We start from the raw sequence: 445,455 nt of genomic DNA on the forward strand, positions 1-445,455 counted from the left end.
GGCTCCAGCTGCGGCCCGCGTCGGCCGAGCGGACCAGGCCGATCCGGCCGCCCGGCCAGCCGTCCGGAACGGTCGAGAACGACACCAGCAGGTCGGCGCCGACGGCGGTCAGGGCGGGGAACATGGCCGGGATCTCATCCACGACCGGGCGGGAATCCATGATGCGCAACGGGGCCTGCGGCCGCTGATCTGTGGACATGGCCAGATTCTAGTCAATGAAATAGAGAATTCAGAGAGCGAATCAGTGTCACGGCGGGACGGTCGGGTTCCAGCCAGTCGACCGTCCCGAGTTCGGTCCGGTCGAGCCAGCGGAGTCGATCATGGGAGTCGCCGGGCGTCGGCTCCGGCTCGGCGACGGCCAGGGTCGCCGTCCAGACGCGGAGTCGCCACGTCGGAGTGATCAGCCAGGGCGTTCCGTCGGAGAGTTCGGCGCCGACCAGGATCTCGACGCCGAGTTCTTCGAGGATCTCGCGGACCAGAGCGTCGGCCGGGGCCTCGCCCGGCTCCACCTTGCCGCCCGGGAACTCCCAGCGGCCGGCCAGGTGGGCCGGCCGGCTGCGTCGTGCGGCGAGCAGCCGGCGAGGCCGTACCCGATCGTCGAGGATGGCGGCCGCGACCACCAGCCCGGGTGGGCCAGTGGAAGCGGGCCGGTCTGAGGTCACGAAGGAATGATCGTCCCCCGGTAGAGCGACATGACCACGGGGTTGTCGGTGTAGGCGGCGCTCTGCCAGATCGGGTCGTCGTCCCCCGGGAACGCCTTGACCCGTACCCCTTCCTGGGCGGGGTTGTTGCCGAACCGCTCCCAGATCGGCAGCCGGGGCAGCTCGGCGTTGAAGATCAGCGCGAGCTGCTGGATCAGCTTGCGTTGCTCGTCCTCGTTGAGGCCCTGGCCGGACTTCGTGACCAGGTCCTGGATGTTGATCTTGCCCATCCCGGGGATCTCCCGGTCCAGGTCGTAGTCGATCCCGCGGCCGCCCAGGTTGCGGGTGATCGGCTCGTTGTCGGTGATGAACGCGGCCGTGTACGCGTACTGCGGGTGGACGTCGCCGCCGCCCCAGCCGCCGTGGCAGATGTCGAACCGGCTCTTGGCGACCCGGTCGGCCATGTTGGGGCTCTCGATGCCGTCCAGCGCGACCTTGATCCCGAAGGCGGTCAGCTTCTCGGCGAAGTACTGCGCGGTCGGCGGTACGTCGGCGAAGTCACTCGGGAACGTGTACTGGTACTCGGCCGGTTTGCCGTCGGGGGTCTGCCACTGGTTGTTGCTGCGCTTCCAGCCGGCCTCCTCCAGCAGCGCCGCCGCCTTGTCCTGATCGAACGGGTACGGGTTGAGCTTGGCCTTCGTGTCTTCATCGAGCCAGCGCTCGTCCAGCAGCGCCGGCATGCCGGACATGGTCGCCGAAACCTTGGCCGAGGTGTCCAGCGAGATCAGGCCGGCCTCGGCCCGGTCGACCGCGTGCGCGATCGCCTGCCGGAACCGGGCGTCCTTGAACTCGGCCCGCCGGTTGAGGCCGAAGAGGATCCCGGTGCCACTGTAGATGGACGGCTTCAGGGTGCGGTGTTTGCCGTCGGACTCCCAGTTCTTCTGGGTCGAGACCGGGAAGCCGTGGGTCGCGTAGTCGATGGTGCCGTCCAGCACCAGCGGTGTGATGTCGTTGGTCTCGCCGTTGTAGATCTGGATGGTCTTGAACTTGACCTGGTCGGCGAACAGCCCGCTGTCCCGCTTGGTCAGGGTCAGCCGGGCGTCGGTCATGGAATCGATGTCCCAGTGGAACGGGCCGGAGGACAGCACTTCCTTGGCGTTGTCCTTCGGACGCCAGGCCGTCAGTTCCTCGCGGAGCGTGTTCGCCTCGGCGGAGTCGGTGGCCTGGCCGGCCTCGAAGATCTTCTTGGCGCGTTCACCGAAACTGCCGTACACGGCGGCGGGGATGATCGGTGCCTTCAGGATCCGCCGGTCGATCATGGTCGACGGCGCGGTCAGCTCGAACTCGACCGTCTTGTCGTCGACCGTCTTCAGCCCGCTGATCATGGGCCACTCCTGCTGGTTCATCAGCCACCGGAGCCAGAACGTCATCTCCACGTCCTTGGTGGTGACCGGGGAGTCGTCGCTCCAGGTCAGGCCCTGGCGCAGCTGGTAGGTGAACTTCTGCTCGTCGTAGTCGTGGCCCTCGGCGAGCAGGTAGAACCACTCCTCGGCCGCCCAGTCCCACAGTGCGCCGGCCGGCAGGGTGAACTCGCGGTAGATGCCGAGCGTGACGCCCTGAACCAGGCCGGGGGCGAAGTTGAAGTGGCCGGTCGGCGGCATCACGTACGGGTACGCGGCGTGGAACACGCCGTCCGGGTTGGTGGCGCCGCCGCCACCGTCGTCGCCGTCGCCGCCGGGGTTCGGATTCGCCCGCATGCAGGCGCCGAGTGCGGGCACGCTCGCAGCGCCCAGGACCAGGGCCGTGAACGAGCGTCGGGTGAGGGCCGGGATCGATCCCGGTCGGGGCCCATCAGTCATGGTGCTTCCTCTTCTCTGGGTGTACGGGACTGCTGCGATCGGCGGAGCGATGCGACCGCCGAAGGATGATCATCAGGAGCGTGCAGAGAACGGCCGCGCCGGCCAGCATGATCACGGTGATCACGAACGCGCCGCTGCCGGGTGCCGGCCGGCCGAAGTACAAGATCATCGCCGACAGGGTGAAGACGAACATGATCAAGCCGAGTCCGGCCCGGCCGACCTCCAGTGGCAGCTTCATCGGGCCGCCGCCTCCTGCAGCCGGCGGGCGGTGCGGCGCTGCTGGGCCAGGTCCGGGTCCGGCTCCGGAACCGCCTCCAGCAAGGCCTGCGTGTACGGATGCTGCGGCCGCTCGATCACCTCGAGGGTCGGGCCGGACTCGACGACGGCGCCGTGCCGCATCACCGCCATGGTGCCCTCGGCGCCGAAGAACTTCGCCATCGCCAGGTCGTGGGTGATGAACAGCATGCCGACCTTCCGGTCGACCCGCAGCCGGGTCAGCATCTCCAGCAACCCGATCCGGATCGAGACGTCCAGCATCGATGTGGCCTCGTCGGCCAGGATCACCTTCGGGTTCAGGGTCAGCGACCGGGCCACCGCGACCCGCTGCCGCTGACCGCCGGACATCTGGTGCGGGAACAGCGAGATGAACCGGTCGGCCGGCTTCAGGTCCACCTCCAGCAGGAGTTCCCGGACCCGCTGCTCGGCCTCGTCCGGGCCCTTGACCAGCCGGTGCTCCAGCAACGGGGCGGACAGGGTCGCGTACACGTCCTGGATCGGGTTGAGCGACGCGTACGGGTCCTGGTGCACGTACTGCACACCACGCCGGAACGCCTTCCAGGCCTTCCGGTTCCGCCGCACGTAGACGTCCTGGCCGTCGTAGCGGACCTGGCCGCCGGTCGGCTTGCGCAGCCCGGCGGCGATCTTGGCCAGGGTGCTCTTGCCGGAGCCGCTCTGGCCGACCAGGCAGACCACCTCGCCGGGCCCGATGTTGAGGCTCACGTCCTTGACCGCGACCACGCTCTCCCGGGTCGAGTGGAACACCTGCCGGATCGAATCGAGTTCCAACAGTTCAGGCATCGCGTGCCTCCTGGTCGGAGCGCCGGGTGGCGCCGGTCAACGTCGGCACCGAGCCGATCAGCTTCTTCGTGTACGGATGCTGCGGGCGGTAGAAGATGTCCCGGACGTCGCCGACCTCGACCATCTCGCCGTCGTACATCGTGGCCACCCGGGTGGCCAGCTCGGCGGCCACCGCCAGGTCGTGCGAGACGAAGATCATCGCGAAGTCGAGCCGCTCGTGCAGGTCGTAGATCAGGTCGACGATCCGCCGCTGGGTGAGGATGTCCAGCGCGGTGGTCGGCTCGTCCAAGATCAGGATCTGCGGCTCGAGCAGGATCGCCATCGCGATCAGCACCCGCTGCCGCATGCCGCCGGACAGCTCGTGCGGATAGGCGCGGAGCACCCGCCCCGGCTCCAGGTCGACCTCGCGGAGGGCGTGCTCGGCCCGCTCGGTGATCTCCCGCTTGCCGATCCCGTCCTGGTGATCACGGATGGTGTCGGCCATCTGGTCCTTGATCTTCAGGACCGGGTTGAACGAGTTCATCGCGCCCTGGAAGACGATCGCCGCCTCGCTCCAGCGGAACCGGCGCATGGCGGCCTCGGACAGGCTGCGCAGGTCGATCAGTTCGCCGGCGCGGTTGCGGTACTCGATCGCCCCGCCACTGATCGCGGCGATCTTGGGCAGCAGCCGCAGGATGCTGAGCGCGAGCGTGGTCTTGCCACAGCCGCTCTCGCCGATCAGGGCGATGCTCTCGTGCGGGTGGAGCTCGAAGCTCACCTGGTCGACCGCCCGAAGCACGTGCTCGGCGGATCGCTGGCTCGCCTCGGTGCGGTACTCGACGGTGAGGTCCTTGACGCTCAGGACCGGAACGGAGTTCATGGTGGCGTCCCCCTCTCAGTTGTGCCGCAGCCGCGGGTTGAGGATCTCCTCGAACGACCGGGACATCGTCACCAGCGCCAGTTGCAGCAGGGAGATGGCGACCACCGGCCCCATCGCCCACCAGACCGTCTCGTCGAGGAAGTGCGCGCCGGCCTTCTGCGCCCAGTGGATCGTGATGCCCCAGTTGGTGCCGGTCAGCGGCGCCAGGCCGAGCAGGTAGAGGCCGACCAGCGAGTAGATCGCGTTGATCGCGCCGAGGACGAAGTTCATCATGATGTAGCTCGCCATGTTCGGCACGATCTCCCGGAGCACGATCCGGCCGATGCTCAGATCGAGCAGCCGGGCCGCCTCCACGTACTCGCGTTCCTTGATCGAGAACGCCTGGGCGCGCACCGTGCGGAGCAGGCCGGGCCAGCCGAGCACGCCGATCAGGACGGCCAGACCCCAGTCGGAGCCGATCGAGTAGAAGGCCGCGATCACCGCCAGCAGGATGATCGACGGGATGGTCAGCGCGATGTCGGTGGCGGTGACGATCACCGCATCCAGCCGGCCGCCGACGTACGCGGCGAGGGAGCCGAAGAAGACGGCGATCGCGGTCGAGATCAACGCGGCCAGGAAGCCGACCAGGATCACCGCGCGGCCACCGTCGATGACGTCCACCAGGACGTCCTTGCCCATGTTGTCGGTGCCCATCCAGTGTTGCCAGCTCGGCCCGGCCAGCCGATTGGCGACGTCGGTGGTCTGCTCGGGCGTGAAGAACGGACCGATCAGGCAGATCAGCAGGATCGCCACGAAGACGCAGAAGCCGACGAACCCGGACCGGGAACGGCGGATCCCGCGCCAGAACACCTGCAGGGCGTTGGGGCGGTCCCGGCGGCCGCCGGCGGCCGGAGCGGCCGGTTCCGGGCCGGCCGGCTCGTCGCCCATCGGGTTCGTGCCGGATGCGATGATCATGCCCATGGCTCAGCCCTCCTGTCCGCGGACCCGGACCCGGGGATCGATGGTGCTGTAGAGGAAGTCGGCCGCCAGGTTGGCGATCACCACCGAGATCGTGGTGAGCAGCAGCACGCCCTGGATCGTGGTGTAGTCACGACTGCTGATCGAGTCGTAGAGCAGCTGGCCGATGCCTGGATAGCGGGTGATCGTCTCGACCAGGATCGAGCCGCCGACCAGGAACCCGATTGAGAGCATGAACGCGGTGAACATCGGCAGCATGGCGTTGCGGCCGACGTACTGGTACTGGATCCGGCTGGTCCGCAGGCCGCGTGCCCTGGCCACCTGGACGTAGTCGTCGCCGAGGACCTGGACGGTCGACGACTTCATCACCAGCATCCAGCCGCCGACCGAGGTGAGGATGTAGCACCAGATCGGCAGCGCCGCGTGGAACAGCGCGTCCATGATGAAGGTGAGGTTGAAGCCGATCTCCACCCCCGGTGTGTACGCGCCCCGCATGTCGGCCAGCGGCAGCCAGCCGAGCTTCACCCCGAAGACGACGATCAGCATGATCGCCAGCAGGAAGGACGGGATCGACTGGGTCACCGAGCCGAACGCGGTCGCAAGGTGATCGAACCAGCCACCCCGGCGGTACGCCATCACCATGCCGAGCGCGACGCCGGAGACGAAGCTGATCACCAGCGCGATGCCGACGCTGAACAGCGTCCACGGCAGGTACTGGCCGATCATGGACGCGACCGAGGTGCCGGGCGCGGTGATCGAACTGCCCAGGTCACCCTGGACCAGGTTGCCCAGATAGCTGAGGTACTGCTCGACCGGGGAGGCGGTCGGGTCGAACGAGAACAGCACGGACGCCGCGGCTGCGGCCTCCTCGTAGCTGCGGCCGTACTGGGTGATCTGCTCGTTGATGTAGACGTCGAGCGGGCTGCCCGGCAGCAGCCGGACCAGGAAGAACGTCGCGGTGGCGACCACGAAGATCGTCAGCACCGCGCGGAGGATCCGCAGGACGACGTAGCGGATGGTGCCGACCAGATGTCGTCGGCGCCACTCCGCCGAACTGACCGCGGCCGCGGACGCCTCCTCGGCATCCACGTCCTCCGCGGCGGGGTCGAAGGGGGGATCGGTCGCCGTCGCCACGGCGCCGGGAGAGATCTTGCTCGAATCCGTCATGCCGCCTGACCTTCCTGACCTCGTTGAGGGGACAACGCGTACAGGTTCAGGTGCGCCATTGCCCTCATACCGATCAAAACCCGCCGCCGCGAGGCGCCGAACCGGGAACCGTCGCCTCCCTGCGACGGCCGATGACCAGATTTGTCAGGCCATACCCCGATTGCGGGAAGACTTTACTGGACTCGCGCCTGAATGTGTTCAGTTAAATCAAAAACCGAGCACAATCGCACATTCCATAGATCTGAGTGGCCGCCGCGAGTATTCTGGGTTGGCTGCGCGAGAGATCCGGACGAGTAAGGTCACACGCGATGTTGCTCTCCAACCGGATCCCGGCCGCTCCCGATCCCGACGCGATCTTCGAGGCGTTCGTCGACTGGTCCGTCGAACGCGGCTGGCCGCCGTACCCGGCGCAGACCGAGGCCCTGATCGAGATCGTCTCCGGCTCGAACGTGATCATGGCGACGCCGACCGGCTCCGGGAAGAGCCTGGTCGCCACCGGCGCCCAGTTCGCCACCCTCGCCGCCGGCGGCACCACGTACTACACGGCGCCGATCAAGGCCCTGGTGTCGGAGAAGTTCTTCGCGGCGACCGAGTTCTTCGGGCCGGAGCGGGTCGGGATGCTGACCGGCGACGCGAGCGTCAACGCCGGTGCGCCGATCATCTGCTGCACCGCGGAGGTGCTGGCCAACATCGCCCTGCGCCAGGGCGATCGCGGTGGCGTGGACACGGTGATCATGGACGAGTTCCACTACTACGCCGAGCCCGATCGCGGCTGGGCGTGGCAGGTGCCGTTGATCGAACTGCCCTCGGCGCAGTTCCTGCTGATGTCGGCGACGCTCGGCGACATGACCCGGTTCGAGGCCGACCTGTCCCGGCGGACCGGGCGGCAGACCGCGGTGATCAGCTCGGTGGAACGCCCGATTCCCTTGTACTACTCGTATGTGACGACGACGCTGCACGAGACGATCGAGGAGCGGCTGGAGTCCCGGGACGCCCCGATCTACGTGGTGCACTTCAGTCGGGCGGCCGCGATCGAGCAGGCCCAGGCGATGGCCAGCCTGAAGGTGGCGACCCGGGAGGAGAAGGACAGGATCGCCGAGCTGATCGGCGACTTCCGGTTCTCGGCCGGCTTCGGCAAGACCCTGTCCCGGCTGGTCCGGATGGGCATCGGGGTGCACCACTCGGGGATGCTGCCGCGCTACCGGCGGCTGGTCGAGCGGCTGGCCCAGGCCGGACTGCTCAAGATCATCTGCGGTACGGACACGCTCGGCGTCGGGATCAACGTCCCGATCCGGACCGTGCTGCTGACCTCACTGAGCAAGTACGACGGCGTGAAGCCGCGGCTGCTCACCGCCCGCGAGTTCCACCAGATCGCCGGCCGGGCCGGTCGCGCCGGCTACGACACCGCGGGCAACGTCGTGGTCCAGGCCCCCGATCACGTGGTGGCCAATGAGAAGGCCCTGGCCAAGGCCGGCGACGACCCGAAGAAGCGGCGCAAGGTGGTCCGGAAGAAGCCGCCGGAGGGCACCGTCGGGTACGGCCAGCCCACCTATGACCGGCTGGTCGCCGCCGAGCCGGAGCCGCTGGAGTCGAGCTTCGCGATCAGCCACGCGATGGTGATCAACGTGATCGCCCGCGGCGGCGACTGCTACGCCGGGATGCGGCACCTGCTCACCGACAACGACGAGCCGGCGCCCCGGCGGCGTCGGCACGTGCACCGCGCGCTGGAGATCTACCGCGGCCTGCTGGCCACCGGCATCGTCGAGCCGAACCCGTCCGGCACCGGCGCCCGACTGACCATCGACCTGCAGGAGGACTTCGCGCTGAACCAGCCGCTGTCGCCCTTCGCGCTGGCCGCGCTGGATCTGCTCGACCCGGAGTCGGACGACTACACGCTGGACATCGTCTCGGTGATCGAAGCGATCCTGGAGGATCCGCGGCCGGTGCTGACGGCGCAGCGGAACCGGGCCCGTGGTGCCGCGGTCGAGGCGATGAAAGCCGAGGGGATCGAGTACGAGGAGCGGATGGAGCTGCTCGAGGACGTCACCCACCCGCGGCCGCTGGCCGAGCAACTCGGGCACGCGTACACGGTCTATGCCCAGACCCACCCGTGGGTTCTCGATCACCGGCTGTCCCCGAAGTCGGTGGTCCGCGAGCTCGCCGAGCAGGCGATGACCTTCTCCGAGTACGTCAGCCAGTATCAGCTGGCCCGGTCCGAGGGGATCGTGCTGCGCTATCTGTCCGATGCGTACAAGGCGCTGCGGCAGACCGTGCCCGAGTCGATGCGGACGCCGGACCTGGCCGACCTGATCACCTGGCTGGGCGAGATGATCCGCCAGGTCGACTCCAGCCTGGTCGACGAGTGGGAGGAGCTGCGGCATCCCGGCGCGCAGCCGAAGGAACACCGGATCGACGAGCGGCCGGCGCCGGTCACGCAGAACCAGCGGGCCTTCGCGATCATGGTCCGGAACGCGATGTTCCGCCGGGTCGAGCTCGCCGCCCGACGGCGCTGGGAGGACCTCGGTGCCCTGGACGGCGACGCCGGCTGGACCGCCGACGAGTGGTGGAACGCGCTGAAGCCGTACTTCGAACGGCACGGGGAGATCGGCACCGGACCGGACGCCCGCGGGCCCCAGCTGCTCGCCCTGGACCGGTCCGAGGGCGTCATCCTGGCCCGGCAGACGCTGGACGACCCGGCGGGTGACCGCGACTGGGTGATCGAGGCCGAGATCGACCTGGCCGCCAGCGACGAGGCCGGCGAGGCAGTCGTGCGGGTGCTCCGGGTGGGTGAACTGACCGGGTTCGCCTCGTAGGAGTTAGGCAGCCCTCACCTATAGTGGTTCGGTGACGACCGGGGATGGGAGCTGAGCGCCGATGGACTTCTGGCGCGACTGGCCGTACCCGGTGGCCCTGTCCGTTCTGTTCCTGGTGATCCTGCTCCGGGCCAACGCCACCTACTGGATCGGCCGGGCGGCCAACGCCGGTGCCGACCGGACCCGGCTGCACCGGCTGATGGAGACCGCGGGCTATCGGAAGGCGCGGGAATTGGTGGTCCGGTGGGGCGCCCCGGTGATCACCGTGTCGTTCCTCACGGTGGGCCTGCAGACCTTGATCAATCTCGCGGCCGGTGCCATCCGGATGCCGTACCGCCGTTATCTGCCGGCGATGCTGATCGGCGGCGTGCTCTGGGCCTTCCTGTACGCGACGTTCGGCTTCGTCTCGTTCGAGGTGTGGCAGCGACTGTACGAACGCTGGCCCGGGCCCGCCGTCGGCCTGCTCGTCCTGCTGGCGTTGATCTTGGTCGCATTCGTGGTCCGGCAGGTCCGCTCGCGCCGGCGCGACGATGATCAAACCTCGCCGGAGGCAGCCGACCGGGCGTCGGGGGATAACGTGGGGGCGTGACGTTCGACCCAGCCCTGTGGCAGCCGATCGACGGCTTCGCCTTCACCGACATCACCTATCACCGTGCCGTCGACGCGCCCGTCGTCCGGGTCGCGTTCGACCGTCCGGAGGTGCGCAACGCGTTCCGCCCGCACACGGTGGACGAGCTCTACCGCGCTCTTGATCATGCCCGGACCAGCTCCGACGTCGGCTGCGTGCTGCTCACCGGCAACGGCCCGTCGCCCAAGGACGGCGGCTGGGCCTTCTGCAGCGGCGGTGATCAACGGATCCGCGGCCGGGCCGGCTACGAGTACGAGGACGGCGCCGAGCAGCCGGCCGACCAGGCGGCACTGGGCCGGCTGCACATCCTCGAGGTGCAGCGGCTGATCAGGTTCATGCCGAAGGTGGTGATCGCGCTGGTCAACGGCTGGGCGGCCGGCGGCGGGCACAGCCTGCACGTGGTCTGCGACCTGACCCTGGCCAGCGCTGAGCACGCCCGGTTCAAGCAGACCGACGCCGACGTCGGTTCCTTCGACGCCGGCTTCGGCTCCGCGTACCTGGCCCGCCAGGTCGGCCAGAAGTTCGCCCGGGAGATCTTCTTCCTGGGCGACGTGTACGACGCCGAGGACGCGTACCGGATGGGCATGGTCAACCGGGTCGTCCCCCATGATCAACTCGAACAGGTCGGGATCGACTGGGGGAAGAAGATCTGCGGCAAGAGCCCGACCGCGCAGCGGATGCTCAAGTTCGCCTTCAACGCGATCGACGACGGCCTGGTCGGCCAACAGGTCTTCGCCGGCGAGACCACCCGGCTCGCGTACATGACCGACGAGGCGGTCGAGGGCCGCAACGCCTTCCTGGAGAAGCGCCCGCCGGACTGGTCCGCCTTCCCCTATTACTACTGACCGGGCGTGATCCGGTACACCTCGAAGGGATGGCCGTCGTCGCCGTGGTCCGCGGTGGCGGCAACGAGGTAGCGGTCGGAGACGGCCAGCAGCTCGCGGCCCGGTAGGTCGGCTCGCTTCGCTCCGGTTCGGTCCAGGGCGAAGGTGACCCACTCGTCGGGGTGTTCGGACGGTCTGAGCTCGTACCATTCGGTGCCCCAGAGGTAGCCGCCGGCCGCGGCTTCGAGCTGGACCTCGATGTGGAGCTCCGAACCCGGGTCGAGTTCGGCCGCGCCGCGTTCGGTCCGCCCCGTGTTGATCATGCGGCTGCGAAGATCACGCTCGGTGAGCCAGGCCAGCAGGCCGTCGTCGCAGACCAGCCGGCCGGTGGCCTCGAACTCCGTGGCTGCGAGCGTCCGCAGTTCGACCGCCTGGTAGCCGCCGTCCTCGTTCAGGAGAACGGCGTGGGTGTCGCAGACGGCGCTGAGGTAGGCCGGGGAGTCCGAGGTCCAGAGCTGCTTCCCGGTCCGCGCGTCGAGGACGGTGGCGCTGCCGGTGCCGGTTCTCGCGATGATCGCTTCGTCCTCGGCGGCGTAGGACAGCAGATCGTCCATGGACCAGAGCTCGGCTCCGGTCCATGGATCGAGAGCGATCGTGGTGTTCTGCCCTCCGGCACCGCCGGTGACCTCGAGGTTGATCACGACCGCAGAGCTGGTCGCGGCGACGACCTTGGCCTTGGCGCCCGGCCGGGATCGCGGGTCGTCGAGCGGGAGCTGGGGGATCGCGCTGTAGGTCCACCGTGGCGATCCGTCGGTCAGGTTCAGTCCGACGACCGCCCAGCCGTCGGTGGAGTCGTCGGTCGGCGCCTGGGCATAGGTCAGGGCCACGACACCGCCGTCCGGTCCGAGGGCGGCCTTCGCGGTGCCGCCGCGGGCGTTGTGGTCGTACCAGTACTCGAGGTTGGGCCGGGCCTCGGCGAAACCGGCGCGGGCCAGGGCGGCCGGCAGCGGGGTGTCGTTGTCGACCCGCCACCGCTGATCACCGGTGCCGGCGTCGAGGGCGATCAGGGCCTGGTCCGTGCGCCCCGTCCGTTTGTCACTGCCGGTCGGGACCTCGGTCATGATCACGGTCTCGTCGAGGACCTGGGCGTACGCCGCATGATCGATCCGGCTGGACCCGCTGTCCCAGACCTGGTCCAGCTCGAGGTCCGGGCTCGGCGGGCCCTGGTAGGTGGGATCGGAGTCCAGCAGTGAACAGCCGGCCAGGATGAGGCCGACCGCGAGTGTCAGCAGCAGTCGACGGAGGATACGAGGAGGAGCGTCAGTTCGGATGGACGGAGAATAACAGTGTTATGGATCGCTCAGTCGACGACGCCGTAGAGCCGGTCGCCGGCATCGCCGAGGCCCGGCACGATGTAGCCGACCTCGTTCAGCCGTTCGTCGACGGCGGCGGTGACCAGGTGGCACGGCACGTGAAGATCGTTGAGCAGGCTCTCAACCCGGGCGATCCCCTCCGGCGCGGCCAGCAGGCAGATGCAGGTGATGTGATCGGCGCCGCGATCGACCAGGTACTTCACCGCCGCGGCCAGGGTGCCGCCGGTGGCCAGCATCGGGTCGAGGACGTAGCACTGGCGACCGGACAGGTCCTCCGGCAGACGCTCCGCGTACGTGGAGGCCTCCAGGGTCGCCTCGTCCCGGACCATGCCGACGAAGCCCACCTCGGCGGTCGGAATGAGCCGGGTCATCCCCTCGAGCATCCCCAGCCCGGCGCGCAGGATCGGCACCACCATCGGCCGCGGCTGGGCCAGCTTCACGCCGACGCAGTCCGCGACCGGCGTCCGTACGGTGTGCGGCGTCACCCGGACCTCCCGGGTCGCCTCGTAGGCCAGCAGGGTGACCAGTTCCTCGGTCAGGTGCCGGAAGGTCGGCGAGTCCGTACGCTCGTCGCGCAGCGCGGTCAACTTGTGCGCGACCAGGGGATGGTCGACTACCCGAAGTTCCATGTCGTAGAGCGTGCCACACATCGCGACGGCGCCCGTACGGGTCGGATGAGGTCAAGAGCGGGTATCAGTTGACCCGCCGAGGATGTGTCTGTTGCCTTGTTCTGCCACCATTGGGTGGCGAATGAAGGGAAGGCTGATGAGTGACTTTGACGACGACGAGTACGAGTCGTTCGATCTGGGGTCCTCGCGTGGGCGGGGCCGGACCGGTACGGGGACCGATGCTCGGAGTACGGATGAGGACTTGTCTGATTCCGATGATCTTGACCTCGACGATGATGACGACAGCGACGACGATGACGACGACGACTTCGACGACGATGACGACTACGACGACGATGATCTTGAGGACGCGACCGACGACGAGATCGACTTCGTCGTCGCGGCGTACCGGGAGGACGGCCAGGCGGTCGCGCAGGGGCTGCGCAAGGACCTGGCCAACGACCTGGAGGAACTGATCGACGAACTGCGGCGCTACCCCGGCGACGGGGGGACGCTCGGCTTCGTCTCGCTGACCCAGTCCGTGTTCGTGATCACCAGGGTCCGCGGCAAGCTGGTCCAGGTGCTGTTGTCCGACGGCGGTGCGGGCGACGAGTGGCCGATCGCCCGCGATGTCGCCGACTTCCACGGCATCCCGGTGCCGGACAACGACGAGCCGCTCGGTGATCTTGATCTGTTGACCGACCTCGGCATCGGCTCGTTCGAGCTGGAGGCGATCAGCAGCGACCTCGACGAGACCAGCGAGGACCTGGTGTACCAGATCGTCGAGAAGCTCAAGATCGGCCCGGAGTTCCGCCGGGTCGTCCAGTCCACCTTCCACTGATCAACCGATCTTCATGATCACGAACGCCTGATCACGGTGCCCAGCCGCTGGGACCCGGCGATGCGGGTCGCCCTGGACCAGGCCGCCGCGGCGGCCGGGCACGGTGACGTACCCGTGGGTGCGGTGCTGCTCGACCCGGCCGGCGAAATGATCGCGGCGGCCGGCAACGAGCGCGAGCAGACCGGCGACCCGACCGCGCACGCCGAAATCCTGGTGCTGCGCCGGGCTGCCGCGGCGCTCGGGCATCGCCCGGACGCCTGGCGGCTGGACGGCTGCACCCTCGTCGTCACCCTGGAGCCGTGCACCATGTGTGCCGGCGCCCTGGTGCTGGCGCGGATCGGGCAGCTGGTCTTCGGCGCCTACGATCCGAAGGCCGGCGCTGTCGCCTCGCTCTGGGACGTCGTCCGCGACCGCCGGCTGAACCACCGGGTCGAGGTGATGGGCGGCATCCTGGCCGACGAGTGCGGCGCCGTACTCAAGGGCTTCTTCGGCGAGCGTCGCTGAGCGGGGGTCCGATTCGCTTCCACCCGTGCCGATTGGGTACGCTCTTCGGCGGTGGCGTGTCTGAGCGGCCTAAAGAGCGCGCCTCGAAAGCGCGTGAGGTGAAAGCCTCCGCGGGTTCAAATCCCGCCGCCACCGCTCTGGGAAGCCCGCGTCCATCCGTGGACGCGGGCGTTTCCTGTTCCTGACCTCCTCACGTTGCCGGCCGGGACACGGACCCAGCGTCAGGGTTCTGGTGCCCGACCAGCGAAAATGACCCGATGGAGATCAATCTCGACGGCATTCTGCTGGTCAGCGCCGTCGTGTTGATCGCCGCGATCATCGCCGCCCGGCTCGGGGCCCGGATCGGGCTGCCCTCCCTGCTGCTGTTCCTCGGGCTCGGCATGCTGATGGGCGACTCCGGGCTGGGGCTGCAGTTCTCCGACCCGGACCTGGCCCGCGCGCTCGGCTTCGGGGCGCTGGTGTTGATCTTGGCCGAGGGCGGGCTGACCACCCGCTGGCACGACATCCGGAGCTCGGTCGGTGCGGCCGGGGTGCTGGCCACCGGAGGCATCTTCGTCAGCGTCGCCCTGATGACGCTGTTCGGGCACTTCGTGCTCGGGCTCGATCTCTGGATCGCGGTGCTGCTCGGCGCGGTGACCTCACCGACCGACGCGGCCGCGGTCTTCTCGGTGCTGCGCCGGGTGCCGATCCCGCACCGGCTGCGCGGCGTCCTGGAAGCCGAATCGGGGCTGAACGACGCGCCGACCGTGCTGCTGGTCGTGCTGGCCAGTGCGGCAGCGACCGGTGATCAGGCGCACGGCGCCGGCGGGTTCGCCGGGCTGGTGGGCATGATCATTTTCGAGCTGGTCGCGGGCGGGGTGATCGGGATCGCACTGGGCTGGATCGGGGTCCAGATCCTGCGCCGGGTCGCGTTGCCGTCGTCCGGACTCTATCCGCTGGCGGCGCTGGTCTGGACCGTGTTCGCGTACGCCGTCGGAGCGACCCTGCACACCAGCGGCTTCGCCGCGGTCTACCTCTGCGCGCTGCTGCTCGGCAACGCGCAGTTGCCGCACCGCGGCGCCACCCGCTCGTTCGTCGAGGGGATCGGCTGGATCGCCCACATCGGCCTGTTCATCATGCTGGGCCTGCTGGCCAGCCCGAACCGGGTCACCCTGCAGGCCGTCCTGATCGCGCTGGCGGCCGGCGCCTTCCTCACCTTCGTGGCGCGGCCGGTCGCGGTACTGGTGTCGGCGCCCTGGTTCCGGATCCCGCTGCGTCAGCAGGCCTTCCTGTCCTGGGCGGGGTTGCGCGGTGCCGTACCGATCGTGTTCGCGACCATCCCGCTGTCCGAGGAGGTGGCCGGCGGCACCTTCCTGTTCGACGTGGTGCTGGTCTTCGTGATCGTCTTCACCCTGCTGCAGGCGCCGACACTGCCGTTGGTGGCCCGGCTGCTCAAGCTTGTCGATCATGAATCGGCGCGCGACGTCGAGGTGGAGGCGGCGCCGCTGGACCGGATCTCGGCCGACCTGCTGCAGGTACGGATCCCGAAGGGCTCGCGGCTGATCGGCGTCGAGATCGGCGAGCTCCGGCTGGGCACCCAGACCGTGGTGTCCCTGGTGATCCGCGACGACACCCCGTTCCCACCGACCGGGCGGACCCGGATCCGGGAGGGCGACGAGTTGCTGATCGTGACGCCGACGACGCTGCGCCAGCACACCGAGGACCGGTTGCGCAGTCTGGGCCGCAGCGGCCGGCTGGCCCGTTGGCGGGAACGTCTCGAGGAGACCGAGAACTAGTCGATCAGCCTTCGGGGGCGGCGCTCGACTTGGGGATCGACGGCAGGCAGACGGTTTTGGCCTTCACCGCGAGCGTGGTCTTGGCCTTGTCCGCGAAGTGCTTGTCCCAGTTCCAGTTGTTGCCGACCAGGACGTCGACGCTGTGATCGGCCCGGCCGGGCTCGACCTTGACCGTGGAGCCGGGGAAGAACTGCTTGACCAGCAGCACCTCGGGGTTCTTCGCGCCCTGGCCGACGATCACGGTCGCGCCGATCTTCTCGGCCGTGTTGGACTCGCTCTGCACCCGGAACCCGCGGTCCCGCAGCCGGATGCCGAGGTCGCGGGCGAGGCCGCGCTTGCTGCCGCCGTTGTAGATGTTGAGCGTCACCTGGCTCGCCGAGAGCGCGCCCTTCTTGACCGGTACGGAGACGCAGGGGGTCGGTGGCAGCGGCGGAATCGGCTTGAGCACGTTCGTGTATCCCCACCAGGCCCCGTAACCCAGAATTCCGAGCAGGACGAGCAGGGTCAGTGGCGTACGCACGATGCGCCACACCCGGCCGATCAACCGAACCAACTCCCTTCCCCTGAGCACGCCCGCCCGCGGCCTCCCGCAGTCGCAGTGCCCGCCGCTGACCTTACTTCAGATCGAGCACCCGAGCATGCATGGTCTGCCGCTGCTGGAGGGCCGCCCGCAGCGCCCGGTGCAGGCCGTCCTCGAGATACAGCTCACCGCGCCAGGCCACGACATGGGCGAAGAGATCACCGTAGAAGGTGGAGTCCTCCTCGAGCAGCGCTTCCAGATCCAGGGTCCGTTTCGTCGTGACAAGCTGATCCAAGCGAACCTGGTGCGGAGCGATCGCTGCCCATTGTTTCTGGGCGTACCCGTGGTCCGGGTAGGGACGTACGTCACCGACACGCTTGAAAATCACTGTGACACTCTATTCACAAAGGTGGCAGGGCACCGAACACGGCCGCGTAACGGTTTCGCATGTGGCGGGTCTACCGTCTCGCCAGTCGGATATGGAAATCTGATGCCCATGAGCGAGCATGCCGAGCCGGCTGAATCCGGCGCCGAGCCCACCACTGGAACCGTCCCGACCGAGCTGCCTGCGGAGGTCGCCAAGATCGCCGAGGGGTACGTCTTCGAGGGTGCGTCGATCGACCTCGGCGTGGTGGTCGAGGACGGCCGGCCGCTGCCGGCCGCGGGTGTGCGGCTGCCGCTCGGGATGATGAACCGGCACGGCCTGGTGGCCGGCGCGACCGGTACCGGCAAGACCAAGACCCTGCAGCTGCTGGCCGAACAGCTCAGCACCGCCGGCGTTCCCGTCTTCGCCGCCGACATCAAGGGCGACCTGTCCGGCATCGGCGCCGAGGGCGAGGGCGGCGAGAAGCTGCTGGCCCGGACCACGGCGATCGGGCAGGACTGGAAGGCGGTCGCCTGCCCGACCGAGTTCTACGCGCTCGGCGGACAGGGCACCGGGGTGCCGATCCGGGCCACGATGAGCTCGTTCGGACCCGTACTGCTGTCCAAGGTGCTCGGCCTGAACGACGTCCAGGAGTCCTCGCTCGGGCTGGTCTTCCACTACGCCGACCAGGCCGGACTGCCGCTGCTCGACCTGTCCGACCTGCGGGCCGTACTGCAGCACCTGACCAGCGACGAGGGCAAGGCGGAGCTCAAGTCGATCGGCGGGCTGTCCGCGGCGACCGCCGGCGTGATCCTGCGTTCCTTGATCACCTTCTCCGACCAGGGCGCCGAAGCGTTCTTCGGCGAGCCCGAGTTCGACTCGGCGGACCTGCTCCGGACCGCCGAGGACGGCCGCGGCGTGATCTCGCTGCTCGAGCTGCCCAACCTGCAGGACCGCCCGGCGGTCTTCTCCACCTTTCTGATGTGGCTGCTGGCCGACCTGTTCCACGACCTGCCCGAGGTCGGCGACGTGGACAAGCCGAAGCTGGTCTTCTTCTTCGACGAGGCGCACCTGCTCTTCAACGACGCGTCGAAGGCGTTCCTCGACTCGATCGCGCAGACCGTACGGCTGATCCGGTCGAAGGGTGTCGGCGTCTTCTTCGTCACCCAGACGCCGGGCGACGTGCCGGACGAGGTGCTCGCCCAGCTCGGCTCGCGGGTGCAGCACCAGCTGCGCGCGCACACGCCGAACGACGCGAAGGCGCTGAAGCAGACCGTGTCGACGTTCCCGAAGTCGCACTACGACCTGGCCGAGGCGCTGCAGCACCTCGGCATCGGCGAGGCGATCGTCACCGTGATGGATCCCGACGGCGCGCCGACGCCCGTGGCCTGGACCCGGATGCGGGCGCCGCAGTCCCTGATGGCCCCGATGCCGGCCGAGCGGATGACCCAGGTGGTCGACGGGTCCCCGTTGAAGGCGAAGTACGGCGAGCCGGTGGACCGCGAGTCCGCCCGGGAGCTGCTGGCCAAGAAGCTGGAGGCCGGCGCCGCCGCGGCCGCCCAGGAGCAGGCCCCGGCTCCCGCTCCGGAGGCCCCGGCGCCGGAACCCGAGCGCCGCGGCCGCAAGGAGAAGAGCCTGATCGAGCAGGTGACCTCGAACAGCATGTTCAAGCAGCTGGTGAACACCGCCGGCCGCGAGATCATCCGAGGCCTCTTCGGCACCGCCCGCCGCCGCCGCTGACCCCCTCCACGATGTGCCGACCGGTCACAAAAGCAGGCGTTCTGGCGGCGTGTCGCTGCGGAAGTGACCGGTCGGCCACTGGGGTTGGGTGAGCCTCGAGGTGATCACGTGACGGTGGTACGGATCCGGGTGCCGCGGGTGGACGAGGCGGCGCCGCCGGAGCAGCATGCGGCCATCGGGCCGGAGCTGGATCGGCGGTGCGCGGAGATCGCGTCGGCCCTGGAGCCCGTGCCTCGGCGGGTCGGGATCCGGGGGCTCGCGCTCACCGACCATCCGGGCTGGACCGTCGATCAACTGGCGGCGGAGATCATCCGGACCGGCACCGATCGCCACGATGCCGTGCGCAGGCTGCCGTTCACCGCGGGCTACGACAGCCTCGGGGTGGAGTTGCACATCGAGCCGACGACGATCGAGGACGGCCGGCTGCGCGCGGTCCGGCACGACGAGTCGAGCTGCGGCCGGATGCTGCGCGATTTCCGGGTCGGGCCGCCGGTCGACCGAGGCGGGGAACCGCTGCGGATCGACCTGATCACGCTGTGCGACCTCGGCCGGCTGGTGTCGGTGCCCGTGCCGTACGACGACGGGCACGTGGATCGGCTCACCTCCTGGCGGTTCGGTGCCGATCGGGTCGGCGCCGTGATCGCCGTGGTGATCTTGGACCGTTGATCCGGCTGTCGGTGCTGGACAAACCGTCGCAGACTCGGTCCACTGGTTCCCGATGAACCACCATCCGCAGGAGCCCCGGCCCACCGTGCAGCAACGTCGGTCGGGAGCGCTGGGCATGATCAGCTTCGTTATCGCCCTGGTCGGATTGATCTTGGCCGCGGTCGCCGCGTACGTCCTCCCGACCGCGGCCGGCGGAACTCCGGTGACCGGCCTCCTCGGTGACTCTCGGGTGGGCATGCTCTCCGCCTTCGCGGCGATCGGCGTCGGTTCGCTCGCCATCGTGCTCGCCGTCATCGCCATCGCCGCCCGGTTCGGCCGCCGGTCGGGCCTGATCGGCCTGGCCCTTGGCGTGCTGGACTGGCTGGTCGCGATCGGCGCCGTCGTCATCGGCTATCTGACCTCCTAGCGATCTCCGGCGATCGCAGGGCAGCCTCCGAGGCGAACCCGCAGAGCGCCAGCCGGCGGCGGCGAACCAGTCGAGATCACCGACCGTTTCTGCGACATCGGCCGCGCCGTTCGTCGGCTCGCCGTTCCGGGCTGCTCCAGCCCTGGATCGGTCGGGACGTCCCGACCGACGCGGGCTCCTTCCTTCGGGACCACCCTCCTGGGTCGCCGGACCGCCCTCCGCTTGACGCGCAGTCGGTCATGCGGGGACGCGTGGTCCCCGCGCGTAGAACTCGTCGTCAGGCGCGTGGGGTCGGGGATCTTGCCGTTGGACTCGTCGTCCGCCCCCCGGAAGGCATCGCGGCGGTAGTGCGGGATCCCACCGTCCGACGCCTCATCATTTCGCGCGGGTTGTGGGATCCCGCCGGTCGACTCGCCGGCTGTCCTGTGGGGGTGCGGGTTCTGGCGGATCGACTCGCCGATGAGCACACCTGGTCGTGGGGAATCACCGTCCGACTCCCCGCCTGCCGCGCAGGGTTGTAGGGGTTCCGGCCGCTCGGTTTGGTGTCAGGTGGTCGTAGGGGTTCTGTGGTCGCTGGCTTGGTGTCTGGTGGTTGTGGTCGTGGGGGTTCTGTGGTCGCTGGCTTGGTGTCTGGTGGTTGTGGTCGTGGGGGTTCTGTGGTCGCTGGCTTGGTGTCTGGTGGTCGCGGTCGGTGGGCGCTTCTGCGGTCCCTGGCTCAGTGTCCGGCGCTCGTGGCCGACGGGGCCTACCGTCCCCAGCTCGGCGTCCGGCGCTGGGCCGACAGGTTCTCTGCATCCCGCGACTCGGCGTGCTGCACTCGTGGCCGCCGAGATCTCCACGCCCAACTCGCCGACCGGTCACTTCTGCAGCGACACGCCGCCAGAACGCCTGCTTTTGTGACCGGTCGGCGGATCGGGGAGGGGGGTCAGGTGGTGAGGGTGAGGGGGAGGGTGAAGCGGGCGCCGGGGGTGACGTCGTAGGTGTAGCCGGCGTTGGCGTCGTCCGGGTCGCGCAGGCCGCGGATCAGGGTCTGGTCGCCGAGCTCGAGGACGAAACGGTTGATGCTGACCTTCCGGGCGCCGATGATCTTGTAGCTGCCGTTGCGCTCGCCGTCGGTCGCGACGTGGACATGGAGCCCGGTCAGCGTCGCCGGGTCGAAGCGCGGCCCGTGTCGCCCGTCGGCGAGATCGATCGTGAGTTCGTTCTGGTCGGTCAGTTCGCGGGTGAAGTCGGCGACCGCGCCCTCGAGCCGGGAGTAGGACCGCTGACCCTGCTGGCCGAGCAGTCGGCAGTCGTGCAGGAAGTGGTGCTGCTCCTCGCCGTCCTGCAGGGTGCAGACGCCGAATCGGCCGCGGAACCGCAGCTTGCCGTCGATCACGTACACCTGATCATCGACGGTCGAGCTGATCACGTAGTCGGTCCGGCCGTCGGCGAAGTCGATCTTGACCGCGGCGACCCGGAAGTGATCGACATCCTGCCCGTCCTCGGTCCGGACGGGAACCAGGGCGCTGGCCGTGATCACGCTGTCGCCCGGGTAGGACTCGATCACCGAGACGAAGTTGCTGCGCAGCTCCGAACCCTTCCGGTGGGCCAGCAGATAGCGCAGCCGATCCGGGTTGCCCGGCTTGTTGCGCGGCGGGATGCCGTCGGCCAGTGCCACGTCGTCGACCGGGGACAGCAGGGTCAGCCGGAGATGGGCGTCCGGATCCTGAGCGTGGACGTTCCAGTTGTCGGCGATCTTCCAGTCCACCCGGAACGGGTCGGCCGGTGCGCTGTCGCGCTGCACCGCGTTGAGATAGTTGAAGCCGCCGAGCTTCCCGTTCTTGTTGTAGTCGGGGTCCTGGAACGGGACGTTCGGACCGGCGTAGGAACCGCCGGCCTGGTCGACCAGGTCCAGGCCGCTCGTCGTCACCGTGCCCTTGGCGCCGTGGAAGCTGAACACATGATCATCGCCACCGTCGATCCGGAAGAAGTCGACCAGGTAGGAACGCTGATCATCGATCGTGATCATGGTCGTGGTCCGGCGGTACAGCTCGGCCTGCTGGTACGCCCTCGGCGCGTCGATCTCGACCACCCGGACCCGTTCCGAGTCACCGATCAACCGCGGCAGGGCGACCCAGTGCGCCTTCTGGGACGACGCGTCGACGACGACGGTGTTGTGGCTCACCGTGGCCATCGTCCAATTCAGCCGCTCGGGATCGGAGCCGGTCACCTCCGGATAGCCGAGGTCAGGCGCCAGATCCATCCCGGACGCGTGCACCCCGAGATTCAGCGTGTCCCGATGCCCGTGCCCGCCGCTGCGCCCGTAGTAGATCCAGGCGCCGCGGGCGTCGGCACCGCTGCCCTCCCGAAGCGCCGAGAACCCGTACCCGGTCTGATGCACGGAGCCTGGGTCGAACCGGCCCTGTTCGTCGACGATCGCCTGGATCTCGGCGACCACGCCCTCCGGCTCGGCGTCGTAGATGTTGCCGCGCAGGTTGGCCGTGGAGTTCCCGTTGCGTTGGAAGATCAACTGCGCCAGGCCCGGGTCCTTGGTCTTGGTGAAACCGAGCAGGTCGGTGGCCAGGGCCCCGACGATCGCCGGCCCGCCCGTGTTGCCGCTGTCGCCGATCGTCGGCGTGTAGCGGGACAGCATGGTGATCGGGTAGGTCGCCGTGAACATCTTGAGGAACTTGAGATGCCCGAACAGGTCGTAGTCCGGATACCGCTGGTAGCCGTCCACGGCGTCGGCCAACTGCAGGAAGTTGGCCAGCCAGCCGGCGTTGTAGCCGGGTGCCGCCTCGTTGCCCCAGCCGTCCCGGTCGACGTCGTCGATCAGCACACGAGCCATGTTGCCGCCGGTGACCTCGTACCTGCGGCCGTACGGCGCCGTCGGATCCTCGACCCGGATCAGGTCGCCGGGCTTGAAGACGAAGTCGAGCCATTCCTTGCTGGTGTTCTCCTCGTCCTGCACCACGGCCGCGAGCGCGAGCACGCTCTGGTGCATACCCGTGTTGCCGCGGATCCGGGAACCCTGCACCGCCGGGTAGACGAGCCGGACGATGTGATCTTCGATGTGCTTGCGGAACTCGGCCGGGGTCGACTTGGGCGTCGTGATCTTGTAGCGCTCGGCCTGGACACGGGCGAAGTCGAGCAGCGCGGTGTCGGTCTCGATCGCCGGATAGAAGGCGTCGTACGCGAGCAGGAAGGCGCGGGCGATGCCGGTCTCCCAGATGTCGTGCAGGATCTTGCCCTGCACCGTGTGGACGTTCGGATCGCCGTTGTCGAAGCCGTCCTCCCACTTGTAGGCCGACACGTCCATGTCCGGGTAGACGTCGGCGATCCGGTCCAGCAGGACCAGCCCCTTGTGTGCGTACTCGGCCTGACCGGTGAACAGGTAGGCGTCCCGCAGCGCGTTGAGGGCCCGCAGGATGTAACCGTGGAACGCCTGGCCGCCGCCGGTGTTCCAGACCGCCCAGTGGTTGTAGTACGCGACGAAGGTCCAGGTGTCGCCGTCCGGGTCGGTCCAGCCCATCCCGTCGTCGACACCCCAGCCCTCACCGCGTTCCGGATAGAGCTCGTTGATCAAGAACTGCGAGCCACGTTCGCGAGCCAGCACCGGATCGAAGATGCCGTGTTCGTTCAGGCCGGCGGCGTAGAAGGAGGCGAAGTCGTTGCTGGGGTAGCGCTCGCCGGTGACCGGGCTCTGCAGCTTCCACGGATGATTGACGGCGTCGATCTTCCACGGGTAGTTGCCGAACTTGTTGATCTCGGCCCCATCGGGTCCGGGGCTGCCCTTGATCCGCTGCCGGTAGCGGATCAGTACGCCGAGGCTGCGGGAGACGCTCTGCGGGGTGACGAAGTTCCACCAGAACTCATCGTCGTGCGCCAGGAAGGGGGCTGCGGCCGCCACCGTGGCGTCACGCTGCTGTCGCGCCCACGGATAGCGCTCGATGTTGCGCCGGGCGTTCGCGACGCGTTCGGCGCTGTAGTACGTGGAGTGGGTCTTGGTGGACGAGGCCGGCTCGGCCGCAGCACGGCCGGTCGTCCAACCGGTGAGCGGTACGGCGAGGGAGAGGCCGGCTCCGGCCTGGAGCAGTCGGCGGCGGGGGATGGAGTTCGGGCGGGACTCAGCAGACATTGGCGTGTCCTTCGGGGATCCGGAGAACCCCGAAGTTAAGCGACAGTCACTAATTGGGCAATAGGTGCGGCTGTAATTGATCGCTGGTCGGCCCGAAACAACAACGTCCCCGGATCGCCGTGGATCCGGGGACGTCGGTGCGGGGAAGGGGCCTGGCGGCGGTTCATGCCGGACGGGCGACGGGCTGCCGCCGGCCGCGAGAGGCGCGAACCTTGGCGGCCCGGCGCTGCCGACGCCGCTCCTCCAGTGCCCGCTTGAGTTCGTACTGCTTCGCGGCCAGGTGGCTCAGGGTCCGGTTCGAGTGGCTGATCCGCGGGTCCAACATCGACTGGCGGCCGAGTTGGCCGTCCAGGTCGGCGAGGTGGAACGTCATGGTGATTCTCCTTCTGAGGTGGTGACACAAGTATGACGTCATCGTGACGTCATCGTCAAGAGGTAAGACATCGAATATGCAGGGTTGTGGTGTCAGATGGTGTCAGTGCTGCGCGAGGGCAGGCGTGGACGAGCCGCAGCAGAGACGGAACGGATCGGCGGTCCAGCGGTCAGCAGGGGCCGCGACGGCGAGAGCGTCAGCCGACGAAGACGGTGCCGACGACCCGGGCGCCACCGGTCCCGGCAGCAACGACGACAGCCGTCGGGCGGTAGAACTTGATCATGGTGGCACCTCCTTCGGGATCGTACGGTCACAGGCCGTGGACGACAGTACGGTGCGCCGGTACGTGCTGCAACCGAATTAACCGGCGATCGGTGATGATCATGGTCTGCCCGCCGGGCGGCGGATCGACTGCGGCAGAATCAGGCCATGCTGCCCGTCTTCACGCCTGGTTCTGACATCGTCGTCGAGGAACGCTGGCGTGGCCGGCTGTGGAGCGCCGTGCCGCACCGGGTCCTGGCCAGCGGACCGGAGACCTTGATCACCTGCCTGCCTTGGACGACCCGGATGGTGTTCGCGACCAACCGCGGGCTTCCGGAGGCCGAGGGGATGACCCGCGACCAGCGCAAGCACGAGGCGCTCAAGTCCGGAATCGCCCGGCCGCTGGAGTTCGGCGACTGGCTGGACAAGGTCTTCGTCTTCGAGCCGGGCCGCTGGTCCCGGGTCAACCTCGCCTGGGATCCCAACCAGGACGGGGAATTCCTCGGCTGGTACGTGAACTTCGAACTGCCGCCGGTCGGCACCGACGTCGGCCTGTCGGGCAAGGACCTGGTGCTCGACCTGTTCGTCTACGCCGACGGCAGCTGGACCTGGAAGGACGCCGAGGAGTTCGACCGGGCGCTCAGCGACGGGCTGTTCGCGCCGTCCCTGCGGCCCATCCTGGAAGCGGAGGCCGAACGGGTTCTCGATGATCATGCGCACCGTCGTGGCGGCTTCGATCCGGCGCTGCTGGATCTTCGCCCCGATCCTGCGGACGCTCCCGTACTGCCGGCTGACTACGCGCCGGCCGGAGAGCGCTGGCGGCGGACCTATCCGGTCGACGTGATCCCACCCCGACCGCCGGAATGATCTTGGGAATCAGCGGAAGCCGGTGGGCGGCGGCGTGGGCCAGCTCCCAGGCTGCGGCGGCGGGACCGGGCCGGGCGGCGGGGCCTGATGACCGGTGCCAGGGCCCGGCGGAGGTCCGGGCGGCGGCGGTTGTGGCGGTCGACGCTGCGGCAACCAGGCCGGTGCGTTGCGTTGCCGAGGCGGCGGCTGCTGTGGTGCTGCCGGCCCACCGCCGGACTCGGCCGCCTGCTTGATCGACTGCTCGGTCGCACCGGTCTCGCCCTCGGCAAGCGGCCGCAGCAGCACCGCGGTCCCGTACGCACTGACCTCCCAGAGCGACTCGGTGATCGTGCTGACGTCGTAGCGCATCCCGACGATGGCGTTCGCTCCGATCTCCTGAGCGCTCACCCACAGCCGGTTCATCGCCTCGTTGCGGCCGTGGTGCAGCAGTTGGGTGTAGTCGACGTCCTCGCCACCTCGGTACGCCGTGCCCCAGCTGAGCGTGCCGCCGTACTGGAGCGAACTCTGGGCCAGCAGACCGACCACTTCACCGAGCACCTCTTCGATCCGGTAGCCCGGCACCCCGTCCGTCGTCACGATGATCACGAGGGCTATTCCACCAGGTCAGTGTGTGGGTCGTGGCCGTCGTGTACCGATCCAGCGGGCGGCGAGCGCGACGACCTCGAGCACCAGTGCGGGACCGCCGACGACGGACCAGAGACCGGGCCCGAACGGGCGGATCAGCAGGGCAGGTTCGGTGACAGCGATCGCGACGGCCTGCAGCACCAGCAGCAGTCCGCCGATCCCGACCAGGAGGGCCACCGGCCAGCGCGGACGCCGGGCGGCGGACAACGACCAGGCGCCCCAGGCCAGGGCGAACGCGACCACGGAGAGCCCGAGCCCGAAGGTCAGGTACTCGGCCCACGGCCGCCAGCCGGCCAAGGCGAAGCCGTACGTGTTGACACCGGTGTGGACGACGCCGAGCGCGGCGACGAAGATCGCGCCGATGCGCCCGGTGATCATCGCGAACCGGCCGGCGCGAGGCTGATCTTGATCAAGGACGCGGGTCGGGAGTGGCGAAGCGGTCATGGCTCAAGCCTCGGCCGCCGGACGCCGGGACTGATCACCCGCGCGGGGGAACCGCTCCCGCCGGCAGGGGATCTCGGGTCAGCTGAGCCGTTCGGTGAGGTGGACGGTCACCTCGTCGCCGTCGGACTTGCCCAGCGTCTTCCGGATGTCGGCGTTGACCGGCAGCTTGTGGGTCCCGTCGCCGAGCGCCATGAACGCACCCTTGAACGGCAGCCCGTCCACGGTGCCGGCCACCTTGACCAGCCCGCGGGTGCCGAAGATCGTCGCCGAGTCGGGCAGCTGGACGCAGGTCCAGGTGTCGCCGGGCCGCACCTTGCCGAGCACGGCGTTGAACGTGAGGTCGATCGGACCCTTGGTGTTGGACATGGTGGCCTCCTCTGAATGGACTTCTCGGTGATGGTGACTCCGGCAGGCCGCAGAAGTCATCGCCCGCCCCAGGGTCACCGTCTCACGACGGCGGGGTCGGTGCGGCGTCTCGCTGGGATCGCAGCCGGTCGAGGACCATGGCGAGCGCGGCGGCGCAGACCTCGGCGGCCGGTCCAGACGCGTCGAGGGTGCGAACCGGCCAACCGGCGGCAGCGGCGGCCTCGTTCTCGCGCTCCGTGGTCACGTCGTGACGGGCGGCATGGTCGGCGATCCGGCGCAGCCGAGCCGGGTGATCGTGGCCGTCGGCGCGGGCGATGGTGTCGTAGCGGTCGAGCCAGGTCTCGCCACGTTCCGCTGCGGCACGTCCGACGGCCACATCGGCGGGCACCCGGAGCCGGAGCTGGAGCACGCGGCCGGCGGCCAGCTCACGTACCCGCCGAAGATGATCAACGTAGCCGGGACGGGAGGCCAGCCCCCAGGGGAGATCACCGGCCATGCCGGACGGGCACCAGTCCATGATCGCGACCGTACGCTCGGGAAGATCACGCAACCAGGTCGTGTACGCCTCCTCGAACTCCGGGCGGCGAGGATGATCAGGACCACGGAACCCGTCCGCGACCATGGCGAACTGGGGGCGGGTCAACAACTCCTCCTCGCCGAACCGATCCACCGGATGATCATCGGCAAGACGCCGGGCCAACGCGTCCGCCAGGGTGGACTTCCCGGCGCCCGCCGGCCCGGACATCGTGACCCAGAGTCCAAGCATCACAGGCCGATGGCGCGGGTCGGTGTGTCAGGCAGACCCTGGCGGACCAGGTCGATGATCTTGGCGCGCGGCACCCGGTCGAGCTCGGCGTCGGACAGCCAGGCGGCCTGATCGGAACTGCCGTCGACCTCATGGCGCAGTTCGCCGCCGATGATCTCGACGCGGTACAGGATGTTGACGCTGTGCAGATCGTGTCCGGAATTGGTCGTCCACCGGTTGGTGTGGATGCCGAGCAGCTCGGCGACCCGGACCCGATAGCCGGTCTCCTCCTCGACCTCGCGGACCACGCCCTGCTCCGGGTGCTCACCATGATCAACTCCACCGCCCGGAAGGCCCCAGGTGCCGGACCGGTAGCGGGACAGCAGGATCGAGCCGTCCTCGGCCCGACAGACGGCGTACGCACCGATGCGCTGGACGCGTTGATCAGAGAGGGACACGACTCAAGACCGTACCCTGGCGTGTTGTGACGACGAGGATGACCACGGTCGGCGTGGACGAATGGGACGAGGCCGTCGGTGTGCTGGGGGAGTGGCAGGTCGAGGGCGGGCCGATGCAGCTGCATCCCGGCGACCTCGGATGGTTCCGACGCTTCGGGACGGAGCGGGCGGCGGCCGCGCTCCGGACCTGGCGCCGGAACGGCCGGATCGCCGCCCTCGGCCTCCTCGACGGTGCCGACGTGCTGCGGATGACGACCGCCCCGGACCTGAGGGAGGACGACGAGTTGGCGCGCCGGATCGTCGAGGACGTGACCGATCCCGGCCGCGGTGTCCTCGGCGAGGGTCAGGTGTCCGTCGAGGCCCCGGCCGACGCCCTGGTCCGCGAACGTCTCGCCGAGGCCGGCTGGACGCTCGGCGAACCGTGGAGCCCGTTGCGCCGCGACCTCTCCGACCCGGTGCCGGACTCGGGCCTCGAGGTCGAGGTGGTCGGGCCGGAGCGGGTCGAGGAGCGGGCAGCCGTACAACGGGCCTCGTTCGACGGCTCGACCTTCAGCCCGGACCTGTGGAGAGCCATGGCCGCCGGCCCGCAGTACGCCGACGCGCGGTGTCTCCTCGGGTACGACAGCGCCGGAACCGCGGTGGCAGCCGTGACGGTCTGGTCGGCGGGCCCTGGCCGCCCGGGCCTGATCGAGCCGCTGGGCGTCCACCGCGACCATCGGGGCCACGGCCACGGCCGCGCGATCACCCTCGCCGCAGCGGCCGCCCTCCGTGATCTTGGTTCGTCGAGCGTCCTCGTGACCACCCCGACCTCCAACGTCGGCGCGGTCGCCACCTACCGCTCGGCCGGCTTCGCCCCGCGCCCGCAACTGCCCGACCTGACCCGGAGCTGATCAAGATCAGAGATCGGGCAGAATGATCATCAACGCCTCGAACCCGGTCTCAGTCCGGCTCGAATGGCCGACCCCGGTCGTGTCCTCGACCAGCAGGACATCGCCAGGACGCCCGATCACCGTTTCGCCGGACGCGGTCACCTCGCATTCACCGGACAGCACGACGACCAGGCGCCTGCCGGCCTCCGGCTGCTCCGGGTGCCCGCCTCCGGCCGGAGCCCGTACCACCAGGCAGGCCGAGGCCGGCAACGGCTCCGAGGCACTCAACTCGCCCGGCCCCGGCGGATCCGGCCGCAACACCGGCGCCCATGACTCGAAATGTGCCGTCCCGTCGGAACGGGTCGCCAAGCGTCGAAGCGACATCGCCCACCACCTCAACCGGTCACCTTGACCGTCATATCTCAGTGTCGATCAGGACCGGCGGCAGCGTGCGGAAACGGTTGCGGATCCGGCACTCGGCCAACGTGACGCGAGCCTTCGACGGTCGGCAGAAGGTGGCGGGTCAGGACCTGGAGGTTCCTGGTCCGAGGGCTCGGAGACGTTCGTAGAACGGCCAATGATGAGCGCTGAACTGCGCCAGCCGCGGTGTGTTGGCGACTGTCTCGCGATAGACCGTGTGTTGATCTGAGAAGTGCGTGCTACGGGCGATGGTCTCGTGCCATGGTTCGGTCAATCGCCACTCATCACGGTGACCTGTCGGCCAGGTCAGCGATCCGCGCCTGAAGGGAATCCCGACGCGGTGACAGTACCGGGACATCGTGCCCTCCGGGTCGGCGACGAGGTCATCGGAATCCACCACGGCCGGAGGCGAGGACGCGGAGCCTGTCGTTCTGGTGTAGATGTTCCAGAGGTTCTCGAGGCCGACCTCCTCGCACGTCATGTCCGGTTTGATCGCGTTGAACGAAGCCGCGATCTCGTCCGGACGGCGGAAGAGGAAGCTGTGGGTGATCCGGCTCGCAAATTCGTGATCGTCCAGCACAGGATCATGCGAACGATCGGTGGTCTCCTTCAAGAAGACGTCGCCGCGTTGCGCCAAGTCGACGATGCAGTGCTTGAGATCGCTGACCGTACGGATCGTGCGGCCAAGGACCTCAGTCCTGCCGTGGTCCTTGAGATTGCAGAACGGTTCGTGGAGCGCGATCAGGTCGCCTCGCTCCATCATCGAGCGGAAGAACGCGGTCGAACGGGAACGCGGAGCGCTCCACAGCGTGATGATCCGGCCGCTCATGGCCGGCTCCGTGGAGAGGTCTGGCGCCAGAGGTATTCCGCCCTGCGCGGAGTGGCTGGGAGCACGACCGCCATTCTCGTCGAGCGTCTCCGACGGGCAACGATCGAGGCCGGGTACGCGAACGCCGGATCGACGTGCTGTCGACCCGGCGTTCGTCCTGCGCCGGCTCTCGCTGCCGGAGCCGGACGCGTCGGCGGAGGATAGGGGATTCGAACCCCTGAGGGCTTGCACCCAACCCGCTTTCCAAGCGAGCGCCATAGGCCACTAGGCGAATCCTCCGCGCGGAAGATTACCCGGATGCGGGCCGACGGGCTAATCAGGATTCGTCGGAGTCGTCGCCGCCGCGCTCCAGTCGACGGCGTTCCTCCTTGCGGAGGCGCTTGCGGTGCTGGTCGTTCTGCTGCTGGTAGTGGCCCCACAGGCTGGAGATGGCGATCGGGACGAAGATCAGCCACCAGTACTGGCCCCAGCCGATCGCGAAGAGGAGCAGCAGGGTGACCGGCCAGATGACGGCGGTCAGGACGCCCATGGCGTTGACCAGTTTCGGCGACATCGGCATCCCGTCCGGGACGGCGACGGGCGACTTCGCCGGCTGCGGTACGGCGACCTCCTGACCCGGCCGGGGCGCGGGCAGGTCGGTGAACAGGCGGTCGATGTCGGGTTGGGTACGGGCGCTCAGGGCGGCGGTCATCCGTTCGTCGAACTCGACCTGGTCCAGCCGGCCCTGGGCCAGATGCTCGCGGAGGTATTCCGTCGCCTGATCGCGCTCTTGGTCGCCGATGCGAGGGGCGGGGACTGGCTCGGTCACCCGACCAGTATCCCAACCAGCCGGCCAGGCTGGCGTCCGGCGCCGGATCACGTACACTCGTCTCTGGTCCCCCGCGTGGCGATACCTTTCCCAACTCCCCCAGGGCCGGAAGGCAGCAAGGGTAAGAGAGCTCTTTCGGGTACGCGGGGGATCTTCCATTGTCGGCGTCGACCTCTAGCCTCAGAGCGTGCTCACCATCGACACGGCTCAGCGGCGGACCCGGCTGCTCCGCCGGCACCGGCTGGTTCCCGGCCACTTCGCAACCACACCGGCCGACGCGACGGAGTCGATCGTCGTCGTCCACGCCACCGACCCGGCCACGGTCTATCTGTCCCTGCTGGCCCGCTGCCCTGGCGCCAAGCTCGACGACATCTCCGCCGCGCTGTACGACGAGCGTTCGCTGGTCAAGCTGATCGGGATGCGACGGACCATGTTCGTGGTGCCGACCGGGTTCGCCCCGGTGGTGCACAGCGCGGCCGGGCGGGCGATCGCCCAGCGCCTCCGGAAGCAACTGATCCAGCATCTGGGCACCCACCGGACCGAGCCGCCGGTCGGGTCCGACCTCGAGGCCTGGCTGACCGATGTCGAGGCCGGGACCGAGCGTGCCGTGGACGCCCGCGGCGAGGCCCTGGCCAGTCAGCTCAGCCAGGACGAGCCGCGGCTGCGGACCACCTTGATCCCCAACGGTGACAAGGCCTACGACGTCCCGATGAAGCTCACCAGCCGGGTGCTCACGCTGATGGGTGCCGACGGCCGAGTCGTCCGCGGCCGCCCGGCCGGCACCTGGCTGTCCCGGCAGCACCGCTGGGCGTCGGTCCGTTCGCTGTGGCCCGACGGGATGCCGGATCTGCCCGAGCCCTCGGCCCAGGAGGAGTTGGTACGGGGCTGGCTCCGCGCGTTCGGCCCGGCCACCGTCGCGGACCTCAAGTGGTGGACCGGCTGGACCCTCGGCGCGACCCGCAAGGCGCTGGCCCGGCTGGAGGTCACCGAGGTCGGGCTGGACGGCGAGACCGAGCCCGGCATCGTGCTCTCCGACGACCTGGACCCGGACCCGGACGTGCCACCGGCCGCCGTGCTGCTGCCGGCGCTGGACGCGACTCCGATGGGCTGGCAGCGCCGGGAATGGTTCCTCGGACCACACCAACCGGCCCTGTTCGACCGGAACGGCAACATCGGCCCGACCGTGTGGTGGGACGGCCGGATCGTCGGCGGCTGGGCGATCCGCGACGGCGAGATCGTCTGGCGCCTGCTCGAGGACATCGGCGCGGCGGGTGAGGCCGCAGTCGCCGACGCCGCGGGCACGCTGCAGGAAAAGCTGAACGGTGCCACGGTGATCCCGAGCTTCCGTACCCCGCTGGAGCGAGAGCTGGTGTCCTGACCTGATGGGAGCCGGTCGGCAGGCGTTCGTCGACGAAGTCGTTCGAACGGGAGTACCTTCTCGCGGCGGCCCTGCTGGCTGCCGAAGATGTCACCGCTGCTCGTCGGAGAATCCGTGGACTTCTCGAAAGAGGGTGTTGTCCGTCGACTCGCGATGTGCTGTTCGGGGGCGGCTGCCATGATCGTGCACTGCTCGGGCATGATCACGAACAAAGATCGAGAGGAGTTCGGGCATGCGGGAGCCGGTGCAGGGCGGGGTCGCGCTGGTCACGGGTGCCGGTGGTGGGCTGGGTCGGGCGATCGCTCAGCGGCTGGCCGCGGACGGCTGGGCGGTGGCCGTCAATGATCTTCACCCGGGGCCGGCCGAGGCGACGGTGGCGGCGATCCGGGACGGCGGTGGTCGGGCGGCCGCGTTCCCGGCCGACGTGACGGAACCGGAGGCGGTCGGGGCCATGGTCGTGGCGGTCACGGCCGAGCTGGGTCCGGTGCTGGTCAGCGTCGCGAACGCGTCCGGCCCGCAACCGGTGGTCGGCCTGGACGAGCTGGACTGGGACCAGGTGCTGACGCACCTCGAGTTCTTCGTGAAGAGTCCGCTGCTGCTGGCGAAGTCCGTGGTGCCCGGGATGCGCTCGGCCGGCGGCGGCCGGCTGATCCACATCGGTTCGGACCTGTTCGACCGGGGCGATCCGGGCTGGTCCGGCTACATGGCGGCCAAGGGTGCATTGGTCGGGCTGACCCGGGGGTGGGCCGCCGAGCTGGGTCGGGACAAGATCACGGTGAACCTGGTCGCGCCCGGCTGGATCCCGGTGGAGCGGCACGGCGTCGTCGCCGCCGAGGTCGCGGACGGCTGGTTCGCCCGCCAGGACGTCCAGCGGTGGGGCGTCCCGGCCGACATCGCGAACACGGTCGCGTTCCTCGCCTCGGCCGAGGCCGGCTTCATCACCGGGCAACGGGTCAGCGTCAACGGCGGCTTCCACTACCTCTGAGCCGACCGCCCTGAGCCGACCGCCCGGGTCAGACCTCGGGCACCTCGGCCAGGGTGCCGTCCTCGGCGCTGACCAGGCTGTCGATCGCCGCGAAGAAGGCGGCGATGCCGGGCAGGTTGGCGCCCTTCTCCCGGGAGGCCTGGCGGTCCTCGGGTGTCGCGAACGCGACGATGTCGAGCCACTCGTCGTTCGGCAGCGACACCAGCCGGGCGTCCAGGAAGCCGGCCCGGTCGGCCCGGAAGTCCGCGAGCATCGCCGGCCGGGCGGCGAGCAGTTCCTCGGTGCGTTCCGGTGCGACCCGGAACCGGGTGAGTTCGATCGTGGTCATGGAGCCCTCCGCGTCGGTGATTGATCCGGGCAGCACAGCACCGTACGGCCGCCGGGTATTCCGGCGATGGGCTCAGGCGACGCCGGCGCCGATCCCGGTCGCCGGGCGGTAGCCGGAGAGCAGCGGGGCCAGGGCCGCAACGCCGGCGTCCCGCGGGAACAGTTCGGCCTGGATGCCGATGCTCCGGGCCGCGTCGACGTTGATCTTGTTGTCGTCGAGGAACAGCACCTGCTCGGCCCGGGTGTCGATCCGGCGCAGGATCTCGCCGAAGTACGCCCGGTCCGGCTTCGCGAAGCCCAGTTCGCAGGAGTAGAACTGATCGTCGAAGCCGTCGTCGTACCAGGGCAGGGCGTGCATCACCCCGCGACGGAAGTTCTGCTGGTTGGTCGCCAGGTAGCAGCGGATCCCGCCCCGGCGCAGCCGTTGGATCGCGGTGATCATCCGCGGGTCGACGATCACGCCGTCCCACACCTTGAGCACTTCGCGGACCGGCCGGTCGACCTGCCAGCGGTCCAGCACCCGCTGCAGCGTCGACGGGAAATCACCGCCGGCCAGGACGGTCAGTTCGGCAGCGAACACCTCGGCGATGAACGTCTCGGCCGCCTCCGGAGCCACGCAGGAGCCGAGCTGGGCGCGCCAGCCCGGCCGCGCACGCTGCACGACGCCGTCGGCGTCGAACAGGATGGCGCTGATCCCCGCAGCATGATCCACATGCCTACTTTGCCGTACCGGAGCGTCCGTGACGAGTCGGCGGGGCGTGCGTCGAGACGCGGTCCGGGGCATGATCGATTCCAAGCAACGTCGCTCACCGCGGGAGGAACGATGGCTACGCAGACGGCAGCCCCCGAACTCGAACGCAGGACCCTGCGCAAGGTGGCCCTGCGCCTCCTGCCGTTCCTCGGCCTGCTCTACTTCATCAACTATCTGGACCGGACCAACATCGGCTTCGCCAAGCTGACCATGAGCGATGATCTTGGTCTGACCCAGACGGCGTTCGGGCTGGCGTCCGGGATCTTCTTCATCGGCTACCTGTTGCTGGAGGTGCCGAGCAATCTCGCCCTGCACCGGTTCGGCGCCCGGCGCTGGATCGCCCGGATCATGATCACCTGGGGGATCGTCGCGTCGGCGCTGGCCTTCGTCCCCAACGAAGGCGTGCTCTACGTGCTGCGGTTCCTGCTCGGCGTCGCGGAGGCCGGTTTCTTCCCCGGCATCATCCTCTATCTGACCTTCTGGTTCCCGAAGCGGGAACGGGCCAAGGTGGTGGCCTGGTTCATGGTCGCGATCCCGATCTCGACCGTGCTCGGCGCGCCGATCTCGACGGCGATCATGCAGAGCTGGCACGGCCTGTTCGGGCTGGCCGGCTGGCGCGTGATGTTCCTGATGGAAGGGATCCCGGCGATCATCCTCGCCTTCGTCACCTGGTTCTACCTGACCGACCGGCCGCAGGACGCGAAGTGGCTGGCCGACGACGAGCGGGCCTGGCTGGCCGCGGAGATGGACGCCGAGGCGGCCAGCACCGAACAGCGGTTCCACTTCCCGCTGCGCCGTGCACTGACCAACGGCCGGGTGATCGCGCTGGCGTTCGTCTACTTCGGGATCGTGTACGGCCTCTACGCCCTGTCCTTCTTCCTGCCGACGATCATCAGCGGCTTCCAGAAGCAGTTCGGCGTGACGTACTCGCTGGTCCAGGTCGGCTTGATCACCGCGATCCCGTACGCCCTCGGCGCGATCGCCATGATCATCTGGGCGCGGCACGGCGACCGGACCAACGAACGAGTCTGGCATGTGGCGATCCCGGCCGTCATCGGCGGCCTGGCCATCCCGGTCGCGCTCTACCTGCAGAGTCCGGCCCTGGTCATGATCGCGGTCAGCGTCTGCGCCATCGGCGTGTGCTGTGCGCTGCCGACGTTCTGGGCGCTGCCGACCTCGTTCCTGACCGGTGCCGCGGCGGCCGGCGGGATCGCCCTGGTCAACTCGATCGGCAACCTGGCCGGCTTCGCGGCGCCGTACATCACCGGGTTCCTGGCCGACCTCACCGGCAGCCAGAACGCCGGGATGTGGGCCGTCGGTGCGGCGATGGTCGGGGCCGGCGTGCTGACCCTGGTCCTGCGCGCACTGCCGAAACCCGATCGCGAGGAAACCTCCTGAGCCGCATGTCGAAATCGGGGCGGCGGCTCCGTTCCCGGGGCAGAGGCGGCCATCGGGGCCGCAGCGAGCACACCGGAGGACAGTCATGCGCAAGCTCATCGTTCAGCAGTGGGTCACCCTCGACACCATCGTCGCCGAGGAGGACGGCGGGCTCGGGTTCGTGTCCGTCGCACCGTTCTCGGAGACCAGCGATCCGGCCTACAAGGCGGCCATGATGGGCCTGCTGGACGGGATCGACACGATGATCCTGGGCGCGAAGACGTACGCCCAGTCCACCGGGTGGGCGACCGCCGAGGACCAGGGCGAGTACGGCGAGAAGCTGAACAACCTGACCAAGTACGTCGCCTCGACCACCCTGACCGAGGCACCCTGGGGCGACTTCCCGCCCGCGACCGTGACCGGCGACCCGGTCGCCACGATCCGCGAACTGAAGCAGCAGGACGGCGGGAATCTCTGGCTGTTCGGGAGCCTGACGCTGCTGCGCACCCTGTTCGAGGCCGGGGTCGTCGACGAGGTACGGATGCTCGTCTGCCCGGTGACCCGGGGCCGGGGAACGCGGCTGTTCGAGGGCCGGCACGACCTGAAGCTGGTCGAGGCCACCGGGTTCAGCACCGGCGTCACCCTGATGCGGTACGCGTTCTAGGAGGTCTGCCGCCGACTGTCGGCGGCAGACACTAGGGTGCAGTCTGTGGACGAGGCAGGGATCGACGAGGGACCTGGACAGGACGAGGTCCTGTTCGCCGAGCCTGCAACGGTACGGGTGGAGTCGACAGCGCCATTGGCGCTCTACCGGCGGTACCGGCCGGACACGTTCGCCGACGTGATCGGCCAGGACCACGTCACCGCGCCGCTGCAGCGGGCGCTGACCAACAACCGGGTCAACCACGCCTACCTCTTCTCGGGCCCGCGCGGCTGCGGCAAGACGACCTCGGCCCGGATCCTCGCTCGCGCCCTGAACTGCGAGCGCGGACCGATCGCCGAGCCGTGCGGCGAGTGCCAGTCCTGTCGTGACCTGGCCACCGGCGGCCCGGGCAGCATCGACGTGATCGAGATCGACGCGGCGAGCCACGGCGGCGTCGACGACGCCCGGGATCTGCGCGAGCGGGCGTTCTTCTCACCGGTCAGCAGCCGGTACAAGATCTACATCGTCGACGAGGCGCACATGGTCACCACGGCCGGCTTCAATGCGCTGCTGAAGCTGGTCGAGGAGCCGCCGCCGCACGTCAAGTTCATCTTCGCGACGACCGAGCCGGAGAAGGTGATCGGCACCATCCGGTCCCGGACCCACCACTACCCGTTCCGGCTGGTGCCGCCGAAGACGCTGTCCGCCTACCTGGCGAAGCTCTGCGAGGCCGAGGGCATCGCGGTCGAGCCGGCCGTGCTGCCGCTCGTGGTCCGGGCCGGCGCCGGCTCGGTCCGGGACTCGCTGTCCGTCCTTGATCAACTCCTGGGCGGCGCCGACGACGCGGGCGTGTCGTACGGGCACGCTGCGGCTCTGCTCGGGTACACACCGGACTCGTTGCTGGACGAGTTCCTGGACGCGTTCGCGGCGGGCGACGCGGGCGGCGTCTTCTCCTGCGTGGACAAGGTGATCGAGGTCGGTCAGGACCCGCGTCGGTTCGCCGAGGACCTGCTGCGCCGGCTGCGCGACCTGGTGATCGTGGCCGCCGTGCCGGACTCGCTGTCGTCCGGGCTGGTCGACGTCTCCGGCGATCAGGCCGAGCGACTGGCCTCCCAGGCGGCGGCGCTCGGCCCGGGCGAGCTGACCCGCGCCGCCGAGGTGATCGCGGTCGGGCTGACCGAGATGAGGGGTACGACCGCGCCGCGGCTGCACCTGGAACTGATGTGCGCGCGGGTCCTGCTGCCCGGCGCCGACGTCGACGACCGCGGCGTGCACGCGCGGCTGGACCGGTTGGAGCGACGGATCGGGATGGGCGATCCGGGGGCGCCGGCGGCCGGCCCGGCCCCGGCGCCACAGGCTCAGCCCGCGGCGGCCCCGGTTCAGGCGGCGCCGCGCCAGGCCACGTCGACGGCGCCGGCCCAGGCCGCTCCGACCTCGCCGGCCCAGGGTGCTTCGACGGCTCCCGCTCAGGCGGCACCGACCCAGCCGACGCCCGCTCCGCAGTCACCCGCTCAGGCGGCGCCGACTCCCACGGCCCAGCCGGCTCAGGCGCCCGCCCAGTCCGCTCCGGCCCAGACCGCTCCGGCACCGTCCGCTCCCGCGCCGCAGGCCGCCGCGCCCGAAGCGCCGCGACCGGGCGGGCTCGCCGTGGCAGACGTCCGCCGGCTCTGGCCGGAGGTGCTCGAGGAGATCAAGGGCAAGCGGCGGTTCACCTGGATCCTGCTCAGCCAGAATGCCCAGGTGATCGACCTGCGGGACCAGGTGCTGGTGCTCGGGATGACGAACGCCGGAGCCCGGGACAGCTTCACCCGCGGCGGCAACGAGGACATCCTGTCCGACGCCCTGGTCCAGGTGCTCGGGGCCGAGCTGCGGGTCGAGGCGATCGTCGATCCCGGCGCGAACCCGGGCGGCGGCACCCCGAGTGCTCCGCCGGCCCCGCCGGCGGCGCCGTCGAGCGCAGCGGCTGCCGTACCGCAGGAAGCGCCGAGCGCCGCCGAACCGCCGGCCCAGCCACCGAACGAGGGCCCGCCCGCCCAGGCGCCCCAGGCGCAGGCCCCGGCGACGGACTGGCCCACCCCGGCCAACCCGGCCGGGCAGGGCACCGGTGTCCCGGTCGACCAGTCCGTGCTGAACCGCGCCCGGGAGCAGATCCGGCCGACGCGGACCGGCGGACCGGCTCAGCCGGACGTGGAGGATCCGGAGGACGATCGGGACGCGGCCGCCGACCGCGACGACACGGTGGTGATCGAGGACACGCAGTCCCACACCGAGCTGCTGCAGCGACACCTCGGCGCGGAGATCATCGCCGAGGAACCGTCGGACGCCGCGCACTAGTGTCGCGGCACTAGTCTTGGCAGCACGCTCGACCAACAGAAATGGAGCGATCCCGATGATCCCCGAAGGCGGCGACATGTCCGGCCTGCTGGCGCAGGCCCAGGCGATGCAGCAGCAGCTGATGCAGGCTCAGCAGGAACTGGCCGAGACCGAATTCACCGGTTCGGCCGGTGGCGACCTGGTCACGGCGACGCTGACCGGCGCGGGCGAGCTGACCGGCCTGACGATCAAGCCGGAGGCGGTCGACCCGGAGGACACCGAGACCCTGTCCGATCTGGTCATCGCCGCGGTCCGTGACGCGAACAACAAGATGAAGGCGGGTGCCGCGGCCAAGCTCGGCCCGCTCGCCGGTGGACTCGGCGGGTCCGGGCTGCCCGGCCTGCCGTTCTGAGCGGTACGGACGCAGGGGGAGGCGGACGGTGTACGAGGGACCGGTCCAGGACCTGATCGACGAGTTGGGCCAGCTGCCCGGCATCGGTCCGCGCGGCGCGCAACGGATCGCGTTCCACATCCTGGCCGCGGAGTCGGAGGACGTGCTGCGGCTCGCCGACGTGCTGCGGAGGGTCAAGGAGACCGTGAAGTTCTGCGAGGTCTGCTTCAACGTCTCCGAGGGCGAACGCTGCCGGATCTGCAACGACGCCCGTCGGGACCAGACCACGATCTGCGTGGTCGAGGAGTCCAAGGACGTGGTGGCGATCGAGCGCACCCGCGAGTTCCGCGGGCTCTACCACGTGCTCGGCGGCGCGATCAGCCCGATCGACGGCATCGGGCCGAACGAGATCAAGATCAGGGAACTCTGCCAGCGGCTCGCCGACGGCACCGTGACCGAGGTCATCCTGGCCACCGACCCCAACCTCGAGGGTGAGGCGACGGCGACGTACCTGAGCCGGCTGCTGATCCCGATGGGCGTCAAGGTCAGCCGACTGGCCAGCGGCCTGCCGGTCGGCGGTGACCTGGAGTACGCCGACGAGGTGACCCTGGGGCGCGCCTTCGAGGGCCGCCGCTACGTCGACGCCTGATCGGTCGAACCCGGCCGGGTCCCTGATACCTTCGCTCCGGTTCGTATCCAGACCACACCTCGAGGGAACCGGAAGTGTCATCGTCACCTGTCACGAAGTCGCCCGCCGTGCGCGGGCTGGGGTTGTTCGTCTTCTTCTCCCGCTGGCTTCAGGCCCCGCTCTACCTGGGGCTGATCATCGCTCAGGCCGTCTACGTCTGGCTGTTCCTGGTCGAGCTGTGGCACCTCGTCCACGAAGCGTTCTTCAGCGGTCTCAGCCTCAGCGAGTCCGAGATCATGCTCATGGTGCTCGGCCTGGTCGACGTCGTGATGATCTCGAATCTCCTGATCATGGTGATCATCGGCGGTTACGAGACCTTCGTCTCACGGATCGGTGTGGATGATCATCCGGATGTGCCGGAGTGGTTGAGTCATGTGAACGCGAACGTGCTCAAGACGAAGCTCGCGATGAGCATCATCGGGATCTCCTCGATCCACCTGCTGCGTACGTTCATCGAGTCGCACGATCTCTTCGTGAGGAACCCGGGCACGGCGGGCTGGGAGATGATGTGGCAGACGATCATCCACCTCGCCTTCGTCGCCTCGGCGATCGCGTTGGCCCTGATCGACCGGATGTCGAAGAAGCCCGCTCGCCGGGACGAGTGATCTCCCGGCCACGCCGCACCCGGGTCAGCCGACGACGCGATCGTCTTCGCGGTGATCGACGCCGAGCTGACGGCAGGCCTCCGCCAAGGTCTCCTGGACGGCGAGCGTGTCGTCCAGCGGCATGATTGAACTCTCGGTCCGGCCGGCCCGGACACCTTCGGTGACCTCGATCAACTCGTGGCAGTAGCCGCCGCCGGTCTGCGGGCGCTCGATCCGTTCCGGCTGCTGCCCGGCCCTGGTGATCACGAAGGCGGACGGGTGGTGGAACCGCGGCAGGATGTCGATCCAGCCCTCGGTTCCGGTCAGTCGCGCGGCGCCCGGGGTCTGGTGGCGCAGCGTCGTGATCAAGGACGCGACCCGGCCGTCCTGGTAGCCGAGCAACAAGGCGGCGTCGGCGTCGACTCCGGTAGGGGCCAGCGAGCCGCGGGCGATGATCGTGTCCGGCCGCCCCAGGAAGTAGTGCGCCAGCGACACCACGTAGACCCCGAGGTCGAGGGTGGCGCCGCCGCCCTGGGCCGGGTCGTAGAGCCGGTCCGCGGGGTCGTACGGCCGGTTGACCCCGAGATCGGCCTGGACCTGCCGGACCTCGCCGATCGCCCCGGCATCGACCAGCTCCCGTACCGCGACGATGGCGGGCTGGAACCGGGTCCACATCGCCTCCATCGCGTACACCGCGTGCTTGCGGGCAGCGGTGATCATCTGCCGTGCTCCGTCGACGGTCGCGGCGAACGACTTCTCCACCAGCACGGCCTTTCCGGCCTCGGCGGCGGCGATCGCCAGGTCACGGTGCTGCGGATGCGGTGTCGCGATGTAGAGCGCGTCGACCTCGTCGCTCATGATCAACTCGCGATAGCTTCCGTACGCCAGCGGCAGGCCGTGCTCCGCCGCGAATGCGTCGGCCCGCTGTGGTGAGCGGGACGCCACGGCGACCGCCCGCGCGTGCGGCACGTGCGCGAAGTCCTTGATCACCTTCCCGGCGATGCCGCCCGGTCCGAGGATGCCCCAGCGAATCTCGCGCTCCTGCTGCTGTTCCGACGCCATGCGGCCGATTATCGCGGAGTCCGCCCGTGGCCGCGGAGCGGCTCAGCCCGGGCCTGCTGCCTCCGCCACCGCCTTGATCCGCTCGAGTGTGGTCCGCATGCCGGACCGGTTGGTCCGGCCCCGCCATCGGCCGAGCAACGTCCAGTAGATCCGGTTGCCGAGCCGGTCGGCCAGTTCGAACGACTCGGTCACGGTGGTGCCGCCCTGGTGCGGTTCGAGCCGGTAACGCCAGCGGTTCAGCGAGGTGTCGCCGACGCCGACGTCGAAGGCGAACTCGCGGCCGGGGTCGCAGGCCACGATCCGGCAGGTGCTCCAGTAGACCGGTCCCTTGCCGTTGCGCTTGACGTGGCCCCGGAAGCGGACGCCGACCGCCGGGCCGGTGGCGCCGTCCAGCCACTCCGCCTCGAAGGTCTCCGGACTGAACCGGCCGATCTCGGTGACGTCGCTGACCAGCGCCCACACGTCCAGCGGCGGAGCGTCGATCCACACGGAGACGGAGTCGTGCATGATCACGACCATACGTGGTGATCATCGTCGGCCTCTTGCGACCACCACCTCGCCGTGATAACTCTGTGGAGGGAGGCCTTCAGGTTGCTCCGAAGGCGCTCTCCCCATCAGCGGACCCGGACAGCGGGTCCCGTCGAGAGGGAGAGCAGTCATGGATCGAGCAACGTACGTCAACGAACTGCACGGCCGGTACGCCGTGCCAGAACCCGTGATCATCAGCGTGGTCGGACGGGCCACGGGCGGAAGGGCCGCCGGCACCGAGCGGCTGGTCCGGGGCGACGAGTACGAGGTGCACCGGGTTCACCTGACCGATGGCACGGTCGTCTATCTCCGCGCCGCCTGGCCGTCGGCCGAGCCGCGGAAGGTCGAGCAGGAAGCGTGGGCGATGGGACAGGCCCGGGCCGGCGGGGTGCCGGTGCCCGAGGTTCTCGGGCTGGAACGTCTCGAGACGCCCGACGGGGTACGGACGGCGATGGTGTTGCGGGAGGCGCCGGGCCGGCAACTCCGGTCCGTGCTGCCGACCCTGTCGCCCGAACGGCGGAAGCTGGCACTGACCGAGCTCGGTCGCACGCTCCGCATCCTGCACGAGGTCGCGATGCCGGGCACCGGCCGGCCCGATGATCATGGTCGGTGGACGGACCCGGAAGCGGACCGCCGCCGCTACCTCGCCGCCGTCACGGACGACACCCGGCACCTGGTCACGGCCGGGCTGTCCGCAACGGAGGTCGACCGGGTCCTGGGGATCGTGCACAGCGACATCGTGCCGATCGAGGACCCGCCGGTGCTGTGTCACGGCGATCTCTCCGCCGAGCACGTGTTCGTCGATCCCGAGCTGCGGGTGGTCGGCCTGATCGACTGGGGGATGTGGAACGCGAGTTCGGCCGAAGCCGACCTCACGCTGGTCGGGATCCTGTTTCCGGAGCCGGACCTGACCGCCGTCCTGGCCGGGCACGGTCTCAGCGACGACACCGAGTTCCGGCACCGGCTCTGCTGGCACACGATCACCCAGGCGACCGGCCAGGTGCGGTGGCTGGTCGTCAGCGATCAGCGCGGCGAACTGGCCCGGCCCGTCGCGGTGATCAGGGAAGCCCTGGCCATGATCAGCGGCCGATCGTGATCACCCTCGCCCAGACCGCCTTGTGGGCCGGTGTGTTCGGAGTCCACTCGGCACCGCGATCACCGAAGGCGAGCAGCCGGTTCCGGCCGATCGGCAGCTGGGTGCCGTTGCCGGAGTTCAGGTAGTCCACCATCACCGGTGCCGACCATGATCGGCCGTTGCCGTCGGTCGAGGCGAGCATCGCCTGGCCCGGCCGGCCGACGTAGAGGGCCAGCGTCTGGTTGTCGAGCAAGATCAGATCCGGGAAGACGCTGGCCACCGGCAGTCGGTCCGGCCCGGCCAGGATCGGCTCGGGCGTGCTCCAGCTGGCTCCGTCGTCGGTGGACCGGGCCTGATACAGCGGCTGGTAGCTGCCGGTACGCATGACCGCGAGCAGCGAACCGTCCTTGGTGCGGGCGATCGCGGCCTCGCAGAGGCACTCGTAGTTCTGCCGGTCCGGCAGATCGGCGGCCACGGTCCCGCGGACGGTCCAGTTCTCGCCGCCGTCGGTCGAGGCCAGGATGATCTGCCGGAACTTCTTGTCGGTGGCGTAGAAGCCGTAGCCGGACTGGTAGAGGGTGCCGTCCTCGTCCTCGATCACCCGGTGCACCAGGACGAACCCGCCGAGCGGATGGCCGGGCCTGCTGGTCGCGTCGGAGATCGGCTTCATCGCCTGCGGCGCGGTCATCCGGCCGGCCCGGTGGGTCCAGGTCCGGCCGCCGTCCTCGGAGACGGCGGTCGGCACCTCGGCCTGCGTCTTGCCGGGCTGGTCGATCATGAACGTGTGGTACGAGACGGCGAGCAGATCGCCGTTGCGCAGCCGGCTGAGATAGAAGGACTGCTCGTCGGGGAAGGGATTCCGGTCGTCGGCGTTGGTCCAGGTGCGGCCCTGATCGAGCGAGGAGGCCAGCGCGGTGCCGGTGTCGTGGGCGGTGTCGCCGTGCACCGGATAGGAGACCAGCACCTCCTCGGTGCCGTCCGGCCTGGGCACGCTGACCGCCGTGTTCGGCATCTGCATCAGGCCCTCGCCGGTCTCGTCGATGATCATCGGCCGGCCGACCTTGATCAACGGCTGCGGAGGCTTCGGCGCAGCTCCGGCACCGTCGGCCACCGTCACGTCGTCGACGAAGATCACGTCACCGGCCGGTTTCGTACCGGCGCTGGCGAACTGATAGCCGGTCACGCTCGCCACCGGGCTGACTCCCACGGGCCCGGCCGCGCCGACGTAGGTCCGGAGACCGGCCCGCTCGCCGACGAAGACTCGTGCCTCGGGGTGCCCGGACGGCACCTCGATGATCACGCTGCTCCAGGCGCCGGTCGGGACGGTCCCCGCGGCGCCGAACTGGGTCCAGCCGAGGCCGTCGTACCAGGACAATCCGCCGTCCGGCCGGACCATCACCTGAAACACCGGTACGCCTACGGCGGGCTTGCCGGCGAAGGTGCCGAGCAGCGAGACGAGGAAGCCGTTGGGCAGCGTCTCGGGCCGGACGGCGAACCGCAGCTTCTGGCCGTCCCCGCCGGCGCCGGGACAGACGATCACCGTCTGTGCGTCGGTCGTCGCGTCGGTCAGCGCCAGCGACTGCCGGCCGCTGTGGGCCTCGGCGTCGGTCACCGCGGCCGGAGCACGCCCGGCCGGGGTCGAACAGTCGGCCGGGATCGAGCCGACCGCGTCGGACTCGAAGTCGCGCACCGTCGGCCCGGCCTGGGCGGGCAGTGCGGTGAGCAGGGCTGCGGTGAGGCTGAGGCCGATGATCAGCGAAGGAAGTCGAAGCCGGGCTGGACGGGTCATCTGATCTCCTCGGACGTCCAGAGGGGTGCCTCGACCAGCCCACCCGGAACCGCATTCCATGTCAAGATCGCCCAGGGTGTCCCGGTGGACCAGTGCGGGGCGGCGATCCTCGACCGACGCCCGATGGCTCGGGGCACCGGCGGCCGACGGCGGTCGCCCGGTAGGTTCGCGCCATGGGTGAGCCGTCGGAGATCCGGGTGCTGGTGACCGGTGCGTCCGGGTTCGTCGGCTCGCGGCTGGCCCGGGCCCTGGCCGAGCAGCAGTACGGGGTTCGCGCCATGACCCGCCGACCGGAGGTCTACGGCGGAGCGGGCGAGCCGGTGGCCGGTGACGTGTTCGACGCCGACAGCCTTGCGCCGGCCCTGGCCGGAGTCTCGGCGGCCTACTACCTGGTCCACTCGCTGGCCTCGGACGACTTCGTGGCCAAGGAGGCCGAGGCCGCCATCGCCTTCGGCGAGGCCGCGGCCGAGGCCGGTGTCCGGCAGCTGATCTATCTCGGCGGGCTCGGCGCCGACGGAGACGACCTGTCCGATCATCTGCGGTCCCGGCGCGCGGTGGAGCGACAGCTCGGCGCAGCCGGCGTACCGGTGACGACGCTGCGGGCGGCGATCGTGATCGGCCACGAGAGCATCTCCTGGGAACTGACCCGGCAACTGGCCCAGCGGCTGCCGGCGATGATCACGCCCGCCTGGGTGTCCACGCGGACCCAGCCGATCGCCGAGTCCGACCTGATCCGCTACCTGGTCGGAGTGCTGGACCGGGCCGAGGCGTACGGCGAGACGTTCGAGATCGGCGGACCGGACGTGCTCAGCTACGGCGACATGCTGCGCCGGGTGGCGCGGATCCTGGACGGCCGGCCGCTGCCGATGCTGCCGGTACCGCTGCTCACGCCGCGGCTGTCATCGGCCTGGCTGCGGCTGATCACCGACGTCGACCCGGTCACGGCGGGCAACCTGATCGACTCGATGGCGAACGAGGTCGTCGTCCGGGACGACCGGATCCGGCGCTTGATCACCGGCGACCCGCTCGGGTACGACGACGCGGTCCGGGCCGCCCTGGCCGACTGCCGACGGGCCGGCGAGTGCTGGTGACCGGCCGCCCCGGAGCGGTCCGCCGGCCGCTGTTCCTCCGCCGTCCCGCCCTGGCTCAGCTCGCGGTCCTCGCCGTGCTCGCCGGCGGTACCGCGCTGTTGCACCTGTCCTTCGCCAGCCCGCCGGGCAGCACCCGCTTCTACGGGCTGAGCCTGGCGCTCGCCGCGGTCTGGGTGGTCGGTGGCCTGCTGGTCCCGGTCGAGCTCTGGCCCGCGCCGCGCCGTCGCGGGGCGCGAACCTTCCTGGCCCCGATCCTGGTCGGCCTGCTGCTGGCCGTGATCTTCGTCCTCGGAGCGCTGGTGGTCGACCGGCTGCCGGTGCTCGGCGACGCGTTGTCCGGAGTCTTCGGCTACGCCGACCGCGGTCTGCTGCCGTTGGTGCTGGCCATCACCGTGATCAACGCGATCGCGGAGGAACTCTTCTTCCGCGGCGCCCTGTGGCGGCTGACCCGGCCCGATCACCGCTACGCCGTCACCACCGTGCTCTATGTCGTGGCGACGATCGGCACCGGCCAGCCGTTGCTGATCTTCGCTGCCGTCGTCCTGGCCCTGGTGACCGGCCGGTTGCGCCAGGTCACCGGTGGCGTGCTCGCCCCGATCCTCGCGCACGTGGCCTGGTCGGTGACCATGCTGCTCGCCGTACCACCGCTGACGTCCTGATCGGCGCGCTGACGTGGCACCGTGTTCCGAGCAGCGGTGGCAGGCGACCTCGAGGCGATCATGCGGCTGTACGGGCAGCTGAACCCGGACGATCCGGTGATCGAGGACGGCAGCGACCGGGCGGTGTTCGAGCGGATCCTCGCCGATCCAGGCCTGCAGCTGTCCGTGCTGGAGCAGGCCGGCGAGATCGTGGCGACCACGTACCTCAACGTCATTCCGAACCTGAGCCGGGCCGCGTCGCCGTACGCGATCATCGAGAACGTCGTCGTCGAGGAGACGCTCCGCGGCCGCGGCCTGGGCAAGCTGATCATGGATCACACGCTCCAGGAGGCCTGGCGGCGCGGCTGCTACAAGGTGATGCTGCTGACCGGGTCGAAGCGGGCCTCGACACACGCCTTCTACCGGTCCTGCGGTTTCACACCGGACGTGAAGACCGGGTACGTGGCTCGCCGGCTGCTGCCCCACGAGAGCAGCCGGGCGGTCAATCGGCCGGACCCAGACGCAGCCGGCGCGGCGACTGACCGGTGACGGCGCGGCAGGCCTTGTTGAACGCCTGCAGGTCGGGGAAGCCGACGGCGGACGCGATCGCCGTGATCGACATCGTGCTGCTGGCCAGCAGCCGGCGGGCGTGGTCGATCCGGCGTCGCCGGATGTAGCCGACCACGGACTGGTCCACCTCGGCCGAGAACAACCGGGTCAGGTGGTTGGCCGAGATGCCGGCCGCGGCGGCGACCTGCGGCACGGTGAGGGTCTCGGTCAGCCGCGACTCGATGTAGGCCATCGCGGTCACCACGTGATCATGGGCCGGCGTGGTGGCCCGGCGCGGGGCGGGCCGGTCGGCCAGTCGGAGCAGCACGCCCCAGATGTCGGCCCGGGTCCGTTCCGGCCGGAACGCGGCCGCGGCGACGGCGGACTCCATCAGGTCGGTGATCACCGGCAGCTCGGCCCCCGGAGACATGATCAACTGCAGCCGGCCGCGAGCGGGCGTACCCGAGCCGGCCTTGAGATGCGCATACAGGTGGGTCGACGGGCCCAGGTAGCGGTAGCGGATCGCCGCGGCCGGCGGGACCAGCGACACCGTGCCCGGCGCCACCTGGTGCGTGACCCCGTCGACCTGGAGCTCGGCGTGGTAGCCGTACAGGTGCAGCGACCACAGCCGGGGCAACTGGAACCGGTCCTCCAGGCTGCGGACGCCGTGCGTGCTGCGGCCCTGCGCCCAGACCTCGGGCGGCTCGGAGAGATCCAGTTCCACTGCCGGAACCGTGGCGGTGACCATGCAGGAATTCAACCAGTAGACGCCGCATCCGTACCACGACAGTCGGGCTCGGTGCGCCTAGCGTTGACGGTACGACTCGCCATCTGTCGTACCAAAATCACGACCCCCGCCCCAGGAAGGACTGTGCCGTGAGCGCACTGGTCGATCGAAAACACCTACTCTCCTCGGTGGAAATGGCCCACTTCGTCTCCCACGGCTCCGTGGCTCTGGAAGCCGTGGTGCCGGACGCCATGAACGCCCGCGCGATCGAGGTCCTCGATGCCGGCATCCCCGGCTACCCGTACGGGACGCCGCTCGACGTGGCCTTCCCGGTCGGCACGTTCGTCCGGGAGCTGCTCGATCTGCCCGCCGTCGCCGGCGCCGTGCAGAGCCTGGTCGGGCCCAGCCCGAACATCGATCACCACGCGGTGCACGTCCGGCCGCCGCGCGGCGGCGAGGCCCAGAACATGCATGGCGATGCGATCCTGGACACCCGGGTCGACGCGTTCGACGTGCAGCTCATGTACTACCCGAAGGACGTCACGCTGGAGCAGGGCGGCACGCTCAGCGTGCCCGGCACCCACCTGCGCAAGATCAACCAGACCGGCATCGGCCGCTACCAGAACCTGGCCGGCCAGACCCGGCTGACCTGCCCGGCCGGGACCGTCGTGTTCCTGCACCACGGCATCTGGCACGGCGGTCGCCGCAACGACTCCGACGTGCCGCGCTACATGTTCAAGATCAGGTTCAACCCGACGGTCCGCCAGCTCCGGCTGTGGAACACCGACGACATCGACGACCCGCAGGTGCTCAAGGAACTGACCGCGACCTTCGGCTGGAGCTCGGCCAACGAGGGCCGGCTGGAGCTGGTCAACCGGGCCAAGCTGTGGCGGGTCCTGACCGGTGATCACGAGTTCGACATCGACTACTACCTGACCCGGGAGCAGCTGCGGCCGCAGTTCGTCGCACCCGGCGCCAGCGATGTCCGACTCGGCTCCAACCGGTCCGCCGGTGGCTGGCACTTCTGATCAAGGAACGAGGAGAACTCATGACCACGACCACCATCGAAGAAGCGTTCGCCGCCAAGCCGGCCCAGCCGAATCTGCGGCAGCAGGTGCTGATCCTCTATCTCGGCACCTCGGCGCTGGACTCCAACGTGATCGCCTGGACCCGCTATGACGGCACCGGCCGGTCCCGGCCCACCATGGGCGACAGCGACGAGCCGCCGTACAAGACCGGGCTGGACGCCCTGATCGACGGCTGGCGACTGCTCCAGCTGTCCCAGCTGCAGTCGCACCCGACGGGCCACGAGTACGACGTCGCCTACCTGCCGTACGAGTTCGTGTTCGAACGGATCGTCGACATCACGGCCTGAACGTCAACGATCCCCGAGCCTGTCGAAGGGCAAGCGCGGTCAGCCCTTCGACAGGCTCAGGGCACGTGGTGGAGCTCCACCGGGAGCCGGCCCGTCGCGGGTCGGCTCCCGAGCAGGACGTCGGCCACGGCCTGCAGCGTCGCCGGGATCGCCGAGTAGCCGGTGATCAAGGTCGTGTCCGGCGGCAGCACCCTCAGGTCGTACGGATCCCGCGCCGACACCACGACCAGGTGGGAGTTGGCGGCTGCGACCGCGCGGGCGAGCTCCTGCTGCCGTTCGTCGCGCCAGGCCGAGGACGTGAGCAGCACGACCCGGTCCGTGGCGGCCGCCCGGGCCACCGCGTCCTTGATCATCACGTCGTCCGGCTCGGCTCCGGTGATCAACTCCTCGACCGGGGCGGATCGGCCCGCGCGCAGTGCTTCGGCCAGCAGCGGCACCGCCGTCTCGCCCCAGCCGGTGACCAGCAGGCTCCCGTCGCCGAGCGGCAGCCCGCCGGAGTCGCGGACGACCGTGATCGCCGACCGGGCGACCCGGGCCGCGGTGCCGCGATGATCTTCCGAGCCGATCACCGAGCGTTCCGGCAGCTCCGGGTCGGCGCCGAGGGCGTACCCGCGACGCAGCTTGAGGGCCAGGATCCGCCGCACGCTCTCCGCGATCCGCTGCTCGCCGATCCGGCCCTCCCGGACCGCCTGCACCAAGGCGTCCCGCGCCACCACCGGCTGCGGTGGATCGAGCAGCTGGTCGATCCCGGCCTCGATCGCCCGGACCGCGACCTCCCCGTCCGGATAGCGGGTCCGGACGCCCTGCATGTCCAGCGCGTCGGTCGTGATCACTCCGGTGAAGCCCAGCTCCTCGCGGAGCAGCCCGGTGATCACCGCGCGGCTCAGGGTCGCCGGGTCGCCGCTCGGATCGAACACCGGGCAGGACAGGTGCGCCGACATGATCAGATCGACGCCGGCGGCGATCGCGGCCCGGAACGGCGGCGCGTCGACCCGGCGCCAGGTCTCGTGATCATGAGTGATCACCGGCAGGTCGTGGTGCGAGTCGACCGCGGTGTCACCGTGACCCGGGAAGTGCTTCACCGACGCGGAGATCCCGGCGTCGTCCTGCAGCCCGCGGATCGACGCGACCACGTGATCGGCGACCCGGGCCGGATCGGACCCGAACGACCGGACTCCGATCACCGGATTGGCCGGGTTGACGTTGATGTCGGCGTCCGGCGCGTAGTCGGCGTTGATGCCGACGGACCGCAGCTCTCGCCCGGTGACCCGATAGCTGGCTCGGCTCAACGCGGGATCGCCGGTCGCACCGAGCGCCATCGCCCCCGGGAACTGGGTCACCGGCTCGCGCAGCCGTACCACGATCCCGTTCTCCTGGTCGGTGGCGATCATCAGTCCGACACCCGGACCATGATCATCAAGGGCCGCCTGCTGCAGCCCGGCACTGAGCGCGGCGGTCCGCTCCGGATGATCGACATTGTGTGACCAGGCGAAATAGATCACCCCGCCCGGCTGCAGTGATCTGATCACCTCGGCCGGCGTGTCCACCCCGAACCGCTCCCGGTTCTCCGGTGCCGCGGCATCCACCGCCGCCCCGGTCACGTACGGCACCAACAGCTGCCCGACCTGCTGCTCCAGGCTCAGCCGCCCCAATTGCTCGTCCACCCAGTCGCTCACCGCTCGACCCTATGTGCCGGTCCGGCCGACCTGAAAGGGTGACGTTCATGATGACGACGACGCGCAGCATCGTCTACCGCGAGCCGGGGCGGTTCGCGGGATGGCCGGCCAACTACGGGTTGTGGGGCTGGGACGAGGAGGTGGTGTCGATCTTCGTGACCGGTTGGGTCGGGCCGGACACCGGCCTGCACCCGCGGGACAGGGCGCGCCCGTTCGTGCCGGTGGTCGCGCGCAGCCTGGACGGCGGCCGGAGCTGGCGCCACGAGCCGTTCACCGGCGTCGTCCCGGGCGGTGTGCAGACCCTGTCCGGGGACGAGCATGTCGACGAAGAGTTGCAGATCGGGCCGCGGTTGGACGAGGGCGAGTTCGGCACGCCCGAGCCGGTGGACTTCACCGACCCGGAGACGATCGTGCTGGTCGGGCGGACCGGCATCGTCGACGGGGCCCGGTCCTGGTTCTACGTCAGCCGGGACCGGGCCAGGTCCTGGTCCGGCCCGCACCCGCTCGGGACGTTCGGGCAGCGCGCGGTCGCGGCGCGCACCGACATCGTGCCGCTCGGGCCCGGCGAGGCGCTGTTCCAGCTGACCACGGGCAAGGAGGACGGCAGCGAGGGACGGATCCTCTCCGTGTGGACCGGCGACGGCGGCCGGACGTTCGAGCCGCGCGGCTGGGTCGGCGACGAGCCGGAGGGCTGGGCGATCATGCCGTCCTCGCTGCGGCTGGACGACGGCACGATCCTCTGCGCGCGACGCTGCGCGGGAGCGGGGGAGCGGACGACGAAGCCGCACTGGATCGACCTCTACGCCAGCGACGACCAGGGCCGCAACTGGCGACTGGTCGGCACGCCGGTCCCGGAGGCCGGGGCCGGGGGCAACCCGCCGGCGCTGGTCCGGCTGACCGACGGTCGTCTGGTGCTGGTGTACGGGAGCCGGGCCGAACCGTACGGGCTGCGGGCCATGATCAGCACCGACCGGGGCGCCAGCTGGACCGCGACCGTGATCACCGACGACACGGCGGTCCGGGACCTGGGTTATCCGCGGGCCGTCCCGATGGGGGACGGCAGCGTGCTGGCCGTCTTCTACAGCAACGACGCCGAGCGGTCGGAGCGCTTCATCGAGGCCGTACGGTGGGTGCCGTGACGAGCCCCGCACCCTTGATCATCTCCGCCGTACCGACGCCGTTCGACGACGATCTCCGGATCGACCGGGACGCGTTCGTCGAGCTGCTGACGCGCCTTCCGGATGATCATGCCGATGTCCTCGTCGCCGGCACCACGGGTGAGTTCCCGGCGCTGGACCGGCAGGAGCGCGACCTGCTGACGGAGCTCGCCGTCGGCGTGCTCGGGCCGGACCGGGTGGTCGCGCACGTCGGCGCCGCATCGCTGTACGAGTCGCTGCTGCTGGCCGAGCACGCGGCCGCGGCCGGGGTGCGCCGGGTCGCGCTGCTGACCCCGTACTACCTTCCGGCGGACGGGCCGCAGGTCGTGGAGCACGCCCAGGCCTTCACGGCGGCGCAGCCCGAGCTCGCCGTCTTCCCGTACCTGTTCCCGGAGCGGACCGGGGTCGAGGTCGACGCGGCGACGTTCCGGGCGCTGATGGAGCCGCCGAACGTCGCCGGGGCCAAGCTGTCCGGCCGCGCCAACGACGACTTCGCGACCTTCGTCACGCTGACCCGCCCGGACCAGGCGCTCTACACCGGCGACGACTCCCGGCTGCCCGTGATCCGGGCCGAGGGCGGTGCCGGCGTGGTGTCGGGATGCTTCGCCGTCCTGCCGGACCTGATGCTGAGCCACCGCGACGACCGGGCCGGGATCCGGCGTCTCGTCGGGTTGATCGGGCCGTCCATCGCACGGCAGAAGTTGGCGCTGCGGCTGCTGACGGACCGGCCGTGGCGGTCGCGGATGTCGATGCCCGGCCTTGCCCCGGACCTGATCGCCGAGATCGCGGCCCTGGTCGAGGACGCGCGCCGGCCGGCTCCCGCGTGAGAGCGGGAGATGTTCGCAGTGTGACCGCCGCCGGTCCGCGGCCGGATCCCCACTAGAGTGTGGCCTGGTCCGGCGTGGAATGGGCCGGCCGTGTCGGGGGAGTCGTGAACGGACGTGGGGAGGCGGCGTGGGCCGCGTAGTGCAGAAGTACGGCGGATCGTCGGTGGCCGATGCCGAGAGCATCAAACGGGTCGCCAAGCGCGTCGTCGCGACGAAGCAACAGGGCCACGACGTCGTGGTCGTCATCTCGGCCATGGGCGACACCACCGACGAGTTGATGGACCTCGCGCTCCAGGTCTCGCCGCTGCCGCCGCCGCGGGAGCTGGACATGCTGCTCACCGCCGGCGAGCGGATGAGCGCGGCGTTGCTGGCGATGGCGATCGCCGACCTCGGCCTGCACGCCCGGTCGCTGACCGGCTCCCAGGCCGGCATCATCACGACCGGGACGCACGGCAACGCCCGGATCATCGACATCACCCCCGGCCGGATCGTCTCCGCGGTGGACGCGGGTGACATCGTCATCGTGGCCGGCTTCCAGGGCGTCGCGCAGGACACGAAGGACATCACGACGCTCGGCCGGGGCGCGTCCGACACCACCGCCGTCGCGCTGGCCGCCGCGCTGAACGCCGATCACTGCGAGATCTACACCGACGTCGACGGGATCTTCACCGCCGACCCGAGGATCGTGCCGAGCGCGCGCCGGATCCCCAAGATCAGCTACGAGGAGATGCTGGAGATGGCCGCCTGCGGCGCCAAGATCCTGCACCTGCGCTGTGTCGAATACGCCCGACGGGAGAACGTGGCCGTGCATGTACGATCGTCGTTTTCGGACAAGGACGGCACCTGGGTCACCGAGGCAGAGAAGGGAACTGCCATGGAACAAGCGATCATCTCCGGAGTCGCGCACGATCGCGGCGAGGCCAAGATCACCGTGGTCGGCGTCCCGGATCGCGTCGGCGAGGCCGCCCGGATCTTCGAGGCGGTTGCCGCCACGGAGATCAACATCGACATGATCGTGCAGAACGTGTCGGCGGTGGACACCGGTCGCACCGACATCTCCTTCACGCTGCCGAAGACCGACGGCACAGCCGCGAAGGCCGCGCTCGAGGCGCTGCGCGAGACCGTGGGCTTCGAGCAGATCCTGTACGACGACCAGATCGGCAAGGTGTCGGTGGTCGGGGTCGGCATGCGCTCCCATCCCGGCGTGACCGCGAAGTTCTTCGCGTCCCTCGCCGACGCCGGCGTCAACATCGAGATGATCTCCACCTCGGAGATCCGGATCTCGGTGGTCGTCGATCAGGACGACGTCGACCGGGCCGTGGTCGCCGCCCACACCGCGTTCGACCTGGACTCCGAGAACGAGGCGGTCGTCTACGCCGGCACCGGCCGCTGATGCTGGAGATGCTCCCGTACCTCGCGGGGCAGTTGCTGTTCGCGTTCCCGATGCTCCTCGGGCTCGTCCTGATCGGGGTACGGGCGCGCGGGTCGGCCCGGGTGCTCGGGCTGATCGGTTGCGTGATCATGCTGTTCGGGCACATTCTCAGCTCCGTCTGGAGCATGGCACTGCCCTGGGCGATGCGCGAGTTCGATCTCCCGACCAGCGCGCTCGGCATCCCGTCGGCCATCCTCGGCCTGGTGTCCGCGGTCGGCCTGGTGCTGGTGATCTGCGCCGTCGTCGCCGGCCGGTCCGGCGGCGCCCCGGCCGCCGGTCAGCGCCCGCCGGCGCCCGCGCCCGGTCAGTACGGGCAGCCGAATCCGTACCCGCAGAACTACGGGCAGCAGGGCCCGACCGGCTGACCTTGCCCGGTCAGCTCGGGCAGCTCTTGGTCTTGGCCAGCGTGTCCATCGCTGAGGCGTACTTCTCCAGGTTCGGCGGCGCGGCTCGCCAGGTGTCCAGCCAGACCTCCTGCGCGTTGTGCACGTGCCCGGCGGCCGACTTCCGCATGTCGGCGAGGTGATCGGCCCAGTCGCCCATGGCGAGATCGGCTCCGGTCAGCGCGACCCGTACCTTCTCCAGCCGGGCCCGGCACAGCTTCAGCTGCTCGGCCTGCTGGGACGTCGCGGCCTCCACCGGTTTGCAGGCGTCGGCCACCGCCTTGTGACCGGACCGTGCGGTCTCGTACTTCGCCACGTCGGACGGGCCGGGCAGCTTGGTCCGCTTCCAGATCGCCTTGGTCTCCGCCTCGGTGTTGCGGCCCAGCGTCAGATCGGTCTGCGCCTGCACGTGCTGGCGCCAGTGATCGACGCCCTGGCCGGCGGACTGCAGCACCGACTCGCTCTGCGCCACCTCGCGGCGGCAGTCCGCGATCGCCTTGGTGACCGCCTCCTGCTCACCGGTCGAGCCGCTCGCGTTCTCGGACGGGGCTCGCTTCGGCTCCGGTTCGTCCGACGCCGGGGCCGACGAGGACGGCGGTACGGCGGCGCCCGAGCCGGCGGCGTTCGGCGGCAGCCCGGTGGGGTTCTGCTGGGCCGACCAGATCAGGACGCCGGCCGCCGCGGCGGCGATCACGACGACCGGAACCGTACAGAGAATGGCCACGCGTCGCATCAGCGGCGATGGTGCTGGTGAGTCTGCTGCTCTTCGCGGCCGAACCATGGGACGGTCCCCTCCCGAGTTGCCGCTGCGAAGAGGACGAAGACGATCATGGACTCGTTGCGCACCAGAGGTGCACCGGACCGATCGAATCGGTCCGCGGGAAGAATGCTGCGACGCTCCCCCGAACGACCACGATACGCATCGTGTTACGCAGCGATGTTCATGATCATGCTAAGGAGCGTGACTCAGGGAATCCGCAGCAGCGCGTTAACTCGGACAACGCTGCCTCAGGAGTTCATCAAGATCCAATCTTCGAGACCGCGTCCCCTTGACCCCTTTCGCCGCACTGTGGAAATGGACTAGCGCGGGCAGCTCTTGGTCTTGGCCAGGGCGTCCATCGCCGAGGAGTACTTGTCCAGGTTCTCCGGAGCCTTGCGCCAGCTCTCCAGCCAGGAGTCCTCGTAGTCGTGCAGGTCGTCCGGGTCGGCGTCCTTCAGTTCGTCGAGCTGACGCTGCCAGTCCTTCATCGCCAAGTCGGCGTTGGTCAGGGCCGATGTCACCTTGGACAGCCGCGCCTTGCACATCTTCAGTTGCTCGGCCTGGTCGTCCTCGGCACCCTTCACCGGGCGGCAGGCGTTGCCGTCGGCCTTCCGGCCCGACCTCGCGGTCTGGTACTTGGCGACGTCGGAGGCACCGGCCTGCCTGGTCCGCTTCCAGATCTTCTCGGCGTCGTCCTCGTCGGTGCGACCGAGGGAGAGGTCGGTCTGGGCCTGGACGTGTTCGCGCCAGTGCCCGACTCCGTCACCGGCCGCCGCGAGTACGGACTCCGCCACGGCCACCTCCCGGCGGCAGATCGTGATCGCCTCGCCCACCGACTGCTGGCCGGTCGGTCCGCTGCCGTCCGCCGGGGTCTCCTCGGGCGCTCCTCCGGCCGGCTTGGCCAGTGGGATCGCCGGGGTGCCGGGGCCGCCTTGGTTGAGTGTCGACCACACCAGGACGCCGGCCGCACCCATGACCAGGAGCAGAACCGGGACCGTGAACCAGATGATCAGGCGTCGCAGCCGTGATCTTGGCGGAGCGTCCATTGCTCTCCGCGGCTGAACCATACGGTGGTCCCCTCCCCGAGTCGGCCGGCGACCGCAGCGATTTCGGCCCATCGTAGGAAGGGCGTCTCAGCCGTTCCTCAGCGCCGGATCAAACCGGGCGGGCCAAGCTCAGGAGTTGATCAAGGCCGAATCCGTGGACCGCGTCGTGCTTGACCTCGGGCAGGTCCGTACTCGTGCGTTCAGCGCGGGCAGCTCTTGGTCTTGGCCAGGGTGTCCATCGCGTCGGAGTACTTGTTCAGGTTGGTCGGCGCCTTGCGCCACGCATCACGCCAGACTCCGTCCGGATCCTGGCTGGGGCTGACGCTGGCCGGCGTCGACCCGAGGTGGATCTCCCAGTCCTTCAGGGTGAGATCGGCGGCGGACAGCGCGGGGCCGACCTTGCCGACCCGGGCGCGGCAGATCTTCAGCTGTTCCGTCTCGGCCTCGGTGGCTCCCTTGACCGGCGAGCAGGCGCCGTTGTCGGCGCGGTAGGCGGACTTCGCCGTCTGGTACTTGGCGATGTCGGAGGGCCCCGCGCTTCCGGTCCGATTCCAGATGTCCTTGGCTTCCTTCTCGGAGATCCGGCCGAGCGACAGGTCGGTCTGGGCCTGGACGCGCTCCCGCCAGTTCCGTACCCCGTCGTCGGCGGCGCTGAGCACCGACTCCGCGAGCGCGACCTCGCGCCGGCAGTCCGAGATGGCCTGCTTGATCTTCGCCGTGTCGCTGGGGCTGCTCGACGGCGGCCCGGCCGGGTTGACCGTCCGGGTGGTGGCCTGCTGCTGGTACAGATACAGGCCGGCGAACACCGCGGCGATCGTGACCGCCGGTACGGTGATCAAGATGACCAGCCGTCGTGCCCACGGCGACGACGGCTGCATGTCAATAAGGGCTCTGCGCGGCCGAACCATGTGGTCCCCTCCCGAGTTGCCGCCTGATGGCATGCATTCAGTTGTGAATGCCCGAGCTCCGGGAGCGAACGTGATCGTCACCCGCAGCGGGCTCGACCATCCTGGTTTCAGGGCGCCGGAGGGTTCCGGCTCCCGATACCTCGGGTGATATTACAGTACGCATTCCGCCTCGTCCGTAACGTTTTGCGGACGTGGACGCGGTCGGGCGTGGGCGAGCACGCGGAACAGATTCCCGACCGGGTCCCTCGACCGTAGCCGCGGCCACCGACGGCACCGGCGACTCTGGCGCGTTCGGGATCGGGGCTCTACGGTCGTCAGCATGTCGCCGTCCGAACGAGCCGAACGCCTCGGTGCCGAGGCCGGTCGGCTGCTCGCGCGGCTCGACCTCGGCTCCGTCTTCGGCTGGCCGCCGCAGGTCATCGGCAGTGTCCGGTCCGGGTTGCTGGCCGTGCGCGATCTCGACGTCATGTTCGACGCCCCGGACGCCACCGCCCCGATGATCCTGTCCGGACTCGAGACGCTGGCCGAGCGGGTCATGATCATCGAGGCGGACTTCCGGGACGAGCGCGGTGACCGGCGGCCCACGGCCAAGATCACGGACGAGCGGTTCTACCTGGTGCTGAAACTCGGCGGCGGGTGGAAGGTGGACCTGACCTTCTGGCTGCACGTGGTGGATCGTCCGCATGTGGGGGACGCGCTTCGACTGCGCGAGCTTCCCGGGTCCGTACGGGAGACGATCCTTCGGTTGAAGACCGAGTGTCCGGACTATCCGGACCGGATCGGCGGGTCCGAGATCTATCGGGCCGTGCTCGAGCGCGGCGTCCGTACCGTCGAGGAACTGAAGGGATGATCATGGATCGGCTGGAGAGCTGGGACGACGTCCGGACGTTCCTCGCGCGGTTGCCCGGCGCGGAGTTCCACCCGGCGGGCGGGCACTTCCCGCGCGGCGTGATCAAGGTGCGCGGAAAGGTGATCGCCTATCCCGCCGGCGGTGACCGGGGGTCGCCGCCGGACGCGGTCGAGGGCGAGGAGTTCGTCTTCGTGAAGACCGGGCCGGACGAGAAGGCGGCGCTGCTGGCGCAGGACCCGGTGACCTTCTTCGTCACCCCGCACTACGCGGGCTCGCCCGGCGTGATCGTACGGTTGCGGACCGCGGACCAGGCCGAGCTTCGCGAACTGCTGGTCGACGCCTGGCGTCTGATCGCGCCCGCGACCCTGGTTCGCGAGTACGAGGGCTAAGCGGAGAAGTCGAGGCCGCGCTCCCGGATCGCCTCCGCCAGCAAGGCGATCGCCTTCGGCCCGACGCCGTGCAGGGCCGCCAGTCTGGTTCTGCCCAGGGCCGCCACCTGCTCCAGGGTGGTGATGCCTTCGTTCAGCAGGGCGCTGTTGGCCGGCCGGCCGATCCGTGGCAGGTCGCCGATCTGGGCCGGTACGTCGCGCGTGCTCACCCGGTTCAGGGTAGTCGCTGGTCCCCGGAAATTCCGTGTCGTCGGGGAACGGTGCGCGGTAGCGTCGCGATCATGCTGATCCGACCGTGCCGCGCGGATGATCTTGAAGCGCTCGAGCAGGCGGAGCCGACCGGCCGGAACCGGTTCCACCGGGTGAAGCTGGAACGCCAGGAGCGCGGCGAAGGCACGTACTTGATCGCCTGCGATGGCGATCTGCCGCTGGGACACGGGGAAGTGCGCTGGACCGGCTGCGCGGCCGCGGAAGTGCGCTCGGCGTACCCGGAATGTCCCGAGATCAACGGGCTGCTCGTGTATCGGCTGCGCGGCCGCGGCATCGGCACCGCGTTGATCACCGCCGCCGAGGACCTCGCCCGGAACCGCGGCCACACCATGATCGGCCTCGGCGCGGGCGACGACGATCCCCGGCCGAGGGCGTTGTACGAACGGCTGGGCTATCGACCCGTCCTGGACTACCTCGACGTGTGGCCGTACCTGGACGACGCCGGCGTGACCACGCTGATCAAGGACCCGTGCACGTTCCTGGTGAAGGAGTTGTCGTCGTGATCGCGCGGTTCGGTTCGGACCGGCCGGAGTGCCTGATCGTCACCGGCATGCCCGCCGCTGGCAAGTCGACCGTCACCCGCCTGATCGCCCAGGAGCTGGACCGGTCCGCTCGGCTGGACGGCGACGACGTGGTCCGATTCATCGTCAGCGGGGGAGTGTGGGCCCTCGGCGAGCCGGCCGACGAAGCCGCCCGCCAGGTCGACCTGTGCAACCGGAACCTCTGCACGCTGGCCCGGAACTTCGTGACCGCTGGCTTCACGACCGTGATCGACTGGGTGATCCCGGACCGTCGGCAACTCGACCAGTTCCGCGAACTCCTCGATCCGCTGCCGACCTCCTTCGTCGTCCTGGCGCCGGGAAGCGAGGCGTGCCGAGAACGGAACCGGTACCGCGATCCGCAGCAGCGCTGGGAGTTCACCGGCTACGAGGCGATGGACGCCTCGATGCGCCGGGAACTCGGCGATCAAGGTTGGTGGCTCGACTCCGCCGACCTGACCGCCGAGGCGACCGCGAGCATGATCATCAACGAAGCATCGTGCCGGGCTCGCCTCAACGGTGATCACCATCACCCTTGATCACACCGCGCGAAGCCCGGTCGGCAAGCTTGGCCACGTTGCGCTCCGCCACGTCCTCCAGGCTGATGCCGAGCCTGGTGCAGAGCTCCGACACGTACCAGAGAACGTCGCCCAACTCGAGGGTCAACGCCGCCCGGTCCTCGTCCGTGATCACACCCTGCCGATCCCGGAAGATCTTCTTGATCTTCCCCGCGACCTCCCCGGCCTCGTTGACCAGGCCCAGGGTCGGGTAGACGACCGGATGATCGGTCGCGATCGGCGCCCCGGTCCGGGCGGCGGCCTGCTGATAGCTGCTGAAGTCGAACGTCACCGGGTCAGTCTGCCCGCTGGTCGCGGGGCGGGTGCGCCAACCACTTCAGGCAACGGTTCGCGAAGCCGCGGTAGGCGGCACGGACCGGCCGCAGGGCAACCACGATTCCGCCAGCGGTCTGCCCTGAGCAAAGGCCGCTTCTGCGGGACTCGTCGGGCCTGCAAGGGTTCGGCTGTCAGCCCGCCGGATGATCAACGGACGAGAGTGGAACCATGCACCTGTCGGTAGGAACATTCAATGTCTGGCGGACCGGTGAGCCCTGGCGCTACGCCGCCGAGCGGGGCACCGTCCGTGGCGCCGTGCCGGGAACGGCCGCCGTCACGATGCGTCCCGAGGCAGGCGTGTGGAGCCGAAGGCTGCCCTTGATCATGGACGCGTTGCGGCAGCCGAACCTCGATCTGATCGGTTTGCAGGAAGTCTCCGATGAAGGCCGGGGCGGAGAACCGGTCGTGGAGGCGCTCGCCGAACGGCTGGGCCTGAACTCCGCGAGCCGGCCTGATGGCCAACTCGCCGTGCTGACCCCGCACGACATCAGGTCGTCGACGGTGGTTCCGCTACCTGCCGGGACGGCCCGGGACGAGGCGGACAGCGGTTACGGCTCAGCCGGCATCCTGCATGCGGTAGTGGCGACACCCGGCGGTGACACGAACCTGGTGGTGACCCACTGGTCGCCTCGATCGGCTGCAGCTCGCAGTGCCGCGGCGGAGGCTCTGGTGGCTTACCTCGCTGCTCTGCCGGACCTGCGGTTGGCCGTCGTCGGCGACCTGAACACGGTTGCTCCAGAGAAGCCGGAGCTGTCCCTCCTCACCCAGGGCGTGCGTCCCCTGGCTGACGCCTGGGCTGCGGTTCACCCGGACCACCCCGGATTCACGATGCCAAGCCATGACCCGGTCGTGCGATTGGACTATGTGTTCCTGAGCCGAGATCTCAGACCGGTGTACGCACGGCGGATCGGTGACCTCGCCGACCCGGACGGGTTCTATCCGTCGGACCATCTGGGTGTCGTTGCGACGGCCGCTACCGCCGGGTGACGCCGAGCCCGAGAAGCGCGATCAGCGTGCGGCGATCGCCGTCGCCGGGCGAGTGGCACAGATCCGACGCGGAACGCGTCCCGATCACGATTTTCGGCCTTGAGAAGGCGTTGTGTGGCAGATCTGTGTCACTTGCCGCAGCGCCGATGTTACGTTCGCGACCGTGCCCCATTCCTGGGAGAACAGCGCGCAGGCGTACGCAGGTTCGTTCGCTCGACTGTGCGCCGGCGCGGTGGACGAAATCATGGACCGTCTCGGACCCGGTCGTTCGGCTCGCCTCCTGGACATCGGGACCGGACCAGGCACCGTCGCCGCGGCGGCCAGCGTTGCAGGCCACAGCGTGGTCGGGCTGGACAGCGACGAGTCGATGATCGCGTTAGCGCGCCGTCATCACCCAGCGCTCGCGTTCGCCCGGGCCACGATCCAGCACCTGCCCTTCGCCGACCAGACCTTCGAGGCGATCACAGCGAACTTCGTGATCAACCACGTCCCGGATCCCCGCGGCGCCGCAGCCGAGCTGCATCGGGTTCTCCGTACCGGCGGCCGACTGGTCGCCACGATCTGGCCGTCTCGGACACTGCCGCTCAATCAGTTCTGGTCCGAGGTCATGGCTCAGGCTGAGACGGCACCGCCGACCGGTCAGCGACTGCCGCCCGAGCACGACTTCGGTCGAACGGAAGAAGGCCTCAGGGCGCTCCTGGTCGAGGCCGAGTTCGACCGGATCGACGTCCAGGAACTGGAATGGACCTTCGAGATCAGCCCGGCAGACCTTTGGACCGCCGTCGAAGGCGGTATCGCCGGTATCGGACAGACGTACGATGCTCAAGATCATGCGGGCCGGGCGCGGATGCGTTCGGCGTACGACAAGATCACGAGCGAGCGCGCCCGGAGCGACACCCTGTCGTTCCCGACGACCGCCTTGATCGCCACCACAGAAGGTTCCAGGTAAGCGATCGGCCCCCTGACCTTGCGGTCAGAGGGCCGATCCCATGGGTCGGGGTGACAGGATTTGAACCTGCGACTTCTTCGTCCCGAACGAAGCGCGCTACCAAGCTGCGCCACACCCCGGTGAAACCTCGGAGAGTCTAGCCCATCCGAGGCGAAGTTCTCACATCGGTATCACTCCGCGTCTCGCGGGACCAGGGTGAGCAGGGTTGCTTCGGGTGGGCAGGCGAACCGGATCGGGGCGTACGGGGAGGTTCCGAGGCCCGCGGAGACGTGCAGGTGGGCGCTGCGATCGCCGATCCGATGGGTGGACAGCCCCTTCACCCGGGCGGCGTCGATGTCGCAGTTGGTGACCAGCGCGCCGTAGAAGGGCACGCAGACCTGGCCGCCGTGGGTGTGGCCGGCGACGATCAGGTCGTGGCCGTCGGCGGTCATGGCGTCCAGCAGCCGAAGGTACGGGGCGTGGGTGACCGCGATCGCGACGTCGACCTCGTTGCGGTCGATCGGGCCGGCGACCTCGGCGTAGCGGTCGGCGCCCAGGTGGGCGTCGTCGGTGCCGCGGAAGCCGATCCGTACCCCGTGGATCTCGATCGTGGCCCGGGTGTGGGTGAGGTCCAGCCAGCCGGACTGTTTGAAGGCCCGGCCCAGGTCCTGCCAGGGCAGCGTGTTCTCGCTGGGCTTGGCGGTGCGCTTCGGCTGGGTCAGGTAGCGCAGCGGGTTCTTGAAGGTCGGGCGGAAGTAGTCGTTGGAGCCCCAGACGTACACACCGGGCAGGTCCAGCAGCCGGCCGAGCGCGCGGACGGTGGGCTCGACGGCGTCGACGTGGGCCAGGTTGTCACCGGTGTCGATCACCAGGTCGGGCTCGAGGCCGGCCAGCCGGTTCACCCACTCCTGCTTCTTGCGCTGGCCCGGCGTCAGGTGCAGGTCGGAGAGGTGCAGGATCCGGATCGGTACGGCGTCCGGCGGCAGCACCGGGACCTCGAACCGGCGCAATCGGAACGAACGCACCTCGTACCCGGCCGCATAGGCCAGGCAGCCGGCGCCGACGGCCCCGACCCCGAGCACCGTGCCGGCGGCGATCTTGGCAACGCGTCCTGCAGACATGGCGCAAGGCTACAAGCCCTTCGACAGGCTCAGGGCACGTCGGGCGAGCGGCTCTGGGCGCATGGTCTTCGACAGCCCGAGGCGGGTGGGCAAGGATGGAGCCATGGCTGAACTGAAGGAACGACTGCACGCTGACATGGTGGCCTCGCTGAAGGCCCGCGACAGCGTACGCACCTCGACGCTGCGGATGGTGCTCACGGCGATCACGGAGGCGGAGGTGGCCGGTACGGCCGCCAAGGAGCTCACCGCCGAGCAGGAGCTCGACGTCGTCATCAAGGAGGCCAAGAAGCGGCGCGAGTCCGAGGAGGCGTACGCCGACGCCGGCCGCACCGACCTGGCCGAGAAGGAGCGGGCCGAGGCCGCCGTGCTGGCCGACTACCTGCCGCAGCAGCTGGGTGAGGCGGAGATCGCCGAACTGGTCCGGCAGGCGATCGCCGAGACCGGCGCCGCGGAGCTGGGCCCGCGCGGCATCGGCAAGGTGATGGGTGTGCTGACCCCGCGGACCAAGGGCAAGGCCGACGGCGGCGCGGTGGCCGCCGAGGTGAAGCGCCAGCTCGGCTGAGCCGAGAGTCCCGGAACGACGAAGTGCCCCGCGATCGGATCGCGGGGCACTTCGGTCTTCAGGGCTCGAGGGGCGTCAGCCGTCGCCTTCCTCCTGCTTCTGGGTCTGCTCGGTCGGCTTCTTGTTGTCGCCCGGCTTCTTGCCGTCCTCTTCCTTCTGCTGCTCTTCCTGCTGCTGTTCCTGTTCCTGCCGCTTCTTGCGCTCCTCTTCGCGCCGGCGGCGTTCCTCTTCCTCGCGCCTGGCCTTCTCGGCCGCATCCTTCTCGGCCTGGACCTTGGCCGGGTCGCGACCGGCCGAGAACAGGATGTAGATCGTCGAGAACTCGCGGACCTTGCCGCCGTACTGGCTGAAGCCGATGAAGTCGCCCTCCGGCACCGTGTCGCTGTAGACGCGGTCGCGGATCACCGTGAAGCCGGCGTCCTCGAGCTTGGAGGTGGCCTCCGCGATGGTCAGACCGGCCAGCCCCGGCATCGGGACCATCTTGCCGGTCTCGATCTCCTTGGACGGCTTCTTGAACTTCGTCTTCGGCTGGTCCTTCAGGTAGCGCTCCATGGTCGGCTTCCAGATCAGCCGACCGGCGTCACCGCTGCCGGAGCCCTCGAGGTTCATCCCGTTCTCGAGCTCGAAGCCCTTCACGCCGCGGGAACGGTAACCCTTCTTGCCCCGGATGAACGGCTTCTGCCGCTTGTCGATGGCGATCATCGCGACGCCGGTGGCCTCCGGGGTGTAGCCGGCGAACCAGACCGCCTCGTTGTCGTCGATGGTGCCGGTCTTGCCGGCCTGCGGCCGTCCGTCGTCGACCAGGGCCCGGCGACCGGTGCCCTTGGTCATCACGCCGGACAGCAGCTTGTTGATGCCGTCGGCGACGTCCTTCTCGATCACGCGCTTGCAGTTGCCGCTCGGCGACTGGATCTCCTTGCCGTCCGGCTTGGTGATCTTCTTGACCACGATCGGGTCGCAGTGGATGCCACGGGCGGCGAACGTCGCGTACGCCTCGGCCATCGAGATCGGCGCGATTTCGACCGAACCGAGGGTGAACGCCGGGATGTACTGGTAGTAGTCGACCAGGTCACGGGTCTCGCCCTCGTGGCCCTCGCGCTCGTCCTTACCGGTGCTCTCGATGCCCAGCTTCTCGGCCATCTCGGTCACCCGGCACATGCCGACCTGCAGCGTCAGCTGCGCGAAGTAGGTGTTCACCGACCATTCGAGGGCGGTGCCCATGTCCATCGGGCCGTTCTTGCCGGTCGAGTTGGCCGGCCGCCACTTGCCGAGCTTGGACCGGCCCTCACAGGTCTGGAAGCTCCGTCCGGTCAGGTCGACCCGCTTCTTGGCGTCGTACTTCTTGGAGGTCGGGATGCCCTTCTCCAGCGCCGCCGCTGCCGTGAACGCCTTGAACGTCGAGCCCGCCTGGTAACCCTCCGCGCCGCCGAGGGTCGGGGACGCCGAGTAGTTGTAGTACGTCTCGCCCTTCTTGGCGTTGTCGCCCATCACCGGGCGGCTCTGCGCCATGGCCAAGATCAATCCGGTGCCCGGCTGGATCATGTTCATCGTCGAGATGATCGGGTCAGTCGGCGAGACGACCTTGCTGAGCCGCTTCTGCGCCATGTCCTGCACGTCCGGGTCGATCGCGGTCTCGATCGTCAGGCCGCCGCGCTTCAGGGCGTCCTCGCGCTCCTCCGGCGTCTTGCCGAGGCTCGGGGCCTGCAGCAGCGTCCGCCGGACGTAGTCGCAGATGAACGGGTAGCGCGAGCCGACGCAGCCGTTGCGCGTCTTCTGGACGTTCTTCTCGTCGAACTTGTCGGCCTTGGCCGCCTTGACCTGGGCCGGCGTGATCATGCCGTACTCGGCCATCTTGTTGATCACCACGTCGCGGCGATCATGGGCCGCACCGGGATTCATCACCGGGTTGACCTGGTTCGGGTTCTGCACCAGGCCGGCCAGCATCGCGGCCTGCGGCAGGGTCAGCTTCGCCGCCGTGGTGTTGAAGTAGTGCCGGGCCGCGGCCTCGACGCCGTACGCACCCTGGCCGTAGTAGGCGATGTTGAGGTAGCGCTCCAGGATCTCGTCCTTGGAGAGCTTCTCCTCCAGTGCCAGCGCGTACCGCAGCTCCTTGATCTTGCGCTGGTAGCCCTCGATGCCGCTGGCCTGGATCATCCGCGAGATGCAGGCTTGATCAAGTTCGCAGGACTCGACCAGCACCATCTTCACGTACTGCTGGCTGAGGGTCGACCCGCCCTGGGTGTCGCCGCTGGACGTCCGGACGAACGCGCGCAGCGTGCCGATCAGGTCCATCGCGCCGTGCTCGTAGAACCGGTGGTCCTCGATCGCGAGCTGCGCCTGGACCATCACCGGCGCGATCTTGTCGAGCGGGACGTAGATCCGGTTCTCGTCGTAGAAGTACGTCAGCACCTCGCCGTTGCCGAGCAGGACCTTCGACCGCTCCGCCTGGGGCGGGGTCTCCAGCTCGGCCGGCAGGTTCTCCAACTCTCCGGCGGCGGCCTGTCCGGTGACGCCCGCCAGACCGGCGAACGGTACGAACAGGCCTGCGACCAGGACACCCGCCAAAACGCTCACCACAAGGAACATGGCGAGCGAGGACAAGACCTTGGCCGGACGTTTGAGGCTCACAGGCATGGCTCTTAGGGTACGGGAGCCGAAGGCCCATGCCGAATCTTTCTCCACCGTGCTTCACGTTGTGCAAAAAATCCGTGCCGACCCCTAGTCAGACCGTACTTCCGTTCGTAACATGCATATGCCGCGCTCGTTGTTGGGAGGCTTCGAGGGCGGTCGGAAGGAAGGGAAAGGGGGCCGCATGATGCGGACTGCTGCGTGGAACGACTGGACCGTCAGGGCCAAATGTCGAGGAATGAATGACGCTCTGTTTCCGGACGCTGTCGACCAGAAACGAGCGAAGGTTGTGTGTGCCGGATGTCCGGTGCGGTCAGAGTGCCTCGCCGAGGCGCTGGACAACCGAATCGAGTGGGGTGTCTGGGGCGGGATGACCGAACGGGAGCGCCGCCTGTTGCTGCGCCAGCGTCCGGACGTCAGGTCCTGGCGCTCAGCCCTGAACGGCGAGAAGGTCGCCAACCAGGCGTAACGCGTCCAGATCGGACACGTCTGTCTGCAGCGCCGGCACCCGGGTTGTCAGGATCCGGGTGCGGGCGGCTGCGAAGCGGTCGAGCAGGATCTGTTCCCGCTCGATGACCTGCATCAACGCTGCGTGCTGCTGCAGGGCGACGGAGGCGACCGGGTGCCGATCCGGGTCGAGCTCCTCAGCCAACGCTTGCGCGCGCCCTGCGGACAGTTGCAGTTCGGTCCGGTGGACCCGATTGACCACCAGACCGGACAGTGGCATCGACTCCTCGTCGAGCCGGTCGACGAAGTAGGCGGCCTCGCGGAGGGCGTCGGCGTCGGCGGTCGCCACCACGACGAAGGTGGTGTGCTCGGAGGCGAGCAGGTTGAACGTCTGCTGCGCGCGCTGCCGGAAGCCGCCGAACAGTGTCTCGAACGCGGTCGCGAACGTCTGCACGTCGGTGATGATCTGCCCGCCGAGGATCTTGTTCATCGCCGACGAGACCAGGTTGAAGCCGACGCTCATCAGCCGCAGCGGGCCGCGGGCCGGCGCCAGCAACAGGCGCAGGAACCGGCCCTCGAGCAGCGAGCTGAGATGCTCCGGCGCGTCCAGGAAGTCCAGCGCGGACCGGGCCGGCGGGGTGTCGACGATGATCAGGTCCCAGCGGCCGTCGGCCTTGGACTGCTGGTGCAGTTGGCCGAGCTTCTCCATGGCCATGTATTCCTGCGTGCCCGCGAACGACGACGACAGCGCGACATAGAACGGGTTCCGCAGGATCTGTTCGGCCTTCTCCGGTGTGGTGTGGGCCAGGACGACCTCGTCGAAGGTCCGTTTCATGTCCAGCATCGCGGCGTCCAGGCTGCCGCCGGTCGAGGTGTCGATCCCGCTCACCGGCCGAGGCGTGTTGTCGAGCTCGCCGAGGCCGAGCGACTGGGCCAGCCGGCGGGCCGGGTCGATGGTGAGGACGACGGCTCGCCGACCGGCTTCGGCCGCGCGCAGGGCGAGGGCGGCCGAGGTGGTGGTCTTGCCGACCCCGCCGGCGCCGCAGCAGACGATGATCTCGATCGAGCGGTCGGCCAGGATCGCGTCCACGTCCAGTTCGCCCTGCGCTCCCGGGTGGGTGGCGGTCATCAGGCGACCTCGGCGGGGAGCTGTTCGGCGAGCTGGGCGGCGATGCCCCAGACCGCGCCGGTGTCGATGCCGGTCGAGTCGAGCCGGATGTCGACCACCGGCAGCCCGGTGCCGAGCAGGTGGGTCCGGCGGCCGCGCTCGGCCAGCATCCGGTCCGCCTCGCCGGCGAACTCCTCGGTCAGCAGTTTGCTCTGGGCCGGGTCGAGGCCGGGTACGTCGAGGACCGGTTGGCCGGTGGCCGCCTGCCGGAGTTGATCATCGCTGAGCGGAGTGGCCCGGACCTTGTTGGCGATGATCACCCCGAGCCGGATCTGGGTCGGCCGGAGCTGCTGGATCGCCTCCTCGGTCTCGGTGACCGGCATGTCCTCCAGCAGGGTGACCAGGTGCACCGCCGTGGTCACGGAGCGGAGCAGCCGCATGATCGAATCGGCCTGGCTGCGGATCGGGCCCATCCGGGCCAGCCCGGCGACCGCCTCGTGCACATTGAGGAACTGGGCGATCCGGCCGGTCGGCGGCGCGTCCAGAACCACTGCGTGGTACGCGTTCGGGCGGCCCTTGATCTGCCGGCGGACCGCCTCGTACACCTTGCCGGTGAGCAGCACGTCGCGCAGCCCGGGCGCGATCGAGGTGGCGAAGTCGATCGCGCCGAACCGGTCCAGCGCCCGGCCGGCGATGCCCAGGTGGTAGAAGGTCTCCAGATACTCCAGCAGCGCGTCCTCGGCGTCGATGGACAGGCCGAACACCTCGCCGCCGGCCGGGGTCCGGCACAGCCGGCGCTCCTCGGCGCCGTTCAGCGGGGCGGAGTCGAACAGCTGGGGCAATCCGTCCCGGCCCTCCACCTCGCAGACCAGCACCCGCCGCCCGGCCGTCGCGAGCGCGCAGGCCAGCGCCCCGGCCACGGTGGTCTTCCCCGTGCCGCCCTTGCCGGACACGATGTGCAACGTGTGCAACGGGGGCGACGACATGCGGCCGATGGTAGTCGTGCAGCGCGCATCACTACGCTGACGCCATGACGAAGTGGGAGTACGTGACCGTTCCGGTGCTGGTGCATGCGACCAAGCAGATCCTGGACAACTGGGGTGCCGACGGCTGGGAACTGGTGCAGATCGTGCCCGGCCTGAACCCGGAGAACCTGGTGGCCTACCTGAAGCGGCCGATCGTCGAGGGCGACTCGGAGTGAGCTCGCCGCAGGACCGGTTGACCGAGCTCGGGCTGGCCCTGCCGCAGGTGCCGGCGGCACTCGCGGCGTACCTGCCGGCGGTCCGGTCCGGGGAGTTGATCTTCACCGCGGGCCAGCTGCCCCTGGTCGACGGCGCGCTCAGCGTGGTCGGCCGGGTCGGCGCCGAGGTCACCGAGGAGCAGGCGTACGACGGCGCCCGCCAGGCCGCCCTGAACGGGATCGCGGCCGCCGCCGAGGCGGCCGGCGGGCTGGACCGGATCGCCGCGGTGATCAAGGTCGTGGTGTACGTGGCCGGGGTGACCGAGTTCACCGGCCAGCCCAAGGTGGCCAACGGGGCCAGCGAGCTGATCGGCGCCGTGTTCGGCGAGGCCGGCCGGCACGCCCGCTCCGCGGTCGGGGTGGCCTCGCTGCCGCTGAACGCGCCGGTCGAGGTCGAGCTGGTGGTCCGGGTGACGCCCGATCCGCCGCGGATCGTGCCGGCCTGAGCCGGCGTGGTGTCGGACTCGTTCCCTCAGCCTGTCGAAGGGCAAGGCCTGCTCCGGCTCGGCACTTCGACAGGCTCAGTGCACGTTGACCCTGGGCGGCCTTGAGCCATGGTCAGCCACTCACTCGACGTGCTGGGCCGGATCACCGTGCCGGTGCCGGATGCGGTGATCGAGCGCGCGCTGCGGTTCACCGGAGTCCCCGTGCCGCCACGACCCAGCGCGAGCGTGATCCTGGTCCGCGAGTCCGGCCGGGGACTCGAGGTCTATCTGCTGCACCGGCACGCCCGGATGGCGTTCGCGGCGTCGATGGTGGCGTTCCCGGGCGGCGGTGTCGACCCCGCCGATCATGATCAAACCGGCGATCCGGTCCTGGCCTGCGCGGTGCGGGAGCTGGCCGAGGAGACCGGCGTCCGGCTGACTCCGGCCGACCTGGCCCCGTGGGCGCACTGGGTCACGCCAGAGGTCGAGCCGCGGCGCTACGACACCCGGTTCTTCATCGCCGTCGTCCCCGCTGATCAGGAGCCGGCCGACGTGTCCGGCGAGGCCTCGGCGGCGGACTGGGCGACGCCGGCCGCGACCCTGGCCGCACACCGGGACGGCGAGCTGGGCCTGATGCCGCCGACGTTGTCGATCCTGGTCGAACTGGCCGAACTCGGCTCTTTGGCCGCGGTACTGGACGCCGCCGCGGACCGGGTCGTCGAGCAGGTGCTGCCGGTGCCGGAGCGGCGCGGTGACCGCTGGCTGTTCCGCTACCCAGGAAAGGGATTGACGTGAGCGTGGCGATCCTCCGGGCCGACAATCCCGGGCCGATGACCCTGGACGGTACGAACACGATCATGGTCGGCGACCCGGCCCGCGGCCCGGTCGTGGTGATCGATCCCGGGCCGGACGACGAACGCCACCTGCGCCGGGTGCTGGACGCGGCCGGCGAGATCGCGATGATCATCGTCACCCACCGACATCTCGATCACTCGGCCGGGGCGCCGGCGCTGGCCCGGTGGGCGGGCTGCCCGGTGCTGGCCGCCGACCCCGCCGTCCGGGTGGGGGAGCGGGGCCTGGTCGACGGCGAGCGGGTCTCGGTGCCCGGCGCCGAGCTGCGGTTGGTCGCAACGCCCGGCCACACCAGCGACTCGTACTCGATCTTGATCAGCGGGGCGGACGGGGTGAACCGGCTGGCCACCGGTGACATGGTGCTCGGCCGCGGGACCACGGTGATCATGCACCCGGACGGCGACATCGGCTCCTATCTGACGTCGCTGGACACCATGATCACGCTGGTCCGGGACCACGCCGTCGCCGAGATCCTGCCCGGCCACGGCCCGGTGGTGACGGACCCGGGCGGCGTGCTGGCGTACTACCGGGAGCATCGGCTGGAGCGGCTGGACCAGGTGCGGGCCGCCGTCGCCGCCGGTGCGCGGACGCCGGCGGAGGTGGTCCGCGCGGTGTACACCGAGATCGACGAGGCGGTCCGGCCCGCGGCCGAGCTTTCGGTCGCGGCCCAGCTGGCGTACCTCGCGACGCGAGACCGTGAATCCGGCTGGGACCCGGAAGATCCGTAACCTGCACGACACCTGGGCCCGATAGTTGTGGTGCTGCGGTGACCTCGATTTCAGTGGGGACGGCTGTGGATCGTGGCAGGGAGCCCGACTTCTCGGGCAGTTCACTGGCGGAGTTGGAGGACGAGCTTCGCCAGGTGAGCCGTGCGATCCAACTGGCCGGCTCACCGCGCGGCGTCGCGACCCTCGAGACCGAGGCGGTGGCGTTGCGGAAGGTGGCGGCCCTCTCGGCACACCGCCGGGCACTGGAGGCCGAGGTCAAGTTCCGGCACGCGGCGCTGACCGCCTGGCGAGCAGATCAAGATCAACTCAAGGCGCTGGTTCACGGCGACGGCGGCGTGTAGACGAGCAGGGTGTTGGCCGAGCCCGGCCGGGTCCGCGTCCCGGCCAGGGTGAACGTCGCCGGCGACGGGAAGGCCGGGGTGCCGCCGCCGAAGGTGACCGGCGCGATCATCAGATGCAGCTCGTCGACCAGGCCCTGGGCCAGCAGCGCGTTCCACAGCACCCGGCTGCCGAAGATCACGATCTCGCCGTCGCCGGACTCCCGCGCCGCGGCGATCCAGGCCACGACACCGTCCCGCAGCACCGCTGTCGTGGTGTCCTGCCAGGGATGGCCGCCGGGCACCCGGTAGCTGTCGGTGACGACGACCTTCGGTACCTCGTTCCAGCGCCGGCTGATGCCGCGGTTGACCCCGTCCAGCGACCGGTCCGCCGGATCGTCGGGGGCGTCGGCGATGTGCGGCCAGTAGTCGCCGAACCCCTGGTACGACGTCCGGCCGAGCAGCACCGTGTCCGCCGCCGTGATCCGCTCCAGGTTGTACGCGTCGAAGAACTCGTCCATCCCGGCGAACGGGGGCCGGCCCTCCGGATCGGCGAAGTAGCCGTCCAGGGACACGATGTTGCAGACGATGATCTTGCGCATGGCGGTGGCTCCTTGCCTCGGGTGAGTGACCTTTCACCGGTATCGAGACAGCGCGCCGCGCGGATTCATCGGTGATCGCCGAACTCGTTCGCGGCGATCCGCGGCGGCAGCGGGATCCGGGCCAGCAGGTCGGGCCCGATGAACGAGGCCAGCCAGGTCACCCGGTCACCGTCGAGGGTCAGCACCAGCACCGCGGCCAGCTCCAGTGTGCCGTCGTCCGCCGGCCGGTAGCAGGCCAGCGACGGCTGGTCGTTGAACCGGGCCGGGCGGGCCCGCCAGTCGAGCGCGAAGACGCGGTCGGCCAGGAACGCGACCACGTCGTCCCGGCCGTCCATCCAGGCGGGCAGCGGCGGCATGGTGAACCGGACCTGCTCGGCCAGCAGGTCGACGAAGCCCGCCACGTCGCCGGCGTCGAAGGCCGCGACGAACGCGGCGACGATGCTCCGCTCCTTGCCCTTCGGCGTCGCGACCTGCTCCAGCGGCAGCGCGGCGCCGGCCAGCGTCGCGTGGGCTCGCTGGAGCGCGCTGTTCACCGAGGCCGGCGTGGTCTCCAGCAGTCCGGCGACCTCGGCGGCCGGGTAGCCGAGCACGTCGCGCAGGATGAGGACGGCCCGCTGGTTCGGTGGCAGGCGCTGCAGCGCGGCGACGTAGGCGAGGCCGATGTGCTCGCGTCGCTCCCGTACCCGCTCCGGGTGATCGGTCTCGGTCAGCAGCGGTTCGACCCAGTCGGCGCCCTCGACCGGGTTGCCCAGGTCGTCGGCCGGCCGCCGGGCAGGCCCGTGGTCCCAAACCAGCAGCCGGGCCGGTCTGGACTTCGCGAGCCGGAGCGCGCAGTTGGTCGCGATCCGGTGCAGCCAGGTGCGCAGCGAACTGCGCTCCTCGAACCCGGACAGCCCGCGCCAGGCCGCGAGCAGCGCCTCCTGCACCGCGTCCTCGGCGTCCTGGGCCGACCCGAGGATCCGGTAGCAGTGCGCCGTCAGTTCCCGGCGGTACGGCAGCACGAGGGCTCCGAACGCGTCCTCGTCGCCGTCCCTCGCGGCTGCCAGCAACTCCATGGCCCGGAGTCTTGCAGGTGCCCGCTGCGGCGTGTCGAGTTGAGCCGCAAGTCGAACATGCATTCTAATGATGGCTTCCCCACCGCCTGCTCCCGGCGGGCGACATCCAGAAGGAGAGCGCCGCACGATGACTGTAGACACCCTGGCACCCGAAGCGCCGGCCACCGACGTCGAGCTCCCGCCCCTCGACGCACCGGCCCCGGCCGTTGCCGAGGTGAAGCCGCGGAAGGCCCCGGGCCGCAAGCCGGGTGCGAAGCGGACCAAGACGCTCGAGCTGACGCTCACCGTCACCGGCACCGCCGACGGTGAGTGGCACGCCGACCTGAAGCAGGGATCCACCTACCTGGCCCGCGATCTCGCCGTCGCCGCGGCGGCCGTCTCGCGCGCCGCCAAGGAACTCCACGAGGACCTCTCGACCCCGATCGACGAGGTGATCGAGGCCGCCCGGGACCAGCAGGCCGCGAAGGTGGCCGCGCTGGAGGCCGAGCTGGAGGCCGCCCGGAAGGCCCTCGCCGACCTGGCCGACTGAGTCGTCCGGAGCGGGTCCGTCGCCGGCTCAGTCCGACGGACCCGCTCCACCCCGGCGCGGGGTGTAATGGTCCAGCCGGGAGTCCAGCAGCCCTTCGCCGTGCGTCGCGTTGTGCAGATTCCGGCGGATCGGATCCAGCTCCGCGGTCGGTACGGTCCCGGTGATCACCGCCAGCGCGCCGGTGATCATGGGCGTGCCCGGCACCCCGCGGTGCCGGCCGAGCAGGGCCAGGGTGCCGGAGATGGCGTCCACCGGCGTCTCCAGCGTGAACCGGTCCACCGGCTCGCAGACGATCGTGCCGGCATCGCGGACCGCGTCGGCGACGACCTGTTCAACGGTGTGCTTGACGTGGGTCGTCGATGGTCCCGGTGGGACGAAGTCGCTCTCGGTGACGGTGAGCCGGAGGTCGGTGACCTGCCAGCCGTGCGGCCCGGCGGCGAGCGGCAGCTCGACGTAGCGGACCAGTGCGTCCCGGAACGCGTCGACCGTCGAATACACGTGCATCGGCACCTGTGACCGCGGCACGTCCAAGATCAACTCCAGGCCCGCGCCGGGCCGGTGTGGCTCGACCGTGACGCCGAACGTGTAGCCGAACAGGTGATCGGGATCGCCGATCCGCAGCACGGCCCTGCCGATCCCGGCCGGGCGCTCGACGCAGATCACCGTCGTGGAATGGAAGTCGACCTCGATCCCGTGCTCGAGCAGCAGGGTGTCGGCGATCACCTGCTGCTGCACCTCGCCGTAGACGGAGATCCGGGACGCGCCGTGATCAGTGGTACGCAATCTGATCAACGGGTCACGGTCGCCGAGTTCGGTCAGCGCCGTGTGCAGGGCCAGTTGTCGATCGGGATCGCGGGCGACGATCGTGGTCTCCAACGCCGGCGGCGGAAAGTTCAGCGCCGGCAGTCCGGCCGGTTCGGTGCCCAGCCGGTCGCCCAGCCGGGCCCGGCCGAGGCCGTGGACCCGGGCGATCTGGCCGGCCACCGCCCGGTCCCGGTGCGTGGCCCCGCCGGGCTCGAACACCTCGAGCCGGGTGACCCGGCCGGCCTCCTCGGTGCCGACCGTGACCGGGTCGCGGACGGACAGGGTGCCGGTCCGGATCCGTACCGAGCAGACCCGGTCGCCGGAGTCGTCACGTTCGATCTTGAACACCTGTCCCGAGACCGGCCCGGCGGGATCGGCCGCCTCGGCCGGCATCAGCTCGGTGACGGTGGTGATCAACTCGGCGACGCCGGCGCCGGTCACCGCCGAGCCGTACGTCAGCGGCTGGCAGACCCCGCGCCGGGTCAGCCGGCCCAGTGCCGCGCTGAACCGGGCCGGATCGAGCAGCCGGCCGTGATCGACCCAGGCCTGCAGCACGGCGTCGTCATGATCGGCGAGCCCGACCGTGGCGGCCTCCGCGGTGCCGGCGGCGGTCCAGTCGAGCGGCACCGGTGCCGCGGCCGGGGTGCCGGCGTCGCGTACCGTCCCCAGCGGCACCACGGCCGAGGTGAGCCGGCGCCGGATCGCGGTGATCACCCGGTCCGGGTCGGCACCGCTCCGGTCGATCTTGTTGATCATGAAGACGACCGGGACGGCGAGCCGGCGCAACGCCCGGTAGAGCACGATCGTCTGCGCCTGTACGCCTTCGACGGCGGACAGCACGAGGATCGCGCCGTCCAGCACGGCGAGCGACCGGTCCACCTCGGCGATGAAGTCCGGGTGGCCGGGGGTGTCGACCAGATTCACCGTCACGTCGCCGACGGCGAAGCTGGCCACGGCGGTACGGATCGTGATGCCGCGCCGACGTTCCAGCGCGAGCGTGTCGGTCTGGGTCGTGCCGTCGTCGACCCGGCCGAGTTGATCAAGGGCGCCGCCGGCGTGCAGCAGCGCCTCGGTCAGGCTGGTCTTGCCGGCATCGACGTGCGCCAGCACGCCGAGATTGAGCCAGCGGCGGGTGCCGGGCGGCTGATGGTCAGGTGCTGCGGCGGCCTTGCGGGTGGCTGAGCGGTGCATCGGTCCTCGGGTTCGCAGAGACGGTGGTCGGGAACACGAGTCCGCGCATGACTGGTCCTCTCGCTCGGCGGCCACCGGGGCCGATGTCTGGCGTCGAGTTCAGCCGGTCAGTCGCCGGATGTCAATCGGATTTCGCGGCGGTGTCGATCCGGGGCCGGGCCCGTTCGTCGGTGGGACATCAAGCAGGTTTCACCGACCGGAAGGAATTGATCATGAACACCGCCAGCTTCAGCGCCGAGTTCACCGTCTCGCAGCCGCCCGAGCAGGTCTTCGCGGCCGTCACCCGGGTGCGGGACTGGTGGAGCGAGCAGATCGAGGGCGACTCCGCCGCGCCCGGTGACGAGTTCGTCTTCTGCGACGAGGGGATCCGGCAGGCCCGGTTCCGGTTGACCGAGGTCGTCCCCGCCCGGCGGATGGTCTGGCAGGTGGTCGACGCGTACCTGACCTTCGTCGATGATCATGACGAGTGGACCGGCACCCGGGTGATCTTCGACCTCAGCCGAGGCACCGACGGGACCACCCTGCGGCTCACCCACGAGGGGCTGCTGCCGGCCGTCGAGTGCTACGACGCGTGCTCCCTGGGTTGGACCGCTTGCCTGCACAGCATCAAGGAGTTGACCGTCACCGGCCGCAGCCAGACCGGCCCGCGATCCTGAGTCCAGACCTCTTACCGCTCTCATTCGTCGGCCACAGGGAAGGCACAGGGAGCGGAGAGACGGTCGAGGCATGGACAGCTACGACAAGGACGGCGGAGCGCAGGGACAACCCGCTCAGCCCTGGGGAACGCCCCAGCACGATCAGGGCCAGGCTCACGATCTGGGCCGGCCGCACGGGCAGGGCCAGGCCAATCACCCGGGCCAGCCGCACACTCCGGGCCAGCCTGGCGCGGGCCAGCAGAGCGCGGGCCAGCAGAACCCGGGCCCGCAGAATCCGGGTCAGCACAACCCGGGTCAGCAGAACCCGGCTCAGTCCGCGGGTCAGGTCGGCGCGGGCCGGCCGGGAGCGCCGAACCTAGGTCCGCAGCCGACCCACCTGAACACCCCGCCGTTCGGGTTCCAGCCGCCCGGCGCGCCGACCGCGGCGGCCGACTTCCCGGCGCCGCCGAACGTGCCGCCGGTGGCGACCTACGCGCCGAAGCGGCCCCGGCCGAAGGCCGCCGTGGTGCTGGTGGCGGCCATGCTCTCGGCGGTGATCGGCGCCGGCGCCGGGATCGGCAGCTATGCCGCCGCGACGGCCGGCGGCGTGATCAACTCCCCGATCCGGGTCAGCACCGTGCCGGCGGCGGACAGCCCGAAGCTGGACGGCTCGATCACCGCGGCGGCGGAGAAGATCAGCAAGTCGGTGGTGACGATCAACGCGCAGACCCGGCAGGGAACGGTCGGCGGGACCGGCGTGGTGCTGGACACCGAGGGCCACATCCTCACCAATGATCATGTGGTCTCCGGCGTCGGCAAGGGCGGCACGGTACAGGTCACCCTGCCGGACGGCACCGTGGTGGACGCCAAGGTCATCGGCACCTCGCCGAACAACGACCTCGCGGTGATCAAGGTCGACGGGGTCCAGGGCCTGGTGCCGGCGACCTTCTCCCCGTCCTCGAACGTGAAGGTCGGCCAGACCGTCGTCGCGGTCGGTGCCCCGCTCGGCCTGTCGGAGTCGGTGACCAGCGGCATCGTGTCGAACACGGCCCGCCCGGTCCGCTCCGGCGACACCGGCGAGGCGGTCTACCTCGCACTGCAGACCGACGCGGCGATCAACCACGGCAACTCCGGCGGTCCGCTGGTCGACCTGAACGGTGCCGTCGTCGGGATCAACTCGGCGATCGCCACCGGTTCGAACGACAGCGAGGCGGGCAGCATCGGGATCGGCTTCGCGATTCCGTCCGACGTGGCCACCCGGGTCGCCGCCGAGTTGATCAAGGAGGGCCGCTCGGTCGATGCCAGCCTCGGCGTGACCGTCGCCGGCGTCGGCAGCCAGCAGCAGGAGGAGAGCCCGAGCGGGGTCCCGCTGCAGAGCGTCGCGTCGGGCAGCGCCGCGGACCAGGCCGGCCTGCAGGCCGGTGATCAGGTGACCAAGATCAACGACATCCGGGTCACCAGCGCCGACGGCCTGATCGCGGCCATCCGGTTCTATGCTCCGGGGACCAGCGTCGAGATCACGTACCAGCGCGACGGGCAGACGCACACGGCGCAGGTGACCCTGGGCTCGGCCCAGTAGCCACGGTGCCGGCTGCCGAACCTGGCCGACCGGCCGCGCGAGCGGTCCGGCCGGCCAGGAGGCCTCCGGTCAGCCCGCCGGCGATCACCAGCGAGCCGATCACCAGCGTCGGCGAGACGGTCTCCCAGCCCAGCGCGACGGAGGCGGCGGCCGCGGCGAGCGGCGTCACACCGATCCACAGCCCGGCGGTCGCCGGGCCGAGCCGCTGCAGCCCGGCGTACCAGGCGGCGAACGCGCCCGGCGTGAACAGCACCCCCATGATCACCAACGCGCCGGCCTCGGTCGGCGTCGGCATCCGCAGGAACGGCCCTGGTACGAGCTGTCCCATGATCAACACCAGGCCGAGGACCGACAACAGCACAACGCTGAGCAGGCTCGCCGCGCAGGAAACCCGGAGCGGTCCGTAGCGCGGCAGCAGCGGGATGGCGAGCAGCGAGAAGCCGACCTCGCCGAGCAGGACGCCGATCGCCAGCACGGTGCCGAGCACCGAGCCGCCGCCGGCCCCCTCGATGATCACGATGCCGACCAGGACGACCAGCGCGGCGATGATCACGCCGACCCGGGGACGCCGGCGCTGGATCAGCGGTCCGGCGATCGCCAGCAGCAGCGGCGCACACCCGAGGATGGCCCCGATCAACGACGGGTTCGCGTACCGGGTGGCCGGGATCAGGATCAGATTGAAGCCGACCATGCCGCTGCGGGCCAGGGCGAGCAGCCGGAGCAGGTCGGGCCAGGACGGACGGAGCCAGGGGATCCGGCGGAGCCGGACCGCGGCGAGCAGGATCAGGCCGGTGGCCAGGTAGCGGATCGCCTGCCCGCCGAACACCGGGAAGTCCTGCATCGCACTGGTGACCGAGATGGAAGCGCCGACGGCGCTGCAGGCGGCCGCGCAGAGCAGCGAACCGGTGATCCGTGGTGACATGGCTCCGACGCTAGGAACGATCTGGATCTTGTTCCAGGTCCAGATTCGACCTAACTTTGTGGGCCAGATGTCCGAATCAGCGATCCTCCCGGAGGACCTCGTCCTGGTGCTCGGCCCCCGCCCCCGGCGGGGTGTCCGGACCTGGCTCTATCGCGGCCTCGCCGAGGCGGTCCGGGACGGGCGGCTGCCGCCCGGCCTGCGGCTCCCGTCCAGCCGGGCCGTCGCGGCGTCGCTCGGCGTGGCCCGAGGTCCCGTCTCGGAGGCGTTGGAACTGCTCGCGGCCGAGGGCTATCTGATCACCCGGGAGCGCAGCGGCAGCCGGGTGGCGCCGCGCGCCGAGGCCGTCCGCGCGGAACGGCCGGAGGTGGCACTGCGCCCGCCGCCCAGCCCGGGTACCCCCGATCCCGCCTTGTTCCCTTGGGCCTCCTGGCTCCGGGCGATGCGGGTCGGGTCGGCCCGGCTGCGCCCCGATGATCTTGGGTACGGGGATCCGCGCGGCCTCCCCGCCCTGCGCGAGCGGGTCGCGGAACTGCTCCGGCTGACCCGCGGTGCCGTGGTCGAACCGGACCGGGTGGTGATCATCAGCGGGGTGGCCCAGGGCCTGACCCTGCTGGCGACGGTGCTGCGCCGGCGCGGTGCCGGGCCGATCGGGCTGGAGGATCCGGGCTCGCCGGGTGCCCGCGATTCGCTGCGCAGCCTGGGCGCCGAGGTGACCTCCGTACCGGCCGACGGCGACGGCCTCGACATCGACCGGCGCACCGGCGAGCCCGGCGCGGTCCTGGTCACGCCGGCGCACCAGTACCCGCTCGGCGTGCCGATGGCGCCGCAGCGCCGCCGCCGGCTGCTCGACTGGGCCGCCGGCGACAGGCTGGTGATCGAGGACGACTACGACGCCGACCTCCGCTACGACGGGCTGCCGATCGGGGTCCTGCAGGGGATGGCACCGGACCGGGTGGCCCTGCTCGGCTCGGTCTCCAAGGTGCTCGCTCCTGGCATGCGGCTCGGCTGGCTGGTCCCGCCGCCGCACCTGTACGACGAGCTGGTCGCGGCGAAACGGAACGCCGACCTCGGCACGTCGGTGTTCGACCAGGCGGCGCTGGCCGAGTTCATCGGCAGCGGCGAGTACCAGCGACAGGTGCGGCGCCTACGCCAGGTGTACGGGGAGCGCCGGGCGGAGCTGGTCTCGGCGCTGCGGGAGCGGTTCGCGTTCGAGCCGGACGCCTTCGCGGCCGGGCTCCATGTCGTGCTCAGGCTCCCCTCGGCGGCGAGCGAGGCCCGGGCGCTGACCTTCCTGGCCGGCGCCGGCATCCGGGCTCAGACGCTCAGCTCCTGTTCCTTCGACGACGGCGTGCCCGGCATCGTCCTCGGCGCCGCGCTGCCGATCCCTCCGGCGGTCGTGTCCGGGCTGGCCGCCGCCATCCGCTGAGGCCGCTCCCGCCCGGCCAGCCGGGCGCGGACGGCCGGCGCGAACGGACTCCAGAGGAACCAGGTCGGGAACTGGCGCACGAACCTGGCCTCGCCGGCGACCTCCACGTCACCGGACCGGCGTGCCGCGGCGAGGCTGACGATGCCCGAGAAGACCCGCATCAGGGTGACCGGAGCGGTGCTGACGTACACGTCCGGTTCGAAGCCGGGATGGTTCGTGCAGACCGAGGACTCGCCCCGGTCGAGGACGATCCAGAGCCGGGTCGGGTCGGGCCCGGCGTAGGCGAACTCCAGCACCACCCGGCCGCGCGGCAGTTGATCATGATCGATCCGGCGGGACAGCCACCAGGTCAGCGTCACCGGGTCGACCTGCCGCGGCTCCGGCTCGGCGAACATCCAGCGCACCGACCACTCGCCGAGCACCATGATCACCGGTTCCAGATCCCGGCCGGCAGGCGTCAACTCGTACTCGTGCCCACCCCGGACCGGCACCCGGTCGAGCACGCCGCGGCGCTCCAGGTGCAGCAGCCGCTGCTGCAGCACGCTGCGCGAGATGCCGGGCAGCGCCCGGGCGAAGTCGTTGAAGCGGCGCCCGCCGAGCACCAGCTCGCGGACGATCAGCAGCGTCCACCGGTCGGCGAGGACCTCGCTGGCGAGGGCGACCGGGCAGTACTGGTTGTAGTCGCGCACATCTCGGATTGTCCGCCGCGAATCGTGCCACGGCCAGTACGGAATCCGTACCGGCTTGGTCCGTTTCCAGGACTGGCGGCCGGCCGGTGCACGCCCGTCTACTCGAAGCACCGATTCGCTTCAGCAGAGGAGACTCCGATGACCACCACCTTCGACCCCGACACGTTCAAGATCACCACCCGCGCCCAGTGGCAGGACGCCGCCGAGGCCTGGCACCGCTGGGGCCCGACGATCGAGGCCTGGCTGGGCGCCGCCACCGAGAAGATGCTGGACGCGGCCGGCGTCGGCACCGGCAGCCGGGTGCTCGACATCGCCGCCGGCGCGGGCGGCCAGACGCTGGCCGCGGCCCGCCGGGTCGGCCCGACCGGGTCCGTACTCGCCACCGACATCTCGCCGGCGATCCTCGGGTACGCCGCGGCCGAGGCTGCCGCGGCCGGGCTGCAGCAGGTGGCCACCCTCGAGGCGGACGGGGAGGACCTGTCGGCGGTCGACGAAGGAGGCTACGACGCCGCGATCTCGCGGGTCGGCCTGATCTACTTCCCCGACCAGCAGGCGGCCCTGCGCGAGGCGTACCGGACCCTGAAGCCCGGCGGGCGGCTCTCGGCGGTCGTCTATTCCACGCCCGAGCGCAACGAGTTCTTCTCGATCCCGGTCGGCATCATCCGCCAGGTCGCCCAGCTGCCGCCGCCGCTGCCGGGCCGTCCCGGGCCGTTCAGCCTGGGCGGACCGGGCGTGGCCGAGCGGACCTTCCGCGAGGCGGGCTTCGAGGACGTCACGGTCGCGGCGGTGCCGTCGCCGATCCGGCTGGCCTCGGCGGCGGAGTGCGTCCGGTTCGAGCAGGAGTCGTTCGGCGCGCTGCACCAGATGCTGGTCGGTGTCGACGACGCCGGCCGGGCCGACGCCTGGCGCCGGATCACCGAGGCCCTCGGCCGGTTCGAGACGGCCGACGGCTTCACCGGCCCGTGCGAGATGCTCGTGGTCACCGGCACCAGGTGAGGTGGCGGGTCAGCGGGCGCGGCGCTCCACGCGTTCGACGTCGATCAGGGTGACCGAGCGGGGCTCGAGCCGGATCCAGCCGCGGGCGGCGAAGTCGGCCAGCGCCTTGTTGACGGTCTCGCGGGAGGCGCCGACCAGCTGGGCCAGCTCCTCCTGGGTCAGGTCGTGGTGGACGTGGATGCCCTCGTCGCGCTGGTCGCCGAACCGCTTGGCCAGGTCCAGCAGTGCCTTGGCGACCCGGCCGGGGACGTCGGAGAACACCAGGTCGGCGGCGTTCTCGTTGGCGCGGCGGAGCCGGGAGGCCAGCTGGCCGAGCAGCCCGCGGGCCACCTCCGGCCGGCCGGTCAGCCACTGGGTCAGCTCGTCGTGCTCGAGGACGCGGAGCTCGCAGGGGGTCACCGCGGAGGCCGTACTGGATCTGGGGCCGGGGTCGAACACCGACAACTCGCCGAACATCTGGCCCGGGCCGAGCACGGCGAGCAGGTTCTCCCGGCCGGCCGAACCGCTCCGGCCGAGCTTGATCTTGCCACTGACAACGACGTAGAGGCGGTCTTCGGTGTCTCCCTCGTGGAACAGCACGTCGCCCTTGTTGAGCTTGATCGTGCCCATCGCGGCAGCGAGGGTGCCGGCGGCCTCGTCGTCGAGTTCGGCGAACAACGGCGCCTGCTTCAAGACCTCTGGATCCACTCGTCCTCCTGCTCAGAACCAGTTACCGGGCCCAAGGCTACCGTTCAAGCCTCGGATTGGGACTTTCCGTCACCTTCTCACGCTCACTCTCTCAGCACGGCCGTCAGTGCCGCCGCGTAGGGTTGCCTGCCATGGAGCGGACGCCGGTGGTTGAGGTAGTGGCGGAGGAGTTGCCGTCCTCGCGGGATCGCAGTCGGACGGCCTTGGTCCGCCGGGCCCGGACGATGAACCGGGCGCTGGCGGAGACCTATCCGGACGCCCACTGCGAGCTGGATTTCCGGAACCCGTTGGAGCTGCTGGTCGCGACGATCCTGTCCGCGCAGTCCACCGACCGGCGGGTCAACCAGGTGACCCCGGTCGTCTTCGCGCGCTATCCGGACGCGAAGGCGTACGCGGAGGCGGACCGGACCGAGCTGGAGACGCTGCTCCAGCCGACCGGCTTCTTCCGGGCCAAGACCGACTCGCTGCTGAAGCTCGGCGCGGCCCTGGTGGAGCGGTTCGACGGCGAGGTGCCGGGCCGGCTGGAGGATCTGGTCACGCTGCCCGGGGTCGGCCGGAAGACGGCGAACGTCGTCCTCGGCAACGCGTTCGGCGTCCCCGGCATCACCGTGGACACCCACTTCGGGCGACTGATCCGCCGGTTCGGCTGGACCCGGGAGACCGACCCGGTCAAGGCCGAGGCGGAGATCGGCGCGCTGTTCCCGAAGGCCGACTGGACGCAGCTGTCGCACAACGTCATCTGGCACGGCCGCCGTCGCTGCCACGCCCGCAACCCGGCCTGTGGGGCCTGTCCGATCGCCCGCTGGTGCCCGGCCTACGGGGAGGGCGAGACCGACCCGAAGAAGGCGGCCAAGCTGATCCGCGAGCCCCGTGGCTGAGTCCTGTTCCGAGGCGGGCGTGCTGCCGACGGAACTGGCTCGGCTGGCCGAAGGACTGACCGACGACGCCCGGCTGGACGGGGTCGTCGGCCTGCGCCCCGGCCGGGGCGGTCGCCAGGCCGCGGTGTTGATCTTGATCGAGATCGGCCTGGACGGCCCGGCGATCCTGTTCCTGGAGCGGTCCCGGCAGCTGCGCCACCACGCCGGCCAGATCGCCTTCCCGGGCGGCGGCGTCGACCCGACGGACGCCGACCTGGTGGCGGCGGCCCTGCGCGAGGCCGAGGAGGAGACCGGGCTGGACCGGTCCGGCGTCACCGTTCTGGGCGTCTCGCCGGCGATGCACGTCGCGGTCAGCGGTTTCGACGTCTCGGCGGTGGTCGGCTGGTGGCACGCGCCGAGCCCGGTCGCCGCGGTCGATCCGCGCGAGGTGGAGACGGTCCGGATGATCCCGGTCGCCGACCTGACCGACCCGGCGAACCGCGCCCGGGTGCGGCACCCGTCCGGCTACACCGGGCCGGCCTTCCTGATCGACGACTGGCTGATCTGGGGCCTGAGCGCCCACTTCGTCGAGGGGATCCTCGAGCTGGCCGGCTGGGCCCGGCCCTGGGACGAATCCCGTACGGTCGAGATCCCGGAGCGCTACCTGACCGACCGACGCGACACCGCTGGAGGAACCGATGTCGCGACAGACTCGCCAGGCACCGACCCACGAGCACGCGGCATGACAGGCGCTCCGCCGCGGGAGAGCGAAGATCATGATCTCTACTGAGGACGAGCTGCGGACCCGTTGGCAGCAGGCGCTGCCCGGGCAGTCGGAACTGGGCGAGGAGTTGATCAAGCGGTACGGCGAGGCTCACCGCAGGTATCACGGCCAAGATCATCTGCTGGCCGTGCTGGAGGCGATCGACCGGTTCGCCACCAGTGATCATGATCTCTATCTGGTCCGGCTGGCGGCCTGGTTCCACGACGCCGTGTACGACATCCCGGCCCGCGAGCTGACCAACGAGGAGGCCTCGGCCCGGCTGGTGGTGCGGCGACTGCAGCCGGCCGGCCTGGAGACCGAGGACGTCAACCAGGTGGCCCGGCTGGTCCGGCTCACGGCGACCCACCAGGTGGGGCCGGGCGACGCCGACGGCGAGCTGCTCTGCGATGCCGATCTTGCGGTGCTGGGCGGCACGCCGGAGGAGTACGCGCGCTACGTGGCCGCGGTCCGGGAGGAGTACGCGGCGGTCGACGACGAGCGGTTCTGGGCCGGCCGGCTGGACATCCTGGACGGGCTGGCGAGCACCCAGCTGTTCCGGACCGGTCGCGGCCGCAAGCTGGTCGCCCAGGCCCGGGCCAATCTGGACGCCGAACGCGCCGACCTGCGCCGCCGCCTCGGCCTGCCCGATCCCGACGACGCGTGACGGTTCCTGCGGACCAGGAATGGTGGCGGTCGGCGGTCGTCTACCAGGTCTATCCGCGGTCGTTCGCCGACAGCGACGGCGACGGGATCGGTGACCTGCCGGGGCTGCTGGACCGGCTGGACTACCTGCACCGGCTCGGCATCGACGTGGTCTGGCTGTGCCCCGTGTACGCGTCGCCGCAGGACGACAACGGCTACGACATCAGCGACTACTACGCGATCGACCCGGTCTTCGGCACCCTCGACGATCTTGACCGGCTGATCGACGGGCTGCACCGGCGCGGCATGAAGTTGATGTTGGACATGGTGGTCAACCACACCTCCGACGAGCATCCGTGGTTCGTCGAGGCGCGGGACCCCGACTCACCGAAGCGGGACTGGTACTGGTGGCGACCCCCGGCGGCGGACGGCGGGCCGCCGTACAACTGGGCGTCGGTGTTCTCCGGCTCGGCCTGGACGCCGGACGAGCGGTCCGGCGAGTACTACCTGCATCTCTACGGTGCCAAGCAGCCGGACCTGAACTGGGAGAACCCGGAGGTCCGGCAGGCCATGCACGCGATGATGCGCTGGTGGGCCGACCGCGGCGTGGACGGCTTCCGGCTGGACGCGATCAACCTGATCGCCAAGGCGGACGAGTTCACCGACGGGCCGCCGATGCCGGGCTCCCCGTACGGCGTCCCGTGGGACCTGGTCGCGTACGGGCCGCGGCTGGACGACTTCCTCGCCGAGCTGCACCGTGAGGTCGGCTTCACCGAACGGAGGTTGATCACCGTCGGCGAGACGGCCGGCGTGACGATCGAGCAGGCCCGCCGGCTGACCGACCCGGCCCGCCGTGAGCTCGGCATGGTCTTCACCTTCGAGCACATCGACGTCGACCAGGTGGCCGTCGGCGCGAAGTGGGACCTGGCCGACTTCGAGCTGCCGGTGTTGAAGCGAGCGCTGGCCCGGTGGCAGGACGGCCTGGCCGGCGTCGGCTGGAACTCGCTCTACTGGAACAACCATGATCAACCGCGGGTGGTGTCCCGGTTCGGCGACGACTCGGAGCAGCACCGGGTGGCCTCGGCGAAGACGCTGGCCACGGTGCTGCACCTGCACCAGGGCACGCCGTACGTCTACCAGGGCGAGGAACTGGGCATGACGAACACGGCGTACAGCGAGATCGGTCACTATCGTGATCTTGAATCGCTGAACTACTACCGCAACGGCCTCGACCTCGGACTGCCGGAGGAGGCGATGCTGCGGTCCCTCGCCGCACGGAGCCGGGACAACGCCCGGGCGCCGATGCACTGGGACGACGGTCCGCAGGCGGGCTTCAGCGCAGGCACGCCCTGGATCGACGTCAACCCGAACCACGCGATCATCAACGCGGCGGCCGCGGAGGCCGATCCCGACTCGGTGTTCCACCATTACCGCCGGTTGATCATGCTCCGGCACAGCGAGCCGGTGGTCGTGCACGGCCGATTCGAGTTGCTGCTGCCCGACCATGATCAACTCTGGGCGTTCACCCGGACCCTCGACCATGATCGACTCCTGGTGCTGGCCAACTGCTCCTCGGCGCCGATCCGGTTGCCGGTGGGCGAACTTCCGGGCTGGTCCGGGGCGACGATCTTGATCAGCACCCACGGCGATCCGGCAGCCGGGGAGCTGCGGCCGTGGGAGTCACTCGTCCTTCGCCTGCGGGAGACCTAGGAGGGTAGTGTCGAACGGTGACCTACTGCGCGGCACCCGGACACGCGCCTCGCGGCACGCGAGGCGCTCGCGCTACGGCCCGGTAGCCCTTCGCACCTCGCGCACCCCGAGGCACGCGCCCGGGCACCTGCTCGCTACGGCCACCGTTCGACACCACCCTCCTAGGGGGCCGTGATCGTCAGGGCGGCGATGCGTTCCTGCTCGAGCCGGAACCGGTAGCTGAGGGTCACGATGCCGCCGGGGAAGTCCCCCTCGAGCCGCACCCGGACGATCAGGTCGGAGTCGCCGAGGGTCTGCTGCCCGATCCGGGTGCTGGTGTAGCTGTACTCGGTCGACGTCCGGTCGAGCCAACCGGCGATCTCCTGGCTGCCCTGGTAGGTCGCGCCGTCGTCGACGACGGTCGCGTCCGGGGTGAAGGTGGCTGCCGCCTCGGCCGGGCGGCCCTCGTCATGGGCGTCGAGATAGGCGACCACCACCGCCGGGAGGATGTCGGGACGGTAGTCGGCCAAGGTCTCGGTCATGAATCTCTCCCCTGCGTGGGTAACTGCTGATTTCGAAGTCACTGAGTGACTGCTAAATTAGCAGGAGCTGGGAGGCGAGTCCAGCCCGGTGCCGGGCGGAGGGAGGGTCCAGTGTCAGCACGCGTCCGGATCGAGGATCGCGAGTGCCCGCTGTCGACGGCGATGGCGTACGTCGGCGAGTGGTGGACGATGCTGATCCTGCACGACTGCTTCGACGGGTTCACCCGGTTCGACCAGTTCGAGGCCAACATCGGGCTGTCCTCGAGCATGCTGACCGCCCGCCTCAGGAGGCTGGTCGACGACGGCATCCTGGCCAAGCGGCCGTACCAGCAGCGCCCGGTCCGGCACGAGTACGTCCTGACGGACTTCGGTCGCTCGCTGCGGCCGATCCTGGTGGCGCTGGCCGCCTGGCGCAACGCCCAGCTCGCCCCGGCCGAGCGGGCGATGATCCTCGTCGACACCGAGACCGGCCGGGAGGTCGAGCCCGCCGTCATCGATCCGGCGACGGGACTCTCGGTCGCGGCGGAGCGGTTCGCCTTCACGGCCGGCCCGGCGGCCGGTCCGCAGATGCGCGACCGCTACGCCGGCTCGTGATCGGCGTCAGCCGGCGGCCAGGAGTTGCAGGGTGTCGATCACGCGGTTCGAGAAGCCCCACTCGTTGTCGTACCAGGCGACGACCTTGACGTGCTTCCCGTCGACCCGGGTCAGCGCGCTGTCGAAGATCGCCGAGGCCGGCTGGCCGGTGATGTCGCTGGAGACCAGCGGGTCCTCGGAGTAGTCGAGGATGCCGTTGAGCTTGCCGTCGGCCGCCGAACGGTAGGCGGCGAGGACGTCGTCCCGGCTGACCTCGCGGGCCACCGTGGTGTTCAGTTCGACCAGTGAACCCACCGGGACCGGCACCCGGATGGAGTCGCCGGACAGCTTGCCGTTGAGGTTCGGCAGCACCAGGCCGATGGCCTTGGCGGCGCCGGTGGTGGTCGGGGCGATGTTGACCGCCGCGGCGCGGGCCCGGCGGAGGTCGCGATGCGGGCCGTCCTGGAGGTTCTGCTCCTGCGTGTACGCGTGCACGGTGGTCATGAAGCCGTGTTCGATCCCGGCCAGGTCGTCCAGCACCGAGGCCAACGGCGCCAGCGCGTTGGTGGTGCAGGACGCGTTCGAGATGATCACGTGCCGGTCCGGGTCGTAGGCCTCGGTGTTCACGCCGTACGCCAGCGTCACGTCGGCCCCGGCGGACGGTGCGCCGACCAGCACCTTGCGGGCTCCGGCGTCGAGGTGGGCCCGGGCGGCGTCGGCCGCGGTGAACCGGCCGGTCACCTCGAGCACCAGCTCGACGCCGAGGTCGGCCCAGGGGAGCTTGCCGGGCTCGCGTTCGGCGAGGACCTTGATCCGCTGGCCGTCGACGATCAGGTCGGAGCCGTCCACCTCGACCGGGGCTGCGAGGCGGCCGAGCGAGCTGTCGTACTTGAGCAGGTGGGCCAGCGCATCCGGCGCGGTGAGGTCGTTGACCGCGACGACCTCCAGCTTGGTGTCACGTTCGAGAAGGCCGCGCAGCGTGTTGCGGCCGATCCGGCCGAAGCCGTTGATGGCAATCCGTGTCATGGGTTCATGCTCTGCGCTCGCGTACGGGCTCGAAAGTGGCTCGAACGACACCGTACGCAAGGATCGCGCCGGACCTTTCGCCATCCCTCGCAAGGATCTCGCCACCGGCGAGTCAGGCCGAGAACGTGTGCCGGTATTCGGTCGGCGAGGTGCCGAGGATCCGGTGGAAGTGCAGTCGCAGGTTCGAGGCCGTGCCGAGCCCGACCCGGTGGGCGATCTGTTCGACCGTGAGGTCGCTGCGCTCCAGAAGTTCGCGGGCCAGGTCGACCCGGGCCCGGAGCACCCACTGCATCGGCGTGTAGCCGGTGTCCTCGACGAACCGCCGGGAGAACGTCCGCGCCGAGACTCGGGCGTTGCGGGCCAGCGACTCCAGGGTGAGCGGCTCGGCGAGGTGCCCGAGCGCCCATTCCCGGGTGTCCGCGAACAGGTCGCCGAGCGGTTCGGGCACGCTCCGCGGCACGTACTGCGCCTGCCCGCCGCTCCGGTACGGCGCCGCGACCAGTCGCCGGGCCACGTCGTTGGAGAGCCCGACGCCGTGGTCGCGCCGGACCAGGTGGAGGCACAGGTCGATGCCGGACGCGGCACCGGCCGAGGTGAGCACCGTGCCCTCGTCGACGAACAGCACGTTCTCGTCCACCCGGATCCGCGGATGCCGGTCCTGCAGCGCCTTCGTGTAGTGCCAATGCGTCGTCGCCCGCTTGCCGTCCAGCAGTCCGGTGCCGGCCAGGGCGAAGGCGCCGGTCGAGATCGCGGCCAGTCGAGCACCGCGCGCATGGGCGGCCTTCAGGGCGTCGACGACCACGGCCGGCGGGTCGGTGTCGGCCGGCGTCCGATAGCCGGGGACGAAGATCGTGTCGGCCCGGTCGAGCGCGGCCAGCCCCTCGGCCACGTGGTACGAGAGCCCGTCGCCACCGGTCACCAGCCCGGGCGCGGCGCCGCACACCTGGACCTCGTACGGCATGGTCGGCCGGTTCGAGAACACCTGCGCCGGGATGCCGACGTCGAGTGGCTTCGCGCCCTCGAGCACGAGCACGGCGATCTGGTGATTGCGGGGCCTACTCACGAGGACCCAGTGTGGCGGATCCTCGAATCCACGGGCTACAGTTAGAGAACTATGAGTTCTCTAATCGAGTCGACGCCGGTCCTGGTCACCGGGAGCCTCGCCGAGGCCGGGAGTGACCTGGACGAGCTGGGCGGCAAGGGCGCGAACCTCGGCCGGCTGGCCGCGGCCGGCTTTCCGGTGCCGGACGGCTTCGTGATCACCACGGCCGCCTACCGCAGCCAGGTCGCCGGCCTCGATCTCACCGGCGAGCCGGCCGAACTGCGGGAGCGGATCGAGGCGGTGCCGATCGAGCCCGCGCTGGCCGACCGGATCCGGCAGGCGTACGACCGGCTCGGTGGCGGGCCGGTCGCGGTGCGGTCCAGTGCGACGGCCGAGGATCTGCCCGGTGCGGCGTTCGCCGGGCAGCAGGACACCTACCTCGACGTCGGGCCGGACGAACTGCTCGCCGCGGTCGCCCGGTGCTGGGCGTCGCTGTGGACCGACCGGGCGGTGGCCTACCGGCGCCGGCTCGGCATTCCTCCGGACGAGGTCGCGATCGCCGTCGTGGTCCAGGCGATGGTGCCGGCCGAGCTGGCCGGCGTCATGTTCACCGCGGACCCGGTCACGGGCGACCGCGACACGTTCATGATCGATGCCGTGTCCGGGCTCGGCGAGGCACTGGTCTCGGGCGAGGTGACGCCCGATCACTATCTGGTCGACCCGGCCGGCGCGCGGCTCGAGTTCCGGTCCGGTGGTACGGGCGACCCGCTGCTCGATGACGGGCGCTTGGCCCGGCTGGCCGAGCTGGGCGGCGCGGTGCGGGACCTGTTCGGCGGGCCGCAGGACCTCGAGTGGGCGATCGCCGACGGCAAGGTCCGGCTGCTCCAGGCCCGGCCGATGACCGCTCTGCCCGAGCCGGTCCGGGCGAGCAGAGCGCAGCGGTTCGCGGTCTCCGCGGCCACCGACTACTTCACCGAGCGGCCGTACCCGCTGGACGTCACCACCTGGCTGCCGTACGGGCCGGCCGGGATGATGCTGAACCTGATCAGCGCCCAGGGCTTCGCGATCGACCTGGCCGACCTGCTGCCGGAGACCGACGGCGTCGTCGTCCAGTTCCGGCCGCCGACCCCGCGGCCGACGGCTCGGTTGCTGATCGCGGTGCCGTCGATGCTGATGCGGGTCAACCGGTTCGATCCGCGGCGCTGGCGGCAGGATCCGCGGGTCGGGCAGTTCGAGCGCCGGCTGGCCGACCTGTCCGGCGATCCGGCCGCGCTGAGCTGGCGGGATCTGCTGCGCCGGCCGCGGGATCTGTTCCGGGTGGCCGAGCTCGGCGAATCGCTCCGGGCCGACTTCCTGCCCGGGATCGGGTTCGCGCTGCTCCGGCTCCGGTTCCGACTGGCCCTGATCCGCGAGACCGAACTGCTCGACCCACTGATGGCCGGTGCCGAGACCGTGACGTCGATCATGAACGACCGGCTGGCCGCGTTGGCGGGGACGGTCCGGCAGCGGCCGGATGTGGCCCGCCTGTTCGCGGACCTGAGCACCGCCGACCTGCTGGTACGGCTGCGCACCGACCCGGCCCTGGCCGACGTCGCCGCGGAGTACGAGCGACTGCTCGCCGACTACGGGCACCGGGAGACCAGCAGTCCGGTGCTGGTCTCGCCGCCGACCTGGACCGACCAGCCCGAGGTGCCGCTCGGCATGCTCCAGGCCTTGGTCGCGAACGGGACCGCTGCCGCGCCGAGCAGCCGGAGTGCCGAGGCCGAGCGGCGCGTGTACGCCAAGCGCAGCCTGGCCGATCCGCGGCGGCGGGAGGCGATGCGGCGGGCGATCGAGGGCGCCCAGGCCGGGATGGCCTTCCGCGAGGACTCGCACGATCTGCTGACCCGGCCGGCGCCGGTGCTGCGGCACTGCCTGCTCGAGATCGGTCGCCGGCTGCACGACGTCGGCGTGCTGCCGGAACCGTTCGACGTCTTCCACCTGCGGCTCGAGGAACTGGAGGCGCTCGACGAGCCGGCCCGGCTGCCCGAGGCCGAGCGGGACCGGCTGGCCCGGCTGGTCCGGCAGCGGGCGATCACCCGGGACCGGCTGGCCTCGGTGCCCATGATCAACCGCGCCACCACGTTCGCCGGCGGTGCGGACACCGGCGACGCGCTGGTCACCGGGATGCCGGCGGGTGCCGGAGTGGCGGTCGGTACGGCCCGGGTGATCACGAGCCCGGCCGAGTTCGGCAGCATGCGGCCGGGCGAGGTGCTGGTCTGCCCGTACACCAACCCGTCCTGGACCCCGCTGTTCCAGAGTGCGGTCGCGGTGGTGGCCGACACCGGCGGCGTCGGGTCGCACGCCGCGATCGTCGCCCGCGAGTACGGGCTGCCGGCGGTGATGGGCACCGGCGACGGGACTCGCCGGATCCGTACCGGGCAACGGATCCGGGTCGACGGTACGGCCGGCACGGTGACCGCGGCCGAGGACGGCGCGTGAGCGACCACCGGACCGAGCCGCGCCGCCGGGGTGATCAACTTCTGGCCGCGATCCACGACGCGGTGCTGGCCGAGCTGACCGAGCACGGCTATGCCGCGGTGACCATGGAGACCGTGGCACAGCGGGCCCGGACCGGCAAGGCGTCGCTCTACCGGCGCTGGCCGACCCGGGTCGAGATGATCATGGACACGATCTACTCCCGGCTGCCGGCGGAAGAGTCCATGATCGACACCGGAGCGCTGCGGACGGATCTGATCATGCTGTTCGAGCGCTTCGTCGGTGAGTTGGACGGACCGGTCGGCGCCGCGTTGCGCGGGCTGTGGGCCGAGTCGCTCGACGACCGGGCGCAGCACGCGCGGGTCCGCGGCTACTCACGGCACGGCGGGCAGCGGTTGCTCCGCTCGATCGTCGAGCGGGCCGCGGGGCGAGGCGAGGTGGATCCGGCGGCGATCACCGATCAGAGGTTGGAGGCCGGCCCGGCGATCCTGCGCTACCGGATCCTGCTGGACGGTCGGCCGCTGGACGTGGCCGACCTGGTGGACGAGGTGGTGCTGCCGCTGTTCACTGCACCGGCTCCGGCGCGTCCGCAGGTCAGCGGAATTCCGGCCCGGCCTTGATCGCGGTGCGCTCGGGCAGCGGGGTGTTGACCGCGGCGAGCCCACGCTCCGCGGCCGACTTCACGTCGTCGATCGCCTTGTTCGCCTCGGCGATGGTCGCCTCCGGCGGCTTGATCTTCCTGACCGAGGTGTAGCCGATCAGGCCGAGGATCGCGGCGATCAGCAGCAGCACGCCGGCGACGATCAGGAAGCAGAGCGCGACATGGATCCCGGTCAGCGCCCACAGGCCGAGTGCCGCGGCGACGTAGAGCAGGGTCAGCGCGTTGATCACGAAATAGCCGGCCGCACCGAACATCCCGGCGCCGATGCCACCCCGCTTGGCCGACTCGGAGAGTTCCCGCTTGGCCAGCTCGACCTCGCCCTGGATCAGGACCTTGACGTCTTCGGTGATGCTCTTGACGATGTCGCCCACCGCTGGTTCTGCCATGATCTGCTCCTCTCGTGTTGCCGGTGAAGGGGGACGACCCCCTTCAGATCCCCCGTGACGCTCCGCGAGCGGACCGGCACTGCACTGTTCCTTGGTGAAGGGGGGCGACCCCCTTCAGATCCCCCGTGACGCTCCGCGAGCGGACCGGCACTGCACTGTTCCTTGGTGAAGGGGGGCGACCCCCTTCAGATCCCCCGCGCGCTCCGCGAACGGACCGGCACTGCACTCTCCTCGGGGAGCCTAACGGAACCCGCGCCGGCGGTGTGGCCGGTCTAGCCGGGCTCGCCGAGCCGTTCGAGATCACGACGCAGCGCACGTGCCCTCGGCGCGCCGAGCAGTTCCTCGATCCGCTGCTCGACCTCCGGCACGAGTTCCTGGGCGATCGCGACGACCTGCCGGCCTCGTTCGGTCGGGAGCACCAGCTTGGCCCGCCGGTCCTCCGGGTCCGGGATCCGCTCGACGTACCCGTGCCGCTCCAGGTGCTGGACCAGCTCGGCCATCGCCTGCTTGGTGATCTTGGCCCGCTCGGCCAGCGTGCTGACCGTCGTCCCGGTGTCGTCGAGGTACTGGAACACGGTGCCGTGGGCCGGCCGGACCATTCCGTGCCCCCGCTCGGCCAGCCGCTCGATCGCGATCTCGTTCAGGGCGAGGTACGCGTCGCGGAGCAGGACGACGGTGTTCGTCGGCCGGGGGCGTCCGCCCGTGATCGGTCGAACCCTTGACATAGACAAGGCTCCTGTCTACTTTGAGGATATGGACATGTTACCTGTCGATCCTCGTACGGCCGAGCGGTGGACCCTCGGCACCGACGAGTTGACCGTGCTCGCGACCGGTGATCAAACCGGCGGGACGATCTTCGCGGTGGAGATCAGGATGCCGCCCGGCGGCGGGCCGCCGGTGATGCACCGCCACGCACCGGGGGAGATCTACCGCGTGCTGGAAGGGGAACTCACCTTCTATCTCGGCGATCCGGGCGGCACCGTCACTCGGATCGTCGCCGGGCCGGGTCAGGTGGTGCCGATGGCCGGCGGGACGCCGCACACGATCCGCAACGAGTCCGCCGAGGACGCGGTGGCGTTCGCGGTGCACTCGCCGGCCGCGGTCATGGAGGGCTTCTCGCGGGCCGCCGCCGCTCAGGCCGCCGCCGGCCCGCCGGCCATGGCCGACGTGCTCGCCCTGGCCGAGGCGCACGGCGTCGAGCTGCTCGGCCCGGTGCCCGCGACCGCCTGAGCCGCAGGATCAGTCGTCGGCTCGCCGCCGCGCGGTCGTACGCCGGCGGAGGGAGATCGCGGCCAGGCCGGCCGCCAGCAGCGAGCCGATCAGGACGGCTGCCTTCGCCTGGTCGGCCATCGCCGGATCGTCGCCGAAGGCGAGGTCGGAGATCAACAACGAGACGGTGAAGCCGACGCCGGCCAGGATCGACACCGAGAAGACCTCCGACCACTTCAGGTCCGGCGCCAGCTCGGCGCGGGTGAACCTGGCCGTGAGGGCGGCGCCGCCGAAGACGCCGAAGGCCTTGCCGATCACCAGCCCGGCGACGATGCCGATCACCGCCGGTTCGGTGATCATGGTCCGCAGGGTGTCGGGGGAGAGCGCGACGCCGGCCGAGAACAAGGCGAACAACGGCACCGCCACCCCGGCCGAGACCGGCCGCCACCGGTGCTCCCAGCGGTCCACCGGGGTGCCGGCGTCGCCGGCGAGATCGTCGTCGTGCTCCCGGGCCCGGGTGAGCAGGCCGAGCAGTACGCCGCTGATCGTGGCGTGGATGCCGCTGGACAGCGTGAGCCACCAGCAGAGCAGGCCGAGCGGAAGATACAGATACCAGCCGCGGATCCGGCGCCACTGCAGCAGCGCCCAGAGCACCGCACAGCCGGCGACGCCGAGCAGCCAGAGCGGCTGCAGGTCCGACGTGAACGCGACGGCGATCACCAGGATCGCGCCAAGATCGTCGACGATCGCCAGGGTGAGCAGGAACGCCCGCAGGCTGGCCGGCAGGCCCGGCGCGACGACGGCGAGAATGGCCAGCGCGAAGGCGATGTCGGTCGCCATCGGGATCGCCCAACCCTCCGGCCGGCCGCCGGGCGCCAGCCCGTTGATCATGAGGAAGATCAACGCCGGCAACGCCATGCCGCAGACGGCGGCCACGATCGGCAGCAGGGCGTTCGCCGGCTTGGACAGGGTGCCGACCGTGAACTCCCGCTTCAGTTCCAGTCCGGCCACGAAGAAGAAGATCGTCAGCAGCCCGTCGGCCACCCAGTGGTGCAGGTCGAGCGGCCCGACCTGGACGTGCCGGATGGCCTGATAGCTCGCCGGCCCGAGATTCGCCCAGATCAGCGCGACCGCGGCCGCGACCAGGATCAACGCGCCGCCGGCGGTCTCCTGGCGCAACACGTCGGCGACCGACCGCGCGTCCGCGTCGGTGGTGCGCCCGAACAGGACGATCCGTGGGCGACGAGTGATCACAGGCAACTCCCGGGGTCGATGGCAGAACCGCCGACCAGACTTCCCGGCACACCTGCCTCCACCCTAAAGGAAAAGAGCGGGAGCCCCGAACGTCGTCGTGGCTCCCGCTCTCCTGTGCGGCCTTCGGCAGGCTCAGGGACCGGTGTTGATCAGTCCTCGCTGGGCGCGGTGGCCAGGTTGGTCTTGATCAGGTCCATCACCGTCGAATCCGTCAGCGTGGTGACGTCGCCGAGTTCGCGGTTCTCGGCGATGTCACGCAGCAGCCGCCGCATGATCTTGCCGGACCGGGTCTTCGGCAGCTCCTCGACCACCATGATCTGCCGCGGCTTGGCGATCGGGCCGATCTCCTTGGCCACGTGGTTGCGCAGTTCGGTGACCTGATCGTCGCCGCCGTTCGAGGCGTCGCCGCGCAAGATCACGAACGCCACGATCGCCTGGCCGGTGGTGGCGTCGGTGGCGCCGACGACGGCCGCCTCGGCCACGCTCGGGTGCGACACCAGCGCCGATTCGATCTCCGTGGTGGAGAGCCGGTGGCCGGACACGTTCATCACGTCGTCCACCCGGCCGAGCAGCCAGAGGTCGCCGTCCTCGTCCTTCTTCGCCCCGTCGCCGGCGAAGTAGCGGCCCTCGAAGCGCGACCAGTACGTGTCCACGTACCGCTGATCATCGCCCCAGAGGGTGCGCAGCATGGCCGGCCACGGCTTGGTGATCACCAGGTAGCCACCCTCGCCGTCCTGCACCGGTACGCCCTCGTCGTTGACCACGTCGACGCTGACCCCTGGCACCGCCTTCATCGCGGCGCCGGGCTTGCCGCTGGTCACGCCGGGCATCGGCGAGATCATGTGCATCCCGGTCTCGGTCTGCCACCAGGTGTCGACCACGGGGGTCCGGTCGCCGCCGATGTGCTCCCGGTACCAGACGTACGCCTCCGGGTTGATCGGCTCGCCGACCGACCCGAGCACCCGCAGTGAGGACAGGTCGAACTTCGCCGGGATGTCGGCGCCCCACTTCATGAAGGTCCGGATCGCCGTCGGGGCGCAGTAGAGGATGGTCGCCTTGTACTTCTCGACGATCTCCCACCAGCGGCCCTTGTGCGGCGTGTCCGGCGTGCCCTCGTACAGGATCGAGGTGGTGGCGTTCGAGAGTGGCCCGTACACGATGTAGGAGTGGCCGGTCACCCAGCCGATGTCGGCCGCGGTCCAGTAGACGTCGGTCTCCGGCTTGAGGTCGAAGGTCGCCCACTGGGTGTAGGAGCAGCCGACCAGGTAGCCGCCGGTCGTGTGCAGGATGCCCTTCGGCTTCCCGGTGCTGCCCGACGTGTACATGATGTAGAGCGGGTGCTCGGCCGGGAACGCCTCCGGCGTGTGCTCCTCGGACTGCTTGCCGACGACGTCGTCCCACCAGACGTCGCGGCCGTCGGTCATCGCGGTGTCCTGGCCGGTCCGCTTGATCACGACGACCGACCGGACCTCCGGGCACGACTTCAGCGCCTCGTCCACCGCGGGCTTCAGCGGCGACGGCGCGCCCCGGCGGTAGCCGCCGTCGGCCGTGATCACGACCTCCACGCCGCAGTCCTGGATCCGCGACGCCAGCGCGTCGGCGGAGAAGCCGCCGAAGACGACCGTGTGCGGCGCGCCGATCCGGGCGCAGGCCAGCATCGCGAACACCGTCTCCGGGATCATCGGCAGGTAGAGCGCGACCCGGTCGCCGGCCTTGACGCCCAGCTCGAGCAGCGCGTTGGCCGCCTTCTTGACCTCGGTCGTCAGCTCCGCGTACGTGATCGTGCGGGTGTCGCCCGGCTCGCCCTCGAAGTGGAACGCGACCCGGTCGCCGAGGCCGGCCTCGACGTGCCGGTCACAGCAGTTGTACGCGGCGTTCAGGGTGCCGTCGGCGTACCACTTCGCGAACGGCGCGTTGCTCCAGTCCAGCACCTGGGTCGGCTCCTGCGCCCAGCTGATCCGCTTCGCCTGCTCGGCCCAGAACCCGTCGACATCGGCCTCGGCCGCGGCATAGGTCTCGGCGGTCACGTTGGCGGAGGCAGCCAACGCCTCCGGCGGCGGGAAACGACGCTCCTCATGCAAGAGGTTCGACAGCGCCTCGCTCTGTTGCGGCTCACTCACGTGTGGCTCACTCTCCTCATTGATGCTCCGGCCGGCACCAGCCTAATGTCGCACGGCCGTCTCGTGAATTCGGTACGTACCTAAATTCCCGGTCTGGTCGGTCTAAATCTGAGAGGCGGTTCCGGTCGGGTAGCGTGATCCGCTGATCGCCGTGCCCGCGGCGGCGGCCCTATAGTGACCATGTGATCGGTCACATCGGGCGTCCGGGGTAGCGGTGACCGCCTCGGGACAGCGGGAGCAGCCGGCCAGCATTCGTGACGTGGCCCGGCTGGCCGGTGTGTCCCACCAGACCGTCTCCCGGGTGATCAACAATCATCCCAGCCTCCGACCGGAGACCCGGCGCAAGGTCGAGGAGGCGATCGAACAGCTGCACTACCGGCCGAACCGGATCGCCCGCGCGCTCGGCACCCGCCGCTCCGGAACGATCGGCGTCGTCGCGTCGCAACGCACGCAGTACGGTCCGGGCGCGGCGGTGGTCGGCATCGAGGAGGCGGCCCGCCGGGTCGGCTACCTGGTCAACACGACGAACCTGATCAGCGCCGATCCGGAGGAGATCCGGGCCGCGCTGACCGCGCAGGCCGACTACCGGGTGGACGGGATCGTCATCATCGCGCCGCAGCAGCGGGTGCTGCACGCGCTGGACGAGCTGGCGCTCGACCTCCCGTACGTGCTGCTGCACTCGCGGTCCAATGACGACCCGCACGAGGTGTTCGTCGACCAGCTGGCCGGCGCCCGGGCGGCGACCCGGCATCTGATCGAGCTCGGCCACCGCGACATCTATCACCTGGCCGGCCCGCAGGAGTGGCTCGAGGCCGACGCCAGGATGCAGGGCTTCCTGTTGGAGTTGTCCGACGCCGATCTGTCCGCGACCGCGCCGATCCTCGGCGACTGGACCGCCGACTTCGGCTACCGAGCCGGCGAGCAGCTGGCCTGGCAGGGCGACCTGACCGCGGTCTTCGCGTCGAACGACCAGATGGCCCTCGGGCTGATCCACGCCTTCCGCGACGCCGGCTGGGATGTGCCCGGCGACGTCAGTGTGGTCGGCTTCGACGACGTACCGGAGGCGCGCCACTTCTGGCCCCCGCTGACCACGGTCCGGCAGGACTTCGCCGAACTCGGCCGCCGCTGCGTGGCCCGCCTGCTCAGCGAACCGGCCGCGGCGCCCTCGACGGTGTCCGGCGAGAGCCTGATCCCGCAGCTGGTGGTCCGAAACTCCACCGCCCCACCCCCCACCACCACCAAATCCCGCTGACCGGTCACAAAAGCAGGCGTTCGGGCGGCGTGTCGCTGCACTTTTGACTGGTCGGTGCAAGGTTTCGGACACGTTTGGGTTGCGTACGGTCCCGTATCGCTTGACTCCTCAACGTCCCAGGAGTAAGCATGTGACCGGTCACATTTCGACCTTGTTACGCCGGACCGGACGGAATCGCCGATGGGGGAGCCCGATTCCGTCCTCGTACCGACGAGCCGATTCATCGTGGAGGGGTATCTCGTGGAACGTCGCAGACTGATCGCCGGAGTGGCCGCTGGCGCGGCCCTGGTGCTGGGCCTGGCCGGGTGCGCCGGCTCGCGGGCCGGTGACCCGGGGGCGCAGCCGCCCGCCGGCGGGGACAACAAGGGCGCACTGATCGGGGTCGCGATGCCGACCAAGACCTCCGAGCGGTGGATCGACGACGGCAACAACGTCAAGGCGAAGCTCGAGGCGGCCGGCTACAAGGTCGACCTGCAGTACGCCAACGACAAGGTCCCGGATCAACAGCAGCAGATCGAGTCGATGCTGAACAAGGGCGCCAAGGCCCTCATCGTCGCGTCGATCGACGGCACCGCGCTGACCCAGCAGCTTGCCGCGGCCGCCGAGGACGGCGTCAAGGTGATCGCGTACGACCGGCTGATCAACGGCTCGCCGAACGTCGACTACTACGTCACCTTCGACAACCACAAGGTCGGCGTGCAGCAGGGCACTTCGCTGTTGCAGGGTCTGGGCATCCTGGACGCCGACGGCAAGGACACCGGGAAGACGGACAAGAAGACCATCGAGCTCTTCGCCGGCAGCCCGGACGACAACAACGCGCACTTCTTCTTCGACGGCGCGATGAGCGTGATCCAGCCCTACATCGACAAGGGCATCCTGACCGTCGGCTCCGGGCAGACCGAGTTCTCCCAGGTCGCGATCCAGCAGTGGAAGCAGGAGACCGCGCAGGCCCGGATGGAGACCATCCTGAACGGCTTCTACGCCAAGGGCGGCAAGAAGCTGGACGGCGTGCTGGCTCCCTACGACGGGCTGTCCCGCGGCATCCTCAACGCGACCAAGGCCGCGGCGATCCCGAACCCGATCGTCACCGGGCAGGACGCGGAGAAGCCGTCCGACAAGCTGATCCTGGACGGCGTCCAGTACTCGACGATCTTCAAGGACACCCGACTGCTCGGCGAGACGGCTTCGAAGATGGTGGACGACCTGCTCAACGGCCGTGAGCCCGAGGTCAACGACACGAAGACGTACGACAACAAGGTGAAGGTCGTGCCGACCTATCTGCACGACACCCACATCGTCACCAAGGACAACCTGATCAAGGTCGTGGTCGAGTCCGGCTACTACACCCAGGAAGAAGTCGAGTCCGGCCAGTAGTCCGCGGCGGCGAAGGGAGCACCCTGCGATGAGAAACACCCCACGACGCAGTTCTCCCCCGCTGCGCTCCTCCGAACTGCGCCGCGGGGACCCCGAAAAGATGGACGTCATCCTGGAGATGGTCGACATCAGCAAGACGTTCCCCGGCGTCAAGGCCCTGCAGCACGTGAACCTCAGTGTCCAGCGTGGTGAGGTGCACGCGATCTGCGGCGAGAACGGCGCCGGGAAGTCGACCCTGATGAAGGTGTTGTCGGGGGTCTACCCGCACGGCAGCTTCGACGGTTCGATCGTGTACGACGGCAAGCCCGCCGCCTACTCGTCGATCCGGGACTCGGAGAAGGCCGGGATCGTGATCATCCACCAGGAGCTGGCGCTGAGCCCGTTCCTGTCGATCGCGGAGAACATCTTCCTCGGCAACGAACGGTCCCGGGCCGGGATGATCGACTGGAACGCGACCAACGTCGAGGCGGCGAAGCTGCTCCGGCGGGTCGGACTGGCGGAGAACCCGGCGACCAAGATCACGGACATCGGAGTCGGCAAGCAGCAGTTGGTGGAGATCGCCAAGGCGCTCTCCAAGGACGTCCGCTTGTTGATCTTGGACGAGCCGACCGCCGCGTTGAACGACGAGGACTCGGCACACCTGCTGGACCTGATCCGGGGGCTGCGTGATCATGGGATCACCTGCATCATCATCAGCCACAAGCTGAACGAGATCCGCTCGATCGCCGACAACGTGACGATCCTGCGCGACGGCCGGACGATCGAGACGCTCAAGGTGCATCCCGAGGACTCCGACGAGGTGTCCGAGGAACGGATCATCAAGGGCATGGTCGGCCGCGACCTGCAGAGCCGCTACCCGGACCGGATGCCGGAGATCGGCGACGAGGTGCTCCGGATCGAGGACTGGACCGTGCACCACCCGCTGGAGCACAGCCGGGTCGTCGTCGATCACGCCAACCTCAACGTGCGCGCCGGCGAGGTGGTCGGCATCGCCGGCCTGATGGGCGCCGGCCGGACCGAGCTGGCGATGAGCGTCTTCGGCCGCTCGTACGGGCACAACATCTCCGGCCGGATCTTCAAGCGGGGCGAGGAGATCCAGGTCAAGACGGTGCAGCAGGCGATCAAGCACGGGATCGCGTACGCCACCGAGGATCGCAAGCGGTACGGCCTCAACCTGATCGAGGACATCAAGCGCAACATCTCCGCCTCGGCCCTCGGCAAGCTCGCCCAATGGGGTTGGGTGGACAGCAACGCCGAGCGGCTGATCGCCGACGACTACCGCAAGTCGATGCGGATCAAGGCGCCCAACGTCGCCGCGATCACCGGCAAGCTGTCCGGCGGCAACCAGCAGAAGGTCGTGCTGAGCAAGTGGATGTTCGCCGACCCGGACGTCCTGATCCTGGACGAGCCGACCCGCGGCATCGACGTCGGCGCCAAGTACGAGATCTACACGATCATCAACCGGCTGGCCGGTGAGGGCAAGGCGATCATCGTGATCTCCTCCGAGCTGCCCGAGCTGCTCGGCATCTGCGACCGGATCTACGCCCTGTCCGCGGGGCGGATCACCGGTGAGGTGACCAGCGAGAAGGCCGATCCGGAGCAACTGATGCAGTACATGACCAAGGAGTCCTGAGCGATGGACACGAGACGAGGGGTGGCCTGATGTCGCTCAACACGCCGTCACAGGAACAGACACCAGAGACGATGAAGATCACGCCGCGACCGGCCCCGGCGGGCAGCGCGATGGCCTTCCTGGCCAGCCGGCTGCGCCAGGTCGGCATCTTCATCGCGCTGGTGGTGATCATCGCGCTGTTCCAGGGGCTGACCCAGGGCAACCTGCTGACGCCTCGCAACGTGACCTCGATCATCGGCCAGAACGCGTACATCCTGATCCTGGCCATCGGCATGGTCATGATCATCATCGCCGGGCACATCGACCTCTCGGTCGGCTCGGTGGTCGCGTTCGTCGGTGCGATGAGCGGCATCCTGATCGTCAACTGGCACTGGCCGGTCTGGCTCGGCATCCTGGCCAGCCTGGTGATCGGGGCGCTGATCGGTGCCTGGCAAGGGTTCTGGGTCGCCTACATCGGGATCCCGGCGTTCATCGTGACGCTGGCCGGCATGCTGACCTTCCGCGGCCTCACCCAGATGGTGCTGCAGAACGTGCCGATCACGCCGTTCCCGCCGGAGTACGCCGAGATCGGAGTCGGCTACCTGCCCGACCTCGCCGGCGGCCAGTCGGTCTTCGAGCCGCTGACGCTGATCCTCGGCTTCGTCGCCGCGATCGCCCTGTTGGCGCAGAGCATCCGGGAACGCCGCAAGCGGGTCAAGCTGCAGCTGGAGGACGAGCCGCTGTGGTGGTTCGTGGTCAAGCTCGCGTTCATGTTGATCTTCCTGCTGGCGATCACCTTCGTGCTGGCCAGCTACCGCGGCACCCCGATCGTGCTGATCGTCCTGGCCGCGCTGGTGCTCGGCTACACCGTCGTGATGAACCGCTCGGTCTTCGGCCGGCACGTGTACGCCCGCGGCGGCAACCTGCTCGCGGCGCAGCTGTCCGGCGTGAACACGAAGGCCGTGGACTTCTGGCTCTTCGTCAACATGGGCGTGCTGTCGGCGATCGCCGGCATCGCGTTCACGGCCCGGAGCAACTCCGCGCTGCCCAACGCCGGCAACGGGTTCGAGCTGGACGCGATCGCCGCGGTGTTCATCGGCGGAGCGGCGGTGACCGGCGGCGTCGGCACCGTGACCGGGGCCATGATCGGCGGTTTGATCATGGGCGTGCTGAACAGCGGCATGCTGCTGCTCGGCCTCGGCACCGAGGCCCAGGCCTTCATCAAGGGCTTCGTGCTGTTGCTCGCGGTGGCGTTCGACATCTTCAACAAGCGGCGGGCCGCGAACGCGTCGAAGTGACGGCGGAGAGCAGCGCCGGGCGGGCTCCGGGGGCCGCCCGGCGCGCTGCGGGACCGTACGGTCCCTGAGCCTGTCGACGGGGCCTGAGCCTGTCGAAGGGCCAAGCCCCGGGATCAGAGGGTCTCGGTGACCTTTGCCAGACCGCGCGGGGCGTCCGGGTCGGACCCGCGGGCGACCGAGAGATGCAGCGCCAGCAGCTGGAACGGAATGATCTCCAGCAGCGGCGACACCTCCTCGGCGACCCGGCCGGGCAGCGCGTAGCCGGCCGACGCGGCCTTGACCGCCTCACCGGCACCGACGCAGCAGACGTCCGCACCAAGATCACGAAGCCGGGACAGCACCGGCAGCATGGCCGCGCCGCCGTGGCCGTCGTTGATCGTCGCCAGCACCGGCACCTGCCGGTCGATCATGGCCAGCGGGCCGTGCAGCAGATCGGCGCCGGAGAAGGCCTGCGCCGACAGGTAGGAGGTCTCCATCAGCTTCAGCGCGGCCTCTCGCGCCGTCGGGTACGAGTACCCGCGGCCGGTGCTGACCAGTCGGGATGCGAACCGGTACCGCTCGGCCAGCCGGACGAACTGGTCGTTGTCGGCGATCACCTGGTCGGCCAGCTCGGGCAGCCCGTCGGTCGCCGACCCGTCGCCGCCGCGAACCGCGTCCAGCAGCAGATAGAGCGCCAGCAACTGCGTCGTGTACGACTTCGTCGCCGCCACCGCCCGCTCCTCGCCGGCGCGGATGTCCAGGTCCAGCTCGGCGACCTCTGCCAGCGGCGAGGACGGCTGATTGGTCACCGCGAGGGTGAGCGCGCCGCGCTCCCGGGCCACCTGCAGCGACTGGATCAGGTCCGGCGACCCGCCGGACTGGCTGACCGCGATCATCAGCGTCTGCCGGAGATCCGGCCGCGACCCGTACGTGGTCATGGTGGACGGCGAGACCAGCCCGGCCGGCAACTGGAGCACGATCTCGGTCAGGTACTTCGCGTACAGCGCGGCATGATCACTGGTGCCGCGAGCGACGAACAGGACGAAGCGCGGCGCGTAGTCGGCGATCCGCCGCGCCGCGGCGCGCACCTGGTCGCGCCCCTCGATCGACAACCGCCGCCAGGCCGCCGGCTGTTCGGCGATCTCGGCGGCCATCAGTGCGCCCGGGTCGGGCATTGGCGTCTCCTCCTTCTGCTGCTGAGCCGGGGTGTGGCCCAGCCGGGACAACCTTGACACACTCGTCCGGCCCGTGACCGATCGACCACGGGCTGGTTGACTACCCGCCGTGACGCAGCACGAGGGTCCGGGCTCGGAGACCTTCCCGCTCGGCGCGGTCGAGCGAGCCCAACTGGGTCGGTCGTTCGCCGTGCTGGTCCCGGTCGCCGTCCTGGCCGGAGTCGCCGCGGTGTTGCTGTTCCCGCGGCAGACCGGAATCGCGGTCGTCGTGGCCCTGGTCGCGCTGGTGGCTCTGGCGGTCGTGCTGGTGCTGCTGGTCCGGCTGCCGTGCTTCCTGACCCGCCAGGGCGTCCGGACCGACGCGGCCGGCCTGATCCTCTTCGCCGAACCGCGGTGGTGGTTCCGAGGCTGGCGGGTCCTGCTGCCGCCTGCCTCGATCACCGCCGTGACACCGCTGCGTTCCCACGGGCGGGCGGTCCTGTCGATCACAGTCGCCGAGCCGACACCCGGCGGCGGGCCGGTCTGGTGCACCGCGGTCCCGCCCGGAGTGACCCCGGTCGACGGGCAGCCGGCCGATGATCACCGACTCCTGGTGCAGCTTCCCGAGGCGGAACTGGACCAGGTCGCCGCGGCCGTCGAACGGCTGGCCCGGCCGTCGGCCGCGCGTCCGCTGCCGGCCAGCACCTGGGTGTCGGTACGGCTCGGGCCGGTCGTCACCTGGGGTCTGGCCTCCCTGGTCGGGCTTGCCGCCACCCAGCTGCCGCTGTGGTCGCTCCTCGCCGCCGGGACGACCTCGGGGTGGACCGATCCGGTCCTGATCGTGATGATCACGCTCGCCGTGCTCGCGCTGCTGGTGGTGATCAGGTTCGCGCCGTCGGCGCTGGCCCGGCAGGGGATCGAGGTCGGTCCGGACGGGCTCGAGCTGCGCCGGGATCGCCTCGGCTGGCAGCCCGGCAGCCGGTGGCGGATCCCCTGGGCGGAGCTGCGCGGACTCTCCGGAGTCTTCGCCGATCCCGGCCCGTTGATCGACCCGGACGACCAGCGGACCAGCAACCGCGGACCGGCCACGGTCCTGGAGTTGATCTTGAACCAGAGTCCGGCGCCGCCGCCGCTGCCCGGCTGGGTCCGGGTGGTGCCGCCCGGCGTCGAGGCTCGGCGCGTGGTGGCGGACCGGCCGCGATTGATGATCAAGGCCGGTGACCCGAGGACGGCCGATCAGCTCCGCCATCTGCTCTCCCGCCGGGTGCCCGAAGGTGAGCTGGACAACTCCGAGCCGCTGGTACGGACGGTGCGCTGGATCGCGCTGCCCCGGCGCGGGCTGGCGTCCATGATCATCGCGGCCGTCGCGTTGATCTTGGTCGGTGCGGGCTGGCTCGGGTCCGGGCTGCGGCCGTTCGCGAACGCCCCGCTCTGGCAGGACCTGCTGTGGCCGCTGGTGCCGGTGCTGGCCGGTGCCGGGCTGGCCGGGCTGGTCGGCTGGGCGCTGCCGGCGCGGTTGGCTCGCGGCGGCGTCCAGGTGGAACCGGCCGGGATCCAGCTGGTCCGGGAACGGTTCCTGTGGCGCGCCGAACTGCGCTGCCGGCTGCCCTGGTCCGGGATCGGTGAGGTCCGCGTGGTCCGGGTGTTCGCACCGGGCGGGCTGCCGCACGGGGCTCCGTTCGCGCAGGCCGTCGAGCTGACCTTGATCACCGCGGAACCGGACCGGTTGCCGCACTGGGCGGTTCCGCGAGACGCCCGGCGTCTGCTGGTGCACACCGGCGACGCCGGCGCGGCCCGGATGATCAGCGCGATCGCGGACGTACGGCCGGCGGATTGATCAGCGGGCTTCCCGGGCCAGGAAGCCGATCACGACCGCGGTCCACCAGAACACCTGGGACGCCCCGGCGAGGACGGCGCCGAACAGCAGCACCTGCCGTGGCGGGTCGTGCTGCCAGCTGCGCAGCCGCCGACCCGCCGCCAGCGCACAGACCCCGACCGCCGCTGCTCCGGCGACAGCGGCGATCTTGATCAAGGTCAGGGGCGAGTCGAGCTGCGGCCCGAGCAGCATCCCGCTGAGGCACAGTCCGGTCAGTCCGCACCAGGTCAGGGCGCTGGCCCGGTGGGAGTGGTTGACCAGGTCGGCCAGAGTGGCCCGGCCGCGGAGCCAGAGCAGCCCGTACCAGTCGATGCTGAGCACGGCACCGAAGCCGACGATGAGCGAACCGAGATGGACGAACAGGACGACCAGGCGCAGACCCTCGGGCAGGGTCACCAGGGCGGAGGCGGCCGAGACCGCGATCACCAGGACGACGGCGAGCACGGCCAGCCGGATTTCGGCCGCCGTGATCAGGACCGGACGCAGGTCCAGCTCAAGCGTCATCCCCAACTCCCCCGAGTTACGTGATCTTCAGGACGAATCGTCGCACAACCGGACGACCGGGGGACAGGGTTCGCCATGGTGAGACAGGCTGTAACCCCGCGGAAACGAACGCGCCGGATGATCCAGGTGGAAGATCATCCGGCGCGCGACGTCAGAGCGGTCTAGTGCTGCGTCCCCTTCTCGGCTCCGGCGCCGGTCAGCGCGCGGACCGAGAGTTCGTCGTAGCGAGCCTGGCTGGTCCGGTCCCGGCTCAGGATCGTGCCGAGGAAGCCGCACAGGAAGCCGATCGGGATCGACACCAGGCCGGGGTTGTTCAGCGGGAACCAGGCGAAGTTCACGCTCGGGATCAGCGAGGTCGGCGCGCCCGACACCACCGGCGAGAAGAACACCAACCCGACCGCGGCGATCAGGCCGCCGTAGATGCTCCAGATCGCACCCGAGGTGTTGAACCGGCGCCAGAAGAGGTTGTAGATCAGGGCCGGCAGGTTGGCCGAGGCGGCGACCGCGAAGGCCAGGGCCACCAGGAACGCGATGTTCAGGCGCTGCGCCGGGATGGCCAGGGCGATCGCCACGGCGCCGATCACGAACGCTGCGATCCGGACCACGAACAGCTCGCTCTTCTCGCTCGCCCGGCCCTTCATGATCACGTTCGCGTACAGGTCGTGGGCCACCGATGACGCCGAGGTCAGGGTGAGCCCCGCGACCACCGCCAGGATGGTCGCGAAGGCGACCGCACCGATCAACGCCAGCAGCACCGAGCCGCCGATCGAATCGCCGCCGCCGACGGCCTGGGCGAGCAGCGGCGAGGCCAGGTTGCCGGTGGACTTCGCGACCGCGCCCTCCTTCGAGGTGTCCAGCAGCGCGGCGGCGCCGAAGCCGAGCACCAGCGTCATCAGATAGAAGGCGCCGATCAGGCCGATCGCCCAGAGCACCGACTTGCGGGCGGCCTTCGCGGTCGGCGTCGTGTAGAACCTGATCAAGATGTGCGGCAGGCCGGCGGTGCCGAGCACCAGGGCCAGGCCCAGCGACAGGAAGTCGAACTTGCCGACCAGCGTCTTGCCGTAGAGCTGCCCAGGTTGCAGGAACGCCTCGCCCTTGCCGGTGTGCTCGGCGGCCGCGCCGAGCAGGGTGGAGAGGTTGAAGCCGAACTTGGCCAACACCAGGATGCTGATCAACAAGGTGCCGATCATGAGCAGCACCGCCTTGACGATCTGGACCCAGGTGGTGCCCTTCATGCCGCCCAGCGTGACGTAAACGATCATGAGAATGCCGACGCCGACGATCACCAGGTTCTTCAGCAGCGGGCTGTCCACCGACAGCAGCAGCGCGACCAGGCTGCCGGCGCCGACCATCTGAGCCAGCAGGTAGAAGATCGACACGACGATGGTCGAGCTGGCCGCCGCGGCGCGGACCGGGGTCTGCCGCATCCGGAACGCCAGCTGGTCGGCCATCGTGTACTTGCCGGAGTTCCGCAGCAGCTCGGCGACCAGCAGCAGCGCCACCAGCCAGGCGACCAGGAACCCGATCGAATAGAGGAAGCCGTCGTAGCCGTACAGGGCAATGGAGCCGGAGATGCCGAGGAACGAGGCGGCCGACATGTAGTCGCCGCCGATCGCCAGACCGTTCTGGAAGCCGGAGAAGGAGCGGCCGCCGGCGTAGTAGTCGTTGGCGTTCTTGGTGTGCCGGGACGCCCAGAACGTGATGTAGAGGGTCAACGCGACGATCACCAGGAACAGCGCGATCGTGAGGAAACGATTGCTCTCCGTCGCCAGCGGGATCATGGTGATCACCGGGTCGCCTCCGTCCGCTCGTCCTCGAACTTCTCGTGCAGCTGATCGGCCAACGGATCAAGGGACTTGCGCGAGTGCCGGGCGTACAGGAACGCGATCAGGAAGGTCGACACGAACTGCAACAGCCCGAAGATCAACGCGACGTTGATGTGGCCGGCCACTCTCATGTTCATGAAGTCGCGGGCCCAGTTGTTGCAGATGACATAGGCGATGTACCAGATCATGAAGACGATCGTGGCCGTCACCGCGAACGTGAGGTAGCGGCGCCGCAATTCGCCGAACTCCTGGCTGCGGGCGATGGTGCTGTAGGCACGGGCCTCGGGACTTTCGTCACCGGGAAGGGCCGGACCTGGCAAAGGGGGTTGAACCACGAGAAACCTCCACACTGAGAGCCGCAGACTGACGCGGGCAAACCAAGATCGACAGTATCGTCCGGGTTGCAGGCTTGGCCAGCGACACTACAGGCGGATCTGAACCCCGCTGTCGGCTTCGGCCGGGTTGAGTTGGGAGTGATCAACGACGGCTCGCCAGCAGGAGATCTGGTACGGCAGCATCAGCGGTTCCGGCGGCCGCGCGACCGAGGCGTACAACTCGTCGACCTGGGCCAGCAGTTCGTCCCGCTCGTCACCGGAGAGCTGCGCCGTGGCCGGCCGGCGGCGGACCATGTCCCGCAGGTCGTCCCGGGTGGCCGGCACCCAGTTGCGGAAGTTCTTCCGGGTCAGCTCGGTGAAGTACGGACTCTCGGCGATCCAGTCGACCGAGTCGGCGCCGTAGTCGCCGGTCATCGCGGCCGGGTCGTAGCGCTGCAGCAGTGCGGCCAACCGTTGCACCCAGGGCACGGTGTCGTCCCGGGTCACGTACAGGACGGCGAGTCGGCCGCCGGGCCGGAGCACCCGGGCGATCTCGGACAGGGCGAGCCCGGGCGCGAAGCGGTGCAGTGTCTGCGCGGCCGTGACGACATCGAAATGGCAGGCCAGGAACGGCAGCGACTCGACCTGCCCGACGACGGAGCGGGTGCCCAGCCGTTCGGTCAGCCGGCGGATCGCCGTTTCGTTCCGATCGAGGCAACACACCTGGTGACCGGCCTGATGCAGCATGCCGGCCAGGGCGCCGCGACCGGACCCGACGTCGAGCACCAGCGCCGGCCCGTCGCCGACCATCCACGCCGGCGCCTGGGCCGGAAACGGGGAAGATCGCGGACCCTGCATGGCCCTGACTGTAGTGCAGTGTCGCCCCTGAACCGTGGCACCCGGCGGCGCCCGGGCACGCACATCGCTGCGTTCTCACCGGTCGTCATCCCTTCCTCGTCGGCCTTGCGCTGGGCGCGCCCGGACCCCGCCCGGCGCCACGTTTCAGAGCGACCCTGCACTCGTGGTCGCAGGCGTGATCACTGTGGAGGTTGGCCCTTCGACGGGTGGGGCAGCACACTGGGCCGGTGACCGAATCCGACCCGCTGATCGCGCTGTCCGGACTGGAGGGCGTACCGTCCGCGGTGGCCTCGGCGCGGGACGCGGTCGATGCGGTGCTGCGGGACCGCGGTCTGCGCCGGATCGCCCCGGAATTGCGCGCCCGGGCCCTGTTGGACGGGGCCCGCGCCAACGCCGAACTGACCGACGATCCGGAGGGTCTGCTGCCGGGTGCGGTGCGGGCGGCGGGTGAGCTGCATGAGCTGGCCGGCTCCATCCTGCGGGCCCCGGGCCAGGCCATCGCCCGTGCCCACACGCTGGTCGCGCACGGTCTGGTGGCGCCGGAGGACCTCGGTCGGATCCGGCCCGAGGCCGGCGAACGGCTGACCGGGTTGCAGCGGTTGCTGACCGCGCCGAGCGAGGCACCGGCCCTGGTCCTGGCTGCGGTGGTGCATGCGGAGCTGGCGACGGTGGCGCCGTTCGGTGTCGGCGACGGTGTGGTGGCCCGAGTCATCGAGCAGGCCGTTCTGGTCGCGCGCGGGGTCGACCCGCTCGGCGTGGTGCCGGTGCCGGCCGGGCATCGGGACCTGGGTGAGGAGTACCGGGCACGGCTGGCCGGCTACGCCGAGGTGTCGGGGGTCGGGCCGTGGATCGCGTACGTGGCTCGGGCGGTGACCGGGGCCGCCGAGCGGCTGGCGATGCGACTCGGTGAATCGAGAACTCGGCCCCGCACGTAATAACGGCGCCCGCTTTACAGCGGGCGCCGCCAAGCACGACATATCCGAGCGACCAAGCGCGCACGGCCCATAGTGTTGGCCAAGGCGCGTGCCCTCTCAGCGTCGGGCCGCCCGATGGCGCAACAACCCATTGAAGGTGGGTGATCCTCGCGTGGGTACTCGGCTGTCATGCAAGGAATCTGGCTCGTCGCTTCCAACTGTCCGGACGGATCTCGAAAGATCGTTTCTCCGACCACCTGGTGTTCGCGAGTCGTTTTCCTTGCTGCTATTTCTACCTCGATTTCGAGCCAATGAAAAGACCTTGTAGACCAGCAATTTCGTGGCACGCTTGAGTTTCATCGGTGTGATCAGCCGGGACCTCGGCGATGCCACGGGCGGGGTCGGCCCCGCCCTGGCCCGGACCCGTCCGGATCATGATCAACTTCGGAAGTTGATCATGGAACGAGGGTTGTCCACAGGTAGGCCCGGACGATTTTCGTTGTCCACAGATTTTCTTGGCGGCGGCGGACGGTCGGTTTCCGGCGCAGAGTCCCCGGCATGAGACACGCACCTCCCCGCTACCCCCAGATCGTCATCCTGGCCACCGATCCCGACCTGCTGGACGGGGTCCTTGCCATCGCCGCGGCCGCGGGCGTCGAGCCGCGCGTGCTGCCCGACGCTGGCGCGATCCGCGGCCTCTGGTCGATCGCCGACCTGGTCATCGTCGGACTCGAGGTGGCGCCGCGGCTGGCCACGCTCGGGCTGCCCCGGCGGGACGATGTCTATCTGGTCGCGGCGGACGAGGCCGGTGGCGAGGCGCCGCGCTGGTCCGGGCCGCTGAGCGCGGCGGTGGTGCTGTTGCCGAGCGGTGCGTCCTGGCTGACCGCCGCGGTCGCCGACGCGAGCGGGCGGCGGGCGACCGACACCAGGCTGGCCGCGTTCGTCGGTGGGTCCGGCGGGGCCGGGGCGACCACGTGTGCCGCCGCGCTGGCGTACCTGGCGGCGCGGGACGGTCGGTCGACGCTGCTGATCGACGTCGATCCACGCGGCGGCGGCATCGATCTGGTGCTCGGGGCCGAGGAGGAACCGGGCTGGCGCTGGCCGCGGCTGGAGCGGGCCAGCGGGCACCTGGGCGAGCTGGCCGGGCAGCTGCCCCGGGTCGAGGGGGTCGATCTGCTGTCGATGCCGCGGCAGGCCGGGGTCGCGCCGACAGAGCTTCCGGCCGAGGCGATCCGCGCCGTACTGCTGGCCGGGCTGCGGGACTACGAACTCGTCGTCGCCGACCTGCCGCGGGTGCCGTCCGAAGCTGGTGCCGAGGTGTTGCGACGGGCCGACCGTACCTATCTGGTCGTTTCCGGCGAGATCCGCGGCCTGGCCGCGGCACGGCAGACCCTGGCCGAGCTGGACGGGCAGTGCGGCCCGGTGAGCGCGGTGCTCCGGACCCGGTCCAGCGGCCAGGTGGACGAGGTGACGGTGGGCGCCGGGCTCGGGCTCGAGGTCGCGGCGACGTTCCAGGGCGAAGCGGCGGTGTCCCGCGCGGCCGACCGGGGCGAGCCGCCGGGCCGGGCGTCGCGCAGTTCGCTGGCGCGGGCCTGTCGACGACTGCTCGACGATCTGGACGCCGACGACGAGGCGGCCGAGTCCCGTCCCACGTCCGGTCGGGCAGCCTGAGCGACGCGATGACCACCCTGGAACTGGAACCGATCCGGGCCCGGCTGGCCGGGCTGGGCCGGGAGCACACCCCGGCCGACGTCGCGGCCGCGTTGCGGGCGGAGGGCACCGCGGTCACCGATGCCGTGCTGCTGGAGACCTTGGAGGTGCTGCGCCGGGACAGCGTCGGCGCCGGACCGCTGGAACCGCTGCTCCGGCTGCCCGGCGTGACCGACATCGTCGTCAACGGCCCCGACGAGGTGTACGTCGATGCCGGCGCCGGCCTGCTGCGGACGGAGCTCACGTTCGCCGACGAGGCGGAGCTGCGCCGGCTGGCCCAGCGGCTGGCGGCGTCGGTGGGCCGGCGGCTGGACGACGCCTCCCCGTTCGTCGACGCCCGGCTGCCGGACGGGACCCGGGTGCATGCCGTGCTGGCGAACCTGGCCGCGCCCGGCACCTGTCTGTCGCTGCGGATCCCCGCGTCCCGGACGTTCTCGCTGGCCGACTGTGTCGCTTCGGGTTCGGTCAGCGAACCGGCCGCGGACCTGTTGACATCGATCGTCGAGTCCCGGTCGGCCTTCCTGATCAGCGGCGGTACGGGGTCGGGCAAGACCACCCTGCTGGCCGCGCTGCTCGGGCTGGTCCCGCCGACGGAACGGATCGTGATCGCCGAGGACTCCCGTGAGCTCGCGCCGCGCCATCCGCACGTGGTCCGATTGGAGGGCCGGCCGGCCAACGCCGAGGGTGTGGGCGCGGTGACGCTGACCGACCTGGTCCGGCAGTGCCTGCGGATGCGACCGGACCGGCTGGTCGTCGGCGAGGTGCGCGGCGCGGAGGTGTGCGACCTGCTGGCCGCGCTGAACACCGGCCACGAGGGCGGCTGTGGCACGGTCCACGCGAACACCGCGAGCCAGGTGCCCGCTCGCCTGGAAGCGCTGGCGGCACTCGGCGGTCTCGGCCGTGCCGCCTTGCACGCACAACTGGCGGCGGCCGTCGACGTGGTCGTGCATCTGGTCCGGGACCGGTCGGGGCAGCGCCGGGTCGGCGAGATAGCAACGCTGGCCCAGGATCCGGCCAGCGGCCTGGTGGTCGCGGAGCCGGCGCTGAGCTTCGACCGGGAGGGCCGGCCGTGCCGCGGGCCGTCGGCCGCCCGGCTGGAACGCCTTCTGGGGCGAGCATGACACTGCTGGCCCTGGTCCTGGCCGCGCTCGCGGCGATGTTGATCATGCCGCCCCGGCCGGGCGGGCGGGTGCTGGATCGCCTCGCGGCCGATGGCCGGGTGCCGGTGCGGATGGCCGGCCGGCGGCGGTGGCTGGTGCTGCTGCCGATCGCGGTGGCCGCCGTCGTGATCACCGGTGTGCTGGCCGGCGGGCGCGGTGCCGCCTACGCGACGGCAGGGGTGATCCTGGGCGGCCTGGCCCTCCGGATGATCATGGGCGGGGGACGTCGCGGCCGGTCGATCCGGGCCGAGGCCGAGATCGCCGATGCGTGCCGGGCGCTCGCCAACGAGGTCCGGGTCGGCAAGATCCCGGCCGACGCGCTGGCCGCGGCCGCGTCGGATCACCCGGTCCTCGCCGAGGCCGAGCGCGCCGACCGGCTGGGCGCCGACGTCGCCGAGCTCTGGCGCCGCCAGTCCCGGCTGCCCGGGCACGCCGGACTGCTCGAGCTGGCCCGCGGCTGGGAGGTCTGCCACAGCACCGGCGCCCCGCTCTCCGCGGCCCTCGATCAGATCGCCGACAGTCTCGGTGCTGATCAGACGGTCCGGTTGATGGTCGCGGGCGAACTGGCCGCGCCCCGGGCCAGCGGCAAGATCATGGCCGTGCTGCCCCTGCTCGGGATCGGCCTCGGCTACCTGATCGGCGGAGACCCGCTGGGCTTCCTCTGGAGCGAGCCGGTGGGCTCGGCCTGCCTGGTCGGCGGAACCCTGCTGGCGGCCGCCGGCATCCTCTGGGTCGACGCTCTGGCCCGGCAGGCCGAGCACGAGTAGGGAGATATCGATGGACGGCACGACCTGGATGATCGCGTCCGCCGGCCTGGCCGGGCTGGCCATGGCGCTGTTGCTGCACGGGCCGCGCCGCCGGGCGGAACGGCTCGGCGACGAAGCGGGCCATGATCGGGACCGGCGCACCGGAGTCAGGCGGCTGCTGGCCGGGCGGCCCGGCGCCCCCGCGCTCCGGCTGCGGATCGTGGCCGGGATCGTGATCATGGTCGTGTTGATCATGATCGGCCTGGTCAGGGCACCCGACGTCGGCTTGTTGATCATGCCCGCGGCGTGCGCCGCCGGGTTTGCGGTGACCGTCGTGACCGGTTGGGTCGAGACGGGGGCGTACCGGAGGCGGCGGCAACAGTTGATCATGGATCTGCCGCAGACCCTGGCGTTGCTCGGCGCCGCGGTCGGCGCCGGGCTGCCGTTGCGTGGCGCCGTCCGGGAGGTCGCTGCCGCCTCCGGCGGCCCGGTGGCCGAGGACCTGCGCCGCGTGCTCGCCCAGATCGAGCTCGGCCGGCCCGAGGAGGAGGCGTGGCGCGAGCTGCGCCGCGACCCGGTCTGGGCCCCGGTCGCCGTCGACCTGGCCCGCTCGGTGGAATCCGGCACCAGGTTGGCGGAAGGGCTGCGCCGGCACGCGGAGTTCGCCCGGCAGCGCCGCCGAGCGGCCATCGAGATCGTCGCCCGAGCCGTCGGCGTCCGCTCGGTCCTTCCTCTGATGGCCTGCTTCGTCCCCGCCTTCATCCTGATCGGCATCGTCCCCACCGTCGCCTCCGCCCTCCTCAAGGTGTTCGGCACCCCCTGAACCGAGCCGAAGCGTCGACTCCCGGACGCAGCGGATGCTCGGCGGGTGTGGCTGTCTGGTTCGGCCCGGACCCACGTCGGTCGGGTGAGGCCTGGCTCGTGGCGGATCGAGGTTCGGCCGGGAATGCGCCGGCGGCCGCTCCCCGGCGCGACCACCGCCGCCGGAGAAACCCCTGCCGCCACCGGAGAACGAGCTCCCGCCACCGAATCCGGTGCCGCTGAACCCCGCCGCCGCCGCGGCTGGAGCCCGATGCGGCTGTCGAGCGCATCCAGGCCTGCGTCGGTCGGTGGGAACTGTCGACCAACACCGGTCAGGTGCGGCTGCTGGGCGTGGCTCGGGTTGCGAGGGCGGGTTGCGGCTACCAGGTCCGGCGCTGCTCCTCTCCGGCCAGCAGGCGCCCGCGGGCCGGGTTTGCGGCTCGTCGCGATGTGTTTCCTGGGATCCGGCCGTTGCGTGGCTGCGCCGCCCGACGCGCTCCGCAGCCGCCACACTCGACGACAGGGGAGGGCGCTCGGTGCGCCGCCGATGCCCGCCACCTGCACCGGGACGGCGATCAGCCGTCCACAGCGCGGCCGCCGTCATACGCAACGCGACCGCCCGCCAAGTCCCACTTCGAGGCCGCGCCGCGTCGAGCGTGACGTTACGGACCGTAGAAGTCGATTTCAGATGATCGCAACCGCACACTCGACGACGCGGGTGGTCGGGGTGGCGTGGCGCGCTTCGGGGTTGTCCACAGCTGCGGTGTTGTCCGTTGGCTTATCAACAGATTTCTTTGCCTGCGGTGGATTCCGGCCGAGCCGCGCAGACTCCCGGGCGTATCCGCGGTGGATGCGGCACCACTCGGCGGTCCGAGCGGTGCCTGACTGAAGGAGCAGGAGATGTCGGAGATCATGAAGGATTCGAGTGTGGAACTGGAGCCGCGCGCGGCCGAGCCGGAGGCGCGGACGCCGGTGCTCCAGCGGGACGAACGCGGTCTGGTCAGTGCCGAGTGGGTGCTCGGGATCGTCGCCGCCGCTGCTCTGGCCGGGGTGCTGCTGGCGATCGTGACGAGCGGCCCGGTCGAGGAGTCGCTGGTGAAGGTGGTGCTGGACATCATCGGCAGGTTGACCGGCCTGCTGAAGTGACCGGACCGGCCATGTCGACGAGTGATCAGCGGCAGCGATCGGGCGACGCCGGCATGGGCCGGATCCGGGACCGCGGGATGGTGACGGCCGAACTGGCCGTCTCCATCCTGGCGGCCCTGGCGCTGCTCAGCCTGTTGAGCTGGGGGATCGGTCTGATCGTGCTGCAGCTGCAGTGCGGTGACACGGCGGCGGAGGTCGCACGGCAGGCGGCCCGCGGCGACGAGGCCGGGATCACCCGCGCGAAGCGGGATGCCCCCGACGGCTCGGTGATCATGATCGACACGTCGGGCAACACCACGATCGTCACCGTACGGCTGCAGGCCCGGCCGCTGTCGATGCTGGTGCCGGCAGTTCCGCTCACCGCCTCGGCCGAGGTGGTGCCCGAGCCGGGGGAGACCGGCTGACGTCCGGCCCAAGGAGAAACATGATCATGAACAGGTCACGACGCACGCCCAGCAGGAAGTCGTCTCGATGGCTGCCTCCTCGGGACGAGCGGGGCAGCGGCACCATGCTGATGGTCGGCGCCATGATCGTGATCACCGTGCTCGCGTTCGTCGGGACCACGGTCGCCGGCTACGCGGTCGCGGTGCACCAGGCCCGCGCCGCCGCCGACCTCGCCGCGTTGAGCGGTGCCGTCGCGCGGTCCGACGGCACGGACGGGTGCGCGGCAGCCAGGACGATCGCCCGGGCCAACCGCACCACGCTGACCGACTGCGACGTGGTCGGAGACCGGCTCGACTTCGTGATCACGGTCCGAGTCCGGCAAGAGGTGCCGCCCCTGATGCCAGGCCTGCCGCGATCGGTGGCCGCCAAGGCCCACGCCGGCCCGGTGTCCAGCCCGCCCTGACGGCAGCAAAGGCCCACCGAGATCAGGACAGGACCCCTGCCGAGGTCCGGAGCGGCGCCTTCGGGTCAGGACCGAGGGTCTTCGCGGGTGAGTTCGTCGGCCTCGTCGAGCAGGCGGCGGCGTTCCTCGGCTGTCGTCTCGCCCGCCTCGGACCGGTCGTGCCGTCCGGCCCGATCCTTCCCGGCGGCGGACTCACGGTCGCCGCCGGCCGACCCGCGGCCGGCGGGTTCGTCGAGATCGAGGGCGCTGCCGCGGGCGGAGCCGCCCTTCGGAGTGGAGGAGGAGTCGGTCGGATCGGAGTCGGGCTTCCTGGTGCCCGGGGCCTTCGGGTCCGACTTCTTCGGCTCGGCGGTCTTGCCGGCGGCCTTCTCGTCCCCGGCGGTCGCGCCACCGGCTGCCTTCGAGTCCTTCGTCCCGGTTCCGGACGTGCTGCCGCTCTTGCCCGAGAGTGCCTTGCCGCGTACGCCGGCCGCCGCCTTGAGGGCCTTGATCTCCTGGTGCTGGGCGCGGAGGCGTACGAGTCCGGTCCAGAGGAGCCAGCCGGCGACGGCGAGCACCAGCATGGTGACGGCGCCGGTGACGTACACCCCGGTGATGTTGGCCGGGATCCGGGCCACGAAGACCTGAAGATCGAAGGACTGGGGGTTTCCGACGATGATCGCGATGGTGAACACGATCACGAGGACGATCAGCACCACGGCTACCGGGATCATGCCGGTCATTATGGACCCCGGGCGCCCGGAGATGTGGGCAATCGGGCGCCCCTCGCGGGTCCCGGCCGGCATCCCGATCAGCCGCGGAGCCGGGTCAGGTCAGTTCGGGCGTCCGGTCGAGCAGCCGGCCCAGCAGCAGCCCGGCTCCGGCCTTGTCCAACGGGGTGTTGCCGCGACCGCACTGGGCGGAGACGACGCAGGCGGGGCAGCCAGCGTGGCAGGGGCAGTGATCGACCCGGTGGGCCGCGGCCGCGACGAGTTCCTGGCCGGCCAGGAAGGCGAGCCGGGCGAAGCCGGAGCCGCCGGGGTGGGCGTCGTGCAGGAACACGGTCGGGCCGCCCGTGTCGGCGTGCGCGACCGCGGAGACTCCGGCCACGTCGCCGCGGTCGCAGCGGGCGAACAGCGGCAACAGCCCGACCAGGGCGTGTTCGGCGGCGTGGACCGCGCCGCCGAGCTGGGCTGCCGACAGTTCATGATCATCGACGGCCACGGTCCACCAGCAGGCCGCGGTCCGCATCCGGCGCTCGGGAAGATCGAGCGGGGTCGAGTCCCAGACCGCGCTGGTCGCCTCGTCCCGGCGCAGGAAGCCGATCACCCGCGAGATCACGTCGACCCGGCCCAGCCGCAGCCGGCCCGACCCGGACGTGACGACCTCGCGCTCCTCGACGATCTTGACCTGCTGGGACACCTGGGCCTGGGTGTAGTAGCCGGGGCGGGCCGGGTGCACGATGGCCTCGCCGGCCTCAAGATCAAGTTCCTGACACAGGTAGGTCTCGCCCTGATGCAGATAGACCGCACCGGGATGCACGGTGGCGTCGGCGCTGGCCCGGTCGGCGTGGCCGAGCACCCGGCCGGTGGACTCGTCGACGATCTCCACCGGCCGGCCGCCGATGGAGCGCAGGTCGATCCCGTCGACCGCCCGTTCGGTCCGGGTCCAGTAGGCGGCGCCGTCCGGCCGCCGGCGCAGCACGCCATGATCACAAAGGCCCTTGATCAGCGCCGGCGCGGTCGGGCCGAAGTAGGCCGTGTCCCGTGCCGTCAAAGGAAACTCCTGGGCGGCCGCGGTCAGCTGGGGCGCCAGGATGTACGGGTTCTGCGCGTCCAGGACCACCGGCTCCGGCGGGGCCGCGAACAACTCGTCGGGATGATCGGCGAGATACTGGTCAAGCGGGTCCTGCCGCATCATGATGATCACGTCGGCGTCACCGCCGCGCCGGCCGGCCCGGCCCGCCTGCTGCCACATCGCGGCCCGGCTGCCCGGCAGGCCGGCCATGATCACCGCATCCATCCCGGCGATGTCGATCCCCAGTTCCAGCGCGTTGGTGGCGGCCACGCCCATCACCGACCGGTCCAGCAGCGACCGCTCCACGGCGCGGCGGTCCGAGGCCAGATAGCCACCGCGGTACGACTCGATCCGGCCCACCGCCTCCGGATGATCATCGAGCCGCTCCCGGGCCTGCAGCGCGACCAGCTCCGACATCCGCCGCGACGGGGTGAACGCGATCGTCTGCCGACCCTCGGCGACCAGCTCGGCGAGCAACTCCGACGTCTCCGACTCGACCGACCGCTCCGGCTGCCACAGCTCCATCCGGACCACGCCGTGCGGCGAACCGTCCTCGGTCACCGGCGTCACCTCGGCCGCAGCGGCCCCGACCAGTTCGGCCGCCAGCCGCCCGATGTCCGAGCCGGTCGCCGACGCCAGCGCGAACACCGGCCGCGCCCCGTACCGCTCGGCGACCCGGCGCAGCCGGCGCAGCACGCAGCCGACCTGCGACCCGAAGACGCCGCGGTAGCGGTGCGCCTCGTCGATCACCACGTACCGCAGAGAAGAAAGGAAGGAGGACCAGCGTTCGTGCCCGGGCAGGATCGAGGCGTGCACCAGGTCCGGGTTGGTCAGCACATAGGAGGCGAAGTCGCGCGCCCAGTCCCGCTGCTGCGGCTGGCTGTCGCCGTCGATGGCCGCGATCGGCCAGCCGGCGGGGCCCAGCTCGGCCCCGGTCCGCAGCTGGTCGTGGGCGAGTGCTTTCGTGGGTGCCAGATAGAGGGCCGTGTGCGGCCGCCGCGGGCGGAGCAGCCGGTCCCGGTCCGGGGTCGCCAGTCCGCCGGCCGCGTCCGGCCCGCCGTACGTCGCGGTCAGCACCGGCAGCAGATAGCCGAGCGACTTGCCCGAGGCCGTACCCGTGGCCAGGGCGGTGTGCCGACCGCGGAAGAGGCTGTCGGCGGCCTCGGCCTGGTGTTGCCAGAGACGTTCGATGCCGCCCCGACGGACGATCGCCTCCCGGACCGCCACCGGCACCCAGTCCGGCCAGTCGGCCGGCCGGGCCGTGCGTGCGGGCACCAGGTGGCGATGGCGCACCCGCTCGGCCCGACTCATCAACTCCACCTGGACCAGCTTTCCTTACAGTTCTGACGCTTTCCGCGGACCTGCACACCGCGGGGTCACTGTGACAGGCGTCTCGGTGCTTTTCGGGTACGGCCTTCAAGACCGATGAGCAAACCAGTGCACATGGTGGTTAGACTGCCCGCCATTGCGCCGCACCCGGCGCTTGCGACATCCCAGGTTTCAGGAGGACCCCAGAATGCCCGGACTTCCACATGCGTTGGAAGTGCTGCCGCTTGCCGTCTTGAGCGGGTTCAATCCCGTGTTGGTCGCCGTCGTCGCCGCCATCGCGCTGGTTGCCCTGGTGATGGCCTTGATCTTCCGGCGGGAAGTGCTTGCCGCCGGCGACGGTACGCCGAACATGCAGCGCATCGCCCTCGGAGTTCAGGAGGGCGCCGCAGCCTTCCTCGGCCGCCAGTTCAGAACCCTCGGCGTCTTCGCAGCGATCGCCTTCGTCCTGCTGCTGGTCCTCCCGGCACACAGCGACGGCGGCTTCAACGAATGGGTCCTGCGGATCGTCCGCTCGGTGGCCTTCCTGCTCGGCGCGCTGTTCTCGGCCCTGATCGGCTACCTCGGCATGTGGCTGGCGGTCCGCGCCAACGTCCGCGTCGCCGCGGCGGCCCGGGACCAGGGCCGGGACCCCGCCATGCGGGTGGCGTTCCGGACCGGTGCCCACGTCGGCATGGCCACCGTCGGCCTCGGCCTGCTCGGTGCCGCGATCGTCGTGCTGATCTTCCAGTCCGACGCACCGACGATTCTCGAGGGCTTCGGCTTCGGCGCCGCGATGCTGGCCATGTTCATGCGGGTCGGCGGCGGCATCTTCACCAAGGCGGCCGACGTCGGCGCCGACCTGGTCGGCAAGGTCGAGCAGAACATCCCGGAGGACGACCCCCGCAACGCGGCGACCATCGCCGACAACGTGGGTGACAACGTCGGCGACTGCGCCGGCATGGCGGCCGACCTCTTCGAGTCGTACGCGGTGACGCTGGTCGCCTCGCTGATCCTCGGCAAGGCCGCGTTCGGCGGCTACGGCCTGGTCTTCCCGCTCGTCGTACCGGCGATCGGCGTGATCACCGCGATCATCGGCGTCTACCTGACCAAGCCCCGGGCCGGCGAGAACGGCCTGCGGACGATCAACCGCTCCTTCTACATCTCGGCGGCGATCTCCGCCGTGCTCTGTGCGATCGCCGCGTTCACCCTGCTGCCCAGCACGTTCGACGCGCTCGGCGTGGAGGGCCTGGAGTTCAGCGGCCCGATCAACGACCCGCGGATCGTCGCGGTGGGTGCGGTGCTGGTCGGCATCGTGCTGGCCGTGATCATCCTCGCCCTGACCGGCCGCTACACGGGCACCGAGCACCGTCCGGTACGCGAGGTCGGCAAGACCTCGCTGACCGGCGCCGCGACGGTCGTGCTCTCGGGCATCTCGATCGGCCTCGAGTCCGCGGTCTACACCGCCGTGGTGATCGCCGCCGCGGTCTACGGCGCCTTCCTGCTCGGTGGTGGCGGCATCGTCTCGCTGTTCGCGATCGCGCTGGCCGGCTGTGGTCTGCTGACGACCGTCGGTGTGATCGTGGCCATGGACACCTTCGGCCCGGTCTCCGACAACGCCCAGGGCATCGCCGAGATGTCCGGTGACGTCGAGGGTGACGGCGCCCAGATCCTGACCGAGCTCGACGCGGTCGGCAACACCACGAAGGCGATCACCAAGGGCATCGCGATCGCCACCGCCGTGCTCGCCGCCACCGCGCTGTTCGGTTCCTACACCGATGCCATCCGCGGCGTCCTCGCCGATCGGTACGCGGAGTTCGCGGCGCAGGCCGTGGTCTTCGCCCCGGAGACCCTGGTCGGTCTGATCATCGGTGCGGCGGTCGTGTTCCTCTTCTCCGGTCTCGCGATCAGCGCGGTCGGCCGGGCCGCCGGCGCGGTCGTGTTCGAGGTGCGCCGCCAGTTCCGCGAGATCCCCGGGATCATGGAGGGCACCGGCAAGCCGGAGTACGGCAAGGTCGTCGACATCTGCACCAAGGACTCGCTGCGCGAGCTCGCCACGCCTGGTCTGCTGGCGATCATGGCGCCGATCGCGGTCGGCTTCGGCCTCGGGGCTCCGGCCCTGGCCGGCTACCTGGCCGGCGCGATCGCCTGTGGCACGCTGATGGCGGTCTTCCTGGCCAACTCCGGTGGCGCCTGGGACAACGCGAAGAAGCTGGTCGAGGACGGCCATCACGGCGGCAAGGGCTCGCCGGCCCACGAGGCCACCGTGATCGGCGACACCGTCGGCGACCCGTTCAAGGACACCGCCGGCCCGGCGATCAACCCGCTGATCAAGGTGATGAACCTGGTCGCCGTGCTGATCGCACCGGCCGTCGTCGCGATGTCGCCGCTGAGCACCTCGCCCAGCCCGCTCCGGTACGTGGTCGCGATCATTGCCCTCGCCGTCATCGTGGCTGCGGTCGCGATCAGCACCCGGCGCGGTCAGTCAATCGCCGAGGACGAACCGAACCCGGGCCTGGACGGGCTGCCCGGCAATCCGCCCGACGCCCTGAACGAGCTGCCCTCGCAGCCCGTCGAGGAGCAGCCGGCGGCCGAGCCGGAGCCCGCTCCGGAGCCGGAGACCTCCGAGTCCCGCAAGTAGGTCGGTTGTCAGGTCGGATCCCCCGTACGCAAGGCGTGCGGGGGATCCGTCATTTCCGGGGTCAGACGGCCGTGTCGCCGGCCAGGGCCCAGCGCAGGATCCGGGTCAGCCGGTCGGCGGCGGCCCGGGCCGGCACCCGGTCGGCGGCCGGCAGTCCCAACTGCACCCGGGCCCAGCGCGGCAGCAGCGAGACGGCGCCGGCGGCGAGTGCCCGGTAGCCGAGTCCGGACGGGCCGGGGATCGGCGGCCGGCGGAGCAGCAGGTCGACGACGTCGTCCGACCCCGGTCCGCGGGTCAGCTCCGGTCGATAGCCCTCGATCACGGCGGTCAGCGCGGCCCGCGTCGCGGGCGGTTCCGGTACGCCGAGCCGGCCGGCCACCAGTCGGGTCTGATCGACGTACCGGTCGTACCCGGCCTCGTCCAGCGGGTTCGCGCCGAACGCCCGGTGGGCCTCGAGGAAGCTGTCGATCTCGGCCGCGTGCACCCAGAGCAGCAGGTCGGGGTCGTCGGCCCGGTAGGCCCGGCCTCCCGGGCCGTCGCGTTCGGTTCCGCGGACCCGGCGATGGATGCCGCGCACCTTGGCGATCGCGCGTTCGGCGTCGGGCACCGTGCCGAATGTCGTCACCGTGATGAACCGGCTGGTCCGCTGCAGGCGTCCCAGCGGATCGGTACGGAAGTCGGAATGCTCGGTCACGCCGCGCATCGCGACCGGGTGCAGCGACTGCAGCAGCAGCGCCCGGATCCCGCCGATCAGCATCGCGATGTCGGAGTGCACGGTACGGATCGGGTCGCCCTCGGCGAACCAGCGCGGACCCGGCGTGTGCCAGATCCGGGCGTGGTGCTCCTCGAACCGGTCTCCGGCCACGGGCCGGCGGACCGCCTGCACCAACGCGGTCCGGATTGCCTGCACCCCTCGAGGGTAACCGCGGGCCGACCGCGGGCTGGCAGACTGGCCGCCATGAGATCGACCCCACGACGTAGCTCTCCTCCGCCGTGTTCTCGCGCACTACGCCGAGGGGCCGCAGCATGAGCGCCCCGGCCGGACCGCCGCAGCCCTCCTCCGGCGACCCGCAGCCCGCGTCGGGCGGGTCGCAGCCCTCGTCCGGTGATCCGCAGCCGTACCCGGCTGGACCGCCGCAGCCCTATCAGCCCGGACCTGCCCAGCCGTATCAGCCCGGACCCGCCCAGCCGTATCAGCCGGGACCCGGGCAGCCGGATCCAACCGGCTCGCCGCAGCCGTACCCGGGCGGGCCACAGCAGCCGTACCAGGCCGGACCACCCCAGCCGTTTCCGTCCGCTCCGCCGGCCCAGCCGTACTATCCGCCGGAGCCCGCGGCGCCGGTCTCGCCGCTGCCGACGGAGCCGAGCGAGTATCAGCAGTTGTTCCGCGGGCCGCGCCGCCGCTGGTGGCGGCCGTTGATCTCGCTGCTGCTCGCGGCCGGCTTCTGGCTGATCCAGGTGGTGCTGCTGACCGTCGCGTTCATGATCTATTCCACGCTGATCGGCCGCAGCGTCGAGGAGACGCTCACCTCGCTCACCGGCGGTGATCTCGGACCGGACGCGTTCCTCTTCAACAATCTGATCCTGATCGCGCTGATCCCCTCGGTGCTGCTGGCGAACCGGATCGCGCACGGGCTCAAGGTCGGCTACACCACGTCGGTGGCCGGCCGGGTCCGATGGCGCTGGCTGGCCCGCTGCCTGATCACCGTCGCTCCGCTGTGGGTGATCTACCTCGGCCTCGGGCAGGTGTTCTTCCCGGCGGCGTCGCCGCGGCCCGAGCAGTGGGTGGCCATGTTGATCTTGGTCCTGCTGACCACGCCGCTGCAGTGTGCCGCCGAGGAGTACGGCTTCCGTGCCTGGATCCTGCAGAACGTAGGCAGCTGGATCCGGCACCCGGTCGTCGCGATCGTGATCGCCACGGTGCTGTCCTCTGCGGTCTTCGCCCTCGCGCACGGCAGCCTGGACTTCTTCGTGCTGGCCGACATCGGGCTGTTCGCGGTGGCGGCGGTGATCCTCACCTGGCGTACCGGCGGGCTGGAGGCGGCGATCGCCATCCACACCGTCAACAACGTGTTGATCTTCGTCACCATCATGATCTTCGGTGGCTGGGAGGACGCGCTGGTCGGGCCGGAGACCACCGGCTCGCCGATCTCCCTGATCATGTCTGCCGTGGTGGATGCGATCGCCGTGGCGTTGATCCTGTGGCAGGCCAAGGTGGCCAAGATCGACCGCCTCTACCGGCCGGCCCCGCCCAACTCACCCGTTGCCCAGGTCGCGCCGGCGCAGCCCGGCTATTCCTATCCCGGTCAGCAGTACGGCCAGCCCGGTCAGCCCGGCTAGCGCCGGCAGCAGTGGCAGCAGGCCGAGCTGCCCGCTGAACGTGAGCGCGTACGGCGAGAACCTGAGCACCAGGTCCGGAACCAGCCGGAACTCGCCGAGCAGGTCCAGCACCAGCAGCAGGCCGAGCACGGTCCAGCAGACCGGCCCGGCCACCCGGGGCAGCCAGCCGGTCAGCGCCACCGCCAGCCCGATCATGATCAACACCGACGGCAGGTAGCCCAGCGTCATCGCCGCCAACGAGAGTCCGGTGCCCGACGTCAGCCCGGCCGCCAGCCCGATCGCGGCCAGCACCGCGGCGCCGGTCAGCGCAGCCATGGTGATCTCGCCGAACGCCCAGGCGGTCCGCGAGGTGCGGGTGACCAGGATCGGCTCGGCGAGCCCGGTCCGCTCGTCGCCGCGCAGCGCCAGCACCGTGGCCAGGGCGGCTGCGGTCGCCACCTGGGCGAGCACGTACACGATGAAGCGGAAGAACACTTCGCTGACGCTGCCGCCACCGGCGCCCCGACTGAGCTGCTGGAACGCGGGCGTGTCCAACTGGGCGTCCAGCGACTGGGTCACCGAACCGAGCAGCAGGCCGAGCAGGCCCAGTCCGAGCGCCCAGCCGGCGACCGCGGCCCGGTGCCGCCGCCAGGCCAGTCCCAGCGGCGAGGAGAGCAGGGCGGTCGCCCGGGCCCGGCCCGGCCGCGGCGGGATCAGCCCGGCACCAAGATCACGGACCAGGGCGAGCCGGCCCGCGATGATCATGGTCAGGACGCCGCCGGCCGCCGGCAGCAGCGGCACCCAACCGTGATCGCCGGCGAACGCCTCGGTGTGCCGCGCCCAGCCGATCGGGCTCAGCCAGACCAGCCAGGACCGGGTCAGGTCACCGGCCGCGGCGAGGGCGAACGCGACCCCGAGCACGACGAAGGAGATCGCGTACGCGGCGCCGCTCTGGGCCAGCTGGGCGACCAGGGCCGTGGCGCCGGTGAAGAACAGCCCGGTGCCGGCGAAGACCGCACCGATCAACAGCGAGCCGACCGGCGCCTGGCCCTGACCGAGCAGTCCGAGCGTTGCGACCAGCCCCACCGCGACGTTGCCGATCATGGACACCGAGACCGCGGCGGCCAGCGGCGCCAGACGCCCGATCGCGGTGCTGGACAGCGTCTCCTGCCGACCGGTCTGCTCGTCGGCCCGGGTGTGCCGGACCGTGATCAGGATCGTCACCACAGCCTGGACCAGGGCTCCGGAGCTGGCCACGGTCCACGCGACCAGGCCGCCCAGTGTGGCCGCGAAGACCGGCCCCCGGGTGGCCAGCTGGGACGGGCTGGCCAGCGCGACGTCGGCGAAGTTGATCATGTCCTGATCGGTCGGGTACGCCACCCGGGTGGCCGACACCATCGCGGCCGGCAGCAGCCCGAGCGCGAGCGTCCAGACCAGGAGCAGCATCCGGTCCCGCTGCAGGTGCAGCCGGACCAGCAGCCCGGTCCCGGTGATCATGGAGTGCCGGCCCCGGCTGAGGTCGGCACGCGGTGTGGTGGCGAGCGCGGTCATGACCGCACCGGCTCGGTCTGGTAGTGGCTGAGGAAGACCTCTTCCAGGGTCGGCGGCGTGATGGTCACGCCTCGTACCCCGGCCTCGGCGAGCGCCCGCAGCAGATCGTCCAGGGCCGCCGGATCGACCCGGCAGCGCAGCGAACCGCCGTCCAGCTCGACGTCCTCGAGCCCGGTTATCGACTCCAGCCGTGGCGCCCGGTCCAGCTGCGCCGTGACGACGCTGTGTCGCGCCCCGCGCAGTTGTTCCAGCGGCGCCGAGGCGACCAGCCGGCCGGCCCGGATGATGCTGAGCCGGTCGCACAGCCGTTCCGCCTCGGACAGGATGTGGCTGGACAGCAGGACGGTCGCGCCGCGGCCCTTGGCGGCCTCGAGCTCGTCGCCGAACACCTGCTCCATCAGCGGATCGAGCCCGGAGGTCGGCTCGTCGAAGATCAACAACTCGGCCTCGGAGGCGAACGCGGCGACCAGCGCGACCTTCTGCCGGTTGCCCTTGGAGTAGGCGCGGCACTTCTTGGTCGGATCCAGCTCGAACCGCTCCAGCAACTCCGGCAACCGGGCCGGCGTGCGGCCGTTCAGCCGGGCGATCAGATCGATCACCTCGCCACCGGTGAGCGACGGCCAGAGCGTGACGTCCCCGGGCACATAGGCCAGCCGGGCATGCACCGCGGTCGCGTCGGCCCACGGGTCGAGGCCGAACACGGACACCGACCCGGAGTCGGCCCGGAGCAGGCCGAGCAGGATCCGGATCGTGGTCGTCTTGCCGGCACCGTTGGGACCGAGGAACCCGTGCACCTCGCCGGGTGCGACCTCGAGCCGGAACCCGTCCAGGGCGAGGGCGGACCCGTACCGCTTGATCAGGTCGGACACCATGATCACGGAATCGTTCATGCTGGCTCCTCCTCCGAGGATTCGGTACGGACCGCCCGGCGGGCCTGTTCGGCGATCGAGGCGTCGAACAGTTCGGGGTCGAGGATGTCGAGCATCGCGGCGCCGACGGTACGGGCGCCCTGCTCGGACAACAGCTCGGTGCCTAGCAGGCCGGACAGCTGTGGACCGAGCACCACCAGGCCGAGCCGCATCGCCACCAGCACGGCCGCTCTGATCTTGGGATCGACGCTCCGGTCCCGCCCCTTGAGGTACGGCGTGGTCAGCTCGACGATCCGTTCGAAGATCAACACCGAGCCGGGCGAGCCGTCGACCAGGGCCCGGACCAGGTAGCGCACGACGGGCGGCGCGGACCGGTAGATCTCGGTCGAGAACGCCGGCTGGCCGAGCTGACCTTGATCGATGCCGAGCGTCACACCCTGCCGCAGGTAGTCCAGGACATGATCATCACAGGCGGCCCGGAGCTGGTCCTTGGTGCCGAAGTGGTGTTGCAGCAGCGCGGGCGAGACGCCGGCCCGCTCCGCGATCGCCCGGATCGTCGCCGCCTTCCAGCCGCGCTCGGCGAACACCTCCATCGCCGCATCCCGGATTCGGGCCCGCGCGGTCAGGTCCTCCGGTGGTCGGGTACTCATGATCGAGACTGTACAACTGTCCAGTCTCCTGGACAACTGTCCAGTCATGGCTGTGACGGGGGTCTCGGTCCACTGGGTAGTCGCCAAGTTTCGCGTCGTTTGGATCCAGGTTAGGCTTCCCTTATGAGTACGTTGACGGTGGCGCAGGCCGCCGATCAACCGGGGGTGCGTTCGCCGCTGCGGCGGACCTCGCTCCGTTTGGTCGGGGTCGTTGTCGGCATCGGCATCGTCGTCCTGCTCTGCTTCCTGAGCATCGCCGTCGGCACCCGCTCGATCAGCCCCGACACCACGCTGCAGGCCCTGATCAGCTACGACGCGCAGAACACCGACCACCTGGTGATCTTGAACTACCGGATCCCGCGGACCGTGCTCGGTCTGATGGTCGGTGGGGCGCTCGGCCTGGCCGGTGCCGTGATGCAGGGTGTCACCCGCAACCCGCTGGCCGACCCGGGCATCCTCGGCGTCAACTCCGGCGCGGCGCTGTTCGTGGTGCTGGCGATCTCCATCTTCGGGATCGGCTCGGTGCTCGGCTACGTCTGGTTCGCCTTCTTGGGTGCCGGTGTTGCGGCCGTCGTCGTCTACAGCGTCGCCTCGCTCGGCCGGGAGGGCGCGACGCCGATCAAGCTGGCCCTGGCCGGTGCCGCGGTGTCGGCCGCGTGCGGCGCGGTGACCACGTCGTTCCTGCTGTTCAACCAGTCCACGTTCGACCAGTTCCGGTTCTGGCAGGTCGGTGCGCTGGCCGGCCGGGATCTCACGGTGGCGGTCCAGGTCGGGCCGTTCCTGCTGGTCGGTGCCGTGCTGGCGCTGGTGCTCGGCCGGGTGCTCAACACGCTGTCGCTCGGCGAGGACGTGGCCACCTCGCTGGGGGCGAACGTGATGCTGTCCCGGGCCCTGTCCGCCGCCGCAGTGGTGCTGCTCTGCGGTGCCGCGACCGCCGCCTGCGGCCCGATCGGCTTCATCGGCCTGACCATTCCGCACGTCGCCCGCATGATCACGGGCCCGGACTACCGCTGGATCCTCCCGTACTCGATGATCCTGGCGCCGATCCTGCTGCTGTCGGCCGACATCGTCGGCCGCATCATCGCCCCGCCCGGCGAGGTCCAGGTCGCCATCGTGACCGCGGTGATCGGGGCGCCGGTGTTCATCGCGCTGGTCCGTCGCAAGAAGCTGGCCGATCTGTGACCGCCGCGACTCAGGATCAGTTCAACGCGGCCGCCCCGCTGGGCGGCACGATCGGCATCGTCCGCGGCGTCCGGCGGCGGTTGCGCCGCCGCGTCGTCGTGGTGTCGCTCGTCCTGGCTGCCGTCCTGCTCGGGCTGTTCGTCGCCTGCATGGTGGTCGGCGACTACCCGATCTCGCCGCAGCAGCTGTTCGCGTCGCTGACCGGCCGCGGCACCCGGGCCACCAATTTCATCGTGTACGACCTCCGGCTGCCCCGGGTGGTCACCGGGATGGCGATCGGCCTCTGTTTCGGGATGTCCGGCGCGATCTTCCAGTCCATGATCAAGAACCCGCTGGCCAGCCCGGACATCATCGGGATCACGTCGGGCGCCAGTGCGAGTGCGGTGGTGGCGATCCTGGTCTTCGGACTGAGCGGCTTCGCGGTCTCCGGCATCTCGCTGATCGGCGCCGTGATCACGGCGGCCCTGATCTACGCGCTGGCCTGGCGGAAGGGGCTGGCCGGCTACCGGCTGGTCCTGGTCGGCATCGGGATCGCGGCCATGCTCGCCTCGGTGATCGACTATCTGATGACCCGGGCCGAGGTGAACGACGCCCAGGTCGCGCTGCTCTGGCTGACCGGCAGCCTGAACGGCGCCTCGAACACCAAGATGGTGCCGCTGCTGATCCTGTGCGCGGTGATCGTTCCGCTGACCCTGTGGGCCGGTGCGGCACTGTCCGGGCTGCAGCTGGGTGACGACACCGCGAAGAGCATCGGGATCCGGGTCGAGGTGTACCGGCTGTTGCTGATCTTGTTCGGCGTCGCGCTGGCCGCGATCGCGACGGCCGCCGCCGGCCCGGTCGGCTTCGTGGCCTTCGTCTCCGGCCCGATCGCGCGCCGGCTGACCCGGGGGACCGGGGTCGCGCTGATCCCGGCCGCGCTGGTCGGCGCGGTCGTGGTGACGGCCGCCGACTTCGTCGGCCAGCACCTGCTGCCGATGCAGTTGCCGGTCGGCGTGCTGACGGCCGCCATCGGAGCGCCGTACCTGATCTACCTCTTGATCGTTTCCAACCGTGTCGGAAATGGGGGATGAGCGATGGTCGCCTTGGAGGTACCCGTCGAGGTACGGCCTGCGGTCGAGCACACGCTGGAGGCTGTTGATCTCGATCTGGGCTACGGCGAGCGGAAGATCGTCCAGAACCTGACGGTCGAGATCCCGACCGGCCAGGTGAGCGTGATCATCGGCGCCAACGGCTGCGGCAAGTCGACCCTGTTGCGGGGCCTGGCGCGGCTGCTCACGCCGACCGGCGGCCGGGTGCTGCTGGACGGGCGCAGCATCTCCACGATGCCGAGCAAGGAGGTCGCCAAGATCATGGGGCTGCTGCCGCAGGCCCCGACGGCGCCCGAGGGGATCACCGTCGCCGATCTGGTCGGCCGCGGCCGCTATCCGCACCAGGGCTGGTTCCGGCAGTGGACCGGCGACGACGATCGCGCCGTCGCCGAGGCGTTGGCCGCGACCGACATCGTCGACCTGGCCGGCCGCCCGATCGAGGAGATGAGCGGCGGCCAGCGGCAGCGGGTCTGGATCGCGATGGCGCTGGCGCAGGAGACCGACCTGCTGCTGCTCGACGAGCCGACCACCTATCTCGACCTGACCCACCAGATCGACGTCCTGGACCTGCTGACCGACCTGAACCGGCGGCGTGGCACCACGATCGTGATCGTCATGCACGACCTCAACCTGGCCTGCCGCTACGCCGATCACCTGATCGCCATGTGCGACGGCCAGATCGTCGCCCAGGGCAAGCCGGTCGACGTGATCACCGCGGAGAACGTGGACCGGGTCTTCGGCATGCGAGCCAAGATCATCACCGACCCGGTGTCGCGGACCCCGACGATCATCCCGATCGGCCGGCACCACTGCGACCCGCCCGAGGACGAGCTCCGTTAGCGTTCCGGCAACAGCAGCTGCTCGATGGTGCGTGCAGCGAGGGCGACGAAGGCCGGGTTGGTGATCCGGTAGTACGGGATGATCAGGGCCGCCTGGTGCAGCGCGTAGCCGCGGGCCCGTTCCCAGTCCTCCTCGGTCGGGCGCAGCCGATCCTGGTAGGCGGCCCGTCCGCGGGGGCCGAAGGTGGCCCAGGCGGCGACCAGATCCGCCGCGGGATCGCCGGCGCCGGTGCCGCCGAAATCGATCACGGCCGCGATCCTGCCGCGGTCGACCAGGAGGTTGGGACGCAGCAGGTCGGAGTGGATCCACTGCCGTGGGCCCGAGTACGGCGGCAGGTCGAGGGCCCGGTCCCAGGCCCGCATCGCTGCCCTGGTGTCGATCTCCGGGTCGGACTGCGTGATCGCGCGCCGGGTGTCCTGGTCGAGTTCGGCGAGCGGGCGCCGACCGGCCGACGGAACCTCGGCCTCGACCGGGATCGCGTGCAATGCGGCCACGAAGTCGGCCAGCGCTGTTCCGGCCGCCGCCTCGTCGTCGATCACGTCGTCGCCGTACGGGCTGCCGTCGATCCACTCGTAGACGGCCCACACGTGCGGGAACTCCTCCGTCGGCGTACCGGCCGCGGCGGCCCGGGGAATCCGCAGCGGCAGCCGCGGAGCCAGGAACGGCAGCCAGCGAAGCTCACGGGCCAGGTCGTCGCCGTGGTGCGGCATCAGGGGCAACCGGACGCTGAGGTCGTCGCCGAGCCGGAACAGCGCGTTGACCGTCCCGAGCGACGGCACCCGCGTGATCGGCAGGCCGGCCCACTCCGGGAACTGCTCGGCCAGCAGCCGCCGCACCAGATCGGTGCCGATCTCGAGTTGTCCTTCGTGCATGATCATTTCAGTCCGTCTCCCGTCGCTCTGCCGGAGTATCGACGGCTCCGCCGGAACCCGCAACCCGAATATCCGATCAGGCCGACCCGGCCGGCGCGCTTGCCGTGCCCGGCTCCGGCCACCACGATGGAGTCATGGGTGCAAGCTCGGCCGTTGCGGGCCCGCGCGAGTTCATCGCCGCCGGGGCGTGCTGGGCCGCCCTGCTGCTGATGGTTCTGGTGCCGGTCGGCCTCGCCGCGGCCAACCCGATCCCGACGACGAAGATCACCAAGGGCGAACGGGCGGAGCTGAGCGCGCCGGGCGCCATCACGGTGGCGATGTCGCTGGATCCGTTGGCCGGCTGGACCCGGCCGCGGCAGCGCAGCCGGGCCCAGGTGGATGCGCAGCGCGGGGACGGCCAGGTCTCGATCAAGGTGATCGCCAACGTCGACGACCCGTCGGTGACCCTGGCCAGGGTGGCCCGGGTGCAGCGGGTGCCGAACCTCGTCGAGCTGGACCGCCCGCCCGGCCGGGAGTCGATGATCATGGCCGAGGGCTCGGACGGCACGCAGCTGATCATCGTCAACCAGGACCGCACCGCGGTGTTGATCACCGGCCGCGGACTGGCCGGCAACGAGAGCGGGACGCTGCTGAGCCTCGCTCAGGATCTGCTGTATCTCGGATGAACGACGTCGCGCTGGCCGGTCGCGGCCCAGTCCTCTGGCAGCCGCGCCGGCCCTTGTTCTGGGCGATCCTGCTGCCGATCGGCTACGCCGTCGTCTACCACCTGCCGTTCGTCGTCTTCCCGGCATCCGGCTGGACGCTCGCGGCGCCGGTGGCCTGGTTGCCGACGAACCTGATCATGGCGGTCCTGATCGGCTGGGTGATCCTGCGGCTGGACCCGTTCGAGAAGGAGCCGGTGTCGCTGCTCTGGTGCTGCGCGGTCTGGGGCGGCACCGCCGCGACGCTCGCGGTGATCCCCAACCGGGCGTTCGTCGACCTGCTGGTCGCGGTCGGCGGCACCGACCTCGGCGAGAAGTGGACGCCGGCGATCGCCGGACCGTTGACCGAGGAGTGGCTCAAGGGCCTCGGCATCCTGTTGATCATGCTGCTCTGCCGGTCGCACCTGCAGCGGACCCTGGACGGGTTCATCCTCGGCGCCGCGACCGGGCTCGGCTTCCAGGTCGTGGAGAACCTCTCGTACGCCTACACGGCCGCCCTCAACGATCCCAACAGCGACTGGGTCGGCGCAATCGCGGTGAGTCTCAGCCGGGCCCTGGTCGGAGCCACCAGTCACTGGGTCTACAGCGCCCTGGTCGGGTACGGCCTCGGCTACGCGATCACCCAGGTGCAGCTGTCCTGGCAGCGGCGGATCGCGGTCGCCGGGCTCGGCGTGCTCGGCGGCTGGGCGGTCCACTTCCTCTGGAACAGCCCCTGGCTGGCCGATCTCGGGCTGCTCAGTCTGGTTCCGAAGATGATCATCGTCGGGCTGTTCGTCTGGCTGATGTACCGCTTCCCGGCCCGCCGCGAGTTCGCCTGGTTCCGTGATCAACTGGCCGACGAACCGCCGCAGACGATCACGTACGCGGAGCTCGAGGACCTGCGCACGCTGGGCAACCGGCGTCGGGCCCGCCGGCTGGTCCGGGGGATCGCCGGCGGTGCCGGCGAGCGTGGCATCCAGACGCTGCACCAGGCGCAGATCGATCTCGCCGTCGCCCTGGGCAACCTGGACAATCCGGACCGGGACCGCGACGTGCGCCGGGCCCGGCTGTTGATCACCGAGGCCCGGGCCGAGCTTGATCGCATCGTGCCGCCGGCGGCCAGGGCCGGCTAGGGGCTGGGTCCCCGACGTTGCCTCAGCGCGCGTTCGTCGTCAGCGCAGCGGATCCAGCATCCGATGCGGACCGCGGAGCCGTTCGGTGACCGGGTCGGTCCGGTTCGACCGCCGCTCCGGTACGGACTCGATGTCGGACACCGTCGGAACGGTCCGGCAGGTCGGGCAGAACCCGTGGATGTCGATCTTGGTCCCGCACTCGGCGTGCCGGAAACTGCGATTCGGCCGCCGGCCGCCGTTGCCGTGTTCGTTGCCCCACTGGGCCATCGCGTTGATCAACGGCCAGAGGGCGCGGCCGGCCGGGGTGAGCAGGTATTCGGGATGGCCCGGGCCGTTGGTCTTCTCCAGCACGCCGTTCGCGACCAGGCCCTCCAGTCGTTCGGCCAGGACCGCCTTGGAGATGTCGAGATGCGCTTGGAGATCGGAGAACCGGGTCACCCCGTACAGGCAGTCGCGGATGATCAGCACGGTCCAGCGCTCGCCGACGATCTCCAGGGCGCGGGCGATCCCGCAGTCCTGCTCGGCGTAGTCCTTCCCCAGCGGCATGCGCCCAGCCTAGCATTCTGGTCTTGTCATCGAACCAAGATCGTGCCTAGAGTTTGGTCTTGTGATCAGACCAAATGTCCTTGCTGGGTCGCGGCCCGCACTGTCGGCCGCTCCCGCGGCGCCCCGGACCGGGCCGATCCTCGCCGTCACCTCGCTCGGGACGTTCCTGGCGTTGGTCGCCTTCACGTTGCCCTTCTCCGACCTGCCGACGATCGTCTCGGTGCTGCGGGCGGGGCCGGCCGAGAGTGCCTGGATCCTCAGCTCGATGAGCGTCGGCCTCGCCGGCGCACTGCTGATCGCGGGCCGGCTGGCCGATGATCACGGGCGGCGGCTGGTGTTCCTGATCGGCTGCCTGGTGCTGGCCGCCGGCTCCTTCGCGGGTCTGGTGCCGAACGTCGCGGTCTACCTGGTCGGGCGGCTGCTGGCCGGGGCCGGCGGTGCCGCGATCGTCGGTGCCAGCCTGGGCCTGATCGCGGCCGGCCATCCGGAGCCGGCTCGGCGGACCACGGCGACCGGGATCTGGGGCGCTGCCCTCGGCGCCGGCATCACGGCGGGCCCGCTGATCGCGGCCGCCGCCCATGTGATCGGCGCCTGGTGGTCGGCCTACCTGCTCGTCGGTACGGTCTCGGTCGCCGCGGCGCTGATCGCCCGGGTCGGGCTGGCCGAGTCCCGATTGCCGACCCGGCAACGGCCGGACCTCGTCGGCGGAGCGGCGTTCGTCGCGGCGATGGTGATGATCTTGACCGGCCTGGTCTGGCTGCGGCTGGCCCCGAACCCGTACCTGCCGGTCCTGATGATCATCGGCGGCGTGCTGCTTTCCGCGGCCTTCGTGATCATCGAGCTGCGGGTGGCCCGGCCGATGCTCGATCCGCGGCTGTTTCGCAGGCCTCGGTTCACCGGCCAGGTGGTGGCCGGCCTGGCCACCGGCCTCGGCATCATCGCGCTGTGTTCGGTCTCGCTGACGTACCTGACCAACGGGCTGGGCTTCACGACGCCGGCCGCGGCGGGCACGCTGGCCCTGTGGTCCGGGACCAGCGTCGTGGCCGCGTTGCTGGTCCGGCCGCTGGCGCACCGGATCAGCGGCGGCACCCAGCTGGCGATCGGCCTGTTCGGCGTCGCCGCCGGCCAGGCCCTGATGATCCCGGCGCACAGCTTCGCGACCATCGCGCCTGGGCTGCTGCTGGCCGGCGCCGCGAGCGGCATCCTCAACGCCGGTCTCGGCCGGGAGGCGGTGGCCAGCGTCCCTCCCGGTCATGGCAGCTTCGGCTCCGGGGTCAACAACACGGCCCGCTATCTCGGCTCGGCGATCGGTGTCACCGTCACCGGCATCCTGCTGCTGCACGGCACCACTCCGGGCGCACCGGCCATCGACCACCTGACCGCCGGCTGGTCCGCTGCGGCCCTCGTCACGACCACCCTGTCCGCGCTGGGCGGGCTGGCGGTGCTGATCTTGAACCGGCGGGTGATCTTGAACCGGCGCGCGGAGGGCGAGCCCGCAGTGGGATGATGCGGACGTGCTGACCACGACCGCCTGCGCCGAACTCCGGGAGTCCTGCCGGACCGCCGGCTACACGGTCGACGGCGTGCTCGCCGCGATCGGCACCGACGCGCATCGCGCCCTGGGCCGGAACAGTACGGTGCCCGCGGAACGGGCGCTGGCCGGGCGCGACGACCCGCTGGCGACCATGATCAGGACCTTCCTGCTGCAGCGTCCGGTGACCAGGAAGGCCGTCGACGCGGCGTTCCCGGGCCTGGTCCCGGCCATGATCGACACCGGACTGCTGACCGACGACGGCGGTACGGTCCGCGCGGTCGTCGATCTTCGGCCCTACGCCTCGGACCAGGACGACGACGAGCCGTACTGGGTGGTGGCGGACCTGACCCCCGGCCTGGACACCATGATCACGCCGATCCGGCCGGACTACGTGCTCGGCGTCTCCTCGGCCTCGGCGACCCTGGCCCAGCTCGCCGTACGGCGGCCGATCGGGCGGGCCCTCGATCTCGGCACCGGCTGCGGCGTCCAGTCGCTGCACCTGGCCGGCCACGCCGAGCAGGTGGTGGCGACCGATCTCAATCCGCGTGCCCTCGAGCTGGCCCGGCTCACCCTCGCGCTGAACGAGGTCGAGGCCGACCTGCGGCACGGCGACCTGTTCCGGCCGGTCGCCGGGGAGCGCTTCGACCTGATCGTCAGCAATCCGCCCTACGTGATGGCTCCGCCGGCTCCGGACGGGCAGCGCCTCACGTACCGGGAAGGGGACCGGGCCGGCGACTCGCTGGTCGAGCAGCTGGTCCGTGGGGCGCGGGATCACCTCACCGAGGGCGGCGTCTGCCAGGTGCTGGCCAACTGGGCGCACGTTGCCGGTCAGGACGGGGAGGGTCGGGATTGGACCGACCGGCTCGGCGACTGGATCACCGGCTGTGACGTCCAGGTGGTGCAGCGCGAGGTGCTCGATCCGGCCGAGTACGTCGAGCTCTGGCTGGCCGACGCCGGCGTGGTCGGACGGCCGGACTACCGGGACGACTACGCGGCGTGGCTTGACTACCTGTCCGGGCTCGGGATCACCGGGATCGGGATGGGCTGGATCACCCTGCGCCGCACCGACGCCGAACCCGACCTCGCCTTCGAACATTGGCCGCACCCGATCGAGCAGCCGATCGCCCCGGCGATCGCCGCTCGGCTGGACGCCGTCGACACGCTCCGGGATCGCTCCGACGAACAGCTGTTGAGCTGGCACTTCACCGTCGCCGACGACGTCTCCGAGGAATCGCTGGCGACCCCGGGCAGCGGGGACCCGCGGCACGTGGTGCTCCGCCAGGAACGCGGCTTCCGGCGCGCCGTCGAGGCCGGCACCGCGCTCGCCGGGGTGGTCGGGGCGTGCGACGGCGAGCTCGCCCTGGGCACGATCATCGCCGCCGTGGCGACCGTCCTGGAGGCCGACGACGCGGAACTCAGGGCCGAATTGATGCCGCGCCTGCGGGTCCTGATTCGGGACGGCTTCCTGCGCTGAGGTACCCTCCCCGCCGAGGGTTCCCGCCCGGCAACCGTATTGACACGCCGATTAGCATCAGGATCACTGCGCCCACGCCCAGAGTGGATTCGGGTGGGCGAGCGTATCGGGGGGTACGCGGGGCGGCAGGGGGTGGAGCCATACTCACAGTCTCAAGGAGTTGACCTCTCAGTGGCAGCAAAGACAGGCAGACGCCTGGTGATCGTGGAGTCGCCGACCAAGGCGACCAAGATCGCGAGCTTCCTCGGCGACGGCTATGTCGTGCAGTCGAGCCGCGGCCACGTGCGCGATCTGCCGACGGGGGCGGCGGACGTACCGGCGAAGTACAAGGGTGAGAAGTGGGCCCGGACCGGCGTCGACGTCGACAACGGTTTTGCTCCTCTCTATGTGGTCAGCCCGGACAAGCGGGCCACGCTGAAGTCGTTGAAGGAAGCCCTGGCCGGGGCCGAGGAACTGCTGCTCGCTACTGACGGTGACCGCGAGGGTGAGGCGATCGCCTGGCACCTGCTGCAGGAGCTGAAGCCCAAGGTGCCGGCCCGCCGGATGGTCTTCCACGAGATCACCCCGCACGCGATCGCGGAGGCCGTGGCCAGCCCGCGGGACCTGGACACCGATCTGGTCGACGCCCAGGAGACCCGGCGGATCCTCGACCGGCTGTACGGCTACGAGGTCTCCCCGGTGCTCTGGAAGAAGGTCATGCCGCGGCTGTCGGCAGGCCGGGTCCAGTCCGTGGCCACCCGGCTCGTGGTGGACCGGGAGCGGGAGCGGATCGCGTTCCGCAGCGCCTCCTACTGGGATCTGGACGCGACCCTGGACGCCGGCGCGGAGGCCGATCCGCCGCAGTTCCCGGCCCGGCTGACCCACGTCGGCCCGGCCCGGGTGGCGCAGGGCCGCGACTTCGACGCGCGCGGTTCCTTGATCACGAAGGCGTCCGAGGAACTGGTCCATCTCGACCAGGCCCGGGCCGAGGAGCTGGCGGCGTCGCTGCGCACCGGCACCTTCGCGGTCGGCAGCGTGGAGTCGAAGCCGTACACCCGGCGGCCGTACGCGCCGTTCCGGACCACGACGATGCAGCAGGAGGCCGGCCGCAAGCTCGGCTTCACCGCGCAGCGGACCATGTCGGTCGCCCAGGACCTCTACGAGGGCGGCTACATCACCTACATGCGTACCGACTCGGTCACCCTGTCCAGCACCGCGATCAACGCGGCGCGGACTCAGGTCCGGCAGCTCTTCGGTGATCAGTATCTGCCGGAGCGGCCGCGGGTGTACGCGTCCAAGGTGAAGAACGCGCAGGAGGCGCACGAGGCGATCCGGCCGGCCGGCGAGTCGTTCGCCACCCCGGCCCAGACCGGGCTGACCGGTGATCAGTTCCGGCTCTACGACCTGATCTGGAAGCGCACCGTCGCCTCCCAGATGGCCGATGCACAGGGCAACACGATCACGGTCAAGATCAACGCCCAGGCCGACGGGCAGCCGGACTGCACCTTCACCGCGTCCGGCCGCACGATCACCTTCTACGGCTTCCTCAAGGCCTACGTCGAGTCGATCGACGAGGGCGCCGACGGCGAGTCCGACGACAAGCAGACCCGGCTGCCTTCGCTGACCGAGGGCCAGTCGCTGCGGCCGGAGCAGGTGCTCGCGTCCGGCCACGAGACCAAGCCGCCGGCCCGCTACACCGAGCCGTCGCTGGTCGCGAAGCTGGAGGAGCTGGAGATCGGCCGGCCGTCGACGTACGCGTCGATCATCCGGACGATCACCAGCCGGGACTACGTGTTCAAGCGCGGTTCGGCCCTGGTGCCGACCTGGCTGGCGTTCGCGGTGACCCGGCTGCTCGAGGAGCACTTCCCGCGGCTGGTGGACTACAAGTTCACCGCCGAGATGGAGGAGGTCCTTGATCAGATCGCCGACGGTCACGCCGAGCGGATCGGGGTGCTGACCGAGTTCTACTTCGGCGACGATGATCTTGAGGGGCTGCACAAGCTGGTCACCGAGCTGGGCGAGATCGACGCCCGCCGGCTGTCCACCTTCCAGGTCGGTGATCTTGATTCCGACATCGTGGTCCGGGTCGGCCGGTACGGGACGTACGTGGAGGACGGCGAGGGCCGCCGGGCCAACGTCGACGACGAACTGCCGCCGGACGAGCTGACCGTCGAGCTCGCCAAGGAGCTGCTCAGCAAGCCGATGGGCGAGGAGCGCGAGCTCGGGCTGGACCCGGAGTCGCACACCATGATCGTCGCGCGGAACGGCCGGTTCGGCCCGTACGTGACCGAGGTGCTGGGAGAGGACGCGCCGAAGGGTGCCAAGCCGCGGACCGGTTCGCTGTTCAAGTCGATGACCGTGGAGAGCGTCACGCTGGAGCAGGCGCTGCAGCTGATGAGCCTGCCGCGGGTGGTCGGGAAGGACGCCGAGGGCACCGAGATCACCGCGCAGAACGGCCGCTACGGCCCGTACCTGAAGAAGGGGACGGACTCGCGCTCGCTGGAGTCGGAGGAACAGATCTTCTCGATCACGCTCGAGGAGGCCGAGCAGATCTACTCCCAGCCGAAGCAGCGCGGCCGGGCCGCCGCGAAGCCGCCGCTGAAGGAGCTGGGCAACGACCCGGCCTCCGGCAAGCCGATGGTGATCAAGGACGGCCGGTTCGGTGCGTACGTGACCGACGGCGAGTTCAACGCGACGCTGCGCCGCGGCGACGAGGTGGAGACGATCACGCCGGAGCGGGCCGCCGAACTGCTGGCCGAGAAGCGGGCCAAGGGTCCGGCGCCGAAGAAGCGGGCCGCGAAGAAGGCGCCGGCGAAGAAGACCGCCGCCAAGAAGACCGCGGCCAAGAAGGCACCGGCGAAGAAGGCCGCCGCCAAGAAGGCACCGGCCAAGAAGTCGTCCGCGTCCGGGACCGTGTCGAACAACGGGAACGGCGAGTCCGCCGCCAACGGCCGGTCGTCCGAGGTCGCCGCCTCCGAGTCCGGGCACTGATCCGGAGGGCGGCCGTGGCCAAGCGCAAGCACTCGGCGGAGGCGATCGTCGAGCCGGCTGCAGCCGACTGGCCGGTCCGGTTCGAGATGCCGTACCCGGCGACGGCCCCGCGCTTGATCAATCCGGAGCTGGGGCTGGCGGCGCTGGTCGGCCGGGCCTCCGCCGACGCGACGTACACGATGGACGTGACGGTGCTCGACGCCCCGGACCACCGGCTGCTCCGGTCCGGGGTGGTGCTGGCCCATCGGGTCGTCGGCGAGCGCGGCGAGTGGTATCTCGCGGCTCCCGACTGGGCGCCGCTGCTGCCGGCCGAGCGCTCCGTGCCGATGGGGTACGGGGACCTGCCGGACGATCTGGCCCGGCTGATCCGCCCGTTCCGCCGGCGGGCCCCGCTGGGACCGGTGGCCGCGCTGACCTGTGACCGCCGTGAGTTCGAGTTCCGCGACGCCGACGGGCGCCGGCTGGCGCTGCTCCGGGACGACCGGATGACCGTACGGCGCGGCGGGGTGACCACGGCGCGCTACCGCGAGGTCACCCTGGTGGCTGCGGAAGCCGGCCCGACGGCGGAGCAACGGACCTGGCTGGTCGAGGCGCTCAGCGGGGTCGGCGGCACCCGGATCGACGAGTTCCCGCCCCTGGTCCAGCGGCTGGGCGCGCCGGCCACCGGGCTGACCGACTTCCCGATCGCCGAACCGCCCGGCGGCGACCTCCCGTTCGGGCCGTTCGTGGCCCGCTGGCTCGCGGTCCGGCTGCGGGCTCTGGTCGCGGCCGACCTGCGGCTGTCCGGATCCGTCGACGACAAGACCGACGCGCTGCTGGCGGCGGACGTGGTCGCCGAGGCCTCCCGGCTCCGGGACGAGGCCGAGGCCCTGTCCGGAGTGCTGGACGCCGACTGGATCTCCGACCTGGACGAGGAACTGGACTGGATCGTCGAGGCGGGTGCGCCGGCCGGTTCGGGCTCCGGTTCGGCGGTGGCGTCCGGGTTGCGGACGCGGCTGCGGGGGGAGCGCTACCTGGCCGTCCTGGACCGGCTGGTCAGTGCGATCCGGGCCCCGAAGGTCGGCCACCTGGACCGACTGCCGGCGGGCGACGTGACCGGGACCGTGGTCGACGACGCCCGGGCCGAGGCGTTCGCGGCCGGCGCGGACCTCACCCCGGAATCCGGCCAGGCCGCGTGGGACAGCCTGGCCGACGCGCTCGCCGCGTACCACCGGGCGCTGCGACTGACCGAGATCGGGCCGGACGCCGGCTTCGCTGGGGAGCGGCGTCGGCTGGACCGGGCCCGGAAGGCCTTCGCCGTCGTCACCGACCGGGCGGAGCGGGCCGACCGGACCAAGGAGGACGCCGCGGACACGACACCGGACGAGGCGTTCGAGCTGGGCCGCCGCTACGAGCGGCAGCTGGCCGACCTGGCCGAGGACAGGGCCGAGTTCCTGCGACGCTGGGCGAAGGTGGTGAAGAAGGCGTGACCGGGCTGTTCATCGTCTTCGAGGGCGGCGACGGGGTCGGCAAGTCGACCCAGGCGCGGCGGCTCGCGCGATGGCTGGGCCATCGGGGCCACGAGGTGGTCCGGACCTTCGAACCGGGGGACACCCCGGCCGGCCGGGAGATCCGCCGGCTGGTGCTGGACCACGCCTCCGGTGAGCTGGATCCGCGGGCCGAGGCGCTGCTCTACGCGGCGGACAAGGCACAGCACCTGTACGAACTCGTCCGGCCGGCCCTGCAGCGCGGTGCGGTCGTGGTGTGCGACCGCTACATCGACTCCATGCTGGCGTACCAGGGCGCGGGGCGGGTGCTCGATCTCGACGAGGTGTCCCGGATCGCCCGCTGGGCCACCGACGACCTGCGTCCCGACCTGACCGTGCTGCTCGACCTCGATCCGCGGCAGGCGGTCAGCGGCAAGGCGGTCAAGGACAAGCTCGAATCCGCCGGGGAGTCGTTCCACGACCGGGCCCGGCAGCACTTCCTCGACCTGGCCGCCGAACGTCCCGCCGACTACCTGGTGCTGCCGGCCCGGGACTCCGAGGCCGCGATCGCGGCCGCGGTCGCCGATCGGGTCGAGGCGCTGCTGTCAGACCGGTCCGGCACACTGACTCCATGAGAACCACCCCACGATGCAGTTCTCCTCCGCTGCGCTCCTCCGAACTGCGCCGCGGGGACCCCGGATGATCACGCGCCCTGAGCCTGTCGAAGGGCCGCCGCAGGACCTGTTGCCGGGCGTCTGGGCCGAGTTGATCGGCCAGGAGCGCTCGGTCGCGGTGCTGCGCCGCGCCGTCGCCGGCGAGCGGAACGCGATGGCGCACGCCTGGCTGGTCACCGGCCCGCCCGGGTCCGGCCGGTCCAACGTCGGCCGCGCCTTCGCGGCGGCGCTGCAGTGTGCCCGCGGTGGCTGCGGTGAGTGCTCGGAGTGCCGTACCTCGCGGTCCGGGGCCCATCCCGACGTGACGCTGGTCCGGACCGAACAGCTGTCCATCGGCGTCGACGAGGTCCGCGACCTGGTCCGCCGGGCCGCGATGAGCCCGACCATGGGTCGGCGGCAGGTGCTCGTCGTCGAGGACGCCGACCGGGTCACCGAACGGGGCGCCGACGCACTGCTGAAGAGCATCGAGGAACCGGCCGCGAAGACCGTCTGGATCCTCTGCGCGCCGACCGTCGACGACGTGGTGCCGACGATCCGGTCCCGGTGCCGGCTGCTGACCCTGCAGACGCCGACCGTCGACGCGGTGGCCCGGCTGCTGCAGGTCCGCGACGGCATCAGCCCCGAGCTGGCCGAGTTCGCCGCGCGGGTCGCCCAGGGCCACGTCGGCCGGGCCCGGGCGCTGGCCCGCAATGAGGCCGCCCGGGACCGCCGGGCTGCCGTGCTCGCCATCCCCGGGCGGCTGACCGACCTGGGCTCCTGCCTGCGCGCGGCGGCCGAACTGGTCGAGGCGACCGCGGAGGAGGCGGCCGCGGCCACCGCCGAGCTCGACCAGACCGAGAAGGCGGAACTGTCCGAGGCGCTCGGCTTCGGTACGAAGGGGGCCCGGCCCCGGCACGCCCAGGCGGCCCTGAAGGAGCTGGAGGATCAGCAGAAGGCCCGGGCCAAGCGGTTCCAGCGGGACGCGATCGACCGCGCGTTGACCGAGCTGACCGGCTTCTACCGGGATCTGCTCAGCCTGCAGACCGGATCCGGTGCTCCGCTGGTCAACGCCGAGCTCGCCCCGCAGCTCGGCGTCCTGGCCCGGAAGTCGACGGCGACCTCGACCCTGCACCGGATCGACGCCCTGCTCGCCTGCCGCGAGGCCTTGGAGAACAACGTGGCGCCTCTGCTGGCGGTCGAAGCCGCGGTGATCGGCCTAGCCAGAGGCTGATCTGCGGATCCGCGCCAGCGAGTGTGCTTCCGCAGGCCGGGGAGGCCTGTCCCAGTCCGTGGATCGGATTTGCAACTCCGCCGAGTTCTAGTAATGTTTCGCACAGGTTGCCGGAGGGCACGAACCCCCGAGCGTTCTCTCCGGCAACCGCTCCAGATCAAGTCATGGGCCGCCCGATTAGGGCGGCTTTTTTCGTTCCCGGCTCAGGCTCCGGTGTTAGGGTTGTTGGGCAAGATTCCCAAGCGGCACGCGTAGTGCCATCGGGTGGAGCCCCCCGTCCCCACCCGCCCCCGGAAGGCCCGGCTGCCCCCGCAACGCCGGGCCTTCCCCCTGTCCGGACTCTTCCGCTTCCGGAGCGGTCAGCCGTGGACAAAATGCGTCTCGGCCCGCGGGGTCGGCCGCCGGTGATCGGGGGTCCTGACGGTAGGCTCAGTTCATGGTGGTGGGGTGCGGACGAACCGTCTTGGCACGCCCACGCGCGGTCGTCGTTCTCGCCCTGCTCAGCGTGGTCGCCCTGCTGGCCTCCTGCACACTTCCGCCGATCGGTCCTGGCCGCCCGACGCCGACCCCGAGCAGCACTCCGTCGGTCTCGGTCAGCACGCCGACGCCGAACACCGAGGCCGGTCGGCCGGTGCAGAGTCCGCCGTCCGTCGAGCCGAACGGTTTCGCCGATCCGCCGCCGGGCTCCGGGCTGGATCGGTACCGGGCGCAGCGGCTCAGCTGGGCCGAGTGCGGCGGGGACGCGGAGAACCGGATCGAGTGCGCCTCGGTGCTGGTGCCGCTGGACTTCAAGCATCCCGACGACATCGCGATCACGCTGGCGCTGGCGCGCCGGCCGGCCACCGTGCAGCCGCGACTGGGCAGCCTGTTCATCAATCCGGGCGGACCGGGCGGCTCCGGGATCGACTACCTCAGCTACTTCGACCGGACCGGCCTGGAGGCCTACGACCTCGTCGGCTGGGATCCGCGCGGCGTGGCCCGGTCGACGCCGGTGACCTGCTTCGGCGGCGAGCAGATGGACGCCTTCACCGAACTGGACATCTCGCCGGACAGTGATCAGGAGGACCGGGCGCTGCAGGAGGCGAACCGGAAGTTCGGCGAGTCCTGCCTGGAACGGTCCGGCGCGCTGCTGCAGCACGTGTCCACCGAGGAGACCGTACGTGATCTTGATCTGCTCCGGCACCTCGTCGGCGACCGGAAGCTGAACTACTTCGGCGCTTCGTACGGCACCGAGATCGGCGCCTACTACGCGCACTTCTTCCCCGGCCGGACCGGGCGGCTGGTGCTGGACGGCGCGGTCTCGCTGTCGCCGGACGAAGAGGTCAGTCAGGCCCAGGGCTTCGAACGGGCGCTGACCGATTTCGCCGAGTGGTGCGCCAAGGAGGGCTGCCAGCTCGGTGACACGGCGGAGGAGGTGACGACCGCGATCACCGACCTCTGGAAGTCGCTGGACTCCCGGCCGCTCGAGGTCGGCAGCCGGGTGCTCACCCAGACCCTCGCGGTGACCGCCGTGCTGCAGGTGCTGTACGACGACGAGGAAGGCTGGCGGCTGCTGGCCCAGGCGCTGCAGCTGGCGATCGACGACGACAACGGCCAGGGCCTGCTCTACTTCGCCGACCAGTACAACCAGCGCGATGATCAAGGAAACTTCGGCCAGCTGAACTACGGCTTCTCCGCCGTGCGCTGTCTGGACAACGACGACGAGGGGGTCGAGGAGGCGCGCAAGGAAGCCGCCGACGACGCCCGGATGGCACCGGTCATCGGCCCCTACATCGGCCTCGACTACACCTGCCCGCTGTGGCCGGTGAACGCCCGGAAGCGGCCGGCCGAGATCACCGGCAAGGGCCTGCCGCCGATCATCGTGATCGGCAACACCGGCGACTCCGCGACTCCGTACGAGTACGCCGTGAAGATGGCCGCCCAGCTCGAGTCCGGCGTCCTGATCACCTACCGCGGCCAGGGCCATCTGTCCTACCGGCGCAGCGCCTGCGTCCGCAGCCTGGTGATCAACTACCTCACCGAGGACCGACCGCCCCAGGACGGCGCCAAGTGTTGATCTTGGTCCGAGCGGCGGGTCGGGGTTGATCCGGTCGGTGGCGTTCCGGGCCGTGCAACCGGACGGACGGCTGAAGCTGGCCCTGGCCGCCTTCGAGCTGGAACGCACCGATGATCACGTCGTGCTGCATCTGCCCGTCGGTGCGCCGGGCTTCAACCGGCGCGGCCGGCTGGCCGGGCCGCGAGGCGGCTTCCTGCTCCCGGACAGCTGGGAACCCGGCCTGCACCCGCGCCCGTGGCGGAACCAGGACGTCGTGATGGTGCACCGGTTCGCCGAGGAATGGTCCACCTGGCGCTGGCTCGATGATCAGCGGGCCTGGACGCGCGGTGTCTACGTCAACCTCGAACGGCGCTGGGTGTCGCGGCCGAACGGGTACGACACCGACGACCTGACCCTCGACGTCGTGGTCGACCCCGACGGCACGGTGAGGCTCAAGGACGAGGAGGAACTCGCCTGGGCCGAGGCGGAGGGCCATTACCCGCCCGACCTGGCCGCCGCGATCCGCGCCGCCGGTGACCGTGCCCTGGCCCATTTCGGAGCCGGTGGCTGGCCCCTCGACGAGGACTGGGACCGCTGGCGCCCACCCGCCGGCCTCGGGCTGCCCACCCTCCCGGACGGCTGGGATCAGGTCCCGTAACAGGCAGCAACGCGGTTCGTCCGTTCAGTCGCCTCTGCCCTCGACCTTGGTTCTGGCCCCGAGGGAGGACGGCGACTGATGCGTGAGGAGGAACCGCTGACAGATCCGGATCAACTGGACCGGATCCGGGCCGATCTCGACCTGGTGCCGCCGCCGACCGGGATCGCTCGCTACGGCCTCCGTTCGGCACCACTCTTCCAGAAGGCTGTCGCCAGACCTCCACGGTTCGAGCGCTGGAGCGGGCCATCGGCCGCCAGCGTTCGAGCCGTGGAGCTTTCGCGACAGCCTGGGACCTGGCCGAGCGCGCCGGCGGTGATGCTGGTCGGAAATTTCTCGAAGAAAGTTTGGCGGAAGTGTCGATCCGGGCCGGCCCTCTTCGACTCAGGAGTAGAAGCAAGCAATCCCGTGAGGAGAAGGTCATGCAGATTCCGAGGGCACTTCGGCCCCTGAGCACCCCGGCGTACCGCTGGCTGGCGGGTGCGCTCGTCTCGTCCTTGGTCGGCTCCGGCGTCTGGATGGTGGCGCTGGTCTGGCAGATCGTCGCCATCGGCGGCGGCGCCGCCGACCTCTCGCTGGCCGCCGGTGCCTCGGCGGTCGGCCTCCTGGTCACCTCGCTGCTCGGTGGCGCGCTGGCCGACCGGATGTCGCAGCGACGGATCCTGCTCGTGGTCGAGGCGACCCGGGCGGTCACGATCGGCCTGGTCGCCCTGCTCTCGCTGAGCGGCTCGCTGCAGTTGTGGCACCTGGCGACGGTCGCGTTCATCGGCGGCGTGATGGGCGGGCTGTACTACCCGGCCTACTCGGCGCTGTTGCCGACCGTACTGCCCGAGGACCAGCTGCTCGCCGCGAACGGCTTCGAGGGGATGACCCGGCCGGTGCTGATGCAGGCCGGCGGGCCGGCCCTGGCCAGCGCCCTGATCGCGATCACCTCGCCGGGCGCCGCCCTCGTCGTCACGGCGCTGACGGGCTTCGTCGCGGTTCTGTGCATCCTGCGGCTGCCGAAGCCGGCCGCCCGCGTTGCCGTACCGGAGCAGGAGGAGTCGGCTCCGGCGAACCCGGCGCTGTCGCTGCTGGGCGACGTGCAGGAGGGCTTCCGCTACATGGTCCGGACCCCGTGGCTGCTGGGCACCCTGGTCTTCGCGTCACTGTTGATCTTCGTGATGATGGGTCCGTTCGAGGTGCTGGTGCCGTTCGCGATCAAGGACAACGCCGGCGGCGGCCCGCAGCAGCACGCGTTCGTGCTCGCGGCGTTCGGGATCGGCGGTGCGGTCGGCTCGATGGTGGTGGCCTCGCTGAAGCTGCCGAAGCGGTACCTGACCGTGATGAACCTGCTCTGGGCGGGCGGCTGCATCCCCCTGGTCGTGTTCGGCGTGACCGATCAGGTGTGGCTGATGGTGCTGGCGGCGTTCCTGGTCGGGGCGGCGTTCAACGGCGGCGTGGTGATCTGGGGGACGCTGCTGCAGCGTCGGGTGCCGTCGCACATGCTGGGCCGAGTCTCCAGCCTCGACTTCTTCGTCTCCTGCGCCTTCATGCCGATCTCGATGGCGCTGGCCGGTCCGGCCGGCGAGGCGGTGGGGCTGCCGGTGGTGTTCGCGATCGCCGGGCTGGCGCCGCTGCTGATCGGGGCCGTCGCGATCATCGCGGCCCGGATGCGGACCGACGAGCTGGCCCACCCGCTGGACGCTCCGTCCGAGCAGGCCGACGCGGAGCCCGAGGCGGCCCAGCCGGTGCCGGTTCTGGCCGAAACCGCGGCCTGATCGCGCCGAACAGGGTTGGATGACGACCATGACCGAGGAACAGCAGGCCGAGCGGGTGCTCGCCGGGACGCACTACCTGGTTCTGTCCACCGCCGACGCGCATGGACAGCCCTGGGCGACTCCCGTGTGGTACGCCCGCGACGGCCGGCGGTTCTTCTGGGTGTCCCGCCCTTCGGCCCGGCACTCGGCCAACCTGGAGGTACGGGCGGAGGCGGCCCTGGTGGTCTTCGACTCGCAGGTCCCGGTCGGCGGCGCGAGCGCCTTCTACGCCACGGTGAACGCCGGCCAGGTCGCCCCGGACGACCTGGCCGAGGGGATCGCCATCTTCAGCCGGGAGTCCGAGGCACAGGGACTCGGCGCCTGGAACCTCGACCGGATCACCGGTGAGGGTCCGTTCCGGCTCTACTGCGCGACGGTGACCGAGAGCTGGGTGCTGGCCGAGGACGGCGGCCCGGACCGGCGCCTCCCCCTCGCGACGTCCTGACTTCGCCCCGGTTCGCCCTGACCCCCGGCTCAGCCGGCGGTCAGGGCGTTCTGCCAGGCGCTGCGGTTCTCCGCGAGATAGGCCGCATCGCCGGACTCGGCACGAGGGTCCGTCGGCGGCAGTGGCTGAATCCGGCCCTGCTCGGCCAGCAGTTCCATGCCGCGCCGGTTCAGCTCCTGCCGCTCGGCGAGGACGTCGAGAAGTTGATCACGGTCGTCGCGGCTCATCCCGTACGCCTCCGCGAAGAGCCGCAGCCGGCGGGCCCGGTCCAGCGGCGGCCAGCCCAAGGGTTCGGCGTAGGCGGGCCGGTGCAGTGGGACCAGCCGCCAGACGGCGTAGGCAAGGTCCCAGACTCGGCGACCGGGAGCGGCACCGTCCCAGTCGATGATCGCCGCCACCGCGGTCCCGTCGTAGACGAGGTTGAACGGAGCAAGATCGTTGTGGCAGATCACTTCGGCGGCGCCGGTCGGGTCGGCGGCCGCGGTGCTCCAGCCGGTGCCGGCGTAGCCCACGGAATGATCATGGAACTCGCGGATCGTCCGGGCCGTGTCGATCATGGTCGCGTCCGAAGCGATCTCCGCGGTGATCGGCGGATGCCCGGCCCGACCTTCGACGAAGGTCAGGATCTCCCGGCCCTGGTCGTCGAAGCCCAGGGGCCGTTGCAGGCGGGTGAAGCCGCGGTCGTACAACTCGGTGAGAAACCGGTGGATCGTACGGCTGGCCGGTGACGCGGCGCGGCGTACGGTCTCGCCGACCCGGGTCACGTCGGCCGAGACGCCACCGGTCAGGGTCTGCTCGTCGTCCATCCGGCCATCCTCACCGAGGATGACCGTCGGCACCAGCCGGATCCCGGACGGCGGCGACGGTGGAGCAACACAGGCCGACGAAACCCGGCCCGAACCCGGGTGCTGGACCGGACCCGCGCGCGACACTGGAGCCATGGACCTACGGCCGATGCTGGCGACGATGACCGACCGGCTGCCGACCGGGCCGGGCTGGTTGTTCGAGCCGAAGTGGGACGGCTTCCGCGTGATCGCCCGGGTCGACCGGCCCGGCTCGGCGTCCCTCTTCTCCCGTCGCGGTACCGATCTCGGCGACGCGTTCCCCGATGTCGCCGCCGCGGCCGCCAAGGCGCTGCCGGCGGGGACGGTGGTGGACGGGGAGATCGTGCGGTGGGCGCCGGACGGCCGGCTCGACTTCGAGGCGCTGCAGCGGCGCAATCGCTCGGCCGGCCGCGGCGCCCGCGAGCTCGCGCGGACCGAGCCGTGCCACGTGATCATCTTCGACGTGCTGCGTACCGCGGACGGAGACCTGACCGGGCGGCCCCTGATCGAGCGGCGCGCGCTGCTGGAGCAGTTGCTCGGTGAGCAGGACGCGGGCGACCCGGTCGTGCTCGGCATGCAGACCGACGACGTCGACACGGCCGAGGTGTGGTTGGACGCGCTGGCCAAGGTCGGCGTGGAGGGGATCGTCGCCAAACGTGCCGCCGGCGCCTACCGACCCGGTGCCCGCGGCTGGTCCAAGATCAAACGGTACGCGACGACCGAAGTGATCATCGGCGGCGTGACCGGCCCGCTGGACCGGCCCGAAAGCCTGGTGGTGGGCCGGGTGCACACCGATGACGGAGAACTGCACGTGGCCGGCCGGACCACCGATCTGTCGGGTGAGGCGGCTGAGCGGATCGCCGCCGTGATCACGCCGACGGATGATCATCCGTGGCCGGACGTCCTGCCGCCGTCGTGGCACGATCGGGAGCCGCGCCCGTACCACCGGGTCAAGCCGGGCGTGGTGGCCGAGATCCGGGTCGACGTCGCGACGAGCAACGGTGCGGCCGGCGAGGTCGGACACTGGCGCCACCGGCTTCGCTACCTCCGCCTCCGGCCCGACCTCACCGTCGACGACGTACCGCCCGATCTGGACCTGGAGGGCTGAACCCTGAACCGTCACGGAGCCGGGACCGCCGGCGAACACAGCTCCGCCTGACCCGGCTCCAACCGATCCCGAAGAATTCCCGACCGTCCTGTCCGATCGGGTCCGGGTCGTTCGTAGCAGGGGTGAGTCGAAGACCAACCAACCCCAGGAGCGATGTCATGTCCCCAGTCATTCTTCGCCACAGCCTGTCCCTCGACGGTTATGGTGCGTCGCCGGAGGGAGTGCCGGAGGACTTCTTCGTCGAGTACGACGAGGACGAGGCGTTCGTCGCCCACATGGCTGCGTTCCTCGGCCGGGCGGGCGTGCACGCGATGGGTTCGCGGACGTACCGCGACATGGCGGGGCACTGGCCCTACCAGAGCGGCCCGGAGGCCGAGGCGATGAACCGGATCCCGAAGGTGGTCTTCTCGCGCCGGCCGATCGAGACCCCGTGGGCGACGACGACGGTCTGTTCCGGCGAGCTGGCCGCCGAGATCGCGAAGTTGAAGGCGAGCGACGTCGGGCCGATCATGGCGCACGGCGGCGTGCGATTCGCCCAGGCCTTGGTGCGTGCTGACCTCGTCGACGAGTTCCACCTGTTGATCAGCCCGGCCGCGCTCGGCGGCGGCAGCCCGCTGTTCACCGACTTCACCCGGCTGGAACTGGTCGACGTGAAATCCTTCCCGAGGGGCAATATCGCGCTGACCTACACCCGAGCCGCGAGGAATCGCCCCACGCGATGAGCCGTTCCGAGGATTGACCCGGCCGCCCGGCGGGTATCTCTCAACCTCACCGACGAACGTGAGGAAGGGAATTCGCATGAGCGCGATCGAAGAGTCCGTCGAGGTCGATGTCGATGTGAGGACCGCGTACAACCAGTGGACCCAGTTCGAATCGTTTCCGAAGTTCATGGGCGGCGTGGAGTCGATCACCCAGGTCGACGACACGCACAATCACTGGGTCACCAAGATCGGCGGTGTCCGGCGCGAGTTCGACACCGAGATCACCGAGCAGCATCCCGACGAGCGGATCGCCTGGCACAGTGTCGGCGGCGACACCCGTCACGCGGGAGTCGTCACGTTCCATCGACTTGATGATCACCGATCCAAGGTGATGATTCAGCTCGACTGGGATCCCGACACCCCGGTGGAGAAGCTCGGATCGGTTGCCGGCGTGGATGATCGGCAGGTCAGGAGCGACGCCCAACGGTTCAAGGCGTTCATCGAGCAGCGCCGGTCTGAGACGGGCGGCTGGCGCGGCGACGTCTCGTAGGCCGGGGGATCACGGACCAGTGGAGGCGATCATGAACGCTCGCGGGTTGGCCGCATCGGCCTTGTCCGGTGCCGCATCGGGATGCCGATCCTTCACCGGCATCGCCGCGCTGCTGTCCGAGGCCGGGTCCGGTGACCGGCACGCCGATGGAGAAGGACTGACGAAGCTGGCCGGCCGGCCGTGGTTCAAGGTGCTGGTGCGCGGCCTGGCGCTCCAGGAGTTCGCGATCGACAAACTGCCGATCGCGCCGAGCCGGCTGGGACCGCTCGGGCTTGCGACCCGGGTCGCCGGCGCGATCGGATCCGGCGCCGTGATCATGGTCCTGGCCGACCCGGACGCCGGCGCCCGATCGGACGAGCCGAGCCGCGGCCGCCGGATCGTGCAGTTCGCCGGCTATGCGGCGGTGGCTGCCGCAGCCTCGTTCGGGTCGGCCGCGCTCGGCCGCCGGTGGCGGGCCTGGGCCGGCCGGCGTCTGGGCCACGACCTGATCGCCGCCGCGATCGAGGATGCTGCGGCCGTGTCCCTCGCCGGCGCGGCCACCCGGCTGCTGACGCAGGCCGCCGATCCGCAGCCTGGACGGGCAAGTTGATCATGAGCGCGATCCTGCGGCGGTTCGCGGCACCCCGATCTGGGTAAGCCACAGCTTCGAGGACCAATCAGCGGAAGGAATCTCATGAGTGAGACCGAGACCGGTACGGTGACCGGCACCAAGGACAAGACGTACAACATCATCTGGTTCGTCGAGGCCTGTCTGAGCAATGCGCTGAGACTCGAGACCTACATCCAGGACGCCGAACGAGACGGCGACGCAGAACTGACCGAGTTCTTCCGCCGGGCCCAGGCCGAGAGCCGGAAGGGCGCCGAGCAGGGCAAGAAGCTGCTCGCTGCGAGACTCGGCTGACCCGGCGATGAGCGAGGGCCGACTGGACCACGTCACGTTGACGACGGGCGATCGGCAGCGGGCCCGCGCGTCCTACGGCGCGGCGGACAGCGAACCGCAAGCGGAGGCGCAGGGCCGAGTGCCGATCACCGGGCTCGATCACACCGTGATCGGTGTCTCGGACTGGTCGGTAGCGACGGCGTTCTACCGGGACGTGATCGGGGCCGCGGTGATCCCCGTCGAGGGCGACCGGGTGTCGTTCCGGGTCGGAGCCACGCAGCTGAACGTGCACGGACCCGGCGTCGACCTGACCGACAACGTGGCCCGACTGCCGGTCCGCCCCGGCAACAGTGATCTCTGCTTCCATTGGGCGGGTTCCATCGAGGACGCCGTCAGCCACTTGACCCGGCACGGCGTGACCGTCGAGACCGGCCCCGTCGAACGTCCAGGTGCTCGGGGCACCGGCGTCAGCGTCTACTTCCGGGATCCGGACGGGAGTCTGCTGGAGTTCATCACCTATCCCTGAGCGGCCGGTGTGCGGTACGCACCGGCACCACGACCGCCGGCGATCAAGACTGTTGATCCTGGTGCGTACCGCGCACGGTGGCCAGATAGGCCGTGCCGAGGATCACCGCGCAGCCGACCAACTGCAGCGGCGTCGGACGCTCGGCCAGGACGATCGCGCCGAGGACGACCGCGCCGACCGGCGTCAGCAACAGCAGCACGGCTCCGACATGGCTCGGCAGCCGGTGCGCGTAGAGCGCGACCAGCAGCCAGCCGACGAGCTGGCTGCACACGGTCACTCCGAGCAGCCAGCCGATGGTCGCCCAACCAGGGGTGAAGTCGAGGTCGTACCAGAGGACACCGGCGACCAGCGAGACCAGCGCTGCGGACATGATCACCACCAGGTAGGTCTGCCGGATGTGGCCTTCCTGCCCGCCGCGCCGCAGCAGGAACAGATAGAGCGAATAGCAGACGGCGGCCAGCACGGCGTGCAGGCTGCCCCACCACGGGTTGGTTCCGGTGGGACTGCCGCCGATCAGGCCACCTGTCAGCACGATCCCGATGATCATGACCGGCAGCAGCATCAGGAAGAGCCGGGTCACCGATTCATGATCGACGATCCAGGCCAGCAGCGGCACCAGCACCACCTGTGCGTTCACCAGTACGGTGGAGATCCCCGCCCCGACCTCGAAGATCGCCTGGGCCCACAGCATCATGTCGCCGGCGAACAGGACGCCGGCCATCGTGGCCAGCAGGTACTGCCGTCCTGGCGGCGGTCCCTCGACGCGTCGCTCCCAGACGAACAACGCTGCCAGGGCAGGAAGGGCGAGCACACAGCGGTAGAAGGTCACGGTGCCCGGCGACCCGCCGGAAAGATCGATCAGCACCGACGACGCCGATACGCTCAGCGCTCCGAGCGCCACCGCCGGCGACGGATGCCTGGACCACCACGACATCCTGACCCTCCGAATTCTCATCGGTGTACGGAATCAGGCTGTACCCAGCAGAAGTGCCGCCGACTCGTCGGCACCGGGATGGTCGGCGGTGGAGTGATCACCGAACTGTTCGGGTGGCCCTGGATCTTCCTGATCAACGTACCGATCGTGGTGACATGCTTCTCGCGTCCAGGTCGCGGGCGGGCTGCTGACGACGGGTGGGCTGACCCTGTTGATCTTCATGCTCGGCCATGGGGCGCAGTACGGCTGGCGATCTCCGGTCATGGTGATCGCCGGGCCGGCGGCAGTGGTGCTGCTCGTGGTCCTGGTCGTCGCACACGGTCTGTACGTTCCGCCGCTAGACCGCGGAGCTCAGCAGGACGACCACCGTGGTGACGGCGAATCCGGCCATCGCCGCGGCGGTGCCGAGCCGGATGCAGACCGACTTCTGCTGGTACGTCGCTTCGAAGTCGTCGCCGAGCAACGGGCACCCGGCCCAGGCCAGACACCCCAGCCCGGCCAGACTCAGCCCGGCTCCGAGCCACCAGACGACCCTGGCGGCACCCGGAAGCGGTCATGCGGACCCGGTACCCCGTCCGGGACGCCGCCAAACCGCGGGGTGATCAACGGCCGGTCCGACGCAGCACCAGGCGGTCGCGACCGACAGGCCGATCACGCCGACGTCGATGCCGAATCCTGACACGTCACGAGAACTCCCCGCCGGGACCTGCCCGGGATTCGGCAGGCTCGAACTGGGTAGGGGGTTCCGGGTACGGGGGTTCTCATCGATTCGAGGAGGCCGGCCATGGATCAGTCGCGGGTACCGCTGCTGGAGGCGCTGCTGGAGTTCCGGCGTCGCGGGGACGTGGTGTACGGGCCGCCGGGTCACAAGCAGGGTCGCGGGGTCGATCCTCGGGTGATCGACATTCTGGGCGAGGGGATGTTCGCCGCCGACGTGTTGATGTTGAACGGGCTCGACGACCGGCGCGAGTCGCAGGACGTGCTCGGCCAGGCCGAGGCCTTGATGGCCGAGGCGGTGCATGCTGATCATGCCTTCTTCTCCACCTGCGGCAGCTCGCTGTCGGTGAAGAGCGCGATGATCTCTGTCGCCGGGCCGGGGGAGAAGCTGCTGGTCTCGCGCAACGCGCACAAGTCGGTGATCGCGGGCGTGATCATCGCCGGCATCGAACCGGTCTGGGTCCATCCCCATTTCGACGAGGACCTGGCGCTGGCCCATCCGCCCGAGCCCGAGGACGTACGGCGAGCGCTGCAGCAGCACCCCGACGCCAAGGGCATGGTGTTGATCACGCCGACCGACTGGGGCACCTGCGCCGACATCGCCGGCGTCGCCGAGGTGTGCCACGCCCAGGACCTGGCGCTGATCGTGGACGAGGCCTGGGGCGCGCATCTGCCGTTCCACGCCGACCTGCCCGCCTGGGGCATGGACGTCGGCGCCGATCTGGTCGTCACCAGCGTGCACAAGATGGGTGGCGCGATCGAGCAGTCCTCCGTCTTCCACCTCCAGGGCGACCGGGTCGCTCCGGAGGTGCTGAAGGCGCGGGAGGACCTGCTGGGGACCACGAGTTCGTCGCCCTTGGTGTACGCCGCTCTGGACGGCTGGCGCCGCTACATGGTGGAGCAGGGAGCCGACCTGCTCGGCCGGGCGCTGGAGCGGGCCGCGCGGGTCCGTACGGCGATCGGCCGGCTGCCGGGGCTCGAGCCGATGGGCCGGGAGGTGATCCGGCCTCAGGGTGCGTACGACCTCGACCCGCTCGCCGTGACCATCGATGTCCGCGGGCTCGGCATCACCGGCTACCAGGCCGCGGAATGGCTCCGGGCCGCCTGCCGGATCGACGTCGGCTCGGCCGACACCTGCCGGATCGGTCCCCGGCTGACCCATGCCGACAACGCCGACACGGAGGCGCTGCTGGTGAACTCGCTGCGGCGGCTGGCGGGGGAGGCCGACGCACTCGGCCGGCCGCGGAAGGTGAAGCTGCCGCCGCCGGGCTCCTTCGAACTGGACAACGTCATGCTGCCCCGCGACGCGTTCTTCGGACCGACCGATCAGGTCAAGCTCCGCCGTTGCGTCGGGCGGATCGCCGCCGAACTGATCAGTCCCTACCCGCCCGGCGTACCGGTCATCGCCCCGGGCGAACGGATCAACCGGGAGGTCGTCGACTACCTGGCCAGCGGCGTCAAGGCCGGGATGCACGTGCCCGATGCGGTGGATCCTTCGGTCAAGACACTCCGCGTCGTCGCGGAGTGAGGATCAGCCGACGAGTGATCATTTGTCCTTCAACCCGTCCCCGCGGAACGCGAGCGCATAGTGCCGGCGCGCTTCGTCGACCGCGGCATCGCCGACCCAGCCGAGCGAGGTCGGGTCGACGACCAGCGGCTCGTGATCGGGTCCCGTCCCCACTTCGCGCCCGACCAGCAGCCAGGGCCGGTTGCCAGGGTCCTGGCCGAGATCGAGGTACTTGCACAGGCGACGGGCGACCCAGTCCACCGTCGACCGCGTCCACCAGGGCGGAGGCGTCACGGTGCTCACCGACAGCCCCGGCAGATCGACCTCGGCCTCGAAGTCGCGGCTCGCCTGGTCGGCGTCGGCCTCGGGTCCGCGTGAGTAACGCACATGGACGACCTCGTCGCGTTCCTCGACGAGCCGAACGATCTCGATCAGGCTCTGCAGCGTCCGCTCCTCGCCCATGGCGTCTCCTTCCTCGCGGCTCACGCTGCCCGCCGTGAGCGGGCCTCCCCTCAGCCTGCCACCAGGCGGCGGCAGCGGTGCCACCCGGCCAGGACCGCCGGGCCGATCGGCCCATGGTCAGGGCCGAGGGGTAGCGTTCGCCCCAGGCACACCTTGCGGGAGTCAAGATCAACTTCGGACCGAGGTTCGCCGGCCGAGCGTGTGACACCACGTGGTACACCGCCACGCGGCCTACCGGAGGAGGAAGCGATGCAGATCCTGGTCATGAACACCGGCTCGCCGAGCGCGGCGGGCGAGACCCGGCCGAGGGCTGAGCGGTGACTCGGGCCGAGGTCCTCGAGCAGGCTCGGCGCTATGCGGCCGCGGACGCGTTGCAGTGCAGCATCGACGCGACCGCGTCCGGGCCTCGATCCGACGCCGATCTGATCACCGACTATCTCGCCGACGCCAACCCCTATCCCGACCGGACCGCGGTGGAGGTCCTGGACCGGCTGACCGGGAGCTGGCGGCCCGCGGTGATCGTCGACCGGGCCTGGCCCGACGAATGGCAGATCGACTTCCACGACTCCGCGCTCGGGCGGGAGCGGGCCGACCATACCGAGATCCGTTACCCGGGGAACACGCGTGACGGCGGGCCCGGCCCGGGCGGTGCGGGCCAGACTCCGGCCACACCAGGAGGACCGGCCGCCGGCGAAGGAGTTCCCCGGGGTCGCCGGTCGCGCTGACAGGCTCGCCGCGGAGGGTCGGCGTAGACTTCGAGCAGATCCGGAACCGATGGCATCCCGGCTTGAGATGCCAGCCACGCCGGCCCGGATTCAGGATTCCGCGGCGGGGCTTGCGCCGCCGCCGGCGATCTCGGTCAGGGGACCGTTCGATGGTCGATCCCGACGACAACGCGATCACGACTTCGCTGACAGAGCCGACGACACCGCGGTTGCGGTTGCGCCGTGGCAGGAGTTCGTACGGACTGCTGGATGGCGGGTGGTGGCCGCGGTCGGCGGATCCGGTGGCGGAGCTGCCGGGCCTGATCCTCGCCCTTGATCATCTGCACGGCCCGGTCGTCCGCATCGTGCTGCACCGCGGCGACTGGAGCCCCGAGCCGCACCGGCTCGGTGTGGAGGGCCGCGTCATCCAGGTGGCCTACTTCGCCAGCCACTCGATCGGCCTGGTGTCCGCGTTCACCGGTACGGCCGCCAGCCGCCGGATCGACCTGTTGGTCGTTCCGGCCGCGACTCTCTTCGATCGTGCCGACGCCGCGATGACGCAGGCCGCTTCGCGGGACAGCCGCCACGCCTGGCCGGGTGAGTGACGGAACCGTACGACGGGCTCTGGTCCTGGGCCGAGGCACACGCGATCCGACCGGCCGGTGATCAGAGGTTTCCGGAGGCGGCGACTGGGTACGTGCCGGCTGGAGGAATGTTCCCCGCGTTCCTCGATCGGGGCTTCGACGCGTTCCGGCCGGGTTTCCCCGTCCTCGGCCGTCGAGCGCGTCGGAGCGCCGTCAGCGAGAGTGAGGTGTCGGGCATGGCTGAGACCGAAGTCCATGTGGTGTCGAAGGCCGGTCACTGGGAGCTCGTCCAGGAGGGCCGGGACCCGGAGGTGTTCAACGCCAAGGAGCTGGCCGTCGCGGCGGCACGGGACCGGGCCGGCGCGGAGCCGTCCGCCCGCGTGGTCGTGCACGGCGCGGATGCCCAGGTGATCGAGAACGGCGAACGATCATCGGCGGCCGAGTCACCGGCGGGCGGGGCGAGCGCGGCACGGGCGGAACGGGAGCAGTCATGACGAGCGGCACCCAGCCGTTGGAGACGTACGACATCGCGGCGGCGACGGAGCGGATCAGTGCGGCACTGGCCGACCCCATCGAGGAGAGCCCGGACGTTCCCGGCCGGGTGCACGGACCCGGCGCGATCGTCCGCGGAACGGTGATCTTCGTCGACGTACGGGGCTCGCACGAGCTGGCCCTGCGGTCCAGCGGCGTTCAGCTGGCCCGGCTCTACCGGGCCTTCGTATCGGAGTTGATCGACGTCCTGACCGATCCGCGGGTACGCCACGTGGGCAGCACCGGAGATCGGGTCTGGGCCGTCTACGACACCCCGACCGGTGCGGACGCCGGTATCGTGCTCGACCTCGCCGCGCGCGTGAACGCGGTGCGCTGGTTGATCAACCGGCAGCTCCGGCGCTACGACGGCTCCTTCACGCTCGCGTACGGCATCGGGATCGACTACGGCCCCTTGATCATGATCAACACGGACCCGGGTACCGAGACCGGCGGCAACGTCAGCTACACCGGGGAGACCATGCACCGAGCCGCCGAGCTGGCGCACCTCGCCGGCCGGCAGGGCCGGCTCCCGATCGACGTCGGCAACGGCTTCGCGGTGCAGCTCGATCCGGACCACCGCGGCTTCCTGCACGACGTGTTCCGGGCCGATCCGGACGACCAGGGCTTCAACGGGAACCTGGTCGACCACCGCATCTACGCCGCGGCCGCCGGCTGAGTCAGGAACTCTGGTTCTGGCCGACCCAGTCCAGGTAGTCGGGCGTCACGGTGCCGGTCACGTAGTCGCCGGTGAAGCAGCACACCTCGAGTTCGGTCACCTCCGAGTTCGCCAGGATGGCCGACTCGAGGCCGGCCAGGTCCTGGTAGACCAGGTGATCGGCGCCGAGATGCTTGGCGATCTCCGCGGGCTCACGGCCGTGCGCGATCAGTTCGCCGTGGGTCGGCATGTTGATGCCGTACACGTGCGGGAACCGGACCGGCGGCGCGGCGGAGGCGAAGGTCACCTTGTTGGCCCCGCACCGGCGGGCCATGTCGATGATCTCCCGTGACGTGGTGCCGCGGATCACCGAGTCCTCGATGATCAACACGTTCTTCCCGGCGAACTCCGAACTCATCGCGTTGAGCTTCTGCCGGACGCTCTGCTTGCGCTGTGCCTGGCCGGGCATGATGAAGGTCCGGCCGATGTAGACGTTCTTGTAGAACCCTTCCCGGTAGTCGATCCCGAGCGTCCGTGCCGCCTGCATGGCGGCCGGCCGGGCCGTGTCCGGGACCGGCATCACGACGTCGACGTCGCCGAGCGGCAGCTGCTCCTTGATCGTCTGCGCGAGCCGCTCGCCCATCCGCAGCCGGGCCTCGTAGACCGAGATCCCGTTCATGATCGAATCCGGCCGGGCCAGATAGATGTACTCGATCGAACACGGGACCAACCGCGGGGCGGTGGCGCACTGGCGGGCGAAGAACTCGCCGTCCGACGAGATGAAGATCGCCTCGCCCGGGGCGACGTCGCGGACCAGCTGGTAGTCGGAGCCCTCCAGCGCGACCGACTCGGAGGCGACCATCCAGGAGTCCCGGCCGTTCTCGGTGCGCTTGCCGATCACCAGCGGCCGGATGCCGAACGGGTCCCGGAACGCGAGCAGGCCGTGGCCGGCGATCAGGCTGATCACCGCGTACGAGCCCTCGATCCGCTCGTGCACCTGGGCGACGGCCCGGAAGATCTGGTCGGGATCGAGATCCAGGCCCTCGAGCTGGCCCTGCAACTCGGTGGCCAGGACGTTGAGCAGCATCTCGGTGTCGCTGGTCGAGTTCATGTGTCGACGGTCGATGTGGAACAGGTCCTCGGCGAGTTCCCGGGTGTTGGTCAGGTTGCCGTTGTGCACCAGCGAGATCCCGTACGGCGCGTTCACGTAGAACGGCTGGACCTCCTGCTCGTTGGCCGCGTCGCCCTTCGTCGCGTACCGGACGTGGCCGAGGCCGACGTTGCCGAGCAGCGACCGCATGTCCCTGGTCCGGAAGGACTCCCGGACCAGGCCGCGGGCCTTGGACTGGTGGAACGTCGACCCGTCCGCGGTGGTGATGCCGGTCGAGTCCTGGCCGCGGTGCTGCAGCAGCAGGAGGGCGTCGTAGAGCCGCTGGTTGACCGGGCCGCCCGCGACCATTCCGACGATGCCGCACATGGGCTCCACGCTATCGTCAGCCCCGCAGCAGAGGCGGCACCAGGTAGATGATCTCAAACGCCTCGTAGGCCGCGCCGACGACGAACAGGGCCAGCGCGGGCAGGCACACCCAGCCGGCCTGCTGCAGGCCGCGGACATAGGCCTGCCGCCGGGTGCCCGCCCCGACCGTCCTGGGCCACAGCCAGGCCTTGCCGATCTGGTAGGCGGCCAGCATGACGAGGACGTAGGCCTGGAACTCGATGATCATGGTCAGCGAGTGCGGGATCAGTACCTTCGCGGCGTCCTCACTGACCGGCGCGAGGGTCACGCCGAAATTGAAGGCACGGTAGGCGAACACGGCGATGCCGGAGAACGGGACGATCATCGACGGCAGCAGGATGGCCGGCAGCGCGGCCGTACCCACGTTGACGGCGAAGATCGTCAAGGCGAACAGCCAGACGTTGGACAGCAGTGAGGTCACCAGTGCCGTGGTGCCGTTGTCGTTCATGATCGTCTGCTGGGCCGTGTTCAGCTCGGGGAAGATCATCGCCGCGGCCATGCCGATCAGACAGAGCCCGTACACGAGTGCGTTCATGACGAGGTAGGCCCGCAGGTTGGCACGGATGATTCGCAGGGGTTCGCGCAGGATTCGCATGCCGACCACTTCAGACCCTGGCCCCGGGGCAGGGTCAAGCCCGGTGATCGGCCTTGACTCTGCCCCAGGGGCAGAGTGTGGACTGGGCCCATGGCCTGGAGCACCCAACAGCTCGCCGACCTCGCCGGCACCACCGTGAAGGCGATCCGGTACTACCACCAGCTCGGGCTGCTGGACCTGCCGGAGCGGCGGTCGAACGGCTACAAGCAGTACGAGGTCGCCCACCTGGTCCGGCTGCTCCAGATCAGGCGGCTGAGCGAACTCGGCGTGCCGCTGTCGGACGTGGCGACGATGGGCCGGGCGGACGAGGACCCGGATCAGGCGATCAAGGTGCTGGACGCGGAACTGGAGGCGACCGTCGACCGGCTGAACCGGATCCGGGCGGAACTCGCGGTGAGCATGAGGCATCGCGCACCGGCCTACGTCCCGCCGGAGTTCGCGCCGATCGCCCGGGACCTCTCGGACCGGCAACGATCCTTGCTGATGGTCTTCTCGACCGTGTTCAGCGACGCGTCCAAGAGCAGTTCCGCGACCTGGTCAGCCAGCCGAACGACGACGACACCGAGGCCGACTTCGAAACCCTGCCCGAGGACGCCGACGACGACCGGATCGAGGACCTGGCGAACCGACTGCTGCCGATCGTGATCAAGTCCCGGGCCGGGAATCCGTGGGCTCGGGCCCCGTTGGCCGATTCACCGCTCGGTGCCCGCCGGGCCGGCGACGCGATGGCCCAGGCCATGATCGACCTCTATCACCCGGCCCAGCTGCGGGTCCTGAAACGGCTCAACGAACTGCTCCAGGAACACGACGCCTGACCTATTTCGCTGGTGCCGCTCCGCCCCGGACTGGCATCGTGCCGTCATGACGAGCAAAGCTGTCGTACGACGCGCGACGGCCGGCGACGTGGCCGACTTCCGGACCGTCAGTGAGGGATTCGACCCCGGCATGATCGACCTGCCGGACCGGTTGTTCCGGGACCGCTACGCCGGGCTGGTCGACCGGGCGGACTACTGCCTGCTGTTGGCGATCATGGACGCGCGGCCGGTCGGGTACGCCCTCGCCCAGGACTACGGGCCCAATCTCCGGCTGCGGTTCACGATCGGCCGGTTGCACGACCTCTACGTCGCCGAGGAGGTCCGGCGGCGCGGCGTCGGCCGGCAGTTGATGGACGGTGTCTTCGGCTGGGCCCGGAGCCGGCCGGAGCCGATGATCTTGCACTGGCAGGCAAGCCGGGACGCGGTCGCGTTCTACGAGTCCCTCGGGCTGGCGGCCGACCGGATCGGCGACTATCCGCAGTATCCGGGCTTCAGCCTCGACCTCCGCGAAGCCTCCTGACCGGGTGTTGCCCGCCCGGTGAGACGAAGCTCCGAGGCGGCCGTCGGCCGGTGATCAACTCGGTACAGTCGTCGGGCTGACACCCACCCGCCCCGGTCGACCCCGGGGCGGCCGAGGAGCATCTCCATGATCGACGGGACCTCCGTCAACGCGCTCGTCACCGAACTGTGGCCCGACTTCCTCGCCCAGATTCCCGAGATTCTCGCGAGCCAGGACCGCGCGACGGGCCGGTTCGGCACCGAGCCGTTCATCGTGATCGATCAGAACGTGCTGTGGCCGCTCGCGGTCGCCTGGGCCACCGAGCCGACGGCCGAGCGACCGAATCCGTACCACCATGATCAGGATCTGCTCGCCGCGATCATCGCCGGCGGCGACGCCCTGATCGACGTCGCGGACGAGCGCGGCCAGTTCGAGTTCCGGAAGAAGGACAACTCGACCTGGGGCCCGATCTACATGCCGTGGACCTACTCGCGGTGGATCCGGGCCTGGGGGCTGATCCGCGACGCGATGCCCGCGGATCGCCGTGCTGCTTGGGATTCCGCGCTGACCACCGCGGTCGACGGGATCGTCGCGACCGCGCTCACGGAGCCGATCCGCAACATCCCGGCCCACCATGCGATGGGCGTGTACGCGGCGGCGCAGGTGCTCGATCGCGACGACTGGGCCGCCGCGGCGACCGACTACCTGCACCGGACCGTCGCCGAGCAGGACCCGGCCGGCTTCTGGTCCGAGCACCATGGGCCGGTCGTCGCGTACAACGTCGTCTACGTCGATGCCCTCGGCTGCTATCTCGGGCTGTCCGGTGACCAGGCCGTGCTGCCCGCGCTGGAACGGGCGGCCGCGTTCCACGCCAACCTCACCTACCCCGACGGGACACTGGTGGAGACCGTCGACGAGCGGAACTACTACCGGCACAGCCAGGCCTCGCCGAGCGTCGGGTTCCTGGCCTCGCCGGTCGGCCGCGGGTATCTGCGCTGGCTGCACCGGGTGCAACGCCCGGCCGGCGGCCGGGTGGCGGCCGACACCATCGCCTCGATGATCAGGTACGGGCAGGACGGCGCGGCCGAGGAGGTCGCGGCCGAACGGACCGAGCACCGGTTCGTCCTCGGTGACGACGACGCCCTGGTGGAGCGGCGATCCCCCTGGTTCGCCGCCATCTCGGCCTACCACGGCCCGCAGGGCCCGAACCGGTGGATCCAGGACCGGCAGGCACATCTGTCCGTGTATCACGACGCCGTCGGCTTGATCATCAGCGGCAGCAACACCCGGCTGCAGCCGGCGTGGTCGACCTTCACGGTCGGCGATCCGGCGTTGCTGGCGCATCGGGCGGGGGACGAGGATCCCGACTTCTCGGTACGGCCCGGGCTGGACCACCTACCGGCCTCGGCGGCGCTGCGGCCGGACGAACTCGGACTGGAACTCGACTACGGCGGCGTGCCGGTGTCGGTCCGGCTCGAACTCGCCGACGACACCGCCACCGTGCGGTACGCGGTGCAAGGCACCTCCGACCGGCCGATCGCCGCGCACGCTGCTCTGGTCGCGCAGCCGGGCGAGCCATGGCGGGCCGGTGATCATGGTGGGACGCTCGACGCGACGCCGCTCCGGCTCACCGGCGCCGACTGCGACGGGTGGTTCGCCCACCGCGGCTGGCGGGTGCGGGTTCCTGCGGAGGCGGTGATCGAGTGGCCGGTGCTGCCGCACAATCCGTACACGAAGGACGGGTCGGCGGAGCTGGGCGAGGGCCGGATCGTGATCACGCTTCCGTTCCCGGCGCCGGGCGAGGCGCAGCTCGTGATCATGATCGACTGAGGTCTACGGCGGATCGTTGCCGATCAGCCCGTCGACGGCCTCCCGGACCAGCGACGCCTGCCCGGTGTGCAGCAGGTTCTCCTCGAGGATGTCGGTCAGCGCCCGCCGCCGGTTCACCGAGTAGTCGTCGCCCCAGGCGACGACCGTGTCCAGGCCGTCGTTCTCGATCATGGTCGCCCAGGACCGCCGGGTGCGCGCGATGGTGTCGTACCAGAGGCCGTAGAGGCGCTCCGGCTGCCGACCGACCTCGTCCCAGTCGATGCCGTCCAGCGACTCCTCGTGGGACCGCCCCTCGGCCTGGGCGGTCCAGTCGGACTCGACCCTGATGAGATGGCTGACCAGCCAGGCCAGCGTCAGCTTCGACGGCGGATGTCGCTGCTGCAGCTGATCGGCGTCCAACCCGCCGGTCTTCCAGGCGAACTGCCGGTGCACCCGGTCCAGCGCGAACAGCATCAGCTCGCCCTCGGTGCCGGTCGGGCAGTCGGCGATCGGGATCCGGGTGTAGTCCATGATCATCCCCTCGGACTTCGACCCTAGCCCAGCTGGTTGCGCCGGCGGGTCAGGTAGGCGGTCTCGGCCGTGTTGCCGGCGAGCTCGATCGCCCGGTCGTAGGCGGCCCGCGAGTCCTGACTGCGGCCGAGCCGGCGCAGCAGATCGGCCCGGGCCGCGTGGTAGGCGTGGTAGTTGATCAACTTCTCCGACAGCCGGTCGACGATGGCCAGGGCCACCTCGGGCCCGTCGAGTTCGGCGACCGCGATGGCTCGGTTGAGCGCCACGATCGGCGACGGGTCGATCCGGACGAACTGGTCGTAGAGCGCGACGATCTGGGACCAGTCGGTGTCCCGCATGTCCCGGACCGAGGTGTGCACGGCGTTGATCGCGGCCAGCAGTTGATAGCGCCCCGGCGCCACGCCGGTGGCGATCCGCTCCCGTACCAGCTGATGTCCTTCGGTGATCAGGTCCGGGTCCCAGGAGCCGCGATCCTGCTCGTCCAGCGTCACCAGCTCGCCGGTCGACGAGACCCGGGCGGCCCGGCGCGCCTCGGTGAGCAGCATCAGGGCCAGCAGCCCGGCCACCTCGCCGTCCGCGGGCAGCAGGGTGCGGATCAGCCGGGTCAGCCGGATCGCCTCCGTCGTCAGCTCGTGCCGGATCGGATCGGTGTCCGGGCTGGTCGCCAGGTAGCCCTCGTTGAAGACCAGGAACAGGACGGAGAGCACGCCGGAGACCCGGGCCGGCAGGTCCTCGGCGTCCGGCACCCGATACGGGATCCTGGCCGCCTTGATCTTGTCCTTGGCCCGGGTGATCCGCCGACCCATCGCCGACTCCTGGACCAGGAAGGCCCGGGCGATCTCCGGTACGGTCAGCCCGCCGACCATCCGCAGGGTCAACGCGACCCGGGCCTCCATGGCGAGGGCGGGATGGCAGCAGGTGAAGATCAACCGGAGCCGTTCGTCCTCGATCGCGCCGAGAGGCTCGGGCGGTTCGGTGTCGTACATCTGCTGAGCCTCCTTCTGCTTGTCGTCGCGTTTGCTCTCGCGCCGGATCCGATCGATGGCGCGGCGGTTGGCGGTGGTGGTGAGCCAGGCACCGGGGTTGGGCGGCACGCCGTCGACGGGCCACCGCTCGACGGCGGTCGCGAAGGCCTCGGCGGCCGATTCCTCGGCGATGTCAAGATCACCGAATCGCTTGGTCAGGGATGCCACCACCCGCGCCCACTCCTCGTGGTGCGCCCGGGTGATCGCCTCCTCGGCGTCCAACGTGCTCACAAGGTCTGGAACGGCCGGACCTCAACCACTCCGTTGCAGGCCTTCGATCCCTCGGCGGCGAGCTTGAGCGCCGTCTCCTGATCCGGGGCCTCGATGATCCAGAAGCCGGCCAGGTATTCCTTCGTCTCCAGGAACGGACCGTCGGTGAACACCGGCTGCTCGCCGCGCGCGTCGACCACCGTCGCCGTGCTGGGCGCCGCGAGCCCGTCACCGAAGACGAACTGCCCGGCCGCTTCGAGCCGCCGATTGAACTCGCCGGTGGCGGCCATCTCCTCCGGTGTTGCCGCGTTGGTCTCGTTGCCCATCACGGAAAGCAAGAACTGCATCGTCTGATCGTCTCCTCAGGTCGGGCGCGCCCATCGTAAGGCCGCCACTCACCCCATCCACGAAGAACGGCGCCCCGATCGGACACGGACGCCCGAGATTCCTTGCGCAACCTCGGGCGCCCGTCCCGGTCTTCGGTGATTCAGCGGGCGGCCAGCCGGCCGGCCGACTCGCGGTGCCAGGCCCGGGACATCTGGTCGACCGAGTCGGTCAGCTCGGCGACCACCAGACCGGACCGATCGCCGGGCTCACAACGGCCGGCCCAGTGACCGTTCGGCGCCGCGATGCCGGAGCCCGCGGCGGCCGGGTCGCCGGACACCGCGAGACCGAGCCAGAGCAGGCTGCCCCGGGCGTGCGCGACCGCCTGCTCGATCAGCCACTGGCGCTGCTTCGCTTCGCCACGGCCGCCGGTGGCGAACAGGACCGCATCCGCGTCCTGCGCCGCGTACTGCTCGAAAACCGAAGGAAACAAGGCCTCCAGGCCGGACGCCAGGCCGAGCCGGACGCCGTCGACCGTGATCAACAGACCTCGGCCACCGGCCCGGTAGAGGAAGTCGGCCTTCGTGCGGGACAGGACACGTTCGCCGTAGTGACCCACGGTCGCGCCGTGATCGTCGATCACCAGCAGCCCGGTGTACGGCCGCGGACCGCTCGACGGCTGCGGCACCCCGAGCACGACCCAGATCCCCAGGTCGGCGGCGGTCTCGGCGATCGAGTCGAGCTCCTCGGCGAGCGCGGCCCAGTCGAACCTGGTCCAATCAGCCTCGGCCATCCGGTCGGGATCGCCGGACAGCCTCCGCTTCGCCGGGAAGCAGAGCGTCCCCTCCTGGAACAGGACCAGCCGGGCTCCCTGAGCCCTGGCCCTGGTGAGCAGCTCGCGCACCTCGGCCCCGGCGGCGCGGAACCCGGCCGGATCCCGCGGATCCTCCCGGAAGGTGGTCTGGGCGACGGCGAACCGGAGCAGGACGTCGCCGGCACCGGAGCGGTTGCGTTGAACGATGGACATGGGCACTCCTTGATCAGCTCGGAAGTGCCGGAGGGCAACGGTGTAGGACTCACCGGTCCGGGCTGCGCGGGCGCGTACCCGCTGTTTGAAACGCCTGTTGGCTGTCATCCGGCCTCCCACGCTTCGCACCGGTCTCCCCAGCCGGCCGAACGAAACGCACGGGTCATCTGACAGCGGCCCGAGACCGAGTCCCTTGGCCTCCTTGAACGGTCCGTGCTGGGGTCGGAACCAGAGGAGGTGAGGCGCAGGCCACGCCCTGAGCCGCCTACTTTAGACGCTTTGTCGCGGATGTCCCCCGCTGTGGGGGTGTACGTGTCGGATCCGGCCAGATCGGCCACAGCGGGGGACATCGGCGACAACGAGGCGAGCCGGGTGCCTGGCCTCGCTGATCTTGATCAACTCCTAGCCCGGCGGCTGGTTGAACATCCAGCGCTGACCCTCGGGATCGGCGGCGCGGTAGAGCTTGCCGTGCGGGGTGTCCTCGGGGCCCGACAGCACGGTCGCTCCGGCGGCCTGCGCCCGCTCGCAATGCGTCTCCACATCGTCGACGATCACATACACCCCGTTGACGACGTACGGGTTGTCGAGCCATTGCCGGGCCGCGGCGCAGGTCTCGGCGTGGTGCCGCGGGCCCTGGTAGCCCCGGTCGAAGTCGACGAGCATGATCTTGCCGTTCCCGTACGAGAGCTCGGCGTGCCCGATCCGCCCGTCGTCACCGACCAGGCGCATGGTCTCGGTGAAGCCGAAGGCCTCGGTGAGGAAGGCGATGGCGGCGTTCGCGTCCTCGTAGGCCAGCATCGGGGTGAAGGTCGGCTGCTGCGTCGTTGCTGCCTCGGTCATGGCGACCATGCTGCCAATCATTAACGAAATGTGCAACTATTCTCCTTGTGGAGACAGATCAGGATGTCGTGGACGTGGTCCTGGCCGCGCTCGCCGATCCGGTCCGGCGGCGGATCGTGGACCTGTTGAGCGCCCGGGCCCACCGGCCCGGGGAGCTCGCCGAGGCCCTCGGAGTGTCGCCGCCGATCATCAGCCGGCACCTGCGCACCTTGTTGCAGGCGGGGCTGGTCGCGGACGAGCGGGTGCCGGACGACGCCCGGATCCGGCTGTTCCGCCTGCGCACGCAGGGAATCGCGCCGCTGGTCGGCTGGCTCGGCCGGCTGCCGGCGGGCTGGGATGATCAACTCGCGGGCTTCAAGGCGTACGCGGACCTAAGGGTTCCGGCGCGGCAGGAGAGGGGTGCCGACCGATGACCAGGACGTCCGCGGAGTCCAGTGTCGAGGTCGCGGCGGATCCCGAGACGGCCTTCCGGATCTTCACCGAGGAGATCGACCTGTGGTGGGTTCGCGGCCCGATCAACGCCTACGACGCGTCCCGGCTTGCCGAACTGCGGCTGGAGCCCGGCGTCGGTGGGCGGATGCTCGAGATCTACGACGAGGCGTCCGGTGATCAACTGGAGACGGCGCGGATCACCGAGTGGCAGCCGGGTGCACTGCTGGCATTGCGGGACAGGCTGCAGGACACCGAGACCGTGGTCCGCTTCGAGCCGGTCGGTGACGGCACCCGGGTCAGCGTGACGCAACGCCTGGTGCCCGGCGGAGACCCGGCCGGACTCGGCTTCGGCTGGGTGGCGATGCTGCCCACCTTCCTGGCCTGGACCCGGCGCCGGGACTCGGCGCCGCGGACGCCGCGGGAGATCGGCAGACTCGGCGTCGCCTTGTACTACAGGGATCCCGCTGCCGCGGCCCGCTGGCTCCGGTCCGCCTTCGGGCTCGGTTCGTGGGACGTCGACCGCGTTCCGGAGGGGGCGGGGTCGGGCTGGATCGATCTGCACATCGGCGACTCGTTGTTGATCTTGTTCCCGCTGCAGGGTGAGCCGCCGGCCGGCACGCCGGTGACGCACGAGGTGTGGGTCCACGTGGATGATCTCGAGGCTCACCGCGCGCGGGCCGGGGAGGCGGGTGCGGTGATCATCTCGGAGATTGCGCTGCACGGCAGCCGGAGCTATGTCGCCGAGGACCCGGAGGGGCATCGCTGGACCTTCGTCCAGGCGCGGCCGACCATGCGGTGATGATCAAGGGCGCCAGTCGATCAACGACTCGGTGTCCTGACCGGCCCGCCAGGCCTGGAACTCCTCGAAGGTCCGTACGCCGTCGCTCAGGACCGCGCGATAGACGTGGATGGAGCCGCACCGCAGATCCGGCCGGTGGGCCAGCTGCTGCTTGATCGTCAGGATCGACCGGCGCGACTCCGGTCCGAGTGCGGCGCGCATCGGCTCGACCAGCCAGGAGGACAGCGGTCCGGGATGATCTTCGCGGAGCGCCCACATGTCGACCTTCCACTCCTCACCCTGGTGCCGGTATCCGAGCTTGAAGTACAGGCCCTGGTCGGGTCCGTCGAGGTGGTTCGAGAAGGCCGCGCGGCTGGTCGACGGATGTGCGGCGCAGGCCGCCAGCACGGCGAAGCCGGCCTCGACCGACGGGTCGCCGTCGAAGAAGATCTCGAGATCGAGATCCGGCGCCACCATCAGCCCGTACGAGGTTGCACCGACCAGCACCGGGCGGCCCACGGCCGACCACCGTCCGATCAGGTCGAGCTCAGCGAGAATGGCCTCAGCCGCCCGCTGGCGGCGCTCGGCGGCCATGACGACGTCCACGTGTCCCCCCTTGATCAACTTGCGGTGAGCAGGGCGCGGGCCGCCCGCTCGTAACCGGCCCATGGGCCCGGCTCCCGGCTGTCCAGTAGCCAGGAGCACAGCATCACTGTCTGCGCGGCGAGCCAGCGGATGGCCCGGTCCTGCGGAAGCCCGAGGCTAGCGGCGAGCCGTCGGGCCTGGCCGACCGGGTCCGGCTCGGCCTCGATGCGGTTGACCAGCCAGGCCGCGAGGTCGTGCGCCGGGTCGCCGTGACAGGGGCGCGGGTCGATCGCCAGCCAGCCCCGCTCGCCGCGGATCACGTTGCGTTGATTGAGATCGCCGTGCAGTAGCCGGTCCTCCGCGGTCGGCACGGCGAGGTCGGCGTAGAGCTCGGCGCCGTCCCGGAGCAGCGGGTGCCCGAGCCGGTCGGCCCGTTCGCGAAGTCGCCCGGCCCGGTCCGCGGCCAGGTCCTGGACGGTGGGCACTGGAAGCATCGGATCCGGGTCCCGCCGCCACAGCCGGGGCAACACCTCGGCCGCGGCGGCCAGGGCCACCTCCGCCGGATGGTCGGCCGCGGTGGTGCCCGGCTCGGCCCGCTCGATCAGGGTCACTCGCTGGTCCGGGTCGACCTCGTGGACCCGGACCGCGCCGTGGCCGTCGTAGTGCCGGAGCACGGCCAGCGAACGGTCGAAGTCGGGATCGGGCAACGCGATCTTGAGCACCAGGCGGGTCCCGTCGGCCCGCTCGGCGGGCGCCGCCCAACTGGCATCACCGCCGGGACGATAGGTCGGCCCCACCGTCAACCGCCACCGGGCGGTGTAGTGCCGGACCAGGTCGGGCAGCTGTTCGATCCACTCGGCGGCGCCGGGATGGTAGGTGACGAGGCGTCGGCGTTGGTCGTCGTCCAGCAGGTCCACGGCCGGAGTTTCCCTTGATCGGGCCCGGTGGGCAACACGTTTTTGATCTTGCCGGGGGTCGCTGCCCGCCTTCTTCTCCCCGTTATAACGCCTTCCGGGGCTTGCCGCAAGGCCCGAGCCGTGGGCCAGGATGGGCGGCGCCGACCCTCGAGAACGGAGTTCCCGATGACCTGGACCGCGCCCGCCGTGGATCGCGACGATCCGTACGACCTGCTGATCGCCGACGAGCGGACCATGATCGACACCCGGCTGGAACTGCACCGGAGCACGTTCCTGCTGAAGTGCGCCGGACTGAACGGCGGGCAGCTGGCGCTCCGGGCCGTGCCGCCGTCCGACCTGTCCCTGCTGGGTCTGTTGCGGCATCTCACCCAGGTCGAACGGACCTGGTTCACCCGATCGATGGCGGGTGCCGAGGATCGGGCGCGGGTCTATCCGACCGGCGGCGCGGACCTCCGTGACCTCGAGCCGGCCCAGGCGGCCGCGGACTACGCCCGCTATCTCGACGAGGTCGCGGCGAGTCGGGAGGTCGCGGCCGGGTTCGAGCTCGACGACCTGTTCGACGCCCCGGTCTTCGGGCGGCCGGCGTCGGTGCGCTGGCAGTTGCTGCACATGATCGAGGAGTACGCGCGGCACAACGGGCACGCCGACCTGCTCCGCCAGGCGGTTGACGGTCGCACCGGCTGGTAGCCGGATTGGACCGGAAAGTCCGGCTCGAAGCGGACCGTTCGGCGCGCCGCGGATCGGCCTAGGGTGCAGGCATGCCCGCAACGACCAAGATCATTCCGGAACGCCGGATCGGCCCGGACGGCGCCCAGCGCCAGGTCAGCGCCCTCTGCCTCGGCGCGATGAACTTCGGCACCACGACGCCCCGCGAGACCGCGTACCAGATCCTCGACCGGTTCGTCGAGGCCGGCGGTACGTTCATCGACACCGCGGACAACTACAACCAATGGGCCGGCACCGGCCACGAGAGCGAGCAACTGCTCGGCGACTGGCTGCGCGCCAACGGGATCCGTGATCAACTCGTACTGGCCACCAAGTGCGGCGCGAAGATGATCAAGGGCGACGACCCGAACGTGATCGCCCATTGGGAAGGCCTCAGCGGCCGCGCCATCGAGGAGGCGGTCCGGGGCAGCCTGGACCGGCTCGGGGTCGACCGGCTCGACCTCTACTACGCCCACTACGACGACCGCACCGCGCCGCTCGAGGAAACCGCCACCACGCTGGGCCGGCTGGCCGACCGGGGCGTCACGTCCCTGATCGGCTGCAGCAACTACCTCCCGTGGCGGCTGGAGCGGGCCCGGCGGATCGCCGATGATCACGGACTGCCTCGGTTCACCGTGATCCAGTCCGAGTACACCTACCTGTGGCCGACGCCGCTCGCCAACCGCCCCGAGATCGCCGGCCTGGAGTTGCTGGACTACGTCACCGAGCACCCGGACGTCACGCTGGTCGCCTACAGCCCGCTGCTGGCCGGCAGCTACGGCCACGCCGAGCGACCGCTGCCGGCCGACCGCGGCTACGCCCACCCGAGCGCGTACCAGCGACTGCAGACGTTGCGCGAGGTCGCCGCCGAGCTCGACGCGACGCCGAACCAGGTGGTGCTGGCCTGGCTGCTGCGCCAGGAGCCGCAGCCGATCCCGCTGTTCGGGGCGTCCTCGCTCGCGCAGCTGGAGGAGGTGCTCGACGCGCTGGATCTCACCTTGGACGATGAGGTTGTGCATCGTCTGGACCGCGGCTGAGTGACCGAGATCCAGCCGACTTCGCGCAGAACGGCCCGCTTCGGCGCCGAACGGGCGAGGTCGGCTGGATTTCGGTCAGCCGAGCAGGGCTTGGCCGATCTGCCGGGTGGTCAGTGCGCGGATGTGGGGCTGGGTGTCCGCGTACGCGGCGTGGGCGATCACGCCGCCCGCGACGGCGTCGCCGCGGGCCCGGGCCCAGGCCGCGTCGTCCAGCCCGACGGCCTCGCGGAACCGCTCCCGGACCGCCGGTGAGAAGAGTGAGTAGGCGATGCCGAGATCGGCCGCCGGATCGCCGTACCCGAAGCTGCCGAAGTCCAGCACGGTGCTGATCCGGCCGTCCCGGGCGAGCAGGTTGCCGCTGTGGAAGTCGCCGTGCACCCAGCCCGGCGGACCGGGTTCGGTGGCCACGGCCTCCTCCCAGACCGCGAGCAGCGCGGCCTGGTCGAAGTCCGCGCCGACCTTCGCGATGGCGGCCCGCGTCTCGGCGTCCCGCCCGCTGATGGGTCCCCGGGCGATCCGGTCCCGCCACCCGGCGGGGATCTCCAGGTCGATCCCGCGCAGGGCCACCAGGAACTCCGCCAGCTGCAGCGCAGCAGCCACGGAGTCGGCGAACTCGTCGGCCGTCGCGACCGAGCCGTCCTGCCAGCGGCAGACCAGCCAGGACCACGGATAGCCGTGACCCGGGCTGCCCACGGCCACCGGCTCGGGAAGCTGCAGCGGCAGCCGCGGGGCCAGCAACGGCAGCCAGTACGAGACCTTCGCGGCATCGTCGATGGCACCGGAGTGCCGCGGCACCCGGACCGAGAGGTCGGACCCGAGCCGGTAGATCGCGTGATCGGAACCCCCCGGCAGCACTCGTTCCAACGGCAGGTTCGCCCACTCCGGGAACTGGTCGTCGACCAGCCGTCGGACCAGGGCGTCGTCGAACTGCGGTCGGTGCTCGGCCATGATCGGGATCAGACCAGACCGACGGTCGGTCGGTCCAGTCCATTTCCGCCGGTCGGTCCCGCCAGGTGATCAGCACCGGCGGGTCTGCCGACGGTGACGGGGCCCAGCAGGCCGGTGGTCTGCTGCCCGGTCCCAGCCGATTCCCTGGTCCGGTTCCGGCGACGGCCGTCCTGCCACAATGGCTTGCATGGAAGCACTTTCCGGAGACTCGACGCTGGCCCTGCCGGAATTCGACCGGCCTCCGGCCGACCCGCTGGCCCTGGCCCGGGAATGGGTCGACGTAGCCGAAGCCACGGGTGTACGAGAGCCGCGTGCGGCCACCCTGGCGACCGCGACCGCCTCCGGCCGGGTTTCGGCGCGGACGTTGTTGATCAAGGACATCGGGCCGGCCGGAGTGATCATGGGATTCTCCGAGACCAGCCGCAAGGGGCGCGAACTGACCGAGAACCCGCGGGCGGTGATCAATCTCTACTGGCGGGAGCGGCTCCAGCAGCTCACCATCGCCGGCACGCTGAGCCCGGCCGGGGACGCGGAGTCCGATCGGCTGTTCGCCGATCGGGTGCGGGGAGCGCAGGCGGTCGCCGCGACGGCGCACCAGTCCGGCGTGCTGGCCGATGTCGCCGCCCTGCGCGAGACCGTGGACCGGCTCGCCGCATCGTCCGAGCCGATTCCGCGCCCGGCCGGCTGGCACGCCTGGCTGCTCGTACCCGATGAGCTGGAGTTCTGGCACGGCAGCCCGGACCGGTTCCACCGGCGGCTCCGCTACCTCAAGGACGGCGCCGGATTCCGGGCCGAACGCCTCCAGCCCTGAGGGTCAACTCCCGGTCTGGTCGTCCACCGTGGCACCGTCGGCGGCCCGCTTGACCGACTCGGTCCCGTTGATCGCCGCAGCCTTCGTCTCGTACGCCTCGCCGGAGGCCACGATCTGTCCGTTCGACGACTTCAGCCGCCACCTGAACTTGCCGGCCTTGTCCTCGTACACCTCGAACTTGCCAGCCATGACGAACCTTTCTCCGTGGGGATGGGGTCTGCCTCAGGAACGAAGCTACACCTGATCACCTTCTGGATGTCCGCCGCGGCGGTGGGCTGGTCGAGGGCCGCCGGGTGACCCTCAGCCGATCCGAGCCGGTCTTCGTAGACTCGGCCGGGTGAGGACACTTCGAGTCGGTGTGGCGGCGTCCGCGGACGCGTTGCCACGGGAACAGCAGTTGGCGTGGCGGTTGGCGGAGACCGCGGTCGATCCGGTCGAGGTGTTGCCGGAGGTCGTGGAGATGATCGGCAACCGGATCATCGACAACGCGGCGGTCGCCGTGGCCTCGCTGCGGCGGGGCCCGGTGGTGCACGCCCGGCACCAGGCCGAGGCGCATCCGTACCAGCCGGGTTCGACGGTGTTCGGGATCGCCGGCGCCTACTCGCCCGAGTGGGCGGCCTGGGCCAACGGCGTGGCGGTACGGGAGCTGGACTTCCACGACACCTTCCTGGCGGCGGACTACGCGCACCCGGGCGACAACATCCCGCCGATTCTCGCGGTCGCCCAGCACACCGGGAAGGCCGGTCGTGATCTTGTCCGCGGCATCGCCACCGGCTACGAGCTGCAGGTGGCGCTGGTCCGGGCGATCTGCCTGCACGCCCACAAGATCGATCACGTGGCGCACCTCGGCCCGTCGGCGGCGGCCGGGATCGGCACCCTGCTGGGGCTGTCGACCGAGGTGATCTACCAGGCGGTCGGCCAGGCACTGCACACGACGACCGCGACCCGGCAGAGCCGGAAGGGGGAGATCTCCTCCTGGAAGGCCTACGCCCCGGCGTTCGCCGGCAAGATCGCGATCGAGGCGGTGGACCGGGCGATGCGCGGCGAGGGCGCGCCGGCGCCGATCTACGAGGGCGAGGACGGCGTGATCGCCTGGCTGCTGGACGGGCCGGACGCCGACTACCAGGTGGCGCTGCCGGAGCCGGGCGAGCCGAAGCGAGGCATCCTGGACACGTTCACCAAGGCGCATTCGGCGGAGTACCAGGCGCAGGCGCTGATCGATCTGGCGATCCGGGTCCGGTCCAAGATCACCGACCCGACCAAGATCGACGAGATCGTGGTGACCACCAGCCACCACACGCACAATGTGATCGGCTCCGGCGCGAACGATCCGCAGAAGTACGACCCGGACGCCAGCCGGGAGACCCTTGATCATTCCCTGATGTACATCCTGGCCGTCGCGCTCGAGGACGGCAGCTGGCACCACGAGCGGTCCTACGCTCCGGAACGCGCGCACCGCCCCTCGACGATCGAGCTGTGGCGGCGGATCCGTACCGTCGAGGATCCGGAGTGGACCCGCCGCTACCACGCCCCGGACCCCGACCAGCGCGCGTTCGGTGGCAGGATCGAGATCGTGCTGGCCGACGGGACCACGATCACCGACGAACTGGCCGTCGCGGACGCCCATCCGCGCGGTGCGAGACCGTACGCCCGGCCGGACTACGTGGCGAAGTTCCGCACCCTGGCCGACGGCATCGTGCCGGACGACGAGCAAGATCGTTTCCTGGAGCTGGCCGGCCGGGTCGAGGAGTTGACCGCCGACGAGGTGCGCCGGCTGACCGTCACGCTTCCCGACGGTGCCTTGGCCGACCCGAAGTCCCAGGGGATCTTCTGATGCCGCCCGGGCTGGCTCGCACCACACCGACCGAACGCCGGGCGGCGCTGCGGGAGGGGCTGGCCTCGGGCCGGCTGCTCCGCTTCCCCGGTGCGTTCTCGCCGCTGGTGGCCCGCACGATCACCGAGTACGGGTTCGACGGCGTCTACGTGTCCGGCGCGGTCGTCGCCGCCGATCTTGCGCTGCCCGACATCGGCCTGACCACGCTGACCGAGGTGGCCGGCCGCGGCCAGCAGATCGCCCGGGTGACCGACCTGCCCGTCCTGATCGACGCCGACACCGGCTTCGGCGAGCCGGCCAACGTGTCCCGCTCGATCACGATCTTCGAGGAGGCCGGCCTGGCCGGCTGCCACCTCGAGGATCAGGTCAACCCGAAGCGGTGCGGGCATCTTGATCACAAGCAGGTGGTGTCGTCCTCCGACATGCTGCAACGGATCCGGGCGGCGGTGCTGGCCCGGCGCGACCCCGGCTTCGTGATCTGCGCCCGGACCGACGCCCGCGCCGTGGAAGGACTGGACGCGGCGATCGAGCGGGCCCGCGCCTACGTCGACGCCGGCGCCGACCTGATCTTCCCCGAGGCCTTGCAGGACGAGCGGGAGTTCGCCGCGTTCCGGGAAGCCGTGGACGTGCCGCTGCTGGCCAACATGACCGAGTTCGGCCGCAGCCCGCTGCTCGACGTCGCCACCCTGACCGACCTCGGCTACAACGCGGTGATCTGGCCGGTGACCACGCTGCGGGCCGCGATGGGTACGGTCGAGGAGACCCTCGGTGCCCTGCGTGACCAGGGCACCCAGCGGGGGCTGGTCGACCGGATGCAGACCCGCGCCCGGCTCTACGAGTTGATCGACTACGACGCGTACCGTGCGGTCGACCAGGACCTGGTCGACTTCGAGATCCCCGTCCGGCCCACCGGCCCGGCGACGACAGGAGAATGATCAATGAGCAGCAGTGACACCGAAGTCCACCGCGGCCTGGCCGGCGTGGTCGCCGACACGACCTCGATCTCCAAGGTCGTCCCCGAGACGAACTCCCTCACCTATTACGGCTATCCGGTTCAGGAGTTGTGCGCCAAGTGTTCCTTCGAGCAGGTCGCGTACCTGATCTGGTACGGCGAGCTGCCGACCGATGATCAACTTCGCGACTTCGTCGAGGCCGAGCGGTCGCAGCGGGAGCTGGGCACGGCCACGCTGGAGATCCTTGATCGACTTCCGACCAGCTGCCATCCGATGGACGCGCTGCGGACGGCCGTCAGCGTGCTCGGCGCCGAGGACCCGGCCGAGGACGAGCCCGGTCACGAGGCCAATCTGGCGAAGGCGCAGGCGTTGTACGCCAAGCTCCCGACGATCATGGCCGCCTTCTACCGGCACCGGCAGGGCCTGGACCGGATCGCGCCCGATCCGTCGCTGGGGTTCAGCGAGAACATCTTCCACATGTGCTTCGGCAAGGTCCCGGCGCCGGAGATCGTGGCCGCGTTCGACACCTCGATGATCTTGTACGCCGAGCACAGCTTCAATGCCTCGACCTTCGCGGCCCGGGTGGTCACCTCGACCCTGTCGGACCTCTACTCCGCCGTCACGGCAGCGATCGGGGCCTTGAAGGGGCCGCTGCACGGCGGCGCGAACGAGGCCGTGATGCGGATGATGCTCGACGTCGGCGACGCGGACCGGGCGGTGGCCTGGCTGGACGAGCAGTTGGCGGCGAAGCAGAAGGTGATGGGCTTCGGGCACCGGGTCTACCGCAACGGCGACTCCCGGGTGCCGACCATGAAGGAGGCGTTGATCAAGGTCGCCGGGCAGACCGACGGGCAGCAGTGGCTGGACGTGTACCAGGCGCTGGAGCAGGCGATGCTGGACCGCAAGAAGATCCATCCGAACCTGGACTTCCCGTCCGGCCCGGCCTATTACCTGATGGGCTTCGACATCGACATGTTCACGCCGCTGTTCGTGCTGTCCCGGATCACCGGTTGGACGGCGCACATCCTCGAGCAGCAGGCCTCGAACTCCCTGATCCGGCCGCTCAGCGCGTACACCGGTCCGGAGCAGCGTCCCGTTCCGTAACGCGACCGTGCCCTGAGCCTGTCGAAGGGCCAAGCCCGATGTGGCCTGCCCTTCGACAAGCTCAGGGAGCGTTGTGGCGTTGTGGTCACTCCGCGAAGCCGAGGCCCAGCTCGGCAAGCGCGGTGTCGAGCCGTTGCAGCGCGAGCGGCCCGACGCCGTGCAACGCGGCCAGATCATCGCGGCGCCAGCCGGCGACCGCCTCCAACGTGTGCAGGTCGGCGGCGCGCAGGGCCCGGGTCGCCGGGGCGCCGATGGTGCGCGGCAGCGGCGTGCCCGGCCGGCGCGGAGCCCGTTGCCGAGGCCCGTCGAGATGATCGAGCACGGCCTCGCCGCGCGGCGACAGGAGATAGCCGATCGCCAGCGACTCGGTCAGGCCGCGGTCCTTCAGCTTGCGTACGTCCGTCTTGAACTCGGCCGTCGGCCGGCCGACCCGTTCGGCCAGCTCGGGCGCCCGGACCTCGGGGTTGGCGTCGATCAGCCGCAGCGTCTCCCGGGTCCACGGGCCGATCGGCGACGCCGCGTCGAGCCGGTCGAGCGCCGCGACGATGGTGGCGAGTTCGTCCTGGTCCGGCACCGACTCGCGCAGCGCGACCCGCGGGTCCTCGCCGGCATGACGCACCTGGACCCGGAAGATCGGCCGATCCGCCCTGGCTGCAAGGCCTTCCCGCAACGAGCCGAGGGACGGGTGGCCGGCACGGCGGGCATCGTCCGCGCGCAGGCTCGTCGCCGTGACCTGCTCGACAGCGACGACCTCGATCAGGCCGACCGCGGTCTTCAGCTTGGTGCCCACCTTGACCCGGGCCCGGTCCCAACGGCGGAACGCCAGGTCGATCTCGCCGCGACGGATGGCCTCGAGCTCGGCCGGTCGGATCATCATGGTCCGAGTATGCCGATCGGCGCAGTGGTCCGGTGATCATGGTCGGAGCGGGTCAAGATTTCACCCCGGCCCGGCGGTCGGAGTTGGGACCTTCGTCCCTGGCAACCTGCCGGTCGGATGAGTGATGCTTCAAGGGAAATCGCACCGTGGGGGGCGTGCGCCGGGCGACTGCGGGGGAGCAGGATGTGGGGGATCGTTCTCCGCCCAGCGGCACGCACCACCAGGGTCGCGATCATGATCAACAGTCCCGCTCAGGCGGGGCGGACCACGGGGTGGGTGGTGATGGTCTGCCGGTCCCGGCGGCGGGCGGCGCGGCGGATGGCGCGCTGCTCCCGGACGATCTGGCGGGCCAGTCGGTCGTTGTCGGCGGCGCGCAGCAACTCGCGGTACTGCTGGGCCGGCTGATCGGTGCTGGTGTAGCTGTACATGATGATCTCCTCGGTCGGTGGGACGGTGTCCCTGATGTCCTTCTCACCCCACCGTCGAACTGAGATCACGGAATCAGACAGTCGAGCCGGAAAACTTCGGACTATTGCTCCATCTCGGCGATCCGGCCGCGCAGGAAGCGGCGTTCGGATTCGTTGTCGGTCAGCTCCAACGCTCGGCGGTACGCCCTCGAGGCCTCGTCCCGGCGGCCCAGCCGCCGCAGCAGATCGGCCCGGATCGCCGGCAGATAGCGATAGCCGGCCAACCGCGGGTCGTCGGCCAGCCGGTCCACCTCGGCCAGTGCCGCGGCAGGTCCGTCGGCCTCGCCGACCGCGACCGCCCGGTTCAGCGCGACCACCGGCGACGGCCACCGGGCCAGCAGACCGTCGTACAGCTCGATGATCTGCGGCCAGTCCGTCGCGGCGTAGCTCGGTGCACCGGCGTGCAGGGTCGCGATGGCCGCCTGCAGGGCATACCGGCCGGGCCCGCCGCGGAGCGCCTCCAGGACCAGCCGGTCCGCCTCGGCCACGGCCGCGTGATCCCAGGTGGATCGGTCCTGGTCCTCCAACCGGATCAGCTCACCGTCCGGGCCGGTGCGGCCGGGCCGGCGCGCCTCCTGGGCCAGGATCAGCGCCAGCAGGCCGGCCACCTCGCGCTCGTCGGGCATCAACGCACGGAGCAGCCGGGTCAGTTCCAGAGCACGGCCGGCCGGGTCGGCGCGGGTCAGTTCCGGACCGGACGGCGCCGTGTGGCCGGTGGTGAAGAGCAGGTGGATCACCGCCAGGGCCGCCGCCAGCCGGTCCGGCAGCTCGGCCGTGGCCGGCATCCGGAACGGGATCCGCGCCGTCACGATCTTCTTCTTCGCCCGGGTGATCCGCGCCGCCATCGTGCTCTCCGAGACCAGGAACGCGGCGGCGACGTCCGGTGTGGCGACGCCGCAGACCAACCGCAGGGTGAGCGCCACCTGCGCCTCGACGGCCAGCGCCGGGTGGCAGCAGAGGAAGATCAGCCGCAGCCGGTCGTCCCGGATCGGCGCCTCCGCGAGTTCCAGCGGGTCGGGATCTGCCGGCTGGGCGGACTCGGGTTCGATCAGCAACGGCAGCTTCTGCCGCAGGGTACGGGCTCGGCGCAGCGCGTCCAGCGCGTTGCGTCGGGCGGCCGTGGTGAGCCAGGCCGCGGGCCGGTCCGGTACGCCCTGCCGGGTCCACGCGTCGAGCGCATCCAGGTAGGCGTCCTGGACGCATTCCTCGGCCAGGTCGAGGTCGCGGGTGACCCGCACCGTCGCGGCGAGCACGGCGGCCCACTCGCGACGGTGCGCGTCGGCGACGATCCGGTCGACCTCGGTCACAACACCTGGAAGTCGAACAGGGGCCGGACCTCGACCCCGCCGGCCATGATCGGCGTCAGCCGGGCCAGCTCGAGGGCATGATCAAGATCGCGGGCCTCCAGCAGGAAGATGCCGGCGATCACTTCCTTGCTCTCGATGAACGGTCCGTCCGTCACGACGTCGTCGCGCAGGCTGGTCGAGGTGCTGGTCGGCTCGAATGCCAGCCCGGCGTAGATCCGGCCGCCGCGCTCGGCGACCCGGTCCGGGAGGGCCTCGTGGGCCGCCATCACCTCCGGCGGGATGTCGGCGGCACCACCGGGGGTTTCCTGCTCGTACATGAACACCGCGTACTTGGGCATGATCGACTTCTCCTCAGTTGTCCGATTCCGCGGCGTAGAAGCCGGTCCGGAGTTCACCGTCGCGGACGTACCTGCTCATGGTGACACCGCCGGTCGTCGTCGACGTCGCCGTCAGGGTCAGCCCGCCGGGCAGCGTACCGTCACCGAAGAGCCGCTTGCCGGACCCGATCAGCACCGGAAAGATCTTGATCAAGAACTCGTCGACCAGGTCGTGCCGGAGCAGGGTCTGGATCAGGCCGGAGCTGCCGTGCACCTGGATCTCGCCCTCGCCGTCCCGCTTCAGGCCGGCGACGGCTGTGGCGACGTCGCCGCTGATGATCGTCGAGTCGGCCCAGTCGGCCCGCTCCAGGGTCCGGGACACCACGTACTTGGGCACCCGGTTGAACCGGGCCGCGACCGGGTTCTCGTCGCCCACCTGCGGCCAGGCCGTGGCGAACTCCTGGTAGGTCCGCCGACCCAGCAGCAGCGCCGACAGCGCCGTCGTCTCGTCGCCGCTCGCGTCGAGCAGCTCGGGCACGAACGGCGCCACCCAGCCGCCGTACGGGAAGCCGCCGTCGCGGTCCTCGTCCGGGCCACCGGGACTCTGCATCACGCCGTCCAACGAGACGAACGTCGTCACCACCAGCTTGCGCATGTCGTTTCCTTCCGAATGGGAGCCTTCTCACCTGTACGGCGAACGGGATTCCGGAAATCGACAGGGCGACGGAAGATTCTTCGCGTGAGGTGTCGGATCGCGGCGGACGGCTCCGTACGTAGGGATGAAGCGCGGCAACCGGCCGCCGATCCGAAAGGAGCCCCGATCATGGGACGAGTGTTCAGCCACATGACGATGTCGCTCGACGGGTTCATCGCGAACCCCGAGGACGGCATCGACGAACTGTTCGACTGGTACGCCGACGGCGAGGTCGACTACCCGAGCGCCAACCCCGACATCCGCCTCTCGGCGGACTCGGCGAGCGCCGGGGTGCTGCGGGAGCTGACCGACGTGGGCGTCCTGATCTCGGGACGGCGGCTGTTCGACATCACCGACGGCTGGGGTGATCGACATCCGGTCGGGGCGCCGGTGGTCGTGGTCAGCCACAGCGTGCCCGAGAACGCCGCCGCCCGGTGGCCACGGACCACCTTCGTCGGTGACGTCGCCACGGCCGTCGAGCGGGCCCGCGAGATCGCCGGTGACGGCAACGTGACGATCGCCAGCGCCAGCATCACCCAGCAGGCCCTGGACCTCGGGCTGGTCGACGAGGTCTGCGTCAGCCTGGTGCCGGTGCTCTTCGGCGAGGGCATCCCGTACTTCGCGAAGCTCGATCGCGGCCACGTGCTGCTGGAGGATCCTGTCGTGGTCCAGGGCCGCCGGGCGCTGCACCTGCGCTACCCGGTGCGCCGCTGACCTCGGTCAGGCGTTGGCGAGATCGGCGACCGGACGCCCGTTCAGCGCGTTGGCCAGCTCCGGGACGAGCTTGTCCAGGGCGTAGCTGAGCGCACTCGGCCCCGAGTACGACAGCGCGGCGGCGAGGTTGGACTCGAAGGTGGTGTAGAGCGTCCGGTCCTCCCGGACCACCGCAAGGCTCGCGAACAGGGAGGACTTGATCATCTGCTCCTTGGTGGCGCCGACGACGAACAGCAGGTCGCGATCGAGCAACTGGAGATTCTCCTCGCTCAGATCGCCCTTCTCCGGCTGGGCGTCGAATCCCAGGGCGTCCAGCAGGGCGCGCCGCGGATCACCCTTGCCGATCAGGTAATGACCGCCGTTCTCCGGGCCGAAGTCCTCGACCAGGACCTTGCCGGCGAACTCGGGATGCTCGGTCTTGGCCTGCTCGATCGCATCGATGATCTTGGTCTTGGTCGCCTCGGCCTGGTCCGCCAGCCCGAGGGCCTGCCCGGTGGTGATCAACTGAACGTCCCACGGCGTCTCCTCGTCCGGATGATCAGCCGACTGAACGACGGTCGGGGCGATCTGGGACAGCTTGCCGTACAGCGTCTCGTCGATCGACTCGTAGATCGCGAGGATCACCTCCGGCCGGGCGGCGGCCACCGCCTCGAGATCGATCTCGTCGGCGGCGACCGTCGGCAGCTTCGTTCCGCCGGTCGCCTCGGTGACCCAGGGCAACGTGTCGTAGTTGTCGAACCAGGCCCGGATGCCGACCGGCACAACGCCCAGCGCCAGCACGAAGTCATGATCATTCCAACCGACCGTGACCACCCGCTCCGGCCTGCCGTCGATCACGGTCTCGCCGTACTTGTGCGTGATCGTCCTCCGGTCGGCGGCGGACGGTCCCGCGGCCGGCTCGTCCGTGGTCCGGGCACAGCCGGCCGCCAGCAGTACGGCACCGGCCAGCAAGGCCCGCCGTGTCGTCGCCATGGATCCCCCTTAAGTTAGGCTGGCCTAACTGTAAACCCATGGTGGCCCTGGTTGCCGCTCGGCATACTGACCGGATGGCCGGTCGCTATTACGAGGCGGAGCACGTCGAGGCGTATCGGCGCATCCGGCGGGACGGCCTCCACCAGTGGAACGACCTGCATCCCGGCGACCGCAGCTCCGGTTATGACGACTTCCAAGCCCGCGCCTTCCTGGACCGGGTGCTCCCGGCGGACGGCGCGGGGCGACGGGTCCTGGAGTACGGCTGCGGTACCGGGGCGGCCGCCTGCCATCTGGCCGCGCGCGGCTACCGGGTGGAGGCGGTCGACCTGGTCCCGGACGCGATCGCCCTGGCCCGGCAGTTCGCTGCCGAGCGCGGCCTCGATGTGCGGTTCGCGGTGCAGGACATCTGCCGCTGGCCGGAGCCCGCTGATCGGTTCGACTACGTGATCGACTGCTTCTGCCTGCAGTCGATCGTCACCGACGAGGACCGGGCGGCCGTGCTGGCCGGGGTGCGCGGCCGGCTGCGGACCGACGGGCGCTACGTGATCACGACCGCCCTGTACGACCCCGAGCGCGATTACGGGACCGACGAGTACGACCCGATCACCGGCATCGTCTGGATCCCGGCCGCGCCGTCGGCTCCGGACGCCGTCGAGCGCGCCGGAGGCTGGTGGACTCCGCACCGGCGGCATCTGAGGCCCGAGGCGCTCCGCCGCGAACTGGAACGGCACGGCTTCACGGTGCTGGAGCAGGCCGGGACCCTGGGCGGCGAACTCGTCTGCGCGCCGGCTCCCCGAGGTGACGACCGGGGTCCCTTGTCATGATGATCACCGAGCGGCTGGCCGACCGGTTCCGCACCTCACTGGGGTTGCGTCGTGGGGTGGTCGAGCTCGCGCCGTACGACCCGGCCTGGCCGGTGATCTTCCACGAGTTGATCGCCGAATTGTTGCCGCACCTGCCCGATGCCGTGGTCGCCGTGGAGCACGTCGGGTCGACCGCGGTGCCGGGCCTGCCGGCCAAGCCGATCCTCGATGTGGCGATCGGTGCGCGATGCGATGCCGATGCGCCGGTGGTGACGGCGGCCCTCGAGCGCTTCGGATTCCTGCCGCGGGCCGAATCGGGCGAGCCGGAACTGCAGCGCAACTTCGGGCTGGAGCTGGAGGACCGGGTACGGCTGGTCAATGCTCATCTCGTTCGCTACGGCGGTCCGCCGTGGCTGGCGTACCTGCGGTTCCGGGACCGGCTCCGCGCCGACGAGGTGGCCCGGGACGACTACGCCAAGATCAAGTTCGACCTCGCTCGGCGCTTCGGCGGGGATCGCCAGGGCTACGTGGACGGGAAGACGCCGTTCGTCCGTTCCCACGATTAGTTGAAGTCACCCCAAAATTAGATCTACTCTATTCATGTGGTGGTGCAGAGTGCGCGTGAAGTCGTGACAGCTGCAACTTCCGCCCGGTGGCGAACCGGGTCAGGCTGCTGACCGACGGTCCGTCAGAACCGTTACCGCAAAGGGGATAGAGATGAACACCATCAGCCGTGACGACCTTGTGGCCGCCATCGAGGCCGGGTCCGTGACGGTCGTCGACGCACTGCCGGCGGCGCCGTACGCCCAGCGCCACCTGCCGGGGGCTCTCAACCTGACCATCGAGGAACTCGACCGGGCCTCGACCGTGCTGCCCGACCAGGACGCCGCCATCGTCGTGTACTCGACCGACCCGGCGTGCGGCCGGGCGCCCGAGCTGGTCGAGGCGCTCACGGCGGCCGGCTACCGGAACGTCCGGAGCTATCCGGAGGGGATTGCCGACTGGGCGGCCGCCGGCCTGCCGCTGGAATCCGGCGCCGGTGCGGCCGGCGACGATGATCAGCTTCGCGAACTGGTCGAACGCTGGGCCGAGCTGGAGCGGACCCAGAACGCGGACGGGTTCGCGGACGTCCTGACCGAGCAGTTCACCGGGATCGGTCCGGTCGGGTTCGTCCTGAACGCGACCCAGTGGGCGGATCGGCACCGGGACGGGCAACTGGTCAACCACGCCTTCGACGTGGCCGACCTCGACATCGCCCGGTACGGCGACGTCGCCGTGGTGCACGCTGTGGAGACCCAGCGGACGACGGCCCGGGGTCACGAGAACAACGGCTCGTTCCGGGCCGGCATCACGGCGATCAAGGACGGTGGCGCCTGGCGGATCGCCCGGATCCAATTGTCCGGTCCGATGATCGAACCCGGCCAGCGGCCGCCGTTCGCCCGTTGATCAACAGGAGGTCGTACGCCAGCATGACGAACGTGACCGACGGCGGGCAGCTCGATGATCATGGTCAGCACCAGATCGACGCCGCGATCCAGGGCTACTACGGATCCGGTTTCGACGAGGGTGCCCGGCTGACCACGCGGTCCACGGCGGGCAAGATCGAGTTCCTGCGCACGCAGGAGATCGTCGCCGAGCGGCTGGTGCCCGAGTCGCGGGTCGCCGATGTCGGCGGCGGCACGGGCGTCCACTCCACCTGGCTGGCCGCGGCCGGGCATCGGGTGCGACTGCTCGATCCCGTACCGGAACAGGTGGAGCGCGCCGCGGCGGTCGGAACCTTCGAGGCCGAGGTGGGCGACGCGCGGGAGCTGCCCTGGCCGGACGGCGACATGGACGCCGTCCTGCTGCTCGGCCCGCTGTATCACCTGGCCTCGGCGGAGGACCGGCACCGGGCACTGACGGAGGCGGCCCGGGTCACCCGGCCCGGCGGTCTGGTGTTCGCTGCCGCGATCCCGCGGTTCGTCGCCTTCGGCTCGGCCTGGCTCGGTGACGAGGCGCCCGACCCGTTGCCGTCGCCCATGATCGAACTGCTGGAGCGGGGTGCCTTCCGGTTCGATCACATCCGGTTCCCGGGCGCCCACTTCCACACCGCCGAGGAGTTGATCAAGGAGCTGGAGGCGGCCGGCCTGGTCGAGGTCGAGTGTGAGGGCGTGGAGGGCCCGGCGGGCCCGGCGCTCGAGGTGCGGGGCAGCGCGGACGACGACCTGCTCGAGCCGGCCCTGGCGATCGCCCGCCGGTTCGGCCCGGTCGCCGGGGTGCGTGACCTCAGCAACCATCTGCTGGCCTGGGGCCGGGTCGGCTGAGCCTCGCCGCCGACCGGTGCGATCAGGGCCGGGCGTGCTCGTGCAACCAGGGCAGTACGGCCGCGAGGAACGAGGCGGGCTTCTCGACCTGGACCCAGTGGCCGCAGTCGTCGATCAAGATCAGGTGTGCCGCCGGCATCAGTTCGGCCGCGTGGACGGAGCCGCGCGGATCGACGATCGGGTCGTCGCAACCGTGCACGATCAGGGTCGGAGCGGTGATCGTCGAGACCACCGGGAGCAGATTGTTGATCATGCCGGTGCGGCCGATCGTGGCCTGGTTGTAGCGTCCGTACGCGATGCCGCCGCCGGGGCGCTTCGCCTCCCGGACGAACTCGTCGACCAGGTCGCGGGGCAACCGGTCCGGGTGCCGGACGATCGCCCGCAGCGCCGCGCCGGTGAAGTGTCCGGCCAGCCGCGCCAGCGGCAGCAGCAGCCCGTCCGGGAGGCTCGCGCCGAGCCAGGCCGCGGTATGGACGAGGCGGTTACCGACTCGCGCCGCCAGCCCGCCCGGCGCGATCAGGACCAAGCCGGTGACTCGGTCCGGGGCCAGCAGTGCGAGATTCAGCGCGACGTCGCCGCCCATCGAGACGCCCACGCAGGTCGCGCGCTCCAGCCCGAGCCGATCCAGCACCATGATCACGAACCGGGCCAGTTGCTCCGGCCCGCCGACCGGCTCGATGCCCGCCGAACCGCCGAAGCCGGGCAGGTCGATCGCGACCACCTGCCAGTGCTCGGCCAGGACCGGGAACACCGTGGACCAGGAGATCGCCGCGTTGTCCGTACCGCCGCCGTGGATCAGCACCAGGCTCGGTGGGTCGTCGCTGCCGCCGCGAAGCAGCCGTGCCCGGCCGCCGTCGACGTCGAGGTGGGTCACGGTCGCGCCCTCCGGTATCCCCATCGAGGCATCCTGCCACGGCGGTGATCAGGCCGGGTCCTCCGGGCCGGCGTCGGCGATCGTCCGGATCGACAGTGACTCCAGGTTCCTGACGTGCTGGCGTACCGAACGGTCGGCGGCCGCGGCGATCCGGTTGGCCTCGGCCAGCGTGACCGGCGGGACCACGACGAGCACGTCGCCGTGCAGTCGGTGGCCGACCCAACGGAGCCGGATGTCGGCGACCCGGCTGATCTCCGGGACGTGCCGGAGTGCGTGCTCGGTCCGGTCCACCAGGTCCGGCTCGACCCCGTCGAGCAGGCGGCGTCCGACGTTGCGTGCCGTACCGACGAGCAGCACCATGATCGCCGCCGAGATGACCAGGCTGATGATCGGATCCGCCAGCGGGAACCCTGCCAGCACACCGATCCCGCCCAGCACGACCGCGAGCGAGGTGAACCCGTCCGTGCGCGCGTGAATCCCGTCGGCGACCAGCGCCGCCGAGCCGATCCGCCGCCCGGTGCGGATCCGGTAGATCGCCACGAGCTCGTTGCCGGCGAACCCGATCACCCCGGCCGCGATCACCCAACCCAGGTGATCGAGCGGCCGCGGATTCAGCAGCCGCTCGATGGCCTGCCAGGCCGCGACGACTGCCGACAGGGCGACCACGAGCACGATGAACAAGCCGGCCAGGTCCTCGGCCCGGCCGAGCCCGAAGGTGTACCGCCGGCTCGCCGCTCGCCGGCCCAGTGCGAACGCCACCCACAACGGCACCGCGGTCAGCGCGTCCGACACGTTGTGCACCGTGTCGGCGAGCAGCGCCACCGACCCGCTCGCCGCAACGATGATGCCCTGCCCGATCGCTGTGGCGAGCAGAATGAGCAGGCTGAGCTTGAGGGTGCGGATCCCTTCCGCACTGGCCTCCAGCGCGTCGTCGACCGAATCGGCCGCATCGTGGGTGTGCGGTACGAAGATCTCCCGGAGCATGCCGCGGAGCCCGTGACCGTGATGATGATCATGTCCGTGATCATGGTCGTGATCACGGTGGTGGGCGTGGTGATCGTGATCATGGGCGTGGCGGTCGTGGGCGGTCATGCCTCCACCCCGTGCTCGCCGTGATGATGGCGCGGCGTACCGCCCAGCGAATGCTCGGCCTGGAAGATCGCGTCCGAGACCAGCTGCGCCGCATGCTCGTTCTCGAGCCGATAGAAGATCTTCTGCGCCTGCTGCCGGGTCGCGACGACGCGGGCCAGCCGGAGCTTGGCCAGATGCTGCGACACCGCCGCCGGCGACTTCCCGACCAGCTCGGCGAGATGGTTGACCGACAGCTCCCCGTGGTTGCGTAGCGCCAGGATGATCCGTACCCGGGTGGCCTCCGCGAGCATCGCGAACACCTCGACCGCCAGCTCCACGTACTGGCTGTCCGGGTCCATCCCGCATATCTTCTTATCTGCATCCACACGCAGATTCTTGCATAGGGCGGCGCGCGAGGGGAATGTCAGCCTCGGCCACCGGACCGGTTATGATCGTCACCGCGTCACGCGCGCGGGTGTAGCTCAATGGCTAGAGCCCCAGCCTTCCAAGCTGGTTATGCGAGTTCGATTCTCGTCACCCGCTCCACTTCTTCCGGTGTCTCTCAAACCCTTTGCGCTCGAATCGGGCCTCGAGCAGCGGGCGGACTGGGGCGCGGCGGCTGCTCGCGAGCCCGGGCACCGGCTGCCGATCACATTGGTCGCGGCCAATGGCACCGGCGATGTGGTGGGTGGCGTCGGTGTGGCGGAGCATGATCTGACCGGCGTGTTGCCGCGGGTGGGGCCGTGGATCGTCGGCATGGTGCGGCTGGATCGTTGACCTTGTCGCCACGGTGGCGGCCGCCCGGGTCGGCCGCGGAACCGTGCTGGTCAAGGCCGTCTTGTGATCCAGCGAGCCCGAGCCGCCGACGCCGAGTGACGCAAAGACCCGCCCGGACTGACCCGGACCGGTCAAGGGGTCCACTCGGGCAAGGACGGTTCCGCGGACGGAGCATGTGACACAGAATCGACGTTCACGGCCGCTGCAACGTCGAGAAACCGATACCCCAATGGCGCAAAGTGCAGAATCGTGCCAAACGGGCCGGGCCGGCCCTACTTCCGGGCCCAGATCTTGCAGCCGCGTTTGGTCAGGGTGAGCGGCGTCGCGACCTGCTCGGCGACCAGGGGGTCGAGGTGATGGTGTCGTGCGTAGGTGGTCACTGCGGCGCGGTCGGGCAGGACCAGGTACGGGCCGTCCCAGGTCTCGACTTCCACCGCCCCGAAGATCGACGCGACGATCTGTGGGGCTTCCTCGGCGTCGAAAGTGGTGGCCGGATAGCCGGCGGGTACGAGCTCGGGATCCTGGGCTCGTGACCTGGTGATCGCGAGGAAGAGGCCGCCGGGCCGGAGCACCCGGCGCGCCTCGCTGATCACGATCTGCGGCTCGTCGAAGTGGTAGAGCATGTAGTTGCAGACCACCGCGCCCAGGCTTCCGTTCCGGAAGGGCAAGCGGCGCGCATCGGCGCGGACGACGGGACGGGCCGGGGCCTCGGCCAGCATCGTGGGGGAGGCGTCGAGGCCGATCCAGCGTGATGCCGGCGGCAGTCTTGCCGCGAAGTCGCCATAGCCGCAGCCGACGTCGAGGACCGGGGCAAGCCGCTCGGCGATGAGCCGTCCCGCGCCCTCGTCCCAGTCCGGATCGGCCGCAACCCAGGCGGGGTCCCAGGCCGCGGCGCGTTCCGGATCCGAGTCGAAGTCCGGCTCGATCGCGGTCACCGTCCGGATCCTTCCGCTGACCGCGTTCGTCGGGCAACCAGGTTTCTTCGCGATCGAGGTGTCCGATCGGGACAGGATGGTTCGTCGTAGGGGTGAACGGCGGCTCGGTCGGGCGGCCCACGGTGATCAAGGAGATCAGGATGACGGCGACTTACACGTTCGATGTGCTGGCGACGCTGGACGGCTTCGGGTCGTACGGGGAGGACGGGGACTGGGGCGGCTACTGGGGCAAGCAGGGTCCGGAGTTCCTGGCGCGGCGGCTGGCGCAGTACCAGGCGGAGCAGCGGCTGGTGCTCGGAGCCAACACGTTCCGGGACTTCATGACCTTGATCGGCGACGTCGGGCCGGACGATCCGGTCAACTACCGGATGCGGAACCTGCCGACAACGGTCATCTCCAACACTCTGACCGGGCCGTTCGACTGGGATGCGACGGTCGAGCGCGGGGATGCGGTCGAGATCGTGGCGCGGCTCAAGGAGGAGTCGGAAGTTCCGTTGCGATCACATGGCAGCCTGTCGCTGAACCGCACGCTGATGGCGGCCGGGCTCGTCGACCGGGTCCAGCTGACGATCTTCCCGGTGATCAGCGGGCGGACCGGTACGGAACCGATCTTCGGCGGGGCCGAGGATTTCGATCTTGAACTGATCGAGAGTCAGACGCTGGACGGCCGCATCCAGGAGCTCAACTACCGGGCGACCCGGCACGGATGAGCCCGTTCTCCAGATAGGCGGTGGATCCCTGCTGCCGGGCCGCCAGACCGGCGGCCACGCGCGCAGCCTGCTCCGGGTCGAGGAGCAGGCCGGCTTCGCCGGGACGGACGAACCGGAACTCGGTGACCTCGGCGGGCTGCGTGACGATCCGGTCGATCTCATCGGGCAAGATCATTCCGCCGTCGAAGAGGAAGGCGACCAACTCGGTGACGTCGCCGGCCCGGGCGATCCAGTCGACGGCGAGCAGTCGACCGGGTTCCACCGACAGCCCGATTTCCTCCCGCACCTCACGTCGGGCCGCGGCCCACGGCGACTCGTCCGCTTCGACCACTCCGCCGGGGAGGTCCCAGGATTCCTTGTACGGCGGCTTCAGGACAAGCAGGCGGCCCTTCTGGTCCATGATCAGGCAATCGGCCGCCATTCGCTTGCTGGGCAGCGATTCCGTGAAGTGCAGTGCGGTCATGCCGGGATCTCCTTGGACAGCCGTACGTCCTCCTCCAGATAGCCGAGTGCGCGATAGAAGGCCCGGGCTCGCAGGTTCGCGGCACCGGTGTCGAGCGTCAGTCGACGCAGGCCGTGCGAGCGGGTCCAGGCTTCCGCGGCCGCCACGAGCGCTCGGCCGACGCCCGTCCGTTCGGCCTCCGCAGCCACCGCGAGTTCGCCGAGATAGCCGTCGGTCTCGCCCGAGAAGTGAGTTCGCCGGGCCACACCGGCGAAGCCGAGGATCTGTCCGGCACGCTCCGCGACGAAGGCGGCGGTGTCGGCGTCCGGCTCGGCGTCGGGGTACCCGGTGACCCAGGCGGACACCGCGGCCGCGACCGCCTCGGGGTCGCGCCAGGGCGCCACCCCTTCGGTCAGTCGTGCCGCCAACGCCAGCACGGCGGGTTGGTCGGCTGGGGCGTAGCGGCGGACCTGCAGTTGATCGGCACCTGTCATGGTGATCACGATGGCACGTGATCTGCCTTGCATGGAAGGAGAATCGCCTCTCCGGTACGTCAGCGCCGGCGGCGCCGGCCGATGATCACCAGGGCAGCACCGATGGCCAGCACGGCACCCAGGATGATGAACAGCACCGGGGACACGGTGGCGCCGGTGGACGGCAGTCCGCCGTTGGCGGGCGGAGTGGAGCCCTCCCCGCCGGGGGCCGACGGAGGTGGCGTGTCCGACGGCGGTACGGCCGGGTTGGGCGAGGTGGACGGGCCCGGCGACGGCGACGTGCTGGCCGAGGCGCTCGGGCTCGGCGAATCGCTCGGACCGGGCGGCGTCGGTGATCCGCTCGGGGTCGGCGAAGCGCTCGGCGTGGGCGAGCCGCTCGGGGACGGTGACGGGCTCGGCGACGGCGAAGCCGTGGGTGACGGGCTCGGTGACGGGCTCGGGCTCGGAGAGGGCGAAGGGCTCGGCGACGGCGAGGGCGACGGGCTCGCGGAGCAGAAGGGGAAACGTCCGTTGAACGGGTAGTTGTGCAGCTCGGCGCCGGAACCCCGATGGGTCAGCGAGCCGGCCAAGGCGATCCTGCCGTTCGTGCCGGGCGTCTCGATCACCGTCGCGCCGTCCGGGTTTCCGCCGAGGACCGCGCCCTGGAACTGGGACGGCCCGGTGACGGTGAACGACGTGGCGTCCGGGACGTTCCAGACCAGCCGGGACCGGAGCCGGTTGATCGGATCGGAACCGCCGCCGCTGTAGGTGTTGATCTTGCGCTCGGCGCCGAGCATGTTGACGATCACGGTCGCGTCGGCGGGAATCTCCTGGAACTCCAGGCCCACCGCACCGCCGTCGGCACTGGCCAGATCCTCGTCCACGTTGAAGACCTGGATCGAGCTCATCCCGTCCCCGATGAAGATCACCTGGGAGCCGGTGTTGGTCACGGTGCCGAGCGCGGACTGATCGGCCAGGCACTGCGACAACTCCGGAATCGAGGTGGCCACATCGGCGTACCGGTCGGCGATTCCGGCGTCCTGCCGCGCCTGGCCCGGCGACAGGATGTCCAGCCGCTCCGTGGCGGCGGACTGCCCGTACCGGAAGTCGCCGTAGACCCGTTCGTCGCCGGCGACGGTCCCGATGCCGACGGTGTTGGGGTCCGCGATGGTGACCGTGCCGGCGACGCTGACGAAGTCGCTCCCGTCCGGCGGAACGACACCGCTGCCGACTCCGACCGCTCCCATGTCGTAGCGCGGATTGGCCGGGTCCTTGTTCACATCAAGATCACCGAGCACCACCACGCGCCCCTCGACCTCGGCCGCGTTGCCGCGGACCTGGTAGTCGCCGCCGACGAACACGTTGACGGCGGCGTCGCGGCCGGTGACCACACCGGGAGCCGGATCGGGGTACTCGTCCGGACAATCAGGACCGAGGCAGGGCGGCAGCACCTCGTCGCCGTCCGCCGCCACCGCCGTGGAGTCGATCAAGAACCAGCTGGTCAGGGCGACCAGCAGGCCGGCCAGGGCGCAGCAGCCCAACCAGGACAGGTTTCGACGCCTTCCGGTCGCCGCTGCCGATTCGCCTCGCACCCGCTCCACCCTTGCACACAACGCCTGAGCACGCATCCCTCGGTCCGTGCGGGTGCCGTCCGCCGGTGACCGCGATGCTGGGGTTAGCTCCAGTACGAGCCCGGGGGATCACCGGCCTGTGCCGCCCGCCGTCCCTCCCTAGGGTCGTGATCATGGACTCTGCGGAGGACGTACGGCTGCGATCCGTGACCAAGGTGTACGGCACCGGACCGGGTGCCGTCCGGGCCCTGCGCGGAGTTGATCTTGACCTGCCCGCGGCGACGTTCACCGCCGTGATGGGGCCGTCCGGATCCGGCAAGAGCACCCTGTTGCACTGTGCGGCGGGACTGGACCGGCCGACCGCCGGCTCGGTCTGGCTCGGTCCGGTCGATCTGGCCGGGCTCACCGAGACCGAGCTGACCGAACTGCGCCGGTCCAAGATCGGCTTCATCTTCCAGGCCTACAACTTGATCAACGCGCTCACCGTGGAGGAGAACATCACTCTGCCGCTTCGGTTGGCCGGAGCGAGGGCGGACCGGGCCTGGCTGGCCGAGATCGTCCAGCAGGTCGGCCTTGCGGAACGGGTCCGCCATCGGCCGAACGAACTGTCCGGCGGCCAGCAGCAGCGGGTGGCCATCGCGCGCGCCCTGATCACCAGACCGGCGGTGATCTTCGCCGACGAGCCGACCGGTGCCCTGGACACCCGGACCGCGGCCCTGGTGCTGGACCTGTTGGCCCGGTTGGTCCGGACGCTCGGCCAGCGGGTGTTGATGGTGACCCACGACCCGGTGGCGGCCTCCCGCGCCGACCGGGTGGTCTTCCTGGCCGACGGCCAACGGGCCGGCGATCTCATCCGGCCGACCCCGGACGAGGTGGCCGAACGGATGACGAAGCTCGGTGAGTGGTGATCATGATCAAGCTGGCGCTGCGTACGCTGCGCGGCCGGGCCGGCGGCTTCGTCGGAGCCTTCGTCGCCCTCTTCGCCGCCTCGGCCCTGCTCACCGCTTGCGGCCTCCTGCTGCAGTCCGGGCTGACCTCCGGTGCCCCGCCGCAGCGGTACGCCGGCGCACCGCTCGTGGTGGGTGCGGACCAGACCCTTCAGGATCCGAACGTCCCGAACCGGGCGTTCGGGGGTCGGGTCCGGGTCCCCGCCGGACTCGTCGGGACGGTCGGCGCCGTGCCGGGCGTGCAGTCGGCCATCGGCGACGTCGGCTTCCCGGTGCTCCCGGCTCGGGACGGCAAGATCATCGATCTCGGCCGGAGGTCGATCATCGGCCACGGCTGGGCATCGACGGAACTCGGGCCCTATCCCTTGGTCGATGGGCGGGCACCGGCCGCCGCCGACGAACTCGTTCTCGATCGGGGAGCGGCCGAGGCTCTCGGCCTCAGCGTCGGTGAGCGGCTGACCGCCGGTCTCGGCGGGATCGGCCGCGACTACCGACTGGTCGGCATCGTCGCACCGGGCCTCAACCAACCGCGCGAGTGGGGCGCCTACGTCACCGACGACGAGGCCCGCCGGCTGAGCGGGCATCCCGACCAGGTGGACGCGATCGGTGTGATCCCCGAACCCGGCGCCGATCTCGGGATGCTCGAAGCGGCGCTGCGGGACGCGGTCTCGGCAGACGGTGCGAAGGTGTACGCCGGCGATGAGCGCGGTCTGATCGAATTCCTCGATCTGGCGCTGGCCCGCGGGAACCTGGTCGGAATCGCCGGCTCGTTCGGCGGCGTCGCGCTGATGGTCGCGCTGTTCATCGTCGCCGGGACGCTGGGACTGCAGGTCCAGCAGCGCCGCCGGGAGCTCGCGCTGCTCCGGGCCGTCGCCGCGACGCCGCGGCAGGTGCGCCGGCTGATCGCCCTGGAGAGCGTGATCATCGCCGTCGTTGCGGCGCTGCTCGGGCTGCTCCCCGGCCTGCTGCTCAGTTCCGTGCTCCGGGACGCGTTCGCCGCCATCGGCGTGATCCCGGCCGACTTCATGATCACGATCGGCCCGGTACCGCTGCTGGTCGCAGTGATCCTCTGTCTCGGCGCGGCGCTGATCGCCGGTCTCGCCTCCGCCCGCCGGGCGGCCCGGATCCGGCCCGTCGAGGCGCTCGGTGAGGCCGCCGTGCAGAGCCCGCGGCTCGGCGTACCGCGTGCCTTGGTCGGTTGCCTGCTGCTGGTCGGCGGGCTCGGTCTCTCCCTGCTCCCGTTGATCATCGGCGGGGACGCGGCGACCGGTGCAGCGGCGATGTCGGTCATCCTGCTGGTGATCGCCGTCGCCCTGCTCGGGCCGCGGCTGGTCGCCGTCGCCATCCGGCTGTCCGGACGGCTGATCCGGCGCAGCGCACCGGTCGGCGGCTACCTCGCCGCGGCCAACACCGCCGCCGACGCGCGACGCCTGACCTCGGCGATCACGCCGCTGGTGCTGGCGATCGCGATCGCCTCCGTCCAACTCTTCACCGGCACCACCCGGATGGCCGTCGCCGCCGACCAGGCCAGGGCCGGTCTGGTCGCCGACATCGTCATGAGCGGGCAGGCCGGACTGACACCGCGGTTCGCCGAACAGCTGGCCGCCGATCCGAACGTCGCGGCCGCGACCCCGGTGATCCGGTCCCAGGTGATCGCGGAGTACGTGCTGCCCGGGGCACGCAACGCGTCCCGGCGGTCCTTCGGCGCCCAGGGCGTAGCGCCGAACGGCCTCTCGCAGACCGTCGAGCTCGATGTCCGGTCGGGCAGCACCGACCACCTGGTGGGCGACACGGTCGCGCTCAGCCAGACGGCGGCCGAGGTGTTCGGAGCGGGTGTCGGTGATCGGATCCGGCTCCACTTCGCGGACGGAACTCCGGCCAACCCTGCCGTGGTGGCGATCTACGGCAACGGGCTCGGGTTCGGCGACGTCACGCTGCCCCGGGACCGGCTGCTCACCCACAGTCCGTACAGGCTCGACGACCTGATCCTGATCACCGCGGAACCGGGCGCGCTGCCCGAACTGCGGGCGGCGCTGGACCGACTGGCCGCCGCTCATCTCGGCGTCACGGTGCTCGACCGGGCCGACTTCACGGCGGCCCGGCACGGGGAGTTCGAGCAGCAGAACCTGGCGACGATGATCTTGCTGTCCGCGGTGTTCGGCTATATCGCCATCGGCGTCGCGAACACACTGGTGATGGCCACTGCGGCGCGTCGGCGCGAGTTCGCCCTGCTCCGCCTGGTCGGCGCGCAGCACCGGCAGGTGATCGGGATGGTGCGGGCCGAAGCTCTCGTCGTGATCATGATCGCGGTCCTGCTGGGCACCGTCGTCGCCGTACCGCCGCTGGTCGGAGTCAGCCTCGGCCTGACCGACCGAGCCGACCCGTGGCCCGCCGTCGACCCGCTGACCTATCTCGCGATCATCGGGGCGACGGCGGCGATCGCCGTACTCTCCATGATCATTCCGGCCCTGCGGGTGCTGCGCGACCGCCCGGTCGAGGCGATCGGCGGCCGGGAATGATCAGGAGACCGAGATGTCCACCGACGGCCGGAGCTTCGCGGCAACCGCCAGCGCCTCGTGTACGGGGTTGTCCAGGAATCCCTTGATCAGGGCCGGTTCCGCCGGCCGGTCGAGCGACGGCAGGGCGAGCTGCTCGTACGCCGCCTGGAACCGCGGTCCCCAGCGACGGGTGCCCAGCCGGGCGGTCCGGGAACAGTTGTCCACCATGAAGGCGACGTCGCGCGCGTGCATGTACGGCAGCAGGGAGTCGACCGCCTCGATGATCGACTCGTTGACGATCTCGGACCAGGCGTGCCCACGCTCGGCGAACTCGTCGACCTGGGCGATCATGGTCGCCACGAACAGGCCGGCGGTGACCGGGTCGACCGGGACCGGGTCGCTGTCCCGCAAAGCGTGCGCCGCCTCGCTGTGCGTCCACATGGGACTGCCGCCGATCTTGGACATCGGCCGGGTCGCCAGCCTGCCGTCGGCCAGGATCACGCTGCGCAGTTCGGTGCCGTCGGCCACCTCGTCGTAGATCTCCGCGATGATCTCCCGGGCCGGCCCGTACCCGGCGGCATAGGCCCGATCGAACCGATCTTGATCGCGGTCGGACAGCCCGGCGCGGACGGCGGGCAGGCCGGACTCGGAGATGGTCCGGGCGATCGGGCCGGTGACCGACTCGGTCGAGCGGCGGTAGGCGGTCACCGGATCGGCGCCGTCGAGCAGGAACTGCCGGTAGAGCGCCTCGACCAGCCCGTGCACGGCGCCGAGCAGGATCCCGCGCTCGCCGACGATGTCGGACCGGTACTCGTCGGCGAGCGTCGTCGCAAAGGTGTACGGCGAGCCGAGCCCGACCGACCAGGCCAGGGCGCGGTCGGTCGCGTGGCCGTCCGGATCCGCGTGCACCGCGATGCTCGCGTTGATCCCGGCGCCGTTGATCGTCGCGCCCTGCTCGTACAGCCGACGGACCGAATCGCCCATCCCCTTGGGGCAGACGGCGATCACCGGGTGCCCGGCCGGGAAGTCGCTGCCGATGGCCTTCAGGTGTCCGAGCAGGAAGCCGTGCGAGAGGCCGATGGTTGCGCCCGGCTTGAGTACGCCGAAGATCTTCTCGTGTTGCTCCGCCAGGGCGGCGTCGGCGATCAGCAAGATCACCAGGTCGGAGTCGGCGGCCACCGCCAGCCAGTCGCCGAGGGTGCCGTTCTCCTCGGTGAAGCCATGGCTGCGGGCGTCCCCGGCCGAGGCGGACCCGGGCCGCAGCCCGACCGTCACGCTGATCCCGGTGCCGGTCAGCGAGTCACGCAGATTCTTGGCCTGGGCGCGACCCTGCGGACCCCAGCCGATCACGCCGATCCGCCGGACGCCGTGCAGCGCCTCCGGAAGCAGCGGGAAGAGGTCCCGGCCGCCGCGCAGGATGGTCTCGGTGCCGCTCGGAACGATCATGGTCTCGGTGCTGAAGATCGCCGACGTGAAGGTGCTCATGGCTGCAGTCAACGCCCGGTGCCATCATTCCGACAAGCGCAAGAATCGCATCGCACCGTTGCGGAGAGTGAAAGATGGAGCATCGTGAACTGGAGCTGTTCCTGCATCTGGCCGGCACCCTGAGCTTCGGCCGGACCAGCCTCGAGTGTCACGTCAGCGCGGCGACGCTGACCCGGACGATCCAGCGGCTGGAGCGGCAGGCCGGCGCCCGGCTGTTCGACCGCGGGCCGCGGGGTGTCGCGCTGACGGCCGACGGGCAACGCTTCCAGGCGTACGCGGAGCAGACGCTCACCCTCTGGGCCGACTTTCGCGCCGGCGGCGGAGAACCGGCCGACCTGTCCGGGGAGCTGCGGCTGTTCGCGACCGTGACGGCCTGCCAAGCCCTGCTGCCGGAGCTGCTGGCACCGGTCCGTGCCGCCCATCCGCAGCTCCGGCTGGACCTGCGGACCGGGGACGCGGCGACCGCCCTGGCCCGGCTCGACGAGGGCGAGGTGGACGCGGCGGTCGCCGGCATCCCGTCCCGGCTGCCGCAGACCATGATCACCAGGACCGTGGCGGTGACCGAACTGGTGCTGGTGATGGCCCGAGGGTCCCGGCGCCGCCTCGACCCGGACGACCCGCCGCCGTTCGTCGTACCGGCCCGTGGGCTGGTCCGGGAGGCCGCCTTCCGCTGGTTCCGCCGGGCCGGGATCCGGCCCGTGATCGCCGCCGAGCCGGACGGGCACGAGGGTCTGCTGGCCCTGGTCGAACTCGGCTACGGGACGGGCATCGTGCCGCGGCTGGTGCTGGAGCGATCGACCTCGGCCGATCGGCTGACCGTGGTCGCGGTGAAGCCCGCGCTCGAATCGCACACGATCGGGCTCTGCGTGCGCCGGGCCGACCTGCGCCGTCCCGTGATCGGCGCGCTCTGGAGCCTCACTGAGACGGCCTGATCGGCGGCTGACTGGGGACGATCCCGCCGGGTGCTGCGATACGGCTCGGGCACGGTCCCGGATGTGGTTCAGTGTGCGGGTGGCGAGTTCGTTCGAGACGGCGCTGTTGCTGGCCTGTCCGCGTGCGGTTTCGGCGATTTCCGAGGCCGCGGCGGGTACCGCCGAGGGCCTGTTCGCCCACGTGACCGTGCTCTATCCGTTCAAGCCGTCGGACGAGATCGACGACGATGATCACCGCAAGCTGGGACAGATCTTCGGCGGCACGGAACCGTTCGTACTGCGCGGCAGTCGGACCGGCTGGTTCGGCGACCGGGTCCTCTATGTCGCCCCGGACGATCCCGCGCCGATCATCGCGCTGATCGGCCGGGTGACCGCCGCGTATCCGGAACTGCTCCCGTACGGCGGCGAGTTCGTCGAGGTCGTGCCGCACCTGACCGTCGCCATGGAGCGGCCGGTCGAGGAGCTGCGCGCCGCGGAGCAGCGGGTCCGGGCCAGGCTGCCGTTCGAGCAGCCTCTTGATCATGTGGAACTCTGGGCGGGCCCGGCCATCGACAGCACGGCGGGTGCCGCGGGCTGGCGCTCGCTCCGCTCGTACGGCTTCGGTGTGTGATCCCCGCCTCCTCGACTGTTGCCTACGGTAGTCCGATGAGTGATCCCCGTCATGATCGATTCGCCCAGCTGTACGCCATCGCCGACCGATACGCGGCCCGCTTCCCGGAAGGCAACACACCCCTCGGCTACCTGGCTCGGCTGACCGAGGAACTGGGCGAGATCGCGGTCGAGGTGCAGGGGCTGGAGGGCGCCCCGGCGAAGATCGCCAAGCACGGCGAGGGTGAGGTGACGGCCCTGGCCGACGAGGTCGAGGACCTGCTGCACACCGCCCTCGGGCTGCTCCGCTACTACGGCGCGGAGACGATCTTCGAACGGGTCGTCGACCGCGAGTTCGCCAAGACGATCTGAAGCGCTCACCACCCGGTCGCCGGCCGTCGGGGCGAGGCCGGGAGGATGGGAGCATGACGGATCTGGCTCAGTGGCACGCGATCGCGGAGGAAGCCGCGGCGACCGGTGGGCGGCTGTTGCGGGAACGGCAGGTGGGCCGCGTCACGGCGAAGAAGGACCGGGACTACGCCTCCGAGCTGGACGTCGCGATCGAGCGTGCGGTGCGGGAGCAACTGGCGGAAGCGACCCCGGACTTCGGGTTCCTCGGCGAGGAAGAGGGCAACCACGGCGCCACGGGCGGGCCGACCTGGGTGCTCGACCCGGTCGACGGGACCTCGAATCTGGTCCACGGGCTGCCGCTCTGCGGGGTTTCGCTGGCACTGCTGGACGAGGGACGTCCGGTGATCGGCGTGATCGAACTGCCGTTCCTGGGGGAGCGGTTCACAGCCCGCGAGGGGTACGGTGCCAAGCTCAACGATCAGCCGATCAAGGTCTCGCCGGCCCTGGACCTGGCCGAGATCATGATCAGCATCGGCGACTTCGCGACCGGGCCCGGGGTCGAGGAGGGCAACGCGCGCCGGTTGGCGATCATGGGCCGGCTGGCGAGCCGGGTGGAACGGATCCGAATGCTCGGGTCGGCGGCGATCGACCTCGCCTGGGTGGCGGCGGGCCGGCTCGGGGCCAACGTCCTGCTGTCCAACAAGCCGTGGGACGTGTCGGCCGGCGTGATCATCGCGCGCGAGGCGGGTGCGGTCGTGGTCGACGCGGACGGGAGCGATCACGGTCTGGAGTCGTCGGCCACGATCGCCACGTCGCGCGAGCTGGTCGGCCCGCTGATCGAGTTGATCAAGACTCCATGATCGCCGTGAACGCCCGTACGCCTGCGGACCAGGTCCGGTCCAGCTTCGACCCGGCCAGGAACCGCTGGTCCAGCTCGAGGATCATCGTCCCGTGCGCGAAGGACCAGAGTGCCTGCGCCGCGTACGGCTCGCCGGCCGCCCGGTAGAACGGTTCGCCGGCCCAGTTCTCCAGACCGTCGACCAGTTCCGACCGCGGGAAGTCGGCGGCGGTGATCAATCGGTAGAGGTTGGGGCGATCCTGGCCGTGCTTCCGATAGGCGCCCAGCAGCGCGGCGATGGGGGTGCGGCGGCCGGGGTGATCGAGCGCGTCGTGCAGCACGTCGCCGCTCTCGAAGAGTCCGGCCTCGACGACCAGGGATTCCAGGGATCCCTTGCCGGGCAGGTGTTTGTAGAGCGACGGTGCCCGGATCTCCAGCCGTTCGGCGATCCGCCGCATCGTCATGGCGGCCCGGCCCTCCGCCTCCAGCAGGTCACGAGCCGCCGCAACGATCTCAGCCGTCCGCGGCGGCAGTTCCCGAGGCGTGGGGCGGGGCGCCACGCGCTCGAGGGCTTTGGGGCTGCTCATGCGTCCCGGCGCTCCAGCCGGAAGGCCGGGTGTCTCGGCGCGATCCGGCGCAGCTCGGACTCGGGCGAGTCGGCGTCGACCCCGTCGAAGAACACGCCGACCTCGGCCTTCCACTTGCGCAGGTACGCCTTCAGCACCGGCAGCTTGTCCTCGTCGTCCAGCTCGACGGCCAGCCAGTGCTCCCGCCGGTTGCCGAGCAGCAGGTCCAACCGGCCGCCGTCGGCCCGGACGTTGCGGACCCACTGGGCCTGCCCGCGCGGCGCCACCAGGTAGGGCTGATCGTCGAACCGCAGCAGGTTGACCGGGACCCGCCGTGGTTCGCCGGTGGACCGGCCGCGGGCCTCGAGGATGCGTGATCCCCAGACGCTGAGGCCCAGCCGGGTCAGGCCGGCGATGGCCGGGTTGAAGATCCGGCGGGTGATCCAGCCGGGTTCCCGGTAGTACGTCGTGGTGGTCATGATCGCTCCGTCTCACTTATCGGCTAACGCTGTTAGCGCAACTGTAGGCTAACGATGTTAGCCAGGCAAGTGGTGCGCGGAGTTCAATGTCCTTCAGGGCTCGACGGGGAGGCCGGCGACGTGGTCGCAGAACCACTCGAGCAGCGGGCGAAGCTCCTCGGCGGCGGTCTGGACGCGGTCCAGCGCCGTGCCGTCGTACAGCCAGGCGCCGGTTCCGAGCCGGCGGGCCGCGATCAGCGAACGGTGCCGGAGCAGTAGGGCTCGCGGGTGATCGGGTGGGTAGCCGCGCGGCACCCGGACCATCACGTCGCCGCCGACCGTGAAGGATCGCCGCTGCAGCGTTCGCACGGCACGGTCGAGCTCTGCGCCCGGGCTGCCGGAGACGGCCTCGCGGTACCGGTCCCGCTGCTCCGGCGGCGCGTACCACCAGGCTCCCTGGACGCGGAGGCCGTCCAGATCGAGGCTGATCCCCAGCTCGACGTTGCGCTCGAGCCGGATCGCGGAGCCTTGGCGCTGCCAGGCGGGCACCGTCGTCGCGTACCGCCAGACGGAGTGGTCGGCGTAGGCCGGATCGCGCTCGGCCAGGTCGCGCAGCAGTTCCACCATCGGCGCCCGGACCAGCCGCTCCCGCTCCGGTCGAACGGCCTCCCGCTCGCTCGGCGACGGATCGCCCTCGAGCCGGGCCAGGACGTCGAAGGCCTCACGCGGCCAACCGGAGAAAGCCATGCCTCGATGCTGCCAGCAGCCGCTGACAGCGGCCCGAGATCGATCAGGCGATCCGGATGACCGCCCACTGGTAATGCCGGTCGGTGCCATCGTCGGGCCAGGTCTCGAACCGCTCGACGGCGCCGACGCTGCTGAGCATGCGGCGCCGATGATCATCGTCCGTGGTGGCGAAGTAGCGGCCGCCGAACTCGTTCGTGTAGATCCTCTCGTCGGGTGTCGGACTGCCCCAGACCCCGACGGCGAGCGGTGCTCCGGGTCGCAGCACCCGGGCCAACTCGGCGACGGCGCGAACTTGATCATCCGGAGCCAGGTGCATCAGGGTGCTCATCGTCCAGGCGGCCTCGAAGGTCCCGTCCGGGAACGGCAGTTCCAGCGCCGATGCCACCTCGGCCCGCAGCCCGAGGCTTCGGCAGTACGTGACGGACTCGGGCGTCAGGTCGACCCCCGTGTACGCGAGCCCGGCGGCCGCGAAGGCGCGGCCGTCCTGGCCTGCTCCGCAGCCGACCTCCAGCACCTCGCTCCGCTGCTCGGCCCGGACGAGCTCGATGAACTCGGCCCGCAGGTCGTCCCGTCGCCCGGCGTGCACCCGTCCGGCGCGGGTCTCCACTTCCTTGGCGTAGAAGGTCCGGAGTTGGGCCTCGCGCTCGGTTCGAAGATCATCCGTCATGCCCTGGACCTCGTTCTTGATCGTTTCGCGGCGTGGGTCCCCTCAGTGTGGCAGGCGGCCAGGAAGAAGCGCACCGCGTCGGCGACGTGGCGGCGCAGCTGGGCGCGGGTCGGGATCGCCTCGTCGCCGAGCAGCATGCCGCGGTTGAGCGGCGCGGCCATGATCAACCAGTTGAACCGCTCGGCCTCGTGGGCCGGGTCGTCGATCATCAGCAGCCCGCGCTCGCGGAGTTCGGTGAAGAGGGCGGTCAGCTCGGTGATGGCCCGCTTCGGGCCGCGCTCGTACAGCACTCGGGCCAGCTCCGGGAAGCGGCCGGCCTCACTGATCACGATCCGGCGCAGCTGGAGCACTCGCGGCTGCAGCACGATGATCAACTGGCGCTCGGCGTACTCCCGGAGCAGGGCGTCGACGTCCGGATCGTCACCGATGTCCGGCCGGTCCTTGTGCACCTGGTCGCCGGCCGTGTCGGTGATCGACGTGACGATCTCGACGAACAGGGCCTCCTTGCTGCCGAAGTGCTTGTACACGGTCTGCTTCGATGTCTTCGCCTCGGCCGCGATCAGATCCATGTTGGTGCCGAGGTAGCCATGGGCGAGGAAGATCGTGCTGGCCGCGTCCAGGATCGCCCGGTGCTTGCGATCGGACCGGGTCTCGGTTCCGGCGGCTGCTCTCGGCATCGTGATCTCCTCGATCTCGGCTGCTGTTGCCAGAAGTGTACTGGACAGTCTAGTCTCGACGTCAGTACTGGACGGTCTAGTTTTGGGAGGACTGATGACCGAGTTCATGACCACGCCGCTGGGGGACCGGATCGCGTACGACAAGCGAGGCAGCGGGCCGGGCCTGGTGTTCGTCGCCGGCGCGGGCCCGTTCCGGGCGATCGACCCGTGGACGACCGAGACCGCCGAACGCGCCGCGGCGTCGGGCCTGACCACGGTCGTGTACGACCGGATCGGGCGCGGTGAGAGCGAGGGGGCCGGCCGGATCGGGCTGGATCGCGAGCTGGCTGCGCTCACGTCCTTGATCGAACTCGCCGGCGGCCGCGCCGTGCTCTGCGGACATTCGTCGGGTTGCGCGATCTCGCTGGCCGCGGCGGATCGCGGCCTGCCGGTCGCCGGCCTGGCGTTGTGGGAGGCGCCGATCGCGCCCACCGGCCGGACGGCGGGCTGGATCGAGGAAGTGGGGCGGCGGATGGACACGGGTGATCTTGAGGGTGCGCTGGCGCACTACATGAAGGACATGCCGCCGGAATGGCTGGCCGAGTCGAAGAAGGACCCGATGTATCCGGCCTTCGTGGCGCAGGTGATCAGCTACCGGGCCGACGGCGAGGCACTGGTCTGGGCCGACTCCCGCCCGCACGCCGAGGTGTTCGCCAAGATCAGGATCCCGGTCCAGATGATGTACGGCGAGCAAACGTTCGATGAAATGCCGGTTGCGGCCGACTCCGTCGTGGCGGCGATTCCGGGCGCGATCAAGAAGGAGTTGCCCGGGGCGAACCACGCCTGGGCGCCGGAGCCGATGGCCGCCGAACTCGTCGAGTTCACGCGGGCGGCGGTCGGCTGAGGCTCCCGGTCGTGCCATGATCGTCCGGTGAATCGAGCTGCCGGTGCCCTGAGCCCGACCAAGCCGAATTCGCTGCGCGAAACCGGTCCTGCATCTCCCGGGATCCTGCTGGTCGCGCTCGGCCTGGTGGTGAACCTCGGTCTGCTGCTCTGGTTGGGCCACTCGGCCGGCCTGGATCTGGGAGCACCGGTTGCGCTCGAGTCCTGGTCGACCGTGTTCCTGGCGATCTGCTTCCAGGCCGCGCCGTTCCTGGCGGCCGGGGTGTTGCTGGCCGGACTGATCATCACCCTGGTGCCGCGGACGGCGCTGACGTACCTGCTGCCGCGGAGCCCGAGCTGGGCGGTTGTCGCGGCCGGAATGGCCGGCCTGGTGCTGCCGGGTTGCGAATGCGCCTCGGTCCCGGTGGCGCGGTCGCTGATGGCCAAGGGGGTGCCGGTCGCGCCGGCGCTGACCTTCATGCTGGCCGCGCCGGCGGTGAACCCGATCGTGTTGTTCGCCACCTGGGTCGCATTCCCGGCCCAGCCGATGATGGTGGTGGCCCGGTTCCTGGCCGGGCTGCTCACCGCGGTCGTGGTCGGCTGGCTGTTCCTCCGGCTGCAGCGCTGGGTCACCGTCCCGGCGGTACGCGAAGCGGAGCCGAAGGCCGATCGGCGGGCTGAGACGTTCCGCCGCTCCGCGGTGCACGACCTGGTCCATGCCGGCGGGTTCCTGGTCCTGGGTGCCGCGATCGCGGCCACCGTGGCGACGCTGGTGCCGGCGGAGACGATCGGCGCGATCGCGGAGTCGGGCCCGCTGTCGTACCTGGCGGCCGGGGCGATGGCGGTGGTGGCGGCGATCTGCTCCGAAGCGGATGCCTTCATCGCGGCCTCGTTCACCCAGTTCGCCCCGACCGCGCTGTTGATCTTCCTCACCGTCGGCCCGATGGTCGACCTGAAGCTGATCGGGATGCAGGCGGGCGTCTTCGGTGGCCGGTTCGCCGCCAGGTTCGCACCGCTCACCTTCGTCACGGCGATCATCGTGGCGGCCCTGGTCGGGGCGGTGCTGCTGTGAAGCGCAGGCTGCACGACGGCTGGTGGCGACTGGTCGAGGCGTTCCTCATCGCGGCGTTCGGCGGCACGTTGATCTGCCTCGTCGGGACCGGCCACTTTCTGCGGTACCTCCGGTCGGAGATGGCGATCCCGCTGGTCCTGACCGGGATCTGCCTGGTCGGATTGGCGGTCTGGACCGTGGTCGTCGTGTGCCGGCGGCCGGTGGACTCCGAGACCGATCATGATCATGGCGGTCACCATGATCACGGAGTGGTGAAGTCGCTCTGGTTGCTGCTGGTCCCGGTGCTGATCGCCGCCGTGATCAGCCCGCCGGCGATCGGTGCCCAACTCGCTCAGCGCCGGGGACCGGCGCCCGTCTCGGCCTCCGACGTCCCGGCGCTGCCCGACATCCCGACGTCCGGAGGCGGTGCGGGGAAGGTGATCGGGCTGCCGATGGCGAAGTACGAGGCGCTGGCGGTGACCCGGCCGCCGGAGGAGCTGGCCGGCCGGCGGTTCGCGATCACCGGCTTCGTGATCAACAAGCCGGACGGTGACGGCTGGTACCTGGCCCGGATCCGGATCCAGTGCTGCGCCGCCGACGGGGTGCCGGTGCTGGTCGGCATCTCGGGTGCCGGGCCGCAGCCCGACGACACCTGGCTCGAGGTCGTCGGCACGTACCAGCGGCCCGAGCAGGTCCCGTACGGCGAGGTCGCCCGGCTGCTCGCCGAGGAGGTCCGGCCGATCGAGGAACCGGCGGACCCCTACGTCTACTGAGGTCAGGCCTCGCCCTGCCGGTCGCGCCGGTAGTCCCGCGGCGGTATCCCGTACCGACGCCGGAACTGCCGGGACAGGTAGAACTCGTCGGTGAAGCCGAGCCGCTCCGCGATCCCGTGCAGCGGCAGGTCGGTCAGCCGCAGCAGGGCCGCGGCCGACTCCAGCCGCCGCGCATTCCGGTACGCCAGCGGGGCGGCGCCGAACCGCCGCCGGAAGCCGCGCCGGAACCCGTCGTAGGAGGTGCCGACCTGCGCGGCCAGTTCGGCAAGATCGACCCGGCCGGCGAGGTCGGCGGACAGCCGGTCCGCGGCCTGCTCCCAGGGATCCTCCATCGGTTGCCGGCGGGCCGAGGCGGTGGTCAGCCAGTCGGCCAGGGCGATCAGCTGCCGCTCCGCGTCGCCGGCGGTCCGCGGCGCGTTGCCGAGGATCAGGGCAAGATCATCTCCGCCGCTCGGCCAGTCCAGCGGCCGAGGTCCCGGCTCGTCCAGGACACCCTGGTCGGCGAGCAGGTCGAGCAGCGGGCCGCCGGCTACGACGAACCATTCCGTCCATGACCGGCCCGGTGGGGTGCTGTACCGGTGCGGCCAGTTCGGCGGCACGACGGTCAGCGTCGACGCGGTGATCGGGACCGCCGGGCGCTCCTCGTCCCGGTACTGACCTTCGCCGGACAACACCAGCGACACAACGTAATCGTCGATGGTCCGGAGGGTTCGCGGCATCACCGGCTCGTCCTCCTCGACCGAGCCGGCAAGCGCGATCCAGCCCAGCCGCGTGCGCGGGCCGTCCGAGATGGTGATCCGCATCGGCATCCCAAAACCTCCATGTCCGGGACAAGACGTCCATTCCGTGAACGCGTCTCGAACACTAGCGTCGGAGGTGCCGACCACAGAAGGAGTTGAGATGACCATGATCACGCCGGCCATGATCGAGCAGTACCGGGACGAGGGCTACTTCATCCTGGAAAGGGCGATCGAGGGCGACGCCCTCGAGCTGCTGCGCGGCGGTGCCCAGTTCGCGATGGACCGGCTGGACGAACGGATGGACGAGGCCGGCGTCGACCGGATCGGGATCAACGCGAAGGGCAAGCGCTACTTCAGCGAGATGGTCTACAAGGAGCGTCCGGAGCTGCGGAAGTTCCTCTTCGGCGAGACGATGGCCGAGGTCTGCCGGGCGGTGCTCGGCGACGCGGCGTACCTGTTCTGGGAGCAGTACGTGATCAAGGCCAGCGACCCGGACACGGCGTTCGCCTGGCACCAGGACTCCGGCTACGTGCACGAGAACCACGCCCCGTACCTGACCTGCTGGATCGCCCTGGACGACGTGACCGAGGAGAACGGTTCGGTCTATCTGCTGCCGTACTCGCGCTCCGGGATCCGTTCCTACATCAAGCATCTGCGGTCCGAGAAGGGCGACGAGGTCTGCTATTTCGGCTCCGATCCGGGGATGCCGGTGATCGTCCCGGCCGGTTCGATCGTCTGCTTCTCCAGCACCGTGATCCACCGCAGCGGCCCGAACCTGACCGACCGGCTGCGCCGGGTCTATCTGGCGCAGTACTCGTCGGAGGTGATCATGGACGCCGCCGGTGAGAAGCCGTGGGGCTCGTTCGAGCAGTTCATCGGCGACGGCCGGGTGATCGCCACCGCATGATCATCCCGGCGCCGCAGCGGGCTGCCGCGCCGGGACATGCGCCGCGATCAACCGGTGCCCGATCCGGACCAGCTCGGCCCGCACGGACGGAGGCTCGAACACCCGGATCCCGCCGCCGAGGTAGATCAACTCGCAGGCGGCCTCGTGGATCGTGGGAAAGCTGGCGGTGAACCGTCGGGCCTCACCGGCGACCGGTTCCAACTGGTACTGCTCCGGGAGCGTCGAGGTGACCCGGCCGACCGCGTCCGGCCGGACCTGGAACTCGACCAGGACCCGTTCGCTCGAACACGGCTCGTGACGGCGGCTGACGTCCTCCCAGGCCCGGACGAGGTCGAAGCCGGCCGGGCGTTCCACCGGTACGGTCGTCGCGGCGGCGTCCACGATCCGGCTGACCCGGAAGGTCCGCAGCCCGGCGTCGCTGCCGGCGACGAGATACCAGGCGCCGCCCTTCGACACCAGGCCGTACGGGTGGACGCGGCGATCCACGGTGTCGTTGCCGGGCTTGGCGTAGCTGAGGTCGAGCTGGACGCCGGCGACGACCGCTGCCCGCAGCCGGGCCAGGACGGGCGGAGCCGGCGGGGCGGGCTGACCCCACCGGGTCGGGTCGATGTGAATGGCCCGCCGGGTCAGCCCGGCCTGCTCCCGGGTGCTGGCGGGCAGCGCCGCCAGCAGCTTGCGCAGTGCCGAGGTCAGTCCGGCCTCGAGGCCGAGACCGGCCAGCAGCTCCGGTCCGGTGACCAGGAACAGGGCCTGCGCTTCCTCGGCTGTCAGCGCCGACAGGTTGATCGCGTGCCCGTCGAGCAGGGCCCAGCCACCGCCGCGGCCGCGCTGCGCGTACAGCGGAAGGCCGGAGAGCAGCAAGGCGTCGAGGTCGCGCCGGATCGTGCGTTCGGACACCTCGAGCCGGCGAGCGAGGTCCGGGGCGGTCAGTTGCCCGTGGGCCTGCAGGAGCAAGGCGATGGCCACGAGGCGCTCGGCGCGCATGATCGCAAAGTATCAAAGAAAACAGGACAGAGGGCTGGCCAGTTTGGCCTCTACAGTCACGTTTCGAGAGACCTCGATCCTGGGAGCGTGAAGCGATGAGCACCAAGACATTGACCGGCCGGCAGATCGCGGCCGCGGGCCTGGACGGCTGGACCCTGCTCCTGTCGTACGGGCAGGGCGGGCTGCAGACCAGAATCCACACGGAGAACTTCGCCGCCGGGCTGCGGCTGGTCGAACAGATCGGCCGGGCCGCCGAAGAACTGCACCACCAGGCCGAACTCGACCTGCGTCCGTTCCGGGTCGACGTCCGGCTGACCAGCCGGGAGAGCGGGGGCGTCACCGAGACCGACCTGGCGCTGGCTCGGCGGATCTCCGAGATCACGGCGGCCGCCGGCGCGGAACTCGAATGTGCGACCGTGGCGCGGATCGAGCTGGGGTTGAACACGCCCGCGTACGACAAGATCGCGCCGTTCTGGGCGGCGGTGCTCGACGGTGAGCACGTCATCGGGACCGAGGCCTGGGGTGACGTCGGCGACACCCGCCAGGCCCTGCCGATGATCTGGTTCCAGACCTCCGACGGCGAGGAGTCCGGGCGGGCCTGGCATCCGCACGTCTGGGTCGACCCGGCCCAGGTCGGGCCGCGCATCGACGCGGCGCTGGCCGGCGGCGGCACGCTGGTCAGCGACGAAGGAGCCCCCTCGTCCTGGGTGTTGGCCGATCCGGACGGCAACCGGCTCCACCTGTGCACCTGGCAGCCGGGCGAGACCGTGCTGTGCGATTCGCAGTACCGGCCCGGTGGGTCCAACTGGCACGCATGATCAACCGCGGGCGACGGTCCCGATGATCGACTCGAACGTCTCGAACACGGGTGGCGGCCCGGCGCTGCTCCAGGCCTGCGAGGTGAGCAGGACGCCGGTCACCGGTCCCGCGTTCGACCAGGTCGAACCCAACCCGCCGGACCAGCCGTAGCCGCCCGCCGGTGGTCCGTCCGGCAGGTCGCGGATGATCACTCCGACACCGTGACCCCACCCGGAACTGCCGTCCGGCGCCGGCCCGCCGCGAGCCAGTTGATCATCGGTGAGCTGATTGGTGATCATGGTCCGGACGGCCGCCTCGGCGAGCAGGCGGCCGCCGTCGAACGCGCCGCCGGCCCGCAGCATCGAGGCGAACCGGTGATAGTCGGCCAACGTCGAGACCAGACCTTCGCCGCCGCCCGGGAACGCAGGCGGTCTGCTCCACTGGCCGTCGGCCTCGTCGAAGATCGTCAAGGCGCCGGGCTCGCCGGCGTAGTGGGGTCCGAACCGGTCCAGCTTGTCGTCGGGTACGAAGAAACCGGTGTCGATCATGCCGAGCGGCCCGAGGATCCGCTCGGCGAGGAACTCGGCCAGCGAGCCGCCGGTCGCCCGGGCCACCAGGCAGCCCAGCACCTGGGAGCCGACGTGGTAGAGCCAGCGCTCGCCCGGCTGGAACTGCAGCGGCAGGCGACCGAGCCGCTCCAGCCAGGTGTCCGGATCGGGCATCCGCGCCGGCGTCGGCGGGCCGAAGCCCAGCCCGAGCTCGTTCCACGCCTCGTCGAACGGCTTGGGCGAGAAGTCGGTGAAGTCCATGCCCCAGCCGAGCCGGAACGTGAGCAGGTCGTCGACCGTGATCGGCCGCCCGGCCGGCACCGTGTCGTCGAGCGGCCCGGCGGGATCGCGCAGCACCCGGCGATCGGCCAGCTCGGGCAGGAGCCGGTCGACCGGCTCGTCCAGGGCGAGCTCGCCCTCCTCGACCAAGATCAACGCCGCGACGGCGGTGATCGGCTTGGTCATCGAGGAGATCCGGAAGATCGTGTCGGTCCGGATCGGCAACGTGCCCCGGGGATCGAGATGCCCGATCGCTCCGGTCCGTACCTCGTCGCCGTACGAGAGCAGCCAGGCCAACCCCGGCAACTCACCCGAGCTGACGTGAGCGCCGAGCCGCTCCTCGACCACCGCCTGCGCACTTGAGTCTTCGGCCACGAACCCTCCTCGGTCGGCGTTCCGCCCAGTCTGCCCGAATCCTCGGCCGCCGTCGGGTGAATTCCCGCCGGGACCACCCGGCGATCGTTCACCCGATCCGTTGACCGCCGAGTCGCGACGCCCGGACCGGTCGAGGTCGAGCCGAAGGGACTGGATGCCATGGTCCCGGCCTCAGCCCCCACCGGCCCCGATCTCCGATCGACCGGTCACTTCCGCAGCGACACGCCGCCGGAACGCCTGCTTTTGTGACCGGTCGGCGGAGTTTTGTTGGGGGCGGGATCAGCCCTTGACGGCGCCGGAGGTGAGGCCTCGGACGTAGTAGCGCTGCAGGGCGATGTAGAGGACGACGCAGGGGATCATGGCGACGACGGCGCCGGCGGCGAGGACGCCGTAGTCGATCTGTCCGTACGTGCCTCGCTGCAGGTTCACCAGGTCGATCGGCAGGGTGTAGAGGGTCGGGTCGGTGAGGAAGGTGAGGGCGCCGAGGAACTCGGTCCAGGAGGCGAGGAACGCGTACAGGGCGGTGGTGGCGGCGCCGGGCATGACCAGCGGCCAGAGCACCGAGATCAGGGTGCGCATCGTGCCGGCGCCGTCGACGTGACCGGAGTCCTCCAGTTCGGCGGGGATCGCGGTGAACGAGTTGCGCATCACGAAGACGCCGAACGGCAGGTGCACGGTCGCGTAGAACAAGATCAAACCGAACAGGCTGTCGGTCAGCCGCATCGCGTTCAGCTGCAGGTAGAGCGGGGTCAGGATCGCCTGGAACGGGACCATCATGGTCAGCACGATGATCGCGAACAGCAGGTTGGAGCCGCGGAACCGGAACTTCGCGAAGCCGTAGCCTGCGAACAGCGCGAGCAGGGCGGTGAGCAGCGCCGAGCAGAGCGAGACGATCAGGCTGTTCCCGATGGAGCGGCCCAGCGTGCCCTCCTGGACCAGCACGGTGAAGTTGCTCAGCGTGACGTCGAAGAAGGTCGCCGGATCCGGCGGGTCGACGATCACCGCGCCCGGTTGCAGCGAGCGGAACAGGGCCCAGAGCAGGGGCACGGTGAACACCAGCAGCGCCAGCAGTCCGCCGAACACGTAGAGGACCTGTTTGATCCTGGTGTCCCGCTCGATGCCGGTGATCGTGCTTGTTCTCCTGGGCCCGGTCCGTCCGGGTCCAGCGGTTGCGGTCAGTGTCGCCATGATCAGTCCCTCTCCCGGAGCAGCCAGAACTGGGCCGCCGTGACCAGGCCGATGATCACGACCAGCAGCAGCGACATCGCCGTCGCCGCGCCCAGCTGCAGCTGGACGAAGGCCCGCTTGTAGATGGCCATCACCACGGTGGTCGTCTGCGATCCCGGCCCGCCCTGGGTCAGGATGAAGAACTGGGTGAAGGCGAGGAACGAACCGATCACCGAGATGATCAAGCAAAGCGCGATGGTCCGGCGCAGCATCGGCAGCGTCACGTGGCGCTCGGTCCGCCACCAGCCGGCGCCGTCCAGCTCGGCGGACTCGTACACGTCGCTGGGAATGCCCTGCATGCCGGACATCAGCAGCATCATGGTCAGTCCGGACACGCCCCAGACCACCAGGACGCAGATCACGATCGTGCCCAGACTGCCGTCCACCAGCCAGGCCGTGCTGCCGTCGGTCAGGCCGACCCACTTCAAGATCAGATTGATCATGCCGCTGTCCGGCTGGGCCTCGAGCACCATCAGGAAGCTGAGCGTGGTCAGGCCGACCACGTACGGGATGAAGAAGACGGTCCGGAGCACCTTGGCGCCGCGCCGGTTGGACCGGACCAGCACCGCCAGCGTGTAGCCGAGCAGCAGGATCGGCAGCGTCACGATCGCCGTGTAGATCAAGGTGTAGACGATCGACCAGCCGAACGCCGGATCGGTGAACGCCTGCGCGTAGTTCTCCAGCCCGATGAACCGGAAGTCACCGATCAGCGGGAAGTTGGTCAGCGAGATGTAGACCGCCACCAGCAGCGGCGCCAGGACGAAGACGGAGACGAAGATCACCGCCGGCAGCACCAGCAGCAGGCCGGTTCGCGGCGGGTGGGTGAGCGAGCGCGGATTCTCCCGGTACGCTCTCGGCGGCGCGTCGGTCCGGGTCGGGTCGAGGGTCTCGGTGATCATGCCTGGGCCTGCCTCAGGATGCGGTCGTAACTGCGTTGCGCTTCCTCCATCGCGGCCTCCACCTCGCCGTCGAACACCGCCCGCCGGTACATCGCCAGCCAGGCGCCGTCGGGCTGGTTGTAGAGCAGGTTGTACGCCAGCGTCGTCGGCGCGTAGCCGGCGTCGAGTTGATCAAGCGTCGGGACGGCCAGCGGATACTTCTCCCGGAACTCGGGCGTCGCCACGTCGGACCGGATCGGCGTGTAGTTGCCCTCGGGCAGCCGGGCCTGCTGTTCCGGCGCGACGCAGAAGGCCGCGAACTCCCAAGCAGCGGAGGGATTCCGGGCTCCGTTGACCAGGCAGAGATTGTTGCCGCCGTCGAAGAACGCGCGGCCGCCGTCCGGTCCGCAGAGCAGCCGGACGGTGATCTTGGACAGCAGTTCGTCGTCGGCGTTCTTGACGACACCGCCGAAGGATCGCGGCGTCATGCCGACCCGGCCGGCCAGGAAGTCGGCTGGATAGGTGGAGCCGTCCTCGGCGTACGCGGACGACGGGACGAGCTTCTCCTCCCAGAGCGTGCGCTGGAACTCCAGCGTCCGGCGCAGCGCGTCGTTGCCGGCCACGTTGCCGCGTTGAGCCCCGACCTCCCCGATGATCATGTCGGTGTCGGTGGCCCAGATGTGTGGCTGCACGGTGAAGCCGAGCGAGCCGGCGGCGTTGCCCGGGATGGACCAGCCGTACACGTCGTCACCGAGACCCCGGAGCTTGCGGGCGGCCTCGAGGATCGAGGCGAAGTCCTTGGTCGAGTCGTCGATGTCGAGCCCGGCCTGCTGGAACAGTTCGGTGTTGCAGAACAGCACCGAGTTGTCGGCCAGGAACGGCACCGCGTAGACCCGGTCGTCCTTGGTCGCCAGCGCGAGGTGCCCCGGGCTCAGCTTCTCCTTGCCGGGAAGGCGATCGATCAGATCGGTCAGGTCGGCGAAGGCGCCCCGGAAGATGAACAGCATCGAGTTGATGTCGTCGAAGTCGACCAGGTCGGGCACCCGGCCGCCGCGGATCGCGGTGGCCAGCTTGGTGACGAACTGGGCGTCCGGCACCGGCGTCACCCGGACCCGAACCCGATCCTGTTGTTGATGGAACGTGTCGGCCATGAACTGGATGCCGGTCTGGGTCGCCGACCGGCACCAGACCTCGACGGTGCCGGTGGCGCCGCTGCCGAAGCCGGCCGCCGCCGTGTTCACCGCCGGGAGTTGTCTGGCGCAGCCGGACGCCAGGGCCAGCGCGGCCCCCGTGCCCAGCAGCGCTCTTCGGGTCAGCATCGTTGCTGTCACTCCTTCCGGGTCTTGCCCGGACACCCTTTACTGCAAGGGAATCCAGACCCGCATCGGTTGTGGGCCACGATTGGCCCAGAGATGGTACGGCAGCGCCACCAGCTCGACCGGGCCGTCCGGTCCACTGCCGGGGGCCTTGATCAACGTGACTCCGCCGAGCAGGTCCTCACGCCGTTCCTCGAGGAGCTCGCCCGCCGGGTCGAGCCGAAGATCATCGACGGCGACGCCCTCGGCCTGGTCGGCCTGCTCCAGGGCGTAGACCAACGGTCCGCGTTCGATCGCCAGGCAGCCGCGCGAGGCGTCGACCCGGGGATGCGGAGCGGTCAGTCGTGGCGTCAGCGGCAGGTCGAGCACGAGTTGATCACCGGCCTGCCAGACCCGGCGGACGCTCGCGTACTCACCGGCCGGGACGTTTCCTGAGCCTCTCGAGGGGCCTTCGACAGGCTCAGGCGCCGTCAGCGTCGCGCCCTCGGCCCAGCCGGGCACCCGGAGCGCGATCGTGGTCTCGTCCGCGCCGGCCTGGTCCACGGTGATCGTGATCCTGCCCTGCCACGGGTAGTCGGTCGCCACCGTGAGCTTCAGCTCGCCGGCCTGGATCGTGCCGGGCAGGTACTGGTGCAGTTGCAGCCCGTCCGCGTCCGTACTCGCCAGATAGCCTTCCAGGCTGGAGAATGTCCGCATCACGTTGGGCGGGCAGCAGGCGCAGGCGAACCAGCCGACCCGGCCGCGGGCCGGGATCCGATCATGATCGGGGACCGACCGGTCGCGCAGGTGCAGCGTGTTGACGTAGAAGTACTCGGTGCCGGCCTGGGAGACCCCGGAGATGAACCCGTTGTAGATCATCCGCTCGATCTGGTCGGCGTAGCTCGCCTTGCCGGTCGCCAGCAGCATCCGCCAGGCCCATTGGATGCCGCCGATGGTGGCGCAGGTCTCGGCATAGGCCCGGTCGTTCGGCAGCTCGTACGGATCGCCGAACGCCTCTCCGTCCCAGCGGGCGCCGAGCCCACCGGTCAGGTACTCCTTCTCCTGAGCCATCGACGCGAACTGCGTCTCCAGTGCGGCCAGCAACTCCGCGTCGCCGGTCTCGGCCGCGACGTCGGCGGCACCGGCCGCGAGGTAGACGGCCCGGACCGAGTGGCCCTCGACGGTGGTGGCCTCGCGCACCGGCACCCGGTCCGAGTAGTAGCCGACATCCCGGCCGCCGGTGATGGTGCCCCGGCCCCGGGTGTCCACGAAGTGCTTGGCCAGGTCGAGATAGGACCGCTCGCCGGTCTCCCGGTACAGCTCCACCAGCGCCATCTCGATCACCGGGTGGCCGTCCAGGGCCGGGTTCTTGTCCGGCCCGAAGGTGGCGACGAGATGATCGGCGACCCGGCGGGCCACGTCCAGCAGTTCGGACCGGCCGGTGGTCCGGGCGTACGCGACCGCCGCCTGGATCAGGTGGCCGGCGCAGTAGTGCTCGTGGCTCATCTCCAGCTTGCTGTAGCGCTCGCCGCCGCGGAGCTGCACCACCGAGTCGAGGTAGCCGTCCTCGGCCTGGGCGTCCTGCAGCAGGCCGGTCAGCTCGAGGATGTCGTCGAGCAGGGCCGGGTCGGCACTGCGTCCGTACTCCCAGGCCGCGGCCTCGAGCCACTTGTGGACATCGGAGTCGGCGAAGATCGGGCCGACCGCCTCGCCCTCGGCCTTGCCGGCGGCGATCTCGAGGTTGAGCACGTTCTTCGCCTCGCGCAGTTGCTTCAACCCGGCCGGGATCGCGGCGGCCCGGTTGGCGGTCTGACGGGCGCCGAGCGGGCCACCCGTGATGGTGACCGCGCCGGCGGCCACGGGGTGCCAGACCACGGCGGCGGATTCGGTGGGACGGACGGGGCCGGCGTACGCCATGTTCAGCTCCAAGAAATTGCGGAAAACTGGAAATCTCTTTCCAACGACGGTAGGCCTCCAGTGAGTCGAGCGTCAAGACCGGAATCCTTTCTGTGACACGGATTCTGGGGATATCTGAGGTAGCCTGGGGCGATCGCCGAATGGAAAAATCTAGGAAAATTGTTCGACGAAGGAGGGCAGATGGCGGTACGGCGGACGGCACGCGTCGTGGACATCGCCCGCGCGGCGGGAGTCTCGCCGGGCACCGTGTCCAAGGCACTGAACAACTCCGGGGCGCTGCGGGAGAGCACTCGGGACCGGGTCTACCGGGCCGCGGCCGAGCTCGGCTTCACGCCCGATCCGGGGCGGCGGCCGCCGGCCAGCCGCAGCTTCACGGTCGGTCTGCTCAGCGCCGACTCGGCCGGCCGGTTCAGCATCCCGGTGATGCTCGGCGCCGAGAACGCGCTCGCCGCCGGTCAGCTCTCCGCGCTGCTCGCGACCAGCCGGAACGACCCGGTCCGCGAGGCGTACCACGTGCGGAGCCTGGTCGCCCGCCGCGTCGACGGCATCATCGTGGCCGGCCGGACCACCGACGCCCGGCCGCGGATCGACGTCCCCATCCCGGTGGTGTACGCCTTCGCCCCGTCGAGCGATCCCGACGACGCGTCTGTGATGCCCGACGACGCCGACGGAGCCCGGCGGATCGTCGATCATCTGCTGGGCATCGGCCGGCGCCGGATCGTCCACGTCGCCGGCCGGCCGCACCAGCACAGCCCGCGCACCCGGGCCGAGGTGACCGAGCAGGCGCTCCGCGAGGCCGGCCTGGAACCCGCCGCGCCGACCCTGTTCGGCGAATGGAGCGAGAGCTGGGGCCGGCGCGCCGTTGATCAACTTCTGCAGGCCTGGCGACCTGGCGAACCGCTGCCGGTGGACGCGATCAGCTGCGGCAGTGACCAGATCGCCCGCGGTGTCTGCGATCGGCTGCGGGAGCTGGAGCTGCGGGTGCCGGACGAGATCGCGGTGACCGGCTTCGACGACTGGGACGTGATGGCGCTGGCCAGCCGGCCGCCGCTGACCACGATCGATCTGCGGTTGGAATACCTCGGCCAGCGGGCCGCCGAACTGCTGCTGGACGCCATCGACGGCCGGCCCCACCACGGGACCGAGCTGACCGGCATGGAACTGGTACCACGGGCCTCGACGGGCTGGGCTTAGGTCACCGAGATCCGCCGGTATACCATCGGCCTCGGCGGGGGAGTCAAGATCGAATCGAGGAATCTGGTGGTGGCGCGGACCGGGGTGTGCCCGGAATGAGTGCCGATCTCGGGTCCGGTCTCCGGGCCTATCTCAAACTCTTGCGGTACCGGCCGGCTGCCGCGCCCTTCTTCGCGGCGACGATCGCCCGGCTGCCGATCTCGATGACGCCGTTGGGCATCCTGCTGCTGGTCCAGTCCGAGCGCGAGGCCTACAGCCTGGCCGGGTTCGTGACCGGAGCGTTCGCGATCGGGTCGGCGGTCGGTACGCCGCTCTGGGGCCGGGCGATGGACCGGTTCGGGCAGGTGCGGGTGCTGCTGCCGACGAGTGCGGTGAGCGCGGGCCTGACGGTGCTGCTGGCCCTGGCCACGATCGGCGGCCTGCCGATCCCAGGCCTGATCGCGATCTCGCTGGGCGCCGGGCTCTCCTTCTCGCCGGTGACGCCGGCGATGCGGGCGGCCTGGCGGACCGTGTTCCCGGACCCGAAGTCGCGCCGGGTGGCCTTCGCGCTGGACGCCACCTCGATCGAGTTGATCTTCGTCGGTGGACCGCTGCTGCTGTCGGCGCTGCTCGCGCTGACGGCTCCGGTGGTGCCGCTGCTGGTGACCGCGGCCTGCATGGCGGTCGGCGGCGTCGCCTACTGCCGGACCGACGCGGCGCGGCGTTCCCGGCCGGCCACGCCGCAGCCCGGTGATCTGGGCGACCCGGCCGCCGAGAACGTACGGACTCATCGGTCGGCCCTGACCGTCCCCGGCGTCGCCGTGGTGCTGTTCGTCATGCTCATGCTCAGCGTCGGGTTCGGCCAGCTGGACACCTCGATGGCCGGCGTGGCGGGCGAACTGCTCGGCGGCACCGAACGGGTCGGCCTGCTGTTCGCGGCGATCGCCGGCGGCAGCGCCATCGGCGGTCTCGCCTTCGGTGCCCGGACCTGGGGCTTCGACGAGCGTCGCGGCGTCGCGGTCTGCCTCGGCCTGTTCGCCCTGTTCCTGGTCGCGATCGCCCTGCTGATCGCCCTCGCCGGCGCACCGCTCGGCGCCCTGCTGCCGCTGCTGTTCTGCACCGGACTGACCATCGCACCGATGTTGATCATGCAGCAGGCGCTGCTGGACCACCTGACGCCGGCCTACCGGCTGAACGAGGCGCAGTCGCTGCTGTCGGCGACCAACATGGTCGGCGCCGCCGCCGGTACGGCGCTGGCCGGCATCATGATCGACTTCCGGGGTGTGGCCGCGTCGTTCGTCTGTGCGGCCGTGGCGGCCGCCCTCGCCTGCGCGATCGCCGTGGTGAACCAGCGTCGCTGGCGAGCCGCCGAGCTGGCAGCCTCCCGCCGGCACGCCGACGCAGCGCGGTAGCGGTCGTCGCAGGTTCCGGGGCGGCGGCCGGGCGGCTACGGTACGGAGATGACCTTTGATCATGATCGGAGCAGCGTCGACGGCCAGACCGCGTTCGTGGTCGGCGCCGGTTCGGGCATCGGCCGCGGCACCGCGCTGCTGCTGGCCCGGCGCGGGATGCGGGTCGCCTGCGTCGACCGCGACGGTGGCCCGGTCCGCGAGCTGGCCGGTCAGATCATCGCCGGCGGCGGCGAGGCGATCGGCCAGGCCGCGGACGTCACCGCTCCGGACTCGGTGCAGCGCGCGTTCGCGATGACGGTGGCCGAGTTCGGCCAGGTGCACGCCGTGGTCAACTGTGCCGGGATCCAGGGCCCGATGGGACGCCGCAGCCACGAGGTCGACCTGGCCGAGTTCGACGCCGCGATCGCGGTCAACCTGCGTGGCGCCCTGGTGGTCAGCCAGGCCGCGCTGCCGCACCTGGTCGAGCACGGCTACGGCCGGATCGCCCACGTGGCCTCGATCGCCGGCAAGGAAGGCAACCCTTCCATGATCGGCTACTCGGCCAGCAAGGCCGGACTGATCGGGCTGGTCAAGGCGATGGCCAAGGAGTACGCGTCGGACGGCATCACGATCAACGCGCTGGCGCCGGCGGTGATCCGGACCGCCTTCCTGGACGAGCAGCCGCAGCAGGTGATCGACTACATGACGGCCAAGATCCCGATGGGCCGGGTCGGCACCATCGAGGAGGTCGCGGAGATGATCAACTTCATGGTCTCGCCGGCCTGCAGTTTCACCACCGGATTCTGCTTCGACGCCTCCGGCGGGCGGGCAACTTACTGAACCGGTTCCGTTCCTCGGACGTCAAGTCTTGACAGGGTTCTCGGTGCCGGAGGTACCCTCGTGATCAAGATCGCCACCCGGACCGACGCGAAGTGGAGCGACGGCACGCCGTTCAGCGCCAAGGATGTCGCCTTCTCGATCGAGATGCTGCGGAACGAGAAGAACTCCGCGATGACGTACTCGGCCGACATCCGGGAGTGGGTGAAGAAGGCCGAGGCGACCGACGACAAGACGGTCAAGATCACCTTCACCAAGCCGGCCCCGCGGTTCGTCTTCGACTATCTCTATTTCAAGAACGACCTCGGCATCTTCCTGGTCCCGGAGCACATCTTCAAGGATCAGAAGGACCAGTACGGGTTCCTGTTCTACGACCCGAGCAAGCAGTGGCCGGTGGTCACCGGGCCGTACACGATGGTCGACTGGACGGTGCAGCAACGCCTGCTGGACCGCCGCGACGACTGGTGGGCGGTGCAGGCCGGGCTGGCCGAGCTGCCGGGGCCGAAGCGGATCATCGTGGTGCCGTTCACCGATCCGACGAACACCGCGCAGCAGCTGATCAACAACGAGCTGGACTCCTCGCTCGACCTGCGGCCGCCGGTGATCAAGCAGGTGGTCGACCAGAACCAGAAGATCATCGCCTGGACCGACCGGAACGCTCCCTACGGCTACACGGACTGGTGGCCGCAGTCGCTGTTCTTCAACTGCGCCGCGCCGCCGTACGACGACGTCGAGATCCGCCGGGCGGTCAACCACGGGATCAATCGGCAGCAGCTGGTCGACATCGGCTACGAGGGCGCCGGAACCCTGTCCGAACTGCCGTTCCCGGACTTCCCGCCGCTGAAGCCGTACCTGGACGCGGCCCGGCCGATGCTGGCCCAGTACCCGACGAACTCCTACGACCTCGCGAAGGTTGACGCGATCATGACCGGCAAGGGCTACGCCAAGGACGGCGAGGGCCTGTGGGCCAAGGACGGCAAGCGGGTCGACGCGACGATCTACGGCATCGTCGACCTGGTCAACGACTACGGCGCGATCCTGGCCGAGCAGCTCCGGGCGGCCGGCTTCGAGTCGTCGCTGCAGACGCCCGGCGATGCCACCACCCGGATCACGGACGGGTCGGCGAAGCTGTTCCTGTTCGGCTTCGCGGGGGCCACCGCGGACCCGTACCCGTCGCTGGAGCTGATGCACTCCCGGCACTACTCCAAGATCGGCGAGGCCGGCGACGTGAGCAGTCACTGGAAGAACGCCGACTACGACAAGATCGTCGAGCAGATGGCCTCACTGCCGGTGGCCGACGCCGGCGAGCTGCCGCTGTTCCTGCAGGCGATGGAGATCTATCTCAAGGAACTGCCGCACACGCCGCTGGTGCAGTGGATGCACCGGATCCCGTACAACACGACCTACTGGACGGGCTGGCCGACGGCCTCGGACCCCTATCTGCCAGGCGCGTTCTGGTTCAAGACGTTCTCGCTCGAGCTCACCCGCATCAAGCCGGCCGCCGGCTGAGAGCGGGGTCGGGCCGTGTATTCCTGGCAGTACCTGCTGAAGCGGATCGGCTTGTTGATCACCGTCATGTGGACGGCGGCGACGATCAACTTCCTGATCCCCAAGCTCAGTCCGCGCGATCCGATCCGGGAGCGGCTGCTGCAGGCGGCGACCCAGGGCGGCCGCAACCAGACCGGCCTGCAGCAGATGGCCGAGGCGTACTCGCGCGACTTCGGCCTGGACCAACCACTCTGGCAGCAGTACCTGAACTCGCTGCTCAAGGTGGTCCGGTTCGACTACGGCTATTCGATCTCGCAGTATCCGCGCACGGTGAACTCGGTGATCCTGGACGCGATGCCGTGGACGCTGGGGCTCGGGCTGGTGTCGATCCTGATCGCGTTCGTGATCGGGACCGTCCTCGGCGCCCTGCTCGGCTGGCCCCGGTCGCCGCGTTGGCTGCGCTTCTTCGTGCCGACGTCGATGCTGACCAGCGCGGTGCCGGCGTTCGTGCTGGGCTTCCTGTTGATCTACGTGTTCGCGTTCCAGTTGAAGCTGTTCCCGCTGGCCGGTGCGTACTCGCGGACGGCGACGCCGGAGTTCAGTGGTGAGTTCGTCCTGGACGTGATCCGGCACGCGTTCCTGCCGGCCTGCGCGCTGATCTTGTTCCAGCTCGGCGGGCAGGCGCTGCAGATGCGCAGCCTGATGGTGATGACGACCGGAGAGGACTACATCATCTTCGCCGACGCCAAGGGATTGAAGCCGCGCCGGATCTTCCTCAAGTACGCGGTCCGCAACGCGCTGCTGCCCCAGGTGACCGGCCTGGTCATGTCGCTCGGCACGTTCATCTTCTCGACCGTGCTGGTGGAGACCTTGTTCGCGTACCCGGGGCTGGGCGGGTTGATCAACGGCTCGATCCAGGTGCTCGACTACAACCTGCTGTACGGCATCACGATGATCCTGGTCTTCGCGGTCTGCATCGCGACCCTGATCGTCGACCTGATCTATCCGCTGCTGGATCCGCGGATCCGCTACGGGAAGGCGTGATCATGGCCGTGACCGCAGCCCCCGCGCGGGTGGTGCCGAAGCCGCGTCCTCGGGTCGGCCGGGCCCGGGCGCTGTTCCTCTACCTGCGCCGGCACCCGATGCTGACCGTCGGATTGATCATGTTCCTGGCCCTGGTGCTGTTCTCCACCGCCGGAACGTTGTTGATCAACCCGCTGAAGGATCCGTACCCGCTGGCCGGGCCGGCCAGCAAGCCGCCCTCGCCGGACTACTGGTTCGGCACCGACGCGCAGGGCCGCGACCTGTTCGCGGTGATGGTCGTCGGCACCCGGCTGAGCCTGCAGATCGGCCTGCTGGCCGGGGCGATCGGACTCGGCATCGGGATCGTCCTCGGCCTGATCTCCGCCTTCTACGGCGGCTGGCTGGACAACGTGATCCGCTGGGTGGTCGACGTCATGTTCACCATCCCGAGCTTCCTGGTGATGGTCGTGATCGCCTCGCTGCTGCGGCAGTACATCTCGATCGAGAGCATGGCCCTGATCCTGGCGGCGTTCGCCTGGCCGGGGCCGACCCGGGCGATCCGGGCCCAGGTGCTGTCGCTGCGCGAACGCGAGTTCCTCCGGCTGGCCCGGCTGTCCGGCATGCGTGGTCCGGAGATCATTGTCCGGGAGCTGTTGCCGAACCTGGCCCCGTTCCTGCTGGCCGGCTTCGTCTCGGCCTTGATCGCCGCCGTCTACGGCGCCCTCGGCCTGGAGCTGCTCGGCCTCGGGTCGCAGCGGGAACCGACGCTCGGCATGACCTTCTTCTGGATGCAACGGTTCTCCGCCCTGCTGCGCAACCTCTGGTGGTGGTGGGGCATCCCGATCGCGATCATCCTGATCCTGATCTTGTCGCTGTTCCTGATCTCGTTCGCCCTGGACGAGTGGGCCAACCCGCGATCCCGGAGGTCCCAGTGAGTACGGAACCGGCCCTGTCCGTCCGTGATCTCGAGGTCACGTACTACACCGACGACGGACCGGTCAGCGCGGTCAACGGGATCTCGTTCGACCTGATGCCGGGCGAGAAGCTCGGCCTGGTGGGCGAATCGGGCTCCGGCAAGTCCACCATGGCACTGGCCCTGATGCGGCTGCTCCGGGCCCCGACCACGATCTCCGGCAAGGTGCTGCTGGACGGCGAGGACCTGATCGGGATGCCGGAGCGCCGGGTCCGGCAGCTCCGGTCGAGCAAGATCAGCATGATTCCGCAGGGCGCGATGAACTCCCTCAACCCGGTCGCCCGGATCGAGAACCAGATCATCGACACCCTCGAAGATCACGGAGCGCGTCGGGACAAGCGGCAACTGCTCGGGCTGGCCCGGGACGCGCTGGAGGCGGTCGGGCTGCGCCGCTCGGTGGGCCGGATGTATCCGCACGAGCTGTCCGGCGGGATGAAGCAGCGGGTCTGCATCGCGATCGCGGTGGCCATGCAGCCGCAGGTGGTGATCGCCGACGAGCCGACGTCGGCGCTGGACGTGGTCGTGCAGCGGCAGGTGATGGACACGATCCTCAAGCTGCAGGAGGAACTCGGCGTCGCGGTGATCCTGATCGGCCACGACATGGGCCTGATGGCGCAGACGGTCGACCGACTCGCGGTGATGTACGCGGGCAAGCTGGCCGAGCTGTCGCCGATCCAGGAGATCTTCGCCGATCCGCTGCATCCGTACACGGAACTGTTGATCGAGAGCCTGCCCAAGCTGGCCGACCGCGGCACCTTCCGCGGCATCCCCGGGCTGCCGCCGTCGCTGCGGTCGATGCCGTCCGGTTGTCTGTTCCACCCGCGCTGCCCGAAGGCGTTCGACCCCTGTGCCGACCTGGAGCCGACCTACGGGAATCCGTCCCCGCGCCCTGAGCCTGTCGAAGGGCTTCAGCGCTACGTCGCCTGTCATCTGCACCAGCCCGAGGAGAGTCATGTCGGATGATCATCGGACTCCGCTGGTCGAACTCCACGAGGCGACCAAGATCTATCGCGGCGGCATGCTGGCCAAGACGTCGACCGTCGCTCTTGATCATGTGTCGCTGACCATCCGCGGCGACACGCCCCAGGTGGTCTCGGTGGTCGGCGAGAGCGGCAGCGGCAAGTCGACGCTGGCCTCGCTGCTGCTCGGCTTCATCGCCCCGACCGAAGGGACGGTACGGTTCCAGGGCCGTGACATCGCCAAGCTGCGCGGCGCCGAACTGGGCCAGTTCCGGCGCGAGGTGCAGGCCGTCTTCCAGGACCCGTTCTCGGTGTTCAACCCGTTCTACAAGGTCGATCACGTGCTGACCGTGCCGATCCAGAAGTTCAGGCTGGCCCGGACGCACGCGCAGCGGCAGGAGTTGATGATCACCGCTCTGGAGGCTGTCGGGCTGCGGCCGGACGAGACCCTGGGACGCTACCCGCACCAGTTGTCCGGCGGTCAGCGGCAGCGGGTGATCGTGGCCCGGGCGCTGATGTTGAAACCGAAGTTGATCATCGCCGACGAGCCGGTGTCGATGGTCGACGCCTCACTGCGGGCGACGATCCTGGAGAGCCTGCGGACGGTGAACCGGACGCTGAACGTACCGATCCTCTACATCACGCACGACCTCGGCACCGCCTACCACGTGAGTGATCACATCCTGGTCATGTACCGCGGCAACATCGTCGAGGCCGGTGCCGTCGAGACGGTGATCGACGCGCCGAAGCATCCGTACACGCGGCTCTTGATCGACTCCATCCCGTGGCCGGATCCCAAGCAGCCCTGGGGATCCGAGCGGGCGGCCGCGTCCGGCCTGGAGGTGCCGGAGCAGCATCCGGGCTGCCGGTTCGCGGATCGCTGCCCGGCCGCCGAGGCGCACTGTCTGGACGCGCCGCCGCCGAACTACCTGATCTCCGCCGGTCACGTGGCGAGCTGCTATCTCTATCGGGACCGGCCGGCGCTCGGCGGCGAGGCGTTCCAGCAGGTGCTCGCGACCGAATCGCCGTCCGCCTCCTGAGTCCGCTCAGCCGAGCTGGGCGGCGGCCAGCCGCAGGTCGTCGACCAGCCCGGCATAGACCGCCTCGCGGTCCTCGGCCCGCAAGGCCGCCGAGGGATGCACGGTGGCCAGCGCCCAGGCCGTACCGTCGGGGAGGTCGAAGATGCGGCCGCGATGATCACCGACCCGGTAGTCCGGCCCGAGCAGGCTCTGCCCGGCCAGGGAGCCGAGCAGGACGACGCCGTCCGGCTCGACCACGGTCAGCTCGGCGCTCAGCCAGGGCCGGCAGGCGTTGGTCTGACCCAGCGTCGGCCGCTGGTGGATCCGCCGCTTGCCGCGGTGCTCGAACCGGAAGTGCTTGACCGCGTTGGTCAGGTAGAGCCGCTCCCGGTCCAGCCCGGCGTCCGCCAGGGCACGGTCGAGCAGCCGGCCGGCCGGTCCGGTGAACGGTCGGCCGCGGCGGTCCTCGACATCACCCGGCTGCTCACCGATCAGCACCAGCGGCGCGTCCCGGGGGCCCTCGCCGAACACCGCCTGGGTGGCGTCGGCATAGAGGTCGCAGCCCCGGCAGTTCTCGATCGCCGAACGCAGGTTGCGGGGACCGGGCCGCGCCGGCAGGAACTCCTCGGCGCCGGGATGGGCGGTGCGCGTCATGGTCGGAGGAATACCCAGCGCGGGCCGTTCTCAGCGGTACACACCACTAGGGTCGGAACGCGACGACCGGAACAGCGAGGTTTCAGATGGGCGACACCCTGAGGATCGGAGCGCATGAGGCGGTCACGATCCGGCGCAGCGATGCCGACTGCCTCGAGCTCGAGGCGAGATACGAGCCGCACGGAGCACCACCGCCGGCCCACTTCCATCCCGGCCACGACGAGCGGTTCGAGGTCGTTGCGGGCGTGCTCAGCGTCGACCGGGACGGCCGCAGCGAGCAGTACGAGGCCGGCGCCGAGTTCGCGATCCCGCGCGGCACGGTGCACCGGATGTGGAACGGCGGCGACGCCCCGGCCGTGGTGCGCTGGTGGAGCACCCCGGCCGTGCAGACCGAGTCGTGGTTCCGCGGGCTGGCCGCTCTCCAGCAGGCGGCGGCCGACGCCGGAGCGAGCCGGCCCGACCTGCTCGCCTTCGCCGCTCACGCGGCCGGGCACCGGGACACCTTCCGGCTGGTCCTGGGCCGTTCCCCGCTGCTCGGCGCCGCCTTCGTCGGCTGCCTCGGCACGGTCGGCCGGCTGCTCGGCCGCCGACCGGCCCCCGCTGTCGGTGCCGGCGGTTAGCCTCGCCGGATGAAGTACGGATTCCTTGCGAGCACGGGAGACCCGGGGCAACAGGTCGAGCTCGCGGTCGAGGCGGAGCGGGCCGGCTGGGACGGGTTCTTCAGCTGGGACGGCATGGCGATCGGCGCCATGGACATGTACGACCCGTGGGCGATCCTGGCCGCGGCGGCGGTCCGGACCGAGCGGATCACCCTCGGCGCGATGGTGTTCGCGCTGACCCGGCGCCGGCCATGGAAGGTGGCCCGCGAGGCGATGACGATCGATCACCTGTCCGGCGGCCGGCTGGTGCTGCCGGTCGGGCTCGGTGCCGCGGCCGACGACGGCGGCTTCGGCAAGGTCGGTCCGCCGGAGGCCACCGACCGGCGGGTGCGGGCCGAGTTGCTGGACGAGACGCTGGCGATCATGGAACAGGCCTGGTCCGGGGAACCGGTCGACTTCGCCGGCGAGCACTACCGGGTCGACGGGCTGCGGTTCGAGCCGCGCCCGGTGCAGCGGCCGCGGATCCCGATCTGGGTCGTCGGCGCCTGGCCGCGGCCGAAGTCGATGGCCCGGGCCGCCCGCTGGGACGGGATCATCCCGGCCCTGCCGAACGGACCCACGCCGGACGATCTCCGCGCGATCACCGGGTGGCTGCGCGAGCGGAACGCCCAGACCAAGGACGTGATCCTGGACGGAGTCTCGCCGGGCGATGACCCCGGCTGGGCGGCGGACCATCTGGCCCCGCTCGCCGACGCCGGCGCGACCTGGTGGATCGAGTCCCGCTGGGAGGCGCCGAACGATCCGGCCAGCCTGCTCGACCGGGTCCGGCAGGGCCCACCGCGCTAGACGTTCAGGGGGCGCTCGTGCCCAGGACGGCCAGCGCTCCGGAGACGAGTTCGCGGCGGAGCAGGTCGGTCGGCACGTCGTCGAACTGGCTGATCGGGTCGGTCGCGGCGGCGAAGGCCTGGGCGGCCCGGATCCGCTGCCGCCGGCTCGGCCGCGGCCCGGCCAGCACGGCGGCGGCCCGGCGGCTGAAGCCGACCACCCGGTCCATCGTGTCCAGCGTCTGCTCGCCGTACACGGAGGCATCCTTGAGCAGCAGCGCCATCGTCTCGCGGTGCCCCAGCATGGCGTCGACGCAGCCCTCCAACACGGCCCGCTGTCGCGCTGCCAGCCCGGTCAGCTGCTCGGCGGCTTCGATCGCCACCCCCAGTTCGATGATCGGCGGCTCGACCAGCTCGGCCAGGATCTCGGCCTTGCTGGTGAAGTGGTGGTAGAGCGAGGCCTTGGTGATCCCGACCCCGTCCGCGACCTGGCGCATCGAGGTCGCCCCGTAGCTGTGCGTACCGAACAGATCGCGGGCGACGGCCAGGATCCGGTCCCGGGTGCCCGTCTCAGCGGTACGGCTCACGGCGGGAAACTCTACCGGCCGACCTGTCGATCGGGCTGCCGTCGAGTCGTCATCACGGTGACGGCCCACGATCGAAGGAGGCAGTGATGGCCACCATCACGGTGTTTCAGCACCTCACGCTCGACGGTGTCATGCAGGGACCCGGCGGCGCGGACGAGGACCCGCGGGGCGGGTTCGCGCACGGCGGCTGGGCGGCACGCTTCGCGGGCGAACAGCCGGACGGCTTCCTCGGGGACTTCTGGTCCGGCGAGTTCGCATGGCTGTTCGGGCACCGCACCTACGCCGATCTGCTCGGTCACTGGACGACCACCCCGGAGCCGAACCCGTTCGCCGAAAGCCTGGTCGGGATCCAGAAGTACGTCGTCTCCCGCTCCGCGGACACCGAGCTCGGCTTCCCGAACTCGACCCTGCTCGCGGGCGACGCCGCCGACACAGTCGCCGCGCTGAAGGAGCGGCAGACCGGGACGCTCGTCGTGATGGGCAGCGGCGACCTGATCGACGCGCTCCGGCCGGCCGGCCTGATCGACGACTACCTGCTGCTGATCAATCCCGTGGTGCTCGGCTCGGGCCGGCGGATGTTCGGCCCGGGCGGGCCGGCCGACCTGACCCTGCACAGCGTCCTGACCAGCCCGACCGGCGTGATCTCCGCCCACTACACCACCCGCTGAGAGAGGATGACCGACATGCGCTACACCCTGCTGCTGCACTATCCCGAACCGACCGACGACCAGCTCAGCGCCGAGAACCGCGCCCAGGGCCAGCGCGCGTTCAGCGCCTACGCCCAGGCGCTGCACGCCGCCGGCGTCCTGATCGGCGCCGAGGTGTTGCAGCGCTCCGACAACACCACGACGCTGACCGCCGTGGACGGCACCCTGCGGGTCCAGGACGGCCCGTTCGCCGACACCAAGGAACAGCTCGGCGGCACCTTCGTGATCGACGTGCCCGATCTGGACGCCGCCATCGAATGGGCCCGGCAGGCGCCCGCGATCAACTGGGGCGCCGTGGAGATCCGTCCCGGTGCGACCCACACCATCGACGGGGTCTGGACGCCGAACCAGTGACCGAGGGGCCCGCCGCCGAGGCGGCCGCGGCGGCGGACCGAGCCGCTCGGGTCTCCTACGGCCGGCTGGTTGCGCTGCTCGCGGCGCCGAACGGTGACCTGGCCGGGGCCGAGGACGCCCTCGCCGCGGCCCTCGAGCAGGCCCTGACCCGGTGGCCGGTCGACGGCGTGCCGGACAACCCGGACGGCTGGCTGCTCACCGTCGCCCGGAACCGGCTCCGGGACCGCTGGAAGTCGTCGGCGTACCGGACCAGCGTCCCGCTGCCGGGTCCGGATGATCATGAAACCGCTGACCTCGGTTCCGGAACGGGGCCGGACCCGGCGGCGTTCGACCCCGAGGCGCTGGGGGAGAAGCGGCTCGAGCTGCTCTTCGTCTGCGCCCACCCGGCGATCGACCCGGCCGTCCGGGCGCCGCTGATGCTGCAGACCGTGCTCGGGTTCGAGGCCGCCCAGATCGGTGCCGCCTTCGCCGTGCCGGCCGCGACGATGGCGCAGCGGCTGGTCCGGGCCAAGCGCCGGATCAAGGACGCCCGGATCCCGTTCGCGGTACCGGACCGGCGGCGGCTCGCGGAACGGCTGCCGGCGGTGCTGGAGGCGGTGTACGCCTGCTACGCGATCGCCTGGCCTGCCGTCGACCTGCCCGCCACGGCACCCGAATCGCTGGCCGGCGAGGCGCAGTATCTCGCCGTCACCCTGGCCGAACTGCTCGGGACCGAGCCGGAGGCCTGGGGCCTGGCCGCGTTGATCACGCTGGCCCAGGCCCGGCGCCCGGTCGGGGCCGACGACTACGTTCCGCTCGACGAGCAGGACCCGGCCGGCTGGAACGTGTCCATGATCACCGAGGGCGAGGGCTACCTGCGCCGGGCCGCGGCGACCCCGCCCGGCCGGTTCCAACTGGAGGCGGCGATCCAGGCCGTGCACTGCGCTCGGCACCACACGGGCGGCACCGACTGGCCGGCGCTCCGGACCCTCTATGCCGCGCTGGTCCGGGTCGCGCCGAGCCTGGGCGGCCGGGTCGCCCTGGCCGCCGTCGTCGCCCGGACCGACGGCCCTGCCGCCGGTCTTGATCAACTCGACGCGCTCGCGGCGGAAACCCCTGCCGTGGAAGCGTTCCAGCCGTATCACGCGGTCCGCGCCGACCTCTTCGTCCGGCTCGACCGGCCCACGGACGCGGCGGCGGCCTACGACCGGTCGATCTTCCTGGCCGCGGATCCGGCGGTCCGCCGCTACTTGGCCGCGCGTCGAGCCGAGGTGTTACCGTAGCCCCCTACCGACCGGTCGGTAGGGAAGGTGGCGACGATGATCCAGGGAGAGTGCGCACCGCGGTTCGCGGCGGTGCGGGACGCGTTCGAGCAGAACTTCGTCGCGGGCCGCGACGTGGGCGCCGGCTGTTGTGTGTATGCGGACGGCGAGCCGGTGGTGAACCTCTGGGGCGGCGTCGCCGACGCAGCGGGCCGGCGGCCCTGGACGCCCGACACGCTCGCCAACATCGCCTCGGTCACCAAGACGCTGGCGGCGACGGCCGTGCTGACCCTGGTCGAGCAGGGCGTGCTGGACCTGGACCGGCCGATCTCGGACACCTGGCCGGAGTTCGCCGCCGAGGGCAAGGGCGCGGTGACCCTGCGTGAGCTGCTCGCGCACCGGTCCGGCGTGGTCAGCCTGGCGCACCGGCCGATCACGTACGAGGACGAGGTGGCCGGCACGCCGATCATGGACGCGATCGCCGCCGCCCGTCCGGAGTGGGAGCCGGGAACCGCACACGGCTACCACGGGCTCACCATCGGACACGCCCTGAGCGCGATCCTGCTCCGGGTCACCGGCCGGACCGTCGGCCGCTGGTTCGCCGAGGAACTGGCCGCTCCGCTCGGCCTGGACTGCTTCATCGGCCTGCCCACTGCGGACCTGTCGCGGCTGGCCGAGATGATCACGCCGGACGATCCGGACACGGTGCGGCTCGGTGCCGAGGTTCCGGAACTGCGGCCGCTGTTCGAGGCGCTGAACGACCCGTCCTCGCTGACGTACCGGGCCATGTACGGCAGCATGGCGTTCGGCTGGGAGTCCGCCAACGACCCGCGGTACGTCCAGGTGGAGGCGCCGTCGACGGACGGGGTCGCCTCCGCCGCGGGGCTGGCCCGCAGCTACGCGGCGCTGATCGGCGAGGTGGACGGGGTCCGGCTGATCGGCCCGGAGCTGCTGGCCGCGGTCCGCCGGCCACACTCCAGCGGCCTGGATCAGGTGCTGCGGCTGCGCAGCGACTTCGGCCTCGGCTTCATGCTGCCCGGCGGTCCGCTCTTCCCGGCCGCCGCAGCCCCGGGCAGTTTCGGTCACGGTGGCGCGACGGGCTCCTTCGCCCTCGCCGACCCGGACCGCAGCCTCACGCTCGCGTACGTACCGAATCGTGGGTCGGAGCTGCTCGAGGGCAACGACCTGCGGATCAACACCCTCGTCGCCGCGCTCTACTCCTGACCGCGGAACGGCTCGGCGGCCGCCTGGATCCTGGCGTACCAGTTCCGCCACCCGTCGGCGTCGGTGGCGTCCGCTCCGGTGCTGCCGTCGATCATCTCCCGGACGATGTCGGCGTGCCCGGCGTGCTGGCTGGTCTCGGCGATCATCCGGGTCATGATCACCCCGAGAGTGGTCTCCCGTTTCGCCTCGTCCCACCACGGCACCGAGCCAGGGCTGTCCAGCTCGAGCGCCTCGATCGTCGCATCGGCGTGCGCGCAGCCGTCCCGGTAGCAACCCAGCAGGTAGTCGGTCGACTCGTCGGGCGTGGCGAACATGTCCGCCCCATCCCAGATCGCGTCGGACTCGATCCACGGCAGCAGTTGCTCCGGCGGCCGGCCGAAGGTGCTGCCGAGGTAGCCGAACTCGAGGCCGGCCAGGTGCTTGACCAGGCCGAGCAGGTTGGTGCCGCTCGGCGTCAGCGGCCGACGCCGGTCGTACTCACCGAGGCCGTCGAGCTTGGCCACCATGGTCTTCCGCGCGGCCCGCAGATAGTCGTGCATGGCCTCCTTGAGGCCCTGCTGTGTCGTCATCCCCCGATCATCGCATCCGCCGCCGACGGCTACCATGCGATCATGGACCAGGCTGCGCGTCGACCGAACCTGATCATGATCATGAGCGATGATCATGCTGCCCACGCGATCGGCAGCTACGGCAGCCGGATCAACCGGACCCCGCAGTTGGACCGGATCGCGGCGGCCGGGATGCGGTTCGACCGCTGCTTCTGCACCAACGCGATCTGCACGCCCAGCCGGGCCGCGATCCTGACCGGTGAGTACAACCACGTCAACGGTGTCCGGACGCTGTTCGACACCCTGGACAACACCAGACCGCAACTGCAGAAGGATCTCCGGAAGGCCGGCTACCAGACCGCGATCGTCGGCAAGTGGCATCTCGGCCACGGTCCGGACAGTGACCCGGCCGGGTTCGACTACTGGCGGGTGCTGCCCGGCCAGGGCGACTACCACGACCCGGAACTGATCGGTCCGGACGGCACGCAGCGGCATCCCGGCTACGTGACCGACGTCATCACCGACCTGTCGCTGGGCTGGCTGGACCGGCGGGACCCGGCGAAGCCGTTCCTGATGATGATCAACCACAAGGCGCCGCACCGGCCCTGGGATCCCGACGCCAAGCACGCCACGCTGTACGACGACGTGGACATCTCGGAGCCGGAGACGTTCGACGATGATCATGCCGGCCGCTCCGCCGCGCTGGACGGGCTGCGGATGAGCATGGCCGACCTGAACGAGCGCGATCTCAAGGAACCGGTGCCGCACGGACTGACCGCGGAGGAGGAGCGGTCCTGGCGCTACCAGCGCTACATCAAGGACTACCTGCGCTGCATCGCCTCGATCGACGACAACGTCGGCCGGGTGCTGGACTGGGTCGACGAGCAGGGCCTGACCGACGACACAGTGATCATCTACACCTCGGACCAGGGCTTCTTCCTCGGAGATCACGGCTGGTACGACAAGCGCCTGATGTACGAGGAGTCGCTCCGGATGCCGCTGCTGGTCAGCTATCCGCCGCTGATCACGCCGGGCAGCGTCTGCACCGACCTGGTCACCAACGTCGACTTCGCGCCGACCCTGCTGGAGCTGGCCGGCGTTCCGTTGCCGGACCGGCTGCAGGGTTACAGCCTGACCGAATCGCTGGCCGGTCGCCCGCCGGCGGAGCCGCAGACCTGCGTCTACTACCGCTACTGGGAGCACCTGTCCGAGCCGCACGCCGTGCCGGCCCACCTCGGCGTCCGGACCGAGCGCTACAAGCTGATCTGCTACCTGGAGCCCGCGCCGGGCGGCACCGGCTACCGGGCGACCGAGTTCGAGTTGTACGACCTCGAGCTGGACGCCGCCGAGCTGGTCAACCTCTACGCCGCGCCCGAGTACGCCGCCGTTGCCAAGGACCTGGTCGGCCAGCTCCGGCAGCGTCAGCTCGAGGTCGACGACCGCGACCTGGTCGCCGGACTGCCCTGATCGGCTTCCTTGATCAACTCCCAGCGAGCTGCGGCACCAGGTTGTCCAGCGCGTACGGGACACTGAGCGGCGTGTTGTAGGCCATCGCGGCGCCGGCGAACGGTTCCTCGTAGTACGGGATCTCCAGCGTCCGCTTGTCCTTGGTGACCGTGAGCTGCTGATAGAGCTTGTTGGCCGCGAGCCAGGTGCGGGTCTTGGCGTCGGCCAGCAGCAACAGCCGGTCCAGATCCAGCACGTCGATCCGCTCCGGCGAGATCTCGGCGCCGAACTTGTCGCCGATGATCTTGTTCACCTCGTCCGGCGTCGCGTACCCGAGGTCGCTCAGGAATCGTCCCCGCGGATCGTCCTTGCCGAACGCGTAGAACGTCTGCTGGCCGGGATCGACCACGGCTGCGGTCTGTTCGGCGAACTCCGGGTGATCCTTGCGTACGGTGGCGAACCGCTCGTCCAGGCCGGCCAGGATCCGGTCCGCCTCGGCCGCCTTGCCGATGATCTTGGCCGCGTTGCGGAACATGACGGCCCGGTCGGTCGTGTAGGGGGCGCTGTCCGGGTCCTCGGCGACGGTCGGCGCGATCGCGGTCAGCTTGCCGTAGACGTCCTCCTCGAGCTCGGCGTACAGGCCGACGATCACGTCCGGTGCCAGCGTCGCGATCTTCTCGTAGTCCAGTTCCTGGCTGCCGATGTAGGTCACCTCGGTGTCGCCCCAGGCCGGCTTGATCCACGGCCAGGTGTGGTCGATCTCCTCGCCGAACCAGGCACGGACCCCGATCGGCCGCACGCCCAGGGCGAGGAAGAACTCGTGGTCGGTGAAGCCGACGGTGATGATCTTGGTGGGCGGCGCTTCCAGGGTGGTGCTGCCGCGGGCATGCTCGATGGTGACCGGGAACCCGGTGGCGGCCGGCGCGCCGGATCCGGCCGGGGTCTCCGGGGCGACCGACTGGCAGCCGGCGATCGCGGGGGCGGCGGCCGCGGCCGCGATCAGGCCGAGGGCCCGGCGCCGAGAGAATCCTGAATAGGTAAGGCTCACATAACTAACTCTATCGCGCCGTAGCCTCGGGAACGCCACCGATGCCGGCCCCCGTTCCACCGCTCGATCGCAGGAACTTCGACAGGCCGCCGAGGTCGTCCCCCTTCCGGCGGGAACGTCGACCGCTCCACGGCTCGATCGCGCGAACCTCGCCAAGCTCGCCGTTGCTGTCCCCGTTCCCGCGGGAACGTCGAGCGCCTGCGTTGGCCCGATCTGCGCGCGGGGTTGTCGACAACGCCACTGATGCCGGCAGTTGCCGCGGGATCGTCTTCCGGTCCACCGCTCGATCGGGCGCGGGACCTCAACTTGCCGAGGCCGACCCCGTTCCCGCAGGCACGGGTCCACGGCTCGACAGCAGGAGCCGCGCCACGCCCGCCGATGCCGACCCTGTTCCCGCGGGAACGTCGACCACCACGCGCTCGATCGCTGGAACTTCGACAAGGCTGCCGAGGTCGGCCCGTTCCCGCGGGAACGTCGACTGTTCCGCGGGCTCGATCGCAGGAGCCCCGCCAAGCCCGCCGAAGTCGACCTTGTTCCCGCGGAGCGTCGACCACCACGGCTCGATCGCAGGAGCCTCGCCAAGGCCGCCGATGCCGTCCCCATTCCTGCGGGAACGTCGACCGCGTGCGTTGTCCCGATCGGCGCGCGCGGGGCTGTCGACGGCGCCGCAGATGCCGACCGTTGTCGCGGGACCGTCGCCCGGTCCACCTCGATCGGCGCGGGACCTCGACATCGCCGATGCCGGCCCGTCCACATGAGACGACGACAGTCCCACGGTGCTGGTCCGATCGGCGCGTGTTGTCGACATGCCACTCGATGCCGGCCCAGTACGGCGAGCACGTCGCCCCCTCCGCGGCTCGGCAGGAGTCTCGACGAGCCGCCGATGCTGATCCCGTTCGCGCGGGGATGTCTCGCCCGCTCCGCCAGGAATCTCGACGAGGCCGTCGACGCCGGCCCTCGTTCCCGCGGGAACGTCGCGCACGCCGCGACTCGATCGCAGGAGCCTCGCCAAGCCTGTCACGCCGACTCCCTGTTCCCGCGGGAACGTCGCCCACGGCAACCCGATTGGCGCGGGCACCTCCAGAGCGCCAATGCCGGCCCTTCCACGCGGGGTTGTCGACCATTCCACCCTGTTCGGCCCGATCGACGTGGGGATGTCGACAAACCCACCCCGCTTGCGCCGGTGACAGGGCGCCGAAGCCGGGCGTCAGGAGGGCGAACGTGGGTCCGCGATGTGGCTCCTCGCCAGCCCCCGGAACCTTCGCTCGCGGCGGCTCCTAGGGCAGCTGGCCGTCGTCGGAGTCCAGACGGTGGGTCAGGATCGCCAGTTGGATCCGGTTGTCCACGCCGAGGCTCGCCAGCATGCCCGAGATCGCGGCCTTCACCGTACCGGCCGAGAGATACAGCTCGGCGGCGATGTCGGCGTTGGAGAGTCCGGCCGTCACTCCGCGGGCGATCGCGCGCTCCCGTTCGCTGAGCGCGTCGAACGCGGCCCGGACCGGCTCGGGCACCGGTGCCTCCGTCGGTTCGACGGGCTGCCGGGTGTGCCGGACCAGGGCGCGCAGCACGGCCGGGCTGAACACCGGGTCGCCGGCCGCGGCGGCGTGCACGGCCGCGACGAGCTGTTCCGGCGGCGCGTCCTTGACCAGGTAGCCGGCGGCGCCGGCCCGGATCGCGGCGAGCACGGTGTCGTCGGCGTCGAAGGTGGTGAGCATGATCACCGGCGGCGCGTCGGTCAGCTCGGCCAGCCGGCCGACGGCTTCGATGCCGTCCACCCCGGGCATCCTGATGTCCATCAAGATCACGTCCGGCCGGTGATCACGTACCGCGTCCGGCACCGGGCCGCCGTCGTTCAGTTCGGCGACGACCTCGATCCGTGGGTCGCCGGCCAGCAGCATCCGCAGTCCGGTGATCACCAGCGGGTCGTCGTCGACCAGGGCGACTCGCACCCGGTCGTCGCTCAGCTCCGCCACGGCAGCCTCGCGGTGAGCACGAACCGGCCGTCCGAGACCGTACGGGACAGGCGTCCGCCGTCCAGTCGGACCCGTTCGGCGAGCCCGGTCAGACCGACTCCGGCGCCGGGGATCTCCGCCTCGGTGGCGCCGACCGGGAGCTGGTTGCCGATCATGATCACGACCTGCTGACCGGGCGTGCCGGCGAGGTCCACCTCGACCTGGGCACCGGGCGTGTGCTTGCGGGCATTGGTCAGTCCCTCCTGGACGGTACGGAAGATCGTCCGCTGCAGCTGGCTGTCCAGCGCGGACAGTTGATCAGGGTCGACGTTCTGCCGCAGGATGATCACCTGGCCGGCGGCCCGGGCCTCGGTGATCAGGCCGGGCAGCCCGGCCAGGGTGACCTGCGGCCGGTCGGTGCCGAGCTCGCCGGGTGTCTCGGCCGGATCGGCCTGCAGCACCAGGAGCACCTGGCGTAGTTCCTCGAGCGCCCGGTGCGCCGACTCCCTGATCACGCCGACCGACGACCGCAGTTCCTCACCGCTGAGTGGCCGGCCCTGTTCCGCGGCCGCCCGGCTGCGGTACTCCAAGGCCCCGGCGTGCACCGAGAGCAAGGAGATCCGGTGCGCCAGCACGTCGTGCATCTCGCGCGCCACCTGCTGCCGCTCGGCCTGCCGGACCTGGCCCAGCTGTCGTTCGTAGTCCTGCCGATCCCGCTCCGCGGAGTCGATCAAGCCGTCGATCACCTGACGTCGGGCCCGGGCGGCCAGGCCGAACGCGACCGCGGTGCCGTAGATCAACACCATGAACACGACCCAGAGCAGGAAGTCGTCGGTCAGCGGGACGAACAGGTAGTAGCCGATGGCGATGATCAGATGCAGCGCGAGCACGCCGAGGTAGCCGAAGGTCCGGCGGTACGCCGTGACCGTGTAGACCGCGATCACGGCGGGCGGTCCGGCGTTCAGGAACAGCCCGCCGAGCGGCGCCAGGAGGAGGCCGATCAACAGGGGATACCGGCGCCGCCACCAGAGCGCGAACGAGGCCAGCGTGGCACCGGCGATGTCGACCGGCAGCCACCAGCCCGGCAGCCGGGCGAACACCTCGGCCATCCCGAACGTCGTCATCGCGACGCCGAAGATCGACACCGCGAACACGACGGAGTCGATCACCCAGTCCTGGCGGCGCCGGGCCACCGCGAACGGGTTCAACCGTTCCGCGAGCCGGCGCAGCGTCAAGGCGGTGGGCATGCCCCGACCCTATGTCCGGCGGCTGCCGCGGTGATCGAGAACTGGCCGGTCGGCCCGCGAGTCTGGCCGGTCGGCGGCTTCCGGCCGGACCGGCCACCGGTCAGCCTTGACGCCATGGACGATCAAGGCAAGGCCTTCGAACTGGACCGGCTGCGCAAGGACTTCGGCGGCAAGCTCGCTGTCGACGACGTCACGCTGACAGTGCCGCGGGGCTCGTTCTTCGGCCTGGTCGGGCCGAACGGCGCCGGCAAGACCACTGCGCTGTCGATGGCCGTCGGGCTGCTCCGGCCGACCTCCGGCACCGCCCGGGTGCTCGGCATCGACACCTGGCAGGACCCGATCGGTGCCAAGACCGCGCTCGGCGTGCTGCCGGACGGGCTGGCGCTGCCGGAGCGGCTCACCGGCGCCGAGCTGCTCGACTACTCGGGCCTGCTGCGCGGCCTGGACCGGGCGGTGATCAGGAACCGGACCGCCGAGTTGCTGCGGGTGCTCGAGCTGGAGGAGGCCGAGCAGCTGGGCACCGTGGTGCTGGAGTACTCCACCGGGATGCGGAAGAAGATCGGCCTGGCGACGGCGCTGCTGCATGCGCCGAAGGTGTTGGTCCTGGACGAGCCGTACGAGGCCGTCGACCCGGTGTCCGGGCGGGTGCTGACCAAGATCCTGCGCCGCTTCGTCGCGGCCGGCGGCACCGTGATCATGTCGAGCCACGTGATGCCGCTGGTCGAGCAACTCTGCGACCGGGTCGCGATCATCGCTCGCGGCCGGGTCGCCGCCGAGGGGACGCTGGACGAGGTGCGGACCGGCGGCAGCCTCGAGGACCGCTTCGTCGAGCTGGTCGGCGAGCGCGAACTGGCCGGGGAGGAGCTGTCGTGGTTGGGATCCTGATCTCGATGAAGTTCGCCATGCTGCGGCACTCGCCGATCGGGATGCGGCTGGCGGGTTGGGTGATCGGCGGCGCCCTGGTGATGATCACCTGGGCCGGCGGGCTGTTCGCGGCGGACGCGGCGGTCCGGGCCGACGTCTTGATGGTGATCTTCGCCTGCTGGTTCGTCGGTGCCGCGCTCGGCCCGGTCACCATGTCGGGTGCTGGCGTGCTCCGGGCCGAGTACTTCACCCTGCTGCCGATCGCGCGGCGACGGCTGGCGCTCGGGCTGCTCGGCGCCGTGTTCCCCGGCGTCGCTTCGGGCTACCTGCTGCTGGCCGGGCTGGCGATCATGATCCCGGCGGTCGCCGGCGCACCGGCCGCGGTCGTGGTCGCGGTGCCGGCTGCGCTGCTCAGCTGGGCGATGACGATCATCGTGTCTCGGCTGATCTACGCCGCGCTCGGCTCGGCGATGCGGACCTGGCTGGGTGTGGAGATCGCCGGCCTGCAGTTCGGCTTCCTCATCGGCGGCCTGCTGGCCGGCTGGATGGTCGTCGCGCAGGCCTTCCGTACCGTCCCCGAATTGATCACGTACGGTCTCGCGGACCCGATCGGGGCGGTGCTGGCCTGGCTGCCGAGCTCCTGGTCGCTCAACGCCGTGCAGGCGGCGGCCGCCGGGGACGGGGCCGGCGCGCTGGGCTGGTTGGGCGCCCTCGCCGTGACCACCGCCGCACTGCTCGGGCTGGCCGTGCTCCTGCTCCGGCCGCGGCTCGACGGCGGGACCGCCCGCCGGGCCCGGCGACCGCTCGGCAGCAGGGTTCTGACCGGTCGGCGGCTGCTCCCCGCGACCGAGCTGGGTGCCGTGCTGGGCAAGGAGCTGCGCCAGTGGTGGCGCGATCCGTGGCGCAAGCTGGAGTGGCGAAGCGGGATCTACACCGGCCTGGTGATCGGACTGTTCGCGTACCTCTCCGGCAGCTTCCAACTGGCCGCGCCGCTGTCCGGCCTGATGATCGCGTTCATGATCTGCCTCAGCGGCTGCAACCTCTACGGCCAGGACGGTTCGGCGGCCTGGTTGACCGTCGTCGGCCAGCGGCCGGGTTCGGTCCGGGCCGACGTCCGCGGCCGGCAGCTGGCCATGATCATCCTGTTCGCTGCGCCGGCCCTGATCGTCTCGATCCTGTTGATCATGATCACCGGCCAGCACTGGGCCTGGCCCGCCGTGATCGCCGGGCTGCCGGCGCTGACCGGCGTCGCCAGTGGATTGGCGATCATGATCTCGGCGGTCGCGGTGTCCCCGGGTGTCGATCCGCGGCGCCGGGTCGGGCCGAACGACGCCGGCGGCGACCTGAGCCTGCAGGCCAACCTGGCGATTTGGCTGACCGTGCTGCTGATCACCCCGACCGCCGCCGCGGTGATCATCGGCTACCTGGCACTGCCGCCCTGGGGACCGTGGCCGGCGATCGCCGTCGGCGTGATCAACGGCTGGCTCGGCTACTGGCTGCTCGGTCGGCTGACGATCGGCTACCTGACCGACCGGCTGCCGACGCTGTTCACCCGGATCCGGTACGGCCGCAACGACGACGGTGCCGCCGCCGGCCTGATCGGCAGCCTGGAATCCTCGGCGCAGAAGGCGGAGGAGGCTGCCCGGGCCGCCAAGGAGAGGGAGAAGGCGGACCGGGCCAGGAAGCGCACCGCCGAACGAACGGTCGAGAAGGTGTGACGGCGACTCAGCCGACTGCCGAACCGTCGGTCAGGGCCGAGACCGCTGCCGCGCGGGACTTCGGGCTGTCCAGGACCGAGCCGCGGGCGTCGCCGAGCCGATCGACGATGAAGCGCTCGGTCTCGGTGATCATGGTCCGCAGGGCGTCGTCCTCGGGAACGAAGAGCCGGCTGACGATCGCTCCGGCGGTGGGGTCGAACTCCCACAGGCCGACGATCCGGCCGCGGTCCATGATCAACTGGCACGGCGGGTCCTTCAGGTCGCCGAGCCGCTTCGCCGGCTCCAGCGGCGACGGGCGATCGGCGTCGGTGGGGTCGAGCAGCCGGCCCAGCTCGCGGTGCAGCAGGTGGATGCCGTCGATCCAGCCGACCAGCGCGTACTCGGGATCGGCCGGAACGGTGAACTCGGCGAACTCCGCGGCCAGGCCGTCGGGCAGCAACAGTCCGTCGCCGACGTCGGTCAGGTCGGCGGCCGCGACGGCCCGCCTCGCCACGGCTGCGCCCAGTCCGGAGAACCAGCGGAAGTGGGCCAGGGTGGCCGGGCCGGCCCAGCTGAAGTAGCGCCGGGCCAGTTCGGCGGCGACCCGGTCGGGCTCGAGGTCGGTGCCGGCCAGCGGGGACGGGGTCCAGCGCCGGTAGCCGTACCGTTGTTGATCAAGGCGGCCGTCGACCGGCACCCGGCGCAGCTCGCCCGCCGACTGCAGCAGGCCGAGCGCCAGCGGCAGAGTGCTCGAGACGCCGCGCTTACGACCCGCCTCGCCGAGACTGCGTACGGCGTCACCGAGCCGGTCCCGCAGGTCCTGCGGCTGCAGGGGCTCGTCGGCCTCGGTCACCGCGGTCAGCACCGCGTCGCCGAGCCGGTCGATCTCGGCGTCGGTGACGTCCAGGTGCTTGATCGCGGCGGCCAGCTCGGCCCGCGGCGCGCCGGCTCCGGCGGCAAGGCCGACGGCGTAGTCCTCGGCCGGCAGCAGGTAGGTGCAGCCGCGGGCCGACGGCAACTCGCAGATCTCCACCTCGGCCACCGCCCGGTCCGCCGTTGCGCGGTCGACGCGAGCGCGTGCGAACAAGGTCAGGTACGGATTCGAGCCGCCGACCGTGCGGGCCCAGCCGGTGCGTCGCAGCACCTCGGCCGGGGCGGCTCCGTCGAGCCGGTGCGCCAGGCCCTGCCGGCGGAACCACCAGGCGCGCAACTTCGCCATCTCCATGACGCTAAGATACATCCATCTCGGATATATCCGAAGTGGATCGAAGTACCGGGGAGGCATTGGCGTGACACCGGCTCAGTTCGCTCTGCTGCTCGCGCTGTCCCAGGGCGAGCGGCACGGCTGGGGACTGATCAAAGAGGTCGAGGAGCTGACCGGCGGGCGGATCCAGCTCGGGCCGGGCACGCTCTACCGGACGCTGCAGCGACTCCGGGTGGACGGCCTGATCGAGGAGGTCGGCGTCGACCCGGCCGCGGTCCGGGCCGACCGCCGGGCCGAACGGCAGCGCCGCTACCGGATCACCGGGGCCGGGCTGGCGGCCGTGACCGCCGAGGCCGCCTTCCTGGCCGGACTGCTGGACCAGCCGCCGGCCCGGCGGCTGCTCGAGAAGGAGAGTTGATCATGATCACCGACGACGAGTTCCGCGGGGTCACCCCGCAGTTGATCGTGTCCGACACCGATGCCGCGGTGCGGTTCTACAGCGAGGCGTTCGGCGCCGACGAACTGCTCCGCAACACCGGCCCCGGTGGCCGGGTGTTCCACTGCGAGCTGTTGATCATGGGCGGCCGGCTGCTGCTGCACGACGACTTCGACGACGAGTCGCCGGCCGCGATCGGCGGCAGCCCCGTGGTGCTGCACCTGTACGTCGACGACGTGGACGCGGCCTTCCGGGCCGCGGTCGACGCGGGTGCCACGCCGACCGCGCCGCCGGAGGACGCCTTCTGGGGTGATCGGTACGCCCAGCTCACCGACCCGTTCGGACACCGCTGGTCGTTGGCCAGCCGGCGCAGCGAGCTGAGCGTCGCGGAGCAGCAGGAGGCCGCCGACACCTGGTCCGCCGAGCAGGGGAACGCGCACTGAGCCTGTCGAAGTGCTGAGCCGGATCGGGCTCGCCCTTCGACAGGCTCAGGGCCCGCGTCGACAGGCTCGGGGAACGTCCGCTGCTAGTGGCGCAGCCGCCGGTAGGCGCGGGCGGACAGGGGCAGGAAGATCGCGGTGATCACCAGCGGCCAGGCCACGGCCATGATCACCGCGTAGTCGGCCAGCGGTCCGGTGGTGATGCCGGTCGGGTTGCCGAACAGCTGCCGGGCCGCTGCGGCCGTTGCGGACAAGGGATTCCAGCTGGCGACCGCGGCCAGCCAGCCGGGCATCGTCTCCGGCGAGACGAACAGGTTGGACAGGAACCCGATCGGCCAGACCAGCACCGACACCGCGGTCTGGGCGCCGTCGCCGCGGATGGTCAGGCCGAGGAAGACCCCGAACCAGAGCAGTGCGAAGCGCAACCAGAGCAACAGCAGCACCGCGACGACCGCCGAACCGAACGAGCCGCCGGCTCGCCAGCCGAGCAGCAGGCCACCCCCGATCAGCACCACCAGTTCGACCACCGAGGTGATCATGTCGGCGCCGATCCGGCCGAAGGTGACCGCCGTACTGCCGATCGGCATCGAGCGGAACCGGTCGGTCACACCGCGCTTGGTGTCGTTCGTCATGGCGGTCATCGTGCCCTCAAGTCCGAACATCATCGCCAGCGTGAACATGCCCGGCAGCAGATAGCTCAGGTAGTCGCCGCCGGCGCTGCCGGGGATCTGGATCGCGCCGCCGAGCAGCACCCCGAACATGATCAGCAACAGCACGATGAAGGCCAGGTTGAAGATCGGTGCCCAGGGCTGCCGGACCCAGTGCAGCAGCTCCCGCTTGGTCAGCACCCAGCCGTTGATCACCGCACTCATCGGGCCACCTCTCGATCGGTCAGACTCAGGAAGACCTCGTCCAGGGTCGGCCGGCGCAGCAGGACGTCCTCCGCCTCGATCCCGGTCGCATCCAGCGCACGGACGCAGTCGGCCAGGGCGGCCGGGCCGCTGCGGCTCGCCTCGACGGTCAGGGTCCGTGCTTCGGTATCGATGATCACCGGTTCGGAACTGGCTCGCTCGAGGGCGGCGGCCACCACGGCGACCTGGTCGGCCTCGAACACGGTGATCGTGACCCGGTCACCGCCCAGCTGCCGCTTCAGGGCCTCCGGCGTGTCCTGGGCGATCACCCGCCCGTGGTCCATCACCGAGATCACCGCCGCCAGTTGGTCGGCCTCGTCGAGGTACTGCGTGGTCAACAGCACGGTGGTGCCCTGGTCGGCGACCTGCCGGACGCTGGCCCAGACCTCGTTCCTGGCCCGCGGATCAAGGCCGGTGGTCGGTTCGTCGAGGAACAGGACGGCCGGGGTGAGGATCAGCCCGGCCGCGATGTCCAGCCGGCGGCGCATACCGCCGGAATAGGTCGAGACCGGTCGCCGGGCGGCATCGGTCAGGCCGAACTGGGTGAGCAGTTCGGTGGCGCGCGCGGTGGCGGCGCGCTTGGTCAGGCCGAACAACCGGCCGAACATGATCAGGTTCTCGGCGCCGGTGATCACCTCGTCCACAGCCGCGTTCTGGCCGACCAGGCCGATCCGGCGGCGGACCTGGCCGGGCTGCCGGGCGACGTCGTACCCGGCGACGACGGCCTGCCCGCCGTCCAGGTCGATCAGGGTGCTGAGCCCCTTCACGGCCGTGCTCTTGCCGGCCCCGTTCGGCCCGAGCAGGCCGTGGATGGTGCCGGCCTGGACGCTGAGGTCGAAGCCGTCCAGGGCGTCGGTCGACCCGTACCGCTTGCGCAGCGACCGGGCCTCGAGTGAGTGGTTGTTACCCACCGTCCTCCTTATTCCGTATGCAGTACGGAGATCGTACCAGTCAAACATCGTACACCCAACGGAGAATTGATGCCTATGCTGCGACCATGGCGGATGACGCGGACCAGAACCCCGACCGGACCCTGCGGCTGCTCTGGCGCAGGGAACTGGGTGCGACCCAGGGCAGCCGCGGGCCGAAACAGAGTTCCAGCGTCGACGACGTGGTCCGGGCCGGGATGGCGATCGCCGACGCCGAGGGGCTGGACGCGCTGTCGATGCGCAAGGTCGGCGACCGGCTCGGGCTGCGGGTGATGTCGGTCTACACCTACGTGGCCAACCGGGCCGAGCTGGTCACCCTGATGCACGACGAGGCGGTCGGCGAGCAGCCGGTCAAGCCGCACCGGGGCAGCGTCCGGACCAGGTTGAAGAAGGTCTGCCGGCAGCTGTACGACGGCTACCTGCGGCACCCGTGGCTGCTTCAGGCCGACTCGATCCGGGGCAACCTCGGCCCGCACGTGGTGACCCGCTACGAGTGGCAACTCCGGGCCATCGAGGGGATCGGGCTGGACGACATCTCGATGGACCAGGTGATCACGCTCGTCTCCGGCTTCGCCGCCGGTGCGGCCAGGATGGTGATCGAGGTCAAGCGCACCCAGGAGTCGTCCGGGATGACCGACGCCGAGTGGTGGGAGGTGAACGCGCCGATCCTGGACAAGGTGATGGCGGGTACGGACTTCCCGCTGGCCGGCCGGGTCGGCACCAGTACCGGCGAGGCCTACAACGCGGCGACCGACCCCGACCTGTCGTTCCGGTTCGGCCTGGAACGGATCCTCGACGGCATCGAGCTCTTCATCGAGCAGCGCACCGGCGCCCAATGACCCGCCCCGACGCCCGACTTCCCAACCTTTCCTGGCGCTTTGCCACAGTTACTTCTCGGGTAAAGTGCCGGTTTTTCACGTTAACGTGAAAAACTTGGGGCCAAAGTGACTCCCGGGGGATCAGCTCGGCGAAGCGGCGGTCTCGAGGCGGGAGAGCAGGCGCTCTCGGGCGTGTTGGAGGTGGGTGGTCAAGGCGTCCTCGGCCTTGCGGGGGCGGCCGGCCTCGATCTCGGCGAGGATCTCCGCGTGCTCGCGGGCGACGGACCGCGGGTCGACGGTCCGGTGGGCCTGGAACTGGCCCATGGTCAGTTGTACCTCGCCCATGATCGACTCGTGCATCCGGACCAGCCGGCCGCTGCCGACAGCCGCGACCAGCGACGAGTGGAAGGCGATGTCGGCCTCGACCTGGCTCGGGAAGTCTCGCTCCCGGGCCGCCTGCTCGATCGAGAGCTGGGCCGTGGTCGCCTGCTCCGGTACGGACTTCCGTTTCGCCAGGGCCAGCACGGCGGACCGTTCGACCGCCTCGCGGGCGATGAAGAGGTCGACGATCTCGGCCTCGTCGAACTCCGGGACGACCGCGCTGCGGTGGGCGGTCCGGCGCAGCAGCCCGACCGCGGTGAGCCGCTCGACGCAGGCCTTGGCGGTCGGCCGGGCGACCGAGTACTCGCCGGCCAGCCGCAGCTCGGTCAGCTTCTCGCCGGGAGCGATGTCACCGTTGACGATCCGCTTCCGTACGGCTTCGTACAGGGCGTCGGTCAGGGACGACGGCGCGAGCGTGAACTGGTCTGACACGGGGTTACCGTCTCACAGATCCGGGCCCGCGGGTGGCGGTCCGTCGACCGTGGCGATCCAGTCGAGGGTCTCCTCGGTGCGCCGGGTCGGCCGGTACTCGCAGGCGACCACGCCGGCGTAGTGGTCCGGCAGTGCGGCGAGGGCGTCGGCGATCGGCAGCGTCCCGGAGCCGGGCTCGCCGCGGCCCGGGCTGTCGGCCAGCTGGACATGGCCGATCCGCCCGCCGTGCCGGTGGGCCTCGGCGACCAGATCGGCACCGTTGCTGCCGAGATGGAAGACGTCGAACAGCAGGCGTACGTTGTCGGCCGGTGCGGCGACCGTGTCGATCACCGCGATCACCTCGTCGGCCGTGGTCAGCGGATAGGCGCCGTTGAGGCCGCGCGCCAACGGTTCCAGCAGCACGGTGCCGCCGAACGGCGCGACGACCTCGGCGGCGTGCCGGATCGCCGCCACCGCGGCGTCCTGCTGCTCCGCCGGTGACCAGCGGTCGTCCAGCTGGCCGTACAGAAGGTTGAAGTTGCGGCAGCCGGTCCGGCGGGCGATCGCGGCCACCTGCTCGGCGTTCGCGGCCAGGGCGGTCGCGGCGTCCGGATGGCTGGCCACGCCGCGTTGCCCGGCCGGGAGATCACCGCCGTAGAAGTTGAGCCCGATCAACCGGACCTCGGCGGCCTCGATCGCCGCGACGAGTGCGTCGACCCGGGCCGGCTCGGCGACCGGCTCGGCGAACGGCCACCACATCTCGATCATGGTGAAGCCGGCGGACCGGGCCGCCGCAGGGCGGTCCAGGAACTCGTACTCGGTGAACATGATCGAGAGGTTCGCCGCGTAGCTGAAGCGGTGACCGTGCATGGGCACTCCGTTCTGGAATGTCGGTCTTGATAACTTGACAGACAAGTTTACCAACCTGAGGATTGAGGCCGTAGGAGCAAACGGCTCGCTCCTCGGGTGGCAAAGGGGTAGCTCAACGATGACCGGTCCATGGCACACGTCTCGACGCAGGGTCCTGCAACTGGGGGCGGCGGCCGCCGCAGCACCGATGATGATCACCGGTTGTGCGGCGCCGGCCTCGAGCGGGTCGGCGAGTCTGCGGTTCGCCTTCTGGGGATCCGACGATCGGATCAAGCGGTTCCAGGAGGCCTGCAAACTCTTCACGCAGAAGAACCCGCAGATCACGATCCTGCCGGAGTTCGGCGCGATCGACGCGATCGAGACCAAGACCACCGTCGCGATGGCGGCGAAGAACCTGCCGGACGTGACCTGGATCCTGGGCAACCTGTTCCCGCAGATGGTCGCCGACGGCCACCTGGTCGACCTCACCGAGCATCTGGGGCAGGGCATCGGGTCCGACGGCTTCAGCAAGGCGCTGCTCGCCCCGGGCATGATCGACGGCAAGCAGTACGCGCTGACCCACGGGCTGCAGTCGGTCGGCATGTTCGCCAAGAAGCCGGTGCTGGACGAGGTCGGGATCCCGATCAAGCAGTACCCGGACGGCTACAGCTGGGACGAGTACGCCGAGCACTGCCGGGCGATCCACCAGGCCAAGGGAGACAAGTTCTTCGGCACCGACGACCCGAACTACGCCGGCGCCGGGAACTTCTTCCGCGCGTTCGCCCGGCAGCACGGCCAGAACCTGTGGAACGAGGACGGCGATCTCGGCTTCACGCCGGAACTGTTCACCGAGTGGCTGGAGTACTGGGAGGGCCTGCGCGCCGACGGCGCCGTCGTTCCGACCGAGCTGGCGCTGGAGCAGAATCCGTACTTCGAGGGCGCGCCCATGATCAGGGGCCTGGCCGCGTTCCACCTGCGGAACTCGAACCAGTTGCTGGAACTGCAGACGCTGTCGAAGGAGCCGCTGGTGCTGATGCCGGCTCCCGGCAACGGTGGTGACGGCAACCGGAGCATCGCGCTCGACCCCAACATGCTGGGCATCGCGGCGAACACCAAGCACCTCGATGCCGCGATCAAGTTCGTCGACTTCCTGATCAACGACCCGGATCGGGCCAAGATCATCGGGACCACCATCGGCGGCCCGCCGAAGGCCGCCATCCGGGAGGCGATCGCCGACTCGGTGTCGGACGTGGAGAAGCAGTTCCTCGACTACATCGGCTTCGAGGCGGAGGCGGACAGCGATCCGGTGCCGCCGGGCCGGCCGACCTCGGGCGCCTTCGGCAGCGAACTCACCAAGGCGCTGGAGAGCCTGGCCTACGGCAAGGCCACCGTGCAGCAGACCGTCGACCTGGTCTTCGGCGATCTGCGCACGAAGCTGATGGCCTGAACTATTCCAAGATCATTTCCGACCGAACCTCCGACGAAGGGACGCCGATGCCGCTGAACGAGATCGCCGCCAGCCTCTATGCCTGGGACCTGGCCGACGAGGGAATTGATCATGCTCTGGACGTGCTGGCCAGCCGGGCGGAGGTGAACTCGGCGTACCTGGTCGGCATGATGCACAAGGAGAAGCGGCCGCTGCACGCGCGGCACTACCCGCACAACCCGGTCCGGCGCTACTACCTGCCGGAGGACAGCCGGGCCTACTGGAGCCCGGCCGCCGACCGGTACGGCCGGATCAAGCCGCTCACCAGTGAGCGCGACTTCCTCGCCGGTACGGACTGGCTGCAGGTGCTGATCGACGGCGCCCGGGCCCGGAACATGCGGACCGGCTGCGAGATCTCGCACACGATCATCGACGCCCAGTACGCCCGGGAGAACTATCCGGACGCCCTGCAGCGCGACGTGTTCGGCAACATCGTCGGGGCCTTCGAGGCGGTCGAGGCGCAGCGCGCGCTGCCCTGCCTGAACCATCCCGACGTCCGCGAGTACATCATCGGCCTGTTCACCGACCTGGCGATCAACTACGACGTCGACTACCTGCAGACGTGTCTGGTCATGTTCGGGGCCGGGCGCAACGACGGCGGCACCCATTCGTCCGGCCCGACCGACTGGCAGCACCTGCTCGGCGTCGCCACCGGCGGCTGCTTCTGCGATGCCTGCAAGGAGAAGGCGACCGCCGAGGGTCTCGACTGGTCCGAGCTGGTCGCCGAGATCGGCCACCTGGCCCGGCTGTCGAAGCGGATCGGGCTGGCCGAGCTGCACGAGCGGCAGCTGCTGGACGAGGCGAACTACAGCGAGACCAGCCTGCTGATCGAGAACGACGCGTTCACCGCCTGGTTGCAGTTCCGGAAGCGTTCGATCACCGGGCTGTTCGCCGACGTCCGGAAGGCGCTCGACGGCGTCGGCCGGCCGATCGAGCTGCGCTACAACACCTACATGGCGGCGCCCGAGCGAGCCGGGCTCGACTTCAAGTCGGCGTTCCGGCACGTCGACTCGGTCCGCGAGTCCGACTACTCCGACCAGTTGGGCACCGCGGAGGGGGTCGCGATCAAGCGGGCCAAGCTGATGAAGGTGCGGCGGGCGCTGAACGATGATCAGAAGCTGATCGCCGCGCTCGGGGTTCGGCCCAACGCGACGCCGGAGACGCTGCGCGGCAGCATCAAGGCCGCCGTCGACGCCGGGGCCGACGGATTGTCGCTCGGGCATTACGACGGGGCGACGATGGAACGCCTGGACGCCGTACGGATCGGGCTCCGCGAACACGAGGCCCAGGAACGGTTCTGGCAGCCGCTCGAATCCTGATCAAGGACCGCTACCGATGACGGCTACGCTGCCGACGGCCGCACCGGCACGGGTGGCCGACCGGGTCCGGGATCGTCCCGCGGGGCGATCCAGCCCGGTCGCCTACCTGTTCCTGCTGCCCTGGATCGCCGGCGTCCTGGCGATCACGTTGATCCCGATGCTGGCCTCGCTCTATCTGTCCTTCACCGACTATCGGCTCGGCGGAGTGCCGGTCTGGGTCGGCCTGGCGAACTACCAGCGGATGATCACCGACCCCACCTTCGGGGCGTCGGCGGTGGTGACCGCGAAGTACGTGTTCCTCTCGGTCCCGCTGCAGCTCGCCCTGGCCCTGGCCATCGCGGTCCTGCTGAACAAGGGAGTCCGCGGCCTGCCGATCTATCGCTCGGTCTACTACCTGCCCTCGCTGCTCGGCGGCAGTGTCGCGGTCGCCGTGCTGTGGCGCCAGCTGTTCGCCAGCGACGGCCTGCTGCCCGGCCTGGCCGCCCGGGTCGGGATCCAGATGGGATCCTGGATCTCCGATCCGGACCGGGCCCTGACCACCCTGATGATCTTGAACGTGTGGACCTTCGGATCGCCGATGATCATCTTCCTGGCCGGGCTGCGGCAGATCCCGGAGGACCTGATGGAGGCGGCCCTGGTCGACGGCGCCAGCCGGATCCGCCGGTTCTTCGCGGTCACCCTGCCGCTGCTCAGCCCGGTGGTCTTCTTCAACCTGATCCTGCAGCTGATCGGCTCCTTCCAGGCGTTCACGCCGGCCTACATCCTGTCCGCCGGCACCGGCGGGCCGGCCGACTCCACCATGTTCTACACGCTCTACCTGTTCCAGTCCGGCTTCCGGAACTTCGAGATGGGGTACGCCAGCGCGCTGGCCTGGGTCCTGTTCACCGTGATCGGGCTGTTCACCGCGATCAACTTCGTCGCCTCCAAGTACTGGGTGCACTATGAACAGTGAGTTCGGGGCCGTACTGCGCTGGTTGGGCCGCTCCGGGTGGAAGCACCTGCTGCTGATCCTGTTCGGCCTGATCATGATCTATCCGCTGATGTGGATGTTGACCCGCTCCTTCATGGCCAACGAGGACATCTTCGCGGCCGGCCAGAACAATCCGCTGACGCTGGACAACTACCTGGTCGGCTGGAGCTCGCTCGGGATGCCGTTCGGCCGGTTCATGCTCAATTCCATGATCGTCGCGGCGCTCTGCATCGTCGGCAACCTGATCTCCTGCACACTGGCCGGCTACGCCTTCGCCAGGCTCCGGTTCAAGCTGCGCGGACCGATGTTCGCGGTCATGCTGGCGACGATCATGCTGCCGTTCCACGTCACGATCGTGCCGCAGTACGTGATCTTCAACCAGTTCGGCCTGGTGGACAGCTACGTGCCGCTGATCCTGCCCAAATTCCTTGCGGTGGAGGCGTTCTTCGTCTTCCTGGTGGTGCAGTTCATCCGCGGCCTGCCGACCGAGCTGGACGACGCGGCGGCGATCGACGGCTGCGGTCCGTTCCGGACGTTCTGGAGCGTGATCCTGCCGCTCTGCAAGCCGGTCCTCGGCGTCACCGCGGTGTTCACGTTCATCTGGACCTGGAACGACTTCTTCACCCCGCTGCTGTACCTGAACTCGCCGGACCGCTACACCGTGTCGATGGGGCTGAACGCCTTCCAGGACTCCACCGGCCTGAGCAACTACGGGGCGCTGTTCGCGATGTCGATCCTGTCGCTGGTCCCGGTGTTCTTCGTGTTCCTGTTCGCCCAGAAGGCCCTGATCCAGGGCATCGCCACCACCGGCCTGAAGTGAGGAGCCCGTCATGTCCATGATCACCGAGGTCGAACTGGTCGAGTTCGATCATGAGATCCGGTACGGCTACGACAACGCCGGCCGCCGGCTGGCCGTGCCGCGGACCCGGACCCTCCGCCGGTTCGGCGTCCGGATCCGTACCGACGCAGGGATCACCGGCGACTACGTCACCCTGTGGAGCGCCCCGCCGCTGGCCGCACCGCAGGTCGTCGCGATCGCGCAGTCGATCATCGGCTGCCGGCTGACCGACCGCGAGCTGATCTGGGACCGGGCCAACCGCAACCTGGCCAAGTCCGACCGGATCGGCGCCGGCGCGATCGACATCGCGCTCTGGGACGCGGCCGGCAAGGCGGCCGGGACGCCCGTGTCGGACCTGCTCGGCCGGTTCCGGGACCGGCTGCCGGCCTACGTCAGCACGGTCGGTGGCGGCCACGGGCTGGGCGGCCTGTCCGACCCGGCCAGCTATCGCGACTTCGCCGACTACTGCGCCGGGCGGGGCATCCCGGGCTACAAGATCCACGGCCCGTCCACCGGTGATCATCGGGCCGAGGCGGCGGCCCTGCGCGCCTCCGCCGAGGGATCGGGCGGCCGCAGCGACGTGATGACCGACCCGGGCAACTCGCTGCGGACCCTGGCCGACGCGCTGGCCCTGGGCCGGGTCTGCGACGAGGTCGGCGCCTACTGGTGGGAGGACCCGATGCGGGACAACGCGCCGTTCGGGCACAAGATCCTCCGGGACAAGATCAAGACGCCGTTGTTGATCACCGAGTTCGTCCGCGGGCTGGAGCTGCGGATGTCGGTCGCGCTGGACGGTGCCACCGACTTCCTGCGCGCCGATCCGGAACTCGACATGGGCATCACCGGGGTGATGAAGACCGCGCACGCGGCGGAGTCGATCGGCCTCGACCTGGAGGTGCACGCCTCCGGCCCGGCCCAGCGGCACTGCATGGCGGCGATCCGGAACACCAACTACTACGAGCTCGGCCTGCTCGACCCGGAGAGCGGGAATCCGCTGCACCCGCCGGTGTACGCCGACGACTACGCGGAGGATCTCGACGCCGTCGGCGAGGACGGCTGCGTGGGCCTGCCGGACGGACCGGGGCTCGGCGTCAGCTACGACTGGGATCGGCTCTACGCCGCGAACGCCGACCGGACGATCATCGACTGACCACCGGTCAGGAGCGGGTCGGGGCTGCGGCGCGGCGGGGTCGGGGAGTGTCGTCCTGGATCACCCAGCCGCCGGGCGGCTGATCCTCGACCAGGGCCCGCCGGGCGGGGGAGGGCTGCACGGCCGGCGCCGGTCGCCGCTCCCGGGTGCGTACCTGCCGGGGCTCCGGGACAGGAGCCGGGTCCCAGGTCGGCACCGGGTCCCAGCGCGGCTCTTGACCCCGGACCGGCTGGGGTCGCGGGACCGCTGCCGGCGCCGGCTCCCAGGCCGGGACCGAGTCCCAGAGCGGCACCTGTTGCCGGGCCGGCGCGGGCTTGCGGGCGGGCGCGGGCTCGCGGGCGGGCGCGGGCTCGCGCTTCTTGATCTTGCCGAACGGCGGCTGGACGAACGGCATCGTGAGCAGGGTGACCGGCTTCGAGGCGAGGACGGCCGACAGCGCGATCGCGAAGCCGATGCTGGCCAGGAGCAGCCACGGCTCGTCCAGGCCTTCGATCACGCCGTCGTCGCGGAAGGCGGCCAGGGCCACGCTGTGCAGCAGGTAGACGTACATCGACTGCACGCCGATGTAGGTGATCGGCAGCTTGCGGCGCGGCGCCACGGCCAGCACCCACGCCGTACCGAGCAGTCCCAGGCCGTAGCTGCACAGCCGCAGCAGCAGGCCGGTGGCCAGCCAGTCGTCGCCGAGTTGCAGGAAGGACCGGCTGAACCAGAAGTCGTCGCCGCCGAGCCGGTCCAGCGACCACCAGGTGACGCCGGCGGCGACCGGCAGGAAGATCGCGGACAGCGCCAGCGGGCCGACCCGGCGCACGGCCTCGAGGTTCTCGGGCGTCACGGTGAGCCCGATGACGAAGAACGGCAGCAGCGTGATCGCGCGGTCGAGGGACAGCGTGTCCGGCAGATTGGGGATCAGGCCGAAACCGAGTGCGGCCAGGATCGACAGCGGCACCGCGTACGGAATCGCCCGGAGCAGCGGCGTCAGGGCCCGCCACAGCGCTACCGCGAGCAGATACCAGAGCGTCCACTTCGGGTCGAACACGTCCAGCGCGAACGGCTCGCCCTCGAGCCGGGCCTCGATCAGGGCGTGCGCGGCCTGGAACACCAGGTAGGGCAGCAGCAGCGCGCCGAACAGCTTGAGGTACGAGCCGATCGACGCCTTGAACCGACGCGAGAGGTAGCCCGTGATCAAGGCGAACGCGGGCATGTGGAACAGATAGATGACCCGGTAGAGCCATTCCGCCGCGTCGTCCTTGGGTACGTCCTCGATCACGTGGCCGAGCACGACCAGGACGATCAGAATCGCCTTGGCGTTGTCGAGGGAGGCGTCGCGGACCTTCGAACGTGATTCGGTGGTACGGGGTGCCATTGCGCCCTGACGTTACCCAAGCGTTATCACGAGTTCAAGTTCACGCCATATTCGGTCAGTTCGGCCACCCGCTGTTCGAGCGCCGCCAGCTCGCCCTGGTCCAGCACCGTGCGGCGGATCCCGTCGGCCACGGCGAAGGCGCCCTGCCGATGGTCCTCGATGGTGTCCGCCACGATCTGGACACCCGCGTACTCGCCGTCCGGGGCGAGCTTCTCCCGGATCACTGTCGCCGTGCCGTGCACGCTGAGCGCCACGTCGCCGCCGCCGACGATGAGCAGCGCCACGCCCGGCCGCTCGCGGAGCCGGGCCAGCGAGCCGCGGTTGTGGCGGAGGCTGATCAAGATCCGGCGGTCGTCCGCGCGGACCGGCCAGGAGACCGGGATCACGTGCGGCGCGCCGCTGTCCCCGTCGAGGGTGACCAGCACCGCGACCGTCTCCCGCGGCCACTCGGGAAGGACGTCCAACTCCGGATGTTGATCAAGCTCGGCCATCTGTGCCACCTCGTAGGTGTCGGTTGTGAGCCCGCGGCGGGGTGTGCCACAAAGGGGAACCTAAGTCTAACTTCCTCGTGCCCCGAGCCGGTCGAAGGGCCCGAGCTGCCTCGCCCTTCGACAGGCTCAGGGCACAGGAGTCTCAGGCCAGGCTGAGCACCGGATCGGCAGCCCGGTCGGGAGCGAGCCGGGTGATCAGTCCCGCGATCCGCTCCTCGACCGACTCGTCGAGCAGCCCGCGGGCGCGCATCCACTCGTCGTCGAAGACCGTGTCCAGGTACTTCTCGCCGCCGTCGCCGATGATCGTCACGACGGTCGAGCCGGGCGGGAAGTCCTCCAGCCGGGTCAGCGCGACGTGGACCGACCCGCCGGCCGAGCCGCCGATCATCAGCCCGGTGCTCGCCGCGACCGCCCGGGCGGTGCCGAAGGCCTCCCGGTCGCTCACCTTGACGCCCTCGTCGAGCAGCGCGTAGTCGACGGCGGAGCCGATCGTCGCGCCGGGTGGGGTGCCGGTGCCTGACTGCCAGTAGGGCCCGCCGTCGCCGCCGAACGCGATCGAGCCGACCGGCTCGACGCCGATCACGCGGGTCGCCGAGCCCTGTTCGCGCAGTCTCCTGGCGGTGCCGAACAGGGAGCCGCCGGTGCCGACCGCGCTGACCAGCAGATCGACCTCGCCGAGGTCGGCGAGCAGTTCGTCGGCAAGACCGGCGTAGCCGTCGGCGTTGGCCGGATTGTTGTGCTGTTCGGTGAAGTAGGCGCCCGGCTCGGCCGCGGCCAGCTGCTCGGCCAGGTCCTCCCGGGCCGAGGTCGCGAGATGATCACCGTCGCCGACGAAGACGAGTTCGGTGCCGAGCGCGGCCATCGTGCGCAGCTTGTCGGCGCAGGCGTGCCGGTCCACCACCGCGGTGAACCGGTAGCCCCGTTCGGCGGCCACCACGGCGAGTCCGAGACCGGTGTTGCCGGAGGTCGACTCGACGATCCGGCCGCCGGGCCGGAGCAGGCCACGGGCCTCGGCGTCGAGCACCATCGAGCGGGCCATCCTGATCTTGGCGGCGCCGGTCGGATTGAACTGCTCCAGCTTGAGCAGCAGCCGGGTTCCGCTGCCGGTCTCGGCGAGCCGGAACAAGGGGGTGTGACCGATCAGGTCGGTCACGCGGCTGACGATCATGAGAATTCTCCGAGTTGATCAAGACTCCAGCGAAGATCAGCACGCAGGACGAACTTCGGCGGAATCGGGTGGTTGTGGAAGGAGGACTCGTTCGAGTCCATCTGGTAGCCCGCGGTGTTCGGATAGACCAGCAGGTCCCCGATCCGCGGTTCCCGGGCCAGCGGGATGCGCCGGCGACTCAGCAGGTCGGACTCGAGGCAGGTGGCCCCGCCGACGCTCGTGGGTACAGGTGCGCCGGCGGGATCGCCGGCCGGCCAGAGGACCGGGTCCGGCAGGTACTCGCTGCCGAACCACTGCTCGGACAGGCTGAGGCTGCTGCCGTCCACCGTGATCATCCGGTACGGCAGCCCGCGGGCGGTCAGCGTCTTCACGCCGAGGACGCCGAACACCGAGCAGCCGGCCCGGTCCAGCAGCGCCCGGCCTGGCTCGACCGCGAGCCGGATCCCGTTGTCCCGCAGGCTTTCGGCCAGCCCGTCGGAGCGCAGGACGGCGGTCAGCATGGCGGCGCCGGCGAGCTCGGAGTGGTACGGATACAGCTCTCGGATCTCCTGCTCGCCGTGGCACCAGGTGCCGGGCAGACCGCCCGCGAACGCGGCCCACTCCGTCGCCCCGGCGTAGTCGACCGCGAAGCCGCCGCCGATCGAGATCGTGTCGGCCGGATGGCCGAGCGTGCGGGCATGCCGGCAGCGTCCGACGAGGTCTCCGGCCAGACGGGTCCGGGCGGCGGGATCGTAGCCGGCCAGGTGGAAGCTGAAACCGTGCAGCCGAAGCGCCGGCGCCGCTCCGATCCGAGCGACGGCGGCGTCCAGGTCCGCCTCGCCGAGCCCGAACCGGCTGGTCGAGCCAGGTGGCCGGACCCGCAACAGCACCCTGGCCGGCTCGGCGACCATGATCAACCGTTCCAGCTCGTCCGGCGCGTCGATCGCGATCATGGCGTCGTGCCGGGCGGCCAGCCAGAGCAGCCGGTCCGGCTTCGCCGGTCCGGTGATCATCAGGTCGGCGCCGCGGATCCCGGCGCCGAGTGCCGCCCGCAGCTCGCCGAGGCTGGACACGTCGGCACCCGCACCGGCCCGGGCGCAGGCGTCGACCACGCAGGCCGCCTTGTTGGCCTTGCGGGCGTAGTGGATCGTGCCGATCACGCCGGCCTCGGCCAACGCGGCCCGGAACGCTGCCACGTTGGCGGCGACCCGGTCCGGGTACAGCACGTGGAACGGTCCGCCGGCCGCGCGGGCCAGGTCGGCGAGCAGATCTGGGTCCGCCAGCAGCCTGCGTTCCCAGGGATCCCGGTGCGCGGTCAGCGGCGGGGCCATGATCGAGTTCCGCGTGAGCGACTCCTGTTCGGTCAGGCCCACAGGGCCACCTCGGTGCCGCGGCCCAGCTCGATCGCCCGGCGGGCCAGGTCGTGGGCCACGGCGATGTCGGTGAGCACCAGACCGCTGTTGTAGGCGAAGATCCGCTGCCGCTCGTCCTGGCGGCCCACGGCCCGGCCGGCGATGATCTCCGGAAGCTCGGCATCGACCGGGCGGAGCGTGCCGTCCGGCCCGGCGAGGTCACGGCCGGTGACCGCCATCTGGGCGGCGCTGGTGGCGATCACCCGGTCGGCGCCGGCCAGGGTCGACGGCGCGAGGCCGTACCCGACGAGGATTGCGGTGCTGCCCGGAGCAAGATCATCGGCCTCGACGGCGACCCGGGTGGCGGGGCCCGCGGTGCCCAGCACCAGGTCGGCCTGCCGGGCGGCGGCTCGCGGATCCGCTACCAGCTCCAGGGTCCGGCCGGGGTGGTGTGCGGCCAGTTCGCCTTGCACGGCGGCGATCCCGTCCGGGTGGGTGCCGTACAGCATCAGCCGGTCCAGGTCCGGATTGGCGGCCAGCAGGTGCGGCAGCGCGCCGCGGCCCTGGGTTCCGGTGCCGATCACCAGCACGCTGCAGGCGCCGGGCCGCAGCGTCGCCCGGGCCAGCAGGGCCGACACGGCCGGCGTCCGCAGCGCACCGATCCGGGAGCCGTCCAGCAGGGCGATCGGCGCGCCGGTCGCGTCGTCGTACAGCATGATCATCGTCGTGTAGCGCTTGCCGCCGCGGTCGTCGTCCGGGCCGAACGTGTAGGACGTCTTCATCGCGACGACGCCGCGCGCGGTGTCCCGGCCGAGCATCGCGTACGCCACCGAACGATCATGGACGCCGCCGACGGTGAGCTTGGTCGGGTTGGCCGCGGTGCCGGCGCCGAGGCTCCGGTACGCCTGCGCCACGGCGGCCACCACCGCTTCGGGCGGGAACGGGACGTCGAGAAGATCGGTCCGGCTGAGCAACCGGAGCGGGGCTGACTCACCCATCGCTGAACGGCTCCACGAGCTCCTCGCCGTAGCCGTCCTCGGCCGCCTCGGCCTCGCGCCGGGCCCGGTCGCGGAGCCGGACGTTGATCCGCTTCAGCCAGCGGTCGGTGCCGTCGTAGCGGGCCTGGAACGGCACCCGGCCGTGCACCGCCACGTCGTTGTCGATCATCAGCAGTTGGCCCGGATCCAGGCCGGCCGTGACGCTCACCCGGTCCAGCTCGGTGGACAGCCGGGCATAGGCCGCCCGGTGGGCGGAACCGGCGCGCTCCAGCGGCGTGTAGGCCGGGTCGTAGCGGAGTGTCATGCCCTCGGGGCCGGCCCAGAGCGTCGGCACGCCCGCCGCGGCCGCCTGATCATGGTGAGTCCCGTACGAGGTGTCGGGCAGGATCGGCAGCGTCGGTTCGGCCAGCAGCCGTTGCTGATCATGGTCGAGCCTGGTCCGGCGGACCGAGGCAACCGTGGTGCCGACCCGGTCCGGGTTGCGCAGGCAGCCCAACAGCAGCAGGTTCGCCCGCCGCGGATGGAACGCGTCCTCGGTGTGCGGCGCCAGCGTGGTCGCGCTGCTGGCGCCGGTCTGCGAGGCCTCCTGGCCGCGGGACGGCACGATCGAGTTGACCAGCCTGCCCTCCTGCTGGCCCCGCCAGCCGAACGGCTCGCCGGCGGCCCGGGCCAGCAGCAGCAAGATCAACTCGAACTCGAGCCCGGCGCTGCCGACCTCGCGCCAGCCGGCCGGCGTCGGGCCGAGCCGGGCGTCGTCGACCCGGAGCCCGGAGATGATCACCGCCCCGTCGTCACCGGGTGGCCGGACTGCGGCCACGGCGTCGGCCGGCACGTCGCCCACGCGTTCCTCGATCGCCACCACCAGTTCCGGATGGTCGGTGGTCCGGAGCCGTTCGGCGAGGTCGCTCGCGATGCCGTCCAGCGTGTCCACCGTTGCCGTGGCCAGGGTGCGGGTAGCGAGAGGCTGGGGATCGTGCACCGGAGCAGAGCTGGACACCGGATTCCCTTCGTGGCTGCGTGAGATCTCGTTCCCCGGCCAGCGAAGTTAGTCTCTCAGCGCCGCTTAAGCAAGGCTTACCTAAAAGTGTCTTGGCCACGCGGTTTGGAAACCCTTTGCCGCAACGTTCCCTGAGCTTGTCGAAGGGCCAAGATCATCTGGCTTGCCCTTCGACAGGCTCAGGGACTGAGCGGCTCGGGTCAGCCCAGGTCGGGCGCGTCCCGGAGTTCGATCATGCTGCCGGACCCGTCACCGAGCTCGGCGATGATCAACTCGTTGCGCCCGGCCCGCCACAAAGGAGCCGGTGCGTAGAGGGTGCGCTGCGGCCCGATGCTCCAGAAGCGGCCCAGGTTGAACCCGTTGAGGAACAGGTAGCCGTGGTGCCAGTCCGGCAGTGCCAGGTAGCCGTCGGCCGGTCGCTCGATCTCCAGCTCGGCGCGGTGGAAGCCGGGCTGGCCCGGAGCCGGTTCCGGGTCGGTCCAGTCCAGCTCGGGCAGCTCGGTCAGGTCGAGACCGGACTGGCGGAATCCCATCAGGTGCTGGAAATCGAGCCGGACGGCGGTCAGGCCCTTGTGGTCGCCGAGATGCCGGCCGAAGTTGATCCGGCCGAGCGAACTGACCAGCACGTCCACGGTGTTCCGCGCGGCCAGCTCGACGGTGGCCGGGCCGGTCGGGAACCGGTCGTCCAGCGGCATCCGGCCCACCCGAGCCCGTACCGCGTCGTCGATGATCACCGTGCCGAGGTCGGCCAGGCCGTCCAGGGTCAGCTTCGCCTCCGGGTACGGCCCGCCGGCCGAGGTCCGGTAGCGCACCACGCCCTGGTGCACGCCGAGCTCCTCGAAGGTCAGCGGCGTGACCGATTCGATCACCGGCTGTCGGTCCAGCACGGCGGTCAGCGAGACCCGTTCGGTCACGGTCGCGGCACCGGCCGGCAGTCGCTCGGGCAGCGGCGGCGGCTCCGGCGGGGTGACGCCGGTGTGCTTCATGATCACGTCGCGGAAGGCGTCGTACTTGGCGGTCAGGGTGCCGTCCTCGGCGATCGGCGCGTCGTAGTCGTAGCTGGAGATCGTCGGCTGCAGGACCACGGTGCCGCCGTCCTCGACGGCGTTCGCCCCGGCCCAGACGCCGAAGCTGGTGCCGCCGTGGGCCATGTAGAAGTTCACGGACCGGCCCGCCTCGAGCATGCCGGCCAACTCCGCCGCCGCGTCCTCCCCGGCCCGGGTGTGGTGCTCGCCGCCGAAGTGGTCGAACCAGCCGTTCCAGAACTCCATGCACATCTCCGGCTCGCCGGTCCGCTGCTCGGCGAGCGCCGCGAACGCGGATTCCTGCCGGGAACCGAAGTTGACCGTGGCCAGGGTTCCGTCCAAGGTCCCGCCCTGCAGCCAGAGCCGGCCGGGGCCGTCGGAGGTGAACTGCCAGACGTCGATGCCGAGCTCGACCAGCCGGTCCCGCAGGTGGGCGAGGTGGGCCGTGTCGTTGCCGAAGCTGCCGTACTCGTTCTCCACCTGGACGCCGATCACCCGGCCGCCGCGGGTCGCCTGCCGCGGCGTGATCACCGGGATCAGCGCGTCGAACCAGCGATCGACCTGATCTTGGTAGATCGGGTTGCTGGTGCGCAGCGCTCGCCGTACCGCCGGATCGGTGAGCAGCCAGGAGGGCAGGCCGCCGAACTCCCACTCGGCGCAGATGTACGGGCCCGGCCGGACCAGGATGTCCAGGCCGGCTTCCGCGGCCCGGTCCAGGAACGCACCAAGATCACGATCACCCTCGAAGGACGGCTTCTGATCGGCGAACGGCTGGTGGAAGTTCCAGGCCACATAGGTCTCGACGGTGTTGCAGCCCATCGCGGCCAGCCGGCGCAGCCGGTCGGCCCACAGGGCCGGCGGGACCCGGAAGTAGTGCAGGGCTCCGGAGATGAGCTGATGCGGCTCGCCGTCCCGGACGAAGCGTCCGCCCTCGATCGTCACGCGTGGCTGGGTCTCGGTCACCCGAGGAGTGTGCCAAACGCCCCCGGCCCGGGACGGCGCGGGTCAGCGGGCGTGCGCCGAGGTCAGCCGGGCGAACCAGGCGACGGTCAGCGCCGTCCCACCCGTGATCACGGCGAGTACGGTCAGCGCCGGCTCGATCCCGCTCCAGCCGCCGTACGGCCGGACGCCGCTCACCACCAGGGCGATCACGCCGGCTCCGGCGCCGAGGGCGGCCAGGAAGAAGGCACCGATCCCGCCGGTCGGTCGTTCCGTCGGCCGCAGCGACAGCAGCAGTACGGCCAGGCCGGCCCAGGCCAGGGTCACCGTCATCGCCGCCAGGACGTCGCTCGGCAGGTGCCAGCCGGCCACCACGGTGGACATGCCGATGAACACGATCGCGAAGGAGCCGAGCAGCACGGCGAGCGCGCGCAGGCCGACCGGGGCGACCAGCAGCGCCGCCAGCACGATCGACACCACGACGGTGGTGTGTCCACTGGGCAGGCTGTTGTGCGAGCCGTCGCCGAAGTTCGGCCGGTCCACCATGACCTTGATCAACTGCGTCGTGACGTTCGCGCCGCCGACGATGAGCACGGCGGCACCGGCCGCGGCGAACCGGCGGCGCACCAGGGCGAGCACCACGCAGGCGGCCAGCGCCAGTGCGACCGTGCCGGTCGAGATCGTGCCGAGCGCCGACAACAGGGGTTCCAGCCCGGCCTGGCCGGTGTGCAGCACCTCGGTCGCGTCGGCGTCGAGCTGCTGGCCGGACCGGCTGAGCACGGCGAACCGGATCAGTCCGATCGTCCCGGCGATGCCGATGATCATGGCGATCGCGGCGCCGCCGGCGTACCGGCTGCGGGCGGGTGTCGGCGCGGGCATCTCCAGTGGCGCGGTGTCGAGCTGTTGGGTGGTCACGCGTCAACGGTGCCACGAAGAATCGGCAGAACCGGAGGAATCGGCCAGCTGCGGGCCGGACTCGAGACCTCGGGCTGACCAGGCCTGAGACCGTGGGCGGACCGCCGTCAGGCCCGCATCGCGGCGGCGACCTGCTCGTCGGTCATCGACGGCACCTCGGAGGGATGGGCCGCCTCGGCGCGGAGCCCGTCGAGCTGGAGATCGAGGGAACGGCGCCAGGCCAGCGGCGCGACGTCGACGGTGGCGGTGATCACCCGCGAGGTGGCCCAGATCAGGCAGGCCAGATCCTGCAGCGTGAAGTCGGCCCGCAGCACACCGGCGCGCTGGGCCCGGTCGATGATCTGCTGCACGCTCGCGTACCCACGTTCGCAGGCCTCCGCCATCGCCGCCGCGGCCGGATAGCGCAGCGTCATCGCCTCGTTGAGGCCGCGATCCTCGGCCTGCAGTTCGAAGGTGGCGACCATGAAGTCCCGGAACCCCGTCCATGGATCGTCGGCCGCGAGGGCCGCCCGGCCGGCCTCCTCCAGGCCCACCAGCTTGGCCGGGTAGATCGCGTCGAAGAGCGTCTCGCGGGTGGGGAAGTGGTTGTAGAGGGTGCCGATGCTGACGCCGCTGCGACGAGCGATCTCCTCCAGCGGCGCGGCCAGCCCCCGCTCGGCGAAGACCTCGGCGGCCGCGGCCAGCAGCTTCTCCCTGTTCGCGACGGCGTCGCGACGTGGCGATCGAGTCCGGCCTGGCATGAAGTCCACGCTACTACTTGAGGGCACCCTCAAGTTAAGGTACGGTCTCCGACAGAACTTGAGGAGAGCCTCAAGTTATGAATCCAGCAGCGAGGAGTCCTCATGACCACCCTTCAGCCGGCCGGCTCGACCGGCGTCGAGACCACCGCCCCCCGCGGCGCCGCCGTCGTTCTGGGCACCGGACCCGGGCTCGGCCTGGCGATCGCCCGCCGGTTCGGCCGCGGCGGCCATCCGGTCGCCGTCGTGTCCCGGTCCGACGCGCGGCACGGAAGCTACCTTGATCAACTTCGCGCCGACGGCTCGACGGCGATCGCCGAGGTCGCCGATGTCCGCGATCCCGATCAGGTGAGGGAGGTGATCGGCCGGATCGAGCAGCGACTGGGGCCGATCGAGGCGCTGTACTACGGCCCGGCCGGGATGGATCCGGAGGACTTCCCGGTACCGATCGAGCAGACCACGGGGGATGCGTTGCGCGCGACCTTCTCGCTCGTCACGGCGGCGGCCGATGCGGTCGGCACGGTGCTGCCGGGCATGATCGACCGGGGACGTGGGGTGATCCTGCTGCCGACCGGTCTGAGCGCGATCCGACCGATGCCCGAGCTGGGCCACCTCGCCCCGATCGGCGCCGCACTGCGGAACTACGCCCTCACGCTGAACGCGGCCGTCGCCGACCGAGGCGTGTTCGTCGGGACGATCGTGATCGGCGGCGGGGTGCGCGGCGGGGACATCTATGCGGCGATGGCCGACAACGCGGAGCGGCTGGCCGAGGTCGGGCTGAACGCCGAGCAACTGGCTGCGATGTCACTCGACCCGGCCGCGATGGCCGATCAGATCTGGGATCTCACGGTCGCCCGGGACCGGGCGGAGTTGGTGTTCTCGGTGCTGGACTGAGTCGGCGCCGCTGCGCGCGGGTCAGCCGAAGCTGGTGTCGAGGAAGTTGGCGTGGACGTACCCGAGCCACTGGCCGTCCCGGCCGACCCGGAACCAGCCCGGCCCCTCGGTGCAGTCCAGCAGGGTGCCGTTGGGCAACCGGTTGATGATCGGCGCCGCCGGCCAGGGCTCGGCGTGCACCGGGGTGTTGTCGCGGGTGGTCTCACAGGTCACTCCGGCTGAGGCCGTGGACGGCAGGGCGACCAGGCCGGTGGCCGCGACGACGGTCGCGGCACTGAGCCCGAGGGCGTTCCGCAGCTTGCTGGGCATGGTGTGCCTCCTTGCTGGTGAGCAGCTCGGTCACTTCCGTACGTACCCAACCACGGCGAGGGTCAGCCGGACCCGAGCTCAGAGCTTGCGGACCCGGGTCGCCACGAAGCGGAAACTGTCCTGCACGGCCGGTTCGTAGTCGAACTCGACCTCGTCGCCCTGCTGGAGCTCCCGGTAGCCCTCGGCCTCGATGGCACTGAAATGGGCGAACGCATCGAGGCCGGGCGGCAGGTCGGGGGAGGAGATCGCGCCCCAGCCCTTCTCCGCCTTGTAGAACTTCACGGTGCCGCGTGCCATTCGGCCAGCCTAGTGTCGGCGCAGCGCGTACGGCAGCGTCCGCTCGGAGACCAGCCGCTGCCAGGCCCGGCCGTGCGGCACGGCCGGGTGCGGCGGTTTCAGCGATCCCGCGTGCATGAACGCGGCGAACGACGACACGCCGTTGATCAACAACTCCGGATCGGCACCGGTGCAGGCCGGGTGCTCGGCCCAGACCCGGGCCACGTCGATCTCGCCGCCGTCGCCAAGATCACCACCGGAGGACACGACGTCGCAGAGCATGATCAACGGGTCCGCCCACGGTGCCGCACGATCGGGATGGGCCCAGTCGACGAACCAGGCGCCGTCCGGGCCGACCAGCAGGTTGTCCGCCCGCAGGTCCAGGTGGGCGCCGATCAGCGGTCCGGTCTCGGCGGCCGCGGTGACGAACTGCTCCTCGCGGTCGATCCAGTCCGCCGCGAGCTCGTGCCACGGGTCGTCGGGACTCTCGGCGATCGTCCGCCAGCCCGTGAACAGCGGCGCGATCAGGTCGTTCCGGGGCCAGTCCGGGATCTCGGCCAGGGCCTCGCGGACCGGCAGCCAGGCGTCCAGGACCCGGGCCAGCACCTCGGCGCGCCAAGGGTGCTGCGGCGGCTCGCCCGCGGCGGCCGGATAGAGCAGGACGATCCAGCGATGATCTTCGACGGCGATCGTCCCATGATCAAGCAGCCGCGGGATGGACGGCAGGTCGGGCAACCGTGCCGCGAAGTCCGCCTCCCGTCGATAGAACCGCTCGCCGGCCGCATTGACCGTGGCGTCGAGCGCCTTGACGAAGACACGGCGCCGGTCGCCGGTGACGACCGTGGCGAGGCCGGTGGACATCCCGCCGACCCGATCCTCGAAGCTCGAGACCGTACCCGCGCGTTCGGCGACCCAGTCGCGGACCGCTGGTGGCGCCGCCGGCCAGCCGAGCCGCGGTCCGTGCAGGTAGGTCGACGACATCGCAGCAGTATCCCCGACCGCCGCTCAGGCCAGAAGGTGTTTTTGCACCTTGCCGAGAGCGTTGCGCGGGAGCTCGGCCACGAAGCGGACCTCGCGCGGGCGCTTGTGCCGGGCCAGCCGGGTGCCGACATGATCGATCAACACGGCCGCGTCGCCGGTGCCGACCACGTAGGCGACGATCCGCTGACCAAGATCATCGTCGGCCACGCCGACCACCGCCACGTCGATCACCGCGGGATGCTCGCGGAGGCAGGACTCGATCTCGCCGGCGCCGATCCGGTAGCCGCCGGACTTGATCAAGTCGGACGACTCCCGGCCGACGATCCGGTGGAACCCGGTGGAGTCGATCACCGCCGCGTCCCCGGTGCGGACGTAGCCGTCGTCGGTCATCGTGCTCGCGGTCGCGTCCGGCCGGCCGAGATAGCCGTCGAAGATCATCGGGCCGGCCACCTGGAGGCTGCCGATGGTCTCGCCGTCGTGCGGCAGGTCGCGGCCGGCGTCGTCGCGGAGCCGGGTCCGCACCCCGGGCAGCGGCAGCCCGACCCAGCCCGGCCGGCGCTCGCCGTCGACCCGGGTGCTGATCGTGATCAAGGTCTCGCTCATCCCGTACCGCTCGACCGGGGCGGCTCCAGTCAACTCGGCGAGCCGGTGGAACGTCTGGGTCGGCAACGGCGCACTGCCCGAGACCAGCAGCCGGGCTCGGGCGAGCCGGCGGGCCAGGTCGGGTTGGCCGACGACGCGGGACCAGACCGTCGGCACCCCGAAGTAGAGGGTGCCGGCGGCGCTCGCGTACGCCTCCGAGGTGGGACGTCCGGTGTGCACCAGCGGGCTGCCGATCCGCAGCGGCCCGAACAGGCCGAGCACCAGGCCGTGGACATGGTAGAGCGGCAGCCCGTGCACCAGGGTGTCCTCGGCCGACCACTGCCAGGCCTCGGTCAGCGCGTCGATGCCGGCCGCGAGCGCGGCGCCGGAGAGGACGACGCCCTTCGGCGGCCCGGTGGTGCCGGAGGTGTAGAGGATGAGCGCCGGGACGTCCGGAGCGGGCGTCGGCAGCGCTCGCGGGTCGGCGCCGGCCGCGACGGGGCGAACCGGCAGACCGCCCGGGTCCGGTGGGGCCGCACCGAGCCAGCCGTCGGGCTCGGCATCGCGGAGTACGTGAGCCAGCTCACTCGCGCCGGCGTCGGGCGGGACCGGTACCGCTGTCGTACCGGACAGGAGGCAGGCGACGAGGGCCACCACGGTCTCGGGCGTCGGTACGGCGTGCACCGCGACCCGCCGCACGCCGGCTTGGCGCAGGGCGGCTCCGGTCGCGGAGGCTCGCCGCAGCAGGTCCCGGCGGGTCAGTTCGATCCCGTCGATGGTGAGCGCCGTCCGCTCCGGTCCGGACAACGACGACAGCAGCGAGCCGGCCCCGGGTGAACGCATGCGACGAGCGTAGCGACCGCAGTCGGCGGCGGTCAGGTCAGCACGTAGCCGCCGTCGACGCCGATCACCTGACCGGTGACCCAGCCGCCGGGATCGGCGAGCGCGACCACCCACGGCACCACGTCCTCGACCTTGCCGCGCCGGCGCAGCGGGATCAGGCGTCGCTCCTCGTCCTTGATCGCCACGATCTGATCATCGGAGAGGCCCATCCGGAGCAGGGCCTCGCTCTCGGTCGGGCCCGGGGCCACCGCGTTGACCCGGATGCCGTGCTCGGCCAGCTCGAGGGCCCAGCTGCGGGTCAGGTGTTCCAGCGCGGCCTTGCTGGCGCCGTAGGTGCTGTGACCCGGGGCCGGCTTGACGCCGTACGTGCTGGAGACGTTGATGATCGTTCCGCGGGCCTTGATCAGGTACGGCAGCGCGGCCTGGGCGAGCAGGATCGGGCCGAGCACGTTGGTGGCCCAGGTCTGCCGGGCGACCTCCGCCGCGATGGCACCGAGAGCCCCGGGCGCACCGATCCCCGCGTTGTTGATCAAGACGTCGAGCCGGCCGAAGCGAGCGGCCGCGGCCACGGTCGCCTCATGATCATCCGGGTCGGCGACGTCGGCGACGTGGGTCCGGATGCCGGGGTGCAGGGCGGCGGTCTCGGCCAGGGCGGCCGGGCGGCGGCCGGTGACGAGCACGTCCAGGCCGGCTTCGGCGAGGGCCAGTGCGACGGCCCGCCCGATCCCCGAGCCGCCGCCGGTGACGAGCGCCGTCCGGCGGCTGGGTTCCTGGTCCGTGCTGGGGGTCGGCTGGATGTCGGTCATGGCGGCGAGCCTAGGATCGTGACACCGGTGTCAAGGTCAAGGAGAGTGCCCGGTGCGGATCGGTGAACTGGCGCGGCGGACCGGTGTCAGCCGGCGGTCGCTGCGGTACTACGAGCAGCATGGCCTGCTGCACGCGCGGCGGGGCGGCAACGACTGGCGCGAGTACGACGAACCGGCGGTCGACCGGGTGCGCGCGATCGCCGAACTGCTCGCCTCCGGGCTGACGCTGGACGGCGTGAAGGACCTGGTGCCCTGCCTGGAGGAGCACGACCCGGAGCGCTGCGCGGACACCGAGCTGCCGGCGCGGACGTACCGGGCGAGGCTGGCCGAGGTCGAGAACCGGCTGACGGCCCTGCAGGACACCAGGGATCGGCTGACCCGGAAACTCACTTCCCTGTAAGCGATCCGGCAGACGAACGGCGCGACCCGATCAACACCGTGGCCGGATGGCCGTTGATCAAGATCTCCAGGCTCGCGCCGCCCGCCAGCGGTCCGAGCGCGTCGGACCAGAGATCGGCACGGCGGCGTGAGCTGAGCAGGACCAGGCGGCCGTGCCGGGGGCTCAGCACCCGGTCGAACTCGGCGGCGACGTCGGCCACGAAGCTCTCGTACGGGCCGTCGACCTCCTCGTGCTCGCCCCACGGCGGGTCGGTGACGATCACGTCCACGTCATGATCATCGATCATGGTCAGCCGCCGGGCGTCTCCGGCGAACAGGCGCAAACCCTCCCGCTTGCGGCGCAACACGTCGGGCAGGTTCGGCCGCAGCTCGTCGAGCCGCTCGTCGACGTAGTCGAGCCGGCGGGCCGGCTGGGCGAGGCGCGCGGCGACCAGCGCACCGGACCCGGCGAACGGGTCCAGGAAGCGGTCCCGCCGGTCCGGCCGCGAGGCCGCCACCAGCATCGAGGACAGCTCCGGGGCGAGCGCGCCGGCCGCCACCTTCCGGCTGCGCTGCTTGGGCAACCGGTAGGCCAGCAGGAGTTCGCCGAGGTCCTTCCGGCCGATCAGCCAGTACTCGTCACCGCCGCCACGGCTGCTGACCCGGCCGCGGACCTTCGACGCCAGCGCCCGCTCCAGGTCGTTCCGGGCGGCCCGGTCGATCGCGGTCAGCTGCCCGTCGAGTTGCGTCATCACTCGGAAGCCCTGCCGCCCGGCGGGCTCCAGTTCCGCCTTCGGCACCTGTGCGGCGAGCTTCCGGATCGCGCCGATGATCTTGCCCCGCGGCACCTTGGCGACCACCCGGAACGCGTTGTTGGCGAACGGCAGCGGGTCCGCCGAGCTCAGCGTCCGGTTGGTCCGGACCAGCATCGCGCTGTCGTCGCTGAACAGCGGCCGGACATCCGGGACCGCCTGCCGCAACGCCTCGGCGGCCAGCGGTCCGGTCCCGGCCGCGTACTGGATCAGGTAGTCGGTGATCGCCCCGTCCTCCTCGCTCGGCGAACACCGGCGACCCTACTAGGGAGGTCGGCCCGGCCGGCGGCCGCGGCAACGGGGCCCTCCAGGAGGCTCGGCCCGGGCCTTCCTAGCTCGTGCCCGATCCATCCTGAAGGCGGAGCTGTCATGGTCGTGGTCGAAGTCCGTCGAGCAGGAGGTCCAGCAGGCGGCCGGCCTGGTCCTCCTGCTCGGGGCATGGGGCCACGGTGAAGATGCCGATGAGGGAGGCGGCGATGTCGTCGGCGGAGACATCGGACCGGAGGTCGCCTGCCGCGCTGCCCGCGTCGAGCATCGAGGTGATCGCCGCCAGGAGTTCGCTCCTGGTCTCCTCATGAGCGATCGTGCCCGACTCGATCATCGCCAGCAGGGTGTCCAGCATGCCGCTCTTGGTCGCGATCCAGTCGCCGAACAGATCCATCCAGCGCCGCAGGGCGGCCGCGGGCGGTAGTTGATCGAGCAGTTCGCGGGCGCCTGTCGTCAGTCGTGCGACCTGATCCCGGTAGACCGCGTCGACCAACGACTCGCGGGTCGGGAAGTGGCGGTAGAGAGTGGCGATGCCGACCCCGGCCTCGCGCGCGATCGCCCGCATCGACGGTTCGGCACGCGTGGCGACGAACATGCGGGTCGCGACGGCGAGCAACTGGTCCTGGTTACGCATCGCGTCCGCCCGTGGCCGGCGCATCTCACCGTTCGTCAAAACGGATCATGCTCCGTTTGTGTTATCGTCACCCATGTAAACGGAGCATAGTCCGTTTCGTTGTTCCTCAGCCAAGGAGCGGTGCGACAGATGCAGTCAGCGAGTGATCACCATCAGCTTCCCCGGAGCAGGGCGGTCCGGCTGTCCGCCTTCGGCGGACCCGAAGTGCTCGACCTCCGTGAGATTTCCGCCCCGCAGGCCGGTGCGGGACAGGTACGGGTCCGGGTCAGCGCGGCCGGTCTCAACCCGATGGACTGGATCATCACCGCCGACGCGGAGACCGCCGCCCGGTTCGGGCTGAGCCTTCCTGTCGGATTCGGTACGGACTACGCGGGAGTGATCGACCAGGTCGGCGCCGGCGTGGCCGGCTTCGCTCCGGGGGACCGGGTGTTCGGGGGCGCGCTGTCCCGCGCCGTCGCCGACTTCGTGGTCGTCGACGCCACCGGAGGGAGCGCGGCCGACGAGGTCCACCACACCCCAGACGGTGTCGACGATCGCACCGCGGCCACCCTCACGATCGCCGGCCGTACGGCGTCCGCCGCCGTCGTTGCGGCGGACCCGGGCCCCGGGGACACGGTCCTGATCGGTGGAGCGGCGGGCGGGGTCGGCGTGTTCGCCGTTCAACTGGCCCGGATCGCCGGAGCGCGCGTCATCGGCACCGGGTCGGCGTCGTCGGCGGAGTTCCTCCGCGATCTCGGAGCCGAACCGGTCGCGTACGGCGAGGGTCTGGCCGACCGGGTCCGAGCCCTCGCTCCGGAAGGCGTGACCGCCGCCATCGACCTACACGGGACGGAGACGCTGCAGGTCGCACGGGAACTCGGCGTGCCGGACCGTCGCAGTTGCACCATCGCCGCGAAGGTCGACGGCGTGCACGCAGCCAACGGTGCGGACGCTCCGGCCGGAGCCCTGGAGGAGATCGCCCGCCTGGTCGCGACCGGTCGGCTCCAGGTGCCACTCGCCGGGAGCTTTCCGGTCGAACAGATCCGCCGTGCCGTCGAGCTCCAGGCCGACCGGCACGTGCACGGCAAGCTGGTCCTCGATCTTGATCAAGGTCGGCGAGGCTGAGCCGGTGAGCCGTCGGCGGCCGGCGGCGTGCGGAGCACGGCCGCCACCCGCGGCAGCACCTCGTCCACCGGACCGCTCAGCCGGCACTCCATCGCGAGCCAGCCGTCGTAGCCGATGTCGGCCAGCGCCTGCAGGGTCTCGGGCCAGTCGTAGTGACCGGCGCCGGGCTCCAGCCGGTTGCTGTCGCCGAGCTGGACGTGCTTGATCAACGGGCCGGCGGCGCGGAGCGAGGCGCCGACATCGGCCTCCTCGATCGACATGTGGTACGTGTCGGCGATCACCGCCACGCCCGGCGAGTCGGCCTCCTGTACCACCGACACGGCGTCGGCCAGGGTGTTGATCACGAAGTCCTCGTACCGGTTCAACGGTTCCAGGTAGAGCGTCGCACCGACCTCGGCGGCATGATCACCGAGCTCGCGCAGGGCTTCGACCAGCAGCTTGCGTGAGTCCGCGTCCGACCGGGGCGGCGTGAACGGCGGCAGTCGTTTGGAGAACAGCCCGTACGCGTGCGGCGAGACGATGCCGGTGCCGCCGGCGATCACGATCGTCGACAGCAACTGCTTCACCTGCTCGATCGCGTCCCGCCGGCGGTCATGATCGAAATCGCCGATGAAGTGGTCCATGTGCACCACCGCCGTCGGCATGATCACGCCGGCGTCGCGGGCTCGGGCGAGTTCGGCGGCCCGGCCGGCGAAGATCCCGTCGCCCTGCCCGGACAGCTCGATCCCGTCGAAGCCGACCGAGCGGACGAAGGCGTACTTCTCCTCCAGGGTCGTGCCCGGCAGCGTGCCTTCGGCTGCGGCCAGTTTGATGCTCATCCGTGCTCCTTCGCGTCGTCGATCTCGAGAACGACCTGCAGCGCCTGCTCGGGGTGCTCGTCGAGCAGCCGGAAGGCCTCGGGCGCCTTCTCGAACGGCCAGGTGTGGGTGATCAGCTCGGTCAGCTTCAGCCGGCCCGAGACGCCGAGCTCGATCGCGGTCCGGGACAGCCGCTCGAAGTCCCAGCGGCCCTGCAGGGACGGCGCGACACCGGAGATCTGCGAGCAGATCAAGGAGACCCGGTTGTGGTGGAACTCCTCGCCGAGCCGGAGCCCGGCCCCCTCACCCTGCATGAAACCGGCGACGCAGACCCGGGCGTTGTAGGCCACGGTCCGGATCGCCTCGTGCAGCGCCGGGTAGTGCCCGCTCACCTCGAGGCAGACGTCGGCACCGCGGCCGTCGGTCAGCTCCCGGACCCGCTCCGCGACCGGCTCCCGGTCCGGGTCCAGCGCGACCTCCGCGCCAAGCTCCAGGGCCCGATCCCGCCGGTCCGCGATCTTGTCCACGACGATCACCCGGCCACCGTTCAGGCGGGCCAGTTGGGCGGCGATCTGGCCGGGCACCCCGGCGCCGAAGATCACGACGGTCTCGCCGACGTGGATGTCGGCGTCCAGCACCAGGTTGAGCCCGATCGCCCCGATCTGGGAGAAGATGCCGAGCCGCGGATCCGCACCCTGCGGCAGCAGCTTCCGGCGGACCTTCTCGGCCGGCTGGACGGTGTGCGTCCGGTGGCCCCAGGTGCCCCAGCTGATGTCGCCGACCGCGACGCCGTCCGCGTCCGGTCCCGTCTCGACGACGACGCCGACCTCCTCGTACCCCCAGCCGTTGACCGGGAAGGTCAGGCTGGTGTCACCGGGCCGGAACAGCCTGACCCCGGAATCCCAGTACCGGTTGAGATACGGGTTGGTGCCGCGGTAGGCGGTGAGCTCGGTGCCGGCCGAGATGCCGGTGTAGAGGGTCCGCAGTCGGACCTCCGCCGGCCCGACCGGGCGCTCCTCCTCGGCGACGACCTCGGCCACGCGGGGCTCGACGAAACTGACCATGGATGCCACGGACATGCTCCTTACGCATGGGGATGGTACGAGTGATCAACCCTTGATCGCTCCGGACAGAAATCCCTGCGTGACCTGGCGCTGCAGGGCGAGGAAGACGATCAGGACCGGCAGGATGGTGATCAAGGTCCCGGCCGCGAGCGGGCCGATGTCCAGCGACCGCCCGCCGGTGAACATGTACAGACCCGTGGTGAGGGGTCGGTAGCGGCCGCTGGGCAGGTAGAGCAGCGGCACCAGGAAGTTGTTCCAGTTGGCCAGGAACGTGAACACGGTCAGCGCTCCCAGGCCCGGCCGGACCAGCGGCAACAGCACCCGCAGGAAGATCTGCGCCTCCGAGCACCCGTCCACCCGGGCCGACTGCTCCAGCTCGTCCGGCAGGTCGGTGAAGAAGGCGCGCATGAAGAAGGTGCCGAACGCGATCCCGGTCATCGTCAGCACCAGGATGGCGCCGATCAAGGTGTCCAGGAGTCCCATCGAGCGGAGCTGGAAGTACAGCGGGATCATGTAGGTGAAGAACGGCACCAGCAGGCCCAGCACCACCGAGTAGAACATGATCGTCCGGCCCGGGAAGGGTAGTCGGGCGAAGGCGTAGCCGGCCATCGTGGAGATGATCACCACCAGGGCCGTGCTCGGCACGGTGAGCAGGATGCTGTCCACCAGATAGCGGCTGAACTCGCCCTGGGTCCAGGCCGTGATCAGGTTCTCGAACGAGAAGGAGCTGAACAGGTCGAACGGGCGGGCCCGGACGTCGGCCTCGGACTTGAACGTGGTGGAGACGACCATGATCACCGGGAACAGCGTGAACAGGGCCAGCACTACCAGGACGAGGTGACGGGCCAGCAGTCCGCCGGTGGTCCGGGCACTGCGCCGGCGCAGCGTCCGGGGCGGCAGCTCGGCGACGACCGGAGCACGTGCGGTGAGCGAGGTCTGGACGGACATCAGGCCCCCGTTCCCTGCAGCGACAGCCGCCGCTGCAGTCGGTTCAGGCCCACCGCGAACGGGATCGACAGCACGGTGATCAACAGCGCCAGCGCGGTGCCGTAGCCGATCCGGTTCAACTGGAAGGCGTTCTTGTACGCATACGTACCGAGCACGTTGGTCGCGTCGGCGGGACCGCCGCCGGTCATGATGAAGATGATGTCGAAGACGCTGAAGCCGCCGACCAGGATCAGGGTCAGCACCATCAGCAGGACCGGCATGATCTGCGGCAGGATCACGTGCAGCAACCGGCTGACCGGACCGGCGCCGTCGATCCGGGACGCGTCGACGAGCTCGGCGTCGACGTTGCGCAGCGCGGACAGGATGACCATGATCACGAACCCGCAGGTGGCCCAGACCGCCGTCGCCAGCACCGCGTAGAGGGCGGTGTTCGGATCGCCCAGCCAACCGCGCTGCAGCCCACCCAGGCCGACCAGGTCCAGCGCGCGGTTCAGCCACCCGCTGACCGGGTCGTAGATCCAGCCCCAGACGATCCCGATCGCGACGCCGGGCAGCACGTACGGCAGGAAGAAGATCAGCCGGTAGACGACGCTGCCGGACCGGACCGTCCAGACCAGCAGCGCCACCACCAGCCCGATCACCATCGGCGCCACGGTGCCGATGACGATCCAGATCGCGTTGCGGCCGAGGGCCCGCCAGACCTCCGGATCGCCGAACAGCTCGGTGAAGTTGGCGGCACCGACGAACGGCGGCGTCGGATCCAGCCCGTCGAAGTCGACCACGGAGAAGTAGAGCGCGCTGATCATCGGGAACAGGAAGAAGATGATCACCAACGCCATCACCGGCAGCACCAGGACCAGCCCGAGCCGGGCCTGGGCGCGCCGGGTGACCCGGGGGAGATGACTGAGCGCGGCCACGGCTCAGTTCCCGTCCTTGGCGGCCGCGTCCTGCATTCGGCCGGCCACCTCGGCCGCGGTCGACTGGCCGGACAGGATGCCCTGGATTCCCTTCCACATGGCGTTGTTGAACTGATCACCGGTCAGCACGTCGATGTTGTAGCCGAAGTCGCCGGTGCCCTCGGCGATCTTGGCCGCGTCGTCGAGGATCTGCGTGAACAGCGGGCTGGCCTTGATCCCGGCGGTGTCCACCGGGTAGGCGGGGATGTCCTGCAGGTTCTCCACCGCCCAGCGGCCGTGCTCCGGCGTCTGCAGGTAGTCCAGCAGCGCGATCGCGGCCTCGGCCTTGGTGGTGCCGGCCGAGACGAACGTGCCCGAGCCGAGTCCGCCGCTGAAGATGCCTCGACCGTTCGGCGCCGGGAACGGGATGAAGCCGACCTCGAACTTGGCGTTGCGCTCGATGTCCAGGGCCAGCCAGCTGCCGGTCGGGTTGATCGCCGCCTTGCCGGAGTAGAACAGCGCGTTGGCGTTGTCGTACGTCACGGCGGCCGGTGACGGGGTCAACAGCCCGGCCTGCCCGAACCGCTCCCAGACCGCGAGCGCCTCGACCACCTCGGGCGAGTCCCACGGCCGGTCGCCGGCGAGCAGCGCGTCCATGCCGGCCGAGCCGACCTGGCTGGACAGCGTGATGCTCAGCAGGTGGCCGCCCTGCCAGCCCTCCTTGTCGCTGACCGCGAGCGGAATGATCTTGTTGTCGGCCAGCGTGTGCGCCGCGGCCTCGAGCTCGGCCAGGCTGCCCGGCTCGGCCAGGCCGAACTTCGCGAACAGGTCCTTGTTGTAGAACAGGCCGACCTGCTCGATCTGGCTGGGGACGCCGACGATCTTGCCGTCGAACGTGACCCGCTGCTTGGCGAACTCGAAGACCGGCCACTTCCGCTCGGTGTAGGCGGCCGTGAGGTCGTAGAGCAGCCCCGCCTCGGCCAGCGCGCCGGCGAAACCGGGACCGGTGTCGTAGCCGAAGACGTCGGGCCCCTGCCCGGAACGCAACTGGGTCTGCAGCACGGTGCGCACCGTGTCGGACGGGATCACGTCCAGCTTCACGGTGGTCCCCGGCCGGGCGGCCTCGAACTTCTTCAGGTCGGCCCGGATCAGTTCGAGGTCGGCCGGGTCCTCGGGCTGGCCGATCATGTAGCGGATCTCCTGCTGGGCCGAGGTCTCCTGCTGGGCCGGCCCACCGCCCGGTGCCGGACCGGTGCAGCCCGCGGCGAGCGCCAGGGTGGTCAGCCCCGTGGCCGAGAGCAGGGTCCGGCGGTCGATCGAGACCTTCGGCTTCATCGTGACTCCTGTGTCCTGGTGAAACTTCTAGCGTTAGAATCTAACGTTAGAATCCGCCGGGCACCCTAGGATGTCAAGACCCGAACCGTCGATTTCTCGAGGAGCCCATGTCAGCCATCGAGCGGCCCACCCGCGACGCCGACCGGAGCCGGCCGGCCCGGATCAAGGACGTCGCGGCGCTGGCGGGCGTGTCGCTGAAGACGGTCACGAACGTCGTCCATCAGCGATCGAACGTCCGCGACTCCACCCGGGCCAGGGTGCTGGCCGCGATCGAGGAGCTGGACTACCGGCCGTCGTTGGCCGGGCGGCAGTTGCAGAGCGGGCGCAGCACCATGATCACGTTGGCCCTGCCGCGGATCGACGAGCCCTACCTGGGCGCCCTGGCGCACGCGATGATCGCCGCCGCGTCACCGCGCGGCTACACGGTGGTGATGGACGAGACCGGCGGGATCCCGGAGCGGGAGGAGCAGGCGGCGGCCGGCTATCCCGGTCACGGCATCGACGGAGTGATCTTCAGCCCGTTCGCGATCGACCCGGAGGCGATGGCCGCGATGAGCCGCCGGACGCCGATGGTGCTGCTCGCGGCGCCGCTGCCGGGTAGCAACGCCGACTACGTGGCGATCGACAACCACGCCTCCGCCGCCGAGGTGGTCGACCACCTGTACCGGACCGGCCGGCGCCGGATCGGCTATGTCGGCCGTACTCCGGCCCGGCCCACCGCCGTCGGCGAGATCCGGATGGTCGGCGTCCGGGACCGGTTGGCCGCGCTCGGGCTGGAACTGGCGGACCGGCGGGTGATCACGACCGGCCGGTTCACCCGCGAGATGGGCGAGCAGACGGTCGCCGACGCGGGCGAGGACCTGCTCGGCTGCGACGCGATCGTCTGCTGCAGCGACCTGCTGGCCATCGGCGTGATCCGCGGGCTGAAGCGGGCCGGCGTACGGGTGCCGGACGACATCGCCGTCGTCGGCTGGGACAACATCGTCGACACCGAGTACCTCAGCCCGACCGTGACCTCGGTCGCGCCGGACCTGGAGGCGCTGGCCGAGCGCACCATCGAGGCGCTGCTGGAACGGATCGAGGGCAACCGGGAGCCGGGCCGCAGCTACGTCGTGCCGCATCGGCTGATGATCAGGGAGTCCACCGGCTGAGTCAGCCGAGCGAACGGCCGAACTCGACCAGGGCCCAGCCGAGACAGCCGAAGGCGATCAGGCCGACGACCGAGCGGACATGGTTCCAGGCGAGCCAGGTCGTCTCCCGGAAGGCGGCCCGGACGGCCGCGAGATCACCGATCCGGTCCGGGTGCCCGGCCTCCTTGAGCCCGTTGTTCAAGGGCAGGTGTACGGCCACCGTGATCACGAACGTCGCCAGGTACAGCACGAACGCGGCGACGGTCCAGGGCAACGCCGGCCGCTGCTCGGAGCCGAGCAGAAGCAGGCCGGCGAGGCCGGTGAAGATCAGCGCGCCGAGGAAGCCGAGGAACAGGAAGGCCGGTGTCACCAGGGCGGCGTCCAGCCGCTGGAAGCCGGCGATGAACGTCCGGTCGTCCGCGCCGCGCAGCCCGGGCATGATCACCGCCGAGTAGGTGATGAACAGCGAGGCCATGAAGCCGGTGGACAGCGTGGCCGCGACCAGCGCGACGGCCTGCAGCACGGTGAACATGACGCCCAGTCAACCGCCCTGCCGACCGTCCGGCCATCCCTGTGACGCTCGACGCCATGTCCGGGTGTCTCGCGATGAGAGGAGTCTCATCGCCGGGATCCGTGTTGTCCGGCTCGGATTTGTCAGGATGGTCGAATGGAACCCGTCCGCGACCACCGGCCCGGTGCGCCCAAGCGCCCGCGCGGCTGGTCGGTCCGGTTCCGGATCCTCACCGCGGTGCTGATGACGACCGCCCTCGGCATGATGGCCGCCGGCCTGACCTCGTACGCGATCAGCCGGCAGGACGTGTACGACGGCGTCCGGGCCGCCCTGCTCCAGGAGTACAACGAGTTCAAGGAAGCCAGCAACGAGGCGATGACCGGGCCGGGCGCGGCCAACATCACCACCGTCGAGGCGCTGCTCCGGGCCACCATCAAGGCGACCTACCCGGACGACAACGAGGCCGTGCTCGGGCTGGTCAACGGCAAGCTCGAACTGCACCCGAACCGGCAGTCGGACCTGCAGACCGCGGTCCAGGGCGATCCGGAGATCGTGGCGAAGGCGGCCCAGGTGCGGCCCGGCGACCCGATCGAGATCCAGCAGCTCAGCAACGCGCGGAACCGGAACCTCGCCTTCATCTCGGTCACCGCGCAACTGCCCGGCTCGGACGACCTCGGGCACTACGTCGCGGCGGTCGACATCGACACCGCGTTCGTGCCGCTGAACAACACCTACCGCACCTACGCCCTGGTCTGCGTGGTGGCGTTGATCTTGGTCGGGCTGGTCGGCTTCGTCGTCTCCGGCAAACTGCTGGCGCCGCTGCGGACGCTGCGGCAGACCGCGCAGGAGATCGGCGAGGGCAACCTGTCCGGCCGGATCCCCGAAGATCAACTCACCAGCGGTGACGAGATCGCCGACCTCGGCCACACGATGAACGCGATGCTGGACCGGTTGTCCATCTCGTTCGACGAACAGCGCAACCTGCTCGACGACGCCGGCCACGAACTGCGGACGCCGATCACCATCGTGCAGGGGCACCTGGAGCTGCTCGACCAGCGGAACCCGACCGAGGTCGCCGAGACCGTCGACCTGTCGCTGGACGAGCTGGCCCGGATGCGTCGCATCGTCGAGGACCTGATGATCTTGGCCAAGTCGCGCCGTCCCGACTTCGTCCGGCCCGGTCCCGTGGACGTGGACGACCTGCTCGGATCCGTGCTGGACAAGGTGAAACCGCTGGCCGACCGGCGCTGGCGGATCGACCGCACCGTGCACGCGGTGATCGAACTCGACCAGCAGCGGATCACCCAGGCGCTGGTCCAGCTGGTGTCCAATGCGGTACGGCACTCGACGGACGGCTCGGTGATCGCACTCGGTGCCGAGGTGGTCCCCGACCCGGACCACGCGACCGCCCATCGGCTCCGGCTGACCGTCCGCGACGAGGGCACCGGCATCGCGCCCGAAGATCATCAACGGATCTTCGAGCGGTTCGCGCGGTCCGGCCCGGCCCACGAACATGATCATGCGTCGGGCCACGCCGACGGCTCCGGCCTCGGCCTGGCGATCGTCAACGCGATCGCCACCGCGCACCGCGGTCAGGTGCTGCTGCACAGCCGGCCCGGCCGTGGTTCGACGTTCACTCTCGATCTTCCGGTGACCACCGACGATTCCCGTACCGAAGAACTCGAGGTGCCGGACGACCGGCACCCCATCGCGACGGAACAGGAGAGCCCATGGCCGCGATCTTGATCGCCGAGGACGAGTCCCGGATCGCCTCGTTCGTGGAGAAGGGGTTGCGCGCCGCCGGCCACACGACGACCGTCGCGGCCACCGGGCCGGAGGCGCTGGAACTGGCGCTCAGCGATCAGTTCGAACTGCTCGTGCTGGACATCGGGCTGCCCGGCCTGGACGGGTTCGCGGTGCTGGAACGGCTGCGCGGGCAGGGCTTCACGCTGCCGGTGATCATCCTGACCGCGCGGGACTCGGTGACCGACACGGTGGCGGGGCTGGACAGTGGCGCCGACGACTACATGGCCAAGCCGTTCAGGATCGAGGAGCTGCTGGCCCGGGTCCGGATCCGGCTGCGGCAGACGTCGAGCGAGCAGCCGACCTCGCTCTCCCACGGCGACCTGGGCCTCGACCTGCACACCCGGCTGGCCCGCGTCGGAGACCGTACCGTCGAACTGTCGGCGCGGGAGTTCTCGCTGCTGGAGACCCTGCTCCGTAACCCCGGACAGGTGATGACCCGGGAGCAACTGCTGTCCCGGGTCTGGGGGTACGACTTCGACCCCGGCTCCAACGTCGTCGACGTCTACATCCGCTACCTGCGGAACAAGATCGGCGCCCACCGGATCCTCACCGTCCGGGGAGCTGGGTACCGCCTGGTCTCATGAGAGCAGGCGGAGACGGCGCGGCCCCGATCAGCCGGCCGAGACGGCCGACTGCGCGGAGACCGCGGAGTCGGTCGAGACGGGCGTCTTCGGCGAGACCGCGGTCCGTGGGGTGATCGGCGAGTTGACGGTCGCCGGGCTGCTCGTGGTGCGCGGGCTCTGTGCGCTCGGGACGCTCCTGGCACTGCCCGGAGTCTGGGTGGTCTTCGGCGAGGCGGCCGCCTTCGTGGTCGGCGCCGCAGTGCTGGGCTTGACGCTCGGGGTGGGGTCCGCGGCCGGTCGCTCGTTGCTGGCCTCGGCCACGTAGCCCGATCCGCCGAGCGGGCTCTGGGACAACCCGGGCAGCGTGAAGGCCGCCACCGGCGCGAGGACGAACGCCGCGGCGCCGCCCGCGATGAACCACTTGGTCTTGGTCTGCATGGTCCCACTCAACCCGCCGGCCATGAGAGGGCGAGGAAGCCCAGATGAGAGGTCTCTCATCAACGGGTCGGCCGCGGACGCGAACGTGCCCTGAGCCTGTCGAAGGGCCAGGCCACAGGACTCCTGCGGAGCCCCGATGCGGGACTGGCCTGGCCCTCCGACGAACTCAGGGCACCGGGTGGTTCTGGCTCGGGCTCAGCCGGCCGACTTCGGCGAGGCGGGCGAGACGGCGGACTTCGCGGTCTGCGCGGTCTTCGGCGTCTGCGGCGTCGGCGGCGTCGGCGGAGTGTTCGCGGTCTGGGCCGTCTGGGCGGTTTGGGCCGACTGCGGCGTGGCGCTGGTCTGCGGAGTGGGCGGAGTCACGGCAGAATTCGGGCTGACCGGGGTCTTCGCGGTCTGCGGCGGGGTCGGCTTGCCGGTGTCCTCACCGGGGCTGGGCTTGGCGGTCGGATCCGCCGCCGGCTCCGCGGCGTGCGCCACGTAGCCGGCGCCCGCCAGCGGTTCCTGCGAAAGGGCGGGCAGGCCGAAGGCCGCGACGGGGGCGAGGACGAACGCTGCCGCGCCGCCGGTGATGATCCACTTGGTCCTGTTCTGCATGGTTCCACCGAACCAGCCAGCGATGAGAAGGCGAGGAAGCCAGCATGAGAGCTCTTTCATCGAGCCCGCGGCGGGTCGGAGCGGGCCGGTGAACCCGCTCACCGTCGTCCCCGGTGCGCCGACGTCGCCGGTGATCGTGCACCTGCCGCACGCCGCGACCGAGATCCCGACGGACGTACGGACCGGGCTGCTGCTCGACGACGACGAGCTGACCGCCGAACTGGCCGCGATGACCGACGCCGGCACCGATCAGATCGGCCGGCTGGCGGCCGGGCTGGCCGCGGCCCGGCCCTGGCTCGCGGTCAACCGCTACTCCCGGCTGGTGGTCGACCCGGAACGGTTCCCGGACGAACGGGAGGAGATGGCTGCCGCCGGGATGGGCGCCGTCTACACCAAGACGTCGACCCGCCGGCCGCTGCGGAAGGCCGAGGTGAACCACGAGGACCTGCTGGCCCGCTTCTACCGGCCGTACGCCGAGGGGATGGCCGACCTGGTCGACGCCCGGCTGGTCGAGGTCGGCCGGGCGATCGTGATCGACCTGCACTCCTATCCGCGGGACCCGCTGCCGTACGAACTGCACCCGGACCGCCGCCGCCCGATGACCTGCATCGGGACCGACGCCTTCCACACGCCGGACCGGCTGCGCGAGGCCGCCGTCGCCGCCTTCTCGCCGCTCGGCGCCGTCGTCACCGACGAGCCGTTCGCAGGGTGCTACGTGCCGCTGCGCCAGTACCGCAAGACCCTCCGGGTGAGCGCGGTGATGATCGAACTGCGCCGGGACGGCTGCGACACCGTCGCCGGGGTACGGCGTCGCGCGGAGACTCTGGCCGGCCTGATCGACACCCTGGCGTGACCTAGGAGCGTCCCGGGCGACGGCTCGCCTCGATCAGGACGCCGGCGGCTGCCCGGGCGTGCCGGGCCACGTCCGGATCGCCGAGGATCGCGGCCGTGGTCTGGGCGCCCTCGGCCAGGACGACCAGTTGCGGAGCCAGGTCGTCCGGCAGCCCGGCCTCGCCGACCAGCCGCGCCACCAGGTCGGCGAAGCCGCGCTTCTGCCGGCGCACCGCCTCAGCGGCGTTGGGGGAGCTCGGCCCGAGTTCGCCGTACAGGTTGATGAAGGCGCAGCCGCGGAAGTCGGGCTCGTGGAACCAGCCGTCCAGGTAGTCGAAGATCGCCAGCAGCCGGTCGACTGGGTCCTCGGTGCCGGCCATGGCCGCGGCCACGCCGTCGTCCCATACGGCTGAGCGGTGCCGCAGCACGGCCGTGACCAGGTCGTCCTTGGAGGGGAACAGCGCATAGATCCGCTTCAGCGACACCCCGGCCTCGGCCCGCACCGCGTCCATCCCGACCGCTTGCACGCCGCGGGCGTAGAACAGCCGGTCGGCCGCCTCGACCAATCCCTTCCGAAGGGTCTCCTCGTCGGTCATACCATCACCTCTTGCGTTGAGAACGATCGTTCTCTACTCTAGTCGATACCAGTGGAGAACGATCGTTCTCCGATCGAGTCGAAGGGAAAGACTGATGGCCACCATCACCGTCGGGACGCAGAACAGCACGCCGATCGAGCTCTACTACGAGGACCAGGGCAGCGGCCGGCCGGTCGTGCTGATCCACGGCTACCCGCTGGACGGGCACAGCTGGGAGCGGCAGACCCGGGAGCTGCTGGCCGCCGGCTACCGCGTGATCACCTACGACCGCCGCGGCTTCGGGCAGTCCAGCAAGATCAACGACGGGTACGACTACGACACCTTCGCTGCGGACCTGAACGCGGTGCTGGAGACCCTCGACCTGACGGACGTGATCTTGGTCGGATTCTCGATGGGCACCGGCGAACTGGCTCGCTACGTCAAGAACCACGGTCATGATCGCGTTGCCAAGCTCGCCTTCCTGGCCTCGCTCGAACCGTTCCTGGTGCAGCGCGAGGACAACCCGGAGGGCGTGCCGCAGGAGGTCTTCGACGGCATCGCCGCCACTGCCCGGCAAGATCGCTACGCCTGGTTCACCGGCTTCTACAACGACTTCTACAACCTGGACGAGAACCTCGGCAGCAAGATCAGCCAGGAGGTCGTCACGGCCAATTGGAACACCGCGACCCGGTCCGCTCCGGTCGCCGCCTCTGCGGTCGTGCCCACCTGGATCGAGGACTTCCGCGACGACGTGGCCGCCGTCCGGGACAGCGGCAAGCCGGTGTTGATCCTGCACGGCACCGGTGACCGGATCCTGCCGATCGACGCCACCGGCCGGCGGTTCCGGCAGGCGGTGCCGGAGGCGCGCTACGTCGAGATCGAGGGCGCCCCGCACGGCCTGCTCTGGACGCACGCGGACGAGGTCAACCAGGCCCTGCTGGAGTTCGTGAAGGCCTAGCGCCGAACGCGCACTGAGCTTGTCGAAGTGCCGGGCCTGGCCTTGCCCTTCGACAGGCTCAGGGAACGTGGTCGATCCTCACTCCGCGGCGAGGACGGCGAGCCGCTGCCGCAACGCTCCGCCACAGCGGCAGTCCGGATCCGGACAGAGCAGTGCGGCGGGGTCTTTCATGATCACCGAGGTGGCGGCCGCCAGCACCGCCCGGGCCGGGATCCGGCGGGCCCGGCAGTTCCCGATCATGGTCTCCACGGTCGCTGGGGCGAGGTCTGGCTCGAGGTCGTCGAACCGGTGCGACTCGCCGGACACGTTCGGCACCTCGGCCCAGACACCCGGCGCGACGACGGCGTACCGGTAGAACAGGGAGCGACCCAGCCGCTGCTCGGCGAGGTGGATCGTCGTATTGGCATGGTGGCCGACGCCGAGCAGCAGCACGTCGCCGTCCAGCCGGTCCAGCACGTCGACGGCTCCGAGCATCCGATCCGGTCGCTGGCCCTTGATCAACTCCTCGGCGTGATCACCGGCGGCGCGGAACGGGTACAGCGGATGATCACCGGTGATCACGTCCGGCTGCCCGGCGAAGGCGGCGGCGACCGCACCAAGCCAGGTGTCCGTCGACAGCCCTGGCGCGGCGGGCGTCGCGGCGGCGACGGCCGCATCGAAGGCCGCCCAGGAATCCGCCTCGTAGAACGAGTTGTTCGGCCGGACCAGTCCGGGCGGCGCGGGCACGCCGGTCCGTTCGCCGACCGCGCCGAACATCAGTACGGTGCCGCAGACCTGCCGCACCGCACTGATCACGGTGTCGGCGCCGCCGTGGACCCGGCCGAACGACCGCAGCGAGGCGTGCAGGAACACGACCGACTCGCGGCCGAGCCCGAGCCGCTCCAGGCCGACGACGAGCTCGTCCCGGCCGATCACGCGATCGGTCATGCCGTGATCATCAATTGATCGTGACCAGGGTGCCGGAGCCGTCCCGGTACTCGATGTAGCCGAGATAGGGCAGGTCCCGCTCCAGCCCGCGCCAGCGGACCGTGACGTCGATCGGCTCCTGGACCTCGGCGGTCGGGTCCGACGGCCGGACCGTGAAGGAGCCCTCGGAGGTCTTGTCGGTCACCGAGGCGGACCGGAACACGTACGGCGTGGTCTCCGTCTCCGGCGCGTTCGCGTAGCCCTCGACCCGGGCCACGTACTCGCCGGCGGGCGGAGCGGTCAGCTGTACGGTCTCGTCCGCGGTCGGCCCGGCGGACTGCCCGACCGGCACCGGCGTCCCGTCGACGATCCGGTACAGGTAGAGGTCCAGGTCGGCCTGCTCGTACTCGGACCGGACCGAGATCTGGGCGGCCTTGGTGCCCTCCTCGATCGTCACCGGGTACTGCTTCTGTTCCGACGGCTTCAGCGAACCCTTCTCGGCGGTCCCGCCGGCGAGGCCGTACTTCGTGATCGGGAAGTCGCCGTCGACGCCGGGTACCACCTGGTAGCGGAGCGACCCGTTGCGGCCGCTGCCGGACACCACCTCGGGGGCCGACAGCTGGACCGGCGTGACCGCGATCGGCAGCCGGGCGTACGTGCCCGCACCGTTCCAGGTGAGGAACCCGGTGGCCGCCTTGTCGTAGGCCGCGGTGTCCTTCTCGAACGTGACCTTGAACGTCTTGGTCTGGCCGGCCTCGTCGAAGTTCAGGATCGAGGGCGTGACCTTGGCGCGCAGGCCGGGCACGTTGATCTTGGCCCGGTAGATCCCCGGCTTCAGCGCCGTCACCGTACGGGTCACGGTCTGGTGCTGCAGCAGTTCGCCGATCGCGATGGACGGGCTGTTGTAGTCGCTCGGGTCGATCTCCTCGACACCGGTGCCGGTGTCGATGCCGAGACCCTCGAGGTAGCCGAGCCAGTCGTCGTCCCCGGCGTCGAAGACCAGGCCCGGATCGAACATCTTCTCCGGCCGGACGCCGCCGGCACCCTGGTCGAACGGATCGGTCAACGCCTTGCCGTCGGCCTTCTTCAGGTTGCCGGCGGTCGTCATCAGGGCCGACTTGATCCGCATCGGCTCCCACTTCGGGTGCTTGGTCAGCTGCAGCGCGGCCAGCCCGGCCACGTGCGGCGCGGCCATCGAGGTGCCGTCGTAGAAGTCGTAGTCGCGGCCCTCGTTGCTGGGCGGCGCGACCGCGGCCAGGATCATCGCGCCCGGGGCGGCGAGGTCGGGCTTGACCAGGTCACCGTTGCTGGACGCGGACGGCCCGCGGGAGGAGAAGTCGGCGATCTGCGGGTACGGGGTCTTGACGTCGGTCTGGTTGCCCTGCACCAGCGTCGCCGTGGCCCCGACCGTGTCCGCGTACGTCTTCACGTCGACCGAGCCCGGCGGGTTCAGATGCACCGACGGCACCGAGTGCCGGTCGCCGACCGTGGTGTCCTCGGCCAGGTTGGCCAGCACCATGCCCAGGCCGCCGGCCCGCTTCACCTCGGCCGACTTGGCCACCCGGTCGTATGTGCCGCGGTCGCAGACGACGATCTTGCCGACGGCCAGGGCCGGATCGAGCGTGCCGGGGCCGCACAGCGCGGCGTCCTCGGGCGTGGCCGCGGCGGTCTTGACGGTCGCGCCGGTGACCAGCGGCGACGGCCCGACCTCGTCCCGGATGGTCGTGCTGGCTCCGGCGAACTTCCGGCCGTCGCCGAGCACCACGGTGCCCTCGTACGGCTGGATCGTGTGGGCGGCGACCGAGGTGACCCACGGTTCGGTGTTGCCGACGGTGCCCGGCGTCGGGCCGGCGTTGCCGGCCGAGGCCGCGACGAACACGCCCGCCGAGGCGGCCGACAGGAACGCGAGCCCGACCGGGTCGTCGTGCGCCGTGTCGCCGCTGCCGGCCGAGTAGTTGATCACGTCGACACCGTCCGCGACCGCGGCGTCGATGGCCGCGACGATGTCGGAGGTGAAGCCGCCGGACTGCTCCGGCGTGGCGCCCTCCCAGAGTGCCTTGTAGACGGCGATCTTGGCCGCCGGCGCGACGCCGGAGATCTCGTCGAACGGCACCCCGTCGACGCTCGCCGGTACGTCCGCGTTGCCGGCCGCCGTGGAGGCCGTGTGGGACCCGTGACCGGATCCGTCCCGCGGCGACAGGAAGTCGCGCCGGGAGGCCGGCGGCACCGCGGCCATCCAGGCGTCGCCGAAGAAGCGGGCGCCGATCAACTTGTCGTTGCACTCGGCGGCGGTCCACTCCTCGCCGGTCTGGCAGGTGCCGTGGAACGTGCTCCCGTCGGACTTCTCGAGGATGACCTCGTCGCCGTCGCGGTACGGCTGGAACTCCTCGTCCGAGCGCTCGGACTTCAGCGGATCACCGGCGAAGGAAGGGTTCTCCGGCCAGATGCCGGTGTCGATCACGCCGACCACGACGCCGGCGCCGGCCTTCTTCGCGCCACCGAGGGACTCCCAGACCCCCTTGTCGCCGCTGAGGCCGAGGTAGTCGGTGGAGCGGCGGTCGTCGTCGGACTGGATCAGGGTGTCCTTGACCACCGAGAGGACGCCCGGTGTGTCCTGCAGTCGCTGGGCCTGGCGCGGCGTCAACTCGGCGGCGAACCCGTTCAGCGAGACCGAGAACCGCTGCAGCACCTTCGCCCCGACCAGGTCGGCGATGCCGTCCTGCAGCCGGGACAGCAGCCCGCGGTACGCCTTCGCGGCGTCGGTGTCGACGCGAACCTTGCGGCCGTCCTTCGGCCGGGTCGCCTCGAAGCCCTTCCGGGAGCCGTCGTAGGTGGCCAGCGGCCGGTCGGTCAGGGTGACGATGTAGGTCCCGGGCGCGGTCAGCGGCATGGCCTCCGGCAGCAGCGGATCGGCCGTCGCCGGCTGCACCGTCGCCACCAGCCCGACCGTCACCAGCAGGACGGTCACGAGGGCAGCCAACCGACTACGTTTCCTGACCAACATCGCGATCCTCTCCGCGTCGAACCCCTTACACGACGAGGTCGCCGGGCCGTGGACATGCGAAGAGTCCAGCCCCACTGGACCCCCCGGTTAGGGTTGACGCTAGCAGTCGGGGTGAGACGCGTCGAGAAAAGGAAACGGATGCGGAACGGGTACCGACGAGCGACCTCGCTGGTGCTGCTGGGTTGCCTGGTCTGGCTGATCGCCGGTTGCGCTCCGGGAACGACGCCCGCCTCACCCAGTGAGGAGCCGACCATGTCCGGTCCGAGCGAGCCGTCGCCGAGCCCCTCGACCTCCGGTGCGCCGACGACCGCCCAGCCGTCGCCCGGCGACGAGCTGACGATCCGGTACGACAACGGCAACGGCACCGTCTCGACCTGGACGCTGACCTGCGCTCCGGCCGGCGGCAACCATCCCGATCCGAAGGCGGCCTGCGCGGCGCTGCAGGCGCACGAGGCGGCGCTGCAGCCGGTGCCGCCGGACCGCACCTGCACCGAGCAGTACGGCGGCCCGCAGACCGCCACGATCACGGGGACCTGGCGCGGCAAGCCGGTGAACAGCATCCTGAGCCGGACCAACGGCTGCGAGATCGCCCGCTGGGATGCGCTGGCCGGCCTGCTGCCCCGCGCCGGCAGCTGATCAGCGCGGTCCGACCGGTCCGGGCGGCCTCGCCTCCACGGCGGCCGATCCGTCAGGAACCCTGCCCGTCAAGATCGCCGCCTCAGCGTCAGCACCGCCGAGTCGACCGCGGGCGGTGGCGCGAACGCTCGCCGCGGCACCGGCAGCCCGAACACCCCGGCGTAGCGGCCGGGCGGTCGGCGGACGTACCGGCTCACGGCGGCCCGCTGCAGCAGCAGGTCGGCCCGCACCATCCGGCTCGTACGCGTCGTGATCAACCCCAGCAGTTCGGACGTGATCGAGTACGGCGGACTCGAGACCACCCGGAACGGGCGGCTCGGTAATCGGAAATCCCGCGCGTCGAGCTCGACGACCTTCAGCCGGTCATCACCGTGCTGTGCGGAGAACCGCCGGCGCAGGGTCTCGGCGCGTCCGGGATGCCGTTCGACAGCGATCACCCGGGCCCCGCTGTCCAACAGCGGCCCGGTCACCGCTCCGGTCCCGGCCCCGAACTCCACCACCAGCTGTCCGGGTCGGACCTGGGCGTGATCGACCAGCCGGTCCGCCCACTCAGGCTCGAGCCGGTGCCAACCCCATTGACGTCGGGACGACGGCCGCTGCCGCCCTGCCCCGGACACGGGCCACCATCATGAACATGCTCATGTCTCCGAACGTACCGACCGTCGGCTCCGGTCTGCGAAGGGTTTTCCGGCGACCCCGGCCGCCGGCCCGCGGCAAGCGGTTCCTCGCCTAGTGAGAGGCGGCTTGACCGCGAACTGGGGCGGGGCCATCCTGGCTGGGTGAGGCTCGGGGGCAGTCAGGTCGCACGGCGACCGTCAGGGTCCTCTTTAGGACATTTCCAGTACTGGACACTCAAAAGTGGTGACTTCGTCTCCCGGGTCGAATAAGTTCTAACCAACGTCAGGGGTGACTGCCGAAGCAACTGGGAATGCGGAGGCTGGCACCAACAGGAAGGAAGAGTTGCATGTCTCACAACAGTGTCGGTGCTCGGCGGGCTAGGCCGGCCAAGCGCATCGTCGTACGAGCAGTAGCCGCGGCCGTGTTGGCGGTGGGCGTGATTGCTGCGGCGGCTACGGCGGCGAGTGCGGTCAACAGCATCAAGGCAGACGGCGTCAACGGAGTTAAGGCTCAAAGCGTGGGCATCCACAGCGATGTCAACAGCATCTGAATAGGGAGAAGCAAGACCGCCGGGTCACCGACCTCACTGTCAGGAAGTGAGGGTCCACGGCGATGACAACACAAGACTTCCGCAAGGAAGCCGGGATTACCTGACGTTCCCGGAAAAGACAGACCGGTGATGTGAGCACCGAATCTGTCGCTGATGTCCTTATCAGTCATCCCCCGAGACTGATGAGGATCTCCTCCCCCTGGGCGACGCCCGCGGTCCTTTCCCAGAGGACCGCGGGCGTGGCTTCTTTCTGTGGGGGATCGTAGCCGTGAAGGACCCGGCTTGGGAAGATGTTGACGCTGAGATCAACGGGAAATCTCAGGCTCGCTGCCGATCGGGGGTCTGGTTCAGCGCATCGGCCCGCACCAAAGCAGCTCCGAGCTGCAGTCTGGTGCTCACTCCCAGCTCGTCCATCAGGTCGGAGATCCACCGTCGGACCGACCGCACCGTGACTCCGAGCTGGCCGGCGATGGCGTTGTCCGTCGAGCCGGTCATCAACAGCGAGATCAACATCTGGCGCCGCGGATCCGTACGCCCGTAGTGCGTGATGATCGGCACCGACGCATCCCAGACACCTTCGAACAACCACTGCAGGGTTTCGATCAGCATCGGGTGCCGGGTCAGCGAGGCGCGGAGTTCATGGCCGGGTCCGTACGAGCGCATCGACGGGATCAGTGCGACCTGAGCGTCCGCCATCAACAGCTTCATCGGCACCGGAGCCGTCCGGGACTGCTCACCCTTCTGCGCGAACAGGGACAACTCGGACAACCGGTCCGAGTCGAACCCGGGATGGTAGACCGCGCGGATCGAAACGCCGCGGTCCAGCGCTTGCCATTCCGGAGCCTCCTCGGTGAGGCTCTCCGGCGTCGCGTTCGGCCGGGCCTGGACATAGGGCGGCTTGTCGAACGCGCAGATCTCCCGCTTGGCCGAGTCGCAGATCTCCCGCCGGGCCGCGACGATCGCATCGGCGCCGACCAGGATCTTGATCGTGTCGTTGGCCGACTCCGAGGCCGCCAACAGGTGGCTGGCCAGGGATTCCGCTGCGATGGTCGCCGCCTCCAGCTCGGACTGGCGCTGCTGACGCAGGCCGGCCACCACGTCGAGCAGCGGCAGGGCCTTCCAGTGCCCGGGCGTGGTCTCGGCCGCGAGGCCCAGCGCGCGCAACTCGGAGAGCGACTGTTCGACGGCGTCCCTGGCCACGTTCGCACGCTCCGCCAGGTCCTCGACCGAGGCGGCGTCCGTGGTGGCCAGAACGACGTAACTGGCCTCGGCTTCGGCAGTGATCCCAAGCGGCTGAAGCATGGCTGCTCCTTGAGCAAGAACGGGGCTTCCGGTCACAGTATCCGATGCCGAGCAAGCGCGTCGGGCCCGGCCGCCAGGTCGTTCAAGGGGCGGTCGCCGGAGGGAGCCGGCGGCGGCGCGGCTACGCTACCCCCGGCAGTCGCTTGCTCGTACAGGTACCGAACGGATGGAGTCGAATCGTGGCTGAACTTGCGCAGATCGGGGTCACCGGGCTGGCCGTGATGGGCCGGAACCTGGCCCGCAACTTCGCCCGGCACGGGTACCGGGTGGCGGTGCACAACCGCAGCTACGCCAAGACCACGTCCTTGATCGATGATCATGGTGACGAGGGGACCTTCGTACCGTCGGAGTCGATGCGGGATTTCGTTGCCTCGTTGGAGAAACCGCGCCGTGTGGTGATCATGGTGAAGGCCGGCGCGGCGACCGATGCGGTGATCGACGAGCTCCTCGGGCTGCTCGACGAGGGTGACATCGTGATCGACGCCGGCAACGCGCACTTCCCGGACACCCGGCGGCGCGAGGCGGCGCTGAAGGAGCGCGGCCTGCACTTCGTCGGCACCGGCGTCTCCGGTGGTGAGGAGGGTGCGCTGAACGGTCCCTCGATCATGCCGGGCGGGTCGCCGGAGTCGTACCGGACGCTCGGGCCGATGCTGGAGGACATCTCGGCCAAGGTGAACAGCGAACCGTGCTGCACCCATGTCGGGCCGGACGGCGCCGGGCACTTCGTCAAGATGGTGCACAACGGCATCGAGTACGCCGACATGCAACTGATCGCCGAGGCCTACGACCTGATCCGGCAGGGCACCGGCAAGTCCGCAGCCGAGATCGCCGAGATCTTCCGGACCTGGAACTCCGGCGACCTGGAGTCGTTCCTGATCGAGATCACCGCCGACGTGCTCGGCCACGTCGACGCCAAGACCGGCTCGGCGTTCGTGGACATCGTGCTGGACCAGGCGGAGCAGAAGGGCACTGGCCGCTGGACGGTGCAGAACGCGCTCGACCTCGGGGTGCCGATCACCGGGATCGCCGAGGCCACGTTCGCCCGGGCGCTGTCCGGATCGGTCCCGCAGCGCGAGGCGGCGCGCAAGGTGCTGCCGGCCGATGCCGAGGCCTGGAAGGTCGACGACCCGGACGCGTTCATCGAGGACGTCCGGCTGGCGCTGTACGCGTCCAAGGTGGTCGCCTATTCGCAGGGCTTCGACCAGATCGCGGCCGCCAGCGAAGAGTTCGACTGGAACATCGACCGGGGCGCGATGGCTCGGATCTGGCGCGGCGGCTGCATCATCCGGGCCCGGTTCCTGGACCGCATCACGGAGGCGTACCAGCGGGATCCGGAGCTGCCGCTGCTGCTCGCCGACGAATACTTCACCGGCGCGGTCGGCAACAGCCTGGCCGCCTGGCGCCGGGTGGTCGTGGCGGCGGCCCGGCACGGGGTGCCGACGCCGGCGTTCTCGTCGTCGCTGGCGTACTACGACGGGGTCCGGGCCGAGCGGCTGCCGGCCGCCCTGATCCAGGGCCAGCGCGACTTCTTCGGCGCGCACACGTACCGCCGGGTCGACGGCGACGGCACCTTCCACACCGAGTGGAGCGCCGACCGTTCCGAGAGCCCGGCGTGACCGCTGCTCCCAAGACGGCGCTCGTCGTGATGGGCGTCGCGGGCTCGGGCAAGACGACCGTCGCGGCGATCATCGGCGAGCGGCTCGGCCTGCCGGTGGCCGAGGCGGACGACTTCCACTCCGCCGAGAACGTCGCCAAGATGTCGGCCGGCACCCCGCTCACCGACGAGGACCGGCAGCCCTGGCTGGCCGCGATCCGGGACTGGATCACGGCCGCCGAGGGCGACGTGGTGGTGACCTGCTCGGCGCTGCGCCGGATCTACCGGGACGTGCTCCGCCAGGCCGACGCGCGGGTACGGTTCGTGCACCTGGACGGGTCCCGGCAGGAGATCGCGGCCCGGATGTCCGCCCGCACCGACCACTTCATGCCCCTCGGCCTGCTCGACTCCCAACTGGAGACGCTGGAACCGCTCGGCCCGGACGAAGACGGTGTGGTGATCCCGGTGACCGGCACCCCGCAGCAGATCGCCGCCACCGCCCTCGACCAACTCGCCCGCTGACCCTCCGCCCGGGGACCCGTCGGTTTTTCACGTTAACGTGAAAAACTGGCGCAATGCACGAGAAGCTTCCCTGGTAAAGCGACAGGAAAGTGTGTGGGGTCGGGCGTCAGAGGCCGCGGAGGAAGTCGACGTCGTCGTCCGGGGCCTTCGGGCGCTGCTCGAACCGGCGGCGGGACTCGGCGTTGGGCCGGCCGAAGAACAGCCAGCAGACCGCACCGGCGAGCGGCAGGCAGATGATGATCGTCGCCCAGAGCCAGCGCGGCATCCGGCGCACCTCGAGCGGGCGCGCCTGGGCCACCTCGACGACACAGTAGATCGTGAGGAGCGCCACGATGATGATCGGCAGGTACCTGATCATGGGCAAAGCCTAGCCCCGTGACGCCAGTGGCGGAGCCAGTATCGTTTGCCCGTCGGTGAACCGACCCCTTCGAACTCCCTGGGAGGCCTTGCGATGTCCCCTCTTCGTCCGGCCCGGCTGGGCCTCGGTGCCCTGACCGCCGTCGCGCTGACCCTCGCCGCGGCCTGCGCGCCGCAGGTCGAGTCGTCCGCGCCGCCGCCGACCGACGCCGCGGCCTGTGCCAAGGAGTCGCTGGCCCTGGTCAAGCCGGGTACCTTCACGGTGGCGACCGACCAGCCGGCCTACGCACCGTGGTTCGTCGACGACGACCCGTCGAACGGCAAGGGCTACGAGTCGGCGGTGGCCTACGCGGTCGCCGAGAAGCTCGGCTTCGCGCGTGACGAGGTGACCTGGACGGTGGTCCCGTTCACGAGTGCGTACGCGCCCGGGGAGAAGAAGTTCGACGTCGACCTGAACCAGGTGTCGATCACCGAGGAGCGGCGCAAGGCGGTGGATTTCTCCACCGGCTACTACGACGTCGCGCAGACCGTGATCACCACGAAGGGCTCGCCGATCGACGGGAAGACGACGATCGCGGACCTGGCCGGCGCGAAGCTCGGCGCCCAGGTGGGTACGACCTCGTACACGGCGATCACCGAGCAGATCAAGCCGAGCCAGCAGCCGGCCGTCTACGACACGAATGATCTTGCCGTACAGGCGCTGCAGAACGGCCAGGTGGACGGGATCGTGGTGGATCTGCCGACCGCGTTCTACATGACCGCCGCGCAGCTCGACGACGGTGTGATCGTCGGTCAGTTGCCGGCCGGTACGGGAACGCCGGACCAGTTCGGATTCGTGCTGGGCAAGGGCAGCCGGCTGACCGGCTGTGTCTCCGGCGCCGTTGATCAACTCCGCGCGGACGGCACCCTGAAGCGGCTCGAGCAGGAGTGGCTGTCCGGCTCGGGCGGTGCTCCCGTACTGTCGTGACCATCGTCTCGCCGTCGACGGGGGAGCCGTGGCGGCCGTCGCCGCTGCAGCTGGAACGAATCCGCCACCGGCGCCGCCGGTCCACCCGCTCCATGATCATCGCGATCGTGAGCACGGTCGTCGTGGTCGCCGTGACGATCATCGGGATCACCTCGACGCCCGGTTGGCCGCGGGTGCAGGAGACGTTCTTCGACCCGGTCAAGGCGCTCGATGCCTTGCCTGCGGTCGCTTCCGGACTCTGGCTGAACATCCGGGTTATGATCAGCTGCGGCGTCCTGATCTTGATCGTCGGTCTGATCATCGCGATCCTGCGGACGTTGCGCGGTCCGGTGTTCTTCCCGCTGCGGATGTTCGCGGCGGCCTACACCGACGTGTTCCGCGGGCTCCCGCTGTTGCTGGTGATCTTCCTGCTCGGCTTCGGCGTGCCGGCGCTGCGACTGCAGGGACTGCCGAGCGACGCGGTGATCTGGGGTGGCGCCGCCCTGGTGCTGACCTACTCGGCCTACGTCGCCGAGGTGTTCCGGGCCGGGATCGAGTCGGTGCACCCGTCGCAGCGGGCCGCGGCCCGGTCGCTCGGTCTCAGCTATGCCAAGACGATGCGCTTCGTCGTGCTGCCGCAGGCGGTCCGCCGGGTCGTGCCGCCGCTGCTGAACGACCTGGTCAGCCTGCAGAAGGATTCCGGCCTGATCGCCGTCCTCGGTGTGATCGACGCGATCCGGGCGGCCCAGATCGAGACCGCGATGGACTTCAACTTCACCCCGTACGTGGTCGCCGGGGCGCTCTTCGTCGCGCTGACCATCCCGCTGGCCCGGGTCACCGACTGGGTGGCCCGGCGCCAGGGCTGGTACGGAACCGGCGGCGGGAGCCACCTGTGACCGCCGCGGACGTACCCCGGGAGGCGTTGTTGCGGGCCGAAGGCCTGCGCAAGGCGTTCGGCCGCCGCGTGGTGCTGGACGGTCTCGATCTTGACGTCGCCGAGGGTGAGTGCGTGGTGCTGATCGGCGGCTCCGGGTCGGGCAAGTCGACCCTGCTGCGCTGCCTCAACCTGCTCGAGGAGCTCGACGACGGCCGCATCCTGCTGGCCGGCGAGGACATCTCGGATCCACGGATCGACGCCGACCGGGTCCGGGCCCGGATCGGCATCGTGTTCCAGGCGTTCAACCTGTTCCCGCACCTGTCCGTCCTCGACAACGTCACCCTGGCGCCGATCCGGGTGCACCGGGTGCCGCCGGCCAAGGCCCGCGAGGAGGCCCGGGCGATGCTGGAGCGGGTCGGCCTGGCCGAGCAGGTGGGACAGTGGCCGGACCAGTTGTCCGGCGGTCAGCAGCAGCGGGCGGCGATCGCCCGGGCCCTGGTCAACCGGCCGATGATGATCTTGCTCGACGAGGTCACGTCGGCGCTCGACCCGGAGTTGGTCGGCGAGGTGCTGACTCTGCTGCGGAGTCTGCGCGAGGAGGGTACGACGATGGTGATCGCCACCCACGAGATGGACTTCGCCCGGCAGGTCGCCGACAAGGTCTGCTTCCTGCACGACGGCCGGATCCTCGAGCAGGGTCCGCCGGAGCAGATCTTCACCGAGCCCGCCGAGCAGCGGACCCGGGAGTTCCTGGCCCGGATGATCACGCCGAGTTGATCAGGCCGAGTTGATCAGGCCGAGTTGATCAGGCCGAGTTGATCAGGCTGGGGGAAAGCGGCTCTCGTTGATCGCCATCTTCTCCCGTACCGCCGCATCGAGATCGACGTCGGTGACGGTGGCCAGCCGGAGCAGGTAGATCAGCACATCGGCCATCTCGAGCCGGATGGCCCGCGCCTGCTCCGGGTCGTCCATCGCCTTGGCCGCCTCCTCCTCGGTCAGCCACTGGTACTCGGCGGCCAGCTCGCCGACCTCGCCGGTCAACGCCAGGACCAGATTGCGTGGCGTGTGGAACGGACCCCAGTCGCGACGATCGGCGAAATCGGCCAGCTGATCTTGCAGCGCCTTGATGCTCACGCAGCATTCGTACCATTAAGGTTTCTCAGATGCCCGGCACCGATCCAGCCTCCGACCGACCGACCGTCGCGGTCTGGCGGGACGTCTGGTTGCCGGGTTCGGAGACGTTCATCCGCGATCAGATCGCGGCGATGACCCGGTGGCAGGCGGTCAAGGTCGGCATGCAGCAGCTGCCGGAGCCGCTGGTCGAGGCCGACTTCGCGCCGTTCACCGGGGCGTCCACGGCACAGAAGTTGCGCGGTGAGGTCCTCGGAACCGTCGGCTGGGAACGTCGGTACGTCAACTTCCTGATGGAGGCCGAGGCAGCGGTGCTGCACGCGCACTTCGGTCCGTCCGCGATCCGGGCGCTGCCGGTGGCGAAGCGGGCCGGGCTGCCGATGGTGGCCACCTTCCACGGGTACGACGTCACCCGGGTGCCGCGGCTTTCGCTCGGCCGCGGCCGGGAGTACCGGAGGCGGTTGCGCCGGGTGTTCGCGTACGCGGATCGGCTGATCGCGGTCTCGGAGTTCATCGCGGACCGGCTGATCGGGCTCGGCGCGCCGGAGGACCGGGTCACCGTGCACTACATGGGGATCGATGTCCGCGACCTCGACGCGGCGTCGCCGTTCCCGCCCTGGGCGGAGCGGCGCGGGATCGTCTTCGTCGGGCGGCTGGTGCCGAAGAAGGGCGTCCTGGATCTGCTCGAGGCGGTCGACCGGCTGCCCGGGGAGCTGCGCCGGACCCCGATCACGATCATCGGCGACGGTCCGCTGGCCGGCGAGATCCGCCGCCGGGCCGACGAACTCGGTCTTTCGGTCGAACTGCGTGGGCACCTCGGGTCCGACGAGGTGGCGCGGGCGCTGGACCGGGCCCGGGTGTTCTGCGGCCCGTCCCGGACCGGGCCGGACGGCGACGCGGAGGGCCTCGGGATGACGTTCCTCGAGGCCGGGCTGCACGGCGCGCCGGTCGTCTCGTACGCGCACGGACCGTTGCGCGAGGCCGTCGACGACGGGGTCACCGGCCTGCTTGCGCCGGAGAAGGACGTGGCGGCGCTGTCGAAGCGGCTGGAGACCGTGCTCACCGACGACGCGTACGCCGAACGGCTCGGGCGGCAGGGCCGAGCACATGTCCTGGAGAAGTTCGACATCCGTCGCTGTACGCCGGCCCTGGAACGCATCTACGACGAGGTCACCTGACCCCGGCGTCGGCAGGATGGTGCCTTCCCTCCCGTACCTGAGCGAAGGAGCCCGATGCCGTCCCGCGCTTCCGTCCGTCTCGTCGGCATGATCGCCGCCGCGCTGCTCTTGATCGGCTGCACCTCCGGGCCGGCCGCGGTGACCCCGAGCGCCGTCGCGTCGGGCGTGGTCCAGTCGGGCTGGGAGGTCACGGTCTACTACACGGCGGTCGAGTCGTTCCACGACGACGAGCGGGGTCGCGGTCACCGGCTGCCCGGTGCTGGACTGTGAGCACGGCGACGACCCGCTCGGCCGCTACCCGCGCGGCTTCGTCACCGCCGTCAAGGACGAGGGCACCGGCCGGATCACCACCGGCGCATACGCGGGCCGCTACCTGAACTGGTCGCACGGTGTCGGCTACTGGCTCGACGCCGAGGCGCGCAATTCCTACGGCGAGGCCCTGCGTCCGTACGTCTCCGCGGCGACCGACGCCGACGTGCTGCCCCGCGGGAGCCGGGTCGAGATCGTCGGGTGCGGCGACGCCGAGGTCGCCGACGAGGTCTGTACGAAGCTGCGGCAGCCGACCTGGATCATCGAGGACGAGTTCACGCCCGGACTCGGCGGTGCCAAGCACCTGGACGTCTATCTGGGCGAGGAGGACCGGCCCGACTTCACCGAGAGCCCGCTCTACACGACCCTGGAGAACGCCACCCTGCGCCTGCACCGCACGGGCTGACCGCCCCGATCGGGAGGGGAGGCCGGGCCGGAGAGGGTGGGCGCCGGGCCGGGCGAGAGGGCGTGGGCTGGGCCGGTCGTGGACAGCGCGATCGGTTGCGGATGGTTACGTCGCGGACGCGCCCCGGGCTCGGCTGGGGGATCGAGGGTCCGGACCGCCCGCTCCCACGCACCGACAGGTCACCATCGCAGCGACACGCCGGCAGAAACGCTGCTTTGGTGACCGGTCAGCGGAGGTTGAGGTTGAGGTGGGGGGCCAGGGGGTGCAGGTCGTCCAGGAGGGCGTCGGTACGGGAGCCGAGGGGGACCGTGATCATGGCCAGCCGGCGGCGGAGCCGGAGCTGGCCGTCCTCGGCGAAGCACTTGCCGTCGGCGACCGCGGAGAAGAACTCGGCGGCGGTCTCCTCGGTGATGATCAACTCGCCGGCGACGTCGCCGAGGGCCGGCAGGTTCAGGCCGCGGCCGGCGGTGTAGCTGTCCAGGTCGGGGACGTACAGGCCGATCGAGCGGCCGGTGTCCAGGTAGTCGACCCAGACGCTGGAGTAGTCGGACAGCAGTCCGTCGGCCAGCCCGATCAGCTGATAGAGGGTCACGCCGGCGGCGCTCAGGTCCGCGTCGGTGATCACGGTCAGCCCGAGCTCGCCGAGCCGGTCGGCGTCCAGCCGGTGCGGCTTGATGATCAACTGCACGCCGGCCCGGTCGGCCGCCGCCAGGAACGCCGCGGCCGCCGCCGGCGACAGGGACTCGCCCTCGGCCAGCCCGACCAGCCCGGCCGCGGTGGAGCGGCGGAAGGTCGGCAGCCAGAGCACGTACGGCCGCTCGGGATCGACACCCAGCCCGGCGACGGCGGCCCGGTCGGTCGCGGCGGCGATCACGTCCTGCCGCGGATTCCCTGCCACCACAACGGTTTCCGGCCGCATCGACAGCGCCCGGATCGCCTCCAGTCCCCACAACGGGCTGGACGCCGAGTGGGCCTGCGCGCCGATCCGCTGGGCGAAGTTGGCGTTGGCGTTCCACTTCGGCCCGGTGCCGTGCCAGAGGTTGACGTGCAGGCGGCGCCGGAGCGGCCGCGGCGAGTCGTACAGCCCGTGCGTGTACAGGACGAGTTCGCTGTCGACGAAGATCAGGTACGTGCGGAGGCCGGCCTTGGTGATCACGGAGACGCGGTCCGCCGCCTCCGGGGTTCCGAGCAGCGCCGCGACCCGGCGCAGCTGGGTGCGGACGACCTCGACGTCGTTGGCGACCAGGAACACCTTGCCGCCGTAGCGCCGGGTCAGCCCGATCGCCGTCACCAGCGAGTTCTCCTCGGTGTCCGGCAGCCCGCCGACCAGGGCCTGCCGGCGCGGCGCGCGGAGCAGCATCAGCAGTCGGCTCACCGGCACCGAGACCGCCCGCCGGAGCACGGACTTGGCCAGCCGGAGCCGGGCCGGACCGGACAGCGGCGGCTGTTCGCCGTAGTCGCGGCCGGCCGGCCGGAGCGAGGCCAGCGCCGAGCCGAGGCTCTCCGGCACCACGACTAGGGCCAGCCAGATGCTGCCGACGCCGAGCAGCCAGCTGTGCCCGGTCGGCCCGCTCAACGCGCCGATGATCAGGGCCGGGATCCGGACCGGCCAACCGCCGCCCAGCACCGACAGCAGGTACGGCAGCGGCCGGCGCCCGGTGCGGTGCCGGTAGAACAGGTCGTACCGCCGGGCGGCGACGACGGCCAGCCAGGCGAAACCGAGCCACAACGCCGACGGCGCGACCAGGGCCGTCGTGATCAGGACGGTCAGCCCCTCCAGCCCGGTCAGGAACGGGGGCAGCAGCCAGGCCAGCGGACGCCGGGGTCGACCGCCCAGGACCTTGACGAGTACGCCGTCGTCGCGCAGCCGGGCCAGCAGCACCGCGGCCGCCTCGGGCAGCGCGGAACGGTCCCGTCGGGTGACGGTCCGCAGCACCCACCCGGTCAGCGTCCACAGCTCGGCGATCCCGACCAGCACCAGGTACGCGATCAGGGCGGCGACCGGTCCGCCGACGATCAGCCCGACCGTGAGCACGAGCCAGCGTTCCCCGATCTGGGCGTGCAGGGCTTGTTTGATCCAGTGCGCCGGGCCGGTCGGGGTGCCGATGATCCGGGCCACGGCGTCGCTCGGCCCGGACTTACGGCTGACCGGGCCGGTCTCGCCGAGTGGCCGCAGGTCCGGCCGCGGCCGGCGCCACCAGATCAGCACCGTGTCGGCGAAGGAGTAGTCCTGCAGGTGCCGTACGGTCTGCAGGCCGAGTGCGGCCACCGCGAGCAGCCAGGCGTCGCCGTCGCCGCGTACCGCACAGACGGCGAGGGCGGCCAGCGCCAGGTATTCCTTGACCCGGTCCGAGGTCAGGTCGGCCCAGGCGCCGAACGGGGTGTAGGACCGGGTGGACCGGGCCACCTCGCCGTCCGAACAGTCGATGATCAAGGAGAACTGAAGCAGAAGAGCGGCGATGATCACCGCCGGCAGCGGGCCGAACGCGATCATGGCGCAGGCCCCGAACGCGATCACCAGGCTGATCAAGGTCAGGGCGTTGGGGGTCAGTCCCACGCCGACCGCCCACCGGCTCAACCGCCGGGAGATCGGTCGCAGGACGAACGTCGACCAGACGCCGTCACCCGGCCGGGAGGCCCGCCGCCAGGCGATGTCGGCCTCGTTGAGTTCCTCGACCCGGCCGAGCAGTTCGGGTGTCACGGCCGCCCCGCGGGCGCCGAGGTAACCGTCCACCGGCACCGCCGTCAGCGCGACGCCGGACCGGACCAGGGCGAGCAGGGCGGTCTGCACCGGGTCGAGGTCGGTCCAGCCGCGCTGGACGAGCAGGGCCACGGCGTCCCGCCACGCCGCGGCCGCGGTCGGCAGGTCGGCCGGCCGCAGCACGAGCAGTCCGAGGAACGTACCGGTGGCCTCGTTCAGTTGATGCCGGGAAGTGGCGACGCCGGCCAGTTGGCCGCGGACCACCCGGACCGCGGTCGTCGGGGCGTCCTGGCCGACCGCCAGCGTCTCGATCAGCGCGCGCGAGCCGTCCCGGGGATCGTCCAGGACCTGCAACAGTGGCGTGTCCGAGACCAGCAGGTCGGCGGCGCAGACCGCGAGCGGTTCGCCGTTGGCCGCGGCTTCGTCGGCGAGATCGGCGAGGCCGGTCAGGACGCCGGCCGGGTCCGACTCGGGCAGATCCGCGATGCGGGCCCGAGCCCGTACCGGAAGGGCGGCACACTGGCCCCGCAGCCGGTCCGAGACTCCGGGCGCGGAAGCGGGCGCGCCCGCGACCGCAATCAGCACTCCTTGCCCTCCCAAAGTGCGCCGGACGAATGCTGGGAGCCTAGCCGATTCGGCCCGCCCAGAGCGTGCAAGGCCAGGGGGCCTCCCGCTACGTGAGCCCGGCGACGATCAGGCCGACGGCCAGGCCCAGCGCGGCGAGGACCTCGGTCCGGCCGGTGGTCTTCAGGACCCCGATCAGGTCCCGGCCGGTGGCGCCGCGGAGCACCGCGAGCACCGACGGGACCAGGAGCGCGACCCCGATCATGGCCAGCAGACCCCACCAGCTGGTCAGGGCGGCGACGACGATCAGACCGAGCGCGGCGGCGGCGATCAGGCCCGCGTAGAGGAACCGGGTGCCCCGGTCGCCGATCCGGACCGCGAGGGTGAGCTTGCCGGACGCCTGGTCGCCGGTCAGGTCGCGCAGGTTGTTGGCGACCAGGATCGCGGTGGTCCAGCAGCCGACCGCCGCCGCGCCGACCAGGGCCGCCGGGCTGATCGCGCCGAGCTGGACCAGCGTGGTGCCGCAGGTGGCGACCAGTCCGAAGAAGACGAAGACGAAGAGCTCGCCGAGGCCCAGATAGCCGTACGGGCGCCGGCCGCCCGTGTAGTACCACGCGGCGAGGATGGACGCCGCGCCGACGGCGATCAGCCACCACTGCGCCGACAGCACGACGAGCACCAGTCCGGCGACGGCCGCGACGCCGAAGCTGATGAACGCGGCGGTCCGGACCGCCTTCGGCCGGGCCAGGCCGGAGCCGACCAGCCGCAGCGGGCCGACCCGATCCTTGTCGGTGCCGCGGATGCCGTCGGAGTAGTCATTCGCGTAGTTGACGCCGATCTGCAGCGCCAGCGCGACGAGCAGCGCCAGCAGGGCCTGCAGCAGGGCGAAGCCGCCGGCGGCGTGGGCCAGCGCGGAGCCGACGATCACCGGGCTCAGCGCGGCGGGCAGGGTCTGCGGTCGCGCCCCGGCCAGCCACTGCCGTGGGGTCGCGGTCGTCACGTCCTCGGTCACCGGCCTCACGCTACCCAGTCACCAGCTGGATCAGCCGCTGCCGGTCGATCTTGCCGCTGCTGGTTCGCGGCAGCGCGGGCAGTTGGACCACCCGGCGGGGCAGGCCGCGTTCCGGCAGCCGGGTGGCCAGGTCGGCCCGCAACGCGTCCAGACCGACCGGCGCGTCGACAACGGCGATGATCATGGTTCCCCAGGTCGGATCGGGTACGCCGACGATCGCCAGTTCTGCCGTCCCGGCCGCCGGGGACTCGGCCGCCAGGGCCTCGAGCTGGGCCAGGTCGACGTTGATTCCGCCGGTGATCACGACATCGTCCAGCCGGCCCAGCACGGTCAGCCGCTCTCCGTCCCACCGGCCGCGGTCGTTCGTGATCAAGGTCCGGCCGGTGGGGTCCTGGCGCAGCGCGATCCGGGTCAGGTCGGGCCGCAGCCGGTAGCCGGAGAACACCATCGGCGCGGTGATCATGACCCGGTCCAGGTCCGGCTCCAACGTGATCTTCACGCCGGGCAGCGGGATTCCGTCGTAGACGCAGCCGCCACAGGTCTCGCTGGTGCCGTACGTGGTGATCACGTTCAGCCCGGCCCCTGCTGCTTCGTCCAGGAGGCTCGGACCGACCGGCGCACCGCCGAGCAGGATCGTGTCGAACCCGGCCAGCGTCGAGGCGAGCTGTGGTGTCCTCAGGGAGCGGGCGAGCTGGGTCGGCACCAGCGACAGGTAGTGCGGCCCCGGCCCGGCCGGCGCGGTGAGATCGGCAAGATCACCGCGGACCGTGATCACCGGCCGGCCGGCGACCAGCCCACGGACGATCACCATCAACCCGGCCACGTAGTGCGCCGGCAGCGCCAGCGTCCACGACCCCGGCCCGCCAAGTCGATCATGGGTCGCCTCGGCGCCGGCGATCATGGCGGCCGCCGAGAGCAGGACGCCCTTGGGTTGACCGGTCGACCCGGAGGTGGCGAGCAGTGCGGCGATGTCGCCCGACTCGAGCGGCTGGTCCGGCCGGAGCATCTCCAACGCCGTCCGTCGCTCCGCCGGGTCGAGGGGCAGCGGCGCGACCGGCTCCCCGCCGGCCAGCGCCGCCGCCAGCGCCGGAGTCAACGCCTCCGGCGTGGGTTCGACAATCAGCACCCCGCCAGTCTCTCAGCCGGCCCGCGGCCACCTCTTCGGGTGAGCCTGTGGGCCTGCCGACGGTCGCGGCAGTTTTTCACGGAACGTGAAAAACTGGCGCTTTACCAGAGAAGTTTCCTGGGTAAAGCGACAGGAAACTTGGTGAGGTGGGGCGGACGGGGCTAGAGGGACCCGTTCTGCCAGGGGCCGGTGATCGCGAACGTGATCCCGGGGGACTGGACGTTGGCGAACAGCCACTTACCCTCCTTCGGCTCGAACGTCGAGCCGCACCACTCCGAGCCGCCGTAGTCGCCCGGCGCCACCTTCTTGCCCGGTACGCCACCCTCGGGGATCACCACCTGGTTCAGCGCGAACGGGAAGATCTCGCCGTCGGTGGTCAGGCCGTGCAGGTACTCGCCGGAGTCGCCGTCCTCGCAGAGTACGATGCCGCCGCGCGGGCTGACGCAGATGTTGTCGGGGTTGTTCAGGACCGAGGCGTCCGGCGACGCGAACAGGACGCGCAGCCGCTCCTCGGCCGGGTCGTACTCGAAGACCTGGCCCTGCCCCTTCGGCCCGCCGCTGGTCGACACGAGGTAGACCCGGTCGTTGCCCCACCAGGCGCCCTCGAGCCGGCGGAACACGGCGGCGCCTTTGGCCTGGCCTTGCAGGGCGGGCCGTACCTCGCCGGGCGCGTAGTCCGGGTTGTCGATGGTCACCCAGGAGGTCTCGTACTCGGTGCCGGTCGGATCGGCGTACGTGCTGTACGAGGAGCCGTCGTCGGTCTTGATCACGAGCATCTGCAGCTTGCCGCCCGCGGACAGGGTGTGCCGGCGGTTCGGGATGAAGCGGTAGAAGCCGGCCGGGGTGTCGTCCTCGGTCAGGTAGACCACGCCGGTCCGCGGATGCACCGCAACGGCCTCGTGGCTGTAGCGGCCCATCTCCTTGATCGGCCGGGGATCACCGGCCTTGTGGTGCGGCACCTCGAAGACGTACCCGTGCCGGGTGCCGTCGGCGCCGACCACCGTGGTCTCCTCACAGGTCAGCCAACTGCCACCCGGGGTCGGGCCGCCGGCGCAGTTGCGGATCGTGCCGGACAGGCTGGCCCTGGCCTCGGTGAACTCACCGGCCCCCGGGTCGAAGATCAACGTCGTGGTGCCGCCGCCCGCGTTCGGGTTGTACGCCGGCTCGGCGAACGCGCCGCTGAAACTGCCGACCTCGTGGTTGCGGACGATCGCGATCTTGTCGTCGCGGCGGTGGAAGGCGGCCATCCCGTCGTGCGCGCCCGGCGTCGGGCTGCCGTCGGACAGTTCGTCACCCGTCCAGCCGAACGACAGGTACTCGAATCCCTTCGGCAGCCGAAGCAGCTCCAGTCCGGTCGTGTGGTCCTTGACCGGGCTCAGCGGCCCGTAGTCCGGGCCGATCGCGTGCTTGGTCAGCGGGGCGGTCCGGGCGCCGAGGGCCTCGAGCGGGCCCAGCGTCGCCAGTGAGGCCGCGGCCGCGAGTCCGCCGCGGAGGAACTGGCGCCGGCCGGTGCCGTCGGTGGTGGCACCGGGCCGGGAGTGGGATTGGGGGTCGGGCATCGTGCGTCTCCTCGAAGTTCTCGTCCCTGGACTCACGACGCTAGGCAGCGACCGGCGACGCGCGCGAGACGCTCCGGCGAAAGCCTGGCCGAACAGTTGCGAACGGGTTGGCGCAGTCGGCCGACCGGCACAGGCGAGACTGGTCCGGTGCAGCCGATCACGTACCGCCTTCCGATGAGGGTCCGCTTCCGCGGCATCGACACCCGGTACGGGATGGTCTGGCGGGGCCCGGCCGGGTGGGCCGAGTGGAGCCCGTTCCTCGATTACGGCGGCGCCGAGCTGGTGCCCTGGCTGCGGGCCGCGGACGAGGCGGCCAACGTCGGCTGGCCGGCCCAGGTCCGGGACCGGGTCGAGGTCAACGCGACCGTGCCGGCGGTCGGGCCCGACCGGGCCCGCGAGCTCGCGGCCGGGTCGGGTTGCCGTACCGCGAAGGTGAAGGTGGCCGAGGCCGGCCAGACCCTGGCCGACGACCTGGCCCGGGTCGAGGCGGTCCGGGACGCGCTCGGGCCGGACGGCCGGATCCGGGTCGACGCCAACGGCGGCTGGTCGGTCTCGGCGGCGGCGCGGGCGCTGAAGGAGTTGGATCGGTTCGGGCTGGAGTATGCGGAGCAGCCGTGCCGGACCGTCGAGGAGCTGGCCGAGCTGCGCCGGGACTTGCGGGGGACCGGGATCCTGATCGCGGCCGACGAGTCGATCCGGCGGGCCGAGGATCCGTACCGGGTGGCCGAGCTCGGCGCGGCGGACATCGCGGTGCTCAAGGTGCAGCCGCTCGGCGGGGTCCGGGCGGCGCTCGAGATCGCGGAACGGATCGGGTTGCCGGTCGTGGTGTCGAGCGCGCTGGAGACTTCGATCGGGATCCGGGCCGGGGTGGCCCTGGCGGCGGCGTTGCCCGAGTTGCCGTACGCGTGCGGGCTGAACACCGTGCCGCTGCTCGGCGATGATCTTGTGGCCGGGTCTTTGGTGGCGGAGCGGGGCTGGTTGCCGGTGGCCGAGGTGAATCCCGATCTTGATCGACTGAATCGGCTGGCCGCCGCGCCGGAGGAGCACACGTTCTGGCAGGCTCGGCTCATGCAGACGCGGCTGCTGGACCGGGAGGGCTCGCGATGACCGACGCCACCCAGTGCGCCCGTACGGTGATCGAGGAGTTGATCTCGCGCGGCGTCCGGGAGATGGTCGTCGCGCCCGGATCCCGGAGCGCTCCGCTGGCGTACGAGATCTTCGAGGCGGACCGGATCGACCTGCTCCGGCTGCACATCCGGACCGACGAGCGCAGCGCCGGCTTCACCGCGCTCGGGCTGGCCAAGGCGAGCGGCGAGCCGGTCGCGGTGATCACCACGTCCGGCACGGCGGTGGCCAATCTGCATCCGGCGGTGCTGGAGGCTGCGCACAGCCGGATCCCGTTGATCATGATCACGGCGGACCGGCCGGCGTATCTGATCGGCACCGGAGCGAACCAGACCACCGATCAGCGCAGCGTGTTCGCCGATCACGTGGTGGCGTCGGCGCAGTTCGATGATCATCGCGGCGACGTACGGCACTGGCAGTTCCACACCGCCCGGCTGGTGGTGGCGGCGACGGGGGAACGGTCGGCCGATCCCGGTCCGGTGCACCTCAACATCGCGTTCAGCGACCCGTTGACCCCGACGCCGGTGGCGATCAACACCCGGCCGCCGGTGATCATCGCATCACCGTCCCGGGTCGCCGAGCCGGTGCCGCTGCCGGCCGGTCCGCAGACCGTGATCATCGCCGGCGACGCCGATCCGGAGACCGGTGCCGCTGCGGCGGACCTGGCCGAGCGGTCCCGGCTGCCGTTGCTCGCCGAGCCGTCCAGCAACGCCCGCCGCGGCGGCGCGGCGATCGCGCTCTACCGGCTGCTGCTGACCACCGAACTGGCCGACGAGATCGAACGCGTGATCGTGATCGGCCACCCGACCCTGTCCCGTCCGGTGAGCCGGCTGCTGGCCCGGGACGACGTGGAGATCATCGGCGTGACGCCGTATGCCCGGTGGGACGACGCCGGCGTCGGCGTGGCCCGGGTGGTCCCGGCGATCGCACCGGAGCCCGGCGATCCGGCCTGGCTGGAGCGCTGGCGCGATCATGATCAACGGCTGGGCGCTCTGGTCGACCGCCGGCTCGCCGACGACCCCGACTTCACCGGACCGGGACTGGCCCGGACGGTCTGGGCCGCGCTCGGCGGTCAGGACACCCTGTTCACCGGTTCGTCCAACCCGGTCCGCGATCTTGATCTTGCTCCGATCTCGGCCGCGCCGCCCGTCACGTACGCGAATCGTGGGCTGGCCGGCATCGACGGCTCAGCCTCGACCGCCGCCGGGATCGCGCTGGCCACCGGCCGCCCCACCCACGCACTGCTCGGCGACCTGACCTTCCTGCACGACCTCGGCGGCCTGATCATCGGTCCCGACGAGCCCCGCCCCGACCTCCGGGTGATCGTCGCGAACGACAACGGCGGCAGCATCTTCGCCACCCTCGAGTACGGCGCCCCTTCCCACCTGCGGGCCTTCGAGCGCATCTTCGGCACCTCGCACGCCGTCGACCTGGAACGCCTCGCCGGCGGCCTCGGCGCCCACTTCCACCGGGTCGCCCGGGACGAGGAGCTGGCCGAGGTCCTCGCCGAGCCTCCGCTCGGCATCGAGATCGTCGAGGCCACCATCGATCGCCAGCACCGCCGCACCCTGAACACCGAACTCCAACGGCTCACCGCCGACCTCTGAAATTTCGCCGACCGGTCACAAAAGCAGGCGTTCTGGCGGCGTGTCGCTGCGGAAGTGACCGGTCGGTGAAGGGCGTGGAGAGGCGGAGAGGTGCGGGCTCGGGTGATTGAAGTGCGGGCGGGCCCGGCCGCACGATCCGAGGCCCCGCCCGGCAGCCGCGCGACCTCCGCGACTTCGGCCGCCACGCCACCAGCCGGGCCGGTCGGGATCAGGGTTGCGCGCGGAGCCAGGAGCGGACGGCGGCGGTGGCGCGGACGTCGTCCTCGTTGTAGTCGAGCACCCGCTGCCGGGCCGACGCTCGCTGCTCGGCGGTCTCGCCGGAGACGGCTTCGGCGAACCAGAGTTGGGAGTTCAGGCCGCCTGGGTCCTCGTCTCGCCAGGCGAAGCCGGCGCTGGCTCGGGCGACCACCTTCAGGCCCAGGCCGTCGGCGCCGAAGTAGTGCTCTTTCACCACGTCGAGCAGGTCGACGAAACCGGTCAGTTCCTCGCGGACCCGCTCCGGCTTGGTCCGGGCCAGGCCGCGGGCCCAGAGCAGGGTGGGATCGTCGGTGCCCTTGGCCAGCCGCTCGATCGCGGCGAGTTCGAAGCTGCTGTAGTGATAGATCAGCGTGGACTCGGCCGCTGCTACTTGATCATGGAGCCAGCCGAGCGCCTGCACGGCCAGCGCCTGCTCGGCGTCGTGGTCGAGATCGGTGAAGGTGGAGAAGGCCTGGTAGCGCGGCCGCCCGCCGTCGTTGATCAGGAACCCCCACAGGTAGACCAGGCCGCCGGCGGTGGTCTCGATGTCGAAGTCGATCTCCAGCGCGGCCGGCGGCAGGTCGATCGGGCCGGCGGTGACGCGTTCCAGCGGGATGCCGCTGACGATCATCCAGGCCCTCCGAGTCGCCGTCCGGAGCCGGGACTCGGCGCCGGTCCGGTGCTGCACCTCGGGCAGGTACCGCTCCAGGAGCGCCTCCAGATCCGCGTCGACCAGGTCGGTGATCGTGAAGATCCCGTTCCGCCGCAGGGTGGCGATCTCGCGGACGTCGAGCCGGCCCTTGTCCACCCGCAGGCTGACGTCGTCCTCGTGCAGTTGCGGGCGGCAGTGGTCCCACCACTGGCAGCGGGCGCACTCGTCGACCACGATCGGCACCACCAGCGGCGCCGGGTCGTCGGCCCCGCCGCGGCGCCGGTCGGCGGTGTCGGCGACGGCGAGCCGGAACTCGAACTCGTGGTCGTACCGTTCCAGCAGGGTGCGCAGCCGCCAGCCCTCGGGCTGGCTGCGGGAGAAGGTACGGACGGTCGGCTGGTCGAGCCGGAGCCACGTCAGCACCGGCCCTTCGCCGGCCCGTTCCGGATGATCATCGGTGCCGATCACCGCCACGCTCGGCTCGTCGGCCGCCCAGCCGAGCTGCTCCAGCATCCGCCAGTAGTGCGCCAGTTGCAGGAAGTCAGCCTCCCGGCTGGCGACCCGCGCCCCGTACCCGCTGATCATGGTCCGGTGCTGCGGGCCGGGCTTGATCAACTCCGTGTACGGCAGCTCCGCGACCGGCTCCTCCCGCTGCCGCAGCCGCTCGATGATCTTGTGCCACTTCACCTCGACCGGGTGATAGCCGGGCCTCCCGTCGGCCCGGTCGGCGCCGCGGACCAGCAGGTCCGGATTGCCCAGCCGGCGACCGACGGTGTCCGGCGGCAGGGTCGGGCCCATGATCACCGGCAGGCCGGCCGCGACCGCCTCGGCGCAGGCGCCGGTACGGATCTCGCCGGGGTGATCGGCCAGCTCGCGCAGGTCCAGCACCGGCTCGGCGCAGGCGTGCAGCAGCCGGTTCAGCACCTCGCTCTGGTACGTCAGCCCACCGTCGAACAGCTCGGCCAGCGAATCGTCGGGCTCCGTCCCCGGGTGCTCGATCGTGCGGTCGAACGCGTTGTGGGTCTTCACCGCGCAGCTGCGTGCCGCGTACGACCCGAGCATGACCTCGCCAGCCATCGTGCCGCCTAAGCCGTCGCCCGGTGCAGCGCGACGATCCCGCTGCTGAGGTTGCGCCACTCGACCTGCGACCAGCCGGCGGCGCCGATCAGCTCGGCCAGCCGCTGCTGGTCCGGCCAGTCCAGGATCGACTCGGCCAGATAGCGGTAGGCCGCCGGGTTGCTCGACACCAGGTCGGCCATCCGCGGCAGCGCGGCCAGCAGATAGTTGCGGTACACCAGCCGGAACGGCTTCCAGGTCGGGGTGGAGAACTCGCAGATGACCAGCCGCCCGCCCGGCCGGGTGACCCGGCGCAGCTCGACCAGCGCGGCCTCGGTGTGCTCGACGTTGCGCAGGCCGAACGAGATCGTGACGGCGTCGAAGGCGTCGTCCACGTACGGAAGCTGGAGAGCATCGCCGGCGACGAAGCCGAGGCCGGGCAGCCGCCGCTTGCCGACGGCGAGCATGCCGAGCGAGAGGTCGGTCGGGAACACCGTCGCGCCCTCGTCGGCGAAGGTCTGGCTGGAGGTGCCGGTGCCGGCCGCCAGATCGAGGATCTTCATCCCGGGCCGGGGCCGGACCGCCTCGACGACGGCCTTGCGCCAGGCCCGGTCCTGTCCGAGCGAGATGACGTCGTTGGCCAGGTCGTACCGTTCCGCGACCCGGTCGAACATGGCGGAGACGTCGGCGCGGCGCTTGGCAAGGGTCGCGCGGGCTGGGTGCTCGGACATGACCCCAGCCTGCCATCCCGGTCCGACAATCGGCGCCGACCCTGATCCCGGCCCGCGTGCCGAGGGGGTCGGGCGGCCGACCCGCCGTGAGTGCGCCAGAATCGACGCCATGGCGAAGCGACCCACCGTGCTCAAGGTCTCCGGGCTGAAACGTGCCTACGGCCCGAACACGATCTTGGACAAGTTCAGCATCGAGGTGCACGGGGGCGAGGCGGTCGCCCTGACCGGGCGGAACGGCTCCGGCAAGTCGACGCTGCTGCGCTGCCTGGTCGGCGCCGACAAGCCGGACGAGGGCACCATCGAGGTGGACGGTACGCCGATGTCGGAGACCTCCCCGCAGATCCGTCGCGACGTCGCGACCGTGATCGACGACCTCGACTTCTTCCCGGACCTGAGCGTGGTCGAGCACCTCGACCTGCTGGCCCGGGCGCACGGCATCGAGGACACCGAGTCGGTCGTGGACGAGGTGCTCGAGGAGGTGCAACTGGTGCCGCAGTCGGGCCAGCTGCCCGGCACCCTGTCGTCCGGCCAGCGGCGGCGGCTGGCCCTGGCCACCGCTTTCGTACGGCCGCGCAAGCTGTTGATCATGGACGAGCCGGAGCAGCGGCTGGACACCGAGGGCGTGACGTGGCTGGCCGAGCGGCTCAAGAACGAACGCAAGAAGGGGCTGGCGATCGTGTTCGCCAGCCACGAGCCGTCGCTGGTGGAGACCGTGGCGACCCGGGTGGTCGAGCTGGGGATCAACCGCCGATGAGTTCCGCGGAAGGCGCCGAGGACTTCACCCCGTACCAGATGCCCGATCTTCAGCCCGCGTCCGCGCGCGAGCTGAAGTTGATGATCAAGGACTGGCGGACCGGCCGGGCCACCAAGAAGCTGGGCGAGGCGTTGCACGACGCCTACATCGCGATCCTCGGCCTGGCCATGGTCGGCGCCATGATCGTCAACGTGATCATCAGCGCACAGCAGGTGGTCGCGCAGTGCGCCAGCGACTCCTGCCTGTCCGCGCGGGCCGTGCTGCCCTGGGGCTCACTGGCGCTGTCGGTCGCCGTGGCGCTGACCGCGAGCCGGCTGTTCGGCCCGGTGCTCGCGTCGGCCGCCGAGGGCTTCTGGCTGCTCGACGCGCCGGTGGACCGACGGAAGCTGTTGACCTCGCGGCTGGTCTCGGCCCTGGTGATCGCCTTCGTCGGCGGCCTCGCGATCGGCGCCCTGGTCGCCGCGCTGACCGGGTCCGGGCTTCCCGCGGTGCTCGCCTGGGCCGCGGCGACCGCGATGTCGGCGATGGCGGCGGTGACGTTCGCGGCGGCCGAGCAGGGCGCCGAGCGGCGGCTGCCGGTGCGGCTGCTGTCCTATCTGTTCGCCTGGATCGGCGTCGCGGCGCTCGGCGGCGTGATCGCCGTCGCCGCGAACTGGTTGTCGATCGACCTCGGCCCGGACCGGTCGGTGGAGATCGCGCTCGCCGTCCTGGCGGCCGGGCTGGTGATCTTCGTGATCGGGATCGGCTTCGCGGCCGGCCGGCTGCGCCGGATCCGGCGGTCCCGGCTGGTCAGCGGCGGTGCCCTGGCCGGAGGCATCTCGGGCGCCTTCTTCGCCCTCGACGTCGGCCTGGTCCGCGACATCGTGGTGGAGCAGCGCGCGGTCGAGATCGGCCACGTGAAGCCCAAGCGGGGCAAGGGGATCGGCCTCCAGGCGTTGACCTGGCGGGAGTGGCAGCGGCTCTGGCGGTTCCCGCAGCCGCTGCTGGTGGTGCTGGCCACCGTCGCGATCCCGTACGCGGCCGACGCGCTGGGGTTGAGCCGGATCGCGCCGGTGATCGGCGGCATCGCCCTGTTCGCGGCGCTGATCCCGCTGCTCGGCGGCCTGCGGGTGCTGACCCGGACCGGTGGCCTGGCCCGCTGCCTGCCGTACCCGACGAGCAAGATCAAACTCGCCACGATCGCGATCCCGGCCGGCGTCGCGCTGGTCTGGGCGCTGGCGATCACCGCCTCGTTCGTCGGCTTCGGTGAGGGGGCCGAGCAGCGGTCGATCTTCGACGCGTTCCTGATGGCACTGGCAACCGGCGCGGCCGGCCTGCTCGGCGCGGTGCGCTGGACCCAGTCCAAGCCGGTCAACTTCGCCGCCCCGATGGTGGCCACCCAGGCCGGTGCGTTCCCGCCCGGGCTGACCACCAAGATCATCGCCGGCTTCGACATCTGTGTCCTGGTGACGTTCCCGATGCTGCTCGGCGGGTCGCCGTTCTGGTCGATCGCGATCGCCGGCATCGTCGCCCTGTTCCTGTTGATCTCGGTGGATGCCGACCAGTTGCGCCAGCAACAGCAGGAGCAGCAGCGGATGCTGGACGAGCAGAAGCGCAAGCGGGAGGCGGCGTTGTCGCAGCAGAAGCAGCGCAAGCGCTGATCATGGAGTTCACCGAGGACGCCGTCTACCACTTCTCCGAGGACCCGACGATCACCCGGTTCGCGCCGCACGTCGCCAAGACCGCCCAGGTCTCCGAGGCGTACGTGTGGGCGGTGCCCGCGCACCGGGCGCACAACTACTGGTTCCCGCGGCAGTGCCCGCGGGCGATGGCCTGGGCCCGGCCGGACAGCCATTCCGACGACGTGGCCAGGATCATCGGGCCGGGTGGTGGCAACCGGGTGCACGCGATCGAGTTCGGCTGGCTGGAGGCGATCCGGACCGTCCAGCTGTACGTCTACCGGTTCGACCCGGCCGGCTTCCGCCCGGTGGACGACACCGACGAGCCGCCGGCGGTGGTGACCGAGTCCGAGGTCGTACCGCTCGGTCCGGCGGAGCCCGTCGGCGACCTGTTCGCCCTGCACGAGCGGGCCGGGATCCAGCTCCGGGTGCTGCCACGGCTGCACGACTTCTGGTCCGCGGTGATCACCAGCACGCTCGGGTTCAGCGGGATCCGGCTGCGCAACGCCAGGTCTTGAGGCAACACTGCGCTGATCTTGGTCCCGTTCGGTACCAATCCTGGTGATGGACTGAAGCCGCCGCTGCACATAATCAACGCGGATGAGTAGTTGGTTGGACGGTTTTGTTCACGCCTGGTAGCTGGAAACCGGACTTCTGGGAGGGTCCAGTGATCATCGCTGCTTTCTCGTTCTTCTCCGCTCGGAGCCGGTCATGAGCGTCACTCCGGACGCCACCGACACGGCAGAGCACCGGGTCCGATTGTGGTTCGGCCCCCACATCCTTCGGACCTATCGAGCCGCTCCATCGGCCGCGGAGCAGTACGCCCAAGCCATCGGCAGCCGCTTCCCGGGACTCCGGGTGACGGTCGACGATCAAGCCGGCCAGGGGCTCGCTCCGTTGCCGTGCGAGCAACTCTGGATCCTGACGCCCTGATCTCCGGCGGCCGGCGTCGTAGAGTCTGGCCGTGACCGAGGACGCCGAACAGGATCCGGCCGACTGGCTGCGCCGCCAGCCGGGGCAGGAACGCGAGTGGATCCGCCAGAACAACGTGATCTACGGCGGCATGATCGCCGTCGCACTGGTGCTCGTGCAGCCGTTCCTGACCGAAGGACCGCTGGCCGGCCTGCCGCTGGTCTGCGTGACCGCCTTCGCCGTCGCGATCCCCTTGCTGGCGGCGCTGGTCATGATCAACCAGCAGGAGACGTTCCGGGGCCGGCTGACCGGTTCCAAGACGGTCAACGTGGCGCGGGCACTGGCCATGCTCGCTTCCGGTACGGGCATCGTCACGGCGTTCTGGCACATGTCCTCGACCGCCGGCATCGTCGTGCTGTGCAGCATGGTGCTCGCCGTCGCCGTGCACTCCTCGGGCTACACCCGGCTGGAGTGGCCGGTGCTGCGCCGGCTCACCGGGCGCTCGGCGCGGCAGGCGGAGGTGGCCGCCGCGAAGGCCGAGGCGGCAGCGGCGGAGGCCGCGAAGCAGGCCGCAGCGGCCGAGGCGGAGGCGGCCGAGAAGCCGGACCGACCGCCGGCCGGCTGAGTTCAGCCGGCAGCGAACCGCGGCGACGGGGTTTCGCGCGCCGGGTTAGTTTGGGCGCATGCGCGCCGAGGAGATCGATCAGCCGAAGGCCAAGGACCCGCTGTTGCGGTCGTTGATCGGCGCCGCGCTGCGCCGGACCCGGCAGCGTCAGGGCCGCACCCTGGCCGACGTGGCCGAGGCGGCAGGCGTCTCGGTGCCGTACCTCTCCGAGATCGAGCGCGGCCGCAAGGAGCCCTCGTCGGAGGTGCTCGGCGCGGTCTGCGACGCGCTCCGGATCGAACTGGTCGACCTGGTCGCGATGGTCGGCCGGGAGCTGGTCGAGCTGCGGACCTCCCGGGTGGTCGTCCCGATCGGCAACCGGAAGCGGCGAGCCCGGCGCCGGCTGCGCGAACTGCCGGCGACGGACGAGCGGCCGATGGAGATCGCCCGACCGCTCGCCCCGCGCCAGTCCGGCCGCGGCGACATCACCTGCCTCGCGGCTTAGGCGCACTCCTAGGCGTAGGCCGGATCGAGAACCTTCCGGGTGGTCACCACCTGATCGGCGAGGCCGTACGCGACGGCCTCCTCGGCGCCGAACACGCGGTCCCGGTCGCTGTCCATCCTGATCTTGCTCGCCGGATGCCCGGTGTGCTGCGCCATCACCTCCTCGATCTCCTCGCGCAGCTTGGCCATCTCCTTGGCCTGGACGGCGAGGTCGGGCAGGGTGCCGCGGGCGCCGCCGGACGGCTGTTGCAGCAGCACCTTGCTGTGCCGCAGCACGGCCCGCTTGCCGTGCGTCCCGGCCGCCAGCAGGACCGCGGCGGCCGCGCCGGCCTGCCCCATGCAGAAGGTGGCCACGTCGGATCGGACGAACTGCATCGTGTCGTAGATCGCCATCACCGCGCTGTACGAGCCGCCCGGCGAATTGATGTGCAGGTTGATGTCGAGGCCGGCACTCTCCGAGTCCAGGTGCAGCAACTGCGCGATGATCACGTTGGCCACCCCGTCGTCGATCTCCGTGCCGAGGAAGATGATCCGCTCGTTGAGCAGCCGGGAGTAGATGTCGAAGGCGCGCTCGCCGGTGGGCGTGCGCTCGACCACCGTGGGAATGGTGTACTGGCCCATGATCACAAACCGACCTTTCCGGCCGCCGCGGGCCGTACGTCCTCGACGCGGTGGATGATCTTGTCGACCATGCCGTACGCCAGCGCCTCCTCGGCGCTGAACCAGCGGTCCCGCTGGCTGTCCTCGATGATCTTGCTCACCGGCTGACCGGTGTGCTCGGAGATCAGCTGGTTGACCACCTGCGAGGTCCGGTCCAGCTGCCGGGCGTAGATCTCGATGTCCGCGGCCGTGCCACCGAACCCGGCCGATCCCTGGTGCATCAGGATCTGCGCGTGCGGGAGCGCGTACCGCTTCCCCTTGGTGCCGGTGCAGAGCAGGATCTGCGCCATGCTGCCGGCCAGGCCCATCGCCAGCGTGCTGACGTCGTTCGGGATCATCTGGATCGTGTCGTACATGGCCAGCCCGGCGCTGACCGAACCGCCCGGTGAATTGATGTAGATGGTGATGTCGCGCCGCGGGTCCTGCGCCGACAGGAGCAGCAGCTGGGCACAGATCTGGTTCGCGATCGCGTCGTCGACCTCGACGCCGAGCACGATGATCCGCTGCTCCAACAGCCGTGCGTTGAGATGGTCACCGAACGGTTGCGGCCGCTCGGTCTGCGTTGCGGTCATGATCACTCCTGCCTCTTGTGGTGTGATCAACCCTGGCCGACCGCGGCCCGCTACCCAAGATCGTTTAGCTGACAGCAGAGGTACGCCGGAGCAGCCAGTCCCCGGTGGCGTCGGCGTACCAGCGCTGGTGGGTTCTCAGGTACGGCGAGTTGTCCACTTCGGGCCGTCGGCCGGCGATGGTGAAGTAGCCGAGCAGCACGGCGAGGAAGCCGTCGACCAGGGCCGGATCGTCGACGACTCCGGTCGCGGCGAGCAGCCGGTCGGCGTCCAGGCCGTCGCCGTGCATGGAGATGGCCAGGGTGACGGCGTCGGTCCAGACCGGGCCGAGGACCGGGAAGTTCCAGTCGCAGACGTGGACCTGGCCGTCGGCACCGATGATCACGTTGTCGTCGCGCAGGTCGCAGTGGACCAGGGTGGTCCTCGGCATCCTGGTCAGGAAGTCCCGGGCCAGGTCGGCACCGATCCCGGCGACCTCGGCCGGCAGCAGGCCCTGCTCGATGATCGTCGCCCAGTCCTCGGTGCTCCGCTCGAATTCGGCCTCCAGGCCGATCCAGTCGGCTCCGGCGGGCGGCGGTGTCAGGACCCGGCCGAGGTCGGCGGCACAGCGCAGCACGGCGGTGGCCTCGTCCTCCCGCCAGGGCCGGAGCGGCGGCCGGCCGTCGACGTCGGCGAAGCCGGAGATCAGCCAGTCCTCGCCGTCGACCACGATTCGGCGGTCGAAGATCACCGGCGGCGCCGGGACCGCGGCGGGCAGCAGCCGCAGCTTGTCCACCTCGGCCTGGTAGGCCTCGATCATCCACGGGTACGCGGAGCTGGCGGCCTTGACGAACAGCCGGCGGCCGTCGGCCAGCACCAGCCGGGACGCGAAGCCCGGGGTGAAACCGCTGCCCTGGGATCGCGCCTCGACCACCGGCTGGCCGGCCATCAGCTCGATCTCGAGCCTGACCCGCTCGGGCAGGTCGGTCCAGACCGGGCGCAGGGCGGTGGCACCGACGGGGATCGGGGTTGGCGGAACCATGCGGGTCAGTGTGCCCGGGCTTCGGCGGCGGGGCGACCGAGTTTCGTGGAAACTCGAGGGCACCGGACGCGGCGGAAGTCTCCACGTTGTCCGAGGGCAGTCGTAGTCCGGTCGGACGACAGGGGTACGGGGGCGGTGGGGGCGGTTGCCAGGGGGTTTCCGCATGTGCGGCCGGTGTTGATCTTCATAGCCTCCGATGTCATGACTTCCTTCACCCCAGCCCGGGCCGGCGCCCTGCTCGCCGTGATCATGGTCGCCCTGGCCGGCGCCTCCTGTGCCGTCACCAAGGTCGGCAACGGCACGCCGGAGGTCGCGACGTACGAGCTGACCGGCGACCGGATCGTGATCGACTCCGACCTCGGCGAGCTCGAGGTCGTCCCGGTGGCGCCAGCCGAAGGCCCGAACCGCAAGGTCACCGTGACCCGCTGGTTCGAGGCGGAGAAGACCGCCGGTACGGCGCGCGCCGACTGGTCCAAGGTCGGCGACGACACGATCAAGCTCGGCGGCGTCTGCTCCGGCGTGGTGATCGACTGCCGGCTCCGGCATCGGGTCGAGGTGCCGTCGAACGTACCGGTCAAGATCATCGCCGACACCGGCAGCGTCGTCGCGAACGGGTTCACCGCACCGCTCGAGATCAAGGTGACCGACGGCAACCTCAACCTCGACCAGGTCTCCGGGCCGGTCGTGCTGGCCACCCGGGACGGCAGCCTGCGCGCCGAACGGCTCACCTCGGACCAGGTCACCGCCAAGTCCGACAACGGGTACGTGATCCTGGAGTTCGACGAGCCGCCGGCCACGGTCGAGACCCGCTCCGCCGACGGGAACACGACCATCCGGGTGCCGGACGCTGGTTACAAGATCAAGACCGACCTCCGGGACGCCAAGTCCACGATCAAGGTTGCCAAGCAGCGTGACGCAGACCGCAGGATCACCGCGGCCGTGTCCAACGGCCGGCTCCGGATCGAAGGCCGGTAATCCACTGGCCCACGGCGCGCCGGCTGGTCACAATCGAAGCCCGTCGAGAGGAGTGATCATGCACGAGCTGCCGTCGGCCTACCCGGCACACACCCATGCCTCCGCGGCGGCCCGGGAGATCGCCCAGCGGGGGTTGAAGCTGCTGGTCCAGGTCGGCTCCGGCGTGCACGGAACGTCGATCAGCGGCCAGGACGACCGGGACGAGATGGGCTTCTGCATCGAGCCCGAGGCGTACGTGATCGGCCTGGCCCGGATCACCACGCCCGGCGGCCGCACGATTCCGTTCGACCAGTTCGAGCGGCACACCGCGTGGGACCGGCCGGGCGGGCTCCGGAACCGATCCGGTGCCGGCGATCTCGACGTGCTCGTCTACTCGCTGCGCAAGTGGGCCCGGCTGGCTGCCGACGGCAACCCGACCGTCCTGCTGCCGCTCTTCGTACCGGAGGACGAGATCGTCGTCGGCTCGCCGGTGGCCGACGAGGTCCGCGCCAACGCGCACCGGTTCGCCAGCAAGCGGTCGATCCGGCGGTTCCTCGGCTACCTGGAGAGCCAGCTGGGCGCGCTGAACGGCACCCGGTCCCGGCACACCAACCGGCCCGAGTTGGTCGCCGTGCACGGCTACGACACGAAGTTCGCCATGCATGCGGCCCGGCTCGGCGTCCAGGGGCTCGAGTTCGCCCGGACCGGCCGGATCACGCTGCCGATCCCGGAGCCGCACCGGACTCTGCTCCGGTCGATCCGCTCCGGCGAGGTGCCGCTGGCCGAGACGCTCCGGGTGATCAACGAGCTGCGCGACGCGTTGATCGCGGAGCTCGACCAAGATCGACTTCCGGACGAGCCGGACCGCGGCTGGATCGACGCCTGGTTGATCGCCGCCTACCAGCAGGAATGGCGGGCCTGAGCGGCCTCACCGCCGGCCGCGCCGGCGCAGCTCGGCGCGGCTCAGGGCCTCGTAGATCGCGTCGTAGACGGCGATGCCGATCCCGAGCAGTCCGAGGATCCCGATGATCACGGTCGCCGGGATCTGGTCCAGCAGCCGGCAGACCACGGCCGCGGCGAGGAGCGCCAACCCGATGCCGAGGCTCCATCGGCCGAAGTCGCTCATCGGTCCCAGCTCATGGGTTCGGCCCTTCCGCCAGCGCGGGTACGGTCGCGTCAGCCTACTCGGCCGAGCAGGGAGATGATCACCGCTCCGGCCAGCAGCACGACATAGCCGACGACCGCGTACCGGATGATCTTGAGCCGACGCGTCTGATCCCAGCCGGTGCGGCCGAGCAGCCAGGCGATCCCGGGCAGCACCAGGATGGCGTGCATCGCGACGGCATGCAGCGGCTTGAGGAACCCCGCCGTCGCGTACGCCGTCGCCGGGTCGCCCGACCGGACCAGGGTCACCCCGGTGGCGATCATGACCGCACCGGTGCCGAACGCGACCAGCAGCGTGACGAAGCCGAACCGCAGCGCGAGCCGCAGCTCCGGCGCCAGTTCGGCGGTCTGCCGCAGCGCGGCCCCGGCCAGGACCAGTCCGACGACGATGATCACCAGCCCGCCCCCGGCCAGGGTCATCGACACCGCAGTGTCGAACGGGGTCTCGAAGTTGAAGTGCGACGGCACGCCGCGCTGCGCCTGCAGCGTGATCAACGTGGTCTCGATCACGCAGACCACCGCGAACGCGGACAGCACCACCGCCCGCACGGTGCCGGCCATCCGGATGAAGGAGCTCGCCCAGACCACCGAGGCCAGGGTGAGACCGAAGGACAGCCCGAACGTCGCGGCCTTCCGCAGCGAGGTCGGACCGTCCCAGGACGCGCCGGTGAGCAGCAGTTCGCCGACGTGGAACAGTCCGCTCGTGAACAGCACGGCGGCGATCGCGTACCAGGCTCGCTCCAGCGGGCGCGCGGTGATCCAGATCCGTGGCACGGCGGCGAGCGTGGTGTTGACGAGCGTGTTCATGATGTCCTCCTCCGACACCCGCATCGTCACTCCGCGACCCGGCCCGGCGCGTCCGCCGTGGTGCGGCTCCGGGGTACGCAATCCTGCGTAGCCGGCCTCAACTCCGTCATCTTGGTCACACCCGGACGGTCAGCCGGACCGGCCGCCGGTCCGGGCGTAGGGAGGTTCGGCGGGACTCGGCATACCCTGATCGGTGTGGATGCTGTGCAGCGGCCGGCGCTCCGGGTCCGGACCCGGGAGGCCGCCGACCTCGGGGATCTTGCGGTACGGCTACCGCGGCGCGAGGGCGTCGCGTGGGTCAGGGACGGGTCCGGACTGATCGGCTGCGGCGAGGTGGCTCGCTACAAGGCGAGCTCGTTCGCCGACGCCGAGCGCTGGTGGGCCGACCTGGTCGACGCCGCCGAGATCGAGTCCGACCTGGACGATCCGCCGTCCGGCTCCGGGCTGGTGGCGTTCGGCAGCTTCGTCTTCGACCCCGACAACACCGACTCGCAGTCGGTCCTGATCGTCCCCGAGGTCATCTACGGGCGCCGCGGCGGCCGCAGCTGGATCACCGAGATCTCCGACCCCACGCGACCGACCCTGACGCCACCACTGGCCGGGTCCGCGGCGCCGCCGGAAGCCGCACCGGACGGGGCGCCCGAGTCGCCGCGCACGGTCAGCTACGCCGACGGCGCGCTGAGCGGGCCGCAGTGGGAGGGCGCGGTCGCCGAGGCGGTCCGCCGGATCAACGCCAACGGGCTGGACAAGGTGGTGCTGGCCCGCAACCTGCTCGCCGTGGCCGACCGCGACCTCGATCCGCGCTGGCTGGTCCGTCAGCTGTCCGGGACCTACCGCCGCTGCTGGACCTACCTGGTGGACGGGCTGGTCGGCGCGACGCCGGAGATGCTGGTCCGCTCCGAGGCCGGCCTGGTCACCTCGCGGGTGCTGGCCGGGACCATCCGCCGGACCGGCCGCGACGATCATGATCTCGCCCTGGCCGCCGCGCTGTCCGGGTCCAGCAAGGACCTGGAGGAGCACGAGTACGCGGTCCGGTCGGTGGCCGCGGCGCTGGCGCCGTACTGCTCCGGGATGAACGTGCCGGACGCCCCGTACGTGCTGGAACTGCCCAACGTGCTGCACCTGGCCACCGACGTCACGGCCGCCCTCGACCCGGGCACCACGGCGCTCGGGCTGGCCGCCGCCCTGCACCCCAGCGCGGCCGTCTGCGGCACCCCGACCGACCTGGCCCGGACCACGATCGCCGAGCTGGAGAAGATGGACCGCGGTCGCTACGCCGGCCCGGTGGGCTGGATCGACGCGCGCGGCGACGGCGAGTGGGGGATCGCGCTGCGCTGCGGCCAGATCGACGACACCGACCCGCGGCAGATCCGGCTCTACGCCGGCTGCGGCATCGTCGCCGGCTCCGATCCCGAGGCGGAACTGGCCGAGTCCAACGCCAAGCTGGTGCCGATGCGGGACGCGCTCGCCGGTTGAGCCTTTCCTGGGCCGCAGTTTTTCACGTTAACGTGAAAAACCGGCACATTGCACAGGTTGCAACGTGGGTAAAGCGCGAGGAACGTGGGTGAAGTGACGAGTCCGGAAGCTGATGCTGTCGCCGTCGTGATGGCCGGTGGGGCGGGGCGGCGGTACGGGTCGGACAAACTGGCTGCGGAGGTCGACGGGGTCGCGCTGATCGACCGAACCGTCATCGGGCTGCGGGCCGGGCGGATCGTGGTCATCGTCGGCCCGGAACGCGAGCTGTCCGTGCCGGCCAGGTTCGTCGCCGATGATCATCCGGACGGCGGCCCGGCGGCAGCGATGATCACCGGACTGCGCGCCGCGCTGGAGGGGCCGGCCGAGTTGATCTTGGTGCTGCCCGGCGACGCGCCCGGGGCCGGTGCCGCGGCCGAACTGATGGCGGCCGAACTCACCCGTCGCCCGGACGCGCCCGGTCTGCTCGCGGTCGACCGGTCCGGCGCGGAACAGCCGCTGCAGCTGGCCCTGCGCCGCCCGGCCGCCGAGCAGCTGGTCCGGGAGGCCGGGCCGGACGGCGCCGCCGGCCGGTCCGCCCGCCGCCTTGTCGCCACCCTCGACCTGCCCCGCCTCGAACTCGACCGGACCGGGACCTGGGACATCGACACCGCGCGCCAGCACCGTGCCTGGGCGCTGCGCGACGGCGCCGAGGTGCGGGCCGTGCGAAACCTGATCAAGGAGCGCGCGCCGGCCTCGTTGATCTTGGTCGGCGCCGATCGGGACCAGGTGGACCCGCTGGCCGACGCCCTCGAACTGGCCGCTGCCGAACTGGCCGGCACCGGCGAGTCGATCACGGACGCCGGAGGAGCGGACCCCGGCGTCGTCCGGGCGTTCGCCGTCGCTCCGCCGCACCGGTGCGCCGCGGCCCGGGTCTGGATCGGGTCCGGACCCGTGCCCGACGGCTTCGACCTCAGCCTCCCGGGAGCCTGACCCGCCCGCACCCGAGCCATTTACGCAAGCTCCGGCGTGCGTAAATGACGGAGAACTTCCTTGCAGGGTTGGGAAATCCGGCGTGGCGAGTCCGGGGTGGGTCAAGTGGCGGGCCAGAATCAGGAGTCGTAGACTGACGCCGAGCTAGTGATTGTTTTCACTAACTCAAGACCCCGAATGCCGTGGTGCCGGCGCGCGCCAGGTAACAACACCAAGCAGGAGCGGAAATGGGTCCCACCCTGTCCGGCGTCGTGCTTGCGGCGCGCCCTGATCGCGCCGCGTCTCCGGCGCACGTTACGAGGAGGGCAGGTCAGTGGTGAGTCCGTACGTGGGCATCGTCATGATGCTGGCGATCGCCGCGGCGTTCGTCGGCCTGACGATCCTGACCACCATGATCGTCGGTCCCGGTCGTTACAACCGGGCCAAGTACGACTCGTACGAGTGCGGCATCGAGCCGACACCGCAGCCGATCGGCGGCGGCCGATTCCCGGTCAAGTACTACATCACCGCGATGCTGTTCATCGTGTTCGACATCGAGATCGTCTTCCTCTACCCGTGGGCGGTCTCGTTCGAGCAGATGGGCACCTTCGCGCTGGTCGAGATGGTCCTGTTCATCGTGACCGTGTTCGTCGCGTACATCTACGTGCTCCGTCGTGGGGGCCTGGAATGGGACTGATCACCAACTCCAAGTCTTCGGAGGTGCGCTGATATGGGCGTAGAGGAGAAGCTCCCCACCGGGGTGCTGCTGACCACGGTCGAGAACATCTTCGGCTACATGCGCAGTGCGTCGTTCTGGCCGGCCACGTTCGGCCTGGCCTGCTGCGCCATCGAGATGATGACGTACGGCGCGCCGCGCTACGACTCGGGCCGCTGGGGCCAGGAGGTCTTCCGGGCCTCGCCGCGGCAGGCCGACCTGATGATCGTCGCCGGCCGGGTGAGCCAGAAGATGGCCCCGGTGCTGCGGCAGATCTACGACCAGATGCACAACCCCAAGTGGGTGCTCGCGATGGGCGTCTGCGCCAGCACCGGCGGCATGTTCAACAACTACGCGATCGTCCAGGGTGTCGATCACGTCGTGCCGGTCGACATCTACCTGCCGGGCTGCCCGCCGCGGCCGGAGATGCTGATCGACGCGATGTTCAAGCTGCGCGACAAGGTGCGTGACCTGCCGGTCGGCCTGAACGCCGACGAGGCGGCCGAGCGGGCCGAGCAGCGCGCCCTGATCGACGTCCCGACCCGCGAACTGAAGGGTCTGCTCCGATGAGCGACAAGCCACGCCGCGCCATGGGCGACGACGAGGGTACGGAGAGCAAGTCGGCCAAGGCCCAGCACACCGGCGGCACGGCGGACCCGTCCACCGAGCCGGTGCCCGGCACCGAGACCGCCGATGATCAAGGCGGTCAGGAGACCCGCGCCGAGGTGATCGGCGTGCGTCGCGGCATGTTCGGCGCCAAGGGCTCGCCGGACACGTCCGGCTACGGCGGGCTGATCAAGACCGTCGAGTTCCCGGCCGGTTCGCAGCCCCCGTACGGCGGCTGGTTCGACGAGGTGTACGAGCGGATGACCGAGCTGTTGTCCGATCCGCGCGCCGCGATCAACCGGGTCGTCGTGCACCGCGGCGAGATCACCTTCTACATCGAGCGGGAGCACCTGACCGAGCTGGTCGGGCACCTCCGCGACGACGCGCAGCTGCGGTTCGAGTTCTGCAGCAGCGTGTCCGGCGTGCACTACCCGGCCGACACCGGCCGCGAGCTGCACGTGGCGATCCACCTGCAGTCGATGACGCACAACCGGCGGATCCGGCTCGAGGTCACCGCCCCTGACGCCGACCCGCACGTCCCGTCCGTCACGCCGACCTATCCGACCGCGGACTGGCACGAGCGCGAGACGTACGACATGTTCGGGATCGTCTTCGACGGCCATCCGGCGCTGACCCGGATCCTGATGCCGGACGACTGGCCCGGCCACCCGCAACGCAAGGACTATCCGCTCGGCGGCATCGAGGTCGAATACAAGGGCGCCTCCATTCCGCCTCCCGATCAGCGGAGGAGCTACAACTGATGTCCAGCACCACCACCGATCCGTACGGCGCCTTCGCCGACGACGACGCCGACCAGATCTACACCGTCACCGGCCAGGACTGGGATGCGGTCGTCGCCGACCAGGCCGAGCGCGGCGACGAGCGGATCGTCGTCAACATGGGACCGCAGCACCCGTCCACCCACGGCGTGCTCCGGTTGATCCTGGAGATGGAGGGCGAGTCGGTCACGGAGGCCCGGACCGGCATCGGCTACCTGCACACCGGGATCGAGAAGAACATGGAGTTCCGCACCTGGACCCAGGGCGTGACCTTCTGCACCCGGATGGACTACCTGTCGCCGCTGTCGCAGGAGATGACGTACTGCCTCGGCGTGGAGCGGCTGCTCGACATCGAAGATCAGATTCCGGAGAAGGCCCAGGTCATCCGCGTGATGATGCTGGAGCTGAACCGGATCTCCTCGCACCTGGTCTGTATCGCGACCGGCGGCATGGAGATCGGCGCGCTGACCGTGATGACGATCGGCTTCCGCGAGCGGGAGAAGGTGCTCGACGCGTTCGAGTTGATCACCGGCCTGCGGATGAACCATGCCTACATCCGGCCCGGCGGTGTCGCGAACGATCTTCCGGCCAACGGTCTTGATCATCTGCGCGACCTGGTCAAGTGGCTGAAGAAGCACCTGCCCGAGTACGCGGACTTCTGCAACGAGAACCCGATCTTCAAGGGTCGGCTCGGCGGCGTCGGCTACCTCGACCTGGCCGGCTGCATGGCGCTCGGCATCTCGGGCCCGACGCTGCGTTCGACCGGCTACGACTGGGACCTGCGCAAGAAGCAGCCGTACAGCGGCTACGAGACGTACGACTTCGAGGTGCCCACCTGGGACACCTGTGACTCGTACGGCCGGTTCCGGATCCGGCTCGAGGAGATGTGGCAGAGCGTCAAGATCGTCGAGCAGTGCATCGACCGGCTGGACAAGATGCAGAACGACCCGGTGATGGTGGCCGACAAGAAGATCGCCTGGCCGGCCCAGCTGGCCGTCGGCAGCGACGGCATGGGCAACTCCAACGAGTACCTGAAGCACATCATGGGTGAGTCGATGGAGGCCCTGATCCACCACTTCAAGCTGGTCACCGAGGGCTTCCGGGTGCCGCCCGGCCAGGCCTACGTGCCGGTCGAGAGCCCGCGCGGCGAGCTCGGTGCACACGTCGTCTCCGACGGCGGCACCCGCCCGTTCCGGGCCCACTTCCGGGACCCCAGCTTCGTGAACCTGCAGGCGATGCCGGCGATGTGCGAGGGCGGCATGGTGTCCGACGTGATCGTCGCGGTGGCTTCCTTGGATCCAGTGATGGGCGGTGTTGATCGGTGAGCGGCGAGAACGGGCATCACCAGATGAAGACGCACTTCGACGAGCCGAGCCTCGACTACTCCGAGACCGGGACCCAGATCGGCGAAGAGACGATCAACGAGCTGCGCCAGATCGCGGCCCGCTACCCGCAAGCCCGGTCAGCGCTGCTGCCGATGCTGCACCTGGTGCAGTCGGTGGACGGCCGGGTCACGCCGGCCGGGATCGAGATCTGCGCCGACATCCTCGGCCTGACCCCGGCCGAGGTCTCCGGCGTGGCGACGTTCTACACCATGTACAAGCGCAAGCCGGTCGGCGAATACCACGTCGGCGTCTGCACCACGGCGCTCTGCGCGATCATGGGCGGCGACGAGGTGCTGGCCCGGCTCCAAGATCATCTCGAGGTCGGCAACGACGAGACGACCGAGGACGGCAAGATCAGCCTCGAGCACATCGAGTGCAACGCCGCCTGCGACTACGCGCCGGTGATGATGGTCAACTGGGAGTTCATGGACAACATGACCCCGGACTCGGCCGTCGAGCTGGTGGACCGGCTCCGGGCCGGCGAAGAGGTGCAGTCCACCCGCGGGGCGCGGCTGTGCAGCTGGAAGCAGGGCGAGCGGGTGCTGGCCGGCTTCCCGGACGGCCGGGCCGACGAGGGGCCGACCGCCGGGCCGCAGTCCCTGCGCGGACTCGAACTGGCCCGGGCCAACGGCTGGAAGGCTCCCGATCCGGACAACCTTCCGCAGCCCGAGCAAGAGACCGAGGAGGGGAAGGCCTGATGGCCGACACGCTGACGCCCGTCCTGACCGCGAACTGGGGCGACGACCGCGCCTGGAAGCTCAACAACTACGAGCAGGGCGGCGGTTACCAGGCGCTGCGCAAGGCGCTGGAGCTGCAGCCCGACGACGTCGTGGCGGCGGTCAAGGACTCCGGCCTCCGCGGCCGCGGCGGCGCCGGCTTCCCGACCGGGATGAAATGGAGCTTCATCCCCAAGGACAACCCGAACCCGACCTATCTGGTGGTCAACGCCGACGAGTCGGAACCCGGGACCTGCAAGGACATCCCGCTGATGATGGCCAGCCCGCACACGCTGGTCGAGGGCGTGATCATCGCCTCGTACGCGATCAAGGCGAAGTACGCCTTCATCTACGTCCGCGGCGAGGTGCTGCACGTGGTCCGGCGGCTGCAGCAGGCGGTCCGCGAGGCGTACTCGGCGGGCTACATCGGCAAGCACGTCCTGGGTACGGACTTCGACCTCGAGGTGATCGTGCACGCGGGCGCGGGCGCGTACATCTGCGGCGAGGAGACCGCCCTGCTGGACTCGCTGGAGGGCCGCCGCGGGCAGCCCCGGCTGCGGCCGCCGTTCCCCGCCGTGGCCGGCCTGTACGCCAGCCCGACGGTGATCAACAACGTCGAGTCGATCTCGTCGGTGCCGGGCATCATCGGCAACGGCGCGGACTGGTTCGCCGCGATGGGGACCGAGAAGTCCAAGGGGATGGGGATCTTCTCCCTGTCCGGCCACGTCGCCAACCCGGGCCAGTTCGAGGCGCCGCTCGGCATCACGCTGCGCAAGCTGATCGAGCTGGCCGGCGGGATGCGCGAGGGTCACACACTGAAGTTCTGGACCCCGGGCGGGTCCTCGACGCCGCTGCTGACCGACGAGCATCTCGACCTCGTGCTCGACTTCGACTCGGTGGTCGCCGCCGGCTCGATGCTCGGCACCCGGGCGCTGCAGTGCTTCGACGACACCACCTCCGTGGTCCGGACCGTGCTGCGCTGGACCGAGTTCTACAAGCACGAGTCGTGCGGCAAGTGCACGCCGTGCCGGGAGGGCACCTGGTGGCTGGTGCAGATCCTCAAGCGGCTCGAGGAGGGCCGCGGCGAGGAGGGCGACATCGAGAAGCTGCTCGACCTGTGCGAGAACATCCTCGGCCGCTCGTTCTGCGCCCTCGGCGACGGTGCGACCTCGCCGATCTCCTCGGCGATCAAGTACTTCCGGGACGAGTTCGAGGCCGGCATGCACACGCCGGCCTGGGAACTCTTCCCGTACGAACGCAGCACGATCTTCGTCCGCAAGCCGGCCCTTGCGGCGGCAGCCGCGTCCGATGCGACAGAGCCAGGAGCAGGTGCATGACGGTCACTTCCGACAAGAAGTCCGCCGAGGTGACCCCGGCGGAGGACCTGGTCACGCTCACCATCGACGACGTCGAGGTGTCGGTGCCCAAGGGCACCCTGGTGATCAGGGCCGCCGAGCTGATCGGCGTCGAGGTGCCGCGGTTCTGTGATCATCCGCTGCTCGACCCGGTCGGCGCCTGCCGGCAGTGCCTGGTCGACATCCCGGACGCCGGCAACGGCCGCGGGATGCCGAAGCCGCAGGCGTCCTGCACCCTCGAGGTGATGCCGGGGATGGTGGTCCGGACCCAGGTCACCTCGCCGGTCGCGGAGAAGGCCCAGCACGGGAACATGGAGTTCCTGCTGATCAACCACCCGCTGGACTGCCCGATCTGCGACAAGGGCGGCGAGTGCCCGCTGCAGAACCAGGCGATGAGCCACGGGTACGCGGAGTCCCGGTTCACCGACGTGAAGCGGACCTTCCCGAAGCCGATCAACATCTCGGCGCAGGTGCTGCTGGACCGCGAGCGCTGCGTGCTCTGCGCCCGCTGCACCCGGTTCTCCGAGCAGATCGCCGGTGACCCGTTCATCGCGCTGATCGAGCGCGGCGCGCTGCAGCAGGTCGGCATCTACGAGAACGAGCCGTTCGAGTCGTACTTCTCCGGCAACACGATCCAGATCTGCCCGGTCGGCGCGCTGACCAGTGCCGCCTACCGGTTCCGGTCCCGGCCTTTCGATCTTGTCTCGACGCCGTCGGTGGCCGAGCACGACGCCTGTGGTTCGGCGATCCGGGTCGATCACCGGCGCGGCACCGTGATGCGCCGGATGGCCGGCAACGATCCCGAGGTCAACGAGGAGTGGATCACCGACAAGGACCGGTTCGCCTTCCGGTACGGCCGCGGTGACGATCGGCTGACCTACCCGCTGGTCCGGGAAGGCGACGTGCTGCGGCCGGCTTCCTGGCCGGAGGCGCTGCAGGTGGCCGCGGAGGGCCTGCGCAAGGCCGGTGATTCGGTCGGCGTGCTGACCGGCGGCCGGCTGACCGTCCAGGACGCGTACGGCTACTCGAAGTTCGCCCGGGCCGTCCTCGGTACCAACAACATCGACTTCCGGTCCCGGCCGCACACCGCCGAGGAGGCGGAGTTCCTGGCCCACAAGGTCGCCGGCTCGGCGGCCAAGCCGGGCGCGGCGCCGGTGACGTACGCCGACCTGGAGTCGGCGTCCGGCGTGCTGCTGGTCTCGTTCGAGGCCGAGGAGGAGGCCGGCACGGTCTTCCTGCGGCTGCGCAAGGCGCACCGCAAGAACGGCCTGAAGTCCTGGACCCTGGCGCCGTACCTCAGCAACGGCGCCCGCAAGCACGGCGCCACCTTGATCAAGACCGTGCCCGGTGCCGAGGCCGCGACGCTGAACCGGCTGCCGGCCGGCGTCGCCCTGGACGCCGACTCGGTGATCCTGGTCGGGGAGCGCGCCGCGCTGTCCTCCGGGACCCTGACCGCCGTGCTCGAACTGAGCCGGTCCACCGGCGCCCGGATCGCCTGGATCCCGCGCCGGGCCGGCGACCGCGGCGCCGTCGAGGCCGGCTGCCTGCCGAACCTGCTGCCGGGCGGCCGTCCGGTCAGCGATGCCGCGGCGCGGGTCGACCTGGCCGGTGCCTGGGGCATCGACGAGGTGCCGGCCCTGGCCGGCCGGGACACCGACGAGATGTTGATGTCGGCCGCCGATTCGGAGCTGGGCGCGCTGGTCGTGGCCGGCGTCGACCCGGGCGACCTGCTGGACCCGCGGTCCGCGCTGGAAGGCCTGGAACAGGTCGGCTTCGTGGTCAGCATCGAGCAGCGGGCCTCGCTGGTGACCGAGCGCGCGGACGTCGTGCTCCCGGTCGCGCTGAACGAGGAGCGGGCCGGCAGCTTCCTGACCTGGGAGGGCCGGGAGCGGCCCTTCGGCGTGGTGATCAAGCGCGACAACGCGATGACCGACCTGCGCGTCCTGGCCGCGCTGGCCGACCTGCTCGGCAAGGATCTCGGGGTGCGCAGCGCCGCCGAGGCCGACGCCGAACTGGCCGAGCTCGGGCCGTGGGACGGCCACGTGGCGGCGGCTCCGGCGATCGAGCCGGGCCGGGCCAGCGTGCCCGGGACGACGACCGTGGTGCTGGCCACCTGGCGGCTGGCGATCGACGCCAGCCGGGCGGTCGACAACGAGCCGGCGCTGCTGGCGACCGGCCGGAAGCCGGTGGCCCGGCTCAGTACGGCGACCGCGGAGGCCGCCGGGATCACCGACCTGGTCCGGATCGAGACCGATCACGGTTCGCTGGAACTCCCGGTCGAGCTGGTCGGTGAGATGACCGACGGCGTGGTCTGGGTGCCGACCCTGGCCCCGGGCTTCGGCGTCGCCGAGCACCTGGCCGCGGCAGCCGGCGATGTGGTCCGGATTGCCCCGGCGGGGTCGGTTTCGGGAGACTCGGCCGAGGCCGCAGCAGCCGAACCAGTAGAGGGTGAGCAGGAAGCATGATCATGACACCGCTCGATCTCACGATCTTCGGCACCGCCCCGTGGTGGGTGGTGCTGCTCAAGGCCGTCTTCGCGTTCGTGGTCCTGCTGGTGATGACGCTGTTCACGATCGTGTACGAGCGCAAGGTCGTCGGCAAGATGCAGCACCGGCACGGCCCGACCATGAACGGCCCGTTCGGCAGCCTGCAGTCGCTCGCCGACGGCATGAAGCTGATGTTCAAGGAGGACCTGACGCCGAAGGCGGCGGACAAGCTGGTCTTCATGCTGGCGCCGTTCGTGATCGCCATCCCGGCGATCACCGCGTTCGCCGTGATCCCGATGGCCGGTCCGATCCAGGTGCCCGGCACCGACATCGTGACGCCGCTGCAGGTCGCCGATCTTCCGGTGTCGGTGCTGTTCATCGTCGCGGTCGCCGCGGTCGGGGTGTACGGCATCGTGCTGGCGGGCTGGTCCTCCGGCTCGACGTACCCGCTGCTCGGTGGGCTGCGCTCCAGCGCCCAGGTGATCAGCTACGAGGTCGCGATGGGCCTGGCCCTGGTCGCGGTCTTCCTCTACTCGGGTTCGATGTCCACCTCGGAGATCGTCGCCGCGCAGGCCGTACCGCGGACCGCGGTGATCTTCGGCGCGGAGATCCCGATGCCGACCTGGTACGCCGTCGTTCTGATCCCGTCCTTCGCGATCTACCTGATCTCGATGGTCGGCGAGACCAACCGGGCGCCGTTCGACCTGCCCGAGGCCGAGGGCGAGCTGGTCGCCGGCTTCGCCACCGAGTACTCCTCGATGCGCTACGCCATGTTCTTCATGGCCGAGTACATGAACATGATCACGGTCTCGGCGCTGGCCACCACGCTGTTCCTCGGCGGCTACCGGGCACCGTTGCCGTTCAACCTGATCGCGCCCGGACCGGACGGTGTCGGCGCGCTCGATCAGGGCTGGTGGGGCCTGCTCTGGTTCTTCCTCAAGGTCTGCGCCTGCCTGTTCCTGTTCGTCTGGCTGCGCGGCACCCTGCCGCGGCTCCGGTACGACCAGTTCATGCACTTCGGCTGGAAGTTCCTGATCCCGATCTCGCTGGCCTGGATCGTCCTGGTCTCGGCCTTCCGGCTGGGCACCCGGGACGGCTGGTTCCCGCCGCAGGTCTTCTGGATCGCGGCCGGCGTCATCCTGGTCGCGCTGATCGTGGTCCTGTTCATCGGGGACCGTGGCCAGGAGGAAGAGGCGCCGGTGTCGGACGAGCCGTTCGACGCCTTCGCCGGCGGCTACCCGGTGCCGCCGATGGGTGATCAGCGACTGCCCGAGCTGGCCGGCGTGATCACTCAAGACGATGATCATCAACCGAGACGGTCGGCTCCGACCGAGGAGAGGGTTGAGTCCTGATGGGTCTGCTGGATCCGATCGCGGGCTTCGGCGTCACGTTCCGGACGATGTTCCGGAAGACGTTCACCGAGGAGTACCCGCTGGCGCCGCGGATCACCGCGCCGCGTTTCCACGGCCGGCATCAGCTGAACCGCTGGCCGGACGGGCTGGAGAAGTGCGTCGGCTGTGAGCTGTGCGCGTGGGCCTGCCCGGCCGACGCGATCTACGTCGAGGGCGCCTCGAACACCGAGGAGGAACGGTTCTCCCCGGGCGAGCGGTACGGCCGCGTCTACCAGATCAACTACTTGCGCTGCATCCTGTGCGGACTCTGCATCGAGGCGTGCCCGACCCGGGCGCTGACCATGACCAACGAGTTCGAACTGGCCGACGACAACCGCAAGGCCCTGATCTACGAGAAGCAGGACCTGCTGGCCCCGCTGCTGCCGGGCATGGAGCAGCCGCCGCACGAGCGTCGCCTGGGCGATGACGAGCAGGCGTACTTCCTCGGCCTGCCGGCCACCGGCAAGCCGGACGACCGGGCCGGTGACATCAGCGGCGCCCAGCCGAAGTTGATCAACCAGGGCATCCGCGGCTGGAAGCAGAAGAAGAAGGAAGCCAAGCAGGCCGAGAAGGAAGCCCAGCGCGAGGCGGAGCGCGCGGCCCACGAGGAGGCGAACCGATGATCACCATGGTTCCCCTGGTGACGGGCGCCGAGGTGGCGTTCTGGATGCTGGCGCCGATCATGGTGCTCGGCGCGCTGGGCCTGGTGCTGGCGAAGCGGCCGGTGCACTCGGCGCTCTGCCTGGCCGTGGTGATGATCTCGCTGGCGATCCAGTACGCGGCGCTCGAGGCGCCGTTCCTGTTCGCGGTGCAGATCATCGTCTACACCGGCGCGATCCTGATGCTGTTCCTCTTCGTCCTGATGCTGGTCGGCGTCGACGCCGCGGACTCGCTGGTCGAGACGATCAAGGGCCAGCGGGTGCTGGCCGGGATCGCCGGCCTCGGCTTCGCGATCCTGCTGATCGCCGCGATCGGCAACGCGATCGTCGGCACCCCGATGGGCCTGGAGCAGGCCAACACCACCCACGGCGGCAACGCCCAGGGCCTGGCCGCGCTGATCTTCAACGACTACGTGTTCGCCTTCGAGGCGACCGCCGCGCTGTTGATCACCGCCGCGGTCGGCGCGATGGTGCTGGCGCACCGGGAGCGGCTGAAGGAGAAGAAGACGCAGCGCGACCTGGCCGGCGAGCGGATGCGGCGCTACGCCGAGACCGGCGAGCACCCCGGCCCGCTGCCGACCCCGGGCGTCTTCGCCCGGCACAACGCGGTGCACGTACCGGCTCTGCTGCCGGACGGCTCCGTTGCGGAGAAGTCGGTTTCGGAGACCCTCAAGGCACGCGGTACGGTGCTCGACGCGCACGACCTGACCCGGCCGATCGAGGAGTCGCTGAAGCAGGTCGCCGGCGACAAGGCGGACATCTACAAGCCGCCGCCGCGGCCGGCGATCGAATCGCTCCCTGAGCTTGTCGAAGGGCAGGCCACGGACGAGTCCGCGACCGGCACGGAGAAGGAGGAGGGGAAGTAGATGGATCCGAACCTCTACATCATCCTGTCGGCGCTGCTGTTCACGATCGGCGCGGTCGGCTTCATGGTGCGCCGGAACGCGATCGTGGCGTTCATGTGCGTCGAGTTGATGTTGAACGCGACGAACCTGGCTCTGGTCACGTTCTCCCGCCAGTACGGCGCGCTGGACGGTCAGATCGCCGCTTTCTTCGTGATGGTCGTCGCCGCCGCCGAAGTGGTGGTCGGCCTGGCGATCATCGTCACGATCTTCCGGACCCGACGCTCGGCCTCGGTCGACGACGCCAATCTGCTGAAATTCTGACAAGGGCTAGGACGACATGATCTTGCTCGAAGTGCCAACGCCGGTCCCGGCCGAGGGCGTCTTCGGCCTCGCCTGGCTGCTGATCGCGGTGCCGCTGGTGAGCGCCGCGCTCCTGCTGCTGGTCGGCCGGTTCGGCGACGCCTGGGGCCATTTCCTCGGTACGTTGGCGCCGATCTTCTCCTTCGCCCTCGGCCTGACGCTGTTCGTCCAGCTGCTCGGCCGGGAGGAGGCGGAACGGTCCGTCGGCCTGCCGCTGTGGGACTGGATCCCGACCGGCTCCTGGAACATCGGCGTCGGCCTGCAGATCGATCAGCTGTCGATCCTGTTCACGCTGTTGATCACCGGCGTCGGCAGCCTGATCCACATCTACTCGATCGGCTACATGGCGCACGACGAGCGCCGCCGTCGCTTCTTCGCGTTCCTCAACCTGTTCGTCGCGGCAATGCTGCTGCTGGTGCTCGCCGACAACTACCTGGTGCTGTTCGTCGGCTGGGAGGGTGTCGGCCTCGCCTCGTACCTGCTGATCGGGTTCTGGCAGCACAAGTCGAGCGCGGCGGTCGCGGCCAAGAAGGCGTTCGTGGTCAACCGGGTCGGCGACCTCGGCATGTCGATCGCGATCATGCTCATGCTGTTCACCTTCGGCTCGTCGGCCTTCGTCGACGTGAACCACGGCGCGGCCTCGCTGACCCCCTGGGTCGCCACGGCGCTCGGCTGCCTGCTGCTGCTCGGCGCCTGCGGCAAGTCGGCCCAGGTCCCGCTGCAGTCCTGGTTGCTGGACGCGATGGAAGGCCCGACCCCGGTGTCGGCGCTGATCCACGCCGCGACCATGGTCACCGCCGGCGTCTACCTGGTGGTCCGCTCGCACGCGATCTTCGCCCAGTCGGAGGCGGCCAGCACGGCCGTCGTGATCGTCGGTACGGTCACGCTGCTGGCCGGGGCCTGGATCGGTTGCGCCAAGGACGACATCAAGAAGGCGCTGGCCGGTTCGACCATGTCGCAGATCGGCTACATGATGCTGGCCGCGGGCATCGGCCCGGCCGGCTACGCGTTCGCGATCTTCCACCTGATCACGCACGGCTTCTTCAAGGCCAACATGTTCCTCGGCGCCGGCTCGGTGATGCACGGGATGAACGACGACGTGAACATGCGCCATTACGGGGCGCTCGGCCGCGCGATGCCGATCACGTTCGTCACCTTCGCCGCCGGCTACCTGGCGATCATCGGCTTCCCGTTCCTGTCCGGGTTCTACTCCAAGGACCACATCATCGAGGCCGCCTTCGAGCACAACCAGATCATCGGTGTGCTGGCCATGGTGGGCGCGGGCGTGACGGCGTTCTACATGACCCGGCTGATGCTGATGACCTTCCTGGGCAAGAAGCGCTGGGAGAAGGGCGTGCACCCGCACGAGTCGCCGCTGGTGATGACGATCCCGTTGATCATCCTCGGCCTCGGCTCGGTGGTCGGCGGCCTGGCGCTGAACAACTGGATCAACGGCTGGCTCGACCCGGCTGTCGGCGTCGCGCACGGTGATCATCACCCGAGCCTGCTGCACTTCTCGCCGATCGGCCTGATCACGATCGGCGTGGTCGCGGTGGGCGTGGTGATCGCGTTCCTGCTGTTCGGCCCGCGCAAGGACATCCCGAAGGTCGCGCCGGCCTCCCGGTCGCCGTTCACGCTGGCGGCCCGGAACGATCTCTACGGCGACGCCATCAACGAGGCGGTGTTCATGCGGCCCGGCCAGAAGCTCAGCGACGGCGTGGCTGCCACCGACCGGGGCGGCGTCGACGGAGTGGTGCACGGCGTGGCCGGGATGATCGGCGGCTTCGGCGCCCGGCTCCGGCTGGTGCAGAACGGTTTCGTCCGGACCTACGCGTTGACCATGACCGCCGGTGCGGCCGTGGTCGGGCTGGTCCTCGTCCTCGGCCGGCTGGGCTGAGAGAGGCGATGATGTTTCCCATTTTGACCACGCTCGCGGTGCTGCCGCTGCTCGGTGCCGTCGCGTTGATCTTCATCAAGGGCACTGCGGCCAAGCAGGTCGCGCTCGCGGTGTCGGTGCTGACCCTGATCGTCGGGATCGTCGCCGCGACCCGGTTCAACCCGGCCGGCGGCATGCAGTTCGTCGAGCAGGTGCCGTGGATCCGGGCGCTCGGCGTGCACTACTCGCTCGGCCTGGACGGCATCGGCCTGACCCTGGTGATCTTGGTCGCCGTCGTCACCCCGGTGGTGATCGTGGCCGCCTGGAACGACGCCGATCCCGTCCCGGGTGCGGACGCGGCTCTGCAGCCGAAGTACGACGCGCGGGTGTTCTTCGCCCTGGTACTCGTCGTCGAGGGCGTCTCGCTGCTGCTCTTCACGGCGACCGACGTGTTCCTCTTCTACATCTTCTTCGAGATCATCCTGATCCCGATGTACTTCATGATCGGCGGCTTCGGCGGCGCCAAGCGGGCGCAGGCGGCCACCAAGTTCCTGATCTACGGCCTGCTCGGCGGCTTCGTCATGCTGGCCGCGGTGATCGGGCTCTGGGTGGTCTCCGCGCAGAACGGCGCGCCGAGCTACCTGCTGTCCGACCTGCGCAACTTGGCCATCGACGAGAACACGGCGCGGCTGCTGTTCTGCGGCTTCATGTTCGCCTTCGCGATCAAGGCGCCGATGGTCCCGTTCCACACCTGGCTGCCGGACGCTGCCGAGGAGTCGACGCCGGGCGGCGCCACGATGATGGTCGGCGTGATGGACAAGTTGGGCACCTTCGGCATGATCAGGTTCTGCCTGGAGCTGTTCCCGGAGGCGAGCCGCTGGGCCACCCCGGTGGTGCTCGTGCTGGCTGTGCTGTCGATCATCTACGGCGCGATCATGGCGGTCGCCTCGAAGAACCTGATGCGGTTCATCTCGTACACCTCGATCAGCCACTTCGGCTTCATCGTGCTCGGCATCTTCGCGTTCACCACGCAGAGCATGGTCGGCTCGACGCTCTACATGCTGAACCACGGGCTGAGCACGGCGGCACTGTTCCTGGTCGCCGGCTACCTGATCAAGCGGCGCGGGTCGGCGCAGATCGCCGACTTCGGCGGCGTGCAGAAGGTGGCGCCGGTGATGGCCGCGTTGTTCCTGTTCGGGTCGCTGGCGACGGTGTCGCTGCCCGGCCTGTCCAGCTTCATCTCCGAGTTCATGGTGCTGGCCGGCACGTTCGGCCGGCATCCGGTGTTCGCGATCATCGCGACGCTGGGCATCGTGCTGGCCGCGGTCTACATGCTGCTGGCGTACCAGCGGACGATGACCGGCCCGATCTCCGACGAGGTCTCGGCGAAGATGTCCGACATCGGGATCCGGGAGCGTCTCGCCCTGGCCCCGGTGGTGCTGTTGATCTTGGCCATCGGGTTCTTCCCGAAGCCCCTGCTGGACGCCATCGAACCGGCCGTGGCGGCCACCATGAGCCAGGCCGGCATGACTGATCCGCAACCGATGCTTGGCGCGGAGGGAGAACGGTGATGCGCGTCGTTCAGGGCTTGGCGGTGCTTCAGATCGATCCGCCGGCGATCGACTATGGGCTGATCATGCCCATGCTGCTGATCTTCGTCGGCGGCTGTGTCGGTGTCCTGGTCGAGGCCCTGGTGCCGCGGGCGTACCGGCTGTCGGCGCAGCTGATCGTCAGCTTCGCCCTGATCGCGGCCGCGCTGTTCATGACGCTGCGCAACGTCGGCGTCATCGGCGCCGGCATCACGGCCGGCACCTCGGTCGTCGTCGACGGCCCGGTCTACTTCATCTGGGCTTTGCTGTTGATCTTCGGCGCGGTCTCGTTCCTCACCTTCGCCGAGCGCAAGATCGAGAACGGCGCCAGCGTGTTCGCCGCCCAGGCCGCGACGGTGCCCGGCACCGTGGCCGAGCGGGAGGCGATCGAGGCCAAGGTGGAGCACACCGAGGTCTTCCCGCTGGCCCTGTTCGCGCTGACCGGCATGATGCTGTTCCCGGCGTCGAACGACCTGATCACCATGTTCATCGCCCTGGAGATCCTGTCGCTGCCGCTCTACCTGCTCTGTGGCCTGGCCCGTCGGCGCCGGCTGCTCAGCCAGGAGGCCGCGCTGAAGTACTTCCTGCTGGGCGCGCTGTCCTCGGCCTTCTTCATCTACGGCGTTGCGATGCTGTACGGCTACGCGGGCTCCTTCGAGCTGGCCGCGATCGATGCGGCACTGCGGAGCAGCCAGCAGGGCCCGGGGCTGCTGCTGGCCGGGATGGGGCTGCTCGGCGTCGGCCTGCTGTTCAAGTTCGGTGCCGTACCGTTCCACTCCTGGACCCCCGACGTGTACGCCGGCGCACCGACCCCGGTCACCGGGTTCATGGCCGTCTGTACCAAGATCGCCGCGATCGGCGCGCTGCTCCGGGTGTTCTACGTCGCGCTCGGCGCGAGCCGCTGGGACTGGCAGCCGCTGATGACCGTGATCGCGGTCGCCACGATGGCCGTCGGCGCGATCCTCGCGATCGCCCAGACCGACGTCAAGCGGATGCTGGCGTACTCCTCGATCGCGCACGCGGGCTTCCTGATGACCGCGTTCGTCGGCGCCTTCCAGGGCACCACGGGTGCCGAGGGCGGGCTGACCAGCGTCTCGTCGGTGATGTTCTACCTGGTGGCGTACGGCGCCGCGACGATCGGTGCCTTCGCCGTCGTGACGATGGTCCGCAACGCCGGCGGCGAGTCGACCGGGCTGGCCAGCTGGGCCGGGCTCGGCAAGCGGTCCCCGCTGACCGCGGTGGTGTTCTCGATCTTCCTGCTCAGCTTCGCCGGGATCCCGCTGACCGGCGGCTTCATCGGCAAGTGGACGGTGTTCGCGGCGGCCTGGTCCGGCGGCGCGCACTGGCTGGTCGTCGCGGCCGTCGTGCTCAGCGTCATCGCCGCGTTCTTCTACGTCCGGGTGATCGTGCTGATGTTCTTCGCCGAGCCGGGCGAGGGCGCGCCGAGCGTCATCCGGCCGGGCTGGACGACACTGGTCGCGGTCGGTATCGGCGTGGTCGCTACTGTGGCCCTGGGAATCTTCCCCGGACCGGTCCTGGACATCGCCCAGACCGCCGGTGAGTTCCTGCGCTACTCGGGCTAGCGCACAACCCCGTTCCAGGAGGAGGACCGTGACTGCAGAGCCGACCGCCGACTTTGCGACCACGGTCGAGGAGCGGCTGGACGAGATCGAGGCGTCGCTGCTGCGGGCCGCCGAGGCGGACACCGCGCTGGTGACCGAGGCGGCGCAGCACGTGATCGCGGCCGGCGGCAAACGGTTCCGGCCGATGCTCGTGGTGCTGGCGTCCTCGTTCGGCCCGCGGCACGATCCGGAGGCCGTCGTGAAGGCGGCCAGCGTGGTGGAGCTGACCCACGTCGCCAGCCTCTACCACGACGACGTCATGGACGAGGCCGTCCTGCGGCGAGGGTCGCCCAGTGCCAACGACCGCTGGGGCAACACGGTCGCGATCCTGGTCGGCGACTACCTCTTCGCCCGCGCCTCGGACCTGGTGGCCGAGCTCGGCCCCGAGTACGTCAGCCTGCAGGCCCGGACCTTCGCCAGGCTGGTCCAGGGCCAGATCGCCGAGACGGTCGGGCCGGCCGAGGGCGACGACCCGTTGCAGCACTACCTCGACGTCCTGGCCGGCAAGACCGGCGCCCTGATCGCCACCTCCGCCCTGTTCGGCGCGATGGTCGCCGACGCGGAACCGGACGTCCAGCAGCGGCTGGCCCGGTTCGGCGAGGAGATCGGCCTGGTCTTCCAGCTCAGCGACGACATCATCGACATCACCAGCGACGACACCGGCAAGACCCCGGGCACCGACCTGCGCGAGGGCATCCCGACGCTGCCGACCCTGCTGCTCCGCGGGTACGACGCCCCGGCCGACCGTGAGCTGCGGAGCCGGCTGGACGGCGACCTGCGCGACGACGCCGCCCTGGCCGCTGTGCTCGCCGAGCTGCGGAGGCACCCGGTGATCGACGAGGCCCGAGCCCAGGTCGGCAAGCGAGCCGAAGCCGCGCGCGCACTGCTCGACCCCCTCCCGACCGGCCCCGCGAAGGACGCCCTCGTCGAACTCTGCGACACCGTCGTCACCCGTACTGCCTGATCCCCGGATCGAGTGGCGAGGAACGACGCGGTTCGTCGAGACTCACGGCGACAGGTCACCACTCGAACGTGCGGGATTCGAAGTGCGCCCGCCAATCGGGGGTGAAGCGGGGTTCAGGGCCGCGGTGGCCGCGCTCGGTGAGCTTCCGATGGACGGCGGCGACAATCTCGCGGCCAGGATCAGCAGGAGCCGCTCTGCGGGGTGAGCAGCCTCGGCCATTCAATGCGCCCACCTTGACCTGCATCACCGACAGTCCGTCGGGACCCCATCGAGTGGCGACCTGTCGATGTTGATCGGACCGATCGGCGTCGTTACCTCGCCACTCGACGAGACGTGGGAGTGCCGACGGGGTCGGAGCGGAGGACGGGTTCGCGGGTTCGGGCGAGGCGTTCGATGAGGTCGGCGGACTCGACCGGGCCGTTGTGGCGCGCGAGGTCGGCCTGGAGCCGCCGGGCGCCGGTCCGGAACCCGGGTTCGCCGAGCAGCCGGCGGACGGCCCGGCGGAGCTGGTCCTCGCTCGGGGTCGCGGTGCGCAGGTTGATCCCGGCGCCGGACCAGGCGACCCGGGCGGCGACCTCCGGCTTGTCCTCACTGGTCCCGGCGACGGCGAGCGGGACGCCGTGCGCGAGGGCCGCCTGGACTCCGCCGTACCCGCCGTTGGTGATCATGGCCGCGGCCTGCGGCAGCACCTCGTCGTACGGCACGAAGGGCAGCACCCGCGCATTGGCCGGTACGTCCTCGGCGGCGACGCCGTCCCGCGCGACGGCGACCACGAAGACGGGCTCGTCCGCGAGGGCCCGGAGCGTGGGCAGCACCAGTTCCTCCGACTGGTCGGCCACCGTGCCCTGGGTGACCAGCAGCAGCGGACGATCGCCGGCCAGGCCGGACCAGTCCTCCGGCTGCCGGGAGCTCCGACCGGCCGAGAAGAGCAGGCCGACGTGGTGCACGTACCGCGGCAGATCGGGGCGCGGGTAGTCCAGGGCCGGCGTGCCGGACTGCAGCAGCAACTGCGTCGACAGGTTGGCGGTGAAGAAGCCGTCGCTCGTCGGAGGTAGTCCGAGGGATGCCCGGACCCTGTTGTGGTGGCGGTCGACGTCGCGCATCATCGCCCGCTGGGCGAGCAGGATGCCGGTCGCCCGGAGGCGGTCCAGAGGTCCGCGGAGCGGTGGCAGCCCCGGCCCGAACGGCGGCAGGTCCCGGCTCGGCAGCACCAGCAGGGTGATCCCGACGGTGGCCCACGGCAGCCCGGTGCGCTGGTGGTGGGCCGCCGCGCCGACGAAGCCGAGATCGGCGACGAGGGCCTGGGCATCGACGCCGGCGGCCACGCGTTCGAGGTCGGCCGACTGACGCGGGATCTCGTCGATGAACACGTGCTTGAGGTCGTACGTCAGCCGGGCCAGACCGGACAGCCTGGCCCGTTCCGGGAAGCGGTCGACCAGACCGCCGTCGCCGGGATCGTGGGCCGAGGCCAGCGGCTCGAAGGAGGCGCCGGTCGCTTCGACGGGCCCGCGGAACCGGCGTCCGGTCAGCCAGGTGACCCGGTGGCCGCGGCTGGTCAGTTCGGCCGCGATCGGCAGCAGCGGGTGGACGTGTCCCTCCACCGGCACCGTGGCGAACAGGATGCGGTGCGGGCCAGGGGTGAGGTCGGACATGGAATTCTCCCTTGCTCGGTCGGGTTCTCGTACGGTCAGGAGGGCGGGCGGCGGAGCAGCGTCACGGCGCAGCCGGCGAAGCCGACGGCCTGCAGCACGGCGCCGATCACCTGCGGCACCTCGTTGCCGAAGAAGAGCAGGCCGATCACGTGCAGTGGCGGCCAGGCGAGGATCCCGAGCGCCGCCCAGACCGGAACCGCCCGGCTGGCCAGCAGCCCGGCGGCCAGCACGGCGGTGCCGCCGAGGTTGCCCAGGACGAAGATCAGGAAGACCCAGCCGGACTCGGCCTGGGCGGCGTCGATCACCGCCGCGTAGTCGGCCGGATGATCACCGCGCTCGGTCATCGCGAGGGTGAGGAAGCCGCTGCTGAGCACGGAGAAGTAGCAGACGTAGCCGGCGACCATCAGCGCGCCGCCGATCAGGACCAGCCGACTGTTCCGGGCTGCGCGGAGCAGGCCGAGCACCGCCGGTACCAGCAGCAGGCAGCCGATCATGCCGGCGATCGATCCGAAGCGGACCAGGTCGGGGTGGGCGCCGTACAGGGCCAGCGCCGCGGCACCGGTCTCGTCGCTGCCGCCGCCGCGGATGGCCAGCAGGTAACAGGTGTTCGTGATCACGAAGCCCCACGGCGCCAGCAGCATCGCCACCGACGTCGCCACCCGCCGGGTCGCGACCGTACGGTGGTTGTCGATCATGGAACCGCCGGCAGCAGCGCGCGGCAGGGTCGCGGTCATCGGGCACCGGCCAGGACAGGCCTGCGCAGACCGGCCAGGACCAAGGCGGAGCCGACCACCGTCAGCGTGATCACCACACCGGCCAAGATCATCGGCGCCGGCGGGACGTCGGGGATGAGGAAGGCCGGCACCGCGGTCAGGGCCGACACGACGCGGGCGACCACCAGCCCGATCGCGGCGGCCCGGCTGCCGCGCCAGGCGAAGATGATCAACACGATGCTGATCACTCCGAGTGCACAGCCGATCAGCGCGATCTCCAGCGGAGGGGTCTGGCCGTCGGTGAGCAGTGGGCCGGCCAGGTCGGCGGCCGACAGTACGGCCAGCAGGATCAGTCCGATCCGGAAGGCGAGCGACATGACAATCTCCTCGGGTCTCGCCGGAGCCGTGGCGCTCCGGTCGAGAACCAGCCTGCGGACGGCGGCTTCCCGATGACCCCGGAGCACCGGGCCGCGGACCGGGACGTCGCCCGGCCGTTCCGGGAGGATTTCCCGGGACACCGGGAGTTCCGGCGGAGCACACTGTTGGCATGACGACGCCGGACCTGACCGCGGGCGAGTCCGCCCCGCGTCCGCCGGCTGCGCGCTTCGTCGCGCTGGCGCTGGGCCTGCTGGCCGGGCTGCTGGTGATCACCGCCGCGGTCGGCTGTGTCCGGCTCGGCTGGTCGGTGGCCGACGCGCTGGACGCCTTCGTGCTCACCAACGCCGTGATGGGTGTCGGGTTCGCCGGCTGCGGTGTGGTCCTGGCCTGGCACCGGACGGCCAACCCGATCGGCTGGCTGTTCGTCGCCGGCGGCCTGCTCCAGACGATGTCCGCGGCACTGGCTCCGTCGGTCCTGGTCGCGGCCGAGGCCGGCGTCTCGGTGGAGCTGCAACGCTGGATGATCACCGGGTTCGGCTACAGCTGGACCTGGGCGATCGGGCTCTGCATCCCGGTGGCGCTGTTGATCTTCCCCGACGGCCGTTCGCTGAGTCCGCGCTGGCGTTGGGTGATCATCGGCGTGGTGATCACAGCGCCCCTGTTCGCGCTCGAGCTCGGCGCCGACCCGACGCCGGTCGAGAACGGGCTGGTCGGCATGCTGACGTTGCCGTTCCACGCCGAGCTGGGCCCGCTCTGGTTGATCACCGAGGTGCGCACCCTGATCGCGTACCTGCTCGGACTGATGTCCCTGGTGCTGCGGTTCCGGCGGGGCACGGAGGTGGCCCGCCGGCAGTTGCTCTGGCTGCTGCTCGCGGTGATCATCGTGGTCGGCGCGCTGCTGCCGTGGAGCTTCGTCGCCGGTACGCCGGTCTTCGTCCTGTTCAGCGTTCCGCTGATCCCGATCGCGGTCACCGTCGCGGTCGTACGCCATCAGTTGCTGGACATCCGGCTCGTGGTGTCCCGGGTGCTGGCCTGGGCGTTGCTCTCGCTGGCCGTCGTGGTCGCGTACACGGGACTGGTGTTCCTGCTGGATCGGGTGATCTCCGAGCAGCTCGGACGCTCCGCCGTCGCGACGGTTCTGCTCGTGCTGGCAGCCGCGCCGGTGCTGCATCGGCTGCAGCGGCTGATCGATCGGGTGATGTACGGCGATCGCGCGGACCCGGCCCGGGTCTGGTCCCGGTTCGGCGCCCAGCTGGCGACCGAGCGGGCCGGACTGACCGGGGTGGCCGAGTCGCTCGGCCGGGCCCTGCGGCTGCCGTACCTCGCCGTGGAGCAGGACGACATCGCACTCGCCTCCTTCGGCCCTGTGCCGGAGCGCCCCGTGCAGCTGCCGCTGATCTATGACGGCGCCACGGTGGGCCGGCTGGCGATCGGGTTGCGCCCCGGCGAGCGACGGCTGGCCGATGCCGACCGGCGGGTCCTCGAACTGCTCGCCGCGCCGCTGGCCGTCGCCGTCCACTCGACCGTGGTCTCGGCGGAACTACAGGCCTCCCGGGAACGCCTGGTCGAGGCGCGGGAGGAGGAACGTCGCCGGCTCCGCCGCGAGCTGCACGACGGGCTCGGGCCTTCGCTGACCGGGATCGCCTTCACCGCCGACGCCGCCGCGAACCAGGCCACGGGCCGGGCCGACCTCACTGGGTTGCTGGATGCCCTGCGCCGCGACGCCCGGGTCGCGCTGGCCGACGTCCGGCGGGTCGTTGACGACCTGCGCCCGCCGGCCCTTGACGAGCTGGGCCTGACCGGTGCGGTCCGGCAGCGGGCCGAGCAACTGGCCTGGCGAGCGGACGGGATCCCGGTCCGCGTCACGCTGGACCTGCCGGACCAGCTGCCTCCGTTGCCGGCGGCGGTCGAGGTGGCCGCGTACCGGATCGCGACCGAGGCACTGACCAACGCGGTCCGCCACTCGTCCGCCGACAACGTCCTGGTCCGGCTCGCCTGTGCGGAACGGCGACTGGAGGTCGCGGTTGCCGACGACGGAACGTCGGGTGCACCCTGGCAGTCGGGAATGGGACTTCAGGCCATGAAGGAGCGCGCGGCCGAACTGGGCGGTGGTTTCGTCGCCGGCCCCTCGCCGTCCGGTGGCCGGGTCAGCGCCTGGCTGCCGCTGGGAACGTGAGGACGCCATGACAGAACGGGATACGCCGATCCGGGTGGTACTGGCCGATGATCATCCGGTGGTCCGGGCCGGACTGTCCGCACTGCTCGGCTCGATGCCCGACATCGAGGTGGTCGGCGTCGCCGCCGACGGTCGCGCCGCGATCAAGGAGGTCGTGCTGCACCGGCCCGACGTCGCCCTGCTCGACCTCGGGATGCCGGAGCTGGACGGCTTCGCCGCGACCCGGGAGATCGTCCGGGCGTTGCCCGGCGTGGCGGTGTTGATCTTGACCATGTTCGACGACGACGACTCCGTGTTCGCCGCGATGCGGGCGGGAGCCAGCGGCTATGTGGTCAAGGGTGCCGAGCAGGAGGATCTCGCCCGGGCCATCCGGGCGGTCGCGGCCGGCGAGGCCATCTTCTCGCCGGGCGTCGCACAGCGGGTGCTGAAGTTCCTCACCACGCCGGCGACGCCGGCGGATCCGTTCCCCGAGCTGACCCCGCGGGAGCGCGACATCCTCGGCCTGCTCGCCGAGGCCCTGCCGAATGCGGCGATCGCCCGCCGCTTCGGCCTGTCCCCGAAGACCGTCGCCAACCACCTGTCGTCGATCTTCGCGAAGCTCCAGGTGGCCGACCGCGCCACCGCGATCCTTCGCGCCCGCGAAGCCGGCCTCTAGCGCCTCCCTTTTCCGCCGACCGGTCACCAAAGCAGGTGTTCTGGCGGCGTGTCGCTGCGGAAGTGACGTCTCGATTCCCGTGGCCCGGTCGCCCGGTAGGGTCGCCATCGCGTCCCCGGGGGTCGACGCAGGACCGAGAGCGAGCCGGGAGAACTGAATGAATGCAGGCGATGCGGGAGCGGCACCGAGGCCTCGGCGCACGGTGTGGGACCTGCTGATCAATCCGCGGTACGGGGTGCATCGATTCGTCGCGCTCTGTCTCGCCGTCGTCCTCACCGCCGGGATCATCTGGGCCGTCATCGTGAGCCGCCAGGCCGCGTTCGAGGGGATGCCCGGGGTGGCGCGCGCCGACGGCGGCACCCATGAGATCGAACTCGGAGCTGAGGCGACCGCGGACCAGGCGCTCGAGGTGCTGCACGCCGCCCGGGACCGCGATGAGGGCTGGATCCTGGTGCTGGGGTCCGCCCGGCTCGCGAGCCGTACCGATGTGGGTGATCAGGCGACCGACGACGCTGCCGCGGTGAACCTGCTGCGCCGGCTGGGCATGGTCCGGCTGACCGCACCGGCGACGATCGCCATCGACCCGTACGGAACCTCGGCCGAGGTGTCCGTCGACCCGTCGGCCCCGCCGATCCCGTTCACGAAGGCCCTGGTCGGTGAGCTCTCCACCGGCGAACCCCTCGACGCCGACCGCGTGATCATCTCCGGCGACTCCGGCGACTCCGGCGACTCCGGCGACTCCGGCGACTCCGGCGACTCCGGCGATTCCGCGGGCCCGACGGTGACTCTGCAGCGAGCCGCCTTCACCCGGTCGGCCGAGACCGTAGCCGTCCTGGCCCTGGTGGAACGCGTGAGCCCGATCCGCCGACTGGTGCTCGGCGACCTCGTCCAGGTCCAGCTGTCCGCCGACGGCCCGTCCCACGCCAACCGCACCTGCGCCCTGGCCCTGGAACGCCTCGGCGACCGCCGGGACGTCGAGGTGACGGTCCGCTACTACGACGCGGGCGACGGCAACGACCAGAGCGACGCCGTGACCCGCCCCTGCTGACCAGGCCGCTCCAGCCCGGATAGCGCGGGGTTGTCGACAACCCGACGTCGTACGAACCCAATCACGTGGGTTTGTCGACAACCGCACGCGCTGAGTTCGCCGTCCACAGGGTGATCTCGGGCCGGGAGTTGTCCACAGAATGCTCGGTACGGGTAGCGGAGCCGGCGGAATGCGGTGATGGTGCTGGAGTGGAACTGCCCAGGTTGCTGACCGTACAGAGTGCGAAACGACACGGATTGAGCGAGCGCCAGCTCTCCGGCCCTCGGTTCCGTCGACTGTTCCGCGGGGTCTACCTGAACTCGCCCGACGAACCGACCTTGACCGAGCAAGCGGCCGCCGCTCTGCTGGTCATGCCCGCGGACGCGGTGATCATCGGCGTGACCGCGCTCTGGCTGCACGGTGTCCAGGTCGGCTCCGCGCAGCCGGTGCGGGTGGCTACGGCCGGGACCAGCCACACGACTCACGCAGGGGTCCGGCTCTCCCGACTCGGCCGGCTGCCGGCGGCCCGGCGCAGGCTCGCCGTGCCGACCGACGCCTGGCTGGCTGCCTGTGCCGAACTTGATCTTGTCGAGGCGACGATCGCCGCCGACTGGTTGATCCGACTCGGGTCGGTGACCGTCGACGGCTTACGCGGCGCCGCCGCAGGTGCGTCGGGACCAGGCGGCCGGGTCGCGCGAAGCGCGGCGGCACTGTCGCGCAGCGGCGCCGAATCACCGCAGGAAACGCGGCTCCGCCTGCTCCTGGTGCTCGCCGGATTGCCCGAACCGAGGTGCAATCCCATGATCGGCACGAGGACGGCCCCGATCGGACGGTTCGACCTTGCGCTGGACGAGTTCATGATCCTGATCGAGTACGACGGTGATCACCACCGCACCGACCCGATGCAATGGAGCCGCGACATTGCCCGGCAGGAAGCTGCGGTCCGGGCGGGATACTCGGTCATCCGGGTCACCAACGGTCGGCTGCAGCAGCCCCGTGAGATCGCTGCGACGATCGACGAGCAACTCCGGGCCCGCGGCTACCGTGGCCGCCCGCCCTCCTTCACCAAAACCTGGCGAAACCTCTTCGAACACCGCTGACCTCGTCCGGAGACGGCGCGGTTGTCGACATCCCGACGCTGAATCCGCCGATCCGCGTGGGGTTGTCGACAATCCCACGCGCGATCACGTCCGGTTCAGGTGGGCGTGCAGGAAGGCGCGGTCGGAGGGTGACCAGGCAGACAGGATGTCGTCGGCCCGGGCGGCGAGGGCGACGGCGGCGGGTTCCGGGCTGGCGGTGAGGCGGGTGCGGAGGTCGGGGAGTTCGGCGAGTCGGTCGGCGATCCAGGCGAGGTCGTCGGGGCCGATCGATCCCTCGCCCAGCCGGTGGTGCAGCATCCGGGGGTCGGCGGCCGGTCCGGCGCTGAAGTACGACTTCGAGCGGAAGTACAGCCGGTGCAGGGTGAGCAGGTCCTCGACGTCGCCGGGCCGGGCGGCCGGGCCGAGCAGGGCGGGCCCCAGGCGCGCGGTGAACTCGTCCATGGACAGGTCGGGATCGGCGAGGAAGGCGCGGACCGCGTGCCGGTTGACGGCCACGATCGGGTCCTCGTACGGGTTGTCGTGCCGGGACAGGTGATCGAAGCCGAAGGGGCGGAGCGGCCGGCCGATCAGGTGCGGCTCCCGCATGTCGGCCTGGGGCGGCCGGTAGGTGAAGAACTCGAACGGCGGGAAGTAGCAGGCGATGTCGTGTTCGCGGACCAGCCGGCAGGACGCGCGGACCCGCTCCGGGTCGCCGACCATGATCGAATAGTCGGCGTAGTAGCTGTAGCTCGCCCGGTCGATCAGGCCCGGCTCGAGGTCGGCGCTGTGCGAGGTGAAGACCAGCTGCCAGCGCGGGTCGTACGGATGCGCCTGGCCGCGGTCGGAACGGAAGTAGTGCGGATAGATGATCAGTTCGCCGTCCGGATGATCACTCCAGAAGTCCTCGGAGAGTTCCTTGATCAGGTCGTACTCGAGGCTGAAGTAGTCGCCGGTGCCGCTGCCCAGCTTGAGATCCGAGGACTCGATCAGGATGCCGTCGGCCTGTGGGTAGAAGTCCCGGTAGAGCTCGCGGACGTAGTCCAGCACCAGCCGCCGGGACTCCTCGAGGGCCGGATTGAGCGCGTACCCCCAGCAGTGGATGCCCTGCGATTCGAGGTAGTTCCCATCCGCGCCGATCGCCCGCAGCCGCGGCTGTTCCAGCGGGAACTGGTTGATCCCGTCGTAGTCGTACGGGACGAAGCCGAGCAGCGTCTTGATCCCCAGCGTGTGCCCGTAGTCGATCAACTCGCCGAGGAAGTCCTGCTCGATGTTGCGGTGCTCCCGGTTGTACTGCCAGGTGATCGGGAACCGGCGGGACCGGAACCCGCCGCCGGTCCAGAGCACGATCCGGCTGGCACCGTCGGCGGCGTAGCTGCGATAGATCGACTGCCAGGCGTCCAGTCCGAGGGTCGGCATCCGGCCGAAGGTCAGGTAGTACGCGAGATCGGTCATGACCACCTCCGAAGCGAAACGGTAGCGAGCCGCTCCCGGGCGCCGATCACGGTTCGCAACTCCCGTTAGACCAGTCGGGTTCCGAGTTGCCGGAAGTACCTAGCACGACGGCAAATCCCAGCTTCGCAGAGGCCTCGTGTGGTCTAGCGGTAATGACCGCGGTGTCTGGACGCGGGTCGGTCGGCGGAGGACCGTCGGAGTGACGCGTGTTGGAGGTGGACCATGATCAACGACGAAATCGGCCGCCGGCGGTTGCTGCAACTCGGCGGGCTGGCTCTCGGTTCGGCAGCGCTGTCCGGGTGCGGCGGCCCGGCCAAGGATGCCGGGGGCGCGATTGCCTTCCAGGGTTGGGACTACGAGCCGCAGGCCGTGGAGGACAACCTGGCCCGGTTCAAGGAACAGTCGGGGATCGAGGTCGGCTTCACGTCGATCACCGGCTCGCAGTACGTGCAGAAGACGGTGGCCGAGTTCACCGCAGGTTCGGAGCCGGACGCGCTCTACGTCTACGACGACTCGATGGCCGGTTGGGCCGACGCCGGCTACCTGCAGCCGATCGACGGACTGCCCGGCGTGGACGAGGTCTACCAGGCGATCTTCCCCGGCAACGCCGAGGCGATGACCCACGACGGCAAGCGCTACTGCCTGCCGTACTACACCGACTGCTCGGCCCTGCTCTACAACGCCGAGCTGCTCGAGAAGGCCGGATTGTCCGGGCCGCCGAAGACGCTGGAGGAGCTGACCGAACAGGCGATCACGCTCCGCGAGCGCGGCATCCTCAAGTACTCGATCGGGTTCGCCGCCCAGCTCAGTGACTCCTACTGGGGGTGGTTCTGGGCCTTGCTGTACGGGAGCGGCGGGACCATGTTCGATGATCAACTCCAGCCGATCATGGACACCACCGACCCGGTGCCGAAGGAGCTGCTCACCTGGCTGGACGATGCGGTCAGAGTGTCCAAGATCATCGACCCGGCCTCGGTGCAGATGGGACCGACGCCGGTGGACGAGGCGCTGTCCTCCGGCCAGTACGCCTTCACCTTCGCCTCGCGCTACGGCGCCCGCGCGTACAACGACCCGAAGAAGTCCAAGATCGCCGGCAAGATGAAGATGGCGCTGATCCCCGGCCTCGGCGGTCCCGGGCAGGGCAGCGTGCTGACCACCAGGATGTACGGTCTCAGCGCCAACACCGAGCGTCGCGACGACGCGATCAAGCTGCTCACCTACCTCGGCGGGTTCGACAACGAGGGCAAGCCGTACACGGCGAAGTTCTGGTTCCTCAACTACGGCCTCGGCTTCGCGTTCGAGGAGCTGGCCAAGGACCCGGAGGTGATCGCGGAGCTGAAGCGGTGGGGTGATCCGGACATCTATGCCGAGCTGTCGGCGACCGCGACGTCCCGCTCGGTGGTCGCCAAGCCGTGGTACTCGGAGTTCGAAACCGAGCTGCAGAAGGGGATCCAGCGGATCCTCACGGCCCAGGACGATCCGTCCTCGGTGGTCACCGCGCTCGCCACGTCGGCCCGCGACCTGGAGAAGAAGTACGCGTGACCGCTCCCACGGCCCAACGCGACCGGGTCCGGCCCGATCGGCCCCGACCCGGCCGCGCCCGTCCCGACCCGACCAGGCCGGTGCTCGGCGACACCGCCCGGGCCTGGCTGCTGAACGCGCCCGCGCTCGCGGTGATCGCGTTGATCATCGGGTTCCCGATCGGCTATTCGTTCTGGCTCAGCCTGCAGCGGAACAACCTGAAGCAGCCGGCCAAGCGCGGCTTCATCGGCGCGGACAACTACCTGTCCTTGATCACCGACCAGACCTTCCTCAACTCGCTCGGCATCACCTCGCTGTTCACGGTCGTCGTCGTGGTGATCACGACCGTACTGTCGTTGATCCTGGCTCTGGTGCTGAACGAGACGTTCCTCGGTCGCGGCGTGCTGCGCAGTCTCATCCTGCTGCCGTGGGCGATCCCGGGCGTGGTCGGCGGCCTGATGTGGCGGTGGATCTTCGACGCGAAGGTCGGCGCGCTGAACGGGCTGCTGGTCGGGCTCGGCGTGATCGACGAGTACCAGCCGTTCCTGGCCACCTCGACCTCGGCCTTCCTGGTCATCGTCGCAGCCGAGGTGTGGGGCATGCTGCCGTTCGCGTCGATGATCCTGCTGGCCGGGCTGACGGCGATCCCGTCCGAGATGTACGACGCCGCGCGGGTCGACCGGGCCGGCGCGTTCCAGCGGTTCTGGCAGGTCACCCTGCCCTGGCTGCTGCATCCGCTGCTGATGGTGTTGATCTTGCAGACGATGGGGGCGTTCCGCGCCTTCGACATCGTCTACCTGCTCACCGGCGGCGGCCCGGGCGAATCCACGAATGTGATCTCGCTGCAGGCGATCCGCACGTCGCTGTCGTACACGGACGTCGGGCTCGGCAGTGCCTATGCCTACGTGATCATGGGCATCACGCTGATCATCTCGATCGCGTACGTGGTCGCGCTGCACAAGCGGGGGAGCTTCGAGGTATGACCGAACTCGCCGAAGCCTCCGTGCCGCTGCGCTACCGGATCCCGTGGCGGAAGATCGTGGTCTACCTGCTGGCGATCATGTTCGCGATCTTCTTCGTGGCCCCGTTCTACTGGATCGTCGCGACCAGCTTCATGCAGGAGGCGGACGCCGTGTCGGTGCCGCCGCAGTGGATCCCGCTGCGCCCGACGCTGGACAACTACCTGCGCTTCCTCAACCCGGATCAGGCGGAGTTCGCCTCCCGGGCCGCGCAGAACCTGCCGCGGGCGATGGCGAACAGCGCGATCGTGGCCAGTCTCACCGCGCTGTGCAATCTGCTGCTCGGGGTGCTCGCCGCGTACACCTTCGCCCGGATCCCGTTCCGCGGCAGCCGCGCGTTGCTGATGGTCTACCTGGCGACCCGGATGGTGCCCGGCGTGACGATCATCGTCCCGTTCTATCTGCTGATGCGGGCGTTGCACCTGCTCGACACGTACCAGGCGTTGATCTTGTCCTACACCACGTTCGCGCTGCCGTTCACGATCTGGATCCTCAAGGACTACTTCCGGACCATCCCGCGTGAGCTCGAGGACGCGGCCCGGGTCGACCGGTGCACCTGGCCGCAGATGATGCGCACGGTCTTCCTGCCGATCGCCGCCCCGGGTCTGGTCACGGTGACGATCTTCTCGTTCCTGTCCGCCTGGAACGAGTTCATGTTCGCGCTGTTCCTCACCAGCTCGATCGAGACCCAGACGATGCCGATCGTGGTGGCCAACTTCGCCACCGACATCAACGTCCAATACACGGTGATGGCCGCCGCCGGCGTGCTCGCGGTGATCCCGCCGCTGGTGATCGTCATGGCGTTCCAGCGCCTCATCGTCCGCGGGCTGGCCGCGGGCTCGGTCAAGGGATAGGGAGATCGTCGAGATGGCCGAGGTCAGGCTTGATCATCTGCGCAAGGAGTTCGCCGGCAACGTGGCCGTCGAGGACCTGAACCTGATCATCGAGGACCGCGAGTTCCTCACCCTGGTGGGTCCGTCCGGCTGCGGGAAGACGACGACGCTGCGGATGGTCTGCGGGCTGGAGAAGTCCACCTCCGGCAGCATCCGGTTCGACGACGTACCGGTCGGGCACCTGCCTCCGAACCGGCGGGACGTGGCGATGGTGTTCCAGAGCTACGCCCTCTATCCGCACAAGACCGTCGCGCAGAATCTCGGCTTCGCGCTGAAGATGATGCGGGTACCGAAGCCGGAGATCACCCGTCGCGTGGCCGAAGTGGCGGAGTCGCTCGGCATCGCCAACCTGTTGGAACGGCGGCCGAAGCAGCTGTCCGGCGGGCAGCGGCAACGGGTCGCGCTGGGCCGGGCGATCATCCGCGACGCCGGCGCCTACCTGCTCGACGAACCACTGTCGAACCTCGACGCCCAGTTGCGGTCCGGGATGCGGGCCGAGCTGAAGCGGCTGCACGCCGATCTTCGTCGCACCTTCATCTACGTCACTCATGATCAGGTCGAGGCGATGACGATGTCGGACCGGATCGCCGTGATGAAGGACGGCGTGCTGCAGCAGTGCGCCTCGCCGACCGAGGTCTACGAGCGACCGGCAACGATGTTCGTCGCCGCGTTCATGGGCTCGCCCGCGATGAACTTCCTCACCGGCGAACTGCGCTCGGTCGACGGCGAACGCCGCTTCGTCAACGCCGCCGTCGACCGTCCGGTCCCGGCCGGCAGCGCCGATCCGGTCGGCCGCGAGGTGGTCCTCGGCGTCCGCCCGGAACACGTCCTGGTCTCCGACGTACCCTCCACCACCTCGGTCCCGGCCCGCCTGTTCGTCGCCGAGCCGCTCGGCGCCGAGGCCCTGCTCACCCTCGAGCTGGGCGGCGAGTTGATCAAGGCCAAGGTGCCCGCCCCGTTCGACGCGAAGCCCGACACCCCCTTCCACCTGACCCTCGCCGCCGACCGCCTGCACCTCTTCGACCCCGCCGCCGACGGCCGCTCCCTCTCCGCGCCCTGAGCCCGTCGAAGGGCATCCCCGGTCGAGATCATCAGCTCGACGTCACTGACCTCTCTCGCGGCATCGGCTCCGGCTGGTTGGTCACGTCGGCGAGCTGCGTCTGACGGCCCGGCGCGATACCGGCCGGAGTGCCTACCATCGAACCATGGCGAAGCGGCCGGGTTCCCGGGCGGGGGCGATCATCACGATCGCCCTGCTCGGATCGACCATGATCGGCTGCGGCCGGCCCGAGACGCTGCCGGCCGAGTGCGCCCAGGTCGCGATCGACGTGGCGGCGGGCTCCGTGGGTGAGCCCACTCCGGAGGCCGCTCTCAAACAGTGGCTCGCGACGGGTGCCTCGCCGCTCGCTCCGCGCGACGGCTGGACGATGAGGCGCGAGAACGGATCGCTCTACTGGGCCAACGGTCTCCACCGGGTCGAGATCGTCGATCTCGGCACGGGCGGCGGGTCGGGCTGGGCGGTCACCGGCTCCAACTGCGCCTAGCCCTCGTCGCCGCGGATGAAGTCCTCGACAAGATCACGGGCGGTGGAGTCGTCGTACTGTGTCGGCGGGGTCTTCATGAAGTACGCGCTCGCGCTGTCGATCGGGCCACCGAGGCCGCGGTCCAGGGCGATCTTGCAGGCGCGGATGGCGTCGATCACGATGCCGGCGGAGTTGGGCGAGTCCCAGACCTCGAGCTTGTACTCCAACTGGACCGGCACATCGCCGAACCCGCGACCCTCGAGCCGGACCAGGGCGTGCTTGCGGTCGGCCAGGAACGGTACGTAGTCGCTGGGCCCGATGTGCACGTCGGCGTCGGCCAGCTCCCGCGGGATCTGCGACGTGACGGCGCGGGTCTTGCTGATCTTCTTCGAGTCGAGCCGGGACCGTTCCAGCATGTTCTGGAAGTCCATGTTGCCGCCGAAGTTCAGCTGGTACGTGTGATCGAGAGTGACGCCGCGATCCTCGAAGAGCTTGGCCAGCACCCGGTGCGTGATCGTCGCACCGACCTGGCTCTTGATGTCGTCGCCGACGATCGGCAGGCCGGCCTCGCGGAAGCGTTCGGCCCACTCGGGATCGGACGCGATGAACACCGGCAGCGCGTTGACGAAGCCGACGCCGGCCTCGATCGAGCACCGGGCGTAGAACTTGTCGGCCTCCTCCGAGCCCACCGGCAGATAGGAGACCAGCACATCGGCCCGCGCCTGCCGCAGCGCGGCCACCACGTCGACCTCGGCCGCGGAGGACTCGGTGATCGTTTCGCGGTAGTAGGCGCCGAGGCCGTCGAGCGTCGGTCCGCGGAGCACCTCGATCCCGGTCGGCGGCACGTCGCTGATCTTGATCGTGTTGTTCTCGCTGGCGTGGATCGCGTCGGCAAGATCAACTCCGACCTTCTTCGCATCCACGTCGAACGCGGCCACGAACTCGAGATCACCGATATGGTACGGACCGAACCGTACGTGCATCAGGCCCGGGATGGCCTTGCCCTCGGGGGCGTGCCGGTAGTAATGAACCCCCTGGACGAGCGAGGACGCACAGTTGCCGACACCGACGATGGCCACCCGAATCGAAGTCACGACGGCAGGCTAATCGAGCCGTTCCGGCCGGGATTGTCCGGTCAAGGCAGAGCGTCGGCCGGTCCTGGGCCACCGCAAGGACGGCTGAGGATTGTTACAAGTTGGTGGCGAGGATTTACGGGCGGCCCAAAATAGTTATTATGGTCCAACCAAAGCGGCGACGGCGCTGTGTGCCTCCGCCGACAGTCCGGGGTAGAGAGGTGGAATCAATGGAGACGTCCGTGTCGCCGGGGGGCTTGGCGAAGGTACCGGCCAACCGACGCGACTTCCTGCGTCTGTCCGGAGCGCTCGGCATTGCCGCGACGGGCACCTGGTCGCTGACCGGGTGCAACATCTTCGGCAGCCAGCCACAACAGCAGGAAGGTGCCAAGTCGCTGCGGATCGCCTACACCACTGTCGAGACCGTGGATCCGCAGGTGATCACCAACGGCATGTGGATCCTGACCCGCGGGATCCTCGAAGGTCTGGTCACCCAGACCGAGACCGGAGACTCGGTGAACCCCGCCACGGCGGAGTCCTGGGAGGTCTCCGACGACAATCTGACCTACACGTTCAAGCTGCGCGAGAACGCCATGTGGTCCAACGGTGACCCGGTCACCGCGCACGACTTCGAGGCCACGTACAAGCGGCTGTTCACCCCGTCCGGCGCCAGCGCCGGTGGGACCACGCTGGGCGCGAACTCGTACCAGGCCTCGACGGGGATCAAGGGCGCGGTCGAGTTCCTCTCCGGCGCGCTGACGGACTGGTCGCAGGTCGGCGTCAAGGCCACCGGGGACAAGGAACTGGTGATCACCCTCGCCAATCCGAACCCGGACCTGCTGCCCGCGCTGAGCCACCCGTCGCTGCTGCCGCTGCACATGAAGACGGTCGAGGAGAAGCCGGACGACTGGCAGAAGCCGCCGAACTTCATCACCAACGGCCCGTACGCGGTGAAGAACTGGGTGATGAACTCGACCCTGGACCTGGTCCCGAACGAGAAGTACTGGGACCGCGGCCAGGTCTTCTACGACAGCATCCAGGTGCAGTTGATCGAGGCGACCGCGAGCGGCACCCAGACGGTCCCGTACGAGAACAACGAGACCGACATCGTGTCGGTCCCGGACGTCGACGTGGCCCGGTTCCAGAAGGATCCCGAGCTGTCGAAGCACCTCAAGGTGGTCGAGAACTACAGCGTCGCCTACCTGGCCAAGCTGCGCAGCGAGAACCCGGCCCTGGAGGACGTCCGGGTCCGGCAGGCGCTGTCGATGGCGATGAGCCGGGACACCCTGGCCGGCGTCGTCACCGGAGCCAAGGCCGGCCAGACCCTGGTCCCCGGCCGGGTCAAGGGCTGGGACGACAGCTTCGCCCTCGGCGAGGACATCGAGCAGGCCAAGCGGCTGCTGGCCGAGGCCGGCTACCCGGACGGCAAGGGACTGCCGGAGATCCGGATCCTGGCCGGCGTGGACAGCCCGATCATCGCGGCGCTGGCCGATGTCTGGCAGAAGAACCTCGGCATCAAGGTCCGGCCCGACATCGTCGAGTCCGGCGTGTACGTCGAGCGCCGCTGGCAGGTCCAGAAGGGCGACTACATCGGCTTCTACTTCGGTACGTTCGCCGGTCTGCCCACCTGGCCGACCTACACCGGGTCGCTCTGGTCGCCGATCGACGTGCAGAAGTTCAGCCTGCCGTCGGAGTCCTGGGCGCAGTACCAGAAGCTCGAGCAGGACAAGAAGCTCGACGCCGGCACCAAGAACAAGCAGCTCGCCGCCCTGCTGAAGGAGAAGAGCTCGCCGGGGTCGCGTGAGATGGCCGAGCTGGTGGCGAAGGGCTACGCCGAGCCGGACGCGGCCAAGCGGTTGGCGATCTTCAAGGAGGCGGCCGGCATCCGGGAGCAGGAGTCGCTCTACATCCCGGTGCTCTGGCTGAGCGTCTACTTCGCGGTGCGCCCGACGATCGAGGGGATCGTCATGCGTGCGTACCCGGACTACTTCTACCTCAAGGGCCTGAAGCCGAAGGCCTGACGGCCGGGCAGGTCCGATTCATCGACGAGGAGGAGGATGAGGCGTGGGATTCCTGCGTTATCTGGCCAGCCGGGTGCTCCGGCTGGTGCTGTCCCTGATCGCGGTGTCGATCATCGCGTTCACGCTGCTTCAGCTGGCACCCGGGAGCTTTGCCGACATCGCCCGGGTGAGCAGCGGCGCCACCAACATCGGCAGTGCCGGCACCGAGCAGATGGTGACCGAGCTGGAGAACCGGTACGGCGAGGACAAGCCGGCCTGGCAGCAGTACCTGATCTTCATGAAGGGTGCGATCACCTGGGACTTCGGCCCGTCGTACAAGTACGCCGGGCAGGACGTCCAGGACATCATCGCCACGGCCTTCCCGGTCTCGGCGACGCTGGCGATCATCGCGGTGATCATCGCCCTGTTGATCTCGGTGCCGATCGGTGTCTTCGCCGCGCTGCGGAAGGACTCGATCGGCGATCACGGGGCGATGTTCGTGGTCACGCTCGGGCACGCGCTGCCCAGCTACCTGACCGCGGCGTTCCTGATCTTGTTCTTCACCGCGACCCTGCACCTGCTGCCCTCAAGCGGCTGGGACGGTCCGGCGAACATGATCATGCCCGTGCTGGCGCTGGCGCTGGGCCCGGTGGCGGTGCTGGCCCGCTATGTCCGGTCCAGCATGCTGGAGACGCTCCGCGAGGAGTACGTGACGGCGGCGCTGGCCAAGGGCGGTCCGTACAGCACGGTCGTGATCCGGCACGCGCTGCGCAACTCGCTGATCCCACTGGTCACCGTGGTCGGGCCGCTGCTGGCCGGGCTGATGACCGGGACCGTGTTCGTGGAGACGCTGTTCCGGATCCCGGGGCTCGGGCTCTACTTCACCCAGGCCGCTGCGAGCCGTGACATGCCGCTGCTGATGGGCACCACGTTGTTCTTCGCGTTGATCTTGATGGTGGTGAACCTGATCGTCGATCTGATCTATGGCGCACTGGATCCGCGGATCCGCGCCGAAGCCGGTGGACGCGGATTCTTGCGAGGGGGGAGGAAGCTGTGGCAACAGTCGAAAGTACAGCCGACGTCGGCCTGACCGCCGCCGTGCCGACCCGCGAGGTCGTCACGAAGAGTCCGCTCCGGCACGCCTGGGACCGGTTCAGCCGTAACAAGTTGGCCCTGGGCAGCCTGATCTTCTGTGGGCTGTTGATCATCGTCGCGCTGATCGCGCCGCTGATCGCACCGTTCCACTACACCGACACCGACTTCGACAACAAGCTGGTGGGCCCGGGCGTCGGGGGACACCTGCTCGGCACGGACGCGCTGGGGCGCGACGTGTTCAGCCGGGTGCTCTACGGTCTCCGTACCGCCTTGTCGGTCGCGTTCGGTGCCGAGGTCACCGCACTCGTCCTGGCGTTGATCATCGGGCTGCTGGCCGGCTATGTCGGCGGGCGGCTCGAGCAGGGCCTGATGGCCGGCACCGACGTGATGTACGCGTTCCCGAGCTACCTGTTCGCGGTGGTCCTGGTGACCGTCCTCGGCCGCAGCATCTTCGCGCTGATCCTGGCCATCGGCATCGCGTCCTGGGTCACCCAGGCCCGGCTGGTCCGGGCCCAGGTACTCACGCTGAAGCAGCGGGAGTACGTCGAGGCGGCCCGGTCGATGGGCGCGTCCGGGTTCACGATCGCGGTGCGCTACATCCTGCCGAACGCGATCGGCCCGATCCTGGTCACCACCAGCTTCGGCATCCCGGCCGCGATCGGCGCCGAGGCCGGACTCGCTCTGCTCGGGCTCGGCGTCGAACCGCCGACCCCGTCGTGGGGCGGCATGATCTCCGAGGGTGTCCGGTCGCTGCTCTCGGCGCCGCACCTGCTGCTGTTCCCGGCGGCGCTGTTCGCCCTCACCCTGCTGGCGTTCACCTGGGTCGGCGACGGCCTGCGCGACGCCTTCGATGCGAGCGGAGACCAGCGATGACCGCACGTTCCCTGAGCCCGTCGAAGGGCCCCGAGCCTGTCGAAGGGTCGCATCTGCTCGAGGTGACGGACCTGCGGACCGAGTTCCGCAGGGCCGACGGTGAGCGGCTGACCGTCGTCGACGGGATCAGCTTCACCGTCGAACCCGGCAAGGCGCTGGCGATCGTCGGCGAGAGCGGCAGCGGCAAGAGCGTCACGGTGCGCAGCCTGCTCGGCCTGCTGCCGCGGACCGCCCGGGTGGCCGGCGGCACAGCGCGGTTCCAGGGCAAGGACCTGCTCGCGCTCAAGCAGCGAGAGCTGCGCAAGATCCGGGGCCGCGACATCGGCATGGTGTTCCAGAACGCCATGGAGGCGATGAACCCGACCCTGACCGTGGAACGGCAGCTCACCGAACACCTGCTCTGGCACGGGATCTGCAACAAGGCCGATGCCCGCAAGCGAGCCGTCCAGGCGCTGGGCGACGTCGGCATCCCGGAGCCCGAACGCCGGGTCCGGATGTATCCGTTCCAGATGTCCGGCGGCATGCGGCAACGGGCGATGATCGCGATGGCGATGATCACCCGGCCGGCGCTGCTGATCGCCGACGAGCCGACCACGGCCGTCGACGTGACCATCCAGCGCCAGCTGCTCGATCTGCTGGCGGGGCTGAAGGACCAGGGCACCGGCGTCATCATGATCACTCACGATCTCGGGGTGGCGCGCTACTTCTGTGACGACGTGATGGTGATGTACGCCGGCCGGGTGATGGAGCGGGCGACGACGCTGGACCTGCTGGACCGGCCGCGGCATCCGTACTCGGTGGGGTTGTTGGGTTCCAGCATCGAGGTCGGCGGGCGTGACCTACCGCTGATCCCGATCCCGGGCAGCCCGCCCGACCTGGCGCGGCGGCCGAAGGGCTGTCCGTTCAACCCACGGTGCACCCAGGCCGAGCAGCCGCGGTGCTCCGAGGAGCAGGAGTTGATCAAGGTCGAGTCCGGGTCGGCTGGGTCAGTTGATCATGGCGCGGCGTGTTGGAAGGCGGCGGCACTTGTCTGAGTCAGCGAAGCAGGGCGAGGTGCTGGTCCGGGCGGAGTCGGTGAGCAAGCTCTTCTCCAGCCGGGCCGGCGAGACCCTCGCGGTCGACGACGTCTCGCTGGACGTCCGCCGCGGTGAGACCGTCGGCATCGTCGGCGAGAGCGGCAGCGGCAAGTCCACCCTGGCCCGGCTGATCATGGGCCTGCAGCCGGTCACGTCCGGCCGCATCCTGTTCGAGGGACAGGAACTGTCCGCCCTGACCGGCAAGGCGCAGCACGCGCTCCGGGGCAAGATGCAGATGGTCTTCCAGAATCCGTACGGGTCGCTGCTGCCGCACTACACGGCGGTCGGCAATGTCGCGGAACCGCTCCGGCTGCACAACCGCGGCACCCGCGAGTCCCGGCGGGCCAAGGCCCTCGAACTGCTCGAACTGGTCGGCGTCAACCCGCGCTTCGCAGACCTGTCGCCGCGCCAGTTCTCCGGCGGCCAGCAGCAGCGGATCGCGATCGCGCGGGCCCTGGCGCTGGAGCCGGACCTGCTGGTCTGCGACGAGCCGACGTCCTCGCTGGACGTCTCGATCCAGGCGCAGATCCTGGCCCTGTTGGAGGACCTGCGCGGCTCGCTCGGCCTGTCCTGCGTGTTCATCTCGCACAACCTGGCCGTCGTGGAACGGCTGGCCGACCGGGTCGCCGTGATGCGTACCGGGAAGATCGTCGAGGAGGCTCCCACCGAGCAACTCTTCGCCGACCCCCAGGACGAGTACACCAAGACCCTCCTGGCCGCCGTCCTCCCCGTCCGCGCCTGACCCCCCTCCCACCTCCCTTTCGCCGACCGGTCACCAAAGCAGCGGTTTCTGCGGCGTGTCACTGCGTGAGTGACCGGTCGGTGGGGGCAGTCCGGCACGTGGAAGTGTGCTCCTCGCGGGTGCGCAGGGGCATCGCCATGCGCGCGGGACCGTGACGTGGGCTTGTCCTGGATGCGCGCGGGACCGTGACGTGGGGCCCGTCCTGGTGCGCGGGGGCAATCGTGGTGCGCGTCGACAAGTGGCCGTGGGCTGCGGCTACGGGAGCGGGCGGGAGCGACGGTGAGATGCTCGGCGAGGAGCGCGGGCGGATCGTGCGTGGGCGGGTCGTGCGACAAGACCAAGGCGAACCCAGCCGAGCACGCCAACCACCTACGGTCGGTGACATCGTCGAGTGTGAGCTTCCGTACCTCTGAAATCGATCTCAAGCGGTCGTAGGGTCACACTCGATGAATCCACGGCTGCAGGGGCGGAGCGTTCCGGCGGGCTCGGCGGATTTTTGGGTGAGGGCGTAGCGGAAGTGGTTGGTCAGGCGGTAGCCCTCGCCGGTACGGAACGGTGCGGCGGCTCGGAGGACGACGGGGGTGAGCGCGTCCCGCTGCTCCGGCGGATGGCCGAGCAGTGTGCCGCGGAGCAGGTCCGGCTCGCTGACCTGCCAGTCGAGGGCGACCGGGCCCGCATCCTTCGGGGGCAGTTCGGCGCGGGCGAACAGGGCTTCCAGACCGCCGGGCTCGCGGAGCGGACCGCCGGGCAGGATCTCGGTGCCGGTGGCCTCGGCGATCGCCTGCTCGATCCGGAACAGGTCGTTCCGGGCGTCCTCGGCTCAGTTGGCGATGGCGACGTGACCGCCCGGCCGGGTGACCCGGACCAGGGTCGCCAGGGCGGAGTCGGGATCGGCGGCGAACTGCAGGGCGTTCACGGACGTCACGACGTCGAAGGCGGCCGCGGGGAAAGCAAGATCATCGAAGCCGCCGATCCGGAGGTCGGCGGTCGGAAGACGTTCCCGGGCGAGTTCGATCATGCCGGGCGCGGGGTCGACGCCGGCCAGGTCGGCGCCGAGCCCGGCCAGGTGGCCGAGCCACTCGCCGGAGCCGCAACCGACGTCCAGGACCCTGCTGCCGGCGCCGATCCCGGCCGCCCGGATGATCTTGGTCCAGACCGGGCGCGGGTGATCGCCCCACAGCCTGGACCACTCGGCGGCGGCCGCGGACCAGCCGGTCGGGTCGGCGCCGTCCATGATCAGCTCGCGTACGGGGTCACCAGATGCTGACGCGCTTGTCCGGGTCCAGGTAGAGGGCGTCGGTCGGCTGCAGGTCGAACGCTTCGTAGAACGCCTCGACGTTGCGGACGATCTGGTTGCAGCGGAACTCGTTCGGCGCATGCGGATCGACCGCGAGCCGCTGCAGCACCGTCTCGGTGCGGGCCTTGGACTGCCAGATCGCGCCCCAGTTGAGGAACAGCCGCTGCTCCGGCGTGTAGCCGTCGATCGACTCCGCCGGCGCGTCCTGGGTGGCCAGCCGGAACGCCTTCAGCGCGATCGACAGGCCGCCGAGGTCGCCGATGTTCTCGCCGATCGTCAGTGAGCCGTTGACCTTGTGGCCCGGCGTCTGGGCCGGCTCGAGCGCGTCGTACTGCTCGATCAGGGCGGCCGTACGCTGCTCGAACGCCGCCCGGTCGTCCTCGGTCCACCAGTTCCGCAGCGCACCGTCGCCGTCGCAGGTGGAACCTTGATCATCGAAGCCGTGCCCGATCTCGTGGCCGATCACCGCGCCGATGCCGCCGTAGTTCACCGCGTCGTCGGCGTGCTCGTTGAAGAACGGCGGCTGCAGGATCGCGGCCGGGAAGACGATCTCGTTGCGCAGCGGGTGATAGTAGGCGTTGACCGTCTGCGGGGTCATGATCCATTCCTCGCGGTCGACCGGTTGGCCGACCTTGGCGAGGTTGCGGGTGATCTCGAAGTCGACCGCGCGGGCGACGTTGCCGATCAGGTCGTCCCGGCGGATCTCCAGCGACGAGTAGTCGCGCCACTTCGACGGGAAGCCGATGTGCGGCCGGAACTTGGCCAGCTTGTCCAGCGCTTCCTTCTTGGTGTCCTCGGTCATCCAGTCCAGGTCGGTGATCGACTGCCGGTACGCCTCGATCAGGTGTCCGACCAGCCGGTCCATCCGCTCCTTCGCGGTCGGCGAGAAGTGCCGCTCCACGTAGATCTGGCCGACCGCCTCGCCGAGCGAGCCCTCGACCAGCTCGACGCCGCGCTTCCACCGTTCCTTGAGCTTCGGCGTGCCGGACAGAACCGTTCCGTAGAAGGAGAATCGCTCGTCGACGAACGCGCTGGCGAGGTACGGCGACAGCGAGGAGATGATCTTCCACCGCGCCCAGGCCCGCCAGGAGTCCAGCCGGGCACGGGTGAGCAGCCCACCGATCTCGGAGAAGAACGACGGCTGCATGACGACCAGTTCGGCCATCGTCTCCCGGTCGACGCCGAGGCCGGCCGCATACTCGGGCCAGTTCAGCGCCTCGTAGGTCTGCTCGAAGTCCTCCAGCGTCATCAGGTTGTACATCAGCCGCAGGTCCCGGGTCTTCACCTTGTCCCAGTGCGCGGCCGCGATCTCGGTCTCCAGGTCGAGCACCCGTTTGGCCTGGGTGGCCGGGTAGTCGACCTCGGCGAGCGCGAACGACGCCGCGATGTGCTCCTGGTACTTGGTCCGGATCTCGGCATGATCATCGAGCCGGTAGTACTCCTCGTCCGGCAGACCGAGGCCGGACTGCCCGACGAAGATCACCGACCGGTTCGGGTCGCCCGGGTCGGATTCGACGTCCAGCCCGACCAGGCCGCTGATCCCGCGCCGGTAGAAGCTGCCGATCAGGCGCACCAACTCGGCCGGGGTGTCGGTCTGGTCGACCTCGGCGAGCAGGCCGGTCAGCGGGCTCGCCCCGGCCGCCTCGACCGCGTCGGCGTCCATGAAGCTCGCGTACAGATCCGCGATCTTGGCCTCGTTGCTGCCGGGCTCGCCCTCGGTCAGCCCCGTGATGATGTCGCGTACGGCAGCCTCGGCGGCATCGCGCAGCGCGATGAAGGAGCCGGCCATCGGCTTGTCGTCGGCGATCTCGGTCTCGGCGATCCAGCGGCCGTTGACGTGGCGGAACAGGTCGTCGGCGATGCGGACGTCGTGATCGAAGGCGGAGAAGTCGATCGCGGGCACGGGTACGGTGTCGGTCACCCATGCATGTTATGTCAGAGCAACGATGCCGGTCCCGGTGATCAGTAGTTGCGGGTCCAGGTGATCGGGTACGGCTCCTTGGACAGGTCGGCCGTGACGATGTAGGCGCGCAGCTCGTCGGACCAGCTGTCGTTGTTGAACGTGGTCGACTGGCCCTTGTAGGTGCCGGTGCCGGCGAACTTCAGCCGCAGCTTCAGGTCGACGTTGGCCACCGTCGGCTTGGTGGAGTCCAGCGTCGGCTCGAAGTTCTTGAACGTGTCCTCCAACAGGGTCCACTTGATCGACGTCGGGGCGATCTTCTGATCGGAGTTCGGGGTGATCAGGTTGGGGCAGTTCTTCGGCGCCAGTTCCTTCTTCGCCAGGCAGGCCTTGAGCGACTTCTGGGTGGCCGCGAGCAGCGCCTTCTTGCCGTTCGAGGTCAAGGTCGGTGTCAGGGTCGGCGCCTCGACGTCGTCGGTCAGTTCGGTGACGGTGAACTCGTTCTCGTCGCCGTAGTCGATCGCCTTCAGCCCCGTCGCCACCTCGTACGATCCCGGCAGCAGCGGCACACTGTCCGCTTCCACCTCGACGCCGTTGATCACCAGCGGCAACCCCTCGACGATCACCGAGCTCAGGTCGAGCTCGGCGTAGCCGCGGACGAGCTTCCAGTCCTCGCCCTGCTTGGTCACGCCGAAGGTCAGGTTCACCGACTCCTGGCCGATCATGAAGCTGGCGTCGACGCTGGCCGAGCCGTTCGGGTTGTCCGGGACCTCGGTGACCGTGATGCCGGTCAGCGGCGCGCGGCCGATGGAGTCCTGCAGCACCGCGTCGGTGATCAACGCGGCGTCGGCCGGGACGTCGGCGCTGAAGCCGATCGCGTCCGTCGCCTTGCCCGCGGCCAGGGCCTCGAGGTACGCCTTCACGGTGCCGCTCGGGGTCTTCGCCGGCGGGGTCGGATCGGTGCCGGCCCCGGCCTGGGTGGACCGGAACAGCACCACGCCACCAACGACGCCGAGCACGATCAGGGCCAGCACGCAGACGCCGACGATGAGCAGCATCCGGGTGTTGTTGTTCTTCTTCGGCGGCTGCTGCGGAGGCCCGCCGTACGGACCCTGTGGCGGGCCGCCCGGACCGGCCAGGTAGCCCGGTGTTCCGGGGCTGCCGGCGGTCCCGCCCGGCGACTGCTGGTACCCGCCCGGACCCGGAAGATACTGGGTGTTGGCCGTCTGCGGACTGCCGGTCGAGTCACCGTAGCCGGGTTGGCCCTGCGGCGGCTGTTGTCCGTAGCCCGGTTGCTGGCCGTAGCCGGGCTGTTGTTGGCCGTAGCCGGGTTGGCCCTGTGGCGGTTGCTGTCCGTAGCCCGGTTGCTGGCCGTAGCCGGGCTGTTGTTGGCCGTAGCCGGGTTGGCCCTGTGGCGGTTGCTGTCCGTACCCCGGCTGCTGGCCGTAGGGCTGGCCGCCCTGCCCCTTCCCGAACCCGTCTGCCCCCGGGCCCTGACCGGAACCGCCCTGGGGATTGCCCCCGTACGGCCCGGGCTGACCACCAGGCGGGTACTGACCACTCATGCTGGACTCCGTCACATCGTCAGGCGCTGTGTGCGCCGCTCGGGCACCAACCTTACCGAGCGACGTGCCCAACTCGACGGGCCCGTGGGACGCCCCGCGAGGTCAGGTGGTGCGCTCCCAGGCCAGCTTCATCGGCTCCTTGGTCAGGTCCGCCGTGATGTAGAAATAGCGCCACTGATTCGACCACGAGTTGTTGTTGAACGTGGTCGGCTGACCGTTGTAGGTGCCGCGGGCGGAGAACAGGAACTTGAGCCCGAGCTTGCCCTTGGCCAGGTAGCTCCCGTTGCCGCTGTCCACCAGCCCGCCCTTGAAGTTGTCCCAGGTGTTGGCGTGCGAGGACCACCGGACCGAGTCCGGGTCGATGGACTGGCCGGGGCCGGTGGTGACGAAGTTCGGGCAGCCGTTCGGCGCCACCTCGCGCTTGGCCAGGCAGTTCTTCAGGGCTGCCTTGGCCGCCGAGACGAAGGTCTTGGTGCCCGCCTCGGTCAGCGTCGCCGCCGTCGTCGGCATCGAGGGCTGGCCGGTGGCGCTCTTGACCAGGAACTCGTCCTCGCCGTAGCCGATCGCCTTCAGCCCGGTCGTCAGCTTGTACGAACCCGGCAGCAGGACCGCGCTGTCGGCGGTGGTCTTCACGCCGTTGATCAACATCGGCAGATTGTCCAGTTTCACCTCGGACAGGCTGACCGTCGCGTACGGGTTCGTGAGCTTCCAGTCGTCGCCGACCTTGGTCAGCGGGAACTGCTGGGTGACCGTCTCGTCGCCGAGCTTGAAGGTGGCGTCGACAGTGGTCGTGTCGCCCGACGGCGGGGTCTTGCCGACCGGGACCGAGATCGCGGTCAGCGGCGCCCGCGACGAGGACTCCTTGAGCACCGCATCGGTGATCAGGCTCTTGTCGCCCGGCGGGTTCGCGGCGAAGCCCACGGCCGCCGCGGCATTGCCGGCGGCCAGCGCCTCGAGGAACCCGCGGACCGCCGCCGGCGGCTTGGCCGCTGCGGCCTCCTGAGCGTTGCGATACAGGACGACACCACCGACGACGCCGCCGATGATCAGGGCCAGCACGACCACGCCGACGATGATCAGAAGCTTGGTGTTGCGCTTGCGGGGCGGCGGCTGCTGCTGGTTTCCGTACGGCGACTGCATCCCGTACGGCTGCTGCTGGGTGCCGTAGGGCTGCTGCTCGTACGACCCGGGCTGACCGCCCGAGTAGCCGGGGGACCCGGGACTTCCCGCCGTCGCGCCGGGCGTCTGCTGGTAGCCGCCCTGGTTGCCGTACCCCGGCTGCTGCCCGTAGCCGGTCTGCTGGCCGTAGCCGGTGCCTGGTCCGGGATAGCCGCCCTGGTTGCCGTAACCGGGCGGGGGGCTGGCCGGACCGGACGGCTGCGGGGCCGGTGACTGCTGTCCGTGCGGTTGCTGGGGCTGCTGCTGGCCGGGCTGCTGCTGGCCGTAGCCGGTCTGCTGACCGGGCTGTTGCTGGCCGTAACCGGGCGGCGGGCCGCCCTGGCCGGGCTGCTGGCCGTAGGGCGGCTGGCCGCTGTTGGGCGACGATCCGTAACCGCTGGCATCTGGACCGCTGCCGGACCCGTCCTGGGGATAGTTTCCGTAGGGGCCGGGCTGGCCCCCAGGCGGATACTGACCACTCATGTCTGGACACTCCGTTGGTTTCGGGTCTCCCCTGCAGCGACCCACTGGGCCCAACCTTACCGACGAGGCGTGGCACCGAGGTCGGTCGGCGTGCCGGGCAGGAGCTCGCGGCGGCGTCGGCGGGCCCGCAGCAATCCGTACGAGGTGAGCAGCATCAGCGCCAGCCAGACCAGGCCGAACCCGATCCAGCGGCCGACCGACATCTGCTCCCCGAAGTACGTGACGCCGAGCAGGAACTGCAGGGTCGGGGCCACGTACTGGAGCAGGCCGAGCGTGCTCAGCGGGACCCGGGTGGCGGCGGCTGCGAACAGCAGCAGCGGCAGCGCGGTGATCGGGCCGCTGGCGACCAGCAACAGCGTGTGACCCCAGCCGAGGTGGCCGAACGTCAGCCCACCGGTGACCTGGAGGAAGATCAGATAGCCCAACGCGATCGGGACCAGGTAGGCCGACTCGATGGTCAGCGTCTCCACCGCTCCCGCGTTGAGCTTCTTCTTGAGCAGGCCGTACAGGGCGAAGCTGACCGCGAGCACCAGCGCGACCCAGGGCGGCCGGCCGTAGTCGAAGCCGAGCACGACCACCGCGACCGCCGCGAGGCCGACACAGACCCACTGGACCGGGGCCAGCCGCTCGGACAGCAGCACCACGCCGAACAAGATCGACAGGATCGGGTTGATGTAGTACCCGAGGGCGGTCTCCACCACGTGACCGTGCGTCGCGGCCCAGATGAAGACGCCCCAGTTGACCGAGATCACCGCGGCCGCGGCGGCCAGCAGGAGCAGCTTGCGGCGGTCCAGCATCGCCCGCAGGCTGCCCCGCGGGACCATGATCAACCACAGCACGACCGAGACCAGGAACGACCAGAACACCCGGTGGGCGAGCAGTTCCAGCGACCCGGCCCGGCCGACCAGCGGCCAGAACGCGGGGAACAGCCCCCAGAGCCCGTACGCACCGAGGCCGTAGAACGTGCCCCGGCGGAGCCGGGAGTCCCGGCCCTCCTCCGTGATCACGGGCAACGGGTCCTGAGCCTGTCGAAGGATCCTGGCCCTTCGACAGGCTCAGGGCGAGAGGTCACTCCACGATCCAGGTGTCGCCACCGGCGATCATGGTCTGCAGGTCCTCCTCGGACCCGCCCCGTTCGGCGGCCAGGCTCACCTGCTCGCGACTCAGGTCGTCGTAGGCCGGCGCCTCGACGTCGCGGAAGATCCCGATCGGGGCCCGGTGCAGCACGCCGGAGTCGGTCAGCCGGGACAGCCCGAACGCGAACGAGGCGTCCGCGCGGTGTTGATCATGGACGACGATCCGGTCCAGCCCGACCTCGGCCACCTCGGCCACCGCGAACTCGCCGGTCGCCGGGTCGCGGACCACGCCGAGCCGGTTGTCGGCCCCGAACAGGATCGGCTCGCCGTGCTGCAGCGGGATGATCGCGTCGGCCGAGGCCTCGCGGCCGTTCAGCTCGTCGAACGCGCCGTCGTTGAAGATCGGGCAGTTCTGGTAGATCTCCACCAGCGACGTCCCGCGGTGGGCGGCCGCCGCCTTGAGCACGCCGGTCAGGTGCTTGCGATCGGAGTCGATCGTCCGGGCCACGAAGGTCGCCTCGGCGCCGAGCGCGAGCGACACCGGGTTGAACGGGTTGTCCAGCGAACCCATCGGCGTCGACTTGGTGATCTTGCCGAGCTCGGAGGTCGGCGAGTACTGGCCCTTGGTCAGACCGTAGATCCGGTTGTTGAACAGCAGGATGGTCAGGTTGACGTTGCGGCGCAGTGCGTGGATCAGGTGGTTGCCGCCGATCGACAGCGCGTCACCGTCACCGGTGATCACGAACACGGCCAGGTCCGGCCGCGAGGTGGCCACTCCGGTCGCGATCGCGGGGGCCCGGCCGTGGATCGAGTGCATGCCGTAGCTGTCCACGTAGTACGGGAAGCGTGAGGAGCACCCGATGCCGGAGATGATCACCGTGTTCTCCTTGGCGATCCCCAGCTCAGGCATGAAGCCCTGGAACGCCGCCAGCACGGCATAGTCGCCGCAGCCGGGACACCAGCGCACCTCCTGATCGGAGGTGAAGTCCTTGCGTTTCAGCGGTTCCAGCGAGAGCGGGACTCCGACCAGACCCGGGTATTCGGGCTTGGGCGCTTCGGGTGGACGGGAACCGTTGGCGAGCGCGGTCACCGGCTCGCTCCTTCCAGCTTGTCGATTTCTTGTTCAAGATCAACAGCGAGCTCGCCGAGCGAGATCGGCAGCCCGCGGACCCGGGAGTACGACTGCACGTCGACCAGGTACTTCGCCCGCAGCAGCAGAGCGAGCTGGCCGAGGTTCATCTCCGGCACGATCACCTTGTCGTACGACTTCAGGATCTCGCCCAGGTTCGCCGGGAACGGATTGAGGTGGCGCAGATGGGTGTACGCGATCTTGCGGCCGGTCTTGCGGACCCGGCGCACCGCGGCCACGATCGGACCGTACGTCGAGCCCCAGCCCAAGATCAACACCCGGGCGCCTTCGGAGCCGTCCGACTCGTCGACGACCAGGTCCGGGATGTCCTGGACGATGCCGTCGATCTTCGCCTGCCGGGTCCGTACCATCTCGTCGTGGTTGGCCGGGTCGTAGGACACCGCCCCGGTCTCCTTGGCCTTCTCGATGCCGCCGATCCGGTGCTGCAGGCCGGCCGTGCCGGGGATCGCCCAGGGCCGGGCCAGCGTCTCCGGGTCCCGGCGGTACGGGTAGAAGACCTCCGCACCCTCCTTGTCGGTGCCGTTCTTGGCGGTGGCGAAGTCCGGCTCGATCGGCGGGATCGAGGCCAGGTCGGGCACCTGCCACGGCTCGGCGCCGTTGGCGATGTAGCCGTCCGAGAGCAAGATCACCGGCGTCCGGTACTTGATCGCGATCCGGGTCGCCTCGATCGCGGTGTCGAAGCAGTCCATCGGCGACTGGGCGGCGAGCACCGGGACCGGCGCTTCGCCGTTGCGGCCGAACATCACCTGCAGCAGGTCCGCCTGCTCGGTCTTGGTCGGCATGCCGGTGCTCGGCCCGGCCCGCTGGATGTCGCAGACGACCAGCGGCAGCTCGGTCATCACCGCGAGGCCGATCGCCTCCATCTTCAGCGCGATGCCCGGACCTGAGCTGGTGGTCACGCCCAGCTGGCCGGCGAAGCTGGCGCCGAGTGCCGCACCGACGCCCGCGATCTCGTCCTCGGCCTGGAACGTGGTCACGCCGAACCGCTTGTGCTTGGACAGTTCGTGCAGCACGTCGGAGGCCGGCGTGATCGGGTAGGCGCCGAGGAACAGCGGCAGGCCGCTCTTCTTGGACGCCGCGATCAGCCCGTACGCCAGTGCCACGTTGCCCGAGATCTGCCGGTAGCGCCCGGCGGGCATCGGGGCCGGTTCCACCTTGTACGTGTCGGCGAAGACCTCGGTGGTCTCGCCGAACGCGTACCCGGTCTTGAAGGCGGTGATGTTGGCGTCCCGGATGTCCGGCTTGGACGCGAACTTCTCGGTGAGGAACTTGATCGTGCCCTCGGTCGGCCGGTGGTAGAGCCAGGACAGCAGGCCGAGCGCGAACATGTTCTTCGCGCGCGACGCGTCCTTCCGGCTCAGCCCGAACTCCTTGACCGCCTCGACGGTCAGCTGGGTCAGGTCCAGCGCGTGCAGCTGGTAGCCCTCCAGGCTGCCGTCCTCGAGCGGGTTCGCCGCGTAGCCGACCCGGGCCAGGTTGCGTTTGGTGAAGTCCGCGGTGTCGGCGATGATCAGCCCGCCGCGCGGCAGGTCGCCGATGTTGGCCTTCAGCGCCGCCGGATTCATCACGACCAGCACGTCCGGACGGTCGCCCGGCGTCATGATGTCGTAGTTCGCGAAGTGCAACTGGAAGCTGGAGACGCCCGGCAGGGTTCCGGCTGGCGCGCGGATCTCGGCCGGGAAGTTCGGCAGCGTCGAGATGTCGTTGCCGAACACCGCAGCGTCGGCGGTGAACCGATCGCCGGTCAATTGCATGCCGTCGCCGGAGTCGCCGGCGAAACGAATCACCACTCGGTCGAGGGTGTGGACGGTTGTCACCCGGGATGCCTTCTTCCTTGGCGTTTCTCGTACCTTCGGCCGGTGTCCGGTGAGTCCTGGACGCGGTCGGCCGCGGTCGCAGTCACCCATCATAAGGCGACCCTGAATTGACCGAATCGCGATCCACTGAATGGACGTACATCTCGACCCTCCAGTTTACGGTCGGTACGCTTCTCGGGTTTCGTCTGACCGAAATCAAGCAAGGGGAGACGATGGCCGCCTCGGTCGAGGATCTCGGTTCGCCGCTGCGGACGGTGCTGGTGCACGAGGGGGCTTTCGGGCCCGGGCCGGGCGGCCGGCTGCTGGCGTACGCGGTGCTGCAGGGGGACAACTCCGGGCTCAACGTGCTGGATGCACTGACCGGCGAACGGCTGGCCGTGCACCCGCTGCCCGGCGCGACCGGCGGCTGGGGGATCACCGTCACCCACGCGGGCCAGGTGTTTCTCGGCACGTATTACAACGGACACCTCTATCGCTACCGGCCGGAGCGGGACGACCTGACCGATCTCGGGCAGCCGGTCGAGGGCGACGGCTACCTGTGGGGGCTCAGTCACGGCCCGGACGGTGCGGTCTACGGCGGTACGTATCCCACGGCGTCGGCCTTCGCGTTCGACCCGGCGAGCGAGACGTTCCGGACCCTGGGCCGGTTCGTGGCGGAGAACACACAGTACGCGCGGTCCACCGCGTTCGATCCGGCGACCGGGACCCTGTTCGTCGGGACCGGCATGGGCACCGCCCGGCTGTACGCGATCGACGTCGCGACCGGGCGGTCACGGGAGGTGGCGTTGCCCGAGGAACTGGCGGCGCGGCCCTTCGTCGATCTGCGCTGCGTCGACGGCAGGCTCTTCGCGGCCCTCGACTACACAGCGCTCGTCGTTCTCGATGCGGCGACCGGGGAGCGGTTGGCGTTGACGAACGCGGTCACCGGGGAGCGGGGTCTCACGGCGGGGCTGTCGAGCCACAGCGTGTCCGAGCCGGTGGGTGGCCGGGTGTATTTCAGCGCGCCGGAAGGCGACGGGCACCGGCTGATGGGGCTCGATCTGGCGACGCTGACGTACGGGCCGGTGCCGGTGCAGCCCGATGCGCCGGCCTTGCCCGGGGCGGCGATCGGACTCGGGCTGCTGCCGGACGGCTCCGGGGTGGTCGCCTGGGCCGGGCAGCACACCGGGCAGGGGATCCGGTACGACCTCGCCGGCGAGCGGCTGACCTTGATCGACCACGACGTGCAGGCCGTGCCGGCCCACATGCTGCACCTGGTGGCGGCGCCGGACCGCGAGTTGATCTTCCTCAGTGCCGGGCAGCAGGGCGATTTCGGCAGCTACGACCCGGCGACCGGAGTGGCGGTCAAGGGGCCGCGCTACGAGCAGGTGGAGGGCTGGCTCTGGCACGACGGGCTCCTCTATTCCGGTACGTATCCGTACGGGGTCGTGCAGGTCTGGGACCCGGCGACGCCTGAGCGTGCGCCGCGGGTGCTGGCCCGGCTGAAGGAAGATCATCACCAGAACCGGCCGATGACCCTGACCTGCGACGGCGAATCCTTGTTCGTGGGCACGACGCCCGGCTATGCCGAGTTCGGCGGCGCGATCACCGTGATCGACCTGCGCACGGAGGAGTTCCGGGTGCACCGGAACGTGATCATGGACCAGACGATCTCGGCCCTGCTGGCCGATCCTGGTTGTCCGGTGGTCCTCGGCGGCTCGAGCGTGGACGGCGGCACCGGCACCGATCCACGCGATGGCGAGGCGCACCTGTTCCGGTTCGACCCGGCCACTGCGACCGTGATCACCGACGTCATCCCCGTGCCTGGCGCCCGCAGCGTGAACGCCTTGATCAAACTCGCCTCCGGTGATCACTGGGGCCTCGCCGACGGCACCGCCTTCCGCTTCGACCCGGACACCCTGATGATCACCCGCACGGTCGAGCTGTACGAACCGGAGCTGAAGACCGGGGCCCTGAACGGCGAGCTGATCGAGCACCCCGACGGCCTGCTCTACGCCTCCAGCCGCCACCAGGTCTACGCCATCGACCCCGCCACCGAGTCGGCCCCGGAGCTGATCGCGAAGGGCGTCCACCGCCTCACCTGCACCCCGTCTGGCGACCTGTACGCCCTCGGCCAGGCCCCCGACTCCTCGGGTGCCTACACCCGCCTGCTCCGACTGCGCCGGTCCGTCACCGTCGTGCGGCAAGGGAACTCCGTGCGCTGAGCGTGACGACGGCGCCCCGAACCCTCATTGGCCTAGCATTCGGTGCAGGTCAGCGGGGTGAACGGAGCCAGGGATGCCGATGCATCGCGTCGCCGAGGGCGACGATCTGTGGACGCTGGCCGACCGGTTCTACGGCGACGGCTCGGCCTGGCCGCTGATCTATGAAGCGAACCGTGGGATCCTGCCCAACGAGACAGCTCCCTTGGTGCCGGGCCAGTTGTTGATCATCCCGATCAACGCCGAGGATGCCGCCGACTGGGCCGACCTGACCGACGACCGCTACGGCGCCGATCGTGGGTTCAAACCGAGGAGCCGGGTCGACTTCGGCAACAATCCGGACGAGGCGATTCAAAGACTGGGCTACTTCGAGCAGGATCACCCGCGCCGCGTCATGATGAGGGATCTGGCGATCAGGTTTGGCAGCGTCGCCGTGTTCGCCATCATTGCGGTAGTCGTGCTGCAGTTCTGTAACCGCACGCCGTTCTGACTACGGGCGGCCCGCCCTGGTTTCCGACCCTCGGCCGCGGGGTTGTGGGCTGATCGCCGGAGTGTCGTCCGGCGGAGCCCGGCTGGTGGTCGGATTCCAGGGTCTCTTTTGTAAGAGTCGGTCAGGACCGGTGGGCGTCCGGGCGGCGGAGGGGGCCGGTGCCGCCCTGCTGCCAGGGGCGGGGTCCGGACTCGGGGCGGTAGTTGACGCCGAGGGCGTCCAGGCGGTCCAGGTGGCCGGCCAGTCTTTCGGAGAACTCCTCCCAGGAACGTCCTGCCGGGTCGGACCAGGCCACCTCGGCGTGCGCGCAGGCGCGGGGGTAGAGCATGTATTCGACCCGCTGCAGGGTGGGCATGTATTCGGTCCAGACCTGGCACTGGGTGCCCAGAATTCGATCATGGAGCTCGGCCGGGATGCCGTCGGTCGGCTCCAGGCTGTGTACACGCTCGGTGGTGACCAGGCCGCCGATGGCGTACTGCTCGGTCTCGGCCTCGCTCGGGTAGTAGTCGAAGTAGGTGTGCGAGGTCGGGGCCATGATCACCTGGCCGCCGCCGCGGGCCGCGGCGACGCCGTAGCTCGCGTCCCGCCAGGCCATCGTGACCGCGCCCTCGAGAAGGCCCTCGTCGTTGATCTCGTCCCAGCCGACCAGCTGCCGGCCGCGCTCGGCGAGCCAGTCGCGCAGCTGCTCGGTGAACCAGCGCTGCAGGTGCTCGGCGTTCGGCAGGCCGCGCTCGGTCGCCAGCGCCTCCGCCGCCGGGTTGCCGATCCACTCGGTCCGCGGGCACTCGTCGCCGCCGACGTGGACGTACCGGCTGGGGAAGATCTCCAGCAGTTCGGTGTAGAGATCGAAGACGACGGTGAGCGCGTCGTCGGTCATGTTGAGCACCTCGGGGAAGACGCCGAAGGTGGTCGCCGGCTGGTAGCCGGACTCGGGGTGGTTGCCCAGTTCCGGGTACGCGGCGAGCAGGGCGAGGACGTGGCCGGGGAACTCGATCTCGGGCACGATCGTGATGCCGCGCTGCTCGGCATAGCGGACCAGGCTGCGTAGTTGATCTTGGGTGTAGTAGCCGCCGTGCGGCGTGCCGTCGCCATGATCATCGAGATGTCGCCGGGTCTCGGTCCGCCAGCTGGCGCGCTCCTGCAGTTTCGGGTACTTCTTCGACTCGAACCGCCAGCCCTGGTCCTCGGTCAGGTGCAGGTGGAAGGTGTTGTACTTGTGCAGCGCGAGCAGGTCGACGAAGCGGTACAGCTCCGGCAGCGGCCGGAAGTGGCGCCCGACGTCGAGCATCACGCCGCGCCAGCCGAACCGCGGCCGGTCCTCGATCGTCACGCAGTCGATCACCAGCTCGGTCGCGCTCGGTGCCGGCCGGAGCACTGAGGCCGGCAGCAGCTGCCGCAGCGTCTGGATCGCCCAGTTCACCGCCCGGTCGTCCGCCGCGCTGATCGTGATCTTGTCCGCCCGGACCTCCAGCCGGTACGACTCCGGCGGCAGGTCGGCCTCGACGATCGCCAGCTTCCCGTCGTCGGACGGCAGCAGGTCCAGCCCGGTGCCCGGGCCGAGCAGCCGGCGTGCGATCGCGGCCCAGGCCGGCGGGGCGGCGATCCGCAGGTCGTGATCAAGAACGAAGGTGCCGGATTCGGCGGTCACCGAGGTGGGGCGGGGCAGCAGGTTCACCGTATGACAGTACGCGTCCTGAGCCTGTCGAAGGACCCCGGGTTCCGGTGGCCGCCCTTCGACAGGCTCAGGGGACTCCGGGTCAGGAGACGGCGTGGGTGGCGAGATAGGCCTCCCGTTCGGCATCGCTGAGCAGGATGCAGAACTCGTTGCCCTCCGGGTCGGCCAGCACCATCCAGCCGCTGCCGTCCGGCCGGCGCAGATCGGCCACCTCGGTCGCGCCGAGCCCGAGCACCCGCTCGATCTCCTCGGCCTGGCTGCGGTCGGTCGGCCGAAGATCGAAATGGATCCGGTTCTTCACCGACTTCGCCTCCGGCACCTCGATGAACAGCACCTGCACCGAGCGGTCGGCCGACATGATCATGCACTCGTCGTGATCGGGAGCGTTCGGATCGTCCGGGTCCTCGGTGAACCCGAGCACGTCGGCCCACCACAGTGACTGGGCGTAGGCGTCGCGGGAGTCGATGGAGGTGTGCGAGATGCGGCTGGTCATGGGCCGGAGTGTGCCACACCCCGGTCGGCCCGACGAACGACGAAGGGCGCCACCCGGAACCGGGTGACGCCCTGCGATCTCGATCTTGGTCAGCCGTTGTCCGAGCGGAACTCGTCGGCCTTGTCCTGGACCGCGTCGGCGGCGTCACCGACACCGTCGGCAGCGTTGTGCGCCGCGTCGTCGACGGCGTTGGCCGCCTCCTGCACGGCCGGCGAATCGGCCGCGTCGGCCACGCCCTGCACGCCCTCGCCGACGGAATCCGCGGCCGACTGGGCGCCGTCGCCGACGGCATCCGCCGGGGCGTCGTCACCGTCGAAGCGGTCCTTCACGTCGTCGACCAGATCCTCGGCCTTGTCCTTCGCGGCCTCGAAGCCCTCCTGGACCTTCTCGCCAAGCTCGCTGGCCTTTTCCTTCAGTTCGTCGAACAAACCCATGGTCATCCTCCTTCTCGTGTCCCGCGTCGCACGGTCAGCCTCAACCGAAAAGTACCGCAAAACGGACGCGCGCGTCAGACCCTGCGGCACCCGGGCCGGCGCCGCCGCCGGTGATCATGCTGAGGAACAAGATCAACTGGATTCGCGGACAACCAGCCGGTACGAGATCCGGCGGCGCGCCTCCGGCCCGGTCCGGGGCAGTTCGCCGGTCGCCATGCCGAGGGCGAGCCCGACGGCGGCGGCCGCGACGCCCTGGACGTCGAGGGCGAGCGTGGTCAGTTCCGGGGAGAGATAGGTGCCGAGGCTCAGTCCGTCGAAGCCGGCGACCTTGATCTGCCCGGGCACGTCGATGCCGGCCCGGCGCAGGGTCTTGAGGGTGCCGCAGGCGGCGATGTCGTTGAAGGCCATGATCGCGTCGGCCTCCGGATGATCTTGGAGGATCGCCGCGCAGCCGGCCGCGCCGGCGGCCATCGAGTTGTCGATCACCTGGGTGACCGGCGGGTCGAAGCCGTGCTCGCGCATCAGGTCGACGAAGTGCTGGCCGCGCCCCGACAACGGACCCGGCGGCGAGATGTCCAGCAGCACCGGGTGCCGGACCCCGCGCTCGAGCAGGTGATCGACGAGCTCGGCCATCGCCGGGGCGAAATCCAACTCGACTCCGCCGATCGTTCGCCCGGGCTGGCTGTCGAGCTGGATCACGGGCAGGTCGCCGAGTTGATCAAGCCCCTCCGACTCGCTCAGATAGCCGAGCACGGCGTCGACCTGACCGGCGATCTCGATCAACAACTCGCGCCGGTCGGTGGCGTGGATCTTCTCGGCCAGGATGACGTTCCAGCCGTGCTTGGCCGCCTCGCCGACCACCGCCGACGCCAGTTCCGGATAGTACGGGTTGGTCAGGTCGTCGACGACGAGGCCGAGCGTGCGCGGCTCCGGCTTCACCAGCCCGCGGCCGAACCGGGAGGGGCGATAGCGGAGCCGCTTGGCCGCCGCCAGGACCCGTTCCTTCGTCGCCGGGTTGATCCCGGGCATCTCGTTCATCGCCCGGGTCACGGTCTGCCGGGACACGCCGGCGGCCGAGGCGACGTCGTTGATCGTCGCCCGCGGCGCCGGCGCGGCCGGGACCTTGGCAGCTCGTCGGGCCTTCATGGGCCGACAGTAGCGAGGGGCGGGTGTCCGCGCACCGGATTAGTCCGAGGCCAGGTCCAGGTAGGCGACCTGCTCCGGCGTCAGCCGTACCTTCAAGGCGTCGATCGAGGAACGGGTCTCGGCGATCGACCGCGGACCGAACAGCGGGAAGGTCGGGAACGGCTGGTGCAGCACGAACGCCAGCGCGATCGCCGTCGCCGCCACGCCGAACTCGGCGCCGATCTTCTCCGCCCGGCGCAGCCGTTCGAAGTTCTCGTCGCTGTAGTAGCAACGGACCAGTTCGGCATCGGAACGGTCGTCCGGGCGGGCCCGGCCGGTGAAGAAGCCGCGCGCCTGGGACGACCAGGGGAACAGCGGCATCTGCCGCTCGGTCAGCCAGCGCTTCGACTCCGGGTCGGTGGCGTGCCGGCAGCCGGCCCACGGCACGTCGTACGCCTCCGCCAGCCCGAAGTGGTTGCTCAGCACCTCGAAGCCCTGCTTGCCGGCCTGCCGTGCGTACGCGTTCGCCTCGTCGATCCGTTCCGGGCGCCAGTTGGACCCGCCGAACACCTTGATCCGGCCGGCCTTGACGTGCTCGTCCAGGACGTCGACGAACTCGTCGACTCCGATGTCCTCGTTGTCCCGGTGCATCAGGTAGAGATCGGTGTAGTCGGTGCCCTGCCGCTCCAGCGACTCGAGCAGCTGACGGGTGATCGACTCCGGATCGCAGTGCGGCGTGTGGGCACCCTTGGTGATCACCACGACGTCCTCGCGGACCCCGCGGTTGCGGATCCACTGGCCGAGCAGCGTCTCGTGCGCTCCGCCGCCGTAGATGTAGGCCGTGTCGAACGCGTTGCCGCCGAGCTCGTAGAAGTTGTCGAACAGCGCGGACGCGTGGGACAGGTTCGGCTGGTTGTCGCAGCCCATCACGAGCCGGGAGATCCGCTTGCCGATGCCGGCGATCTCTCCGTACCGCATGGTGCTGTCATCCACCCGGAGCGGTAGGCCGGACACCGTCGGGATGTTCGCGTCGTCGGCCTCGAACGGGTAGCGCAGGCCGATCGCCTGCCGCCAGGCGTCCAGCGCCTTGGCGTTGCCGAGCGTGTCGGCCAGGCTCATCTCCGCGGCCTCGCCGGTCCCGACCGCGGCGGCCAGGCCGTCGGCCTCGAGGGCGTACGGCTTCGCCTCGAAGATCAACTCCTGCGGCTCCTGGCCGGCCAGGGTGATCGTGATCTTGGGCTGCTCGGACAGCGTCCACGGGTCGGTGATCGTGATCAGGCCCTTGGAGCCGTACACGGTGACGGAGGATTCGCTGACCCGGACGCCGGTCCTGGCCGAGGCCGTGACGCCGCCCGGGAAGGTCAGCTGGGCGACGCTCCAGACGTCGACGCCGAGGTCGAGGGTGCCCTTCGCGGTGAGCTTGTCCGGGTCGAGGAACGGCTTGCCGACCGCGGCGCCGGCGATCGCCCGCGCGTAGGAGACCGGGTAGCCGCCGACGTCGAGGATGCCGCCGCCGGCGAGGTTCGGGTCGAACAGCCGGCCCTCGGAACGCCCGGTGGCGAAGGAGAAGGCGGCGTCGATGTGGACCAGGTCCCCGATGGTGCCGTCGCCGACCAGCTCCAGCACCTTCCGGGTCTGCGGGTGGAAGCGGTACATGTACGCCTCGACCAGGACCCGGTCGGCGGCGCGGGCCGCGTCCACCATGGCCATCGCCTGGCCGTGGTTCGGCGCGATCGGCTTCTCGCAGAGCACGTGCTTTCCGGCCCGCAGGGCGGCGATGGTGAGCTCGGCGTGGCTGGTGTGCACGGTCGAGACGTAGACGGCGTCGACCTCGGGATCGTCCAGCACCGAGGCGTAGTCGCCGGCTGCGGGGGCACCGAATTCGTCGGCGAAGGTCCGGGCCCGCTCGGGATCCGAGCTGCCCACGGCGACGAGTGTTCCGTACTGGCTGGTGGGAAGTTGGGTGGCGAACCGGCGGGCGATGTTTCCTGGTCCGAGGACGGCCCAGCGGATGGGATTGACCATGAGTGTGCGGCTCCGAACAGTGAGGTCTGGATGATCGACCAAGGGCGGCCGTGAACGTTCACAGCGTCTTCACGCTAACTCGGCGGATCGGGTCGGGTCAACCATTTTCGCACCCTCTCCCGTGGCGTGTTCCGGCCTGGTCGGAATCGGTCGAGGGTTGACAGAAGTCGAGCGGTCGTATGACGATCGTGATCGTTCACGATCATGCTCAGGCATGCCCCTGAAACTCTCAATGGTGAGGAGTGTGGCAATGGCTCGATGGTCCCGCCGAGGTTTTCTCGGGCTGGGTGGCGCGGCCGTCGCGGCCGGGTTGTTACCCGGATGCGGTGGGCAGACGTCGATCTCCGCGGATCCGCGGGAACTGGTGCTCTGGTACTGGAAACGCTCGATCAGTCCGAATCTGCTGACCCAGGCGGCGCAGCAGATCCCGGGCACCGACAAGAGGCTGCGGGCCGACGCGATCGGCGGCACCTTCGACACGAAGCTGCGCACCAGCATCGCCGGTGGCAGCTACATTCCGGACATCTCCGGGATCAACTCCAACTGTTCCCTCTACTTCCCGGCCGAGGAGAAGTTCCTTGATCTGAAGGAGTACGGCGCCGCGGAGGCCGAGGCCGACTTCTATCCGTGGAAGTGGAAGCTCGGCACGACGCCGACGGGACGGTTCTGCTTCTGGCCGATGGACACCGGGCCGACCGGGTTCTACTACCGCAGCGACCTGTTCGCCGAGGCGAAGTTGCCCAGCGAGCCGGAGGAGGTCAGCGCGGCGACGCGGACCTGGGAGGAGTGGATCGAACTCGGCGTGAAGCTCAGGACGAACTCCGACCGGGCGATGGTGAACGCCGGCCGGTCGATCTACAACCAGTTCATCAACGCCAGCGCCGAACGCTACTTCGATGATCAGAATCGGCCGCTCTATTCCAACGACGGCAGCGTGGTCCGGCAGGCCTGGGACCTGGCCGTCAAGGCGATCAAGTCCGGCGTCACGGCGGGCATCCCGTCCAACACCAGCGGTGGCCAGAACGCCGCCTGGGTGAGCGGCAAGACCGTCGGCAACGTCGAAGCGGTCTGGTGGGGCGAGATCTTGAAGGACACCGCGCCGGACACCGCCGGCAAGTGGCGCATCGCCAGCCAGCCGGTGAAGCCGGGCAACAGCGGCGGGTCGTTCCTGGCCGTTCCGGCGACCTGCAAGGATCCCGAGGCGGCAGTGGCGTTCATCCGCTGGCTGACCTCGCCGGAGAACCAGGCGGCCACGTTCAACGAGATCCAGCTGTTCCCGTCGACGCCGGCGTCGTTCACCTCGGGGTCGATGAAGGACGAGTCGGGCTTCTTCGGTGATCAGGACGGCCTGGCGTTCTTCGCCGAGGCCGCCAAGTCCGTACCGACGACGTTCGTGAGCACGTACGAGTCCAAGGTCTCCTTCTTCGGCAAGGAGATCGACAACATCGAGACGAGCGGCAAGGACTCCGAGCAGGCCTGGGAGGACGCGGTCAACCAGACCGACAAGGTGCTGAAGAAGCGGGGGGTGCTGTGATGACGACGACCACGGAGGCCGTCGCGACCCGGGCCGAGTCGGCGCCGGCACCGCGACAGCGGCCGAACCCGTTCCGGAAGTTCCTGCCGCAATACCTGGCGATCGCGCCGTTCTACATCCTGTTCCTGATCTTCGGCCTGTTCCCGATCGTCTTCTCGATCTATCTCTCCTTTACCGACTGGGACGGGATGGGCGACATCAAGTTCGTCGGGGTGTCGCAGTATCAGTACCTGCTCACCGACGAGCGGTTCTGGAACGCGGTCGGCAACACGTTCATCATCTGGTTCATCTCGACGATCCCGATGCTCTTCCTGGCTCTGGTGATCGCCTTCCTTTTGCACTCCAACATCAGGTTCAAGGGCTTCTACCGGGTGGCCTACTTCATCCCGAACGTCACCTCGATGGTGGCGATGGCGATCGTGTTCGGCTCGGTCTTCTCCGACTCGTTCGGCCTGGTCAACTCGGCGCTGACCGCGATCGGCCTGGCGGAGGTGCCCTGGCTGTCATCCGACTGGGGCATCAAGATCACGATCGCGGTGATGGTGATCTGGCGGTTCACCGGCTACAACGCGATCATCTATCTGGCCGGGCTGCAGGCGATCCCGACCGAGCTGTACGACGCGGCCAAGGTGGACGGTGCCAGTACCTGGCGGATCTTCTCGTCGATCACCGTGCCGATGCTGCGCCCGGTGATCTTGTTCACCGTGATCACCTCGACCGTCGGCGGGCTGAGCCTGTTCACCGAGCCGCAGGTGTTGCTGGGCAACGAGGGCGGCCCGAACGAGGCGGGCATGACGATCGTGCTCTACCAGTACGGGCAGGCGTTCGAGCAGTTCGACTTCGGGTACGGGTCCGCGATCGCGTGGGCGTTGTTCATCATCGCGGCCGTCTTCGCGATCATCAACTGGCGACTGGTCCGGGAGCGGGACAGCATGAAGATCAAACCCGGCCGGACGGAGAAGGAGGTGGCGAAGTGACCTCGACCCTGCAGACCCCGCAGCTGGGTGATCCGACCCAGGCCCGGCAGGACCGGCTGGCTGCGCGACGCAGCCGGATCGGCCGGGTCGTCACCCACCTCTGCGTGATCATCGGTGTGATCCTCTCGCTGTACCCGTTCTACTGGCTGGTCGTGATGTCGACCAACACCACGGCCGAGATCTTCGACTATCCGCCGAAGCTGACCTTCGGCCCGCACCTGATGGAGAACATCGGGAAGGTGCTGGCCAGCATCGACCTGCTCGGTGCCCTGGTGAACACGTTGTTCGTCTCCCTGGCCTGCGCCGTGCTGGTGATGTTCTTCGACTCGCTGGCCGCGTTCGCGTTCGCCAAGTACAACTTCCCGGGCAAGAACGCCCTCTTCGTGATCTTGATCGCGACGTTCCTCATCCCGGGCAGCCTGTCCCTGGTGCCGAGCTTCGTGCTGATGTCGGAACTCGGCTGGGTCGGCCGGTTCGAGGCGTTGATCATCCCCGGCGCGGCCAACGCGTTCGGCATCTTCCTGCTCCGGCAGTTCGCGACCGGGTCCATCCCGGACGAGCTGGTCGAGTCGTCCCGGATCGACGGTGCCGGCTTCTGGCGTACCTATTGGTATGTCGGCGTGCCGATGCTTCGCGGCGGGCTGGCGTTCCTCGGCATCTTCACGTTCATCGGCGCCTGGAACGACTACGTCTGGCCGCTGATCATCCTGGTGAATCCGAAGCAGCAGACCCTGCAGACGGCGTTGCAGACATTGAACTCGATCTACATCACCGACTACAGCATGGTGATGGCGGGCGCCTTGATCAGCGTGCTGCCGTTGATCGGGATCTTCATCATCGGCTCCCGCCACTTCATCGCCAACATCGCCGCCGGCGCCCTCAAGGGCTAGAAGAAGGACCCCGGGGACGGCAGCTCGATGCCCCGGCGGCGGGACAGGTAGTAGGTCCGCCGCCGGGGATCGGCGACCAGGCGCAGATCGCGCTTGATCACCTGGTTCGCGCCCCAGCAGTGGTACGCCTGCGGATCGCCGGTGATCGGCGTGAGGGGCGAGCCGAGCAGCCGGAACGGGTACTCGTCGGCGGCCCCGTCGTCGCCGGCCATGGCGCAGAAGAAGATCACCCGCGCGTCCCGGTCGAACCCGTGCGCGGCCCGGAAGCCGTCGTCGTCGGCATCGCCGGTGATCTTCGCGTCCGCGACGGCCCGCCACTCCTCGAGCGGCCGGGACACCTCCACCGGGACGAACGTCCGCTGCCCGGGCGTGAGCACGGTCGCGTCGCTCTCGATCGCGCCGTTCTCGGCGGCGGGAAAGGTACGGCGGCGCAGGATGACCGTGGCCGTACCGTCGTTGATCACCGAGAAACCGACCGCGATGTGCAGCGGCTTGTCGTCGGTGCGCGGGAACCGGACCGGCAGGTCGAGGTCGTTGACGACGCGCATCTCGTCGTGCGGCACGATCGTGATCGTCGGCGCCTGGGCGTCGATCCGGGTCTTGATCGCCTCGGCCACGAGCTGCCGGCTGGTCGCCTGCTCCTCGCGGGCCAGGGTGAGCGCCTCGCCGGCCGTCGCGGCCGCGGTCTCGGCGGTCTTGGTGCTGCGTCGGATCTCGTACGCGAGCCAGGCCACGACGCCCGCCGCGATCAGGACTGCCACCAGGGTCAGCCAGTCAGGAATTGTCGACACCCGTGGGAGGCTACCGGCACTCGGCGCCGGGCGGGGACGCTGCTTGCGGAAGATCTCGCCGTGATGACCCGGCCCGGATCTCAGTCGAGGCCGGCGGCGGACCCGGCGGCGCCGAGGACCTCCTCGAGCATGGCCGGGGTGAGCTTGCCGGTGAACGTGTTCTGCTGCGAGACGTGGTAGCAGCCGAAGACGGCCAGCGGGGCATCGCCGTCCCGGGCCGCCAGATCGACCCGGACCCCGTGACCGAACCGGGGCCGGGGCGTCGGCACCAGCCAGGCGGCCTCGTGCAGCACCGGAAGCAGCGCCTGCCAGCCGAACGCGCCCAGCACCATCACGGCCCGGAGGGTCGGCCGGAGCAGTTCGAGTTCGCGGACCAGCCAGGACCGGCAGTGGTCCCGCTCGGCCGGGGTCGGCTTGTTGGCCGGCGGTGCGCAGTGCACGGGCGCCGTGATCCGGGTCCCGTAGAGCGTCAGCCCGTCATCGGCGTGGACGGCCGTCGGCTGCGAGGCGAGGCCGACCGCGTGCATCGCCGCGTACAGCACGTCGCCGGAACGATCACCGGTGAACATCCGGCCGGTCCGGTTCGCGCCGTGCGCCGCCGGCGCCAGACCGACGATGAGCAGCGCGGCATCGGCCGGCCCGAACCCGGGCACGGCGCGTCCCCAGTAGGTCTGGTCCCGGAACGCGGCCCGCTTCTCCCGGGCCACCTGCTCGCGCCATTCGACCAGCCGCGGGCAACGCCGGCAGTCGGCGACGGCCCGGTCGAGCGCGGCGAGGTCGGGGAGCGGGTTCATCGGGTGCCTCCGGCGTCGCCGGCCGACGCGAACCCCAGCGGAGAGGCGGCCAGCTTTGTGGCTTCGGTCTCGGTGATCACGCCGCGCTCCCGGAGTCTCGCGATCGCGCGCCGGCGCTCGTCGACCAGCCGCTCCCGGACGCGCGGAGCGAGGGCCGCGATGAGTTCGGCCGCCCGTTCCGGCTCCGCGGTGCCGGCGGTCCGGAAGTGTCTCGGCACGGTCACCCGGCGGCCGCCGGAGAAGATCAACACGGCGGCCAGCAGGGGAGCGGCGGTCGCCACGGTGAGCCAGACCGGGAGCGAGGCGGGAGCGAACCCGGAAAGGTCACGCTCCTGGCCGAGCTGCCACAGCGCGATCCCGCCGCAGCAGACGGCGGCGATCAGATAGCCGAGTTCGAGGCCGGCCCAGTGCCGTCGACTGCGCCACCACCGGTACCCGATCGCGATCACCGCGAACAGGACGACGACGAAGCAGCCGGCCGTGATCGGGATGCCGAGGTCGTCGTCGAGCGGGCCGGCCTCGCCGACCGGGCGGGTCACTCCGCCGACGGTGCTCAGGATGGTGCCGCCGAACGTGCTGACGCCGCCGACGAGGGCGAACAGGCAGACCAGGCTGATGATCACCTCGGGCGTGCTGTGACTCCGTGCGGCTCGGCGCTCCTGCCCGAGCGCACGGAGGACGTCGTCGTGCTCCTTGAGGACGTACAGGTCCAGGTCGCCCGGCCGGAAGCCGTACCGCGGAACCGTCGTGGACCAGGTCCGGACGTTGATCGTCTGGCGTGCCGGCGTCACCGGTAGTTCGTGAACTGGATCGCGAAATCCAGGTCCTTCTCCTTGAGCAGCCGTTGCACTTCCTGCAGGTCGTCCCGCTTCTTGCCGCTGACCCGGAGTTCGTCGCCCTGGATCTGCGCCTTGACGCCCTTCGGACCCTCGTCGCGGATGATCTTGGAGACCTTCTTCGCGTTCTCCTGGCTGATCCCCTCGGTGATCGTCGCGCTGATCTTGTAGAGCTTGCCGGAGGACCGCGGCTCGTCGGCATCGAGCGCCTTGAGGCTCACGCCGCGCCGGACCAGCTTCGACTGGAACACGTCCAGGACGGCCTTGACCCGCTCCTCGGAGACGGCCTCCATGTCGATCTGCTCACCCGACCATTCGATCTTCGCGTCGGTGTTCTTGAAGTCGAACCGCTGCCGGATCTCCTTCGCCGCCTGGTTCAGGGCGTTGTCGACCTCCTGTCGGTCGACCTTGCTGACGATGTCGAACGAGCTGTCCGCGGCCATGACTACCTCCAACGATCGAGTCCTTGCGCAGCCTGAGCTTAGTACTGCTACGGGAGGATGACCTCGATCGTCGAGCCGTTCGGCAGGTCGGCCCGGCGGACCGCCAGCCCACCCGTCCGGTACGGATTCGTCAGCCGAGCCGCCGGCAGCGGGGTGCCGTCGAGGCGGATCTCAGAGGGTCCGTAGCCGATCTTGTCGACCCGGATGGTCACGGTCAGCCGGTGATCATCGGCGAGCCGCAGCGTGGTGGTCAGCCCGTCCAGCTCGGCGGGCAGCACCGGATCGATCTCCACGGTCCCGGCCCGGCGGCGCAGTCCGAGCAGCGATTCGCGGACCAGCCGGACGAAGATCCCGGCCCCGCTGGAGTACGTACGCCAGCCGCCCTCGACCTCGATCCGTCCGGCCATCACGTCGGCGTATCGGTCGGCGAACTCGACCCGGTCGGCCACGGCGGCGTCCGAGCTCGACGCGTAGGTGTTGGCCTGCCGCGGCCGGGCGTTCGGGATCCAGTCGGCCGGAGCGATGTTGATCACCTGCTGGAGCGCGGCCCAGACCGCCTCCGGGTCGCCCCAGCGGGCCATCGCCTCGGCGTAACGCAGATGGGCGTGGGTGTACATGATCCCGATCTCGCGGCCGACGAAGGTGGCGGTCTCGGCGCGCTGGAAGTGGGTCATGATCCCGCCCTGGTAGCGGACCGGGGCATCGAACAGCCGGGCGCCGTCCGGAGCCAGCAGGCGCTCCTTGATCAACCGGGCATGGTGGGCGGCCTGCACCGGGTCGAGCAGGTCGTCGATCAGGGCATGGATGATCGGCAACAGGCTGTACGTCAGCCCCGACTCGTGGTCCCGCGGATGGACCAGCAGCTGGGTCCGCCGGCCGTCCACGAAGCGGGCGTAGCCGGTCAGCGTGTCATCGATGATCAACTCGCGCCGGAACGCCGCGGCGATCTCGTCGGCCTGCTGCCGGAGCGCGGTTGCCTCGGCACGCCCCACGGCGGTCAGCGCGTTCGCGAGGGTGATCAGGGTCTGGTGGTGCAGCGTGACGGTCCAGGAGCTGACCAGTTCCTCGGCCATTGCCGGGTCGGCCGGCTGCAGCGAGTCGTTCCAGTCGCCGTGCCCGTACGCGGTGAGCACGGTCCCGGGCAGCACCCGGTCGGCGGCGGTCGCCAGGGCGGCCAGCGCATGCTCCAGCACGGTCGCCGGCCGTTGATCATCGAACCAGGCGACCTCGGCGTCCAGCAGCGAGGCGTCGCCCGTGGTCTCCAGATAGCGGCCCAGGGCCAGTACCGGCCAGAAGATCACGTCGCCGTGCGGCGGCGAGTGCCGGAAGTCGCGGTCCTCGTCGAAGAAGCCGAACGCCTGTGGCCAGTCGCCGGCCCGGTTCTGGGCGGCCATCAACATGATCAACAGCTGTCGCAGTTCGTCGTCGGCGCCGAGCGCCAGCAGCAGCTCGGCCGGTCCCTGGGTGACGTCGCGGGTGCCCCAGGCTCCGCCGGTCGACTGCTCCAGCCCGCGCGGCGACAGGTAGTGCACCAACGCGTCCTTGATCATCCAGGGCAGCGCTCGGTCCAGCCGTTCGACGCCCGGAGCGTCGCTGCCGCTGATCGCCGTGCGCCCGGTGAGCTCGGCCCAGAAGCTCTTCGTGTCCTGAGCCTGTCGGAGGACCTGACCCGGCGTGGCTTGCCCTTCGACAGGCTCAGGGAACGTTGTGGAGTCGTGCAGCGACGCGGTGATGGTCAGGGTCCAACGGGCGACCGGTTCCGGCGTGATCACCGTGAGGTGCTGATCCTCGCGGGACCGGCCGTCCTCGTGCAGCGCGCCGTCGCCGGTCAGGTCGGCGTCGGCCAGCGTGTCGCCGAGAGTCAGCGTGAAGGTGCCGTCCGGGTAACGCTCGGCGAGTGGGCTCTGGGCCGGCGCCCGGACCGTGATCGTGGCTCCGTCACGCACGACCGCCGCCGGGTCGCCGGTCCGGCCGTCGTCGCCGTCGGTGGCCAGCCGTCCGGTGATCAGGAAGCGGCGGGCCGGGCCGGTCAGCGCGGCCGTCAGCGTCACCGCATGATCATCGGCGGGTGCCTCGGTGGTCAGGTCCAGCCTGGTCTCGCCGTCGTCGGCCGGGATCAGGTACGTCCAGCGGCAGCGGTCGGGGCTCAGTTCGTATGCGGACGGCAGGGCGAGCAGCCGCCAGGTCCCGCCGAGTTCGACGAAGACCCGGAGTCCGTGATCACGAAGCTGGCCGAGGTAGCCGCGGTTGGTGGACAGCAGCCGGTTGCTGCTGGCGTGCGCCTGGGTCAGGTACGACAGGGGAGAGCCGGCCATCCAGGTGGTGACGGTCAGCCCGGCCGGTTCCGGCAGCAGCCGGTCGCCCGTGCGCAGCAGCTGGCCGTGCGGCCGGAGCACGACGCGCTCCTTGGCCGCCAGTACGACGTGCCGATGGGGCGACGTGAAGAACGACAGCGGCCGCCCTTGATCATCGCGCTCGACCTGGCTCAGCTGCTTGCCGTAGCGGGCCACCAATTCCGCTTCGGTGAACTCGCGGGCCACCACCGGCCGCAAGGGTGCGAATAGCGTTGCCGAGGCCGTCGTCGCTGTGCCGACCTCCGTGCCCTGAGTCTGTCGAAGGGCCCCGATCAGCGGTTCGACCTGCAAGAGGTCCGACTCGGAGGATGCTTCGGGATGATCATCCTGGAAGGCCCCGACGAACCCCACCGTGTGGGACGCCCCGGGCTGGATCGACTGCGGCTCGGCCCCCAGGACGGCCAGCGCGTGCTCGTGCTGCAGCCGGCTACTGGGCAGCTCCGGCTCCTCCAGCCCGCGCACCCGGCCGTCGATCCGGCCCTCGAGCCCGTACAACTGAAGGGCGTCGGTGGCGTAGCCGGTGGCGCGACCGGCGCAGGCCAGCAGCAGCCACGGGATCCGGCCGCCCCTCGGCTGGTTCTGCCGGACGGCCAGCACCCAGCCGTGCTCCGGATGCCGGAGCGGCTGCAGATCGACGTACTGGCTGACGTAGAGCTCGGAGGCCCGGACCTCGCCGTGGCCGGCCAGGCCGGCGTCCTGGGCCATGATCACGTCGGCGGTGATCGGCTCGACCGACGGATTGGTCAGACCGACCGTCCAGGACCAGGCTGGGCCGTCCGCGGAGAGCTGGAACGCGACCCGGTAGTCGAGCCCGCCGGCGCTGCCGGTGATGATCATCGAATCGGCGCCGCGGCGGACGGTCGCGCCGGTCCCCGGCCCGAGCAGCGGGTACGGGACGGCCCGGTCGCCGGTGCGGATCCGCAGCCAGAGGTTCAGCTGGCCGGGTTCGACCTCGCTGGCCGGGTAGAGGTTGAGCCGGAGATCGCCCGCGCTGAGCCAGCCCAGGCCGCCGTGTCCGTACACCTCTGCCGTGAGGCCTCCTCCGGCATCGAGGACGACACGGCTAGCTTCCGATCGAGGCACGGACATCCTTCCGGTGCGAAGGCTGCGGGATCGCGTCCAGCAGCTTTCTGGTGTACGGGTCCTTGGGGTTGTTGATCACGTCCGCCGCCGGGCCGGACTCGACCAGCTTGCCCTCGTTGAGCACCAGCGCATGATCGGACAGCATCTTGGCGCTGAGCAGATCGTGCGTGATGTAGAGGATGCCGACGCCGTGCGTCTCGACCAGGCTGTTCAGCAGTTCGAGGATCTCGGCCCGGATGGACACGTCGAGGCTGGCGATCGGCTCGTCGGCGACGAGCAGTTTCGGGTTCGACGCCAGGGCGCGGGCGATCACCACCCGCTGCCGCTGGCCGCCGGAGAGCTCGAACGGGAACCGGCCGAGGTATCGCTCCGGCGGCGTCAGACCGACCGCCTGCAACAGTTCCAGGGCTCGTTCGGTGACCGCGGCACCGCGCAGTCTGGTTCCGTCCGCCCCGCCGAAGTTCCGGATCGGCCGGGTCAGGTAGTAGCCGACGGTGCGGGCCGGGTTCAGCGCAGCGTACGGGTCCTGGAAGACGTACTGCACGGCCCGGCGGAACTCACGCAGCGCAGCGCCGCGGAGCCGGGACACCTCGGAAACCTCGTGCTCCCCGTGGAATCGGACGCTGCCGCCGCTCGGTTTCTCGATGCCGGTGATCAACTTCGCCAGGGTGCTCTTGCCGCTGCCGCTCTGTCCGACCAGTGCGGTCACCTCGCCGGCGGCCAGGCTGAACGAGACGTCGTCGACCGCCACCACCGGCGTGGACCGGAGTCCCTGCCGCCGGGCGTACTGCCGGCGCACGCCGGTGACCTCGATGATCGGCTTCCGCTGTTCGGAGGCCGGCGGCTCGTGCTGGGTCTCGTTGAACGTCTCCAGGTAGGAGCCGAGCAGTTCCTGCGCGTACGGGTGCTTCGGCCCGGCCAACAGCTCCACGGTTGTCGCGGTCTCGACGATCTTGCCGTCGTACATGATCATGATCCGGTCCGACGTCTCCAGCACGGTGCCCAGATCGTGCGACACGAAGAGCACCGCGAAGCCCTGCTGCCGTTGCAGATCGCGGATGTTGTCCAGGATCCGCCGTTGCACCAGGACGTCGAGCCCGGTGGTCGGCTCGTCCAGCAGCACCAACCGGGGTTCGAGGGCCAGCGCCAGGGCAAGGTTGACCCGCTGCCGCATGCCGCCGGACAGCTCGTGCGGGTACGCGTCGAGGAACCGCGGGTCGATCTGCACCATCTCCAGCAGCTCGACCGAGCGACTTCTGATCCTGGTGGATGACCAGTCGGTGTGCGCCCGCATCACATCGGTGAAGATCGTCTGGATCCGGACCACCGGATTGAGCGAGTTCATGCTGCTCTGGAACACCGTCGACAGGTCCCGCCAGCGCACCTCGCGCAGGCCGTCCGGGGTGAGTTCGGTGAGGTCCGTGCCGGCGAACCGGATCGCGCCGCCCGTCACGTGGGCCGGTGGCTGCAGCAGTTGCAGCACGGCGGTGCCGAGGGTGGTCTTGCCAGAACCGGACTCGCCGATCAGGCCGACGAACTCGCCCTCGGCGAGGCTGAACGAGACGTCGTCGACCGCCTTGAGCGGTGGGTGCAGCTTGGGGCGGTATTCGACGGTGAGGCCCTGCACCTCAAGGAGGGCGGTCATGTCACTTCTCCCTCAGGTGTGGATTGCTGATCAGGTCGACGCCGAAGTTGACGAAGGTCAGTGCGGTGATCAACACGGCGAGCGCGAGGCCCGGCACGACCAGCCAGATCCAGAACCCCTGGACCAGGGCGCCGGCCTGCTGGGCGAAGGCGAGCATCTGGCCCCAGCTGACGGTCTGCGGATCGCCGAAGCCGAGGAAGGACAGCCCGGCCTCGGCGGCGATCGCTCCGGTCGCCGCGCCGATGAAGCCGGAGACGATCAAGGAGGTCATGTTCGGCATGATCTCCTTGAACACGATCGGCAGCGTCTTCTCGCCGGAGAACTTGGCCGCGGTGACGAACTCCCTGCTGCGCAAGGAGATGATCTGCGCGCGCTTGGAGCGGGCGGCGCCGGCCCAGCTGGTCACGCCGACCACGAACACCATCAGCCACAGGCCGCGGGACTCGCTGTAGGCGACGATCACCATCATCAGCGGCAGGATCGGCACCACCAGGGCGAGGTTCGTCACGAAGGACAGCACGTGATCGATGACGGTGCCCTCGGCGTAGCCGGAGATCAACCCGATCACCACGGCCAGCACGGTGGCGAAGCCGCCGCCGAGCAGGCCGACCAGCAGCGACAGCTTCGCGCCGTGGACGAACTGGGACAGGATGTCGTAGCCCTGCGAGGTGGTCCCCATCGGATGGGCGAGACTCGGCTGCAGCAGCTGCTCGAACGAACCGTCCTGCGGGTCGTACGGCGAGATCAGCGGCGCCGCCAGCGCCATGATCACGAACAGGGCCAGCAGGATCAGCCCGACCCGGGCCTTCCCGTTGCTCCAGATGATCTGGTACCAGGCCGGCGGCTTGGCCACCTTGGCCACGGTTGCGGTGTCGCTCACGATGCCCTCCTGGCCCGCGGATCCAGCACTCCGTACAGCAGATCGGCGATCAGGTTCGCCAGCAGCACTGCCAAGATCATCAGCAGCAGTGCGCCCTGCATCAGCGGGTAGTCGCGGTTGTTGGCGGCGTCGGCCATCAGCCGTCCCATGCCGGGGAAGTCGTAGATCTGCTCGATCAGCACGGTGCCGCCGATCAGCGCGCCGAGGGAGAGGGCGAAGCTGGTCACGCTGGGCAGCAAGGCGTTCCGCGCGCCGTAGCCGAGGGCGATCCGGCGGTCCGGCAGCCCGGCCGCCTGGGCCAGCCGGATGTAGTCCTCGCCGAGGGTCTGCACCATCGTGTTGCGCATGCCGAGGATGAAGCCGATCGGGGCGGTGACCATCAGCGACAGCGCCGGCAGGAACGCGTGGGCGATCACGTCGGCGATGAACAACGGGTTCCAGCCCGGATCGGTGTAACCCCAACCGCCCTGGGTCGGGAACCAGCCGAGTTGGAAGCCGAGGATGCTCAAGATCAACAGACCGATCCAGAAGCCGGGCAGGTTGCCGATGAACGTGGAGCCGAGCGAGACGACCGAGTCGAACGCGCTGTCCCGCCGCCAGGCGGCGAACGCGCCGAGCAGGACACCGACGACGAAGGCCAGGATCTGGGTGACACCGACCAGGCCGATCGTCCACGGCAGCGCCTCGCCGATCACGGTCATCACGGGGATCGGGAAGTAGGTGAACGAGATCCCGAAGTCACCCCGGGAGAGCTGGCCGAGGTAGGCCAGATACTGCTCCCACAGGCTGGTGTTCGGGATCCCCAGCATCACCCGTACCGCTTCGACCTGGGCCGGGTCGAGATCCTGGCCCTGGGTCGCGTGCAGCTTCCGTACCATCTGCTCGGCCGGGTCGCCCGGCTGCAGTCGCGGAATGAAGAAGTTCAGCGTGACTGCCGCCCACACCGTGAGCAGGAAGTAGCCGATCTTCGCCAGGTAGTACTTCATGGCAGGGACCGATCACTGCTTGGGCCGCAGCTTGGGGATGACCAAGATCAGATCGGTCGGGTACGGGTTCTCCTCGGACGGCCAGCCGGTCGCCTTGTCCAGCCGGTAGTCCAGCCGGCCCGGCGCGTAGTTCAGCGCGATGTAGGGGAACTCGGTCATGTAGACGTCGATCAACTTCTCCACGCCGGCCTTCAGCACCGCCGGATCCGTGGTCTGATCGAGATCCTTGAGCAGCTGATCGACCTCCGGGTTGCGGTAGCGCGCGTTGTTCGGCTTGACCTCCTTGCCGTCGGCGATCTGGCTGGACGCGATCCGGGAACCAAGATCACGATTGCGCTGACAGCCGCCGTGGATGTATTCCAGCAGGAAGTCGAAGTCGCCGGTCTTCTTCTTCGAGTCGACCGCGGGCGGATCGGTGGCGACCATCTTCACGTCGATGCCGAGCGCCTTCCAGTTGCGGACCACCGTGTCGACCAGGGCGATGTAGTCGATCCAGCCGGCCTGCACGCTGAACGTCAGCGCCAGCGGCTTGCCGTCCTTGTCCAGCCGCTTGCCGTCCGAGCCGACCTTGTAGCCGGCCGCGTCGAGCAGCTGCTTGGCCTTCTCGGGGTCGTACGCGATCTTGCCGCCGTCGGCCTTGTACTTCTCCGGCAGGTCCGCCTCCTGCATCGGCAGCTTGAGCATGGTCTGGCTGGCCGGGTCCATCACGCCGTAGGTGGCCTTCTGGGTGGCCTCCTCCTTGTTGATCCCGTACGCCAGCGCCTCCCGGAACTTCGGGTCGCCGGTCACCTTGCCCTCGGCGTTGGGTACGACGACCGTGGTGCCGGCCGGAGCGTAGTAGTAGTCGACCTTGCCCTCGAGCTTGACCGACTTCTCCGGATTGGGGATGTCGCCCTTGTAGAGATCGAGACCGCCGTCGCGCAGCTTCAGGGCCGCGGCGTTGGTGTCGTCGAACTTGCCCTCCAGCCGGAGCTTCTCGATCTTGATGTCGGCGGCACCCCAGTAGTCGGGGTTGCGATCCAGCACCAGCGAGCGGCCGTTGAAGTTGTTCACCGTGAAGGGCCCGGTGCCGACCGGCTCCTTGTCGACGTACTTGGTGATGTCGCCGACGTTTTCGTAGATGTGCTTGGGGAAGATGAACATCTTGCCGCCGATGATCTCGTCGATCTTGAGCGGTGCCGGCCCGGCGAACGTCACGGTGACCTTGTTGCCGTCGGCGGTGACGCCGGTGGCCGGGGCGCCGAGGATGTCCTTCCAGATGCCCGCGGTGTCGGCCGCCGGATACTTCTTGCGGGCCTCGAGATTCCAGACCACGTCGTCCGCCGTGAACGGCGTCCCGTCGCTCCACTTCACGCCCTCCCGGAGCGTGATCACGAGCGTCTTCGGGTCGGTCCACTCGTAGCCGGTGGCGAGCAACGGCTCCGCCTCGCAGGTGAACGTGTTGCGGAACATCAGCGTCTGGTAGATCCAGGTGCTGGTCATGTTGTTCGGGGCCAGCGGGTTGTAGTTGGCCAGGGCCGCGGAGGTGATGTTGCCGGCGATCTCGGAGGGCAGGATCAGCTCGGGGATCATGGCTTCGCTGCCCTGCGAGACACCGCCGCCGGGAGCCGGCTGGTCGCGGCCGATGTTGGCGCAGCCGGTCAGGGTGAGGGCGAAGGCGGTCAGGGTTCCGGCGACGACGCGGGACAGTTTCATGATCGTTTCCTCTTCGGTTCTGACGCAGCGGTGCGTCGGGTCTGGCTCACTGTCGTGGGGGACAGGAAATTCCGCGGCGGACAGCCGCAGGAGGCTCGGATGATCAACTCGGTGGGCAGTTGGTGCGGTTCGCCGACCGGCGCGCCGGCCAGCCGGTCCCGCAGCACCTCGGCGGCGCGGGCCCCCATCTCGCGGACCGGCTGCCGGACGGTGGTCAGGCCCGGCTCGACGTACCGGGCGGTCGGGACGTCGTCCCAGCCGACCACGGCCAGGTCGTCCGGGATGGCGACACCGCGGAGCCGGAGCCCGTACATGATCGACAGCGCGAGTTCGTCGTTGGCGCAGACCAGGGCATCGATGCCTGCGCGACGGCGGAAGATCTTGTCCACCATGGCGAGGCCGATCGCCTCGTTCGCGCCGTGGGTCAGCAGTGGTGCCTTGGGCCGGAGGCCGACCTCGGCGTGCGCGGCCTGGTAGCCGTCGAACCGGGCCCGGACGTCCGCCGCACCGTCCGGTTCGCCGACGAACAGCAGGTTCCGGCGGCCATGATCGACGAGCAGGTGCCGGGTCAGCTCGGTGGCATGGGTGGTGCTCTCGCTGAGCACCAGATCCGAACCGGGCAAGGGAAACATGCCGACCAGCACGGTCGGCATCGCGTTGATGATCTTGGCCTGGGTCGCCTCGTCCGCCGCGCTGGGCGCGATCATGACCCCGTCCACGCGGCCGCGCAGGTTGGTCAGCATCGCCGTGACGTCCAGGTCCGGCGTGGAGGTGACGACGATGACGCTCTCGTCCGCGGTGGAGGCGACGGCCTCGAAGCCCATCAGCAGTTCGGAGTAGTACGGGCCGGTGGTGTCGCTCATCAGCACGGCGTAGGCCCGGTGTCGCTTGCTGGCCAGGCTGCGGGCCGAGTTCTGCGGCGCATAGTCCAACGCGGCAGCCGCCGCCAGGACCTTGTCCCGGGTCTTCACCGAGGCCGTGTCGACGCCCCGGAGCACGCGCGACACGGTGGCGATCGACACCCCTGCCCGCTGCGCGACCGAGTAGATCGTCGCCGCTTCCGGCCCGCGGTCGGCCATGTCGATTCACCTCCCCATCGAGACTGTAAGCGCTTACAGTACAGGACGGGGTTGTGGAATGGGAAGCACGGCGCTTCCCGAACGCGCCCTGAGCCTGTCGAAGGGCCGAGCCGGATGGCTCCTTCGACAGGCTCAGGGAACTACGACGTCTGCGGTGATCAGGAGATCGGCTTGCCGTCCTCGATGTCCGCGATGCCGCCGCGGCCGGCTTCCACGGAAAGGCTTGCCCTGGTGGAGATCGGGGCACCCTCGGTGGTCACCTGCGGCACCACCCGATAGTCGACGGTCAGGGCGTCCCGGCGAACCCGGACCCGCTGGTAGCCGCGCTGTACGTTGCCGAACTTCACGTGCGGGTTCTCGGCCATCCAGGTCCGGGCCCGGTTGTCCAGGTCGGTGCCGTTGCCGCCGGAGCTGATCGAGGTGCCGAGGAACTCGGTGCCGACCGTGTGGGAGTTCTGGTCGCGGAAGTCGAGCTTGAGATCCGCGGCGGCGCTGCGGTGGGCGTCGCCGGTGATCACGACGAAGTTCTGCACGCCGCGGTCGGCGATCCGCTCGTAGAGCCGTTGCCGGGCGCCGGCGTAGCCCATCCAGTTGTCGGTCCCGTACGAGACGCCGTCGCCTTCGGTGCCGTCGGCGTCGAAGGTGACGGACTGGTTGCCGATGATCTTCCAGGTGGCCCGGGTCCTGGTCAGGGCGCCGATCAACCAGTTCTCCTGGCGATCGCCGAGGATCGTCCGCGTCGGATCCCAGCGGGCCGGGCAGTCGCCGGGGCACGGCTCCACCTGGTCGGCCCGGTACTGCCGGGTGTCGATCAGGTCGAAGTCGATCAAGGAACCGTACGGAAGCCGTCGGTACAGCTGCATGTCCGGGCCCTTCGGCAGCGAGCTGCGCCGGAACGGCAGGTGTTCCCAGTAGGCCTGGTACGCGGCGGCGCGGCGGGCCAGGAACACGGCCGGGTCCTGGTCCGGCTCGGTGTCGATCTGGCTGATCGCGTCGGCGTAGTTGTTCTCGACCTCGTGATCATCCGGTACGGCGACCCAGGGCGCGCTGGCGTGGGCGGCCTGCAGTTGCGGATCCGTCTTGTACTGCGCGTGTCGTACCCGATAGTCGGCGAGGCTGAAGATCTCCGCGGCCGGAAGATGTGACCGGCCGGGCAGCTCCGAGGCGCCGACGCCCTCGTAGATGTAGTCGCCGAGATGCGCCACAAGATCAAGTTGTTCGGCGGCGAGGTGCTCGTAGGCGTTGAAGAAGCCGGCCGGCAGGTTCTGGCAGGAGACGAACGCGAACGTCATCTCCTGGTTGTGCTGGCCGGCCGGCGGAGCCGTCTTGGTGCGGCCGATCATGCTCAGGTACCGCTCGGCCCGGAAGCGATACCAGTACTCGCGGCTCGGCCGGAGCCCGCGAACTTCGACGTGCACACTGTGGGCGCGCTCGGGCCTGGCGTCGACCCGGCCGCGCTGCGCGATCCGGCGGAAGCCGGGATCCAGGGCGACCTCCCACTCGACCTCGACCGGCCGCGACGGCATCCCGCCGAGCCCGTCCAGGGCGGTCGGCTGGACGGCCAACCTGGTCCACAGGACGACGCCGTCCGGTGCCGGCTCGCCCGACGCGACGCCGAGCGTGAAGGGGTCCGACGGAAGCGGCTTCGCGGCCGCGGTGCTGGTCCAGGCGACACTCGAGGCGGCCACGACGGTGACGCCGCCGAGGCCGAGCAACCCGCGCCGGCTGAGCCGGTGCGCGGTCGGGTCGGGCTGCGGAAAGGTGGGCAGGGGAGAGTTGGATGCGGTGGCTGACACGGTCACTCCTGCGGGTGCGGCGGTGCTGGCACTCGCCAGTACGTCAGCCGTGTGTGAGGTCCACGTGACGCAAGCCCGAAGTCGGGCGGTCCTGTCGGCAACCGGATGCGGCAGACTGCCGTACCACCTGGTGCTGAGCGACCCTGTGGTGGCGCCCAGATGACCCCAGAACCACGCGCGGACTACCGCTTTGGGCGTCAGGCCGATCTGTTGCTATTGTTCTCACCGCTGACCTGGTCAGCACGGCAGGTTGCCCGAGTGGCCAAAGGGAGCGGACTGTAAATCCGTCGGCTTCGCCTACGTTGGTTCGAATCCAACACCTGCCACACCAGCGAAAACGCTCCCCGACCAGGGAAAACAGGTCGGGGAGCGTTCTTGTTTCGGTCCGGATCTGTCCGGCCCTGTCCGGCTCGTGGCGGCTCGCTGTGTCTGAATCGTGTCTGCCGACACGGGCGATGCCGCCCAGTGCGGGCCGCCCGGTTGCGGTCCGGGTGAGTTCCCCCGACCATTGGGCGGTGACCATGATCGAGCCTGGTGGTGACGACCGATCCGACCTGTCCGAGCGAACGGCACTGGTGCTGTCGGGGCCGCCAGGAGTGGGTAAGACCACTGTTGGCTGGCGGGTGTTCGATCTTTGTACACACGCGGGCGAGGATCCGGCCTTCGCCGATCTGGACATGCTGGGATCGGCCTGGCCGGCTCCAGACGATGACCCTCACCAGTCCCGGCTAAGAGCGAGAAACTTGGCAGTGGTGTGGGAGAACTATCAGGCAGTCGGGAGCCGCACGTTGATCATCAGTGATGTCGTCGAATCCAAGGCGGACCTGGACAGGCTGTCGGACGCGGTCCGGCGACGAGTGGTTGTGTGCAGACTCGTGGCCTCAGACGTCGCTTTGGAAGCGAGAATCCGTGGCAGGGGCCGAGATCACGGGCCGGGCTTGGACAGTCTGATCAATCGATCAGCCGAGTTGGCGAGCCAACTTGCGGCAGCGAACGTCGGAGGATTCACGGTTGTCACGGATGATCGGTCCGTCGACGACATTGCCAACGAAGTCCGTCAACGCTGGGGCAATGCGTCATCTGCCCCGGCCGAATGCGATCCGCTCGTCGGCGAGGAATGATACAGATCTCCCAACGTATTGCGGATCTCGTGATGTAGGTGCGATCGATGGTCGCAGTCCTGGGAGTCCATCATCCGAGTATCGAACGTGTGTGTTCGCATCAGTCAACCCTGGCGGTGCCCCGTATTTGGCCCGACTGGCCCGACTGGGCGGGCCGGACTACTCAATGCTCCAGCCTCATGGTTCGGTTAGCGTGCCGAGCAACAGTAGTTCCGATCGGGCGTCGGACTTTGCGTCCCTAAGACCTGGCCTCTTCAGGAGTTCCCGCATGGCTCGCAGTGCAATATAGATTGCGTAATCGCGATGTTTGATCGCGTCGAATGTGCTCACCCTCTTGGACCCGTGCACGATACTACTTCGCAAATCGTAGGTCTTCTTCATTTCTTTGAACTCGCGAGTCCGTTCGGTCGGGTCGTTCGGATGAATAAGATGGGCAAGGCCGGCGCAAATACGCAGCTTAGTTTCCATGGATGCGCCCACCATATTTTCCCAACAGATAACCGCGTCGATCAAACCGTCCACAGGGTCATTTCTTTCCATCGCCGCTCTGACGAGTCTCGATGTTCCGATGGTGAGCGGATCCGGGATATTGGCACACAATCTCAGTGCCTCATTTAGTTGCCCGGCCTCTAGCGTCAAAGTAGTGGCTGGCGGCGATGGATCATCCACGTCTCGGACTCTAGATCGCATCGATTCAGGTTCGGCCCAAAGATGCTCGAAAGGGTCCGCCATGGAGCTGCCGATTGGTGAATAGACAACCCACTGGCCAAGTTCTGGTCGAATCGAATTCCCGAGCTGGTCATCTGCAGTCAGAATGATCGCCAATCGCACGCGGTCGAGTGCGGTCAGAGCGTCTTCTCTGACCTGATGAAGACTCTTCCAGTGCTTGGACCATAGGCGATCATGAGATTCGCGGTTCGCCTCGTCGTCTGGGTGGTCCGGGTGGCGTGGGATTACGTCGAGTAGTCGAGTTGGCAGCGTAGTGAAACCGAGACTCCCGTACGTGGTTGCAATGAGTCCGGATCGGGCTGCGTGGCTCGATGACGGGAGTCCTCCTGTGATGCTCACTCCACGTAGTGCGAAGACGCATGGAGTGTCAATCGGCTTGCCCTGAATTAGCTCCCGCAAGGCGTCGATCGTGTCCTTGGCGATATCTCCAACCTGGTCGATTCTCAGGTTCCCTCGCAAACGCATCGTTACGGCCGCGAACTCAACCAGATTTCCCACCAGTATCGGAGCTTGCAGGGTGCCATAGAAGGAAGTCGAATAGATGTCGCACAAGACTTTTGCATGCAGTCCGTCCGTCTCGGTGGACTCGCCGTGAGGATAAAGCCTCCTTCCAATGTCGCTCTCGAGAAGCGTGCGCACAAACTTGCTGTGAAGTGGGCAGTATTGCGGCAGCGCCGCCAAGAATGGCTTGTTCTCCATTATTGTCGCCAGAATCCCGGGAAATAGATAAGTCAGCATTCCCGAAAATATGCTCACCAGGTCGTCGCCAGTGCCGGCGTCCGGTACCTCTGCACCGTTGACCAGGCGTATGTGGTTTCCCAGACTTAGCTGTCCGAAGGATGGCTGCGAAAGAAGCGAAGCGGCCATCCCCGGTCGGGCGGAAGGGTCATCAACCGCGGTCAGGGTGTCCAGGATCCCCTGGAGTGATGCGGTTGCGCCGTTCTGCACCAGGACTCGTGATCCGGCCATGGCCTGGTCGGGTTCAATCCCGGTCAGGTACCGCAGGACGGCCTCTCCGAGTACCTCCCGCGCTGCGTCCCAAGTGATGACGCGCGCCGCGGCGTGATCATCTTCGTCCATGAGGGTGGATGCTACGCGCGATACGCGGGTTCAAGTGCCGTCTAGGGAAAGTAGCTGGAGCATTGTCTGATCTGTGTCTGGCGCGAGGGTTGCCGATGTCCATGACCTGTGAAATACCTAGTCAATCCCACGTTTTGAACTGTTGGCCGAAGCTCTGTAGATCCGTCGGCTTCGCCTACGTTGGTTCGAATCCAACACCTGCCACACCCGTTGAACGGCCTCTCGCCAGGACATGAGCCCTGCGAGAGGCCGTTTCGCGTTGTCCGATGGCGTCTCAGGATCGGTGCAGGACGTGGCCTAGCTGGGTGCGTCGTCGAGAGAGACTCGCAATGATCTGAAGGCTGAGCGGTCTGACGGCCGGAGGGACCGGTGGGTACCGGTCGGGGTGTCGAGGGTGAAGGTGACGGTCGTGCCTGTGGTGCCGTCGTCGGCGATCTCAACGAGCTCGGTTGCAGGCATCCCGTGGTGATAGGTCTGGATCCAGCCGCCTGAGGCGCGGCGGTTCTGGTGGATCAGTGCGGAGCTCAGTGCCGCGACCACGGACATTCCCCATCGTGGGAGTCCGTCGGGAAGCACCGGGCGATCCGGGTTGTCGAAGAAGCGGACGTCTCTGGTCGCCATGACGGGTTTGCGGATGATGTGTCCCTGAGGGGTTCGCCGGGTGTCGGTTCCTCTGCCGTCGTCGCGGATCGACACCGACCCGTCTGGTCGAAGGGTGACGGCGGCCGTGCCCACTCGACCGGCTGCCGAAGCTTCGTCGGCGGCGTAGGCAAGCACCTCCAACATCATGTGGCGTAGACCGCCTTGGGCGTAGACGGCGGGATTCTGACGGATGTGCTCGAGGTGGTCCTCGTCGACCGACCTGGCCCAGTCGTGAGTTGTGACGACCCAGGCAGGGCTGTTGTCCACATCCCTCAGTCTAGGAATCGGCACTGTCGCCGGGGCGCTCAGCCAGTGGCCTGTCTGGTCTGCGCGAGACGGTAGCTGGTGGTTCCGGTTTCGATCCTGGTGCCATGATCAACAGCAAGGTCGATGGTGCCCTGGGGCGAGACCCGGGTGGGCGGAGGTGCCGACACCGAAACGGGCGCGACTTGAGTGAATTTCGGCCGGGTAGTCGCGACGGAAATTCACCCAGGACCTCCCGGCTCGGGTCTCTTGGAACGGACGACGGTGCAAGAGGCTTCGCGCTGGGTACAACACGGTTCGAGTTCGCCGAGTGGCGGGCTGATCGAGACCGAGGAGGACGCGATGGCCGATCGGGAGAGCGAAGCTGCGCCGTGGTGGCTGATCGTGGGGATCATGGCGGCGCTGGCGGCTGCGGTGATCGGGCTGACGGCCCGTAATGCCAAGGGCAGGAAGCAGTACGAACAGCTGGTGTCGGCCATCCAGGAGTTGGTCGAGGAGGGTCGGCATCGAGCCGAGGACGCGGCCGAGGTCCTCTCTGACACGGGACACGACCTCGCCAAGGATGTACGGCGTCGCGCCCGCAAGGCCAAGCGACGCCTCGGCTGACCACGAACCCCGGCCCGACCGACAGGGCCGGCCGCCGGGCCGTTCTCAGGCGTCCGGTCCGGCGAGCAAAGACCGCGACGTCGTCGCGGTCTTTCGCTTGCGGGTGGCGCGGGATCCGGTGGTGGACCAGGATGCGTGGACGTGGTGAGTTCCGAGTTGCGGTCCGCGCTGCGGCGCTTCGATCTCGGTGATCCTCTCGAGCCGCCGAAGGCGGTTGCCGAGGCCTGGTCGAACGAGGTCCATCGGGTGACGACCCGGCGCGGCACGTTCGCCGTGAAGCTGTTTCCGCCCAACCTCTCGACGTCGCGCCGGCAGGTGCTGCTCGACGCGATCCGCTTCGAGCAGCGAGCGTTGACGGCCGGCATCGGCGGGCCTGAGCCGGTTCGGACCGGCGACGGGGAGATCTTGGCCGACTTTCCGGTTCAGTCCGGAATCCGTACCGCCCGGTGCCACACCTGGGTGTACGGAATGCCGGCCTCACAGGTCGTCGGACGTGACGGAATCGCTGGCCCGGCCGGACGGGTGCTGGGGCAGCTCCACGCGCTCCGGGACCCCGGTGGCGACACGTCGCAGCTGCAGGGACCCGATCAGGATCGTTGGGCGAGGGCGGTCTCGGCCTGCCGGGGCGCGAAGCTGCCCTGGGCGGCCGAGATGGAGGCGATCACGCCACTCGTCCGGCAGCTCGCCGATCGGATCGATGATCTTCGACGGCAGCGTCGACCGATGCAGTTGAGCCATCGCGACTTCGATCCCAAGAACGCTGTCGTGGATACCGACGGCCGGTTGATCATCACCGACTGGGACCACGCCGGGCCGGTGGTGCCCGGCGTCGAGCTGGTCACTGCGGCGATGTCCTTCGTCCGAACCGATGATCAACTCGGTCAGTTCGTGGCGGCCTATCGCCAGGCCGGTGGCGCCGCCGGACCGGCCGATGAACAGGCGCTCAGCATCGAGCGGGCCGAACTCGACTGGATCCTGCGCAACGTGGAGGCCGTCGTCGAGAACGGGCTCGGGCCGGAAACCGAGCGGTACCGAACGGCGACGGAGTTGATCACCTCGTTCGCCGGCGAGCTGGCCGAGCTCGTGGCCTGGTCCGGGCGGCTCCGCAAGGAGCTGCCGAGCGGACCACCATGATCAGCGGTTCAGGGCGGGCAGGCGGTCGAGGAGGCGGAAGATCACGGCGAGTACGGCGGCGGCGACCAGGATGACGACGATGTTGCGGAACGCGGTCGGAAAGCCGAGGACGGCGACGTTGAGGAACGGGTACGGGTACCAGTGAGTGATCGCCCCGTGGATCAAGGTGTACGCGATCCAGGCGACCGGCCAGACGAAGGCGCCGGCGACGGTGCCCCAGGTGATCCGCGGCCGCGGCCCGACGACGAGCCAGCAGGCCAGGAACAGCCAGGGGCTCAGGTAGTGCAGCAGGAACGTCGCGGTGAACGCGATCCCTTCGAGCTTGACCAGGGGCGCCAGGATCGCGGCGTACACGATCCCGGTCGTGACGATCCCGAGCAGCGAGTCCAGCCGGACGATCCGCCAGATCCGGCCGTCCCGGGCCGGCCGCAGGGCGAGCAGGACGGCGGCGACGAGGACGACGATGTTGCTCTGGATCGTGAAGTAGCTGAAGAACCGCAGCAACCGGATGCCGAGCGGGATCGTCCCGCTGTCCGAACCCGAGTTCACGTCGCTGCCGCCGGCGAAGAGCAGCCCGAGCTGGATCACCAGCCCGGCCCCGGCGACGGCCGCCGCGAGCGCATGACTCCATCGGGCGACGACGCGTTGATCATCGATCGCGTCCACAGGTGCCGAGATCATGGTGACATCATGGCGGAAAGCTGCCGCTGCATCAGGAGACACCGGCACCGGTAGCGATAAATCGTGCCGTCCGGGGCTTCCTGGTCCCACTCGGCGGGCTCGGTGCCGAACTCCTGATAACCGAGCCGCCGGTACAGCCGGATCGCCCCGTCGTTGGTGTCCTCGACGCCGAGGGTGGCCCGGTCGCATCCATGATCACGAATCGCCTGCTCGGCCCGGCGGACCAGCCGGGTCCCGATGCCCCGACCGCGGAGACTCTCGACGACGTCGAACTGGTACTGGTTGCCGGCACCCGGATGCTCGTCGTACCGGATGCCGATCTTGCCGAGACTCGGCCCGAGGGCAGGACGGCGGCCAGGTAGTCGCCCGACTTCTCCAGGGCGTCGATCAGGTGGTGGCGCTGCAGGTCGTTGCGGGTCCAGCCGTCGACGTCGTCGAGGCCGAACGCCCTGATCTCGAGACCGTCGATGTCCGACATGATCAAGGAGTCTGCCAGGGCCGTCGCCGCGACACCATCGAGATTTCGGCGCCGGCGGCCGACTGTCAGTGCGGTACGTCAGCATGGCGGCATGACGGAAGACCTGAGCGCGCAGTGGGACCGCGAGGCGCCGGCGTTCGACGAGGCGGTTGATCACGGGTTGCGGGACTCCGAGGTCCGCGCGGCCTGGCGGGAGCTCCTGGCGTCGCTGGTCGGAGCGGAGCCGCAACGCATCGCCGATCTCGGCTGCGGTACCGGGAGCCTGGCGATCCTGCTGGCCGAGGCGGGGCATCGGGTCACCGGGCTCGACTTCGCCCCCGAGATGATCAAGCGGGCCCGGGCCAAGGTCGGGTCGGTCACGCCGGCGCCGGAGTTCCTGGTCGGGGACGCCGCCGCGCCAGCGCTGCCGGCGGGCACGTTCGACGTGGTGCTCGCCCGGCACGTGCTGTGGGCGATGCCCAACCCACCGACTGCTCTGGCCCACTGGATCCGGCTGCTCACGCCGGCCGGACGGTTGATCTTGATCGAGGGGAACTGGTCCACCGGCGCGGGGCTGACCGCCGACGCCTGCGCCCAGTTGGTACGCGAGCAGGGACGGGACCTGGAGGTCCGGGTGCTGGACGATCCCGTCTACTGGGGCGGGCCGATCACCGACGAGCGCTATCTGGTGCACAGTCGCCGGTAACTCCATGGCGCGGCCGGCTCTTCCGCGCCTACGGTGCTGATCATGATCGACCCGATCCGGATCCGGCCGGAGCGTGCCAGCGACGTCGAGCGGATCGACGTGCTGACCAGGTCGACGTTCGACGGGCGCGAAGTCGAGGTCGACATGATCAACACGATCCGTGCGTCGGCCGACTTCGTGCCCGAGCTGTCCTTGGTCGCCGAGACCGGTGACCAGCTGGTCGGGCACTGTCTGCTGGCCCGGAAAAACCCTGCGCGGCAAGGCGATGCCGCCGGTGTTGCAACTCGGGCCTCTGTGCGTTCACCCGGCGTGGCAGCGGCAGGGGATCGGCGGACGGCTGGTGGTCGAGGGCCAGCGGCTGGCCCGGCTGCGGGGTGCCGAACCGTTGATCGTGCTGGTCGGGATTCCCGAGTACTACCCGCGGTTCGGCTTCACTCGCGCGATGACGTACGGCATCGGCCCGGACATGCTGGCGGCGATGGCGTACCCGCTGGTGGACGAGGTGCCCGACTACCACGGCACCAGGGTTCCGCTCGACTGAGCCCGGTCAGAATCCTGACAGCGGGATCGGCGTCGCGGGCACTCCGGACCGGGTCAGATCCTTGATCAACTCGGGCAGACCGCGCGGCGAGAAGGTGACGTCGGTCGCGGCGAGCTCCTCGGGAGACCACCAGCGGATCTCGTGGACCCCCTCGTCGGCGAGCTGCTCGGTGGTCATCCCCGGAGCCGGACGGAACGCGTCGGTCCTGATCAGGTGGTAATGGTCGACCTGGCCGTCCCACCGGCTCATCGGGAAGATCGCCGTCTTGGTCCAGATCTCCGGCCCGAGGGCGTCCAGGGCCAGGCCGGTCTCCTCCAGCAACTCCCGCTGCAACGCGGCCAGTCGGGTCTCGTCGCCCTCGATGCCGCCGCCCGGGCTGGCCCAGAAGCCGTCCGCCGGATCGACGCCGTCCCACCAGAACCGGACCAGCAGGACCCGGTCGGCAGGGTCGACGATCAGGCCTCGTACGGCCTCGCGCAGTCTCATCCGTTGATCAGCTCCCTTGTCGGTGGCAGGGAATAGCCTGCCTCAGGTGAGGAGCGCGAGGGACGACGGTCACCGTCGGCTCGAGGTCGACGGTGCCACGGTCGCCTACCGGTCGGCCGGCGTGGGGCCGGCGATCGTCATGATCAAGAACAATCGCCGACCTCTCGATTTCGGCCCGGTCGAGCTGCTCGCCGACCGGTTCCGGGTGCTGCAGGTCCAGCCGGTCGGGTTCGGGGCCAGCGCCCGCCCGGACGACTACGCGTTCGGCTCGATCGACCGGCAGGTGCTCGCCGTTCTCGATCACGAAGGGGTGGACGGGTTCGTCGCGTGGGGGTTCTCGCAGATGGCGTTCATGGCGGCGATGGCGGTGCACCGCAATGACCGGGCCCGGGACTCATCCTCGGCGGCACCTCGCTGATCGGCTTCCCGACCGACGCGACGATGCGCCGGCTGGAACGGGAGCCGCGACTGCCGAAGGCTTCCCTGGAATTCTGGCGGGCCAGCCGCCGCTTCGACTGGCATCTCGAACTGCGTGACCTGGGCCGACCGGTGTTGATCTATGTCGGCACCGCGGACCCGGGCTGGCCCAGGTTTCGCAAGCTCCGGCCGGTGCTGCGCGGGTGCGGCTGTGACTGCGTCGAGCTGCCCGACCTCGATCATCAGACGTCGGGCCCCGGCGACGCGGGATCGGGCCGGGCGGCGACCGTGTCGGCCGTCAGGGCCTGGATCGATGATCGGTTCCCGTCCGGCTGGTAGGCCGGCACCGCGGCGAACCGCTCCGACCAGTTCCGGAGTACGGCGATCAGTTCGGGGGAGTCACAGCTCAGGATCTCCGCCCCGGCCAGGCCCAGGGCGCAGGCGGCCCACTCCAGGGAGTCGGCGCTGAGCACGACCCGGCAACGGTGATCATCGAGCGGCGTCGCGTCGGCCCATTCACCGATGATCTTGCGGACCGCGTCCGCGTCGCCGGCCAGCTCGGCGGTGATCTTGTGCTGACCGGCCCGGCGCCGTCCCGCCTCGACGAACGCGGCCGCGTCGCCGCCGGGCACCTGTCGTGGCGCGAACCGCTTGCCGGTTCGTTCGGGATGCCGCAGCCGGTCCAGCCGGAAGCTGCGCCAGGCGCCGCGATCGAGGTCGTACCCGACGACGTACCAGCTGCGGCCGATCTGGACGAGCTGTGCCGGGTCGACCCGCCGGGAACCGGAGCGGCCGTCGGCGGTGCGGTAGTCGAAGGCGACCCGTTCACTGTCCCGGCAGGCCTGGGCCAGCGTGACCAGCGTCTCCGGGTCGGTGCTGGCCGGCGCGCCCCAGCTCGGCGCGACCGTCGCCGACCGGACCGCCTCGACCCGGCGGCGGAGCCGGCCCGGCATCACCTGGATCACCTTGGCCAGCACCCGTACCGACGCCTCGGCGATGCCGGTCAGCGACCCGTGCGCGGCGGCGTGCAGCCCGACCGCGATCGCCACCGCCTCCTCGTCGTCCAGGACCAGCGGCGGCAGTGACGCGCCGGGCGCGAGCTGGTAGCCACCGCCGACGCCGCGATCCGCCTGGACCGGGTAGCCCAGGTCGCGCAGCCGGTCCACGTCGCGCCGCAGCGTCCGTACCGAGACATCGAGCCGGTCCGCCAATTCCTCGCCGGACCAGTAGCGGTGCGTCTGCAGCAGCGACAGCAGCCGGAGGGTCCGCGAACTCGTGTTGGCCATGTCCTCAGGATTCTCGCAATTGAGGACAGAAACTGGCAACTATCGTCCCTAGCGTGGTTCTTGAGCCCGCAGGGAACGGCCCGAGGGAAGTCCGGAAGGAAAGACCATGACCGCAACGTTCGACACCACCGCCACCGAGATCCTGTCCGGTGAGCAGCGGGACCTCCTCGACGCCCTGGCCAAGGCCAGGTACTTCCTCCGGTTCACTGCGCGGGAGTTGACCGACGACCAGGCCCGGACCCGCAGCACCGCGAGCGAATTGACCATCGGCGGACTGATCAAGCACGTCCTGCACGTCGAGCGGAACTGGGCCACCTTCATCGTCGAAGGGCCGGCCTCGATGCAGTCGAACGACAAGGACTTCACCGACTGGACCGAGGAGGACTATGCGGAGTTCGCCGACAGCTTCCGGTTGACCGAGTCCGAGACGCTGGCCGGCGTGCTGGCCGACTACGAGGAGGTCGCGGCGCGGACCGATGCGCTGCTCCGCGAACTGCCGTCGCTGGACGCGATCCAGCCGCTGCCGAAGGCGCCCTGGTTCACCGACACCGAGTGGTCGGCCCGGCGGGTGTTCGTCCACATCGTCGCCGAGACCACCCAGCACTCGGGCCACGCCGACATCATCCGGGAGTCGATCGACGGCCAGAAGTCGATGGGCTGATGATCACCGGGTGGCGAGGGCCGGTAGGGTCCATGATCGAAACGCTCCGATCGTGACCCGATCGGCCTGAGCCGTCCGGACGAGGGGGACCTGATGAAGCTGGGCTTCGTCGATCATCATCTGGCCAATTACCACGCCGATGTCTTCCTGAAGCTGCTGCGCTCGACGTACGCCGATCGTGGGGTCGACCTGATCGCGTACGAGTCGGACCCGGCCCCGGGCGACGACTGGTGCGACCACAACCGGGTGCGTCGGGCGGCGTCGATCAACGAGGTGGTCGATCAGGCCGATGCGATCCTGATCCTGGCGCCGGACAATCTCGACGCCCACGTCGGATACGCGGCCGAAGTGCTGCCGGCGGGCAAGCCCGTGGTGTTCGACAAGCTGCTGGCCGACCGGGTCGATGACGCTCGGCTGATCATCGAGCAGGCCGCCGAGCACGGTGCTCCGATCTTCAGCAGTTCGGCCCTGCGGTACGCGGCCGAACTGGCCGACGCGCCGTCCGGCGGGCCGATCGAGTCCGGCTTCGCGCGCGGCTACGGCGCCTGGGCGGGCTACGGGATCCACACGCTGGCCGTCGCCACCCGGGTCGGCGGCTTCGGGGTACGGCGGGTGATCGACACCGGCACGGCCGAGGACCGCGCCATCACACTGGACTACGGGAGCCACCGGATCACGGTCGACTGCCGCGGCGGTGCCAACGCCGGCGACGCCCTGGGCTGGAGCGCCGGGTACCGGGTCGGTGGCGAGTGGCGCACCGCCACCGTGACCGACTACCCGGGCTTCTACCGCCGTACGTTCGGCGTCTACCTCGACTTCTGTGCCGGGGTGACGCCCGATCAGACACCGTTGCAGGCCGGGGAACTCGTCGAGGTGCACGCCGCCGCGGAACGCTCCTTGGCCGCCGGCGGCAGCTGGATCGAACTCGGCTAATCCTGCCTTCCGGCCTTGATCAACTCGGCCATGATCATCCCGAGTTGCTCGGTCAGCGCATCCTCGAAATCGAGCGTGCCGTCGGTGTAGCCGCTGGCGGCGTGGGTCAGTTCGTGCAGCAGGTCCCCGCAGTAGTCGGCCGGCGCGGCGAGCCGGTCGCGGCGGATCACGATGCGCCGCTCCACCGGGTCGTAGAGGCCGTAGATGGTGCGGCCGCTGTCGGACAGCCGCATCGTCTCGGAGATCAGGATCTCGTCGACGCCGATCCGGGCCGGCTCGACTCCGGCAGCGTCGATGATCAACTCCGTCAGTCCGTACACCGCTGCCTCGGTGGGTGTCAGGTCCGCGGGATCGACGAACTGGAACGAGAAGCTGTCGTTCCAGACCTCGCGGTACGCCTCCAGGTCGAGCATCGGCCGGCCGTCGAGATCCTGCAACTTGCTGATCTTGCTGGCCAGGTCGTCCGGGACCAGGACCAGCCGGTAACCCTCCTCCTGGGCGTACTCGACCTGCGGGCCGCCGAACGCAAGCTGGCCGGCCGTGACGAAGACGACCTGCTCGTGGCTGGCCAGCACTCGGCAGGCGTGCAGTTTGATCTCGGTCCAGGCCAGTTCGTCGTGCATGCCGCCGGTGCGGTAGTTCTCCAGGTCGGCGGCCAACGGACGGGCGACGTCGGCCGACGCGCACTGCTTGAGGATCGCCTGCACCCGGTCCGTGTAGGCGCTCCGGCCGACGTTGCTGCGTTCCCGGTTCAGCGCCTGGCGCAGGTTCTTGGTCAGGCTGGTGATGTTGTACGAGAACAGGAAGTTCTCCTCCTGGGCGACCAGCAGACCCTTCACGTAGATGTTCGCCGGCTGCCCGTCCGGCCGGGCCAGCACCTGGCCGAAGCGGGTCTGCTCCAGCAGTTCGTCGCCGCTGTAGCGGAGGAAGTAGCGCCGGGCCGCCGCGACCTCGTCGTCGGTCACGCCGCGCAACCTGATCATGGTCCCGGGCTCGTCGGGCCGGGTCGGGGGAGCGACTCCGGCGTGCAGCGTCCGGATGTCCGGGAAGCCTTCCTTGGCGCGCAGCGAGGTGCTGAGATCGCCGTACCGGGAACTGATCATGATCTCGACGCCACGTCGGTGGAAGACCGCGAGGGCGTCCTTGAGTCCCATCCCGAACTGCCCGATCACGTCGTCGTGGCGTCGCTTCTCCGGGTTCTCGTTCTGGGTCAGGTGCTGATAGCGGACACCACGGCCGAAGTCGCGGATGAGCCAGGCATCGCCGTCCTTGCTGATCATCGGTTCGGCGGTGCCGGTGATCGCCTGCTCGTCGAGGGCGTTCGCGATCAGCTCCCGGATCGCGAACGACGTCGGCCAGTGCTCCAGGACCTCCTCGATGTTGAGGTCGAAGTAGCCGACCGACTGGTCCATCCGTTCCTCCCTCCGGCGCACGGCATCTTCGTCCATGGTGCCCGATCGACGTACGGTGCCTCCATGACCGTGTGCGTCTACGGAGCGGGGAGCATCGGCTGCACCCTGGGTGGTCGGCTCGCCGCGGCCGGCGTGCCGGTGGCCCTGGTCGGGCGGCCGCGGATCGCCGCCGAGGTGGCGGAACACGGGTTGGTGATCACCGACCTGGCCGGCGGGGAGTGGCGCGCGGAACCGGGGGCGGTGCCGGTGTTGACCGAGCCCGGCGCGCCACCCGGGGCAGGGCTGGTGCTGGTGACGGTCAAGTCGGCGGCGACGGCGGGCGCGGGCGCGGAGCTGGCCCGGACGCTGGCGCCGGACGCCGTGGTGATCAGCTTCCAGAACGGGCTGGACAACGTCGACGTACTCCGCGCCGCGCTGCCGGGCCGCACGGTGCTGGCCGGGATGGTGCCGTTCAACGTCGTGCACCGTGGCGACGGCCGGTTCCACATCGCCACCTCCGGCGGTCTGGAGGTGCAGGCCGATCCGGCGCTCGGCCCTTACCGGGAAGGGTTTCGCCGGGCCGGCCTGGAGCTGCGCGAACACCGCGACCTGCGGCCCGTGCAGTGGGCGAAGCTGCTGCTCAACCTCAACAACGCGATCAACGCCCTGTCCGGGCTGCCGCTCCAGGCGGAGCTGTCCGACCGCCGGTTCCGGCGCTGCCTGGCGCTGGCGATACGGGAGGCGGTACGGCTGCTGCGCCGGGCCGGCCGGCCGGTCGCGCGGCTGACCCCGCTCCCGCCGTCCTGGCTGCCCCGGCTGATCGCCGCACCGGACCCGGTGTTCACCCGGCTCGCCGGTTCCATGATCAGGATCGATCCCGAGGCCAGGTCGTCGATGCTCGATGATCTCGACCTCGGCCGCCCGACCGAGGTCGACGACCTGAACGGGGCGGTGGTCCGGCTGGGTCGGAGCCTCGGCCGGGGCGCACCGGTCAATCAACGCCTGGTCGACCTGGTCCGAGCCGCCGAGGCCGGCGATCGCCGGGTTTGGTCCGGCCCGGAACTGGAAGCCGAGCTGACGTCGAGCGATCACGGCCGTACCCACTGATCCGGCGCGGGCCGGGTATCAGCCGACCGGTGCCGGGTCAGGCGTTGTAGCCGCCGTGGGCATCGAGCACCGCGCCCGTGATGTAGGAGGCGGCCGGGCTCGCCAGGAAGGCGATCGCGGCGGCGATCTCGCGGGGATCGCCCTTGCGCTGCAGCGACAGCGAGGCGAGCAGCGCCTTGATGGTCTCGGGGTCGGACTCCATCCCGCCCTCCATCATTCCGGCCTGCACCACGTTGGCCGTGATGCCACGGGGACCGAGGTCGCGAGCGGCGCCCATGGTGTACCGCTCGATCCCGGACTTGGTCGCCGAGTAGTCGGCGATGCCGGGGACGCCGACCCGGGTGCCCAGACCCGAGCTCACCGTGATGATGCGGCCGTCCGCGCGCAGCACCCGGGAGGCGGCCCGGATGATCGCGATCACGCCGAGGTAGTTGGTGGCATGCATGCGGTCCAGCGCAGCGGTGTCGGCGGCCGGGTCGTCCACCGTGCCGCCGGCGCCGATCGCCGCATTGTTGACGAGGATGTCCAGGCCTCCGAACCGCGCGACCACCTCGTCGATCAGGGCGGCCGCCCTGCTCGTGTCCGCCTGGTCGGACCGGAAGGCTGCCGCCGTCGCGCCCGTGCCTCGCACCTCGTCGAGAACGGCCTGCGCCTGCTGCTCCGAACTGACGTAGGTGAACCCGACGTCGGCGCCCTGCTCGGCCAGCAGCCTGACCGTGGCGGCCCCGAGACCGCGGGACCCTCCGGTGACCAGAGCGACCTTGCCACTGAGCGGCTTGTCCATGCTTTCCACCTCACTGTTGTGATCAACGACGGTCGTAACACTAATTGTTACAACGCTATGGATGCAACAATTGTTGTTACGACAGGGTCGCCCGTACCATGCAGTGCGGCGGCCGAGGGAGGTTTCGTGAGTGCCAACAGCAGGTTGACCATCGCGGCGCATGCGCTGGCGTGGACCGGCCTCTACCACCGCCAGGGGCACGAAGTGGCCACGTCCGAGCAGATCGCGAGCAGCGCGAACACCAATCCCGTGGTGATCAGGCGGCTGCTCGGCGAGCTGCGGAAGGCGGGACTGGTTGCGTCCCGGCGTGGCATGGGTGCGGGCTGGTCACTGGCGCGCGACCTGGCGTCGATCACTCTGCTCGACGTGTACGACGCTGTGGAGTCCGGCCCCGTGTTCGCGCTGCACCGCGCGACTCCGGACCAGCAGTGTGTGATCGGCTACGGCATCCGCCCGGCGCTGCAGGGCATCTACGGGACCATCGAGGAAACGCTGCGAGCGGAGCTGGCCCGCGTCACGATGGAGGATGTGCTCCGGGATGTCCTCGCGGCCCCACGGTGAAGGTTGGTCATCGAGTCGATCTGGTGGGACCGGTGATCAAGGCGGAGGAGCTGATCCACATCGCGCACCGGGCCGCGGGGTCGTCGGGCTATGCCTTCATCGAGCCGCGTCGGCACGTGGTGTCGCCGGGCGACCTGACCGACGCCGAGGCCGCTGCGATCGGGGTGGCCCGGACTCGGCTGGTACGGGCGCTGCGGGACGAGCTCGACGTGCTCGCGGTCCACTCGTTCGTGGCGGGACTGGCCGTGCCGCAGCTGCACGAACACGTCTTCGTCCGGCACCGCGGCACACCGGACGACGCGCCGTGGTGGCCGCCGTGGGCCGGGGCTCCGGAAGGTGTGATCGAGGACCTGGCGGCACGGCTGCGCCGGCACCTCGGGTGAGGTGCCGGCGCAGCGGCCGTACGTGATCAAGCAGCCTTCCGCGGCGTGAGCAGGAGGAAGGCGCCGGCGGCGACCACGGCGACGATGGCCCCGGTCAGGAAGCCGCGGCCGAAGCCGTCCGTGGCGGTCCCGGCGATGCTGGCTGCCGCCATGCTGGACACGACCGCCGCGCCGAGCGACGCCCCGAACTCGTGGAACGTGCTGACGATGCCGGAGGCGAGACCGGCCTGTTCCGGCTCGACCTGGCCCAGTGCGGTCGCCGAGGCGACCACGAACAGCGTCCCGGTGCCGGCCGCGGCGATCGCCACCCCGATCACCAGAGCGACGGTGCCGGTGACGAAGGCCGGCAGGGCCATCCCGGCGGCCGCGACCAACAGGCCGATCAGGCCGAGAGTCCGGGTGCCGGCCCGGCCCAGCAGCCGGCCGGTCAACTGCGCGCCGGCCATGGTGGCCAGTGCGACCGGCAGGAAGAGCAGGCCGGTGATCAGCGGGTTGAAGCCCTGGTAGTCCTGCAGGTAGAAGGTGCCCAGGAAGAAGACCATGATCATCAGGGCGGTGGCGACCATGATCAGCAGGGTGCCGGTGGCCACCGGCCGGCGGACCAGCAGCCGGACGTCCATCAACGGGCTCGCCGTGCGCAGCTGCCGTACCGTGAAGATCACGTAGAGCACGACCGAGGTGGCGATCAAGCCGATCGTCGTCGGGGTCAGCCAGCCGTGATCACCAGCCCGGATCAGCGCGAAGATCAGTGCACCGGTGGCGGCGGTGACCAGGGCAGCGCCGATCAGATCGAGCCGGCCTCGGGTCGCCGGGCGCGGCCGGGTCGGCAGCTGCTGGTGCAGCAGGACGAGCAGGATCACGCCGACCGGCACGTTGATGAAGAAGACCCAGGGCCAGCCGGGTCCGGCGGTGAGCAGGCCGCCGAGCAGGACGCCGAGCGCGGCACCGCTGCCGCCCAGGGCCGACCAGATCCCGAGAGCCTTGTTGCGCTCCTCGCCGTCGAAGATCGTCACGACCAGGGACAGCGCGGCCGGTGACAGGATCGCCGCGGCGATGCCCTGGCCGATCCGGCCGGCGAGCAGCATCGGCCCGGACACGGCGAGGCCCGCGGTCAGCGATGCGGCCGCGAACAGGCCGAGCCCGATCAGGACGAGCCGCTTGGCGCCGAACAGGTCGGCGGCCCGGCCGCCGAGCAGCAGCAGCCCGCCGAACGCGAGGGTGTAGCCGCTGACCACCCAGGTCAGGGTCTCCCGGGCGAGCCCGAGGTCGGTGCCCACATGGGGGAGCGCGATCGCCACCACGGTGACGTCGAGGATCAGCATCAGCTGTGCGATGCCGACCATCCACAGGATCCGCCAGCGATGCGGAAGCGCCCCGGTTCCGGCCGGGGCGGAGGCCAGTTGAGTCATCGGAACTCCTTAAGTCGTACATCGGTGTTCAGGTTACGTACGGTAGCATAACCCGAACACCAGTGTTCAAGTTAGTGAGGCGAGAAATCCGATGGCGGGCACTCAGGCACAGCGGACCAGGTCGCTCCGGGCGGACGCCCAGCAGAACGTCGAGCGGATCCTGGAGGCTGCGATCTCCTGTCTGGGAACGAATCCCGAGGCGAGCATGGCCGAGATCGCCAAGGCCGCGGGTGTCGGAAGGGTCACCCTCTACGGGCACTTCCCGTCCCGGGAGGTGCTGGTGGAGGCCGCGCTGACCCGGCTCCTGGAACGGGGTGAAGAGGCGCTGCGGGGGATCGAGTTGTCCGCCGATCCCCGCGATGCGCTGGCGGCGGTGATCGAGTCCAGCTGGCTGCTCACCGCGCAGGCCGGCTCGGTGCTCGTGGCGGCGCAGGCCCTGCTACCGCCCGGTCGGGTGCACGAGATGCACGCCGAGCCCGAGCGTCGCCTGATCGAGTTGATCAAGCGCGGCCAGTCGGAGGGGCTGTTTCGGAAGGATCTCTCGGCGGCCTGGCTGGCCAACGTCGTGCACTACCTGATGAAGGGCGCCGCGGCCGATGTCTCGGCCGGCCGGCTGGACCGGTCCGAGGTGCCGAACCTCATCGCGGCGACCATGGACGGCGTCGTGCAGCCCCGGTTCACCTGAGCGGTATGTCGAACCAGCCGCCGACATCGATCCGGCCGGCGGCCAGCGCACCTCGCCGGGAGCCGACGTTGTCGGCGTGGATCGTGCCGATCAGGACCTGGTCGTCGCCGGGCAGGGCCCGGGACAGGAGCGTGCTCACGGCGCCGCCACGGCGCCGGCCGCGGCCGGCTTCGGTCAGCACGATCTCCTGCACGGTGTAGCCGGGTAAACCGAGCTTTCCCTCCGCCGCGACGCCGACGTAGCCGATCCAGTCGCCGTCGGCGATCACGTCGAACAGCAGTCCTGCCGTGATCAACTTCTGCAGTCGGTCCCGGTCGGCGATCCTGGCCTGCCTCGGATGGTGCGGGAAGCGTGCGTCGACCGCCGCATAGGCCGCCTCGGCCTCGGCGTAGTGGGCCAGGTCGGCCGCGGGCTGCAAGCGCAGGCCGGCCGGGGTGTCGGCGTCGCGAAGTTGCCGAAGCGGTGCCGCCAGGAACCGCTTGTCACCGTCGACGCCGGGGAAATGATCATGAGCCTCGGCGCTCCAGATCCTCAGATACAGAGGATTCAAGTCGCCGAACGTGGCGTGGGCCACCGCCGTGAGTGGATCAAGATCAGCGGCCGACACGGCCCGGCTGAGTGCCGAGGCGTCGACGAACGGCAGGCTCGGGTCACCGCCCTCGTAGCGCATGCTCAGCATCACCATCAGGTCCGGCGTTGCGGGGAGCCATCGGTTCAGCATCACCTCGATCGGCCGGCCCGGGGCGAACCGGTCCCGACGGATCGTGGCCACCTCCAGATCGGTGGCGAGCATGAGGTCGTCCTCGTGCTCCTCGGCGAGGCCCGCGAGCCGTACCCGGTCGTCGGCCCAGTCGGCCGTGATCGAGTGCTGCTGCGCCAGGCTGAACCTGGCCAGCGTCATCGGGTCGGGGAGTTCCTCCACGCGGGTCAGGGTAGCCGTTGCCGATGATCATGGCGAAAACCTTTGGCGCAAGGGGATCGACCGGAGTTACGCTCGTCGGGACAGACCTGCCCCGGGCAGCGCCGCAGTCCAGGACGCACCCGGAGCCAGGAGCCCTGGACGGGTTTCAGCACGCCCGTCCAGCGGCCCAGGCTCCGGGTGCGTTCGTGCTTTCCGGGCAGGTACGACTGCGCACAGGAGGCATCGAATGATCACCGACGATCAACGCGACGAGTTCCGGCGAACCGGCCTGCTCCGGTTGCCCGGGGCGATCGACCAGGCTGCCACGGGTCCGATGGTCGACCGGATCTGGGACCACCTCGACCGGGCTCACGGGATGCGCCGGAGGCGGCCGGAGGCCTGGGCGACCGGCCGTCCGACCGGGCTGCGGGCGATCACCGGACGACCGGAGTTCCGGGCGCTGGGCAGCCCGGCGATCCGGGCCGCGCTGGACGACCTGCTCGGCGCCGGCCGGTGGCCGACGCCGCGCCGCTGGGGCCGGCTGCTGATCACGTTCCCCGGCCCTGCGGGCGACCCGTGGACGGTTCCCAGGGACGTGTGGCACAACGACTTCACGCCGCTCACCGGGACCTCGGATCCCCGCGCCGTCCAGCTGTTCGTGATCTTGGACGACCTCGCGCCGGGCGGCGGCGGCACGCTGGTGCTGACCGGGTCGCACCGGCTGGTCGGTCCACTGATCCGCGACTCCGAGGACGGACCGCATCCGCGCCGGCTGCGGGCTCGGCTGGGCCGGGATACCTGGCTGCGCGAACTGTGGCGGCCGGAGCTCGACGAGCCGGCCCCGGAGCGGATCCGGCGGTACATGATCGACGGCGGCAGCGTCGGCGGGGTGCCGCTCCGGGTGACCGAACTGACCGGTGCCGCCGGCGACGCGTACCTGATGCACTGCGACACGTTCCACTGCATCGCGCCGAATCGCGGCGCCGTGCCGCGGTTCATGGCCACCACCATGATCGGTCACGATCGTGATCACGAACCGGCGAGCCGCCCGCGGACCGAGTAGAGCACGGGCAGCCCGGCCGAACCCGGCTCCTGATCGTCGGCCGGGTGCTCGTGCAGGAAGTCGATCATGATCCCGGCCTCGATCAGGGCGCTCACCACGGCACCCACCGGGTGGACCCATTCGTGGGTCTCCTGGTGCGCCAGCCCCACATCGCGGACCGCGTACGAGGCGTCGGCCTCGACCACACTCGGCTCGCCGCCGAAATAGCTGCCGGTCAGCCGGAACCCCGGGTCCTGATCTTCCAGCACCATGACCAGGGGATGGACGTCGAGCAGGTAGAAGACCCCGCCCGGCCGCAGCAGCCGGGCGCAGGTCCGCGCCCAGGCCGCCAGATCGCTGACCCACATGAGGACGCCGCGGGTGGTGAACACGATGTCGTACCGGGAGCCGAGGGTGTCCGCCGCCGCGAGCACGTCGGACTGCACGAAGGTGGCCGGGATCCCGGTCCTGGCGGAGAGTTCACGGGCGATCTTGAGCGACTCGGCCGACAGGTCGACGCCGGTCACCTCGGCGCCGCGGTACGCCAGCGCCAGCGAGTCCAGGCCGATGTGGCACTGCAGGTGGCAGAGCGAGCGCCCCGAGACCTCGCCGAGCTCACTGCGCTCCGGCTCGCCCAACCGGTCCGGATCGGCCACGAAGCGTTCCACCGCGTAGAACTCCGACCGGCGTGATGCGGGGCGACCTCGTCCCAGAAGGCCTGGTTGATCTTGGTGTGCTCGTCCATGCGGTCATGCTGTCATGCCGCGCTCAGGCGGCGGGCCGGCCGGGCAGCAGCCGGGTCGCCACCAGGGCGATCAGCTGCGAGGCGGCGAGCAGGGCGAAGATCACGGAGTAGCCGACCGGGCCGAGTTCCGTGATCACGCCGACCACCGTGACGCCGGTCGAGGCGGCCAGCTGGACCACGATGAACAGGGTCGCGGTCGCCTGCGCGGTCGACTCCGCCGGCACCACCCGGAACACGCTGGCGAACGACGGCGCCGCGACGAACCCGAACGACAACCCGATGACGATCATGAGACCGAGCAGCACCGGCACCGGGGCGAAGGAGTTGATCACGGCGAACGCGGCCAGACCGGCCGCGGTCACCACGGCTCCCGCCCGGGCCAGGACCCGCGGCCCGGTCCGGTCGCTGATCCGGCCCCCGTTGGACATCGAGACGATCAGCCCCAGGCCGAGTGCGCAGACGAACAGCCCGCGGGCGACTCCCTCCAGGCCGTGCCGTTGCTCGGCGTACAACGGAAGTCCGATCACCTGGGAGAACATGGTGAAGCCGACGGTCGCCATCACGATCAGACTGCCGACGAAGCCGCGGTGCCGGAGCAGCCGCAGGTCGAGCACCGGCGTCCGATCGGTGGTCCGGGCGTGCCGGACGTAGCCGGCCAGCAGCAGCACGCCGATCGCGGCGAGCAGGATCGAGATCCAGGCCGGCGTGCCGGCACCGGCCCGGTTCAGGGCGAGCAGCAGGGCGACGAAGCCGAGCGGGAGCAGGATCAGGCCGACCAGGTCGATCGGCCCGCGCGAACTCTCGGCCGGGCGGTCGCGCGGCAACAGCCGTACGGTCGCGAGGAACACGATCAGGCCGAGCGGCACGTTGATCAGGAAGATCAGCCGCCACCACGGGTCGGCGTCCAGGGCGGAACCGAACAGCGGGCCGAGGATCGGTGCGACGTTGATGATCATGGACAGGGTGCCCATCACACGGCCGACCAACGGCGCCGGAGCGTTCCGGGCGGTGAGTGCGAGCGCGGACGGCTCCAGCAGGCCGCCGCCGAAGCCCTGCAGCACCCGGAACGCGATCAGGGCGCCGATCGACCAGGCGAACCCGGCCAGGATCGAGCCGGCGACGAAACCGGCCAGGCCGATCAGGAACACCGTGCGACCGCCGTACCGGTCGGCGGCCCAGCCGGCCAGCGGCTGCGCCAGCCCGGCGCTGATCAGGTAACCGACGGTGACCCAGACGACGGTGTCCACGCCGGCGTCGAAGGTCGTACCGAGGGTGGTCAGCGAGGCGGCGACGGCGGTGCCGTCCAGGACGGCCATCAGGGCGGCGGCCGCGAGGGCGACCACGATCAGCGTCGTCGTGCGGTCGAGGCGGGTGGCCGGCGCCTGCCGTACCGAATCTACTGTCATGGCAAGGAAATTAAACTAAACCGGGTAGTAAAGTCAATCATGCGATGCGGTACAGTGAAGGCATGGCAACGGCGGCTCCGACTCCGACGACGCGCAGCCTGGGCAAGCGCCAGGCGATCCTCGACGCTGCCGCCGAACTGTTCGCCGACGAGGGCTACGCGCGGGCCAGCATCGACGCGATCGCGGCCCGGGCCGGGGTGTCCAAGCCGACCGTCTACAGCCACTTCGGCAACAAGGAACAGCTGTTCCGGGAGTCGCTGGCCGAGAGCGCGCGACAGATCAACGAGCAGTCCTACGCTGCGGCGATCGCCCTCGATGTCGGGACCGGCTGGGAGGAGAGCCTGCACGAGGTCGCCGAGCAGTTGGTCGAATGCCAGCGCAGCACCTGTGCCAGCTCGCTGCAGCGCCAGCTGTACGCGGAGATCAACCGCGATCCCGAGGTGTTCACCATCGTCCGGTCCCGCGGGGCGCAGCCCATGATCGAGGCCCTGGCCGGCCGGCTGGCCATGCTGGCCAACGCCGGACACCTCGAGATCGACGACCCGCAGCTCGCGGCGAAACAGTTCTTCGCCCTGATCGGAGCGGAGATGCCGGAGCTCACCCGGCTCGGCACGGACCGCGGCGAGGATCGCGTCGTCCGGGCCTCGGTGCAGGCCGGAGTGCACGCGTTTCTGCGCGCCTACCGGGCCTGATGCTCAGCCGTTCGGATCGGATTCGCGCTGAACGCCGGTGGGTGTGTATCTTTGTGCGTCGGCGCCGGGTGATCGGCGCCGTTGCAGGACTTGCCCCTATAGCTCAGTAGGCAGAGCGTCTCCATGGTAAGGAGAAGGTCTGCGGTTCGATTCCGCATGGGGGCTCGGGAGTCATGTCACCGCCGTACGGTGGAGATGTGAGAACCGTGGCGGGGTAGCTCAGTTGGTGAGAGCGCACGACTCATAATCGTGAGGTCGCGGGTTCGAATCCCGCCCCCGCTACCCGTTGATCGAAGGTAAGTCAGCAAGCGCCTGCACCAGGCGAAAGTGAGGATGTCATGGCCAAGAGCTCCGACGTGCGGCCGAAGATCACGCTCGCCTGCACCGAGTGCAAGGAACGCAACTACTTGACCAAGAAGAACAAGCGGAACGATCCGGACCGGCTCGAGCTGAAGAAGTTCTGCCCGCGCTGCCGGACGCACCAGCCGCACCGCGAGACCCGCTGAGTTCACCCATCTCGCCGTCGGTCCCGCTGGTCCTGGTTGCCCATGGCAGCCGCCATCCCGGCGTCTCCGCGGCACTGGACCAGTTGGCGACCGCGGTCGCCGCTGAGGCCGGTCCCGAGCGGATCGACATCAGCACGGCTTTCCTCGATCTGACCGAGCCCGATCTGGGTACGGTCGCCGCTGCCCTCGCCGCCGCCGGTCACGAGCGTGCGATCGTCCTGCCGCTGCTGTTCACCCAGGCCTTCCATGCCCGGGTCGACCTGCCCGAGACCGTACGGAAGGCGGCCCGAGACACCGGCCTGGACCTCGTCACCGCCGACATCCTCGGCACCGGCGGCGACATCGAAGCCATCCTCGTCGACGCGTTGACCGACGCCGAGGTCCCGTCCGATGCGGTCGTCCTGCTCTATGCCGTCGGCTCGTCCGATCCCGACGCCAATGCCGCCGTGATGGCGCTCGCCTCCAGGCTCGGCAGCCATCGGGGCAGCTGGGACTTCGCCGCCTTCGCCACCTGCGACCCGCGCGCCGACGAGCAACTGGGCCGGGTCGAGCGGCTCACCGTGCTGCCGTTGTTCGTCTCTCCGGGCCTGCTGCTGAACCAGCTCGAGTCCGCGGCCGCCGACCACGACGTGCAGATCCTGCCGCCGCTCGGCAACCGGCTGGCGCCGGTGATCTACGCCCGCTACCGGGCCGCCCTCTGAGCTCTGGGAGGGTGGTGTCGAACGGTGACCTACTGCGCGGCACCCGGACACGCGCCTCGCGGCACGCGCCCGGGCACCTGCTCGCTACGGCCACCGTTGGACACCACCCCCCTAGGCCCGTCGGCTCAGCCTGCCGGTGACGGGATTGCGGGCCGTGACGCAGTAGCGGCGGCCGGCCGGATCGGCCAACGTGATCCAGTGCGGGCCGTCGGCCAGCCGCGTGGCACCGAGGTCCTGATGCCGCGCCGCCTCGGCCTCCCGGTCGGCGCAGGCCAGATCCAGATGCGCCCGGACCGGGCTGTCGGCCGGGTCGCCGGTGCGTTGCAGCAGGATCCGCAGCGGTAGTTCCTCGGGCCGGGCCAGATAACCGAACTCGGGCCGTGAGCCCTGCCGGTGTTCCCACCCCGTGAGTGCGGACCAGAACGCCGCCTCGGTGGCGTACCGCTCGGACGGGATGTCCAGACAGAGCTGATCGACCAGCGATCCCGGTCGCCCGTACGGCAGCGACCGGAATCGCTCGCCGTGATGGGTGACCAGGCAGAACGGAAACCCGCCCGGCGAGGCCGCGACGATCAGCCCCGCCTCCCGGAAGTCGACCGTCGCCCCCAGTTCCACCGCACGGTCGCCCGCCCGGCCGACGTCGGCCACGTGCAGATCGAGGTGGTTGGCCGGCTCGCCGGTCTCGGTCAACTGAACCCGCAGGTACGAGTCGCCGTCCGGCGGCAGCAGGGTGGCGAACTGCCCATGATCACCGCGGTACGCCGACAGCGCGGAGCCGGTGACCCGCTGCCAGAACCGTACGGTCTCGCCGAAGGTCTCGGCCGGACCGTCGAGGAAGGCGGTCAGCCAGGCGATCATGGGTCCGCGCCTAATCGACCGGCGCGGTCGGATGGCTGTGGACGAAGTCCTCGACGGTGAGCAGGTGATAGCCCATCTGCAGCCTGGCCCGGTCCGGGTCGTGATGCTCGAGCGCCTGCCAGATCGCGCGGTGCTCCCGGTGCGCGCGGCTGATCTGTCCCTCGCTGTGCAGGCCCATCCAGACCCGGGCCCGGGCGGTCCGGCTGGCCAGCGCCTCGATCAGCGCGGCCAGCGTGGAATTGCCCGAACTGCGCGCGATCACGCCGTGGAACCGGATGTCGGCCTCGACGAAGGCCTCGTGGTGATCGCCGGACCCGCCGACGACCAGAGGCTCGACGGCGTCCAGGATCGACCGGGCCTCGGCCAGCGCGGCCTCGTCGATCCGGATCGCCGCCCGGCCGGCCGACTCGGTCTCCAGGATCCGCCGTACCGCATGGGCGTCGGCCCGGTGCTCCGGCGTCTGCAGATCGACCATGAAGCTCATCGGCGCCAGCAGCAGAGACGAGTCGAGCGAGGTCACGTAGGTGCCGTCGCCCTGGCGGGTCTCCAGCACGCCCATGATGCAGAGCGCCCGGACGCCCTCGCGCAGCGAACCGCGGGACACCCCCAGATGGGCGGCGAGGTCCTTCTCGACCGGCAGCCGGGATCCGGCCGTCAGTTCGCCGGTGGTGATCATCTGCTTGATGCCGTTGAGGACGACGTCGGTCTGGGAAGCTCTGGGGGGCTCGGCTTCCGGGCCGCGCGTCGTCGCACCGCTCGGGCCCGCCGCCGACTCGATACTCATCTGACACATTATGGTCGATTCACCAGTGCCGATGACCGGGCGCCGGTCGCCTTCGCTGCCGCCGGCCCGGATCGGTTAGCGTGTGGCGCGTGCCCATCTCCAGCGACCATGCCGGGCGGACGTACCCGCCGACCGCGCCGTACGAGGTGTCCGCGGCCAAGATCGGCGAGTTCGCCGCGGCGCTCGGCGATGCGAATCCGGCCTATTCCGGGCCGGACCTGATCGCTCCGCCGACGTTCGTCACGGTCGTCGTGCAGCCCGCCTGGCAGGTCATGTTCGACGATCCGGACCTCGACATCGCGCTGCACCGGATCGTGCACGCCGAGCAGCGGTTCAGCTACCAGCGGCCGCTCCGGCCCGGCGACCAGGTGACGGTCGCGCTGACCATCGATCAGGTACGGAATCGGGACACGGCCGACTTCATCACGGCGTCGGCCCGGGTCGAGACCGTCGAGGGCGAACACCTCTGCACCGGCACCGCCGTCTTCGTCCACAACAAGGTGGCCGCATGATCACCCCGGCAGCGGTCGAGGTCGGCACCGAGCTGGAGCCGCTGACCGTACGGTTCACCCGGGAGACCCTGGTCCGTTACGCCGGCGCCTCGACGGATTTCAACCCGATCCACTTCTCCGAGCGGGCCGCGACCGCGATCGGCCTGCCCGGCGTGGTCGCGCACGGCCTGCTCACCATGGGCGCCGCCCTGCGGCTGGTCACCGACTGGGTCGGCGACCCGGCCAAGATCGACAACTACCGGGTCCGGTTCACCAACCCGATCGTGGTCCGGGACGACGCGGACGGCGCGACCATGATCGTTTCAGGCCGGGTGACCGCGGTCGACGGCGACCGGGTGACGATTCAGCTGGACGCCGTCTGTGACGGCGTCAAGGTGCTCGGAGCAGCGAAGGTGGACGTTGATCTTGGGCGTTGAGACGACCGGTGCGGTGAGCACGGACCTGGCTGATCACACCACGTTCCGGGTCGGCGGCCGGGCCCGGGAGCTCGTCGTCGCCACCAGTGAGGCCGACCTGGTCGAGTCGGTCACCCGGCTGGACCGGGAGGGCGCGAACGTGCTGGTGCTCGGTGGCGGCTCCAACGTGCTGATCGGCGACGACGACTTCGACGGCACGGTGATCAAGATCGCCACCCGTGGCGTCGAGGTCGACGACGCCGGCTGTGGCGGTGCCGTGGTCCGGGTCGCCGCCGGCGAGAACTGGGACGCCTTCGTGGCCACCGCGGTCGAGCGGGAATGGTCCGGGATCGAAGCCCTGGCAGGGATTCCGGGCCTGGTCGGGGCGACCCCGATCCAGAACGTCGGTGCCTACGGTGCCGAGGTCAGCCAGGTGATCGCCAGCGTCGAGACGATCGACCGCAGCACCGGCCGGCGAGCCCGGTTCGCCGCCGCCGACTGTGGGTTCGGCTATCGGCACTCGCGGTTCAAGGCCGAGCCGGGGCGTTACCTGGTGCTGGCCGTGACGTTCCAACTGCCGCAGGGATCCCTGTCGGCGCCGATCCGGTACGCCGAACTTGCCCGAGCCCTGGAGGTCGCGCCGGGAGACCGGGTGCCGGCCGCCGCGGTCCGGGACGCCGTGCTCGGTCTCCGGGCCGGCAAGGGCATGGTGCTGGACCCCGATGATCATGACACCTGGAGCGCCGGCTCCTTCTTCACCAACCCGGTGCTGACCGCCGAGCAGGCCGAGCGGCTGCCGGCCGACGCGCCCCGGTTCCCGGCGCCGGACGACAAGATCAAGACCAGCGCCGCCTGGCTGATCGACCACGCCGGCTTCGGCAAGGGGTACGGAACGCCGCCGGCCACGCTGTCCACCAAGCACGTGCTGGCGCTGACCAACCGTGGTGGAGCACGGGCGGTCGACCTGATCGGGCTGGCCCGGGAGGTACGGGCCGGGGTCCGCTCGACGTACGGGATCGAACTGGTGCCCGAGCCGGTGCTGGTCGGGTGCACCCTGTGAGTCCGACGGCCACGCCGGGTGTGCTCCCGGCACCGGTGACGCCGGCCGCGGCCACCCCGCCGGCCGGGGCGGTCTGGGCGCCGCAGCCGGAGCGGGTCCGCCTGGTGCTGAACGGGACCGAGCACCCGATGGTGTCCGGCCCCGGCGGCTGGTGGCTGCCGCCGGCCGGGACCACGGTCGGCCATGGCGACCGGTACGGCTTCCGGCTGGACGACGAGGACACGGTGCTGCCCGATCCGCGGTCGCGCCGGCAGCCGGACGGCGTGCACCAGGCTTCGCAGGGCTACGACCCGAGTCGCTACGCGTGGGGCGACCAGGCCTGGACCGGCCGGCAGTTGGCCGGCGGCATCGTCTACGAGCTGCACGTCGGCACCTTCACCGAGGACGGCACGCTCGACTCGGCCATCGATCGACTCGATCACCTGGTCGAGCTCGGCGTCGACCTGGTCGAGCTGATGCCGGTGAACGGCTTCAACGGGACCCGCAACTGGGGCTACGACGGGGTCGCCTGGTTCACCGTCCAGGAGGACTACGGCGGCCCGGAGGTGTACCAGCGGTTCGTCGACGCCTGCCATCGGCGCGGCCTCGGCGTGGTCCAGGACGTCGTCTACAACCACCTCGGGCCGAGCGGGAACTACCTGCCGCGGTTCGGTCCGTACCTCGATCAGGGCCGGGCCAACAGCTGGGGCGAGTCGGTCAACCTGGACGGTCCGGGCTCGGACGAGGTGCGCCGGTTCATCATCGACAACGCCCTGATGTGGCTGCGCGACTATCACGTCGACGCGCTCCGGCTGGACGCCGTGCATGCCCTCCGGGACACCCGGGCGATCCACCTGCTGCAGGAGTTGGCGATCGAGGTGGACGCCCTGAGCGCGTACCTCGGACGGCCGCTCAGCCTGATCGCCGAGTCCGATCTCAACGATCCCCGGCTGATCACCGCCCGGGAGGCCGGCGGCTTCGGGCTGGACGGCCAGTGGAGCGACGACTTCCACCACGCCCTGTACGTGAACCTGACCGGGGACACCTCCGGTTACTACGCCGACTTCGGCTCGCCGAGCGCCCTGGCCAAGGTGTTCACCGCCGGCTTCTTCCACGACGGGACGCCGTCCTCGTTCCGCGGCCGCGGGCACGGCCGGCCGTTCGACGTGCACCGGACCCCGGCCTGGCGGCTGGTGGTCTGCTCGGACAACCATGATCAGATCGGCAACCGGGCCGACGGCGCCCGGCTGTCCGGCCGGCTCGACCAGCGGCAGCTGGAGCTGATGGCGCTGGTCACGCTGCTCGGCCCGTTCACCCCGATGATCTTCATGGGCGAGGAGTGGGGCGCCCGGACGCCCTGGCAGTACTTCACCAGTCATCCCGAGCCGGAGCTCGCCGAGGCCGTCGCGCAGGGCCGGATGGCCGAGTTCGCCGCGATGGCCTGGGACGTCGCCCTGGTCCCCGACCCGCAGGATCCCGAGACCTTCCGCCGGTCCAAGCTCGACTGGTCGGAGCCGAACCAGCCGGACCAGGCCGCCCTGCTCCACCGCTACCGGGAGTTGATCATGCTCCGCCGGAGCCGGCCCGAGTTCACCGATCCCCGGCTGGACCGGGTGCTGGCCGAGGCCGACGACGAGCAGGGCACGCTGGTGATCCGGCGGGACCGACTGCTGCTGGTGATCAACTTCTCCGCCGGCGAGACGGACGTGGCGACCGGGCCGGTCGGCGAACCGTTGATCACGGTCGGCGACGTCGCGGTCGAGGGGGAGACCCTTCGGCTCGGGCGGCACAGCGCCGCCGTGGTCGAGCAGTCGAGGGTCTGACCGGGCCGCCCGATGGCGCGGTATCAGGTCCCGGACGCGCTGCGAGGGCTCGCCGCGTTGGCGATCTTCGTCGGCTTCTTCCTGTTCCTCTTCGGCTCCCCGATCCTGTTCAGCCCGCACGAGGTGGACTGCGACGGCCAGGCGATGCAGCCCGGCCAGGTCTGCGGCATCAACGCGCTCACCGGCGGCGGTGGCGACACGTACGAGGAGATCGCCCGGGAGAACGCGATCCGGCGCTGGATCGGCTACTCGGGCGTGGTCCTGGCCGGCTGGGGCGCACTCACCTTGATCATCGCGACGGTCCTCGCCCGACGCCGCTGACCCGCGTGCTTGACCCCGTACCGGGAAGCAGGTTAGGCTTCCCTTACTCGCTGTAGAGAGCGGGTGCCGGCCGGGTGATGAGTACGACTCGGTGTTTCGGTGGCACATCCTCCTTCGGGAGGAGCGCGTCGGTCGGTCGGCGCGGCCTGGTGCGGGGGTCGCGCCGGGCCGCGCCAGGGCCGCAAAAGCGGTGGTGCGGAGCCGATAGAATCGCGCACGCATCTACTCCCCCTTCGAAACATGAGATGGAACCGCGGCCATGACCCTTACCGAGCTCGATCACGACGCCATCACCCGGCTGCACACCGAACAGCAGGCGGCCTATGCGGAACTCAAGGCGCGCGGGCTCAAGCTCGATCTCACCCGCGGTAAGCCGTCGGCCGAGCAGTTGGATCTGTCGAACGCGCTGCTGACCCTGCCCGGTGAGGACTACCGGGACGCGGCGGGCGTCGACTGCCGCAACTACGGCGGGATCGAGGGCGTCACCGAGCTGCGCGCGATCTTCGCCGAACTGCTCGGCGTTCCGGTTCCGCAGCTGATCGCCGGCGACAACGCGAGCCTGGCGATCATGCACGACACGATCGCCTTCGCGCTGCTCAAGGGCTTCCCGGAGTCGGCCCGCCCGTGGGCCGGGGAGAAGATCAAGTTCATCTGCCCGGTGCCCGGCTACGACCGGCACTTCTCGATCCTGGAGCAGTACGGCATCGAGATGATCAACGTCGACCTCGGCGAGCACGGCCCCGATCTTGATCACGTACGTGAGCTGGTCAAGGATCCTTCCGTACGGGGGATCTGGGCGGTTCCGACCTATGCCAACCCGAGCGGTTCGATCTACACCGAGGAGGTCACGCGCGAGCTGGTCTCACTGGAGGCGGCCGCTCCGGACTTCCGGATCTTCTGGGACAACGCGTACGCGTTCCACCACCTGACCGAGACCGACGCCCCGGTGCTCGACGTGCTCGGCCTGGCCGCCGCAGCCGGCCACCCGGACCGCGTGTTGATCTTCGCCTCGACGTCCAAGATCACTTTCGCCGGCGCCGGAGTCTCCTTCTTCGCCTCGTCGCCGGCCAACATCGCCTGGTACCTGGGGCTGCTGGGCAAGCGGACCATCGGCCCGAACAAGATCAACCAGCTGGCGCACGCCCGCTACCTCGGCAGCGCCGACGGTGTTCGCGAGCTGATGGCGAAGCACCGGGCGATCATCGCGCCGAAGTTCGAGCGGGCCGAGCAGATCCTGCACGACCGGCTGGACGGGCACGGCGTGGCGACCTGGACCGAGCCGCAGGGCGGCTACTTCATCAGCCTCGACGTGGTGGACGGCACCGCGACCCGGGTGGTCCAGTTGGCGAAAGAGGCCGGCATCGTGATGACCGGGGCCGGCTCCGCCTTCCCGTACGGGAAGGATCCGCGGGACCGCAACATCCGGATCGCGCCCACGTTCCCGACCCTGGACGACGTGGAACAGGCGATCGACGGTCTCGCGACCTGTGTTCTGCTGGCCGCTGCCGAGCAGCGATTGGCCGGCTGACCGGGAGGGCAGCCGCCGGTTCGACTCCGGTCGCATCGCGCGGCTATACTCCTGCACTTGGTGGCATCGCCATTGTTTCGGCACGCCCGTCACACCAGACGGACGGCGTCGAGCCAGCGGTGAGGTCCCCGAAGGGCAATAGCTCAATTGGCAGAGCATCGGTCTCCAAAACCGAAGGTTGTGGGTTCGAGTCCCTCTTGCCCTGCGGAACGATCAGTAGCTGACGGAGGAAAGCGTGGCGGACGACAAGGACAAGGGCCCGGCGGACGAGCCGGACCTTTCCGCCGGCGACCCCGAACGTCAGTCGGAGGAAGAGAAGCAGGAGGGTTCCGAGGCCGAACGGACCGAGGAGCCCACCAACGAGGAGTTGGCGGCGAAGGCCGACGACTCCGATCCGGAAGCCGACGACGACGACTCCGGCGATGCCGACCAGGAGAAGGAACTGGTCTCGGTCGGCGCCGCCAGCAAGACGCAGAGCGAGGGCGGCCGGTCCGAGGGCGCGGCTTCCGGCGGGTCCGGTCGGCAGAAGAAGACCGAGGCGACGCCGAAGCAGCGCAAGGGCGACGACCGTCCGCGGCGGACCGGTCCGATCACGCTGATCAAGGAATCGATCGCCGAGCTGCGGAAGGTGGTCTATCCCACCGGGCCGCAGTTGCTGAACTACTTCATCGTCGTGTTGGTGTTCGTCCTGATCATCATCGCCATCGTGAGCCTGCTCGACCTCGGCTTCGGCTGGGTGATCTTCCAGATCTTCGGCAGCTGACCGGCTAGACGAACAGAACCGCAACGGATAAACGGAGAAACGACGTGTCAGAGAACTTTTCAGCGCCGCGTTCCGCCGAGGACGACGAGCCGACCGGCTCGCTGCCCGGCGCGGAGCCGCTGGAGAGCGACGCGTCCGACGATGCGGCGCAGTCCGGCAGCGACAACGGCGAGGAGTACGGCCTCTCCCTGGAGACCGACCAGCCGCCGAGCTCCGACGACATTGCCATCGACCTCGGCGGTGAGAGCTTCGGCAATCAGCAGGAGGACGAGGTCGGGATCAACCTCGACTTCGGCGGTGAGGACAGCGCTCCGGCCGAGGACGAGGCCGACCTGAACCTCGACTTCGGCGAGACCGAGGACGAGGAAGCCGAAGAAGAAGAGGACGAGGACGACGAGAGCGGGCCGGACGCCGAGTCCGCCGCGCTGGAGTCGTTCCGCTCCGAGCTGCGGACCAAGATCGGCGACTGGTACGTGGTGCACACCTACTCCGGCATGGAGAACCGGGTGCTGCAGAACCTCGAGAACCGGGTGTCCTCGCTCAACATGGAGGACTTCATCTTCGAGGTGGTCGTCCCCACCGAGGAGGTCACCGAGATCCGCAACGGCCAGCGCAAGCAGGTCAAGCGGACCGTTCTCCCCGGTTACGTCCTGGTCCGGATGGACCTGACCGACGAGTCCTGGTCGACGGTACGGCACACGCCGTCGGTGACCGGCTTCGTCGGGCACTCCAACCAGCCGGTGCCGCTCAGCCTGGACGAGGTCGAGAAGATGCTCGCCCCGTCCGTGGTGGCCGCGGCGACGGCGACCAAGGAAGGGCCGACGCGCAAGAAGAAGAAGGTCGAGGTGGCCGATTTCGAGGTCGGCGACTCGGTCATGGTGGTCGACGGCCCGTTCGCCGGGGTGCACGCGACGATCACCGAGATCAACGCCAACAGCCAGCGGCTGAAGGCCCTGGTCGAGATCCTCGGCCGGGAGACCCCGGTCGACCTGACCTTCGCTCAGATCCAGAAGGTCTGAGCCCAGAAGCCCCGGGCAAGCCCGCCCGGACCGTAAGCACGTACAACGAAGGACCCGAGAAGTCATGCCTCCTAAGAAGAAAGTCGCGGCGCTGGTCAAGGTCGCGCTGCAGGCCGGTTCGGCCACCCCGGCGCCGCCGGTCGGCACCGCGCTCGGCCCGCACGGCATCAACATCATGGAGTTCTGCAAGGCGTACAACGCCGCGACGGAGTCCATGCGTGGCAACGTGATCCCGGCCGAGATCACCATCTACGAAGACCGCACCTTCAGCTTCATCACGAAGACCCCGCCGGCGGCGGAGTTGATCAAGAAGGCTGCGGGCGTGCAGAAGGGATCCGGCGTCCCGCACAAGGAGAAGGTCGGCAAGATCACGGCCGCTCAGGTGCGCGAGATCGCCACCACCAAGCTGCCCGACCTGAACGCCAACGACGTCGAGGCCGCGGCCAAGATCGTCGAGGGCACCGCCCGTTCGATGGGTGTCACGGTCGAGGGCTGATCCTCAACCTGGAAAGCCTGGGAGGGCCTGCGCGGTCCGTACCAGAACTGGTCGATCACTCATGATCACGAATCGAAGGAACCAGCAGAATGAAGCGCAGCAAGGCTTACGCCGGCGCGGCGAAGGCCATCGACAAGGACAAGCTCTACGGTCCGGACGACGCGATCAAGCTCGCCAAGGCGACCACGACGGTCAAGTTCGACGAGACCGTCGACGTCGCGATGCGGCTCGGCGTCGATCCTCGCAAGGCGGATCAGATGGTCCGCGGCACGGTCAATCTCCCCAACGGTACGGGCAAGACGGCACGGGTCCTCGTCTTCGCCACCGGGGACAAGGCCGAGGCGGCGCTGGCCGCCGGTGCCGACGAGGTCGGCTCGGACGACCTGGTGGAGAAGGTGCAGGGTGGCTACCTGGACTTCGACGCCGTCGTCGCGACGCCGGACATGATGGGCAAGATCGGCCGGCTCGGCCGGGTGCTCGGCCCGCGCGGCCTGATGCCGAACCCGAAGACCGGCACGGTCACGGTCGACGTGGCCAAGGCCGTCACCGACATCAAGGGTGGCAAGATCGAGTTCCGGGTCGACCGGCACTCGAACCTCCACTTCATCATCGGCAAGGCGTCCTTCTCGCCGGAGCAGCTGAGCCAGAACTACTTCGCCGCTCTGGACGAGGTGCTGCGGCTCAAGCCGAGCAGCGCCAAGGGCCGCTACATCCGCAAGATCACGCTGTCCACCACGATGGGTCCGGGCATCGGCATCGATCCCAACCGGATCAAGCCGGACGCCGTCTGATCCTCAGGTAGCTCCAGCAGTCATCGACGCCGCCCGGCGGACCGAGCCTCGTGCCCGGCCGCCGGGCGTTGTCGTTGCCGGAGCTTCGTTGCCGGATTGTCCGTGGCATGTGCCAGGGTTGTCCCGTGCCCACTCGCCAGCGCGCTCCGCGCCCCGCCGACATGCCCGTACCGATCGATGCGCGGGAGGTCTTCACCGACGGCGCCTGCTCCGGCAACCCGGGACCCGGCGGCTGGGCCTGGGCGGTCGACGAGTCGCTGTTCGCGTCCGGCGCGGAGCCGGTGACGACCAACCAGCGGATGGAGATCCAAGCGGCGCTCGAAGCGGTGACCGCGCTGGACGGGCCGCTGGTCGTGGTCAGCGACTCGACGTACGTGGTGAACTGCTTCCGGGACCGCTGGTGGGCCGGCTGGCTCGCCCGCGGCTGGGTCAACTCGGCCAAGAAGCCGGTGGCCAACCGCGATCTCTGGGAGCCCCTGATCGACGCGGTACGGACGCGCGGTGACATCGCCTTCCGTTGGGTCAAGGGCCACTCCGGCGACCGCCTGAACGACTACGTCGACCAACTCGCCGTCGCCGCCACCCGCAGCCTCCAACTGGGCTGACCACACCGGGCCGCGACTGTTCCTCCCATCCGCGACTGGTGCAGTGGTCGCGGATAGGTGCAACGGTCGCGGTTGGCCAGCGGCGGGAGGGGGCCGGGCTGGCCGGGGCTGACGTGTCCGTGGTTGATTCTGCGCGTCCGCGACCCTTGCTCGCGTTCGCGACTGGTGCACTGGTCGCAGATGGGTGCAACGGTCGCGGTTAGCCGGAGGGCGGGAGCGTGGGGACGGGCCGACTCGGGGCCGATGCGGGTGCGTTCGTGCGGCGACGTCCCGCGCAGGTCAGCCGATGGAGAAGGTCGGGGGTGCGGTGTCGTCGGCCAAGCGAGCGACCTCGACCTGGCGGACCCGGCCGGGTGCTTCCGGGCTGCGGAACCATTCGAGCAGGCGCTGGATCGACGCTTCGTCGCCGTACACCTCGACCTCCACGCTGCCGTCCGGCAGGTTGATCGCAGACCCGGCCAGGCCGAGCGCGCGTGCCCTGTCGGCCGTTCGGAACCGGAACCCGACGCCCTGAACCCTTCCGGTCACCCGTACGTGGATCGCTGTCATGCCCTCAGTCTGGCCTGGCGCCGCCCGCTCCTCGAGTGTGACGATTCCGACCTGGAGATCGCCGGAGACGGTGCGAAATGCCGCACTCGGTGACCCCGCTGCGATGGGTGCGGGTACGTCTGGAGTTCCGTGCCTGGCCGGCGCTCGTCTCCCCGGTCGGCGGAAGGGGGAGGGGGGTCAGACGTGGGCGTTGCGCTTGGCGACGGCCTTGCGCTTGGCGGGACCGCACCAGCGGGCCAGGGCGGCGCGGACCTCGCCGGCGTCCGGGCGGTCGCCGGCCCAGGCGATGTAGCCGTCCGGCCGGATCAGCCGGGCCGTCATGCCTCGTTCGGTCCCGGTGCCGAGCGTGACCCGGTCCCGCCAGGCCTCCATCGGGGCGTGGCTGGACTCCGGCGGCAGGATCAGCAGGAAGCGACCGTTGCGGAGGGCCGCGTACACCCGGGTCGGTGCGCCGGCGACGGTCAGCGAGTCGTCGGGGGAGCGGGTGCCGGTGAGGCGGTGCGCGCCGAAGGAGCGCTGATAGTGCAGCCCGATGCCGGAGATCTGCTGGACCACCCGGTCCGGCACCCGGGCCACTCGACTGGCCGTCTCGAGGACCCAATTGGCGCGCTGCCAGAACGGTGTCTCGGCGATGGCGAGCCGGAGCAGGGCGCCGCTGGACCGCAGCGCCGCCCGGCCGACCGGGTGCCGTTCGGCGTGATAGCCGTCCAGCTGCCGCGGCGGCGCGTGGCCCTTGATCGCCGCGGCCAGCCGCCAACCGAGGTTGGCGGCGTCCTGCAGGCCGACGTTCATGCCGAGGCCGCCGGCCGGGGAGTGGACGTGGGCGGCGTCGCCGGCGAGGAAGACACGACCGACCCGGTAGCGCGGCACCTGCCGTTCGTCGCTGTGGAAGCGGGACAGCCAGCGCGCCTCGGTGAGCCCGAAGTCCGTGCCGCCGACCCGGATCAGGACGTCGCGCAGCTCCTCCAGGTCGACCGGGGCGTCCTCGGGCAGCTGGTGATCCCGGTTCCAGGCGATCACCCGGTACCAGCCGTCGCCGAAGGGTACGGCGAAGAAGAAGCCGGCTGAGCCGCGGTCGAAGCTGAGCTCGTCCTCGGGCGGGTCGGACAGCCAGACGTCGGCCAGGATCACCGACGACACGACGGTCTTGCCCGGGAAGGGCAACCGCAACGCACTGCGCACCGTGCTGTGCACGCCGTCGGCGCCGATCAGCCACTTGGCCCGATGGTTGGTGGTGACCCCGTTGCGATCCAGCAGGTCCACCTCGACGCTGTTCGCGTCCTGGTGCAGACCGGTCATCCGCAGGCCGCGCCGGATCGAGGCGCCGAGCCGGACCGCCCGCCGGGTCAGCAGCCGTTCGGTCTCGTACTGCGGGGTGACCAGGAGGAACGGGAAGCGGCTCGGCAGGGTCGAGAGGTCGACGACCAGCGATTCGAAGAGGACCGACAACTGGTCCACCTCGACGCCGGTGGCGACGAGTTGATCAGCAAGATCACGGGCGTCCAGCAGCTCGAGGGTCCGGGCATGGACCGCGAAGGCCCGGGTGAGATTCGATTCCTCATGACGCTGCTCGATGACCGTGCATTCGATCCCGTGACTGGCGAGATCGCCGGCCAGCAACAGTCCGGTGGGTCCGGCTCCGACGACGAGCACCTCGGTCTGGGCCATCATCGATCCCTTCCTCGCAGTTTGTTCGACATTACCTGGGATCGATCGGCAGAGATAGCGGACCGGCCCGGGGAAGTGGATTCCCCGGGCCGGTCTTTTGTTCGCTGGAACAGTTCGCTCAGTAGCGGCGAGCTCCCTGGTACGGCATGTAGCTCATCTTGATGTAGCCGACCGGCTTGCCCGGCCGGGAGGCGTGCAGGACCTTGCCGTTGCCGGCGTAGATGCCGACGTGGCTGATGCCGGAGTAGAAGAAGACGAGGTCACCCTTCTTCAGATCCGACTTCTTGATCTTCTTGCCCTTGCGGAACTGGCCACCGGCCGAGTGCGGCAGCTTGATGCCGGCCTTGCGCCACGCGGCCTGGGTCAGCCCGGAGCAGTCCCAGCTGCTCGGGCCGTCGCCACCGTAGGAGTAGCGGTCACCGATCTGCTTCTTGGCGAACGCGAGCGCGACCGCGCCCTTCGAGCCCTTGCTCGACGAGCTGGACTTCTTCTTTTTCTTCTTGGCCTTGCTGGTCTTGACCTTCACCTCGGCACCGGCCTGCAGGGCCCGCCAGACGCCGGCGGTCGCCTTGCCGCTGGCCTTCCAGCCCTGCGAGCGCTGCAGGGACTTCACGGCGTCCCGGGTGATCGGGCCGAAGTAGCCGGTCGCCGGCACCTTGCGCCCGGAGGCGGTCAGCGCGGACTGCAGGCGCTTCACGGACTTGCTCTTGTCGCCGTACCGCAGCGTCGGCTTGGAGCCGCGCGACAGCAGGGCGACCCAGGTGCGCCGGTTCATGGTCCCGGTCTTGGACAGCTTGACCTTGCCCTGGAACTTCTTCAGCGCCTTGACCTCGGCGGCGGAGAACTTGCTGTTGGTCTTGATCCCCTTGTAGCCGGCCGACTTCAGCAGGCATTCGGCCGCCTTGGCGCTCTTGCCCTTGGTGCCCTTCTTGACGTGCCCGTACGACTTCAGGGCCGTGGTGCACTTTCCGGCGGCATCGGCCGTCGCGGCCGAACCGATCCCGATGGTCAGAGCAAGCGCAACGCTCGCGACCCCCGAAATCAGAATCTTGGCGATTCTTCGCATTCCTTGGCTCCCCTTCACGCCTCGGAATCGAGCGTTCGGGAACAGCCTGACAACATCGCCCCCGAGCGATCGATTCGCCGGCCTCCCCAGCCGACTTCCGGGACGTTATCAAGTCGAGATAAAAGAAATCAATCCGTGATCTGCAGCGGGAACCGAACCGTTGGAGTGTTAGTCGAGAGTCTGGTAACCGGTAAAAGTGTCTAGTACGGTTACGTGGGAGACCTTCGAGACGAAAGGGGACTCGCGATGCGGGCCGCCAGAACCAGGCATCTGGACCGTGAATTCGGCGGACGGCGCATGCACTATCGAGAGGCGGGCGTGCCGGCGTCGACGGCCGTACTGCTGCTGCACGGTTCGCCGAGTTCCTCGTATTCCTTCCGTGAGGTGCTGCCGGCCCTGGGCGAACATGCTTACGCCATCGCTCCCGATCTGCCCGGATTCGGGTTCTCGGAACCGCCTCCGCCGGAGGAATTCACCTTCGACCGGCTGGCCACGATGATCGACACCCTGCTCGCTGAACTCGGCGTCGAGCGGTACGTCCTCTATCTGACCGACTTCAGCACTCCGGTCGGCTATGTCCTGGCCCTGCGGCACCCCGAGCGGGTGCTCGGCCTGGTCGTCCAGAACGGCAACGCCCACGAGGCCGGGCTGGGCGCGCCCTGGGACCCGGTCCGGCGGTTCTGGGAGGACCCGAGCGAGGAGAACCGGACGGCCCTGGGTGACTGGCTGAACTTCGAGGGCACTCGGGACACCTACCTCAGCGGCCTGCGGCCGGAGTTGCGGGAGCTGCATCCGGCCGAGTCCTGGCACCTGGACTGGGAACGGCTGTCCCGGCCCGGGTTCGTCGACCTGCACTTCCGGCTGTTCTGCGACTACCGGCAGCACGCGGCCCGGTTCGCCGGGATCGCGGACTTCCACGCGACCCACCAGCCGCCCGCGCTGCTGCTCTGGGGCCGGCACGACCCCTACTTCGACATCGCCGAGGTGCTGGCCTATCACCGGGCGCTGACCGAGCTGGACGCGCACCTGTTCGATGCCGGGCACTTCCTGCTGGAGACGCATGCCGCCGAGGTCACGCCCCTGCTGACCGGGTTCGTCGACGAGATCCTCGTCCGATGAGGACAGCCACCCGCTGGACCGATGATCATTTCGTCGGTGGCGATCTTGCGCTGGACTTCGCCAACACGGTCTACCGCCGGCTGCCCGAGGTCGGTGCCGACCTGATCGACAGCGGGATCGCCCTGACCGGCTGGTACGTCCACGCCGGTCTGCTCGCGGCCGACGACGGCGAGGCCCCGGGCGCCTCGGCCGCGCAGGTGGTCGCCGCGCACCTGATCCGGGAGCGGCTCTGGGCGGTGCTGGAGGCACAACGGGCCGGCGGCGAGCTGCCGGCCGAGGCCGTCGCCGGACTGTTGGCGTCGGCCCAGGCGGGGCTGGGCCGGGGCGTGCTGGTGGCCGCCGACGGTACGGTCACGCCGCGCACCGTGGCCGGAGCCGGCGCCGCCGTCGCCCTGGCCGGAGTCCGGCTGGTGCTGAGCCCGCCGCCGCGGCCGGTCCGCAGCTGCGACCGCTGCGGCTGGTACTTCCTGGACACCTCGCGCGGCAGCCGGCGCCGCTGGTGCAGCATGAAGACCTGCGGCAACCAGGCCAAGGTCGCCCGGTTCCGCGAGACCCACGGCTGAGCCGGCCGCCGCGGATTTGGCCGGACCCGTGCCGCTCGCGTACTCTGAACGCTGCCGAAGACCGCTGGTTGATCCCAGGATCGTTAACGAGCCCGTGCCTACGGGCGGCCCGCGCAGGTGAACCGAGAAGCTTGACTCCCGATCCTCGATCGTGGCCGAAGCCCCGTGTCGCCAGCGCGCCGGGGTTCTTTTCATGTCCGGGACCTGCCGGTCGTCTTCGGAAACGCCACAGCGCGTGGCGTGAACGACGAAGTGGAGGAGACGATGGCGAGGCCGGACAAGGCAGCCGCGGTCGCGGAGTTGAAGGACAAGTTCACCAACTCCGCCGGTGCCGTGCTGACCGAGTACCGCGGACTCACCGTGGCGGAGCTGAAGGAATTGCGCCGCGCACTCGGTGAGGACGCTACCTACGCCGTGTCGAAGAACACGCTGACCAAGATCGCGGCCCGGGAAGCCGGTGTCGAGGGCGTCGAGGAACACCTCGTCGGCCCGACCGCGATCGCCTTCGTCGACGGTGACCCGGTCACCGTCGCCAAGGGCCTGCGTGACTTCGCCAAGGCGAACCCGCTTCTGGTGATCAAGGGTGGCGTGCTCGAGGGCAAGTTCCTCAGCGTTGACGAGGTCAAGAAGCTGGCTGACCTCGAGTCTCGCGAGGTCCTGCTCGCGAAGCTCGCCGGTGCCATGCAGGGAGCCCTGCAGCAGGCTGTGTCCCTCTTCGCCGCACCGCTCTCGCAGGCGGCGCGCGCCGTCGCCGCGCTGGAGAAGGCGGCGACCGAGGACCCGTCCCTCATCGCGGGAGCCGGCACGCCGGCCGCCGCCGAGGGCAACCAGGAGCCCAGCAACGAAGAACTGGCGGCAGCACCCGCTGCAACTGAATCCGATGACGCAGCGCCCGCTGCCGAAGACAAGTAAGGAAGGACCGCCAACATGGCGAAGCTCAGCACCGAAGAGCTCCTGGACGCGTTCAAGGAGCTGACCCTGATCGAGCTCAGCGATTTCGTGAAGCAGTTCGAGGAGACCTTCAACGTGACCGCCGCCGCTCCGGTGGCCGTCGCCGCCGCTGCCCCGGCCTCGACCGGTGGCGGCGACGCCGCTGCCGACGACGCCGGCAGCGACGAGGTCGACGTGATCCTCGAGTCCGCCGGCGACAAGAAGATCCAGGTCATCAAGGAGGTGCGGACCCTCACCAGCCTCGGCCTGAAGGAGGCCAAGGATCTGGTCGAGGCCGCGCCGAAGCCGGTCCTGGAGAAGGTCAACAAGGAGACCGCGGACAAGGCCAAGGAGGCCCTCGAGGCCGCCGGCGCCACCGTCTCCTACAAGTGATCTTCGGCTGAATCCGCGAACGGCGGGCGGCGGGCCTCCGGGTCCGACCGCCCGCTTTTTGCTTGTTTGGTTGTTCCCTGAGCCTGTCGAAGGGCAGTCCCGATGATCACTCCACGCTGATCCCCTGCGGCAGCTCGGTGGTGATCTTGGACCCGTCGACGGCCACCCGCAGCGGCCCGTGCGGCGTCTGCAGGGTCCCGTCCGCCCGGGCCAGGCGGCCGAGCTGCGGCGTGATCGACACCCTCGCCATCCCCGGGGCGGTCGGCCGAACCCCGAGCAGGGTCGCGTACAGATGGAAGATCGGGTGTGCGCCCCAGGCGTGGCAGTCGCTGCGGGTCGGCTCCGGCTGCTCGATCACCGTCCGCAGGCCCTGGTCCAGCAGGCCGAACCACAACCCGAGTCGATCATGGATGACGTCGGTGCGGCCGATCCGGCCGAGCGCCTCGAACAGGTAGTGATCGAAGTAGACGCTGGTCCGGGCCAGTCCGTCGGTGATCAAGGTCCGTTCCAGTGCGGCCGCGCCGTGCTCGGCGCCGGCCAGGACGGCCAGGCACTGCGCGTGCTCGCTCCAGTGCCGGTGCTCCGGGTCGTCGGCGTAGAGGCCGCGCTCGGCCGACCAGAACGTACGCTCGGCGGCGCCGCGAACGACGTCGGCCAGGTCCGAATGCCGGCCGGCCAGCTCCGGCTCACCGATCCAGGACTCCAGGTCGGCGGCCAGGTCGGCGACGTGGGCCAACTGCAGGTTGGCGATGCCGGACACGCCCCACTGCGCGGCGGGCGGTGTGCCGGCCTTCCAGCCGTCCACCCAGTCCATGAAGTTCCAGCCGTCCAGGGTGCTGAACAGTCCGTCCGGCCCGACCTGGGTCCGGTGCGCGTCCAGCACCGCCCGCACCCCGGGCATCAGGGACCGTACGAAATCAAGATCACTCCGCCAGAGCGCGAAGTCGTGCACCATCGCGATCCACCACAGGGAGAACGGCGGAATGGTCTGGCGGATCCGGGACGGATAGCGACTGGTGGTCAGGCCGCGCGGCGACCGGCTGCGATCGAAGGCCAGCAGCGCCTGCCGGGCCAGTCGGTCGTCGCCGGTGGCCAGATAGGCGACCAGGCACTGGATCCGGGTGTCACCGGCATACTGCAGCTGCTCGTAGAACGGGCAGTCCATCGTCGTTTCGTGCGAGCACAGCTGCAGGGTCCGGAACGCGAGCCCCTTGACCCGCCCCAGCCGGTCGTCGTCGGACTCGAACCGGCTCAGGTCCTGATAGGGGTAACGGGTCTCGGTGAAGCCGAGCTCGGTCAGGGTCAGCTCTGTGTCGCCGGTCTCGACCAGCACCTCGACGTAGCGCCCGGCCTCCCACCACAGCGTCGAGTACGTCTCGGCCTCGCCGCCGCCGGCGATGAAGCGATCACCGACCGGGTCCTGCTCGCCGCTGCGGCCCGGCGAGCGGAAGAACTTGCCCTCGATCTCGTCCCGGTTCCCCTTGCGCCCGTCGGCCTGCAGCAGGGCCTCCTGCCAGTTCAACTGGACCGCGGAGTCGCGGCCGCCGCTCAGCCCGAGCCTGGGATAGGCGCAGACGTAGTCGCCGAGGTCGAGCAGCACCCGGCGCCGGGTCCGGGCCGGTACGGTGAGCGGCTCGCCGGCCAGCAGCCGTTGCCAGCCGTCGACCTCGGCGGTCAGGTTGTCGGCCGTCCGGACCACGACGTCGACCGTCGGGCCGCCGTCATGCTCGGTCACCAGCCGGATCCGGCCGGGGGCGACGCCCTCCTCGGCCTGCGCCGGCAGGATCGCGGGGACCAGCAGGCGGGTCGGCGGCACGTCGTTGGCGTACGCGGCGGAGTAGGCCCGGCCGGCCGGGAGCGCCGCCGTCCAGACCAGGGAGTCCGCACCCCGCTCCCAGCCCCACGGGAAGGTCCGGCCGTCGAGCTCGCACTTCAGGCCGCAGCCCCAGGCGGGGCCCTTGGGCCTGGTGGCGTGGCCGGGGAGCACGGCGGCCTGCCAGTCGCCGGTGCCGGTGGTCAGCTCCGGCAGGCCCTCGGCGGCCAGCAGAAAGCCGTGCCGCAACGAGAACTGGGCGTACGGCGCTTCTTCGCCGATCGACCAGACCCGGGCGGCCAGCAGATGATCACCGGCGGCCAGGTCGAGCCGATGGCTCTCGAAGCTCCAGTGATCAAGATCGCCCCGGTCCGGGCCTCGGCCGATCAGCTCCCCGTCGAGATAGAGCTCGTACCGCTCGTCGGCCGACACGTGCACCAGGACCGCGGTCGCCTCGGTGGTCGCGATCGGCAGCCGGTAGCCGACCACCGCCGGGGTCGGCGGGGTGTCCGCGACCGAGATCCAATGGGCCGGCCACTGGCACCGGTCCACCCACGAGGTGTGATCGTCGATGAAGGGGTCGCGATCGATCAGCACCCGGCGGGCGGGGCGCCCGTCCGCCGGGATCCGGTCCGATGACGGTGCGTCCATGTTCCGATCCAAGATCGCCCGGGTCAGCGACACCCCGTACTGCGCTGATCATCTTGTCGACTGGGACAACTCACGCTGCACCCGGCGGCCGACGTCGCTCCAGGCCGAGGCCGCGGCGACCGATGCGGTTGAGGTCGGCCGGGGAGAAGCGGTTGGTCCAGTCGCGCTCGTAGTGCTCGGCCGGGAAGTCGCTCGGGCTGGAGCCGCTCTCGAACGCGCTGCGCACCTCGGCGGCGTAAGCCTCGTTGCGTGGGCACCAAGGGGCGGCCGGGATGTACATGACGTTGCCCCAGCCCTGTTGATCATCGACCGGCGCGACGCTGTGGATCATGTCGCAGTGCCACCACACCGAGTCGCCGGCGCGGACGTCGGGGATGCCGCTGACCGCGCGCAGCAGCAACCCGTGCCAGCGCTCCAGGGCCGGGAAGACCTGACCGATCGTGACGCCGCACAGGTCGTCGGCCGGCACGTCGGACAGCAGCGGCCGCAACATCAGGTACGCCATCGCCTCGGGGATCGGCACCGTGTGCAGGACGCCCTGATCATGGTCCATGTCCGAGAGGGCGGTCCAGCCCTGGAAGGTCCGGAACGCCGAGCACATCGTGCTGCTCGGGTACTGCGGGCCGGCCGTCCGGTGGGCGGCGTCCCACGGGTCGTACTCCTCGACGGTGCCGTCGAAGAGATGCCGGAACGCCCGCTGGTTGGCCGCGGTCATCCAGAGGTCGAGCGTGCCCGGGTCGAGGTGGGTGCCGAGCCCGCCCGAGTTCGTACCCGGCGGGCGGCGCCGGATCCGGTCCGGGTACAGCGAGTCGCGGCCGGGATCGAACCACTGGACGCCGTCCGACTCACTGCGCCACCGGGCGTTGAGGAAGGCCTGCACGGTCGCCATCCGGTCGCTCTGCCGGGCCTGCATCTGGGCCGGTGACCAGTAGATCGGATAGATCTCGGGCCTGGAGCCGACGCTGCCGAAGAAGTCGTCCCCGGGCCCGCGGTAGTTCTCGAAGAATCGGTTCGACTCGACGTACTCCACCGTCGCGGCGTCCCAGGCCAGCGCCTGCTCGCGGGGGAAGTGACCGCGGATCACGAGGCAGCCGCGGCGGTGCAGCTGGGCCAACGCCTCGGCGGACACGGTGCCGGCCGCGATCTCGGCGTAGTCGATGACCGGCCAGATCGGCTCGCCCCGCCCGACGGCGGCCTCGATCTCCTCGACCTGCTCGGTGATGCGCCGCTCGACAACGGCGAACACCTCCTCGACCGTCCGGCCGGAGGCCTCGATCCGGGCGCGCAGGGCCGGCTTGAGCTCGGCGATCGCGGCCTTCGGATCGGACGGCGTCGACTCCCAGTGCGGCAGCCGGGGCAGGGTGTCGGGCGCTTCGTTGCGGGTGGGGGCAGACATGACACACTCCTGGATTTAGGAAGGACTCCTTATTTAAATCAAGGTACGGCAGCGGCGAAGGTTTGGGCAAGAGTCCTTCCCAAACTGATCCCGCCCTCCTACGCTCGGTGCGTGACCCTGGCCAAACCGTCGCTGGGCCTGCTCCGGTCGTTGACCGACGAGCACGTCCTCAACGAACTGGTGGCGGCCGGCAGGCTGACCCGGGCCGAGCTGTCCGCCCGGACCGGCATCTCCAAGCCGACCATCGCCGAGAGCGTGCGGCGGCTGACCGACGAGGGCCTGCTCCGCGACACCGGCGAACGGTCCACCGGTCGCGGCCGGGCCGGGTCCTACTTCGCGCTGGCCGACGGGCTCGGCTCGGCGCTCGCCCTCGACGTCACGGCCGCCGCGATCGTGGCCGAGCGGTTGGAGTTGTCCGGCGTGACCCTGGCCCGGGCCGTCGAGGAGATTCCGGCCGATCCCGAGCCGGACGCCGTCGCGGCGGCCTTGGCTCGCGCCGCGGAACGGGCGATCGGGGACACCGGGCCGGCCCGGCTCGCGGTCGTCAGCGCGGCGGATCCGGTCGACCGGCGGACCGGGCGGCTGGTCGAGCTGCCCGACTCACCGTTCCTGGTCGGCGAGCTCGATCCACCGGCGGTGCTCGCCCCGTACGTCTCCGGTCCGGTGACCGTGGACAACGACGTGCACTGGGCGGCCCGGGCCGAGCTCGAGGGCGGCGGGCCGGCCGACTTCGTCTATCTCTACCTCGGCGCCGGGCTCGGCGGGGCGATCGTCAGCGACGGAGCCGTCCGCCGGGGCGGTGGCGGCATCGCAGGCGAGATGTCGCACGTGATCACCGTCGGCCCGGACGGCCGGGCGATGCCGTTCACCGAGGTGTTCGAGCGGCTCGGGCTGCATCGGCCCGGCTCGTCGGCGATCGACGTACCGCTGCTGCTGGGGCGGCTGGCCGGGACCGGTCCGGGTGCGGCCGCGACGGCCGACGCGGTGGCGGCCGCGGTGTCCGGCGTGCTGGTCACGATCGTGTCGCTGACCGATCCGGAGTTGATCATCGTCGGCGGCGCCTGGGGCACCGACGAACGACTGCTCGAGGCCGTGGCCGGGCGGCTGCGCGACCAGCCTCGGCGGACCGCGGTCCGGGCTGCGACGGCCGCCGCCGAGACCCCGCTGACCGCGGTCCGCGAGTTCGCGCTGACGACCCTGCGCCGCGAGGTTCTCGCTCGACCTTGATCAGTGCCAGTTGCTGATCTTGACGTCGTTCGGCGCCGGCTCGCCGGTGCCGGTCTCCGCCAGTTGCTTGAGGCTGAGCAGGAAGGTGGCCCACTTCGTACTGCAGTGGTGCATGAACGGACCGGGCTCACGCCAGTCGGTGTGGCTGAACAGGATGATGGTGAAACCGTCCTCCTCGGCCAGCTCGAACGTGATCTTGGTGTCGATCCATTCGGCGGGCCCGCCGACGACCTGCCAGCCGACCCGGCGGCCCGGTTCGGTGTCGAGGACCCGGATGTCGAAGCCGGCCGGCGGCGGCGCGCCCTCGAACCGGAACTCGATCACGCCGCCGGGCGTGGGATCTCCCTGGGTGTCCACGGTCCACCAGCCGGCCAGGCCGTCGATCGTGGTGAGGGTGTCGAAGACCTGAGCGGGGGTGGCGAGGACGCCGACCCGGTGCAGGATGTCGACCATGATGATCACTCCTTCGGTGAGGTAGGTGCCCGGAATCGGGCGTGTTGGTCCGCGCCGCGGCGGCTGCCGCGGCGTCGTGGGGTGGTTGGGCTTCAGTCCCGGTTGCGCTCGATCGCCTCGGCGATCCGCTTGATCCGGTCCAGCCGGGCGTCCCAGGCCTTGCCGACGCTGGAGAGCTGGGCGACGGCGCGGGAGAGCCGGGCCTCGTCGACGGTGTACCGGCGTTCCCGGCCGGCCGCGGTGGCGTGCACCAGGCCGACCCGGTCCAGTACGCCGAGGTGCTTGGCGACCGCCTGCCGGGTGACCGGAAGTCGATCACTCAGCGAGGTGGCGGTGCCGCCGCCGTCGGCCAGCAGCAGGTCGAGCATCCGCCGCCGGGTCGGGTCGCCGACGGCCGACCAGAGCTCGTCGTCGATGCCGGGGCTCACGGCCGGGACGCCAGCCGGGGTGCGTACGCGGCGAGCCGGGGCAGGAAGTGGTCCCAGCCGTTGCTGTGGTCGCGGTGGGTCGCCTCGACCAGGTCCGGCTCCCAGCCCTGGTCCTGGAACCCGGTCTCGGAGAAGCGCAGCAGCGTTCCGCCGTCGGCAGGGATCAGGTCGAAGACGACCAGGAACGAGTTGCCCGGCGCCGCGGGTACGTCCTCGTCGTGCACCCAGCGGAACGCGAACCGGCGCGGCGGGTCCGCCTCGATCACCGTGAGCGGCACGATCTTGGCGTCCGGGGCGGCGGGGTCGCCGAACGTGACCGAGCCGACGGCACCGGAGTTCGGCGCGAGGTCGGCCTCGTCCGGCCACCATTCCCGCAGGTGCTCCGGCGTGCTGATCACCTGATACACGACCTCGGGGGACGCCTCGATCCGGATCTCCCGCTCGATGCTCTCGTACGCCATGGCCTACTCCTCAAATTCGCAACCTTTGGTTGCCAATGACGGTACGCCAGGTTCGGGCAATGCGCAACTAATGGTTGCGAATG

453 protein-coding genes, 8 tRNA genes, 1 other RNA gene and 1 pseudogene (1 of these 463 cut by a window edge) are annotated in these 445,455 nt (G+C 70.1%); 253 read left to right on the plus strand and 210 right to left on the minus strand.

What is annotated here, in order from left to right; translation table 11 throughout:
* The 8 genes in view from AC6CCG_RS11750 to AC6CCG_RS11785 are tightly spaced (at most 15 nt apart) and all read right to left on the minus strand, a layout consistent with a single transcriptional unit that may run on beyond the window.
* Positions 1-199 carry the 5' portion of a sialidase family protein gene (locus AC6CCG_RS11750; RefSeq protein WP_496654726.1) on the minus strand. It extends 950 nt beyond the left edge of the window, so 199 of the gene's 1,149 nt are visible here — the first part of the coding sequence; the start codon lies at positions 197-199; its stop codon lies off the left edge, out of view.
* A gap of 13 nt (positions 200-212) precedes the next feature.
* The gene (locus AC6CCG_RS11755; protein ID WP_496654727.1) at positions 213-662 is read right to left on the minus strand and encodes an NUDIX domain-containing protein; all 450 of its coding nucleotides are present in this window, start codon (positions 660-662) and stop codon (positions 213-215) included.
* Positions 659-2,500: an ABC transporter substrate-binding protein gene (locus AC6CCG_RS11760; protein WP_496654728.1), complete on the minus strand. Its 1,842-nt coding sequence runs from the start codon at positions 2,498-2,500 to the stop codon at positions 659-661. Before AC6CCG_RS11760 ends, AC6CCG_RS11755 begins: the two co-directional genes overlap by 4 nt.
* Positions 2,493-2,738: a hypothetical protein gene (locus AC6CCG_RS11765; RefSeq protein ID WP_496654729.1), complete on the minus strand. Its 246-nt coding sequence runs from the start codon at positions 2,736-2,738 to the stop codon at positions 2,493-2,495. The genes AC6CCG_RS11760 and AC6CCG_RS11765 overlap by 8 nt, the downstream gene beginning before the upstream one ends.
* Entirely contained in the window at positions 2,735-3,577 is an 843-nt protein-coding gene (locus tag AC6CCG_RS11770; RefSeq protein ID WP_496654730.1) for an ABC transporter ATP-binding protein, read from the minus strand. The genes AC6CCG_RS11765 and AC6CCG_RS11770 overlap by 4 nt, the downstream gene beginning before the upstream one ends.
* Complete coding sequence (locus AC6CCG_RS11775) at positions 3,570-4,436, minus strand: ABC transporter ATP-binding protein (RefSeq protein WP_496654731.1); 867 nt, start codon at positions 4,434-4,436, stop codon at positions 3,570-3,572. The genes AC6CCG_RS11770 and AC6CCG_RS11775 overlap by 8 nt, the downstream gene beginning before the upstream one ends.
* Before the next feature lie 15 nt (positions 4,437-4,451).
* Positions 4,452-5,390 (minus strand): ABC transporter permease, encoded by a 939-nt coding sequence (locus AC6CCG_RS11780; protein ID WP_496654732.1) that lies wholly within the window; start codon positions 5,388-5,390, stop codon positions 4,452-4,454.
* A 9-nt stretch (positions 5,391-5,399) separates the two neighbouring features.
* Complete coding sequence (locus AC6CCG_RS11785; RefSeq protein WP_496654733.1) at positions 5,400-6,560, minus strand: ABC transporter permease; 1,161 nt, start codon at positions 6,558-6,560, stop codon at positions 5,400-5,402.
* Positions 6,561-6,868: 308 nt separating this feature from the next.
* On the opposite strand from AC6CCG_RS11785, the gene AC6CCG_RS11790 reads away from it, so the two are divergent.
* The 3 genes from AC6CCG_RS11790 to AC6CCG_RS11800 all read left to right on the plus strand — a co-directional run bounded on the left by AC6CCG_RS11790 (position 6,869) and on the right by AC6CCG_RS11800 (position 10,846).
* Positions 6,869-9,373: a DEAD/DEAH box helicase gene (locus tag AC6CCG_RS11790; protein ID WP_496654734.1), complete on the plus strand. Its 2,505-nt coding sequence runs from the start codon at positions 6,869-6,871 to the stop codon at positions 9,371-9,373.
* A 61-nt stretch (positions 9,374-9,434) separates the two neighbouring features.
* A complete protein-coding gene (locus AC6CCG_RS11795) occupies positions 9,435-9,962 on the plus strand; it encodes a DedA family protein (RefSeq protein WP_496654735.1) in 528 nt (175 codons plus the stop codon).
* The gene (locus AC6CCG_RS11800) at positions 9,959-10,846 is read left to right on the plus strand and encodes a 1,4-dihydroxy-2-naphthoyl-CoA synthase (RefSeq protein WP_496654736.1); all 888 of its coding nucleotides are present in this window, start codon (positions 9,959-9,961) and stop codon (positions 10,844-10,846) included. The genes AC6CCG_RS11795 and AC6CCG_RS11800 overlap by 4 nt, the downstream gene beginning before the upstream one ends.
* Here the strand turns inward: AC6CCG_RS11800 and AC6CCG_RS11805 are convergent.
* Positions 10,840-11,946, minus strand: coding sequence for an outer membrane protein assembly factor BamB family protein (locus tag AC6CCG_RS11805; protein ID WP_496655393.1), 1,107 nt, complete (start codon positions 11,944-11,946; stop codon positions 10,840-10,842). The genes AC6CCG_RS11800 and AC6CCG_RS11805 overlap by 7 nt on opposite strands.
* A 239-nt stretch (positions 11,947-12,185) precedes the next feature.
* Positions 12,186-12,827, minus strand: a complete 642-nt coding sequence (gene upp, locus AC6CCG_RS11810; protein ID WP_496654737.1) for a uracil phosphoribosyltransferase — start codon at positions 12,825-12,827, stop codon at positions 12,186-12,188.
* Positions 12,828-13,068: 241 nt separating this feature from the next.
* On the opposite strand from upp, the gene AC6CCG_RS11815 reads away from it, so the two are divergent.
* The 4 genes from AC6CCG_RS11815 (at position 13,069) to AC6CCG_RS11830 (ending at position 15,926) form a co-directional block, all read left to right on the plus strand.
* On the plus strand, positions 13,069-13,647 hold the full coding sequence (locus AC6CCG_RS11815; RefSeq protein ID WP_496654738.1) for a tRNA adenosine deaminase-associated protein: 579 nt from the start codon (positions 13,069-13,071) through the stop codon (positions 13,645-13,647).
* Between the two features lie 60 nt (positions 13,648-13,707).
* Entirely contained in the window at positions 13,708-14,151 is a 444-nt protein-coding gene (locus AC6CCG_RS11820; protein ID WP_496655394.1) for a nucleoside deaminase, read from the plus strand.
* Positions 14,152-14,201: 50 nt separating this feature from the next.
* Positions 14,202-14,286 (plus strand) — tRNA-Ser (locus tag AC6CCG_RS11825).
* Between the two features lie 122 nt (positions 14,287-14,408).
* Positions 14,409-15,926, plus strand: coding sequence for a potassium/proton antiporter (locus AC6CCG_RS11830; protein ID WP_496654739.1), 1,518 nt, complete (start codon positions 14,409-14,411; stop codon positions 15,924-15,926).
* 4 nt (positions 15,927-15,930) lie between these two features.
* Here the strand turns inward: AC6CCG_RS11830 and AC6CCG_RS11835 are convergent, their stop codons facing one another.
* On the minus strand, positions 15,931-16,446 hold the full coding sequence (locus tag AC6CCG_RS11835; protein ID WP_496654740.1) for a LytR C-terminal domain-containing protein: 516 nt from the start codon (positions 16,444-16,446) through the stop codon (positions 15,931-15,933).
* A gap of 94 nt (positions 16,447-16,540) precedes the next feature.
* Positions 16,541-16,834: a type II toxin-antitoxin system VapB family antitoxin gene (locus AC6CCG_RS11840; protein ID WP_152361098.1), complete on the minus strand. Its 294-nt coding sequence runs from the start codon at positions 16,832-16,834 to the stop codon at positions 16,541-16,543.
* A 108-nt stretch (positions 16,835-16,942) separates the two neighbouring features.
* Here AC6CCG_RS11840 and AC6CCG_RS11845 point away from each other — a divergent pair, with 108 nt between their 5' ends.
* The 3 genes from AC6CCG_RS11845 to AC6CCG_RS11855 all read left to right on the plus strand — a co-directional run bounded on the left by AC6CCG_RS11845 (position 16,943) and on the right by AC6CCG_RS11855 (position 19,622).
* Positions 16,943-18,550, plus strand: a complete 1,608-nt coding sequence (locus AC6CCG_RS11845; protein WP_496655395.1) for a helicase HerA-like domain-containing protein — start codon at positions 16,943-16,945, stop codon at positions 18,548-18,550.
* A 108-nt stretch (positions 18,551-18,658) separates the two neighbouring features.
* On the plus strand, positions 18,659-19,216 hold the full coding sequence (locus tag AC6CCG_RS11850; protein WP_496654741.1) for a hypothetical protein: 558 nt from the start codon (positions 18,659-18,661) through the stop codon (positions 19,214-19,216).
* Positions 19,217-19,331: 115 nt separating this feature from the next.
* A complete protein-coding gene (locus tag AC6CCG_RS11855; RefSeq protein WP_496654742.1) occupies positions 19,332-19,622 on the plus strand; it encodes a hypothetical protein in 291 nt (96 codons plus the stop codon).
* A gap of 925 nt (positions 19,623-20,547) precedes the next feature.
* Here AC6CCG_RS11855 and AC6CCG_RS11860 read toward each other — a convergent pair.
* Both AC6CCG_RS11860 and AC6CCG_RS11865 read right to left on the minus strand, forming a co-directional pair.
* Positions 20,548-23,742, minus strand: coding sequence for a heparinase II/III domain-containing protein (locus tag AC6CCG_RS11860; protein WP_496654743.1), 3,195 nt, complete (start codon positions 23,740-23,742; stop codon positions 20,548-20,550).
* A gap of 163 nt (positions 23,743-23,905) precedes the next feature.
* A complete protein-coding gene (locus tag AC6CCG_RS11865; protein WP_496654744.1) occupies positions 23,906-24,115 on the minus strand; it encodes a hypothetical protein in 210 nt (69 codons plus the stop codon).
* A 429-nt stretch (positions 24,116-24,544) separates the two neighbouring features.
* Between AC6CCG_RS11865 and AC6CCG_RS11870 the strand changes: the two genes are divergently transcribed.
* Positions 24,545-25,243 (plus strand): ribonuclease FAU-1 family protein, encoded by a 699-nt coding sequence (locus AC6CCG_RS11870; protein WP_496654745.1) that lies wholly within the window; start codon positions 24,545-24,547, stop codon positions 25,241-25,243.
* A gap of 9 nt (positions 25,244-25,252) precedes the next feature.
* On the opposite strand, the gene AC6CCG_RS11875 is transcribed toward AC6CCG_RS11870, so the two are convergent.
* The 5 genes from AC6CCG_RS11875 to AC6CCG_RS11895 all read right to left on the minus strand — a co-directional run bounded on the left by AC6CCG_RS11875 (position 25,253) and on the right by AC6CCG_RS11895 (position 27,880).
* Positions 25,253-25,828: a YbjQ family protein gene (locus AC6CCG_RS11875; RefSeq protein WP_496654746.1), complete on the minus strand. Its 576-nt coding sequence runs from the start codon at positions 25,826-25,828 to the stop codon at positions 25,253-25,255.
* Positions 25,829-25,846: 18 nt separating this feature from the next.
* Complete coding sequence (locus tag AC6CCG_RS11880; RefSeq protein WP_496654747.1) at positions 25,847-26,311, minus strand: hypothetical protein; 465 nt, start codon at positions 26,309-26,311, stop codon at positions 25,847-25,849.
* A 78-nt stretch (positions 26,312-26,389) separates the two neighbouring features.
* On the minus strand, positions 26,390-26,677 hold the full coding sequence (locus AC6CCG_RS11885; protein ID WP_496654748.1) for a DUF1905 domain-containing protein: 288 nt from the start codon (positions 26,675-26,677) through the stop codon (positions 26,390-26,392).
* A gap of 82 nt (positions 26,678-26,759) precedes the next feature.
* Positions 26,760-27,422 carry a hypothetical protein gene (locus AC6CCG_RS11890; protein WP_496654749.1) on the minus strand — a complete coding sequence of 221 codons (663 nt, stop codon included), beginning with the start codon at positions 27,420-27,422 and terminating at the stop codon, positions 26,760-26,762.
* Positions 27,423-27,442: 20 nt separating this feature from the next.
* Complete coding sequence (locus AC6CCG_RS11895; RefSeq protein ID WP_496654750.1) at positions 27,443-27,880, minus strand: NUDIX hydrolase; 438 nt, start codon at positions 27,878-27,880, stop codon at positions 27,443-27,445.
* Between the two features lie 26 nt (positions 27,881-27,906).
* Between AC6CCG_RS11895 and AC6CCG_RS11900 the strand changes: the two genes are divergently transcribed.
* Positions 27,907-28,770: a GNAT family N-acetyltransferase gene (locus AC6CCG_RS11900; protein WP_496654751.1), complete on the plus strand. Its 864-nt coding sequence runs from the start codon at positions 27,907-27,909 to the stop codon at positions 28,768-28,770.
* A gap of 6 nt (positions 28,771-28,776) precedes the next feature.
* Here AC6CCG_RS11900 and AC6CCG_RS11905 read toward each other — a convergent pair whose 3' ends face one another.
* From AC6CCG_RS11905 to AC6CCG_RS11920, 4 genes are all read right to left on the minus strand, one after another.
* Complete coding sequence (locus AC6CCG_RS11905) at positions 28,777-29,133, minus strand: cupin domain-containing protein (protein WP_496654752.1); 357 nt, start codon at positions 29,131-29,133, stop codon at positions 28,777-28,779.
* A 139-nt stretch (positions 29,134-29,272) separates the two neighbouring features.
* The gene (locus AC6CCG_RS11910; RefSeq protein ID WP_496654753.1) at positions 29,273-29,998 is read right to left on the minus strand and encodes a sulfotransferase-like domain-containing protein; all 726 of its coding nucleotides are present in this window, start codon (positions 29,996-29,998) and stop codon (positions 29,273-29,275) included.
* 194 nt (positions 29,999-30,192) lie between these two features.
* Positions 30,193-30,277 (minus strand) — tRNA-Ser (locus AC6CCG_RS11915).
* Positions 30,278-30,314: 37 nt separating this feature from the next.
* Positions 30,315-30,806 (minus strand): DUF1707 SHOCT-like domain-containing protein, encoded by a 492-nt coding sequence (locus AC6CCG_RS11920; protein WP_496654754.1) that lies wholly within the window; start codon positions 30,804-30,806, stop codon positions 30,315-30,317.
* Between the two features lie 62 nt (positions 30,807-30,868).
* Here AC6CCG_RS11920 and ffs point away from each other — a divergent pair.
* The 3 genes from ffs to AC6CCG_RS11935 all read left to right on the plus strand — a co-directional run bounded on the left by ffs (position 30,869) and on the right by AC6CCG_RS11935 (position 33,169).
* Positions 30,869-30,965, plus strand: an RNA gene (gene ffs, locus AC6CCG_RS11925) — signal recognition particle sRNA small type.
* Between the two features lie 28 nt (positions 30,966-30,993).
* Positions 30,994-32,184 carry a winged helix DNA-binding domain-containing protein gene (locus AC6CCG_RS11930; RefSeq protein ID WP_496654755.1) on the plus strand — a complete coding sequence of 397 codons (1,191 nt, stop codon included), beginning with the start codon at positions 30,994-30,996 and terminating at the stop codon, positions 32,182-32,184.
* Between the two features lie 232 nt (positions 32,185-32,416).
* Positions 32,417-33,169 (plus strand): SDR family NAD(P)-dependent oxidoreductase, encoded by a 753-nt coding sequence (locus AC6CCG_RS11935; RefSeq protein WP_496654756.1) that lies wholly within the window; start codon positions 32,417-32,419, stop codon positions 33,167-33,169.
* Positions 33,170-33,197: 28 nt separating this feature from the next.
* Here the strand turns inward: AC6CCG_RS11935 and AC6CCG_RS11940 are convergent, their stop codons facing one another.
* Together AC6CCG_RS11940 and AC6CCG_RS11945 are read right to left on the minus strand one after the other, a co-directional pair.
* The gene (locus AC6CCG_RS11940; RefSeq protein ID WP_496654757.1) at positions 33,198-33,497 is read right to left on the minus strand and encodes a hypothetical protein; all 300 of its coding nucleotides are present in this window, start codon (positions 33,495-33,497) and stop codon (positions 33,198-33,200) included.
* A 72-nt stretch (positions 33,498-33,569) separates the two neighbouring features.
* A complete protein-coding gene (locus AC6CCG_RS11945) occupies positions 33,570-34,208 on the minus strand; it encodes an HAD family hydrolase (protein WP_496654758.1) in 639 nt (212 codons plus the stop codon).
* Between the two features lie 111 nt (positions 34,209-34,319).
* Here AC6CCG_RS11945 and AC6CCG_RS11950 point away from each other — a divergent pair, with 111 nt between their 5' ends.
* The 6 genes from AC6CCG_RS11950 (at position 34,320) to AC6CCG_RS11975 (ending at position 40,264) form a co-directional block, all read left to right on the plus strand.
* Positions 34,320-35,645 carry an MFS transporter gene (locus AC6CCG_RS11950; RefSeq protein WP_496654759.1) on the plus strand — a complete coding sequence of 442 codons (1,326 nt, stop codon included), beginning with the start codon at positions 34,320-34,322 and terminating at the stop codon, positions 35,643-35,645.
* Between the two features lie 85 nt (positions 35,646-35,730).
* A complete protein-coding gene (locus AC6CCG_RS11955) occupies positions 35,731-36,288 on the plus strand; it encodes a dihydrofolate reductase family protein (protein ID WP_496654760.1) in 558 nt (185 codons plus the stop codon).
* A 90-nt stretch (positions 36,289-36,378) separates the two neighbouring features.
* Complete coding sequence (locus AC6CCG_RS11960) at positions 36,379-38,601, plus strand: DNA polymerase III subunit gamma and tau (RefSeq protein ID WP_496655396.1); 2,223 nt, start codon at positions 36,379-36,381, stop codon at positions 38,599-38,601.
* A 55-nt stretch (positions 38,602-38,656) separates the two neighbouring features.
* The gene (locus tag AC6CCG_RS11965) at positions 38,657-38,992 is read left to right on the plus strand and encodes a YbaB/EbfC family nucleoid-associated protein (protein ID WP_496654761.1); all 336 of its coding nucleotides are present in this window, start codon (positions 38,657-38,659) and stop codon (positions 38,990-38,992) included.
* 28 nt (positions 38,993-39,020) lie between these two features.
* Positions 39,021-39,620, plus strand: a complete 600-nt coding sequence (gene recR / locus AC6CCG_RS11970; RefSeq protein ID WP_496654762.1) for a recombination mediator RecR — start codon at positions 39,021-39,023, stop codon at positions 39,618-39,620.
* A gap of 74 nt (positions 39,621-39,694) precedes the next feature.
* Positions 39,695-40,264, plus strand: coding sequence for a TIGR00645 family protein (locus AC6CCG_RS11975; RefSeq protein ID WP_496654763.1), 570 nt, complete (start codon positions 39,695-39,697; stop codon positions 40,262-40,264).
* Positions 40,265-40,288: 24 nt separating this feature from the next.
* On the opposite strand, the gene AC6CCG_RS11980 is transcribed toward AC6CCG_RS11975, so the two are convergent.
* On the minus strand, positions 40,289-41,305 hold the full coding sequence (locus tag AC6CCG_RS11980) for a Gfo/Idh/MocA family protein (RefSeq protein ID WP_496654764.1): 1,017 nt from the start codon (positions 41,303-41,305) through the stop codon (positions 40,289-40,291).
* Positions 41,306-41,347: 42 nt separating this feature from the next.
* A complete protein-coding gene (locus AC6CCG_RS11985; RefSeq protein WP_496654765.1) occupies positions 41,348-41,812 on the minus strand; it encodes an SRPBCC family protein in 465 nt (154 codons plus the stop codon).
* A 151-nt stretch (positions 41,813-41,963) separates the two neighbouring features.
* Between AC6CCG_RS11985 and AC6CCG_RS11990 the strand changes: the two genes are divergently transcribed.
* Complete coding sequence (locus tag AC6CCG_RS11990) at positions 41,964-42,929, plus strand: phosphotransferase family protein (RefSeq protein ID WP_496654766.1); 966 nt, start codon at positions 41,964-41,966, stop codon at positions 42,927-42,929.
* Here the strand turns inward: AC6CCG_RS11990 and AC6CCG_RS11995 are convergent.
* Positions 42,913-44,697, minus strand: a complete 1,785-nt coding sequence (locus AC6CCG_RS11995) for a sialidase family protein (RefSeq protein ID WP_496654767.1) — start codon at positions 44,695-44,697, stop codon at positions 42,913-42,915. The two genes, AC6CCG_RS11990 and AC6CCG_RS11995, sit on opposite strands and share 17 nt — an antisense overlap.
* 173 nt (positions 44,698-44,870) lie before the next feature.
* Between AC6CCG_RS11995 and AC6CCG_RS12000 the strand changes: the two genes are divergently transcribed.
* From AC6CCG_RS12000 to AC6CCG_RS12010, 3 genes are read left to right on the plus strand one after another with little or no spacing between them, the layout of a single operon-like run.
* Complete coding sequence (locus AC6CCG_RS12000) at positions 44,871-45,788, plus strand: NAD(P)H-binding protein (protein ID WP_496654768.1); 918 nt, start codon at positions 44,871-44,873, stop codon at positions 45,786-45,788.
* Positions 45,785-46,447 carry a CPBP family intramembrane glutamic endopeptidase gene (locus AC6CCG_RS12005; RefSeq protein ID WP_496654769.1) on the plus strand — a complete coding sequence of 221 codons (663 nt, stop codon included), beginning with the start codon at positions 45,785-45,787 and terminating at the stop codon, positions 46,445-46,447. The genes AC6CCG_RS12000 and AC6CCG_RS12005 overlap by 4 nt, the downstream gene beginning before the upstream one ends.
* A 36-nt stretch (positions 46,448-46,483) precedes the next feature.
* The gene (locus AC6CCG_RS12010; RefSeq protein ID WP_496654770.1) at positions 46,484-46,975 is read left to right on the plus strand and encodes a GNAT family N-acetyltransferase; all 492 of its coding nucleotides are present in this window, start codon (positions 46,484-46,486) and stop codon (positions 46,973-46,975) included.
* On the opposite strand, the gene AC6CCG_RS12015 is transcribed toward AC6CCG_RS12010, so the two are convergent.
* The gene (locus AC6CCG_RS12015) at positions 46,929-47,723 is read right to left on the minus strand and encodes a helix-turn-helix domain-containing protein (protein ID WP_496654771.1); all 795 of its coding nucleotides are present in this window, start codon (positions 47,721-47,723) and stop codon (positions 46,929-46,931) included. The two genes, AC6CCG_RS12010 and AC6CCG_RS12015, sit on opposite strands and share 47 nt — an antisense overlap.
* Before the next feature lie 128 nt (positions 47,724-47,851).
* Between AC6CCG_RS12015 and AC6CCG_RS12020 the strand changes: the two genes are divergently transcribed.
* Together AC6CCG_RS12020 and AC6CCG_RS12025 are read left to right on the plus strand one after the other, a co-directional pair.
* The gene (locus AC6CCG_RS12020; protein ID WP_496654772.1) at positions 47,852-48,730 is read left to right on the plus strand and encodes a phytanoyl-CoA dioxygenase family protein; all 879 of its coding nucleotides are present in this window, start codon (positions 47,852-47,854) and stop codon (positions 48,728-48,730) included.
* 20 nt (positions 48,731-48,750) lie between these two features.
* Positions 48,751-49,077: a hypothetical protein gene (locus tag AC6CCG_RS12025; protein WP_496654773.1), complete on the plus strand. Its 327-nt coding sequence runs from the start codon at positions 48,751-48,753 to the stop codon at positions 49,075-49,077.
* 56 nt (positions 49,078-49,133) lie between these two features.
* Here AC6CCG_RS12025 and AC6CCG_RS12030 read toward each other — a convergent pair whose 3' ends face one another.
* Complete coding sequence (locus AC6CCG_RS12030) at positions 49,134-50,753, minus strand: glycoside hydrolase family 3 protein (protein ID WP_496654774.1); 1,620 nt, start codon at positions 50,751-50,753, stop codon at positions 49,134-49,136.
* 47 nt (positions 50,754-50,800) lie between these two features.
* Between AC6CCG_RS12030 and AC6CCG_RS12035 the strand changes: the two genes are divergently transcribed.
* The 4 genes from AC6CCG_RS12035 to AC6CCG_RS12050 all read left to right on the plus strand — a co-directional run bounded on the left by AC6CCG_RS12035 (position 50,801) and on the right by AC6CCG_RS12050 (position 54,534).
* Positions 50,801-51,892, plus strand: a complete 1,092-nt coding sequence (locus tag AC6CCG_RS12035; protein WP_496654775.1) for an exo-alpha-sialidase — start codon at positions 50,801-50,803, stop codon at positions 51,890-51,892.
* Positions 51,889-52,737 (plus strand): dihydrodipicolinate synthase family protein, encoded by an 849-nt coding sequence (locus AC6CCG_RS12040; RefSeq protein WP_496654776.1) that lies wholly within the window; start codon positions 51,889-51,891, stop codon positions 52,735-52,737. The genes AC6CCG_RS12035 and AC6CCG_RS12040 overlap by 4 nt, the downstream gene beginning before the upstream one ends.
* A 127-nt stretch (positions 52,738-52,864) precedes the next feature.
* Positions 52,865-54,130 carry an aspartate kinase gene (locus AC6CCG_RS12045; RefSeq protein WP_496654777.1) on the plus strand — a complete coding sequence of 422 codons (1,266 nt, stop codon included), beginning with the start codon at positions 52,865-52,867 and terminating at the stop codon, positions 54,128-54,130.
* Positions 54,130-54,534 carry a hypothetical protein gene (locus AC6CCG_RS12050; RefSeq protein ID WP_496654778.1) on the plus strand — a complete coding sequence of 135 codons (405 nt, stop codon included), beginning with the start codon at positions 54,130-54,132 and terminating at the stop codon, positions 54,532-54,534. Before AC6CCG_RS12045 ends, AC6CCG_RS12050 begins: the two co-directional genes overlap by 1 nt.
* 10 nt (positions 54,535-54,544) lie before the next feature.
* On the opposite strand, the gene AC6CCG_RS12055 is transcribed toward AC6CCG_RS12050, so the two are convergent.
* From AC6CCG_RS12055 to AC6CCG_RS12065, 3 genes are all read right to left on the minus strand, one after another.
* Positions 54,545-55,285, minus strand: a complete 741-nt coding sequence (locus AC6CCG_RS12055; RefSeq protein ID WP_496654779.1) for a hypothetical protein — start codon at positions 55,283-55,285, stop codon at positions 54,545-54,547.
* Between the two features lie 347 nt (positions 55,286-55,632).
* A complete protein-coding gene (locus tag AC6CCG_RS12060) occupies positions 55,633-56,358 on the minus strand; it encodes a hypothetical protein (RefSeq protein WP_496654780.1) in 726 nt (241 codons plus the stop codon).
* 200 nt (positions 56,359-56,558) lie between these two features.
* Entirely contained in the window at positions 56,559-57,236 is a 678-nt protein-coding gene (locus AC6CCG_RS12065; RefSeq protein WP_496654781.1) for a hypothetical protein, read from the minus strand.
* 349 nt (positions 57,237-57,585) lie between these two features.
* Here AC6CCG_RS12065 and AC6CCG_RS12070 point away from each other — a divergent pair, with 349 nt between their 5' ends.
* Together AC6CCG_RS12070 and AC6CCG_RS12075 are read left to right on the plus strand one after the other, a co-directional pair.
* Positions 57,586-58,116: a hypothetical protein gene (locus tag AC6CCG_RS12070; RefSeq protein WP_496654782.1), complete on the plus strand. Its 531-nt coding sequence runs from the start codon at positions 57,586-57,588 to the stop codon at positions 58,114-58,116.
* Entirely contained in the window at positions 58,113-58,505 is a 393-nt protein-coding gene (locus AC6CCG_RS12075; protein ID WP_496654783.1) for an MmcQ/YjbR family DNA-binding protein, read from the plus strand. Before AC6CCG_RS12070 ends, AC6CCG_RS12075 begins: the two co-directional genes overlap by 4 nt.
* Here AC6CCG_RS12075 and AC6CCG_RS12080 read toward each other — a convergent pair.
* On the minus strand, positions 58,502-58,714 hold the full coding sequence (locus AC6CCG_RS12080; RefSeq protein ID WP_496654784.1) for a helix-hairpin-helix domain-containing protein: 213 nt from the start codon (positions 58,712-58,714) through the stop codon (positions 58,502-58,504). The genes AC6CCG_RS12075 and AC6CCG_RS12080 overlap by 4 nt on opposite strands.
* Positions 58,715-58,786: 72 nt before the next feature.
* Between AC6CCG_RS12080 and AC6CCG_RS12085 the strand changes: the two genes are divergently transcribed.
* Both AC6CCG_RS12085 and AC6CCG_RS12090 read left to right on the plus strand, forming a co-directional pair.
* Complete coding sequence (locus tag AC6CCG_RS12085) at positions 58,787-59,278, plus strand: GNAT family N-acetyltransferase (RefSeq protein WP_496654785.1); 492 nt, start codon at positions 58,787-58,789, stop codon at positions 59,276-59,278.
* Positions 59,275-59,853, plus strand: coding sequence for a P-loop nucleotide/nucleoside kinase family protein (locus AC6CCG_RS12090; protein ID WP_496654786.1), 579 nt, complete (start codon positions 59,275-59,277; stop codon positions 59,851-59,853). The genes AC6CCG_RS12085 and AC6CCG_RS12090 overlap by 4 nt, the downstream gene beginning before the upstream one ends.
* Here the strand turns inward: AC6CCG_RS12090 and AC6CCG_RS12095 are convergent.
* Positions 59,828-60,163 carry a nucleoside triphosphate pyrophosphohydrolase family protein gene (locus AC6CCG_RS12095; protein WP_496654787.1) on the minus strand — a complete coding sequence of 112 codons (336 nt, stop codon included), beginning with the start codon at positions 60,161-60,163 and terminating at the stop codon, positions 59,828-59,830. The genes AC6CCG_RS12090 and AC6CCG_RS12095 overlap by 26 nt on opposite strands.
* A gap of 212 nt (positions 60,164-60,375) precedes the next feature.
* On the opposite strand from AC6CCG_RS12095, the gene AC6CCG_RS12100 reads away from it, so the two are divergent.
* Positions 60,376-61,194 carry an endonuclease/exonuclease/phosphatase family protein gene (locus tag AC6CCG_RS12100; protein ID WP_496654788.1) on the plus strand — a complete coding sequence of 273 codons (819 nt, stop codon included), beginning with the start codon at positions 60,376-60,378 and terminating at the stop codon, positions 61,192-61,194.
* Positions 61,195-61,357: 163 nt separating this feature from the next.
* Positions 61,358-62,143: a class I SAM-dependent methyltransferase gene (locus AC6CCG_RS12105; protein ID WP_496654789.1), complete on the plus strand. Its 786-nt coding sequence runs from the start codon at positions 61,358-61,360 to the stop codon at positions 62,141-62,143.
* Between the two features lie 45 nt (positions 62,144-62,188).
* Here AC6CCG_RS12105 and AC6CCG_RS12110 read toward each other — a convergent pair.
* Positions 62,189-62,262, minus strand: a tRNA-Pro gene (locus AC6CCG_RS12110).
* Positions 62,263-62,313: 51 nt separating this feature from the next.
* Positions 62,314-63,243 (minus strand): metallophosphoesterase, encoded by a 930-nt coding sequence (locus AC6CCG_RS12115; RefSeq protein WP_496654790.1) that lies wholly within the window; start codon positions 63,241-63,243, stop codon positions 62,314-62,316.
* Between the two features lie 103 nt (positions 63,244-63,346).
* Here AC6CCG_RS12115 and AC6CCG_RS12120 point away from each other — a divergent pair, with 103 nt between their 5' ends.
* Positions 63,347-63,805, plus strand: coding sequence for a GatB/YqeY domain-containing protein (locus tag AC6CCG_RS12120; protein WP_496654791.1), 459 nt, complete (start codon positions 63,347-63,349; stop codon positions 63,803-63,805).
* Between the two features lie 75 nt (positions 63,806-63,880).
* Here the strand turns inward: AC6CCG_RS12120 and AC6CCG_RS12125 are convergent, their stop codons facing one another.
* Positions 63,881-66,379, minus strand: a complete 2,499-nt coding sequence (locus tag AC6CCG_RS12125) for a transglycosylase domain-containing protein (protein ID WP_496654792.1) — start codon at positions 66,377-66,379, stop codon at positions 63,881-63,883.
* A gap of 241 nt (positions 66,380-66,620) precedes the next feature.
* On the opposite strand from AC6CCG_RS12125, the gene AC6CCG_RS12130 reads away from it, so the two are divergent.
* Complete coding sequence (locus AC6CCG_RS12130) at positions 66,621-66,902, plus strand: WhiB family transcriptional regulator (RefSeq protein WP_179758470.1); 282 nt, start codon at positions 66,621-66,623, stop codon at positions 66,900-66,902.
* Here the strand turns inward: AC6CCG_RS12130 and bagB are convergent.
* Together bagB and bagA are read right to left on the minus strand one after the other, a co-directional pair.
* Entirely contained in the window at positions 66,864-68,009 is a 1,146-nt protein-coding gene (gene bagB, locus AC6CCG_RS12135; protein WP_496654793.1) for an ATPase BagB, read from the minus strand. The two genes, AC6CCG_RS12130 and bagB, sit on opposite strands and share 39 nt — an antisense overlap.
* On the minus strand, positions 68,009-68,974 hold the full coding sequence (bagA, locus tag AC6CCG_RS12140) for an ATPase BagA (protein ID WP_496654794.1): 966 nt from the start codon (positions 68,972-68,974) through the stop codon (positions 68,009-68,011). Before bagA ends, bagB begins: the two co-directional genes overlap by 1 nt.
* A gap of 44 nt (positions 68,975-69,018) precedes the next feature.
* Here bagA and sp36 point away from each other — a divergent pair, with 44 nt between their 5' ends.
* From sp36 to AC6CCG_RS12165, 5 genes are all read left to right on the plus strand, one after another.
* Positions 69,019-69,189 (plus strand): Sp36 family protein, encoded by a 171-nt coding sequence (sp36, locus tag AC6CCG_RS12145; protein ID WP_179751966.1) that lies wholly within the window; start codon positions 69,019-69,021, stop codon positions 69,187-69,189.
* On the plus strand, positions 69,186-69,674 hold the full coding sequence (locus tag AC6CCG_RS12150) for a RidA family protein (RefSeq protein ID WP_496654795.1): 489 nt from the start codon (positions 69,186-69,188) through the stop codon (positions 69,672-69,674). The genes sp36 and AC6CCG_RS12150 overlap by 4 nt, the downstream gene beginning before the upstream one ends.
* A gap of 108 nt (positions 69,675-69,782) precedes the next feature.
* Positions 69,783-70,448 (plus strand): NUDIX hydrolase, encoded by a 666-nt coding sequence (locus AC6CCG_RS12155; RefSeq protein ID WP_496654796.1) that lies wholly within the window; start codon positions 69,783-69,785, stop codon positions 70,446-70,448.
* The gene (locus tag AC6CCG_RS12160) at positions 70,445-71,233 is read left to right on the plus strand and encodes an MBL fold metallo-hydrolase (RefSeq protein ID WP_496654797.1); all 789 of its coding nucleotides are present in this window, start codon (positions 70,445-70,447) and stop codon (positions 71,231-71,233) included. The genes AC6CCG_RS12155 and AC6CCG_RS12160 overlap by 4 nt, the downstream gene beginning before the upstream one ends.
* Before the next feature lie 134 nt (positions 71,234-71,367).
* Positions 71,368-71,574: a hypothetical protein gene (locus AC6CCG_RS12165; RefSeq protein ID WP_496654798.1), complete on the plus strand. Its 207-nt coding sequence runs from the start codon at positions 71,368-71,370 to the stop codon at positions 71,572-71,574.
* Here AC6CCG_RS12165 and AC6CCG_RS12170 read toward each other — a convergent pair.
* Both AC6CCG_RS12170 and AC6CCG_RS12175 read right to left on the minus strand, forming a co-directional pair.
* On the minus strand, positions 71,553-72,152 hold the full coding sequence (locus AC6CCG_RS12170; protein ID WP_496654799.1) for a dihydrofolate reductase family protein: 600 nt from the start codon (positions 72,150-72,152) through the stop codon (positions 71,553-71,555). The two genes, AC6CCG_RS12165 and AC6CCG_RS12170, sit on opposite strands and share 22 nt — an antisense overlap.
* Positions 72,153-72,217: 65 nt before the next feature.
* Complete coding sequence (locus AC6CCG_RS12175) at positions 72,218-73,207, minus strand: RNA polymerase subunit sigma-70 (protein WP_496654800.1); 990 nt, start codon at positions 73,205-73,207, stop codon at positions 72,218-72,220.
* Positions 73,208-73,334: 127 nt separating this feature from the next.
* Here AC6CCG_RS12175 and AC6CCG_RS12180 point away from each other — a divergent pair, with 127 nt between their 5' ends.
* Positions 73,335-73,736: a DUF6319 family protein gene (locus AC6CCG_RS12180; protein WP_496654801.1), complete on the plus strand. Its 402-nt coding sequence runs from the start codon at positions 73,335-73,337 to the stop codon at positions 73,734-73,736.
* Between the two features lie 27 nt (positions 73,737-73,763).
* On the opposite strand, the gene AC6CCG_RS12185 is transcribed toward AC6CCG_RS12180, so the two are convergent.
* A complete protein-coding gene (locus AC6CCG_RS12185) occupies positions 73,764-75,731 on the minus strand; it encodes a GTP-binding protein (protein ID WP_496654802.1) in 1,968 nt (655 codons plus the stop codon).
* A 212-nt stretch (positions 75,732-75,943) separates the two neighbouring features.
* On the opposite strand from AC6CCG_RS12185, the gene AC6CCG_RS12190 reads away from it, so the two are divergent.
* Both AC6CCG_RS12190 and AC6CCG_RS12195 read left to right on the plus strand, forming a co-directional pair.
* The gene (locus AC6CCG_RS12190; RefSeq protein WP_496654803.1) at positions 75,944-76,387 is read left to right on the plus strand and encodes an SRPBCC family protein; all 444 of its coding nucleotides are present in this window, start codon (positions 75,944-75,946) and stop codon (positions 76,385-76,387) included.
* 70 nt (positions 76,388-76,457) lie between these two features.
* Positions 76,458-77,945: a trypsin-like peptidase domain-containing protein gene (locus AC6CCG_RS12195; RefSeq protein WP_496654804.1), complete on the plus strand. Its 1,488-nt coding sequence runs from the start codon at positions 76,458-76,460 to the stop codon at positions 77,943-77,945.
* On the opposite strand, the gene AC6CCG_RS12200 is transcribed toward AC6CCG_RS12195, so the two are convergent.
* The gene (locus tag AC6CCG_RS12200) at positions 77,884-78,867 is read right to left on the minus strand and encodes a DMT family transporter (protein ID WP_496654805.1); all 984 of its coding nucleotides are present in this window, start codon (positions 78,865-78,867) and stop codon (positions 77,884-77,886) included. The genes AC6CCG_RS12195 and AC6CCG_RS12200 overlap by 62 nt on opposite strands.
* A 67-nt stretch (positions 78,868-78,934) precedes the next feature.
* On the opposite strand from AC6CCG_RS12200, the gene pdxR reads away from it, so the two are divergent.
* Entirely contained in the window at positions 78,935-80,293 is a 1,359-nt protein-coding gene (gene pdxR / locus AC6CCG_RS12205; protein ID WP_496654806.1) for a MocR-like pyridoxine biosynthesis transcription factor PdxR, read from the plus strand.
* Here pdxR and AC6CCG_RS12210 read toward each other — a convergent pair.
* On the minus strand, positions 80,182-80,982 hold the full coding sequence (locus AC6CCG_RS12210) for a winged helix-turn-helix transcriptional regulator (protein WP_496654807.1): 801 nt from the start codon (positions 80,980-80,982) through the stop codon (positions 80,182-80,184). The two genes, pdxR and AC6CCG_RS12210, sit on opposite strands and share 112 nt — an antisense overlap.
* 138 nt (positions 80,983-81,120) lie before the next feature.
* Here AC6CCG_RS12210 and AC6CCG_RS12215 point away from each other — a divergent pair, with 138 nt between their 5' ends.
* Positions 81,121-81,978 (plus strand): class I SAM-dependent methyltransferase, encoded by an 858-nt coding sequence (locus AC6CCG_RS12215; protein WP_496654808.1) that lies wholly within the window; start codon positions 81,121-81,123, stop codon positions 81,976-81,978.
* A 9-nt stretch (positions 81,979-81,987) separates the two neighbouring features.
* Here AC6CCG_RS12215 and AC6CCG_RS12220 read toward each other — a convergent pair whose 3' ends face one another.
* Positions 81,988-82,665 (minus strand): Crp/Fnr family transcriptional regulator, encoded by a 678-nt coding sequence (locus AC6CCG_RS12220; RefSeq protein ID WP_312879041.1) that lies wholly within the window; start codon positions 82,663-82,665, stop codon positions 81,988-81,990.
* 224 nt (positions 82,666-82,889) lie between these two features.
* On the opposite strand from AC6CCG_RS12220, the gene nth reads away from it, so the two are divergent.
* Genes nth through AC6CCG_RS12240 form a run of 4 tightly spaced genes read left to right on the plus strand, consistent with a single transcriptional unit; the run spans position 82,890 to position 86,637 of the window.
* Positions 82,890-83,543 (plus strand): endonuclease III, encoded by a 654-nt coding sequence (gene nth, locus AC6CCG_RS12225; RefSeq protein WP_496655397.1) that lies wholly within the window; start codon positions 82,890-82,892, stop codon positions 83,541-83,543.
* Positions 83,536-84,312, plus strand: a complete 777-nt coding sequence (locus tag AC6CCG_RS12230) for an NUDIX hydrolase (RefSeq protein ID WP_496654809.1) — start codon at positions 83,536-83,538, stop codon at positions 84,310-84,312. Before nth ends, AC6CCG_RS12230 begins: the two co-directional genes overlap by 8 nt.
* Complete coding sequence (locus AC6CCG_RS12235) at positions 84,299-84,949, plus strand: HD domain-containing protein (protein ID WP_496654810.1); 651 nt, start codon at positions 84,299-84,301, stop codon at positions 84,947-84,949. Before AC6CCG_RS12230 ends, AC6CCG_RS12235 begins: the two co-directional genes overlap by 14 nt.
* Positions 84,946-86,637 carry a glycoside hydrolase family 13 protein gene (locus tag AC6CCG_RS12240; protein WP_496654811.1) on the plus strand — a complete coding sequence of 564 codons (1,692 nt, stop codon included), beginning with the start codon at positions 84,946-84,948 and terminating at the stop codon, positions 86,635-86,637. Before AC6CCG_RS12235 ends, AC6CCG_RS12240 begins: the two co-directional genes overlap by 4 nt.
* 161 nt (positions 86,638-86,798) lie before the next feature.
* Here AC6CCG_RS12240 and AC6CCG_RS12245 read toward each other — a convergent pair whose 3' ends face one another.
* Positions 86,799-87,158, minus strand: a complete 360-nt coding sequence (locus AC6CCG_RS12245; RefSeq protein ID WP_496654812.1) for a nuclear transport factor 2 family protein — start codon at positions 87,156-87,158, stop codon at positions 86,799-86,801.
* Between the two features lie 111 nt (positions 87,159-87,269).
* Between AC6CCG_RS12245 and AC6CCG_RS12250 the strand changes: the two genes are divergently transcribed.
* Entirely contained in the window at positions 87,270-87,752 is a 483-nt protein-coding gene (locus AC6CCG_RS12250) for a winged helix-turn-helix transcriptional regulator (RefSeq protein ID WP_496654813.1), read from the plus strand.
* A 6-nt stretch (positions 87,753-87,758) separates the two neighbouring features.
* Here AC6CCG_RS12250 and gap read toward each other — a convergent pair whose 3' ends face one another.
* Positions 87,759-88,757: a type I glyceraldehyde-3-phosphate dehydrogenase gene (gene gap / locus AC6CCG_RS12255; protein ID WP_496654814.1), complete on the minus strand. Its 999-nt coding sequence runs from the start codon at positions 88,755-88,757 to the stop codon at positions 87,759-87,761.
* A gap of 112 nt (positions 88,758-88,869) precedes the next feature.
* Positions 88,870-89,820, minus strand: coding sequence for a GlxA family transcriptional regulator (locus tag AC6CCG_RS12260; protein ID WP_496654815.1), 951 nt, complete (start codon positions 89,818-89,820; stop codon positions 88,870-88,872).
* A gap of 51 nt (positions 89,821-89,871) precedes the next feature.
* On the opposite strand from AC6CCG_RS12260, the gene AC6CCG_RS12265 reads away from it, so the two are divergent.
* Together AC6CCG_RS12265 and AC6CCG_RS12270 are read left to right on the plus strand one after the other, a co-directional pair.
* Positions 89,872-92,280 (plus strand): PEP/pyruvate-binding domain-containing protein, encoded by a 2,409-nt coding sequence (locus tag AC6CCG_RS12265; protein WP_496654816.1) that lies wholly within the window; start codon positions 89,872-89,874, stop codon positions 92,278-92,280.
* The gene (locus AC6CCG_RS12270) at positions 92,277-92,897 is read left to right on the plus strand and encodes a TetR/AcrR family transcriptional regulator (RefSeq protein WP_496654818.1); all 621 of its coding nucleotides are present in this window, start codon (positions 92,277-92,279) and stop codon (positions 92,895-92,897) included. The genes AC6CCG_RS12265 and AC6CCG_RS12270 overlap by 4 nt, the downstream gene beginning before the upstream one ends.
* Here AC6CCG_RS12270 and AC6CCG_RS12275 read toward each other — a convergent pair.
* Both AC6CCG_RS12275 and AC6CCG_RS12280 read right to left on the minus strand, forming a co-directional pair.
* Positions 92,872-93,324, minus strand: a complete 453-nt coding sequence (locus AC6CCG_RS12275; protein ID WP_496654819.1) for a phage holin family protein — start codon at positions 93,322-93,324, stop codon at positions 92,872-92,874. The genes AC6CCG_RS12270 and AC6CCG_RS12275 overlap by 26 nt on opposite strands.
* A 272-nt stretch (positions 93,325-93,596) precedes the next feature.
* Positions 93,597-94,049, minus strand: coding sequence for a MarR family winged helix-turn-helix transcriptional regulator (locus tag AC6CCG_RS12280; RefSeq protein ID WP_496654820.1), 453 nt, complete (start codon positions 94,047-94,049; stop codon positions 93,597-93,599).
* Between the two features lie 28 nt (positions 94,050-94,077).
* On the opposite strand from AC6CCG_RS12280, the gene AC6CCG_RS12285 reads away from it, so the two are divergent.
* Positions 94,078-94,554, plus strand: a complete 477-nt coding sequence (locus AC6CCG_RS12285; protein WP_496654821.1) for a cupin domain-containing protein — start codon at positions 94,078-94,080, stop codon at positions 94,552-94,554.
* Positions 94,555-94,563: 9 nt separating this feature from the next.
* On the opposite strand, the gene nhaA is transcribed toward AC6CCG_RS12285, so the two are convergent.
* Together nhaA and acs are read right to left on the minus strand one after the other, a co-directional pair.
* On the minus strand, positions 94,564-95,787 hold the full coding sequence (gene nhaA / locus AC6CCG_RS12290) for a Na+/H+ antiporter NhaA (protein ID WP_496654822.1): 1,224 nt from the start codon (positions 95,785-95,787) through the stop codon (positions 94,564-94,566).
* Positions 95,788-95,936: 149 nt separating this feature from the next.
* Positions 95,937-97,907 (minus strand): acetate--CoA ligase, encoded by a 1,971-nt coding sequence (gene acs, locus AC6CCG_RS12295; RefSeq protein WP_496654823.1) that lies wholly within the window; start codon positions 97,905-97,907, stop codon positions 95,937-95,939.
* 214 nt (positions 97,908-98,121) lie between these two features.
* On the opposite strand from acs, the gene AC6CCG_RS12300 reads away from it, so the two are divergent.
* From AC6CCG_RS12300 to mmsB, 4 genes are all read left to right on the plus strand, one after another.
* On the plus strand, positions 98,122-99,159 hold the full coding sequence (locus AC6CCG_RS12300) for a LacI family DNA-binding transcriptional regulator (RefSeq protein ID WP_496654824.1): 1,038 nt from the start codon (positions 98,122-98,124) through the stop codon (positions 99,157-99,159).
* Positions 99,160-99,399: 240 nt separating this feature from the next.
* A complete protein-coding gene (gene chvE, locus AC6CCG_RS12305) occupies positions 99,400-100,533 on the plus strand; it encodes a multiple monosaccharide ABC transporter substrate-binding protein (protein WP_496654825.1) in 1,134 nt (377 codons plus the stop codon).
* Positions 100,534-100,633: 100 nt separating this feature from the next.
* Entirely contained in the window at positions 100,634-102,166 is a 1,533-nt protein-coding gene (mmsA, locus tag AC6CCG_RS12310) for a multiple monosaccharide ABC transporter ATP-binding protein (protein ID WP_496654826.1), read from the plus strand.
* Between the two features lie 29 nt (positions 102,167-102,195).
* The gene (gene mmsB / locus AC6CCG_RS12315; protein ID WP_496654827.1) at positions 102,196-103,443 is read left to right on the plus strand and encodes a multiple monosaccharide ABC transporter permease; all 1,248 of its coding nucleotides are present in this window, start codon (positions 102,196-102,198) and stop codon (positions 103,441-103,443) included.
* Positions 103,444-103,556: 113 nt separating this feature from the next.
* On the opposite strand, the gene AC6CCG_RS12320 is transcribed toward mmsB, so the two are convergent.
* Positions 103,557-104,597, minus strand: coding sequence for an SIS domain-containing protein (locus AC6CCG_RS12320; RefSeq protein ID WP_496654828.1), 1,041 nt, complete (start codon positions 104,595-104,597; stop codon positions 103,557-103,559).
* 109 nt (positions 104,598-104,706) lie between these two features.
* Between AC6CCG_RS12320 and AC6CCG_RS12325 the strand changes: the two genes are divergently transcribed.
* Entirely contained in the window at positions 104,707-106,413 is a 1,707-nt protein-coding gene (locus AC6CCG_RS12325; RefSeq protein ID WP_496654829.1) for a hypothetical protein, read from the plus strand.
* On the opposite strand, the gene AC6CCG_RS12330 is transcribed toward AC6CCG_RS12325, so the two are convergent.
* The 4 genes from AC6CCG_RS12330 to AC6CCG_RS12345 form a co-directional block, all read right to left on the minus strand.
* Positions 106,414-106,956, minus strand: a complete 543-nt coding sequence (locus AC6CCG_RS12330) for a hypothetical protein (protein ID WP_496654830.1) — start codon at positions 106,954-106,956, stop codon at positions 106,414-106,416.
* A 161-nt stretch (positions 106,957-107,117) separates the two neighbouring features.
* Entirely contained in the window at positions 107,118-108,737 is a 1,620-nt protein-coding gene (locus AC6CCG_RS12335) for a monocarboxylic acid transporter (RefSeq protein ID WP_496655398.1), read from the minus strand.
* Positions 108,738-108,742: 5 nt separating this feature from the next.
* Entirely contained in the window at positions 108,743-109,117 is a 375-nt protein-coding gene (locus AC6CCG_RS12340) for a DUF485 domain-containing protein (RefSeq protein WP_496654831.1), read from the minus strand.
* Positions 109,118-109,204: 87 nt separating this feature from the next.
* Positions 109,205-109,954: a class I SAM-dependent methyltransferase gene (locus AC6CCG_RS12345; protein WP_496654832.1), complete on the minus strand. Its 750-nt coding sequence runs from the start codon at positions 109,952-109,954 to the stop codon at positions 109,205-109,207.
* 227 nt (positions 109,955-110,181) lie between these two features.
* Between AC6CCG_RS12345 and AC6CCG_RS12350 the strand changes: the two genes are divergently transcribed.
* From AC6CCG_RS12350 to AC6CCG_RS12385, 8 genes are all read left to right on the plus strand, one after another.
* Positions 110,182-110,889, plus strand: a complete 708-nt coding sequence (locus AC6CCG_RS12350) for a Fic family protein (protein WP_496654833.1) — start codon at positions 110,182-110,184, stop codon at positions 110,887-110,889.
* A 537-nt stretch (positions 110,890-111,426) separates the two neighbouring features.
* Positions 111,427-112,539 carry a septum site-determining protein Ssd gene (gene ssd, locus AC6CCG_RS12355; RefSeq protein WP_496654835.1) on the plus strand — a complete coding sequence of 371 codons (1,113 nt, stop codon included), beginning with the start codon at positions 111,427-111,429 and terminating at the stop codon, positions 112,537-112,539.
* An 8-nt stretch (positions 112,540-112,547) separates the two neighbouring features.
* Positions 112,548-113,699, plus strand: a complete 1,152-nt coding sequence (locus tag AC6CCG_RS12360) for a TadA family conjugal transfer-associated ATPase (protein WP_496654836.1) — start codon at positions 112,548-112,550, stop codon at positions 113,697-113,699.
* Entirely contained in the window at positions 113,696-114,505 is an 810-nt protein-coding gene (locus AC6CCG_RS12365) for a type II secretion system F family protein (RefSeq protein ID WP_496654837.1), read from the plus strand. The genes AC6CCG_RS12360 and AC6CCG_RS12365 overlap by 4 nt, the downstream gene beginning before the upstream one ends.
* A 10-nt stretch (positions 114,506-114,515) precedes the next feature.
* On the plus strand, positions 114,516-115,307 hold the full coding sequence (locus AC6CCG_RS12370) for a type II secretion system F family protein (protein WP_496654838.1): 792 nt from the start codon (positions 114,516-114,518) through the stop codon (positions 115,305-115,307).
* Positions 115,308-116,185: 878 nt separating this feature from the next.
* Entirely contained in the window at positions 116,186-116,431 is a 246-nt protein-coding gene (locus tag AC6CCG_RS12375; protein WP_496654839.1) for a DUF4244 domain-containing protein, read from the plus strand.
* Between the two features lie 11 nt (positions 116,432-116,442).
* Positions 116,443-116,835 carry a TadE family type IV pilus minor pilin gene (locus AC6CCG_RS12380; protein WP_496654840.1) on the plus strand — a complete coding sequence of 131 codons (393 nt, stop codon included), beginning with the start codon at positions 116,443-116,445 and terminating at the stop codon, positions 116,833-116,835.
* A gap of 20 nt (positions 116,836-116,855) precedes the next feature.
* The gene (locus AC6CCG_RS12385; protein WP_496654841.1) at positions 116,856-117,278 is read left to right on the plus strand and encodes an Rv3654c family TadE-like protein; all 423 of its coding nucleotides are present in this window, start codon (positions 116,856-116,858) and stop codon (positions 117,276-117,278) included.
* 65 nt (positions 117,279-117,343) lie between these two features.
* On the opposite strand, the gene AC6CCG_RS12390 is transcribed toward AC6CCG_RS12385, so the two are convergent.
* Together AC6CCG_RS12390 and AC6CCG_RS12395 are read right to left on the minus strand one after the other, a co-directional pair.
* Entirely contained in the window at positions 117,344-117,991 is a 648-nt protein-coding gene (locus AC6CCG_RS12390) for a hypothetical protein (RefSeq protein WP_496654842.1), read from the minus strand.
* Positions 117,992-118,085: 94 nt separating this feature from the next.
* On the minus strand, positions 118,086-120,365 hold the full coding sequence (locus AC6CCG_RS12395) for a DEAD/DEAH box helicase (protein WP_496655399.1): 2,280 nt from the start codon (positions 120,363-120,365) through the stop codon (positions 118,086-118,088).
* A 205-nt stretch (positions 120,366-120,570) separates the two neighbouring features.
* Here AC6CCG_RS12395 and AC6CCG_RS12400 point away from each other — a divergent pair, with 205 nt between their 5' ends.
* Entirely contained in the window at positions 120,571-123,000 is a 2,430-nt protein-coding gene (locus AC6CCG_RS12400) for a sodium-translocating pyrophosphatase (RefSeq protein WP_496654843.1), read from the plus strand.
* Positions 123,001-123,061: 61 nt separating this feature from the next.
* Here the strand turns inward: AC6CCG_RS12400 and AC6CCG_RS12405 are convergent, their stop codons facing one another.
* Complete coding sequence (locus AC6CCG_RS12405) at positions 123,062-123,910, minus strand: oxygenase MpaB family protein (protein ID WP_496654844.1); 849 nt, start codon at positions 123,908-123,910, stop codon at positions 123,062-123,064.
* 116 nt (positions 123,911-124,026) lie between these two features.
* Here AC6CCG_RS12405 and AC6CCG_RS12410 point away from each other — a divergent pair, with 116 nt between their 5' ends.
* Complete coding sequence (locus tag AC6CCG_RS12410; RefSeq protein WP_496654845.1) at positions 124,027-125,340, plus strand: CPBP family intramembrane glutamic endopeptidase; 1,314 nt, start codon at positions 124,027-124,029, stop codon at positions 125,338-125,340.
* On the opposite strand, the gene AC6CCG_RS12415 is transcribed toward AC6CCG_RS12410, so the two are convergent.
* Genes AC6CCG_RS12415 through AC6CCG_RS12425 form a run of 3 tightly spaced genes read right to left on the minus strand, consistent with a single transcriptional unit; the run spans position 125,257 to position 128,389 of the window.
* The gene (locus tag AC6CCG_RS12415; protein ID WP_496654846.1) at positions 125,257-126,870 is read right to left on the minus strand and encodes an ABC transporter permease; all 1,614 of its coding nucleotides are present in this window, start codon (positions 126,868-126,870) and stop codon (positions 125,257-125,259) included. The genes AC6CCG_RS12410 and AC6CCG_RS12415 overlap by 84 nt on opposite strands.
* Positions 126,867-127,760: an ABC transporter ATP-binding protein gene (locus tag AC6CCG_RS12420; RefSeq protein WP_496654847.1), complete on the minus strand. Its 894-nt coding sequence runs from the start codon at positions 127,758-127,760 to the stop codon at positions 126,867-126,869. The genes AC6CCG_RS12415 and AC6CCG_RS12420 overlap by 4 nt, the downstream gene beginning before the upstream one ends.
* On the minus strand, positions 127,757-128,389 hold the full coding sequence (locus AC6CCG_RS12425; RefSeq protein ID WP_496654848.1) for a TetR/AcrR family transcriptional regulator: 633 nt from the start codon (positions 128,387-128,389) through the stop codon (positions 127,757-127,759). Before AC6CCG_RS12425 ends, AC6CCG_RS12420 begins: the two co-directional genes overlap by 4 nt.
* 123 nt (positions 128,390-128,512) lie before the next feature.
* Here AC6CCG_RS12425 and AC6CCG_RS12430 point away from each other — a divergent pair, with 123 nt between their 5' ends.
* Genes AC6CCG_RS12430 through AC6CCG_RS12440 form a run of 3 tightly spaced genes read left to right on the plus strand, consistent with a single transcriptional unit; the run spans position 128,513 to position 131,499 of the window.
* Complete coding sequence (locus AC6CCG_RS12430; protein WP_496654849.1) at positions 128,513-129,571, plus strand: FecCD family ABC transporter permease; 1,059 nt, start codon at positions 128,513-128,515, stop codon at positions 129,569-129,571.
* Positions 129,568-130,641: a FecCD family ABC transporter permease gene (locus AC6CCG_RS12435; protein WP_496654850.1), complete on the plus strand. Its 1,074-nt coding sequence runs from the start codon at positions 129,568-129,570 to the stop codon at positions 130,639-130,641. Before AC6CCG_RS12430 ends, AC6CCG_RS12435 begins: the two co-directional genes overlap by 4 nt.
* 3 nt (positions 130,642-130,644) lie before the next feature.
* The gene (locus tag AC6CCG_RS12440; RefSeq protein ID WP_496654851.1) at positions 130,645-131,499 is read left to right on the plus strand and encodes an ABC transporter ATP-binding protein; all 855 of its coding nucleotides are present in this window, start codon (positions 130,645-130,647) and stop codon (positions 131,497-131,499) included.
* Here the strand turns inward: AC6CCG_RS12440 and AC6CCG_RS12445 are convergent.
* Positions 131,496-132,377 carry an aminoglycoside phosphotransferase family protein gene (locus tag AC6CCG_RS12445; RefSeq protein WP_496654852.1) on the minus strand — a complete coding sequence of 294 codons (882 nt, stop codon included), beginning with the start codon at positions 132,375-132,377 and terminating at the stop codon, positions 131,496-131,498. The genes AC6CCG_RS12440 and AC6CCG_RS12445 overlap by 4 nt on opposite strands.
* Before the next feature lie 128 nt (positions 132,378-132,505).
* Between AC6CCG_RS12445 and AC6CCG_RS12450 the strand changes: the two genes are divergently transcribed.
* The gene (locus AC6CCG_RS12450) at positions 132,506-133,036 is read left to right on the plus strand and encodes a hypothetical protein (protein ID WP_496654853.1); all 531 of its coding nucleotides are present in this window, start codon (positions 132,506-132,508) and stop codon (positions 133,034-133,036) included.
* The gene (locus tag AC6CCG_RS12455) at positions 133,033-134,184 is read left to right on the plus strand and encodes a PrsW family intramembrane metalloprotease (protein ID WP_496654854.1); all 1,152 of its coding nucleotides are present in this window, start codon (positions 133,033-133,035) and stop codon (positions 134,182-134,184) included. Before AC6CCG_RS12450 ends, AC6CCG_RS12455 begins: the two co-directional genes overlap by 4 nt.
* A gap of 39 nt (positions 134,185-134,223) precedes the next feature.
* Here AC6CCG_RS12455 and AC6CCG_RS12460 read toward each other — a convergent pair whose 3' ends face one another.
* Positions 134,224-134,730, minus strand: a complete 507-nt coding sequence (locus AC6CCG_RS12460) for a winged helix-turn-helix transcriptional regulator (protein ID WP_496654855.1) — start codon at positions 134,728-134,730, stop codon at positions 134,224-134,226.
* A gap of 61 nt (positions 134,731-134,791) precedes the next feature.
* Here AC6CCG_RS12460 and AC6CCG_RS12465 point away from each other — a divergent pair, with 61 nt between their 5' ends.
* The 10 genes from AC6CCG_RS12465 to AC6CCG_RS12510 all read left to right on the plus strand — a co-directional run bounded on the left by AC6CCG_RS12465 (position 134,792) and on the right by AC6CCG_RS12510 (position 148,992).
* A complete protein-coding gene (locus AC6CCG_RS12465; protein ID WP_496654857.1) occupies positions 134,792-136,237 on the plus strand; it encodes an MFS transporter in 1,446 nt (481 codons plus the stop codon).
* 7 nt (positions 136,238-136,244) lie between these two features.
* Positions 136,245-137,738, plus strand: coding sequence for a DUF7059 domain-containing protein (locus AC6CCG_RS12470; protein ID WP_496654858.1), 1,494 nt, complete (start codon positions 136,245-136,247; stop codon positions 137,736-137,738).
* A 171-nt stretch (positions 137,739-137,909) separates the two neighbouring features.
* A complete protein-coding gene (gene topA / locus AC6CCG_RS12475; RefSeq protein ID WP_496654859.1) occupies positions 137,910-140,708 on the plus strand; it encodes a type I DNA topoisomerase in 2,799 nt (932 codons plus the stop codon).
* A 14-nt stretch (positions 140,709-140,722) separates the two neighbouring features.
* Positions 140,723-142,177 carry a hypothetical protein gene (locus AC6CCG_RS12480; protein WP_496654860.1) on the plus strand — a complete coding sequence of 485 codons (1,455 nt, stop codon included), beginning with the start codon at positions 140,723-140,725 and terminating at the stop codon, positions 142,175-142,177.
* Entirely contained in the window at positions 142,174-142,809 is a 636-nt protein-coding gene (tmk, locus tag AC6CCG_RS12485; RefSeq protein WP_496654861.1) for a dTMP kinase, read from the plus strand. The genes AC6CCG_RS12480 and tmk overlap by 4 nt, the downstream gene beginning before the upstream one ends.
* Positions 142,810-142,873: 64 nt before the next feature.
* The gene (locus AC6CCG_RS12490; protein WP_496654862.1) at positions 142,874-144,058 is read left to right on the plus strand and encodes a DNA polymerase III subunit delta'; all 1,185 of its coding nucleotides are present in this window, start codon (positions 142,874-142,876) and stop codon (positions 144,056-144,058) included.
* A 463-nt stretch (positions 144,059-144,521) separates the two neighbouring features.
* Complete coding sequence (locus AC6CCG_RS12495; protein WP_496654863.1) at positions 144,522-146,114, plus strand: alpha/beta hydrolase; 1,593 nt, start codon at positions 144,522-144,524, stop codon at positions 146,112-146,114.
* A 37-nt stretch (positions 146,115-146,151) separates the two neighbouring features.
* Positions 146,152-146,751 (plus strand): DUF402 domain-containing protein, encoded by a 600-nt coding sequence (locus tag AC6CCG_RS12500; RefSeq protein WP_496654864.1) that lies wholly within the window; start codon positions 146,152-146,154, stop codon positions 146,749-146,751.
* A 419-nt stretch (positions 146,752-147,170) separates the two neighbouring features.
* A complete protein-coding gene (locus tag AC6CCG_RS12505) occupies positions 147,171-148,508 on the plus strand; it encodes an MFS transporter (RefSeq protein WP_496654865.1) in 1,338 nt (445 codons plus the stop codon).
* Between the two features lie 28 nt (positions 148,509-148,536).
* Complete coding sequence (locus tag AC6CCG_RS12510; RefSeq protein ID WP_496654866.1) at positions 148,537-148,992, plus strand: pyridoxamine 5'-phosphate oxidase family protein; 456 nt, start codon at positions 148,537-148,539, stop codon at positions 148,990-148,992.
* Between the two features lie 29 nt (positions 148,993-149,021).
* Here AC6CCG_RS12510 and AC6CCG_RS12515 read toward each other — a convergent pair whose 3' ends face one another.
* Positions 149,022-149,798 carry a phosphotransferase gene (locus AC6CCG_RS12515; protein ID WP_496654867.1) on the minus strand — a complete coding sequence of 259 codons (777 nt, stop codon included), beginning with the start codon at positions 149,796-149,798 and terminating at the stop codon, positions 149,022-149,024.
* Between the two features lie 133 nt (positions 149,799-149,931).
* Here AC6CCG_RS12515 and AC6CCG_RS12520 point away from each other — a divergent pair, with 133 nt between their 5' ends.
* The 6 genes from AC6CCG_RS12520 (at position 149,932) to AC6CCG_RS12545 (ending at position 153,581) form a co-directional block, all read left to right on the plus strand.
* Positions 149,932-150,924: an ATP-dependent DNA ligase gene (locus tag AC6CCG_RS12520; RefSeq protein ID WP_496654868.1), complete on the plus strand. Its 993-nt coding sequence runs from the start codon at positions 149,932-149,934 to the stop codon at positions 150,922-150,924.
* A gap of 158 nt (positions 150,925-151,082) precedes the next feature.
* Complete coding sequence (locus AC6CCG_RS12525) at positions 151,083-151,646, plus strand: dihydrofolate reductase family protein (RefSeq protein WP_496654869.1); 564 nt, start codon at positions 151,083-151,085, stop codon at positions 151,644-151,646.
* A gap of 76 nt (positions 151,647-151,722) precedes the next feature.
* Positions 151,723-152,175 (plus strand): SRPBCC family protein, encoded by a 453-nt coding sequence (locus AC6CCG_RS12530; RefSeq protein ID WP_496654870.1) that lies wholly within the window; start codon positions 151,723-151,725, stop codon positions 152,173-152,175.
* A gap of 31 nt (positions 152,176-152,206) precedes the next feature.
* Complete coding sequence (locus AC6CCG_RS12535; RefSeq protein WP_496654871.1) at positions 152,207-152,764, plus strand: hypothetical protein; 558 nt, start codon at positions 152,207-152,209, stop codon at positions 152,762-152,764.
* An 84-nt stretch (positions 152,765-152,848) separates the two neighbouring features.
* Complete coding sequence (locus AC6CCG_RS12540; RefSeq protein WP_496654872.1) at positions 152,849-153,076, plus strand: hypothetical protein; 228 nt, start codon at positions 152,849-152,851, stop codon at positions 153,074-153,076.
* Between the two features lie 7 nt (positions 153,077-153,083).
* The gene (locus AC6CCG_RS12545; protein ID WP_496654873.1) at positions 153,084-153,581 is read left to right on the plus strand and encodes a VOC family protein; all 498 of its coding nucleotides are present in this window, start codon (positions 153,084-153,086) and stop codon (positions 153,579-153,581) included.
* A 43-nt stretch (positions 153,582-153,624) separates the two neighbouring features.
* On the opposite strand, the gene AC6CCG_RS12550 is transcribed toward AC6CCG_RS12545, so the two are convergent.
* Together AC6CCG_RS12550 and AC6CCG_RS12555 are read right to left on the minus strand one after the other, a co-directional pair.
* Positions 153,625-154,515, minus strand: coding sequence for a DMT family transporter (locus AC6CCG_RS12550; RefSeq protein ID WP_496654874.1), 891 nt, complete (start codon positions 154,513-154,515; stop codon positions 153,625-153,627).
* A gap of 337 nt (positions 154,516-154,852) precedes the next feature.
* Positions 154,853-154,978: a hypothetical protein gene (locus AC6CCG_RS12555; protein WP_496654875.1), complete on the minus strand. Its 126-nt coding sequence runs from the start codon at positions 154,976-154,978 to the stop codon at positions 154,853-154,855.
* A gap of 321 nt (positions 154,979-155,299) precedes the next feature.
* On the opposite strand from AC6CCG_RS12555, the gene AC6CCG_RS12560 reads away from it, so the two are divergent.
* Positions 155,300-156,760, plus strand: a complete 1,461-nt coding sequence (locus AC6CCG_RS12560) for an aminotransferase class I/II-fold pyridoxal phosphate-dependent enzyme (RefSeq protein WP_496654876.1) — start codon at positions 155,300-155,302, stop codon at positions 156,758-156,760.
* An 18-nt stretch (positions 156,761-156,778) separates the two neighbouring features.
* Here the strand turns inward: AC6CCG_RS12560 and AC6CCG_RS12565 are convergent, their stop codons facing one another.
* A complete protein-coding gene (locus AC6CCG_RS12565) occupies positions 156,779-157,201 on the minus strand; it encodes a DUF6098 family protein (RefSeq protein ID WP_496654877.1) in 423 nt (140 codons plus the stop codon).
* A 317-nt stretch (positions 157,202-157,518) separates the two neighbouring features.
* Here AC6CCG_RS12565 and AC6CCG_RS12570 point away from each other — a divergent pair, with 317 nt between their 5' ends.
* The 4 genes from AC6CCG_RS12570 (at position 157,519) to AC6CCG_RS12585 (ending at position 159,696) form a co-directional block, all read left to right on the plus strand.
* On the plus strand, positions 157,519-157,926 hold the full coding sequence (locus tag AC6CCG_RS12570; RefSeq protein WP_496654878.1) for a hypothetical protein: 408 nt from the start codon (positions 157,519-157,521) through the stop codon (positions 157,924-157,926).
* A 149-nt stretch (positions 157,927-158,075) separates the two neighbouring features.
* A complete protein-coding gene (locus tag AC6CCG_RS12575; protein ID WP_496654879.1) occupies positions 158,076-158,510 on the plus strand; it encodes a DUF5994 family protein in 435 nt (144 codons plus the stop codon).
* 215 nt (positions 158,511-158,725) lie between these two features.
* The gene (locus tag AC6CCG_RS12580) at positions 158,726-158,983 is read left to right on the plus strand and encodes a DUF2188 domain-containing protein (protein ID WP_496654880.1); all 258 of its coding nucleotides are present in this window, start codon (positions 158,726-158,728) and stop codon (positions 158,981-158,983) included.
* The gene (locus AC6CCG_RS12585) at positions 158,980-159,696 is read left to right on the plus strand and encodes a nucleotidyl cyclase domain-containing protein (protein WP_496654881.1); all 717 of its coding nucleotides are present in this window, start codon (positions 158,980-158,982) and stop codon (positions 159,694-159,696) included. Before AC6CCG_RS12580 ends, AC6CCG_RS12585 begins: the two co-directional genes overlap by 4 nt.
* 1 nt (position 159,697) lies before the next feature.
* Here AC6CCG_RS12585 and purF read toward each other — a convergent pair whose 3' ends face one another.
* Both purF and AC6CCG_RS12595 read right to left on the minus strand, forming a co-directional pair.
* Positions 159,698-161,152: an amidophosphoribosyltransferase gene (purF, locus tag AC6CCG_RS12590; RefSeq protein ID WP_496654882.1), complete on the minus strand. Its 1,455-nt coding sequence runs from the start codon at positions 161,150-161,152 to the stop codon at positions 159,698-159,700.
* A gap of 16 nt (positions 161,153-161,168) precedes the next feature.
* Positions 161,169-161,786 (minus strand): hypothetical protein, encoded by a 618-nt coding sequence (locus tag AC6CCG_RS12595; RefSeq protein WP_496654883.1) that lies wholly within the window; start codon positions 161,784-161,786, stop codon positions 161,169-161,171.
* A gap of 90 nt (positions 161,787-161,876) precedes the next feature.
* Between AC6CCG_RS12595 and AC6CCG_RS12600 the strand changes: the two genes are divergently transcribed.
* The 4 genes from AC6CCG_RS12600 to AC6CCG_RS12615 all read left to right on the plus strand — a co-directional run bounded on the left by AC6CCG_RS12600 (position 161,877) and on the right by AC6CCG_RS12615 (position 164,930).
* A complete protein-coding gene (locus AC6CCG_RS12600; RefSeq protein WP_496654884.1) occupies positions 161,877-162,431 on the plus strand; it encodes a helix-turn-helix domain-containing protein in 555 nt (184 codons plus the stop codon).
* Positions 162,428-162,601 (plus strand): hypothetical protein, encoded by a 174-nt coding sequence (locus tag AC6CCG_RS12605; protein WP_496654885.1) that lies wholly within the window; start codon positions 162,428-162,430, stop codon positions 162,599-162,601. Before AC6CCG_RS12600 ends, AC6CCG_RS12605 begins: the two co-directional genes overlap by 4 nt.
* A gap of 46 nt (positions 162,602-162,647) precedes the next feature.
* Positions 162,648-163,121: a GNAT family N-acetyltransferase gene (locus tag AC6CCG_RS12610; RefSeq protein ID WP_496654886.1), complete on the plus strand. Its 474-nt coding sequence runs from the start codon at positions 162,648-162,650 to the stop codon at positions 163,119-163,121.
* Between the two features lie 126 nt (positions 163,122-163,247).
* Positions 163,248-164,930, plus strand: coding sequence for a hypothetical protein (locus tag AC6CCG_RS12615; protein WP_496654887.1), 1,683 nt, complete (start codon positions 163,248-163,250; stop codon positions 164,928-164,930).
* Positions 164,931-164,933: 3 nt separating this feature from the next.
* Here the strand turns inward: AC6CCG_RS12615 and AC6CCG_RS12620 are convergent, their stop codons facing one another.
* The 5 genes from AC6CCG_RS12620 to AC6CCG_RS12640 all read right to left on the minus strand — a co-directional run bounded on the left by AC6CCG_RS12620 (position 164,934) and on the right by AC6CCG_RS12640 (position 168,866).
* On the minus strand, positions 164,934-165,446 hold the full coding sequence (locus AC6CCG_RS12620; RefSeq protein WP_496654888.1) for a mycothiol transferase: 513 nt from the start codon (positions 165,444-165,446) through the stop codon (positions 164,934-164,936).
* A gap of 17 nt (positions 165,447-165,463) precedes the next feature.
* Positions 165,464-166,696, minus strand: coding sequence for an RNA polymerase sigma factor (locus AC6CCG_RS12625; RefSeq protein ID WP_496654889.1), 1,233 nt, complete (start codon positions 166,694-166,696; stop codon positions 165,464-165,466).
* Positions 166,693-167,022, minus strand: coding sequence for a YciI family protein (locus tag AC6CCG_RS12630; protein ID WP_496654890.1), 330 nt, complete (start codon positions 167,020-167,022; stop codon positions 166,693-166,695). Before AC6CCG_RS12630 ends, AC6CCG_RS12625 begins: the two co-directional genes overlap by 4 nt.
* A gap of 140 nt (positions 167,023-167,162) precedes the next feature.
* The gene (locus AC6CCG_RS12635; protein ID WP_496654891.1) at positions 167,163-168,026 is read right to left on the minus strand and encodes a carbon-nitrogen hydrolase family protein; all 864 of its coding nucleotides are present in this window, start codon (positions 168,024-168,026) and stop codon (positions 167,163-167,165) included.
* A 402-nt stretch (positions 168,027-168,428) separates the two neighbouring features.
* A complete protein-coding gene (locus AC6CCG_RS12640; protein ID WP_496654892.1) occupies positions 168,429-168,866 on the minus strand; it encodes a VOC family protein in 438 nt (145 codons plus the stop codon).
* A 47-nt stretch (positions 168,867-168,913) separates the two neighbouring features.
* On the opposite strand from AC6CCG_RS12640, the gene AC6CCG_RS12645 reads away from it, so the two are divergent.
* Both AC6CCG_RS12645 and AC6CCG_RS12650 read left to right on the plus strand, forming a co-directional pair.
* The gene (locus AC6CCG_RS12645) at positions 168,914-169,279 is read left to right on the plus strand and encodes an ArsR/SmtB family transcription factor (RefSeq protein WP_496654893.1); all 366 of its coding nucleotides are present in this window, start codon (positions 168,914-168,916) and stop codon (positions 169,277-169,279) included.
* Entirely contained in the window at positions 169,276-170,097 is an 822-nt protein-coding gene (locus tag AC6CCG_RS12650) for a VOC family protein (protein ID WP_496654894.1), read from the plus strand. Before AC6CCG_RS12645 ends, AC6CCG_RS12650 begins: the two co-directional genes overlap by 4 nt.
* A 3-nt stretch (positions 170,098-170,100) precedes the next feature.
* On the opposite strand, the gene AC6CCG_RS12655 is transcribed toward AC6CCG_RS12650, so the two are convergent.
* Positions 170,101-170,682, minus strand: a complete 582-nt coding sequence (locus AC6CCG_RS12655) for a hypothetical protein (protein WP_496654895.1) — start codon at positions 170,680-170,682, stop codon at positions 170,101-170,103.
* A gap of 14 nt (positions 170,683-170,696) precedes the next feature.
* Positions 170,697-171,578: an aminoglycoside phosphotransferase family protein gene (locus tag AC6CCG_RS12660; protein WP_496654896.1), complete on the minus strand. Its 882-nt coding sequence runs from the start codon at positions 171,576-171,578 to the stop codon at positions 170,697-170,699.
* 165 nt (positions 171,579-171,743) lie between these two features.
* Here AC6CCG_RS12660 and AC6CCG_RS12665 point away from each other — a divergent pair, with 165 nt between their 5' ends.
* Together AC6CCG_RS12665 and AC6CCG_RS12670 are read left to right on the plus strand one after the other, a co-directional pair.
* Positions 171,744-172,265, plus strand: a complete 522-nt coding sequence (locus AC6CCG_RS12665; protein WP_496654897.1) for a mycothiol transferase — start codon at positions 171,744-171,746, stop codon at positions 172,263-172,265.
* Positions 172,266-172,336: 71 nt separating this feature from the next.
* Complete coding sequence (locus tag AC6CCG_RS12670) at positions 172,337-173,320, plus strand: aldo/keto reductase (protein ID WP_496654898.1); 984 nt, start codon at positions 172,337-172,339, stop codon at positions 173,318-173,320.
* Positions 173,321-173,395: 75 nt separating this feature from the next.
* Here the strand turns inward: AC6CCG_RS12670 and AC6CCG_RS12675 are convergent, their stop codons facing one another.
* Entirely contained in the window at positions 173,396-174,268 is an 873-nt protein-coding gene (locus AC6CCG_RS12675) for an aminoglycoside phosphotransferase family protein (protein WP_496654899.1), read from the minus strand.
* A gap of 187 nt (positions 174,269-174,455) precedes the next feature.
* Here AC6CCG_RS12675 and AC6CCG_RS12680 point away from each other — a divergent pair, with 187 nt between their 5' ends.
* Positions 174,456-175,079 (plus strand): pyridoxal 5'-phosphate synthase, encoded by a 624-nt coding sequence (locus tag AC6CCG_RS12680; RefSeq protein WP_496654900.1) that lies wholly within the window; start codon positions 174,456-174,458, stop codon positions 175,077-175,079.
* Positions 175,080-175,082: 3 nt separating this feature from the next.
* Here the strand turns inward: AC6CCG_RS12680 and AC6CCG_RS12685 are convergent, their stop codons facing one another.
* Positions 175,083-175,268 carry a YegP family protein gene (locus AC6CCG_RS12685; RefSeq protein ID WP_496654901.1) on the minus strand — a complete coding sequence of 62 codons (186 nt, stop codon included), beginning with the start codon at positions 175,266-175,268 and terminating at the stop codon, positions 175,083-175,085.
* Between the two features lie 148 nt (positions 175,269-175,416).
* Here AC6CCG_RS12685 and AC6CCG_RS12690 point away from each other — a divergent pair, with 148 nt between their 5' ends.
* Genes AC6CCG_RS12690 through AC6CCG_RS12700 form a run of 3 tightly spaced genes read left to right on the plus strand, consistent with a single transcriptional unit; the run spans position 175,417 to position 178,970 of the window.
* Positions 175,417-176,913, plus strand: coding sequence for an MmgE/PrpD family protein (locus AC6CCG_RS12690; RefSeq protein ID WP_496654902.1), 1,497 nt, complete (start codon positions 175,417-175,419; stop codon positions 176,911-176,913).
* On the plus strand, positions 176,913-177,848 hold the full coding sequence (prpB, locus tag AC6CCG_RS12695) for a methylisocitrate lyase (protein WP_496654903.1): 936 nt from the start codon (positions 176,913-176,915) through the stop codon (positions 177,846-177,848). Before AC6CCG_RS12690 ends, prpB begins: the two co-directional genes overlap by 1 nt.
* Positions 177,849-177,851: 3 nt before the next feature.
* A complete protein-coding gene (locus AC6CCG_RS12700) occupies positions 177,852-178,970 on the plus strand; it encodes a bifunctional 2-methylcitrate synthase/citrate synthase (protein ID WP_496654904.1) in 1,119 nt (372 codons plus the stop codon).
* Positions 178,971-179,055: 85 nt separating this feature from the next.
* Here the strand turns inward: AC6CCG_RS12700 and AC6CCG_RS12705 are convergent, their stop codons facing one another.
* From AC6CCG_RS12705 to AC6CCG_RS12725, 5 genes are all read right to left on the minus strand, one after another.
* Positions 179,056-179,847 (minus strand): hypothetical protein, encoded by a 792-nt coding sequence (locus tag AC6CCG_RS12705; RefSeq protein ID WP_496654905.1) that lies wholly within the window; start codon positions 179,845-179,847, stop codon positions 179,056-179,058.
* A gap of 251 nt (positions 179,848-180,098) precedes the next feature.
* Positions 180,099-180,275, minus strand: coding sequence for a hypothetical protein (locus AC6CCG_RS12710; protein WP_496654906.1), 177 nt, complete (start codon positions 180,273-180,275; stop codon positions 180,099-180,101).
* Positions 180,276-180,376: 101 nt separating this feature from the next.
* Complete coding sequence (locus AC6CCG_RS12715; protein ID WP_496654907.1) at positions 180,377-181,621, minus strand: RNA polymerase sigma factor; 1,245 nt, start codon at positions 181,619-181,621, stop codon at positions 180,377-180,379.
* Entirely contained in the window at positions 181,618-181,959 is a 342-nt protein-coding gene (locus AC6CCG_RS12720; RefSeq protein WP_496654908.1) for a YciI family protein, read from the minus strand. The genes AC6CCG_RS12715 and AC6CCG_RS12720 overlap by 4 nt, the downstream gene beginning before the upstream one ends.
* Positions 181,960-181,972: 13 nt before the next feature.
* Entirely contained in the window at positions 181,973-182,593 is a 621-nt protein-coding gene (locus AC6CCG_RS12725; protein ID WP_496654909.1) for a dihydrofolate reductase family protein, read from the minus strand.
* Positions 182,594-182,761: 168 nt separating this feature from the next.
* On the opposite strand from AC6CCG_RS12725, the gene AC6CCG_RS12730 reads away from it, so the two are divergent.
* Entirely contained in the window at positions 182,762-183,346 is a 585-nt protein-coding gene (locus AC6CCG_RS12730; RefSeq protein WP_496654910.1) for a dihydrofolate reductase family protein, read from the plus strand.
* Positions 183,347-183,352: 6 nt separating this feature from the next.
* On the opposite strand, the gene AC6CCG_RS12735 is transcribed toward AC6CCG_RS12730, so the two are convergent.
* Entirely contained in the window at positions 183,353-184,318 is a 966-nt protein-coding gene (locus AC6CCG_RS12735; RefSeq protein WP_496654911.1) for an ABC transporter substrate-binding protein, read from the minus strand.
* Between the two features lie 74 nt (positions 184,319-184,392).
* Here AC6CCG_RS12735 and AC6CCG_RS12740 point away from each other — a divergent pair, with 74 nt between their 5' ends.
* The 4 genes from AC6CCG_RS12740 (at position 184,393) to AC6CCG_RS12755 (ending at position 187,424) form a co-directional block, all read left to right on the plus strand.
* Positions 184,393-185,142, plus strand: a complete 750-nt coding sequence (locus AC6CCG_RS12740; RefSeq protein ID WP_496654912.1) for a class I SAM-dependent methyltransferase — start codon at positions 184,393-184,395, stop codon at positions 185,140-185,142.
* Positions 185,139-185,687 carry a GrpB family protein gene (locus AC6CCG_RS12745; RefSeq protein ID WP_496654913.1) on the plus strand — a complete coding sequence of 183 codons (549 nt, stop codon included), beginning with the start codon at positions 185,139-185,141 and terminating at the stop codon, positions 185,685-185,687. Before AC6CCG_RS12740 ends, AC6CCG_RS12745 begins: the two co-directional genes overlap by 4 nt.
* Before the next feature lie 151 nt (positions 185,688-185,838).
* Positions 185,839-186,567 (plus strand): DUF4440 domain-containing protein, encoded by a 729-nt coding sequence (locus tag AC6CCG_RS12750; RefSeq protein WP_496654914.1) that lies wholly within the window; start codon positions 185,839-185,841, stop codon positions 186,565-186,567.
* A 23-nt stretch (positions 186,568-186,590) separates the two neighbouring features.
* Entirely contained in the window at positions 186,591-187,424 is an 834-nt protein-coding gene (locus tag AC6CCG_RS12755) for a class I SAM-dependent methyltransferase (RefSeq protein ID WP_496654915.1), read from the plus strand.
* 22 nt (positions 187,425-187,446) lie between these two features.
* On the opposite strand, the gene AC6CCG_RS12760 is transcribed toward AC6CCG_RS12755, so the two are convergent.
* The 3 genes from AC6CCG_RS12760 to AC6CCG_RS12770 are packed head-to-tail and all read right to left on the minus strand — an operon-like array spanning position 187,447 to position 189,728.
* Positions 187,447-188,322: an alpha/beta fold hydrolase gene (locus AC6CCG_RS12760; RefSeq protein WP_496654917.1), complete on the minus strand. Its 876-nt coding sequence runs from the start codon at positions 188,320-188,322 to the stop codon at positions 187,447-187,449.
* Between the two features lie 24 nt (positions 188,323-188,346).
* Positions 188,347-189,390 carry a cation diffusion facilitator family transporter gene (locus AC6CCG_RS12765; protein WP_496654918.1) on the minus strand — a complete coding sequence of 348 codons (1,044 nt, stop codon included), beginning with the start codon at positions 189,388-189,390 and terminating at the stop codon, positions 188,347-188,349.
* Positions 189,387-189,728, minus strand: coding sequence for an ArsR/SmtB family transcription factor (locus AC6CCG_RS12770; RefSeq protein WP_496654919.1), 342 nt, complete (start codon positions 189,726-189,728; stop codon positions 189,387-189,389). The genes AC6CCG_RS12765 and AC6CCG_RS12770 overlap by 4 nt, the downstream gene beginning before the upstream one ends.
* 112 nt (positions 189,729-189,840) lie before the next feature.
* On the opposite strand from AC6CCG_RS12770, the gene AC6CCG_RS12775 reads away from it, so the two are divergent.
* Positions 189,841-189,915: transfer RNA gene (locus AC6CCG_RS12775), tRNA-Gly, on the plus strand.
* A gap of 9 nt (positions 189,916-189,924) precedes the next feature.
* A complete protein-coding gene (locus AC6CCG_RS12780) occupies positions 189,925-190,146 on the plus strand; it encodes a hypothetical protein (protein WP_496654920.1) in 222 nt (73 codons plus the stop codon).
* Positions 190,147-190,418: 272 nt separating this feature from the next.
* Here AC6CCG_RS12780 and AC6CCG_RS12785 read toward each other — a convergent pair whose 3' ends face one another.
* Positions 190,419-191,081, minus strand: coding sequence for a class I SAM-dependent methyltransferase (locus AC6CCG_RS12785; RefSeq protein WP_496654921.1), 663 nt, complete (start codon positions 191,079-191,081; stop codon positions 190,419-190,421).
* Positions 191,082-191,221: 140 nt separating this feature from the next.
* Between AC6CCG_RS12785 and AC6CCG_RS12790 the strand changes: the two genes are divergently transcribed.
* Positions 191,222-191,791 carry a dihydrofolate reductase family protein gene (locus AC6CCG_RS12790; protein ID WP_496654922.1) on the plus strand — a complete coding sequence of 190 codons (570 nt, stop codon included), beginning with the start codon at positions 191,222-191,224 and terminating at the stop codon, positions 191,789-191,791.
* On the opposite strand, the gene AC6CCG_RS12795 is transcribed toward AC6CCG_RS12790, so the two are convergent.
* Genes AC6CCG_RS12795 through AC6CCG_RS12805 form a run of 3 tightly spaced genes read right to left on the minus strand, consistent with a single transcriptional unit; the run spans position 191,763 to position 194,298 of the window.
* Positions 191,763-192,254 carry an NUDIX domain-containing protein gene (locus tag AC6CCG_RS12795; RefSeq protein WP_496654923.1) on the minus strand — a complete coding sequence of 164 codons (492 nt, stop codon included), beginning with the start codon at positions 192,252-192,254 and terminating at the stop codon, positions 191,763-191,765. The two genes, AC6CCG_RS12790 and AC6CCG_RS12795, sit on opposite strands and share 29 nt — an antisense overlap.
* Positions 192,251-192,727, minus strand: coding sequence for a GNAT family N-acetyltransferase (locus AC6CCG_RS12800; RefSeq protein WP_496655400.1), 477 nt, complete (start codon positions 192,725-192,727; stop codon positions 192,251-192,253). The genes AC6CCG_RS12795 and AC6CCG_RS12800 overlap by 4 nt, the downstream gene beginning before the upstream one ends.
* 59 nt (positions 192,728-192,786) lie before the next feature.
* Positions 192,787-194,298 carry a choice-of-anchor A family protein gene (locus tag AC6CCG_RS12805; protein ID WP_496654924.1) on the minus strand — a complete coding sequence of 504 codons (1,512 nt, stop codon included), beginning with the start codon at positions 194,296-194,298 and terminating at the stop codon, positions 192,787-192,789.
* A 152-nt stretch (positions 194,299-194,450) separates the two neighbouring features.
* Here AC6CCG_RS12805 and AC6CCG_RS12810 point away from each other — a divergent pair, with 152 nt between their 5' ends.
* On the plus strand, positions 194,451-195,185 hold the full coding sequence (locus tag AC6CCG_RS12810) for an ABC transporter ATP-binding protein (RefSeq protein ID WP_496654925.1): 735 nt from the start codon (positions 194,451-194,453) through the stop codon (positions 195,183-195,185).
* Positions 195,186-195,187: 2 nt separating this feature from the next.
* Entirely contained in the window at positions 195,188-197,743 is a 2,556-nt protein-coding gene (locus AC6CCG_RS12815) for an ABC transporter permease (RefSeq protein WP_496655401.1), read from the plus strand.
* On the opposite strand, the gene AC6CCG_RS12820 is transcribed toward AC6CCG_RS12815, so the two are convergent.
* Positions 197,744-199,207 carry a ketol-acid reductoisomerase gene (locus AC6CCG_RS12820; RefSeq protein WP_496654926.1) on the minus strand — a complete coding sequence of 488 codons (1,464 nt, stop codon included), beginning with the start codon at positions 199,205-199,207 and terminating at the stop codon, positions 197,744-197,746.
* A 74-nt stretch (positions 199,208-199,281) separates the two neighbouring features.
* Between AC6CCG_RS12820 and ilvY the strand changes: the two genes are divergently transcribed.
* The 4 genes from ilvY (at position 199,282) to AC6CCG_RS12840 (ending at position 201,938) form a co-directional block, all read left to right on the plus strand.
* Positions 199,282-200,139, plus strand: coding sequence for an HTH-type transcriptional activator IlvY (gene ilvY / locus AC6CCG_RS12825; RefSeq protein WP_496654927.1), 858 nt, complete (start codon positions 199,282-199,284; stop codon positions 200,137-200,139).
* A gap of 79 nt (positions 200,140-200,218) precedes the next feature.
* Positions 200,219-200,749, plus strand: a complete 531-nt coding sequence (locus tag AC6CCG_RS12830) for a 2'-5' RNA ligase family protein (protein ID WP_496654928.1) — start codon at positions 200,219-200,221, stop codon at positions 200,747-200,749.
* A 35-nt stretch (positions 200,750-200,784) separates the two neighbouring features.
* On the plus strand, positions 200,785-201,099 hold the full coding sequence (locus AC6CCG_RS12835) for a hypothetical protein (RefSeq protein ID WP_496654929.1): 315 nt from the start codon (positions 200,785-200,787) through the stop codon (positions 201,097-201,099).
* Between the two features lie 53 nt (positions 201,100-201,152).
* On the plus strand, positions 201,153-201,938 hold the full coding sequence (locus AC6CCG_RS12840; RefSeq protein WP_496654930.1) for an inositol monophosphatase family protein: 786 nt from the start codon (positions 201,153-201,155) through the stop codon (positions 201,936-201,938).
* Here the strand turns inward: AC6CCG_RS12840 and AC6CCG_RS12845 are convergent.
* The 5 genes from AC6CCG_RS12845 to AC6CCG_RS12865 form a co-directional block, all read right to left on the minus strand.
* Positions 201,925-202,503 carry a TetR/AcrR family transcriptional regulator gene (locus AC6CCG_RS12845; protein ID WP_496654931.1) on the minus strand — a complete coding sequence of 193 codons (579 nt, stop codon included), beginning with the start codon at positions 202,501-202,503 and terminating at the stop codon, positions 201,925-201,927. The genes AC6CCG_RS12840 and AC6CCG_RS12845 overlap by 14 nt on opposite strands.
* Complete coding sequence (locus AC6CCG_RS12850; protein WP_496654932.1) at positions 202,500-202,961, minus strand: nitroreductase/quinone reductase family protein; 462 nt, start codon at positions 202,959-202,961, stop codon at positions 202,500-202,502. The genes AC6CCG_RS12845 and AC6CCG_RS12850 overlap by 4 nt, the downstream gene beginning before the upstream one ends.
* Positions 202,962-203,054: 93 nt before the next feature.
* Positions 203,055-203,687: a DUF2461 family protein gene (locus AC6CCG_RS12855; RefSeq protein ID WP_496654933.1), complete on the minus strand. Its 633-nt coding sequence runs from the start codon at positions 203,685-203,687 to the stop codon at positions 203,055-203,057.
* Positions 203,688-203,730: 43 nt separating this feature from the next.
* Positions 203,731-204,354 carry a class I SAM-dependent methyltransferase gene (locus tag AC6CCG_RS12860; RefSeq protein WP_496654934.1) on the minus strand — a complete coding sequence of 208 codons (624 nt, stop codon included), beginning with the start codon at positions 204,352-204,354 and terminating at the stop codon, positions 203,731-203,733.
* On the minus strand, positions 204,351-205,031 hold the full coding sequence (locus AC6CCG_RS12865; protein ID WP_496654935.1) for a TetR/AcrR family transcriptional regulator: 681 nt from the start codon (positions 205,029-205,031) through the stop codon (positions 204,351-204,353). The genes AC6CCG_RS12860 and AC6CCG_RS12865 overlap by 4 nt, the downstream gene beginning before the upstream one ends.
* Before the next feature lie 94 nt (positions 205,032-205,125).
* Between AC6CCG_RS12865 and AC6CCG_RS12870 the strand changes: the two genes are divergently transcribed.
* The 3 genes from AC6CCG_RS12870 to AC6CCG_RS12880 are packed head-to-tail and all read left to right on the plus strand — an operon-like array spanning position 205,126 to position 207,716.
* Positions 205,126-205,914, plus strand: coding sequence for an alpha/beta fold hydrolase (locus tag AC6CCG_RS12870; protein ID WP_496654936.1), 789 nt, complete (start codon positions 205,126-205,128; stop codon positions 205,912-205,914).
* A 27-nt stretch (positions 205,915-205,941) separates the two neighbouring features.
* Positions 205,942-206,964: a permease gene (locus AC6CCG_RS12875; RefSeq protein ID WP_496654937.1), complete on the plus strand. Its 1,023-nt coding sequence runs from the start codon at positions 205,942-205,944 to the stop codon at positions 206,962-206,964.
* Entirely contained in the window at positions 206,961-207,716 is a 756-nt protein-coding gene (locus AC6CCG_RS12880) for a TIGR03943 family putative permease subunit (protein ID WP_496654938.1), read from the plus strand. Before AC6CCG_RS12875 ends, AC6CCG_RS12880 begins: the two co-directional genes overlap by 4 nt.
* 2 nt (positions 207,717-207,718) lie before the next feature.
* On the opposite strand, the gene AC6CCG_RS12885 is transcribed toward AC6CCG_RS12880, so the two are convergent.
* Positions 207,719-208,525 carry a helix-turn-helix domain-containing protein gene (locus AC6CCG_RS12885; protein ID WP_496654939.1) on the minus strand — a complete coding sequence of 269 codons (807 nt, stop codon included), beginning with the start codon at positions 208,523-208,525 and terminating at the stop codon, positions 207,719-207,721.
* Between the two features lie 91 nt (positions 208,526-208,616).
* On the opposite strand from AC6CCG_RS12885, the gene AC6CCG_RS12890 reads away from it, so the two are divergent.
* Positions 208,617-209,363: a phytanoyl-CoA dioxygenase family protein gene (locus AC6CCG_RS12890; RefSeq protein ID WP_496654940.1), complete on the plus strand. Its 747-nt coding sequence runs from the start codon at positions 208,617-208,619 to the stop codon at positions 209,361-209,363.
* Here the strand turns inward: AC6CCG_RS12890 and AC6CCG_RS12895 are convergent, their stop codons facing one another.
* Positions 209,364-210,347 carry a helix-turn-helix transcriptional regulator gene (locus tag AC6CCG_RS12895; protein ID WP_496654941.1) on the minus strand — a complete coding sequence of 328 codons (984 nt, stop codon included), beginning with the start codon at positions 210,345-210,347 and terminating at the stop codon, positions 209,364-209,366.
* A gap of 95 nt (positions 210,348-210,442) precedes the next feature.
* On the opposite strand from AC6CCG_RS12895, the gene AC6CCG_RS12900 reads away from it, so the two are divergent.
* Complete coding sequence (locus AC6CCG_RS12900; protein ID WP_496654942.1) at positions 210,443-211,165, plus strand: 4a-hydroxytetrahydrobiopterin dehydratase; 723 nt, start codon at positions 210,443-210,445, stop codon at positions 211,163-211,165.
* Here AC6CCG_RS12900 and AC6CCG_RS12905 read toward each other — a convergent pair whose 3' ends face one another.
* The 5 genes from AC6CCG_RS12905 to AC6CCG_RS12925 form a co-directional block, all read right to left on the minus strand.
* Positions 211,166-212,347: a serine hydrolase domain-containing protein gene (locus AC6CCG_RS12905; protein ID WP_496654943.1), complete on the minus strand. Its 1,182-nt coding sequence runs from the start codon at positions 212,345-212,347 to the stop codon at positions 211,166-211,168.
* A gap of 279 nt (positions 212,348-212,626) precedes the next feature.
* On the minus strand, positions 212,627-213,535 hold the full coding sequence (locus AC6CCG_RS12910) for a carbohydrate ABC transporter permease (RefSeq protein ID WP_496654944.1): 909 nt from the start codon (positions 213,533-213,535) through the stop codon (positions 212,627-212,629).
* Between the two features lie 2 nt (positions 213,536-213,537).
* Entirely contained in the window at positions 213,538-214,473 is a 936-nt protein-coding gene (locus tag AC6CCG_RS12915) for a carbohydrate ABC transporter permease (RefSeq protein WP_496654945.1), read from the minus strand.
* Positions 214,470-215,771 (minus strand): ABC transporter substrate-binding protein, encoded by a 1,302-nt coding sequence (locus tag AC6CCG_RS12920; RefSeq protein ID WP_496654946.1) that lies wholly within the window; start codon positions 215,769-215,771, stop codon positions 214,470-214,472. The genes AC6CCG_RS12915 and AC6CCG_RS12920 overlap by 4 nt, the downstream gene beginning before the upstream one ends.
* A gap of 39 nt (positions 215,772-215,810) precedes the next feature.
* Positions 215,811-217,664, minus strand: a complete 1,854-nt coding sequence (locus tag AC6CCG_RS12925; protein WP_496654947.1) for a glycoside hydrolase family 127 protein — start codon at positions 217,662-217,664, stop codon at positions 215,811-215,813.
* Between the two features lie 180 nt (positions 217,665-217,844).
* Here AC6CCG_RS12925 and AC6CCG_RS12930 point away from each other — a divergent pair, with 180 nt between their 5' ends.
* The 8 genes from AC6CCG_RS12930 to AC6CCG_RS12965 all read left to right on the plus strand — a co-directional run bounded on the left by AC6CCG_RS12930 (position 217,845) and on the right by AC6CCG_RS12965 (position 226,548).
* Positions 217,845-218,858, plus strand: coding sequence for a LacI family DNA-binding transcriptional regulator (locus tag AC6CCG_RS12930; RefSeq protein ID WP_496654948.1), 1,014 nt, complete (start codon positions 217,845-217,847; stop codon positions 218,856-218,858).
* A gap of 95 nt (positions 218,859-218,953) precedes the next feature.
* Positions 218,954-220,249 carry an MFS transporter gene (locus tag AC6CCG_RS12935; RefSeq protein WP_496654949.1) on the plus strand — a complete coding sequence of 432 codons (1,296 nt, stop codon included), beginning with the start codon at positions 218,954-218,956 and terminating at the stop codon, positions 220,247-220,249.
* Positions 220,250-220,297: 48 nt separating this feature from the next.
* Positions 220,298-221,068, plus strand: coding sequence for an SDR family NAD(P)-dependent oxidoreductase (locus AC6CCG_RS12940; protein ID WP_496654950.1), 771 nt, complete (start codon positions 220,298-220,300; stop codon positions 221,066-221,068).
* Positions 221,069-221,128: 60 nt separating this feature from the next.
* Entirely contained in the window at positions 221,129-222,574 is a 1,446-nt protein-coding gene (locus AC6CCG_RS12945; protein ID WP_496654951.1) for an ABC transporter substrate-binding protein, read from the plus strand.
* Positions 222,575-222,589: 15 nt separating this feature from the next.
* Positions 222,590-223,597 carry an ABC transporter permease gene (locus tag AC6CCG_RS12950; RefSeq protein WP_496654952.1) on the plus strand — a complete coding sequence of 336 codons (1,008 nt, stop codon included), beginning with the start codon at positions 222,590-222,592 and terminating at the stop codon, positions 223,595-223,597.
* A gap of 2 nt (positions 223,598-223,599) precedes the next feature.
* Positions 223,600-224,511 (plus strand): ABC transporter permease, encoded by a 912-nt coding sequence (locus tag AC6CCG_RS12955; protein ID WP_496654953.1) that lies wholly within the window; start codon positions 223,600-223,602, stop codon positions 224,509-224,511.
* Entirely contained in the window at positions 224,508-225,512 is a 1,005-nt protein-coding gene (locus AC6CCG_RS12960) for an ABC transporter ATP-binding protein (protein ID WP_496654954.1), read from the plus strand. The genes AC6CCG_RS12955 and AC6CCG_RS12960 overlap by 4 nt, the downstream gene beginning before the upstream one ends.
* Positions 225,502-226,548: an ABC transporter ATP-binding protein gene (locus AC6CCG_RS12965; RefSeq protein WP_496654955.1), complete on the plus strand. Its 1,047-nt coding sequence runs from the start codon at positions 225,502-225,504 to the stop codon at positions 226,546-226,548. Before AC6CCG_RS12960 ends, AC6CCG_RS12965 begins: the two co-directional genes overlap by 11 nt.
* A gap of 6 nt (positions 226,549-226,554) precedes the next feature.
* On the opposite strand, the gene AC6CCG_RS12970 is transcribed toward AC6CCG_RS12965, so the two are convergent.
* Positions 226,555-227,181 (minus strand): UdgX family uracil-DNA binding protein, encoded by a 627-nt coding sequence (locus AC6CCG_RS12970; RefSeq protein ID WP_496654956.1) that lies wholly within the window; start codon positions 227,179-227,181, stop codon positions 226,555-226,557.
* Positions 227,182-227,267: 86 nt separating this feature from the next.
* Here AC6CCG_RS12970 and AC6CCG_RS12975 point away from each other — a divergent pair, with 86 nt between their 5' ends.
* Both AC6CCG_RS12975 and AC6CCG_RS12980 read left to right on the plus strand, forming a co-directional pair.
* Entirely contained in the window at positions 227,268-227,801 is a 534-nt protein-coding gene (locus AC6CCG_RS12975) for a cupin domain-containing protein (RefSeq protein WP_496654957.1), read from the plus strand.
* 9 nt (positions 227,802-227,810) lie between these two features.
* Entirely contained in the window at positions 227,811-228,626 is an 816-nt protein-coding gene (locus AC6CCG_RS12980; protein ID WP_496654958.1) for an LLM class flavin-dependent oxidoreductase, read from the plus strand.
* 4 nt (positions 228,627-228,630) lie between these two features.
* On the opposite strand, the gene AC6CCG_RS12985 is transcribed toward AC6CCG_RS12980, so the two are convergent.
* A complete protein-coding gene (locus AC6CCG_RS12985) occupies positions 228,631-229,191 on the minus strand; it encodes a TetR/AcrR family transcriptional regulator (protein WP_496654959.1) in 561 nt (186 codons plus the stop codon).
* 86 nt (positions 229,192-229,277) lie between these two features.
* Between AC6CCG_RS12985 and AC6CCG_RS12990 the strand changes: the two genes are divergently transcribed.
* The 4 genes from AC6CCG_RS12990 to AC6CCG_RS13005 are packed head-to-tail and all read left to right on the plus strand — an operon-like array spanning position 229,278 to position 232,717.
* Positions 229,278-229,859 (plus strand): dihydrofolate reductase family protein, encoded by a 582-nt coding sequence (locus AC6CCG_RS12990; RefSeq protein ID WP_496654960.1) that lies wholly within the window; start codon positions 229,278-229,280, stop codon positions 229,857-229,859.
* 6 nt (positions 229,860-229,865) lie between these two features.
* Entirely contained in the window at positions 229,866-230,252 is a 387-nt protein-coding gene (locus AC6CCG_RS12995; RefSeq protein WP_496654961.1) for a YciI family protein, read from the plus strand.
* Positions 230,249-231,514 carry an RNA polymerase sigma factor gene (locus AC6CCG_RS13000; RefSeq protein ID WP_496654962.1) on the plus strand — a complete coding sequence of 422 codons (1,266 nt, stop codon included), beginning with the start codon at positions 230,249-230,251 and terminating at the stop codon, positions 231,512-231,514. The genes AC6CCG_RS12995 and AC6CCG_RS13000 overlap by 4 nt, the downstream gene beginning before the upstream one ends.
* 36 nt (positions 231,515-231,550) lie before the next feature.
* Positions 231,551-232,717: a serine hydrolase domain-containing protein gene (locus AC6CCG_RS13005; RefSeq protein WP_496654963.1), complete on the plus strand. Its 1,167-nt coding sequence runs from the start codon at positions 231,551-231,553 to the stop codon at positions 232,715-232,717.
* Here AC6CCG_RS13005 and AC6CCG_RS13010 read toward each other — a convergent pair.
* Entirely contained in the window at positions 232,708-233,286 is a 579-nt protein-coding gene (locus tag AC6CCG_RS13010; protein WP_496654964.1) for a DinB family protein, read from the minus strand. The genes AC6CCG_RS13005 and AC6CCG_RS13010 overlap by 10 nt on opposite strands.
* A gap of 42 nt (positions 233,287-233,328) precedes the next feature.
* Between AC6CCG_RS13010 and AC6CCG_RS13015 the strand changes: the two genes are divergently transcribed.
* A complete protein-coding gene (locus AC6CCG_RS13015) occupies positions 233,329-234,732 on the plus strand; it encodes a sulfatase family protein (protein WP_496654965.1) in 1,404 nt (467 codons plus the stop codon).
* A gap of 13 nt (positions 234,733-234,745) precedes the next feature.
* On the opposite strand, the gene AC6CCG_RS13020 is transcribed toward AC6CCG_RS13015, so the two are convergent.
* The 3 genes from AC6CCG_RS13020 to AC6CCG_RS13030 form a co-directional block, all read right to left on the minus strand.
* Positions 234,746-235,759 carry an ABC transporter substrate-binding protein gene (locus AC6CCG_RS13020; protein WP_496654966.1) on the minus strand — a complete coding sequence of 338 codons (1,014 nt, stop codon included), beginning with the start codon at positions 235,757-235,759 and terminating at the stop codon, positions 234,746-234,748.
* Between the two features lie 1,277 nt (positions 235,760-237,036).
* The gene (locus AC6CCG_RS13025) at positions 237,037-237,732 is read right to left on the minus strand and encodes a response regulator (RefSeq protein WP_496654967.1); all 696 of its coding nucleotides are present in this window, start codon (positions 237,730-237,732) and stop codon (positions 237,037-237,039) included.
* The gene (locus AC6CCG_RS13030; RefSeq protein WP_496654968.1) at positions 237,720-238,958 is read right to left on the minus strand and encodes a sensor histidine kinase; all 1,239 of its coding nucleotides are present in this window, start codon (positions 238,956-238,958) and stop codon (positions 237,720-237,722) included. Before AC6CCG_RS13030 ends, AC6CCG_RS13025 begins: the two co-directional genes overlap by 13 nt.
* Positions 238,959-238,991: 33 nt before the next feature.
* Here AC6CCG_RS13030 and AC6CCG_RS13035 point away from each other — a divergent pair, with 33 nt between their 5' ends.
* Together AC6CCG_RS13035 and AC6CCG_RS13040 are read left to right on the plus strand one after the other, a co-directional pair.
* The gene (locus tag AC6CCG_RS13035) at positions 238,992-239,843 is read left to right on the plus strand and encodes an ABC transporter ATP-binding protein (RefSeq protein WP_496655402.1); all 852 of its coding nucleotides are present in this window, start codon (positions 238,992-238,994) and stop codon (positions 239,841-239,843) included.
* Positions 239,828-241,540, plus strand: a complete 1,713-nt coding sequence (locus tag AC6CCG_RS13040; protein WP_496654969.1) for a hypothetical protein — start codon at positions 239,828-239,830, stop codon at positions 241,538-241,540. The genes AC6CCG_RS13035 and AC6CCG_RS13040 overlap by 16 nt, the downstream gene beginning before the upstream one ends.
* A 7-nt stretch (positions 241,541-241,547) precedes the next feature.
* Here the strand turns inward: AC6CCG_RS13040 and AC6CCG_RS13045 are convergent, their stop codons facing one another.
* Positions 241,548-242,744, minus strand: a complete 1,197-nt coding sequence (locus AC6CCG_RS13045) for a DNA glycosylase AlkZ-like family protein (protein ID WP_496654970.1) — start codon at positions 242,742-242,744, stop codon at positions 241,548-241,550.
* Between the two features lie 64 nt (positions 242,745-242,808).
* Between AC6CCG_RS13045 and AC6CCG_RS13050 the strand changes: the two genes are divergently transcribed.
* Both AC6CCG_RS13050 and AC6CCG_RS13055 read left to right on the plus strand, forming a co-directional pair.
* Complete coding sequence (locus AC6CCG_RS13050; RefSeq protein WP_496654971.1) at positions 242,809-243,141, plus strand: PadR family transcriptional regulator; 333 nt, start codon at positions 242,809-242,811, stop codon at positions 243,139-243,141.
* A 2-nt stretch (positions 243,142-243,143) separates the two neighbouring features.
* Positions 243,144-243,602 carry a VOC family protein gene (locus AC6CCG_RS13055; protein WP_496654972.1) on the plus strand — a complete coding sequence of 153 codons (459 nt, stop codon included), beginning with the start codon at positions 243,144-243,146 and terminating at the stop codon, positions 243,600-243,602.
* A gap of 83 nt (positions 243,603-243,685) precedes the next feature.
* Here the strand turns inward: AC6CCG_RS13055 and AC6CCG_RS13060 are convergent, their stop codons facing one another.
* A complete protein-coding gene (locus AC6CCG_RS13060) occupies positions 243,686-244,471 on the minus strand; it encodes an ABC transporter permease (RefSeq protein ID WP_496654973.1) in 786 nt (261 codons plus the stop codon).
* Positions 244,468-245,421, minus strand: coding sequence for an ATP-binding cassette domain-containing protein (locus AC6CCG_RS13065; protein WP_496654974.1), 954 nt, complete (start codon positions 245,419-245,421; stop codon positions 244,468-244,470). Before AC6CCG_RS13065 ends, AC6CCG_RS13060 begins: the two co-directional genes overlap by 4 nt.
* A gap of 86 nt (positions 245,422-245,507) precedes the next feature.
* Here AC6CCG_RS13065 and AC6CCG_RS13070 point away from each other — a divergent pair, with 86 nt between their 5' ends.
* Positions 245,508-246,278 carry a TetR/AcrR family transcriptional regulator gene (locus AC6CCG_RS13070; protein ID WP_496654975.1) on the plus strand — a complete coding sequence of 257 codons (771 nt, stop codon included), beginning with the start codon at positions 245,508-245,510 and terminating at the stop codon, positions 246,276-246,278.
* Between the two features lie 120 nt (positions 246,279-246,398).
* Here the strand turns inward: AC6CCG_RS13070 and AC6CCG_RS13075 are convergent, their stop codons facing one another.
* Positions 246,399-247,070: a GntR family transcriptional regulator gene (locus AC6CCG_RS13075; protein WP_496654976.1), complete on the minus strand. Its 672-nt coding sequence runs from the start codon at positions 247,068-247,070 to the stop codon at positions 246,399-246,401.
* A gap of 12 nt (positions 247,071-247,082) precedes the next feature.
* Entirely contained in the window at positions 247,083-247,919 is an 837-nt protein-coding gene (locus AC6CCG_RS13080; protein ID WP_496654977.1) for a hydroxypyruvate isomerase family protein, read from the minus strand.
* 118 nt (positions 247,920-248,037) lie between these two features.
* On the opposite strand from AC6CCG_RS13080, the gene AC6CCG_RS13085 reads away from it, so the two are divergent.
* The 5 genes from AC6CCG_RS13085 to AC6CCG_RS13105 are packed head-to-tail and all read left to right on the plus strand — an operon-like array spanning position 248,038 to position 253,661.
* Complete coding sequence (locus tag AC6CCG_RS13085; RefSeq protein ID WP_496654978.1) at positions 248,038-249,345, plus strand: ABC transporter substrate-binding protein; 1,308 nt, start codon at positions 248,038-248,040, stop codon at positions 249,343-249,345.
* Positions 249,346-249,392: 47 nt separating this feature from the next.
* Positions 249,393-250,703: a hypothetical protein gene (locus tag AC6CCG_RS13090; RefSeq protein WP_496654979.1), complete on the plus strand. Its 1,311-nt coding sequence runs from the start codon at positions 249,393-249,395 to the stop codon at positions 250,701-250,703.
* A 16-nt stretch (positions 250,704-250,719) separates the two neighbouring features.
* Positions 250,720-251,655, plus strand: a complete 936-nt coding sequence (locus AC6CCG_RS13095; protein WP_496654980.1) for a carbohydrate ABC transporter permease — start codon at positions 250,720-250,722, stop codon at positions 251,653-251,655.
* Entirely contained in the window at positions 251,645-252,493 is an 849-nt protein-coding gene (locus AC6CCG_RS13100) for a carbohydrate ABC transporter permease (RefSeq protein ID WP_496654981.1), read from the plus strand. The genes AC6CCG_RS13095 and AC6CCG_RS13100 overlap by 11 nt, the downstream gene beginning before the upstream one ends.
* Positions 252,494-252,503: 10 nt before the next feature.
* Positions 252,504-253,661 carry an enolase C-terminal domain-like protein gene (locus AC6CCG_RS13105; RefSeq protein ID WP_496654982.1) on the plus strand — a complete coding sequence of 386 codons (1,158 nt, stop codon included), beginning with the start codon at positions 252,504-252,506 and terminating at the stop codon, positions 253,659-253,661.
* 7 nt (positions 253,662-253,668) lie between these two features.
* Here the strand turns inward: AC6CCG_RS13105 and AC6CCG_RS13110 are convergent, their stop codons facing one another.
* The 9 genes from AC6CCG_RS13110 to AC6CCG_RS13150 form a co-directional block, all read right to left on the minus strand.
* Positions 253,669-255,024 (minus strand): acyltransferase family protein, encoded by a 1,356-nt coding sequence (locus AC6CCG_RS13110; protein ID WP_496654983.1) that lies wholly within the window; start codon positions 255,022-255,024, stop codon positions 253,669-253,671.
* A 26-nt stretch (positions 255,025-255,050) separates the two neighbouring features.
* Positions 255,051-255,515, minus strand: a complete 465-nt coding sequence (locus tag AC6CCG_RS13115; RefSeq protein WP_496654984.1) for a pyridoxamine 5'-phosphate oxidase family protein — start codon at positions 255,513-255,515, stop codon at positions 255,051-255,053.
* A 142-nt stretch (positions 255,516-255,657) separates the two neighbouring features.
* A complete protein-coding gene (locus AC6CCG_RS13120) occupies positions 255,658-256,683 on the minus strand; it encodes a PLP-dependent cysteine synthase family protein (RefSeq protein WP_496654985.1) in 1,026 nt (341 codons plus the stop codon).
* Entirely contained in the window at positions 256,680-258,035 is a 1,356-nt protein-coding gene (locus AC6CCG_RS13125; RefSeq protein ID WP_496654986.1) for an alanine racemase, read from the minus strand. Before AC6CCG_RS13125 ends, AC6CCG_RS13120 begins: the two co-directional genes overlap by 4 nt.
* A complete protein-coding gene (locus AC6CCG_RS13130) occupies positions 258,026-259,012 on the minus strand; it encodes a hypothetical protein (protein WP_496654987.1) in 987 nt (328 codons plus the stop codon). Before AC6CCG_RS13130 ends, AC6CCG_RS13125 begins: the two co-directional genes overlap by 10 nt.
* Positions 259,005-260,009, minus strand: a complete 1,005-nt coding sequence (locus AC6CCG_RS13135) for a TauD/TfdA family dioxygenase (RefSeq protein WP_496654988.1) — start codon at positions 260,007-260,009, stop codon at positions 259,005-259,007. Before AC6CCG_RS13135 ends, AC6CCG_RS13130 begins: the two co-directional genes overlap by 8 nt.
* A 200-nt stretch (positions 260,010-260,209) precedes the next feature.
* Entirely contained in the window at positions 260,210-261,997 is a 1,788-nt protein-coding gene (locus tag AC6CCG_RS13140) for a glycoside hydrolase family 35 protein (protein ID WP_496654989.1), read from the minus strand.
* Between the two features lie 42 nt (positions 261,998-262,039).
* Positions 262,040-262,888 (minus strand): phosphatase PAP2 family protein, encoded by an 849-nt coding sequence (locus AC6CCG_RS13145; RefSeq protein WP_496654990.1) that lies wholly within the window; start codon positions 262,886-262,888, stop codon positions 262,040-262,042.
* 107 nt (positions 262,889-262,995) lie between these two features.
* Positions 262,996-263,628, minus strand: a complete 633-nt coding sequence (locus AC6CCG_RS13150; protein ID WP_496654991.1) for a TetR/AcrR family transcriptional regulator — start codon at positions 263,626-263,628, stop codon at positions 262,996-262,998.
* A gap of 102 nt (positions 263,629-263,730) precedes the next feature.
* On the opposite strand from AC6CCG_RS13150, the gene AC6CCG_RS13155 reads away from it, so the two are divergent.
* The gene (locus AC6CCG_RS13155; protein WP_496654992.1) at positions 263,731-264,519 is read left to right on the plus strand and encodes an SDR family NAD(P)-dependent oxidoreductase; all 789 of its coding nucleotides are present in this window, start codon (positions 263,731-263,733) and stop codon (positions 264,517-264,519) included.
* A 21-nt stretch (positions 264,520-264,540) separates the two neighbouring features.
* Here AC6CCG_RS13155 and AC6CCG_RS13160 read toward each other — a convergent pair whose 3' ends face one another.
* The 5 genes from AC6CCG_RS13160 to AC6CCG_RS13180 all read right to left on the minus strand — a co-directional run bounded on the left by AC6CCG_RS13160 (position 264,541) and on the right by AC6CCG_RS13180 (position 268,316).
* Positions 264,541-264,828, minus strand: a complete 288-nt coding sequence (locus tag AC6CCG_RS13160; RefSeq protein ID WP_496654993.1) for an SH3 domain-containing protein — start codon at positions 264,826-264,828, stop codon at positions 264,541-264,543.
* A 78-nt stretch (positions 264,829-264,906) separates the two neighbouring features.
* On the minus strand, positions 264,907-265,125 hold the full coding sequence (locus AC6CCG_RS13165; protein ID WP_496654994.1) for a cold-shock protein: 219 nt from the start codon (positions 265,123-265,125) through the stop codon (positions 264,907-264,909).
* A 9-nt stretch (positions 265,126-265,134) separates the two neighbouring features.
* A complete protein-coding gene (locus tag AC6CCG_RS13170; protein WP_496654995.1) occupies positions 265,135-266,085 on the minus strand; it encodes an aminoglycoside phosphotransferase family protein in 951 nt (316 codons plus the stop codon).
* Positions 266,086-266,109: 24 nt separating this feature from the next.
* Positions 266,110-267,510, minus strand: coding sequence for an acyl-CoA synthetase (locus AC6CCG_RS13175; protein ID WP_496654996.1), 1,401 nt, complete (start codon positions 267,508-267,510; stop codon positions 266,110-266,112).
* Between the two features lie 32 nt (positions 267,511-267,542).
* Complete coding sequence (locus tag AC6CCG_RS13180; RefSeq protein ID WP_496654997.1) at positions 267,543-268,316, minus strand: SDR family NAD(P)-dependent oxidoreductase; 774 nt, start codon at positions 268,314-268,316, stop codon at positions 267,543-267,545.
* A 52-nt stretch (positions 268,317-268,368) separates the two neighbouring features.
* Here AC6CCG_RS13180 and AC6CCG_RS13185 point away from each other — a divergent pair, with 52 nt between their 5' ends.
* Positions 268,369-268,716 carry a MerR family transcriptional regulator gene (locus AC6CCG_RS13185; protein WP_496654998.1) on the plus strand — a complete coding sequence of 116 codons (348 nt, stop codon included), beginning with the start codon at positions 268,369-268,371 and terminating at the stop codon, positions 268,714-268,716.
* Here the strand turns inward: AC6CCG_RS13185 and AC6CCG_RS13190 are convergent.
* Both AC6CCG_RS13190 and AC6CCG_RS13195 read right to left on the minus strand, forming a co-directional pair.
* The gene (locus AC6CCG_RS13190) at positions 268,703-269,674 is read right to left on the minus strand and encodes a TRM11 family SAM-dependent methyltransferase (RefSeq protein ID WP_496654999.1); all 972 of its coding nucleotides are present in this window, start codon (positions 269,672-269,674) and stop codon (positions 268,703-268,705) included. The two genes, AC6CCG_RS13185 and AC6CCG_RS13190, sit on opposite strands and share 14 nt — an antisense overlap.
* 199 nt (positions 269,675-269,873) lie before the next feature.
* Complete coding sequence (locus tag AC6CCG_RS13195) at positions 269,874-270,431, minus strand: TetR/AcrR family transcriptional regulator (protein ID WP_496655000.1); 558 nt, start codon at positions 270,429-270,431, stop codon at positions 269,874-269,876.
* Between the two features lie 105 nt (positions 270,432-270,536).
* Between AC6CCG_RS13195 and AC6CCG_RS13200 the strand changes: the two genes are divergently transcribed.
* Positions 270,537-271,511, plus strand: a complete 975-nt coding sequence (locus AC6CCG_RS13200) for an NADP-dependent oxidoreductase (protein ID WP_496655001.1) — start codon at positions 270,537-270,539, stop codon at positions 271,509-271,511.
* Here AC6CCG_RS13200 and AC6CCG_RS13205 read toward each other — a convergent pair.
* From AC6CCG_RS13205 to AC6CCG_RS13225, 5 genes are read right to left on the minus strand one after another with little or no spacing between them, the layout of a single operon-like run.
* A complete protein-coding gene (locus tag AC6CCG_RS13205) occupies positions 271,493-272,329 on the minus strand; it encodes a sugar phosphate isomerase/epimerase family protein (protein WP_496655002.1) in 837 nt (278 codons plus the stop codon). The two genes, AC6CCG_RS13200 and AC6CCG_RS13205, sit on opposite strands and share 19 nt — an antisense overlap.
* Positions 272,326-273,372 carry a zinc-dependent alcohol dehydrogenase gene (locus AC6CCG_RS13210; RefSeq protein WP_496655403.1) on the minus strand — a complete coding sequence of 349 codons (1,047 nt, stop codon included), beginning with the start codon at positions 273,370-273,372 and terminating at the stop codon, positions 272,326-272,328. The genes AC6CCG_RS13205 and AC6CCG_RS13210 overlap by 4 nt, the downstream gene beginning before the upstream one ends.
* 45 nt (positions 273,373-273,417) lie before the next feature.
* Positions 273,418-274,320, minus strand: a complete 903-nt coding sequence (locus AC6CCG_RS13215; RefSeq protein WP_496655003.1) for a carbohydrate ABC transporter permease — start codon at positions 274,318-274,320, stop codon at positions 273,418-273,420.
* A complete protein-coding gene (locus AC6CCG_RS13220) occupies positions 274,320-275,237 on the minus strand; it encodes a carbohydrate ABC transporter permease (protein ID WP_496655004.1) in 918 nt (305 codons plus the stop codon). Before AC6CCG_RS13220 ends, AC6CCG_RS13215 begins: the two co-directional genes overlap by 1 nt.
* Positions 275,238-275,240: 3 nt before the next feature.
* The gene (locus AC6CCG_RS13225; RefSeq protein WP_496655005.1) at positions 275,241-276,551 is read right to left on the minus strand and encodes an ABC transporter substrate-binding protein; all 1,311 of its coding nucleotides are present in this window, start codon (positions 276,549-276,551) and stop codon (positions 275,241-275,243) included.
* A gap of 107 nt (positions 276,552-276,658) precedes the next feature.
* On the opposite strand from AC6CCG_RS13225, the gene AC6CCG_RS13230 reads away from it, so the two are divergent.
* Positions 276,659-277,702, plus strand: a complete 1,044-nt coding sequence (locus AC6CCG_RS13230; RefSeq protein ID WP_496655006.1) for a LacI family DNA-binding transcriptional regulator — start codon at positions 276,659-276,661, stop codon at positions 277,700-277,702.
* 1 nt (position 277,703) lies between these two features.
* Here AC6CCG_RS13230 and AC6CCG_RS13235 read toward each other — a convergent pair whose 3' ends face one another.
* Entirely contained in the window at positions 277,704-278,213 is a 510-nt protein-coding gene (locus AC6CCG_RS13235; RefSeq protein ID WP_496655007.1) for an anthrone oxygenase family protein, read from the minus strand.
* A 135-nt stretch (positions 278,214-278,348) separates the two neighbouring features.
* On the opposite strand from AC6CCG_RS13235, the gene AC6CCG_RS13240 reads away from it, so the two are divergent.
* The gene (locus tag AC6CCG_RS13240) at positions 278,349-279,938 is read left to right on the plus strand and encodes a sensor histidine kinase (protein ID WP_496655008.1); all 1,590 of its coding nucleotides are present in this window, start codon (positions 278,349-278,351) and stop codon (positions 279,936-279,938) included.
* Positions 279,923-280,582: a response regulator transcription factor gene (locus tag AC6CCG_RS13245; RefSeq protein WP_496655009.1), complete on the plus strand. Its 660-nt coding sequence runs from the start codon at positions 279,923-279,925 to the stop codon at positions 280,580-280,582. The genes AC6CCG_RS13240 and AC6CCG_RS13245 overlap by 16 nt, the downstream gene beginning before the upstream one ends.
* A gap of 27 nt (positions 280,583-280,609) precedes the next feature.
* Here the strand turns inward: AC6CCG_RS13245 and AC6CCG_RS13250 are convergent, their stop codons facing one another.
* Positions 280,610-280,999: a hypothetical protein gene (locus AC6CCG_RS13250; protein WP_496655010.1), complete on the minus strand. Its 390-nt coding sequence runs from the start codon at positions 280,997-280,999 to the stop codon at positions 280,610-280,612.
* A gap of 195 nt (positions 281,000-281,194) precedes the next feature.
* Positions 281,195-281,596: a hypothetical protein gene (locus tag AC6CCG_RS13255; protein WP_496655011.1), complete on the minus strand. Its 402-nt coding sequence runs from the start codon at positions 281,594-281,596 to the stop codon at positions 281,195-281,197.
* 88 nt (positions 281,597-281,684) lie between these two features.
* Here AC6CCG_RS13255 and AC6CCG_RS13260 point away from each other — a divergent pair, with 88 nt between their 5' ends.
* The gene (locus AC6CCG_RS13260; protein ID WP_496655012.1) at positions 281,685-282,449 is read left to right on the plus strand and encodes an N-formylglutamate amidohydrolase; all 765 of its coding nucleotides are present in this window, start codon (positions 281,685-281,687) and stop codon (positions 282,447-282,449) included.
* 1 nt (position 282,450) lies between these two features.
* On the opposite strand, the gene AC6CCG_RS13265 is transcribed toward AC6CCG_RS13260, so the two are convergent.
* Positions 282,451-283,023, minus strand: a complete 573-nt coding sequence (locus tag AC6CCG_RS13265; RefSeq protein ID WP_496655013.1) for a TetR/AcrR family transcriptional regulator — start codon at positions 283,021-283,023, stop codon at positions 282,451-282,453.
* 94 nt (positions 283,024-283,117) lie between these two features.
* Between AC6CCG_RS13265 and AC6CCG_RS13270 the strand changes: the two genes are divergently transcribed.
* On the plus strand, positions 283,118-283,960 hold the full coding sequence (locus AC6CCG_RS13270; protein ID WP_496655014.1) for an alpha/beta fold hydrolase: 843 nt from the start codon (positions 283,118-283,120) through the stop codon (positions 283,958-283,960).
* Between the two features lie 78 nt (positions 283,961-284,038).
* On the opposite strand, the gene AC6CCG_RS13275 is transcribed toward AC6CCG_RS13270, so the two are convergent.
* Entirely contained in the window at positions 284,039-284,887 is an 849-nt protein-coding gene (locus tag AC6CCG_RS13275) for an AAC(3) family N-acetyltransferase (protein WP_496655015.1), read from the minus strand.
* Between the two features lie 10 nt (positions 284,888-284,897).
* Positions 284,898-287,834 carry a S8 family serine peptidase gene (locus AC6CCG_RS13280; protein ID WP_496655016.1) on the minus strand — a complete coding sequence of 979 codons (2,937 nt, stop codon included), beginning with the start codon at positions 287,832-287,834 and terminating at the stop codon, positions 284,898-284,900.
* Between the two features lie 174 nt (positions 287,835-288,008).
* Here AC6CCG_RS13280 and AC6CCG_RS13285 point away from each other — a divergent pair, with 174 nt between their 5' ends.
* A complete protein-coding gene (locus AC6CCG_RS13285; RefSeq protein ID WP_496655017.1) occupies positions 288,009-288,506 on the plus strand; it encodes an SSI family serine proteinase inhibitor in 498 nt (165 codons plus the stop codon).
* A gap of 68 nt (positions 288,507-288,574) precedes the next feature.
* On the opposite strand, the gene AC6CCG_RS13290 is transcribed toward AC6CCG_RS13285, so the two are convergent.
* Together AC6CCG_RS13290 and AC6CCG_RS13295 are read right to left on the minus strand one after the other, a co-directional pair.
* Positions 288,575-289,123 carry a 23S rRNA (adenine(2058)-N(6))-methyltransferase Erm(C) gene (locus AC6CCG_RS13290; protein ID WP_496655018.1) on the minus strand — a complete coding sequence of 183 codons (549 nt, stop codon included), beginning with the start codon at positions 289,121-289,123 and terminating at the stop codon, positions 288,575-288,577.
* 869 nt (positions 289,124-289,992) lie between these two features.
* Positions 289,993-290,976 (minus strand): hypothetical protein, encoded by a 984-nt coding sequence (locus tag AC6CCG_RS13295; RefSeq protein ID WP_496655019.1) that lies wholly within the window; start codon positions 290,974-290,976, stop codon positions 289,993-289,995.
* Between the two features lie 179 nt (positions 290,977-291,155).
* Here AC6CCG_RS13295 and gnd point away from each other — a divergent pair, with 179 nt between their 5' ends.
* Entirely contained in the window at positions 291,156-292,592 is a 1,437-nt protein-coding gene (gene gnd / locus AC6CCG_RS13300) for an NADP-dependent phosphogluconate dehydrogenase (RefSeq protein ID WP_496655020.1), read from the plus strand.
* A complete protein-coding gene (locus tag AC6CCG_RS13305) occupies positions 292,589-293,092 on the plus strand; it encodes a gluconokinase (protein WP_496655021.1) in 504 nt (167 codons plus the stop codon). Before gnd ends, AC6CCG_RS13305 begins: the two co-directional genes overlap by 4 nt.
* Before the next feature lie 106 nt (positions 293,093-293,198).
* Here AC6CCG_RS13305 and AC6CCG_RS13310 read toward each other — a convergent pair whose 3' ends face one another.
* Positions 293,199-293,450: a PLD nuclease N-terminal domain-containing protein gene (locus tag AC6CCG_RS13310; RefSeq protein WP_496655022.1), complete on the minus strand. Its 252-nt coding sequence runs from the start codon at positions 293,448-293,450 to the stop codon at positions 293,199-293,201.
* A 93-nt stretch (positions 293,451-293,543) separates the two neighbouring features.
* Here AC6CCG_RS13310 and AC6CCG_RS13315 point away from each other — a divergent pair, with 93 nt between their 5' ends.
* Genes AC6CCG_RS13315 through AC6CCG_RS13325 form a run of 3 tightly spaced genes read left to right on the plus strand, consistent with a single transcriptional unit; the run spans position 293,544 to position 296,049 of the window.
* A complete protein-coding gene (locus tag AC6CCG_RS13315) occupies positions 293,544-294,416 on the plus strand; it encodes an ABC transporter substrate-binding protein (RefSeq protein WP_496655023.1) in 873 nt (290 codons plus the stop codon).
* The gene (locus AC6CCG_RS13320) at positions 294,413-295,291 is read left to right on the plus strand and encodes an amino acid ABC transporter permease (RefSeq protein WP_496655024.1); all 879 of its coding nucleotides are present in this window, start codon (positions 294,413-294,415) and stop codon (positions 295,289-295,291) included. Before AC6CCG_RS13315 ends, AC6CCG_RS13320 begins: the two co-directional genes overlap by 4 nt.
* Positions 295,288-296,049 (plus strand): amino acid ABC transporter ATP-binding protein, encoded by a 762-nt coding sequence (locus AC6CCG_RS13325; RefSeq protein ID WP_496655025.1) that lies wholly within the window; start codon positions 295,288-295,290, stop codon positions 296,047-296,049. The genes AC6CCG_RS13320 and AC6CCG_RS13325 overlap by 4 nt, the downstream gene beginning before the upstream one ends.
* Positions 296,050-296,091: 42 nt before the next feature.
* On the opposite strand, the gene AC6CCG_RS13330 is transcribed toward AC6CCG_RS13325, so the two are convergent.
* Positions 296,092-296,406 (minus strand): nucleotide pyrophosphohydrolase, encoded by a 315-nt coding sequence (locus tag AC6CCG_RS13330; protein WP_496655026.1) that lies wholly within the window; start codon positions 296,404-296,406, stop codon positions 296,092-296,094.
* Between the two features lie 29 nt (positions 296,407-296,435).
* Here AC6CCG_RS13330 and AC6CCG_RS13335 point away from each other — a divergent pair, with 29 nt between their 5' ends.
* From AC6CCG_RS13335 to AC6CCG_RS13345, 3 genes are read left to right on the plus strand one after another with little or no spacing between them, the layout of a single operon-like run.
* Positions 296,436-297,581, plus strand: coding sequence for a glycosyltransferase (locus tag AC6CCG_RS13335; RefSeq protein ID WP_496655027.1), 1,146 nt, complete (start codon positions 296,436-296,438; stop codon positions 297,579-297,581).
* A 54-nt stretch (positions 297,582-297,635) separates the two neighbouring features.
* Positions 297,636-297,851: a hypothetical protein gene (locus AC6CCG_RS13340; RefSeq protein WP_496655028.1), complete on the plus strand. Its 216-nt coding sequence runs from the start codon at positions 297,636-297,638 to the stop codon at positions 297,849-297,851.
* A complete protein-coding gene (locus AC6CCG_RS13345; protein ID WP_496655029.1) occupies positions 297,838-298,296 on the plus strand; it encodes an RlpA-like double-psi beta-barrel domain-containing protein in 459 nt (152 codons plus the stop codon). The genes AC6CCG_RS13340 and AC6CCG_RS13345 overlap by 14 nt, the downstream gene beginning before the upstream one ends.
* A 226-nt stretch (positions 298,297-298,522) precedes the next feature.
* On the opposite strand, the gene AC6CCG_RS13350 is transcribed toward AC6CCG_RS13345, so the two are convergent.
* From AC6CCG_RS13350 to AC6CCG_RS13365, 4 genes are all read right to left on the minus strand, one after another.
* Positions 298,523-301,582, minus strand: a complete 3,060-nt coding sequence (locus AC6CCG_RS13350) for a CDP-glycerol glycerophosphotransferase family protein (protein WP_496655030.1) — start codon at positions 301,580-301,582, stop codon at positions 298,523-298,525.
* 88 nt (positions 301,583-301,670) lie between these two features.
* Complete coding sequence (locus tag AC6CCG_RS13355) at positions 301,671-302,573, minus strand: 1,4-dihydroxy-2-naphthoate polyprenyltransferase (RefSeq protein ID WP_496655031.1); 903 nt, start codon at positions 302,571-302,573, stop codon at positions 301,671-301,673.
* Positions 302,574-302,583: 10 nt separating this feature from the next.
* Positions 302,584-303,699: an AMP-binding protein gene (locus tag AC6CCG_RS13360; RefSeq protein ID WP_496655032.1), complete on the minus strand. Its 1,116-nt coding sequence runs from the start codon at positions 303,697-303,699 to the stop codon at positions 302,584-302,586.
* A 161-nt stretch (positions 303,700-303,860) separates the two neighbouring features.
* Entirely contained in the window at positions 303,861-305,258 is a 1,398-nt protein-coding gene (locus AC6CCG_RS13365; RefSeq protein WP_496655033.1) for an alkaline phosphatase PhoX, read from the minus strand.
* A gap of 147 nt (positions 305,259-305,405) precedes the next feature.
* Between AC6CCG_RS13365 and AC6CCG_RS13370 the strand changes: the two genes are divergently transcribed.
* On the plus strand, positions 305,406-306,365 hold the full coding sequence (locus tag AC6CCG_RS13370) for an o-succinylbenzoate synthase (protein WP_496655034.1): 960 nt from the start codon (positions 305,406-305,408) through the stop codon (positions 306,363-306,365).
* Positions 306,362-307,990, plus strand: a complete 1,629-nt coding sequence (gene menD / locus AC6CCG_RS13375) for a 2-succinyl-5-enolpyruvyl-6-hydroxy-3-cyclohexene-1-carboxylic-acid synthase (RefSeq protein ID WP_496655035.1) — start codon at positions 306,362-306,364, stop codon at positions 307,988-307,990. Before AC6CCG_RS13370 ends, menD begins: the two co-directional genes overlap by 4 nt.
* Before the next feature lie 208 nt (positions 307,991-308,198).
* Here menD and AC6CCG_RS13380 read toward each other — a convergent pair whose 3' ends face one another.
* Complete coding sequence (locus AC6CCG_RS13380; protein WP_496655036.1) at positions 308,199-309,956, minus strand: TM0106 family RecB-like putative nuclease; 1,758 nt, start codon at positions 309,954-309,956, stop codon at positions 308,199-308,201.
* A gap of 8 nt (positions 309,957-309,964) precedes the next feature.
* A complete protein-coding gene (locus AC6CCG_RS13385; RefSeq protein ID WP_496655037.1) occupies positions 309,965-310,666 on the minus strand; it encodes a demethylmenaquinone methyltransferase in 702 nt (233 codons plus the stop codon).
* A gap of 109 nt (positions 310,667-310,775) precedes the next feature.
* Here AC6CCG_RS13385 and AC6CCG_RS13390 point away from each other — a divergent pair, with 109 nt between their 5' ends.
* The 6 genes from AC6CCG_RS13390 to AC6CCG_RS13415 all read left to right on the plus strand — a co-directional run bounded on the left by AC6CCG_RS13390 (position 310,776) and on the right by AC6CCG_RS13415 (position 315,099).
* A complete protein-coding gene (locus AC6CCG_RS13390) occupies positions 310,776-311,420 on the plus strand; it encodes an ABC transporter ATP-binding protein (protein WP_496655038.1) in 645 nt (214 codons plus the stop codon).
* Positions 311,417-313,060, plus strand: a complete 1,644-nt coding sequence (locus AC6CCG_RS13395) for a DUF6297 family protein (RefSeq protein ID WP_496655039.1) — start codon at positions 311,417-311,419, stop codon at positions 313,058-313,060. Before AC6CCG_RS13390 ends, AC6CCG_RS13395 begins: the two co-directional genes overlap by 4 nt.
* Before the next feature lie 2 nt (positions 313,061-313,062).
* Positions 313,063-313,596: a DUF6886 family protein gene (locus AC6CCG_RS13400; protein WP_496655040.1), complete on the plus strand. Its 534-nt coding sequence runs from the start codon at positions 313,063-313,065 to the stop codon at positions 313,594-313,596.
* 193 nt (positions 313,597-313,789) lie between these two features.
* A complete protein-coding gene (locus AC6CCG_RS13405; protein ID WP_496655041.1) occupies positions 313,790-314,011 on the plus strand; it encodes a hypothetical protein in 222 nt (73 codons plus the stop codon).
* 31 nt (positions 314,012-314,042) lie between these two features.
* Positions 314,043-314,615: a hypothetical protein gene (locus AC6CCG_RS13410; protein WP_496655042.1), complete on the plus strand. Its 573-nt coding sequence runs from the start codon at positions 314,043-314,045 to the stop codon at positions 314,613-314,615.
* Between the two features lie 58 nt (positions 314,616-314,673).
* A complete protein-coding gene (locus AC6CCG_RS13415) occupies positions 314,674-315,099 on the plus strand; it encodes a helix-turn-helix domain-containing protein (protein ID WP_496655043.1) in 426 nt (141 codons plus the stop codon).
* A gap of 8 nt (positions 315,100-315,107) precedes the next feature.
* On the opposite strand, the gene AC6CCG_RS13420 is transcribed toward AC6CCG_RS13415, so the two are convergent.
* From AC6CCG_RS13420 to AC6CCG_RS13430, 3 genes are all read right to left on the minus strand, one after another.
* Positions 315,108-315,719, minus strand: a complete 612-nt coding sequence (locus AC6CCG_RS13420) for an ATP-dependent Clp protease proteolytic subunit (protein ID WP_496655404.1) — start codon at positions 315,717-315,719, stop codon at positions 315,108-315,110.
* 2 nt (positions 315,720-315,721) lie between these two features.
* Positions 315,722-316,330, minus strand: a complete 609-nt coding sequence (locus AC6CCG_RS13425; protein ID WP_496655044.1) for a ClpP family protease — start codon at positions 316,328-316,330, stop codon at positions 315,722-315,724.
* Positions 316,331-316,394: 64 nt separating this feature from the next.
* Positions 316,395-317,348 (minus strand): aminoglycoside phosphotransferase family protein, encoded by a 954-nt coding sequence (locus tag AC6CCG_RS13430; protein WP_496655045.1) that lies wholly within the window; start codon positions 317,346-317,348, stop codon positions 316,395-316,397.
* A 201-nt stretch (positions 317,349-317,549) separates the two neighbouring features.
* Between AC6CCG_RS13430 and AC6CCG_RS13435 the strand changes: the two genes are divergently transcribed.
* Together AC6CCG_RS13435 and AC6CCG_RS13440 are read left to right on the plus strand one after the other, a co-directional pair.
* Complete coding sequence (locus AC6CCG_RS13435; protein WP_496655047.1) at positions 317,550-318,323, plus strand: DUF4097 family beta strand repeat-containing protein; 774 nt, start codon at positions 317,550-317,552, stop codon at positions 318,321-318,323.
* A gap of 58 nt (positions 318,324-318,381) precedes the next feature.
* The gene (locus tag AC6CCG_RS13440) at positions 318,382-319,224 is read left to right on the plus strand and encodes a DNA polymerase beta superfamily protein (RefSeq protein WP_496655048.1); all 843 of its coding nucleotides are present in this window, start codon (positions 318,382-318,384) and stop codon (positions 319,222-319,224) included.
* A gap of 6 nt (positions 319,225-319,230) precedes the next feature.
* On the opposite strand, the gene AC6CCG_RS13445 is transcribed toward AC6CCG_RS13440, so the two are convergent.
* Both AC6CCG_RS13445 and AC6CCG_RS13450 read right to left on the minus strand, forming a co-directional pair.
* Positions 319,231-319,428 carry a hypothetical protein gene (locus AC6CCG_RS13445; protein WP_496655049.1) on the minus strand — a complete coding sequence of 66 codons (198 nt, stop codon included), beginning with the start codon at positions 319,426-319,428 and terminating at the stop codon, positions 319,231-319,233.
* Positions 319,429-319,478: 50 nt separating this feature from the next.
* Positions 319,479-320,273: a hypothetical protein gene (locus AC6CCG_RS13450; protein ID WP_496655051.1), complete on the minus strand. Its 795-nt coding sequence runs from the start codon at positions 320,271-320,273 to the stop codon at positions 319,479-319,481.
* Positions 320,274-320,468: 195 nt separating this feature from the next.
* Between AC6CCG_RS13450 and AC6CCG_RS13455 the strand changes: the two genes are divergently transcribed.
* The 17 genes from AC6CCG_RS13455 to AC6CCG_RS13535 all read left to right on the plus strand — a co-directional run bounded on the left by AC6CCG_RS13455 (position 320,469) and on the right by AC6CCG_RS13535 (position 340,045).
* Positions 320,469-321,749 (plus strand): isochorismate synthase, encoded by a 1,281-nt coding sequence (locus AC6CCG_RS13455; RefSeq protein WP_496655052.1) that lies wholly within the window; start codon positions 320,469-320,471, stop codon positions 321,747-321,749.
* A 93-nt stretch (positions 321,750-321,842) separates the two neighbouring features.
* Entirely contained in the window at positions 321,843-322,718 is an 876-nt protein-coding gene (gene mobA, locus AC6CCG_RS13460; protein WP_496655053.1) for a molybdenum cofactor guanylyltransferase, read from the plus strand.
* A 316-nt stretch (positions 322,719-323,034) separates the two neighbouring features.
* Positions 323,035-323,394, plus strand: coding sequence for an NADH-quinone oxidoreductase subunit A (locus AC6CCG_RS13465; protein WP_496655054.1), 360 nt, complete (start codon positions 323,035-323,037; stop codon positions 323,392-323,394).
* 33 nt (positions 323,395-323,427) lie between these two features.
* Positions 323,428-323,982, plus strand: coding sequence for a NuoB/complex I 20 kDa subunit family protein (locus AC6CCG_RS13470; protein ID WP_496655055.1), 555 nt, complete (start codon positions 323,428-323,430; stop codon positions 323,980-323,982).
* On the plus strand, positions 323,979-324,779 hold the full coding sequence (locus tag AC6CCG_RS13475) for an NADH-quinone oxidoreductase subunit C (RefSeq protein ID WP_496655056.1): 801 nt from the start codon (positions 323,979-323,981) through the stop codon (positions 324,777-324,779). Before AC6CCG_RS13470 ends, AC6CCG_RS13475 begins: the two co-directional genes overlap by 4 nt.
* A complete protein-coding gene (locus AC6CCG_RS13480; protein ID WP_496655057.1) occupies positions 324,779-326,122 on the plus strand; it encodes an NADH-quinone oxidoreductase subunit D in 1,344 nt (447 codons plus the stop codon). The genes AC6CCG_RS13475 and AC6CCG_RS13480 overlap by 1 nt, the downstream gene beginning before the upstream one ends.
* Before the next feature lie 23 nt (positions 326,123-326,145).
* Positions 326,146-326,880, plus strand: a complete 735-nt coding sequence (nuoE, locus tag AC6CCG_RS13485) for an NADH-quinone oxidoreductase subunit NuoE (protein ID WP_496655058.1) — start codon at positions 326,146-326,148, stop codon at positions 326,878-326,880.
* The gene (nuoF, locus tag AC6CCG_RS13490) at positions 326,880-328,235 is read left to right on the plus strand and encodes an NADH-quinone oxidoreductase subunit NuoF (protein WP_496655059.1); all 1,356 of its coding nucleotides are present in this window, start codon (positions 326,880-326,882) and stop codon (positions 328,233-328,235) included. The genes nuoE and nuoF overlap by 1 nt, the downstream gene beginning before the upstream one ends.
* Positions 328,232-330,718 carry an NADH-quinone oxidoreductase subunit G gene (locus AC6CCG_RS13495; protein WP_496655060.1) on the plus strand — a complete coding sequence of 829 codons (2,487 nt, stop codon included), beginning with the start codon at positions 328,232-328,234 and terminating at the stop codon, positions 330,716-330,718. The genes nuoF and AC6CCG_RS13495 overlap by 4 nt, the downstream gene beginning before the upstream one ends.
* A 2-nt stretch (positions 330,719-330,720) precedes the next feature.
* Positions 330,721-332,091: an NADH-quinone oxidoreductase subunit NuoH gene (gene nuoH, locus AC6CCG_RS13500; protein ID WP_496655405.1), complete on the plus strand. Its 1,371-nt coding sequence runs from the start codon at positions 330,721-330,723 to the stop codon at positions 332,089-332,091.
* Positions 332,092-332,099: 8 nt separating this feature from the next.
* The gene (gene nuoI, locus AC6CCG_RS13505; RefSeq protein ID WP_496655407.1) at positions 332,100-332,753 is read left to right on the plus strand and encodes an NADH-quinone oxidoreductase subunit NuoI; all 654 of its coding nucleotides are present in this window, start codon (positions 332,100-332,102) and stop codon (positions 332,751-332,753) included.
* Entirely contained in the window at positions 332,750-333,655 is a 906-nt protein-coding gene (locus tag AC6CCG_RS13510; protein WP_496655061.1) for an NADH-quinone oxidoreductase subunit J, read from the plus strand. Before nuoI ends, AC6CCG_RS13510 begins: the two co-directional genes overlap by 4 nt.
* On the plus strand, positions 333,656-333,955 hold the full coding sequence (gene nuoK / locus AC6CCG_RS13515) for an NADH-quinone oxidoreductase subunit NuoK (protein WP_377496891.1): 300 nt from the start codon (positions 333,656-333,658) through the stop codon (positions 333,953-333,955). It abuts the gene before it with no gap.
* Between the two features lie 16 nt (positions 333,956-333,971).
* Positions 333,972-335,891 carry an NADH-quinone oxidoreductase subunit L gene (nuoL, locus tag AC6CCG_RS13520; RefSeq protein WP_496655062.1) on the plus strand — a complete coding sequence of 640 codons (1,920 nt, stop codon included), beginning with the start codon at positions 333,972-333,974 and terminating at the stop codon, positions 335,889-335,891.
* Between the two features lie 8 nt (positions 335,892-335,899).
* Positions 335,900-337,441 (plus strand): NADH-quinone oxidoreductase subunit M, encoded by a 1,542-nt coding sequence (locus AC6CCG_RS13525; protein WP_496655063.1) that lies wholly within the window; start codon positions 335,900-335,902, stop codon positions 337,439-337,441.
* The gene (gene nuoN, locus AC6CCG_RS13530) at positions 337,441-339,042 is read left to right on the plus strand and encodes an NADH-quinone oxidoreductase subunit NuoN (protein ID WP_496655064.1); all 1,602 of its coding nucleotides are present in this window, start codon (positions 337,441-337,443) and stop codon (positions 339,040-339,042) included. The genes AC6CCG_RS13525 and nuoN overlap by 1 nt, the downstream gene beginning before the upstream one ends.
* 28 nt (positions 339,043-339,070) lie before the next feature.
* Entirely contained in the window at positions 339,071-340,045 is a 975-nt protein-coding gene (locus AC6CCG_RS13535) for a polyprenyl synthetase family protein (protein ID WP_496655065.1), read from the plus strand.
* A 311-nt stretch (positions 340,046-340,356) separates the two neighbouring features.
* Here AC6CCG_RS13535 and AC6CCG_RS13540 read toward each other — a convergent pair whose 3' ends face one another.
* The 3 genes from AC6CCG_RS13540 to AC6CCG_RS13550 are packed head-to-tail and all read right to left on the minus strand — an operon-like array spanning position 340,357 to position 342,787.
* Positions 340,357-341,697 carry a glycosyltransferase gene (locus tag AC6CCG_RS13540; protein ID WP_496655066.1) on the minus strand — a complete coding sequence of 447 codons (1,341 nt, stop codon included), beginning with the start codon at positions 341,695-341,697 and terminating at the stop codon, positions 340,357-340,359.
* A 35-nt stretch (positions 341,698-341,732) separates the two neighbouring features.
* The gene (locus AC6CCG_RS13545; RefSeq protein ID WP_496655067.1) at positions 341,733-342,431 is read right to left on the minus strand and encodes a hypothetical protein; all 699 of its coding nucleotides are present in this window, start codon (positions 342,429-342,431) and stop codon (positions 341,733-341,735) included.
* Positions 342,428-342,787 (minus strand): hypothetical protein, encoded by a 360-nt coding sequence (locus AC6CCG_RS13550; protein ID WP_496655068.1) that lies wholly within the window; start codon positions 342,785-342,787, stop codon positions 342,428-342,430. The genes AC6CCG_RS13545 and AC6CCG_RS13550 overlap by 4 nt, the downstream gene beginning before the upstream one ends.
* Positions 342,788-342,957: 170 nt before the next feature.
* Here AC6CCG_RS13550 and AC6CCG_RS13555 point away from each other — a divergent pair, with 170 nt between their 5' ends.
* From AC6CCG_RS13555 to AC6CCG_RS13570, 4 genes are all read left to right on the plus strand, one after another.
* Positions 342,958-344,964 carry a sensor histidine kinase gene (locus tag AC6CCG_RS13555; protein ID WP_496655069.1) on the plus strand — a complete coding sequence of 669 codons (2,007 nt, stop codon included), beginning with the start codon at positions 342,958-342,960 and terminating at the stop codon, positions 344,962-344,964.
* A gap of 7 nt (positions 344,965-344,971) precedes the next feature.
* Positions 344,972-345,619, plus strand: coding sequence for a response regulator transcription factor (locus tag AC6CCG_RS13560; RefSeq protein WP_496655070.1), 648 nt, complete (start codon positions 344,972-344,974; stop codon positions 345,617-345,619).
* A 157-nt stretch (positions 345,620-345,776) separates the two neighbouring features.
* Positions 345,777-346,667 (plus strand): hypothetical protein, encoded by an 891-nt coding sequence (locus tag AC6CCG_RS13565; RefSeq protein WP_496655071.1) that lies wholly within the window; start codon positions 345,777-345,779, stop codon positions 346,665-346,667.
* A 236-nt stretch (positions 346,668-346,903) separates the two neighbouring features.
* A complete protein-coding gene (locus AC6CCG_RS13570; RefSeq protein ID WP_496655072.1) occupies positions 346,904-347,746 on the plus strand; it encodes an endonuclease domain-containing protein in 843 nt (280 codons plus the stop codon).
* Positions 347,747-347,830: 84 nt separating this feature from the next.
* On the opposite strand, the gene AC6CCG_RS13575 is transcribed toward AC6CCG_RS13570, so the two are convergent.
* Positions 347,831-349,177, minus strand: a complete 1,347-nt coding sequence (locus AC6CCG_RS13575) for a hypothetical protein (RefSeq protein WP_496655073.1) — start codon at positions 349,175-349,177, stop codon at positions 347,831-347,833.
* A gap of 222 nt (positions 349,178-349,399) precedes the next feature.
* Between AC6CCG_RS13575 and AC6CCG_RS13580 the strand changes: the two genes are divergently transcribed.
* The 5 genes from AC6CCG_RS13580 to AC6CCG_RS13600 all read left to right on the plus strand — a co-directional run bounded on the left by AC6CCG_RS13580 (position 349,400) and on the right by AC6CCG_RS13600 (position 354,154).
* On the plus strand, positions 349,400-350,719 hold the full coding sequence (locus AC6CCG_RS13580; RefSeq protein WP_496655074.1) for an extracellular solute-binding protein: 1,320 nt from the start codon (positions 349,400-349,402) through the stop codon (positions 350,717-350,719).
* A complete protein-coding gene (locus AC6CCG_RS13585; protein WP_496655075.1) occupies positions 350,716-351,681 on the plus strand; it encodes a carbohydrate ABC transporter permease in 966 nt (321 codons plus the stop codon). Before AC6CCG_RS13580 ends, AC6CCG_RS13585 begins: the two co-directional genes overlap by 4 nt.
* On the plus strand, positions 351,678-352,571 hold the full coding sequence (locus AC6CCG_RS13590) for a carbohydrate ABC transporter permease (protein ID WP_496655076.1): 894 nt from the start codon (positions 351,678-351,680) through the stop codon (positions 352,569-352,571). Before AC6CCG_RS13585 ends, AC6CCG_RS13590 begins: the two co-directional genes overlap by 4 nt.
* Positions 352,572-352,584: 13 nt before the next feature.
* Complete coding sequence (locus AC6CCG_RS13595; RefSeq protein ID WP_496655077.1) at positions 352,585-353,670, plus strand: ABC transporter ATP-binding protein; 1,086 nt, start codon at positions 352,585-352,587, stop codon at positions 353,668-353,670.
* A gap of 145 nt (positions 353,671-353,815) precedes the next feature.
* Positions 353,816-354,154: a hypothetical protein gene (locus AC6CCG_RS13600; protein ID WP_496655078.1), complete on the plus strand. Its 339-nt coding sequence runs from the start codon at positions 353,816-353,818 to the stop codon at positions 354,152-354,154.
* Here the strand turns inward: AC6CCG_RS13600 and AC6CCG_RS13605 are convergent.
* The gene (locus AC6CCG_RS13605) at positions 354,151-355,227 is read right to left on the minus strand and encodes an inositol-3-phosphate synthase (RefSeq protein WP_496655079.1); all 1,077 of its coding nucleotides are present in this window, start codon (positions 355,225-355,227) and stop codon (positions 354,151-354,153) included. The two genes, AC6CCG_RS13600 and AC6CCG_RS13605, sit on opposite strands and share 4 nt — an antisense overlap.
* A gap of 209 nt (positions 355,228-355,436) precedes the next feature.
* Between AC6CCG_RS13605 and AC6CCG_RS13610 the strand changes: the two genes are divergently transcribed.
* From AC6CCG_RS13610 to AC6CCG_RS13630, 5 genes are read left to right on the plus strand one after another with little or no spacing between them, the layout of a single operon-like run.
* Positions 355,437-357,227 (plus strand): peptide ABC transporter substrate-binding protein, encoded by a 1,791-nt coding sequence (locus AC6CCG_RS13610; RefSeq protein ID WP_496655080.1) that lies wholly within the window; start codon positions 355,437-355,439, stop codon positions 357,225-357,227.
* A 43-nt stretch (positions 357,228-357,270) separates the two neighbouring features.
* Positions 357,271-358,296: an ABC transporter permease gene (locus tag AC6CCG_RS13615; protein WP_496655081.1), complete on the plus strand. Its 1,026-nt coding sequence runs from the start codon at positions 357,271-357,273 to the stop codon at positions 358,294-358,296.
* A complete protein-coding gene (locus tag AC6CCG_RS13620) occupies positions 358,260-359,174 on the plus strand; it encodes an ABC transporter permease (RefSeq protein WP_496655082.1) in 915 nt (304 codons plus the stop codon). The genes AC6CCG_RS13615 and AC6CCG_RS13620 overlap by 37 nt, the downstream gene beginning before the upstream one ends.
* Positions 359,171-360,208, plus strand: a complete 1,038-nt coding sequence (locus AC6CCG_RS13625; RefSeq protein ID WP_496655083.1) for an ABC transporter ATP-binding protein — start codon at positions 359,171-359,173, stop codon at positions 360,206-360,208. Before AC6CCG_RS13620 ends, AC6CCG_RS13625 begins: the two co-directional genes overlap by 4 nt.
* Positions 360,201-360,992 (plus strand): ATP-binding cassette domain-containing protein, encoded by a 792-nt coding sequence (locus AC6CCG_RS13630; RefSeq protein WP_496655084.1) that lies wholly within the window; start codon positions 360,201-360,203, stop codon positions 360,990-360,992. The genes AC6CCG_RS13625 and AC6CCG_RS13630 overlap by 8 nt, the downstream gene beginning before the upstream one ends.
* A gap of 820 nt (positions 360,993-361,812) precedes the next feature.
* Here AC6CCG_RS13630 and AC6CCG_RS13635 read toward each other — a convergent pair.
* The 7 genes from AC6CCG_RS13635 to AC6CCG_RS13665 form a co-directional block, all read right to left on the minus strand.
* Positions 361,813-362,226: a class I SAM-dependent methyltransferase gene (locus tag AC6CCG_RS13635; protein WP_496655085.1), complete on the minus strand. Its 414-nt coding sequence runs from the start codon at positions 362,224-362,226 to the stop codon at positions 361,813-361,815.
* A 19-nt stretch (positions 362,227-362,245) separates the two neighbouring features.
* The gene (locus AC6CCG_RS13640) at positions 362,246-364,210 is read right to left on the minus strand and encodes a M13 family metallopeptidase (protein ID WP_496655086.1); all 1,965 of its coding nucleotides are present in this window, start codon (positions 364,208-364,210) and stop codon (positions 362,246-362,248) included.
* A 41-nt stretch (positions 364,211-364,251) separates the two neighbouring features.
* Positions 364,252-365,754: a hypothetical protein gene (locus AC6CCG_RS13645; protein ID WP_496655087.1), complete on the minus strand. Its 1,503-nt coding sequence runs from the start codon at positions 365,752-365,754 to the stop codon at positions 364,252-364,254.
* Between the two features lie 102 nt (positions 365,755-365,856).
* Positions 365,857-367,395, minus strand: a complete 1,539-nt coding sequence (locus tag AC6CCG_RS13650; RefSeq protein WP_496655088.1) for a hypothetical protein — start codon at positions 367,393-367,395, stop codon at positions 365,857-365,859.
* 56 nt (positions 367,396-367,451) lie between these two features.
* Complete coding sequence (rarD, locus tag AC6CCG_RS13655; protein ID WP_496655089.1) at positions 367,452-368,402, minus strand: EamA family transporter RarD; 951 nt, start codon at positions 368,400-368,402, stop codon at positions 367,452-367,454.
* A 61-nt stretch (positions 368,403-368,463) separates the two neighbouring features.
* Positions 368,464-369,561 (minus strand): 2-oxoacid:ferredoxin oxidoreductase subunit beta, encoded by a 1,098-nt coding sequence (locus AC6CCG_RS13660; protein ID WP_496655090.1) that lies wholly within the window; start codon positions 369,559-369,561, stop codon positions 368,464-368,466.
* A complete protein-coding gene (locus tag AC6CCG_RS13665) occupies positions 369,558-371,531 on the minus strand; it encodes a 2-oxoacid:acceptor oxidoreductase subunit alpha (RefSeq protein WP_496655091.1) in 1,974 nt (657 codons plus the stop codon). Before AC6CCG_RS13665 ends, AC6CCG_RS13660 begins: the two co-directional genes overlap by 4 nt.
* A gap of 119 nt (positions 371,532-371,650) precedes the next feature.
* On the opposite strand from AC6CCG_RS13665, the gene AC6CCG_RS13670 reads away from it, so the two are divergent.
* Both AC6CCG_RS13670 and AC6CCG_RS13675 read left to right on the plus strand, forming a co-directional pair.
* Entirely contained in the window at positions 371,651-373,642 is a 1,992-nt protein-coding gene (locus tag AC6CCG_RS13670; RefSeq protein ID WP_496655092.1) for a DUF6923 family protein, read from the plus strand.
* Between the two features lie 73 nt (positions 373,643-373,715).
* Positions 373,716-374,129 (plus strand): LysM peptidoglycan-binding domain-containing protein, encoded by a 414-nt coding sequence (locus AC6CCG_RS13675; protein ID WP_496655093.1) that lies wholly within the window; start codon positions 373,716-373,718, stop codon positions 374,127-374,129.
* Positions 374,130-374,250: 121 nt separating this feature from the next.
* On the opposite strand, the gene AC6CCG_RS13680 is transcribed toward AC6CCG_RS13675, so the two are convergent.
* The 5 genes from AC6CCG_RS13680 to AC6CCG_RS13700 all read right to left on the minus strand — a co-directional run bounded on the left by AC6CCG_RS13680 (position 374,251) and on the right by AC6CCG_RS13700 (position 379,881).
* Positions 374,251-375,804: a beta-N-acetylhexosaminidase gene (locus AC6CCG_RS13680; RefSeq protein ID WP_496655094.1), complete on the minus strand. Its 1,554-nt coding sequence runs from the start codon at positions 375,802-375,804 to the stop codon at positions 374,251-374,253.
* 82 nt (positions 375,805-375,886) lie between these two features.
* The gene (locus AC6CCG_RS13685) at positions 375,887-376,297 is read right to left on the minus strand and encodes a VOC family protein (RefSeq protein ID WP_496655095.1); all 411 of its coding nucleotides are present in this window, start codon (positions 376,295-376,297) and stop codon (positions 375,887-375,889) included.
* An 89-nt stretch (positions 376,298-376,386) separates the two neighbouring features.
* Positions 376,387-376,725 carry a hypothetical protein gene (locus tag AC6CCG_RS13690; RefSeq protein ID WP_496655096.1) on the minus strand — a complete coding sequence of 113 codons (339 nt, stop codon included), beginning with the start codon at positions 376,723-376,725 and terminating at the stop codon, positions 376,387-376,389.
* A gap of 138 nt (positions 376,726-376,863) precedes the next feature.
* Positions 376,864-377,877, minus strand: coding sequence for a LacI family DNA-binding transcriptional regulator (locus AC6CCG_RS13695; RefSeq protein ID WP_496655097.1), 1,014 nt, complete (start codon positions 377,875-377,877; stop codon positions 376,864-376,866).
* Between the two features lie 39 nt (positions 377,878-377,916).
* A complete protein-coding gene (locus AC6CCG_RS13700; protein ID WP_496655098.1) occupies positions 377,917-379,881 on the minus strand; it encodes an aldo/keto reductase in 1,965 nt (654 codons plus the stop codon).
* Positions 379,882-380,131: 250 nt separating this feature from the next.
* Between AC6CCG_RS13700 and AC6CCG_RS13705 the strand changes: the two genes are divergently transcribed.
* Genes AC6CCG_RS13705 through AC6CCG_RS13715 form a run of 3 tightly spaced genes read left to right on the plus strand, consistent with a single transcriptional unit; the run spans position 380,132 to position 383,282 of the window.
* Positions 380,132-381,415, plus strand: a complete 1,284-nt coding sequence (locus AC6CCG_RS13705; protein ID WP_496655099.1) for an ABC transporter substrate-binding protein — start codon at positions 380,132-380,134, stop codon at positions 381,413-381,415.
* On the plus strand, positions 381,415-382,392 hold the full coding sequence (locus AC6CCG_RS13710; RefSeq protein ID WP_496655100.1) for a carbohydrate ABC transporter permease: 978 nt from the start codon (positions 381,415-381,417) through the stop codon (positions 382,390-382,392). The genes AC6CCG_RS13705 and AC6CCG_RS13710 overlap by 1 nt, the downstream gene beginning before the upstream one ends.
* Positions 382,389-383,282 carry a carbohydrate ABC transporter permease gene (locus AC6CCG_RS13715; protein WP_496655101.1) on the plus strand — a complete coding sequence of 298 codons (894 nt, stop codon included), beginning with the start codon at positions 382,389-382,391 and terminating at the stop codon, positions 383,280-383,282. Before AC6CCG_RS13710 ends, AC6CCG_RS13715 begins: the two co-directional genes overlap by 4 nt.
* Here the strand turns inward: AC6CCG_RS13715 and AC6CCG_RS13720 are convergent.
* From AC6CCG_RS13720 to AC6CCG_RS13770, 11 genes are all read right to left on the minus strand, one after another.
* Positions 383,279-384,073, minus strand: a complete 795-nt coding sequence (locus AC6CCG_RS13720) for a hypothetical protein (RefSeq protein WP_496655102.1) — start codon at positions 384,071-384,073, stop codon at positions 383,279-383,281. The genes AC6CCG_RS13715 and AC6CCG_RS13720 overlap by 4 nt on opposite strands.
* A gap of 80 nt (positions 384,074-384,153) precedes the next feature.
* Positions 384,154-384,867 carry a uracil-DNA glycosylase gene (locus AC6CCG_RS13725; RefSeq protein ID WP_496655103.1) on the minus strand — a complete coding sequence of 238 codons (714 nt, stop codon included), beginning with the start codon at positions 384,865-384,867 and terminating at the stop codon, positions 384,154-384,156.
* Complete coding sequence (locus tag AC6CCG_RS13730; protein WP_496655104.1) at positions 384,864-385,658, minus strand: hypothetical protein; 795 nt, start codon at positions 385,656-385,658, stop codon at positions 384,864-384,866. Before AC6CCG_RS13730 ends, AC6CCG_RS13725 begins: the two co-directional genes overlap by 4 nt.
* The gene (locus AC6CCG_RS13735) at positions 385,655-386,146 is read right to left on the minus strand and encodes a YajQ family cyclic di-GMP-binding protein (RefSeq protein ID WP_496655105.1); all 492 of its coding nucleotides are present in this window, start codon (positions 386,144-386,146) and stop codon (positions 385,655-385,657) included. Before AC6CCG_RS13735 ends, AC6CCG_RS13730 begins: the two co-directional genes overlap by 4 nt.
* Before the next feature lie 47 nt (positions 386,147-386,193).
* Complete coding sequence (locus AC6CCG_RS13740) at positions 386,194-389,523, minus strand: GH36-type glycosyl hydrolase domain-containing protein (RefSeq protein WP_496655106.1); 3,330 nt, start codon at positions 389,521-389,523, stop codon at positions 386,194-386,196.
* Positions 389,524-389,563: 40 nt separating this feature from the next.
* Entirely contained in the window at positions 389,564-391,228 is a 1,665-nt protein-coding gene (locus tag AC6CCG_RS13745; protein ID WP_496655107.1) for an ABC transporter ATP-binding protein, read from the minus strand.
* Between the two features lies 1 nt (position 391,229).
* On the minus strand, positions 391,230-392,108 hold the full coding sequence (locus AC6CCG_RS13750) for an ABC transporter permease (protein WP_496655108.1): 879 nt from the start codon (positions 392,106-392,108) through the stop codon (positions 391,230-391,232).
* Complete coding sequence (locus tag AC6CCG_RS13755; RefSeq protein WP_496655109.1) at positions 392,105-393,094, minus strand: ABC transporter permease; 990 nt, start codon at positions 393,092-393,094, stop codon at positions 392,105-392,107. Before AC6CCG_RS13755 ends, AC6CCG_RS13750 begins: the two co-directional genes overlap by 4 nt.
* Positions 393,095-393,106: 12 nt before the next feature.
* Positions 393,107-394,789, minus strand: a complete 1,683-nt coding sequence (locus AC6CCG_RS13760) for an ABC transporter substrate-binding protein (RefSeq protein ID WP_496655110.1) — start codon at positions 394,787-394,789, stop codon at positions 393,107-393,109.
* Positions 394,786-395,868, minus strand: coding sequence for a LacI family DNA-binding transcriptional regulator (locus AC6CCG_RS13765; protein ID WP_496655111.1), 1,083 nt, complete (start codon positions 395,866-395,868; stop codon positions 394,786-394,788). Before AC6CCG_RS13765 ends, AC6CCG_RS13760 begins: the two co-directional genes overlap by 4 nt.
* Before the next feature lie 158 nt (positions 395,869-396,026).
* Positions 396,027-397,664, minus strand: a complete 1,638-nt coding sequence (locus tag AC6CCG_RS13770; protein WP_496655112.1) for an alkaline phosphatase D family protein — start codon at positions 397,662-397,664, stop codon at positions 396,027-396,029.
* Positions 397,665-397,908: 244 nt separating this feature from the next.
* On the opposite strand from AC6CCG_RS13770, the gene AC6CCG_RS13775 reads away from it, so the two are divergent.
* Both AC6CCG_RS13775 and AC6CCG_RS13780 read left to right on the plus strand, forming a co-directional pair.
* Positions 397,909-397,990 (plus strand) — tRNA-Tyr (locus AC6CCG_RS13775).
* Positions 397,991-398,179: 189 nt separating this feature from the next.
* On the plus strand, positions 398,180-398,785 hold the full coding sequence (locus tag AC6CCG_RS13780) for a hypothetical protein (protein ID WP_496655113.1): 606 nt from the start codon (positions 398,180-398,182) through the stop codon (positions 398,783-398,785).
* A 177-nt stretch (positions 398,786-398,962) separates the two neighbouring features.
* Here the strand turns inward: AC6CCG_RS13780 and AC6CCG_RS13785 are convergent, their stop codons facing one another.
* Positions 398,963-400,594, minus strand: a complete 1,632-nt coding sequence (locus AC6CCG_RS13785; RefSeq protein WP_496655114.1) for a hypothetical protein — start codon at positions 400,592-400,594, stop codon at positions 398,963-398,965.
* 297 nt (positions 400,595-400,891) lie between these two features.
* Positions 400,892-401,503 (minus strand): hypothetical protein, encoded by a 612-nt coding sequence (locus AC6CCG_RS13790; RefSeq protein ID WP_496655115.1) that lies wholly within the window; start codon positions 401,501-401,503, stop codon positions 400,892-400,894.
* Positions 401,504-401,842: 339 nt separating this feature from the next.
* On the opposite strand from AC6CCG_RS13790, the gene AC6CCG_RS13795 reads away from it, so the two are divergent.
* Together AC6CCG_RS13795 and AC6CCG_RS13800 are read left to right on the plus strand one after the other, a co-directional pair.
* Positions 401,843-402,106, plus strand: a complete 264-nt coding sequence (locus tag AC6CCG_RS13795) for a hypothetical protein (protein WP_496655116.1) — start codon at positions 401,843-401,845, stop codon at positions 402,104-402,106.
* Positions 402,107-402,247: 141 nt separating this feature from the next.
* A complete protein-coding gene (locus AC6CCG_RS13800; RefSeq protein WP_496655117.1) occupies positions 402,248-403,240 on the plus strand; it encodes a phosphotransferase enzyme family protein in 993 nt (330 codons plus the stop codon).
* Here the strand turns inward: AC6CCG_RS13800 and AC6CCG_RS13805 are convergent, their stop codons facing one another.
* A complete protein-coding gene (locus AC6CCG_RS13805) occupies positions 403,241-403,921 on the minus strand; it encodes a Pr6Pr family membrane protein (protein ID WP_496655118.1) in 681 nt (226 codons plus the stop codon).
* Entirely contained in the window at positions 403,918-404,484 is a 567-nt protein-coding gene (locus tag AC6CCG_RS13810; protein WP_496655119.1) for a GNAT family N-acetyltransferase, read from the minus strand. Before AC6CCG_RS13810 ends, AC6CCG_RS13805 begins: the two co-directional genes overlap by 4 nt.
* A gap of 6 nt (positions 404,485-404,490) precedes the next feature.
* Here AC6CCG_RS13810 and AC6CCG_RS13815 point away from each other — a divergent pair, with 6 nt between their 5' ends.
* On the plus strand, positions 404,491-405,084 hold the full coding sequence (locus AC6CCG_RS13815) for a class I SAM-dependent methyltransferase (protein WP_496655120.1): 594 nt from the start codon (positions 404,491-404,493) through the stop codon (positions 405,082-405,084).
* 208 nt (positions 405,085-405,292) lie between these two features.
* Complete coding sequence (locus AC6CCG_RS13820) at positions 405,293-405,625, plus strand: GNAT family N-acetyltransferase (protein WP_496655121.1); 333 nt, start codon at positions 405,293-405,295, stop codon at positions 405,623-405,625.
* A gap of 6 nt (positions 405,626-405,631) precedes the next feature.
* On the opposite strand, the gene AC6CCG_RS13825 is transcribed toward AC6CCG_RS13820, so the two are convergent.
* Positions 405,632-406,111 (minus strand): NUDIX hydrolase, encoded by a 480-nt coding sequence (locus AC6CCG_RS13825; protein WP_496655122.1) that lies wholly within the window; start codon positions 406,109-406,111, stop codon positions 405,632-405,634.
* A gap of 46 nt (positions 406,112-406,157) precedes the next feature.
* Between AC6CCG_RS13825 and AC6CCG_RS13830 the strand changes: the two genes are divergently transcribed.
* A complete protein-coding gene (locus AC6CCG_RS13830) occupies positions 406,158-406,529 on the plus strand; it encodes an alpha/beta fold hydrolase (RefSeq protein ID WP_496655123.1) in 372 nt (123 codons plus the stop codon).
* Between the two features lie 241 nt (positions 406,530-406,770).
* Here the strand turns inward: AC6CCG_RS13830 and AC6CCG_RS13835 are convergent, their stop codons facing one another.
* The gene (locus AC6CCG_RS13835) at positions 406,771-407,814 is read right to left on the minus strand and encodes a helix-turn-helix transcriptional regulator (protein WP_496655124.1); all 1,044 of its coding nucleotides are present in this window, start codon (positions 407,812-407,814) and stop codon (positions 406,771-406,773) included.
* A 106-nt stretch (positions 407,815-407,920) separates the two neighbouring features.
* On the opposite strand from AC6CCG_RS13835, the gene AC6CCG_RS13840 reads away from it, so the two are divergent.
* Both AC6CCG_RS13840 and AC6CCG_RS13845 read left to right on the plus strand, forming a co-directional pair.
* The gene (locus tag AC6CCG_RS13840; protein ID WP_496655125.1) at positions 407,921-408,475 is read left to right on the plus strand and encodes a DinB family protein; all 555 of its coding nucleotides are present in this window, start codon (positions 407,921-407,923) and stop codon (positions 408,473-408,475) included.
* A gap of 93 nt (positions 408,476-408,568) precedes the next feature.
* Complete coding sequence (locus tag AC6CCG_RS13845) at positions 408,569-409,408, plus strand: Gfo/Idh/MocA family oxidoreductase (RefSeq protein WP_496655127.1); 840 nt, start codon at positions 408,569-408,571, stop codon at positions 409,406-409,408.
* Here the strand turns inward: AC6CCG_RS13845 and AC6CCG_RS13850 are convergent.
* Positions 409,405-410,820 (minus strand): hypothetical protein, encoded by a 1,416-nt coding sequence (locus tag AC6CCG_RS13850; protein WP_496655128.1) that lies wholly within the window; start codon positions 410,818-410,820, stop codon positions 409,405-409,407. The two genes, AC6CCG_RS13845 and AC6CCG_RS13850, sit on opposite strands and share 4 nt — an antisense overlap.
* Before the next feature lie 63 nt (positions 410,821-410,883).
* Here AC6CCG_RS13850 and AC6CCG_RS13855 point away from each other — a divergent pair, with 63 nt between their 5' ends.
* On the plus strand, positions 410,884-411,906 hold the full coding sequence (locus AC6CCG_RS13855) for a 2-dehydropantoate 2-reductase (RefSeq protein WP_496655129.1): 1,023 nt from the start codon (positions 410,884-410,886) through the stop codon (positions 411,904-411,906).
* Between the two features lie 37 nt (positions 411,907-411,943).
* Here the strand turns inward: AC6CCG_RS13855 and AC6CCG_RS13860 are convergent, their stop codons facing one another.
* A complete protein-coding gene (locus tag AC6CCG_RS13860; protein ID WP_496655130.1) occupies positions 411,944-412,690 on the minus strand; it encodes an SDR family NAD(P)-dependent oxidoreductase in 747 nt (248 codons plus the stop codon).
* A 126-nt stretch (positions 412,691-412,816) separates the two neighbouring features.
* Here AC6CCG_RS13860 and AC6CCG_RS13865 point away from each other — a divergent pair, with 126 nt between their 5' ends.
* Positions 412,817-413,251, plus strand: a complete 435-nt coding sequence (locus AC6CCG_RS13865) for an Rrf2 family transcriptional regulator (RefSeq protein WP_496655131.1) — start codon at positions 412,817-412,819, stop codon at positions 413,249-413,251.
* Between the two features lie 32 nt (positions 413,252-413,283).
* Positions 413,284-413,634, plus strand: coding sequence for an HIT family protein (locus tag AC6CCG_RS13870; protein ID WP_496655132.1), 351 nt, complete (start codon positions 413,284-413,286; stop codon positions 413,632-413,634).
* A 26-nt stretch (positions 413,635-413,660) separates the two neighbouring features.
* On the opposite strand, the gene AC6CCG_RS13875 is transcribed toward AC6CCG_RS13870, so the two are convergent.
* Positions 413,661-415,043 carry an MFS transporter gene (locus tag AC6CCG_RS13875; RefSeq protein ID WP_496655133.1) on the minus strand — a complete coding sequence of 461 codons (1,383 nt, stop codon included), beginning with the start codon at positions 415,041-415,043 and terminating at the stop codon, positions 413,661-413,663.
* A 91-nt stretch (positions 415,044-415,134) separates the two neighbouring features.
* On the opposite strand from AC6CCG_RS13875, the gene AC6CCG_RS13880 reads away from it, so the two are divergent.
* The gene (locus AC6CCG_RS13880; protein WP_496655134.1) at positions 415,135-415,728 is read left to right on the plus strand and encodes a TetR/AcrR family transcriptional regulator; all 594 of its coding nucleotides are present in this window, start codon (positions 415,135-415,137) and stop codon (positions 415,726-415,728) included.
* On the opposite strand, the gene AC6CCG_RS13885 is transcribed toward AC6CCG_RS13880, so the two are convergent.
* Positions 415,721-416,650: a GNAT family N-acetyltransferase gene (locus AC6CCG_RS13885; protein ID WP_496655135.1), complete on the minus strand. Its 930-nt coding sequence runs from the start codon at positions 416,648-416,650 to the stop codon at positions 415,721-415,723. The two genes, AC6CCG_RS13880 and AC6CCG_RS13885, sit on opposite strands and share 8 nt — an antisense overlap.
* A gap of 226 nt (positions 416,651-416,876) precedes the next feature.
* Here AC6CCG_RS13885 and AC6CCG_RS13890 point away from each other — a divergent pair, with 226 nt between their 5' ends.
* Positions 416,877-417,692, plus strand: a complete 816-nt coding sequence (locus tag AC6CCG_RS13890; protein WP_496655136.1) for a phytanoyl-CoA dioxygenase family protein — start codon at positions 416,877-416,879, stop codon at positions 417,690-417,692.
* Here AC6CCG_RS13890 and AC6CCG_RS13895 read toward each other — a convergent pair.
* Both AC6CCG_RS13895 and AC6CCG_RS13900 read right to left on the minus strand, forming a co-directional pair.
* Positions 417,659-418,339, minus strand: coding sequence for a class I SAM-dependent methyltransferase (locus AC6CCG_RS13895; RefSeq protein ID WP_496655137.1), 681 nt, complete (start codon positions 418,337-418,339; stop codon positions 417,659-417,661). The two genes, AC6CCG_RS13890 and AC6CCG_RS13895, sit on opposite strands and share 34 nt — an antisense overlap.
* A 100-nt stretch (positions 418,340-418,439) precedes the next feature.
* Entirely contained in the window at positions 418,440-419,822 is a 1,383-nt protein-coding gene (locus tag AC6CCG_RS13900; protein WP_496655138.1) for a DHA2 family efflux MFS transporter permease subunit, read from the minus strand.
* A gap of 62 nt (positions 419,823-419,884) precedes the next feature.
* On the opposite strand from AC6CCG_RS13900, the gene AC6CCG_RS13905 reads away from it, so the two are divergent.
* The 5 genes from AC6CCG_RS13905 (at position 419,885) to AC6CCG_RS13925 (ending at position 421,721) form a co-directional block, all read left to right on the plus strand.
* A complete protein-coding gene (locus AC6CCG_RS13905; protein WP_496655139.1) occupies positions 419,885-420,514 on the plus strand; it encodes a TetR/AcrR family transcriptional regulator in 630 nt (209 codons plus the stop codon).
* Positions 420,515-420,606: 92 nt separating this feature from the next.
* A tRNA-Thr gene (locus AC6CCG_RS13910) sits at positions 420,607-420,679 on the plus strand.
* A 43-nt stretch (positions 420,680-420,722) separates the two neighbouring features.
* Positions 420,723-420,796: transfer RNA gene (locus tag AC6CCG_RS13915), tRNA-Met, on the plus strand.
* A 56-nt stretch (positions 420,797-420,852) separates the two neighbouring features.
* Positions 420,853-421,020 carry a 50S ribosomal protein L33 gene (gene rpmG / locus AC6CCG_RS13920; protein ID WP_152362059.1) on the plus strand — a complete coding sequence of 56 codons (168 nt, stop codon included), beginning with the start codon at positions 420,853-420,855 and terminating at the stop codon, positions 421,018-421,020.
* A 32-nt stretch (positions 421,021-421,052) separates the two neighbouring features.
* A complete protein-coding gene (locus AC6CCG_RS13925; RefSeq protein WP_496655408.1) occupies positions 421,053-421,721 on the plus strand; it encodes a sirohydrochlorin chelatase in 669 nt (222 codons plus the stop codon).
* Positions 421,722-421,832: 111 nt separating this feature from the next.
* Here AC6CCG_RS13925 and AC6CCG_RS13930 read toward each other — a convergent pair whose 3' ends face one another.
* Positions 421,833-422,579, minus strand: a complete 747-nt coding sequence (locus AC6CCG_RS13930) for a VOC family protein (protein ID WP_496655140.1) — start codon at positions 422,577-422,579, stop codon at positions 421,833-421,835.
* A gap of 10 nt (positions 422,580-422,589) precedes the next feature.
* Complete coding sequence (locus AC6CCG_RS13935) at positions 422,590-423,363, minus strand: FadR/GntR family transcriptional regulator (RefSeq protein ID WP_496655141.1); 774 nt, start codon at positions 423,361-423,363, stop codon at positions 422,590-422,592.
* 89 nt (positions 423,364-423,452) lie between these two features.
* On the opposite strand from AC6CCG_RS13935, the gene AC6CCG_RS13940 reads away from it, so the two are divergent.
* From AC6CCG_RS13940 to AC6CCG_RS13995, 12 genes and pseudogenes are all read left to right on the plus strand, one after another.
* Complete coding sequence (locus AC6CCG_RS13940; protein ID WP_496655142.1) at positions 423,453-423,875, plus strand: FAS1-like dehydratase domain-containing protein; 423 nt, start codon at positions 423,453-423,455, stop codon at positions 423,873-423,875.
* A complete protein-coding gene (locus AC6CCG_RS13945; RefSeq protein ID WP_496655143.1) occupies positions 423,872-424,291 on the plus strand; it encodes a MaoC/PaaZ C-terminal domain-containing protein in 420 nt (139 codons plus the stop codon). Before AC6CCG_RS13940 ends, AC6CCG_RS13945 begins: the two co-directional genes overlap by 4 nt.
* Complete coding sequence (locus tag AC6CCG_RS13950) at positions 424,275-425,330, plus strand: UDP-N-acetylmuramate dehydrogenase (protein ID WP_496655144.1); 1,056 nt, start codon at positions 424,275-424,277, stop codon at positions 425,328-425,330. Before AC6CCG_RS13945 ends, AC6CCG_RS13950 begins: the two co-directional genes overlap by 17 nt.
* Positions 425,327-427,132 (plus strand): malto-oligosyltrehalose trehalohydrolase, encoded by a 1,806-nt coding sequence (treZ, locus tag AC6CCG_RS13955; protein ID WP_496655145.1) that lies wholly within the window; start codon positions 425,327-425,329, stop codon positions 427,130-427,132. Before AC6CCG_RS13950 ends, treZ begins: the two co-directional genes overlap by 4 nt.
* 12 nt (positions 427,133-427,144) lie before the next feature.
* The gene (locus AC6CCG_RS13960; protein ID WP_496655146.1) at positions 427,145-427,453 is read left to right on the plus strand and encodes a hypothetical protein; all 309 of its coding nucleotides are present in this window, start codon (positions 427,145-427,147) and stop codon (positions 427,451-427,453) included.
* A gap of 259 nt (positions 427,454-427,712) precedes the next feature.
* A complete protein-coding gene (locus tag AC6CCG_RS13965) occupies positions 427,713-428,981 on the plus strand; it encodes an aspartate aminotransferase type Ic (protein ID WP_496655147.1) in 1,269 nt (422 codons plus the stop codon).
* Positions 428,982-429,113: 132 nt separating this feature from the next.
* A tRNA-Trp gene (locus AC6CCG_RS13970) sits at positions 429,114-429,186 on the plus strand.
* A gap of 372 nt (positions 429,187-429,558) precedes the next feature.
* Positions 429,559-429,744: pseudogene (gene secE, locus AC6CCG_RS13975) on the plus strand (preprotein translocase subunit SecE); the annotation flags it as partial.
* Positions 429,745-429,932: 188 nt separating this feature from the next.
* Positions 429,933-430,763: a transcription termination/antitermination protein NusG gene (gene nusG / locus AC6CCG_RS13980; RefSeq protein WP_496655409.1), complete on the plus strand. Its 831-nt coding sequence runs from the start codon at positions 429,933-429,935 to the stop codon at positions 430,761-430,763.
* Between the two features lie 64 nt (positions 430,764-430,827).
* On the plus strand, positions 430,828-431,259 hold the full coding sequence (gene rplK / locus AC6CCG_RS13985; RefSeq protein ID WP_179751335.1) for a 50S ribosomal protein L11: 432 nt from the start codon (positions 430,828-430,830) through the stop codon (positions 431,257-431,259).
* An 89-nt stretch (positions 431,260-431,348) separates the two neighbouring features.
* Positions 431,349-432,050 (plus strand): 50S ribosomal protein L1, encoded by a 702-nt coding sequence (rplA, locus tag AC6CCG_RS13990; RefSeq protein ID WP_496655148.1) that lies wholly within the window; start codon positions 431,349-431,351, stop codon positions 432,048-432,050.
* A gap of 125 nt (positions 432,051-432,175) precedes the next feature.
* On the plus strand, positions 432,176-432,655 hold the full coding sequence (locus AC6CCG_RS13995; protein WP_496655149.1) for a ribonuclease H family protein: 480 nt from the start codon (positions 432,176-432,178) through the stop codon (positions 432,653-432,655).
* Positions 432,656-432,934: 279 nt separating this feature from the next.
* Here the strand turns inward: AC6CCG_RS13995 and AC6CCG_RS14000 are convergent, their stop codons facing one another.
* The 3 genes from AC6CCG_RS14000 to AC6CCG_RS14010 all read right to left on the minus strand — a co-directional run bounded on the left by AC6CCG_RS14000 (position 432,935) and on the right by AC6CCG_RS14010 (position 435,938).
* Entirely contained in the window at positions 432,935-433,204 is a 270-nt protein-coding gene (locus tag AC6CCG_RS14000) for an acylphosphatase (RefSeq protein ID WP_496655150.1), read from the minus strand.
* Positions 433,205-433,381: 177 nt separating this feature from the next.
* Entirely contained in the window at positions 433,382-434,875 is a 1,494-nt protein-coding gene (locus tag AC6CCG_RS14005; RefSeq protein WP_496655151.1) for an FAD-dependent monooxygenase, read from the minus strand.
* A 115-nt stretch (positions 434,876-434,990) separates the two neighbouring features.
* Positions 434,991-435,938: a C40 family peptidase gene (locus AC6CCG_RS14010; protein ID WP_496655152.1), complete on the minus strand. Its 948-nt coding sequence runs from the start codon at positions 435,936-435,938 to the stop codon at positions 434,991-434,993.
* A gap of 297 nt (positions 435,939-436,235) precedes the next feature.
* Between AC6CCG_RS14010 and AC6CCG_RS14015 the strand changes: the two genes are divergently transcribed.
* The 4 genes from AC6CCG_RS14015 to rplL all read left to right on the plus strand — a co-directional run bounded on the left by AC6CCG_RS14015 (position 436,236) and on the right by rplL (position 438,943).
* Complete coding sequence (locus tag AC6CCG_RS14015) at positions 436,236-437,057, plus strand: alpha/beta fold hydrolase (protein WP_496655153.1); 822 nt, start codon at positions 436,236-436,238, stop codon at positions 437,055-437,057.
* Positions 437,054-437,620: a CGNR zinc finger domain-containing protein gene (locus AC6CCG_RS14020; protein WP_496655154.1), complete on the plus strand. Its 567-nt coding sequence runs from the start codon at positions 437,054-437,056 to the stop codon at positions 437,618-437,620. The genes AC6CCG_RS14015 and AC6CCG_RS14020 overlap by 4 nt, the downstream gene beginning before the upstream one ends.
* 264 nt (positions 437,621-437,884) lie before the next feature.
* Positions 437,885-438,532, plus strand: coding sequence for a 50S ribosomal protein L10 (rplJ, locus tag AC6CCG_RS14025; protein ID WP_496655410.1), 648 nt, complete (start codon positions 437,885-437,887; stop codon positions 438,530-438,532).
* A 15-nt stretch (positions 438,533-438,547) separates the two neighbouring features.
* Positions 438,548-438,943 (plus strand): 50S ribosomal protein L7/L12, encoded by a 396-nt coding sequence (gene rplL, locus AC6CCG_RS14030; RefSeq protein ID WP_496655155.1) that lies wholly within the window; start codon positions 438,548-438,550, stop codon positions 438,941-438,943.
* Between the two features lie 106 nt (positions 438,944-439,049).
* Here rplL and AC6CCG_RS14035 read toward each other — a convergent pair whose 3' ends face one another.
* Both AC6CCG_RS14035 and AC6CCG_RS14040 read right to left on the minus strand, forming a co-directional pair.
* On the minus strand, positions 439,050-441,407 hold the full coding sequence (locus tag AC6CCG_RS14035; RefSeq protein ID WP_496655156.1) for an alpha-L-rhamnosidase-related protein: 2,358 nt from the start codon (positions 441,405-441,407) through the stop codon (positions 439,050-439,052).
* Positions 441,408-441,477: 70 nt separating this feature from the next.
* A complete protein-coding gene (locus tag AC6CCG_RS14040; RefSeq protein WP_496655157.1) occupies positions 441,478-442,803 on the minus strand; it encodes a YbiU family protein in 1,326 nt (441 codons plus the stop codon).
* A 111-nt stretch (positions 442,804-442,914) separates the two neighbouring features.
* On the opposite strand from AC6CCG_RS14040, the gene AC6CCG_RS14045 reads away from it, so the two are divergent.
* Positions 442,915-444,030, plus strand: coding sequence for an ROK family transcriptional regulator (locus AC6CCG_RS14045; protein ID WP_496655158.1), 1,116 nt, complete (start codon positions 442,915-442,917; stop codon positions 444,028-444,030).
* On the opposite strand, the gene AC6CCG_RS14050 is transcribed toward AC6CCG_RS14045, so the two are convergent.
* The 3 genes from AC6CCG_RS14050 to AC6CCG_RS14060 all read right to left on the minus strand — a co-directional run bounded on the left by AC6CCG_RS14050 (position 444,031) and on the right by AC6CCG_RS14060 (position 445,372).
* Positions 444,031-444,483: an SRPBCC family protein gene (locus AC6CCG_RS14050; RefSeq protein ID WP_496655159.1), complete on the minus strand. Its 453-nt coding sequence runs from the start codon at positions 444,481-444,483 to the stop codon at positions 444,031-444,033.
* 92 nt (positions 444,484-444,575) lie between these two features.
* On the minus strand, positions 444,576-444,911 hold the full coding sequence (locus AC6CCG_RS14055; protein WP_496655160.1) for an ArsR/SmtB family transcription factor: 336 nt from the start codon (positions 444,909-444,911) through the stop codon (positions 444,576-444,578).
* Positions 444,908-445,372 carry an SRPBCC domain-containing protein gene (locus tag AC6CCG_RS14060; protein WP_496655161.1) on the minus strand — a complete coding sequence of 155 codons (465 nt, stop codon included), beginning with the start codon at positions 445,370-445,372 and terminating at the stop codon, positions 444,908-444,910. Before AC6CCG_RS14060 ends, AC6CCG_RS14055 begins: the two co-directional genes overlap by 4 nt.
* Positions 445,373-445,455 lie beyond the last annotated feature (83 nt).

Source organism: Microlunatus sp. YIM B11417, from assembly GCF_059617205.1.

Bases quoted from the DNA above. Each gene is read 5' to 3' on its own strand.
- pdxR (WP_496654806.1), top strand. From the start codon at position 78,935: ATGTCCGAATCAGCGATCCTCCCGGAGGACCTCGTCCTGGTGCTCGGC.
- AC6CCG_RS12760 (WP_496654917.1), bottom strand. From the start codon at position 188,322: ATGGGGATACCGGAGGGCGCGACCGTGACCCACCTCGACGTCGACGGC.
- rpmG (WP_152362059.1), top strand. From the start codon at position 420,853: ATGGCCAAGAGCTCCGACGTGCGGCCGAAGATCACGCTCGCCTGCACC.
- AC6CCG_RS13695 (WP_496655097.1), bottom strand. From the start codon at position 377,877: ATGAAGGCCCGACGAGCTGCCAAGGTCCCGGCCGCGCCGGCGCCGCGG.
- AC6CCG_RS12545 (WP_496654873.1), top strand. From the start codon at position 153,084: ATGAGCGAGGGCCGACTGGACCACGTCACGTTGACGACGGGCGATCGG.
- rplA (WP_496655148.1), top strand. From the start codon at position 431,349: ATGAAGCGCAGCAAGGCTTACGCCGGCGCGGCGAAGGCCATCGACAAG.
- AC6CCG_RS13675 (WP_496655093.1), top strand. From the start codon at position 373,716: ATGCCGATGCATCGCGTCGCCGAGGGCGACGATCTGTGGACGCTGGCC.
- AC6CCG_RS13295 (WP_496655019.1), bottom strand. From the start codon at position 290,976: ATGCTTCAGCCGCTTGGGATCACTGCCGAAGCCGAGGCCAGTTACGTC.
- AC6CCG_RS14035 (WP_496655156.1), bottom strand. From the start codon at position 441,407: ATGGACGCACCGTCATCGGACCGGATCCCGGCGGACGGGCGCCCCGCC.
- AC6CCG_RS13045 (WP_496654970.1), bottom strand. From the start codon at position 242,744: ATGGAGATGGCGAAGTTGCGCGCCTGGTGGTTCCGCCGGCAGGGCCTG.
- AC6CCG_RS12980 (WP_496654958.1), top strand. From the start codon at position 227,811: ATGAAGTACGGATTCCTTGCGAGCACGGGAGACCCGGGGCAACAGGTC.
- AC6CCG_RS13310 (WP_496655022.1), bottom strand. From the start codon at position 293,450: ATGATCAGGTACCTGCCGATCATCATCGTGGCGCTCCTCACGATCTAC.
- AC6CCG_RS13090 (WP_496654979.1), top strand. From the start codon at position 249,393: ATGCCGCTGAACGAGATCGCCGCCAGCCTCTATGCCTGGGACCTGGCC.
- AC6CCG_RS11790 (WP_496654734.1), top strand. From the start codon at position 6,869: ATGTTGCTCTCCAACCGGATCCCGGCCGCTCCCGATCCCGACGCGATC.
- AC6CCG_RS13565 (WP_496655071.1), top strand. From the start codon at position 345,777: ATGAATGCAGGCGATGCGGGAGCGGCACCGAGGCCTCGGCGCACGGTG.
- AC6CCG_RS12425 (WP_496654848.1), bottom strand. From the start codon at position 128,389: ATGAGTACCCGACCACCGGAGGACCTGACCGCGCGGGCCCGAATCCGG.
- AC6CCG_RS12050 (WP_496654778.1), top strand. From the start codon at position 54,130: ATGCTGGAGATGCTCCCGTACCTCGCGGGGCAGTTGCTGTTCGCGTTC.
- AC6CCG_RS12815 (WP_496655401.1), top strand. From the start codon at position 195,188: ATGATCAAGCTGGCGCTGCGTACGCTGCGCGGCCGGGCCGGCGGCTTC.
- AC6CCG_RS13215 (WP_496655003.1), bottom strand. From the start codon at position 274,320: ATGTCCGTCCAGACCTCGCTCACCGCACGTGCTCCGGTCGTCGCCGAG.
- gap (WP_496654814.1), bottom strand. From the start codon at position 88,757: ATGACACGGATTGCCATCAACGGCTTCGGCCGGATCGGCCGCAACACG.
- AC6CCG_RS13130 (WP_496654987.1), bottom strand. From the start codon at position 259,012: ATGGGTGAGTCAGCCCCGCTCCGGTTGCTCAGCCGGACCGATCTTCTC.
- AC6CCG_RS12390 (WP_496654842.1), bottom strand. From the start codon at position 117,991: ATGATCCCGGTAGCCGTGGTGCTGATCGTCCTCGTGATCGTGTTCACC.
- AC6CCG_RS12490 (WP_496654862.1), top strand. From the start codon at position 142,874: ATGATCACGCGCCCTGAGCCTGTCGAAGGGCCGCCGCAGGACCTGTTG.
- AC6CCG_RS12235 (WP_496654810.1), top strand. From the start codon at position 84,299: ATGATCTCTACTGAGGACGAGCTGCGGACCCGTTGGCAGCAGGCGCTG.
- AC6CCG_RS12100 (WP_496654788.1), top strand. From the start codon at position 60,376: ATGCACCTGTCGGTAGGAACATTCAATGTCTGGCGGACCGGTGAGCCC.
- AC6CCG_RS12800 (WP_496655400.1), bottom strand. From the start codon at position 192,727: ATGACAGGTGCCGATCAACTGCAGGTCCGCCGCTACGCCCCAGCCGAC.
- AC6CCG_RS12190 (WP_496654803.1), top strand. From the start codon at position 75,944: ATGAACACCGCCAGCTTCAGCGCCGAGTTCACCGTCTCGCAGCCGCCC.
- AC6CCG_RS12860 (WP_496654934.1), bottom strand. From the start codon at position 204,354: ATGACGGATGATCTTCGAACCGAGCGCGAGGCCCAACTCCGGACCTTC.
- AC6CCG_RS13540 (WP_496655066.1), bottom strand. From the start codon at position 341,697: ATGTCCGACCTCACCCCTGGCCCGCACCGCATCCTGTTCGCCACGGTG.
- AC6CCG_RS12285 (WP_496654821.1), top strand. From the start codon at position 94,078: ATGGACATGTTACCTGTCGATCCTCGTACGGCCGAGCGGTGGACCCTC.
- AC6CCG_RS13105 (WP_496654982.1), top strand. From the start codon at position 252,504: ATGTCCATGATCACCGAGGTCGAACTGGTCGAGTTCGATCATGAGATC.
- AC6CCG_RS13705 (WP_496655099.1), top strand. From the start codon at position 380,132: ATGGCTCGATGGTCCCGCCGAGGTTTTCTCGGGCTGGGTGGCGCGGCC.
- AC6CCG_RS13205 (WP_496655002.1), bottom strand. From the start codon at position 272,329: ATGAGCATCAAACTGGCCGCAGCCGAAGGCACGCTGCCGGGCACGACC.
- AC6CCG_RS13880 (WP_496655134.1), top strand. From the start codon at position 415,135: ATGGCGGGCACTCAGGCACAGCGGACCAGGTCGCTCCGGGCGGACGCC.
- AC6CCG_RS11965 (WP_496654761.1), top strand. From the start codon at position 38,657: ATGATCCCCGAAGGCGGCGACATGTCCGGCCTGCTGGCGCAGGCCCAG.
- AC6CCG_RS12335 (WP_496655398.1), bottom strand. From the start codon at position 108,737: ATGATCCCGCTGGCGACGGAGAGCAATCGTTTCCTCACGATCGCGCTG.
- AC6CCG_RS12385 (WP_496654841.1), top strand. From the start codon at position 116,856: ATGATCATGAACAGGTCACGACGCACGCCCAGCAGGAAGTCGTCTCGA.
- AC6CCG_RS12735 (WP_496654911.1), bottom strand. From the start codon at position 184,318: ATGGCGACGACACGGCGGGCCTTGCTGGCCGGTGCCGTACTGCTGGCG.
- AC6CCG_RS12795 (WP_496654923.1), bottom strand. From the start codon at position 192,254: ATGACCGCACTGCACTTCACGGAATCGCTGCCCAGCAAGCGAATGGCG.
- AC6CCG_RS11980 (WP_496654764.1), bottom strand. From the start codon at position 41,305: ATGGCGTCGGAACAGCAGCAGGAGCGCGAGATTCGCTGGGGCATCCTC.
- AC6CCG_RS13475 (WP_496655056.1), top strand. From the start codon at position 323,979: ATGAGCGACAAGCCACGCCGCGCCATGGGCGACGACGAGGGTACGGAG.
- AC6CCG_RS12565 (WP_496654877.1), bottom strand. From the start codon at position 157,201: ATGGGCGAGGAGCGGACGCTGCAGAGCCTGATCGAGATCGTTCGGCTC.
- AC6CCG_RS12855 (WP_496654933.1), bottom strand. From the start codon at position 203,687: ATGGCTTTCTCCGGTTGGCCGCGTGAGGCCTTCGACGTCCTGGCCCGG.
- AC6CCG_RS12515 (WP_496654867.1), bottom strand. From the start codon at position 149,798: ATGGACGACGAGCAGACCCTGACCGGTGGCGTCTCGGCCGACGTGACC.
- AC6CCG_RS12365 (WP_496654837.1), top strand. From the start codon at position 113,696: ATGACACTGCTGGCCCTGGTCCTGGCCGCGCTCGCGGCGATGTTGATC.
- AC6CCG_RS13405 (WP_496655041.1), top strand. From the start codon at position 313,790: ATGAGCGTCACTCCGGACGCCACCGACACGGCAGAGCACCGGGTCCGA.
- AC6CCG_RS12910 (WP_496654944.1), bottom strand. From the start codon at position 213,535: ATGGCGACACTGACCGCAACCGCTGGACCCGGACGGACCGGGCCCAGG.
- AC6CCG_RS11995 (WP_496654767.1), bottom strand. From the start codon at position 44,697: ATGACCCGTCCAGCCCGGCTTCGACTTCCTTCGCTGATCATCGGCCTC.
- AC6CCG_RS13685 (WP_496655095.1), bottom strand. From the start codon at position 376,297: ATGACCAGCCGCATCTCGCACACCTCCATCGACTCCCGCGACGCCTAC.
- AC6CCG_RS13005 (WP_496654963.1), top strand. From the start codon at position 231,551: ATGATCCAGGGAGAGTGCGCACCGCGGTTCGCGGCGGTGCGGGACGCG.
- ssd (WP_496654835.1), top strand. From the start codon at position 111,427: ATGAGACACGCACCTCCCCGCTACCCCCAGATCGTCATCCTGGCCACC.
- AC6CCG_RS13170 (WP_496654995.1), bottom strand. From the start codon at position 266,085: ATGTCGTCGACCTACCTGCACGGACCGCGGCTCGGCTGGCCGGCGGCG.
- AC6CCG_RS13230 (WP_496655006.1), top strand. From the start codon at position 276,659: ATGTCAGCCATCGAGCGGCCCACCCGCGACGCCGACCGGAGCCGGCCG.
- AC6CCG_RS12935 (WP_496654949.1), top strand. From the start codon at position 218,954: ATGAGTGCCGATCTCGGGTCCGGTCTCCGGGCCTATCTCAAACTCTTG.
- AC6CCG_RS12345 (WP_496654832.1), bottom strand. From the start codon at position 109,954: ATGCAGGGTCCGCGATCTTCCCCGTTTCCGGCCCAGGCGCCGGCGTGG.
- AC6CCG_RS12680 (WP_496654900.1), top strand. From the start codon at position 174,456: ATGGAAGCACTTTCCGGAGACTCGACGCTGGCCCTGCCGGAATTCGAC.
- AC6CCG_RS13890 (WP_496655136.1), top strand. From the start codon at position 416,877: ATGATCACCGACGATCAACGCGACGAGTTCCGGCGAACCGGCCTGCTC.
- AC6CCG_RS13265 (WP_496655013.1), bottom strand. From the start codon at position 283,023: ATGACCGACGAGGAGACCCTTCGGAAGGGATTGGTCGAGGCGGCCGAC.
- AC6CCG_RS12770 (WP_496654919.1), bottom strand. From the start codon at position 189,728: ATGGACCCGGACAGCCAGTACGTGGAGCTGGCGGTCGAGGTGTTCGCG.
- nuoL (WP_496655062.1), top strand. From the start codon at position 333,972: ATGATCTTGCTCGAAGTGCCAACGCCGGTCCCGGCCGAGGGCGTCTTC.
- AC6CCG_RS11845 (WP_496655395.1), top strand. From the start codon at position 16,943: ATGAGCGAGCATGCCGAGCCGGCTGAATCCGGCGCCGAGCCCACCACT.
- AC6CCG_RS14010 (WP_496655152.1), bottom strand. From the start codon at position 435,938: ATGCGAAGAATCGCCAAGATTCTGATTTCGGGGGTCGCGAGCGTTGCG.
- AC6CCG_RS13700 (WP_496655098.1), bottom strand. From the start codon at position 379,881: ATGGTCAATCCCATCCGCTGGGCCGTCCTCGGACCAGGAAACATCGCC.
- AC6CCG_RS12400 (WP_496654843.1), top strand. From the start codon at position 120,571: ATGCCCGGACTTCCACATGCGTTGGAAGTGCTGCCGCTTGCCGTCTTG.
- AC6CCG_RS12360 (WP_496654836.1), top strand. From the start codon at position 112,548: ATGACCACCCTGGAACTGGAACCGATCCGGGCCCGGCTGGCCGGGCTG.
- AC6CCG_RS13160 (WP_496654993.1), bottom strand. From the start codon at position 264,828: ATGCCCAGCAAGCTGCGGAACGCCCTCGGGCTCAGTGCCGCGACCGTC.
- AC6CCG_RS12615 (WP_496654887.1), top strand. From the start codon at position 163,248: ATGATCGACGGGACCTCCGTCAACGCGCTCGTCACCGAACTGTGGCCC.
- AC6CCG_RS12890 (WP_496654940.1), top strand. From the start codon at position 208,617: ATGACCATGATCACGCCGGCCATGATCGAGCAGTACCGGGACGAGGGC.
- AC6CCG_RS12755 (WP_496654915.1), top strand. From the start codon at position 186,591: ATGACGAACGTGACCGACGGCGGGCAGCTCGATGATCATGGTCAGCAC.
- AC6CCG_RS11870 (WP_496654745.1), top strand. From the start codon at position 24,545: ATGCTGCCCGTCTTCACGCCTGGTTCTGACATCGTCGTCGAGGAACGC.
- AC6CCG_RS13550 (WP_496655068.1), bottom strand. From the start codon at position 342,787: ATGTCGCTCGCCTTCCGGATCGGACTGATCCTGCTGGCCGTACTGTCG.
- AC6CCG_RS11890 (WP_496654749.1), bottom strand. From the start codon at position 27,422: ATGTCCGGGCCGGCGGGCGCCGGGAAGTCCACCCTGGCGGACGCGTTG.
- AC6CCG_RS12420 (WP_496654847.1), bottom strand. From the start codon at position 127,760: ATGAACGATTCCGTGATCATGGTGTCCGACCTGATCAAGCGGTACGGG.
- AC6CCG_RS12170 (WP_496654799.1), bottom strand. From the start codon at position 72,152: ATGCGCAAGATCATCGTCTGCAACATCGTGTCCCTGGACGGCTACTTC.
- nuoN (WP_496655064.1), top strand. From the start codon at position 337,441: ATGCGCGTCGTTCAGGGCTTGGCGGTGCTTCAGATCGATCCGCCGGCG.
- AC6CCG_RS13735 (WP_496655105.1), bottom strand. From the start codon at position 386,146: ATGGCCGCGGACAGCTCGTTCGACATCGTCAGCAAGGTCGACCGACAG.
- AC6CCG_RS13110 (WP_496654983.1), bottom strand. From the start codon at position 255,024: ATGGCACCCCGTACCACCGAATCACGTTCGAAGGTCCGCGACGCCTCC.
- AC6CCG_RS12395 (WP_496655399.1), bottom strand. From the start codon at position 120,365: ATGAGTCGGGCCGAGCGGGTGCGCCATCGCCACCTGGTGCCCGCACGC.
- AC6CCG_RS12120 (WP_496654791.1), top strand. From the start codon at position 63,347: ATGGCTGAACTGAAGGAACGACTGCACGCTGACATGGTGGCCTCGCTG.
- AC6CCG_RS13250 (WP_496655010.1), bottom strand. From the start codon at position 280,999: ATGCAGACCAAGACCAAGTGGTTCATCGCGGGCGGCGCCGCGGCGTTC.
- AC6CCG_RS12955 (WP_496654953.1), top strand. From the start codon at position 223,600: ATGGCCGTGACCGCAGCCCCCGCGCGGGTGGTGCCGAAGCCGCGTCCT.
- AC6CCG_RS13650 (WP_496655088.1), bottom strand. From the start codon at position 367,395: ATGAGTGGTCAGTATCCGCCTGGGGGCCAGCCCGGCCCCTACGGAAAC.
- AC6CCG_RS12810 (WP_496654925.1), top strand. From the start codon at position 194,451: ATGGACTCTGCGGAGGACGTACGGCTGCGATCCGTGACCAAGGTGTAC.
- AC6CCG_RS11885 (WP_496654748.1), bottom strand. From the start codon at position 26,677: ATGTCCAACACCAAGGGTCCGATCGACCTCACGTTCAACGCCGTGCTC.
- AC6CCG_RS13440 (WP_496655048.1), top strand. From the start codon at position 318,382: ATGCACGAGCTGCCGTCGGCCTACCCGGCACACACCCATGCCTCCGCG.
- AC6CCG_RS12155 (WP_496654796.1), top strand. From the start codon at position 69,783: ATGGTCAGCCACTCACTCGACGTGCTGGGCCGGATCACCGTGCCGGTG.
- AC6CCG_RS13415 (WP_496655043.1), top strand. From the start codon at position 314,674: ATGCGCGCCGAGGAGATCGATCAGCCGAAGGCCAAGGACCCGCTGTTG.
- AC6CCG_RS12550 (WP_496654874.1), bottom strand. From the start codon at position 154,515: ATGTCGTGGTGGTCCAGGCATCCGTCGCCGGCGGTGGCGCTCGGAGCG.
- AC6CCG_RS13930 (WP_496655140.1), bottom strand. From the start codon at position 422,579: ATGATCGCCTGGCTGACCGCCTTCCTCGACGGTCCGGCCGAGACCTTC.
- AC6CCG_RS13555 (WP_496655069.1), top strand. From the start codon at position 342,958: ATGACGACGCCGGACCTGACCGCGGGCGAGTCCGCCCCGCGTCCGCCG.
- AC6CCG_RS13255 (WP_496655011.1), bottom strand. From the start codon at position 281,596: ATGCAGAACAGGACCAAGTGGATCATCACCGGCGGCGCGGCAGCGTTC.
- AC6CCG_RS12380 (WP_496654840.1), top strand. From the start codon at position 116,443: ATGTCGACGAGTGATCAGCGGCAGCGATCGGGCGACGCCGGCATGGGC.
- AC6CCG_RS14000 (WP_496655150.1), bottom strand. From the start codon at position 433,204: ATGACAGCGATCCACGTACGGGTGACCGGAAGGGTTCAGGGCGTCGGG.
- AC6CCG_RS13100 (WP_496654981.1), top strand. From the start codon at position 251,645: ATGAACAGTGAGTTCGGGGCCGTACTGCGCTGGTTGGGCCGCTCCGGG.
- AC6CCG_RS13445 (WP_496655049.1), bottom strand. From the start codon at position 319,428: ATGAGCGACTTCGGCCGATGGAGCCTCGGCATCGGGTTGGCGCTCCTC.
- AC6CCG_RS13710 (WP_496655100.1), top strand. From the start codon at position 381,415: ATGACGACGACCACGGAGGCCGTCGCGACCCGGGCCGAGTCGGCGCCG.
- AC6CCG_RS12965 (WP_496654955.1), top strand. From the start codon at position 225,502: ATGTCGGATGATCATCGGACTCCGCTGGTCGAACTCCACGAGGCGACC.
- nth (WP_496655397.1), top strand. From the start codon at position 82,890: ATGAACCGGGCGCTGGCGGAGACCTATCCGGACGCCCACTGCGAGCTG.
- AC6CCG_RS12025 (WP_496654773.1), top strand. From the start codon at position 48,751: ATGACCACGACCACCATCGAAGAAGCGTTCGCCGCCAAGCCGGCCCAG.
- AC6CCG_RS13285 (WP_496655017.1), top strand. From the start codon at position 288,009: ATGCGGAACGGGTACCGACGAGCGACCTCGCTGGTGCTGCTGGGTTGC.
- AC6CCG_RS12060 (WP_496654780.1), bottom strand. From the start codon at position 56,358: ATGGACGCTCCGCCAAGATCACGGCTGCGACGCCTGATCATCTGGTTC.
- AC6CCG_RS13745 (WP_496655107.1), bottom strand. From the start codon at position 391,228: ATGACCGCCCTCCTTGAGGTGCAGGGCCTCACCGTCGAATACCGCCCC.
- AC6CCG_RS11955 (WP_496654760.1), top strand. From the start codon at position 35,731: ATGCGCAAGCTCATCGTTCAGCAGTGGGTCACCCTCGACACCATCGTC.
- AC6CCG_RS12440 (WP_496654851.1), top strand. From the start codon at position 130,645: ATGGTCGCCTTGGAGGTACCCGTCGAGGTACGGCCTGCGGTCGAGCAC.
- AC6CCG_RS13875 (WP_496655133.1), bottom strand. From the start codon at position 415,043: ATGACTCAACTGGCCTCCGCCCCGGCCGGAACCGGGGCGCTTCCGCAT.
- nuoF (WP_496655059.1), top strand. From the start codon at position 326,880: ATGGCCGACACGCTGACGCCCGTCCTGACCGCGAACTGGGGCGACGAC.
- AC6CCG_RS12520 (WP_496654868.1), top strand. From the start codon at position 149,932: ATGGACCTACGGCCGATGCTGGCGACGATGACCGACCGGCTGCCGACC.
- AC6CCG_RS12930 (WP_496654948.1), top strand. From the start codon at position 217,845: ATGGCGGTACGGCGGACGGCACGCGTCGTGGACATCGCCCGCGCGGCG.
- AC6CCG_RS13855 (WP_496655129.1), top strand. From the start codon at position 410,884: ATGACCGTGTGCGTCTACGGAGCGGGGAGCATCGGCTGCACCCTGGGT.
- AC6CCG_RS14040 (WP_496655157.1), bottom strand. From the start codon at position 442,803: ATGTCTGCCCCCACCCGCAACGAAGCGCCCGACACCCTGCCCCGGCTG.
- AC6CCG_RS13645 (WP_496655087.1), bottom strand. From the start codon at position 365,754: ATGAGTGGTCAGTACCCGCCTGGTGGTCAGCCCGGGCCGTACGGGGGC.
- AC6CCG_RS13815 (WP_496655120.1), top strand. From the start codon at position 404,491: ATGACGGAAGACCTGAGCGCGCAGTGGGACCGCGAGGCGCCGGCGTTC.
- AC6CCG_RS12460 (WP_496654855.1), bottom strand. From the start codon at position 134,730: ATGCCGCTGGGGAAGGACTACGCCGAGCAGGACTGCGGGATCGCCCGC.
- AC6CCG_RS13030 (WP_496654968.1), bottom strand. From the start codon at position 238,958: ATGCCCACCGCCTTGACGCTGCGCCGGCTCGCGGAACGGTTGAACCCG.
- AC6CCG_RS13805 (WP_496655118.1), bottom strand. From the start codon at position 403,921: ATGATCTCGGCACCTGTGGACGCGATCGATGATCAACGCGTCGTCGCC.
- AC6CCG_RS13195 (WP_496655000.1), bottom strand. From the start codon at position 270,431: ATGCGCCGGCCACGGGCGGACGCGATGCGTAACCAGGACCAGTTGCTC.
- AC6CCG_RS12525 (WP_496654869.1), top strand. From the start codon at position 151,083: ATGTCCCCAGTCATTCTTCGCCACAGCCTGTCCCTCGACGGTTATGGT.
- AC6CCG_RS12085 (WP_496654785.1), top strand. From the start codon at position 58,787: ATGCTGATCCGACCGTGCCGCGCGGATGATCTTGAAGCGCTCGAGCAG.
- AC6CCG_RS12580 (WP_496654880.1), top strand. From the start codon at position 158,726: ATGGCTGAGACCGAAGTCCATGTGGTGTCGAAGGCCGGTCACTGGGAG.
- AC6CCG_RS12595 (WP_496654883.1), bottom strand. From the start codon at position 161,786: ATGCGAATCCTGCGCGAACCCCTGCGAATCATCCGTGCCAACCTGCGG.
- AC6CCG_RS13430 (WP_496655045.1), bottom strand. From the start codon at position 317,348: ATGGTTCCGCCAACCCCGATCCCCGTCGGTGCCACCGCCCTGCGCCCG.
- AC6CCG_RS13560 (WP_496655070.1), top strand. From the start codon at position 344,972: ATGACAGAACGGGATACGCCGATCCGGGTGGTACTGGCCGATGATCAT.
- AC6CCG_RS13785 (WP_496655114.1), bottom strand. From the start codon at position 400,594: ATGGACGAAGATGATCACGCCGCGGCGCGCGTCATCACTTGGGACGCA.
- AC6CCG_RS12885 (WP_496654939.1), bottom strand. From the start codon at position 208,525: ATGCCGATGCGGATCACCATCTCGGACGGCCCGCGCACGCGGCTGGGC.
- AC6CCG_RS13180 (WP_496654997.1), bottom strand. From the start codon at position 268,316: ATGACCGACATCCAGCCGACCCCCAGCACGGACCAGGAACCCAGCCGC.
- AC6CCG_RS13245 (WP_496655009.1), top strand. From the start codon at position 279,923: ATGGCCGCGATCTTGATCGCCGAGGACGAGTCCCGGATCGCCTCGTTC.
- AC6CCG_RS13400 (WP_496655040.1), top strand. From the start codon at position 313,063: ATGGAGTTCACCGAGGACGCCGTCTACCACTTCTCCGAGGACCCGACG.
- purF (WP_496654882.1), bottom strand. From the start codon at position 161,152: ATGTGCGGCATCGTCGGAATGGTCGCGGGCGGCCCGGTCAACCAGCGG.
- AC6CCG_RS13435 (WP_496655047.1), top strand. From the start codon at position 317,550: ATGACTTCCTTCACCCCAGCCCGGGCCGGCGCCCTGCTCGCCGTGATC.
- AC6CCG_RS12675 (WP_496654899.1), bottom strand. From the start codon at position 174,268: ATGGCCGAGCACCGACCGCAGTTCGACGACGCCCTGGTCCGACGGCTG.
- AC6CCG_RS11780 (WP_496654732.1), bottom strand. From the start codon at position 5,390: ATGATCATCGCATCCGGCACGAACCCGATGGGCGACGAGCCGGCCGGC.
- AC6CCG_RS13235 (WP_496655007.1), bottom strand. From the start codon at position 278,213: ATGTTCACCGTGCTGCAGGCCGTCGCGCTGGTCGCGGCCACGCTGTCC.
- AC6CCG_RS12175 (WP_496654800.1), bottom strand. From the start codon at position 73,207: ATGGAGTTGCTGGCAGCCGCGAGGGACGGCGACGAGGACGCGTTCGGA.
- AC6CCG_RS12975 (WP_496654957.1), top strand. From the start codon at position 227,268: ATGGGCGACACCCTGAGGATCGGAGCGCATGAGGCGGTCACGATCCGG.
- AC6CCG_RS12600 (WP_496654884.1), top strand. From the start codon at position 161,877: ATGGCCTGGAGCACCCAACAGCTCGCCGACCTCGCCGGCACCACCGTG.
- AC6CCG_RS12710 (WP_496654906.1), bottom strand. From the start codon at position 180,275: ATGTACAGCTACACCAGCACCGATCAGCCGGCCCAGCAGTACCGCGAG.
- sp36 (WP_179751966.1), top strand. From the start codon at position 69,019: ATGACGAAGTGGGAGTACGTGACCGTTCCGGTGCTGGTGCATGCGACC.
- AC6CCG_RS12720 (WP_496654908.1), bottom strand. From the start codon at position 181,959: ATGCCCAAGTACGCGGTGTTCATGTACGAGCAGGAAACCCCCGGTGGT.
- AC6CCG_RS13590 (WP_496655076.1), top strand. From the start codon at position 351,678: ATGACCGAACTCGCCGAAGCCTCCGTGCCGCTGCGCTACCGGATCCCG.
- AC6CCG_RS13840 (WP_496655125.1), top strand. From the start codon at position 407,921: ATGACCGCAACGTTCGACACCACCGCCACCGAGATCCTGTCCGGTGAG.
- AC6CCG_RS13495 (WP_496655060.1), top strand. From the start codon at position 328,232: ATGACGGTCACTTCCGACAAGAAGTCCGCCGAGGTGACCCCGGCGGAG.
- nuoK (WP_377496891.1), top strand. From the start codon at position 333,656: ATGGATCCGAACCTCTACATCATCCTGTCGGCGCTGCTGTTCACGATC.
- AC6CCG_RS14050 (WP_496655159.1), bottom strand. From the start codon at position 444,483: ATGGTCGACATCCTGCACCGGGTCGGCGTCCTCGCCACCCCCGCTCAG.
- AC6CCG_RS13965 (WP_496655147.1), top strand. From the start codon at position 427,713: ATGACCCTTACCGAGCTCGATCACGACGCCATCACCCGGCTGCACACC.
- AC6CCG_RS11880 (WP_496654747.1), bottom strand. From the start codon at position 26,311: ATGACCGCTTCGCCACTCCCGACCCGCGTCCTTGATCAAGATCAGCCT.
- AC6CCG_RS13900 (WP_496655138.1), bottom strand. From the start codon at position 419,822: ATGACAGTAGATTCGGTACGGCAGGCGCCGGCCACCCGCCTCGACCGC.
- AC6CCG_RS11760 (WP_496654728.1), bottom strand. From the start codon at position 2,500: ATGACTGATGGGCCCCGACCGGGATCGATCCCGGCCCTCACCCGACGC.
- AC6CCG_RS13755 (WP_496655109.1), bottom strand. From the start codon at position 393,094: ATGAAGTACTACCTGGCGAAGATCGGCTACTTCCTGCTCACGGTGTGG.
- AC6CCG_RS13395 (WP_496655039.1), top strand. From the start codon at position 311,417: ATGAGTTCCGCGGAAGGCGCCGAGGACTTCACCCCGTACCAGATGCCC.
- AC6CCG_RS13425 (WP_496655044.1), bottom strand. From the start codon at position 316,330: ATGACCGCAACGCAGACCGAGCGGCCGCAACCGTTCGGTGACCATCTC.
- AC6CCG_RS11795 (WP_496654735.1), top strand. From the start codon at position 9,435: ATGGACTTCTGGCGCGACTGGCCGTACCCGGTGGCCCTGTCCGTTCTG.
- AC6CCG_RS12685 (WP_496654901.1), bottom strand. From the start codon at position 175,268: ATGGCTGGCAAGTTCGAGGTGTACGAGGACAAGGCCGGCAAGTTCAGG.
- AC6CCG_RS13960 (WP_496655146.1), top strand. From the start codon at position 427,145: ATGGCGCGGTATCAGGTCCCGGACGCGCTGCGAGGGCTCGCCGCGTTG.
- AC6CCG_RS11770 (WP_496654730.1), bottom strand. From the start codon at position 3,577: ATGCCTGAACTGTTGGAACTCGATTCGATCCGGCAGGTGTTCCACTCG.
- AC6CCG_RS13835 (WP_496655124.1), bottom strand. From the start codon at position 407,814: ATGGCCAACACGAGTTCGCGGACCCTCCGGCTGCTGTCGCTGCTGCAG.
- AC6CCG_RS12370 (WP_496654838.1), top strand. From the start codon at position 114,516: ATGGACGGCACGACCTGGATGATCGCGTCCGCCGGCCTGGCCGGGCTG.
- AC6CCG_RS12035 (WP_496654775.1), top strand. From the start codon at position 50,801: ATGATGACGACGACGCGCAGCATCGTCTACCGCGAGCCGGGGCGGTTC.
- AC6CCG_RS12750 (WP_496654914.1), top strand. From the start codon at position 185,839: ATGAACACCATCAGCCGTGACGACCTTGTGGCCGCCATCGAGGCCGGG.
- AC6CCG_RS12915 (WP_496654945.1), bottom strand. From the start codon at position 214,473: ATGATCACCGAGACCCTCGACCCGACCCGGACCGACGCGCCGCCGAGA.
- AC6CCG_RS13240 (WP_496655008.1), top strand. From the start codon at position 278,349: ATGGAACCCGTCCGCGACCACCGGCCCGGTGCGCCCAAGCGCCCGCGC.
- AC6CCG_RS13120 (WP_496654985.1), bottom strand. From the start codon at position 256,683: ATGATCGTCAGCCGCGTGACCGACCTGATCGGTCACACCCCCTTGTTC.
- AC6CCG_RS12535 (WP_496654871.1), top strand. From the start codon at position 152,207: ATGAACGCTCGCGGGTTGGCCGCATCGGCCTTGTCCGGTGCCGCATCG.
- AC6CCG_RS13845 (WP_496655127.1), top strand. From the start codon at position 408,569: ATGAAGCTGGGCTTCGTCGATCATCATCTGGCCAATTACCACGCCGAT.
- AC6CCG_RS12865 (WP_496654935.1), bottom strand. From the start codon at position 205,031: ATGCCGAGAGCAGCCGCCGGAACCGAGACCCGGTCCGATCGCAAGCAC.
- AC6CCG_RS12330 (WP_496654830.1), bottom strand. From the start codon at position 106,956: ATGACGCTTGAGCTGGACCTGCGTCCGGTCCTGATCACGGCGGCCGAA.
- AC6CCG_RS12745 (WP_496654913.1), top strand. From the start codon at position 185,139: ATGATGATCACCGAGCGGCTGGCCGACCGGTTCCGCACCTCACTGGGG.
- AC6CCG_RS11950 (WP_496654759.1), top strand. From the start codon at position 34,320: ATGGCTACGCAGACGGCAGCCCCCGAACTCGAACGCAGGACCCTGCGC.
- AC6CCG_RS12115 (WP_496654790.1), bottom strand. From the start codon at position 63,243: ATGTCTGCAGGACGCGTTGCCAAGATCGCCGCCGGCACGGTGCTCGGG.
- AC6CCG_RS11775 (WP_496654731.1), bottom strand. From the start codon at position 4,436: ATGAACTCCGTTCCGGTCCTGAGCGTCAAGGACCTCACCGTCGAGTAC.
- AC6CCG_RS12900 (WP_496654942.1), top strand. From the start codon at position 210,443: ATGAGCACCAAGACATTGACCGGCCGGCAGATCGCGGCCGCGGGCCTG.
- prpB (WP_496654903.1), top strand. From the start codon at position 176,913: ATGCCGCCCGGGCTGGCTCGCACCACACCGACCGAACGCCGGGCGGCG.
- upp (WP_496654737.1), bottom strand. From the start codon at position 12,827: ATGGAACTTCGGGTAGTCGACCATCCCCTGGTCGCGCACAAGTTGACC.
- AC6CCG_RS12265 (WP_496654816.1), top strand. From the start codon at position 89,872: ATGAGTTCTCTAATCGAGTCGACGCCGGTCCTGGTCACCGGGAGCCTC.
- AC6CCG_RS13340 (WP_496655028.1), top strand. From the start codon at position 297,636: ATGCCGTCCCGCGCTTCCGTCCGTCTCGTCGGCATGATCGCCGCCGCG.
- AC6CCG_RS12765 (WP_496654918.1), bottom strand. From the start codon at position 189,390: ATGACCGCCCACGACCGCCACGCCCATGATCACGATCACCACGCCCAC.
- AC6CCG_RS13085 (WP_496654978.1), top strand. From the start codon at position 248,038: ATGACCGGTCCATGGCACACGTCTCGACGCAGGGTCCTGCAACTGGGG.
- ilvY (WP_496654927.1), top strand. From the start codon at position 199,282: ATGGAGCATCGTGAACTGGAGCTGTTCCTGCATCTGGCCGGCACCCTG.
- AC6CCG_RS12540 (WP_496654872.1), top strand. From the start codon at position 152,849: ATGAGTGAGACCGAGACCGGTACGGTGACCGGCACCAAGGACAAGACG.
- AC6CCG_RS11940 (WP_496654757.1), bottom strand. From the start codon at position 33,497: ATGACCACGATCGAACTCACCCGGTTCCGGGTCGCACCGGAACGCACC.
- AC6CCG_RS12835 (WP_496654929.1), top strand. From the start codon at position 200,785: ATGAGTGATCCCCGTCATGATCGATTCGCCCAGCTGTACGCCATCGCC.
- AC6CCG_RS12280 (WP_496654820.1), bottom strand. From the start codon at position 94,049: ATGTCAAGGGTTCGACCGATCACGGGCGGACGCCCCCGGCCGACGAAC.
- AC6CCG_RS13905 (WP_496655139.1), top strand. From the start codon at position 419,885: ATGGCAACGGCGGCTCCGACTCCGACGACGCGCAGCCTGGGCAAGCGC.
- AC6CCG_RS12650 (WP_496654894.1), top strand. From the start codon at position 169,276: ATGACCAGGACGTCCGCGGAGTCCAGTGTCGAGGTCGCGGCGGATCCC.
- AC6CCG_RS12320 (WP_496654828.1), bottom strand. From the start codon at position 104,597: ATGCCCGACCCGGGCGCACTGATGGCCGCCGAGATCGCCGAACAGCCG.
- AC6CCG_RS13390 (WP_496655038.1), top strand. From the start codon at position 310,776: ATGGCGAAGCGACCCACCGTGCTCAAGGTCTCCGGGCTGAAACGTGCC.
- AC6CCG_RS12820 (WP_496654926.1), bottom strand. From the start codon at position 199,207: ATGAGCACCTTCACGTCGGCGATCTTCAGCACCGAGACCATGATCGTT.
- AC6CCG_RS11935 (WP_496654756.1), top strand. From the start codon at position 32,417: ATGCGGGAGCCGGTGCAGGGCGGGGTCGCGCTGGTCACGGGTGCCGGT.
- AC6CCG_RS12840 (WP_496654930.1), top strand. From the start codon at position 201,153: ATGACGGATCTGGCTCAGTGGCACGCGATCGCGGAGGAAGCCGCGGCG.
- AC6CCG_RS13635 (WP_496655085.1), bottom strand. From the start codon at position 362,226: ATGGACGGCGCCGACCCGACCGGCTGGTCCGCGGCCGCCGCCGAGTGG.
- AC6CCG_RS11820 (WP_496655394.1), top strand. From the start codon at position 13,708: ATGCGGGTCGCCCTGGACCAGGCCGCCGCGGCGGCCGGGCACGGTGAC.
- AC6CCG_RS13725 (WP_496655103.1), bottom strand. From the start codon at position 384,867: ATGAACCCGCTCCCCGACCTCGCCGCGCTCGACCGGGCCGTCGCCGAC.
- AC6CCG_RS12920 (WP_496654946.1), bottom strand. From the start codon at position 215,771: ATGCTGACCCGAAGAGCGCTGCTGGGCACGGGGGCCGCGCTGGCCCTG.
- AC6CCG_RS12275 (WP_496654819.1), bottom strand. From the start codon at position 93,324: ATGGCAGAACCAGCGGTGGGCGACATCGTCAAGAGCATCACCGAAGAC.
- AC6CCG_RS12070 (WP_496654782.1), top strand. From the start codon at position 57,586: ATGTCGCCGTCCGAACGAGCCGAACGCCTCGGTGCCGAGGCCGGTCGG.
- AC6CCG_RS12195 (WP_496654804.1), top strand. From the start codon at position 76,458: ATGGACAGCTACGACAAGGACGGCGGAGCGCAGGGACAACCCGCTCAG.
- AC6CCG_RS12000 (WP_496654768.1), top strand. From the start codon at position 44,871: ATGGGTGAGCCGTCGGAGATCCGGGTGCTGGTGACCGGTGCGTCCGGG.
- AC6CCG_RS13155 (WP_496654992.1), top strand. From the start codon at position 263,731: ATGACCACCCTTCAGCCGGCCGGCTCGACCGGCGTCGAGACCACCGCC.
- AC6CCG_RS12245 (WP_496654812.1), bottom strand. From the start codon at position 87,158: ATGACCGAGACCTTGGCCGACTACCGTCCCGACATCCTCCCGGCGGTG.
- AC6CCG_RS12670 (WP_496654898.1), top strand. From the start codon at position 172,337: ATGCCCGCAACGACCAAGATCATTCCGGAACGCCGGATCGGCCCGGAC.
- AC6CCG_RS13225 (WP_496655005.1), bottom strand. From the start codon at position 276,551: ATGAAGCCGAAGGTCTCGATCGACCGCCGGACCCTGCTCTCGGCCACG.
- AC6CCG_RS13070 (WP_496654975.1), top strand. From the start codon at position 245,508: ATGGCGGATGACGCGGACCAGAACCCCGACCGGACCCTGCGGCTGCTC.
- AC6CCG_RS13860 (WP_496655130.1), bottom strand. From the start codon at position 412,690: ATGGACAAGCCGCTCAGTGGCAAGGTCGCTCTGGTCACCGGAGGGTCC.
- AC6CCG_RS12700 (WP_496654904.1), top strand. From the start codon at position 177,852: ATGAGCAGCAGTGACACCGAAGTCCACCGCGGCCTGGCCGGCGTGGTC.
- AC6CCG_RS12995 (WP_496654961.1), top strand. From the start codon at position 229,866: ATGACCGACATGCGCTACACCCTGCTGCTGCACTATCCCGAACCGACC.
- AC6CCG_RS12065 (WP_496654781.1), bottom strand. From the start codon at position 57,236: ATGCAGCCGTCGTCGCCGTGGGCACGACGGCTGGTCATCTTGATCACC.
- AC6CCG_RS11855 (WP_496654742.1), top strand. From the start codon at position 19,332: ATGATCAGCTTCGTTATCGCCCTGGTCGGATTGATCTTGGCCGCGGTC.
- AC6CCG_RS12015 (WP_496654771.1), bottom strand. From the start codon at position 47,723: ATGGTCACCGCCACGGTTCCGGCAGTGGAACTGGATCTCTCCGAGCCG.
- AC6CCG_RS13525 (WP_496655063.1), top strand. From the start codon at position 335,900: ATGATGTTTCCCATTTTGACCACGCTCGCGGTGCTGCCGCTGCTCGGT.
- AC6CCG_RS13010 (WP_496654964.1), bottom strand. From the start codon at position 233,286: ATGACGACACAGCAGGGCCTCAAGGAGGCCATGCACGACTATCTGCGG.
- AC6CCG_RS12375 (WP_496654839.1), top strand. From the start codon at position 116,186: ATGTCGGAGATCATGAAGGATTCGAGTGTGGAACTGGAGCCGCGCGCG.
- AC6CCG_RS12075 (WP_496654783.1), top strand. From the start codon at position 58,113: ATGATCATGGATCGGCTGGAGAGCTGGGACGACGTCCGGACGTTCCTC.
- AC6CCG_RS13335 (WP_496655027.1), top strand. From the start codon at position 296,436: ATGCCCGGCACCGATCCAGCCTCCGACCGACCGACCGTCGCGGTCTGG.
- AC6CCG_RS13545 (WP_496655067.1), bottom strand. From the start codon at position 342,431: ATGACCGCGACCCTGCCGCGCGCTGCTGCCGGCGGTTCCATGATCGAC.
- AC6CCG_RS13015 (WP_496654965.1), top strand. From the start codon at position 233,329: ATGGACCAGGCTGCGCGTCGACCGAACCTGATCATGATCATGAGCGAT.
- AC6CCG_RS13480 (WP_496655057.1), top strand. From the start codon at position 324,779: ATGTCCAGCACCACCACCGATCCGTACGGCGCCTTCGCCGACGACGAC.
- AC6CCG_RS13575 (WP_496655073.1), bottom strand. From the start codon at position 349,177: ATGACCGATCTCGCGTACTACCTGACCTTCGGCCGGATGCCGACCCTC.
- AC6CCG_RS12925 (WP_496654947.1), bottom strand. From the start codon at position 217,664: ATGGCGTACGCCGGCCCCGTCCGTCCCACCGAATCCGCCGCCGTGGTC.
- AC6CCG_RS12200 (WP_496654805.1), bottom strand. From the start codon at position 78,867: ATGTCACCACGGATCACCGGTTCGCTGCTCTGCGCGGCCGCCTGCAGC.
- rplL (WP_496655155.1), top strand. From the start codon at position 438,548: ATGGCGAAGCTCAGCACCGAAGAGCTCCTGGACGCGTTCAAGGAGCTG.
- AC6CCG_RS12415 (WP_496654846.1), bottom strand. From the start codon at position 126,870: ATGACCGCGCTCGCCACCACACCGCGTGCCGACCTCAGCCGGGGCCGG.
- AC6CCG_RS12870 (WP_496654936.1), top strand. From the start codon at position 205,126: ATGACCGAGTTCATGACCACGCCGCTGGGGGACCGGATCGCGTACGAC.
- AC6CCG_RS13580 (WP_496655074.1), top strand. From the start codon at position 349,400: ATGATCAACGACGAAATCGGCCGCCGGCGGTTGCTGCAACTCGGCGGG.
- AC6CCG_RS12185 (WP_496654802.1), bottom strand. From the start codon at position 75,731: ATGCACCGCTCAGCCACCCGCAAGGCCGCCGCAGCACCTGACCATCAG.
- AC6CCG_RS11910 (WP_496654753.1), bottom strand. From the start codon at position 29,998: ATGAGCGGCCGGATCATCACGCTGTGGAGCGCTCCGCGTTCCCGTTCG.
- AC6CCG_RS13760 (WP_496655110.1), bottom strand. From the start codon at position 394,789: ATGAAACTGTCCCGCGTCGTCGCCGGAACCCTGACCGCCTTCGCCCTC.
- AC6CCG_RS13665 (WP_496655091.1), bottom strand. From the start codon at position 371,531: ATGATGGGTGACTGCGACCGCGGCCGACCGCGTCCAGGACTCACCGGA.
- AC6CCG_RS12790 (WP_496654922.1), top strand. From the start codon at position 191,222: ATGACGGCGACTTACACGTTCGATGTGCTGGCGACGCTGGACGGCTTC.
- AC6CCG_RS13210 (WP_496655403.1), bottom strand. From the start codon at position 273,372: ATGGTCAGTTTCGTCGAGCCCCGCGTGGCCGAGGTCGTCGCCGAGGAG.
- nuoE (WP_496655058.1), top strand. From the start codon at position 326,146: ATGAAGACGCACTTCGACGAGCCGAGCCTCGACTACTCCGAGACCGGG.
- AC6CCG_RS13385 (WP_496655037.1), bottom strand. From the start codon at position 310,666: ATGTCCGAGCACCCAGCCCGCGCGACCCTTGCCAAGCGCCGCGCCGAC.
- AC6CCG_RS12635 (WP_496654891.1), bottom strand. From the start codon at position 168,026: ATGTCCATCGTTCAACGCAACCGCTCCGGTGCCGGCGACGTCCTGCTC.
- AC6CCG_RS11830 (WP_496654739.1), top strand. From the start codon at position 14,409: ATGGAGATCAATCTCGACGGCATTCTGCTGGTCAGCGCCGTCGTGTTG.
- AC6CCG_RS12450 (WP_496654853.1), top strand. From the start codon at position 132,506: ATGGGTGCAAGCTCGGCCGTTGCGGGCCCGCGCGAGTTCATCGCCGCC.
- AC6CCG_RS13060 (WP_496654973.1), bottom strand. From the start codon at position 244,471: ATGAGTGCGGTGATCAACGGCTGGGTGCTGACCAAGCGGGAGCTGCTG.
- AC6CCG_RS12990 (WP_496654960.1), top strand. From the start codon at position 229,278: ATGGCCACCATCACGGTGTTTCAGCACCTCACGCTCGACGGTGTCATG.
- AC6CCG_RS13200 (WP_496655001.1), top strand. From the start codon at position 270,537: ATGCAGTCAGCGAGTGATCACCATCAGCTTCCCCGGAGCAGGGCGGTC.
- AC6CCG_RS13625 (WP_496655083.1), top strand. From the start codon at position 359,171: ATGACCGCACGTTCCCTGAGCCCGTCGAAGGGCCCCGAGCCTGTCGAA.
- AC6CCG_RS12410 (WP_496654845.1), top strand. From the start codon at position 124,027: ATGAGCGCCCCGGCCGGACCGCCGCAGCCCTCCTCCGGCGACCCGCAG.
- bagA (WP_496654794.1), bottom strand. From the start codon at position 68,974: ATGTCGTCGCCCCCGTTGCACACGTTGCACATCGTGTCCGGCAAGGGC.
- AC6CCG_RS12630 (WP_496654890.1), bottom strand. From the start codon at position 167,022: ATGCAGTTCTTGCTTTCCGTGATGGGCAACGAGACCAACGCGGCAACA.
- AC6CCG_RS12725 (WP_496654909.1), bottom strand. From the start codon at position 182,593: ATGCGCAAGCTGGTGGTGACGACGTTCGTCTCGTTGGACGGCGTGATG.
- AC6CCG_RS12215 (WP_496654808.1), top strand. From the start codon at position 81,121: ATGACCACCACCTTCGACCCCGACACGTTCAAGATCACCACCCGCGCC.
- AC6CCG_RS12575 (WP_496654879.1), top strand. From the start codon at position 158,076: ATGGTCGATCCCGACGACAACGCGATCACGACTTCGCTGACAGAGCCG.
- AC6CCG_RS13420 (WP_496655404.1), bottom strand. From the start codon at position 315,719: ATGGGCCAGTACACCATTCCCACGGTGGTCGAGCGCACGCCCACCGGC.
- mmsB (WP_496654827.1), top strand. From the start codon at position 102,196: ATGTCGCTCAACACGCCGTCACAGGAACAGACACCAGAGACGATGAAG.
- AC6CCG_RS12640 (WP_496654892.1), bottom strand. From the start codon at position 168,866: ATGACCGAGGCAGCAACGACGCAGCAGCCGACCTTCACCCCGATGCTG.
- rplK (WP_179751335.1), top strand. From the start codon at position 430,828: ATGCCTCCTAAGAAGAAAGTCGCGGCGCTGGTCAAGGTCGCGCTGCAG.
- AC6CCG_RS12665 (WP_496654897.1), top strand. From the start codon at position 171,744: ATGACCTGGACCGCGCCCGCCGTGGATCGCGACGATCCGTACGACCTG.
- mmsA (WP_496654826.1), top strand. From the start codon at position 100,634: ATGGACGTCATCCTGGAGATGGTCGACATCAGCAAGACGTTCCCCGGC.
- AC6CCG_RS11865 (WP_496654744.1), bottom strand. From the start codon at position 24,115: ATGACGTTCCACCTCGCCGACCTGGACGGCCAACTCGGCCGCCAGTCG.
- AC6CCG_RS12530 (WP_496654870.1), top strand. From the start codon at position 151,723: ATGAGCGCGATCGAAGAGTCCGTCGAGGTCGATGTCGATGTGAGGACC.
- AC6CCG_RS13380 (WP_496655036.1), bottom strand. From the start codon at position 309,956: ATGGCTGGCGAGGTCATGCTCGGGTCGTACGCGGCACGCAGCTGCGCG.
- AC6CCG_RS13765 (WP_496655111.1), bottom strand. From the start codon at position 395,868: ATGGCCGACCGCGGGCCGGAAGCGGCGACGATCTACTCGGTCGCGCAG.
- AC6CCG_RS13945 (WP_496655143.1), top strand. From the start codon at position 423,872: ATGATCACCCCGGCAGCGGTCGAGGTCGGCACCGAGCTGGAGCCGCTG.
- bagB (WP_496654793.1), bottom strand. From the start codon at position 68,009: ATGACCGCCACCCACCCGGGAGCGCAGGGCGAACTGGACGTGGACGCG.
- AC6CCG_RS12455 (WP_496654854.1), top strand. From the start codon at position 133,033: ATGAACGACGTCGCGCTGGCCGGTCGCGGCCCAGTCCTCTGGCAGCCG.
- AC6CCG_RS13935 (WP_496655141.1), bottom strand. From the start codon at position 423,363: ATGAGTATCGAGTCGGCGGCGGGCCCGAGCGGTGCGACGACGCGCGGC.
- AC6CCG_RS12845 (WP_496654931.1), bottom strand. From the start codon at position 202,503: ATGAGCAGCCCCAAAGCCCTCGAGCGCGTGGCGCCCCGCCCCACGCCT.
- AC6CCG_RS13115 (WP_496654984.1), bottom strand. From the start codon at position 255,515: ATGGCCGAGCTTGATCAACATCCGGAGTTGGACGTCCTTCCCGAGTGG.
- AC6CCG_RS13275 (WP_496655015.1), bottom strand. From the start codon at position 284,887: ATGACCGATCGCGTGATCGGCCGGGACGAGCTCGTCGTCGGCCTGGAG.
- AC6CCG_RS13080 (WP_496654977.1), bottom strand. From the start codon at position 247,919: ATGCACGGTCACCGCTTCAGCTACGCGGCGAACCTCTCGATCATGTTC.
- AC6CCG_RS12895 (WP_496654941.1), bottom strand. From the start codon at position 210,347: ATGCGCGCCGAGCGCCTCGTGGCCATCGCCTTGCTCCTGCAGGCCCAC.
- AC6CCG_RS12610 (WP_496654886.1), top strand. From the start codon at position 162,648: ATGACGAGCAAAGCTGTCGTACGACGCGCGACGGCCGGCGACGTGGCC.
- AC6CCG_RS14005 (WP_496655151.1), bottom strand. From the start codon at position 434,875: ATGATGGCCCAGACCGAGGTGCTCGTCGTCGGAGCCGGACCCACCGGA.
- AC6CCG_RS14060 (WP_496655161.1), bottom strand. From the start codon at position 445,372: ATGGCGTACGAGAGCATCGAGCGGGAGATCCGGATCGAGGCGTCCCCC.
- AC6CCG_RS13470 (WP_496655055.1), top strand. From the start codon at position 323,428: ATGGGCGTAGAGGAGAAGCTCCCCACCGGGGTGCTGCTGACCACGGTC.
- AC6CCG_RS12970 (WP_496654956.1), bottom strand. From the start codon at position 227,181: ATGACGCGCACCGCCCATCCCGGCGCCGAGGAGTTCCTGCCGGCGCGG.
- AC6CCG_RS14020 (WP_496655154.1), top strand. From the start codon at position 437,054: ATGAGGACAGCCACCCGCTGGACCGATGATCATTTCGTCGGTGGCGAT.
- AC6CCG_RS11990 (WP_496654766.1), top strand. From the start codon at position 41,964: ATGGATCGAGCAACGTACGTCAACGAACTGCACGGCCGGTACGCCGTG.
- AC6CCG_RS12445 (WP_496654852.1), bottom strand. From the start codon at position 132,377: ATGATCATGCACGAAGGACAACTCGAGATCGGCACCGATCTGGTGCGG.
- AC6CCG_RS12730 (WP_496654910.1), top strand. From the start codon at position 182,762: ATGGGACGAGTGTTCAGCCACATGACGATGTCGCTCGACGGGTTCATC.
- AC6CCG_RS12430 (WP_496654849.1), top strand. From the start codon at position 128,513: ATGAGTACGTTGACGGTGGCGCAGGCCGCCGATCAACCGGGGGTGCGT.
- AC6CCG_RS13165 (WP_496654994.1), bottom strand. From the start codon at position 265,125: ATGGCACGCGGCACCGTGAAGTTCTACAAGGCGGAGAAGGGCTGGGGC.
- AC6CCG_RS11785 (WP_496654733.1), bottom strand. From the start codon at position 6,560: ATGACGGATTCGAGCAAGATCTCTCCCGGCGCCGTGGCGACGGCGACC.
- AC6CCG_RS13450 (WP_496655051.1), bottom strand. From the start codon at position 320,273: ATGAACACGCTCGTCAACACCACGCTCGCCGCCGTGCCACGGATCTGG.
- AC6CCG_RS13610 (WP_496655080.1), top strand. From the start codon at position 355,437: ATGGAGACGTCCGTGTCGCCGGGGGGCTTGGCGAAGGTACCGGCCAAC.
- AC6CCG_RS11860 (WP_496654743.1), bottom strand. From the start codon at position 23,742: ATGTCTGCTGAGTCCCGCCCGAACTCCATCCCCCGCCGCCGACTGCTC.
- AC6CCG_RS12130 (WP_179758470.1), top strand. From the start codon at position 66,621: ATGCGGACTGCTGCGTGGAACGACTGGACCGTCAGGGCCAAATGTCGA.
- AC6CCG_RS13510 (WP_496655061.1), top strand. From the start codon at position 332,750: ATGATCACCATGGTTCCCCTGGTGACGGGCGCCGAGGTGGCGTTCTGG.
- rplJ (WP_496655410.1), top strand. From the start codon at position 437,885: ATGGCGAGGCCGGACAAGGCAGCCGCGGTCGCGGAGTTGAAGGACAAG.
- AC6CCG_RS13175 (WP_496654996.1), bottom strand. From the start codon at position 267,510: ATGCGTTCACCCGGGGCCGGCTCGCTGCTGTCGTCGTTGTCCGGACCG.
- AC6CCG_RS13670 (WP_496655092.1), top strand. From the start codon at position 371,651: ATGGCCGCCTCGGTCGAGGATCTCGGTTCGCCGCTGCGGACGGTGCTG.
- AC6CCG_RS12510 (WP_496654866.1), top strand. From the start codon at position 148,537: ATGACCGAGGAACAGCAGGCCGAGCGGGTGCTCGCCGGGACGCACTAC.
- AC6CCG_RS13095 (WP_496654980.1), top strand. From the start codon at position 250,720: ATGACGGCTACGCTGCCGACGGCCGCACCGGCACGGGTGGCCGACCGG.
- AC6CCG_RS12620 (WP_496654888.1), bottom strand. From the start codon at position 165,446: ATGATCATGGACTACACCCGGATCCCGATCGCCGACTGCCCGACCGGC.
- AC6CCG_RS13315 (WP_496655023.1), top strand. From the start codon at position 293,544: ATGTCCCCTCTTCGTCCGGCCCGGCTGGGCCTCGGTGCCCTGACCGCC.
- AC6CCG_RS12940 (WP_496654950.1), top strand. From the start codon at position 220,298: ATGACCTTTGATCATGATCGGAGCAGCGTCGACGGCCAGACCGCGTTC.
- AC6CCG_RS11905 (WP_496654752.1), bottom strand. From the start codon at position 29,133: ATGTCGCTTCGACGCTTGGCGACCCGTTCCGACGGGACGGCACATTTC.
- AC6CCG_RS12560 (WP_496654876.1), top strand. From the start codon at position 155,300: ATGGATCAGTCGCGGGTACCGCTGCTGGAGGCGCTGCTGGAGTTCCGG.
- AC6CCG_RS14015 (WP_496655153.1), top strand. From the start codon at position 436,236: ATGCACTATCGAGAGGCGGGCGTGCCGGCGTCGACGGCCGTACTGCTG.
- AC6CCG_RS13595 (WP_496655077.1), top strand. From the start codon at position 352,585: ATGGCCGAGGTCAGGCTTGATCATCTGCGCAAGGAGTTCGCCGGCAAC.
- AC6CCG_RS13825 (WP_496655122.1), bottom strand. From the start codon at position 406,111: ATGAGACTGCGCGAGGCCGTACGAGGCCTGATCGTCGACCCTGCCGAC.
- AC6CCG_RS12055 (WP_496654779.1), bottom strand. From the start codon at position 55,285: ATGCGACGCGTGGCCATTCTCTGTACGGTTCCGGTCGTCGTGATCGCC.
- menD (WP_496655035.1), top strand. From the start codon at position 306,362: ATGACCGACGCCACCCAGTGCGCCCGTACGGTGATCGAGGAGTTGATC.
- AC6CCG_RS13055 (WP_496654972.1), top strand. From the start codon at position 243,144: ATGATCACCGACGACGAGTTCCGCGGGGTCACCCCGCAGTTGATCGTG.
- AC6CCG_RS13795 (WP_496655116.1), top strand. From the start codon at position 401,843: ATGGCCGATCGGGAGAGCGAAGCTGCGCCGTGGTGGCTGATCGTGGGG.
- AC6CCG_RS13600 (WP_496655078.1), top strand. From the start codon at position 353,816: ATGGCGAAGCGGCCGGGTTCCCGGGCGGGGGCGATCATCACGATCGCC.
- AC6CCG_RS12585 (WP_496654881.1), top strand. From the start codon at position 158,980: ATGACGAGCGGCACCCAGCCGTTGGAGACGTACGACATCGCGGCGGCG.
- AC6CCG_RS12705 (WP_496654905.1), bottom strand. From the start codon at position 179,847: ATGATGATCCGACCGGCCGAGCTCGAGGCCATCCGTCGCGGCGAGATC.
- AC6CCG_RS13810 (WP_496655119.1), bottom strand. From the start codon at position 404,484: ATGCTGACGTACCGCACTGACAGTCGGCCGCCGGCGCCGAAATCTCGA.
- AC6CCG_RS11985 (WP_496654765.1), bottom strand. From the start codon at position 41,812: ATGCACGACTCCGTCTCCGTGTGGATCGACGCTCCGCCGCTGGACGTG.
- AC6CCG_RS12505 (WP_496654865.1), top strand. From the start codon at position 147,171: ATGCAGATTCCGAGGGCACTTCGGCCCCTGAGCACCCCGGCGTACCGC.
- AC6CCG_RS12180 (WP_496654801.1), top strand. From the start codon at position 73,335: ATGACTGTAGACACCCTGGCACCCGAAGCGCCGGCCACCGACGTCGAG.
- AC6CCG_RS11805 (WP_496655393.1), bottom strand. From the start codon at position 11,946: ATGACCGAGGTCCCGACCGGCAGTGACAAACGGACGGGGCGCACGGAC.
- AC6CCG_RS13850 (WP_496655128.1), bottom strand. From the start codon at position 410,820: ATGGACCAGTCGGTCGGCTACTTCGACCTCAACATCGAGGAGGTCCTG.
- AC6CCG_RS13150 (WP_496654991.1), bottom strand. From the start codon at position 263,628: ATGCCAGGCCGGACTCGATCGCCACGTCGCGACGCCGTCGCGAACAGG.
- AC6CCG_RS11765 (WP_496654729.1), bottom strand. From the start codon at position 2,738: ATGAAGCTGCCACTGGAGGTCGGCCGGGCCGGACTCGGCTTGATCATG.
- AC6CCG_RS13270 (WP_496655014.1), top strand. From the start codon at position 283,118: ATGGCCACCATCACCGTCGGGACGCAGAACAGCACGCCGATCGAGCTC.
- AC6CCG_RS12740 (WP_496654912.1), top strand. From the start codon at position 184,393: ATGGCCGGTCGCTATTACGAGGCGGAGCACGTCGAGGCGTATCGGCGC.
- nuoH (WP_496655405.1), top strand. From the start codon at position 330,721: ATGACACCGCTCGATCTCACGATCTTCGGCACCGCCCCGTGGTGGGTG.
- AC6CCG_RS13365 (WP_496655033.1), bottom strand. From the start codon at position 305,258: ATGCCCGACCCCCAATCCCACTCCCGGCCCGGTGCCACCACCGACGGC.
- AC6CCG_RS12850 (WP_496654932.1), bottom strand. From the start codon at position 202,961: ATGACCACCACGACGTACTACCGGGAACCCGGCTGGATCACCCGCCGG.